Annotated in this window: 446 protein-coding genes, 7 tRNA genes, 5 pseudogenes, 3 riboswitches and 1 other annotated feature (1 of these 462 only partly in view); of the genes and pseudogenes, 374 read left to right on the top strand and 84 right to left on the bottom strand. The window is 39.1% G+C overall.

Going from position 1 to position 461373, the window contains the following annotated elements; genetic code table 11:
- The first annotated feature begins 527 nt into the window (after positions 1 to 527).
- The 16 genes from E6X37_RS04155 (at position 528) to E6X37_RS04230 (ending at position 22988) form a co-directional block, all read left to right on the top strand.
- The gene (locus E6X37_RS04155; RefSeq protein WP_004697943.1) at positions 528 to 899 is read left to right on the top strand and encodes a CGGC domain-containing protein; all 372 of its coding nucleotides are present in this window, start codon (positions 528 to 530) and stop codon (positions 897 to 899) included.
- A gap of 154 nt (positions 900 to 1053) precedes the next feature.
- The gene (locus E6X37_RS04160; RefSeq protein ID WP_004697896.1) at positions 1054 to 2226 is read left to right on the top strand and encodes a M48 family metallopeptidase; all 1173 of its coding nucleotides are present in this window, start codon (positions 1054 to 1056) and stop codon (positions 2224 to 2226) included.
- 629 nt (positions 2227 to 2855) lie between these two features.
- Positions 2856 to 3467 (top strand): MotA/TolQ/ExbB proton channel family protein, encoded by a 612-nt coding sequence (locus E6X37_RS04165; RefSeq protein ID WP_004694376.1) that lies wholly within the window; start codon positions 2856 to 2858, stop codon positions 3465 to 3467.
- Complete coding sequence (locus E6X37_RS04170; protein ID WP_004694375.1) at positions 3464 to 3868, top strand: ExbD/TolR family protein; 405 nt, start codon at positions 3464 to 3466, stop codon at positions 3866 to 3868. The genes E6X37_RS04165 and E6X37_RS04170 overlap by 4 nt, the downstream gene beginning before the upstream one ends.
- 4 nt (positions 3869 to 3872) lie before the next feature.
- Positions 3873 to 4619, top strand: coding sequence for an energy transducer TonB (locus tag E6X37_RS04175; RefSeq protein WP_316689558.1), 747 nt, complete (start codon positions 3873 to 3875; stop codon positions 4617 to 4619).
- A 177-nt stretch (positions 4620 to 4796) separates the two neighbouring features.
- A complete protein-coding gene (locus E6X37_RS04180; RefSeq protein WP_287521288.1) occupies positions 4797 to 6743 on the top strand; it encodes a TonB-dependent receptor in 1947 nt (648 codons plus the stop codon).
- Between the two features lie 143 nt (positions 6744 to 6886).
- Positions 6887 to 8869 carry a TonB-dependent receptor plug domain-containing protein gene (locus E6X37_RS04185; protein WP_316689559.1) on the top strand — a complete coding sequence of 661 codons (1983 nt, stop codon included), beginning with the start codon at positions 6887 to 6889 and terminating at the stop codon, positions 8867 to 8869.
- Positions 8870 to 8912: 43 nt separating this feature from the next.
- Positions 8913 to 9866, top strand: coding sequence for an ABC transporter substrate-binding protein (locus tag E6X37_RS04190; protein WP_278604382.1), 954 nt, complete (start codon positions 8913 to 8915; stop codon positions 9864 to 9866).
- Entirely contained in the window at positions 9859 to 10896 is a 1038-nt protein-coding gene (locus E6X37_RS04195; RefSeq protein WP_278604381.1) for a FecCD family ABC transporter permease, read from the top strand. Before E6X37_RS04190 ends, E6X37_RS04195 begins: the two co-directional genes overlap by 8 nt.
- Positions 10896 to 11741 carry an ABC transporter ATP-binding protein gene (locus E6X37_RS04200; protein WP_287510560.1) on the top strand — a complete coding sequence of 282 codons (846 nt, stop codon included), beginning with the start codon at positions 10896 to 10898 and terminating at the stop codon, positions 11739 to 11741. The genes E6X37_RS04195 and E6X37_RS04200 overlap by 1 nt, the downstream gene beginning before the upstream one ends.
- Before the next feature lie 97 nt (positions 11742 to 11838).
- On the top strand, positions 11839 to 12768 hold the full coding sequence (locus E6X37_RS04205; protein ID WP_281782550.1) for an ATP-binding protein: 930 nt from the start codon (positions 11839 to 11841) through the stop codon (positions 12766 to 12768).
- 2 nt (positions 12769 to 12770) lie between these two features.
- Positions 12771 to 14798, top strand: a complete 2028-nt coding sequence (locus E6X37_RS04210; RefSeq protein WP_287510558.1) for a VWA domain-containing protein — start codon at positions 12771 to 12773, stop codon at positions 14796 to 14798.
- Positions 14799 to 14801: 3 nt separating this feature from the next.
- Complete coding sequence (cobN, locus tag E6X37_RS04215) at positions 14802 to 18425, top strand: cobaltochelatase subunit CobN (protein WP_281782552.1); 3624 nt, start codon at positions 14802 to 14804, stop codon at positions 18423 to 18425.
- Position 18426: 1 nt separating this feature from the next.
- Complete coding sequence (locus E6X37_RS04220; protein WP_278452021.1) at positions 18427 to 19338, top strand: ABC transporter substrate-binding protein; 912 nt, start codon at positions 18427 to 18429, stop codon at positions 19336 to 19338.
- Positions 19339 to 19360: 22 nt separating this feature from the next.
- Positions 19361 to 21229 (top strand): TonB-dependent receptor plug domain-containing protein, encoded by a 1869-nt coding sequence (locus E6X37_RS04225; protein WP_281782553.1) that lies wholly within the window; start codon positions 19361 to 19363, stop codon positions 21227 to 21229.
- 436 nt (positions 21230 to 21665) lie between these two features.
- Positions 21666 to 22988, top strand: coding sequence for a pyridoxal phosphate-dependent aminotransferase (locus E6X37_RS04230; RefSeq protein WP_119562512.1), 1323 nt, complete (start codon positions 21666 to 21668; stop codon positions 22986 to 22988).
- A 157-nt stretch (positions 22989 to 23145) separates the two neighbouring features.
- On the opposite strand, the gene E6X37_RS04235 is transcribed toward E6X37_RS04230, so the two are convergent.
- The gene (locus E6X37_RS04235) at positions 23146 to 23607 is read right to left on the bottom strand and encodes an ArsR/SmtB family transcription factor (protein WP_118091140.1); all 462 of its coding nucleotides are present in this window, start codon (positions 23605 to 23607) and stop codon (positions 23146 to 23148) included.
- 388 nt (positions 23608 to 23995) lie between these two features.
- On the opposite strand from E6X37_RS04235, the gene E6X37_RS04240 reads away from it, so the two are divergent.
- The 14 genes from E6X37_RS04240 (at position 23996) to E6X37_RS04305 (ending at position 36605) form a co-directional block, all read left to right on the top strand.
- On the top strand, positions 23996 to 25303 hold the full coding sequence (locus E6X37_RS04240; protein WP_287517514.1) for an FAD-dependent oxidoreductase: 1308 nt from the start codon (positions 23996 to 23998) through the stop codon (positions 25301 to 25303).
- On the top strand, positions 25300 to 25578 hold the full coding sequence (locus E6X37_RS04245; RefSeq protein ID WP_004694335.1) for a ferredoxin family protein: 279 nt from the start codon (positions 25300 to 25302) through the stop codon (positions 25576 to 25578). Before E6X37_RS04240 ends, E6X37_RS04245 begins: the two co-directional genes overlap by 4 nt.
- Before the next feature lie 4 nt (positions 25579 to 25582).
- Positions 25583 to 26572 (top strand): electron transfer flavoprotein subunit beta/FixA family protein, encoded by a 990-nt coding sequence (locus E6X37_RS04250; RefSeq protein WP_316689566.1) that lies wholly within the window; start codon positions 25583 to 25585, stop codon positions 26570 to 26572.
- Positions 26572 to 27573, top strand: coding sequence for an electron transfer flavoprotein subunit alpha/FixB family protein (locus E6X37_RS04255; RefSeq protein WP_118091137.1), 1002 nt, complete (start codon positions 26572 to 26574; stop codon positions 27571 to 27573). Before E6X37_RS04250 ends, E6X37_RS04255 begins: the two co-directional genes overlap by 1 nt.
- Positions 27574 to 28153: 580 nt before the next feature.
- Positions 28154 to 28912, top strand: coding sequence for an SDR family NAD(P)-dependent oxidoreductase (locus E6X37_RS04260; protein WP_278604367.1), 759 nt, complete (start codon positions 28154 to 28156; stop codon positions 28910 to 28912).
- 91 nt (positions 28913 to 29003) lie between these two features.
- Entirely contained in the window at positions 29004 to 29603 is a 600-nt protein-coding gene (locus E6X37_RS04265; RefSeq protein ID WP_278604366.1) for a hypothetical protein, read from the top strand.
- Between the two features lie 46 nt (positions 29604 to 29649).
- A complete protein-coding gene (locus E6X37_RS04270) occupies positions 29650 to 30237 on the top strand; it encodes a hypothetical protein (RefSeq protein WP_316597954.1) in 588 nt (195 codons plus the stop codon).
- 232 nt (positions 30238 to 30469) lie between these two features.
- The gene (locus E6X37_RS04275) at positions 30470 to 31420 is read left to right on the top strand and encodes an ABC transporter permease (RefSeq protein ID WP_316597953.1); all 951 of its coding nucleotides are present in this window, start codon (positions 30470 to 30472) and stop codon (positions 31418 to 31420) included.
- Positions 31413 to 32222, top strand: coding sequence for an ABC transporter permease (locus tag E6X37_RS04280; RefSeq protein ID WP_008715125.1), 810 nt, complete (start codon positions 31413 to 31415; stop codon positions 32220 to 32222). The genes E6X37_RS04275 and E6X37_RS04280 overlap by 8 nt, the downstream gene beginning before the upstream one ends.
- Positions 32223 to 32288: 66 nt before the next feature.
- On the top strand, positions 32289 to 33812 hold the full coding sequence (locus tag E6X37_RS04285; protein ID WP_195213566.1) for an ABC transporter substrate-binding protein: 1524 nt from the start codon (positions 32289 to 32291) through the stop codon (positions 33810 to 33812).
- A complete protein-coding gene (locus tag E6X37_RS04290) occupies positions 33805 to 34572 on the top strand; it encodes an ABC transporter ATP-binding protein (RefSeq protein WP_195213565.1) in 768 nt (255 codons plus the stop codon). Before E6X37_RS04285 ends, E6X37_RS04290 begins: the two co-directional genes overlap by 8 nt.
- A gap of 1 nt (position 34573) precedes the next feature.
- The gene (locus E6X37_RS04295) at positions 34574 to 35314 is read left to right on the top strand and encodes an ABC transporter ATP-binding protein (protein WP_316689569.1); all 741 of its coding nucleotides are present in this window, start codon (positions 34574 to 34576) and stop codon (positions 35312 to 35314) included.
- A 204-nt stretch (positions 35315 to 35518) separates the two neighbouring features.
- The gene (locus E6X37_RS04300) at positions 35519 to 35746 is read left to right on the top strand and encodes a hypothetical protein (protein WP_042986318.1); all 228 of its coding nucleotides are present in this window, start codon (positions 35519 to 35521) and stop codon (positions 35744 to 35746) included.
- Positions 35712 to 36605 (top strand): LPO_1073/Vpar_1526 family protein, encoded by an 894-nt coding sequence (locus E6X37_RS04305; protein ID WP_021147559.1) that lies wholly within the window; start codon positions 35712 to 35714, stop codon positions 36603 to 36605. The genes E6X37_RS04300 and E6X37_RS04305 overlap by 35 nt, the downstream gene beginning before the upstream one ends.
- Positions 36606 to 36691: 86 nt before the next feature.
- Here E6X37_RS04305 and E6X37_RS04310 read toward each other — a convergent pair whose 3' ends face one another.
- The 3 genes from E6X37_RS04310 to E6X37_RS04320 all read right to left on the bottom strand — a co-directional run bounded on the left by E6X37_RS04310 (position 36692) and on the right by E6X37_RS04320 (position 37828).
- Complete coding sequence (locus tag E6X37_RS04310; RefSeq protein ID WP_021147560.1) at positions 36692 to 37039, bottom strand: hypothetical protein; 348 nt, start codon at positions 37037 to 37039, stop codon at positions 36692 to 36694.
- Positions 37040 to 37267: 228 nt separating this feature from the next.
- On the bottom strand, positions 37268 to 37540 hold the full coding sequence (locus E6X37_RS04315) for a type II toxin-antitoxin system RelE/ParE family toxin (RefSeq protein WP_021147561.1): 273 nt from the start codon (positions 37538 to 37540) through the stop codon (positions 37268 to 37270).
- A gap of 6 nt (positions 37541 to 37546) precedes the next feature.
- Complete coding sequence (locus E6X37_RS04320; RefSeq protein ID WP_004697933.1) at positions 37547 to 37828, bottom strand: type II toxin-antitoxin system RelB/DinJ family antitoxin; 282 nt, start codon at positions 37826 to 37828, stop codon at positions 37547 to 37549.
- 192 nt (positions 37829 to 38020) lie between these two features.
- Between E6X37_RS04320 and E6X37_RS04325 the strand changes: the two genes are divergently transcribed.
- Both E6X37_RS04325 and E6X37_RS04330 read left to right on the top strand, forming a co-directional pair.
- On the top strand, positions 38021 to 38650 hold the full coding sequence (locus E6X37_RS04325; protein WP_021147562.1) for a hypothetical protein: 630 nt from the start codon (positions 38021 to 38023) through the stop codon (positions 38648 to 38650).
- A 116-nt stretch (positions 38651 to 38766) separates the two neighbouring features.
- Entirely contained in the window at positions 38767 to 39180 is a 414-nt protein-coding gene (locus tag E6X37_RS04330) for a hypothetical protein (protein ID WP_227041236.1), read from the top strand.
- 135 nt (positions 39181 to 39315) lie between these two features.
- Here E6X37_RS04330 and E6X37_RS04335 read toward each other — a convergent pair whose 3' ends face one another.
- A complete protein-coding gene (locus E6X37_RS04335; protein WP_008603296.1) occupies positions 39316 to 39831 on the bottom strand; it encodes a DUF308 domain-containing protein in 516 nt (171 codons plus the stop codon).
- Between the two features lie 157 nt (positions 39832 to 39988).
- Positions 39989 to 40192, top strand: a binding site (T-box leader).
- Positions 40193 to 40372: 180 nt separating this feature from the next.
- Here E6X37_RS04335 and E6X37_RS04340 point away from each other — a divergent pair.
- The 19 genes from E6X37_RS04340 to E6X37_RS04430 all read left to right on the top strand — a co-directional run bounded on the left by E6X37_RS04340 (position 40373) and on the right by E6X37_RS04430 (position 60489).
- Positions 40373 to 41911 carry a 2-isopropylmalate synthase gene (locus tag E6X37_RS04340; RefSeq protein ID WP_118091130.1) on the top strand — a complete coding sequence of 513 codons (1539 nt, stop codon included), beginning with the start codon at positions 40373 to 40375 and terminating at the stop codon, positions 41909 to 41911.
- A gap of 1 nt (position 41912) precedes the next feature.
- A complete protein-coding gene (gene leuC, locus E6X37_RS04345) occupies positions 41913 to 43172 on the top strand; it encodes a 3-isopropylmalate dehydratase large subunit (protein WP_118091129.1) in 1260 nt (419 codons plus the stop codon).
- 1 nt (position 43173) lies between these two features.
- Positions 43174 to 43665, top strand: a complete 492-nt coding sequence (locus E6X37_RS04350) for a 3-isopropylmalate dehydratase small subunit (RefSeq protein ID WP_008603290.1) — start codon at positions 43174 to 43176, stop codon at positions 43663 to 43665.
- Between the two features lie 205 nt (positions 43666 to 43870).
- Entirely contained in the window at positions 43871 to 44941 is a 1071-nt protein-coding gene (gene leuB / locus E6X37_RS04355) for a 3-isopropylmalate dehydrogenase (protein ID WP_278604356.1), read from the top strand.
- Positions 44942 to 45171: 230 nt separating this feature from the next.
- Complete coding sequence (locus E6X37_RS04360; RefSeq protein WP_012863703.1) at positions 45172 to 45711, top strand: hypothetical protein; 540 nt, start codon at positions 45172 to 45174, stop codon at positions 45709 to 45711.
- 309 nt (positions 45712 to 46020) lie between these two features.
- Positions 46021 to 47208 (top strand): oxygen-binding di-iron domain-containing protein, encoded by a 1188-nt coding sequence (locus tag E6X37_RS04365; protein WP_316689571.1) that lies wholly within the window; start codon positions 46021 to 46023, stop codon positions 47206 to 47208.
- A 736-nt stretch (positions 47209 to 47944) separates the two neighbouring features.
- Positions 47945 to 49675, top strand: a complete 1731-nt coding sequence (locus E6X37_RS04370) for an S-layer homology domain-containing protein (RefSeq protein WP_205112763.1) — start codon at positions 47945 to 47947, stop codon at positions 49673 to 49675.
- 413 nt (positions 49676 to 50088) lie between these two features.
- Positions 50089 to 50574 carry a GNAT family N-acetyltransferase gene (locus tag E6X37_RS04375; protein WP_004694271.1) on the top strand — a complete coding sequence of 162 codons (486 nt, stop codon included), beginning with the start codon at positions 50089 to 50091 and terminating at the stop codon, positions 50572 to 50574.
- A gap of 207 nt (positions 50575 to 50781) precedes the next feature.
- Positions 50782 to 51531 (top strand): DUF969 domain-containing protein, encoded by a 750-nt coding sequence (locus E6X37_RS04380; protein WP_215676177.1) that lies wholly within the window; start codon positions 50782 to 50784, stop codon positions 51529 to 51531.
- A gap of 1 nt (position 51532) precedes the next feature.
- The gene (locus E6X37_RS04385; protein WP_215676179.1) at positions 51533 to 52462 is read left to right on the top strand and encodes a DUF979 domain-containing protein; all 930 of its coding nucleotides are present in this window, start codon (positions 51533 to 51535) and stop codon (positions 52460 to 52462) included.
- 113 nt (positions 52463 to 52575) lie between these two features.
- Positions 52576 to 53229: a pyroglutamyl-peptidase I gene (gene pcp, locus E6X37_RS04390; protein ID WP_004694263.1), complete on the top strand. Its 654-nt coding sequence runs from the start codon at positions 52576 to 52578 to the stop codon at positions 53227 to 53229.
- A gap of 306 nt (positions 53230 to 53535) precedes the next feature.
- Positions 53536 to 54651, top strand: coding sequence for a glutathione S-transferase C-terminal domain-containing protein (locus E6X37_RS04395; protein WP_215676182.1), 1116 nt, complete (start codon positions 53536 to 53538; stop codon positions 54649 to 54651).
- A 122-nt stretch (positions 54652 to 54773) separates the two neighbouring features.
- Entirely contained in the window at positions 54774 to 56177 is a 1404-nt protein-coding gene (locus tag E6X37_RS04400; RefSeq protein ID WP_316689574.1) for an MmgE/PrpD family protein, read from the top strand.
- Complete coding sequence (locus E6X37_RS04405) at positions 56170 to 57009, top strand: transporter substrate-binding domain-containing protein (protein ID WP_004694256.1); 840 nt, start codon at positions 56170 to 56172, stop codon at positions 57007 to 57009. Before E6X37_RS04400 ends, E6X37_RS04405 begins: the two co-directional genes overlap by 8 nt.
- Before the next feature lie 55 nt (positions 57010 to 57064).
- Positions 57065 to 57781, top strand: coding sequence for an amino acid ABC transporter permease (locus E6X37_RS04410; protein ID WP_316689576.1), 717 nt, complete (start codon positions 57065 to 57067; stop codon positions 57779 to 57781).
- A gap of 6 nt (positions 57782 to 57787) precedes the next feature.
- Positions 57788 to 58504, top strand: a complete 717-nt coding sequence (locus E6X37_RS04415; protein WP_316689578.1) for an amino acid ABC transporter permease — start codon at positions 57788 to 57790, stop codon at positions 58502 to 58504.
- The gene (locus E6X37_RS04420) at positions 58501 to 59274 is read left to right on the top strand and encodes an amino acid ABC transporter ATP-binding protein (protein ID WP_118091122.1); all 774 of its coding nucleotides are present in this window, start codon (positions 58501 to 58503) and stop codon (positions 59272 to 59274) included. The genes E6X37_RS04415 and E6X37_RS04420 overlap by 4 nt, the downstream gene beginning before the upstream one ends.
- A 134-nt stretch (positions 59275 to 59408) precedes the next feature.
- On the top strand, positions 59409 to 59891 hold the full coding sequence (locus E6X37_RS04425) for a GNAT family N-acetyltransferase (RefSeq protein WP_118091121.1): 483 nt from the start codon (positions 59409 to 59411) through the stop codon (positions 59889 to 59891).
- A 199-nt stretch (positions 59892 to 60090) separates the two neighbouring features.
- Complete coding sequence (locus E6X37_RS04430; RefSeq protein WP_316689582.1) at positions 60091 to 60489, top strand: hypothetical protein; 399 nt, start codon at positions 60091 to 60093, stop codon at positions 60487 to 60489.
- 54 nt (positions 60490 to 60543) lie between these two features.
- Here the strand turns inward: E6X37_RS04430 and rbsB are convergent, their stop codons facing one another.
- The 8 genes from rbsB to E6X37_RS04470 form a co-directional block, all read right to left on the bottom strand.
- The gene (gene rbsB, locus E6X37_RS04435) at positions 60544 to 61449 is read right to left on the bottom strand and encodes a ribose ABC transporter substrate-binding protein RbsB (protein ID WP_316689584.1); all 906 of its coding nucleotides are present in this window, start codon (positions 61447 to 61449) and stop codon (positions 60544 to 60546) included.
- Between the two features lie 9 nt (positions 61450 to 61458).
- Positions 61459 to 62394 carry an ABC transporter permease gene (locus E6X37_RS04440; RefSeq protein WP_004694241.1) on the bottom strand — a complete coding sequence of 312 codons (936 nt, stop codon included), beginning with the start codon at positions 62392 to 62394 and terminating at the stop codon, positions 61459 to 61461.
- A complete protein-coding gene (locus tag E6X37_RS04445) occupies positions 62394 to 63875 on the bottom strand; it encodes a sugar ABC transporter ATP-binding protein (RefSeq protein ID WP_316689585.1) in 1482 nt (493 codons plus the stop codon). The genes E6X37_RS04440 and E6X37_RS04445 overlap by 1 nt, the downstream gene beginning before the upstream one ends.
- A gap of 152 nt (positions 63876 to 64027) precedes the next feature.
- Entirely contained in the window at positions 64028 to 64441 is a 414-nt protein-coding gene (gene rbsD, locus E6X37_RS04450) for a D-ribose pyranase (RefSeq protein ID WP_316584326.1), read from the bottom strand.
- Positions 64442 to 64468: 27 nt separating this feature from the next.
- A complete protein-coding gene (gene rbsK / locus E6X37_RS04455; protein WP_316689586.1) occupies positions 64469 to 65356 on the bottom strand; it encodes a ribokinase in 888 nt (295 codons plus the stop codon).
- A gap of 321 nt (positions 65357 to 65677) precedes the next feature.
- Positions 65678 to 65860 (bottom strand): antitoxin PHD, encoded by a 183-nt coding sequence (locus E6X37_RS04460; protein ID WP_316584324.1) that lies wholly within the window; start codon positions 65858 to 65860, stop codon positions 65678 to 65680.
- Between the two features lie 37 nt (positions 65861 to 65897).
- Positions 65898 to 66554: an NAD(P)H-binding protein gene (locus E6X37_RS04465; RefSeq protein WP_316584323.1), complete on the bottom strand. Its 657-nt coding sequence runs from the start codon at positions 66552 to 66554 to the stop codon at positions 65898 to 65900.
- Between the two features lie 107 nt (positions 66555 to 66661).
- Positions 66662 to 66901 (bottom strand): isochorismatase family protein, encoded by a 240-nt coding sequence (locus E6X37_RS04470; RefSeq protein ID WP_316584322.1) that lies wholly within the window; start codon positions 66899 to 66901, stop codon positions 66662 to 66664.
- 246 nt (positions 66902 to 67147) lie between these two features.
- Between E6X37_RS04470 and E6X37_RS04475 the strand changes: the two genes are divergently transcribed.
- From E6X37_RS04475 to E6X37_RS04490, 4 genes are all read left to right on the top strand, one after another.
- Positions 67148 to 68773 carry a tryptophan transporter gene (locus tag E6X37_RS04475; RefSeq protein ID WP_316584321.1) on the top strand — a complete coding sequence of 542 codons (1626 nt, stop codon included), beginning with the start codon at positions 67148 to 67150 and terminating at the stop codon, positions 68771 to 68773.
- Complete coding sequence (locus E6X37_RS04480) at positions 68766 to 69578, top strand: energy-coupling factor ABC transporter ATP-binding protein (RefSeq protein WP_118091118.1); 813 nt, start codon at positions 68766 to 68768, stop codon at positions 69576 to 69578. Before E6X37_RS04475 ends, E6X37_RS04480 begins: the two co-directional genes overlap by 8 nt.
- 9 nt (positions 69579 to 69587) lie before the next feature.
- On the top strand, positions 69588 to 70256 hold the full coding sequence (locus E6X37_RS04485; protein WP_316584320.1) for an energy-coupling factor transporter transmembrane component T family protein: 669 nt from the start codon (positions 69588 to 69590) through the stop codon (positions 70254 to 70256).
- A gap of 249 nt (positions 70257 to 70505) precedes the next feature.
- Positions 70506 to 70853, top strand: coding sequence for a hypothetical protein (locus tag E6X37_RS04490; protein ID WP_316584318.1), 348 nt, complete (start codon positions 70506 to 70508; stop codon positions 70851 to 70853).
- Between the two features lie 53 nt (positions 70854 to 70906).
- On the opposite strand, the gene E6X37_RS04495 is transcribed toward E6X37_RS04490, so the two are convergent.
- Both E6X37_RS04495 and E6X37_RS04500 read right to left on the bottom strand, forming a co-directional pair.
- Entirely contained in the window at positions 70907 to 71248 is a 342-nt protein-coding gene (locus E6X37_RS04495; protein ID WP_316584316.1) for a hypothetical protein, read from the bottom strand.
- A 17-nt stretch (positions 71249 to 71265) separates the two neighbouring features.
- Entirely contained in the window at positions 71266 to 71718 is a 453-nt protein-coding gene (locus E6X37_RS04500) for a hypothetical protein (protein WP_316584314.1), read from the bottom strand.
- 232 nt (positions 71719 to 71950) lie between these two features.
- On the opposite strand from E6X37_RS04500, the gene E6X37_RS04505 reads away from it, so the two are divergent.
- The 13 genes from E6X37_RS04505 (at position 71951) to E6X37_RS04565 (ending at position 85862) form a co-directional block, all read left to right on the top strand.
- Positions 71951 to 72451 (top strand): GNAT family N-acetyltransferase, encoded by a 501-nt coding sequence (locus tag E6X37_RS04505; protein ID WP_316584313.1) that lies wholly within the window; start codon positions 71951 to 71953, stop codon positions 72449 to 72451.
- Between the two features lie 100 nt (positions 72452 to 72551).
- Positions 72552 to 73415, top strand: coding sequence for a histidinol-phosphatase HisJ (gene hisJ, locus E6X37_RS04510; protein ID WP_287541814.1), 864 nt, complete (start codon positions 72552 to 72554; stop codon positions 73413 to 73415).
- Between the two features lie 264 nt (positions 73416 to 73679).
- The gene (hisG, locus tag E6X37_RS04515; RefSeq protein WP_316689587.1) at positions 73680 to 75281 is read left to right on the top strand and encodes an ATP phosphoribosyltransferase; all 1602 of its coding nucleotides are present in this window, start codon (positions 73680 to 73682) and stop codon (positions 75279 to 75281) included.
- Positions 75282 to 75424: 143 nt separating this feature from the next.
- Entirely contained in the window at positions 75425 to 76702 is a 1278-nt protein-coding gene (hisD, locus tag E6X37_RS04520) for a histidinol dehydrogenase (RefSeq protein WP_316689588.1), read from the top strand.
- Positions 76703 to 76833: 131 nt separating this feature from the next.
- Positions 76834 to 77424: an imidazoleglycerol-phosphate dehydratase HisB gene (gene hisB, locus E6X37_RS04525; RefSeq protein ID WP_316584310.1), complete on the top strand. Its 591-nt coding sequence runs from the start codon at positions 76834 to 76836 to the stop codon at positions 77422 to 77424.
- A 13-nt stretch (positions 77425 to 77437) separates the two neighbouring features.
- Complete coding sequence (gene hisA, locus E6X37_RS04530; protein ID WP_316584309.1) at positions 77438 to 78160, top strand: 1-(5-phosphoribosyl)-5-[(5-phosphoribosylamino)methylideneamino]imidazole-4-carboxamide isomerase; 723 nt, start codon at positions 77438 to 77440, stop codon at positions 78158 to 78160.
- A gap of 171 nt (positions 78161 to 78331) precedes the next feature.
- Positions 78332 to 79090, top strand: coding sequence for an imidazole glycerol phosphate synthase subunit HisF (gene hisF, locus E6X37_RS04535; RefSeq protein WP_287517771.1), 759 nt, complete (start codon positions 78332 to 78334; stop codon positions 79088 to 79090).
- A 260-nt stretch (positions 79091 to 79350) separates the two neighbouring features.
- Positions 79351 to 79668 (top strand): phosphoribosyl-AMP cyclohydrolase, encoded by a 318-nt coding sequence (hisI, locus tag E6X37_RS04540; protein WP_270279303.1) that lies wholly within the window; start codon positions 79351 to 79353, stop codon positions 79666 to 79668.
- 2 nt (positions 79669 to 79670) lie between these two features.
- Positions 79671 to 79997 (top strand): phosphoribosyl-ATP diphosphatase, encoded by a 327-nt coding sequence (gene hisE / locus E6X37_RS04545; protein WP_302682739.1) that lies wholly within the window; start codon positions 79671 to 79673, stop codon positions 79995 to 79997.
- A gap of 125 nt (positions 79998 to 80122) precedes the next feature.
- Complete coding sequence (gene hisC / locus E6X37_RS04550; protein ID WP_316689589.1) at positions 80123 to 81199, top strand: histidinol-phosphate transaminase; 1077 nt, start codon at positions 80123 to 80125, stop codon at positions 81197 to 81199.
- A 78-nt stretch (positions 81200 to 81277) separates the two neighbouring features.
- On the top strand, positions 81278 to 81904 hold the full coding sequence (hisH, locus tag E6X37_RS04555) for an imidazole glycerol phosphate synthase subunit HisH (RefSeq protein WP_316689590.1): 627 nt from the start codon (positions 81278 to 81280) through the stop codon (positions 81902 to 81904).
- A 276-nt stretch (positions 81905 to 82180) separates the two neighbouring features.
- Positions 82181 to 84013, top strand: a complete 1833-nt coding sequence (locus E6X37_RS04560; RefSeq protein WP_316689591.1) for a carbon starvation CstA family protein — start codon at positions 82181 to 82183, stop codon at positions 84011 to 84013.
- Between the two features lie 223 nt (positions 84014 to 84236).
- Complete coding sequence (locus E6X37_RS04565; RefSeq protein ID WP_316689593.1) at positions 84237 to 85862, top strand: AsmA family protein; 1626 nt, start codon at positions 84237 to 84239, stop codon at positions 85860 to 85862.
- Positions 85863 to 86029: 167 nt separating this feature from the next.
- On the opposite strand, the gene E6X37_RS04570 is transcribed toward E6X37_RS04565, so the two are convergent.
- The gene (locus E6X37_RS04570; protein WP_004697745.1) at positions 86030 to 86761 is read right to left on the bottom strand and encodes a copper amine oxidase N-terminal domain-containing protein; all 732 of its coding nucleotides are present in this window, start codon (positions 86759 to 86761) and stop codon (positions 86030 to 86032) included.
- A gap of 467 nt (positions 86762 to 87228) precedes the next feature.
- Between E6X37_RS04570 and E6X37_RS04575 the strand changes: the two genes are divergently transcribed.
- From E6X37_RS04575 to E6X37_RS04605, 6 genes and pseudogenes are all read left to right on the top strand, one after another.
- Positions 87229 to 87690, top strand: coding sequence for a hypothetical protein (locus E6X37_RS04575; RefSeq protein ID WP_060919281.1), 462 nt, complete (start codon positions 87229 to 87231; stop codon positions 87688 to 87690).
- Positions 87691 to 87846: 156 nt separating this feature from the next.
- On the top strand, positions 87847 to 88188 hold the full coding sequence (locus E6X37_RS04580; RefSeq protein WP_060919282.1) for a hypothetical protein: 342 nt from the start codon (positions 87847 to 87849) through the stop codon (positions 88186 to 88188).
- 23 nt (positions 88189 to 88211) lie between these two features.
- Complete coding sequence (locus E6X37_RS04585) at positions 88212 to 88838, top strand: hypothetical protein (RefSeq protein WP_060919283.1); 627 nt, start codon at positions 88212 to 88214, stop codon at positions 88836 to 88838.
- Positions 88838 to 89179 carry a hypothetical protein gene (locus E6X37_RS04590; protein WP_060919284.1) on the top strand — a complete coding sequence of 114 codons (342 nt, stop codon included), beginning with the start codon at positions 88838 to 88840 and terminating at the stop codon, positions 89177 to 89179. Before E6X37_RS04585 ends, E6X37_RS04590 begins: the two co-directional genes overlap by 1 nt.
- A 212-nt stretch (positions 89180 to 89391) precedes the next feature.
- A pseudogene (locus E6X37_RS10390) lies at positions 89392 to 90485 on the top strand (hemagglutinin repeat-containing protein); the annotation flags it as partial.
- Positions 90486 to 91480: 995 nt separating this feature from the next.
- On the top strand, positions 91481 to 92017 hold the full coding sequence (locus tag E6X37_RS04605) for a hypothetical protein (RefSeq protein ID WP_060919286.1): 537 nt from the start codon (positions 91481 to 91483) through the stop codon (positions 92015 to 92017).
- 144 nt (positions 92018 to 92161) lie between these two features.
- On the opposite strand, the pseudogene E6X37_RS04610 reads toward E6X37_RS04605, so the two are convergent.
- Positions 92162 to 92332: pseudogene (locus E6X37_RS04610) on the bottom strand (class II fumarate hydratase); the annotation flags it as partial.
- Positions 92333 to 93281: 949 nt separating this feature from the next.
- On the opposite strand from E6X37_RS04610, the gene E6X37_RS04615 reads away from it, so the two are divergent.
- The 18 genes from E6X37_RS04615 to dcuC all read left to right on the top strand — a co-directional run bounded on the left by E6X37_RS04615 (position 93282) and on the right by dcuC (position 111933).
- Positions 93282 to 94103 carry a hypothetical protein gene (locus E6X37_RS04615; protein ID WP_133300042.1) on the top strand — a complete coding sequence of 274 codons (822 nt, stop codon included), beginning with the start codon at positions 93282 to 93284 and terminating at the stop codon, positions 94101 to 94103.
- 91 nt (positions 94104 to 94194) lie between these two features.
- Positions 94195 to 94692: a preQ(1) synthase gene (queF, locus tag E6X37_RS04620; RefSeq protein ID WP_060919289.1), complete on the top strand. Its 498-nt coding sequence runs from the start codon at positions 94195 to 94197 to the stop codon at positions 94690 to 94692.
- 1 nt (position 94693) lies between these two features.
- The gene (locus E6X37_RS04625; protein WP_316689599.1) at positions 94694 to 95554 is read left to right on the top strand and encodes a hypothetical protein; all 861 of its coding nucleotides are present in this window, start codon (positions 94694 to 94696) and stop codon (positions 95552 to 95554) included.
- Positions 95555 to 95768: 214 nt separating this feature from the next.
- Positions 95769 to 96683, top strand: a complete 915-nt coding sequence (cysK, locus tag E6X37_RS04630; RefSeq protein ID WP_316101917.1) for a cysteine synthase A — start codon at positions 95769 to 95771, stop codon at positions 96681 to 96683.
- 159 nt (positions 96684 to 96842) lie between these two features.
- A complete protein-coding gene (gene epsC, locus E6X37_RS04635; protein ID WP_316101918.1) occupies positions 96843 to 97454 on the top strand; it encodes a serine O-acetyltransferase EpsC in 612 nt (203 codons plus the stop codon).
- Positions 97455 to 97853: 399 nt separating this feature from the next.
- Positions 97854 to 98288 carry a Dps family protein gene (locus tag E6X37_RS04640; RefSeq protein ID WP_004697769.1) on the top strand — a complete coding sequence of 145 codons (435 nt, stop codon included), beginning with the start codon at positions 97854 to 97856 and terminating at the stop codon, positions 98286 to 98288.
- Positions 98289 to 98338: 50 nt separating this feature from the next.
- Positions 98339 to 98429 (top strand) — tRNA-Ser (locus E6X37_RS04645).
- Between the two features lie 210 nt (positions 98430 to 98639).
- Positions 98640 to 99389: a hypothetical protein gene (locus E6X37_RS04650; RefSeq protein ID WP_316101919.1), complete on the top strand. Its 750-nt coding sequence runs from the start codon at positions 98640 to 98642 to the stop codon at positions 99387 to 99389.
- A 19-nt stretch (positions 99390 to 99408) separates the two neighbouring features.
- Entirely contained in the window at positions 99409 to 100668 is a 1260-nt protein-coding gene (locus E6X37_RS04655; protein ID WP_105086847.1) for an Nramp family divalent metal transporter, read from the top strand.
- Positions 100669 to 100990: 322 nt separating this feature from the next.
- Positions 100991 to 101593 (top strand): hypothetical protein, encoded by a 603-nt coding sequence (locus E6X37_RS04660; RefSeq protein ID WP_004694153.1) that lies wholly within the window; start codon positions 100991 to 100993, stop codon positions 101591 to 101593.
- Positions 101571 to 102317, top strand: a complete 747-nt coding sequence (locus E6X37_RS04665) for a YaaA family protein (RefSeq protein WP_316101920.1) — start codon at positions 101571 to 101573, stop codon at positions 102315 to 102317. Before E6X37_RS04660 ends, E6X37_RS04665 begins: the two co-directional genes overlap by 23 nt.
- Positions 102318 to 102321: 4 nt before the next feature.
- Positions 102322 to 103440: a [FeFe] hydrogenase H-cluster radical SAM maturase HydE gene (gene hydE / locus E6X37_RS04670; protein WP_105086849.1), complete on the top strand. Its 1119-nt coding sequence runs from the start codon at positions 102322 to 102324 to the stop codon at positions 103438 to 103440.
- 403 nt (positions 103441 to 103843) lie between these two features.
- Positions 103844 to 105910, top strand: a complete 2067-nt coding sequence (gene fusA / locus E6X37_RS04675; RefSeq protein ID WP_316689606.1) for an elongation factor G — start codon at positions 103844 to 103846, stop codon at positions 105908 to 105910.
- 282 nt (positions 105911 to 106192) lie between these two features.
- Positions 106193 to 106669: a NanQ anomerase/TabA/YiaL family protein gene (locus E6X37_RS04680; RefSeq protein ID WP_316689607.1), complete on the top strand. Its 477-nt coding sequence runs from the start codon at positions 106193 to 106195 to the stop codon at positions 106667 to 106669.
- Between the two features lies 1 nt (position 106670).
- The gene (locus E6X37_RS04685) at positions 106671 to 107615 is read left to right on the top strand and encodes a DMT family transporter (protein WP_316689609.1); all 945 of its coding nucleotides are present in this window, start codon (positions 106671 to 106673) and stop codon (positions 107613 to 107615) included.
- Between the two features lie 223 nt (positions 107616 to 107838).
- A complete protein-coding gene (locus E6X37_RS04690; protein WP_316689610.1) occupies positions 107839 to 109134 on the top strand; it encodes an amidohydrolase in 1296 nt (431 codons plus the stop codon).
- A gap of 62 nt (positions 109135 to 109196) precedes the next feature.
- Entirely contained in the window at positions 109197 to 110441 is a 1245-nt protein-coding gene (locus E6X37_RS04695; protein ID WP_278472863.1) for a M20 family metallo-hydrolase, read from the top strand.
- A gap of 238 nt (positions 110442 to 110679) precedes the next feature.
- Positions 110680 to 111933 (top strand): C4-dicarboxylate transporter DcuC, encoded by a 1254-nt coding sequence (dcuC, locus tag E6X37_RS04700; protein WP_195213529.1) that lies wholly within the window; start codon positions 110680 to 110682, stop codon positions 111931 to 111933.
- A 301-nt stretch (positions 111934 to 112234) separates the two neighbouring features.
- On the opposite strand, the gene E6X37_RS04705 is transcribed toward dcuC, so the two are convergent.
- Positions 112235 to 113119, bottom strand: coding sequence for a LysR family transcriptional regulator (locus E6X37_RS04705; RefSeq protein WP_174892153.1), 885 nt, complete (start codon positions 113117 to 113119; stop codon positions 112235 to 112237).
- A 198-nt stretch (positions 113120 to 113317) separates the two neighbouring features.
- Between E6X37_RS04705 and E6X37_RS04710 the strand changes: the two genes are divergently transcribed.
- Genes E6X37_RS04710 through E6X37_RS04720 form a run of 3 tightly spaced genes read left to right on the top strand, consistent with a single transcriptional unit; the run spans position 113318 to position 118203 of the window.
- Positions 113318 to 115615 (top strand): hydratase, encoded by a 2298-nt coding sequence (locus tag E6X37_RS04710; RefSeq protein WP_302010142.1) that lies wholly within the window; start codon positions 113318 to 113320, stop codon positions 115613 to 115615.
- A gap of 24 nt (positions 115616 to 115639) precedes the next feature.
- Positions 115640 to 116779 (top strand): 2-methylaconitate cis-trans isomerase PrpF family protein, encoded by a 1140-nt coding sequence (locus E6X37_RS04715; protein ID WP_302010141.1) that lies wholly within the window; start codon positions 115640 to 115642, stop codon positions 116777 to 116779.
- Positions 116780 to 116781: 2 nt separating this feature from the next.
- Positions 116782 to 118203, top strand: a complete 1422-nt coding sequence (locus E6X37_RS04720) for an anion permease (protein ID WP_316689616.1) — start codon at positions 116782 to 116784, stop codon at positions 118201 to 118203.
- Positions 118204 to 118406: 203 nt separating this feature from the next.
- Here E6X37_RS04720 and E6X37_RS04725 read toward each other — a convergent pair whose 3' ends face one another.
- Positions 118407 to 119585: an MFS transporter gene (locus E6X37_RS04725; protein WP_004697911.1), complete on the bottom strand. Its 1179-nt coding sequence runs from the start codon at positions 119583 to 119585 to the stop codon at positions 118407 to 118409.
- Positions 119586 to 120217: 632 nt separating this feature from the next.
- Between E6X37_RS04725 and E6X37_RS04730 the strand changes: the two genes are divergently transcribed.
- The 6 genes from E6X37_RS04730 to trpA all read left to right on the top strand — a co-directional run bounded on the left by E6X37_RS04730 (position 120218) and on the right by trpA (position 127268).
- Entirely contained in the window at positions 120218 to 121687 is a 1470-nt protein-coding gene (locus tag E6X37_RS04730) for an anthranilate synthase component I family protein (RefSeq protein ID WP_278617658.1), read from the top strand.
- A complete protein-coding gene (locus tag E6X37_RS04735; protein WP_105086860.1) occupies positions 121687 to 122253 on the top strand; it encodes an anthranilate synthase component II in 567 nt (188 codons plus the stop codon). The genes E6X37_RS04730 and E6X37_RS04735 overlap by 1 nt, the downstream gene beginning before the upstream one ends.
- A 526-nt stretch (positions 122254 to 122779) precedes the next feature.
- Positions 122780 to 123790 carry an anthranilate phosphoribosyltransferase gene (gene trpD, locus E6X37_RS04740; protein WP_024061342.1) on the top strand — a complete coding sequence of 337 codons (1011 nt, stop codon included), beginning with the start codon at positions 122780 to 122782 and terminating at the stop codon, positions 123788 to 123790.
- Positions 123791 to 123793: 3 nt separating this feature from the next.
- Positions 123794 to 125248, top strand: a complete 1455-nt coding sequence (gene trpCF / locus E6X37_RS04745; RefSeq protein WP_278617657.1) for a bifunctional indole-3-glycerol-phosphate synthase TrpC/phosphoribosylanthranilate isomerase TrpF — start codon at positions 123794 to 123796, stop codon at positions 125246 to 125248.
- Between the two features lie 42 nt (positions 125249 to 125290).
- On the top strand, positions 125291 to 126484 hold the full coding sequence (gene trpB, locus E6X37_RS04750) for a tryptophan synthase subunit beta (RefSeq protein ID WP_118091088.1): 1194 nt from the start codon (positions 125291 to 125293) through the stop codon (positions 126482 to 126484).
- A complete protein-coding gene (gene trpA, locus E6X37_RS04755) occupies positions 126477 to 127268 on the top strand; it encodes a tryptophan synthase subunit alpha (RefSeq protein ID WP_302682828.1) in 792 nt (263 codons plus the stop codon). Before trpB ends, trpA begins: the two co-directional genes overlap by 8 nt.
- 141 nt (positions 127269 to 127409) lie before the next feature.
- Here the strand turns inward: trpA and E6X37_RS04760 are convergent, their stop codons facing one another.
- Positions 127410 to 127706 carry a hypothetical protein gene (locus E6X37_RS04760; protein ID WP_004697907.1) on the bottom strand — a complete coding sequence of 99 codons (297 nt, stop codon included), beginning with the start codon at positions 127704 to 127706 and terminating at the stop codon, positions 127410 to 127412.
- Positions 127707 to 127879: 173 nt separating this feature from the next.
- On the opposite strand from E6X37_RS04760, the gene E6X37_RS04765 reads away from it, so the two are divergent.
- The 5 genes from E6X37_RS04765 to ileS all read left to right on the top strand — a co-directional run bounded on the left by E6X37_RS04765 (position 127880) and on the right by ileS (position 134159).
- Positions 127880 to 128767, top strand: coding sequence for a DUF805 domain-containing protein (locus E6X37_RS04765; RefSeq protein WP_302682829.1), 888 nt, complete (start codon positions 127880 to 127882; stop codon positions 128765 to 128767).
- 3 nt (positions 128768 to 128770) lie between these two features.
- On the top strand, positions 128771 to 129340 hold the full coding sequence (locus tag E6X37_RS04770) for a DUF805 domain-containing protein (RefSeq protein ID WP_316689622.1): 570 nt from the start codon (positions 128771 to 128773) through the stop codon (positions 129338 to 129340).
- Between the two features lie 218 nt (positions 129341 to 129558).
- Complete coding sequence (locus tag E6X37_RS04775) at positions 129559 to 130194, top strand: DUF805 domain-containing protein (protein ID WP_004697807.1); 636 nt, start codon at positions 129559 to 129561, stop codon at positions 130192 to 130194.
- Between the two features lie 139 nt (positions 130195 to 130333).
- Positions 130334 to 130858 (top strand): DUF805 domain-containing protein, encoded by a 525-nt coding sequence (locus E6X37_RS04780; RefSeq protein ID WP_024061335.1) that lies wholly within the window; start codon positions 130334 to 130336, stop codon positions 130856 to 130858.
- A gap of 466 nt (positions 130859 to 131324) precedes the next feature.
- A complete protein-coding gene (ileS, locus tag E6X37_RS04785) occupies positions 131325 to 134159 on the top strand; it encodes an isoleucine--tRNA ligase (protein WP_278617653.1) in 2835 nt (944 codons plus the stop codon).
- 82 nt (positions 134160 to 134241) lie between these two features.
- Here the strand turns inward: ileS and E6X37_RS04790 are convergent, their stop codons facing one another.
- Positions 134242 to 136614 carry a tetratricopeptide repeat protein gene (locus E6X37_RS04790; RefSeq protein WP_287541240.1) on the bottom strand — a complete coding sequence of 791 codons (2373 nt, stop codon included), beginning with the start codon at positions 136612 to 136614 and terminating at the stop codon, positions 134242 to 134244.
- A gap of 310 nt (positions 136615 to 136924) precedes the next feature.
- The gene (locus E6X37_RS04795; RefSeq protein WP_101928688.1) at positions 136925 to 137707 is read right to left on the bottom strand and encodes a basic amino acid ABC transporter substrate-binding protein; all 783 of its coding nucleotides are present in this window, start codon (positions 137705 to 137707) and stop codon (positions 136925 to 136927) included.
- Between the two features lie 173 nt (positions 137708 to 137880).
- Between E6X37_RS04795 and E6X37_RS04800 the strand changes: the two genes are divergently transcribed.
- The 5 genes from E6X37_RS04800 (at position 137881) to E6X37_RS04820 (ending at position 143568) form a co-directional block, all read left to right on the top strand.
- On the top strand, positions 137881 to 139062 hold the full coding sequence (locus E6X37_RS04800) for an amidohydrolase (protein ID WP_316101926.1): 1182 nt from the start codon (positions 137881 to 137883) through the stop codon (positions 139060 to 139062).
- A gap of 20 nt (positions 139063 to 139082) precedes the next feature.
- Entirely contained in the window at positions 139083 to 140240 is a 1158-nt protein-coding gene (locus E6X37_RS04805; RefSeq protein WP_316101927.1) for an HAD hydrolase family protein, read from the top strand.
- Positions 140241 to 140389: 149 nt separating this feature from the next.
- Positions 140390 to 140587, top strand: a complete 198-nt coding sequence (locus E6X37_RS04810) for a 4Fe-4S binding protein (protein ID WP_008715202.1) — start codon at positions 140390 to 140392, stop codon at positions 140585 to 140587.
- 260 nt (positions 140588 to 140847) lie between these two features.
- The gene (guaA, locus tag E6X37_RS04815; RefSeq protein ID WP_287540878.1) at positions 140848 to 142383 is read left to right on the top strand and encodes a glutamine-hydrolyzing GMP synthase; all 1536 of its coding nucleotides are present in this window, start codon (positions 140848 to 140850) and stop codon (positions 142381 to 142383) included.
- Positions 142384 to 142611: 228 nt separating this feature from the next.
- Positions 142612 to 143568 (top strand): hypothetical protein, encoded by a 957-nt coding sequence (locus E6X37_RS04820; RefSeq protein WP_316689626.1) that lies wholly within the window; start codon positions 142612 to 142614, stop codon positions 143566 to 143568.
- A gap of 419 nt (positions 143569 to 143987) precedes the next feature.
- Here the strand turns inward: E6X37_RS04820 and E6X37_RS10355 are convergent.
- Positions 143988 to 144927, bottom strand: a pseudogene (locus E6X37_RS10355) (IS30 family transposase).
- A gap of 240 nt (positions 144928 to 145167) precedes the next feature.
- Between E6X37_RS10355 and E6X37_RS04835 the strand changes: the two are divergent.
- The 7 genes from E6X37_RS04835 (at position 145168) to dinD (ending at position 153929) form a co-directional block, all read left to right on the top strand.
- Positions 145168 to 145308, top strand: a complete 141-nt coding sequence (locus E6X37_RS04835; protein ID WP_004697963.1) for a hypothetical protein — start codon at positions 145168 to 145170, stop codon at positions 145306 to 145308.
- 98 nt (positions 145309 to 145406) lie between these two features.
- Entirely contained in the window at positions 145407 to 145622 is a 216-nt protein-coding gene (locus E6X37_RS04840; RefSeq protein ID WP_004697886.1) for a helix-turn-helix domain-containing protein, read from the top strand.
- Positions 145623 to 145642: 20 nt separating this feature from the next.
- Entirely contained in the window at positions 145643 to 148669 is a 3027-nt protein-coding gene (locus E6X37_RS04845) for a type I restriction endonuclease subunit R (RefSeq protein WP_004697825.1), read from the top strand.
- Positions 148662 to 149915: a restriction endonuclease subunit S gene (locus E6X37_RS04850; protein WP_004697899.1), complete on the top strand. Its 1254-nt coding sequence runs from the start codon at positions 148662 to 148664 to the stop codon at positions 149913 to 149915. Before E6X37_RS04845 ends, E6X37_RS04850 begins: the two co-directional genes overlap by 8 nt.
- A complete protein-coding gene (locus tag E6X37_RS04855) occupies positions 149912 to 151228 on the top strand; it encodes an AAA family ATPase (protein WP_101928693.1) in 1317 nt (438 codons plus the stop codon). Before E6X37_RS04850 ends, E6X37_RS04855 begins: the two co-directional genes overlap by 4 nt.
- Positions 151228 to 153024, top strand: a complete 1797-nt coding sequence (locus E6X37_RS04860) for a type I restriction-modification system subunit M (protein ID WP_004697912.1) — start codon at positions 151228 to 151230, stop codon at positions 153022 to 153024. The genes E6X37_RS04855 and E6X37_RS04860 overlap by 1 nt, the downstream gene beginning before the upstream one ends.
- Positions 153025 to 153068: 44 nt before the next feature.
- The gene (gene dinD / locus E6X37_RS04865; RefSeq protein ID WP_004697957.1) at positions 153069 to 153929 is read left to right on the top strand and encodes a DNA damage-inducible protein D; all 861 of its coding nucleotides are present in this window, start codon (positions 153069 to 153071) and stop codon (positions 153927 to 153929) included.
- A gap of 76 nt (positions 153930 to 154005) precedes the next feature.
- On the opposite strand, the gene E6X37_RS04870 is transcribed toward dinD, so the two are convergent.
- Positions 154006 to 155082 (bottom strand): IS30 family transposase, encoded by a 1077-nt coding sequence (locus E6X37_RS04870; protein WP_316689631.1) that lies wholly within the window; start codon positions 155080 to 155082, stop codon positions 154006 to 154008.
- A 357-nt stretch (positions 155083 to 155439) separates the two neighbouring features.
- Between E6X37_RS04870 and E6X37_RS04875 the strand changes: the two genes are divergently transcribed.
- The 12 genes and pseudogenes from E6X37_RS04875 (at position 155440) to E6X37_RS04930 (ending at position 164845) form a co-directional block, all read left to right on the top strand.
- Positions 155440 to 155949, top strand: a complete 510-nt coding sequence (locus E6X37_RS04875) for a hypothetical protein (RefSeq protein ID WP_004697660.1) — start codon at positions 155440 to 155442, stop codon at positions 155947 to 155949.
- A gap of 74 nt (positions 155950 to 156023) precedes the next feature.
- Positions 156024 to 156479, top strand: a complete 456-nt coding sequence (locus E6X37_RS04880; RefSeq protein WP_316689633.1) for a class I SAM-dependent methyltransferase — start codon at positions 156024 to 156026, stop codon at positions 156477 to 156479.
- A gap of 193 nt (positions 156480 to 156672) precedes the next feature.
- A pseudogene (locus E6X37_RS04885) lies at positions 156673 to 157083 on the top strand (hypothetical protein).
- 8 nt (positions 157084 to 157091) lie between these two features.
- Positions 157092 to 157415 carry a hypothetical protein gene (locus E6X37_RS04890; protein WP_316689635.1) on the top strand — a complete coding sequence of 108 codons (324 nt, stop codon included), beginning with the start codon at positions 157092 to 157094 and terminating at the stop codon, positions 157413 to 157415.
- A 2-nt stretch (positions 157416 to 157417) separates the two neighbouring features.
- Entirely contained in the window at positions 157418 to 157720 is a 303-nt protein-coding gene (locus tag E6X37_RS04895; protein ID WP_077707997.1) for a hypothetical protein, read from the top strand.
- A gap of 15 nt (positions 157721 to 157735) precedes the next feature.
- Entirely contained in the window at positions 157736 to 158566 is an 831-nt protein-coding gene (locus tag E6X37_RS04900) for a class I SAM-dependent methyltransferase (protein WP_004697836.1), read from the top strand.
- 36 nt (positions 158567 to 158602) lie between these two features.
- Positions 158603 to 159046: a GNAT family N-acetyltransferase gene (locus E6X37_RS04905; RefSeq protein WP_004697741.1), complete on the top strand. Its 444-nt coding sequence runs from the start codon at positions 158603 to 158605 to the stop codon at positions 159044 to 159046.
- A gap of 171 nt (positions 159047 to 159217) precedes the next feature.
- Positions 159218 to 159958, top strand: coding sequence for a suppressor of fused domain protein (locus E6X37_RS04910; RefSeq protein WP_004697829.1), 741 nt, complete (start codon positions 159218 to 159220; stop codon positions 159956 to 159958).
- Between the two features lie 207 nt (positions 159959 to 160165).
- A riboswitch (cobalamin riboswitch) is annotated at positions 160166 to 160354 on the top strand.
- A 202-nt stretch (positions 160355 to 160556) separates the two neighbouring features.
- Complete coding sequence (locus E6X37_RS04915) at positions 160557 to 161729, top strand: ABC transporter substrate-binding protein (RefSeq protein WP_316689638.1); 1173 nt, start codon at positions 160557 to 160559, stop codon at positions 161727 to 161729.
- Between the two features lie 101 nt (positions 161730 to 161830).
- Positions 161831 to 163003: an ABC transporter substrate-binding protein gene (locus E6X37_RS04920; RefSeq protein ID WP_316689640.1), complete on the top strand. Its 1173-nt coding sequence runs from the start codon at positions 161831 to 161833 to the stop codon at positions 163001 to 163003.
- Between the two features lie 16 nt (positions 163004 to 163019).
- The gene (locus E6X37_RS04925; RefSeq protein WP_287533355.1) at positions 163020 to 164069 is read left to right on the top strand and encodes a FecCD family ABC transporter permease; all 1050 of its coding nucleotides are present in this window, start codon (positions 163020 to 163022) and stop codon (positions 164067 to 164069) included.
- Positions 164066 to 164845, top strand: coding sequence for an ABC transporter ATP-binding protein (locus E6X37_RS04930; RefSeq protein ID WP_278618595.1), 780 nt, complete (start codon positions 164066 to 164068; stop codon positions 164843 to 164845). Before E6X37_RS04925 ends, E6X37_RS04930 begins: the two co-directional genes overlap by 4 nt.
- 188 nt (positions 164846 to 165033) lie before the next feature.
- Here E6X37_RS04930 and E6X37_RS04935 read toward each other — a convergent pair whose 3' ends face one another.
- The 4 genes from E6X37_RS04935 to E6X37_RS04950 form a co-directional block, all read right to left on the bottom strand.
- On the bottom strand, positions 165034 to 166134 hold the full coding sequence (locus E6X37_RS04935; RefSeq protein WP_287506881.1) for a metal ABC transporter permease: 1101 nt from the start codon (positions 166132 to 166134) through the stop codon (positions 165034 to 165036).
- Positions 166131 to 167096 (bottom strand): metal ABC transporter permease, encoded by a 966-nt coding sequence (locus E6X37_RS04940; RefSeq protein WP_287506882.1) that lies wholly within the window; start codon positions 167094 to 167096, stop codon positions 166131 to 166133. The genes E6X37_RS04935 and E6X37_RS04940 overlap by 4 nt, the downstream gene beginning before the upstream one ends.
- The gene (locus tag E6X37_RS04945; protein WP_287506884.1) at positions 167093 to 167824 is read right to left on the bottom strand and encodes a metal ABC transporter ATP-binding protein; all 732 of its coding nucleotides are present in this window, start codon (positions 167822 to 167824) and stop codon (positions 167093 to 167095) included. Before E6X37_RS04945 ends, E6X37_RS04940 begins: the two co-directional genes overlap by 4 nt.
- 145 nt (positions 167825 to 167969) lie before the next feature.
- Positions 167970 to 168911 (bottom strand): metal ABC transporter solute-binding protein, Zn/Mn family, encoded by a 942-nt coding sequence (locus E6X37_RS04950; RefSeq protein WP_024061312.1) that lies wholly within the window; start codon positions 168909 to 168911, stop codon positions 167970 to 167972.
- Positions 168912 to 169375: 464 nt separating this feature from the next.
- Here E6X37_RS04950 and E6X37_RS04955 point away from each other — a divergent pair, with 464 nt between their 5' ends.
- The 7 genes from E6X37_RS04955 (at position 169376) to E6X37_RS04985 (ending at position 178615) form a co-directional block, all read left to right on the top strand.
- Positions 169376 to 169753: an energy transducer TonB gene (locus tag E6X37_RS04955; protein ID WP_024061071.1), complete on the top strand. Its 378-nt coding sequence runs from the start codon at positions 169376 to 169378 to the stop codon at positions 169751 to 169753.
- A 10-nt stretch (positions 169754 to 169763) separates the two neighbouring features.
- Positions 169764 to 170111, top strand: coding sequence for an energy transducer TonB (locus E6X37_RS04960; RefSeq protein WP_004697914.1), 348 nt, complete (start codon positions 169764 to 169766; stop codon positions 170109 to 170111).
- A 229-nt stretch (positions 170112 to 170340) separates the two neighbouring features.
- Positions 170341 to 171957, top strand: coding sequence for a PAS domain-containing protein (locus E6X37_RS04965; protein ID WP_287506886.1), 1617 nt, complete (start codon positions 170341 to 170343; stop codon positions 171955 to 171957).
- A 368-nt stretch (positions 171958 to 172325) separates the two neighbouring features.
- Positions 172326 to 173954: a phosphoenolpyruvate carboxykinase (ATP) gene (locus tag E6X37_RS04970; RefSeq protein WP_012863802.1), complete on the top strand. Its 1629-nt coding sequence runs from the start codon at positions 172326 to 172328 to the stop codon at positions 173952 to 173954.
- 230 nt (positions 173955 to 174184) lie between these two features.
- The gene (locus tag E6X37_RS04975) at positions 174185 to 175090 is read left to right on the top strand and encodes a LysR family transcriptional regulator (RefSeq protein ID WP_287506889.1); all 906 of its coding nucleotides are present in this window, start codon (positions 174185 to 174187) and stop codon (positions 175088 to 175090) included.
- A 408-nt stretch (positions 175091 to 175498) separates the two neighbouring features.
- Complete coding sequence (cooS, locus tag E6X37_RS04980) at positions 175499 to 177658, top strand: anaerobic carbon-monoxide dehydrogenase catalytic subunit (RefSeq protein ID WP_077708012.1); 2160 nt, start codon at positions 175499 to 175501, stop codon at positions 177656 to 177658.
- A gap of 594 nt (positions 177659 to 178252) precedes the next feature.
- Positions 178253 to 178615, top strand: coding sequence for a hypothetical protein (locus E6X37_RS04985; protein WP_008603073.1), 363 nt, complete (start codon positions 178253 to 178255; stop codon positions 178613 to 178615).
- Positions 178616 to 178735: 120 nt separating this feature from the next.
- Here E6X37_RS04985 and bioB read toward each other — a convergent pair whose 3' ends face one another.
- A complete protein-coding gene (gene bioB / locus E6X37_RS04990) occupies positions 178736 to 179764 on the bottom strand; it encodes a biotin synthase BioB (RefSeq protein WP_004694042.1) in 1029 nt (342 codons plus the stop codon).
- A 326-nt stretch (positions 179765 to 180090) separates the two neighbouring features.
- Between bioB and E6X37_RS04995 the strand changes: the two genes are divergently transcribed.
- The 6 genes from E6X37_RS04995 (at position 180091) to hemQ (ending at position 188940) form a co-directional block, all read left to right on the top strand.
- The gene (locus E6X37_RS04995) at positions 180091 to 181362 is read left to right on the top strand and encodes a metallophosphoesterase family protein (protein ID WP_316689645.1); all 1272 of its coding nucleotides are present in this window, start codon (positions 180091 to 180093) and stop codon (positions 181360 to 181362) included.
- Entirely contained in the window at positions 181352 to 184234 is a 2883-nt protein-coding gene (locus E6X37_RS05000) for an ATP-binding protein (protein WP_316689646.1), read from the top strand. Before E6X37_RS04995 ends, E6X37_RS05000 begins: the two co-directional genes overlap by 11 nt.
- 196 nt (positions 184235 to 184430) lie before the next feature.
- Positions 184431 to 185474 carry a uroporphyrinogen decarboxylase gene (hemE, locus tag E6X37_RS05005; protein WP_316689648.1) on the top strand — a complete coding sequence of 348 codons (1044 nt, stop codon included), beginning with the start codon at positions 184431 to 184433 and terminating at the stop codon, positions 185472 to 185474.
- A 4-nt stretch (positions 185475 to 185478) separates the two neighbouring features.
- Complete coding sequence (gene hemH / locus E6X37_RS05010; RefSeq protein WP_316689649.1) at positions 185479 to 186378, top strand: ferrochelatase; 900 nt, start codon at positions 185479 to 185481, stop codon at positions 186376 to 186378.
- A complete protein-coding gene (gene hemG / locus E6X37_RS05015; RefSeq protein WP_316060804.1) occupies positions 186375 to 187979 on the top strand; it encodes a protoporphyrinogen oxidase in 1605 nt (534 codons plus the stop codon). The genes hemH and hemG overlap by 4 nt, the downstream gene beginning before the upstream one ends.
- A 229-nt stretch (positions 187980 to 188208) precedes the next feature.
- Positions 188209 to 188940, top strand: a complete 732-nt coding sequence (hemQ, locus tag E6X37_RS05020; protein WP_123138389.1) for a hydrogen peroxide-dependent heme synthase — start codon at positions 188209 to 188211, stop codon at positions 188938 to 188940.
- 576 nt (positions 188941 to 189516) lie between these two features.
- Here hemQ and E6X37_RS05025 read toward each other — a convergent pair.
- Entirely contained in the window at positions 189517 to 190854 is a 1338-nt protein-coding gene (locus tag E6X37_RS05025; protein WP_287506897.1) for an MFS transporter, read from the bottom strand.
- Between the two features lie 362 nt (positions 190855 to 191216).
- Between E6X37_RS05025 and E6X37_RS05030 the strand changes: the two genes are divergently transcribed.
- From E6X37_RS05030 to E6X37_RS05075, 10 genes are all read left to right on the top strand, one after another.
- Positions 191217 to 191903, top strand: a complete 687-nt coding sequence (locus tag E6X37_RS05030) for a Crp/Fnr family transcriptional regulator (RefSeq protein WP_118091059.1) — start codon at positions 191217 to 191219, stop codon at positions 191901 to 191903.
- A 71-nt stretch (positions 191904 to 191974) separates the two neighbouring features.
- On the top strand, positions 191975 to 195652 hold the full coding sequence (locus E6X37_RS05035; RefSeq protein WP_287506899.1) for a nitrate reductase subunit alpha: 3678 nt from the start codon (positions 191975 to 191977) through the stop codon (positions 195650 to 195652).
- Complete coding sequence (gene narH, locus E6X37_RS05040; RefSeq protein WP_038125763.1) at positions 195642 to 197075, top strand: nitrate reductase subunit beta; 1434 nt, start codon at positions 195642 to 195644, stop codon at positions 197073 to 197075. Before E6X37_RS05035 ends, narH begins: the two co-directional genes overlap by 11 nt.
- The gene (gene narJ, locus E6X37_RS05045; RefSeq protein ID WP_038125764.1) at positions 197068 to 197592 is read left to right on the top strand and encodes a nitrate reductase molybdenum cofactor assembly chaperone; all 525 of its coding nucleotides are present in this window, start codon (positions 197068 to 197070) and stop codon (positions 197590 to 197592) included. The genes narH and narJ overlap by 8 nt, the downstream gene beginning before the upstream one ends.
- On the top strand, positions 197589 to 198260 hold the full coding sequence (narI, locus tag E6X37_RS05050; protein ID WP_287506902.1) for a respiratory nitrate reductase subunit gamma: 672 nt from the start codon (positions 197589 to 197591) through the stop codon (positions 198258 to 198260). The genes narJ and narI overlap by 4 nt, the downstream gene beginning before the upstream one ends.
- 324 nt (positions 198261 to 198584) lie before the next feature.
- On the top strand, positions 198585 to 199187 hold the full coding sequence (locus E6X37_RS05055; RefSeq protein WP_287506904.1) for a hypothetical protein: 603 nt from the start codon (positions 198585 to 198587) through the stop codon (positions 199185 to 199187).
- 276 nt (positions 199188 to 199463) lie between these two features.
- Positions 199464 to 200735: a putative porin gene (locus tag E6X37_RS05060; protein WP_287506906.1), complete on the top strand. Its 1272-nt coding sequence runs from the start codon at positions 199464 to 199466 to the stop codon at positions 200733 to 200735.
- Between the two features lie 139 nt (positions 200736 to 200874).
- Complete coding sequence (locus E6X37_RS05065) at positions 200875 to 201480, top strand: hypothetical protein (protein ID WP_021147671.1); 606 nt, start codon at positions 200875 to 200877, stop codon at positions 201478 to 201480.
- Between the two features lie 291 nt (positions 201481 to 201771).
- Complete coding sequence (locus tag E6X37_RS05070) at positions 201772 to 202977, top strand: MFS transporter (RefSeq protein ID WP_278607028.1); 1206 nt, start codon at positions 201772 to 201774, stop codon at positions 202975 to 202977.
- Positions 202978 to 203199: 222 nt separating this feature from the next.
- Positions 203200 to 204084: a LysR family transcriptional regulator gene (locus tag E6X37_RS05075; protein WP_195394492.1), complete on the top strand. Its 885-nt coding sequence runs from the start codon at positions 203200 to 203202 to the stop codon at positions 204082 to 204084.
- Positions 204085 to 204223: 139 nt separating this feature from the next.
- Here E6X37_RS05075 and E6X37_RS05080 read toward each other — a convergent pair whose 3' ends face one another.
- Together E6X37_RS05080 and E6X37_RS05085 are read right to left on the bottom strand one after the other, a co-directional pair.
- Positions 204224 to 204838, bottom strand: coding sequence for a LysE/ArgO family amino acid transporter (locus E6X37_RS05080; RefSeq protein WP_278467019.1), 615 nt, complete (start codon positions 204836 to 204838; stop codon positions 204224 to 204226).
- Positions 204839 to 204973: 135 nt separating this feature from the next.
- Complete coding sequence (locus tag E6X37_RS05085; RefSeq protein WP_278467017.1) at positions 204974 to 206014, bottom strand: YeiH family protein; 1041 nt, start codon at positions 206012 to 206014, stop codon at positions 204974 to 204976.
- A gap of 347 nt (positions 206015 to 206361) precedes the next feature.
- On the opposite strand from E6X37_RS05085, the gene E6X37_RS05090 reads away from it, so the two are divergent.
- The 4 genes from E6X37_RS05090 (at position 206362) to E6X37_RS05105 (ending at position 211325) form a co-directional block, all read left to right on the top strand.
- A complete protein-coding gene (locus E6X37_RS05090; RefSeq protein ID WP_287506911.1) occupies positions 206362 to 206907 on the top strand; it encodes a beta-class carbonic anhydrase in 546 nt (181 codons plus the stop codon).
- Positions 206908 to 207453: 546 nt separating this feature from the next.
- The gene (gene bioD / locus E6X37_RS05095; protein WP_024061050.1) at positions 207454 to 208206 is read left to right on the top strand and encodes a dethiobiotin synthase; all 753 of its coding nucleotides are present in this window, start codon (positions 207454 to 207456) and stop codon (positions 208204 to 208206) included.
- A gap of 201 nt (positions 208207 to 208407) precedes the next feature.
- On the top strand, positions 208408 to 209796 hold the full coding sequence (gene bioA / locus E6X37_RS05100) for an adenosylmethionine--8-amino-7-oxononanoate transaminase (protein ID WP_287506913.1): 1389 nt from the start codon (positions 208408 to 208410) through the stop codon (positions 209794 to 209796).
- A gap of 188 nt (positions 209797 to 209984) precedes the next feature.
- Entirely contained in the window at positions 209985 to 211325 is a 1341-nt protein-coding gene (locus E6X37_RS05105; RefSeq protein WP_316101940.1) for an anaerobic C4-dicarboxylate transporter, read from the top strand.
- An 81-nt stretch (positions 211326 to 211406) separates the two neighbouring features.
- Here the strand turns inward: E6X37_RS05105 and E6X37_RS05110 are convergent, their stop codons facing one another.
- From E6X37_RS05110 to E6X37_RS05120, 3 genes are all read right to left on the bottom strand, one after another.
- A complete protein-coding gene (locus E6X37_RS05110) occupies positions 211407 to 211817 on the bottom strand; it encodes a Fur family transcriptional regulator (protein WP_008603029.1) in 411 nt (136 codons plus the stop codon).
- Between the two features lie 230 nt (positions 211818 to 212047).
- Complete coding sequence (locus E6X37_RS05115; RefSeq protein WP_120055670.1) at positions 212048 to 212866, bottom strand: metal ABC transporter permease; 819 nt, start codon at positions 212864 to 212866, stop codon at positions 212048 to 212050.
- A complete protein-coding gene (locus E6X37_RS05120; RefSeq protein ID WP_316689658.1) occupies positions 212859 to 213620 on the bottom strand; it encodes a metal ABC transporter ATP-binding protein in 762 nt (253 codons plus the stop codon). Before E6X37_RS05120 ends, E6X37_RS05115 begins: the two co-directional genes overlap by 8 nt.
- A gap of 147 nt (positions 213621 to 213767) precedes the next feature.
- Here E6X37_RS05120 and E6X37_RS05125 point away from each other — a divergent pair, with 147 nt between their 5' ends.
- The 4 genes from E6X37_RS05125 (at position 213768) to E6X37_RS05140 (ending at position 217390) form a co-directional block, all read left to right on the top strand.
- On the top strand, positions 213768 to 214682 hold the full coding sequence (locus tag E6X37_RS05125; RefSeq protein WP_004693983.1) for a metal ABC transporter substrate-binding protein: 915 nt from the start codon (positions 213768 to 213770) through the stop codon (positions 214680 to 214682).
- Positions 214683 to 215033: 351 nt separating this feature from the next.
- The gene (locus E6X37_RS05130; protein ID WP_021147682.1) at positions 215034 to 215705 is read left to right on the top strand and encodes a hypothetical protein; all 672 of its coding nucleotides are present in this window, start codon (positions 215034 to 215036) and stop codon (positions 215703 to 215705) included.
- A gap of 299 nt (positions 215706 to 216004) precedes the next feature.
- On the top strand, positions 216005 to 216688 hold the full coding sequence (locus E6X37_RS05135) for a hypothetical protein (RefSeq protein WP_215676276.1): 684 nt from the start codon (positions 216005 to 216007) through the stop codon (positions 216686 to 216688).
- A 72-nt stretch (positions 216689 to 216760) separates the two neighbouring features.
- Positions 216761 to 217390 carry a hypothetical protein gene (locus E6X37_RS05140; RefSeq protein WP_120055666.1) on the top strand — a complete coding sequence of 210 codons (630 nt, stop codon included), beginning with the start codon at positions 216761 to 216763 and terminating at the stop codon, positions 217388 to 217390.
- Positions 217391 to 217446: 56 nt separating this feature from the next.
- On the opposite strand, the gene fliB is transcribed toward E6X37_RS05140, so the two are convergent.
- Complete coding sequence (gene fliB, locus E6X37_RS05145; protein WP_120055664.1) at positions 217447 to 218352, bottom strand: flagellin lysine-N-methylase; 906 nt, start codon at positions 218350 to 218352, stop codon at positions 217447 to 217449.
- Positions 218353 to 218512: 160 nt separating this feature from the next.
- On the opposite strand from fliB, the gene E6X37_RS05150 reads away from it, so the two are divergent.
- From E6X37_RS05150 to E6X37_RS05160, 3 genes are all read left to right on the top strand, one after another.
- On the top strand, positions 218513 to 219076 hold the full coding sequence (locus E6X37_RS05150; RefSeq protein WP_004693970.1) for a PepSY domain-containing protein: 564 nt from the start codon (positions 218513 to 218515) through the stop codon (positions 219074 to 219076).
- Between the two features lie 515 nt (positions 219077 to 219591).
- Entirely contained in the window at positions 219592 to 220212 is a 621-nt protein-coding gene (locus tag E6X37_RS05155) for a hypothetical protein (RefSeq protein ID WP_004693968.1), read from the top strand.
- Positions 220213 to 220370: 158 nt separating this feature from the next.
- The gene (locus E6X37_RS05160; protein WP_004693966.1) at positions 220371 to 220649 is read left to right on the top strand and encodes a PepSY domain-containing protein; all 279 of its coding nucleotides are present in this window, start codon (positions 220371 to 220373) and stop codon (positions 220647 to 220649) included.
- A gap of 531 nt (positions 220650 to 221180) precedes the next feature.
- On the opposite strand, the gene alr is transcribed toward E6X37_RS05160, so the two are convergent.
- Entirely contained in the window at positions 221181 to 222293 is a 1113-nt protein-coding gene (gene alr, locus E6X37_RS05165) for an alanine racemase (protein ID WP_316689660.1), read from the bottom strand.
- 359 nt (positions 222294 to 222652) lie between these two features.
- On the opposite strand from alr, the gene E6X37_RS05170 reads away from it, so the two are divergent.
- The 6 genes from E6X37_RS05170 to E6X37_RS10405 all read left to right on the top strand — a co-directional run bounded on the left by E6X37_RS05170 (position 222653) and on the right by E6X37_RS10405 (position 227383).
- A complete protein-coding gene (locus tag E6X37_RS05170; protein WP_316689661.1) occupies positions 222653 to 223603 on the top strand; it encodes a 2-hydroxyacid dehydrogenase in 951 nt (316 codons plus the stop codon).
- A 235-nt stretch (positions 223604 to 223838) separates the two neighbouring features.
- The gene (gene merR, locus E6X37_RS05175) at positions 223839 to 224231 is read left to right on the top strand and encodes an Hg(II)-responsive transcriptional regulator (protein WP_001863748.1); all 393 of its coding nucleotides are present in this window, start codon (positions 223839 to 223841) and stop codon (positions 224229 to 224231) included.
- Positions 224232 to 224259: 28 nt separating this feature from the next.
- Entirely contained in the window at positions 224260 to 225900 is a 1641-nt protein-coding gene (gene merA, locus E6X37_RS05180) for a mercury(II) reductase (protein ID WP_001031935.1), read from the top strand.
- 159 nt (positions 225901 to 226059) lie between these two features.
- Positions 226060 to 226326 (top strand): transposase family protein, encoded by a 267-nt coding sequence (locus E6X37_RS10395; protein ID WP_255324411.1) that lies wholly within the window; start codon positions 226060 to 226062, stop codon positions 226324 to 226326.
- A gap of 53 nt (positions 226327 to 226379) precedes the next feature.
- Complete coding sequence (locus tag E6X37_RS10400) at positions 226380 to 226790, top strand: transposase (RefSeq protein ID WP_252306437.1); 411 nt, start codon at positions 226380 to 226382, stop codon at positions 226788 to 226790.
- Positions 226791 to 226825: 35 nt separating this feature from the next.
- Positions 226826 to 227383, top strand: a complete 558-nt coding sequence (locus tag E6X37_RS10405; RefSeq protein ID WP_002881649.1) for a transposase — start codon at positions 226826 to 226828, stop codon at positions 227381 to 227383.
- A 33-nt stretch (positions 227384 to 227416) separates the two neighbouring features.
- On the opposite strand, the gene E6X37_RS05200 is transcribed toward E6X37_RS10405, so the two are convergent.
- Positions 227417 to 227980 (bottom strand): TetR/AcrR family transcriptional regulator, encoded by a 564-nt coding sequence (locus E6X37_RS05200; RefSeq protein ID WP_316689662.1) that lies wholly within the window; start codon positions 227978 to 227980, stop codon positions 227417 to 227419.
- Positions 227981 to 228180: 200 nt separating this feature from the next.
- On the opposite strand from E6X37_RS05200, the gene E6X37_RS05205 reads away from it, so the two are divergent.
- Positions 228181 to 230076 carry a heavy metal translocating P-type ATPase gene (locus E6X37_RS05205; protein WP_316689663.1) on the top strand — a complete coding sequence of 632 codons (1896 nt, stop codon included), beginning with the start codon at positions 228181 to 228183 and terminating at the stop codon, positions 230074 to 230076.
- Positions 230077 to 230195: 119 nt separating this feature from the next.
- Here E6X37_RS05205 and pflA read toward each other — a convergent pair whose 3' ends face one another.
- The 3 genes from pflA to pflB all read right to left on the bottom strand — a co-directional run bounded on the left by pflA (position 230196) and on the right by pflB (position 233414).
- Positions 230196 to 230972, bottom strand: coding sequence for a pyruvate formate-lyase-activating protein (pflA, locus tag E6X37_RS05210; protein ID WP_004693958.1), 777 nt, complete (start codon positions 230970 to 230972; stop codon positions 230196 to 230198).
- A 12-nt stretch (positions 230973 to 230984) separates the two neighbouring features.
- Positions 230985 to 231221: an autonomous glycyl radical cofactor GrcA3 gene (gene grcA3, locus E6X37_RS05215; protein ID WP_004693956.1), complete on the bottom strand. Its 237-nt coding sequence runs from the start codon at positions 231219 to 231221 to the stop codon at positions 230985 to 230987.
- Positions 231222 to 231296: 75 nt separating this feature from the next.
- Positions 231297 to 233414, bottom strand: coding sequence for a formate C-acetyltransferase (pflB, locus tag E6X37_RS05220; protein ID WP_004697664.1), 2118 nt, complete (start codon positions 233412 to 233414; stop codon positions 231297 to 231299).
- 497 nt (positions 233415 to 233911) lie between these two features.
- On the opposite strand from pflB, the gene E6X37_RS05225 reads away from it, so the two are divergent.
- The 6 genes from E6X37_RS05225 to E6X37_RS05250 all read left to right on the top strand — a co-directional run bounded on the left by E6X37_RS05225 (position 233912) and on the right by E6X37_RS05250 (position 239744).
- The gene (locus tag E6X37_RS05225) at positions 233912 to 234784 is read left to right on the top strand and encodes a helix-turn-helix domain-containing protein (protein ID WP_155086335.1); all 873 of its coding nucleotides are present in this window, start codon (positions 233912 to 233914) and stop codon (positions 234782 to 234784) included.
- Between the two features lie 319 nt (positions 234785 to 235103).
- Entirely contained in the window at positions 235104 to 235970 is an 867-nt protein-coding gene (locus tag E6X37_RS05230; protein ID WP_278604649.1) for a DMT family transporter, read from the top strand.
- Between the two features lie 253 nt (positions 235971 to 236223).
- On the top strand, positions 236224 to 237246 hold the full coding sequence (locus E6X37_RS05235; protein WP_227065555.1) for a methionine ABC transporter ATP-binding protein: 1023 nt from the start codon (positions 236224 to 236226) through the stop codon (positions 237244 to 237246).
- Positions 237246 to 237917 (top strand): methionine ABC transporter permease, encoded by a 672-nt coding sequence (locus E6X37_RS05240; RefSeq protein WP_278604650.1) that lies wholly within the window; start codon positions 237246 to 237248, stop codon positions 237915 to 237917. Before E6X37_RS05235 ends, E6X37_RS05240 begins: the two co-directional genes overlap by 1 nt.
- 54 nt (positions 237918 to 237971) lie before the next feature.
- Positions 237972 to 238796 carry a MetQ/NlpA family ABC transporter substrate-binding protein gene (locus E6X37_RS05245; protein WP_129823631.1) on the top strand — a complete coding sequence of 275 codons (825 nt, stop codon included), beginning with the start codon at positions 237972 to 237974 and terminating at the stop codon, positions 238794 to 238796.
- A gap of 195 nt (positions 238797 to 238991) precedes the next feature.
- A complete protein-coding gene (locus E6X37_RS05250) occupies positions 238992 to 239744 on the top strand; it encodes a hypothetical protein (RefSeq protein WP_004697672.1) in 753 nt (250 codons plus the stop codon).
- Positions 239745 to 239848: 104 nt separating this feature from the next.
- Here the strand turns inward: E6X37_RS05250 and E6X37_RS05255 are convergent, their stop codons facing one another.
- Together E6X37_RS05255 and E6X37_RS05260 are read right to left on the bottom strand one after the other, a co-directional pair.
- A complete protein-coding gene (locus tag E6X37_RS05255) occupies positions 239849 to 241606 on the bottom strand; it encodes an ABC transporter ATP-binding protein (protein ID WP_316689664.1) in 1758 nt (585 codons plus the stop codon).
- Positions 241603 to 243414 (bottom strand): ABC transporter ATP-binding protein, encoded by a 1812-nt coding sequence (locus E6X37_RS05260; protein ID WP_316066658.1) that lies wholly within the window; start codon positions 243412 to 243414, stop codon positions 241603 to 241605. The genes E6X37_RS05255 and E6X37_RS05260 overlap by 4 nt, the downstream gene beginning before the upstream one ends.
- 239 nt (positions 243415 to 243653) lie before the next feature.
- Between E6X37_RS05260 and E6X37_RS05265 the strand changes: the two genes are divergently transcribed.
- From E6X37_RS05265 to E6X37_RS05295, 7 genes are all read left to right on the top strand, one after another.
- Positions 243654 to 245120, top strand: coding sequence for a DASS family sodium-coupled anion symporter (locus tag E6X37_RS05265; protein ID WP_004697962.1), 1467 nt, complete (start codon positions 243654 to 243656; stop codon positions 245118 to 245120).
- 600 nt (positions 245121 to 245720) lie between these two features.
- Positions 245721 to 246125 (top strand): PACE efflux transporter, encoded by a 405-nt coding sequence (locus tag E6X37_RS05270; protein WP_004697727.1) that lies wholly within the window; start codon positions 245721 to 245723, stop codon positions 246123 to 246125.
- Positions 246126 to 246183: 58 nt separating this feature from the next.
- Entirely contained in the window at positions 246184 to 246687 is a 504-nt protein-coding gene (locus E6X37_RS05275; RefSeq protein WP_004697864.1) for an ECF transporter S component, read from the top strand.
- A gap of 152 nt (positions 246688 to 246839) precedes the next feature.
- Positions 246840 to 247973: a trans-sulfuration enzyme family protein gene (locus E6X37_RS05280; RefSeq protein WP_004697921.1), complete on the top strand. Its 1134-nt coding sequence runs from the start codon at positions 246840 to 246842 to the stop codon at positions 247971 to 247973.
- A gap of 10 nt (positions 247974 to 247983) precedes the next feature.
- On the top strand, positions 247984 to 249168 hold the full coding sequence (locus E6X37_RS05285) for a MalY/PatB family protein (RefSeq protein ID WP_004697823.1): 1185 nt from the start codon (positions 247984 to 247986) through the stop codon (positions 249166 to 249168).
- 61 nt (positions 249169 to 249229) lie between these two features.
- Positions 249230 to 250189, top strand: a complete 960-nt coding sequence (gene metA / locus E6X37_RS05290; RefSeq protein ID WP_004697897.1) for a homoserine O-acetyltransferase MetA — start codon at positions 249230 to 249232, stop codon at positions 250187 to 250189.
- Between the two features lie 289 nt (positions 250190 to 250478).
- On the top strand, positions 250479 to 251750 hold the full coding sequence (locus E6X37_RS05295; protein ID WP_004697757.1) for an O-acetylhomoserine aminocarboxypropyltransferase/cysteine synthase family protein: 1272 nt from the start codon (positions 250479 to 250481) through the stop codon (positions 251748 to 251750).
- A 481-nt stretch (positions 251751 to 252231) separates the two neighbouring features.
- Here the strand turns inward: E6X37_RS05295 and E6X37_RS05300 are convergent, their stop codons facing one another.
- Positions 252232 to 252819: a PepSY domain-containing protein gene (locus E6X37_RS05300; protein ID WP_004693923.1), complete on the bottom strand. Its 588-nt coding sequence runs from the start codon at positions 252817 to 252819 to the stop codon at positions 252232 to 252234.
- 394 nt (positions 252820 to 253213) lie between these two features.
- On the opposite strand from E6X37_RS05300, the gene E6X37_RS05305 reads away from it, so the two are divergent.
- A complete protein-coding gene (locus E6X37_RS05305; protein ID WP_004693921.1) occupies positions 253214 to 253780 on the top strand; it encodes a biotin transporter BioY in 567 nt (188 codons plus the stop codon).
- A gap of 180 nt (positions 253781 to 253960) precedes the next feature.
- Here the strand turns inward: E6X37_RS05305 and E6X37_RS05310 are convergent, their stop codons facing one another.
- The 4 genes from E6X37_RS05310 to E6X37_RS05325 all read right to left on the bottom strand — a co-directional run bounded on the left by E6X37_RS05310 (position 253961) and on the right by E6X37_RS05325 (position 259058).
- Positions 253961 to 254725: a TIGR03943 family putative permease subunit gene (locus tag E6X37_RS05310; RefSeq protein ID WP_004697866.1), complete on the bottom strand. Its 765-nt coding sequence runs from the start codon at positions 254723 to 254725 to the stop codon at positions 253961 to 253963.
- A gap of 58 nt (positions 254726 to 254783) precedes the next feature.
- Positions 254784 to 256319, bottom strand: a complete 1536-nt coding sequence (locus E6X37_RS05315; protein ID WP_004697932.1) for a permease — start codon at positions 256317 to 256319, stop codon at positions 254784 to 254786.
- Entirely contained in the window at positions 256316 to 257185 is an 870-nt protein-coding gene (locus E6X37_RS05320; protein ID WP_004693915.1) for a CobW family GTP-binding protein, read from the bottom strand. The genes E6X37_RS05315 and E6X37_RS05320 overlap by 4 nt, the downstream gene beginning before the upstream one ends.
- A gap of 424 nt (positions 257186 to 257609) precedes the next feature.
- The gene (locus tag E6X37_RS05325; RefSeq protein ID WP_038150378.1) at positions 257610 to 259058 is read right to left on the bottom strand and encodes an aminoacyl-histidine dipeptidase; all 1449 of its coding nucleotides are present in this window, start codon (positions 259056 to 259058) and stop codon (positions 257610 to 257612) included.
- A gap of 301 nt (positions 259059 to 259359) precedes the next feature.
- Here E6X37_RS05325 and E6X37_RS05330 point away from each other — a divergent pair, with 301 nt between their 5' ends.
- The 3 genes from E6X37_RS05330 to E6X37_RS05340 are packed head-to-tail and all read left to right on the top strand — an operon-like array spanning position 259360 to position 262603.
- Positions 259360 to 260811: a nicotinate phosphoribosyltransferase gene (locus E6X37_RS05330; RefSeq protein WP_004697792.1), complete on the top strand. Its 1452-nt coding sequence runs from the start codon at positions 259360 to 259362 to the stop codon at positions 260809 to 260811.
- Between the two features lie 8 nt (positions 260812 to 260819).
- On the top strand, positions 260820 to 261587 hold the full coding sequence (gene nadE, locus E6X37_RS05335) for an NAD(+) synthase (protein ID WP_077708055.1): 768 nt from the start codon (positions 260820 to 260822) through the stop codon (positions 261585 to 261587).
- A gap of 38 nt (positions 261588 to 261625) precedes the next feature.
- Positions 261626 to 262603: an asparaginase gene (locus E6X37_RS05340; RefSeq protein ID WP_316584274.1), complete on the top strand. Its 978-nt coding sequence runs from the start codon at positions 261626 to 261628 to the stop codon at positions 262601 to 262603.
- 262 nt (positions 262604 to 262865) lie between these two features.
- Here the strand turns inward: E6X37_RS05340 and E6X37_RS05345 are convergent, their stop codons facing one another.
- The gene (locus tag E6X37_RS05345; protein WP_012863854.1) at positions 262866 to 263642 is read right to left on the bottom strand and encodes an adenosylcobinamide amidohydrolase; all 777 of its coding nucleotides are present in this window, start codon (positions 263640 to 263642) and stop codon (positions 262866 to 262868) included.
- Positions 263643 to 263817: 175 nt separating this feature from the next.
- On the opposite strand from E6X37_RS05345, the gene E6X37_RS05350 reads away from it, so the two are divergent.
- The 3 genes from E6X37_RS05350 to yfbR are packed head-to-tail and all read left to right on the top strand — an operon-like array spanning position 263818 to position 266246.
- A complete protein-coding gene (locus E6X37_RS05350) occupies positions 263818 to 264747 on the top strand; it encodes a mechanosensitive ion channel family protein (RefSeq protein ID WP_316584273.1) in 930 nt (309 codons plus the stop codon).
- Between the two features lie 25 nt (positions 264748 to 264772).
- Complete coding sequence (locus E6X37_RS05355; RefSeq protein WP_316584295.1) at positions 264773 to 265630, top strand: D-alanyl-D-alanine carboxypeptidase family protein; 858 nt, start codon at positions 264773 to 264775, stop codon at positions 265628 to 265630.
- 25 nt (positions 265631 to 265655) lie between these two features.
- The gene (yfbR, locus tag E6X37_RS05360) at positions 265656 to 266246 is read left to right on the top strand and encodes a 5'-deoxynucleotidase (RefSeq protein WP_042466674.1); all 591 of its coding nucleotides are present in this window, start codon (positions 265656 to 265658) and stop codon (positions 266244 to 266246) included.
- 196 nt (positions 266247 to 266442) lie between these two features.
- On the opposite strand, the gene E6X37_RS05365 is transcribed toward yfbR, so the two are convergent.
- Positions 266443 to 267327 (bottom strand): epoxyqueuosine reductase, encoded by an 885-nt coding sequence (locus E6X37_RS05365; RefSeq protein WP_316584272.1) that lies wholly within the window; start codon positions 267325 to 267327, stop codon positions 266443 to 266445.
- Positions 267328 to 267482: 155 nt separating this feature from the next.
- On the opposite strand from E6X37_RS05365, the gene E6X37_RS05370 reads away from it, so the two are divergent.
- The 14 genes from E6X37_RS05370 (at position 267483) to E6X37_RS05435 (ending at position 281951) form a co-directional block, all read left to right on the top strand.
- The gene (locus E6X37_RS05370; protein ID WP_316689666.1) at positions 267483 to 268265 is read left to right on the top strand and encodes an FAD binding domain-containing protein; all 783 of its coding nucleotides are present in this window, start codon (positions 267483 to 267485) and stop codon (positions 268263 to 268265) included.
- Positions 268265 to 268717 carry a (2Fe-2S)-binding protein gene (locus E6X37_RS05375; protein WP_316584271.1) on the top strand — a complete coding sequence of 151 codons (453 nt, stop codon included), beginning with the start codon at positions 268265 to 268267 and terminating at the stop codon, positions 268715 to 268717. Before E6X37_RS05370 ends, E6X37_RS05375 begins: the two co-directional genes overlap by 1 nt.
- Positions 268717 to 271014: a xanthine dehydrogenase family protein molybdopterin-binding subunit gene (locus E6X37_RS05380; RefSeq protein WP_316584270.1), complete on the top strand. Its 2298-nt coding sequence runs from the start codon at positions 268717 to 268719 to the stop codon at positions 271012 to 271014. The genes E6X37_RS05375 and E6X37_RS05380 overlap by 1 nt, the downstream gene beginning before the upstream one ends.
- A gap of 41 nt (positions 271015 to 271055) precedes the next feature.
- Positions 271056 to 271814 (top strand): selenium cofactor biosynthesis protein YqeC, encoded by a 759-nt coding sequence (gene yqeC / locus E6X37_RS05385; protein WP_278456672.1) that lies wholly within the window; start codon positions 271056 to 271058, stop codon positions 271812 to 271814.
- Positions 271815 to 271820: 6 nt separating this feature from the next.
- A complete protein-coding gene (locus tag E6X37_RS05390; RefSeq protein WP_278456671.1) occupies positions 271821 to 272543 on the top strand; it encodes a nucleotidyltransferase family protein in 723 nt (240 codons plus the stop codon).
- Positions 272540 to 273352 carry a selenium-dependent molybdenum cofactor biosynthesis protein YqeB gene (yqeB, locus tag E6X37_RS05395; protein ID WP_008602932.1) on the top strand — a complete coding sequence of 271 codons (813 nt, stop codon included), beginning with the start codon at positions 272540 to 272542 and terminating at the stop codon, positions 273350 to 273352. The genes E6X37_RS05390 and yqeB overlap by 4 nt, the downstream gene beginning before the upstream one ends.
- On the top strand, positions 273336 to 274064 hold the full coding sequence (locus E6X37_RS05400) for an XdhC family protein (RefSeq protein ID WP_008602931.1): 729 nt from the start codon (positions 273336 to 273338) through the stop codon (positions 274062 to 274064). Before yqeB ends, E6X37_RS05400 begins: the two co-directional genes overlap by 17 nt.
- Positions 274054 to 274368, top strand: coding sequence for an XdhC family protein (locus E6X37_RS05405; protein ID WP_004693881.1), 315 nt, complete (start codon positions 274054 to 274056; stop codon positions 274366 to 274368). The genes E6X37_RS05400 and E6X37_RS05405 overlap by 11 nt, the downstream gene beginning before the upstream one ends.
- A gap of 117 nt (positions 274369 to 274485) precedes the next feature.
- Positions 274486 to 275298: a diadenylate cyclase CdaA gene (gene cdaA, locus E6X37_RS05410; protein ID WP_008602928.1), complete on the top strand. Its 813-nt coding sequence runs from the start codon at positions 274486 to 274488 to the stop codon at positions 275296 to 275298.
- Positions 275295 to 276221 (top strand): CdaR family protein, encoded by a 927-nt coding sequence (locus E6X37_RS05415; RefSeq protein ID WP_012863867.1) that lies wholly within the window; start codon positions 275295 to 275297, stop codon positions 276219 to 276221. Before cdaA ends, E6X37_RS05415 begins: the two co-directional genes overlap by 4 nt.
- 215 nt (positions 276222 to 276436) lie before the next feature.
- Positions 276437 to 278035, top strand: coding sequence for an NAD(P)/FAD-dependent oxidoreductase (locus tag E6X37_RS05420; protein WP_278456669.1), 1599 nt, complete (start codon positions 276437 to 276439; stop codon positions 278033 to 278035).
- Positions 278036 to 278221: 186 nt separating this feature from the next.
- Entirely contained in the window at positions 278222 to 279574 is a 1353-nt protein-coding gene (gene glmM / locus E6X37_RS05425; protein ID WP_008602925.1) for a phosphoglucosamine mutase, read from the top strand.
- Between the two features lie 324 nt (positions 279575 to 279898).
- Positions 279899 to 280594, top strand: a complete 696-nt coding sequence (locus E6X37_RS05430) for an aspartate/glutamate racemase family protein (RefSeq protein WP_316581130.1) — start codon at positions 279899 to 279901, stop codon at positions 280592 to 280594.
- Positions 280595 to 280838: 244 nt separating this feature from the next.
- Complete coding sequence (locus tag E6X37_RS05435; protein ID WP_316581129.1) at positions 280839 to 281951, top strand: tetratricopeptide repeat protein; 1113 nt, start codon at positions 280839 to 280841, stop codon at positions 281949 to 281951.
- A gap of 121 nt (positions 281952 to 282072) precedes the next feature.
- Here the strand turns inward: E6X37_RS05435 and E6X37_RS05440 are convergent, their stop codons facing one another.
- Positions 282073 to 283593 (bottom strand): hypothetical protein, encoded by a 1521-nt coding sequence (locus tag E6X37_RS05440; protein ID WP_278456664.1) that lies wholly within the window; start codon positions 283591 to 283593, stop codon positions 282073 to 282075.
- Between the two features lie 524 nt (positions 283594 to 284117).
- Here E6X37_RS05440 and glmS point away from each other — a divergent pair.
- The 10 genes from glmS (at position 284118) to E6X37_RS05490 (ending at position 293620) form a co-directional block, all read left to right on the top strand.
- A complete protein-coding gene (gene glmS / locus E6X37_RS05445) occupies positions 284118 to 285950 on the top strand; it encodes a glutamine--fructose-6-phosphate transaminase (isomerizing) (protein ID WP_119562334.1) in 1833 nt (610 codons plus the stop codon).
- Positions 285951 to 286006: 56 nt separating this feature from the next.
- Positions 286007 to 286993 carry a tryptophan--tRNA ligase gene (trpS, locus tag E6X37_RS05450; protein ID WP_278456663.1) on the top strand — a complete coding sequence of 329 codons (987 nt, stop codon included), beginning with the start codon at positions 286007 to 286009 and terminating at the stop codon, positions 286991 to 286993.
- Between the two features lie 36 nt (positions 286994 to 287029).
- Entirely contained in the window at positions 287030 to 287506 is a 477-nt protein-coding gene (locus E6X37_RS05455) for a hypothetical protein (RefSeq protein WP_008602920.1), read from the top strand.
- 238 nt (positions 287507 to 287744) lie between these two features.
- Entirely contained in the window at positions 287745 to 288557 is an 813-nt protein-coding gene (locus E6X37_RS05460) for an amino acid ABC transporter substrate-binding protein (RefSeq protein WP_012863876.1), read from the top strand.
- A gap of 123 nt (positions 288558 to 288680) precedes the next feature.
- Complete coding sequence (locus E6X37_RS05465) at positions 288681 to 289337, top strand: amino acid ABC transporter permease (RefSeq protein WP_227037746.1); 657 nt, start codon at positions 288681 to 288683, stop codon at positions 289335 to 289337.
- 153 nt (positions 289338 to 289490) lie between these two features.
- Positions 289491 to 290246, top strand: coding sequence for an amino acid ABC transporter ATP-binding protein (locus tag E6X37_RS05470; RefSeq protein WP_077708072.1), 756 nt, complete (start codon positions 289491 to 289493; stop codon positions 290244 to 290246).
- Positions 290247 to 290254: 8 nt separating this feature from the next.
- Complete coding sequence (locus tag E6X37_RS05475) at positions 290255 to 291526, top strand: hypothetical protein (RefSeq protein WP_278456660.1); 1272 nt, start codon at positions 290255 to 290257, stop codon at positions 291524 to 291526.
- A 169-nt stretch (positions 291527 to 291695) separates the two neighbouring features.
- Entirely contained in the window at positions 291696 to 292142 is a 447-nt protein-coding gene (locus E6X37_RS05480; RefSeq protein ID WP_004693853.1) for a universal stress protein, read from the top strand.
- A 192-nt stretch (positions 292143 to 292334) separates the two neighbouring features.
- The gene (locus E6X37_RS05485; RefSeq protein WP_004693850.1) at positions 292335 to 292625 is read left to right on the top strand and encodes an ArsR/SmtB family transcription factor; all 291 of its coding nucleotides are present in this window, start codon (positions 292335 to 292337) and stop codon (positions 292623 to 292625) included.
- A gap of 119 nt (positions 292626 to 292744) precedes the next feature.
- Positions 292745 to 293620 carry a DMT family transporter gene (locus tag E6X37_RS05490; RefSeq protein WP_232192021.1) on the top strand — a complete coding sequence of 292 codons (876 nt, stop codon included), beginning with the start codon at positions 292745 to 292747 and terminating at the stop codon, positions 293618 to 293620.
- A gap of 57 nt (positions 293621 to 293677) precedes the next feature.
- On the opposite strand, the gene E6X37_RS05495 is transcribed toward E6X37_RS05490, so the two are convergent.
- Complete coding sequence (locus tag E6X37_RS05495; protein WP_316581470.1) at positions 293678 to 294667, bottom strand: AEC family transporter; 990 nt, start codon at positions 294665 to 294667, stop codon at positions 293678 to 293680.
- A gap of 383 nt (positions 294668 to 295050) precedes the next feature.
- Between E6X37_RS05495 and modA the strand changes: the two genes are divergently transcribed.
- The 3 genes from modA to E6X37_RS05510 all read left to right on the top strand — a co-directional run bounded on the left by modA (position 295051) and on the right by E6X37_RS05510 (position 297385).
- Entirely contained in the window at positions 295051 to 295839 is a 789-nt protein-coding gene (gene modA / locus E6X37_RS05500; protein ID WP_008715397.1) for a molybdate ABC transporter substrate-binding protein, read from the top strand.
- Positions 295840 to 296078: 239 nt separating this feature from the next.
- The gene (gene modB / locus E6X37_RS05505) at positions 296079 to 296747 is read left to right on the top strand and encodes a molybdate ABC transporter permease subunit (protein ID WP_278618475.1); all 669 of its coding nucleotides are present in this window, start codon (positions 296079 to 296081) and stop codon (positions 296745 to 296747) included.
- A gap of 8 nt (positions 296748 to 296755) precedes the next feature.
- The gene (locus E6X37_RS05510) at positions 296756 to 297385 is read left to right on the top strand and encodes an ATP-binding cassette domain-containing protein (RefSeq protein ID WP_316689667.1); all 630 of its coding nucleotides are present in this window, start codon (positions 296756 to 296758) and stop codon (positions 297383 to 297385) included.
- A 135-nt stretch (positions 297386 to 297520) separates the two neighbouring features.
- Here E6X37_RS05510 and cytX read toward each other — a convergent pair whose 3' ends face one another.
- Positions 297521 to 298720 (bottom strand): putative hydroxymethylpyrimidine transporter CytX, encoded by a 1200-nt coding sequence (gene cytX, locus E6X37_RS05515; protein WP_316581471.1) that lies wholly within the window; start codon positions 298718 to 298720, stop codon positions 297521 to 297523.
- 52 nt (positions 298721 to 298772) lie between these two features.
- Positions 298773 to 298878, bottom strand: a riboswitch (TPP riboswitch).
- 81 nt (positions 298879 to 298959) lie between these two features.
- Positions 298960 to 299054: riboswitch (TPP riboswitch) on the top strand.
- A 64-nt stretch (positions 299055 to 299118) separates the two neighbouring features.
- Here cytX and thiW point away from each other — a divergent pair.
- From thiW to thiM, 3 genes are read left to right on the top strand one after another with little or no spacing between them, the layout of a single operon-like run.
- Positions 299119 to 299598 carry an energy coupling factor transporter S component ThiW gene (gene thiW, locus E6X37_RS05520; protein ID WP_004698006.1) on the top strand — a complete coding sequence of 160 codons (480 nt, stop codon included), beginning with the start codon at positions 299119 to 299121 and terminating at the stop codon, positions 299596 to 299598.
- Positions 299598 to 300431, top strand: coding sequence for a bifunctional hydroxymethylpyrimidine kinase/phosphomethylpyrimidine kinase (gene thiD, locus E6X37_RS05525; RefSeq protein ID WP_004697995.1), 834 nt, complete (start codon positions 299598 to 299600; stop codon positions 300429 to 300431). The genes thiW and thiD overlap by 1 nt, the downstream gene beginning before the upstream one ends.
- Before the next feature lie 13 nt (positions 300432 to 300444).
- Positions 300445 to 301965: a hydroxyethylthiazole kinase gene (gene thiM / locus E6X37_RS05530; protein WP_278622201.1), complete on the top strand. Its 1521-nt coding sequence runs from the start codon at positions 300445 to 300447 to the stop codon at positions 301963 to 301965.
- A 155-nt stretch (positions 301966 to 302120) separates the two neighbouring features.
- On the opposite strand, the gene rbr is transcribed toward thiM, so the two are convergent.
- A complete protein-coding gene (rbr, locus tag E6X37_RS05535; protein WP_004693830.1) occupies positions 302121 to 302666 on the bottom strand; it encodes a rubrerythrin in 546 nt (181 codons plus the stop codon).
- A 750-nt stretch (positions 302667 to 303416) separates the two neighbouring features.
- Between rbr and E6X37_RS05540 the strand changes: the two genes are divergently transcribed.
- The 7 genes from E6X37_RS05540 to E6X37_RS05570 all read left to right on the top strand — a co-directional run bounded on the left by E6X37_RS05540 (position 303417) and on the right by E6X37_RS05570 (position 307331).
- On the top strand, positions 303417 to 303620 hold the full coding sequence (locus tag E6X37_RS05540) for a DUF951 domain-containing protein (RefSeq protein ID WP_005387793.1): 204 nt from the start codon (positions 303417 to 303419) through the stop codon (positions 303618 to 303620).
- A gap of 9 nt (positions 303621 to 303629) precedes the next feature.
- Positions 303630 to 304661, top strand: coding sequence for a selenide, water dikinase SelD (gene selD / locus E6X37_RS05545; RefSeq protein ID WP_004697987.1), 1032 nt, complete (start codon positions 303630 to 303632; stop codon positions 304659 to 304661).
- Positions 304662 to 304810: 149 nt separating this feature from the next.
- The gene (gene yedF / locus E6X37_RS05550; protein ID WP_316581472.1) at positions 304811 to 305410 is read left to right on the top strand and encodes a sulfurtransferase-like selenium metabolism protein YedF; all 600 of its coding nucleotides are present in this window, start codon (positions 304811 to 304813) and stop codon (positions 305408 to 305410) included.
- Between the two features lie 124 nt (positions 305411 to 305534).
- A complete protein-coding gene (locus tag E6X37_RS05555; RefSeq protein WP_004693822.1) occupies positions 305535 to 305792 on the top strand; it encodes a DUF3343 domain-containing protein in 258 nt (85 codons plus the stop codon).
- A gap of 119 nt (positions 305793 to 305911) precedes the next feature.
- Positions 305912 to 306619, top strand: a complete 708-nt coding sequence (locus tag E6X37_RS05560; protein WP_316581473.1) for an NAD(P)H-dependent oxidoreductase — start codon at positions 305912 to 305914, stop codon at positions 306617 to 306619.
- Positions 306620 to 306776: 157 nt separating this feature from the next.
- The gene (locus E6X37_RS05565) at positions 306777 to 307016 is read left to right on the top strand and encodes a GlsB/YeaQ/YmgE family stress response membrane protein (protein WP_012863894.1); all 240 of its coding nucleotides are present in this window, start codon (positions 306777 to 306779) and stop codon (positions 307014 to 307016) included.
- A 78-nt stretch (positions 307017 to 307094) separates the two neighbouring features.
- Positions 307095 to 307331: a CsbD family protein gene (locus E6X37_RS05570; RefSeq protein ID WP_316581474.1), complete on the top strand. Its 237-nt coding sequence runs from the start codon at positions 307095 to 307097 to the stop codon at positions 307329 to 307331.
- 78 nt (positions 307332 to 307409) lie between these two features.
- Here E6X37_RS05570 and ychF read toward each other — a convergent pair whose 3' ends face one another.
- Complete coding sequence (ychF, locus tag E6X37_RS05575) at positions 307410 to 308516, bottom strand: redox-regulated ATPase YchF (protein WP_316581475.1); 1107 nt, start codon at positions 308514 to 308516, stop codon at positions 307410 to 307412.
- Positions 308517 to 308869: 353 nt separating this feature from the next.
- On the opposite strand from ychF, the gene E6X37_RS05580 reads away from it, so the two are divergent.
- Complete coding sequence (locus E6X37_RS05580; RefSeq protein WP_316584269.1) at positions 308870 to 310042, top strand: cyclopropane-fatty-acyl-phospholipid synthase family protein; 1173 nt, start codon at positions 308870 to 308872, stop codon at positions 310040 to 310042.
- 111 nt (positions 310043 to 310153) lie between these two features.
- Here the strand turns inward: E6X37_RS05580 and E6X37_RS05585 are convergent, their stop codons facing one another.
- Positions 310154 to 311125 carry a diaminopimelate dehydrogenase gene (locus tag E6X37_RS05585; RefSeq protein WP_008602878.1) on the bottom strand — a complete coding sequence of 324 codons (972 nt, stop codon included), beginning with the start codon at positions 311123 to 311125 and terminating at the stop codon, positions 310154 to 310156.
- Between the two features lie 291 nt (positions 311126 to 311416).
- On the opposite strand from E6X37_RS05585, the gene E6X37_RS05590 reads away from it, so the two are divergent.
- A complete protein-coding gene (locus tag E6X37_RS05590) occupies positions 311417 to 313639 on the top strand; it encodes an autotransporter outer membrane beta-barrel domain-containing protein (RefSeq protein WP_316581476.1) in 2223 nt (740 codons plus the stop codon).
- A 255-nt stretch (positions 313640 to 313894) separates the two neighbouring features.
- On the opposite strand, the gene E6X37_RS05595 is transcribed toward E6X37_RS05590, so the two are convergent.
- The gene (locus E6X37_RS05595) at positions 313895 to 315124 is read right to left on the bottom strand and encodes an LL-diaminopimelate aminotransferase (RefSeq protein WP_120055584.1); all 1230 of its coding nucleotides are present in this window, start codon (positions 315122 to 315124) and stop codon (positions 313895 to 313897) included.
- A 337-nt stretch (positions 315125 to 315461) separates the two neighbouring features.
- On the opposite strand from E6X37_RS05595, the gene E6X37_RS05600 reads away from it, so the two are divergent.
- From E6X37_RS05600 to rpsR, 6 genes are all read left to right on the top strand, one after another.
- Positions 315462 to 316544 (top strand): hypothetical protein, encoded by a 1083-nt coding sequence (locus E6X37_RS05600; RefSeq protein ID WP_316689668.1) that lies wholly within the window; start codon positions 315462 to 315464, stop codon positions 316542 to 316544.
- A 9-nt stretch (positions 316545 to 316553) separates the two neighbouring features.
- Positions 316554 to 317729 carry an MBL fold metallo-hydrolase gene (locus tag E6X37_RS05605; RefSeq protein ID WP_120055580.1) on the top strand — a complete coding sequence of 392 codons (1176 nt, stop codon included), beginning with the start codon at positions 316554 to 316556 and terminating at the stop codon, positions 317727 to 317729.
- 322 nt (positions 317730 to 318051) lie between these two features.
- Complete coding sequence (locus E6X37_RS05610; protein ID WP_120055578.1) at positions 318052 to 319236, top strand: multidrug effflux MFS transporter; 1185 nt, start codon at positions 318052 to 318054, stop codon at positions 319234 to 319236.
- Between the two features lie 142 nt (positions 319237 to 319378).
- Positions 319379 to 319663: a 30S ribosomal protein S6 gene (gene rpsF, locus E6X37_RS05615; protein ID WP_004693799.1), complete on the top strand. Its 285-nt coding sequence runs from the start codon at positions 319379 to 319381 to the stop codon at positions 319661 to 319663.
- A gap of 19 nt (positions 319664 to 319682) precedes the next feature.
- A complete protein-coding gene (locus E6X37_RS05620) occupies positions 319683 to 320081 on the top strand; it encodes a single-stranded DNA-binding protein (protein ID WP_004693797.1) in 399 nt (132 codons plus the stop codon).
- 39 nt (positions 320082 to 320120) lie between these two features.
- Positions 320121 to 320351: a 30S ribosomal protein S18 gene (gene rpsR / locus E6X37_RS05625; RefSeq protein ID WP_004693795.1), complete on the top strand. Its 231-nt coding sequence runs from the start codon at positions 320121 to 320123 to the stop codon at positions 320349 to 320351.
- Positions 320352 to 320439: 88 nt separating this feature from the next.
- Here the strand turns inward: rpsR and E6X37_RS05630 are convergent, their stop codons facing one another.
- Positions 320440 to 320883 carry a MerR family transcriptional regulator gene (locus E6X37_RS05630; RefSeq protein WP_316584268.1) on the bottom strand — a complete coding sequence of 148 codons (444 nt, stop codon included), beginning with the start codon at positions 320881 to 320883 and terminating at the stop codon, positions 320440 to 320442.
- Between the two features lie 266 nt (positions 320884 to 321149).
- Between E6X37_RS05630 and E6X37_RS05635 the strand changes: the two genes are divergently transcribed.
- The 12 genes from E6X37_RS05635 to E6X37_RS05690 all read left to right on the top strand — a co-directional run bounded on the left by E6X37_RS05635 (position 321150) and on the right by E6X37_RS05690 (position 334072).
- The gene (locus E6X37_RS05635) at positions 321150 to 322907 is read left to right on the top strand and encodes a 1-deoxy-D-xylulose-5-phosphate synthase (RefSeq protein ID WP_316581478.1); all 1758 of its coding nucleotides are present in this window, start codon (positions 321150 to 321152) and stop codon (positions 322905 to 322907) included.
- A gap of 329 nt (positions 322908 to 323236) precedes the next feature.
- Entirely contained in the window at positions 323237 to 323923 is a 687-nt protein-coding gene (locus E6X37_RS05640) for a carboxymuconolactone decarboxylase family protein (RefSeq protein ID WP_021147750.1), read from the top strand.
- 201 nt (positions 323924 to 324124) lie between these two features.
- Positions 324125 to 324784 (top strand): tRNA (guanosine(46)-N7)-methyltransferase TrmB, encoded by a 660-nt coding sequence (gene trmB, locus E6X37_RS05645; RefSeq protein WP_227065516.1) that lies wholly within the window; start codon positions 324125 to 324127, stop codon positions 324782 to 324784.
- A gap of 1 nt (position 324785) precedes the next feature.
- On the top strand, positions 324786 to 326111 hold the full coding sequence (locus tag E6X37_RS05650; protein ID WP_316055554.1) for an FtsW/RodA/SpoVE family cell cycle protein: 1326 nt from the start codon (positions 324786 to 324788) through the stop codon (positions 326109 to 326111).
- A 128-nt stretch (positions 326112 to 326239) separates the two neighbouring features.
- Positions 326240 to 327523 (top strand): uracil permease, encoded by a 1284-nt coding sequence (gene uraA, locus E6X37_RS05655; RefSeq protein WP_101928946.1) that lies wholly within the window; start codon positions 326240 to 326242, stop codon positions 327521 to 327523.
- A 197-nt stretch (positions 327524 to 327720) separates the two neighbouring features.
- Positions 327721 to 328185, top strand: coding sequence for an NfeD family protein (locus tag E6X37_RS05660; RefSeq protein WP_004693763.1), 465 nt, complete (start codon positions 327721 to 327723; stop codon positions 328183 to 328185).
- A 36-nt stretch (positions 328186 to 328221) separates the two neighbouring features.
- On the top strand, positions 328222 to 329178 hold the full coding sequence (floA, locus tag E6X37_RS05665) for a flotillin-like protein FloA (RefSeq protein WP_004693762.1): 957 nt from the start codon (positions 328222 to 328224) through the stop codon (positions 329176 to 329178).
- A gap of 8 nt (positions 329179 to 329186) precedes the next feature.
- Complete coding sequence (locus E6X37_RS05670) at positions 329187 to 329843, top strand: hypothetical protein (RefSeq protein WP_316581480.1); 657 nt, start codon at positions 329187 to 329189, stop codon at positions 329841 to 329843.
- Positions 329844 to 330095: 252 nt separating this feature from the next.
- Entirely contained in the window at positions 330096 to 330827 is a 732-nt protein-coding gene (locus tag E6X37_RS05675) for a sortase (protein WP_287509537.1), read from the top strand.
- Between the two features lie 54 nt (positions 330828 to 330881).
- On the top strand, positions 330882 to 331820 hold the full coding sequence (locus E6X37_RS05680) for a hypothetical protein (RefSeq protein WP_287511241.1): 939 nt from the start codon (positions 330882 to 330884) through the stop codon (positions 331818 to 331820).
- A 148-nt stretch (positions 331821 to 331968) separates the two neighbouring features.
- Positions 331969 to 332562, top strand: coding sequence for a DNA glycosylase (locus tag E6X37_RS05685; protein ID WP_008602839.1), 594 nt, complete (start codon positions 331969 to 331971; stop codon positions 332560 to 332562).
- Between the two features lie 223 nt (positions 332563 to 332785).
- Positions 332786 to 334072: an MFS transporter gene (locus E6X37_RS05690; protein WP_323727139.1), complete on the top strand. Its 1287-nt coding sequence runs from the start codon at positions 332786 to 332788 to the stop codon at positions 334070 to 334072.
- Positions 334073 to 334149: 77 nt separating this feature from the next.
- Here E6X37_RS05690 and pepT read toward each other — a convergent pair whose 3' ends face one another.
- Positions 334150 to 335373: a peptidase T gene (gene pepT, locus E6X37_RS05695; protein ID WP_287511240.1), complete on the bottom strand. Its 1224-nt coding sequence runs from the start codon at positions 335371 to 335373 to the stop codon at positions 334150 to 334152.
- A gap of 249 nt (positions 335374 to 335622) precedes the next feature.
- Between pepT and E6X37_RS05700 the strand changes: the two genes are divergently transcribed.
- From E6X37_RS05700 to mmuM, 3 genes are all read left to right on the top strand, one after another.
- Positions 335623 to 337560: an OPT family oligopeptide transporter gene (locus tag E6X37_RS05700; protein WP_004697976.1), complete on the top strand. Its 1938-nt coding sequence runs from the start codon at positions 335623 to 335625 to the stop codon at positions 337558 to 337560.
- Positions 337561 to 337911: 351 nt separating this feature from the next.
- On the top strand, positions 337912 to 338697 hold the full coding sequence (locus E6X37_RS05705; protein WP_155086386.1) for a basic amino acid ABC transporter substrate-binding protein: 786 nt from the start codon (positions 337912 to 337914) through the stop codon (positions 338695 to 338697).
- Positions 338698 to 338773: 76 nt separating this feature from the next.
- Entirely contained in the window at positions 338774 to 339799 is a 1026-nt protein-coding gene (mmuM, locus tag E6X37_RS05710) for a homocysteine S-methyltransferase (protein WP_287511238.1), read from the top strand.
- 96 nt (positions 339800 to 339895) lie between these two features.
- Here mmuM and E6X37_RS05715 read toward each other — a convergent pair.
- From E6X37_RS05715 to E6X37_RS05725, 3 genes are all read right to left on the bottom strand, one after another.
- Positions 339896 to 339986, bottom strand: a tRNA-Ser gene (locus tag E6X37_RS05715).
- A gap of 216 nt (positions 339987 to 340202) precedes the next feature.
- Positions 340203 to 341438 (bottom strand): FprA family A-type flavoprotein, encoded by a 1236-nt coding sequence (locus tag E6X37_RS05720; RefSeq protein ID WP_004697979.1) that lies wholly within the window; start codon positions 341436 to 341438, stop codon positions 340203 to 340205.
- A gap of 165 nt (positions 341439 to 341603) precedes the next feature.
- Positions 341604 to 345344, bottom strand: coding sequence for a phosphoribosylformylglycinamidine synthase (locus E6X37_RS05725; RefSeq protein WP_316689669.1), 3741 nt, complete (start codon positions 345342 to 345344; stop codon positions 341604 to 341606).
- Positions 345345 to 345611: 267 nt separating this feature from the next.
- Between E6X37_RS05725 and E6X37_RS05730 the strand changes: the two genes are divergently transcribed.
- The 18 genes from E6X37_RS05730 to E6X37_RS05815 all read left to right on the top strand — a co-directional run bounded on the left by E6X37_RS05730 (position 345612) and on the right by E6X37_RS05815 (position 364263).
- Positions 345612 to 346517, top strand: a complete 906-nt coding sequence (locus E6X37_RS05730; RefSeq protein WP_004693739.1) for a LysR family transcriptional regulator — start codon at positions 345612 to 345614, stop codon at positions 346515 to 346517.
- A 254-nt stretch (positions 346518 to 346771) separates the two neighbouring features.
- Positions 346772 to 347347 carry a xanthine phosphoribosyltransferase gene (locus tag E6X37_RS05735; protein ID WP_004693737.1) on the top strand — a complete coding sequence of 192 codons (576 nt, stop codon included), beginning with the start codon at positions 346772 to 346774 and terminating at the stop codon, positions 347345 to 347347.
- 27 nt (positions 347348 to 347374) lie between these two features.
- On the top strand, positions 347375 to 347821 hold the full coding sequence (locus E6X37_RS05740) for a hypothetical protein (protein WP_004693736.1): 447 nt from the start codon (positions 347375 to 347377) through the stop codon (positions 347819 to 347821).
- 11 nt (positions 347822 to 347832) lie between these two features.
- Positions 347833 to 348273, top strand: coding sequence for a hypothetical protein (locus E6X37_RS05745; RefSeq protein WP_004693734.1), 441 nt, complete (start codon positions 347833 to 347835; stop codon positions 348271 to 348273).
- A gap of 433 nt (positions 348274 to 348706) precedes the next feature.
- Positions 348707 to 349198 carry a 5-(carboxyamino)imidazole ribonucleotide mutase gene (gene purE / locus E6X37_RS05750; protein WP_105087129.1) on the top strand — a complete coding sequence of 164 codons (492 nt, stop codon included), beginning with the start codon at positions 348707 to 348709 and terminating at the stop codon, positions 349196 to 349198.
- Positions 349199 to 349299: 101 nt separating this feature from the next.
- On the top strand, positions 349300 to 350028 hold the full coding sequence (gene purC / locus E6X37_RS05755) for a phosphoribosylaminoimidazolesuccinocarboxamide synthase (RefSeq protein WP_021147770.1): 729 nt from the start codon (positions 349300 to 349302) through the stop codon (positions 350026 to 350028).
- Between the two features lie 11 nt (positions 350029 to 350039).
- Complete coding sequence (gene purF / locus E6X37_RS05760; RefSeq protein WP_105087128.1) at positions 350040 to 351458, top strand: amidophosphoribosyltransferase; 1419 nt, start codon at positions 350040 to 350042, stop codon at positions 351456 to 351458.
- Positions 351445 to 352506, top strand: a complete 1062-nt coding sequence (gene purM / locus E6X37_RS05765; protein WP_316581482.1) for a phosphoribosylformylglycinamidine cyclo-ligase — start codon at positions 351445 to 351447, stop codon at positions 352504 to 352506. Before purF ends, purM begins: the two co-directional genes overlap by 14 nt.
- Complete coding sequence (gene purN / locus E6X37_RS05770) at positions 352499 to 353122, top strand: phosphoribosylglycinamide formyltransferase (RefSeq protein WP_316581483.1); 624 nt, start codon at positions 352499 to 352501, stop codon at positions 353120 to 353122. Before purM ends, purN begins: the two co-directional genes overlap by 8 nt.
- A 26-nt stretch (positions 353123 to 353148) precedes the next feature.
- The gene (gene purH, locus E6X37_RS05775) at positions 353149 to 354678 is read left to right on the top strand and encodes a bifunctional phosphoribosylaminoimidazolecarboxamide formyltransferase/IMP cyclohydrolase (RefSeq protein WP_278618500.1); all 1530 of its coding nucleotides are present in this window, start codon (positions 353149 to 353151) and stop codon (positions 354676 to 354678) included.
- Between the two features lie 147 nt (positions 354679 to 354825).
- Entirely contained in the window at positions 354826 to 356088 is a 1263-nt protein-coding gene (gene purD, locus E6X37_RS05780) for a phosphoribosylamine--glycine ligase (protein ID WP_316689670.1), read from the top strand.
- A 262-nt stretch (positions 356089 to 356350) separates the two neighbouring features.
- Positions 356351 to 357493 carry an isochorismate synthase gene (locus E6X37_RS05785; RefSeq protein ID WP_105087123.1) on the top strand — a complete coding sequence of 381 codons (1143 nt, stop codon included), beginning with the start codon at positions 356351 to 356353 and terminating at the stop codon, positions 357491 to 357493.
- Positions 357494 to 357533: 40 nt separating this feature from the next.
- Positions 357534 to 359414: a 2-succinyl-5-enolpyruvyl-6-hydroxy-3-cyclohexene-1-carboxylic-acid synthase gene (gene menD / locus E6X37_RS05790; protein WP_316581485.1), complete on the top strand. Its 1881-nt coding sequence runs from the start codon at positions 357534 to 357536 to the stop codon at positions 359412 to 359414.
- Positions 359411 to 360271, top strand: coding sequence for a 2-succinyl-6-hydroxy-2,4-cyclohexadiene-1-carboxylate synthase (menH, locus tag E6X37_RS05795; RefSeq protein ID WP_004693711.1), 861 nt, complete (start codon positions 359411 to 359413; stop codon positions 360269 to 360271). Before menD ends, menH begins: the two co-directional genes overlap by 4 nt.
- 4 nt (positions 360272 to 360275) lie before the next feature.
- Complete coding sequence (gene menB, locus E6X37_RS05800) at positions 360276 to 361118, top strand: 1,4-dihydroxy-2-naphthoyl-CoA synthase (RefSeq protein WP_024061373.1); 843 nt, start codon at positions 360276 to 360278, stop codon at positions 361116 to 361118.
- Between the two features lie 199 nt (positions 361119 to 361317).
- Positions 361318 to 362724 (top strand): o-succinylbenzoate--CoA ligase, encoded by a 1407-nt coding sequence (gene menE, locus E6X37_RS05805; RefSeq protein ID WP_128113994.1) that lies wholly within the window; start codon positions 361318 to 361320, stop codon positions 362722 to 362724.
- Between the two features lie 13 nt (positions 362725 to 362737).
- Complete coding sequence (gene menC / locus E6X37_RS05810) at positions 362738 to 363889, top strand: o-succinylbenzoate synthase (protein WP_128113995.1); 1152 nt, start codon at positions 362738 to 362740, stop codon at positions 363887 to 363889.
- Entirely contained in the window at positions 363886 to 364263 is a 378-nt protein-coding gene (locus tag E6X37_RS05815; protein WP_024061370.1) for a PaaI family thioesterase, read from the top strand. Before menC ends, E6X37_RS05815 begins: the two co-directional genes overlap by 4 nt.
- Before the next feature lie 237 nt (positions 364264 to 364500).
- On the opposite strand, the gene E6X37_RS05820 is transcribed toward E6X37_RS05815, so the two are convergent.
- The gene (locus E6X37_RS05820; RefSeq protein ID WP_008602793.1) at positions 364501 to 365136 is read right to left on the bottom strand and encodes a hypothetical protein; all 636 of its coding nucleotides are present in this window, start codon (positions 365134 to 365136) and stop codon (positions 364501 to 364503) included.
- A gap of 320 nt (positions 365137 to 365456) precedes the next feature.
- Here E6X37_RS05820 and E6X37_RS05825 point away from each other — a divergent pair.
- The 3 genes from E6X37_RS05825 to E6X37_RS05835 all read left to right on the top strand — a co-directional run bounded on the left by E6X37_RS05825 (position 365457) and on the right by E6X37_RS05835 (position 365727).
- Positions 365457 to 365532: transfer RNA gene (locus E6X37_RS05825), tRNA-Asp, on the top strand.
- A gap of 21 nt (positions 365533 to 365553) precedes the next feature.
- A tRNA-Phe gene (locus tag E6X37_RS05830) sits at positions 365554 to 365629 on the top strand.
- Between the two features lie 12 nt (positions 365630 to 365641).
- A tRNA-Leu gene (locus E6X37_RS05835) sits at positions 365642 to 365727 on the top strand.
- A 92-nt stretch (positions 365728 to 365819) separates the two neighbouring features.
- Here E6X37_RS05835 and E6X37_RS05840 read toward each other — a convergent pair.
- The 6 genes from E6X37_RS05840 to E6X37_RS05860 form a co-directional block, all read right to left on the bottom strand.
- Positions 365820 to 366893, bottom strand: a complete 1074-nt coding sequence (locus tag E6X37_RS05840) for a tyrosine-type recombinase/integrase (RefSeq protein WP_316689671.1) — start codon at positions 366891 to 366893, stop codon at positions 365820 to 365822.
- Positions 366894 to 367307: 414 nt separating this feature from the next.
- Positions 367308 to 368384 carry a hypothetical protein gene (locus E6X37_RS05845; RefSeq protein ID WP_316689672.1) on the bottom strand — a complete coding sequence of 359 codons (1077 nt, stop codon included), beginning with the start codon at positions 368382 to 368384 and terminating at the stop codon, positions 367308 to 367310.
- Between the two features lie 143 nt (positions 368385 to 368527).
- Positions 368528 to 368776, bottom strand: a complete 249-nt coding sequence (locus tag E6X37_RS05850) for a hypothetical protein (RefSeq protein ID WP_316689673.1) — start codon at positions 368774 to 368776, stop codon at positions 368528 to 368530.
- A gap of 26 nt (positions 368777 to 368802) precedes the next feature.
- Positions 368803 to 369078: an ImmA/IrrE family metallo-endopeptidase gene (locus E6X37_RS10365; protein ID WP_394802674.1), complete on the bottom strand. Its 276-nt coding sequence runs from the start codon at positions 369076 to 369078 to the stop codon at positions 368803 to 368805.
- Positions 369079 to 369112: 34 nt separating this feature from the next.
- Positions 369113 to 370309 (bottom strand): Abi family protein, encoded by a 1197-nt coding sequence (locus E6X37_RS05855; protein WP_316059493.1) that lies wholly within the window; start codon positions 370307 to 370309, stop codon positions 369113 to 369115.
- Between the two features lie 38 nt (positions 370310 to 370347).
- Positions 370348 to 370749, bottom strand: a complete 402-nt coding sequence (locus tag E6X37_RS05860; protein WP_077708125.1) for a helix-turn-helix domain-containing protein — start codon at positions 370747 to 370749, stop codon at positions 370348 to 370350.
- 179 nt (positions 370750 to 370928) lie between these two features.
- Between E6X37_RS05860 and E6X37_RS05865 the strand changes: the two genes are divergently transcribed.
- Positions 370929 to 371159 (top strand): helix-turn-helix domain-containing protein, encoded by a 231-nt coding sequence (locus E6X37_RS05865; RefSeq protein ID WP_077708126.1) that lies wholly within the window; start codon positions 370929 to 370931, stop codon positions 371157 to 371159.
- Between the two features lie 15 nt (positions 371160 to 371174).
- Complete coding sequence (locus E6X37_RS05870; protein WP_316059494.1) at positions 371175 to 371435, top strand: hypothetical protein; 261 nt, start codon at positions 371175 to 371177, stop codon at positions 371433 to 371435.
- Here the strand turns inward: E6X37_RS05870 and E6X37_RS05875 are convergent.
- Both E6X37_RS05875 and E6X37_RS05880 read right to left on the bottom strand, forming a co-directional pair.
- Positions 371422 to 371994 (bottom strand): hypothetical protein, encoded by a 573-nt coding sequence (locus tag E6X37_RS05875; protein WP_077708128.1) that lies wholly within the window; start codon positions 371992 to 371994, stop codon positions 371422 to 371424. The genes E6X37_RS05870 and E6X37_RS05875 overlap by 14 nt on opposite strands.
- A 400-nt stretch (positions 371995 to 372394) precedes the next feature.
- Positions 372395 to 372739: a hypothetical protein gene (locus tag E6X37_RS05880; protein ID WP_077708129.1), complete on the bottom strand. Its 345-nt coding sequence runs from the start codon at positions 372737 to 372739 to the stop codon at positions 372395 to 372397.
- Positions 372740 to 372900: 161 nt separating this feature from the next.
- On the opposite strand from E6X37_RS05880, the gene E6X37_RS05885 reads away from it, so the two are divergent.
- Positions 372901 to 373056, top strand: a complete 156-nt coding sequence (locus tag E6X37_RS05885; RefSeq protein WP_187658832.1) for a hypothetical protein — start codon at positions 372901 to 372903, stop codon at positions 373054 to 373056.
- Here the strand turns inward: E6X37_RS05885 and E6X37_RS05890 are convergent.
- Positions 373040 to 373327 (bottom strand): hypothetical protein, encoded by a 288-nt coding sequence (locus tag E6X37_RS05890; RefSeq protein ID WP_077708130.1) that lies wholly within the window; start codon positions 373325 to 373327, stop codon positions 373040 to 373042. The two genes, E6X37_RS05885 and E6X37_RS05890, sit on opposite strands and share 17 nt — an antisense overlap.
- 189 nt (positions 373328 to 373516) lie before the next feature.
- Positions 373517 to 374182, bottom strand: coding sequence for a hypothetical protein (locus E6X37_RS05895; RefSeq protein ID WP_316059495.1), 666 nt, complete (start codon positions 374180 to 374182; stop codon positions 373517 to 373519).
- A 108-nt stretch (positions 374183 to 374290) separates the two neighbouring features.
- Between E6X37_RS05895 and E6X37_RS05900 the strand changes: the two genes are divergently transcribed.
- From E6X37_RS05900 to E6X37_RS06100, 41 genes are all read left to right on the top strand, one after another.
- Positions 374291 to 374491: a helix-turn-helix domain-containing protein gene (locus E6X37_RS05900; RefSeq protein ID WP_008715497.1), complete on the top strand. Its 201-nt coding sequence runs from the start codon at positions 374291 to 374293 to the stop codon at positions 374489 to 374491.
- A 16-nt stretch (positions 374492 to 374507) separates the two neighbouring features.
- Positions 374508 to 374672: a hypothetical protein gene (locus E6X37_RS05905; RefSeq protein ID WP_187658833.1), complete on the top strand. Its 165-nt coding sequence runs from the start codon at positions 374508 to 374510 to the stop codon at positions 374670 to 374672.
- 65 nt (positions 374673 to 374737) lie between these two features.
- Positions 374738 to 375025, top strand: coding sequence for a coiled-coil domain-containing protein (locus E6X37_RS05910; RefSeq protein WP_077708132.1), 288 nt, complete (start codon positions 374738 to 374740; stop codon positions 375023 to 375025).
- 322 nt (positions 375026 to 375347) lie between these two features.
- Positions 375348 to 376145, top strand: coding sequence for a rolling circle replication-associated protein (locus E6X37_RS05915; RefSeq protein WP_316059496.1), 798 nt, complete (start codon positions 375348 to 375350; stop codon positions 376143 to 376145).
- 32 nt (positions 376146 to 376177) lie between these two features.
- Positions 376178 to 376549, top strand: coding sequence for a single-stranded DNA-binding protein (locus tag E6X37_RS05920; protein WP_077708134.1), 372 nt, complete (start codon positions 376178 to 376180; stop codon positions 376547 to 376549).
- A 13-nt stretch (positions 376550 to 376562) separates the two neighbouring features.
- Positions 376563 to 376769 carry a hypothetical protein gene (locus E6X37_RS05925; protein ID WP_316059497.1) on the top strand — a complete coding sequence of 69 codons (207 nt, stop codon included), beginning with the start codon at positions 376563 to 376565 and terminating at the stop codon, positions 376767 to 376769.
- A gap of 79 nt (positions 376770 to 376848) precedes the next feature.
- Positions 376849 to 377622 (top strand): phage antirepressor KilAC domain-containing protein, encoded by a 774-nt coding sequence (locus tag E6X37_RS05930; RefSeq protein ID WP_316059498.1) that lies wholly within the window; start codon positions 376849 to 376851, stop codon positions 377620 to 377622.
- Positions 377619 to 378035, top strand: coding sequence for a hypothetical protein (locus tag E6X37_RS05935; RefSeq protein ID WP_077708138.1), 417 nt, complete (start codon positions 377619 to 377621; stop codon positions 378033 to 378035). Before E6X37_RS05930 ends, E6X37_RS05935 begins: the two co-directional genes overlap by 4 nt.
- A gap of 55 nt (positions 378036 to 378090) precedes the next feature.
- Positions 378091 to 378543 (top strand): MmcB family DNA repair protein, encoded by a 453-nt coding sequence (locus E6X37_RS05940; RefSeq protein WP_316059499.1) that lies wholly within the window; start codon positions 378091 to 378093, stop codon positions 378541 to 378543.
- A gap of 259 nt (positions 378544 to 378802) precedes the next feature.
- Entirely contained in the window at positions 378803 to 378949 is a 147-nt protein-coding gene (locus tag E6X37_RS05945; protein WP_316059500.1) for a hypothetical protein, read from the top strand.
- A gap of 254 nt (positions 378950 to 379203) precedes the next feature.
- Positions 379204 to 379710, top strand: a complete 507-nt coding sequence (locus tag E6X37_RS05950; protein WP_316689674.1) for a hypothetical protein — start codon at positions 379204 to 379206, stop codon at positions 379708 to 379710.
- 42 nt (positions 379711 to 379752) lie between these two features.
- Complete coding sequence (locus tag E6X37_RS05955) at positions 379753 to 380250, top strand: hypothetical protein (RefSeq protein WP_316059502.1); 498 nt, start codon at positions 379753 to 379755, stop codon at positions 380248 to 380250.
- Positions 380243 to 380593, top strand: a complete 351-nt coding sequence (locus tag E6X37_RS05960; RefSeq protein ID WP_316059503.1) for a DUF4406 domain-containing protein — start codon at positions 380243 to 380245, stop codon at positions 380591 to 380593. The genes E6X37_RS05955 and E6X37_RS05960 overlap by 8 nt, the downstream gene beginning before the upstream one ends.
- On the top strand, positions 380590 to 381015 hold the full coding sequence (locus E6X37_RS05965) for a DUF1492 domain-containing protein (RefSeq protein ID WP_302943545.1): 426 nt from the start codon (positions 380590 to 380592) through the stop codon (positions 381013 to 381015). Before E6X37_RS05960 ends, E6X37_RS05965 begins: the two co-directional genes overlap by 4 nt.
- Positions 381016 to 381167: 152 nt before the next feature.
- Positions 381168 to 381461 carry an HNH endonuclease signature motif containing protein gene (locus E6X37_RS05970; protein WP_302943547.1) on the top strand — a complete coding sequence of 98 codons (294 nt, stop codon included), beginning with the start codon at positions 381168 to 381170 and terminating at the stop codon, positions 381459 to 381461.
- A gap of 390 nt (positions 381462 to 381851) precedes the next feature.
- Positions 381852 to 382382 (top strand): hypothetical protein, encoded by a 531-nt coding sequence (locus tag E6X37_RS05975; RefSeq protein WP_316689675.1) that lies wholly within the window; start codon positions 381852 to 381854, stop codon positions 382380 to 382382.
- A complete protein-coding gene (locus tag E6X37_RS05980) occupies positions 382379 to 383689 on the top strand; it encodes an N-6 DNA methylase (protein WP_316689676.1) in 1311 nt (436 codons plus the stop codon). Before E6X37_RS05975 ends, E6X37_RS05980 begins: the two co-directional genes overlap by 4 nt.
- The gene (locus tag E6X37_RS05985; RefSeq protein WP_316689677.1) at positions 383689 to 384084 is read left to right on the top strand and encodes a hypothetical protein; all 396 of its coding nucleotides are present in this window, start codon (positions 383689 to 383691) and stop codon (positions 384082 to 384084) included. The genes E6X37_RS05980 and E6X37_RS05985 overlap by 1 nt, the downstream gene beginning before the upstream one ends.
- A gap of 21 nt (positions 384085 to 384105) precedes the next feature.
- Complete coding sequence (locus E6X37_RS05990; protein WP_316689678.1) at positions 384106 to 386010, top strand: phage terminase large subunit family protein; 1905 nt, start codon at positions 384106 to 384108, stop codon at positions 386008 to 386010.
- 8 nt (positions 386011 to 386018) lie between these two features.
- Positions 386019 to 386264, top strand: coding sequence for a DUF6148 family protein (locus E6X37_RS05995; RefSeq protein ID WP_174892220.1), 246 nt, complete (start codon positions 386019 to 386021; stop codon positions 386262 to 386264).
- A 9-nt stretch (positions 386265 to 386273) separates the two neighbouring features.
- Entirely contained in the window at positions 386274 to 387881 is a 1608-nt protein-coding gene (locus E6X37_RS06000; protein ID WP_316689679.1) for a phage portal protein, read from the top strand.
- Positions 387874 to 388956, top strand: coding sequence for a head maturation protease, ClpP-related (locus E6X37_RS06005; RefSeq protein WP_316689680.1), 1083 nt, complete (start codon positions 387874 to 387876; stop codon positions 388954 to 388956). The genes E6X37_RS06000 and E6X37_RS06005 overlap by 8 nt, the downstream gene beginning before the upstream one ends.
- Positions 388956 to 389294 (top strand): head decoration protein, encoded by a 339-nt coding sequence (locus tag E6X37_RS06010; protein WP_316689681.1) that lies wholly within the window; start codon positions 388956 to 388958, stop codon positions 389292 to 389294. The genes E6X37_RS06005 and E6X37_RS06010 overlap by 1 nt, the downstream gene beginning before the upstream one ends.
- A 13-nt stretch (positions 389295 to 389307) precedes the next feature.
- Positions 389308 to 390357: a major capsid protein gene (locus tag E6X37_RS06015; RefSeq protein WP_077708151.1), complete on the top strand. Its 1050-nt coding sequence runs from the start codon at positions 389308 to 389310 to the stop codon at positions 390355 to 390357.
- 14 nt (positions 390358 to 390371) lie between these two features.
- Positions 390372 to 390608: a hypothetical protein gene (locus E6X37_RS06020; protein WP_278622130.1), complete on the top strand. Its 237-nt coding sequence runs from the start codon at positions 390372 to 390374 to the stop codon at positions 390606 to 390608.
- On the top strand, positions 390608 to 390961 hold the full coding sequence (locus tag E6X37_RS06025) for a hypothetical protein (RefSeq protein ID WP_077708647.1): 354 nt from the start codon (positions 390608 to 390610) through the stop codon (positions 390959 to 390961). The genes E6X37_RS06020 and E6X37_RS06025 overlap by 1 nt, the downstream gene beginning before the upstream one ends.
- Positions 390949 to 391482 (top strand): hypothetical protein, encoded by a 534-nt coding sequence (locus E6X37_RS06030; RefSeq protein ID WP_174892227.1) that lies wholly within the window; start codon positions 390949 to 390951, stop codon positions 391480 to 391482. Before E6X37_RS06025 ends, E6X37_RS06030 begins: the two co-directional genes overlap by 13 nt.
- Positions 391482 to 391961 (top strand): hypothetical protein, encoded by a 480-nt coding sequence (locus tag E6X37_RS06035; protein ID WP_077708154.1) that lies wholly within the window; start codon positions 391482 to 391484, stop codon positions 391959 to 391961. Before E6X37_RS06030 ends, E6X37_RS06035 begins: the two co-directional genes overlap by 1 nt.
- 9 nt (positions 391962 to 391970) lie before the next feature.
- On the top strand, positions 391971 to 392198 hold the full coding sequence (locus tag E6X37_RS06040) for a hypothetical protein (protein ID WP_316689682.1): 228 nt from the start codon (positions 391971 to 391973) through the stop codon (positions 392196 to 392198).
- On the top strand, positions 392199 to 393638 hold the full coding sequence (locus E6X37_RS06045; RefSeq protein ID WP_077708156.1) for a phage tail sheath family protein: 1440 nt from the start codon (positions 392199 to 392201) through the stop codon (positions 393636 to 393638).
- A gap of 16 nt (positions 393639 to 393654) precedes the next feature.
- Positions 393655 to 394188 (top strand): phage major tail tube protein, encoded by a 534-nt coding sequence (locus E6X37_RS06050; RefSeq protein ID WP_038125816.1) that lies wholly within the window; start codon positions 393655 to 393657, stop codon positions 394186 to 394188.
- A gap of 22 nt (positions 394189 to 394210) precedes the next feature.
- Positions 394211 to 394507 (top strand): hypothetical protein, encoded by a 297-nt coding sequence (locus tag E6X37_RS06055; protein ID WP_077708157.1) that lies wholly within the window; start codon positions 394211 to 394213, stop codon positions 394505 to 394507.
- Between the two features lie 169 nt (positions 394508 to 394676).
- Complete coding sequence (locus E6X37_RS06060) at positions 394677 to 397013, top strand: hypothetical protein (protein WP_316689683.1); 2337 nt, start codon at positions 394677 to 394679, stop codon at positions 397011 to 397013.
- Positions 397006 to 397209 (top strand): tail protein X, encoded by a 204-nt coding sequence (locus E6X37_RS06065; RefSeq protein WP_060924349.1) that lies wholly within the window; start codon positions 397006 to 397008, stop codon positions 397207 to 397209. The genes E6X37_RS06060 and E6X37_RS06065 overlap by 8 nt, the downstream gene beginning before the upstream one ends.
- 3 nt (positions 397210 to 397212) lie before the next feature.
- Positions 397213 to 398373 (top strand): phage late control D family protein, encoded by a 1161-nt coding sequence (locus E6X37_RS06070; protein WP_316689684.1) that lies wholly within the window; start codon positions 397213 to 397215, stop codon positions 398371 to 398373.
- Positions 398363 to 398827, top strand: a complete 465-nt coding sequence (locus tag E6X37_RS06075) for a baseplate assembly protein (RefSeq protein ID WP_077708160.1) — start codon at positions 398363 to 398365, stop codon at positions 398825 to 398827. Before E6X37_RS06070 ends, E6X37_RS06075 begins: the two co-directional genes overlap by 11 nt.
- Positions 398828 to 398836: 9 nt before the next feature.
- Positions 398837 to 399313: a phage tail protein gene (locus E6X37_RS06080; protein ID WP_077708161.1), complete on the top strand. Its 477-nt coding sequence runs from the start codon at positions 398837 to 398839 to the stop codon at positions 399311 to 399313.
- A 2-nt stretch (positions 399314 to 399315) separates the two neighbouring features.
- Positions 399316 to 399627, top strand: coding sequence for a GPW/gp25 family protein (locus E6X37_RS06085; RefSeq protein WP_077708162.1), 312 nt, complete (start codon positions 399316 to 399318; stop codon positions 399625 to 399627).
- Positions 399624 to 400745: a baseplate assembly protein gene (locus E6X37_RS06090; protein ID WP_316689685.1), complete on the top strand. Its 1122-nt coding sequence runs from the start codon at positions 399624 to 399626 to the stop codon at positions 400743 to 400745. The genes E6X37_RS06085 and E6X37_RS06090 overlap by 4 nt, the downstream gene beginning before the upstream one ends.
- On the top strand, positions 400742 to 401401 hold the full coding sequence (locus E6X37_RS06095; protein ID WP_287507490.1) for a phage tail protein I: 660 nt from the start codon (positions 400742 to 400744) through the stop codon (positions 401399 to 401401). The genes E6X37_RS06090 and E6X37_RS06095 overlap by 4 nt, the downstream gene beginning before the upstream one ends.
- A gap of 9 nt (positions 401402 to 401410) precedes the next feature.
- Positions 401411 to 402310 carry a gp53-like domain-containing protein gene (locus tag E6X37_RS06100; RefSeq protein WP_316689686.1) on the top strand — a complete coding sequence of 300 codons (900 nt, stop codon included), beginning with the start codon at positions 401411 to 401413 and terminating at the stop codon, positions 402308 to 402310.
- On the opposite strand, the gene E6X37_RS10410 is transcribed toward E6X37_RS06100, so the two are convergent.
- The gene (locus tag E6X37_RS10410) at positions 402307 to 402525 is read right to left on the bottom strand and encodes a gp53-like domain-containing protein (protein ID WP_462889682.1); all 219 of its coding nucleotides are present in this window, start codon (positions 402523 to 402525) and stop codon (positions 402307 to 402309) included. The genes E6X37_RS06100 and E6X37_RS10410 overlap by 4 nt on opposite strands.
- 258 nt (positions 402526 to 402783) lie before the next feature.
- Positions 402784 to 403635, bottom strand: a complete 852-nt coding sequence (locus E6X37_RS06105; protein ID WP_174892238.1) for a tyrosine-type recombinase/integrase — start codon at positions 403633 to 403635, stop codon at positions 402784 to 402786.
- 26 nt (positions 403636 to 403661) lie between these two features.
- On the opposite strand from E6X37_RS06105, the gene E6X37_RS06110 reads away from it, so the two are divergent.
- The 8 genes from E6X37_RS06110 to E6X37_RS06145 all read left to right on the top strand — a co-directional run bounded on the left by E6X37_RS06110 (position 403662) and on the right by E6X37_RS06145 (position 407761).
- Positions 403662 to 404051, top strand: coding sequence for a hypothetical protein (locus tag E6X37_RS06110; RefSeq protein WP_077708167.1), 390 nt, complete (start codon positions 403662 to 403664; stop codon positions 404049 to 404051).
- A gap of 1 nt (position 404052) precedes the next feature.
- On the top strand, positions 404053 to 404193 hold the full coding sequence (locus tag E6X37_RS06115) for a hypothetical protein (RefSeq protein WP_174892239.1): 141 nt from the start codon (positions 404053 to 404055) through the stop codon (positions 404191 to 404193).
- A 16-nt stretch (positions 404194 to 404209) separates the two neighbouring features.
- Complete coding sequence (locus E6X37_RS06120; RefSeq protein WP_077708168.1) at positions 404210 to 404761, top strand: hypothetical protein; 552 nt, start codon at positions 404210 to 404212, stop codon at positions 404759 to 404761.
- Positions 404754 to 405146, top strand: a complete 393-nt coding sequence (locus tag E6X37_RS06125; protein ID WP_278470796.1) for a hypothetical protein — start codon at positions 404754 to 404756, stop codon at positions 405144 to 405146. Before E6X37_RS06120 ends, E6X37_RS06125 begins: the two co-directional genes overlap by 8 nt.
- A complete protein-coding gene (locus E6X37_RS06130; protein WP_195395056.1) occupies positions 405147 to 405722 on the top strand; it encodes an N-acetylmuramoyl-L-alanine amidase in 576 nt (191 codons plus the stop codon).
- A 16-nt stretch (positions 405723 to 405738) separates the two neighbouring features.
- Complete coding sequence (locus E6X37_RS06135; protein ID WP_287501922.1) at positions 405739 to 406263, top strand: hypothetical protein; 525 nt, start codon at positions 405739 to 405741, stop codon at positions 406261 to 406263.
- Between the two features lie 169 nt (positions 406264 to 406432).
- Entirely contained in the window at positions 406433 to 406750 is a 318-nt protein-coding gene (locus E6X37_RS06140) for a hypothetical protein (RefSeq protein ID WP_077708171.1), read from the top strand.
- A 369-nt stretch (positions 406751 to 407119) separates the two neighbouring features.
- Positions 407120 to 407761, top strand: coding sequence for a hypothetical protein (locus E6X37_RS06145; protein ID WP_008602791.1), 642 nt, complete (start codon positions 407120 to 407122; stop codon positions 407759 to 407761).
- 109 nt (positions 407762 to 407870) lie between these two features.
- Here E6X37_RS06145 and pgtP read toward each other — a convergent pair whose 3' ends face one another.
- Positions 407871 to 409244, bottom strand: coding sequence for a phosphoglycerate transporter PgtP (pgtP, locus tag E6X37_RS06150; RefSeq protein ID WP_004693689.1), 1374 nt, complete (start codon positions 409242 to 409244; stop codon positions 407871 to 407873).
- Positions 409245 to 409456: 212 nt separating this feature from the next.
- On the opposite strand from pgtP, the gene E6X37_RS06155 reads away from it, so the two are divergent.
- Positions 409457 to 409669, top strand: coding sequence for a hypothetical protein (locus E6X37_RS06155; protein ID WP_008602789.1), 213 nt, complete (start codon positions 409457 to 409459; stop codon positions 409667 to 409669).
- A 66-nt stretch (positions 409670 to 409735) separates the two neighbouring features.
- Entirely contained in the window at positions 409736 to 410821 is a 1086-nt protein-coding gene (locus E6X37_RS06160; RefSeq protein ID WP_004698384.1) for a hypothetical protein, read from the top strand.
- An 85-nt stretch (positions 410822 to 410906) separates the two neighbouring features.
- Here E6X37_RS06160 and E6X37_RS06165 read toward each other — a convergent pair whose 3' ends face one another.
- Positions 410907 to 411698, bottom strand: coding sequence for a carbon-nitrogen family hydrolase (locus tag E6X37_RS06165; protein ID WP_077708181.1), 792 nt, complete (start codon positions 411696 to 411698; stop codon positions 410907 to 410909).
- 204 nt (positions 411699 to 411902) lie between these two features.
- Here E6X37_RS06165 and E6X37_RS06170 point away from each other — a divergent pair, with 204 nt between their 5' ends.
- From E6X37_RS06170 to E6X37_RS06235, 14 genes are all read left to right on the top strand, one after another.
- Entirely contained in the window at positions 411903 to 412466 is a 564-nt protein-coding gene (locus E6X37_RS06170; protein WP_278466878.1) for a nitroreductase family protein, read from the top strand.
- A 68-nt stretch (positions 412467 to 412534) separates the two neighbouring features.
- A complete protein-coding gene (locus E6X37_RS06175) occupies positions 412535 to 413338 on the top strand; it encodes a polysaccharide deacetylase family protein (RefSeq protein WP_278466875.1) in 804 nt (267 codons plus the stop codon).
- Positions 413339 to 413349: 11 nt separating this feature from the next.
- Positions 413350 to 414288: a phosphodiester glycosidase family protein gene (locus E6X37_RS06180; protein ID WP_004693677.1), complete on the top strand. Its 939-nt coding sequence runs from the start codon at positions 413350 to 413352 to the stop codon at positions 414286 to 414288.
- 8 nt (positions 414289 to 414296) lie between these two features.
- Positions 414297 to 415244: a hypothetical protein gene (locus E6X37_RS06185; RefSeq protein ID WP_278466872.1), complete on the top strand. Its 948-nt coding sequence runs from the start codon at positions 414297 to 414299 to the stop codon at positions 415242 to 415244.
- Positions 415245 to 415316: 72 nt separating this feature from the next.
- On the top strand, positions 415317 to 416492 hold the full coding sequence (locus tag E6X37_RS06190) for a glycosyltransferase family 9 protein (protein WP_316689687.1): 1176 nt from the start codon (positions 415317 to 415319) through the stop codon (positions 416490 to 416492).
- A complete protein-coding gene (locus E6X37_RS06195; RefSeq protein WP_004698343.1) occupies positions 416479 to 416805 on the top strand; it encodes a hypothetical protein in 327 nt (108 codons plus the stop codon). Before E6X37_RS06190 ends, E6X37_RS06195 begins: the two co-directional genes overlap by 14 nt.
- A gap of 544 nt (positions 416806 to 417349) precedes the next feature.
- Positions 417350 to 418702, top strand: coding sequence for a pyruvate carboxylase subunit B (locus tag E6X37_RS06200; protein ID WP_008602782.1), 1353 nt, complete (start codon positions 417350 to 417352; stop codon positions 418700 to 418702).
- Between the two features lie 449 nt (positions 418703 to 419151).
- Positions 419152 to 420492, top strand: a complete 1341-nt coding sequence (locus E6X37_RS06205; protein ID WP_077708186.1) for a sensor histidine kinase — start codon at positions 419152 to 419154, stop codon at positions 420490 to 420492.
- Entirely contained in the window at positions 420489 to 421178 is a 690-nt protein-coding gene (locus tag E6X37_RS06210) for a response regulator transcription factor (protein WP_004693664.1), read from the top strand. Before E6X37_RS06205 ends, E6X37_RS06210 begins: the two co-directional genes overlap by 4 nt.
- Positions 421179 to 421844: 666 nt before the next feature.
- Positions 421845 to 422942, top strand: coding sequence for a S1C family serine protease (locus tag E6X37_RS06215; RefSeq protein WP_316689688.1), 1098 nt, complete (start codon positions 421845 to 421847; stop codon positions 422940 to 422942).
- Between the two features lie 359 nt (positions 422943 to 423301).
- Positions 423302 to 423631 carry a PadR family transcriptional regulator gene (locus tag E6X37_RS06220; RefSeq protein ID WP_021147795.1) on the top strand — a complete coding sequence of 110 codons (330 nt, stop codon included), beginning with the start codon at positions 423302 to 423304 and terminating at the stop codon, positions 423629 to 423631.
- Entirely contained in the window at positions 423618 to 424193 is a 576-nt protein-coding gene (locus tag E6X37_RS06225) for a DUF1700 domain-containing protein (RefSeq protein WP_008602778.1), read from the top strand. The genes E6X37_RS06220 and E6X37_RS06225 overlap by 14 nt, the downstream gene beginning before the upstream one ends.
- A 9-nt stretch (positions 424194 to 424202) precedes the next feature.
- A complete protein-coding gene (locus tag E6X37_RS06230; protein WP_316689689.1) occupies positions 424203 to 424553 on the top strand; it encodes a transcriptional regulator in 351 nt (116 codons plus the stop codon).
- A 180-nt stretch (positions 424554 to 424733) separates the two neighbouring features.
- Positions 424734 to 425162: a transcriptional regulator gene (locus E6X37_RS06235; protein ID WP_287550269.1), complete on the top strand. Its 429-nt coding sequence runs from the start codon at positions 424734 to 424736 to the stop codon at positions 425160 to 425162.
- Between the two features lie 185 nt (positions 425163 to 425347).
- On the opposite strand, the gene pyrE is transcribed toward E6X37_RS06235, so the two are convergent.
- Together pyrE and pyrF are read right to left on the bottom strand one after the other, a co-directional pair.
- Positions 425348 to 425935, bottom strand: a complete 588-nt coding sequence (pyrE, locus tag E6X37_RS06240) for an orotate phosphoribosyltransferase (protein ID WP_077708189.1) — start codon at positions 425933 to 425935, stop codon at positions 425348 to 425350.
- On the bottom strand, positions 425932 to 426651 hold the full coding sequence (gene pyrF / locus E6X37_RS06245) for an orotidine-5'-phosphate decarboxylase (protein ID WP_287510894.1): 720 nt from the start codon (positions 426649 to 426651) through the stop codon (positions 425932 to 425934). Before pyrF ends, pyrE begins: the two co-directional genes overlap by 4 nt.
- A gap of 187 nt (positions 426652 to 426838) precedes the next feature.
- Between pyrF and E6X37_RS06250 the strand changes: the two genes are divergently transcribed.
- The 4 genes from E6X37_RS06250 to E6X37_RS06265 are packed head-to-tail and all read left to right on the top strand — an operon-like array spanning position 426839 to position 429906.
- Entirely contained in the window at positions 426839 to 427468 is a 630-nt protein-coding gene (locus E6X37_RS06250; protein ID WP_004693647.1) for a 3'-5' exonuclease, read from the top strand.
- Positions 427469 to 427482: 14 nt separating this feature from the next.
- Positions 427483 to 428145, top strand: a complete 663-nt coding sequence (deoC, locus tag E6X37_RS06255; protein WP_278466862.1) for a deoxyribose-phosphate aldolase — start codon at positions 427483 to 427485, stop codon at positions 428143 to 428145.
- 53 nt (positions 428146 to 428198) lie between these two features.
- On the top strand, positions 428199 to 429500 hold the full coding sequence (locus E6X37_RS06260; RefSeq protein ID WP_316689690.1) for a pyrimidine-nucleoside phosphorylase: 1302 nt from the start codon (positions 428199 to 428201) through the stop codon (positions 429498 to 429500).
- 10 nt (positions 429501 to 429510) lie between these two features.
- Positions 429511 to 429906, top strand: coding sequence for a cytidine deaminase (locus E6X37_RS06265; protein ID WP_316689691.1), 396 nt, complete (start codon positions 429511 to 429513; stop codon positions 429904 to 429906).
- A 39-nt stretch (positions 429907 to 429945) separates the two neighbouring features.
- Here the strand turns inward: E6X37_RS06265 and E6X37_RS06270 are convergent, their stop codons facing one another.
- Positions 429946 to 430764: a MetQ/NlpA family ABC transporter substrate-binding protein gene (locus tag E6X37_RS06270; RefSeq protein ID WP_004698373.1), complete on the bottom strand. Its 819-nt coding sequence runs from the start codon at positions 430762 to 430764 to the stop codon at positions 429946 to 429948.
- A gap of 143 nt (positions 430765 to 430907) precedes the next feature.
- Positions 430908 to 431810, bottom strand: coding sequence for a 1,4-dihydroxy-2-naphthoate octaprenyltransferase (gene menA, locus E6X37_RS06275; protein WP_287510902.1), 903 nt, complete (start codon positions 431808 to 431810; stop codon positions 430908 to 430910).
- A 245-nt stretch (positions 431811 to 432055) separates the two neighbouring features.
- On the opposite strand from menA, the gene E6X37_RS06280 reads away from it, so the two are divergent.
- From E6X37_RS06280 to tnpA, 7 genes and pseudogenes are all read left to right on the top strand, one after another.
- A complete protein-coding gene (locus E6X37_RS06280) occupies positions 432056 to 433000 on the top strand; it encodes a hypothetical protein (protein ID WP_004693634.1) in 945 nt (314 codons plus the stop codon).
- Between the two features lies 1 nt (position 433001).
- Positions 433002 to 433781, top strand: a complete 780-nt coding sequence (locus tag E6X37_RS06285) for a hypothetical protein (protein WP_004693632.1) — start codon at positions 433002 to 433004, stop codon at positions 433779 to 433781.
- 132 nt (positions 433782 to 433913) lie between these two features.
- The gene (locus tag E6X37_RS06290) at positions 433914 to 434285 is read left to right on the top strand and encodes a RidA family protein (RefSeq protein ID WP_004693629.1); all 372 of its coding nucleotides are present in this window, start codon (positions 433914 to 433916) and stop codon (positions 434283 to 434285) included.
- A 1-nt stretch (position 434286) separates the two neighbouring features.
- Complete coding sequence (locus E6X37_RS06295) at positions 434287 to 435534, top strand: L-cysteine desulfidase family protein (protein ID WP_008602759.1); 1248 nt, start codon at positions 434287 to 434289, stop codon at positions 435532 to 435534.
- 775 nt (positions 435535 to 436309) lie between these two features.
- Positions 436310 to 437485, top strand: a complete 1176-nt coding sequence (locus E6X37_RS06300) for an AAA family ATPase (protein WP_316689692.1) — start codon at positions 436310 to 436312, stop codon at positions 437483 to 437485.
- Between the two features lie 31 nt (positions 437486 to 437516).
- A complete protein-coding gene (locus E6X37_RS06305) occupies positions 437517 to 438113 on the top strand; it encodes an RloB family protein (RefSeq protein WP_316689693.1) in 597 nt (198 codons plus the stop codon).
- Between the two features lie 187 nt (positions 438114 to 438300).
- Positions 438301 to 438763, top strand: a pseudogene (tnpA, locus tag E6X37_RS06310) (IS200/IS605 family transposase).
- 143 nt (positions 438764 to 438906) lie between these two features.
- Here the strand turns inward: tnpA and E6X37_RS06315 are convergent.
- The 3 genes from E6X37_RS06315 to tadA form a co-directional block, all read right to left on the bottom strand.
- A complete protein-coding gene (locus E6X37_RS06315; RefSeq protein WP_316689694.1) occupies positions 438907 to 440094 on the bottom strand; it encodes an MFS transporter in 1188 nt (395 codons plus the stop codon).
- 58 nt (positions 440095 to 440152) lie between these two features.
- Positions 440153 to 440243 (bottom strand) — tRNA-Ser (locus E6X37_RS06320).
- The gene (tadA, locus tag E6X37_RS06325) at positions 440197 to 440742 is read right to left on the bottom strand and encodes a tRNA adenosine(34) deaminase TadA (protein WP_004693623.1); all 546 of its coding nucleotides are present in this window, start codon (positions 440740 to 440742) and stop codon (positions 440197 to 440199) included. Before tadA ends, E6X37_RS06320 begins: the two co-directional genes overlap by 47 nt.
- Before the next feature lie 83 nt (positions 440743 to 440825).
- Between tadA and E6X37_RS06330 the strand changes: the two genes are divergently transcribed.
- The 23 genes from E6X37_RS06330 to E6X37_RS06440 form a co-directional block, all read left to right on the top strand.
- Positions 440826 to 441452: a trimeric intracellular cation channel family protein gene (locus tag E6X37_RS06330; RefSeq protein WP_004693621.1), complete on the top strand. Its 627-nt coding sequence runs from the start codon at positions 440826 to 440828 to the stop codon at positions 441450 to 441452.
- A 148-nt stretch (positions 441453 to 441600) separates the two neighbouring features.
- Positions 441601 to 443415: a DUF4127 family protein gene (locus E6X37_RS06335; RefSeq protein WP_287550281.1), complete on the top strand. Its 1815-nt coding sequence runs from the start codon at positions 441601 to 441603 to the stop codon at positions 443413 to 443415.
- A gap of 10 nt (positions 443416 to 443425) precedes the next feature.
- Entirely contained in the window at positions 443426 to 444547 is a 1122-nt protein-coding gene (locus tag E6X37_RS06340) for an acyltransferase (protein ID WP_316689695.1), read from the top strand.
- Positions 444548 to 444829: 282 nt separating this feature from the next.
- The gene (locus E6X37_RS06345; RefSeq protein ID WP_316689696.1) at positions 444830 to 445687 is read left to right on the top strand and encodes an aminotransferase class IV; all 858 of its coding nucleotides are present in this window, start codon (positions 444830 to 444832) and stop codon (positions 445685 to 445687) included.
- A 55-nt stretch (positions 445688 to 445742) separates the two neighbouring features.
- Positions 445743 to 446789, top strand: a complete 1047-nt coding sequence (locus E6X37_RS06350; protein WP_316689697.1) for a methionine ABC transporter ATP-binding protein — start codon at positions 445743 to 445745, stop codon at positions 446787 to 446789.
- The gene (locus tag E6X37_RS06355; protein WP_004693611.1) at positions 446770 to 447423 is read left to right on the top strand and encodes a methionine ABC transporter permease; all 654 of its coding nucleotides are present in this window, start codon (positions 446770 to 446772) and stop codon (positions 447421 to 447423) included. The genes E6X37_RS06350 and E6X37_RS06355 overlap by 20 nt, the downstream gene beginning before the upstream one ends.
- Positions 447424 to 447432: 9 nt before the next feature.
- Positions 447433 to 447729: a YerC/YecD family TrpR-related protein gene (locus E6X37_RS06360; RefSeq protein WP_077708197.1), complete on the top strand. Its 297-nt coding sequence runs from the start codon at positions 447433 to 447435 to the stop codon at positions 447727 to 447729.
- 65 nt (positions 447730 to 447794) lie between these two features.
- Entirely contained in the window at positions 447795 to 448589 is a 795-nt protein-coding gene (locus E6X37_RS06365; protein ID WP_077708198.1) for a TSUP family transporter, read from the top strand.
- 11 nt (positions 448590 to 448600) lie between these two features.
- Complete coding sequence (locus tag E6X37_RS06370) at positions 448601 to 449368, top strand: SDR family NAD(P)-dependent oxidoreductase (RefSeq protein WP_021147817.1); 768 nt, start codon at positions 448601 to 448603, stop codon at positions 449366 to 449368.
- Positions 449369 to 449494: 126 nt separating this feature from the next.
- Positions 449495 to 450346: a hypothetical protein gene (locus E6X37_RS06375; protein ID WP_077708199.1), complete on the top strand. Its 852-nt coding sequence runs from the start codon at positions 449495 to 449497 to the stop codon at positions 450344 to 450346.
- A gap of 22 nt (positions 450347 to 450368) precedes the next feature.
- Positions 450369 to 450713: a YkvA family protein gene (locus E6X37_RS06380; RefSeq protein ID WP_012863982.1), complete on the top strand. Its 345-nt coding sequence runs from the start codon at positions 450369 to 450371 to the stop codon at positions 450711 to 450713.
- 116 nt (positions 450714 to 450829) lie between these two features.
- Positions 450830 to 451249: an acyl-CoA thioesterase gene (locus tag E6X37_RS06385; RefSeq protein ID WP_012863983.1), complete on the top strand. Its 420-nt coding sequence runs from the start codon at positions 450830 to 450832 to the stop codon at positions 451247 to 451249.
- On the top strand, positions 451242 to 452045 hold the full coding sequence (gene murI / locus E6X37_RS06390) for a glutamate racemase (protein ID WP_012863984.1): 804 nt from the start codon (positions 451242 to 451244) through the stop codon (positions 452043 to 452045). Before E6X37_RS06385 ends, murI begins: the two co-directional genes overlap by 8 nt.
- A gap of 12 nt (positions 452046 to 452057) precedes the next feature.
- Positions 452058 to 452597: a hypothetical protein gene (locus E6X37_RS06395; RefSeq protein ID WP_004693598.1), complete on the top strand. Its 540-nt coding sequence runs from the start codon at positions 452058 to 452060 to the stop codon at positions 452595 to 452597.
- 12 nt (positions 452598 to 452609) lie between these two features.
- A complete protein-coding gene (locus tag E6X37_RS06400; protein ID WP_004693597.1) occupies positions 452610 to 453260 on the top strand; it encodes a coenzyme F420-0:L-glutamate ligase in 651 nt (216 codons plus the stop codon).
- Between the two features lie 192 nt (positions 453261 to 453452).
- Positions 453453 to 455165 (top strand): hydantoinase/oxoprolinase family protein, encoded by a 1713-nt coding sequence (locus E6X37_RS06405; RefSeq protein WP_316689698.1) that lies wholly within the window; start codon positions 453453 to 453455, stop codon positions 455163 to 455165.
- Positions 455155 to 456573 carry a histone deacetylase family protein gene (locus E6X37_RS06410; RefSeq protein ID WP_316689699.1) on the top strand — a complete coding sequence of 473 codons (1419 nt, stop codon included), beginning with the start codon at positions 455155 to 455157 and terminating at the stop codon, positions 456571 to 456573. Before E6X37_RS06405 ends, E6X37_RS06410 begins: the two co-directional genes overlap by 11 nt.
- A gap of 163 nt (positions 456574 to 456736) precedes the next feature.
- Complete coding sequence (gene rph / locus E6X37_RS06415; protein WP_278466842.1) at positions 456737 to 457492, top strand: ribonuclease PH; 756 nt, start codon at positions 456737 to 456739, stop codon at positions 457490 to 457492.
- A gap of 1 nt (position 457493) precedes the next feature.
- Positions 457494 to 458069, top strand: coding sequence for an XTP/dITP diphosphatase (locus E6X37_RS06420; RefSeq protein ID WP_077708203.1), 576 nt, complete (start codon positions 457494 to 457496; stop codon positions 458067 to 458069).
- Between the two features lie 66 nt (positions 458070 to 458135).
- A complete protein-coding gene (locus tag E6X37_RS06425; RefSeq protein WP_287550296.1) occupies positions 458136 to 458633 on the top strand; it encodes a metallophosphoesterase family protein in 498 nt (165 codons plus the stop codon).
- A 77-nt stretch (positions 458634 to 458710) separates the two neighbouring features.
- On the top strand, positions 458711 to 459493 hold the full coding sequence (gene speD / locus E6X37_RS06430) for an adenosylmethionine decarboxylase (protein WP_008715652.1): 783 nt from the start codon (positions 458711 to 458713) through the stop codon (positions 459491 to 459493).
- Positions 459494 to 459781: 288 nt separating this feature from the next.
- A complete protein-coding gene (locus E6X37_RS06435; RefSeq protein ID WP_155086409.1) occupies positions 459782 to 460987 on the top strand; it encodes an NAD(P)-dependent malic enzyme in 1206 nt (401 codons plus the stop codon).
- A gap of 380 nt (positions 460988 to 461367) precedes the next feature.
- Positions 461368 to 461373 (top strand) — tRNA-Pro (locus E6X37_RS06440); it runs 71 nt beyond the window's last position.

Consider the following 461373-nt stretch of genomic DNA (forward strand, 5'->3'; position numbering starts at 1 on the left):
GCTCATAAACGCCGAAAGTACTTGGCTGGAGACGGCCTGGGAGGATAGGAAGCCGCTGATTGACTAAAAGAAAAAGGTCTACCTAAAGGTAGGCCTTTTCTTTTTGCTAGTCTTCGACTAGCTAACTCTGCAAGAGCCGTCTCCAGCCAAGGTTGTACAAGTAGAAACTATCTATATAAATCAATAAGACGGCGTGGGAAGGGTAGGGTGTGAGGCCACAGAGGAGTGAAACGACGTATGGGGCCCACACATCACCTTCTTCCGAACGTAAGATTTACCGAACTGCGAAGCAGTGAAGGAAAATCCACAGTGAGGATTGATAGGAAGCTGCTGATTAAGCTAAAGGCACACTTGAGGGTGTGTCTTTTTTTGTATGGATTTTTATTCTTTTAAGGGAACTAATGAGCAAAGCAGTAGACGTTGAAGGAGTTACTTATATAATTAGTATTAATTATCGTGCTTTGAAGCACATATTTTTCTCATGGATATGGTATACTTAGGCTTATATCATATTTATAGGAGGTCATATGGCTAAGAAAATTGCGGTCCTCGTTAATGAGGAGACAATGCAGCGCTGTTCTTGTGGCGGTTGTTTGAAAGCATTTATGAATAAAGCGGATTCTTTTGAGCGTTATGCTGATGAGGATATTGAGTTGGTGGGGTTCACACATAGCGGTGGGGATCTTGCTAAGAAAATCGAGTCTTTTAAGAAAAAAGGTGTTACTACGGTACATCTTTCTACATGTACGCGTGGTAAGAATGAAAATTATGAAAGCATCGCAGAGCAGTGTGCTGAGGCGGGCTTTGATGTAGTAGGCTATACACATGGTGGTGCTGTTTCTAAAGATGGTAAAGAAGCGATAGTACTTTCAGCTAAACCAGTAACGACAGATCAATAGTCAGCAATGCTTGAATTAACTATAACAATTTGCAATATCTTATAATAGATGAATAATTGTTCCATTATTCATTCTATATTTACACTAAACCTATATTATATAGATAGTATGTAAATTATGAGTGATATATTTATCATTTTGAGAGGTTGAGAGAATGAATAAGAAACTTACAGCGGCTACTTTATCTATTGCTATGGCAGTGACAATGGCACCTACTGTGATGCAAACGGCTTCTGTCAATGCTGCTTCTGCTGCGGTACAATCCTTAGCTGGTGGTGCTATTGCTATGGCTTACGTATCTACTGCATTAAATAAAATGGATAATTCTGCAGAGGGGCAACAGGAGAGTTTGGCGCGCACAAAAGAGAAAACTGGTTACTTAAACGATAGTGCAGCCCAAGAGCGTGTAAATCGAATCATGAAGACATTAGAGGCTACACCTAGTGTAAAGCGTTCTTACGTTGTATATGCAAATCCTGATGAGGAGTTTAATGCGTTTGCCACACTTGGCCGTGTTATGTCCATTAACAAGGGTGCTCTAGATACACTGGATGATGATCAATTAGCCTATGTAATGGCTCATGAAATCTCTCATGGTGAGCATAAAGATATTATTAATGGCGCTAAGAAGCAAATCGGTCTTTCTACAGCGGTTGGCATTGCTGCTGGCGGTAGTGAAGGTGCGGCTATTTTATCTAATGTGGCAGGCAACTACTTATCTAATCAAGTGTTTACGATGAGTCAAGAAAAAGCTGCTGATGAGTTAGGCTTTAAGATTTTAAGTGAATCTCCATACAATGTGGGTGGTGCAGCTGGTTCTATGGCAGTACTGCGCAACAAAGTGGGGGAACACTACCGTGAAGGGCTTTCACAAGTGGTAGCACCTAACAACCATCCAAAGTTGTCCGATCGGGTGAACAATAATATTTCTCGCATGTACGCCTATTCTGGGAACCATGTAAATGTATCGAATGGTACTGTGTACGTAAACGGTGATAATATCTATACTCCAGCAGGTAGTGGCCGTTACACAGGCGAAGAGCGTGCTTATTACATGGCCGGTAAATTGGCACGATTGTATCATAATAATCAAGTGACACCAGGTTCTGCATCGTATAGTGGTGACACTGTAACGGTAGCTGGTCAATCCATTGTTTCTACGCCAAATGCGGACGTAGCATTACAAGTGGCAACAAATCTTAATAATGCATTTGTAAAACCTGCAGGTTCTGCTGTTAATGCGAAAAAACCAATAAAGGTTAAACAAGAAAAACCTAAAAAGGTAAAAGAAAATAAAAAGGCAAAAGCTGATAAAGCTAAAAAATAAATAAGAGCTATACATGGCATATAATTTGCTTTAAGGATTTATGCTATTATAATGAGAATAATCAGAGGACTGAGCCCATGAAGGCTTAGTCCTCTTTTTATATAGATTGTAATATTTATAGTTTGAGTATAAGTTAATAAGTTTATAAGATATATTGAGCGCTATAGGAGTAATAAATAGACCGTAAAGATATGGATAGTCTGGAGTATAAGTATTATTCATGTATGAATAAATTATATTCATGAAGCAATAATAGATTCATAAAAATACAGAAAACCTTTGAGGGTAGGAAGTGAATTATAATAATTTTATACCGTAAAATATGAGGAATTCTCTTATTAAGCATAGTTTTAATAAATGCTTATATTATATTCTTTATAATAATTATAAAGCTTTTATGCGAGAATTTAATCTTGTCTATATATAGTGGATAGATGTATATTTAAGGTGGATGAAATATGTGGTTAGAATGGAATCCTATAGAAATATCATAACGGTAGGGGGTATAGGGTTATTGTACTTATACATGCTTTATAGGATAATGTCAATGTTGGTGGTTAATCTAATAATATAGATGACCATTTTTTTGTTAAATAACACGTAATTTTATATATTATATGGAGGCTATGATGGAGTATACAATTCACCTATTTAATGCAGGTGGTTTCGTTATGTATCCACTTGTACTATTCATGTTAGCAGCATGTACTATTTTATTTGAACGTATTCGTACGTACAGAAACATCAATCATGAGTTACAGCAGTTGTCCGATAGCATTGATGCAGGCCGTAATAGTAATAATTGGTCTACTCTAGAGAATTCTATAAAAAATAGTGATGATGCATTGAGTAGATTCGTGTCTCCTATCGTGGAGTCTGTATATAGTGCGGAAGGTTTAGAGAATCGTTTACATGATGTGGTAGGGTATATGGATGAACGTTTAAAACGTGGTCTTAACTGGCTTAGCATGATGGTAACAATGGCTCCATTACTTGGCCTTTTGGGTACTGTTGTTGGTATGATCCGCTCCTTCGCGGCCGTTGGTGGCGATATTGGTGCGCCTACTGTTATTACAGGCGGCGTATCCGAAGCGCTGGTTGCCACTGCAACAGGGCTTTCAGTAGCCATCGTAGCATTAGCCATCCATAGTTGGTGCACAGATAAAGTAAATTCAGATATCGCAAAGTTAGAGCAAAAATTAGGTTCTATTATGGATTTATATATTAGGAGTCAACGATGAAACGTAGTTCAGTAGGCATACAAAAAGAACCTACCATCATGATTATACCTATGATTGATATCGTTTTCTTCTTGCTCGTATTTTTCATGATGAGTACGTTGTACATGAATACAGAGGAACAAATTCCTCTTAACTTACCGAAGGCTTCATCTTCTTCTGCTAAGACGATTGAGCCTATCACGATTTCATTAACAGCTACACATAAGATGTATTTGAATGAACGTGAGATTGTCCCTGATCAACTGGGCAATGAAATTCAAGGTATTGTTGCAAAAGAACCTCAACAGGCATTTATTGTGCGTGCCTCTGAGGATATTGCGTATAAGGACGTTATCAATATTTTAGATAATCTTAAAATTAGTGGTGCTCGGTTTGTTAGCGTAGCTACAGAACGGAAGTGATTCTATGGTAGATAAACGATATGGAATTCCTTTCGTAGCTGCATTGGCATTAAATCTTGTATATTGGGGTGTTGTAGGTGATTGGTTTGGTCATATAAAACCTCCAGAAACATCCAAAAAAGACTTGGTTATCAACCTTGATATGGGGCAGCAAGAACCTCCTCAAGAGAAGAAAGATCCTGAGAAATTAAAGATTCAACCTGACGACAAACCAGTCGCAGGAGGCGGTAAAGCAGGTAGTGTATTGCCTGATTTATCAGGAAAGCCCACAGAAGGCTTAAAAAATCTGAATCCTTACTTAGGTGGTAATGAGACGGCATCAGTCAACTTGAATGGTAATACTGATAATCCTGTTGGCAATCCAGGCAGTGGCAATGTACCAGGCCCTGGTGGTGGTAACGTTGGCAATGGTGGTAAAGCTAATGATGGGCTAGGCTCAGAAGTGGGAAATCCTGGTACTAGTAATACGGAAGGTACGGGTTACTTTGATGTTTCTGAATACCGAGCTAGCTTAGATGCTAATAAAGTAATGCCGCCACAAGCTGTTCGACGAGGTATTACCGGAGTAGTTACTATTAGAGTTTATTTTGATGGTGAAGGTAATTATGTAAGTGCTAAAATTGAAGAAAGCAGTGGCTCTAGTCTTCTAGATAATGATGCACTTGCACTTGCAGCTAGGTCAGGCGGTGCTATAAATACAACTGGCGAACCCAAATCAGATGTTTTTTATATAAGATATAGCTTTGAGTAGTGATTTGAATAGCTAGATTTAGTTGGAATAAAATGAATAAAAAGCAAATTTAATATGGAATATATATTATGTAGGGGATATGAGGATACTCGTATCCCCTACACTAAATTGCCCGTTGTTGTAGTATTTAAGCTATAAATTAATAGATTTTAAATAGTTTTTAATAGAAGATATAGGATGATAAATGGAATGAATAAATATGTATATGCGGCCACAATGATAGGTTTATTTAGTGTGACTACTAATGGTTATACTGTAGATGTAACAACTAATCAAAGTCAAGAGGCGGCAAATATTATTAATATAACAGCTAATCGTACAGCGTTATTAGATTTAGATACACCGGTATCGACTTCTGTTATTACCCAAGAGGATATACAAAATAGCGGCGCTAAGACGGCTTTTGATGCGGTCGCTAATGTACCGGGTGTAACCATTAACTCCTTTAGTGCATCTGGCGCAGATTTTGGTGGCATGGATAGCCGTACGAATATTCGTGGTCTCGATCGCGGTGCACTTGTTCTTGTAAACGGTGTACCTATGAACTTAAATGGTAAGAGCGGAATTGGCTCTATACCTACCAGTGCCATTGAGCGCATCGAAGTTGTAAAGGGGGCGGCCTCTACCTTATATGGCGCAGAAGCTTTAGGTGGCGTTATAAATATTATTACAAAAACGCCGTCAAAAGAGGGCGGTTCTGCTACGGTAGCTGTAGGTAATCGAGGCTCCAAGAGATTCGATATTTCTTATGGTACTGATCGATTCCTCGTTGGTATCGATAGAAAATACTGGGGGACTCAAGATCCATCTACACCGGTGCGGTATGACTATACAGGCCGCAAGGGTTATGATTACTACACTACGCGCAATAAAGGTAATTCCTTAGGTGTGTTCATGAGCGGTAAGCTTTCAGATAAGATAACCTTAAATTATACTCGCGCTGAAAGCCGTTCCTCCTTTGGTTTGATTAGTACAGAAAGAAATCCTGTGAGACAGGCTCGTCATTCTACGACATATCATTACAAGGATGACCGTAATAATGCATCTTTGATTTATAAGGATGATAATACGACGGGAACATTGTTTTATAATGACCGTACTATGCGTGGTGAAAGCCGTGTTCATAGTGCTAAACAGTTCAAGCCGACCGAAACCAGTTATGTAGCTCGTCAATATGGTATAGATGTACAACATGAATGGGACTTTAGAGGCGGTAAGGATTATTTGATTGCCGGTGTTACAGGTAAGCAAGAAACCTATCGTGCCACACAGGCCCCTGTGTATACACGGCCTCATCGTAATACCTATGCGGTGTACAGTAGCTATTCTCGTGAAATCAATCCAAAATGGACTGCCATTTTGGGCTTGCGTTATACAGCCATTAGTGATCCTATTAAGGACCAACATGTGTTAACGCCTCAGTTCCAATTGTTGCACACCATCAATAAAGCTTCCTCCATGTACTTAAATATAGGGAAAGCTTACACGATGCCTAGCTTGAGTGATTCATTCCGTAGCGTGAACCGCCAATACACAGCAGTAAGTGGTAAAAATCTTAAGCCTGAAGAGGGTTGGAACTATGAATTAGGTTATAAACGTCTTAATAAGAAGGATAGCTGGAAGGTGGACGTGTTCTATATGGACTTCAAGAACTTCTTCCAATGGCAACCTGATGTAAATGGTCGCCCAACCGTTCGCGTAAACGGTGGTAAATTCCACAATGTTGGGATTGAAGCTGAGTATAGTAGACATTTGTCAGATCGACTCAAAATGAGTGTAAGTGGTTCTTATTCTAATCCAAAACAAAAGGAAATGAATGAAACCTATTGGAAACAAGCGGCTCCTAAGTTACAGTTTACAACCGGCATTCATTATAAAAGCCCAACCTGGGAAGCTGGTACATCCTTTAGCTTTGTTACCAAACGTTTGCGCAATCGTGATGGCGGCTTGAATCCTAACATTGCTCTTTGGAATGCTTACGTTGGGTATCACTTTAACAAAGATGCTACATTACGCCTCGATGCACGCAATCTTTTGAATCGTCATAATGTGGTATCCAATGGAGATTATGAATACTGGGATGCACCATTCAATTATGAATTAAGTTATACACAAAAATTTTAATATGTATTGACGATACAATCCCCCGAGAATGCAGTAGCGGTAGGGGTATGGGTTTTGTGCGGGCCAAATAAATGTGTAATAATACAAATATGTAGTTTATATAATTGTGTGAATGTATATATGTGTTAAGTGAGGCATTTGGTATGAGACAACAAATTAAGCATCGTATATCTATACTTGTGGGTTTAGCATTGATGGGATTGTCTGTGAATGGATATGCAGCAGAGGTAAGTGCTGATAAGACTCCCACTATAGCTGCATCGAGTGAAACTAATGGAGTATCTGAAATCCATACTATTAATGTAACAGCAAATCGCATGGCTCTTTTAGATTTAGATACGCCGGCTGCGATGGATGTTATTACTCAAAAGGACTTAGCTAATAGCGGTGCTAAAAATGCATTTGATGCAGTTAATATGGTACCAGGCATTACGTCTTTTTCCTATGGTGCATCCGGTCTTGAATATGGGGCTATGGATAGCCGTGTGAATATCCGTGGCCTTGAACGGGGATCCTTGATTCTCATGAATGGGGTACCGATGAACCTCAATGGCAAGGGCGGCCTTAGTTCTATTCCGACTAGCTCTATTGAACGCATTGAAGTATTAAAAGGTGCAGCCTCTGCTTTATATGGCGCTGATGCTATGAGTGGTGTTATCAATGTAATTACTAAGACTCCAAGTAAAGAAGGGGGCTCTGCTACGGTAGGTTTTGGTAATATGGGTCGCCAAACTTATAAAATTAACTATGGCACGCCTCGCTTCTTAATTGGTGTGGAACGTAACTTCTTTGGTGCTCAAGATCCAGAAACCCCTATCCGCTCCGATATCGGTGCTTATGCTAGAGGTTATGAATATTATACAGCTCGTAACAAAGGGAATTCCTTAGGTGTATTTATGAGCGGTAAATTAAATGATAAGTTGACCTTGAACTTTAGCCGTTTTGAAGGTAATTCTTCCTTTGGACAGTTGAGTACAGAAACGAATCCTATTAAGCAAAAGCTTCACTCTACAACATATGCTTATAAAGATACTAAAAATAATACGTCTTTAGTTTATAAAGATGGCAATACTACAGGTACAATCTTCTACAATGATAGAGATTTGTATGGTAAAAGTCGCATACATAGCAAAAAGACATATACGTTGAGTGATAATAACTATATTGCTCGACAATATGGTTTCGATGTGCAACATGAATGGGATTTCCGCGGTGGCAAGGATTATTTCATTGCAGGTGTACTTGGTAAACGAGAAACATATCGCACTACATCTGGTCCATACTATGGAAATCCACATCGCAATAGTTATGCCATTTATGGTACATACTCCTATCAAATCAATCCTAAATGGACTAGTATTTTAGGCTTGCGTTATTCGGATATTAAAGACCCTGTGAAAAATCAACGCGTATTAATTCCTCAGTTCCAATTACAACATCGTATTAACAAGGAATCATCCATGTACATAAATGTTGGTAAAGCCTTTAGAATGCCGAACTTAAGCGATACTTTCAAGAAAATTAATAAAGGCTATGCCTCTGTTAGTGGACGTAATTTGAAACCTGAAGAAGGTTGGAATTACGAATTAGGCTATAAACACATTACTAACAAAGATAGCTGGAAAGTAGCGCTCTTCTATATGGACTTTAAAAACTTCTTCTCTTGGAAACCGGATAGCAATGGTAAAAACACGATTCGCGTAAATGGTGGTCGCTATAGAAATGTCGGTATCGAAGCCCAATATGGTCGTAAATTAACAGATCACTTAAAAATGACTGTGGGTGCATCGTATTCTAATCCAAAACAACGAGAAATCGATAAGACCTATTGGAAACAAGCTAACCCTAAATTGCAATTTACAGGGGGTATCCATTACAATAGCTCAACTTGGACTGCAGGTACTAGCATCAACTTTGTCACAAAACGGATGAAGAACCGCGATGGCGGTACAAACCCAAATCTTATAGCTTGGAATGCATACGTAGGCTATCAGTTCAATGAAAACTCATCCTTGCGGCTAGATGCACGTAACTTGTTAAACCGTCATAATGTTATTTCAAACGGCGACTGGGAATACTGGGATGAACCATTTAATTACCAACTCAGCTATACTCAAAAATTCTAGTCTTTATGTAATCACTAATTAGAACTATACAAGGAGTATCATCATGAACAAGAAAATTGGATTTTTCATATGTTTGATGATACTCCTTTGTGTATGTTTAACAGGTTGTGGACCTCAATCGGAGGCAAATGTAACGCCATATACTCGTTATGTTGACAGTCATGATGGCGTTCAAGTTGCTGTTCCAGAGCATCCAAAACGGATTTTATCACTGTCTTCTGCGGTCGACACAATTTTATTAGGACTTATAGAACCAGAACGTTTAGCAGGCATTAATAAATTGTCTACCTATGAGGAATATTCGCTAGAGGCAAAGCGCGCAAAGCTGGTAAAACCAGTGTTGAGTTCGTATCCTTTGGAGAAAATCATAGCCTTGAAACCGGATCTCGTTATAGCGCCAGATTATATATCGGCTGATGTTATCTATGGCTTACGGCACATGGGTATAGCCACTGTTGTGGTACCTACCCCTTCTACGGTGGACGGAGTGATTCAGAATGTGATGGAGATTGCTCATATTATTGGGGAAGATGAAAAGGGTAGCTTTTACAATCGGAAGATTCACCGTGAAATAGATGAAATAAAGCACCTAGCAGAATCTATTCCAATTGAGCAGCGCAAGACGGTTCTCTTTGTATCATCTATGGACGGATATACGGGAACAGGAAGCCTTTTTGATGATATGTGTCACTATATGAGTATCTATAATGCACCGAATCGGATTGGCTTACCACCGCACATACCCTTTGGGGAGGAGAGAGTGCTAGCCATGAATCCAGACTACATTTTTATTCCATCCTATAAGGGAATGGACAAGAATTTGGCGGATCGATATTTAAAAAATCCGGCCTTTCAAAATCTGCCGGCTATCAAGGAAAATCGTGTTAAGCCTTTACCGGCAGCGTACTTATATACAATGAATCAGCATATTGGCGAAGCGATGCTAGCCATTATGCATACTGTGTATCCTCAATTAGAAAGGAATTCTCATGACTAAACAGAACCAACGCATCATGGCCATAACTCTGATTGGGGTGTTGCTATGTATTGTGAGTTTATTGGCACTCCATGTAGGGACCATTATGATCCCTATCGGAGGGGGCGTGCAAAGTATTTTAAATGGCATGGGCATACCTGTGAGCTTCACGGAGCCCATTACGGCTGAACAAGAGGCTGTACTGTGGTTTATCCGCATGCCACGCCTTATCATTGGCCTTCTCGTAGGAGGCGCCTTGGCACTGGCTGGTGCGGTTATGCAAGGGGTATTCTCCAATCCATTGGCAGATCCAGGTATTATGGGCGTATCCGCTGGGGCATCCCTCGGTGCGGTTATCGCCATTGCTCTTGGCGTAACATCCCTTAGCATGTTTTACATGCCTGCCTTTGCTTTCGTTGGAGCCTTTGTATCCGTTGGGATTACTATACTTTTAACATGGCGTAATAACAAGCTCGACACAACCACCTTGTTGCTGGCTGGTGTAGCTGTTAGTATGCTGCTCGGCGCTTTCACATCGGGTATTTTGACGATGATTAATGAATATCGCTTGCGTGAATTCCTATTCTGGATGGTGGGGGGCCTAGATTTCCGTCGTTGGGATCACGTTTTGCTAGCCGTGGGCCCTATCGTGACGGGCAGTATTATATTGATGATGCTCGGTCGTCACTTGAATGTACTCGTTCTGGGCGATACAGAGGCGCGTGCCTTAGGTTTGCCTGTTATGGTGTACCGCATGTTATTCCTGTTTTTGGCATCTGTCGTTACTGCTACTGCGGTGTGCGTCAGTGGTTCTATTGGCTTTGTAGGTCTTGTGGTACCACATATTGTGCGTATCTTAGTAGGGCCAGATCATCGAATACTATTGCCTATGGCGGCCGTTGGAGGTGCCTTATTCCTCGTATTCTGTGATACATTAGGTCGCGTTATTGCCCAGCCAGTTGAGATTCGCGTAGGTATCATGACGGCTCTATTAGGGGCACCATATTTTCTATATTTACTTCATCGCTTGCGTAGTAAAGGAGGGGCCTAATGAAACTAGATGTTCAATCTCTATCCGTCACATTAGGGGAAACCACCATTCTAAAGGATGCGTCCTTTTCTATTGATAGCGGTGAGTTTGTCGGCATTATCGGGCCTAATGGCTCCGGTAAAACAACGTTATTAAAAACTTTGCGTGGTCTCTATCCTACGTCTGGTGGAGATGTTTTGTGGGATGGTAAAAGCATCACTTCTTTGAGTGACAAGGAAATCGCTCATCATGTGGCGTATATGCAGCAGTCCGTCAATGTTTCCTTCGATTATGAAGCCATCGATATTGTGATGACTGCCCGCTATCCGTATTTGAAATGGTGGCAACAAGAGGGTCCTGAAGATAAGGTCATTGTAGAAAATGCCATGAAAGAGGTGGGCGTGTATCACTTGCGGCATCGGTCCGTACAATCTTTGAGCGGCGGTGAGCGACAACGGGTATTTTTGGCTAAGGCATTAGCACAACAAACAGAGGTGTTGTTACTCGATGAACCGACGGCGGCGCTCGATTTAGTGTACGCCGATGATATTTTCCACGAAGGTCGCCGGTTATGTGACGAAGGAAAAACGATTCTAATCGTCGTTCATGACTTAGAGTTAGCTGCCAAATATTGCACCAAACTCGTTTTGGTGAGTGATGGTCACATCGTTGATGTAGGTGCACCTCGAGATGTATTGACGGCAGAAAATTTACGAAATGCGTTCCGTTTATCGGCTGCGGTCTATGACGATCCGTACTTTAAACAACAACGTATCTTTGTATTCCCAAAAGGAACTACAAAGATTGATGACTTCAAACAAACCGAAGTTACTTCAGAAATGTCTATTGATCCAAATCTGAAATAGTTAGAATGGATTACGATACTTAGCGTTTTCCTAGGGGTTATTGATTTATTATGTATGGTGACTATTTTGTATTGCGAATCTGAGTGAGGTTAGGTGTATGCTATATCCATTTACTGCTATTGTTGGTCAAGATGAAATGAAATTGGCCTTGTTGCTCAATGCCATAAACCCATCAATCGGCGGTGTCTTAATTGAAGGCGAAAAAGGCACTGCTAAGTCTACGGCTGTACGTGCGTTAGCGAATCTGTTACCTCCTATGGAAACAGGCGCATCAGCGATGTCTGTTGTTGAGCTACCTATCAATGCTACAGAAGATCGCGTTGTAGGATCCATAAATTTGGAAAAGGCATTGCAAGAGGGTGTAAAAGCCTTTGAACCGGGTATTTTACACGCAGCCCATCAAAATATTCTTTACGTAGATGAGGTTAATCTATTAGATGACCACATTGTAGATATTTTGCTAGACGTGGCGGCTATGGGGGTGAATACGGTAGAGCGGGAAGGGGTGAGCCATTCTCATCCATCTCGTTTTATCCTCGTAGGAACGATGAATCCTGAAGAAGGCGACCTCAGACCTCAACTGCTAGACCGTTTCGGACTATCTGTTATGGTCTATGGAGAACAGGACCCGGCACAACGTATGGAGGTAATCAAGCGTCGCCTCGCCTTTGGCGACAATGCTGAAAGCTTTGTAGCGTCTTACAAGGAATCAGAACATAGCCTGCACGAACGTTTATTACAAGCTCGTGAAGTATTGCCAGGCATCATCCCATCTGATGATGTGTTGTTGCAAATAGCGAGTATCAGCATAGGTGTCGGCGTTGATGGACATCGCCCAGACATTACGATGATGCATACGGCTCGTGCTCATGCAGCCTTTCACAGTCGCAACCAAATTACAGCGGAAGACCTCAAGGTGGCGGCACGATTAGCGTTAAAACATCGCTTACGTCGCTTGCCATTTGAAGAACAAGGTTACGATGAGGAGCGCATTGATACAGTGGTATCGGCAGTGCTTGAGGGCTAGTTATGGAAACATCTGTACAAGAGGCCCTCAAAATAGGCCTTGTAAACGACCAGATTCATACCATTGTTATTTCTGGAGGTACCGGTGTTGGTAAAAGCTATGTACTTCGTCAGTGCCTCGAGAAATGGCAAATTCCATATCGTTTGATACCTGTTTATATAGATACTTCACAACTACAAGAGTCCATCGATTTTGAAGCATCCCTTGCACAGGGTAAGATGGTTATGGCATCTGGATTATTAGGTGATACGAGTAATCGATGCTGGGTTGTCGATGATGCTCACGTTCTGTCGCCTGAAGTCCGTCATGCATTATTGGTAGAAGCGAAACGTCGTCAAATACTACTGATACTGACCATAAACCATGAGGATGGAACCTTAGATGATGTGGAGTGGGAACTCGTAGATGTGCATGTATCTATGGATGTACCTACACTACAATCTAAGGTGAAGGTGTTACAACGAAGGCGAGATGAAATTGAGCCTTCATCTGAGGATTTATTGAGCCTAATATATTCTAAACAAGTTCAATCTATAGTTGTTCCTGATGCTATGCTTTCACTGGCTATATCCTATGCATTGCAAGCTCGAACCGTAGGTCATGGAGCAGAGTATGTATTATTACAAGTTATGAAATCACTGGCAGTTCTTGATGGTAGTTCTTACTGCAAGCCATCTCATGCGGAACAAGCCGCTCTCTATGTACTGCCTCATCGCATGAAGCGCAATGATACACCTGAATCTCAGACCTCACAAGGAGAGGCATCTAATAGTGCAAGTAACCAAAACCAGTCACAGAAAAATACTGAAACAGCAACAGATGATTCGGATGTAGACGACTCTGATAACTCTGATTCTAGAGATTCCAAGCGTGATGAATCCCATTCTGACGAGTTAAACTCTAATGGGCTAGATAATTCAAATAGCGATGGTCATGACGGCTCACGTGATATGGATTTTGATGATGGTAAATCAAAAGAGTCCAATCATTCAGAAACATTAGAGTCTACAGCGAATGAGTCGGAAACTTCTGATTCAATGAATACTCATAGTGACGCATCTAATGGAATATCTTCTTTATGTTTGCCCGATACTGTTGCCCGTATAGCTAACCAGTTTTTTCAATGGAAATTGCAATCTTCTAAAACGGTAGACCGTCAGTATCGTAAAGGTTCTGGTCGGCGCCTTATGACTAGAACAAAGGATACTAGGGGGCGCATGATTCGAGCCTATCAAGATGAACAGGCTTTAGAGGATTTGGCTTTAATTGACACATTGTGTGCAGCCGCACCGTATCAACGATTGCGGGCCGTTGAAAGGGTAAAACAATTACAGGTAGATACCCCATTAAATGTAGTGGAGCAATCTGTTACATCGGAATGCTTATGTCAAATGGACCCACAAGCAGAGCGTCATGATTTAAAAGGGCTATCTATTGTAGTAAAACCTCAAGATTACCGCCGAAAGGCTCGGGAAAAGAGGATTGGTGCGTATCAGCTTTTCGTAGTGGATGCCAGTGGCTCTATGGCAGCTCGCCATCGCATGGAGGCGACAAAAGGTGCGATTTTGAGCCTCTTGCGTGACTCTTATGTTCACCGTGATTCGGTGGGACTCATTGTATTTCGCAAGGACTCCGCAGAGGTATTATTGCCTTTCACCCGTAGTGTAGAGCGAGCAGAACGACTGTTAGCTACATTGCCAACGGGGGGCAAGACGCCCTTAGCCCAAGGTTTACGAGTCGCCTATACTATGTGTGATAGATTGCTTCGCAGACATTCGGCGGAGCGGATTCAAATGATTTGTATTACCGATGGTCGTGCTACTTCGGGGGCTTCTGAGGACCCTGTAGGGGAGGCGAAACAATGGGCTCGTATTTTAGGGACCTTGCCAGTAGACTGTATCGTTATCGATACGGAAACGGGCTTTATCAAGCTCGGCTTAGCTAAGGAATTGTGTAAATTAATGAATGGCAGTTATTATGCGATGGACTCTATTACGTCAGATAGTATTTTGCGCGTATCGCGGAGGTAGATCATGAGTCGACTCCTGTATATTTCTAATTTAGGAAAACAAATCCAATATATAGAAAAAGCTGTTGCTACTTACCCGGAACTCTTACAGGGCGAGGTGGACCTTTGCAATATGAAAAAGCCTCCTCAATGGGATGCTGACTTTGAAAGTCGCTTACGCGCTGCCGATGTAGTTCTGGTAACGAATATGGGGGTTGGTTTAGACTCGCCCTTCTTAGAACGTCTGGAACGCTGGTTATATGCATATCATCCTAAATACTGGATTGATGTAGTAGAACCTAAGAAAACAGATATTTTATATCGCAATTTGGATGAGGATAAACGGGTTCTTCTTGAAAGCTACCGCCGAACCAGTGGGGTCATGAATTATGTACGCTTAATCAACGGTGCTTTCAGTACAAAACCTACCTCTGAATGGGAAGAGCCAGATCCTATTCCTTGGCAAGCCATTATGGGTCGAGAAGGCAATATCTACGAAACTTATGATGAGTTTATGGATGCCGAAGGGCATCGAGATTGGCCATCTATAGCGGTCTACTTTTACCGTGACGAATGGATCATGGGGGATATTGAGTATCAACAGGCCTTATTTGAAGAGATTTACAAACATCAGTACAATCCGATTATCTTTTATGGTCAGTATGGCTCGAATCCGCGCGTAGGTATTCCGAATATGAAGCTGTCCATGAACCATCTTTTTGGGAAGGATGAATTCCCCTTTGATGTGCTCATAAATACTTGTAAATTTTCCTTTCAGTCCTTAGGTGCTCAAACCTTGGAGGAGTTAAAGCTACAGGATGTTCCTATCGTTCAGGGTTATACCATATACATGGATGAGAAATCTTGGGCCGAGAATCCACAAGGTGTAACACCTTTAGACGTGAATTTATCTATATCTCAGCCTGAGCTAGATGGGGTTATTCAAGGCGGTGTTGTGGCATGCCAAACCTATGATGAGCGTGGACACTATGTGTACTTGCCTGTGAAAGAACGCATCGCTGCTATTGTACAACGAGCTATTAAATGGTCTACATTGCGCCATATCCCTGTATCGGAGCGAAAAGTGGCCGTTATATTACATAACTATCCGCCTAAGAACTCCAACATTGGCTCTGCCGCAGGTCTTGATACACCTGAGTCGGTGCTACGGTTATTGCGAGATATGAAGGCGGAAGGTTATACCATCGACACGGTGCCAGAAACAAGTGCAGACTTGATGGATGTGGTAACGTCTCATATGACGAATGACCGCTCCATGCTCACCGATGAACTGCTAGCCTCTGCAGAAGGTCGGTTAAGTAGCGATGATTACAAATCATATTTTGCTACGCTGCCGGAAGATACGCAGACAGCAATGGTTAAATCTTGGGGCGAAGCCCCAGGGGATGTATTCGTCTACGATGATGACGTGATTATCCCAGGTTTCTCCAATGGCAATCTGTGGATTACGGTACAGCCACCCCGTGGATTTGGGGAGAATGTATCGGCCATTTATCACGATCCTTGCTTGCCTCCACCACATCAATACTTAGCGTTTTATCACTGGGTGCGCGATGTCTTTGAAGCTGATGCAGTTATCCATGTTGGTACCCATGGCTCTCTAGAATGGCTGCCCGGTAAGGGGGCTGGACTCAGCGCTAGTTGTTATCCGGAAATCGGCATTTCCAGTTTGCCAAATATTTACCCGTATTGGACAACCATTATTGGGGAAGGCATACAAGCCAAGCGGCGTAGTTCGGCTTGCTTAGTGGGTCACTTGTCGCCGCCGATGACGACAGCGGGCCTCTATGATGAGTTCGAAGAATTAGAGGCCTTACTCGATGAACATAGTCATTTTGAGCGGGAACATCCTGAAAGTGTCTCTACTCTAGGTGAAGTGATTCGAGAAAAGGCCATGGAGTGCCATCTCATCGATAAAGAACGAGGTTCTACCATGACGGTGGACGATATAATTACAGAGGTCCACGAAAAGCTGAGCGACTTGAAACATATGCAGATGCGCAATGGTTTGCACATCTTGGGGCAAGGTCCTGAAGGGGAAGCATTAGAAGAGTTTATTACTGCTATTGTAAGCACTCCTCAAGGTGAAATCGCGTCAGGCCTTGCCACCATCGCAGAAGAATTAGGTTATGATTGGTCTTATATGGCGGAACATGCTGGCGAAATTCATTCAGATGGTATACGATATAGTGTTACCATAGATCGAATTTGGAATGAATTGCGTAGCTTTGTAAGGCATGTGATCAATATACCAGATTATACAGTGCCCGAACGGTTAGAACCTTTGGCGAATGCGATCGTTCGAGAGTATATTCCAAAATTAGGTGACACCAAGAACGAGCTAACCTCTATTTCAAATGCCTTACAGGGCAGATATGTAGAGCCCGGTCCAGGTGGAGCCCCCTCGAGCGGTCAAGTCGACGTACTGCCTACGGGGCGTAACTTCTATGGTTTAGATGAAAGAGCTTTACCGACGAAGATAGCCTATCAATTAGGCATAGAGTTAGCAGATCAAGTTATCGCTGATTATATTTTGAATGAACAACGGTATCCTGAGACGATTGGCATCATCCTATGGGCTACGAGCAATTCTAGAAGTCATGGTCAGTGCTTGGGTGAGTTCCTTTACTTGTTAGGAGTTCGACCTAAATGGCAATCGGGCGGTCGCGTGTCAGGTTTAGAAGTGATTCCTTTAGAGGAATTGCAGCGCCCTCGCATCGATGTGATGGGCCGCATCAGTGGCCTCATTCGAGATATGATGCCTACTGCTATCGGCTGGCTCGACAAAGCCGTTGAAATGGTGGCAGAATTAGATGAGTCGTTGGAAGACAACTACGTGAAAAAGCATATTCACGATGATGTAGACTGGCTCGTTGAGCAAGGTGAGGACCCTCTATTGGCTACTAAAAAGGCTAGACTCCGCATCTTTGGCGATCCGCCCCAAGCTTATGGCACGGGTGTAGGTGCCTTGATTGAAGGCAAAAACTGGGAGTCTTTACAAGATATTGCTCAAGTTTATAGCCAGTGGAGTAGCTTTCACCTGCACAAGGACATTCCTCAGGACATGAGGCTATTCCAACGTCGATTAACCACGATGGATGTGACCATTAAGAACGAAGATAATCGAGAAACCCATATTATGAGTGCTGATGATTATTATAGTTATCATGGTGGTCTCATTGCAGCGGTGCGCACCGCAAAGGGCAGTGCGCCGCGCGCCTATGTGGGGGATAGCTCAGACCGCAGTCGTGTTGTGATGAGGCCTTTAGGTGACGAAATTCGCCGCGTCGTGCAAGGGGAAACGCAGAACCCTAAATTTATTCAAGCCATGATGAAACATGGCTACAAAGGGGCATCGGATATGTCGAATGTCGTATCCCATACCTTTGGTTGGGATGCTACGAGTGATGTCGTACCAGACTGGGTCTATGAAGGGTATGCTAATAAGTATGCTTTAGACAAGACGGTACAAGACTGGATGCGCAATGTAAATCCTTGGGCGTTGCAGCGCATTACAGAAATCTTATTAGAGGCTTCTCAGCGTGGTTATTGGGACGCATCCCCAGAGATATTACAAGATTTGCAGTCATTATTTATTTCCATGGAAGGGGTTATAGAAGGTCGTTAGTATGAAGCAAAGAATATCTATTATATGTACCATAGTAATGATGGTACTTCTAGTGGTCGGTTGTGGTCCTACGCAGACGGGGACAACGGGCACGACACATCAAGTTACGGATGGCACTGGTGTAACTGTTACGGTGCCTAGTGAGCCGAAGCGCATCGTCCCTATTGCTGCGAGTACAGAGGATATAGTGTTATCCTTGGTTGATCCGAGCCGAGTGGTAGCCGTTGGCACCGTGCCTAATAATGTACCTGATGAGTCTGCCAAGGTGGGGACGCATGTGAAAGCAACTGCTGAATCCATGCTTTCAGTACAACCTGATTTAGTATTAGTTCCAAACTGGATATCTCCAGATGCAATTGGGGAAATGCGGAATATGCAGATTCCCGTTTACGTCTATAAGACTCCGACTACGGTAGAAGAAGCAAAAGCAGTTATCCATGAAATTGCAGGACTCTTACACGCTTCGGATGAAAAGATGATTGCTAGCATGGATGCAGATTTGAAAACTGTCGAAGAGTTAGCAAATAAACATACCGGTGAACGCCCTGTAGTAGCATTTTATACGCAATTTGGTTTAACCGGTGGCAAAGGGTCAACCTTTGATGATATGACTAAATATCTGAAGGTTACCAATGCGGCCGCCCAATTAGGCTTGGGGCCTTTTGATAATGGGACGCGAGAGGATTTAATTAAAGCGAATCCAGACATTATCATCATCCCATCGGTGGCTTATACCTCGGATGGTACTACGCCAGCAACGGCAGAGCAACTCTATTCTGACCCTGCTTTGCAAGGTGTTAAGGCCATCGCCAATCGTCGTGTGTTCCTCGTAGATTCCTCGCAGGTCATGAGTTATTCTCAATTTATGACTCGTGCAATGGTTTCTATGGCACAAAATATATATAACAAATGATTTAGTGTGTGTGGAGGTTTTTATGAAAGTATCAAGAATGCAACGATTATCCATGTACATAGGGTTAGCTCTCGTATTTGGTAGCACATTGAGTGCTTCTAGTGTATTAGCTGTTGACGCTGGTGATGCGAAAGAAGCGCATACCATTGTTGTTACGGCGACTCGTAGTGAACAACAGCTTTCAGAAGTGCCAGCTAGTGTAGGCGTAGTAACAGGCGACGATATTCGTGAGCGCCATGCTACGAATATGAATGAAGCCTTGAACATCGTACCGGGCGTAGATATTAATACGTATGGTGGTGGCGTAGGTTACACGAACTCCAATGCATTCCGCATCAATGGGTCTGACCAAGTATTGTATTTGGTAGACGGCATCAATATGGGGGCGGCTGGTGTGAATCCGCCGATGACTATTTTGAAAGATATGTCTAGTATTGATCGCATTGAAGTTCAACGTGGTGCAGGCTCTACATTGTATGGTTCCGGTGCCATTGGTGGTGTAGTAAATGTAATCACTGCAAAACCTGAGCAAGGTGTACAAACTAAGCTTCGCGTGATGGGTGGCAGCAATGATTTAGAGCAATACGCAATTACCAACGAAGGTAGCCAAAATGATTGGTATTGGCGTGTAGGCGTACAAAAAGATATTATTGGTTCCTATAAAGATGGTCATGGCGTGCGCGTTCCGCAACATGGCAATAGCCACACTGCATCTTTCATGGTGGGCAATAAAATCAATGATAAGAACGATGTAAAAATATCTTACGATACATATCGTGGTGATGTAATGTATTCCGACCATTTGGGTGCCCTCAACCATATTCGTTATGGTAATGAAGCGAATGATTCCTTACGCGCGATTTGGAAGAACAAAATCAGCAATCGTTGGAGCCATCAATTATACTTGATGAACAATCATTATAAAACAACATACGATGGGTACTTAACAGATGTGAAGACTCGTGGTATTGGCGATCAAGTTACGTATAAAGCAAAAGACCATACTGTAGTAGGCGGCTTTGACTGGAGACAAGATAAGGTGCTTAATATGGGCGGCGTGAAGCTTACGAACACATCATACTTCATTCAAGATGAATGGAAATTTGCTCCTAAGTGGACTGTAACACCTGGTATCCGCGTTGACCATCATTCCTCCTTCGGTACGCATACATCTCCATCCATCAGCCTTGGCTATGATGTAAATGAGAAGACAAATGTGTATGCTGCGTATAAAGAGTACTTCTTAGCCCCTACACCATACCAATTATTTGATGGCTTCAATGGCAACCGCAATTTGAAACCGGAAACAGGTCATGAATTTGATTTAGGTGTACACCACAAATTCGGTAAAACATGGAATAGTAATCTTAGTTTCTTCAGCCGTAGTACGAAGGATAAAATCGGTTGGGTTATGACAGATCCAGCAAATTTTACAGGCCAATATCGCAATTTTGACACTGAAAAAGCTCGTGGCATCAATGCGGATGTGCGTAAACAATTGACGAACCACTTGTCTGCACGCCTTGGCTATACGTATACTCATATTGATGCGACACCAACACGCAAAGCAAATCGCGATGGGTATGTGCCAAAACATGCTGTTAATGCAGGCCTTGATTACAACGATGCTAAATGGGATGCTCATTTGGATATCCGCGGTATCATCAACCGTCCTGGCCCTGCAGATAATGTATTCCCACGTAAAACATACTGGTTGGCTGATATCAGTGCTAACTATCGGGTACGCGAAAATGTTACTGTATTTGGTCGTATCAACAATATCTTTGATACATACTATGCGGAACAATCTAGTGTTCGTTGGGGCAACCCTGGTGACTGGTGGCCAGGTCAAGGTCGCAACTTCCGTCTAGGTGTAGAAGTGACTATCTAATAGGTATAACTACTGCAATGGCTAATAGATGTAACTACTGCAATGGTTCGATTATAAAGCTATACTAATAATTGACAATTACATCGTAGTTATTTGTATAGCTTCAAAATGTAATCTATATTATGGTGAAAGAGCCTCTTATGGGGCTCTTTCATTTTTATTATAATTTTTGATGATATATTGAGACCGCACTAAGAACCATGAGAGTTATTTTCAGTAACCGATAAATTGGGTATAGATAAATAAGTATATGTTATAAAACTATAGATTTTCTATAGTAAAAGCTCTATAATATTATGTATCTATCTATAGGTATTCATAGTTTATGTTTTGTGATGTACACATATATTTGCTTGTATAGTAAATGTTTTGTTACTTTCACAGTTATCAAAACCTTCCAATGGAGAAGGTTGATTTTTAGAGGAGTTGGATCGAAATGAAACAACCAGAATTATCGCCGTATATGATGGCTCGGAAGCCGTCTGGCATTCGCCTAGGACAAATTAAATTCTTGGAACGTAAGAACCCGCCTATCTTGGTGAATGGTTCTATTGGCAATGTAATGCGTCCTATGCATCCCGCCATGCAGCGTAGGTTGTTTGATTTGGGCGGTGTCAATAGCCCGTTCCATAATGGGATTGTGCCATATGTACCAACTACGGGCACTGATGAGTGTCGAGAAGCATTCCTCCACATTTTGCGCAGCCAAGGCTTTGATACAACAGGGCTTGATGTACTTGTAACAGACGGTGCATCCATGGCGATGGAAATCATCATGCTCGGCGTATGTGGTGGTGCTGGCGAAGAAGAACGTCCTCTTTTGATGTTCAATCCTTCTTATACAAACTATGATGCAGTAGGTCTTCGCATTGGTCGTAAAACGGTTACTGTAGAACGGGAGCTCAATGAAAATGGTGAGTTCGAATTGCCCTCTGTAGAGACTGTTGAACAACGCATTATCGAGACAAAACCTGGAGCGTTGCTTATCATTCCTTATGATAATCCTACAGGTCAATTATTTAGCAAAGAAACGCTTATTGAATATACTAAATTGTGCGTTAAACATAATTTATGGATCATCTCTGACGAAGCGTACCGTGAATTAGCTTATGAAAAAGGGAAAGAAACATCTAGCATTTGGGCCTTAACCGATAAAGATGTGCCTGGCATTGAAGGCCGTCGTATCAGTCTTGAAACGGCAAGTAAGGTTTGGAATGCTTGTGGACTTCGCATTGGAGCTATCATTACGGATAATAAATTATGTTATGAAAAATCTGTTGCGGAATATACGGCAAACCTCAGCGCTAATACATTGGGCCAATATATTTTTGGTGCTTTGAAACATGAGTCCTATGCGCAATTGCACAACTGGTATGAGCAACAACGCGACTACTATCGTCAAATGATCTTTGAACTCCACAAAGGTTTTAAAGAGGCAGAACCGGACTTTATCGTGTCTCGCCCTGAAGCGTCTATTTACTTTGTAATCGACGTGAGAAAGGTTGCAAAACCTGGCTTTGATGGTGTAGAATTTGCTTCTTGGTGTGCCGAACACGGTGCAGTAAGCCTTGATGACGGCAAGGAATATACACTTCTCATGGCACCGCTCAATGGTTTCTATAGCGGTAAAAATGGCGATAACAACCCTGGTAAAACACAATTGCGTGTGTCTTTCTGTGAAAACCCAGATTTATTGCGTTTGGCTCCTGAATTATTATCTAAACTATTCAGAGCTTACGAAGCACAACGAAATGTATAAAAGTAAAGAGTGCCCTCCCAAATGGGAAGGCACTCTTTTTACGTTATGAGTTGTATATATACTATAAGTGGTATAGTATCACATAAAAAAGAGCTATAATTTTGAATATTATAGCTCTTTTCGTTTTTCCCTAGATATGGTAAGTAGGGAAGGGCTTTTATTTACTTTCTTCATCATGCTGCGGTCCCTTAGTACGTATTTCGACTGCCAGTTGCTCGCTAGGTATGGAGCTTTCATCAATTGATGGATATGATGTGTCTTCTAAGATAACCGTTTCTAATAATTTGTCAATTTCGTCAGACTGTATGGATACTTCTTTGTTGTACCATTCGCCAAATTCGTGAATAACCTCTTCGTTGCGACGAAAATAGGTATATTGGTCGATTTTGCGCGATTCCACAAGTTCAGCATTCTCTAAGATGCTCATAAATGTAGAAATAGAAGATTGCGATACACCGCAGCGCTTTTGGATACTCTTAACGCTCACACTATGAGGGAAATCGATAAGAGTGTTAGAGTGTACTTGTACACCGAATTCTTTCTCTGGGCGTTTTAGCCACAATATAATATCTAACCGATGCGGATTTGATAATGCTTTCAAGATTTTTAACGGGTCCATAGGGCCTCCTCTTAATTAAAAAATAACGAGTTCCCAACCTTGACCGTGGACTTGCATTATGCGGTCGTATTATACGCGTCTTGCTCCGTATAGGGTTTTTGCTACCTTTATCATACGCTACTTTTACCGTGAAAGCTAGACTTACTTATAAAATTCACGAATTGATGAATTTTATTGCACTCATCTAGAACAGAAAGTATACATTAGTATTAATATATAATGAGTATATATACAACATGTATAGACTTTTATAATATATTTCTGAAAAATATAGAATATATTCATCTTTCTGTGATAATTTTTAAAGGTATTTTGGTTCTAAATAGAGAAATATATATACTATATGAACTTATGTAAGTCTAAGCTTTCATTTAAAGGAGCTGAGTATATGGCAATTGATCGCAATGAAACATTTGATGTTATCGTTGTTGGCGCAGGGCCAGCGGGTTCTGCGGCAGCATTACGCTTAGCGGAGCAGAGGGTAAAAGTTTTACTTATCGAACGTGGCACCGCACCAGGTGCTAAGAATATGATGGGGGGACGCATCTACACACATTCTTTGGAACGTCTTGTACCGGACTTTAGAGACCGTGCGCCGTTGGAACGAAAGGTGACAAAAGAGCGTATTTCTATTGGTACGGGTAATGAAATGACCACCATCGAGTATAGTTACCAAGATGGTGAACCTAATGAAGAATCCTACGTAGTATTGCGTGCTAAATTTGATAAATGGTTAGCAGAAGAGGCGGAGAAAAAAGGTGCTCTTCTCATATCTAATGTACAGGTAACTGAGCTTATTACCGAAGGTGAAGGAAAACGTCGCCGTGTAATAGGGGTTCGCTGTCACGATGACGAAGTATATGCAAAATTAGTTATCATCGCAGAAGGTTCTAACACATTATTATTGGAACAGGCTGGCCTTACAGGTCCTACAGATCCAAGAACAATGGCTGTAGGGGTGAAAGAGGTATATAAACTCAAAAAAGAAGATCTTGAAAATCGCCTTATGCTATCTGGCGATGAGGGGATGGCGTGGCTTACTTTGGGCGATATGACCGACGGTCTATTGGGTGGTGGCTTTATTTATACGAATAAAGACAGCCTTTCTGTAGGTATGGTTGTAGGCCTTGAAGATATCGGTAAAGCCAATAAATCGGTAGATGAAATGCTATTAGCTTTCACAAGCCATCCAAGAATTGCACCATTATTAAAAAATGGTCAATTGAAGGAGCATAGTGCGCATCTCGTGCCAGAAGGCGGATTTAAAGCGTTGCCTAAGTTGGGCGGTAATGGGTATGTTATCGTCGGTGATGCGGCGCGTATGTGTATGAACTTGGGGTATACCATTCGTGGTATGGACCTTGCCATCGAATCTGGCATGTGTGCAGCCGATGCGGTTAACGTAGCCTTGCGCGATGAAAACATGGAGCGCGTTGCTAAATTGTATGAACGTCAAATCAAGAATTCTTGGTTATATAGGGACATGAAGCTTTATAAAAATATGCCTGCCTTCCTCGCATCAAATCCTCGCATATTCAAAGAGTATCCAGCTCTTGTGAATAATGTGATGCGCGATGTATTCACTGTAAATGGTGATGGTGCAGTCCCAATGATGAAGAAATTAATGGGTAGTGTAAGTGACGTTGGTTTAGTTACCTTGATTCGTGATGCTTGGAAAGGGGTGCGTTCCCTATGAAATTAGAAGAGCGCTTGGGCGCCAATAAATACTATGTAGATGAAACGTCTCCTCATATCATTGTGGATGGCGCCGGCTTTAGCTTGGAAGAGAAAATGAAACTCGTAAACGGCTGTCCTGCCGGTCTATATACATTACAAGAAAATGGCGATTTAGCCTTTGATTTCGCTGGGTGCCTTGAGTGCGGCACCTGCCGTGTTCTTTGTGGTGAAACAATCGTAAAAACTTGGAAATATCCGCGTAACGCTAAGGGCGTAGAATTTAGACAGGGGTGAGTGTATGGAGTTATTAGTATGTATCAAACAGGTTCCAGATACATCTGAGATTAAGCTGGATCCGGAAACGAATAATCTCATCCGCACAGGTCTGCCCAGTATTGTAAACCCTTACGATATGCATGCGTTAGAGGCAGCTCTTGCGGTAAAAGACCAATATGAAGGTAGTCGTGTAACCGTTGTCACTATGGGGCCTCCTCAAGCCGAGGCGGCACTTCGCGAGTGTTTATCCCTCGGTGCAGACGATGCGGTGCTCATTACAGACCGTGCTTTCGGCGGTGCTGATACATTGGCTACAAGCTATACGATTGCCTCTGCCATTCGTCATATTCAACGTACCATGAATCGCGAGTTCCAAATGATTTTCTGCGGCAAGCAGGCTATCGATGGGGATACGGCGCAAGTAGGTCCTCAAATTGCGGAGGAACTAGGCATGGCGCAAGCTACGTATGCTTGTGAGTTGACCGTAGATCAGGCGGCTCAAAAGGCGATTGTGAAACGAGAGCATGAAAATGGTTATGAAGTGATTGAGGCTCCATTACCATTATTGGTAACAGCTACGGCTGAACTCAATGAGCTTCGTCAACCAGGGCTTTGGAGCTCTATTTACGCGAAACGTTATGAAATTTCCCATATTACATTGCGTGATATGCCTAATATTGATGAAAGCCGTATTGGTCTCAATGGCTCTCCTACGCGCGTTCGTAAGGTATATCAACCACCGCTTCGGGGCAAGGTAGAAATGCTTTCATCCGTGGAAGAAGGGGCTAAAAAGGTTCTTGAATTGGCCTATAATATCAAGCCAGAAAAGTTTTCTCATCTATTGGTGCCTAGCGAAGAACCTGTGGATGAGCCTGTAGATAACAACGATGAGGGCGTGGATGTAAAAGATCCTGTGCAGCGGGCTGCCACTGTTGAAAGTGTATCCTCTAGTGAGTTTAAGGCTTTAGCGGCCGTTAAAGGTGGAGAAGGTTCCAAAGGAGGTGATCGATAATGGGAGTGACAAATTTTGATGAATATAGAGATGTCTTTGTCGTAGCCGATACCATCGATGACGTAGTGCATCCGGTTACGTACGAACTTATCGGTCAAGCTCGTCGAATCGCTAAGGAATTGGGCCAACTCGTTCAAGTTATGCTTCTTGGTGAGAATGTTCAATCCGAGGCGGAGGAACTTGTGGCACATGGTGCCGATATTGTTCACGTTTTTGAAAGCCCTCTTTTAAAATACTATACAACAGACGGCTATACAAAGGTTTTGACAGATTTCTTTGAAGACCATAAGCCTAATATCCTTTTGATTGGCGCTACGAATAATGGCCGTGACTTGGCACCTCGCATGTCAGGTCGCATGAAAAATGGTGTCGTAGCTGACTGTACCATTTTGACGGTAGATACTACAGAAGGCCTTGTAGAATGGACGCGTCCTGCCTTGGGTGGCAATATTTTAGCTGAAATTATTTCTCCAAATCATCGTCCACAAATGGGCTCTGTCCGTCCTAATGTATTTAAAAAGCCGGACCGCATTGCAGATAGCTGGGGCCGTATTCAAATTGAACAATTTGACCTTAAACCTGAAGATATTCGCATGAAGCGCCTTGACTTCATTCCGTTCAGCAAAGATGGTTACAACATCCAAGAAGCAGATATCATCGTAGCCGGCGGCCGCGGTATGGGTTCTAAGGAGAACTTCGATAAGCTCTACGAACTTGCCGATGCTATCGGCGGTGTTGTAGGTGCTACACGTCCCCTTGTAGAAAAGGGCTGGATAGAATTGCCATACCAAGTAGGCCAAACAGGTAAAACTGTAAGCCCTAAACTATACTTGGCATTCGGTATCTCTGGTGCTATTCAACACGTGAGCGGTATCTCTGGGGCTGACACAATCGTGGCTATCAATAACGATCCAAATGCAGAAATCTTCCAACACGCTAACTATGGGATCGTGGGGGATTGCATGGAAGTGTTAAATGATATGTTGGCGCATTTGAAATAAAAGACGTAGTATTTGAGCTCTACTTATCAGACTAAATAAGACATAGGGATACCTATCCTCAGCCTTCATGGGTACGCGTAGCGCCCAAGGCGGCTTCGAATAGGTATCCCTATTTGGCTTACTGCTGCTGTAGAGCTCAAATATTAGTGTATTATAAACAAATGCTCCAACATATTATTTATACAAAGGGAAAGTCGCTTCCAGAACGGTAATCCTTTTTCATTTCTATGCGTTTTGCCTTCAAATGCGTCAATATGTCATTTTAGAGAGAAGGGAAAAGCGCCCAAGGCGGCTTTAGGTATCCCTATTTGGTTTATTGTTGCTGTAGAGCTCAAATGTTCAAGTATTATAAACCACTGCGCCGACATATTATTTATACAGAGGAAAAGTCGGTTTAAGAAAGGGTATCCTCTTTTTATTATCATATTCCTAAATCCATATGCCACTTTATGTGTTCTTTTAATACTATATGCGCCAATGTATCATTTTTATTAGTATAGGAGAATGGACTAGAGTCCATTACATATTAAAGTGGTATAATTAGGCTATAGATATAGTTCGGATTGATAAGGAGGTATTTATGGCTCGTAATGTTTTTGTTACTGGTGCAACGTCTGGTATTGGTCTTTGTATTGCCGAGGCATATGCAAAGTATGGCGATAATGTTTTGATTTCCGGTCGTCGCACTGAGGTGTTGGCTGAGGTACAGGCTCGTTTGTCTAAGGAATATGGCGTGCGCGTTGAGACTTTGGTTCTTGATGTGCGTAGTCGTGAGGATGTTGAAAGCAAGGTTCCAGCAGCAATTGAAGCGTTTGGTGGCGTTGATGTCCTCGTAAATAACGCAGGTCTTGCGCAAGGTTTGGATCCTTTCCAAGATAGTGCTGTCGATGATGCGGTGACTATGATTGATACAAATGTGAAAGGTCTTTTATATGTAACAAAGGCTGTACTACCTTATATGATTGATAAAAACGCAGGCCATATTGTGAATATGGGCTCTACTGCTGGTATATACGCATATCCAGGTGGCGCTGTTTACTGTGCTACAAAGGCGGCCGTTAAGACGTTGAGCGATGGTATTCGCATGGATACGATTGCTACGGATATTAAGGTCACAACCATTCAACCGGGCATCGTAGAGACTCCATTTAGTGAAGTCCGCTTTCACGGTGATGCTGAAAGAGCTAAAGCTGTCTATGCCGGCATCGATGCGATCCAACCTGAGGATGTGGCGGATGTTGTACTATACGTAACAAACCAACCTAAACGCTTGCAAATTTCTGATGTCACAATCATGGCTAACCAACAAGCAGCTGGGTTTATGGTGCATAAGAAATAGTTATTTGAAATTTTATTTCATTTAGTATATAATCGATAGGAAAGTTTTGATAAATATAATTTTACGAAACTTATTTTCGGAGATTGTTGTTATGACAACAAAGATAAAGATATTACTAGTAGCTTCTTTAGTATGTGCATCTATTGGTTTATATAACATTGTTAGTGCCGAAGCGCCGGCTAATAAAGGTGAGTCTATGCCTGTGATTGGTGGCATATCAGTTGAAGCGGCAGAACCAAATGTTATTATGCCGAGTCCGGTACATGTGTTCACCACAGTTCAACAAGCAGCGGAGTATATGAATATAACACCACAGATGCCAAAGTTGTTACCTGTAGGCTTTAATATTCAATCTGTCATAACCTTAGAAAAAGATATATTACAAGTTGTTTATGTCTATGGACCTGGTGCGGAGCCATATTACAACAAAGCTAGCGGTGCACTTATTATATATCGAACATCTAAGTTAACTGGTGATATTAGCGGTGACCACAAGATTCATAAGGTTATAGAAACTGAAAGTGTAGATGGTACAAAGGTTACTTTCAAAGGTGATAAAAACAAGGTCTATCTTGTATCGTGGATGAAAGATGGGCAGAATCACTCTTTAGAGTTTCAGCATCCCATTATGCGAGATATGGCGAAGGCTATAATTCGTAATATTGTTGAGGAAAAATCACATACAAAATAAATGTGTTTTTAATAATTTTCGTGTTGAGCGAAGGGAGATTATACCCATGGTTAAAAAATTGGTCTTGATGGCAGTTGCTTGTGTATGTGTAGCTTCTTATACTGTTGCTGGTGCTCAAGGTACTCTTGATGTAAAGCCAGATCAACCTAAATCTGTGGTAGCTCAACAAGAAGCGCCAATGGTTGGTATGCCAAGCCCGTTTCATGAGTTTGCTACTGTAGATGAAGCGGCTAAATATATGAACATTACACCTCAAATGCCTAAGGTATTACCTGTAGGTTACAACATTGAGTCTGTAAGTACTATCGAAAAAGATATATTGCAAGTAGTTTATGTTTACCAAGCTGGTGAAGACGCTACTCGTAATCAAGCTGCAGGCAAACGCATCGTCCATCGCATAGCCAATGAAATAAAAGAAGATATCAGCGGCGATTATAACGATTTTCGTGTAACAGCTAATGAAAAAGTAAACGGCACAAAGGTTGTTTTCAAAGGCGGTAATAAAATGGTATATCTCATAGGTTGGACAAAAGACGGACAAACTCATGGGATGTACTTCGAACGCCCTGTAACTCGTGACATGGCTAAAGCAATCGTTGCTAATACGGTAGCCCCAAAACAACATACAAAATAATATAAAAGTCAAGGCCTAATGGGATAGGCATGCGAGCTGTAGTGAAGCACTCGCATGGACACTGTAAGGGTTTTATATAGAACGGCTCCTCGTATGAGGGGCCGTTTTAGTATATATGCTAAAATTTCATAATGAGAATCATTCTAATATACATATAGGGGCATATCTAAAAATTTGAATAACTGTTAAAATAAAATATAACTGTTTTGTGATAAAGAAGGCAGGTGATGTATTGTATCGATTAATACTACAGCGTTTGGCAAGTATTGTAGGTATTTTATTGGTTGTTACCATCGGTACATTTGTATTGATAAAATTATCTCCTATTGATCCCGTGTCGATGAAGTTTAATCTTCTAGGAGCTACACCAGATCCAGTTGTAGTTGCACAGACACGAGAGCAGTTGGGGCTCAATGACCCTTGGTGGCAGCAATACCTACGTTGGTTAGGTCAAATTATACAAGGGGACTTTGGTGAGTCCATTCTGTACGCTTTACCAGTGGCGACCATTCTTGGCGGTGCCTTGCCAAATACCTTGGGGCTAGTATCCTTAGCTCTTGTTATGGGGATAGTGGCGACCATACCGCTCGGTATGTTATCTGCAAAGTATCAAGACTCATGGATTGATCATGGGGTTCGTCTCGTTACATTCCTAGCATTAGCAATCCCTGGGTTCTGGGTCGGTTTATTATTACTGTACTTATTCGGTGTTAAATTACAGCTAGTGTCGGTAACGAATACCAATGGCTTTTCTGCCTATGTTCTGCCCGCAGTAACCCTTGCTTTATGGATATGTGGTCTCTACATTCGTCGATTGCGCAATGCTATTTTAGAAGTGTCGCGACAGCCCTTTGTACAGGGGGCGCGAGCATTGGGCTTGCCAGAATGGATGGTCTACACCCGTTATATATTCCCTCATGTGGGTCTTATATTGCTGCCTATGATGGGAGTAACTATGGGCGCTATGCTAGGTGGCTCTGCCGTTATTGAAACGGTATTCTCCATAAAAGGTATTGGTTATATGATGGTGCAGGGCATTATGGCTCGCGATTATGTATTGATGCAAGGTTATATCATCTGGATTACCTTGGTGTTCATCGTGATTAATATCATCATTGATATATTGAGTGTTTGGCTGAATCCGAAGCGAAGAGCCGCCATAAAAGGAGGCTCCTATGAATAGACAAAAGCCCTATACCTTATACGCTATGTTGGTATTAGCAGCTCTGTGGATCGTATTTTTCTTATGCGCTCCCTATATAGCACCCTTTGATCCTGAAACGACGAGTATCGCGGACCGCTTACAAGACATTAGTAGTACCCATCTATTAGGTACTGACCAACTCGGTCGTGATGTGTGGTCTCGTATTCTGTACGGTGGTAAAGCCTCTTTAGGGATTGCTTTCACCATCATTGGCATTAGTGGGGCCATCGGTATCGCTATTGGTGGGTTAGCAGGATTCTCTACACCTAGCATTGACCGTTGGTTATCTCGCTTGATTGATTTGGTACTAGGGTTCCCGAACATGGTGATTGCCATTGCTTTCATCGGTATTATGGGACCTAGCATAACGAATGTAATCATTTCCTTGTGCATTACGAAATGGGCGGAATATGCCCGTATCACTAGAGGCCTCGTACAGATTGAACGCCACGCGGAGTACATTACCTTTGCTCGTATGTCGGGTGCTTCAAATCTACGAATTCTGTGGCGCTATATTCTGCCGAATGTATTGCCACCGTTGGTGATCGTTATTATTCAACATTTAGGGGACGCCATCATTTTGGTAGCCAGTTTTTCGCTCATCGGCATCGGTGTACAACCGCCGGATCCGGAGTGGGGCGCTATCTTGTTGAGCTCCCGAGATTTTCTACAAACGGCGCCGTGGCTGCTAATTTATCCGGGGCTCGCTATTTTTATTACCGTTGTTTTATTTAACTATATTGGTGATGCGTTGCGCGATGCCCTTGATGTATCTCGTTAACCGTGCTGTGTATAGATTTTTTATGGTGAAAGCCTTGACGAGGCAATGTATTTTAAAGGAGATATTATGAAACGTTGGTTGTTAGCATGTTTATCCATGCTATGCATGGTGGCTCTCTTGGTCGGCTGTGGCAATGATACTGCTAAAGATGGCAAACAAGGGAAGCATATGAATGTTGGTTTGTATTGGTTTGGTGAAACATTAGACCCAACTCACGAATGGGATGCGTGGACATTGACGCGTATCGGCGCTGGTGAAACATTGGCAACAGTAACACCAGATATGAAATTTACTCCACAATTGGCAGACTCCTGGGAAAATGTGGACCCTACAACATGGAAATTCCACATCCGTGAAAATGTTAAATTCCACAATGGCACTCCAATGACGCCACAAAAGGTAAAAGAGTCCATCGAGTACACAATGAAACAAAGTGCTCGTTCTGCAAAAGCTGTTAAGATTGAATCCATCGCAGTAGATGGTCAAAACTTGATTATTAAAACAACAGAACCTAATGGTTCTTTGTTATCTAGCTTGACTGAACCTGCTTTTGTTATCATGGACACTGCAGATCTTAAAGATGTAGCATCTAAACCGGTTCTTACAGGTCCTTATAAAATCACTTCTTTCAAAAAAGGTGAAACAATTGAACTCGCAGCCTTCGCAGATTACTGGGGCGGCAAACCAGGTCTTGATTCTGTAACTGTAAAAGACATCGAAGACAATAACAAACGCGCTATGGCGTTGCAATCTAAAGACGTAGACGTAATTCAAAAAGTGGACTCTGCTAACCGCAGCTTGTTCAAAGATGGCTTCAATATTCAAGACGTTGCTGGCGTTCGTGTATTTATGTTAAAAGCAAACCACACAGAAGCATCTCCATTACATGATAAAGCTGTGCGTTCCGCTATTGCTCATATCATTAATTATGATTCCATGGCTAAAATCATTGGCAATGGCTCTACACCAGGGGCGGCACCATTCCCGCCATCTGCCAACTTAGGCTATGATGCAATTGCTAATAAACCGATGACAGATGTAGCAAAAGCTGACCAAATCTTGACTCAAGCTGGTTACGCTAAGAATGCAAACGGCATGTATGCAAAAGATGGCAAAGAATTAGCGATTACTATTGCTATTTGGGGTAAAGACACAAGCTTATACGAAGAAATTCAACAAGAATTGAAAAAAGCAGGTATTGCTGTAACTCTTAAGAAATTACAAAGCCCTGATGAAGTAGATACACTTGGTACAGATGGTTTCGATTTGGTAGAACGCAATGTAGTTACTATGTCTACAAACGATCCTTACTGGTTCCTCAGCTTGTTCTACAAAACTGGTGCGAAAGCAAACGTTGGTGGCTACTCTAACCCTCAAGTAGATGCGTTAATCGACCAATTATCAGTAACATTTGATCAAAACGAACGCTCTAATATTGCAAAACAAGCGCAACAAATCTTAGTTGATGACGTAGCAGATATCTATTTGTTGTATCCAAGTGCAACAGTTGTATTTACTACAAAAGTTAAAAATGTACCGGTACATCCAATCGATTACTACTTATTAACAAAGGATTCTACTATTGAATAAATCTGATTGTATCGTATTTGATAAGGTTACAATTTCATATGGTGCGGAGCAAGCGGTACGCGATGTATCCTTCTCCGTGCCAAATGGTGAGGTCTTTGCCATCGTTGGTGAAAGCGGCTCTGGTAAATCTACGTTAGTTCGTGCCACCTTTGGCATGTTAAAACAAGCTAGCATTAGCGGCCAAATTTTGCTAAATGGCACCGATGTTTCTACATTGAGTGATGGTGATTGGCGACAATTGCGGGGCGCGAAGATTTCTATGATCTTTCAAAATCCCAGCGCCTATCTAAATCCAAATCGCACCGTAGAAAATCACTTCAAAGATTTATTCCGTGCTCATGGTGAAAGCTATGATGTAAGCCGTGTTATAGATATGCTTAATCTTGTTCACTTAACTGACGGAGAGCGTATCTTGCAGTCCTATCCGTTTCAATTGAGCGGTGGTATGCAACAACGGTTAGCAATAGCCTTGAGCCTCATCTTGAAGCCGAGTATCGTATTTGCCGACGAACCGACTAGCGCCTTAGATATGCTCGTGCAAGCCTCTGTATTGGACCTTATGAAAGAAGTAACACAGGCTCTTGGGGCAACGGTGATTATTGTAACCCATAATATCAAGGCGGCGGCGCGCATTGCCAATAGCATCGGTGTTATGAATAAGGGGCAACTCGTTGAAGTGGGATCCACCACAGAGGTTATGGCCCATCCGAAGGATGAGTATACTCGTATTTTGTTAGATTCCGTAATGAAAGTGGTGTAGTATGATTCAACTCGAGAATATATGTAAACAATATACGAACCACAATCATACGATCCACGCCGTTGATAACGTATCCTTTTCCGTGGCTCCCAATGAACGCGTAGGTATTGCTGGTGGCAGTGGTTCCGGTAAAAGTACGCTGCTTAGGCTGATTGCTATGTTAGAAAAACCTACATCTGGCACCTTGCGACTCTTTGGTGAGGAAATCCATTCCATTCAAAATCATACAGAAATATATCGCTCTATGCAGATGATGTTCCAAAATCCCTTGGCGGTTATTCCTCCAAGGATGAACTTAGAAGCATTTCTCTTAGAGCCATATATCAACTATGGTCTCATGGATGTGACTGTAGCAAAGGACGATATCCGTAAGTGGATTCAACATGTAGACCTACCTGAAACGATCGTTAACAAATACCCGCATGAGGTCAGCGGCGGTCAATTGCAACGCGTTGTATTAGCACGAATTATGCTGATGAATCCTAAACTAGTACTCTTTGATGAACCTACATCAGCCCTTGATGCGGTGAACCAAAAACTTGTGCTAGACCTATTACAAAAAATCTATACGGAACAACCCTTCGGCTACGTATTCGTCAGCCATGACATCGGACTATTACAAGCCGTAACAGACCGAATCATCGTCATGAAAGACGGACAAATCGTAGAGATTATCGAATCAAAACGACTCAAAGAAGCGGTACATCCATATACACAAGCACTCGTGGAAGCGAGTGAGTAAAAAGCAAAGAGCCCCTGTTTGAAACAGGGGCCTTTTGCTATATATTTATTATTTAAGTACGTAAGTGTTTGGAGGTATCCAGCAATAATTATGATTATCATAAGTATAATTTTTATAAATTAAATTAATAATACTTATATATGCAGGAGATTTTGTTAAATTGAAGAAATATATAAGTAGTGAGTTAGTTGGAGGAAAATTAACATGGATTTTAATTCGATACTAGATTTCATTAAGGAGAATTCTTGGGTTTTAGGAAGTGGAGGGGTAGTTGGATTAATTGTATTAATAAAATCTATTTTTGGTAAATCTGCAAATGTATCGCAAAAGATAAGAGCAGGAAAAAATTCAATTAATATTCAGTCAAATAATGATGTGAATTTGGGGGACATTAATAATGTTAGAGAAACAAAGGATAGAAACAGGGGATAATTCAACTACAGTTATGGCTGGAAGAGACGTTAATCATTTTAATAATGGGATAACATACATGGAGGCAAAAGCAATATGTAATGATTTGTTTCAGTTAAATTTTTATAAATTGAAGGAAGCCGCAGAAGCTATTGCAACTAAAAGAGCTGAAGAACTTATAAATGGATTTCTTCAAAAGTTAGCGGAGAGAGGACTTATAAAGCCTGAAGTCTTTCAAGACCCTGATATGCAATATACATTGGTAAATGCGCAAATTGCGTATGCAAAGTCGGGTGATAAAGATGTTGAAGATTTGCTAATAACACTTTTAATAGAACGAGTCAATCAGCATGAAGATGACCTAAGTAAAATTATATTAAATGAATCCTTAAATGTAATTAATTTATTAACTAAAGAACATTTAAATATATTGGCTGCTATTTTCTTTATGCGATATGTTAAAAATCACGCAGTTAATAGATATGAAATCATAGATTATTTTAACATTGTTTTAGAGTTTATAAAAAAATGTACTAATACTAATACTGAAATCGTATTTGATCATTTAGCTTATAGTAGATGTATTACTCCAACTAATGCGTTTATGCATCCCGCTTTTGCTACGTTTGAACCTTATATGGAGGTATGTTTTGGTGTTGGAATTTCTAATGATCCAAATGATATGAATGAATTACTTAATACAGAGCCCTGTTTTAGAGAAATAATTAAATTATGGGATAACTCATATCTATCTAAAGCAGTACTTACGAGTGTTGGTAAAGCGATTGCAATAACTTATATAAGAAGTCAGAATATTTTGTTACCATATGAGACTTGGCTTAGTTGTAATTCTTCTAATAGTGAGTCCAGTATAGATTAGTTACATATGCTTATTTAATATGATAAAAAAGTGGTTGCCAGCAATACGTCGGTAACCACTTAATAGTTAATTTGAAATATATAGGTTTATTCAATTTTCGCTTTCAAATCAATTATATTTTTAGCAGCTACGCAACCAGGGCAGTCGCAGAATTCAGCGCCTTTTGCTTTAATGTCTTTAGCATGTTGTAATAGGTTAGCTGCGCCTTCTTCGCCAAGGATTTGTGTAGCTAATTCAGAGCCTGCAAAGCCGATTGTTTCATCGATGAGTGCAATGTTTTGCTCTGCTAATGGTACGAGTTGTTTTGTAAGCTCTTCTTGCTCAGGTTTGCCTTCTGCGTTGATCCAAGATTGAGCAAATTCTTTTACTGTAGGGTTGCTTGTAGGTGCATCTAATAAAGCTTGCACGAGTTGTGTTAATTGTGTATGTGTCATGATGATCTCCTTTTATAAACTACTAACTATAGTTTTGGAAAAGTGCATTTAGTATCATATGAGCACCTGTTCCTTTTGTTGAGTACATTATAGCATCTACAGTAATTTTGAATAGTAGAATAATTTACGATAGATACTATCAAATGTGATAGATTTATGATGATAGCTGTTTTAAATTTTTTGGGGAAATAGAATAGAGGAATGCTTTCGCATTCCTCTTTAACTTGGTTAGAATAAATCTGAGTGACTGCCTGTGCGAGTTAAAGATAATACTAACATATCATCTTTAATTGCATAAATTAGAAGCCAATCTGGCTCGATGTGTAATTCTCTAAAGCCTTCGTAGTTTCCTGTTAATGGATGATCTTTATAACTAGGATCTAATAGCGTTTGATTCTGTAATTTAGTGATGATTGAATAGAGTTTATTGAGATCTTTACCGCGTTTCTTGGAGCGCTTTAGGTCCTTTTTGAACTTACTGCTAAGCACTAATCTCAACATAACTGATTACTCCAATCCTAAATCCTCAATCATTTCTTTTACATTAGCATATGATTTTGCTTTTACTTTTCCTGCTAATATATCTTTCGTTTCTTGAATAGCAGCTTCTGTTTCTGCATTATAACGAGGTTGTTTAGGTTGAAATGGAAATCCACCTTCCATTAGTGATGTGTGGAGAAAAATATTAATCGCATCAGTTACGGATATGCCAAAGCTAGCATATAATGCTTCTAATTGTGCTTTTACAGCTGGCTCGATACGCAAACTGATAGAGGCTGTTTTAGCCATAGTATCACCTCCTGTTACTTATATTGTAATGCAAATAATTTATATTCGCAATCAAATGATTGCATTTTGCAATCAAAATGCTTTTCTTTTTCTGTAGAGAAAATCCTTATAAATATAAGAATATAAAAATATTAGAATTTTAAGTGATATAATTTACTTAATAAATGTAGTTTGTTTACAGGGGAATGTATCATGAAAAAGATTGTGTGTGCATTGTCTGCATTAGCTTTCATAGGTTCCATCAATGTTGCATCCGCAGATGACTTGATGCGGTTCCGTCTTAATGGTAATTCTATTTATGATCAGCCTTATGGTGATCGAAATGAGTTTCCTTGTCCAGATAGACTTGGAAGTTGCACTATGACTGATGAGGATTATAGAAGCACTCGTAAAGGTCAATCGCTAGAGGTGTTTGATACTCTATATGAGGCTAAACAGCATTTGAACTTTAAACCGCATTTGCCAAGTGGATTAGGGGGATTATGTCCTGTACATGTATCTATTGTGGATCACGATGTATTACAAGTCGTGCATGCCTATCATGAGCTTTTAAAAGGGAGATATTTTGATCGTGTAGATGATATGCCGAAATATATTAAGTATCGTGTATCGACTCTATCAGGTAATATCGCAGGCGATTATAAGGATTACTTACCTCAAAAAACAGATGTTGTAAATGGGATGACGGTAACCTATCGAATGGTGGATGATGCTGTGTATTTGGCATCTTGGGAATATGAGGGACAGAATCACGTGTTTTTGTTTAATGAGCCAGTTTCTGTTGAGCGAGCTAGAGAAATGATTAAGCGTGTAGAATATTGAAAAAATACTTTAAGTGTAGTATATTCTAGATAGCCAATTGATAGTTGTGCAATTAACTACGAAGTCCCTCAGAGTTGTAGCTCTGGGGGATTTTTTTAGATAGTGGAGATAAACTAATGAAAGCAGAAAATTACAAGATTTCAAAGCTATCATATATAGAAAATGGTAGTAATGAAATTATGGAAAGGTACCAAATACACACGAAATATGAAACGGAACCGCCTCATGGAGATGCTATATATTCTATTTCTATAAAGGGGAAAGCATTGCCGTTTTGGATTTATGGTAGGGATGTTACTTTCATAGGTAGTAGTATGGTTATGGTAGAGTCTGTAAGATGCAAGACCTGGGATCCTATTGAAACCATCATTATTGATTTAGAGAATGATGTGTATGCTAGTTTAAAGGAATGGTATACAGATATTTCATTTGTTAATAATCGAATAGAACTTACTAATCAAGTTGTAAAAATGGATAAGAGAATACTAAATAATTTTGAGCATTTAGAGTGGATAAGCTTTTTAGATTGATTGCGTAGAGGTATGCTTTTGGATAGATACTTTCAAATAAAATAGCTGCCACAAATACGAAATAGACATCGTAATTTATGACAGCTGTTTTGGCAGTACATGGTCAATCTTATAGTGTAATTATTTAGTTATATTCTATTTTTTAAAAGCCTCACCGATGGAATAAATTCCGTCAAATAAGAAACCGAAGGCGATGAAATAGATAAATGCTTCACCAAAAGCGATCGGCTCGAATATAAGTAATAGGCCTAATAGTAAAAGAATTAGTGCAAGCCATTTTGCATTACGTCCCATGAGTGATACCATGCTGTCGGACTTTCTTGATTTAATGAAAATAAAGATGGCGTCAATTACCATCCAGATGCCGATTGTGGTTGGGAGTACTAATGGTAGGAATGCAAATCCGCCGGATATTAAATAGATACCGAATAGAGCATTGATAATGCCGCTGATAAGATACCAGCCGCTACGTAATTCAGACGATAACGTAAAATAATTTATAATAGAGCTGACCGCACTGACGAAAAAGATAATAGAAAAAAGCCAGGCAAAAGCTATGAGATTAATAACGGGATTTAAGAGTAAGAATATCCCCAGGATAATGCTTACAATACCCGATAAAATAAAGAAGAATTTGCTTGAACCACTCATAATAATTCCTCCAATCATTGGTACTGCTTATTTACAGTATGCATGAGATCATGGGGGATGTCAAATTGTAACGATAAAACTGTGTTTTCACAAAACTCACATGTCCATCCTGTTGACACAGTTCTATAGAATACCGTATAATACCTTTATATCTTAAATACGAGCTATGAATGGGTATAAAGGTTTACAGATCCTGCTTTCAGAGAGTTGCCGGTTGGTGCGAGGCAATAGAGGTTGTACGCTGACACTCTCCCGTGAGCTTTGGTGGCGAATGTAGCAGTAGTCATCGACGGTGGTTCCGTTATACCCGCAACGAGTCCCAATTAGGGTGGTACCGTGTTATGAATATAACGCCCCTTTGAGCAACGACAGTTGTTCTGAGGGGCTTTTTTTATTGTAAAAGTCTAGTAAAATTACTGATTTGATGTATCTACGTTGGCTTCAGCCGAAATAGCGTTGGAATCGGCGATTTTACTAAACTTTCACAATAGATAGATATAATACAGCGTTATGTTTTATTAGTACAGAAAAGGTGAAGATTATGGATCAAAATCGCGTATATTTCTTCGATACAACCCTTCGTGATGGGGAACAAACACCTGGCGTAGCATTGCAAACACCAGAAAAAGTTGAAATTGCGAAAGGCCTTGCACGCCTCGGCATCGACGTAATCGAGGCTGGCTTCCCAGCAGCATCCCCTGGGGATTTTGAAGCAGTACAAACGATTGCACGTGAAGTGAAAGGTGCAACAATTTGTGCGTTGGCACGCGCTAATGAAAAGGACGTTCAAAAGGCAGTTGATGCATTGAAAGATGCAGAACGCAGCCGTTTGCATGTGTTTATCGCTACATCCGAAATCCATATGAAATATAAATTGAAAATGACTCGCCAAGAGGTATTGGACCGCGTTAAATCTATTTTGGAATTTGCAAAAGGCAAATTCGACGAAATCGAGTTCTCCGGTGAAGATGCAGCTCGTTCTGATTTAGACTTCTTGTGCGAAGTGTTTGGCGTAGCTATCGCTGGTGGCGCTACTATTCTTAACGTACCAGATACAGTAGGTTATATGATCCCTAACGAATTCGCTAACAAAATTCGTTACATCAAAGAACATACACCTGGTATCGAAAAAGCAATCATCTCAGTTCACTGTCATGACGACTTAGGTCTTGCTAATGCAAACTCCTTGGCAGCTATCGAAGCAGGTGCTCGTCAAGTTGAATGTACAGTAAATGGTCTTGGTGAACGCGCTGGTAACGTAGGTATCGAAGAAGTAGTAATGGCGCTTAAAACTCGCCATGAATACTTCGGCGACCTTCAAGTGAACATCGATACAAAACAATTCACTAAATTGTCCAAATTGGTAAGCCGTTTGACAGGCGTAGCGGTGCCTCCAAATAAAGCAATCGTTGGTTCCAATGCATTTGCTCATGAGTCTGGTATTCACCAACATGGTATGATGAGCAACCCTGAAACTTACGAAATTATGACTCCTGAGTCCGTAGGGGCTGAAAAAACAGATCTCGTATTGGGCAAACACTCCGGTCGTCATGCTTTCGCAGATCATTTGGCAAAACTTGGTTTCCAATCTTTTGCAGAAGAGAAAATCAACGATCTTTTCGCTAAGTTTAAAGAGTTGGCAGACCGCAAAAAACAGGTATACGACGATGATATCGTAGCCCTCGTAGTAGACAATCTTCACCACAAAAAAGCATTCGAGCTCGTGGCTCAATATTACAAATTGGGCGAGAAAGGCTATGCCTATGCTGACGTTCGTCTCATGACTCCAGATGGTGAAAGAGCGGATGCTGCCGTAGGTGACGGTCCAGTAGATGCGTCCCTTAAAGCGGTTGAACGTGTGGTTGGCTTGCCAATCAGCTTAAAAGACTACCAAATCCGTGCTATCACAGCCGGTAAAGATGCCCTTGGGGAAGCAACCCTTAAGGTAGAATACAACGGTCGCTTGTACCATGGTCGTGGTATTAGCACCGATATCGTTAAATCAAGTGTGAACGCATATATTAATGCAGTTAACTCAGTATTCCTAGCTATGGAGCTAGAACAACAGGAGGAAGAATAATATGGGTATGACCATTACTGAAAAGAATATGGCTCGCCACGCGGGTCTTGATGTTGTAAAACCAGGCCAAATCATCGAATGTCATTTGGACGCTGTTTTGATGAACGACATCACATTCCCACCGGCGCGTAAAGAGTTCTTAAAAATCGGCAAACCTGTATTTGACCGTCATAAAATCTACTTGGTGCCAGATCATTTCACACCAAATAAAGATATTCAATCTGCTACACAAGCGAAAGTCATGCGCGACTTCGTACGCGAACATGGCATTACAAACTACTTTGAAGTAGGTAGAATGGGTATCGAGCACGTTATTTTGCCAGAAAAAGGTCTTATCGGTCCTGGCGAAATGATCATCGGTGCGGACTCCCACACTTGTACATATGGTGCGGTAAATGCATTCTCCACAGGCGTAGGCTCCACTGATGCGGGCGTTGCTATGGCAGAAGGTAAAACTTGGTTCAAAGTGCCTGAAACTATTAAGGTTGAGCTTATCGGCAAACCAAACAAATGGGTAACTGGTAAAGACGTAATTCTTGATTTAATCGGTCAAATCGGCGTAGACGGCGCTCGTTACATGGCTCTTGAATTCGCTGGTGACGGCGTACAACACATGACTATGGCAGATCGTCTTACCATCTGTAATATGGCTATCGAAGCGGGCGGCAAATGTGGCGTATTCCCTTACGATGCAATTACTGAAGAATACATTAAAGGCCGTGTAAATCGTCCTGTAGAACCGATCGCTCCAGATGCTGATGCAGTATATGCTCAAACAATTACCATTGACTTGTCCAAATTGCAACCAGTGGTAGCATTCCCTCATTTGCCGTCTAACACACATTACATCAACGAAATCGACAAAGATATTAAAATTGACCAAGTTATCATCGGTTCTTGTACAAATGGCCGTTACGAAGACTTGGTGGCAGCTGCGGAAATCTTCAAAGGTCGCAAAGTGGCTCCATTCGTTCGTTGTATCGTAATCCCTGGTTCCCAAGATGTATATGACCAAGCATTGAAAGATGGTTTACTAGATATCTTCATTCAAGCTGACTGCGCTGTGTCCACACCAACATGTGGTCCATGCCTTGGCGGTTACATGGGTATCATGGCTGAAGGGGAACGCACAGTTTCCACTACAAACCGTAACTTCCGTGGTCGTATGGGTCACGTTGATTCTGAAGTATATTTGGCAAGCCCTTACGTGGCGGCAGCAAGTGCTGTATTAGGCCGCATTGCAGGCCCTGAGGAGGTTTAATATGGATTTTGAAAGCAAAAAAATCTGGCGCTACGGCGACGATGTAGATACAGACGTAATCATTCCGGCTCGTTACTTGGCGATTGCTGACTGGAATGAATTGGCGGAACATGCGATGGAAGATATTGATACTACATTCGCGCCAAATGTGAAAGCTGGCGAAATCATGGTAGCTGGTAAAAACTTTGGTTGTGGTTCTTCTCGTGAACATGCACCAGGCGTTATTAAAGCTAAAGGCGTGCCTGTTATCATTGCACACTCCTTTGCACGCATCTTCTTCCGTAATGCTATCAATATCGGTTTACCAGTTGTGGAAATCGGTGAACAAGTAGATCGCATTGACGCTGGTGATGCGATTGGAGTAGACTTGTCTAAAGGTATCGTGTACAACTTGACTAAAAACGAACAATACCAAGGGACTGAGTTGCCACAATTCATTCAAGATATTGCGGCAGCTGGCGGTCTTGTAAGTTTTGCTAAAAACCGTAAATAGGGGCGAGCCGAACACTCGTCTCAAGCCTCCACTGGCCAGGTCTGACTTCGGCCTGCGGCCTCCGCAGGGCCAAAGTCGTTTTCGACGAGCATTCGGCTCTTGGGAGTGTGAAGGCTCGACACTGACTATATAGATTTCTAACAGTGGAATAAAGAAAGATGAGTTTGTGGTTCATCTATGAGCATTTACTATATGGAGAGGTAATATGAGCGAAAAGAGTATCGTATTGATTCCTGGTGATGGTATCGGTACTGAGATTATTGCGGCAGCGAAGGCTGTGTGTGGTGTGGCTTTTGAGAAAGCCGGTGTAAAGGTTAATTGGATTGATAAGAAAGCGGGCGGTGCGTCTATCGATGCGTATGGTGTGCCTTTGACTGAGGATACGATTGAGGCTTGTAAAGCGGCTGATGCTGTATTGCTCGGTGCTGTAGGCGGTCCTAAATGGGATAATGTCGATCCTTCTATCCGTCCTGAGAAAGCAATTCTAGGTCTTCGTAAGGAGCTTGGTTTGTTCTGTAATTTGCGTCCTGTAAAAATCTATCCATCCTTGCAAGAGTATTCTCCACTTAAAAAGGAACTCGTGCAAGATGTAGATTTCGTTATCGTTCGTGAGTTAACTGGCGGTATTTACTTCGGTGAACGGGAAGAGGCACAAGGTGAAGGTGCTAACGAGTTCGCTTGGGATAAAGAAACGTACAGCCGTTATGAAGTAGAGCGCATCATGGACATCGCTATGGAAACAGCTCGTAAACGTAACAAAAAGGTTGTATCCGTAGATAAAGCAAATGTATTGGCTTCTTCTCGTTTATGGCGTAAAATCGCTCAAGAGAAAGCCGCTGCTAATCCGGATATCGCAACAGATTACCTTTATGTAGATAATACAGCAATGCAACTCGTTGTAAATCCTGCACAGTTTGACGTTATCGTTACAACGAACTTATTTGGCGATATCTTGTCCGACGAAGGTGCTGTTATCTCTGGTTCCATCGGGCTTTTACCATCTGCATCTATGGGTACAGGTACTGCATTGTACGAGCCAATCCACGGATCCGCACCGGACATCATGGGCAAAAACTTGGCGAATCCGTTGGGTACAATCTTGTCCGCTGCGATGATGTGCCGTCATTCCCTTGATTTACCTCAAGTGGCTGACGCTATTGAAAGTGCTGTAGAACAAGTGCTCGTTGATGGTTACCGTACTGGCGATATCTACCGTGAAGGTTTGAAACGGGTAGGTACAACAGAAATGGCGCAAGCCGTAATTGAACGTTTATAAAAGTAATGAATTAAGATTTCTGAAAGTTATTAACGTGAGTTACGTCATTTTTAAAATCGTATTATAAGCGTTAAGATATAGGTATTATAATATATTTGTCCAATTAAATAAGAGGGGGTTGTAAGGCCCTCTCTTTTTTGTAGGACACTAGCGGTATACGTAGTTGTTCTTCATATATTAGAGTGCTATATTGGTAGATGAATGGCAAAATATTCTTTAAGGAGGCCTTTATGAATTCTTCAATGTATCGAAATTTAACCATTACTGCTTTATTGATGGCATTAGCCATCATGATTCCTATCGTGATGCCTTTGAAAGTTGTGATCCCACCGGCATCGTATACATTGGCGAGTCATGTTCCTATATTCTTAGCTATGTTCTTATCTAGAAAGATGGCAGCTTGTGTCGTGATAGGTTCTACGCTCGGCTTCTTTGTAGCAGGGTTCCCACTTGTTATCGTTATGCGCGCTGCATCTCATATCATCTTTGCCTTGATGGGGGCTTACTATATTAAACATCATCCAGGCGTATTAACAGGGGCTCTATCCTTTGTTGCGTTTAACCTTGCTTGTGCTATCGTTCACGCTATTGGTGAGGTACTAGCATGCCTATTGTTCTATACTACCACTACGATGCCAAACATTGATCTCATCTACGTTGTATTTGTTCTTGTAGGTGGCGGTACCATCGTTCATAGCTTGGTTGATGGATATATTGCATTATATATCTATAAAGCTATCCCTGGACTATCTAAATCGGGTAATAAATAATCATATAATTACATATACTCGTAACCACTCATGGGAAATCGATGTGTACTAATGTACGGCATGTGATTACCTATGAGTGGTTTTTATAATAATTCTCAAAACTGTACCTACAGGTACAGACTTAATTGTGTGATATCGATATAATAAAACTATAGTTAATGACCGATTTATGTTGTATCCATTGATATAACATTTGGCCATATATTTGGTATTATCGGTGAAAGTTGCTTCTATCATTCGTGTTTCTATATAGGTTCATTAAAAAATCTGAGTTAAGCACATCAACTTTCACAGAACATGGAGGTTATTATGAGAAAGCACATTAAAAACAATGTTTCTTGGGTTGGCAAAATCGACTGGGAATTGCAAGAATTCCACGGTTCTGACTACAGCATTAATAATGGTTCTAGCCAAAATGCGTACTTGATTGAAGAGGAGAAGACTGTCCTTATCGATACTGTGTGGAAACCTCATTCCTCCGAGTTCATTGATAATTTGGAATCTGAAATCGATTTGAATAAGATTGATTTCATCGTATGTAATCACGGCGAAGTAGATCATAGTGGTTCTTTGCCTGCGTTGATGGAAAAAATACCAAATACGCCAATTTATTGTACCGAAAATGCAGTTAAGTCCTTGGTTGGTCAATATCATCATCCAGAATGGAATTTCAAAACTGTTAAAACTGGTGACTCCGTAGATATCGGGAACGGTAAATCCTTGGTATTCGTAGAAATGCGCATGCTTCACTGGCCTGATTCCATGGCGACTTATATGACAGGGGATAATATCTTGTTCTCCAACGATGCATTTGGTCAGCATTTTGCCGTAGAAGAACTATGGGCGGATAAGGCCGATCAATGCCGTCTATGGGAAGAGGCGATGAAATATTACGCTAATATCTTGAATCCATTCTCTCCATTGGTAAAAGCTAAAGTTGAAGAAATTCAAAAGCTTAACTTGCCAATCGATATCATCGCTACTAGTCATGGCGCCATTTGGCGGAAAAATCCAATGCAAATCGTAGAAAAATATTACGAATGGTCTCAAGCGTATCAAGAAGATCAAGTCACAGTTGTATATGATACTATGTGGGATGGCACCAAGAAATTGGCCCATAAGATTGCTGAAGAAATTGCTAAGCAATCCCCTGATACACGTGTTAAGATTTTTAACATTAGCAAAACCAATAAAAATGATATTATGACGGAAGTCTTTAAGTCTAAAGCAATTGCTGTAGGGTCTCCAACAGTAGGTAATAGCGTATTATCTTCCGTAGCTGGTTGGCTCGATTTCTTGCGTGAGTTGAAATTTAAAAATAAAAAAGCCGCTGTATTCGGTACCTATGGTTGGTCTGGTGAATCTACAAAGGTACTCCGTGAAGAGTTGACTAAATATGGATTCTCTGTAGTAGAACCTGAAATCAAATGCAACTGGAACCCAGAAGAATCCGATTTTAATAAAGCAGAAGCACTTGTAAGCGCCTTATTAGCATAATTACATATAATAAAGAAAGATTCTTGTTATAAAACCCCTATTTTTGATATGTACCCCCTTTACTGGATAATCAGTAAAAGGGGTATTTTCATGAAGAATAGGGGCCTTCTTTTTTTAAACATATACATAAAATATTAGTCAATATAAATTGTATTTGTCATGTTTATTCTCATAACATTCTCGTTAGCGTTTTTTGGGGCACCGATTTGCATTGATAGATACTGGCGCTATAGAAATATAAAATTATAATAAAATGTTAAGTTGTTGATTAAATATACAAAACAGTTTAATTCACATATAATTCATGAATTAAGTGTGAATGTGAATTAATGAGGATATAAGGTATATTTTGCGTACTTATAAGGTGGTTATTTATTTATAAGTTATACAGTTTGTTATATGAGAAAAGTTTACAAAGTTGCGAAAAATTTAACTCATAAGGGGAAATAATGAGTAAAATTTATTTCCCTGTAAAGCTAGGAATAAAGCGGATTTTGATAGGTATAAAGACTTGGTAATTTGGTTTGTGTTAGAAAAAAGGGTTGTGTATATCGTAAAACTTTGATATTCTATGCGAGTAATCGACAATATAAATTTTTCTTAAACTGATATAGGGGTATTTCTTTATGCTAATTTAGAATATCACCTGTTCAGACCGAGGTGAGAGACGGAACATAGAGAGAATGAAAAATTGTATTGTAATTTGGATGATTTTTTAATTTAGTGAGGGTGTAAGATGAGAGAAATGAAACATTCCAAAAAATTAGCGTTTGCTGTATTAGCTGCTGTCACTGCTGTTGGTGCGAATGTTAATCCGGTAGACGCTGCTTCTGTTGTAATGGACAACACTAATGTTGTTACAGGTACTAATAATGCAGTTGCGTATGGTAGCGGTAATACTGTAAAAGAATCTGCTGCAAACTTCCGTGATCGTGATTATGAAAATGAGCCAGATGATGCTACAAAGAAAACTGGTGACTGGAAAAGTAATTCTGTTGCTATTGGTGTTAACAATACTGCTGCAGGTACCTCTGCATTAGCAATGGGTAATTCTTCCAAAGCGTTGATGAATGAATCTATTGCTATTGGTCATTCTGCTGAAGCACAACGTACATGGTCTACTGCTATTGGTACACGTGCAAAGGCTTCCGAAGTTCGCTCACAAGCTATTGGCTATGAAGCGTTAGCATCTGGCTATAAATCTAATGCGATTGGTTCTAGCGCACAAGCAACCAATAATCATTCTGTTGCTATGGGTTCCTCTGCTCTTGCATCTGGTGATCATGCTCAAGCATTTGGCGCTGGTGCACAGGCAACTAACGTGCGTTCTAATGCGTTTGGTTCTGATGCAAGTGCTACAGCTGACTATGCTATGGCGATTGGTGATCATGCAAATGCAACACATTTAAACTCTATCGCTTTAGGTACAGGTTCCACTACAAGTGAAGCTACAGCTCAAAGTAGTGCAACCATCGCTGGTCATACCTTTGGTGGCTTTGCTGGCGTAGGTTCTGCAGCTAATGGTTCCGTGTCTGTAGGTAAAGCTGGTGCTGAACGTCAAATTAAAAATGTTGCGGCTGGAGAAATCTCCGCTACTTCTACAGATGCTGTAAACGGTAGCCAATTATATTCCGTAGCTAATGATTTACAAACACAAATCAACAATTCCACACCTGGCCAAATTAATAACAATATTAAGAACTTGACTAATCGTGTTGGTACTGTTGAAAGACGTGTTAACAAAGTAGGCGCAGGTTCCGCTGCATTGGCTGCATTGCATCCATTGGACTTCAACCCTGATGACAAATGGACAATTGCTGCTGGTTATGGTCACTACCATAATGCTAACTCCGCTGCGTTGGGTGCGTTCTACCGTCCTAACGAAGATACAATGTTCTCCGTTGGTGGCACTGTAGGTACTGGCGAAACTCAATTGAACGCAGGTGTATCTATTCGCCTTGGTAAACGTTCCCCTGAATCCCGTTCTCGCGTAGCTATGGGTCGTGAAATTGCTGAATTGAATGCACGTCTTCAAGATATGGAAAACAAATATAACAACTTGTTACAAATCTTGACTCCACATGCAATTGATCCTAGCAAAACTGCTGAATTCCCAGACGTTCCACGCAACCATTGGGCTTACCAATATATTAGCCAATTGGCTGGTAATGGTATCCTTGTTGGTTACCCTGATGGCACATTCAAAGGCGATGTTAAGATGACTCGTTACGAATTCGCTACTATGTTGTACCGTGCACTTCAAAATGGTGCTCCTATTGACGAAAATATGAAACGTGCATTGAATGAATTCGGTCCTGAATTACAAAATATTCGTCTTAACCACTTCCGTGTTGATCGTATTTCTGGTGATGATAACGATCGTCATAAAACTGAACGTGTTCGCGTTAACAATGAACCTAAAAACGAACGTGACGTATACGGTTCCCGTATATACAATAATCAATAGGATTAACTTTTCTAGAGTTTGTAAAAGCTCAAAACAGGATGTATCTTTGATACATCCTGTTTTTTTTGTCTAAATTTTTTTGTGGTATTGTGCTTATTTTATAGGAATTCGTCAATTATGGTTAGACGGAATGAAATCATTGCCTGAAATTTAAATTGTATTCTGCTTATTTTTATACAAACACTCTTTCGGTTGAGAATTTGGACCTTTTATTTATTTGATACTTAGTATGGTTGAGGGTTGGTCTATATATTACATTATTGCATATAAGATTTTCTTTATAGATATTATAATTTCATATAATATTTATGTAAGTATATTGCAAATAAATACATATAGGTGTATAATTACTTTCACAAAGTGAATTAATATACATAGTTTGTGAATAAAGATATAGATATGAGGGAAAGACCATGAAAGAATTTAGACAATTAACAGTAGCAGACACAGCAGAATATCATAAGGTATTAATCGACGGTTATGCAGCTATAAAAGACTATCCTATTAGCTTCGACGCTATTGATTTTACGGAAGAGGAATCTAAGGAGTGGATTGAAAATTATCCTGTATACGGCTTGTATATTGATGGGCAATTAGTTAGTTCTATTACGTTTTGTATGCCTTGGGTGAAATACTCAACACCGGATAAATATCCGCATATTGCTCATTTTGTAACAGCACCAGCTTTCAAAGGCAAAGGGTATGCACGGGAAGTCTTGGGCTATGCAGAGGAGCTTTTAAAAGAACAGTTTAAAACACATATTGTTACATTAGGAACGGCTAAGGAGCATCCGTGGTTGCCTAAAATGTATGAATCCTTTGGGTTTACGGCGTATGATAAGGTTCATTTTAGAGGAAAACAGCATACAACTATATTATTTAAGAAAGAATTAAATTAATTAAGAAAGCGTTATATTAATTACGTAAATTACCTTGTACTCTATTTGAGTGTTTTATGCTCTGATTGCAGATCAGGGACATTCACTAAATTTAGATACAAGGTATTTTTTGTGTAAGATTATGACTATTCAGTATATAATATATACATATAACGTATCTTTATGGTTATATGTGTTATGGATGATTTGTAGAAAGGATGTGTCCATATGTTGATTTTGTCAGGTATTTTAGTGATGGTCATCGGTCTAATGCTACGCTTTAATGCCTTGTTAGTTGTCGTAGCCGCAGGTTTTGTAACGGGCCTTGCAGGTGGTCTCAGTATCAACGATATCGTTGGTGCCATTGGGGAGGCTTTCGTTAAAAATCGTTATATGTCATTATTTATTTTGATATTACCTGTTATTGGTCTTATGGAACGTCACGGCTTGCGTGAACGGGCAGAAATTTTGATCAGTAAGATCAACGCTGCTACTGCAGGGCGTATCTTTATGATTTATTTATTTGTGCGCCAAGTAACAGTAGCTTTTGGTATTAACATGTCTGGTATGGTTGCCATGGTTCGTCCATTAATCGCTCCCATGAGTGAAGCTGCGGTAGCTCAAGGTCGTCCAGTATCTCAACGTACACTTGATAAGGTGCGTGGTGTAGCTGCTTCTGCAGATAATATAGGTAACTTCTTTGGTCAAAACCTATTCCTTGCTGCTGGTGGGTTATTACTCATCAAAGGCGTTATGGAACAATTAGGTTATTCTGTAGAGTTAACAGATATGGTATTATACGGATTGCCAACTGCTGTTTGTGCATATATTGTTAATTTCATTCGTTTTATTATCTTTGATAAAACAATTCAAGCCTCTGTCGCTCGTGACGAAGCGGATATAAAAGCTGGTAAATTAGTACCTAATGAGTTAAATATTCTTGTTACACCAGAAGAATTGAAGAAGGAGGCTGAATAATATGTTAGAAATACTCTATAAAATGCAGCCCTTAGATTATGTATATCTTCTCGTAGGGATTATTCTATTTATCTTTGCTATTCAATCATTTTTAGATAAAGAACATAAATATCGCATTGGTACAGGCTTATTTTGGCTCTTATATAGCATATCCTTTATCTTTGGTTCTTATCTCTCCAAGGAAATTAATGGCTGGCTTGTAATTGCTATGGCAGCTATCGTATTAGTAAAACAACTCGGCAAAGGCCATTACTTTGAATCTCCTATCGAATTCAAAAAAGGCGAAGCTGTTCGTATTGGTAATGTTATCTTCGTACCAGCGTTACTTGTTGGTATTATTACATTCTTCATTGGTTTCTTTACTAAGTTAGGCGCTCTTGTTGGTCTAGGTATTGCCGCAATCATCGCTATGTGTGCTGCTCTTTATATTACAAAGGGCGAACTTAACCAAGGTTTCCATGAAGGCCGTCGACTTATCGATGCTATCAGTTGGACTGCTATTTTGTCCCAGTTATTAGCGGCTCTTGGGTATCTATTTAATTTGGCTGGCGTTGGTAAACTTATCTCCAGTGCAGTCGCAAGTGTAGTACCAGCAGATAATGTATTTCTCGTTGTTGTGGCTTACTGCATCGGTATGGTTATCTTTACAATGATTATGGGTAATGCCTTTGCCGCATTTGCGATGATTACAAGTGCCATCGGTATCCCAATGCTCGTTGTAGCTCATGGTGCTAACCCAGCTGCTGTCGGTGCTATTGCAATGCTTGCAGGCTATTGCGGTACTTTGATGACACCTATGGCTGCCAACTTTAACATCGTACCGGTAGCGCTCCTTGAAATGCGCGACCAATACGGCGTTATTAAAGCACAACTTCCAATTGCATTGATTATGCTCGTATTGAATATTCTATTAATGTATTACTTTATTTAACCCTTTTGTGAAAGTACGATATGCTTATGAAACTATATGATATATCCTTCTAAGATTATGTATCATGTTTGATTATTCTAATGAACCATAAGATATCGTTATGAGGTAGTGTGATGAAAACAATTTTAATTACCGGCTTTGATCCATTTGGCGGTGAACCTATTAATCCGGCTTGGGAAGCGGTCAAAACAATGGATGGTTATACCGATGGTGATTACAAGGTAGTGACACAAATGGTTCCTACCATTCGTTATAAATCTGTTGATACTGTAAAAGCAGCAGCTGAACAGTGCCAACCAGATTTTATCCTATGTGTAGGTCAAGCAGGTGGTCGTCCTGATATTACAGTGGAACGCGTTGCTATTAACTGCGACGATTTTCGCATCCCAGATAATGGGGGCAACCAACCGGAAGATGAGCCTGTTGTAGCCGATGGCCCTAGTGCCTATTTTGCGACATTGCCCATAAAAAATATCGTCAATGCGTTACATCAAAACGGTATTCCTGCTAAGGTCTCCAATACAGCGGGAACCTTCGTATGCAACCACTTGATGTATGGTGTATGTCACTATGCCGCGCAAAAGGGCAATATTAAGGCGGGCTTTATGCACATCCCATACTTGCCATCCCAAGTGGTGGATAAACCAAATCAACCAAGCATGGCTGTTGAAACTGTACGTGCCACATTGGAAACCATCGTTCATGTATTAGCTCATGGTGAAAGTTACAAGGCACAAGATATTAACTATACAACACCTCACGAATAAAAATATTACCAATACTAGTGTTTATTCAATACACATAATGTTTACTTAACATATAATATTTACATTTACATAACGCATAATTAAAAAGCTCGAGTTATATCTTAGAAATGATATAGCTTGAGCTTTTTTATTTTTAATAATCATTATAAAAATATAAATACCCACTATTGACATAGGTTTTTAAATAATATAATATAGGCTTATATTCATATTAAGTTAGTAGGAATAATTGAGGAATATCACAGAAGCTTTCACCATGAAAAGTGGAATAAAGCTAATGGGGATGACCTTTATAAGGAGTATAGAATGAGTGAACACGTAGATGTAAGTAAAATCAAGGATCCTACCATTGCGGCGGCTCGTAAAGAAGTTGAGTTCCAACGTGCTATGAATCCTTGTCCTATCGATTTTTCTGAGTTTCAATCTAGTAACCCTCGTTCTCAAGGGGAGCAGAAGGAGTATGAAGGTAAAGATGCATCGAATTTTAACCGTCGTCAAAAATATTCTGATAGTGAAGAGCCTCAATTCACAACACCTTTTGGCAGTGAACCAGGGTTTCTACCTGTAGAAAAGGACCGTTACCGCCTTGTATGGTCTAAGCATTGCCCTTGGGCCCATCGCATTGCTATCGCCATCGATTTGCTTGGTCTAGATAAGGTGATCTCTAAAGGCACGGTTGATCCATTGCGTCCAGCAGGCGTTATTGCAGACTGGTTCTTTACTCTTGATAAAGACGAAAAGGATCCAGTGTTGGGGATTCACTCTTTAGGTGAAGCGTATCGCAAAGGTGACCCTAACTACGACGCACGCTCCACAGTACCAGCTATCGTAGATGTTACGACTGGTGCGGTAGTCAACAACGACTACCATGCATTGACTACGGAATTGGCATTGGGCTTCAAAGATTTTATCTCCCCTGATGCACCAGATATTTATCCAGAAGAATTGCGTGCTGATATCGATGCGTTGAACGTAATCATCTACGCTGACTTCAACTTGGCTGTAAATCTAGCAGCCCTCGTAACAAATCAAAAAGACTACGAGTACTACTACGACCGTATCTTTGCTTGCTTGGACTGGCTCGAAGAACGCCTTAGCAAGCAACGTTACTTGATGGGGGATACCATTACAGACTCAGATATTCGTATCTTCCCTACATTGGCTCGTTTTGACCTTGTATTCTACCAAAAATACTTGGTGAATAAGAAACGCCTCGTAGACTATCCCAATCTTTGGAACTATGCGAAGGACTTGTACTCCAATCCAGCCTTCGGTGGCACAACGGACTTCGACTCCATGCGCAAACGCTTCTACTATGTAGATCATACGCCATTTGAGGATCTACCACGCCTCGTTCCAAAAGGACCAGACGATTCCATTTGGTTAGAACCAAATGACCGGGCTGAAAAATTTGGTAAATAAAATAGACGGTAAATTCATATGTTGGATGAGCCGTATTTAGTACATCTTTTACTATGAAATCTGATACATTACTGACGAATCGATCAATATATTTAATTATAGATAACTGAAAGGAAGGCTCCATGGATTCCGTAACACAGACGATTGTGAACTACATAGAACAAACGGATGTGACGAACCGTGAGGACCTCCTGTCAGTGGCTCGCATTGCTTTTCTAGATTATTTGGCATCTCTAGCGCCGGCTGAGACGGAACAGGCCGTTCAAGATTTGGCTCGGTTCATCGGGACTAATGGAGAAAACGTATCTAAAGCCGATAAAGCTTTGTATTATGGCTTTGCCTCCCATTATTTAGATTTTGATGATGCCCAGGCAAATTTGGCAGGTCATTTCAGTACTGTTTTATATTCTGCTTTGTTGGCAGTGCTCGAGCCGCATGATACATGGCATGATTTCCTTCGGGCCTATATCATCGGTGCCGAGCTTGAGGGGGTTATTGGTTCCCTCATCAATCCTGCCCATCGAACCCAAGGATGGCATTCTACGGGGACCGTTGGTGTCATTGGGGCAGCGGCCGCTATAGGCGCTTTGCGAGGCCTTCATGGTGAAAGCTTGGCTCAGCTCCTGTCTTTGGCTGCTACTCAATCGGCGGGCATGTTCTTTCAAAGTGGTACAGATGGTAAGCCGCTCCATGCGGGACTGGCAGCACGCAATGGCGTATGGGCTTACGAACTGTTACAACATACATCACTTCAAACGAGTACAAAACCATTTGACCCTGAACGGGGTTGGTTTAAGACCATCGGTAATATTACTGTTACATCAAATGACATCGCTAGTCGTTGGCTAGCGCCAGGGCAACTCATTGATCCTGGTTTATGGATGAAAGTCCACCCGTATTGCTCGGCAGCCATTTGTGGCGCTGAAGCAGCAGAAATCGTGGCACATAGACTATATACATCTTCTTCGTATGTGTCTAAACACAACTACCTTTCACCAGATACAGAGGAACAAGATCAATGTAGATTATGTACCACCCCCGATTTCTCCCTTTGGGATGAGATAAATCGAGTGACTGTTCACTTCCCACCTGGTGCTGATGCGGCCTTGCGCTATACATCGCCGACAACAGGTCGAGAAGGGCAGTTTTCCATAGAGTACGTCGTGTACCAAGTCCTTGCGTATGGGGCGGTACAGGATGAACTATTTAAGATAGATACCATAGACCAATCCGTACGAGACTATATGTCTCGCATAGAGCGTGTTTATGACTTACCGAAAGTAGCCCAAACGGAACGGATTACGAAAGTAACCGTTACCTTGAAGAATGGTGATACTTTCACAGAAACGGTGAATAATCCAAAAGGATCGCCGAAGAATCCTCTTACTATGGAGGATATACGCATTAAATTAGGCCTCACCTTGGAGGCTGACCAAATAGATAGAGTTATTGTGGCTTTTACCAATACAGATAAGGTAGAGTCATTCCTGCAAACATTGCGAAAAGAAGGAGTTTTACATGTTTAATACAAAGAAATTAACGAAATTATTCGCCATCGGCGCATTGGCATTAGGCGTGCTCGTTGTAGCTGGTTGTGGCGACGACACATCTAAGGAAGCGAAAGTAAATCCAGATGCTAAAGTGATTAACGTAGCTACACGCGGTACAGTTCGCCCGTATTCCTACACAGATGATAACGGCAACCTTACTGGTTTTGACGTAGAATTGTTGAAAGAAATTGAACGTCGTAATCCTGACCTTCATTTCAACTTCAAACCAATGGCCGTTGATGCTGCCTTTGTAGCGATGGATGCAGGCCAAGTGGACATGATTGCAAACCAAATGCGTCGCAACCCGACACGTGAAGCAAAATACTACTACACAAATGAGGTTAACAACTACTCTACACGTAAATTAGTAGTTAAAAACGATCGCAACGACATCTCTAAATTGGATGATTTGAAAGGCAAGAAAATCGCCGTTACTACATCCTCTGAGTTCAACGAGTTAGTAAAACAATTCAACGAAACAGCAAATCCTCAAATCGAAGTTATCTATACAGATAAAGCAGGTGCAGAAACATTAAACCTCGTTGCTACAGGCCGTGCTGATGCAGCAGGTGAGTATGAATACGTAATTAACTCTGCTATTAAAGACCGTGGCTTGCCACTCAAAGCTGTAGGTGATGTATTGGCCGTAGTACCAACTTATTTCTTGTCTAAACGTACAGATGACATGAAACAAGTAAACGAAAAAATCGATAAAACTATGAAAGAAATGCGTGCAGATGGTACGTTGAAAAAACTTTCTGAACAATATCTTGGTGGGGATTACACATTCGATCCAACACAAAAATAACGAATAGGCCGCCTTGGCGGCCTTATTCTATTATGTCTAGAAGCGAGGTGCTACTGTGGGCAAGTATTTTGATGTGTCCTACATGATTCAAGCATTTCCACAGCTCTTGAATTATGTACATGTAACGGTACTCATCACCGTTATTTCTGCCATCTTAGGTGTTATTTTGGGCTCTATCATAGCCATCATTCGCCTCAAGAAGGTACCAGTATTAAACCAATTATTTATTGTATTTATCTCCTTTATGCGCGGTACGCCGTTCTTGGTACAGCTCTTCCTCATTTACTTTGGGGTACCAGAAATCATGTCCCACATGGGGCTTAACATGAAAAATGTGCCAGGCCTCGTATTTGTGTATGCCGTGTTTATCTTACATATTGCAGCTTACAGCGCTGAAATCATGCGCTCCAGTATCGATGCGGTCTCTCCTGGTGAGAAAGAAGCCGCTAAAAGTCTTGGTATGACCGAGTTCCAAAGCTATGTGCGCATCATCTTGCCGCAGGCTTTCACCATGAGCATTCCACCGTTGACGAACCTCGTTATCGGCATGTTGAAAGGGACGGCGCTCATTTTTAACGTCGGCGTTGTCGATATGATGCGTAAGGCGGACCTCATGGGCGGCAATAGTCAGCGCTATCTTGAGCTATTCGTCGATGCGGCCATCATTTATGGTATTCTAATTATCATCGTGTCTCTCTTGGGCCGATTGCTTGAAAAACGTTTTACCGTTGCGGGCAAGGAAACGCAACGCATTTTGATCAGTGAGGAGTAGGGGCTTATGGGACATATTATTGATTCAACCTATATTTATGGCACCTTCTTTGCGGTCATTCCTTATGTGAAAGTAACCCTCATGATTACCTTCCTCAGCGTTGGTTTGGGTACAATCCTAGGGCTATTAAGTTGCGTGCTACAACAAAATAAAGTACCTGTGCTCAGTCAGTTCAGCTACTTGTACGTATTATTGTGCCGTAGTATTCCGAATATGGTTCTCTTATATCTCGTGTACTATGGCTTGCCAATTCTATTCCTCGCACTAGAAGATCAAACGGGTGTGCATGTGCCTTTTGAAAAGGTGCCAGCTACCTTCGTAGCCGTTGTAGGCTTAACCTTGCACACAGGGGCCTATTTGAGTGAAATCTTTCGGGCTGCCTTACAATCGGTACCGAAAGGGCAAATGGAAGCGGCTCAGGCCATCGGTATGACTTGGTTCCAAGCGTTCCGCCGCATCGTGTTGCCACAAGCTACAGTCTTTGCGTTGCCACTATTTACGAATCAGTTTCTTAACACCATGAAGAGTACCAGCATTGTATTTGTTATCACCGTTATTGAATTGTTCGGCGCTGCAAAGTTATATACAGAGGAAAATTCACAATATTTTGAGGCCTACATCGTGGTGGCCGGTCTATTCTGGGTGATGGGGATTGTCTTTGAATTTATCTTCCATCGTTTAGAAATCTATGCAAGCAAGTATAAACGAGGTAATGCATTATGATAGATATTAAACAAGTTCACAAATCCTTCGGGAACCGTGAAATTTTAAAGGGCATCGACTTACATGTACCAACGGGTTCTGTAACGGTTATCCTTGGCCCATCCGGCAGCGGTAAGACAACGTTCTTAAGAACGCTCAACTTCCTTGAAAAAGCCGATGCAGGGACGATGCAGTTAAATGATATTTCTGTAGACTTACATAAAGCATCTAACAAGGAAATCTTAAATGTACGCCGTAACACATCCATGGTGTTCCAGTCTTATAACTTGTTCTCTAATAAGACTGTTATTGAAAACATTATGGAAGGTCTTGTAACAGTTAAAAAGATGAAAAAATCTCAAGCTCGAGAAATCGCGCAACGCTTCCTCAAGGAAGTTGACATGGAAGACTATGATGATTACTATCCAGTACAACTCTCCGGTGGTCAACAACAACGTATCGGTATCGCTCGTGCCCTTGCGATGGACCCAGAGGTTATCCTCTTTGATGAACCTACATCTGCTCTCGATCCAGAGCTCGTAGGGGAGGTATTAGCCGTTATCCGAAAAATCGCAAAAGAATTAGAGGTAACGATGATTATTGTAACTCATGAAATTGGCTTTGCCAAAGAAGTGGCGGACCAAGTCGTATTCATGGAAGGCGGCGTTATCGTAGAACAAGGGAATCCTAAGGTTGTTCTTGAACATCCAAAAGAAGAACGAACACGCAAATTTTTGAGCCGTTACCTTACACTAGATAGCGAATTGCCTCTTGATAGCGCAGCGTTATAAGGCTCTGCTAGCTCTGTTTTAAAATACTAGTATTATATTAAAAATGTGATACTGTATTTGATATAGCTAATTCTAGTGTGCAATCTAATGACGCAGTTAGTTTATGATTAGAGCATTTTGAACGAGGTAAAGAGATGAAAGAATTTAGACAGTTAACCGTAGATGATGCGGCTGAATATCATGAGGTGTTGATTGCAGGCTATGCGGAGAATAAGAACTACCCTATATCCTTCGATGCTATTAACTTTAGCCCAGAAGAATCTCGGGCGTGGATCTTAAAATATCCTGTATTTGGTCTCTACGTAGATGGTTCCTTAGTATGCTCTATTTCATTCCGCATGCCTTGGATACCAAAGGCTACGCCAGATGTATATCCGCACATTGCACACTTTGTGACGGCCCCTGAACATAAGGGACAGGGCTATGCTCGTGAAGTCCTCGCTGAAGCAGAAGACCTATTGCGCAACGTATATAAAACACCAGCCGTAACCCTTGGTACAGCCGCAGAACATCCATGGCTTGCCAAAATGTATGAAGGCTTTGGCTTTAAAGAATATAAACGAACACAACTACCTGGAAAGGTACATACGACCATATTCTTTAAGAAAATATTGTAATGGGAACTCTAATTTTGGAGTCCTACCATACAAATAGCGACTAGTTAAGATAACCAACTAGTCGCTATTTTTTATATGTTATTGTTATGCTAGACTTTACATGCATTAGTGTTGCTTTTAAAAATTATCGATACTATTTCATTAATACATGTAATGTTATAATAAATAAAAATGTTACTGTTTGTGGGGTGTGAATAAGATGTATGAAATCGTAAATGAACCAAATTTAACAATAGCCTTTGATATGGATGTAGAGCTATCTGAATTTGGTGTATTTGGCGTATATATTAAACGAGGTTATAATATCTGTTCTGGCTATATTGATCCTAGTGATTGGTCCGGGATTCGCAAAGGCTATCAAGAATTAGTCGATTTGTATGAGAAGTGTAAAGGCAAAGCAACCTTTACCCATGTATTAACTGGAGAAGGGGATACCTTAACATTCTCGTTAGATCAAAAGGGTGCATTGGCGATAGATGTTACTATCTGTACTACTTATAATTACAAATGTAATATGACTATTGAAAGTTTAGATCAAACCTATTTACCGAGGTTTATTGAGTTTTTCAAAGAGTTTTTAGATCGAGAGCCAAAATAAAAAGAGTCGCATCAAAGGATGCGACTCTTTTTTGTACCCAGTTTCTATATACAGTTATTTTGTAACAACTTTAAGATCTACAGGGATTTTAGCTTCTACAGCTTCGCCTTTGATAACTTTTTGAGCTGTATCGATAGCGATTTTACCCATTTGGTCTGGTTGTTGAGCAATTGTTGCAGCCAATGTGCCGTCTTTAACAGCTTTGTCTGCGTCAGCAGTACCATCGAAGCCTACGATGAAGATTGTTTTGCCTGCGGATTTAGCTGCTTGGATAGCGCCCAATGCCATTTCGTCGTTATGAGCGAAGATAGCTTGTACGTCTGGGTTGGCTTGCAAGATGTTAGTTGCTACGTTCAAACCTTTTGTACGGTCGAAGTCAGCGCTTTGTTTTGCTACTACTGTTAAGTCTTTGTCAGCTACATTGTGGAAACCTTGGCCGCGTTCACGAGTTGCGGAAGCACCAGGGATACCTTCAATTTCAGCTACTTTTGCAGCTTTGCCAACTTTATCAACGATAAGTTGAGCTGCCATTTCGCCGCCTTTTATGTTATCGGAGGCGATGTGAGCCACTACTTTGCCTTTGTCAGCAGAGCGGTCAACAGTGATGACAGGAATGTTTTTAGCATTTGCTGCTTCTACGGAAGTAGAGATAGCTGCAGAGTCTACAGGGTTGATGATCAATACGGATACGCCGCTTTCAATTAAGTCGGAAATATCGTTTGCTTGTTTTGCAGGGTCGTTTTGAGCATCAACGATTTTAACTTTAAGACCAAGCGCTTTAGCTTGAGCCTCAACGCCTTCTTTCATAGTTACGAAGAATGGGTTGTTCAATGTGGAAACAGAGAAGCCGATGGTGCCGGATTTTTTGTCGCCGCCGCCATTATCAGCGCTTTTACCACAGCCTGCTACAAGACCGATAACCATGATAGCCATCGCCAACAGTAACAATAGTTTTTTCATAGAAACCTCCTAAGCTTTCTTGCGGTCTGCAAGAACAGCCAGTAAAATAACAATACCTTTTACGACTTGTTGATAGAAACTGGAAACGTCGAGAATATTTAACCCGTTGTTAAGGGTACCGATAATTAGGGCACCAATTAATGTGCCAACGATATGACCACGACCACCAGCAAGGCTTGTACCGCCAAGAACTACGGCTGCGATAGCGTCAAGTTCGTAGCCTGCACCTGCTGTAGGTTGTGCAGAGTTAAGACGAGAAGTGATGATTGCACCGGCGATACCACAGAGCATACCCGTTAAGGCATACACGAAGATTTTAACGCGGTCAATCTTGATACCAGCAATGTAACTAACCTTTTCACTGCCACCTACGGCGTATGTTTTACGGCCTAAAGATGTGCGGCTCAATACGAACCAGAGGATGATGAAAGCTAAGAACATTGTGATAGCTGGAACTGGAAGGCCTGCGATATCCCCTTGGCCAAAGCCGTGGAATAGAGGATCTTGGGTAAGGCCGGAGATTGGGTTACCGTCTGTGAATACTAGTGTCGCACCACGGTAGATTGTCATGGTCGCCAAGGTCGCAATAAATGGAGCTACGCGGCCATAGGTAATAACGAGACCGTTAATACCGCCCAATACGAGGCCGGCACCTGCAGCTAACACGATAGCCAGAACAGGGTCAGTGCCCGTTACGATGAGGTTGGCCATTACTGCACTAGAGAGAGCGAGAATGGAACCAACGGATAAGTCGATACCGCCCGTTAAGATGACGAAAGTCATACCAAAGGCGATAATCGCATTGATGGATACTTGGCGTAACAAGTTACGTAAGTTAGAAAATTCAAGGAAACTGTCGTTCATGACAGAGATAATTACAAATAATAGGATGAGGCCGATGAGGGGGCCTAATTTTTTTACATATTGTAGAGCTTTGCTGTCCATTATTGTCCTCCTGTAGCTAATGTCATAATCGATTCTGGTGTTGCTTCGTTGCGGTCCAAGATACCTGCTACGCGGCCTTCGTGAATGACCATAACGCGGTCGCTCATGCCCAGCACTTCAGGTAACTCAGAGGACACCATGATAATGGACACACCATCGTTCGTTAATTCGTTCATTAAATCATAAATATCACGTTTCGCGCCGATATCGATACCCCGCGTTGGCTCATCCATGATGATAATGGATGGTTTTTTACCGACCCATTTAGCGATAACAACTTTTTGTTGGTTACCACCAGAGAGGGAGGACGCCGCTTCGTGAATAGATTGTGTTTTAACACCTAGCTTTTTAGACAATTCGTCAGCAAAGGAATTGAGTTTACTCTTATCTAGTACATGAGATGGACAAATCTCGCCAAGGTTTGGCAATGTAATATTGGAACCGATGGAGAAATCGAGAATCAAGCCTTCGCTCTTTCTATTTTCTGTGATGAAAGCAATGCCGGCTTTGATGGCATCTTCTGGTTTTTTACAGTTTAGAACGGAGCCGTTAACTGTTACAGTACCGCCTTTGTGTTTATCTACACCAAAAATGGCACGCATAATTTCTGTACGGCCAGCACCCATAAGGCCTGCTACGCCGAGAATTTCCCCTTTGCGCAAGGAGAAGGAAATGTCGTTGTCAAAACCTTCTGGTTTAAGGTTGTCGATGCTCATTACTACTTCGCCTGGTGTTGTGGTACGAGCAGGGTAGAACTCGTCGATAGAACGACCTACCATGTGGCGTACCACTTCGTCTACAGAAATTTCAGCAGTGGACTTCGTAATAATTGTGTGACCGTCACGCATAACCGTTATAGTGTCACACTCGCTAAACACCTCTTCCATACGGTGAGAGATGTACACGATAGCCACACCGCGTGCTTTCATTTTGCGCATCATGTTAAACAATGTCGCCGTTTCACGCTCTGTAAGGGCCGCTGTCGGTTCGTCCATGATGACAACCTTTGCATCTAACATCAAGATGCGAAGGATTTCCGTCATTTGTTGGTGACCAACGGAGCAAAGACCTGCCTCAGTCGTGAGCGGCAATTCGATGCCTAGTTCGCGACATGTGTTTTCAGCCTCAGTGAGCATCGCCTTTTTGTCGAGCATACCAAATTTGTTGCGCTTTGGTCTCATTAAATATAAATTTTCTAACAATGTTAGATTTGGCCAAATGTTGAGCTCTTGGTGGATGAAAGCTACACCGTTCAGCTCGGCCTCTCTTGGGTTTGGGAAGGTGCGCTCTACACCGTCGATGGTGATCGTACCGGCATCCGCCTTATGAATACCGGTGAGGATGTTCATGAGGGTGGACTTGCCAGCACCGTTTTCGCCCATCAAAGCATGAACCTCGCCCTCCTTGAGGGTAATACTTACATCGCGCAGCACTTGGTTTGTGCCAAATGCCTTCGCAATGCCTGACATAACAATTTCCATAACTACTCCTATATGACTGGTGAAAGTATCTCTAGTGTATATAATAGATTAGATGTTTAGATAATCTTTGAAAACTAAGCTATCTAATTTACAGAAACTGATTTATAGGTTCAGTTTCTTAACGTACAAACTTAGTTGGTTAATCTATTATTCTAGGGACGATCGCTGAAAATACAATCGGCACGCAAGATAATGTTGGCATACGGAGATGCTTCACCAGTTCTAATAATGCATTTGCATTGTTTGGTTGCTTCTTTAAAAGCATCGTGGCTCGTCTTAATCCATTCGTATTGATCGGATGGGAACGTAGACTCCAAAAAGTCATAAGCTTCAGGATTATTCTCTTTAATTTCTTTTGCCACATGAATCGCTTCAGACTTCATATGCTTAGCGATGATGGATACTACTTGCTCAAAGCTTGGTATGCCAAAATCTAATGCTAAGTCGATTTTTTGAACCCCTTCAGGTACTGGCAAACCACAATCGGCGATACAAATCGTATCTGTGTGGCCGAGATCTGCAAGAACCTTAGCGATATGGCTATTTAAAATGCCCTGTCGTTGCATAGATAACTCCTTTTTCTATTCAATAGGTTAATTCTCTGCCAAGAATGCAGCGACCTCCTCCTTCGTAGGCATACCACCTTGGGCGCCTAATCGTTGGATGGAGAGGGCTGCTGCTGCATTGCCGTAGTGTAGAGCGTCGGCTAAGCTTTTACCATTAACGATAGCCGTTGCAAAGGCACCGTTGAATGTATCGCCTGCACCTGTTGTATCTACTGGTTTCACCTTGAAACCGGATACGGTGTGAATGTTACCGTTGTCGGCGTAGCCTACGCCTTTGCTACCGAGGGTAACGATGATTTTATTTTCGTTAGCTAATAATGTTTTCTCTGTAGATTGATTAGGGTAAAGCGCTGAAAGCTCGTGTTCGTTTGGCGTAATATAGGTTGCCAATGCTAACCACTCAGGATCGAGGTCTGCCGCTGGAGCCGGATTTAAGAGGACTTTCACATTAGCCTCGTGACAACGACGAACGATGTATTCAATCGTTGGAATAGGAATTTCGTTTTGAACCATTACGAGATCCGCTTGCTCGATAGCTGACCAAGCGTTATCTACTACGGTTTGATCTACCTTAGCATTTGCGCCACTGATAACGATGATACTGTTATCACCTTCCGCCAATGTAATGTGAGCCGTACCAGTTGTTGTATCTGGAACAGTGACGATGTAGTCCGTATTGATATGATTTTCTTTTAGATTATCCACAATCATTTGACCGTAAGCATCTTGACCGATGCAACCAACCATGGTAACCTCTGCACCTAATCGGGCAGCTGCTACCGCTTGGTTGGCACCTTTGCCACCGTGAGCGATGTGCAATTCTTTGCCCATGATTGTTTCGCCTGCAGTAGGGCGTTTGTCCGCGAGAACTACAATATCCATGTTGCAACTGCCAATAACAACAATGCGATTCATAATAACTCCTTAATTCGCCTCTGCCCTAACTGGGACTAAAAATGACTATCATTTATTTTTATACATAAAACTTAGAGTATTTTATACAATAAGTTGCATATATAAATATAAATGATAATCAAAGAGGCATTTGCTTTCACATACCTATAGTATATACTAATTATTTATTAGTATAGCGTAAATACGCGAGTTTATCTATATAAATATCTATAAAATGTAGGAATAAAAAAGGTATATCTAAAAAATGCGTTACATGAGTAAAAATGTAGACGCTAAATTTTGGATATACCTTATTATTATAGGATTAATATAATATACTATTTATATTTTATCTAATATTTGGTCTATACTATCAAAGGATTTCTCTAAAGATAGAATACGTCCTTGAATGATATCATTTTGGCCTTCTACAAGAGCAGATAATATATCTATCTTAGCTTGTAAAATATTAGTTGTATTATCGTTAATATTTATTCTATGACTGTAGCTTTTATCTATTTTCATAGTCTATCCGGCCTTTATTGTTAATTATAGTTATATATTAGTGAAAGCTTGGTTTATCGAAGTGTGTACCTGGCTCACCTACGCCGATGCTTGTGCGGTGGAAAGGAGTTTCATCCGCTGCATGTAAGATATCAAAGATGGCTTTTACCACAGCTTCGCGTGAAACTTGGGCATCGTTGAATTGAGCTCCTTCAGGGATGAGTTCGTAATCGGTTTTTTCTGGATCATTATAAAGCCATGTGAGGCGCAAGATAGTGTAATTTAAATTGGATTCGCGCAATACGTTACGAGCTTGACGCTCACCTTGAACATAGCTAATAGGCAAGTTATCGAAGGTCCATTTTTCAAGTGCTACAGGGAATTCACCAGAAAGGCCAGCCATGGAAACACCGATAACACGGCGTACATTTTTACGGCTCAATGCTTTCACGATGGACGCCATATCACTGCCGGATTCCATAGAACCTACAAATACAACCTCCGCATTTGTTACAGCTTGTTCTAACTTAGCAGGGTTTTGAAAAGAACCTTCAATTACTGTAACACGTTCGTGGTCGATAATCTCTGGAGGTATACGTATTTTCAACTGACGACCATATAATGTAATGTGCATATCTGTATATGTTAATAGTGTAGCAGTCAACTTTTGAGCTATTTGGCCCGCAGCTCCTAAAATCGTAATATACTTATACATAAAAAAGACCTCCTATGTTCGGGCATAAATATTTGATGAAATTTTAACATACATATATGACAAATACGTGAGAAAAATTATAGAAATCTTTATAAGATTTTCATAATTTAATTGATACTTAAAATTTCTTTTGTTGTTTTTAGCTGCGCAAATCGATTTTGCCAATTATCACTGCCTGTTGCTAATAAACCTTCATCTTCAGAGTGTCTGATAAAAATGACTTCTATATTTTGATCTCTGAAATATTGAATGATTGCTTTTGTATTTGCAATAAGATTTTTCGAATCATAAGGGTTTTCGTTAACTAAGCCTTCTTGTATATCGATTACGATTAATGCTTGTGCCATGATGAACCTTCTTTGTAGACTATATGAAATATATTGATTAGGTAAGTTTTAAGATTTACCATTTTAGCTATCAAAATTAGTGTTAATCTTTTTTGATATAAGTATTTGCATGCATTATATCATAAGTATGTGACAAAAAAGTGTGATATGAGTTTGATATACTGTGCTGATGCTGTCTAGTCTTTCACAAATTCTCGAAGAATGATAAAATAAATCCATATATATTTTTATAGAAATGAGGCTATTATGGAACGGATTCAAGATCTTGTGTACACGCATGTGCAGGGTGGCCAGTTTAGATGGGTTACTGTCAGCACATTGATGCTCGCATTGGGCACGATTTTGCATTTGGTGAGCCCTAGTGTGGCTGGGGTAACGCCGAACTGGACGATTGCTACGTACTGCGTAGCTATTTTATTGACTCGTCCTAGTTTGAGTCAAACTTTGGGGATTGGCCTAGTAGCAGCCCTCATCAACGTATTGACGTCTAAGTCCGCATTCCCATACGGCAACTTGTTGTCCGAACCAGGTGGTGCTTTGACGGCAGCTCTAGTGACGCGCGCTATGCTGTCCATGAAGTTCCGTAAAATTGGGGGCTTCGATTTGACGCCAATCTTATCTGGATTCTTGGCAACCGTTGTATCTGGCGGTATCTTCGTTACCATTTTGTGGCAAGTTCTGGGTTTGCCAGACAATGTGTACATGTACGGTATGTGGCCGATGGTTCTTATCGTAGGTGCTTTGAATGGTGCCATTACGCCGATTTTATACATTCCAGCGCAACGTTTATTTTCTAAACGTGGCATGTTGCCAAGTGCAGAGGAATTGGGCTCCGATCATAGTCACTTAACGATCTTGCCTGAGCGCCAAGCTAAGATTTCTATTGAGCACGTAAATTACTACCATCCTAAGGCGACTACGCCATCTCTTGAAAACATCAATCTCGATGTACATGATGGTGACTTCTTAGTGGTAACTGGTCCTGCAGGTTGTGGTAAAAGCACCCTTTGCATGGCGATGGTAGGTGCGGTGCCTAAATTCTACGGTGGACGTCTAGAAGGTATGGTCTTCGTAGATGGCCAAGCGACCACGCAAATGGAAATTCCAGAACTAGCGAACCATATCGGTGTAGTTCTCGCCGATTACGATACACAGCTCGTAACGATGACGGTTCGTGAAGAAGTGGCCTTTGCCATGGAAAACCGTGGTTATGATCGTGAAACGATTACATCTCGCTCTCAAGAGGTGTTTGAACAAGTTGGTCTTGTGGGATTAGAAGACCGCAAGATTACAAGCTTATCTGGTGGCCAACGCCAACGTTTGGCTATCGCTTCCGTATTGGCTACGAACCCAACCGTACTTGTTCTTGATGAACCGACTAGCTCCCTCGATCCAGATGGGACCGCCGAATTATATCGCCTCGTAGGTGATTTGAACCAAAAACACGGTATCACCGTTGTCGTTATAGACCATGATTTGCATGCTGTATTGCCGTACGCTAACCGCATGGCCCTCATGGTGGATGGCTCTATCGCTTGTGACGATGATGTACCTACTACGCTTCGTTACATGTACGAACATAATATTCATGTTGATGCATTGCCATCTGTATTTACAACCTATATGGAACTAGAACAAGCCGGTTTCCACAGTGATGAACCTTGGCTCAGCATCGAGTCTGCTATCAAGGGCTTGCATCAAATTGAAATGGCTCATGCTATTCAAACCGAGGTACATGGTAAAAGCAACTCTCCAGCTAATCAAAGAAATATAGTAGATAATTTTGCTGATTATTCTAATATAGTAGAAAATAGACAACCAGTTCAACGTGTTGATGATGTACCAGGAAAGGACGGTGGCGCTCATGCTTAAGGTTGAAAACATCCGCTTTGGCTATGTGCCATCCGTAGATATTTTCCGAGACGTGACTTTCACCATCGAAGGAGGCGAATATATCGCCATCGGTGGTCGTAATGGTTGCGGTAAAACGACCATAACTCGTTTACTCGTAGGTCTCGAAAAGGCTAGCGAAGGCCGCATGTATTATAACGGTAGGGACATTACGTCCATGCCGCCGTCTAAACGGGGGCAATTTATCGGCTATGTATTCCAACAGCCAGATCGTCAAATGTTTAGACCGACTGTAGCCACTGAGGTTGCCTTTGGTCCTGAGTCTTTGGGTCGCACTAAATCCGAAGTGAAACGCATCGTTGATGAAGTATTGAAACGTACCGGTATTGCTCACTTGCGTGAAGCATACCCTCCGACATTGCGCCGTGGTGAAAAGCAACGCGTAGCCATTGCTTCCGCATTGGCTATGAAGTCTAAAATCCTCATCCTTGATGAGCCAACAAGTGGTCAAGATGGTAAGGAAACAAAAGAGCTATTAGCATTATTGCGTCAGCTCAATGCAGAAGGCATTACGATCCTTCTCATCACACATGATATGGAAATCATGGCTAGCGAATGTAGCCGTGCTATCATCATGGGCAACCAAACCGTAGCCTTTGATGGCAGTCCAGAAGAATTATTCAAAAAGTCTACGGATGAATTGCAAGATTTAGGCCTTACGAAACCGCCAAGTGTAGAGCTTTCACTAGCGGTACCATCCTTGGGCTATTGCAAATCTATGGATGAATTGAAATCTAAGTTAGTGGCTCAGTTGAGCGGAAAATAGGAGGGACATATGGGACGTTTAGTACCGTTAACAAAAATCTTGATGACCCTCGCCGTATCCGTGTGGGCCATCCTGTTGCGCGACTGGGTATCTCTATTGGTATTAGTCGTAGTAGAACTCGGTGTATTGTTTGTAGCGGGTTTGTTGTTCAAACAACACAAAGCAGTGTTGGCATTAACTAGCTTTGCCGTATTTCTTGGTCTTATCCAATTCCTCGGCAGCGGCGATGTAACATCTGCCATTGTATCTGGCTTACGTATGCTCGCTATGACACTTGTGTTCATTGGACTATTGGCAACTACAAAATTGCAAGACCTTACGGCAGCGCTCGTAACACAATGCAAAATTCCTTACGAATATGCATTTATGTTCACTGCTGCTCTTCGTTTTGTGCCTGATTTCATTGCTGAAAGTCATGCTGTACAAGAGGCACAAGCTTGCCGTGGATTATCTCTAGAAGGCAACTTTATTAAACGCATCAAATCTTATGTATCCGTTATCCAACCATTACTGCTAAAATCCTTGGGACGCTCTGAAACAATGGCGTTATCATTGGAACTACGTGGCTTCGGTGGTCCAACACACAGCTTTGCTGCATCCGTAGGATTGAAAAGAATCGACTATACTGTGATTGTTGCTTTAATTGCTATTACAATACTTTTATTTGTTATTGTGTAATAGATAAAATTATATAAAAAGGACGAGTTGTAGCTCGTCCTTTTTCTTTACTTATTTTCTATATATTAGGGGCTCACTTAGTAGTTATGTACAGGAGATTTCTTAATGATTCTGAGGATATAATTTCTTGGTGGCTATCGTGAAATTTATAATTTATGAATGTTTCATGTTCTTTTTAAGAGAAAATTATAAATCTTTGTTATAGTGAAGTTATTAATGTGTTATGTGTTTATATAAGGTGTGAGTACAATGAAAAAATTATTATTGTTTTGTCTTTGGTTAGTTGGTATTTTAGGGGTATCTACTGTAGCTAATGCTGAAGATGTATGGGTATATAGCTCTTCAAATAATAACTATTATATTGATACTAACTATGTGGGTGGTGCAAAAACTGCTGATATATATGCAGTAGTTAAAGTAATACATCCAGGTAATACGCCGTTTGGAGTTGAAAGATATTCCTTTGGTTATAGTGAAGGTAATTGGTATTATTCTGTTTTTGATGGATATTCTTATAAAAAAGGGAAGGTTAGTGATTCTGAAAAAGTAAGTAAGGCTTTTCAAGTTGTTAAACAGCAGCTTAATTTGAAATATTAAATTTAAGAACGGTTTCTATAACTGATTTGATAGTTATAGAAACCGTTTTGTTCTTATTGTTGCAATTTTCTTTTGAGTGTATCTAATGGATCTCCAGACTTTATTGTTACACGTTTTGGAGGATCAATTACTTTACCATTTTCAACTACAAAATAAGTATCATTATTTTGTATATCAATCATGATGATATTTTCATAGCTAACACCATTGGGTAATACTGATTTGATTGCAACAACTATATTACCTCCAGGAAAATATTGAATTCGATCGTTATCATAGTAAAGTGAAGCATTTTGACTATTGGATGTTAAGTAAACCCAATTTACAGCTGAAGCGTGATTAACGAAAAAGCCTGTAAAAAGAATAAAAAGTGATATAGTAAGTATTTTTCTCATACTATTTACTCCTATGATTAAAATGTCTTATAGAATTGATTTTGGAATAGTTTAGTAGCTACAATATATGAAGGTGAATTAATAGCTGATGGAAATATGAAAGTGCCTTTAATATCATCTATTTGTACACGGCTATGATTTATTTTTCCATTTAGGTAGTAAATCGTTGTTGCATTCGGTCGCCAGTTAATAGAGCGACGATTTTGGTCGAAAAAATAGGAGTTTTCATTTCTGTATATTCTGCCTTGTTTATAATTTACAGAATATGCAGTCGCATTAATAATAAAGAAGTGATCTTGGTTACGTACAGTTTTTATTGTGCTTGTTTCTATATAAATATCTTCTGTATTATTTGAGAAAAATAAGGTATATGTTTTATTATTGGCTTGTAACTCTTCTATTGAAACTGCATTAGCTGTAGATGTTACTAGTAGTATTGCAAAGGAAAATAAAAGCAAAAATTTTTTCATACTAATTCTCCCCTTATAAAAATTAAAATAATGCAAAATTCATGTTATGTTCATCAATGATAGAATATCAGAAAAATGTACTATAGTAAATGATGTATTTGTTTTACGTCTTACAATAATGAGAAAGTATCATTATTAATTTTTGAGGTTTATTCGTATAAGGCGTAAAATAGTAGATACATGTTTAAGAAAAATAACAATAAATAATATAACGTCATAAGAGGATTAATATATGAGTGAATTAGCAATACGACCAATTACAAAGGATGATGTATCTCTTTGTTTAGATATTTATAATTACGAGGTTGTGAACGGCGTAGCCACGCTTGATCTTGAACCTCGTACATTGCTAGAGTGGCAGGAGTGGTTTGATGCGCATAAAACGTCTGAGCACTGCATTTTTGTAGGGCTTATGGACGATGTTGTGGTAGGCTATGCATCGCTTTCACCATATAGAACAAAGGATGCTTTTAAAAGTACGGTGGAGTTATCTATTTATATCCATCAAGAGTATCGTGGCAAAGGTATAGCATCTAAATTGATGGCTCATATATTAGACCATGCGAAAGAAACGGAAACATTACATACGGTGGTATCTGTCATTACTGCAGGAAATGCAGCAAGCACAGTGCTACATGAACGATTTGGGTTTATCTATTGTGGGTTAACGCCGCAAGTGGGATTCAAACATGGTAAATATCAGGATACCGAAACATACGCATTATTGGTATAATAATTAGTATAGGAAAACATAGATATTAATACGTTATACTAATGATGTATAGATTATAGATAAGGATTCGCCAAGGGGTAGGGCGAATAGGGGTGATTGAATGAATATGAAAGACGAAAGGCAGTTCGTTGGATACAGTAAGTATCGCAGCCGTCTTGTGGACGGTCATGTACATACGGAATTGTGTCCACATGGTAGTGGGGACCGAACTGCGATGATGATTGAAAAGGCCATCGAGTTGCGTATAGAAAAGGTATGCCTCACAGAACATGCACCATTGCCAACAGCTTTTGCTGCAGAATACGGTGGTGATAAAAAGGCCTATGATACAGCGTCTTTGAAATTGAATCAAGTTGATGCCTATTTAGAGCTAGGTCGTCAATTACAACGTGCGTATGGCACACATATCGATATCTCTCTCGGTTTTGAAGTCGATTATATTCCAGGCTTTGAATCAGATATTCAAGAGTTCTTAGATCGCTACGGTCCGTTGACGGATGATAATATTTTATCCGTTCACTTTATGGAAGGCGTTAATAATTCTTTTTACTGCTTAGACTACAGTCCTGAAGAATTTGAGAAAGGCTTCGGACCGTGGATTGAAAAACAATATGAGTTATATTACAAGTATTATTCTACAGTGCGCCAAGCCGTGCGAGCTGACCTCGGTGAATATACACCTAAACGTATAGGTCATTTTGATTTGATAAAAAAATACCAACACCACTTTGGCTTTGAACGTCATTTAGATCGTCGCAATGCGCAGGTGGTGAGCGATATTTTGCATATTATGCGCGTCCAAGGTCGCGAACTAGACTATAACATGAGCGGCTTCTTCAAGCCAGACTGCCGTGAAATGTACCCAAGCCGTTTCATCCAAGGCATGGCGGCTATCATTGGTGTGCCATTTGTACTGGGATCCGATGCACATAGCGTGGCAGATATAGAAAACGTTTGGGGATAGCATCAAATCATTATTATAGTAAATACATGAAATATTAACGGTTCTATTGACAATTCTATAGAACCGTTATATTATGATTTCATACTTTAATAAAGTAAAGCGATAAAATAGAAAAGCATCGATATAGGTAAATTTTTTCTCATAACAAATTGAATAGCTAGATGATTTAAACCGTCATATAACTTAAATGGTTAATACAGATGATATATAGCTTTCAAAAATATGAGAAATGATATAGATCAAATGATAGAAAGGATGTTTACGATGGTACAGCAGCAATTACCTACTGGTTTCCGTGATGATATAGGGATCGTAGCGGAGTGCAAGGATGATGTGAGTCAATATGTGCTCGGTCTTTGTCGAAATCGTCAATATACAAAGATTTCTACGCCTCTCGTAGAGTACAAAGATGTATTCAATGGCTATGCAATGGGGCGCGGTCAACATATGTACGAATTCATGGATAGTTCTGAAGCATCCGTCGTAATTCGTCCCGATTTGACGATGCCTATCGGTCGTTTCTTGGCGACTACTAATATTGAATTGCCTCGCACGTTCTATTACTTGGGCGATGTGTTCATGAAAAATAAAAAGCACCGCGGCGATGTGAACCAAGTGACGCAAGGTGGTATCGAGATGGTGGGCTATGATGGGATTGAGGCAGAGCAAGAGTGCTTCAAGATCATTAAAGAGGTAAATGAAACTCAGCTAGGTGGTAGCTTATTGCTCGAAATTGGTGATGCTCGATTCTCTCGTGCTATCACCGATGCGTTAGGACTCAGTGATGAGGAAAGAACAGAACTTCTCGAGGCTTTGTTCACCAAATATTTACCTCGTTACAACGAGTTGATTGCTGACTTTAAAAATAGTGCGTTGTTCCCATTCCTCAATGTGTGGCCTCGTTTATTTGGTACGGTTCAAGATATCAAGGATGAGCTGAACCAAATCATCTTGCCTGCAGCGGCGCAGCGCATTTTAGATAATCTCATAGACATGGCAAACCAAGTGGAGCAAACAGGGCAACAGGTCCGCATCGATGTGTCTACAGAACCGCCTCAATCTTATTACACAGGTATTACCTTTAGAGGTTATGTGGACGGCGTGTCTCAATATATCGTCAGTGGTGGTCGTTATGATGGACTGTTATCTAGCTTTGATGGTACACCGATGCCGGCCGTTGGGATGGCTTTCAACATTGATGTCTTGACTGATATTACCTTGCAAGGTGAAAGCAAAGTGCAGGATAACGATACATTACGCATCGCTCTTACGAAGGGCCGTGTAGAAAAGGATTTTATTCCTCTCCTAGAAGCCTGTGGCGTAGATTGTGAATCATTACATAATAAGGCACGTAAACTTATTATTTCTTTGGGCGATTTTATGGAGGTCATCCTCGCAAAAGGGCCGGATGTAACGACGTATTTGAAAAACGGCGTTGTGGACCTCGGTATCGTCGGCAGTGATGTATTAGATGAACAAGACGATACGAGCTATGAAATGCTTGATTTACAAACGGGTAAATGCCAATTTATCTTGGCTTCTTTAGCAGGCTATGACCCTAAAGAAGGCCGTCGTCAACGAATTGGTACGAAATATCCAACTGTTACAAAACAATACTTTGGAGCTCAAGATGTAGAAATCATCAAAATTGAAGGCTCCGTTGAGCTGGCTCCACTCGTAGGGTTAGCTGATGCTATCGTAGACATTACGGAAACGGGTACAACTTTGCGTGAGAATAATTTAGAAATTTTCGACTGGTTGCAACCAATTTCTACACGCCTCGTAGCCAATCCATTAGCTTTAAAACAAAAGAGAAATACTATTTTTAAACTCATTGATCAGCTTTCAGAAGCAATTAATACATAAGATGTAGAGTGAATCATATATCCGGCTAGTAAGATTTAGGATTAATAGCAGATAAAACTGTTAATATATGGAATGAATAATAGAAAATGAATACTAGATCTAACTAGTGATACTGATAGCTCAAGTAGGAAGAAGGACGACAGATGAAAATATATAAAGAATCACTAGAGGCGATGCTCCGTATCGTACGTGATTATACACAGCAAACTACAGATATGGAAATTGAACGTCGCGTGTACGATATCATTGCTGATGTTCGGACAAATGGTGATGCGGCACTTAAAGCATATTCTGAAAAATTTGATGGCGTATCCATCGAAGATTTCAAGGTGCCTCAAGAGGAAATCGATGCTGCTTATGAATCTTTATCTGATGATTTGAAAGCTGCACTATTAAAGGCAAAGGCTAATATTACGGAGTTCCATAGCCGTGAAATCGAGCAGGGCTTTGTGGACATGGATACACCGGGCATCATCCGTGGCCAAAAGGTCATTCCCTTGGCGCGCGTTGGTCTCTACGTTCCTGGCGGCACAGCAGCGTATCCTTCTACCATTATCATGACTGCATTGCCAGCCAAAATCGCAGGGGTAAAAGAAATCGTCATGGTGACACCTCCTCAAAAGGATGGTATTAACCCTGCTGTACTTGGTGCAGCAAAACTGGCTGGTGTTGATGCAGTGTATCAAGTGGGCGGTGCCCAAGGGGTAGCGGCGTTGGCTTACGGCACGGAAATGATTCCAAAGGTCGATAAAATCGTAGGCCCTGGCAATATTTACGTAGCAACAGCGAAGCGCCAAGTATTCGGCCAAGTTGATATCGATATGATTGCGGGCCCAAGTGAAATCGGTGTTATCGCCGATGACAGCGCTAATCCAGTTCACTTGGCGGCTGACCTATTATCCCAAGCGGAACATGATCCTCGAGCTCGCGCTATTATGGTCACTACCAGTGAAAGTTTAGCAAATGCCGTATCGAATGAGGTAGAACGACAATTAAAATTGTTGCCTCGTGAAAGGATCGCTCGTCCAGCTATTGAAAATAACAGTTATATTGCCGTTATGGACAGTATTGAAGATATGTTTACCGTAATGAACGAAGTCGCGCCAGAGCATTTGGAAATTCAATTGCCAGATCCAATGAGCTATATGAGCCTCGTTCAAAATGCAGGTTCCGTATTTCTCGGTGCTTATGCATCTGAACCGTTGGGCGATTACTTAGGCGGTACAAATCACGTATTGCCTACTAGCGGTACAGCACGATTTTCGTCTCCACTTGGTGTATATGATTTCGTAAAACGTACATCCTTTACACAATTTACAAAAGAGCGGTTAGAAGAAGTGGCAACACACATTACTACATTAGCTCGTACAGAAGGTCTTGAAGCACATGCTCGCGCCATCGAAGTACGCTTTGAAAAATAGTTATAAAAAATATTAGACAAAATATTAGAAAATAGATTTGGTATATATTTGGCATCTATATGTATATGTAATTGTAAAATATAGGGTGGAAATATAGATTAGAAATATAGATTTGGAGTATAGAGGTCGTTATGATACGCACAGGCACGGTGCAACGCACCACTCAAGAAACAGATATTACAGTAGAAATTACCCTTGATGGGACACAAACGAGCTCCATCTCCACAGGGATTGGCTTTTTTGACCACATGTTGACGCTATTGGCGAAGCACGGTCGCTTTGGCCTTGTAGTAGAGGCAAAAGGCGATACATATGTGGATGCGCATCATACAGTTGAGGACGTTGGCCTTGCATTAGGGCAGGCTTTGGTGAAAGCCCTTGGCGATAAGGCAGGCATCGAGCGTTACGGTGATGCGTGGGTGCCTATGGATGAAGCATTGACGCAAGTTGTCATCGATTTGAGCGGTCGTCCGTATCTCGTTTTCCAAGGGGAATGGAGTACGCCGGTTTTAGGTGGCAACTTTGAAACAGAGTTGGTGGAGGATTTCTTCCAAGCTTTTGCGATGAGCGCCGCTATGAACTTACATGTGCGCAATGTATATGGTCGCAATACGCATCACATTATTGAAAGCATGTTTAAGGCAACAGGCCGTGCATTGCGCAAAGCAGTTACTATTAATCCGGATATCCAAGGGGTTAACTCTACAAAGGGCGTTATTTAATAAAGGAGAATTTATGATTTTTCCAGCTATAGATTTACAAGATGGGCGCAGTGTTCGCTTGTATAAAGGTGATTTCGCACAGGAAACGGTCATCAATCCTGATCCAGTAGATCAAGCGAAACAATATGAGGCAGCTAAAGTGGGAGCCTTGCACCTCGTCGATTTAGATGGTGCCAAGGCGGGCAAGCCTGTAAATGTAGACATTGTAAAAGCAGTGCGTGCAGCTTTCACAGGCATCCTTGAAATCGGAGGCGGCATCCGAGATAAAGAGGCCGTTGACCTCTATTTAGGCATGGGCGTAGATCGTGTTATCTTAGGATCTGTAGCACTTAAAAATCCGGAACTTACAAAGCAGGTTATCGCTGAATACGGCGCGGAGCGCATCGTTATTGGTGTAGATGGAAAACATGGCAAGGTTGCCGCTGAAGGTTGGCTCGACCAATCCGACGTGCCGATGACCGATTTAATCGGTGCCATGGTTGAAGGGGGCGCAAAGTATTTTATCGTTACCGATGTAGACAGGGATGGTACAATGCAGGGCGCCAATGAAGAGTTACTTGGAAATTTACAAAAAGAATTCCCTACAGCACGCATCGTTGCCTCTGGTGGCGTTCGTAATCTAGGGGATATTAAATCACTTGAACAAAAAGGCGTTATGGATAGTATTGTTGGTAAGGCGCTGTACGAGGGCACGATTACGTTAGAGGAAATCGCCGAGTACAATCAGCAGAAATAATAGAAATGACTATGATGCTCTTACATTAATTATTGGCTGTGACCAATGAAATATTGTGCATAATCAATATATATTGTGCATAGTCAATGAAATATGTTGAGTATAACTGTTGAAATGTATTGGGCGTAACAGCTGAATTATATTGAGTGACACTCGATGGAAAGGAGCTTTATGTTAGCGAAACGGATTATTCCCTGCCTAGATGTAGATGATGGACGCGTAAAAAAAGGGGTTAACTTTGTTAATCTCGTAGACGTAGGCAGTCCCGTAGACATTGCGGCATCCTATGAGCAGCAACAAGCTGATGAGCTTGTATTTTTAGATATTACGGCCACCGTTGATGCGCGGACCACTATGCGCGATGTGGTACAAGAAATCTCTACACAAGTATTTATGCCACTCACCGTGGGTGGTGGTATCAAGAGTGTTGATGATATGACGGCTTTGCTGAAAGCTGGTGCGGACAAGGTATCTTTGAACTCTGCGGCTCTTGCTAATCCTGAACTTATCACAGAAGGGGCTCAAAAGTTTGGCAATCAATGTATGGTGGTAGCCATTGATGTGAAAACAGATGAAGAAACTGGCGAATGGTATGCCTATACTCACGGCGGTCGCAAGCGTACAGAATGGAAAGCTCTAGATTGGGCAAAAGAGGCCGTAGCTCGTGGAGCAGGGGAATTACTAGTGACGAGTATGGACAAAGATGGTACAAAATCCGGTTTTGATATTGAACTATATAAGGCCATAGAGTCCGTCGTAAATGTACCTATCATAGCATCTGGTGGTGCCGGTACCGTGCAAGATTTTGTAGAGCTTTTTGAAAAAACAGGCGTTACTGGTGCTTTGGCGGCATCTATATTTCACTTTGGGGAAGTTAAAATTCCTGAACTCAAGCAAGAACTACGAGCTCACGGAATTACAGTGCGCTAAAATAGATCTAAAAAAATCACTATCTTTCGTAAATTCTTTGCTACTCTATATGTTTAGAGTTAGTTAAATAGTTTGTTTATAGATAAACAGAAAATAGAAATAGAAATAGTAATAGATAGAGTTAGAAATATATGAAGATGTAGATACATATATAGATATAGAATAAAATGCATACATAAATACAGATACAGATGTAGCGATAGATACACAAACTGACATAGGATAACGGATTAGTGGTTACTTTTGATAAAGGATAAAATATGAAACCAGATTTTGAAAAAGGGAATGGCTTACTGCCAACGGTTGTGCAGGATGCGGAGACTAAGGACGTCCTCATGGTGGCGTGGATGAACGAAGAAAGCTTTCACAAAACACTAGAAACAAAGGAAACGTGGTTTTGGTCTCGATCTCGTCAAGAACTATGGCATAAGGGGGGGACTAGCGGCAATGTGCAGCATGTGGTGAGTATGGCCCTCGATTGTGATGGAGATACCTTGCTCATTCAAGTTAAGCCTGAAGGTCCTGCCTGTCATACTGGGCGTACAAGTTGTTTCTTTAATGAAGTAGAACGGAGTTAAGTATGGCACAGCAAACACTGAACGAATTATACGAAATTATTAAAAACCGTAAGGCACAGCCAAAGGAAGGGTCTTATACGAATTATTTATTCGACAAAGGACTCGATAAAATCTTGAAAAAAGTTGGTGAAGAGGCTACAGAGGTAGTAATCGCCGCAAAAAATGATGATCCACAGGAGCTGGTTTACGAAACAGCAGATGTGTTATATCACTTGCTCGTGTTATTAGCGGAGAAAAATATTCCTTACGAAGCCATTGAAGCTGAACTAGCGAGTCGCGAAGGGGTAGTGAGCAAGACTACGGAGCGCCCAGAGATTACAAATTTATAATGTACATCGCGTTATGAGTTCCTACGATTACTCATGTGTTTATATGCGTTAAGACGAGTTTATAAACACAAAATGAGGTAAAACGCGTTTATATACATTAAGACAATAGTTAGAAAGGATAGCCTATGAAAGAGATAATTCGCACATTGAAACCTTATATACCTGAGGAGCCGGCTGAAGCGGTGAAAGAGCGCCTTGGTGTAGACCGTTTGGTGCGCTTGTCGGCAAATGAAAATCCATACGGCACATCGCCATTGGTACGGGAGGCTATCCTTAGCTATGTAACTCATAATGATGCCAACTATTATCCGGATGGCAACGCCTCCGATTTGCGTATGAAACTCGCTGACTACTGGCAGGTACAACCTGAGCAACTCGTCATCGGCGTAGGTCTCGATGAGGTCATCGCCATGGTCAATAAAACATTGATTACCGCTGGTGACTCCATCGTAGTAAGCGTGCCAGCCTTTTCGGAATATGCCTTGAATGGCCTCGTGGAAGGTGCTGAGATTCGCGAGGTGCCAGCTGATTTTGAAACGGGGCAGTATGATTTTTCTGCTCTCGTGAAAGCTGTAGATGAAACGACACGCCTCGTGTGGATTTGTAATCCTAATAATCCAACGGGCACCTATGAGTCTGTTGAAGATATCCGCAAATTTGTAGCAGCTGTACCAAAGGAAACCTTGGTTATCATAGACGAGGCGTATATCGATTTTGTTACCTCCGTAGCAGTTCCTACGGCACGTGCGCTATTGGATGAATTTCCCAATGTGACTATCATGCGTACCTTCTCGAAGGCTTATGGCCTTGCTAACTACCGTGTAGGCTACATGATGACACCTTTAGAGTTGGCCAATTATATGCAAACTATTCGCTTGCCGTACAATTTGAATACCTTATCTCAAGTGGCTGCAGAAGCCGCTTTCGGTGATCAAGAATTCGTGGCGAGAACGGTCTCTCAAAATGCAGAGGAACGGACAAAATGGGAAAGCCTCTTTGATGAACTAGGTATTCACTACTATAAAAGCGAAGCAAATTTTATTTTCTTTGCATCGCCTGATGCGGAAGGCCTTGCAGATGCTTGGCTCAAATCAGGTTACCAAGTGCGCCGAGGTCAACGAGAAGGATGGTTACGCCTTACAATTCCAATGCCTCAAGATGGGGATGTTATGCGCAAGATATTAAGAGATTTCATGAATTAATTTGTACAGAATAATGTATAATTTGTAATACGTTTTACTTTATCTTATCGTGTTTTACCCTATAGAATGGAGTTTATTATGATTGCCATTATAGATTATGATGCAGGGAATACCTTCAATGTCCAGAAAGCCTTAGCTTACATCGGTCTTGAGGCAGTGCTAACGGCAGATCCTGAGACAATACTAAATGCTGATGGCGTTCTCTTGCCAGGTGTAGGCGCATATGCGCCGGCGATGGCAGTTCTAAAAGAGCATGGTTTAGTTGATGTCATTCGTGAGGTAGTAAAGCGTGAAATTCCTTTATTAGGTATTTGTTTAGGAATGCAACTTTTATTTGAAGAATCTGAAGAATACGGTCCAACTCCTGGTTTAGGACTTATTCCAGGTAAGGTAAAAGAAATCCCTCGCGATCTAGGTCTTAGCGTGCCTCATATGGGTTGGAATAAAAATGTAGTACACCAGCCTCATAGTGCTTTTAGCAATGTAGATGATCAATATACATATTTCGTTCATTCCTATTATGTGGATACAGATCCTGAATATATTACATCTACTGCAAATTATGGTATCGATGTACCTGGCATTGTAGAACGAGGTAGAGTATATGGAATGCAATTCCATCCTGAAAAAAGCGGTGTCGTAGGTCTAAATTTGTTGCGTACATTTGGGACTATTACAAAAACTTATAGAACAGCAGGAGAATAGGGATATAGCTATCTTTCATTACAGATAGGAATAAGTCATTCAGTAACCAATATATCTAGGATAATAACGACATCTCATAGGTAGAAAATGCCGTTATTATGCTTTATAGTTATACTTAACTTTCAAAATGAGAAATTAATAATTGACACCTTGTTGATTAGTTATACAATAATGTTGTAAGTACTAACATTTTAGGAAGCCATTGTGGCATGGATACATAAGTTTTATCAGTAATATTCATATACTCCATGTCACGTGATAATTGGAGGTGTTTATATGGTTATGAATGGTATTTACTTAGTTATTGCCTCCGCGTGTATTCTAATTTTAGCGTACCGCTTTTATGGGGCTTTTATAGCGGCTAAGGTACTGACATTGGATCAATATCGTCCAACGCCAGCTATGGTTCACAATGATGGTCACGATTACGTGCCAACCAACAAATGGGTAACCTTTGGTCATCACTTTGCAGCAATTGCTGGTGCAGGTCCACTGGTAGGTCCTGTTATCGCAGCACAGTTTGGGTATTTGCCTGGCGCATTATGGATCCTAATTGGTTCCGTATTAGCCGGTGCTGTGCATGACATGGTTATCTTGTTCGCTTCCGTTCGCTATGATGGTAAGTCTATTGCGGATATTGTTCGCGAAGAAATCAGTAAACTAGCTGGTTTCGGTGCTATGCTTGCTACCTTATTCCTATTGATCATTACCCTTGCTGGTATGGCCGTAGTAGTAGCTAATGCATTGCATAACTCTCCTTGGGGATTCTTCTCCGTATTTGCTACCATTCCAATCGCTATTTTTATTGGTATTTATTTGAAATGGTTGCGTCCTGGTAAAATCCAAGAGGCGACTATTATTGGTGTAGCCTTAATTTTCGCAGCTATCATCTACGGCCCAAATATAGCGGCTAGCGAATATGCATCTTGGTTCACATACGACTTGCAAACCATTGAAATTATGCTTGCTGTGTATGGTTTCTTTGCAGCTGCATTGCCAGTATGGTTGTTACTTGCTCCTCGTGACTATTTGTCTACATACCTTAAAATCGGTACAATCGGCGCATTGGCACTTGGTATTATCATTGTAATGCCTGAAATTCAGATGCCGGCTATTACTCCTTATATCTATGGCGGCGGCCCTGTATTGAAAGGTTCCGTATTCCCTTACATCTTCATTACTATCGCATGTGGTGCGTTATCTGGCTTCCATACTGTTATTGCTACAGGTACAACACCTAAAATGCTTACTAATGAACGAGAAATCTTACCTATCGGTTATGGTGCGATGTTAACAGAAGGCTTCATCGCTATGATGGCGTTGATTGCAGCTACTGCATTGCATCCAGATGATTATTTCGCTATTAACTCCACAGTTGAATCTTTTAAAGCCTTAGGTCTTCAAGTTCATGAATTGCCAGCATTGTCTGCAATGGTTGGTGAAGACTTGATGCACCGTCCTGGTGGTGCCGTATCCCTTGCAGTAGGTATGGCTCATATCTTCTCCAGATTGCCTAATATGGATCACTTGATGGGTTACTGGTATCATTTCTGTATCATGTTTGAAGCATTGTTCATCATGACATTAATCGATGCTGGTACCCGTGTAGGTCGTTACTTACTTCAAGAATTGTTAGGTCATTTCCATCCTAAATTCAACGACCAACACTGGGCTCCTGGTGTGTATGGTTGTGCTGCTTTAATTTGTATCTTGTGGGGCTACCTAGTTCTACAAGGTAACATCGGTATTATCTGGCCTCTATTCGGTGTATCGAACCAATTATTAGGTACCATGACATTGGCCGTAGGTACTACAGTTATCATGAGACTTGGCCGCAAACGCTATGCATGGGTAACAGGTATTCCTTGTATCTTAATGGCTATCGTGGCTATCGCTGCAGACTATGAAAATGTATTCTACAGCTATATTCCTGCTGGTAAATGGATTCTAGTAGCATTTAGTGCTGCTATGTTCCTCATGATCCTTATCGTATTAATTGAAGCTGTACGTAGCTGGATTCGCTTGTCCAATATTCCTCAAGACTATCGGACTCAAGCTGAAATCGAAGCTGAAAGCCTTGTAAAATACGGTAAAGAAGTAAAAGCATAATATTGATTATTGCAATATATACAGTGCACTCACATTTGTGGGTGCACTTTTACTCTATAAATTTGCTGCCTTTTTTATAAAATAGTTAGGTAACGGCGCCTTGCATGCAGAGTTTTCTGTGAGCAAGGCGCTTTTTATATGGAAAAGAGTTTCTTATGGTCAATATATTTGATACAGGCAACACCGCATGGGTATTGTTATTTGAACATGCTATAATAGGGCTATGAAACATTATATACGTTCTTATTGGACAAAATATAAACAATTGTATAAGAAAGGCCTAAAAGGCATTGCTGCCTTTCTTGCCATTGGAGCGATTATAGTCTTTGTACTAGCAACCATTGCTAGTCGTGGAATGGGCGTTATTTTTAATGAGGTTATGGCTCGACAAACGATGATGCGCGGTACGGTTACTGTTGAAAGTTTATCTGCTACCCCATGGGGGACTCTGACTTTTACAGGCCTTGTTTGGAAGGACCCAGAAGGGCATGAGTTGCTCAATGCACCAAGTGGGAAAGTTCGCGTCAATATGTGGGATGTAGTGACACGTAACTTTAAATCCTCTGCTATCAAGGGCATTGAATTAGATGATGCGGTTATAGTTATTGATTTAGACGATAATAATCGGTTAGATTTCGCGCCCATATCTCCAGATGTAAATAAACCAATTAATGAGGTAGAGCCTCGTCCGAAAGCACCTAAAAAGACCACACAAGAACGGCAAGAGGAACTAGGTAAGAAAGTACGTAACTTTAATTGGCAAGGTCAACATTTAGATCTTAAGATTACAATTAGAAATAGTCAGTTAGAGGTCTTTAATAGAAATCGCCATTATGTGATAAAGAATGTAAACTCAAAAATTGATCTTGATAGTAAGCGAGCGATTCGTATCGATATGGAGACGGGCAAATTTGGTGGTACCGCCATAGGGGATGGTCTCGTATTAAAAGGTCGTGTAGATTTAAAGGATGTTTTAAAGCATCGCATGCCTCAACTGGATCTACAATTTGATGTGAAAGGGGTGGATCCATCATCACTAGGCTTTGGTGAGAATATTCATGATGCCATGACCTTGCTTACAAAGGTAACAGGTGATTTTAACCGTCCTTTTGCTAAAGGGCGTGTGACGATGCCTATTTTACGCATTCCTGCACTTACTTTTGAGAATGTAGTAGGCGATGTGACGTACCAAGATGGTATTTTGAATTTTGAAAACGTTAGTGCCAATGTATACAGCGGTAAATTGGAGGCTAAAGGTGTATATAATTTGGACACTCGAGCCTATACGATTACAGGCGTAGCAAAGGATTTAGATAGTAGTGTAGCTCTCAAGGCTCCTGAGTTTCTCGTGCCCGTATCGGCAAATTTGAACTTTAAAAGTGAAGGCCAACCTCGAGACATGGAGGTATGGGGGAACTTCTGGTCTGGTGAAGGGCACTATATGCTGATTCCAATTCAAAGTATTACGGGAAACTTTCACAATAAAGGGCGACATTTATCCTTTAGCGATGTGAAAGTACATACGAAAATCACCACTATCACTACGGATGCTCTGCGTATCGATGATGGACAGCTTACGATGGGGCCGCTTAATATTACGTCTCACGGAGGCAGTAATTTTATTCTGTATGATGAGTCATTTGACGAAATTGATGAAAATATGACTCGCATTAAAGATGATATGAAACAGGCCAGGGAAAATAGTAAGCGTGCCTCTGACTCTGCAAAAGGCATCGACAAATCTGGCCTTACAGCGCCGGACATAAAAGAATCCATGAAGGATCTGAAGCGGAGTATGGATTCGGCAAAAGATAGCTTAGATAATCTGTCAAAAAACAGTAAGCAATAAACTGTATTGAGCCGTAAAGGGGAAGAAGAACAATACAGTAACAATATAAAGTAACAAAAATAATAAACTAGCAAAAATTATAAAAAGAAGGCAATCCATCATGGTGATGAGTTGCCTTCTTTAAGTTATAAGGTGCTAAATTGTATGTAGCTATACGAAAGATTTTATTATCTGTTTAATCCGTTAGAGCGTACGTATTCGGTATTTTCTGTGTCTTTAGTATCTGTTTTGGTATTAGTTCGTTTTACCGTAATAAGAGGTTTCTTTTCTTTGGCTTCCGCTTCTTCGTATGGAATTACTTTATCCCCTTGATCCGGTAAAAATGTTTCGATACCATTTCGTTTGCCTTTTTGCGTGTTTGAATCAGTGGCCAACTGACTTTGTTGTGGAACGATATAGATTTCGTCTTTATTGATAGTTACATCATTTAACAAGAGTTTGAATGCGTTCGGACTTACATATAGAATTCCGTCTACCATACGTGCTGCAGGTAGCAAAGATTCGGATGTATCAAGGTTGATGATTTGCAGTTTACCCTTGCGCACGACTTGTTTAGAGTCTGGTTGTACCGCTAAGGTAGCAATATTCATATCGATTAATGCCGTTTTTGTAGGGGCATCCCAAGATACTTTATAACCTAATGCTTCTGATACTTGACGTAACGCTACGAGTGGTTGACCGTCAACATAGATAACATTTGGTTTATTATCTATGGGCTCTAATAATATGCCATCTACATTGATATAATGCTGTGTCGTTACTGATGCAGGTCTTTTTAAACTCTGTGTCGTTGTAGCTGTCTCCGTTCCGACTGCTGCCTGGGCAGGTTGCACCATTCCGCTTGTGAAAGCTAGCGCTCCAACGGCTATACCGGACAAAATCAGTTGTTTTAATTTCATGGTAACCTCCATTGTGTATAAAACGTAACGATAAATCATAATGGGTACTATAACATGGATATATGAATATTATATTATGAATTTTAATTTTATAAAACTGATAAAGGAGAAGGAGTAAATTTATCGATTTTATACCTAGGCTTGATTGTAAAATATATTTATACTTTACAACAAAACTTTAATTATGCTATTCTGAGGAAACATGATTAATAGTATTGGTGTTCATATGCAGGAAATGAGGACTGTGACTAACTCTCGTGTTCAAATTGATTTTAAATTTGATAAGTTAAGAATAGTATGATTTTCTGATAATTTATTTCTTACATCCTGAGAATAGTGTGAAGTTTAGGCTTGATAGTAGGAAACGTATATGTTCTGTTGGGCTTGTATTTAGTTAAATGGTTCAGATAAAAAACTTTAAGGGGTATCTATGAAGAGGATCGAGGTAATATGTAGTGAAAATAATAATGAAATTAAAACGTTATATCATTTTTATACTATTATGTATCGGGATATGTTTAATCTTAAATCCAGTAGAACGAATATATGTTTTTATCTTTGCGGAGCGCTATGCTACGGAATGCTTTGAAGGATTAAAGATTCAAATTTTAAATAATGGAAACGTAATTTATAAAGATAGTCTTTTTGATGAACCGCTTGTTATATTTGAAAAAGTATTATGCTATCGTGAAGATGATGATAAAATTATTTTTTGTAAATATAACTATTTGTTTAATGGAACATTCAACTATAAATATTTAGTCTATCACAAATTTGATTCATCATTTAGCACATATTATTCGGAGGGCCCTTATTTACATACTGATTATGGATTTAAGTTGAAGTATTCTGATGATCGTTATTATGATGATGATAATTATGCCATTACAGTTCCCAGTAAATGGGTTTTGCTAACGCCATGGCATTAGTATGAATTACAGTATTTAAATAGGCTCTATAATAAGTGTTGGAGGTCTTGCTGCTGGTCTTGCAGGTGCTTTTGTTATTGGTATTACTGGAGCAACACTTGGCGATTGCGTTAAAGATGAAATTAAATTTAATTTAAAAAAGGATGTAGATAAGTAATGTATCAAGATTTGATTATAATATTGGGGATTATATTTCTCGTATACAAACTTATTACACATGAAGGTAAGCTTAGTTTAGCTAGAATTATTGCAACGGTTTCTATTATTGTCGGTTGTGGATTAGTATTGCTGAGTAAACTGATATCTCCATTTGTTTTACTATTTTGGTGGCTAATTTGTCTCGGTATTTCTTTAATAGGAATGTATTTTGTGCCAAGTAGTGAGAATTATGATGAGGATAAAGCCCAAAAGCATCAAAAGCTATATAAAGGGGCTTTATACTCCTGGATATTTATGATAACTTTATATATTTTTCTATATATTTTGATTTATTATTAGCTATATCCTTGTTATTGAGGGTAGTGTCAATAATTTTGTGTAAATTATATTCTTTAATAAGAAACCATATTCATCAATATAAAGAAAAAATAGGTGCTGTTAATCCCACATATGGATTTATATATAACTATTATAGATCTGATGGAAGAGAAGTAATTGATATTATAATTAAAAGAACAAAAGAGTATAAAGCTGGTTCGTTTGATAAACCGAAGTTCTTGTCTTTTAATCATAGTGAAATACTAAAAAATTCTAATAATTCAGAATTTGTTTGGACTAAGGAGGCTTTAGGAAAGTCAGTTGCTCAAAATGTATTATCAGAGGTGGGAAATCAACCATGGGTTGGATATGTGCATTATGCAGAGAACGCATCAAAATTTACTCGAACTGTAGCGAAAGTTGGAGGGCCTGTTTTAATAGGTTACTTACTTTACGATATGCAAAATGATTACCAAATGTACAGTGGTCGAGAACTAGCTAAAGCTTGGGGCGCGGATTTACTTCCTGTAGTTTTCGGATTGGGTGGAGGTGTTGCTGGCAGTGCTGGTGGACCAGCAGGTTCTTTTGTCGTTGGTGTTACTTTGGCGACAACGGGAGACTATTATAAAGATAAGATTAAGTCTAATTTGAAAAAGGATGTAGTTAAGTAATGTCTCGAGATTTGATTATAATATTGGGGATTATATTTCTCATATACAAACTTATTACTCATAAAGGTAAGCTTACTTTAGCTAGAATTATTACATTTTTAGGCCTTGCAATGGGAAGCGGAATAGCTTTGCTTCATGAATTTGCCCCAGTATTTGTATTATTTTTTCTGACAATAGTTTGCATGGGAATTTCTTTGGTTGGGATGTATTTCATGCTTAAGAATGACGAGTTTGAAAGTGATAAAGTAGAGAAATATCAGTCCAATTTTAAAGTAGGCGTATATACTTGGTTATTTCTAGTCGCTTTATACATATATTTATATGTTTTAACCTATTATTAGATACTTTGATAATGTATATAGTAGGATTTTATTGATTAATATGTAACTCTAATATAAGGTATATAAACATAAAAAGGACGCTATAGTCTAATCTTCAGTAGTATATACAGAATGGTTTAGAACTATAGCGTCTTTTTATTTAATCGCTCATTTGAGGTCTGCGTGGATGTTACAGATAAGTCATAGAGCTGAAAGAGAGTTTATTTCATGCGAACATTAAAGCTGTTGGTGAAGCAATTTCAGGTAAATCAGTCAAATTAGTGGCTTCTAATGATGTATCTTTACAAGCGGCAACGAATACAAGTGAAAAGCTTGAAAATGCTAAGAGTAAAGGCTAGTCTGTTGGGGCTAATATTAGTGTTGCTGGTGGCGGTATACTTGGTTTTGATGCAAGTGCTAATGCTGCAAAACAAAAGGGTAATACAAAGGTAACAACACATACTGGTACTACTGTTGTAGGTACGGATGCTGTTAATATTACATCAGGAAAGGATACCTATATCAGTGGCTCCAAGGTAATTGGTAAATCTGTAACAACCGACGTAGGTGGAAATCTTTCTATTGAAAGCTTACAAGATACAAAGACATATGTAGGTGAAAGCTCTAATAAAGGGTTTAGTATATCTACAAATGCGGGTTCTCTAAGTAATGTATCTATGAGCTCAAGCAAAGGTAAAATGAAAAGTGATTATGCAAGTGTTACTGATCAAGCGGGGATATATGCAGGTGATGGTGGCTTTGTAATTTTAAGAACCTTAGTAAAGCAGGAAAAGATGCTGTGTGGAACACATTAGGCACATTACCTAATCTGTTACCAGACTCTAGCAAATCTACTTCTACTACTACAAAATCTGCTATTTCAAATGGTACAATAGAAGTACGAGATGCTGGCTTTAATATGCAAACACTGTCTCGAGATACAAAAGATAGCTTGAATAAGCTTGATGAAATCTTTGATAAAAAGAAAATTGAAGAACGTCAAGAATTATCTAAGTTATTTGCAAAAGAAGCCTTTGAACAATTACATAATTGGAATCCAATCTCTAAAGAAGGTAAAGCCGCAAAAGCAATAGCCCATGGTGTAGTCGCTGAAGTATCTGCTCGTATGGCAGGGAATAAACCGGGTAGTGGGTTTTATGCTGGAGCTACCAATGAAGCATTAATTGGAGAGATTCAAAAAATTGCAAAAGAAAAACCTGATGTAGCTCAAACATTAAGTGCTTTATTAGGTGCTGCTGTAAATGGTAGCTTAGGCTATTCCCCTGTGACAGGTGCAGCTGAAGCACAATATGGGACTAAATGGAATCAATATTTAACAACAAATCCAGATACAATATATTTGGCAAAAAAATATTTAAAGAAAAAGAATGGAGAAAGTTTAAGTGAGCGTGAAGTAATATTCCTTTTGGAGAATTTAAGGAGTATAGCTGAAAAAGATAGTGATAAAGCCAAATCTTGGGAGATAATGTCAGAATCATATTGGGATTTATCTCATTGGGAGGATTTTCTTATTTCATATGGCAATTTATCCTATCAAAGTATCTCTGACTTTGAACATCATTATAGTTTATTGAAGGATGAACAAATTAGATTACAAAAAGAGTTAGTCAAACAAGGGTATGTGTTTACTGATGTTGTACCGGTTAAAGCTATTTATGTTGATGAAGATAGGAGAGCCTTGGATGAAGCAATAAGATTAGAGAAGGAAAAGGATATTGATATTAATAAAGAAAGAGATGTTAATAAACGTCAGAATATAATTTACTACACAGCAAAGGAAGCCGGGATGGCTTTTGAACGTAATGTACTTAAATCTAAATATCCTGTGTTAACAGTTTTTTTTGAAAAAATGAGAACTGGGAATGGTAGTATGGAAAAGTATAACTCGAAAAGTATTTTAGCAAAAACAATTGCGCAGTCAAATGGCATTAAAGATATTTTAGTTTCTTTGCGTGATGAGGATTTTGATAAGGATACAAATAGTGTTTTAAAACGTATTGATATTAATTTTGCTAAGACTGAAAAGGGTGGCGCCTGGTCTGATTTAGGGGCATCGGTAGGAAGAATGGCTGCTAGATTAAAAGTTATAAAGCATGGTGATTATTATGATGTCAAACTTTTAGGTTTCGATAGATCTAATTATGAATATAAAGAGGATGCTAGTGATATAAAAGATAAGTGGATTAGATGGGCCAATAATTTCTTTTATGATTTACAACAACAAGGTTTAATTACTCCGTTTTCTTTTGAGGTAACTTCTAATTTTTACTTCAATAAGTCTAATGGAAAGGTATATACTAAATGATAGTACTAAAATCTTTACTGAAAAGGATGGGTTATTTTGTAATTATATTTATTAGTATTGTAGCTATATATATAATTACCTATGTTGCTTCTACAACAACCTTTTTAGCTACCTCTAATTATGACTCTTCTCTTGGTAGGGAGGCTGGGTATCTTAATGATATGGATTATGATTTGTATGTTCCAGGAGAAATACTGACTGTTGAAGTTTATAATGATTATGAGATTGCATGTTTAACGTCTTTTGGTGCTATTTTTGTAAATGGTAATGAGGGGAGTATTCACTATCTTATTGAAGTCGATGATAGAGCCTCACTTTTAAAAGAAATTGCTTCTTATAAAGATAAAGCTAAGAAACGACAGGTTGTAGTGTATGATAGCAGTCAATCGTTAAGTGATAAAGAGAAAAAGCTCTATCAAAAGTTAATTGATAGAATTGATAAACGATTACCTACTTATGTTGACGTAAATCGAGAACCAAAATGGCTTCAAGTTCTAAGAAATATAACAGGTAATGATAAAAGCTTAATATAGTTGTTTCAATAAATCTAAAAAGGACGCTATAGTCTAATCTTCAGTCGTTATACTGATTGATTTAGAACTATAGCGTCCTTTTTTATTCCGTTCATTTGAGGTATGAGAGGATGTTACAGATATGTTATAAAGATGAGAGAGATTTTATTTCATGCGAACTGCTTCACCGAATTCGTCTTCGGTCATGAGTTTTTCTTCCAATATGATTTCTTTAATAGAGCAACCGCGTTTGTATGGTTCTTTTACTATCTTAGTACTCTTATCATAACCGATGTATGGTGTTAAGGATGTGGCAATCATGATGGATTGTTCTAATTTTTATTATATAAACTTATATAAATTTTGTGATATATTAGAATTAAAATTTTAGTTGTGTTGTAAACGAGTAGTTTTAATGATAGGAATACTCATATGTTATTTTTAAAAATTTATAATTATTTTGTGAGGGGCGTTGTACTTTTCTTTCTTATAATTATCCCTTTTACTATTGTTACAAATCCTGAAATGATCGAGGATGAAGTCGATTTTCATTTTTTTGTTACTCTATATATTGTAATCCTTTTGAGCTATGTGGTATGGACCTATATTTATAACTATTTAAGACGTAAAAGAGGTTAGCATTTGTGCATATTCATTTACCATTAGTTTTCGTAGTCATCTTTTACTCGGCAATTGTTCTCTATTGGATCATATATAAGATACTCTTAAGAAAAAAACTTTCACCATTACTAGTATCTTTAATTGCTAATTCTAATTATAGTTTTATTAAATTTATCTCTTGGGCGATAATTATTACATACCCATTCATGCTTTTTAGCATGTTTTATTTCTTAGATTACATAGCCGTGCCAATTGTTATGGCTTGGTTTTTACAACCTGTTTTAGTTGCAGCTACACTATTCAGGCAGTCATCACACAGTCGTTATTATGATTGGGCTAGAAAAAAACAGATGTATGTAGTGTGGATTGTATTCTTTTATTTATTAGCGGTTCTAGGTGTATTGAAATTTTATGATTTTTTGTAGCGTTTAAGTTGTAAAGAAAAAGTATATTCCCTTTATTGAGAATCAAGGGAGAAGTAGGAATGCCTGCTAACAATAAAAATTTTTTAAAAGCTATATTTTCATAAAGGTGTAGATGCTCACTTAGAAGTATTTGATAAAAATGGAAATCATTTAGGAGAAGCAGATCCTATAACTGGAGTGATTAGGGAGGGATCTCAAGACCGTAGCAAAAAACTTAGAAAGGATTTAAGGTAATGATTATGAAACCTATTAAGTCTTTATATAGTAGATATAACCAAAATGATATTTGTATGTTAGAACGAATAGGACCATATAGCATAATAAATAATAACCATCAAGGGATTATTGTATTGGACTCCTCATGGAATGAAGTGAAAAAAATTAAGGTAGATGAAAATCTATTTTTCCCTGAAGCCAGATATATAGATTACGTCAATAATAGGATACTTTTTAAGTTAGAAGCATTTCTGTGCTTAATTGATATTGAGAGTAGTTGGGTTAAACTAATAGAGCTTCCTAGTGATTTGCAAGATTTATGTTTTTCAGACTTACATTGTTTTGGCAAAGACTATATTATGATAGGTACGAGTAAGAATGTAGTATCTTTGGATTTAATTGACTTTAAAGTTACAGTGCTAGATCTTGATTCTGTTAATGAATATCCATTTAATGAGTATCGAAATAGATATAATGGAATAGTGACGTATTTTAGAAATCATAAATTAATTTGTCATGACTCTAAAAATATAATAATTGTAGATGGTACACGTGTTATTGAAATTCCAGATGTAGTTTCTATCAAATACTATCAACTAATGGCCTCTAATAGATATTTGTTAGCAATTGGTGAAAAACAGCTACAGCTTATTAATATAGAGAATGCTAGGGAAAGTAAATTAATCTCTTTTTCATTTCCATGTTATTGTGTTGGTGCAGATATATTGGAGGAACAGGATACAATCCATCTCTCTCTTTTATTACATAATGATTGGGAAGAGATTATGCGTGTGGAAGAATATGCTTTTACCTTTGATGAATTACATGAGGATGTTGTGCTATAAGTAATTCTTTATATGCTATAATTAAGTGTTACATGAATTATTTAATATATCTTAATTATAGAGTTATAGAGATTATAGAAAGAGGTTCTTTATGGCATCCGGCAGATCTGAAAAAGAGTTACAAGGGGTAACGATGTTAGGTCACAAGACCGATTATCCTACTGATTATGCACCACAGGTGTTAGAGGCGTTTGATAACAAGCACCCAGAGAATGATTACTTCGTTAAGTTTAATTGCCCTGAGTTTACTAGCTTGTGTCCTATGACAGGTCAACCAGACTTTGCCACAATCTATATTTCTTATGTTCCAGATAAGAAAATGGTAGAGTCCAAGTCTTTGAAGTTATATCTATTTAGTTTCCGCAATCACGGGGACTTTCACGAGGACTGCATCAACATTATCATGAAAGATCTTGTGAAGTTGATGGATCCTAAATATATCGAGGTTTGGGGTAAGTTCACGCCGCGCGGTGGTTTGTCCATCGATCCATACGCAAATTACGGCAAGCCTGGTACTGAGTGGGAAAAGACGGCAAAAGAGCGCCTTCATTTCCACGACATGCAGCCTGAGCGCGTAGCATACCGTTAATATGGCATACGAATATTTAACAATGGTCGCATCCTTTATTACTTGTTTTATGATGGGTGTGACCTTGTCTTTACAACCTGCATCAATAATCGTAGGGACTCACACTCATTTAAGAGAACAAAGTAAATGGACTCGTTGGAACGGATATATCATGTTTGTGTTGCTTTTATTTGTGTTAGATATGCTCGTAACGAATGGTATATATATTGCGTTTCACGATGTGTATGGTAATCTTTTTAACATTGGCTATCTTGATTTCGACCCGATGGGCATATTCTTTAGTGAAAGCTTTCAAATAGGCGTTATTCTAGTCTTTTCGCTTGTGGTATTTCAAGTGTTAGGACTCGTTGATTTAGCCCATGGAGAACGGGATTTATCCTTTTATTATGACCAAGTAGATGTGGGTAAACATAAGCCTTCTTGGATGGAGCAGTACATGGGGAGTCAAAGAGGCTCTCTTGGAGTGCGCTTGGTGGGCTTGCTCTATATGCTGAGAATGACGATAAAAACAATGTGGACTTATATCGTGTGCCTAGTGTGGTTTAAAATCCTAGCTATACTTGTAAATGTACTAGTGTCTCCGAGTATTAACCGAATTATGCATGCTGATAATGAATTGACGACCCTAATCATTTTCGACCCATATATTATCACCTATGTAGTTGCTGGTTTCTTATGGGGTCATGTAGCGTTACATCATGATATAACTAAAGTATCGCACTTAGCTAGTAGCATGGCTATATCTCTTATCCCTCGTCTTACAGTCTTGGTAGGAGCAATTTTCTTTATTGGATTGGCCCTCATCATTATAATGGTACCCATCACATGGGATGGGGTACTTGACGCACTTACAAAAAAATAGATAAAGCTAGTTATTTCCTGTATTTTTAGGGTTTTAAAAGTCGTTCTCATTCTCTTGACAATGAAATGATTCAAATGTTAGAGTATGGTTGTATTAATTGGAATACATAAACGGTTATACCCCGTATATGGTGAATAACAAGGTGCAATATAATATCGTCCTTGGGATGTTCCTAAGGACGATTTTTATCATCTATCGCTAGAGGGAGGATTAGATGAGTATAGTAACAAACCAAACAACTGAACTTATTGGTAAAACACCGATATATCAACTGCCAAATACCAATATTTATGTAAAACTTGAAAAATATAATGTAGGTGGTTCTGTAAAAGACCGTGCCGTTCTCGGTATGTTACAGGCTGCAAAAGAGCAAGGTCGCATCCATGAGGATAGCATCATTGTAGAAGCCACAAGTGGTAATACGGGAATCGCTCTTGCCATGGTAGGCGCTATTTTACATATTAAAACAGTGATTATCATGCCTGAAAGTATGAGTAAAGAACGTCGTGAGCTTATTAAGGCGTATGGGGCGCAGCTCATCTTAACACCAAAAGAAACAGGTATGAAGGGGGCTCTTGAGCGGACCAATGAAATTTTAGAGAAGTATCCAAATGCTTTCACCTTGGGTCAATTCGTAAACCCTGCAAACCCAGATATGCATTACCGCACGACGGGTACTGAAATTGTAGAACAAGTGCCGAATGTCGATGTATTTGTAGCAGGTATCGGTACAGGTGGTACTTTCACAGGCGTTACAAGACGATTGAAAGAACATAATCCTAATCTAAAAGCCATTGCTGTAGAGCCAACGGGATCTCCTGCTATTACCGAAGGTAAGGGCGGTCCTCACAAAATTCAAGGGATTGGGGCTGGGTTTATTCCTGAAAACTTCGACCAAACATTGATGGATGGCGTGCAAACTGTAAGTGACGAAGAAGCTTTTAGCGAGGTGCAAACCTTTATGCGTGAAAGTGGTATCTCTATTGGCCTTTCCGCGGGGGCGGCCATTGTAGCGGCAAAACGCATGGCTCGTGAATTACCTAAGGCGAACATCGTTGTTATTGCACCTGATGGAGTAGAGAAATATTTATCCCTCTTGGACTTCGGCAATAATGAATACGTTAAATAATAGATTTTAGATAGATAAAATACGAGATTTTGAATGATAAAAGAATAGGTTCTATATAGATATAGCCTTATATATAGGAATATAGACCCAATATGTTGTATACTAGATATATCTATATTTCTGTAGAATGTAAGTAGAGTTATTTGAGATGGAGTCACTATGATGCAAGGTTTGCGCGAATTATGGGGCAAAATTCAATATAATATTAAGCGTGTAATGGATTCTGACCCAGCTGCCACAAGTGTATGGATGGTTATATGGACATATCCGCATATTACGGCTTTGTTCTGGCATTTCTTTGCCCACCGTCTATATAAGGCGGGGTGGCCCATCTTGGCTCGTCGTGTGGCTCTCCATTCTCGTCATGTAACGGGCATTGAAATTCATCCAGGTGCGACGATTGGTCGCGGTCTCTTTATCGATCACGGTATGGGGGTTGTTATTGGTGAAACGGCTATTGTAGGTGATAATGTAACCTTGTTCCATCAAGTAACACTAGGTGGGATGTCTTCTAAAAAGGTAAAGCGTCATCCGACCATTGAAGATGATGTACTGATCGGTACGGGTACAAAAATCTTAGGGGATATTACGATTGGGGCGCGCACGAAGATCGGTTGTAATCTCGTTATTAAACATGATATTCCTAAGGATATGGTAATCTTTGAAACAGATCCAGAAAATATGTATGTCCGTAAACCTAGTCGCAATGCAACTGCTGCACAAGCAGAGGCGAAGAAAATTCCTGATAATTACATAGAATATTATATTTAATATAAAAGCGTATTTAATATATAATCATTTTTAATATAGAGTCATATTGAATATAGAATCATACAAGCCTCTAACTATTAGATTAACTAGTAGTTAGAGGTTTTTTATGATTCGTAGAAATATGATTCTGTGAATTATTGGATTTAGATTTGGTATGGATTGTATTGTATTGGATTGGGGATATGTTTGATTTAGTATGGTTATGATGTTTTCATTAAACTTTTATACAAAAATATCTATTCATATATTGACATGGAAAATCATTATTGGTAAAATATAAACATAATCAATATTGATTATAAATTAAATAAACGAATTGATGGCGTAGAAGCCAACTGTGTTTGTTCTGCTTTTAGAATAAACTATAATTGAGAATTAAGTGAAAAAAGGAGTTTTATTATGAAAAACGTACAACAAGTAAATCAATATTTAGCAGATCTTTCCGTATGGAATGTGAAATTACATAACCTACACTTCAATGTAACTGGTCCGCAATTCAAATCTATTCATGAATACTTGGAATCTATTTATGATGAAGCTTTTGAATACTTTGATGCCGTAGCAGAACATGTGAAAATGCAAGGTCAATTTCCATTGGTAAATTCTGCAGAATACGCAAAATTGACTAAAATCGAAGAATTGGGACAAGAAGACATCCCTCAAGCAAAGGTAATTGATATCCTTCTTAAAGATTTTAAATACATGAATGATCAAGCTGTAGCAATTCGTGCAGCCGCTGATGAAGAAGGTGATTTCTTGCTCGTAAGCATGATGGAAGATCACGTTGCATACTATGTAAAACAAATCTGGTTCATCGAATCTATGCTGAAATAAGACGATTGACAATGCCTTATTGGGTATGATATGATTACCCAGTAAAGCATGGAGGATTACTCAAGAGGCTGAAGAGGACGGTTTGCTAAATCGTTAGGGCGGGTTACCGTCGCTAGGGTTCGAATCCCTAATCCTCCGCCATGTAAAGACCTCACATCACTCGATGTGGGGTCTTTTTGTATAATATAGTGATTTATTATATTATTTATATAGGCCTAGTTTGTGAGGATTCGAGTGAGTCCAAGGCCTTATTAGCATTGAATGACACAGGTGTGTAAGGGTATAGAGTTGACGTATGTCTAGGGGTTTCATATAATAGATTGTATAAAATGTAATTTTAAGGAGACTCTTATGAATACAAAACATACACGTCAAATGAATCGTATCCGTCGAGCGTTAGGCATTAGTGCATTATGCCTTGTTGCGTCTGTTGGGTTTAGTCATGCTGAAAGTATTGCCATCCCAAGTGCACGTCCTATGGTGGATGGCGTAAGTGCTGATGTAGAGACTGTTAGTAGTTCTAGTAAAGGACAACAGCATGTGAACTCAGATGTTATTACGCCTAATGATTGGACATATACAGCATTACAAAGGCTCATAAAACATGGTGCTATTACAGATACTCACGGATTTACTTTTGATGGTGCTAGCTACACAAAGGATGAGCTTATGCCGCTTATCGATGAGGTAGTCACAAAACGTGAGCAAATGAACGACAATGATCGAGAGTATGCATTGCGTATTTACCAAGAAAATATGCGTGATGTAATGGATTACCGTATTGCTCGCGATAAAAAAGCTACTGACGAGCGCCGTCAAAAACTAGATGAAAAGCGTGCTGAAAGGGCTAAAAAATCTGGTAAGACCTATCAAATATCCAAGGATCAACAAGAAGCCCTTGATAAAGCTGGCGATGAAGTAGCAAAACCGGAAGAACGCGCTTTAACAGATGAACAAATCAAAGAAAAAATGAAGAAATTCAAAATTGATGATTCTCGCGTTAAGGTAAATAATGAAGTGCGTATTCGTTATGCGGACTCCAAGGATAAAAAGTCCAAAACAGATGCTCGTATGCAGACGGAGATGACGTTCACTCTATAACTCTTAGTAAGGGGTTATAATGATTGATTTTTTAAAGAAACAATTGTTTACTGTCCATCAAAACGGTAAGCAGCAGGTAAGTGAGGTCTTTAAATATATAGGACCTGGTATAATCGTAACCGTTGGATTTATCGATCCGGGCAACTGGGCCGCCAACTTGGCAGCTGGTGCTAGTTACGGTTACGAATTATTGTGGGTAGTCACACTATCTACGATTATGCTCATTTTATTACAGCATAATGTGGCGCATTTAGGCATTGTACGCGGTCAATGCTTGTCGGAATGTGCTTATGAGTTTTTACCGCGTTATGCATCTCGCTTTGTGCTTAGCACGGCAGGAATTGCGGCAGCAGCGACGGCCTTGGCTGAGTTTATTGGTGCCGCTATCGCCTTGAAGATGCTCTTTGGTATTCCTATCTTGATAGGCAGCATTTTGACGGCTCTTATCTGTACGGTTATGCTCATTACGAACTCCTATCGTAAATTAGAGCGAATCATTGCTGGCTTTGTATCCCTTATCGCATTGGCGTACCTTGTTGAGGTAAATATGGTCAATGTGGATTGGGCAGCGGCTGGTATCGGTTGGGTGGATCCTAATATTCCTAATACATCGATGCTCGTTATTTTGAGTATATTAGGGGCCGTAATTATGCCTCACAACTTGTTTTTGCACTCTGAAATCATCCAAAGTCGCCAGTTCAATACACAAGATCCAGCGATTATGAAACGGCAGTTACGCTATGAATTCCTCGATACTTTGTTATCTATGGGGATTGGGTGGATGATTAACTCTGCCATGATTATATTGGCGGCGGCTGTCTTCTTTGCTCATGGAATTGAAGTAACAGAGCTTGAACAGGCTGAGGAGTTGTTGCGACCACTCATTGGACCCGCAGCGGGTATTATTTTTGCGATAGCATTGTTATTTGCAGGTTTTGCCTCATCTGCTACGGCAGGTATGGCGGGGGCAAGTATCTTTGCAGGAATGTTTGGCGAGTCTTACGATATGAAAGACTTCCATACGCGATTAGGCTTGGCACTAACATATGTTCCAGCCTTATTATTGATCGTGTTTATTACAGATTCCTTCCAAGCATTATTGTTCTCTCAAATGTTCTTGAGCTTGCAATTACCTATCACCATCTTCTTGCAACTTTACATGACAAGTAGCCGCAAGGTCATGGGAGAATACGCGAACCGTAAATTTACAAATATTCTTTTATGGGGCATAGGTATCATCGTTACGATTATGAATATTTACTTATTGATTGTAGGCTAAGAGCATATTCTTTGTTAGTTACCAAAAGGTTTCTTATAAAGTCAACATTAGAATTCAACATTAGAATACAGAATTAGAATACAACATTAGAATACAAGATTAGAGTACAACATTAGAATGCAAAGGACCGCTATGGCGGTCCTTTTGTCATGTTGCTAACGTATCTATTATGTAAAACGCGTATCTTTGAACACTCAAGAGGGGTATAAAATATGGTACAATTAAGAATAGTATAATATAAGAATCATATTTTTAAGGATAATATAATATCTGTTGGGAGTATTCCTTAGCAGTGTGATATATGGAAAATTAGGAGGCCCTAATGGCAAAGGAAATCAACGTACAAGAGACAATACAATCTGATTTTAGTGTTGTGGTTAACGATATTGCTGAAGAGTTATTGACGCGCCTCAATATGGATGAGGATGGTTCTGTTATCGATATGTTCCAAACAGGCTCTTTTGATCCTTGGCAGTTATTCGTATTTTTTGGTGCTTTAGAAAAAGCCCTTATTGAGTTCAGAACAGATAAACGGAAGAAAACAGTTATCGTTCATGCACAACCTGAGGCTCTTATCGGCATTGGCCGCGTAGTGACACCTGTATCTACTATGCTTGAGCATGTATTGATGTCTCGTTTGAATGATATGAGCGAAGGCCGCTTGGAAACAGGCATGCTTACAGTATCTGCTGAAAGCATCGATTATGAAGGTGTAAATCTTAAAGGTCGTCACGTGGTTATCGTATGCGATCTTGTAGATGAAGATTCTAATTATCTCAAAGAATGCATTAAATTATGTAAAGAATTGAAAGCAAGCCACGTAGTGGCGGTGCCTCTCATGTTGTGGAACCCTGAATTGATCGACAATTTGACAGAGGAATCTATTAAGGCGGAATTATCTCATGAAAATCGTCCTCTCTCCTAGTAAGACAAAAACGATTACCGATGTTGCTAGCAACGCTGAGGCAGTACATCATGCAGTCCGAGACGGCCAATTTCAGCCGAACATCACGAAAGAAATTGTAACACATGTACAATCCCTTGATGTAATAGCTCTTGGAAAGGCGCTAAAGCTAAAGGCTGATAAGGCGCAAGCTCTTTTTGATTTTTATCAGTCCTTTGAGGCTCATCCCGTAGGTCGTGCCTGTGAAAGTTATGATGGCATTGCTTTCAAATATTTGGACTGGTCGAACTTATCTGACGAAGCCAAGGCTTTTGGTGAAAGCCATCTCGTTGTGCTGTCTGCATTTTACGGTGTCGTTGAACCTAATATGGGGGTGCGCGACTATCGACTCGATATGGTCGATAAGGTGGGCATTAATCTATACGATACATGGCGTGAAGCGGTGGACGCATACTTTCACAAGGAAGATTGGATTCTAAACCTAGCATCTAAAGAATATGCAAAAATGGTGAACCATCCAAAGGTGATAACCGTTGAATTTTGGGAATTACGGGGCGATACGTTTAAGCAGATGAGTACGTCCTCTAAAATGAGTCGCGGTGTGATGGCTCATGAATGTTTAACTCGACAAGTGAAACATGTGCGGGACTTGCCCCGCGAAGTTAATGGATTTACTTGTGTCTCTGACATTGAATCCATTACCATACCAAGCGAATCGATGACGGTTCGTTACGAAAGGAAGTGATTGTTTGCAAGTGCAAGACATTCTTGCAAAAGACCTCGTCGGCGATGAATGGCTGACAGAGGAGGAATTGCGATTTCTCATGTCTGTAACTGATGAAGAACAGTTGCAGTTGATATATAAAAAGGCCTACGAAGTGAAGGCAAAATACGTAAAGCCTGTAGCGTATTATCGCGGTCTCATTGAGTTCTCAAACCGATGCATTAAAAATTGTAATTATTGCGGTATCCGTCGTGAAAATGACAAGACGGAACGCTTTGATATGAATCGCGAAGACATCATCAAGATGGCGCAATGGGCATACGATCATGAATATGGTTCCATTACACTCCAATCTGGTGAACGCTGTGATGATGCCTTTGTGGACTATGTTGTGGATTTAATTCGCGACATTAAAGCCATCGGCGATGGTTCTCTTGGTATTACGATGTGCGTAGGAGAACAAAGCGAAGAGGCGTACCGTCGCATGCGTGAAGCCGGTGCGAGTCGTTATTTATTACGCATTGAAACAACCAATACAGATTTATACCATAAGATTCATCCTCGTGATGAATTGCACTCCTTTGAGACGCGCGTAGAATGCTTACGTCGTTTGCGCCGCGTGGGCTTCCAAGTTGGCACAGGTGTTATGATTGGTCTACCTGGGCAAACAGAAGAAGATCTTGTGAATGATATCTTGTTCTATCGCGATATGGATATCGACATGATTGGTATGGGCCCTTATGTAGTGCATCATGATACGCCTCTAGGCCAAGAAGCATTGGCAATGGGCATTGATGATGAAGAGGGCAAGTTGCGACGAGTTCAACTGGGCCTCAAGATGATTGCCTTAACTCGTTTATTCTTGAAAGACGTAAACATTGCGGCAACTACTGCATTACAAGCACTAGATAAACTAGGCCGTGAAAAAGGCTTAGCCGCAGGTGCAAATATCCTTATGCCTATCATCACCATTCCTGAACACCGTGCAAAATATTTGCTATATGATAATAAACCATGCGTAGACGACAATGCAGAACAATGTAAAGACTGCTTGACGCGCCGCGTAATGTCCATCGGTGATACAGTGGGTTGGAAACAAAATGGGGACTCTAAACACTACGGCAAACGGACGGGGAAATTTTAGTATTCTATGTTTTAACTAAATTATTTAGTGAATTAATATATTTACCACTAGTATTGCCTATATATAGATGGGGCCCCGTTACATAAAGACAACTTAATTAAAAAAGACGGTCTATACTTGCTTGCTCCTCGTTCCTGATGTCGCGGCACAAGTACAGACCGTCTTTTTTATAACTTTGTGAGGACACTAGTCCCATCTATATATAGGATATACCGATAAAGTCTTATTAATAATTTAATTAAGTTTAGGATCTACATAGGAATACTAAAATTTTTGTTCTAATTTAGTATTAGTATATAATCCTCTTTTTCTAAGAAATTTTTCTCAGAAAAAGAGGATTTTTTTATTGTAGTGTCGAAATGTATTAGCAAAGCCGTAATTTGCCAGTAAGGAGGCGATTCCAATGAAAGAGTACAGTAGTGATAAAATTAGAAACGTTGCTGTTGTTTCCCACGATGGTGCGGGCAAAACAGCTCTTGTTGAATCCTTGTTGTTAACTTCTGGTGCGGTTGATTTCGTAGGTAAAGGTCAAGATAATAAACATATTATGGACTTTGAACCGGAAGAAATTAAACGTAATGTAACTATTCAATTGGGCATGGCGCCATGTGAGTGGCATGACCATAAGGTTAACTTCATAGACACTCCAGGCTATAACGAATTCCATGGCGAAGTTCGTGCCGCTTTGCGTGCTTGTGATGGTATGTTGATGGTGCTATCCTCCACATCTGGTGTAGAAACTGACACAGTTCGCGCATGGGATTATGCAGTTGAATTACAAATGCCTCGCATGGCATTTATCAATAAAATGGATGTCGATGGTGCTGATTTCTTTGGCACTATTGAAAGAATGCGGGAGTTATTTGGCAAAGGCATTATGCCATTGCAGATTCCTATCGGTGAAGGTGCCGATTTTGAAGGCGTTGTAGACGTAGCGAAAATGACTGCGTTTACTTATAAGGACGGCCAACCAACAGAGGTCGCTGTACCAGCTCACCTTATCGAAAAGGCTCAAGAAATTCGGGAAATGACCGTAGAAGCCGCGGCTGAAGGTAGCGATGAGTTGTTGGAAAAATATTTAGAAGGCGAAGAATTATCCTTAGAGGAAATCCGCCAAGGCTTGCGTGAAGGGATGATTAGTGGCCGTGTGTGCCCAATCATGTGTGGCAGTGCCACATCTCGTATTGGCTTAGATCAAGTATTGGATCGTATGATCCGTTACATGCCGGATGCAACTAAAAAAGTGATGACCGCAACTGATGCGGAAACCGGCGAACAATGTGTTGTACATGTAGATAAACCATTAACTGCATTCGTATTTAAAACATTGTTAGACCCATTCGCAGGCAAACAAAGCTTTGTACGTATCTTCTCTGGTGAACTGAAAGAAGGGGATCGCCTCTTTGATGTGAACCAAGGTGTAGAAGAAAAATGGGGCAAGATGGTTACCCTTATTGGGAAGCAACAAATCCCTGTATCCGCTGCTAAAGCTGGCGATATCGTAGTGATACCGAAATTGGCCAATGCTAAGACCGGCGATACATTAACGGCTCCTGACTTTAAAGTGACATACGATGCTATTCGTTTCCCTCAACCTCTATATACAGTGGCTATGGAGCCAGTAAAAAAAGGTGAGGAGGAAAAATTAGCTAGTGCTGTTCTTAAAGTGGCGGAAGAAGATCCTACTTGCGTAGTAGTGAAAAATGCTGAAGCTCGCCAATTACAAATTGATTGTATGGGCGAAGTACATCTTGAGCATATCCTCAATAAAATGGACCGTAAATACGGCGTACAAGCTAAACTTGTGGCTCCATATATTCCATACCGCGAAACCATTAAAAGCTCTGCTGAAACCGAGTCTAAATATAAGAAACAAAGTGGCGGTCATGGTCAATATGGTCACGTTAAGATTCAAGTGGATCCATTATATGATGGTAGCGAATTTGCATTCGTAGACAAAATTTTTGGTGGTGCTGTACCTAAACAATACATACCAGCAGTGGAAAAGGGTGCCAAAGAAACCCTAGATAAAGGCCTAATTGCAGGATATCCTATGATTGGCGTGCAAGTGACACTCTTGGATGGATCTTACCACAGCGTAGACTCCTCAGAGTTAGCATTTAAAGTAGCTACGTCACAGGCTATCAAGGATGTGATTCCTAAGGCGAAACCAGTCCTATTAGAACCAATCTATGAGGTCAACGTGTTTGCACCAGATGCTTTCATGGGCGACATCATGGGTGATTTGAATAGCCGTCGAGGTCGTGTATTAGGCATGGAACAAAGTGAAAGAACAGGTATTTCTGTTGTTAAAGCACAAGTACCATTGGCTGAAATGTCTGATTATGTGACTGCATTGCGCTCCATTACACAAGGACAAGGCGTATTTAACCGTCAGTTCTATACATATGAAGAGGTTCCACATAAGCAAGCGGAAGAAATTATCGCTGCTCATAAAACTCAAGAATAAAGTAATGGCCACATGCTGTATGTAATACAGTTTGAATCTTTACAACTGAATAGACAATTGCATACTGTAACAATTTAATAATGTAACAATTTCATAGCGTAATGATTGACGAAAGTCATAAATTTGAATAGTATTTTACTGAAGCCCTCCATATATGTAGCGTATGGAGGGCTTTTACATAAGAGAATAGCTAGTTCTTTATGTATATATGTGCTAACATAAAAGGTAATATAATTGGTTTATTGTGGTGCCATATCCATAGATATTGTGAAAGGATTGTGTATGTTTTTCTCTAGTATTACCGCAGATTATACAAAAATGGGCTATCCTAAAGCCATCGTACGAGCTTTAGATTTCTTAAAAAATACAGACTTGAAAGCATTGCCAGGCGGCCGTCATGCCATTGAAGGGGACATGATGTACGCCAATGTAGACGATGTAGAAACAAAACTATTTGAAGCTACAAAACCAGAATCGCATCGTAATTATGTAGATATTCAATTTATGGTGAGTGGCGAGGAAAACATGGGCTTTTTCGTAGATAAAGGTCTCGTTAAACCTGTGGAGTCCTATCCAGATCGAGATTGCTATTTTTATACTAATGAAGCGGTTGATGAAGGGCAAATCCATTGCCCAGAAGGGTACTACACTGTATTCTTCCCCTCTGATGTTCATCGACCTTTGCTTGCTGTAAACGATAAACCTATTAAAATCCGTAAGGTGGTTGTGAAAGTTCACGTATCTTTGCTTGGTGACTAGCATGAAACAATATGAAGTTATTGGTGTTATTATAACTCTATTAGGGGCTGTTTTATGGGGTGTATCCGGTGCATCTGTACAGTTCTTAAGCAATTTTAGAGATATGAATTTGGAATGGCTAGTAACTATGCGATTGATTACAGCAGGTTTACTAACTGTTATTTATGCATGGTTTAGATTTGGAAACTCTATCTTTAATGTATTTCATAGTGTAAAGGATATGCTAGGGCTCATTGTTTTTGGCGTATTTGGAATGGCATTATGCCAATATACATACTTCAGATCCATTGCTTTAGCTGGAGCTGGCATTGCAACGGTTTTACAATATCTGGCGCCGTCTATGATTATTATTTATCTGCTAGTACGCTATGGTAAACGACCATCCAAGGGGGAGACGGTTTCTGTTATACTTGCTTTAGTGGGGACCATTTGTTTGATGGGGAATGGTGATGGTCTTTCTATTGAAAGCTTCCCGATGGCGGTTCTCGTATGGGGGCTTTTATCTGCTGTCGGTGTAGCCGTATATAGTATTTCTCCTGTTGATTTACTCTACAAATATGGAACGTTGCCTATTGTAGGGTTTGGGATGCTTATTAGTGGTATTGTAGCCGCTATATTATTCCATCAACCGAATTCATATGCAGTGTGGGACGCATGGACTGTTATTGGTTGTTTCAATGTCATATTCCTCGGGACGATAGTATCTTTCAATGCCTATTTAGAAGGGGTTAAACGAATTGGGGCCGTACCAGGATCTATTTTGTCATCTATTGAACCTATTTCGGCGGCTTTCTTTGGGTGGGCTTTTTTAGGAAATGAATTTAGTCTATTAGGGTTAATTGGTATGGCTATGATTATTGCTACCGTTGTTATCATTGCTTGGGATAGACAACGAACTATTAAACGAGAGGTACTGGCAAAACTGAATAAAACAATATTAGAATGAATCGATAAGAGCACATCAATATAAATATATCAATAAAATATGTCGACAGGAAAACATCAAGAAGAACACATATATCACAGAAGTCGTTTCGTGGTATATGTGTTTTTGTTATATCATAAAGTATATTTTAGATACTGTATACATGCACCATTTAGTTGACTATTTACCTATCTATTCATATAGTAAATGTATACGTGATTATTAGTTTGTTACGGAGGTATTTATGTCTGTAAAAGATTTTGTGCAACAACGGCGCGATGCGTTAATCGCTATGCGTCGCGACTTTCATATGTACCCTGAGCCTGCTTGGCTTGAGTATCGCTCTGCTGCGAAGGTAGCGGATAGGCTTATTTCCTTGGGCTATGATGTGGCGTTAGGCGCAGATGTACTCGATTTAGAATCTCGCATGGGCTTGCCTAGTGATGAGGTTATGAAAGCTGCTATGGATCGAGCCATCAAAGAAGGCGCAAATCCTGAGCTTGTTGAAAAGATGGGCTATGGTAAAACGGCCATTGTTGCAACTATGAAGTTTGGTGGTGAAGGCCCTGTAGTAGCATTTCGTGTAGACATGGATTCCAATGATGTCATTGAAGCTAAAGATGATAACCATGTACCCGCAAAGGGCGGGTTCCGTTCTTGTCATGATAAGGCGATGCACGCCTGTGGTCATGATGCACATATGACGATGGGGCTAGGCCTAGCTGAATACTTGGCTACGCACAAGGATGAATTCAAAGGCACTATCAAACTCATCTTCCAACCAGCAGAGGAAGGTGTACGCGGTGCTAAAGCGATGGCGGAAGCAGGCGTAGTAGATGATGTAGATTTGATGTTCGGCATGCATATTGGGTTTAACGAAAAATTATCCAATTGCTTTGCTTGTAGCGATCATGGCTTCTTAGCGACAACAAAACTTGATGCGGTGTTCCACGGTTATTCTGCTCATGCCGGGGGCTCTCCTGAAAAGGCACAAAATGCAATGCTCGCCGGCTGTACAGCAGTTCTTAACTTACAAGCCATCGCTCGTCATAGTCAAGGCGCTTCTCGTATGAATGTAGGTGTTTTTGAAAGCGGTACAGGCCGCAATGTGACGCCTGATGTGGCGGTGCTTAAACTAGAAACTCGTGGTGCTACGACAGAAATCAATGATTACATGATTGAACGGTCGAAGACTATTATTAAAGGTGCTGCAGAAATGCATGATTGTACCTTTGAAATCACAAAACAAGGAGAAACTCCTGCAGGTCGTATCAGTGATGATTTAGCTCGTGAAGTACAAGCTATCGTGGAACCACTTGGGATCTTTAAAGAGGTGCCATTCGATTACAGTGGTGGCGGCAGTGAAGACTGTGCGTACTTCTTGAATCGTGTCATCGATCGCGGCGGTAGAGCAACCTACATGGTAGTAGGTTCTGCTATTAAAGCGCCACATCACAATCCGCTCTTTGATATCGATGAAGAAGATATGCTAAATGGTATCGTTGCATTAGGTACTATTGCAGCTCACTATTTAAAATAAGCTTTATGTACTAGCATCATATGGTTTGTCAGTAATTGATGTAATAGATTGTGAGGTGTTACATGATTCAACGAGAGCGATTGGTTAAAGATTTTGAGGCTATGGCCCAATTGACGGCATCTGGTGAGGGCATTAATCGCCTTGCTTTCACCGATGCAGATTGGGCAGGACGGCAATATATTATAGACCGCATGACTGATGCGGGTTTATCCGTTGAAATAGATGATTTTGGTAATGTCATTGGCTATAAGATTGGTAAGAAACCAGATTTACCAGTTGTCATGGTAGGGTCTCATACAGATAGCGTACCCAATGGAGGTAATTACGATGGTGTGGTGGGCGTGTTATCTGCCATTGAAGTAATTCGTAGCATGACTGACGATAGTTATGAACATGACCATACCATCGCTGTGGTATCCTTCATGTGCGAAGAGTCCGGTCGTTTTGGGAATGCTACACTAGGTAGTAAGGCCATGCGTGGTGAATTAAGATTACAAGACTTACACCGATTGGTAGATAAACAAGGAGTTTCTTTGTACGAAGCATTGAAAGGTCGCAACTTAAATCCCGATGGGATTGAAGAAATGGAATATAAACGACCTGTAAAGTCTTTCACAGAAATTCATATAGAACAAGGAAAGGTACTAGAGCACGAACAGAAAACGATTGGCATTGTGACTGGTATTGCAGCGCCAGAGCGATTCTATGTGACCATTCGGGGCAATGCCGATCATAGTGGCGCTACGCCGATGAACTTGCGTCATGATGCTCTATGTGGAGCTTCAAAAATCATCCTCGGCATCGAGGAGATTGCATCCATGCAAGAGGAGCCACCCGTGGTGGGTACTGTTGGTGTTGTAGAGGTTATGCCTGGCGCGATGAATGTCATTCCTGGTGCTGTAAAGCTAGGGGTAGATATTCGTAGCATTTCTAAGGTAGCTCGCAATTCTGTAGTTACTCTCGTTAAGGAATTTATCGACATTACTGCCGAGAAACGTGGATTATCGTATACAATTGAAACAATTGCACAGGACCATCCAGTGGAGATGCACCCGGCGATGATTCGAGAAATCGAAGAGGCTGTTAAGTCTGTCGGTATAGAGTACATGACAATGCCGAGCGGTGCCGGTCATGATGCGATGCATTGGGCGGAGGCAGTTCCTACGGGAATGATCTTTATTCCATGTCGCGATGGCATCAGTCATAATCCTGCAGAATTTGCTGAAATGGATGATATCGTAACGGGTGCAGAGGTGCTTGATAAGGTGCTTAGAAAACTTAGCTTGGAAGAAACAAAGCTTGTTTAATATATTTCTTTATGTATTTATTCTTTATGTATTTATGTAGTTATATAGATAAGTAGTTATATAGTTATATGATTATACTGTATATAATTAAGTGATTACTTTTACTATTGTTAGGCCTATTAGGTGTAAGACATAGATAGGACTATTGTATTTAGTGTTGTTAGTTGTGTATTGGGTGTAAAGCGTTTATAGAGGGGATATAGCTATCTTGCATCCTATGTACACGGATAGGAGAGTTATGGTTATTACAGGTATTGTTATTGTAGTAGCGACGTTTATAGCTATTATTAAACAGTTTGAAACGCGGCTCGTTTTATTATTATCGGGCTTACTGATGTGCTTTATTGGTGGGCAGCTTGGTGCTGGTACGACGGCCTTTGTGAAAGAACTTACAAATCCAGGGCTTGTACCGACGATCTGTACGGTGTTAGGTTTTAGCTATGTTATGGAATATACAAAATGTACGGAGCACATGGTATATTTCATTTCTGCAGGCCTCAAAAAGATGACGAAAATCATCATTCCTGGTGCTGTTATTATTACGTTCCTGATCAATATTGCATTGCCTACAGCGGCAGGTTGTGCTGCGGCCGTAGGTGCATTATTGATTCCGGCTTTAATTCGTTCTGGAGTACATCCAGCGATGGCTGGTTCTGCTATCTTCTTAGGTACATGGGGTAGTTCCTTGAGCCCAGGCCTTATGTTCAACCCTCAAGTAGCACAACTGGCGGGGGTAGACGTAATGACAGTTATTGCGAGCTTCTCTATGCAAGCAATTATCGGTATAGTAGTGGCCGCTATTTTGCTTAATATTGTGGCTATTGTAAAAAAAGAACATACAGGGTATGTAATGAAAAACGATACTGTAGAGGAAGGCAAAGAGTTTAAAGTAAATTATTTCTATGCAATCATTCCCATTATTCCTCTTGTATTACTCGTACTTGGCAGTAAACAAGTAGCGGTGATTCCAGAAATCTCTGTACCTGTATCTATGCTCATCGGTACTGCTATTGGTATCATTGCCGTGCGTCCTAATGTGGCAGAAGCTGTTAAAAAGTTCTTCCGCGGTACTGGCGATGGCATGTGCGATGTAGTAGGTCTTATGGCTGCTGCAGCGTGCTTCACAGCAGGTATGCAACACATCGGCCTTACTAGTGCACTCATCGATAGTATGAAGAACTCTCAACAAATCGCTCAAATAGGGGCAGCCTTTGGTCCGTTCTTGTTGGCGGTTATCTCTGGTTCTGGTAATGCAGCAGCGCTTGCCTTTAATGGTGCTGTCACACCTCATGCTGCAGACTTTGGTTATGGTATTATGCAACTTGGATCCATGGCTCAAATCGGTGCTGGTATCGGTCGTAGTATGAGTCCTGTTGCAGGGGCAGGTATCATCATTGCAGGACTTGCAGGTATTAACCCTATGGAAATGGCGAAACGCAATGCTGTGCCTTGTATTATTGCGACAGTAGTCATTATGCTATTGTTACTCTAGTCTAATAAAACTATATTGTAAAAGAAAACCCGTCATGATTGTTGTAATCATGACGGGTTTTCTTTGTTATAACTTTAAATAGCCAATCAATATATTTGTATCAAAGCACCAATTCATATGATTTAAACTAGCATGGTAATCAAGATGATTATATATAAGAGACTAATCAATTGATTATATGTAAGCGGCTAATTATATGATTTTTACGCATATATTGAAAGTTGAGATATAAGTAATATTTATGGATGCCAAAGAAAAGAGCAATTTGTTTTTATTGCATTTTCATAATATATTATATGTATTAAAGGAATAGTTGATATACCTTTGTGTCAGCCCATGTTTTCATAAATGAGTAAAAAGCCTGTACTGGCTTGGATTCAAGGGCACTATGACGGGTGTACATCCACGTATCCCGAGTCATGATATGACCATCAAGAGTTTTCAAGGTTTCCTTAAATAGGTTAGGGTAATCATTACCACAGCTTTGGGTGAGGATGGTAAAACCAAGTCCTTGGTTGACGAGCTTCATACATGTATCGATGTCGTTCACCTCAATGGTGCGCATCGGTGGTTGTGAGTAGTGGGAATACCACCAATCATCAATGGTCTGCTGTAAATTCGGATCTGTTTGATAGTGAATATAGGGCAGACGAGGTAAATCCTCTACGGCACAAGGCGTTTTGTTGAAGAAGCAGAATGGTTCAGACCAGATATGTTCTTTCGACTCTGTCCAAGTGTGGGCACCGCGAATGATGGCAGCATGTAAGCGGCCTTCAAGGAAGTCATGGTATAGCTTATAGCTAAGTCCCGTATACATGATGATATCAATATGTGGATAAGCCTCTTTAAAGGTGGATAAGATATGGGGGATATGATACTTTGCGAATACATTTGAGCATCCTAGGTTTAATGTACCGCGTGGTTCACTACCCATAGCTAATAGCTCTTGGCGCACCGAAGTATAGGAATTGAGCAAATCTTCGGCGTATCGTACAAGGCGTTGACCTTGATAGGTAAACTCTACACCACGAGCTTGTCGGTTGATGATGGGACAGTTAAATTCCTTTTCTAATTTTTTTATCCGTTCACTCAATGCAGGTTGCGTCATAAATAGACGACGCGCCGCATAAGTAATATTATTTTCCTCTGCTAAGGTTTTTAAAATTGTACAATCTTTCGTGTCCATAAACTCTCCTTTATATATGTATTATTGTACTCTATCCCATAGAGTTGGTACAGACGAGGGGACGCTAGGGCTATACAGATTAGATATAACTAAAGACTAGGTACTAGTAAGAGGAATGGAACTTTCACCAATAAACATGGTGAAAATATAGTGTTTGTAAAGGTTTACACATGCCTGAAAGTAATAAAGGAGCAAGTCATGGTTGAGTTAATTTCAAATGGTGTATTTTTATATCACGGTACGGATATCGTTCCTGCGGATTCTAGTGCAGCCCTTGATCAGCAAGAAGTTTTTAATAAAGAGCGCGCCTATAAGGAAACGATGGCGTACCGTATTTTAATGGACCACCAACAACACGAAGGTGATCAAGATTTACGCATCAAATTCGATGCCTTAACATCTCACGATATTACCTATGTTGGTATTATTCAAACGGCGATTGCCAGTGGTCTTGATAAATTTCCAATTCCTTACATTTTGACAAACTGTCATAATAGCTTGGCAGCAGTAGGGGGCACGATTAACGAAGACGACCATGTGTTTGGCTTATCCGCGGTTCAACGCTTCGGCGGCGTGTATGTACCTCCTCATCTTGCAGTTATTCACCAATATATGCGTGAAACAATGGCAGGCTGTGGCAAAATGATTCTCGGTTCCGACAGTCATACTCGTTACGGTGCTCTTGGTACTATGGCGATTGGTGAGGGCGGTCCAGAGCTTGTAAAACAATTGCTTGGCCGCACGTATGATGTACAACGTCCAGAAGTTATCGCTATTTACCTCGATGGAAAACCTAAACACGGCGTAGGCCCACAAGACGTGGCACTCGCTATTGAAAAAGCTGTATTCGCAAACGGTTTTGTGAAAAATAAAGTAATGGAATTCGTAGGCCCTGGTATTGAACATTTATCCATGGACTTCCGTAACGGCATCGATGTAATGACTACAGAGACTACATGCCTTACAACTATTTGGAGAACAGATAGTACAACGAAAGAATTCTTGACACTTCATGGTCGCGGTGATGCGTACAAAGAGCTTAACCCTGGTGATGTAGCTTATTATGATGGCCTAGTAAAAGTTAATCTTAGGGAAGTGGAAAGTATGATTGCTATGCCATTCCATCCAAGCAATGTATATACAATTAAAGAAATCAACGAAGGTGGTCGCGATTTATTAGCAGAAATCGAACGTCAAGCGGTAGAGCAATTAGATAATAAATCCTTGTCTTTACAATTGCCTGAAAAACATTTTGACGGCAAATTGCATTTAGATCAAGGTATCATCGTAGGGTGCTCTGGTGGTTTATATGAAAACATTATGCAAGCGGCTAACATCGTACGCGGTAAGAGCGTAGGTTCCGGTCGTTTCGCATTTAGCGTTTATCCTTCTAGCCAACCAATTTACTTAGAACTTATGAAAAATGGTGCTCTTGTAGATCTTATGAGTGCTGGTGCCATCGTGCGTACAGCTTTCTGCGGGCCATGCTTTGGTGCAGGTGATACACCTAACAATACTGGACTCAGTGGTCGTCATGCGACACGAAACTTCCCGAATCGCGAAGGTTCTAAACCTGGTAACGGACAAATTTCTTCCGTTGCACTTCTCGACTCCCGTTCCGTAGCGGCTACTGCTATTAACGGTGGTGCATTAACTGCGGCTACTGATATCGATTATGATGATGTAGTACCAGCTTACCACTATGATGATAAACCTTATGAAAGCAAAGTATATAGCGGCTTCAATGAGCCTAAAAAAAATACTGAACTCATTTATGGACCATCCATTAAACCTTGGCCAGCTATTAAAGAATTGACCCCAAATGTATTGCTCAAAGTAGTTGCCTATATCGATGACCCTGTAACGACTACGGATGAGTTGATTCCATCTGGTGAAACATCTTCCTTCCGTTCAGATCCATATGCATTGTCTGAATTTGCCTTGAGCCGTAAGGTTCCTGAATATGTAGGTCGTGCTAAAACCGTTCGCGATTGGGAAAAATCTCGTCAAGAAGGTGAAAGTACAGTAGAGTTAGTCGCTGCATACGAAGAGGTTAAGCAAGCTCTTGGCTTGTCAGAATCTGTAGAAGATATGGCTAAGTCTACAGCTGTTTCCAGCATGGTATATGCTAATCGTCCGGGTGATGGCTCTGCTCGTGAGCAAGCAGCATCCTGTCAACGTGTATTGGGTGGCGGTGCTAATATCGCTATTGAATATGCTACAAAACGTTATCGCAGCAATGTAATTAACTGGGGCATGTTACCGTTCGTAACTAGCGAAGAAGACTCTAAAACTATGGTCGTAGGCGACTATGTATATGTGCCAAATGTGCGTGACCAATTATTCTCTGACTCCGATGATTACACAGCATATGTTATCAGTGGAGGTGCGAAGAAAGCAGAAATCACATTACATTTAGGGCACCTCAGCGATGAAGAAAAAGATATTATCGCAGCAGGGTGTCTCATCAACTACTATGCAAATAGCAAAGCATAAGCGGTGAACATAAAGGAGTAAGTTATGAACAGGTATAAAGAAATTCCTGTTACCTATATGCGCGGAGGGACTAGTAAAGGGGCGTATCTGTTAAAAGATACGCTTCCAACTGACCCAGCTGCACGAGACCGTATGATTTTAGATTTATATGGTTCTCCCGATGCGCGTCAAATTAATGGTATTGGCGGTGCCGACCCATTGACGAGCAAGGTAGCTATCGTAAATCCTTCTGACCGCGATGATGCAGATATCGACTACACCTTTGGGTATGTAGGTATCGCTGATGCGGTGGTAGATTACGAAGGTAACTGTGGAAATATTTCTGCTGGTGCTGGAGTATTTGCCATTATGGAGGGCTTTGTGAAAGCCGTAGAACCAGAAACAGTGGTTCGCATCTTTAATACGAATACAAATAAAGTTATTGAAGCGCATGTTCCAGTCCGAGATGGTAAGCCTATTATTGATGGTGATTTTGCCATCGATGGTGTTCCTGGCACAGGTGCTCGTATTACATTATATTTCTTGGAACCAGGCGGTTCTAAGACAGGTAAGCTACTACCAACAGGCAATGTACAAGACACAATTACATTGGTTGATGGTCGCACAATCCAAGTCAGTTTAGTAGATGCAGCTAATCCAGCTGTATTTGTAAAGGCTACAGATCTTGGTTATGAAGGCACGGAATTACCGGCTTTCACAGAAACGGATGGCAGTGTATTACTCAATACACTTGAAGATATTCGCACTACTGCGGCGGTAATGATGGGCCTTGCTCCATCTAAAGAGTCCGCCAGTCTTGCAGTTCCAAAGGTATGCATGGTGTCCGCACCACAAACCTACGTGGCAAACGATGGTCGAACTATCAAGGGGAATAGTATAGACATCGTGGCTCGTACAAAGGCACTAGCTGTAATGCATAAAGCCTATGCCGTTACAGGTGGTATCTGTACTGCTACAGCAGCGCTTATTACGGGTACTGTGGCGAACGAAGTAGTTAGCGAACGTGCTAAAGAAACGAATCAAGTTACTTTAGCACATCCATCAGGGAAGTTTGATTTCGAAATATGCTTGACCCATGATAAGGGTTGGCATGTGGAGAAGGCGGGCGTCGCTAGAACAGCGCGACCGATCATGAAAGGCATAGCTTATGTTAAAGGAGAGTAAGAATGAGTAAGCTACTTAAAATTGCAATTATGTTTGCCATTCCTCTGGTAATGTGGTTCATTACACCGCCAGAAGGTTTGAGCGTGGAAGCTTGGCGACTGCTAGGTTTCTATTTAATGGCTATCGTTGGTCTTGTTGTTAAACCTTGGCCAGCACCAATTATTTTGTTGTTATCTATTGCAGGTTCTTCAATTTTCTTAAATGCAACGAAAAACGTATTGTCTGGTTATGCATCCACTACAGTATGGCTAGTATTCTCTGCGTTCTCCCTCAGTGTGGCGTTTGTAAAAACAGGACTTGGCCGTCGTATTGCGTACCTATTGATTAAATCCTTAGGACATACTACATTGCGTCTTGGCTATGTAACTGCGTTATTAGATCTTATTATTTCTCCGGTAACACCTTCCAACACAGCACGTTGTGGGGGTATCGTGTTCCCAATCATGAACTCTGTAGCAAAAGCGTTAGGTTCTGAGCCTGGTGAAAGCGCTAAAAAAGCTGGTTCTTACCTCATGGTTAACACATACATGGTAACTAAGGTAACAAGCTTGATGTTCGCTACAGCAATGGCACCAAACTTATTGGCTGCTGACTACATGAACAAAATCCTCGGTGTAGATATTAACTGGGGCCTTTGGGCATTAGCACTCGTAGTACCAGGTCTTGTAATGCTTCTCATTACACCTGCTTTGGTATACTACTTAGACAAACCATCTATTCAACACATCGACTCTCATGCGATTGCTGATGAAGGTTTGAAAGAACTTGGACCTATGTCTGGTCGCGAGAAATCTCTTATTGCTATCTTTATTCTTGCCTTAGTTGGCTGGGCGTTGCCTTCCATCTTGACGCAAGGCTTTGGCATTAAATTCTCCCTTGATGCAACAGCAGTAGCTATCGTAGCCATGGTAGCAGCGCTTGTAACAGGCGTAATCAAATGGGAAGATATGCTTGAATCCAAAGGTGCTTGGAACACATTGATCTGGTTCGGTGGTATCATCGGTATGTCCAGTGCGTTGTCCAAGGTTAAATTCTTTGAATGGTTAGCTGACTTTATGGGGACACACTTCAACTTCGGCGACAACCCGATGTTGGCTCTTATTATCATCGGCGCTATCAGTATCGCTGTTCGTTACTTGTTCGCTTCTGGTAGTGCGTATGTAGTTGCAATGCTTCCAGTATTCCTTACTGTAGGTAAAGTAGCGGGTGTAAACCCAATGGCGTTGTCCTTGTTACTAGCTGCTACAAACTCCTACGGTGGTGCGTTGACTCACTACGGCGGTGCAGCGGCTCCAATCGTATTCGGTGCTGGTTACAACACAGTTAAAAGCTGGTGGATTATCGGTGGTATCTTCGCTATCATGTGCTTCATCGTAAACCTTACAGTGGGCTACGCATGGTGGGAAATTCTTGGTATCCTATAATACCTAACTAGAGACAATAGTTATTCTATACATATAGAATGATCATCCCCTAGATAGTGAAAGTTTCTATACTTTTACAAACAACATAATAAAAGAGCTGTTTCGGAATCAGTACACACACATCTGAGTTCTGAGAACAGCTCTTTTTATTTGTTTATATAGTTTCTTTAATGCATTTGCACTATTTTCGTTGTATTACGGCATTACTTTAGTTTTAACGCAACCCATAGTGCAGCGCCGATAAAGGTAAGGCTACATGCCCAGAAAAGGGTTGTGAAGCCAAATTGAGCGGCTACAATGGAACCACCAAAGGAGCCTAGAAAGTAACCCATAGACAAACAAGACTGATTGTACGAGAATATTTGTCCCGTATATTCCTTAGGTGTTTTTGATGCTAAATAGGTATTGAGCGCAGGTAACATACCACCTAGCCCAAAACCTTGCAAGAAACGGATAAACCCAAGTACATACACAGAGTCCACATAGGCTTGCGGTATATTGAGTAGACCTACATAGATCATCGAGTAGATGAGCACCTTTCTAGGGCCTATACGGTCTACTAATTTCCCGAGTGGAGAGCTACTAAAGAATTGGGCGATACCCATGGCAGAGAACACAGCACCAGAAATAAAGGCTATATTTTCCGTATTGCTTGGTAGCATTCCTTTAATGTAAACCGTCATAATGGGGGAGATGGCGGTAACCGAAATGGCATACAGGAAGGAGGTTGCAGATAAAGCGACTAAACTAGAAAACTCAGGTAAGTGAGTTTTTAGATTTCTAAAGGTTTGCTTCTCAACAAGTGGCTTTGGAACATAGTTTTCATGTACCAGCATTGCCGTCAAGCCAAAAGAGATAAGCATAAGGGCCCCGATGATAAAGAAGTCATTTCGAATACCTACTACATCACTGAGATACCCTCCTACAAGCGGACCGGCTAGTGAGCCTGCAAGGCTAAAGGATCCTATAATCCCTAGAGCCCAACCTGTATGGTTTTGCGGTGTTTCTGACGCGATAAGTGTTACCGATGCGGGGTAAAAACCGCTTACTAACCCTTGCAATGTACGAACGAGGAACACACCTTCTGGTGTAGTCTGAAAGCCCAATAATATACTACATATAGCCATACCAAGACTAGAGCGTATGAGGGTAATCTTACGTCCCTTACGGTCTGCTAATCGGCCCCAGAAGGGAGCTGCTAAGCAGACAATGAGGAAGGTGATGCCCATGGAGGCACCGGACCATTGTGCTATCGATCCTGTATCGCTTAAGCCCATTTCATGGAAGTATAGAGGAAGAATAGGGCTTACCTGACTAACCCCGAGGGACATGAAGAATATGCAGAATGCGCAAATGTACACCGTTCGTTTCCACGTTTCCAAAATATTCCTCCTTTCTTAGTCTTAGCACGTTCTTAATAAAAACTCATACTCTCTCCTTCGCATAATAATCAGTAGAAGCTGATAACATATGTAGTTTCAGTATACCATTAGTATTTAGAGGAATACAATATAAATATTCTGAAATTGGAGGGGCTTAGGGAAATCAGTAATTGGATTATATATGGATATTATATGATGAACGAATGTAAGGATAAGGTGAAAGTTCAGATTTTCCTTGACTTTCATTCTATAGAAACATTATAATCAGATTATAATTTTATACTCGCCTGAAAGAAACCGATGAGGTGGAGATAAAAATAGGAAATGCACTCACAGAGAGCGGGATTAGCTGAGAACCCGTAGTACGCAGCTTATTAAATGGACCACCGAGGGCGCATGGAACAGAATGAACTTTCACAGTCATTCCTAGTATGGTGCGACGTCACACGAGCGTTAGTCGTGAGGGATATGTTAGTATCCTGCGAAAGGGGAATGCACTGCATTCAAACAAGGTGGTACCGCGATTTATAGCACATACAATCATATTGTAATAATAGAACTATAAACTCGTCCTTGACGTTATATTGTCATGGGCGAGTTTTTTTATTGGCAAATGCCAGATGGAGGTTCTCATGATTTTTCCTGGTTTTGACCGTGTGAAAGCTATCGCACCGGGCTACGATATCGTGCCTGTATATATGGAAATTTTATCCGACGTACGAACACCGATTAGTGTGTTGAAAGCGTTAAAACAAGTGAGCAGTCATACGTATTTGCTTGAAAGTGCGGATAATAGTAATCATTGGGGCCGGTATTCCTTCTTGGGCTACGATCCTAAGATTGAGCTATTCTGCAAAAACCATACAATGACCATCAAAGACGGTACAACATGTACCTTTGAGTGCTCTGATCCAGCTGCAGAGATTCGCAATATTTTGAGCCAATATAAAAGTCCTCGTTTAGAAGAATTACCAACTTTTACAGGTGGCTTTGTAGGCTACTTTGCTTGTGAATACATTCGCTATATCGAGCCAACATTGGACTTCCCAACGCCGGATGATGACTCTGCGATGGTAAATGATGTAGACCTTATGCTCTTTGATAAGGTTATCGCTTTTGATCACTATAAAAATAAAATCTACTTAATCGCTAACATCAGCACAAATGATTTAGAACGTAATTACAACAAGGCTGAGCTTGAGTTGAAAGTATTAGCTGATCTTGTAGTGAACGGCAAAGAGGCAGATGTTCCAAAAGGCGTTCTTAAAACAGAGTTTACCTCTGAGTTCACAAAGGATGAGTTTGAAGCCGTTGTTAAAAAGACACAGCACTACATCAAAGAAGGGGATATCTTCCAATGTGTTGTATCTAACCGCCGCGAAGCCGAGTTTGAAGGGAGCTTGTTAAACGCATACCGCGTATTGCGTACTTTGAATCCATCTCCGTACATGTTCTACCTATCCGGTGGTGATGTAGAGCTCACAGGGGCATCTCCAGAAACCTTGGTGAAACTGACAGACGGTAAAATGTACACATTCCCAATTGCAGGTACGATGCGCCGTGGCAAAAATGAAGCAGAGGACCTTGCTATTGAAGAAAAACTTATCAATGATGAAAAAGAATTGGCTGAACATAATATGCTTGTTGACCTTGGCCGTAACGATTTAGGTAAAATCTCTAAATTTGGTACTGTGAAAGTAGAGGCGTTACATATGTTGCAACGTTTCTCCCATGTCATCCATATTACATCTACTGTAAGTGGTGACATACAAGACGGCAAAGATGCACTCGATGCAATCGGTGCTACACTGCCAGCAGGCACGTTGTCTGGGGCGCCTAAGATTCGTGCTATAGAAATTTTACACGAACTTGAAAAAAGCCCGCGTGGTGTATACGGAGGCGCCGTAGGTTACATAGATTTCTCCGGTAACATGGATGTATGTATCGGTATTCGCATGGCTATGAATAAAGGCGGTAAGGTCTATGTTCGCGCTGGTGCAGGTATCGTTCGAGATAGCGTTCCTGAAAGCGAGTTTAATGAAACCTTGATCAAAGGCCAATCCATGATTTCCGCAATTACAGATGCACAGGAGGTAGAATAATGGTACTCCTTATAGATAATTACGATAGCTTTTCCTTTAATTTATATCAATTAGTAGGCTCTATCGATCCAGATATTAAAGTCATCCGCAGCGATGAATTAACAGTTGAAGAAATCCGTGCGTTGAAACCAGACTATGTAATACTTTCACCAGGTCCTGGTAGACCAGCTGATGCGGGCGTATACGAAGACCTATTGCGCGAATGCAAAGGGGAATTTCCAATCCTCGGCGTATGCCTGGGACACCAAGCCATCGGCGAAGTATTTGGCGGCACCGTATCCTATGCAAAACAAGTTATGCACGGCAAACAAAGCGTAGCGAAACAAGTACACACATCCAAAATCCTTAAGGGATTGCCTGAACAATTCGAAGTCGCTAGATACCACTCCTTGGCGATTATCGACGAAACCATGCCAAGTGAACTCATCGTCACATCCATTACCGACGACGGCGAAGTAATGAGTGTAGAACACAAAGACTACCCAATCTACGGCGTACAATTCCATCCGGAATCCATCATGACACCAAACGGGGAACAAATGATTCGCAATTTCTTAGAAAAATAACCACTGTTTTGTATTCGAGGAGCTATTATTAGTTACTAGTACGGTAAGGCAGAAATAAGGTCTCTCGGAACTCCGATGGCCACCCACCCCACTACGTGGGGCCGCCAAGTCGCTCCTTAAGACCTTATTTCCTGCCAACTCAACTTTGGTAGTACCTACTTAATAGCCCCTCTACAATACATATTGTGAACTGTAGTTATATTTTTTTTAAGAAATCTGCGAATCAGAACTCCTAATATAGGAAAAGGTGGTGCAAAGCACCACCATTCCCACCACCCTATAAAGAAATGACCTGTGCATTACTCCATATAATGCGCAGGATCATTTGATAATAGTTTGTTTGAGGGATATCTATTAAATTGGTATGGCTTTTAGCTGGATAAATACGATTGGGTTATGTGCGAAGCCGACTTGGCGCCCCGCATAGCGGGGGATGGCCACTTGGAGGCTGAGGGCATGACCCAATCGTTAGCGACTAGGTAGATAGGGTATCAATTTAATAGATATCCTCAAAAGGAGATATAAAATGATTAAAGACGCATTATATGCAGTAACGCACGGTCAGGACTTATCCTACGACCTTGCTAAAGATACAATGAACAAAATTATGAGCGGCGATGTACCAGAGGTTCCTATGGCTGGTTTTTTGTGCGCCCTTGCCGCAAAAGGTCCTACTGTAGATGAGGTTACAGCATTTGCTGAGGTTATGCGTGAGAAGGCTGGCTCCGTGCCTCATGAAGGTACTGTTGTGGAAATCGTAGGTACTGGTGGTGACGAGGCTAATACATTCAACATTTCTACTACATCTGGCTTTATCATTTCCGCCGCAGGTATTCCTGTAGCAAAACATGGTAACCGTAGTGTATCTAGTAAATGTGGTGCTGCTGACTTAATTGAAGCGTTGGGCGCTAAATTAGAGCTTAACGGTGAACAAAACGAGGCGGTGTTGAACAAAGCGAATATGTGCTTCATGTTTGCGCCTGTATATCACCAAGCCATGAAATATGCGGGCCCTGTACGTAAGGCGTTGGGCGTTCGTACTGTGTTTAACATCCTTGGCCCTTTGGCAAATCCAGCCGGTGCTACTGTGGAGTTGATGGGCGTGTATGATAAATCCTTAGTAGAACCATTGGCTCGTGTATTGGCTAATCTTGGCGTTAAACGCGGTGCTGTGGTACACGGCTTTGACGGCCTTGATGAGATTACGGCTACTAATAAAACGTACGTATGCGAAATTAATAATGGTACTTTCACAAGCTACGAATTCGATCCTAAGGAATATGGTTTCGAATATGCTGATAAAACCGAGCTTGAAGGTGGTGATGCTACGGTGAATGCTGAGATTACACGTTGCGTTCTCGGTGGTGAACAAGGTGGTAAACGCACTGCGGTTGTTCTTAACGCGGGCATGGCGATTTACCTTGCGAAAGACGGCATTACATTGGCAGAGGGCATCGAAGAGGCGAAACACATGATCGATTCTGGCAAGGCACTTGCTACACTAGAACAGTTTGTGAAAGCAACCCAAGAGGTGTAACCATTGATTTTAGATAAGATTGTAGAGGCTACTAAAGTTCGAGTAGCCCAAGAAAAAGAGGTGGAAACGCCTGAAGCTGTGAAAACAGCGGCTTTGGCATTACCTGCTGATACAGGATTTCCTTTTGAAGCGGCCCTCCGTCAGCAAGATTTCAATTTCATTTGTGAAGTGAAAAAGGCATCTCCATCTAAGGGGATCATTGCTGAGCACTTCCCATATTTAGACATCGCTAAAGAATATGAGGTTGCTGGTGCAGCGGCTATCTCTGTATTGACGGAGCCAGACTTCTTTAAAGGCGATAAAAAATATTTGCAAGAGATTGCAAGCACCGTAAAAATTCCCGTGCTTCGCAAGGACTTTATCATCGATGAATACCAAATCTACCAAGCAAAGGTATGGGGCGCTAGTGCAATCCTCTTGATTTGTGCATGCCTTGATGTGCCGATGCTGACAAAGTTCCGTGAACTAGCAGATTCTCTTGGCTTATCCTCCTTAGTAGAGGCTCATGATGAGCATGAGGTACAAATGGCCATCGATTGCGGTGCCCGCATTATCGGCGTTAACAACCGCAATTTGAAAGACTTTACTGTAGATGTACAAAACAGTGTACGCTTGCGTAATCTCGTGCAAGATGATGTGATTTTCGTATCTGAAAGCGGCTTAGAAACGCCAGAGGATATACAAGTATTGCGCGATAACAATATCGGCGTAGCTTTAATGGGTGAAACTTTTATGCGTTCTCCAAACAAGGTGGAGAAACTAGCATATCTCTATGGTCCAACCTACTACACACCAAAGGTTAAGATGTGTGGTATTTCAAAGGTAGAAACAATCCCTGCCGTAGTAGAAGCAAAACCAGACTATATGGGCCTTGTATTTGCACCAAGTAAACGACAAGTCACTGTAGACCAAGCTAAAACATTAGTTGAAGAACTACATAAGCAATATACTAAAAGATATAACAATGGTGCTGAACAGTCTAATAATGATGAGATTAAAACGGTAGGCGTTTTCGTCAATGAAACGCTAGATAATCTCGTTAGCATTGCTACAGAAGCCAATCTTGATGTGGTGCAATTGCACGGTGATGAAGATGAAGCTTTCATCCAATCCATAAAAGAACGTAGTAATGTAGAGGTTTGGAAGGCTGTTCAAATCCGCAATGCTGCAGATGCAGAGGCGTGGATCGATAGCAGTGCGGATATGCTATTATTTGATGCGTACCACAAAGACGAGCGCGGCGGTACAGGTGAAGTATTTGATTGGTCTTGCTTAGACGAGTTTGAACGACCATTTATGCTGGCTGGTGGTATCGATAGCACCAATGTGGCGCGTGCCATTCGTACGGTTCGACCGTACGGCATCGATATCAGTAGTGGTATTGAAACAGATGGCGTGAAAGACGATGAGAAGATAAAAGCTTTCACCAACATTGTGAGAACAATAGCAATGCCATAATATGGCGTGCTAGCAGGAATGGAATATAGAAAGGTAAGTTATATGAGTGAACAAAGACATGGTTATTTTGGCTCCTTTGGGGGTCAATTTATGCCAGAAACATTGATGAATGCAGTCATCGAATTGGAAGAGGCGTACAACAAGTACAAAGATGATCCTGATTTCGTACACGAACTTGAGGATTTACATAAAAAATATACAGGTCGTCCATCCCTTTTATACTATGCAGATCGCATGACAAAGGACCTTGGAGGCGCCAAAATCTATTTAAAACGTGAGGACTTAAATCATACTGGTTCTCACAAGTTGAATAACGTAATCGGCCAAATGTTATTGGCAAAACGAATGGGTAAGACTCGTGTTATTGCTGAAACCGGCGCAGGTCAACACGGTGTGGCAACGGCTACTATCGCTGCGTTGATGGGCATGGAATGTGAAGTATACATGGGTGCAGAGGACTGTGAACGTCAAGCACTTAACGTATATCGTATGGAATTGCTAGGCGCTAAGGTACATCCTGTAACAACAGGTACTAGTACATTGAAAGATGCGGTTTCCGAAGCATTGCGCGAATGGACAAACCGCATGTCCGATACGCATTACGTATTGGGATCCGTTATGGGTGCTCATCCATTCCCTATGATCGTACGCGATTTCCAATCCATTATTAGCCGTGAAGCGCGTGAGCAAATCCTTGAAGCAGAAGGAAAATTACCAACAGCTGTTATGGCTTGTGTAGGTGGCGGCTCCAATGCGATGGGCATGTTCTATCACTTCATTCCAGACGAAGGTGTTCGTCTTATCGGTTGTGAAGCAGCAGGTCGTGGCATCGATACAGAAGAACATGCGGCGACAATCGCAAAGGGTTCCGTTGGTATCTTTCACGGCATGAAATCGTACTTTTGCCAAGACGAAGATGGTCAAATCGCTCCAGTATATTCTATCTCTGCAGGCCTTGATTATCCTGGTATCGGCCCTGAACATGCGTACTTGCACGATAGCGGTCGTGCTGAATACGTGCCTGTAACGGATGACGAAGCAGTCGATGCCTTTGAATATTTATCTCGCTTGGAAGGTATTATTCCAGCCATTGAAAGTGCTCATGCGGTGGCACATGCACGTAAAATTGCTCCTACTATGAGCAAGGATGACATCATTATTATTTGTTTATCTGGTCGCGGTGACAAAGACGTAGCGGCTATGGCGAAATATAGAGGGGTGGATCTTCATGAGTAAAATTAAAGACGCTTTCACAAAGGGCAAGGCATTCATCCCGTTCATTAGTGCTGGTGACCACGGTATTGAAAATACAGAACGTTATATTCGCATTATGGTGAAAGCCGGCGCCGACATGGTAGAAATCGGTATTCCGTTCTCTGATCCAACAGCAGAAGGTCCAGTTATCCAAGAAGCGAGTACACGTGCACTTTCTACAGGTGTAAAAATCAATGATATCTTCGATATGGTGCGTCGTCTGCGTACAGATGATGATGCGGTGACTATACCGCTCGTATTCATGACCTATTTGAATCCTATTTACGTATTTGGTCGTGAAAAATTCTTTACCCTCTGTGAAGAGGTGGGAATCTCTGGTGTTATCGTACCAGACATGCCGTTTGAAGAAAAAAGCGAGCTCGCTAGTGTGGCTCATAAGCATGGTGTTGAAGTTGTATCCTTAATTGCGCCAACATCTGAAAACCGCATCGAAATGATTGCCAAAGACGCAGAAGGCTTTGTATACTGCGTATCCTCACTTGGCGTTACAGGCATGCGCAGTGAAATTAAGACGGATATTAAATCCATTGTTGAAATGATTCGCAAATATACAGATATCCCTGTAGCTGTTGGTTTCGGTATTTCCAAGCCAGAACAAGCGGAAGCTATGGCGCGCGTATCCGATGGAGCCATCGTAGGTTCTGCCATCGTTAAAATCGTGGCAGAACACGGTGAACATGCGGACCAAGCGTTGTTTGATTACGTACGATCCATGAAACAAGCTGTTCTAAAGGCTGGCGCATAACATAATAACTCATATAGCCTTGGGAAAAATTATATAGGGGATAACACAAAAGGACGTTATACAATGTATAACGTCCTTTTCATTGGTTGGTTAATTTAGTTTTGTGTTTTTAGGGCTAGTAATATGTATTATGCACAAGGCTTAGTCATTAGAGGATTCAGAACGTTGATGTTGTTCACTGCGTTTTGCTGTTGCATTTTTATCATGCTTTTCACGTTCAGATATTCTATGCTTTCTGTGCTTTTTCTTTTTATCATTTACTTTGTACCATGGATGAGCGCTGCTATCTACTGTGCCATCATCATTTTTTACCATGCGATGATTTTCACCGATTTTGAAGTGGTAATCTTTGGCTTGGGCTACATTGGCACCAATACCAACTGTTAAGAAGGCACCTAAGCTAGCCAAGGCTACTGCTTTCATTAATTTAGCTTTCATAATTATCTCCTGTATAATTGATTGTACGAATTTTAGTTGTAAGAAATATATCTGTAGTATAGGCATATTTCGTGAACAAAAAATGAATCAACTAAGTTGATAAATCATAGTATAATAGGAATATCTATATATGTTTATTATCTAATATTATCTAAGATTATAGTAGGAGCTTTATGAAACAGAGAGTATACGAAATCCTCTATCGTGAGCTAGTGGAAAACTATGCGAACAGTAAGGGACGTACCAATACAGCCGACTTTTGGCTCACCATAAGTGCTATATCCTTTGTATATGGCTTAATTATATGTATTACAGGTCTTGCAACCTACATACCGTACGGATTTCTTTATGCTGTCTCTATTGGTGGCGGTGTATTATTTGTATTGTCCATCCTGTTATGCTTGCCGAAGATTATGCTAATGGCAAGACGGTTACGAGACTCTAATAATGATCCAACGTTGATGATTTTGCTTTTGGTTCCTTTTTTAGGCTGGCTTGCATTATTGTATCTATTCTGTAAGCGCACATCGCCTGTATCTAATGGATTAGAGGAAAAACGTTCCGTATCGGGCCTCTTTATTGTGGCCATATTAGTATTAGGATGCCTAGCCACTAGTGCAGGTAGTACAATGATTAATCATAATTTTATGGTAGAAGAGACTGCTTATGGCAATTTGGAACCTAGTTCATTAACGAAACAAGCAAATCGTCTTTTACAAAGTGAAACGGCTACAACAGAGGGGCGTACTGTGGTAAGTAATTATTATGAAGCCCTCAATAAAAAGGATTATCATGGTGCATATCGTTATTTGAGCGCTCGTGCTATGGAACGATATGGTACCTTTGAACTATGGGAACAAGCCATGACTAAGGAAGAGGTTCCTAAGGTGAAAGCGATACAGCTTGACTATGTTTCTCAAGACCAAGATGATGATATTATTGTAAACTATATGGGCTTTATCGTTACCTTTGAAGATAATCTAGAGCCTCTATTAGTTCGTTTGCATAATGAAGGCAAAGGCTGGGGCATTGTTGCTATTGAAGCCGTGGAGGAGGATTAGGTTATGTCAACCATAAATATATATGATTTGAACTATACTGATGCCTTCAAATTAGGTATTAGGAACTATGCTAATTTTAACGGTCGTGTTAGCCGTAGTGAATATTGGCGATTTGTGGCAGGCGTTACATTGATACAAGGATTACTTGGCATTTTAGCTTTACTTTGTAGTATCTTGGGCTTCCCTAATTATGAAACGCTTATCGATAATGTTGCTGTAGGGGTATCCCTTTTCTTTATAGTTCCCAATATAGCTATCACAGCGCGGCGTATGCATGATATTGGTCGGAGTGGTTGGACGCAGCTAATCTCATTTATTCCTGTTATAGGCTTCTTTATATTCCTCGTTTACGAATTGCGTCGTGGCGATGAAAGAGAGAATTCCTATGGTGAAAGAACCGGCTATACACCTATTACTCCTGAGGTTAGCAAGGCTACAGGACTAGAAGAAACTTCATCCCGTCGTCAAGATTGGGCGATGGGGATTGCCATCTTTATTATCCAATCTATTATTATTGCCGATATCATTAGAGAGATATTATGGTATGGAATTAATGGGAATGGATACATGTAATAATCACCTGTATTTATTAACAATCTCATTATTTTATTTTATAAAAGTTTAACATCTCCTTTATAGACAATATAACACTTTATAGTAAAATGAATTTCAGATGAATTTAAAAACTTAGATATTAATAAATAAAGAATATCTTAGTTGTTATATGTGTTAAGTACAGCAGGACATCGTAATCTTTGCTGATTTCTGTTTGTAGCTAGAAGGAGTTTATTATGAAATCTTGTCCCTATTGTGGACATGCAGTGTTGAAAACAGATTGTTACTGCCCAGAGTGTGGGCATGTTAGTAGACCACAAATCTCGTTAGATAAATACAATCTAGGCTTGATTGAAAATTTTAAACAATGTTTGGTTTATAAATATGCTGATTTTGATGGTCGTGCAAGTCGTAGTGAATATTGGCATTTCTTGTTAGTCTATCAATTGTTGTTTGTGGCCATTCTATTTACTTGTGCTTTTTTGAGCTATATTAGCCCACTATCTAGCGTAGTAGGCGTAGGTTTTGGTTTGGTCATCCTTGTCCTTTTGTCCGTGATTATGGTTATTCCTGGCGTGGCTGTTTCAGTGCGACGTCTACACGATCAAGGCCGCTCAGGGGGACTCGTATTTATTGGATTCATCCCTGTAATAGGGACCATTATCCTGTTGATCCTTATGGCTCTGCCTGGTGAAAGCCAACCAAATCGCTTTGGTCCCCCTAACGGTCAAGTAGTTGTAACAAAACAAATGGCCCGTGAATTAGGTCTTATTGATACTACGCCATCTATGGGACTAACTGCAGGACTATTCTGCGCTATCTTTGTACTCTGGTTCTTGGTAGATAAACTACTTATGACCAGTGCGATGTAGTTTATGATGTATCCTATAATGAAATATAAAGCATAAGTTATTCCCAAAACATATAGACATTCATTTTCAAAATCGTCAACAGTAATGATATAATATTTTCAAGAAGAATTTATTTGTTATTTCTAGAGGAGAGAAGATTATGACTGATTTGTCTATCAAAAATCTTTCGTATGTAGATAATTTTAAACATACGATTATGGGTAATTATGCTAATTTCAAAGGTCGTGCAAGCCGCAGTGAATATTGGCGTTTCTATGGTATCACAATTGTTATTGCTGGTATCTTCAATGTATTGAGTGCTCTTGTAATGGATACTGCGCTAGCAAGTGTTGTAGGTCTTATTTCCATAGTATATAATCTTGCAATTCTATTGCCTTCCATTGGTCTTGCTGCACGTCGTTTACATGACATTGGTAAAAGTGGTTGGATGCTTTTGATTAGCTTGATTCCATTTGGTATTATCTATGTTATTTATCTACTCGCTCAAAAGGGTGATGAAGGTGATAACCAATATGGATCTCCAATGAGCTATGAAGTAATTACTGCTGAAGAAGCTGCTCGCACTGGTCTTAAAGAAACTCCAACTGACGACATGGATCGTAAATTCATGTACGTGTGCATTGCAATTATTATTCTTGAATTAATTCTCATGAGTGCCATCTAATAATTGTATATACAATAAAGCCTACGTAAGTAGGCTTTTTCTTTTGCTTAATAGGGGATGTAGGTTCTGTTAAATTTAGAAATGAAGTATTTGACAATTTCCCCGTTTGAGTCCTATAATTATCTATTATATGAATATTGCGTTGAAAAAGACGGCATGTCTCAGACGGATTTAGTAGAGACCAAACTCATGGGCTGAAAGGTTTGGAAATCTAGAGATTTGCGGATCACTTTGGAGCAAGCAGGAACCCTGCCGGTGAACACCGTTATATGTTTAAGTGGCTTTCACAATATGAGAGATGAGTTGCGTCTTATGTGTTACAATCATGTGCTAGCATGGTGTGACAATCGCAGAAATGCGGTGGCGCTAGCTTTCACAAGTAACGAGAGTCAGTAGGGTGGTACCACGGATATGACGTCCGTCCCTTCGGGGGCGGGCGATTTTTTTATGTAAAAGGAGCAACAGCATGGATTACGGTAAGACGTTACATTTGCCTGAAACAGAATTCCCAATGCGCGGCAATTTGCCTAAGCGCGAACCAGAAATCTTACAATTCTGGGAAGATAACAAGATTTATCAAAAACGTTTGGAATTGCGTAAAGACGCAAAACCTTTCATTTTGCATGATGGTCCTCCATACGCAAATGGTAAATTGCATATCGGTCATGCCCTCAACAAAACGTTGAAGGACATCATCATGAAATACAAGACTATGACAGGTCACTATACTCGCTACATCCCAGGTTGGGATACACACGGCTTGCCAATCGAGCATGCGGTTATTAAGAACACTGGTCTTAACCGTCATGAAATGGCTCCATTGGACTTGCGCAATAAATGTAAGGAATATGCATTGGAGTGCGTAGAAGCACAAAAACAAGACTTCATTCGTTTTGGTGTATTAGGCGAATGGGACCGTCCGTATTTGACATTGCGTCCTGAGTTCGAAGTTAAACAACTTGGCATCTTCGGCGAAATGGCAAAACGCGGTCACATCTATAAAGGTCTTAAAACTGTATACTGGTGTACGCACTGCGAAACTGCATTAGCAGAGGCAGAAATCGAATATGCTGAGAAAAAATCTTTCTCCATCTACGTAAAATTCCCTTACGTATCCGAGAAAAAGGTTACATTGCCAGCTGGCGTAGATCCAAAACAAGCATACTCTGTTATTTGGACAACTACTCCTTGGACAATGCCTGCCAACGTAGCTATTTCCGTTAATCCTGAGCTTGAATATGGCTGGGTGAAAGCTGGCGACGAATACTACTTGATGGCTACTGAACTTGTTGACGCAGCTATGAAAGATATTGGTATCGAAGACTACGAAATCGTAAACCGTTTCTCTGGGGCAGACTTAGAATTGGCTGAATTTAAACATCCATTTGTAGAACGTACATCCACTGTGTTGTGTGGCGACCATGTAACACTTGAAGCAGGTACTGGTTGCGTACATACAGCTCCTGCACACGGTGAAGACGACTTTAACATCGTTATGCGTTATAACAAGGAAGGAAAAACTGAACTTCCTATCGTATCCCTTGTAAATGAAACTGGTAACTACACTAAACAAGTAGACGACAACCGTTATGGCGATACTGAATTCCCATTGGCTGGCGTAGAAATCCACGATGCAGAAGTGCCTGTAATCAAAATCTTGGCGCACAACAATGCATTGCTTCATAAATCCAGCTTGCGTCACCAATACGCTCACTGCTGGCGTTGTAAAAATCCTGTCATCTACCGTGCTACAGAACAATGGTTCTCCTCTGTAGATGGGTACCGTCAACAAGCTCTTGATGCAATCGACAATCAAGTGCAATGGATTCCTAAATGGGGCCATGACCGCATCTTCAACATGGTGCGCGACCGCGGTGACTGGGTAATTTCTCGTCAACGTATTTGGGGCGTGCCAATTCCTATTTACTATTGTGAAAGCTGTGGCGAGCACATCATCAACGATGATACTATCAAAGCTTTACAAGAAAAAGTAGCCGTAGAAGGCTCTGATGCTTGGTGGGCTCACAGTGCAAAAGAATTGTTACCAGAAGGTTTCAAATGTCCTCATTGCGGTCATGATGAGTTCAAAAAAGAAACAGATATCATGGACGTATGGTTTGACTCTGGTTCCTCTTGGTCTGGCGTACTTGAAGTTAACGGCTTAGATGTGCCATGTGCTATGTACCTTGAAGGTTCTGACCAACATCGTGGTTGGTTTAACTCTTCCTTGTTAACTGCAGTAGCAACAACTGGTAAAGCACCATACAACTCCGTATTGACTCACGGCTTCGTTGTGGACGGCGAAGGTCGCAAAATGTCTAAATCTGTAGGTAATACAGTAGCACCTAGCGACATTATCGACGTATACGGCGCTGACGTTATGCGTTTGTGGGTATCTTCCGCGGATTACCAAGCAGACGTACGTTTGTCCAAAGACATCGTAAAACAATTATCCGAAGTATATCGTAAGATCCGTAATACATTCCGCTTCTTGCTCGGTAACTTGGATGACTTCAATCCGAACACCGATAAAGTGGCTTACGCAGACATGTCCGAATTCGATAAATGGGCATTATTGCGCTTAGAAGAAGTACGTCAAAAGGTTACTGATGCGTACGAAAACTATGAATTCCACATGTTGTACCATGCAATTCATAACTTCTGTACAGTAGACTTGAGTTCCATCTACCTTGATGTAATGAAAGATACTATGTATGCTGAAAGCAAAGATAATGTAGCTCGTCGTTCTGCTCAAACAGCGATGTATGAAATCTTGAAAACATTGGTAGCCATGGTATCTCCAGTACTTTCTTTCACAGCGGAAGAAGTTTGGAAATACATGCCAAAAGAAGAGGGCATGCGTGAATCCGTTATGCTTCAAGATTGGCCACAAGGTCATCCAGAACACTTCAACCAAGAATTGGCTGACAAATGGAACCAATTGTTAGACTTGCGTACATCCGTACAAAAAGCATTGGAACTTGCTCGTCAAGATAAAACAATCGGTCATCCATTGGATGCATCCGTTACAGTATATGCTGAAGGTGCTGCATTCGATGCATTGAATGCCCTTGGTGAAGAAGGCTTGGCTAAACTTGTTATCGTATCCGAAGCGCACATCGTAAACGGCGCTGCACCGGCAGAGGCTGTAAAAGACGAAGAAACAGGCGTTGCAACAGTTGTTGTTGCCTCTGGTCTCGAAAAATGCGAACGCTGCTGGATTCATCGCGATACAGTCGGCCAAGATAGTGCACATCCTACACTTTGTGCACGCTGTGCCGACGTTGTAAAAACATTATAATAAAAAAAGACCATCCTGTTGAACTTCGCTTCCAAAAATTGTGTCCAATTTTTGGGGTACAGTTCACTGGGGATGGTCTTTTTTATGTTTGTAAATCCTTTGGCACTGTTAACTGTTTCCAATTATCTAGTTCAGGGATTTCCAAGGTATTTATCGTTTTTTGAATCCAATAGTTTAAGGACACTTCGTTTCCCACATATTGTTCAAATAAGTAGGTCTTACCAGGCATGTCTTGTTGGTTTCCATCGTCATCGATGGTATGACGGGCGGACTCTTTTAGATAGAGCTGCACCCTAAATGGGGCCGACTGATTGCCTTTAAAAATGAAATAGGATGGGCCTACAAAGTCATGGGTGCGAATATTAATTTGTTCGTACTTTTTCTCTTTTAATCCTTGTAATGCAGCTTGAATCATAGCGTTTGCATCATCGTATTCCTCTAGCAAAAACGGCTGTTGATCCACATCGAGCACGTAATGCCAGGTTGGCTTTTCTTCGTTCTTTTCAATAGTCCAATTACCTTCGAGGCTAGGCAATTGATGATTATCGTAAAGCTCTTTCAATAGGCTTATGGTATTCTCTTTGTCGTAAATGGACTTGTAGATAATTTCGTGTCCTTCTGATGGATCATAACCATGTAGCCTTATTTGATAATGATTTCGTAGCATCCGTTTTACATCGATCTTAAAGATATTACGCAATATATCTGGAACGGATAGGAAATGATTGTAAAAGCTGAGCTTCATTTCTTCCTGTGACTCTAAGGCCGTTTCAATGGTTTGCCAGTCGTACAGTGTCGTATCCCAGAGAAAGTCGTCCATAGTTACAGATAAGCGGGCCGCATTTTGAGGCCAGGTGGTAGGTGCAGGGCGCACCGTAGTAGTGGATTCGGTAATACCTTCTTTGTATTGCCAATGACCATCGACCTCTTCAAAGGCTGCTAAGCGTTCTTCTGCTTCGTCATCGATAGGAATATCTTTTAGCTCCGGATCCAAATTGGCTTTATGAGACAAGATATATTGATGGGATTGCTCGTAATAGGATACGGCTTGAGTTAAATCTGGCTTGCCTGTTACATAGCCTTTTTCGTAGGCATAGCCCAAGGCAACACGTGTTAAAGCGCGCGTAATATCGTAGAAAAGAACGCGATTCTCCTCTTCAAAGGCTCGTTGTTCCTCGTCTAAGACACGTAGTAATGATTGCACACCAAAGCGTATGTTTTTCGTCACCCCTAAACCGTGGATTCGCATGTATCCGATATAGGGCAAGGCGAATATGAAGCGATCTTTTGTAGCCGCCATATGTGTTAAATCTGCAATGAGTCCCCAGTCGAGAGGCAGGTGGCCTATGTGAAAGATATAGCCAAAGGCCGCCTGTAAGGCGGTGTAGCCCGCATCACTAAACTCTTTCGTTGCCGCACGGCGGTAGAGACCTATGGCTTTTACCGGATTATAGGGGATAGTACAACGTAAATTTTTGGCATCATAGAAATGATAGTAATAATCCGCTAATTCTGCGATGCTTTCAGATTGACCTAAGGCGGCACCTTTAGTGAACCACGTGAAAGCCTCCTCGAATTTACCGCTTTCGTGGCAGTCGAGGCCTGTATATAGCATCATGGCAGGGTTGCCAAGTTCGGCCGCAGTCTTGGCGACGCGGCGCGCATTGGAAAAGTCAGCTTCGTCGATATAGATATTGCGCAAGTTTCCTTGGAACATGGCAAGACCGTTGTCGAGAGCCTTATTAAACCATTCCTTAGCCAGATTAGATGCATTTTCTTGCAATGTTTCGTCTGGCACAGTGCCTTGTAAGGCGGCAATACGATCCTGCACAGAGTTTGCTGTAAGGCTTCTTTGAATGCGTTTAGTCCAACTCATAGGCGGAGGTGTTAGCATAGTCTCAGCGGAGCTGATGCGATTGTCATCACGCCAGAAAAAGACATTGCCTATAACATATTGGCAATAGGCATCGCCTTGGTTTGCGTAATCATAGACAATGCGAAAGGCATCGTCGAAGGAAATTTGCATATCCTTTTCCACGGTAGGGGTGATGGAACCTTTGATGCGCAAAGCTTGTAATGTACCGATAGGGCTACAGCGACGAATGCTATCGTGTAAGCATTGATAGGTGCGCATATTATCCTCTGGGAAGTTAAACTCTTCCCAGGTAAAACGAGGGCCTGCATAGACGCGTGCCAAGAGGGCATAGGCGTCACCTAGCTCTCGCGCCTCTGGATCATTGGCTATCTTGAGAGCATCCTCTTTAGTGTCTATATCACTTTCAAGACGGCTTGTCTTGTCGTTTCGTAAGGCTCTATCTTTTAGCTGACTAGGATTTTGCTGATTATTGACGATGAGCTCCAATTGACGTAAGCCTTCTTGAGCCATTTTTTGATTATAGGATGTAAAAATCATGTGGAAGACCTTTTGCAGGCGTTCCGTAAAGTACTGTGCCATTAGGCCTCCTTTTATACATGTATACAGTAAATACATATTTATTATATAACGAACGCGAGGTACCGTAAAAGAGGCAATACTAGTATATCTGTATGTTCTCCATTGATATCATACTGCTATCAGTTACCTGCTTTCATAGTATACTAGCCTATTTTTACTCTATATCTATGCATAATACAGAATCTTAGGTATAAATTGGATTTAAGCACAAAAAAATCCCCTCTGAAGAAAATCTGCTGTCACAAATTTTATGTGATGTCTGCAATCTTTCAGAGGGGTTATTATGTATCCTAGTTCTTAGGAATACATATTATTTTTTGTTGTAATCGCCGAACCATTTGTCGTAGATTTTTTGGTAAGTGCCGTCTTCTTTAAGTTCTTTAAGAGCTTTGTTAACAGCTTCTTGTAAAGCTTTGTTGCCTTTTTTCACGCCAAGAACTGTACCTTCAGCTTTAGTAGGTTCGCCTACGAGTTTAAGGTCTTGATCAGCACCTTGTTTGAGGTAGTACATAGCAACTGCATTATCGATGATAGCACCGTCGATTGTACCAGCTTTCAATTCCATGAAGATATTAGCATTAGAATCGATTTGTTTTACAGTTGTACCAGGAATTTTTTGAGCCATTTCAACCGGGATTGTACCGATTTGAGCGCCTACAGTTTTACCTGCTAATTCATCCATGTTGTGGATTGTTGTGTTGTCTTTACGAACAACTGTGATGAAACCGCCTTGGTCGAAGTATACATCGGAGAAGTCCAATGCTTTTTCACGTTCAGGTGTAGCATTGATGCCTGCTGCGATCATGTCGATATCGCCAGATTGAACTGCTGGAATCAAAGCATCGAAGCCCATGGATTTGAATTCCATTTTTAAACCAAGTTTTTTAGCAATTGCTTCGGACAAATCAACGTCGAAACCAACGTATTTGTCGCCTTCAGTGAATTCGAACGGTGGGAATGTAGTTTCAGAACCTACACGCAATACACCTTCTTGTTGTGTCATTTTAGGTTTGTCGTTGCCACAACCAGCCAATAAACCCATTGCTGCTACCGCTACGAGGGCGATGGCTGTCAATTTTTTGAACTTAAACATAGTATCCTCCTCAAACATCCATATACATGGTTTATACATTTCTGTTTATATTGTACGGAATTTTACACCAATAGGCAATAACATTGTATAATTAAGAGTAAACGAGTTTTCTATTCTTTATTGTAGAGTATCATAATCCTTTACAATAATGTGGTTATATACATGGAGGCAATATGTCCCTTACAACTACTTTTGCTGATCTTTGTAAAAGCTTCGCACCTGATGCGTTTGCCATTAATTACACATTAGCCAAGAATCCTGAGATTTCCAGTCAGGAGTTTGAGTCCGTCAAAACCATAGGCGCTGTTCTCGAAAAATATGGTATGGACGTAACCTATGAATTCTGTGATTTGCCGACTGCTTTCAAGGCGTCTGTTGTGAAAGTAGACAATCCAAAAGGCCGCTTGGCAATCCTCTGTGAATATGATGCATTACCAGAGGTGGGCCATGCATGCGGTCACTCCGCCAGCGGCTCTATGAGTGTGTTAGCTGCATTGACACTACATAAAATGCAACAAGAAGGCGTAGCTTTCAACATGGACATCGATATTATCGGTACACCAGACGAAGAAGCGATGGGCTGTAAGGTGGATATGTGCAATGCAGGGGTGTTCAAAGAATACGATTTTGCCATTATGGTGCATCTCGACGGCGAAGAAACGCGTCCTAACTCACAATTCTTGGCACTCGACTGCTTCCGTGCTAAGTATCACGGTAAACCAGCCCATGCAGCCGGAGAGCCTTGGAACGGCATCAATGCGGTAAATGGTGTGCAACTCGCTATCCATGCTATGGATATGATGCGCCAACAAGTGCGCCCTGAAACGCGCATCGGCACGTGGATCATTGCGGGAGGTACCGCATCTAATGTGATTCCTGCCTTCGGTGAATTAGAGGTCACTGTGCGTCATACGGAGCGTGAGTACTTGAATGGTTTATCTGAGCAAATCAAAAAAATCTTTGAAGGGGCGGCCCTTTGCACAGGTACAACTGTGGATGTAGAGTTTTATGGCAATCCGTATGATGATATGAACCAAAACCACCGTGGCACAAAGCTTATCGAAGAGGTAATGGCCGACATGGGCCTCGATTTTGAACCTGGTCCGGCAGCCCTCGGAGGTAGTTCAGATATTGGCAATGTAAGCTATCAATGTGCAGCACTCCATCCTAAATTGCGCCTCGCTGGCGAGCCGAAGGTGTGCCATTCTAAAGAATTTGCCGGTGCCATGTTAGAGCCTACCATTGAACAAACTATCATCGACGGTGCAAACATCATTGGTGGCACAGTATTGCGATTGGTAGAACATCCAGAAATCTTAGAAGAAATCGTAGCCGAATTTAATTATTCTAAATAGAAGGAATAGAAGGAGAATGTATGGCCTCGACTGAGACATTAGAAATAAAAAATTATATAGGCCTTACTGGGAATAAGCCCATTCGATTTATCGCATCCGATGTAGATGGTACCTTAGTAAACGATGCAAAGGCGATTCCTGAGGATGCTATTGAGGCGATTCGTATCGCTCGTGAAAGTGGCATCCGCGTAGCCATTGCTTCTGGCCGTGCTTGGAATGAGATGAATGATGTCATAGAAAAACTGCCGTGCTTGCGCTATTTTATGTGCACCAATGGTGCTTACGTAATGGATAAGGACGAAAACCGCACTCTATTCCACGTAAGTTTTGATAAAGAACAAGCACTACATTTGCTGCGCAAACTATTAACCTATGGCGTCTATGTAGAGGCCTATGTGAAAGACCAAATCTTTGGCATGTATCCGCCATCTAGATGTATTACACCTGAACGCTTAGGAGTATGCGCTAGCGAGCGTGCTGAGGAAGATAAAAAGACTGTACATGGCATAATGGATAATCATCTGCCTATTACAAAAAATCAGATTTCTGGTACAGGGGACACTCGTCTGCCTGGAGCAACGTACGATCACTATGCATTGGCAGAAGGCAACGAAGCAGCAAAGGTAAAGATGTCTGAATGTGAAATAGAGCAATCTAATTTCTTCTTTAGGCCCAATATTCGTCCATTTATTTTGGCTACGCGGACCATGGTATGTGATTTACTAGCTCATATGGAATCCTTAGACGAAGGGCCTGAGAAGATTCAAATCTTCTACGGTGATGAACCGATGCGTCAACGTATCTTGCAAGACTTGCGCGATGAATACCAAGGCCTATCCCATGACGGTACAGGCCGTGAACGATTCTATGATGTGCTGCTCTCTAGTGAAGGCAATTTAGAATTCGTCTTGCCCCATACTACAAAGGGCACAGCCGTAGAAGCCTTGGCAAAACATTGGGGCTTAAGCCCTGACGAGGTAATGACATTAGGGGATAGCGAAAACGATTTATCTATGCTACGCTTTGCGGGTGCTGGTGTAGCCATGGGCAATAGCAAGCCGAACATTAAAGAAGCGGCACGATACGAAACGACAGACAATAACCACCAAGGCGTGGCAAAGGCAATCTATTCTGCTATTGCGTATAATAGTGAATTAAATAAGAAAAAACAATTATAATAGCTGTTCTTGTATTGAAATATTTTGAATATATTCTTGAGCTAGCGTGATGTTTGTGATCTTATATATTTAAAATATGAATTCTACTATTTAAAAGTAGATAATATTAAGCTTGGCACAGATAAAGAATGCATAGGAGGTGATGTATAATGGGAAATCTAAAGTTTAATATTGACGACACATGCGTTAAGTGTGGTGCTTGTGCTGAGGATTGTCCTGTTCAATGCATCACCGAAGGGAAAACTCGATTTATCATTGGGAAAGGCTGTATCAGTTGTGGTGACTGCTATTCCATCTGTCCCGTGGGGGCTGTAAAAATGTATAAGCGAGAGGCCCCTAAAAAGTGATAGCTAGAAATCTTTCAACATTGTCAGTAAATTGACTTACATACGAAAAGATCCTAAAGAGTGATAGTTAGAAATCCGAACATTAAAGATTTATTTATAATCTACATACGGAATATATGGAGTCGTTATACTTCCTATGGTATAATAAAATGAAATGAAAAATTAGCGTTTGGCTCGGAAAAACGCGCCCCAGTACAGATATGTATGGGCATAATAAATAGTGAATATACTTTCACAAATAGATGCATATGGAGGAAGGCATGGAAAACAAGGAATTTGTAATTGTTGTTGACTTTGGTGGTCAATATAACCAATTGATCGCGCGCCGTGTTCGTGAAAATCACGTATACTGCGAAGTATATCCATACAACAAAGCGCTGGAAAAAATTAAGGAATTAAAACCGCAAGGTATCATCTTTACAGGCGGTCCTAACAGCGTGTATGAAGAAAACTCTCCAAAAATTGAAAAAGAGATTTTTGAACTTGGTATTCCTATTCTTGGCATGTGCTATGGTATGCAGTTTATGGCGCATACATTGGGGGGCAAAGTTAAATCTGCGGATAACCGTGAATTCGGTAAAACACCTACTAAAGTGGATACTACATCTCCATTGTTCAAAGGCTTGGACGAAGACCAAGTTGTTTGGATGTCTCACGTTGACTATGTAGCAAAGGTTCCAGAAGGCTTTGAAATCGTAGCACATACTAAGGATTGCCCTGTTGCATCCATGCAAAATAAAGAACGTAAACTATATGCTATGCAATACCATGCAGAAGTATTGCACACTGAACATGGCAAAGAAATGCTTCATAATTTCTTATACGAAGTATGTGGCTTCACAGGAACATGGACAATGGCAAACTATGCGAAATCTGCTATTGAAGACATCCGCAAAACCGTTGGTGACGGCAAAGTATTGTTGGCATTGTCTGGTGGTGTAGATAGCTCTGTTGCGGCAGCTCTTATTTCTAAAGCTGTGGGCGATCAATTGACTTGTATCTTTGTTGACCATGGTTTAATGCGCAAAAACGAAGGTGACGAAGTAGAAGCAGCTTTCAAAGATTCCGGCATGCATTTCATCCGCGTAGATGCAGAAAAACGTTTCTTAGATAAATTGGCTTGTCTTGAAGATCCAGAAGCTAAACGTAAAGCTATCGGTGAAGAATTCATCCGCGTATTTGAAGATGAAGGCCGTAAAATCGGTTCCGTTGATTTCTTAGCGCAAGGTACAATCTACCCTGACGTTATCGAGTCCGGTACTGGTGAAGCGGAAGTTATCAAATCTCACCACAATGTAGGCGGCTTGCCTGCGGTTGTAGACTTTAAAGGCCTTATCGAACCATTGCGTAACCTCTTCAAAGACGAAGTACGTGAACTTGGTTCTGAATTAGGTTTGGCTGACTACCTCGTATGGCGTCAACCATTCCCAGGTCCTGGTCTTGCGATTCGCGTAATGGGCGAAATCACGAAAGACAAACTAGACATCTTGCGTGATGCGGACTACATCTTCCGTGATGAAATTGCAAAAGCTGGCCTTGATCGCAGTATCAACCAATACTTTGCAGTATTAACATCTACACGTACCGTAGGCGTTATGGGTGACTTCCGTACATACGATTACACATTGGCATTGCGTGGCGTAACAACAACAGACTTCATGACTGCTGACTGGGCACGTATCCCTTACGACGTATTGGATACAATCTCCCGTCGTATCGTAAACGAAGTACAACACATCAACCGTATCGTGTACGATGTTACATCTAAACCACCTGCTACAATTGAGTGGGAATAATAGTAACGAATATGTTCCTGTTTTAAAACCCTTGAAAACAGTTGGATTTAGCGAGTAGGTGTTGCCAAAAACTCCTGATTGATACTATTTTGATACTAAAAAGTTGAAAAAATAGCTTCAAAAGAGAGTTGTTGAATTAAGCGAGCTTTACGAGCGATACTTATTGACCAAAGGGCAATAAGGTAGGAGATTATAGAAAGCCTTCCATCATTTTGGTGGGAGGCTTTTGTGGAGGTAGTGAATTATAAATTGGAAGTTGTGCTTATGGATACTTTTAGTAACAGTCAGTACTCAGGTTTAATTAGTGACTTGTTGAATGATACTCAATATATAAAAATTTCTAATAGAGGAAAATTAGCTGGTCTCAGAAATCATGCAGAGGTTTTAGTTAGAAAAATTTTAAATCTCGGAAACAATCAAAAATTAATGTTGGGACAAATTAGAATAGATTCAGACAATCGGGCTGTGGTGAAGAGTTTGAACAATCTGGGCGAAGAATTAAGCGAAGAATTGATTAGAATAATAAATAATATAAATGTACTTGGTAGAGAGGGGGCACATACTCAGCATATAGATGAATTTTCAAATGAAGAGGTTGAAGGCGTTGAGGATGCAATTTTAGAGTTGTATGCCCTAATGTTTATTAGGCATTTCCAAAAAATAAAAATAAGTGTTTATTCAGATCCTCCGGTGTTACGTCTATTTTCATTGCTACCGCCCGTTATTAGGTATAAAACGTGGAATTACTTGTTTCAAAGAGATAAAAATAATATACTAATTGTTGATAAATTGTGCTTATCTATTATTAAGCTTTATGACAAAAAGACAGCTTATGAATGGCTAGGGGATAATAGAGAAATAATAAAAGCAATTCCCTATCCAAAAGCGGACGATGTTGAACATTATGATAGAATTCACGCTATTGAAATTCACCCGGGAAAAAATGTAGCAATAGTAAGTTTGGATTTTGATAATTATGATAATATGTATGATTTGTTATATGCCAAAATTTGTGATAATCGGACATCCAATAATGAATCGGGAAAGATGTATAAAAATTTTGAAGAAGCGAAAGAGTATTATATCGAAGAGGTAAAAAAATATAGTGATATTTCTGATAAAGATTTCTTAGATTTAATGGAATTTGCATATATTGGAAGAAAATCCATTTTGGAACTAAATTAATGTTCCTACAGTAGTATTAATTTATATCAAAGTATGATGAATAAATATAGTTTATCAAGTTAATCAGATAAATATTTTAGAAAAGCACATGACTTTAAGACCTAAAAATCTTTCAGTTATGTGCTTTTTCTGTGCCTATTTCATTTCCGGAGGAACTTTAACTGACATAGAGTTATTAAATTTGAGATTACTTTCTTCAAAAGGAACATAATCTTTTTTAGACCGTCGGGATGCTTTGCCTTCCAATCTTTCAATGCTTCTTTTGTGATTTCGTTATTCTCATATTTTTTCTTTATTTATTGTCACTATTCAATTATGTCATGAATTCTTGAGATGGACTTAATACCGAAATATATACCTGTGGTAATATATTCGGAATCTTTATTATTCGATGAATGGCAATAAGTAATGCGACAAAATTAAATCAATTTTTTAATCTCATGTTTAAACATGTCAAATGGTGTTTTAAACCCAAGGCATTTTCTAGGTCGATTATTAATCAGCACTAGTGCTTCTGTTAGTTTATCTAGTGTTACTTTAACTAAATCGGTTTTCTTAGGAAAAAGCTCTCGAAGTAAACCATTACTATTTTCATTAGAGCCACGTTGCCATGCTGCATAGGCATCAGCAAAATACATTGGTATCCCAAACTCGTTTTCAACCTGTTCAAAGCACGCAAATTCTTTCCCACGGTCCACTGTAAAGGTTTTAAGTAATTTACTTGTTAATGTGTTGTATAGGGAACTAATAGCTAAAAACATAGAATCCTTAGTTCGGTCATCCGTTTTTATTGCTACATAAAATCGAGTTTTATGTTTAACAAATGTAGCTAAACAACCTTTACTTTGACCTCTAGAAGACACCATTGTATCTAGCTCCCAATGACCAAAAGTCTTACGGTTTTCAACTTCTTGAGGTCGGTCCTTAATGTTTTTTTCACATTGAGCCGTTCACGCTTTTCTTGTGTACCAGGCTTTTTTTGCCTTTCCGGCGAAGTACTTTTTCTGTTACAGCAAGAAAACCACGATGGATCCAAGAATAAATTGTTTTAAAGCTTAGAACTCCAACTAATTCAGCACCAACTATTTCTTCTGGAGACCAAGTTTGTTGTAACCTGGATTCAATTAAAGTCGCTAATTGAGGTGTTAACTTTGTTGGTCTGCCTTTATTAGCAGACTTACTAATTGCTAATTGTTGTGCTTTAATCGCAGAATATTCACCTTCAACGCGATTTAATTCTCTTGCTACAGTAGAATGGTGAACCCCGATTAAGCTAGCAATCCTACGAACAGAGTATCCTTCTCTTTGTAAAACTTCTATTTGACTTCGTTTTTCTATGGTAAGATGTATATAGCTCATATTGGAGACCTCCGTGTCATGTATTGGTGGTTATTTACATTTTACACGAGATCTCCAATATGAGTCTTTTTATTTGTCGCAATATATTTTACAATTCATCAAAGATAAAATCAGACAATATTTTTAGGAAATAAAATGAGCATTTTAATAATTTTCGGGCTAAATAAGAAGAGATAAACAAGAAGCATAATTCATTAGCGTCGAAGTATAATGAATTAGAGGATCTGAAAGTTAATATGAATGAGTATCTTGGTAGAAATAAAAGTAAGAAGAAAAAAGAATCAATTATTAAAACCTTTAATAGAAAAGTTTAGGGCTAAGGTTACAACAAAAGAGATTGCAAGAAGTAATAGGAAAAATCCAAAAGAAATTGATTTATAAAGCAGACTCATATTTAATTATACTTTCAAACGTTATAGCGTATAATATAATATATGACATATAAATGTAGTATAAAATTTTTTAAGGAGAAGATTGATATGGAACTTTCTGAAATCATTAAGACCATTCGTTCAGAATTAAATTTATCTCAAGAAGGATTAGCTAGAAAACTACATGTCGGCTTCAGTTCTGTGAATCGATGGGAGAATAATAAATCAAAACCTAATCAAATAGCAAGATATGCCTTGATAGAGCTTTGTAAAAAGAGAAATTTGGATCAGGATTTGATTTCGTTATTGGAAGATATGAGTTAAGTTAGATAAGGATGATGCGTATGAAGAACGAACAGCAAATAGAGAATGAGTTTATTGAAAAACTGATTGATTTAAAATATGTGTACCGTGAGGACATTAGAGATAAATCTTCATTAGAAGAAAATTTCAGAAAGCATTTTGAAAGATTGAACCGTGTAAAATTAAGTAATTCTGAATTTAAAAGATTATGTGATAGTATAATAAATTCAGATGTTTTTGAGAATGCAAAAAAGCTCAGAGAAATAAATACTTTTAAAAGAGATGATGATACGCCTTTGCAATATACTCTTGTGAATCTCAAAAACTGGTGCAAAAATGAATTTGAAGTAGTTAATCAGCTTCGTATTAATACAGAAGATAGTAACCACCGTTATGATGTTATTTTGCTTATTAATGGGATCCCGGTAGTTCAGATTGAATTAAAGACTTTACAAATCACACCTAAAAAAGCGATGGAACAAATAGTGAATTATAAAAATGATCCTGGAAATGGATATACAAATTCTCTACTTTGTTTCATTCAGCTTTTTATTGTTAGTAATGAAACTAATACCTATTATTTTGCCAATAATCGCAAGGAACATTTTTCATTTAATGCAGATGAGAGATTCTTGCCTATTTATGAATTTGCAGATAAGAACAATAATAAAATAACCAATCTATATGAATTTGCGAATTGTTTTTTGCCTAAGTGTACTATTGGAGAACTTATCAGTAAATATATGGTTTTGGTAGTGAGTGAGCAAAAATTATTGATTATGCGACCATATCAGATTTATGCTGTGAAAGCCATTGTGGATTGTATTGAGCAAAATCGAGGCAATGGATATATTTGGCATACTACAGGTAGTGGTAAAACTCTTACATCATTTAAGACATCAACACTTTTGAAAGATAATCCAGATATCGAAAAGTGCTTGTTTGTTGTGGATAGAAAAGATTTGGATAGACAGACTCGTATAGAATTTAACAAGTTTCAAGAAGGATGTGTGGAAGAAAATACAAATACAGAAAGTTTAGTTAAGCGTCTCACATCTGATGATTATAAGGATAAAGTGATAGTTACTACTATTCAAAAACTTGGACTTGCACTTGATGATGATAGTAAGCGTAATCAAGAAAAAAGAAAAAGAGGCGAATTGACTTTTAAAGAAAGGCTACTAAAGCTTCAAGATAAGCGTATGGCGATTATTTTTGATGAATGCCATCGTTCACAATTTGGAGATAATCATGAAGCAATAAAAACTTTCTTCCCTAAAGCACAATTGTTTGGTTTTACTGGCACACCAATTTTTGAAGAAAATTCAAATTATAAACAAGTTGATGGGACAATTGGTTCTTATAAAACAACAAAAGATGTCTTTGAAAAAGAACTTCATTCTTACACCATCACAAATGCAATTGATGATGGCAATGTTTTACGTTTTCACATTGATTATTTTAAGCCTGATGATACTCATATTGCAGCAAAAACAGATACAAAGATAAGTAAAAGGAAAATTGTAGAAGCTATTTTGTCCAAGCATGATGCGGCAACATATAGTAGACGGTATAACGCTATTTTTGCAACAGCAAGTATAAATGAAGCAATAGCGTACTATGGTTTATTTAATGCTGTACAGAAAGAATACTTAGATTTAGATGAAGGTTTTATTCCATTGAATATTTCTTGCGTTTTTTCGCCTCCGGCTGAAGGCAATAAAGATGTGAAACAACTGCAAGAGGATCTTGTGCAAGAAAAAGAAGATAATAAACAAGAGCCAGACAAGAAAAAAGAAGCCTTAAGGAGAATTATTGACGACTATAATTCAAAATACAAAACAAATCATACTATCAACGACTTTGATTTGTATTATCAAGATGTCCAAAAACGGATAAAAGACCAACAATATCCAAATGCGGATTATCCACATGAAAACAAAATAGATATTGTTATTGTTGTAGATATGCTTTTGACAGGCTTTGATTCTAAATTTTTAAATACTTTATATGTAGATAAAAATTTGAAGCAACATGGATTGATTCAAGCCTTTTCAAGAACTAATCGTGTGCTTAATACCACTAAACCTTATGGCAATATTATTGATTTTAGAGGACATGAAGATGAAGTTGATGCAGCGATTAGATTGTTTTCAGGAAAAGAAAACAGCGACAAAGTTAAAGAAATTTGGCTTGTAGATCCGGCGCCTACTATGATTAAAAAGTTGGGAAAAGCAGTAGATGAACTTGAGCAGTTTATGAATGCACAAGGACTTGAGTGCAAGCCTGAATCAGTAAGTAACCTTAAAGGTGATACGGCTCGTGCCATGTTTATTGATAAGTTTAAACAAATACAGAGGCTCAAAACCCAACTTGATCAATATACAGATATAAAAGAGGAACAAGTAGCTACTATTGAGGCTTTATTACCGGAAGATACAGTTCGAGCATTTAGAGGGGCATATTTAGATATTGCCGGAAGGTTAAAAGATGAACAGGAAAAAGACGTTCATAATGTATCTCCGGAAGTAGAGCAATTGGACTTTGAATTTGTGTTATTTTCATCTGCCGTTATTGATTATGATTATATTATGGCACTTATTTCTCAATATACTCAATCAAATGTGCCGAAGAAAGAAAAGATGACGAAAAAAGAACTGATTGATTTGATTGCTTCTACTTCTAACCTTATGGATGAAAGAAAAGATATTGAAGAGTATATAGAAGAGCTTGATCGATTTATTAAGTCTTCAGAAGAGAATAAAGGCTTAAGTGAAAAGGAAGTAATGGAGGGATACCAGAAATTTAAAGCTGAAAAATCTTCTAAGAAGCTGATTTCCATATCTGAAAAGTATGGGATTGAGCCTGGCTCTTTAGAGGCTTTTGTTAATGGAATTATGGAAAGAATGATTTTTGATGGAGAAAAGTTGATTGATTTACTTGAACCTCTGAATCTTAGTTGGAGAGAACGAACACAAAAAGAATTGGAGCTTATGGATGAATTAGTTCCGTTATTAAAGAAAATGGCAGATGGACGAGAGATTGTGGGGTTAAAAGCGTATGAGTAAAAAAGATAATGTAGCAATGGAACCTAAATATAGATTTCCAGAGTTTTTAAATTGTTTGGATTGGAAAAAAGAAGAACTTAATAAACTTGGAAAAGTTATTTCTGGTTTGACATATAGCCCACAGGATATACGAGAAGATGGTCTACTTGTTTTAAGATCTTCTAATATAAAAGATAATGTAATTGATTTGAATGATACTGTTTATGTGAGATCTGATGTAAAAGGATATACACTGACTGAAGAAAACGATATATTAATTTGTGTTCGTAATGGATCAAAATCCTTAATAGGGAAAAATGCACTTATCCCTAAAGGGATGCCTTTGTGTACTAATGGTGCGTTTATGATTGTTTTTAGAGCGAATAATCCATGTTTTGCGTTCCAACTTTTCCAATCGAAACAATTCGATAAACAAGTAAAAGCTGATTTAGGTGCAACAATAAACTCAATTAATAGTAAACAACTTAAAAAATATATATTTGCTATTCCTCAAGTAAAGAAGGAACAAGAAAAAATTGCAGATTGTTTATCTTCTATAGATGACCTTATTTCTGCCGAAGAAAAGAAATTATCATTGTTAAATGATTATAAAAAAGGTTGGATGCAAAAGCTATTTCCAGCCGAAGGAAAAACAGTTCCTGAATGGAGATTTCCAGAATTTAAAGATAGTAAGGGATGGGAAAAGTTGAATATAGAGAAGGCTTGTTATCCCTCATATAGCGGAGGAACTCCAGTTACTTCTAAAAAAGAATATTATAATGGCGATATTCCATTTATTAGATCGGGTGAAATAGGTAAGGAAAAAACAGAGTTGTTTTTAACCTCAGAGGGATTGGATAATTCTTCTGCTAAAATGATTGAAAAAGGAGATGTTTTAATGGCTCTTTATGGAGCGAATAGTGGTGATGTTGCAATATCGCCAATTAAAGGAGCTATTAACCAAGCAATTCTGTGTTTGAGGCATAAAAATAATAATGCCTTTTTATATCATTATCTTGCATTTAAAAAAAATTGGATAGTTAGAACATATATACAAGGGGGGCAGGGAAATTTATCTGGAGAAATTGTAAAGTCAATTGAACTTTGTTCGCCACAAGAACCTGACGAACAAAATAGAATTGCAGGTTTCTTATCCGTTATAGATGAGTTGACAAGCAACCAAAAAGAAAAAATAGAAGCATTAAAACAGCATAAAAAAGCATTAATGCAAGGATTGTTTCCTTCTATTGAGGAGGTTTGTAAATGAGTATGGATATACCAAAAAGCTTCACAAGAGAAGAATTTCAAAAACTAACAAATAAAACCTTAGGAAATAAACCTCAGGATAATAATCCATTTCAACAATATAAAAAAATAATTACGGATAATTACAAAAAAGATAGTGGTTCTGGAAATTATATTTTGAAAGAAGGACTATCTAGTGAAGCACTTGCAAACATTGATTTTATTTTTAAAAGAATTGGATATAAAGAATTTAATTCAATTAGAGAAATTGCTGAATATTTTAAAAGACTATTGGAGGAAAAAAAATACATTGTTTTATTTGCTTATAACGGAACAGGTAAAACAAGACTTTCTGCTGAATTCAAGTCTTTAGGACAGCAATTGAATGAAGAAACTGGAGAAAAAGCAGCAGATACACTCTATTACAATGCTTTTACAGAAGATTTGTTTTATTGGGATAATGATTTGGATAATGATACAGAGCGTGTGTTAAAGTTCAATAAGAGTTCTCGTTTTTTCAATGGATTAAAAGATCTTGATATGGATAACAGGATTCGCCCTCTTCTTCAGCGATATGCTGACTTTGATTTTAGTATAAATTATGATGATGCATCTATAAATTTTTATAGAGAAGAATCTACGCAAAGAATAGACAATATTAAGGTATCTCGGGGCGAAGAGAACATCTTTATTTGGTGCTTTTTCTTGGCTATTGTCCAATTGGTAATAGACAAAGCGGAGGCATATGAGTGGGTAAAATATATTTACGTAGATGATCCTATCTCTTCTTTGGATGATAATAATGCAATTGCCGTAGCAAGCCATTTGGCTGCACTTATGAAAGGAGAAGGTGTAAAAGTTATTGTATCATCACATCACACATTGTTTTTTAATGTTTTATGTAATGAAATTAGCAGAGCTGAGCAGTTATTTTTGCAAAAAAGCAAAGACAACGCTACGTATATTTTAAAAGATACTACCAAAACGCCGTTTTTTCATCATGTTGCATTATTGAAAGAATTAAAAAAAGCGTCCGATACTGGAATATTATACACGTATCATTTCAATATATTGAGAAACATATTAGAAAAAACAGCTTCATTTCATGGCTACGCACATTTTTCTTCTTGTATTAGAAAAGGTGATGAAGAAAATGAACCTGTGTACACAAGGGTTGTTAATCTTTTAAGTCATGGTAATTATTCTTTATTTGAGCCTAAAGAAATGGTAGATGAAAATAAACAATACTTTAGAGATATACTTAAAAATTTTTTAGAAGATTATAATTTTAACCAAAGATTATTTGAGGAAATTCAAAATGAGGAGAAAAAATAATGAGTAATTCACAACAAAAAGAATTAGGAGATGCACTTTGGGGCATAGCAGATAAACTTCGAGGGGCTATGAATGCGGATGACTTTCGTGATTATATGTTATCTTTTCTTTTTTTAAGATATCTTTCAGACAATTATGAAACTGCGGCAAATAAGGAGCTTAGTAAAGATTATACAGATTGTGAGAAAGAAATTGAAAACATAAAAAATAGTGGAAACATTGATAAGGTTATAGCCGAGTTAAAATTAAAGATAACGGATTATTTTAATACATTGCCTGTAAGTAAGCTGCCCGTAAAGGAAAATGAGACAAATAATGAGGTCATTAAAAGAGCAAGACAAACTCTTGTCGATGAATATGCTAGTTTACTTGAAAGTCAGAAGTTAACTCCTTTGAGTTTATGGTATATCAATAATTTGGATCAAGTATCCTTTTTTGAAAAGCAGATGCGCAAAAAGGTTCATTTTGTCATTAAGCCACAGTACTTATGGAGTAATATTTATGAGTTATCTCGAACACAAAATAATCAACTTTTGAAGACTTTGCAAGCCGGTTTTAAATTTATTGAAAATGAATCGTTTGACAGTACATTTCATGGACTATTTTCAGAGGTGAATCTTGATTCGGATAAATTAGGCAAAAATTATCAATTGCGTAATGAAATGCTTTGCTCTATAATAACGGAAATTGCTGAAAAACTTGCCGAGTTTACCAATGAAGTAGATTTGTTAGGCACAGCCTATGAGTATTTGATAGGGCAATTTGCAGCTGGTTCCGGTAAAAAAGCTGGAGAATTTTATACCCCACAGCAGATTTCTAATATTCTTTCCAGAATTGTTATATTGGATAGCCATAAACCGGAGTTAGGAAAAAGGGATTTTATAAATAATCTTTTGGATTTCGCATGTGGTTCGGGGTCTTTACTTATAAATGTAAAAAAACATCTTGAACCGAATAGTATTAGCCAAATATATGGACAAGAGAAGAATATAACGACATATAACCTTGCACGAATGAATATGCTATTACATGGGTTTAAGGATTCAGAATTTACAATTTTTCATGGTGATTCTCTACTTAATGATTGGTCGCTGCTGAATGAAATGAATCCGGCAAAAAAGTTAGAGTGTGATGCAATAGTAGCAAATCCCCCTTTTAGTTATCGATGGGAACCGGACGATACTTTAGCTGAAGATTTTCGTTTTAAAAGTTATGGACTTGCACCAAAGTCGGCAGCTGATTTTGCATTCTTGTTACATGGGTTCCATTTTTTGAGTAAAAATGGAACAATGGCGATTATCCTACCTCATGGAGTATTGTTTCGAGGAGGTGCAGAGGAGAAAATTAGAACTAAACTTTTGAAAGATGGAAATATTGACGCGGTAATCGGACTGCCAGCTAATTTATTCTTTTCGACAGGTATACCGGTTTGCATTCTTGTATTGAAAAAATGCAAGAAACCTGATGATGTATTATTTATCAATGCAAGTGAGTATTATGAAAAAGGTAAACGACAAAATGTTCTTTTACCAGAGCACATAGATAAAATTGTTGATGCATACCAATTCCGTAGGGAAGATGACAAGAGGTATTCACGTCGCGTATCTATGGAAGAAATTGAGAAGAATGGATACAATTTAAATATTTCTCGATATGTAAGCACAGCTCCTGAAGAAAAAATAATTGATATTGAAGAAGTGGCAAAAGAATTGAGGACAATAGAGTACGACATCAAAAAGGCAAAAGATGTTCATAATGTATTCTTGAAAGAGCTTGGTCTTGAACAACTACCATAGGTTTATGTTTATAACAAGTGTAAAGATAAGGAGTTGTATGTTATATGCCAAATTTAAAAACAAAAGAATATAGGCAATTTGAAGATATTAAGTACATCAGAAAAGATGGAAGTGAGTATTGGAGTGCAAGAGAACTTGCTGCTGTACTTGATTATTCTCAATGGCGAAACTTTCAAAAGGTAATTGATAGAGCAATGATTGCTTGTGAGAATAGCGGTCATGAAGTAGCATACGATTTTGCTGAGGTCAGCAAAGTCGTGGAAGCAGGTGCTACAAGCAAGTCTATAAAAGATTATGAACTTACGAGATATGCTTGCTATTTGATTGTGCAAAACGGCGACCCGAGAAAAGAAGTGATTGCACTTGGACAAACCTATTTTGCTATACAAACATATCGTCAAGAAATAGCAGATCATTTTAATCAACTTGATGAAGATAGAAGAAGGCTTGTTGTTCGTGGAGATATTAAACAATGGAATCAACTTTTGGTAGAAACAGCACATGATGCTGGAGTCATCACAAACGAAGAGTTTGCTATATTTCAGAATGCAGGATATATGGGATTGTATGGTGGATTAGATGTTGAAGACATACATGATAGAAAAGGCTTAACCGCGAGACAAAAGATTTTAGATTATATGGGAAGTACTGAATTGATTGCTAATCTATTCAGAATATCCCAAACGGAAGAAAAGTTAAGAAAAGATAAAGTTAAAGGTGCAGAAATAGCAACAAAGGTTCATTATTCAGTAGGAAAAGAAGTAAGAAGTGCTATTGAAAAAATAGGCGGCACTATGCCGGAAGATTTGCCTGTTCCGGAGAAAAGCATTCAACAGATAGAAAAAGAACAAATGAAACGTCTAAAAGATAAAGCTAAAAAAGGCAAATTGATGTTGGATGAATAATGTGTGTCCAAAGAAAATCATTTCTACTGTAGTATCAATATTGATACTGTTTTGATATTAAAAAATTTAAAAACTCTTAAATTGCAATATGAAATTGAACACTCTGTAAATCCATAACTTTATTAACTTCTTCAATGAAGACTTCTTGAGGCGTTTGGTAATCCAACAGCTTTCGGGGTAAATTGTTGCACCAATTTAACGCCCGCTGAATCGTTTCTTCTGACACAGCCTTTATGGGCATTCCTTTTGGGATAAAGCGGCGTAATAGTCCGTTATGTCGTTCATTTGAACCGCGTTCCCCAGGCGAGTACGGGTGAGCAAAAAAAATAGATAAATCCTCTGTTTCTAATGTACTTATGTCTGCAAATTCACGGCCATTATCAGCCGTAATAGTTTTACATAACATGGATACATTGGAAACGGCCTTAAGAGACTGCAACCAATTTTCTAATGTCATTTTTACGTCCACGGCTTTAGCGGATAGACAACGTAAGGCTACATATAGGCGAGACTTGCGTTCTAACAATGAAACAATTACTTCATCGCTTTTATTCTTTATTCCTCGGACCGTATCCAGCTCCCAATGACCAAATTCTTCGCGGGTAGCAACAGATTCATCACGCAGATCAATGGATTTACCTAACTTGCGTTTGTGTTGCCTGTTATGTCGCTTCTTATGAGAATGGCGAATAACACAAGGCAAATCCATTGGTTTAAGACCTAAAATGCCTTGGTGAAGGTAGTTATATAAAGTTTTAGTACACACCATTTCATTGCGTACAAACAAACCCTTACGTAAGGCGTAGCCAACAGCATCTAAGGACCATTTATCGATTCTTACCTTGGTTTCAACCCAAGATAAAAAGGGCTCAATAGAACCTGCTTTCAAAGTGTTGAAAGAACCTTGGTGGGTTCTTTCATAGGCAAGCTGACCGCAATCTGCTACATACATAAGAACAGCCTTGTTTTGCTTAATTTGAACCACTGTTCCACGCTTTTTCTCAGCATAAATCGTAGTTCTAGAGCGTCCTAATGCCTTGGCAATAGTATTGATAGGATCACCAGCAAGAAGGCGTTTTTCAAGATAAAAGCGCTCTTCCAAATTTAAGTGTTTGTTTGTGCGCAATGATGTGATAAGATTAGAGCAGTCCATATTAGTACCTCGTGATTGATTGCGAATTTGATACTCTAATCTTATCACTTGTACTAATATGGATTTTTTATGTGTTCAGTTTCAATTTACAACTAAGCAAATTTAAAAACTACAAAAAACAGCTATAAAAACGCCTGATTTTAGAAACTTAATAGATACTGATAGTATATAAAAGAAACAAATATGATATGGTAATTATTGAGTGTGAATAAGAATTAGAAAACATAGTATTTAAAGAATACATGTATAAAGGCCTTTCATCGTTATGGTGAGAGGCCTTTTGTGAAAGTAGTAGTTGCTCTAATTTATTTTTTCTATTTTGTTGTTACTAGTAGATAGCTTTAAGGAAACAAGGGTATGGAAACCATAAAAGAATTTTTAGATAGTGACATATATCTAGATATTATAAAAGAACTAGGTGTCGACAACTTTAATCAAGATTTACAAAGTGTTGAAGTAGAAGAGCTAAAAAATCGATTGAGACAGAGACAATTTTTACTAGAAGGGTTTAATTGTAAGGTGCTTTTAGAAAAAGCGATGGTGCAGTTTTACAAGCAAATGATAGAAGCATATGGAAAAGATATTATCGTTTGGACTAAAAAGTTTTGGCAATATAACGATGATACTATTGAGGAACAACCTGATGGTGAATTTTCTATAGGTGAAGAACTGTCTGAAGATGAAGAATCAACTGTAATTGAAATAGGAAAATACTCTATAACGAGTATTGGTTTGTATATAATTGAATTTGACCTCTTGAAGAATCATCAAGACATATTAGCTGATTACTATAAAAGAATATATATTCCTAAGGCAACGAAATATGCAAAAAATGTGATAGCATTATATAAAGAGGTTTTTAGCTAAGATATTTAGATATACTAAATCAGAAGGTTTCCTATGGCACAACAATCACTTGATTTTGCTTTTTGGAATGAGCAGTGGAAAAAAGTTATTATGATCGTGAAAAAGGTATCAGAGCGAATCCTTTAATAGAGTATTGGGATAAGCGGGTTCATGACTTTTCTCTTATGCGTAAAAGTAATGATTATGATTTTGGTCGTAAGGTGTACACTGCGTTGAGTGGTGTGTTAAATTCTAATTCCACTATGCTAGATATAGGGGCAGGGCCTGGTTTCTTTACCATTCCCTTTGCGCAACATATTAAATCTGTAACGTCTATTGAACCATCAAAAGGGATGGTTGCAGTGCTTAAAGAAAATGCTAAAGAGGCTGGCGTAGAGAATTTCTATGTCATTGAGGAACTAATTCAGGACTTACCCCAAGATGGTTCTCCTGATTTTCAGTTTGACCTTGTAGGCGTATCTCTTGTGCTTTGGATGTTTCCTGATGTATGGCTTCGGCTTTTACAAATGGAACAATATTCTAAAGGCTAAGGATAATAAATGTTTGATTTCCTCTCGGGCGGCCATAATCTGGTGGAATCCAAAAGAAATTGTTATTGCCTAGCTTAATAATTAAGCCAATAGATTATGATATTTATTGGCTTTTATATTGTCACCCAAAATTGGTATACTGATGTTAAGTTATAGATTTTTGTTTAAACAGTTGTTTGAAAATAGAGGGGCTATGAATATAACAAGGTCTTTTGGTGAGTATTTTAAATATTCTCTCCATGATGCGCGGATATAGAAAATAGAATACGCAGATGATAATTTGATCCTTACTTTTGAGTACATTTTCTCTTATGAGAACGGTGTTGAACAGACTCATAAGGCTCAGGTTGTGTTTGAGACGTGTGATATAGATTTTTTTGAAATTCTCGTATTTAATAACACAATACTAGATACTTTCACAGGTAAAAGAATTGAGTTACCTCAGTATCAACAGGAATATAGTGAAAGTGAATTCGAGGTTATTACAGAGACCTATAATTGGGGACACGCTGTATTCCAAGGTTGGTTATGGACCGAAGGGAATCCCGTACACTGTATAATGAATATATACTTTAAAGGTGATATGGTATATGTAGTTGAATGAGGCCCGAAATGAGTAATTTAGATTTTACTATTTGCTGTACAGTTACTTTCTTCAGCAAGAAGAGGAGAACTCCACCGAATTTAAATAATGGAATGTACTATCCTCATTTTGTTATAAAAGGTACTGAGGAATATCTTGGTATTAACTTTATTGATGGTGAAGATGTTATTTTTGATAAACCAATTCAAGCTAACGCTTTACCAGTATATGAAACCGTAGATTATTCTGCTCTACAAGCAGGTACTGAGTTCTTTATCATGGAGGGTGGCAATATTGTTGGTGAAGGGATTGTAAAAGCTATCTTTCAACATAAACCATATGGGAGTAAATAACTATGGGCTATAAAAATGTATGTGTAAACTGCCGGATCTCCTTGTCGGAGGGCACAAACTACGAGTTATTTAACAGAAATAAAACCTGCCCTACCTGTAAAGGTAAAATGTACTTTGTAAACGAGAAGTTCAAAGCCCCTAAAAAATCTAATGACAAAGAGTGGAAGATTATAGAGTATTTGTTGTTGAGCGGCTATGATTTCCGCAATCCTTATTGTGGACATGAGCAATGTATTTATTTTGAGTTCCCTAAGAACCTGCAAGAGGCAGAAGAGTTTATCCGAGAAATGAGGAATTTAGATTAAGTCAGGAGGTTTCGTATGGCACCGCAAGTTACAGATTTTTCGTTCTGGAATGAAATGTGGAAACAAAGTTATTATGATCGTGAGAAAGGGATTCGGGCGAATCCATTATTAGAGTATTGGGACAAGCGGGCCAATGATTTTTCTCTTATGCGTAAAAGCAATGACTACGACTTTGGACGGAAGGTGTATGCTGCTTTAAGTAGTGTCTTAACACCTGATTCTAGTATGTTAGACATAGGTGCTGGTCCTGGTTCTTTTACAATTCCTTTTGCTCAACATATTAAATCTGTTACTGCTATTGAACCGTCAAAGGGTATGGTGGCAGTCCTTAAAGAAAATGCCAAAGAATTAAATGTTGAGAATATTAACATCATTGAAGAATTGGTGCAGGACTTACCCCAAGATGGTTCTCCAGATTTTCGATTTGATCTGGTAACCATATCTCTTGTGCTTTGGATGTTCCCTGATGTGTGGCCTCGGCTTTTACAAATGGAACAATACTCTAAAGGCTATTGTGCAATCGTAGCTGGCATTCCCGATTGGAAGAATCCTCGGGAAGCTAGCAAATCTGATGTACAAGAGTTTCAAATTCTGTATAATATGTTACTTTCACAAGGGCGCTCACCTAATGTAAGCATCATTGATTATAGATGTGAACGTACTGTAGAAGATGAAATCGAGTGCCGAAAGATCATATACGAACAGTACTATGGAGACTTAACGCCAGCAGCAGAGGAACAAATCAAAAAAGAAATCATAGCAAAATCTAAGGACAATAAATGTTTGATTTCCTCTCGGTCTGCTATAATTTGGTGGAATCCTAAGGAAGTTGTGTCACACACCTAAGATATAGTTGATAAATGGATTAGAAAAGGCAGTAGCATGATTAATATCGTTAAGGACGATAGGGCGATTACCTATACCGAAGAAAAAAGCTTTACCCCTCAGCAGGTAGCAGAACTGTTTCTGTCTGTTCGCTGGGTGGTGGGCAAGTATCCTGATAGATTGCACAAGGCACTAATGAATTCATCGCGCGTGATTTCTGCTTGGGATGGAGATCGTTTAATAGGTCTTATTCGCGTCATGGATGATAGCGAACTTGTGTGCTTCATCAATTATGTGCTAGTTCATCCTGATTATCGGGGCCAAGGTATTGCAGGGCACTTGCTAGAAATGGTGAAAGACGCTTACAAATCGTATTTGTACATCAATGTTATGATTGGTGAAAGCAAGAATGCTCCATTCTATGAGAAGCATGGTTTTAAAGTAAAGGAAAATTCCTTACCGATGCAATATCGCAATGTACCTAAATATACGAAAAAGTAAATAGAGACAAAGGTTACACAAGATCAAGGTGCCGATTTAATGATATAGTTTATAAATTAAATGGGGACATTACTAATCAATGTGTAGCCTTTGTTGTTTAAACATTATATACTTAAATGAGTAAATTAATACATTGTGTGTCTATTGTATAGAGTGGGAGGTATTATAAGTATGTTTACCTGGTTAAAAAATCTTTTTTCTTCTAATAAAGAATCTCTTGATTCTCATACGAGAGTAGATGCTACAAAGTCTGTCGAGCTAAATTCTGATTTATTGGATGATGAACTGGATCCTTGTACTATTGGGTGGGATGCAATTACTGCAGAATGTGAACGTGTATATCCTGGTCAAACAGATCCTATGCATTTTGGAACATTGATTAGCTGGCGGCTTGGTGGCGATAGCCCTCTTGATGGTATCAGTGTGTATGATGATGGAGATAATTGGCACTTTGTAACATATGGTTTGTCCGAGCTGTACGAAAAGGATAGCGAAGATCCTACAATCAGTGGTTACGGCATGGAGTTTACTTATCGTTTAGATAAAGCAAGTGCCAATGATGATGAGATCAGAAGTGTTTGTGGTGTATTACAACAAATTGCAAAATTTACTTTTACTGCTGGAGAAATTTTTAAACCTTATGAATATCTTTATAGTGGGCAAACAGAGGGCATAGACTCAAATAATAGTTCCAATATTGTTGGCTTTATTACTATTCCTGATGCTAAATTGCAAACTCTTGATACTCCTAATGGCAAATTAGAATTTGTAGAGTTCATCGGTGTGACTAACGAAGAATTACTTGCTGTAAAAGACAAGAAGATGACAGTACAAGAATTATATGATTTGTTGGGGACTGATGTAACATCTTATAATAGAAATCCGGTTCTTGAGTACAATGGTGCTGAGTAATAACTATTAGTAATATTAAAGAAATTAATTGATAAAAAGAGATTAAAGCATATTCAATTCGGATTGGATTTTAATGAAATAAGCTGAAAGCCTTGCTAATAGCGGGCTTTCATTTTTTTATTTACAGTAAAGTAGCAAATATCGATTATAGTAGTACCCCTATACGTTTATTGACACTGTATACCCCTCATGCTACGATGAGGGAAATTACATATGATTGGGTTAGGTGTCTATTGACTTAATAGAGAATTTGGTACAAGCCAAAGCGGTCACGCCACTGTAACAGCGAGGTACTTTGCATAGAGGGTGAAATGCTCTCGGTCACTGAAGTTTTTGGGAAGGCGCAAAGTAACGTTAAACTGGAGCCAGGAGAACTGCCTAATTAACAATTGCCAATTGACCTGCGAGAGACAGGGATGGGGATTGATATAGATGAATTTATACTAGCTATGCATAGTTGAAAGCTCATACTATATGCTAGCTTATTAGGCGTGGTAGTTAGTCTAACTGAGATGACAGCCCGTTTCCTCTTCGTGGGGAGACGGGCTTTTTATGTGCACTTATAGTGATAGTTTTAGTTGAGAGAAGAGAGGTACTTATGTTCAAACAAAAGAAGTTTATGGCGTATTTAGCCACGGTTTTCCTCCTAATTGTTAGTATGCTCATCGCTGCATGTGGAGGTCCTAGTGAGACAAAGAAAGATACGGCGCAAAATAGCAAGCCTATTGAGATTACTGACGTAACAGGACGTACGGTAACGCTTAAAAAGCCAGCAGAGAGAGTTGTCTTACAGTGGAGTGGTGCTGGTGGTCCATTCTTTACGATTTCTGCACTTATGGGCAAGGATACACCAAAGGTTATTGCCGGTATGGATACATCTTTGCAGGATTACAGGGCGGATATGTGGAAGCACTTTACTGCTGAAATGCCTGAGCTAGCTAAGATTCCAGTAGTGGGTACAGTCGGTGATAAAACATTTAATGCTGAGCAAGTTGTGGCATTAAATCCAGATGTTATTTTTATTCCTGTAGATTTGAAAGATCAGTACGAGTCTGATGCAAAGCCAAAAATGGATGCTGCTGGTATCCAAACTATTTATATAGATTACCATGCTGAAAAACTTGAAAGTCATCAAAAATCCATCGAAGCCATCGGTAAGGCTTTGGGTAAAGAAGAACGAGCTGCAGAAATTAGCAAGTTCTATACAGATCGTGTGACAAGAGTTCTCGACCGTGTTAGTAAAATTAATAAGCCAAAACCAACTGTTTACCTTGAAGTTGGTATGAATGGCCCGGAAGAATTTGGTAATTCTTTTAGTAGTAATTACTCTTGGGGGGCGTTAGCTACTATGGCTGGTGCTGATGTCATCACAAAGGATGTTATTAAGAAAACGTCTCCTATTAATCCAGAGTTTATACTTGAAAAAAATCCAGATATCATCATGATCATGGGTTCTTACTGGCCTAAGAAACCAACTTCTATGCGTTTAGGTTTTGAAGCTACTGAAGATTCGTCTCAGGCGTTGTTGAAAGCTTTCACCACAGAACGTCAAGGTTGGAGCGAATTAAAAGCTGTTGAAAATAAACAAGTTTACTCTGCGCACCACGGTCTTCCACGTGAAGTCTTTGATGCAGCCGTATTCGAATATTTAGCAAAAACCTTCTATCCTGAAGAGTTTGAGGATGTAGATCCTGAAGCTACACTTAAAGAGTTCTATGACAAATTCTTGCCATTCTCTTATAGTGGCATCTGGTTTATGCATATGAATTAGGGTTGTGTTGTGTGTGAAGGAGCTGATGATGTAAAACCCAAATAAATGCTGTTATATATTGTGTTTATTAGAACTTATTAAGTTTGGAATCGAGGTATTCTATGGTTAAGAAAAAGAAATTTATGGCTTATCTTGCCACCGTGCTCCTACTGATTGTGAGCATGATTATGACAGCTTGTGGTGGTCCAGCAGATACGAAAAAGGATGCGGCACAATCTGGCAAACAAATTGAGATTACAGACGTAACTGGTCAAAAGGTTACCTTGAAAAAACCAGCAGAACGCGTAGTAGTTCAATTGAGTGCTTCCGGTGGTGCGTTCTTGACTATGGCTGCGTTGCAAGGCAAAGATGTGGCTAAGACTATTGTTGGTATTGACCCTTATTTGAGCAAATTGCGTACAGATATGTGGGATCGCTACAAATCTGAAGTGCCAGAGTTGGAAAAAATTCCTCTCATTGGTAACGTAAATGATAAAACATTTGATGTGGAAAAAGTAATTTCCTTAAACCCAGATGTTATCTTCATGCCTTTATATTTCAAAGATCAATATGAAGCTGATTACAAACCTAAAATCGATGCAGCTGGCATTCCTACTATCTATATCGATTACCATGCTGAAAAGCTTGAGAATCACCAAAAATCTATCGAAGCTATCGGTAAAGCTTTGGGTAAAGAAGAGCGTGCTGCAGAAATCAGTAAGTTCTACACTGATCGCTTAAATAGAGTTATGGACCGTATTAGTAAAATCAATAAACCAAAACCAACTGTTTACATTGAAACAGGTAACGAAGGTCCAGAAGGTTTAGGTTTTGCGTATAGTGCAAACGTAGCATGGGGCGCATTAGCAACGCAAGTTGGTGGCGACCTTATTACAAAAGATGTAGTTCAAAAAGCAGGCCCTGTTAACCCAGAATTTATTTTAGAAAGAAACCCAGATATTATAATGATCATCGGTTCTTACTGGCCTAAGAAACCTACATCCATGCGTTTAGGTTTTGATACAAATGAAGCAAAATCTCAAGAGTTATTGAAAGCTTTCACCACAGAACGTCAAGGCTGGCCTGAATTGAAAGCCGTTCAATCTAAAAATGTTTTCTCTACTCACCATGGTTTACCTCGTGAAGTATATGACGTTGCAGTATTCGAATACTTAGCTAAAACATTCTATCCTGAGGAATTCAAGGATGTAGATCCTGAAGGCACACTTAAGGAATTCTATGATAAATTCCTTCCATTCTCTTACGGTGGCGTTTGGTTTATGCATTTGAACTAAAAAGGAGTTTTTCGTAGTGACAGAAACTAACAATCAGTACGATTATAAGAAACAGAGCTATAAAAAGCTCATGTTTATTATCATTGGTCTGATCATTTGTGCGGTAAGTTTTGTTACCGATATTATTGTGGGCCCTGCATCACTCACCTTGAGTGATGTATGGCTCGCATTAACAGACCCAGCAGAGGTTTCCAAAAACGCATATGTTATCATTTGGTCGATTCGTCTTCCGACGGCCATTATGGCATTGCTCGTAGGTGCTTCCTTGGGCATTGCTGGTGCTGGCATGCAGACTATCCTTGATAACCCGTTATCTAGCCCGTATACACTTGGTATATCCGCAGGGGCTGGCTTCGGTGCATCTCTTATGGTTGTTGTAGGCGCTAGTGCATTAGAGTTTTTAGGTGTCTTTATGGTTCCATTTGGCGCCTTTGTATTTGCTAGTTTGACGAGTTTCTTTATCTATTCCATCAATAAGATTAAGAATTTTTCCTCTGAAACGATGATTCTCGCTGGTATCGGCATGATGTTCTTGTTCCAAGCGCTTCAATCCTTGATGCAATATATGGCATCTCCTGAGGCCCTTCAAAACATCGTGTTCTGGACTATGGGGAGTTTAGCGAAGGCTAACTGGATAAATATCTCTATTGTTCTTATCGTGCTAGCAATCATGCTTCCGCTCATGATGCGTGAATCTTGGCGTTTAACAGCATTAAAATTAGGCGATGAAAAGGCTTCTGGTCTTGGTGTTAATGTTGAAAGCTTACGAGTAAAAGTGTTTGCTTTCATCTCCATCATTACAGCCGTTGCTGTTTCTTTCGTTGGAACTATTGGTTTTATCGGTATTGTAGGACCACATATTGCTCGTATGCTTGTGGGTGAGGATCAACGGTATTTCTTACCGTTATCTGCAGTATGTGGCATGGCGATTTTGTCTCTCGCATCTATTGCGAGTAAGATGCTCGTTCCTGGGGCGATGTTCCCAATCGGTATTGTGACGGCAATCATCGGTGTACCTTTCTTCTTCTCGTTGGTATTAACTAGGAAAAGGAGCTATTTCAAATGATTGAAGTTCATAATCTAACCTTTGGTTATTCCGCTACGGAAGACGGACAAATCTTAAAGGGCGTTGACTTTGCTGCTAAAACAGGTAAATTGACTGCGCTCATTGGTACTAACGGTGCTGGTAAATCTACACTTTTAAAAACAATTATGGGTATCTTGAAAGGCAAGGGCGAGATTTCCGTTAATGGTAAACCTGTATCTCAATATTCTACAAAGGATTTTAGTAGTACAGTGAGCTATTTGTCTCAAGATAATGACTGTAAAGTCAATCTATCTGTTTTTGAAGTCGTTATGCTAGGGCGCATGGGCTCCATGTCCTTCCGCGTAAGTGATGAGGATATTGCAGCTACACAAGAGGTATTGGAACGGTTGAACTTACAGCGCTTTGCATCGCGCAGCATCATGGAGCTCAGCGGTGGTCAACGTCAACTTGTGTTTATGGCGCAAGCCCTTGTAAAAGAACCTAAAATCTTAATTCTTGATGAACCGACAAGTGCTTTAGATTTGCACAAGCAATTTGACTTGTTAACATTGCTAAAAAATCTGACTCAAGAAAATGATTTTACAACACTCGTAACATTACATCATCTTGATCTGGCGGCTATGTTCGCAGATGAAATCATCGTGCTCAAAGAGGGTAGAGTATACGCTCAGGGCGCACCGAAAGACATCTTTACAGAAGCCATGATGGAAGATGTATACCGTGTTAAAACGAAAATTTATATGGATGACAATGGGCTACCTCATGTAATTCCATTAGAAGCTATTATTAATTAATAGGATTCTTTGTGATTGCGTTGAGCTTATTATAGTGTTGGAACTATTTATTATAGATAATCATTGACGTGAATCCAGTTATATTAATAGGCTGTAAAATAATTAGTTAATAATAAAAGAAGCTGAAATCTTTGCAGAGCAGCATTGATTTCAGCTTCTTTTTGTTGGGAAAAGTATTGGTATTGTATTTAAATAATCTCTTTAACCTGTGCTATACCCTTATCAGTAAGCACGTAGTGTCCATTTGTCACATATAATAGACCTTGTTTCTTTAGCTGTGAAGCAGCTTGATAAGTATAATCAGGCCTCCAGTTCAAATGCTCATGAATGGTACCGATTCCGTTTTCAACGTGAGCGATAGGCGTATCCATATGTGTATAAATATGGCATAGCATCATCGTTTCCCGATAGTGGCGACGTAAGTGACGTTGACGACGGTATGTGGCGATATAGCCTGTCTTTGGTGTTGCGATAACAGCGATAATCAGTGCGATACCGATGGTGGTTGCAATGGAACCCGCGATGGATACGTCCATGGTGAAAGATACTTCCGTACCGACGACAGCACAGATAATACCGATGATGATACTGCTAGTAAGCATGGCTTTCACAGAGTCCGTCCATAAATAAGCGATGACCGCAGGCCCAATCATGAGGCCGATGACGAGAATGGCACCTACCGCTTGGAATGAGGCTACAACGGTGAGGGATACCATGGTCATGAGTACATAGTGGATGAGGGCTGGCATAAAGCCGAAGAGCCCCGCTAGTAGCGGATCAAAGGTAGATAATTGCAATTCCTTGTAGAACAGCATGACTAAAATTAAATTGATGAGCGCCACGCCTAGGGAAATCCATAGCGATATAGGCCCCAAGTCGGTGCCGCTCAAAATCCATCGATCAAAGGGGGCAAAGGCTATTTCGCCGAGTAATGCGGTATCTACATCGAGATGAGCGTTACCGCTGTATAGGCTGACTAGAATGATGGCGATAGAGAATAGAAGCGGGAAGATGATGCCGATAGACGCATCTTCGTTGACAAGCCCCGTATTGTGTATCATTTCTGTAAGCCATACGGTGCCTACACCAACTAAGGTAGCCCCGACGAGTAGAAATGGAGAGTTTAAATCTTCCGTCATAAAGAAAGCGAGCACGATGCCGAGGAATACGGTGTGCGTAATGGCATCGGCCATCATGGACATGCGACGCAATACGAGGAAGACCCCAGGGATGGCACATGCGATGGATACCGCAATGGCAATGAGCAATATCTCTGTATGAACTGTCATGGGGCACCTCCTATGCGAGGTTGTGCGTCCTCTGCTACGCAAATACTTTGCTGTGCCTTGGATTTGGGAGCCCTCGTGGTTTCTAACAATAATGCGTGCTTTGACTGTCTATTTTTACGGAACTGCCAGAGCATACCTCTGTTAGGAGCAAAGATGAGGCTCAATAATACGAGAATCGATAAAATGACGATGATAGCTGGACCTGTCGGTAATTTTGGAACTGATGTACTCCAGATAGTACCGCCGATGGCGGATATCATGCCGAAAAATCCTGCTAATATACACATGGTGCCCAGTTTATTCGTCCACTGTCTTGCCCCAACGGCGGGTGCAATGAGGAGGGAGCTAATCAAGATAGCCCCTACCGATTGAATGCCGATAATGATGGTCATGATTAATAATGAACGATATAAAATAAGGGTGAAAGTGACGGGAATTTGTAGTGTTTTGGCGTATTCCACATCGAAGGAGATGAGCTTTAACTCCTTCCAGAATAATGCGGTTAACACGATGATGATGAGCGCTGCTGCAGATGTGATGTACACGTCGCGCGCTAATATGGTGGCTGCCTGTCCAAATATAAATTTTGAAAGCCCTGCTTGACCAGCATTGTTTAAGCTTTGTACATAGGTGAGCAATACCATACCGAGCCCAAAGAAGGCAGAGAGTATGGTAGCTAAAGCGCCATCAAATTTGATCTTGCTATTTTCTACGGTAATGGTAATGAGCCAAGCCGCAGTAATCGACGAAAGGGCGGCGCCAGCGATGAGTACCTCGATGTCCTTGATACCTGTCAGCAAGAAGGCAATGACCACACCGGGCAGTGCCGCATGAGATAGGCCATCACCGATGAGGCTTTCCTTGCGAAGTACTGCAAAGGTGCCCGCAATACCACTAGCGAGTCCTAATAAAGCCGTGCCGAGCAGTACCATCTGTGTCGTATAGGATTGGAGTAGGGTCATACAATCCTCCCCTTGCCGTAGGTGCGCTCAATAGCTTCGTCCGTAAATGTATCTGCTACAGGACCATAAGCGATAGTTTGTTTGTTTACCATCGTTACCCAATCGAAATATTGGGGCACCGTATTCAAGTCGTGGTGCACGACGATAACCGTTTTGCCTCGAGCTTTCATTTCTTGTAACAGGGAAATAATAGCATGCTCTGTGGTTTTATCGACGCCTTTAAAGGGTTCGTCCATGAGGTAAATATCTGCTTCTTGGACAAGGGCTCTTGCAAGGAAGACGCGCTGTTGCTGTCCCCCTGAAAGCTGGCGAATTTGTCGATCCACATAGTCGCTCATACCCATTTTTTCAATCATAGAGAGGGCGAGTTCCTTATCCTTTTTGCTAGGTCGCTTGAACCAACCTAGATGACCATAACGGCCCATGAGTACTACATCTAGTACGGTGGTAGGAAAGTCCCAGTCTACGCTGCCACTTTGAGGGACGTAGGCGATTTTCTTGTAATCATTTTTGTCCATTACTAAGTGGTGATCGATATAAAATTTTACACTTCCTGAGATAACTGTTAGTAGACCGAGCATGGCCTTTAATAATGTGGACTTACCGGCACCATTAGGGCCGACAATGGCCGCTAAGGAACCGATGGGTACCTTCATATCTACGTCCCATAATACGGGTTTTGTCGTATATGCTACGGTCATATCTTCAACTTCAACGGCCCATTCCATGGAAACCTCCTTGTATTAATGAGTGCCACTAGCAGAAGATTGCTAGTAGCACATGTACTTACAATAACAAAGTAAATTTGAGTCTATTAAGTTAGTATACGTAAATTTAATTTGTCTTATTTAATTAAGAAAATCTAGCAATTGATTATTTAAGTGCTTTGGTAATTGTATCAATATTGGCTTTTACCATGCCGATATATGTACCGCCTTCAGTGCCTTCAGAACCGAGAGAGTCGGAATATAATTCGCCACCGATGGCAACATTCCAGCCTTTAGCCTTAGCTGCTTCTTGAACGGCTTCAATTGTTTTATGTGGTACAGAAGACTCTACGAAAATCGCTTTAATTTTGTGGTCTACGATATATTGAACCAGTTCATTCACATCTTGTGTGCCTGCTTCTGTAGCAGTACTTACACCTTGCAAACCTTTTACTTCAAAGCCATAAGCGCGAGCGAAGTATTGGAATGCATCATGTGCTGTTACAAGTACGCGAGATTCTTTCGGAATCGATTCTGCTTGAGCTTTAACGTACGCATCAGTTTCATCTAATTTAGTAAGATATGCGTCATAGCGTTTTTTGTAATCTTCTTTATGAGCCGGATCGGATTTAGCAAGACCTTCGTATACTGCTTTTGCTGCCAGTTTCCAGTTAGCAACGTCAAACCAAATATGAGGGTCTTTTGTTTTTACACCATCTTCTTCGTCAAAGTCGAGCAATGTAGCTGGATCAATGGCATCAGATACGCGGATGGTCGCTTTATTTTGCTTTGTTAGGTTATCGAAAATGGAGCCCATTTTACCTTCCAAGTGAATGCCGTTGTATACTACAACATCCGCCTTAGACATAGCTGTTACATCGCCTGCACTCGCTTGATATAGGTGAGGGTCTACACCAGGTCCCATGAGACCTTGTACGGTTACATGATCACCGCCGATTTCTTTTACTAAATCCGTTAACATCGTTGTAGTAGCTACGACATTAAGTTTTTTCTGACTATCTTGGGCTGTGTCTTTTCCGCAGCCTGCAAGGGCAAATACTATAAGTGCTAATGATACGACGACTAATAAAATTCGATTAAATTTCATAATAAGCCTCCTTTTTTATAGATACTAAATTTAAAAACATTAATGACTTTGTTTGAGGGAAATATTTTGTTCTAATAATGAAATAATTTGAAGAAGGAAAATATCTCTCTGAATTTAAACGGAAAAATAGCCGCTACTAACGTAGCGGCTAGTGACAGTTATACAGTCTTCTGCTAAGGTCAAAATAATCTAGGGAATAAGTGCTTGTAGATGGCTAGGCCCAACGAGGGCAACGATACCAAGTACCATCATGACCTTCATTTGAATACGCTTTCTACGTCTCATGATGAACCTCCTTTGTGTAGTTTTTTGTCATATCAACTAGATATGTGAGTCCGGACAGTTATCTTGAATTCAATATATCATAAATGAGAAAATTTATCAATAAGAATTTATTCTTTTAATATTCATCTTTATTTAGTATGATATTATGCATAGGTAAAAGGTTAATAAGGAGGCTTCTTATGAATAAATTATTCCGATACGCTGCTGCAGCAGTACTCGTTGCATCTTTTGGCATGTTAAGTGATTATACAGCTGATGCAGCGAAGTTTTTAGAATCTCCAAGAGAGGTTACTATTGTAAAACCTGAGTTACCTGAGATCCCTCAAACCGCTATGGTAGCGCCTGATATGCGCGTACGCTTCTTGATTGATAAAAAAGGTAATGTTAAAAATGTTTTCGTAGAGCGCTCTTCTGGATATGCTCCCGTTGATGAAGCAGTAAAAAAAGCAATTTTGCAGTGGAAGTTTACCCCTGCTATTGGCACAGATCAAAAGGCACACGAATCCATTATTGGGATGACAATTACTCTGCCTAAGCAAGCTGTGAAAGCTAAATAAGGAGAAAATGATGAATAAAGTGTTGCGTTGTATTATCTTAAGCTCATTGTTTGTAATGAGTATGGTAGCTTCTGTGTTGGCAGCTCCATATGATCCACCAGTAGCTATAGCTACACCACCTATTGACCGAGCACTGCTCGCCGCCTATGGTGAAGCAGCTCATGGTGCAGATATACGTTTTACCATCAAGGAAGATGGTTCTGTAGGGGACGTTGAAGTTGTTTCATCTAGTGGCTCTAGTGCGCTTGATGCCGCCATTGTTGATACTATTTCTAAATGGAGATTTAGCCCTGCTACAGATTCCAATGGTAAACCTGTAGCATCTTCTAAAACTGAATATATTGATTTTAAAAACTAATCAAAGGCACTCATACAGAACTGCACTCCAAAAATTGGACACAATTTTTGAAGTGCAGTTTTTGTATGCCAAAATATTCTAAAAAATAAAGTAAGGTTATTCTTTTTTCATAATATTGGATTCGTAAATTTAAAAATAAATCAAAATTGTATCTGTAGCAACTGAAAATTACTTTCAAAATGATATAATAAAAATATAATTATAGATTAGCCCGTGGAGGTATAAGCATATGAATCCATTAAAACAAAAGCTAGATATTAACAATGAACGTTACAGAATTATTGTGTCCATTAAAGAAGATTATTTAGATGGTAAATTGTCCTTAGAAGAGGGCAATCGCATTTTAAAAGAGAAACTAGGTACTTGTACACCTGATGAGTTTGCCTATGCAGAGCAAAGCTTGAAAGGTGTTTACAAGGACGAAGAAATCCTAGAGAAAATGGATGATCTCTTAGATCTATTTGATGGCGTTTTGGTGCGTGCTGAAAATGAGTATCCTGAGAACCATCCGTTGTGGGCGTACTTGGAAGAAATCAACGCTGTTGAAAAGGTAGCCCTTGAAGCAGACGAATTGTTGAAACAAGAGAAGTTTATCAAAAATCCGTGGCTCGGTATTTTTGATTCCTTAGCAGAGTGGAGAACTCATCTATCTCGTAAGCAAAATCAACTCTATCCGATGCTTGAGGACCACGGCTTTGATCGTCCAACGCGCATTATGTGGACCTTTGATGATGCTGTGCGCGATGCTATCTCTGCATCCTACGCATTGCTTCGGGAAGATAGATACGAAGAATTCCTAGCATCTGTGCCAGAAACTTTGGCAAAATTACGAGATTTGAATTCTAAAGAACTAGAAGTCTTATTGCCAACATCTTATAAATTGTTGAGTGACGAAGAGTTTGTGCGGATGAGTAAAAATGACCATGAAATTGGTTATGCTATCATCAATGCGCCAGGTTTATATGTAGTGCCAGGTATTAATGATTCTGCGGCGCAATTGAATGGCAATAATTCAGCTCAAGGTGGTGCTGTATCTAACGAATTTTTAAATGATTTAGCTGGCTTGCTATCTAAATATGTAGGCCCTGTTGGTGGGGCGCCCGCTGGTAAGGATGCAGTCCTCGATGTAGCAACGGGTAAATTGACATTAGAGCAAATTAATTTGTTGTTCCGTCATTTACCGGTAGATTTATCCTATGTAGATGAAAATGAACTAGTTAAGTTCTACAGCGATACGGCACATCGTATTTTCCCTCGCAGTGCGAACGTTATCGGCCGTGAGGTGAAGAATTGTCACCCTGCAAAATCTGTTCATATAGTAGAGGAAATTGTAGAGAAGTTCCGTTCTGGCGAACAAAGCCAAGCGGAATTCTGGATTAATAAACCAGGCTTGTTCATCTATGTTATCTACACAGCAGTACGCGATGAAAATGGTAAATTCCGCGGCGTATTGGAAATGATGCAAGACTGTACTCATATCCGTGAACTTGAGGGTTCCCGCACATTGTTGACTTGGGATAAAACTGATTTTGTAGGCGATGGTGGTAAAGAAAAATCCTTGGCTCAAGAGGCAGCAGAAGAGGTAGAAGAAGAACCATTAACAACTGATGCAAATGGTCGATTCCATATCGATGCAAAAACAACATTATCTAATCTAATTAAACATCGTCCAGATATTGTAGATCATTTGATTTCTTTAAATCCTAAATTCGAGAAATTAAAAACACCTATGGTAAAAGTAATGGCTAAGGTAGCAACAATCAAGATGATGGCAGAGCGCGGTGATTTTGAGGTAGATGATCTAATTAGTAAAATCGATGCATTTATCAATAAAGATAAGAAATAATTGCATTTTTTAAGCGTGAAAGAGGCAAGTGCTTAGGACCTTGCCTCTTTTTCGTTTTGCTATTTGACTAGTTGATTTGTAAATATAACTAGTTACTTTGTAACTATGTCTAGTTTTTAAGGTGTTCCATTGCATACTAATAGTTTTATGCCGCTAGGTATTAATTTATTACATTACAAATGTGTTGCACTAATTCAAAATAAACATACATTAATTTCCTATAAATCATTTGTTTTATGTATACAAATTTGATTGAAAAGGGTAAAATAGAAAATAATGAAAGTATTTGCCTTAGCAGTGTTTTCATGTACAACATTACTTTTACAAGAGAAATTACTAATATATTTAAAGGTGAGGATCTAGATACTATGTCGACAAGACGCGTTTGGAAGCAAAGTGAAATCAAAACAAACCCATTATTTTCTATGATGCGCAGTACAATTGAAACTGCATTCTATGGGAACAATGTAACTCCTGTAACATCTGTGGCACAAGCGTATCAATTAGCCTCTGAAGAGCCAGGTGTTATCGTCCTAGATATGCCAGTATTTAAACCTTTAGAGCAAGGTTTGCCAGCTGATGCAAAGGTTCTTGTTACAAACGATGGTAAAACTACTGGCCGTTATGCTAAAGCTCGCCGCATTATTGGCGATGAAGGCATAGATGAAGTTGAACTCGCTAACATTGCACGTGACGCAGTATATGATAGCCGCAATAAAGAGTGGATTTCTGCGGAATCTATCGTTGGTCTTGATAAAAAATTCACAGCTCGTGCTCATTTGATGATTCCAAAAGATCACGCGTCTATTTTATATTCTTGGCTTATGAACTTTAAGTTCTTTGATGCGGCTGTAAAAGAATTCTACAACGATAGTGTAGATATTCCGGAAGGCGATATCTATATTTACTCTGATCCTGACTATGTTGTGCCAGGTCATCCAGGTGGTCTTGCTATTTTTGACCCTGCTCATAACTGTGCCATGATTCTTGGTATGCGCTACTTCGGGGAGCATAAAAAAGGTACGCTTACACTTGCGTGGTCCTTGGCAAACCGCTTTGATTATGTTGCATGCCACGGCGGTATGAAACGTTACAACCTTGAAGGTGGTAAAACATATACTATCGGTGTATTCGGTTTGTCCGGTTCCGGTAAATCCACATTGACTCATGAAAAACATGGTGGTCGATATGATATTTCTATCTTGCATGATGATGCGTATGTTATCAATACAAACGATTTGAGTTCTATTGCTCTCGAACCTACATACTTCGATAAAATGCAAGATTATCCTGTGGAACATCCTGCTAATGAATTCTTGTTAACACTACAAAACGTAGGCGTAACAATGGATGAAGATGGTCGCAAGGTTGTATTGGCCGAAGATGTGCGTAATAGCAATGGTCGTGCTATCAAATCTCAATTCTGGACAGATAATCGCGTAAACTACGTTGGTGAACCGGTTAATGCCATAGTATGGCTTATGAAAGATAAAACTTTGCCACCAATCCTTAAAATCTCCGATCCTGTATTGGCGTCTACAATGGGGGCAACACTTGCAACTCGCCGCTCTACGGCAGAAAAACTTGATGCTCATGTCGATCCAAATGCACTCGTTATCGAACCTTACGCAAATCCATTCCGTACATATCCATTGGTTCGTGACTATGAAAGCTATAAAAAACTGTTCTGCGAATGTGGTGTTGAATGCTACATCATGAACACAGGCTTCTTCTTGGAAAATAAAATTCCTAAAGAAGTTACTCTTGATTTGTTGGAACGTTTGGTGGAAGGTACATTGGAATTCAAACCATTCTGTGAATACGAAAATCTTTCCTATGTAGAGGTACCAGGTTTTGAACCTCCATTCGAAGTACGTGAATACCATCACCAATTACACCAAGCTTTCGAATTCCGTTATGACTATGTGGAAAAACTTAAAGGTCATAAAAACGAATTACCTCAAGAAGTACTGGATGTACTTAAATCCTTAATGTGATTTAAAAATTAAAAAGGGCTGTAATAGAATGCGGTTCTATCGCATCCTATATGTAGTTCGTTTACCTTATAAGACATACCAAGAAATTTAGCTTTGTAAGATACTAAATTTCTTGGTATTTTTTTATTTTCCCATGTATATGTAACGTATATTTTAGTAATATATAGTTATAATAGAAATAATGTTTTATTATAAGATTTGTATATGTACATAGTTATAAGGACTCGTATATGGACATAAAAGACATTAAATATATTAGTACCATCGTTGAAATGGCATCATTTTCAAAGGCATCTAAAAAATTATATATTTCTCAGCCAGCGTTGAGTCAGGGGATTCGTCGTATTGAAGCAGAGCTAGGAGTTACGTTATTTGTTCGTGATCGTACAAAAGTCGTGCCAACTGCTGCGGCGTTACAAATTGCAAAAGAGGGCATGCCGTTAGTTTTAAAGGCGGAGGCTTTAACGCAATCTATCATTAATCAAGGCACAGATGTAGCCTATCATGTGCGTATTGGATTGTCTCAATTCTATGGACATCATATGCTTGGAAAAACGTTGAAAAGCTTTCAACAGATAGAGCCTTCTTGGGAGTTCCATGTTGTAGAGGGCGAATCTCACTTTTTGGAACAGCAAATTTGTGATGGTTTAGTAGATGTAGGGCTATTCCCAACGCCGATTTATTCTCAGGACCTTGAAAGTTATCCCGTTTTAGATGAGCAGATTTTATTGGCCATTAGTGTGGAAAATAAGAAGGCTATAGCCATTGCAGATTCTCTCATGACTGGTGATGGAATTCGAGAAATTGCACCCTTTGGAGCATTCCCGTTTATTTTGCTAAGAGAAGGACTCAAATTACGGACGTTGGTAAACCGTCTATGCCAAGCGGAATCCTTTGTGCCTAAGGCTGTCATTGGCTCTGAAACTCTAGATTCATGCCGCTCCTTGGTAGAAGATGATTATGGTATTACATTCTTGCCGAGCACGCTCAATAGAAAGGGGGATGACGATAAGGTTAAATTCTATCCTCTTGCATCGAAACTTTGTTTCCGCCAATTAGTTCTTGTGGCGAGGTCTGATCGGGCAAAACGTTTCCATTTATCTGAAGTAGCACATATCATGCTGCAATTTTTGTAGTGTATAGGTATAAAGATAGTTAGGTGGCATATCCTGAGGGGTGGATCATATTAATAAATTAATAATTAATATATAAATTAATACGTAAATCAATCAATTAATCAATAAAATAAAGAGACTAATTCCTGTAAAATTTAGGAATTAGTCTCTTTTTATTTATGAAAAGAAACTGAAAAAATCGAATTAAATAAATATAGTAATTATCATATTCTTAGATATAGATGCGTCAAAAATTTCTCAAATTCTAATTGACAAATGTCTTTTCAGAAAATATACTTATAGTAGATTAAAACATATTTAGGAGATAGGATTTAAAACCCATCATTGTAGTGGATTTAAAGTGAATTAAAAGTAGAATATGTTTTTGTTTTTATTGGTTGGCCTATGTAGGCCCCTAGGAGGTTTCAAATGAGTAAAGATGTGGAAAATAAAAATACCCATGAACACAATCATGGTGAACAACATGGTCACGACCATAATCATGAACATCATTGCCACTGTGGCGGTCATGATCATCATGGTCACGACCACGATCATCAACATGACCACGATCATAGTCATGCAAAGGCTCTTCCGACGGATAAATGGGTGCCACACACTCATGAACCAGGGGTACCTCATGAACATGGTGTAAATGACTACATGAAAGCTGTTGCTGAGTATCGTAAAACATGGCCTACAAAACAAGATGTAATTGAACAAACACCAGATCCTGCTGTGCGTGAAATGATTCTTCGTATGGAGCAAATCGGTTGTGATACGGTATTTGACCGCTTTGATAAACAACAACCACAATGTACATTTGGTATTGCTGGTATATGTTGTCGTATCTGTTTCATGGGCCCTTGTAAAATTACACCTAAGAGTCCTCGTGGTGTCTGCGGTGCGGATGCTGACCTCATCGTAGCTCGTAATATGACACGTGCTGCTGCAGGTGGTTTGACTCAACATGGTGCACATGCTCGTGAAATCTTGATTTCTTTGAAAGCTGCTGCTAATGACCAATTGGACATTCCAATTTTAGGGGAAGAAAAAATCCGTACTGTATGTAAGGCTTTCAACATCCCTGAAGAAGGTCGTTCCTTGAAAGAAGTGGCTAATGATTTAGCAGATGTATTGCTCGAAGATTTGAGCCGTGCATTGCCAGGTGAATATAAAACAATTACAGCTATGGCTCCTGCAGAGCGTCGCGAAGTTTGGAAAAACTTGGATATCTTGCCTGTTTCCGCATACAATGAAGCCTTTGATGCATATCATCGTACAACCGTAGGTACAGATGGCGATTGGGAAAGCAACATGAAACAATTCTTACGTTGTGGTCTTGCGTTCACATTCACAGGCGTAGTGGCCGCAGATATCGCTACTGATGCATTATTCGGTCAAGGCGGTCGCCGTACATCCAAAGTTAACATTGGAGCCTTGAAAAAAGGGTATGTTAACATCGCTGTTCATGGTCACTTGCCAACATTGGTTTCTCAAATTTGTAAGATTGGTGCGTCCGAAGAGTATTTAGAAAAAGCAAAAGCTATCGGAGCTAAAGGTATTCAATTCTATGGTATTTGCTGCTCTGGCTTATCCAGTATGTACCGCTATGAAAATGTTATTCCATTGTGTAATGCTATCGGCGCTGAGCTCGTACTTGGTACAGGCGCACTCGATTGCTGGGTAGCTGACGTACAAGACGTATATCCTGCTATCATGGACGTAGCACGTTGCTTCAACACAAAGGTTATCACTACATCTGATGCAGCTCGTTTACCAGGTGCTGAACACATCGGCTACGATCATCATCACACTAACTTGGCTGAAACAAAAGATTTGGCTCGCAAAATTTTGGATCGTGCTCTTGAAGCGCATGAATTGCGTAAAGGTATGCCTGTATTCATTCCGCCATACGAAATCACAGCAGAAGTTGGCTTCTCTCCAGAATCCACTGTTAAACATTATGGTTCCTTCAAACCATTGGCAGAGGCTTTAAAATCTGGTAAAGTTCGCGGTATCGTTAACGTAGTAGGTTGTTCTAACCCTCGTGTTATCTATGAAAAGGCAACTGTAGATATTGTTGATACACTTATTAAAAATGGCTGTATCATCCTTACAAACGGTTGTGCATCTTTCCCATTGATGAAACTTGGCTATTGTAATACAGATGCTAACAAGAAATGTAGCCCTGCATTGCAAGAGTTCTTGGGCGATGATCAACCACCAGTATGGCATGTGGGTGAATGTGTAGATAATGCGCGTTCCTCTGGTATCTTCGGCGGTATTGCTGCAGAACTTGGCCTTAACTTACCTCAATTGCCATTTGCTATGTCTAGTCCTGAATGGTCTAACGAAAAAGGTATCGATGCATCCCTTGGCTTCCGCCTAATGGGTATTAACTCTTACCACTGCGTTGAACCACCTACACAAGGCTCTGATGCTGTAACAAAATGGTTGAAAGAGGACACTAAAGACATCTTAGGTTCTGTTATGTATGTTAATACAGATCCTGCTAAAGTAGCTGAGAAAATCTTGGCAGATATCGATGAAAAACGCGCTGCTTTAGGTTGGGCTGAAGTAAAATAGTAATTAGTAAATTATAGTTTATAATAAGAAACGCTCAAAAGCGTAATGGTTATCGTATTTCCTTAAGCTTTTGAGCTTTTTTCTTTATATAAGAGTATAGTGTTACTTGTTAATTCGTGAGTTCTTACAAACCCTTTACTATTAACCCTTATGGTAATATGTATATAGACTTAACAATATGTATAAGTTTATGAAGCAACGAAAAAAGGACTCTATATAGAGTCCTTTTTTCATGTAAGGGGAGTGTTAGTATTAATATCAAATGAAACATGTATTTAAACAAGTAGTAGGTTTGGGGTTAGTATTACTTGTCGGGAGATAAATACACGTACGGTAACCAGGGAATTGTTACCTTTGTCTATCATTTGACATTATCATTATAGGAAGGGTAAATGAGTTAAAAATGAAGAAATTTAATAAATTTCTTTAAGTTTCTTATATTTGTAAAAAACATGGTAATTAATTTTAATTATTGTTGATAAATATGGGACAATTTTGGTATTATATAAAGGAGAAGTTGTATATTTTATAAAGGTTTATCCACATTAAGCTTTTATAAAATATACAGCTCGATAGCATGAGAGGGGCAGTCATATGAGTAAAATATTCACCATATTAACACTTTTGTGGCTACTCAGTATAGGGGGGACTACTAACGCAACGGACTGGTACTATGTTGGACCAGATGCATCAGGAAACCAATTATTTATTGACAATGACAGTGTACAGAAGAGTGATTACGATGCGCTTTTGTGGCTGCGAGTTAATGAACTGGGTGGCGACGAATTGCGATATAAAGTTTATATCAGTAGATATAATCGAACCATGGAAACATTGAAGGTAGATGCGTACATGTCAGACGGGACGCCGTATGAGAATGTAGAATTTAATGAGAATCCTGAGCCCATTGCAGGGAACACAAATGGTCAAGCCATTTATATTTTATTATGGAAATAAAAGAACCATCTAGTACAGCAAACTAGATGGTTCTTTTTATGTGTAAAATATTTATAAAGCATTAGGGAATATTTTATATACTACATCCTCTAGATATAGAGAATGGTATATATGAGGTTTTTAGACTTGAGCTGTATTGCGAGTCAACTCCAAGTCTTGAATCATTTGGAGATCGTCTTGAGGTGAACGACCGCCAGTAGTTAAGTAGCCACCAACCATGATACCGTTTAGGCCACCTTTTAAAGCATAAGCTTGTAAGTCTCGTAGATTTACTTCGCGGCCACCTGCAGTCCGTATCAATGCGTTTGGCAAGATGAAACGGAATACGGCGAAGGTACGTAAGATATCCAATGGACGTAAAGCTTCGTTGCTTTCAAATGGAGTCCCTTTAACAGGATTCAAAATGTTTAATGGTACGGAGTCAATATGTAAACGTTTAAGTTCGAACGCCATTTCTACGCGTTGTTCTAATGTTTCGTTAAGACCAAGAATGCCGCCAGAGCAAACACGGATGCCTGCTTTTTGTGCATTATCTATGGTAAACATTTTGTCTTCGTAGGAATGTGTTGTACAAATATCTGGGAAGTGACTAGGTGCCGTTTCGATATTGGAGTGGTATCGAGTAACGCCAACTTCTTTTAATTTGAGTGCTTGTTCGTAAGTTAACAACCCAAGGGAACAGCAGATTTCAAGACCAATTTCATTTTTGATACGGCCTAATACATGGATGATTTGATCAAATTCATCAGGGTTATTAGTATTACGACCACTTGTTACGATGGAAAAACGAATTGCACCAGCCTCTTTAGCTTTACGTGCTGCTTGGAGAATGCTTTCTTCATCCATGAAAGGATACTCCTGAACGCCTGTGTTGTGGTGTGCGGATTGAGCACAGAATTTACAGTTTTCAGGACATTTGCCGGACCGAGCATTAACAATGGCACATACATCCACAGAATTATCATTGAAATGTTGGCGAATTTTATCAGCCATAGCGAGTAGAATCATGGTATCATCATCTGAAGTATGAATCAGCTCGATTGCTTCTTCTTTTGTAATTTCGCCGCCGTTCATGATGCGGTTTGCAATGGTAAGAATTTTTTCGTATGTACCCACTTGGGATGGTTGTTGATCTATAGGCAAAGCCATAATAGCCTCCGGTAAATTGTTAACTTAATAAAAACATAATATATTGACAATTTGATTGTAAACGTTCACGTATAAATTGTCAACTTAATACATGAATTGGTTAACAAAATAATAACATGTTATGGTTCATATCTTATGAGAAAAGAATATGAGCTTATCTTATAATTTATACTTATTAATAGTTAAGAGAAGTTTAGTTTAACTATATCTTTTTGATGCTAAATGATAGTTATTTTTAACTTATCTTTAAGGTTTTGTAGTATAATAAACTATTGTAATTACTATATATAACTATAATAAAAATATTAATGGAGGAGTGGATATAGATGCAGCCGTTTCGATTTATACACTTTGGTGATCTGCATTTAGGGGCACCCTTTCAATATGCTACAGGTATTAGCAATGCTGTTGATCGCGCCGTAAGTGAAGCAACCTATGTAGCCTTAGATAAAATTATTGATACTGCTATTACAGAACATGTGCATGCTGTCGTAATAGCTGGAGATATTTATAATAGCGAAGACCATAATTTAGAGGCTCAAGTCCGTTTTGTGCGCGCCATGTATCGCTTGGCTGAGCATCGTATTGATGTTTATATGGTACAAGGTAATCATGATCCTGCTGAAAGCTGGAAAGCGCAACTGCAGATGCCAGATAATGTCCATATATTTTCTAGCGAACAGGTACAGCGTTTCCCGCTCATCGTTAATAATATAGAAATTGGTGGCGTATATGGCATTAGTTGTGGTCATGGTAATGAAAGCGACAACTATGCTCGTCAATACAGAGCTTTTGAACGGGATGAGTTTTCCCTTGCTGTCATGCATGGTACTGTAGGTTCTAGTGTAGGCTCTGAAAATCATAATGTAACAGGACCTTGTAACTTAACTGATTTAACAGAGGCTGCCATGGATTATTGGGCATTGGGTCATATTCATAAATCTCAAGTTCTTAGCGAGGAACCTCTCGTAGTTTATGCGGGTAATTCGCAAGGATTGCATCGTAAAGAACATGGACCTAAGGGATGTTATCTTGTATCCGTATCTCATAATGGTCATTGTGATTTGCGATTTATCGACACCTGTGCTGTTCGATTTGAGGAAATCAAAATCGATATTGCTGGCATGCAAAATGAAACAGATTTCTTAGAGATTTTGCGGCGTAAAAAAGAAAACTTGCGAAAGCAACATAAGAAAAACATCTTGTTGTCCCTCGTTTTGTCCGGAACGGGACCTCTACATCGCCTATGTACGCAAGAGGGGATTCGAAAACTATGGTTGCAAGAGTCTCAAAATGAAGAGAAAGGCAAATCTGTATTCGTTATGCCTTACCGTATTATTTCTAATACACGACCTAGTATTAATCTAGTTGAACGACGTTTATTAACAGATGTAGTAGGTGATTACTTGCGTGCTTATGACGATATGGTAGATGGAGATGCGATACAGATTGCGCGTCAAATCATGGCTGATCGTCCTGAATTTAAGCGCTTAGGCGCATATGCCGATTTATTGAGTGATGAATTATTGGCACGAGCTTTAAAACGTTGTGAAATTGAAGGTGTTACTGTATTGATGGGGGCTAATGATGAACATTAAACGCATACGATTTGATGAATTTGGCCCGTATCGCGACTGGTCTTTCACCACGGGTGACAATGGGGTTCAACTCATGTATGGCCCTAATGAAAGTGGTAAAACATCCTTGCTCGAAGGGATGCGCACCTTGTTATTTGGCGGTACTCATAAGGCTTATGGCCCTATGACGGGGGCCCTTGATGTGGACCGTAATGGTGAAAGTTACTATATCGGTCGTAAGGGTAAGCAGTTAGACTTTTACAGCCCTGGTCATCCTGCCATCCATGAAGAGCCGGCTCAACATTGGTGGCATGGCATCGATAAAAAAACATATAACCGCATATTTGCGTTAACATTAGACGATTTACAAGGCCTTGATGTATTACAAGAGGTAGAGGTTCGTTCTCGATTCTTTGGCGCCGAAGGGGGAGAACACTTAGGTGGAGCTGTTAAGGATGTTGAAAAAGGGGCTACAGACCTACTTGTAGCATCCTCGAATGGTAAACGTCGCATCAATGTATTGATGGATGAGCTTAAAGAAAACCGTCAAAAGTTGAGTCAGTTGGCGGAGCATGAAGCGCAATATGTGGAATTACAAACCGTCTTTCACAGTACGGAGCAAACCGAAATGGAATTGCAAAATCAGTTGAAAGAATGGAAGGAATATCGGGATGGTATCGATGTAGTATTGCGTGCGTGGGATACATATCGTCGCAGTGAAGAGGCGCGTATGCACATGCAGCAGTATAATAGTGAGCTCGCCTTGAGTCGTGATGAGTTCCTACGTCTTGATGAAGAAATAAAACGGGCTCGTGACAATATGCAATTATGGCAGGAAAAGGAAGCGGCATTGATGCCCGCTAACTTTAGTCCTGATAGCCCATTTGGAACTTACGGCCAAGATATTGAAGACCTCATTCAACAAGGTGCTAAATGGGAGCAATTACGCCGTGAGTGCGAAGAAGGCGATGCGTACATCCGTAAGGTTAGAGAACAATTAGAGTTTTCACGCACCTTACATTCTGCGTGGCGTCACGATGAGCCAATGGCAGAAGACATCAATTGGTTTGATGGAGAACGTTTGGCAAGTCGTTTGCGCACCGCAAAAGAACAACTTTTACATTGGCAAGACCGCAAACCTGCAGAGGCTACCGATGAGGTGCCGACGGCGAACCTTGAAGGGGCATCATTACCTAACTTTAGTGAAGAAGAATTAGCTAAAAAAGAATATTTAGAACGTGAATTAGATCGTATCTTAATGGATATAGATCAAGTAGAGGCTAGACGGAATAGTTATGGTTCAGACGCACAGCCCACAATTCTGCCAAAATGGCTACAACGCATTAGTGGTATAGGTGCTGTTATAGCTGTATTGGTAGTATTAGCAGGCCTGTTGGTTCTTGAATCTGCATTATATACTATAGGTGGTTTTATTTTCTTGATTCTATCTATGGGGCTATTCTGGTATGCTACCTGGAGGCTTCATAATGGTAACTCTGATGTGTCTAAATTAAACTATGAGTTACAAATTTTATCTTCCCGTAAATCTGATGTAGAACATCAGCTAGAGGCTTTGATCAAGGCTGCTACACCTACAGTGAGTCCTGTACCATCCTTAGAAGGAGAGGCACATCTTGAGCGTTGGATTCAGGAAGGGCATACCTTACAAGGTATTTATGATGAAGCCCTTGCAGCATGGCAAAACTGGTTACCCCGAGGGGCGGCTAAGAGTCTCGATGAAGATGATTTCTTTGGTCTCAAACATGAATATGATCAATATCATGAGCAACTACGCACTATAGAAGGCTATGAAAAGCGTTTAGCGGAGCATAAAGAAGGTCTACGTATTATTGAAGACCAAGCGATGGCTTTGTGGTATAACCTTGGAATAGAGTCACCAGTATCTCCTACGGAATTAAAACGTATTTATAATCAATATAAGAGCTTTCAACAAAATAAAATTGTATGGGAACAAAAGGAAGCACAACGTAAAAGCTTCCGCAATGAATACGATAATTGGCACCGCAAGGAAAAAGAACTACTCCTTCGCCAAAAAGAATTACTCCATAAAGCTGGTATGGAAAGTTCCAACGAGTATCGTCAACATCTTATCGATGAGGACCAATATAAACAGTGGCAAACTATCTACAAGCAAAGTCAGGTACAGCTGGATTTACTTGCTCCTGATGCGGAGAATAAAGACCTGTTCTATCGTCGTTTGCGAGAAGGCAACAAAGATAACTGGTTAGATGAATTGGCTCACTCTGAGCGTGAAATAGCCTCTATTGAAGATAAATTGGCTACCTTGTACGAGCGCCGTGGTCAAATCGTTGAAGCAATGCGTACACTTGGATCTGACCAGGAGCAACACCAAATGTTGCAAGAACGAGAGGCTTTACAAAGTGAATTAGAGTCTGCTCTCGAAGATTGGGCTACGCAAGTATTGATAAGCCATTGTATGGATAAGGCTCAACAATCGTATGAACAAGAAAAACAACCTCATATGTTAGAGCTTGCCTCCTCTTATGTTGAAAAACTAACTGGTGAGAGGTATACGCTTGATATTCTAGGCATTAATAAAGGGGTAGCACTTATCAACAATAATGGGGAACGACTAGAACTTAAATTTTGGTCTAGTGGCTTAGCTGATCAAGTGTACTTGTCATTACGACTCGCCCTAGCTAAGGTATTCTCTTATCAAGTGGAGTCCTTACCGATTATCTTGGACGATATTCTTGTGCGCTTTGACGAAAATCGTCAACGTAGTGCTTTAGAATTATTGGCTGAGCTTGGGAAAAATCAACAGATTTGGCTCTTTACTTGTCAACGCTCCGTATATGATATGGCTCAATCTATTATGGGCATCGATTGCCATAGATTGAGTCGTAGCTAAATGAATTTCAGACTTGAATTAAAGACTCAGTCAAATTAAAGTGGTAATGAAATAATAATCCCTGTGGAGGCATATGCTTTCACAGGGATTATTAGGGATTATTAAAGAATAAATAATGTAAGTGATTGTAACTAAAGTAACTGTTTTAGTTACACAAGTGTGTTAGTATACATTTAGAACGAAAGGGGTTGGGTACTTGAACACAGCATATTTGGACATGATCCAAGGGAGGAACCCGGGTGTAACGCCTGTGTGGTATATGCGACAAGCTGGTCGTAGTCAAGCGGAATACCGTAAAATCAAAGAAAAATATACTTTATTTGAAATTACAAAAGAACCTGAGCTATGTGCTCGTGTTACGGAATTACCTGTTAAGGAATACGGCGTCGATGCGGCGATTCTCTACAAAGATATTATGAGCCCCATGGTGGCTATGAATGTAAATGTAGAGCTCAAGGCTGGTGTGGGGCCTGTATTTAGCACGCCTATCCGCTCTATGGCTGATGTGGATAAATTAGAAACCTTTGATCCTACAAAGGTAGATTATATTGCGAAAACGATTACATTATTAACTTCTGGTATGCTCGACGTGCCGCTCATTGGTTTCTGCGGGGCACCGTTTACCATTGCGTCCTACCTTATCGAAGGGGGTCCAACGAAGAATTACAATAAGACTCGAGGTATGCTCATCGGTGCTCCTCATGTGTGGAATGCACTGATGACTAAACTGGCGGACATGTCCATTGCGTACTTGTCTATGCAAGCCGAAGCGGGTGCTAATGCACTTCAGATCTTTGACTCTTGGGTAGGTGCTGTTAATGCAGACCAGTATAAACAAGGAATTTACCCTCATATGGAGCGGATCATAAAGACTGTGAAATCTAAATATCCTCATTTGCCAATGGCCATGAATGGTGTTGGTACGGATCATTTGGTGTCTATTTGGTCTCACTTGCCTTTAGATGTCATTGCCCTTGATTGGCGTAGTTCCATCGTTATGGCAAACGAGCGCGGCGTAACACAAACGGTACAAGGTAACTTAGATCCGGCGTATTTGTTCGGAGACGAAAAAACATTGGCCCGCGAAGTGGATCGCATCTTGCTCGACGGCGTTCGCTATGGGCGCCATATCTTTAATTTAGGTCATGGCGTATTCCCAGAGGCAGATCCTAAAAAACTTCATTGGCTAACGGACTATGTGCATGAACGTAGTCGTGAGATTTGGACTCAAGAGAGGTAAATTAGTGAAAGTAGAAAAAAAAGGATTATTATTCCTGTCTTATGGTAGCCCTTTAAGTAAGGATGATTTAGTACCCTATATGACGAGCATTCGTCGTGGCCGTGTACCAACGGAAGCAGAGATTACAAATCTCACTAAGCGTTATGATACAATCGGTCAATGGGAAAATATTGAGCTTCAAACTATGGCAGAGTGCCAATATAAAACCTTGCTTACTCTGTTGCCAACTATGCCTTCCGCTATTGGTTTTTTACATATGAAACCATCCATTGCAAATGCGGTTGACTGCTTAGTCCAGCAAGGAGTGGAGCATATTATCGCTATTGTAACAGCTCCATTCTTCACCGCTCTCGGTACTGGAGCTTATGAAAAACAAGTGCAAGCAGCCATTTCAAACTATGATAATGTGACATTCGACTTTATCCGTTCATGGTGGGATCAACCAACTTTTAAGGAATACTGGGTAAAAGCACTTTCAAAGTGTGTGCATAATGCTAAAGATGTATTCGTTATTTTTAGTGCGCACAGTATACCTCTTATCAATAATCATGATGGCGATTCGTATGCGTTAGCTTTAGAGGAAAGCGCTAAAGAGATTGCTGAATATTGTAAATTACCGAACTGGACTGTGGCATGGCAAAGTGCGGCTCCTCATGGCCAATGGTTGGAACCTACCGTAGAGGATGCAATCAATGAAGCTTTACAAACTGGTGCTACTCGCATTGCTTTTGTACCATTTGGATTTGTAAGCAATCACGTTGAGGTACTGTACGATAATGATGTGGAGTGTAAAGAACTCGTTGAAGCAAAGGGCGCAACATATATGCGTGCACCCATGCCAAATTGTAATGAAACATTTTTACAAGCAATGGCGAGTGCAATAATAGAAAGGATTCATTCGTGAACGTAACAATTGTGGGCGGTGGCTTAACAGGGCTAACAGCGGCTTATTATTTAGGCCATGCAAAGCCGGAATGGACCATTACTCTTTTCGAACAAGCACCACGATTTGGTGGGAAAATACAAACGCAACGTGTGGATGACTTCGTAGTGGAACTCGGTCCTGACTCCTATTTGGGGCGTAAAACAGAAATGACAGATCTCGTGTATGATCTTGGACTAGGTGATACCCTCGTGTCTAATGAAACAGGTCAAGCCTTTGTATATGATAAGGGCTCTATCCACCCAATTCCGGGCGGCTCCATCATGGGCATTCCTACGGAAATGATGCCCTTTGTGAAAGCAACACTCATTTCATGGCCTGGTAAATTGCGTGCTGGCCTAGATTATTTTAAGAAACCATACCAACTCGATAAAAATGGGGATGTATCCATTGGTCATTTTTTCAAATACCACTTAGGACAAGAAATGATGGATAAGCTCATCGAGCCCCTATTAGCGGGTATCTATGGTGGCGATATTTATAAAATTAGCCTATTGTCGACATTCCCTCATTTTATTCAAGTAGAACAAAAATATGGGAACATGGTGAAAGGTATGATGGCTGCTAAGATGAGTCACTCCAAAGCCGGTGTCTCTAAGGCTGCCAAAGGGGCTGTTACTGAAGGTGATGTTCCTCGAGCTGGTAAAGGCACTATGACGGACCGTCAATTTGAAAGTCACGAAGCTAAGACTAGTCAAGATACTTCTGCTGGTAATAGTGTAAGCGGTTCTAGCCATGTGACAAAGACTAGTTCTAATCATCAGTCTGCTAAGGCGCAAGCGGATATGGAAAATCGAAAGGGTACTGCTGCTCAATCCGGCATGTTCCGTCAATTGACAGGCGGCCTTGAAAGCGTGATTACCGCTATCGTCAAGGCCATGCCTAGTAATGTACACTTGCATACAGGTGCACTAGTTTCTGATATTCGGTATGTTGATGGTGTATATGCAATCGATGTAAACGATTCTTGTGGCTGTCAATCTACGGCAGACCATGTGATTATCACTACACCGCCGGCAACATATACTCAATGGTTCAAGGATGATGCGGGTTTTGATTTCTTGCGATCCATGGAGCAATCTAGTTGCGCCATTGCTATTATGGCCTTTGATAAAAGCACCTTTGATGGTGATTTAAAAGGATCGGGTCTGCTTATTACCCGTAATATGGATACACCTCTTACAGCGTGTACTATTCTTAATCAAAAATGGCCTCAAACTACCCCTGATGATAAGGTGGTTTTGCGCGTCTTTATTGGTAAGCCAGGTAATGATGTAGTAGAACGACTCAGTGAAGAGGAACTTTCAGAATTGGCAGTCAAAGAAATTCAGCATGTTATGAATTTTTCTGCCAAGCCAGAGTGGGTGCGCATCAATCGTCTCATTCACTGCATGCCTCAATATAATGTAGGCCATCGTGCAGGTATTAAAGTCGTACGTGAACATGTAGCCGAGCAGTATCCAAATCTACACCTCATCGGCACACCTTTTGATGGAATCGGGATCCCTGACGGTGTAAAACAAGCAAAAGAACTGGTAGAAAAACTTGTGAATGACAAGTAAAATAGTGACTTGCTTAAAAGAGTTAGTACAGTATTAAGCAACATAGGATTATCTCAGCCTAAAAGCAGTAATTTAGTCTTAACTAAAGAATATACTAATAAAAAATCTCAATAGAAACTAAATTGAAAAGACTCTATATGCTATAATAGTAAGTGGAGTCTTTTGATTTCCGTAATTATAGATATACATTATTATTTTGATATAATCACCATAGATAGGAGTGATCATAATGGGAAAAGCAATCCCTACAGTAGAAGGTTGGCATAGCCAACACATGGTATTCGCCATGGATTTCAGCGCATGGAACTGCTTCACAGAGGATGAAAAAGCAGCAGCGCGCAATGAATTAAAAGCATTCTTAGCCGACCTTGAAGCTAAACATCAAGCTAAAGAAGGTAGCTATGCATTCTATGATTGTAATGGAGCAAAAGGGGATTTAATCTTATGGATTCTCGGTCCATCCCTTGAATACTTGGCTCAAGTAGAACGTAAATTCCGTCGTTTAGCTATTGCAAGCGTGTTGGTGCAAACTTATTCTTATACTTCTGTAACAGAAGTAAGCACCTATGTTAAGGCCAAGTTAGATACAGAGGAGGTTAATCAAAAATTATATCCTCATGTACCTCGCGATAAATATATCTGTTTTTATAATATGAGTAAAAAACGCGAAGGTGATGACAATTGGTTCATGTTACCACTGCAAGAGCGCGGTGCTTTGATGAAAGCTCACGGTGAACTTGGTAAAACATACTTGGATGTATTATCTGAATTCACTACTGGTGGCTGTGGCCTAGACGACTGGGAATGGGGTATTACTATCTTTAGTAACGACGACATCCAATTCAAAAAAATCGTATACGATATGCGCTTCGAAGAAGCCAGTGCAAAATACGGCATCTTCAGCGACTTCTACGTTGGTACCATCATCGACGATGCACTACTAGAAGAAATTTTTGGATAATAAAAAGGGACTGCTTGGCAGTCCCTTTTTGTTATTATTTAATTCATATATATCGATAAATAACTGCTTGTTGTATCGTATATTCGTTCGATTTATAATGTTGTTAAGGTAGTCGGCGAGGTTGGGCCTCTCTTCGTTATAGAAGGGGGTGAGCTTATGAGTGACTTTGAACTTATTACAGTTATTACTGGAATCTTGACGCTAGTCATTTCCTTTGGAGCACTTATAGCGCTTATTTGCCTCACAAAAAGCAAATAGCCCTCCGTTACCAAGTGTAATTAGATAAACAGAAAGGCCATTTCCTAGATAATTAGTTTTTGAGATGCGCCTGACGTTCCTACTCGTCTGACTATCTATTTATATTATAGAGATAAAGGTATATATCGTCAAATTAGAATGAATGGACTGCTAAAAGAGAACCCCGCATCTATCCGACTTACGAGGTCAAGGCCCTAGGCCGCAGACCTGATAAGTATGGAGGAGAGATGCGGGGTTTCTTTTATCACTTAGTTAAGAAAAGTGAATTATATTTTGTTGTACCGTTGAGTGAACGTAAATTTTCTGTTTCCCAGAAAATTATACATTCATATTTGCGCTTTTACGCACATAGAACCAGTAGCATACTGCTACAGTTACGATGTTGAAGGCTAATAGTACAGCAAAGGCTGGATGGATATTACCAAATGTGGAATATACAAAGCCGAAGATTTTAGGTGTAATAAAGGCACCGTATGCAGCTACGGCAGCTACGAAGCCAGTGATTAAAGAGGATAATAGCGGATTGCCAAATACGTGTGGAATCATACGGAATGTTGCACCTGTTGCGAAACCACAGCTTACGAAGGTCAACACGGACATAGCAAAGAAGAATGGGAAGTTGTGCATATCTACGCCAACTGCAATTAGCGCTGTTGTTACACATAGACCGAGAAGGCTTACAAAGGTAACTTTTGTACCGCTGTTAATTTTGTCTGCTAACCAACCACCTACAGGACGAAGTGCACCTGATACAAGTGGACCTACGAATGCGATAGAAGCAAATGGTACTTCTGGGAATTCTTTACCTACTAATAGACCAAGTGCTGCTGCATAACCAGAGAAAGCACCGAAGGAACATGTATAAAGTAATGTAAGAGCCCAAGTGTGTTTGTTACCAAAGATTTGTACTAGATTTTTAGGATTTGGTTTTTCTAGAGGTAAGTTATCCATGAAACGTGTCATCAATGCAAGGATAACTACAAGAGGTACAACCCACATGAAAGCAGCATTAGCTAGATATACTGCGTTGCCCTTAATAATTGCTGGCGTTACGCCAAATACACTACCTAAAGCGGCAGATCCCATAGCAAATGGAGCTAGGAAGTAGATTACAGAAATACCAAGATTACCAACGCCGCCGTTGATACCAAGAGCAGTACCTTTTTCGGATTTAGGGAAGAAGTTGCCAATGTACGCCATGGAGGACGAGAAGTTGCCGCCCGCTAAACCGATAAGGGCAGTCAAAATCATGAATGTCGTATAAGAAGTTGTTGTATCTTGAACGGCAAAGCCGAGCCATACAACAGGAACTAATAAAATAAGTGTGGAAATAAATGTCCAGTTTTTACCACCGATTAAGGCTGGCATGTATGTGTATACAAATCGCAATGTAGCACCTACAAGGCCTGGTAAGGCAGCTAATGTAAATAATTGATCTGTAGTAAAGTTAAATCCAGCGCTATTTAGCTGAGCCGCAATGGTTGCCCATAAGTACCAAACACAGAATGAAAGTGTTAAGGCAATGGTGGATATAACGAGGTTTTGTTTAGCAATTTTTTTGCCAAACTTTTCCCAAAATTCCGGATTTTCCGGTTGCCAATTAGCCACGATTTCGCTACGGCTTGCACCTACTTGAGGCATTTTTAGTTCGTTCATTTTGAACTTCTCCTTACTGTAACAACTATACACGCAGATAAGACAAGAAAAATATATTAAAATTATATATAAAGTATATATAAATAATAAAATCTAAAAAAATCCTATAGAAAGTATTCGATTTGCTTACAAATTGCGTTATAATTATTGTAGCATTAATATTTTTCAATGTCTTACATCACAGATATATTATATAGTGTAATTTTTTTTGTGAATGTGATGTAAAACACACATATTCTGAAATTAATAAGTTATAATAATCTTATATATACGAAAAAGTATATAGTATAGGTGCTTTTACTATAAATAGATTAGTATAACTAATGGATTTTGTTATAAAAGTACTGTGGAGTGATAATGGTATGGATCAAAATTTAATTAACCAATTGCTTGCTTTGCCGGGTGAGGAACTACATCTTAAAAAAGGTGATTTTCTCTTCCGTGAGGGGGACAAGGCAGAATACTTTTACGTAGTAGTAAAAGGTAGAATGAGCATTAAAAAGTTCGAAGCTAGCGGACACATTTTTGCGTTGCGTTTAGTAGGACCGAATAATGTAATTGGTGAGGTTCCGTTGTATGAGGAGAACACTAGAACATATGTGTTCAACGCCATTGCTCGGGAGGATTGCTCTGTTTATTGTATACGCTATGATGTGTTGGAAGGGGCTATTGCAAAAGACCATTCATTGGCCATTGCAATGATGAAAATCTACACTTTACATATGCGTCGTCAACAGGCAAAATACCGGGACTTGCTACTTTATGGCAAGAAGGGAGCATTCTATTCTACCTTGTTGCGCTTAGCCAATAGTTATGGTGTAAAGCGCGAGGATGGTATCTTTATTGATATTGCCCTAACAAATCAAGAGTTGGCTGAGTTTGCTGCCACATCAAGAGAAAGTTTAAATCGCATGTTAAGTGAGTTACGTAAGTTAGGCTATGTAGCCTATGACAAACACCATCTAGTAATCTGTGATTTTGACGCTTTAATCGGATTACTTGATTTAGAGGTTGATGGTATCGACCCTAATATTAGTAATATCGAATAACAGGATTTTCTCCCTTGTGTTAGCACATCTAGCACAAGGGATTTTTTTGTAGTTTTGAAGGAGGACACGAGATGAGCTTGTTGTCTCAAAAGTTTAAGTTTCTTCGCAAGAAGGAAGTATCTCCAAGTGGTCATCAAATCACAGAAGATGGTGGTCGCGAGTGGGAAAATTTTTATCGTGACCGTTGGTCCTACGATAAAGTAGTCCGTACGACTCATGGTGTAAACTGTACTGGTTCTTGTAGCTGGAACATTTATGTTAAAAATGGTGTTGTAGCTTGGGAAAATCAAGCAACTGATTACCCTGAAACACCAGATGATATGCCGGATTACGAACCACGTGGGTGCCCTCGTGGTGCGACCTTCTCTTGGTATCTCTATAGCCCTTTGCGCGTAAAATATCCTTATGTACGTGGCGAATTGGCTGAGCTTTGGAGAGAAGCAAAGAAGAATGCTAAGAACCCAATTGAAGCTTGGAAATCTATCGTAGAAGATCCTGAAAAAGCGAAAAAATATAAGTCTGCCCGTGGTATGGGTGGCTTTGTGCGCTCCACATGGGATGAAGCAACAGAAATCACTGCAGCATCCTTACTATATACAGCAAAAACTTACGGTCCTGACCGCAACGCAGGATTCTCGGTAATTCCTGCGATGTCCATGTTGTCCTATGCAGCAGGGGCTCGTTTCCTTAACTTGATGGGTGGTACACCATTGTCCTTCTATGACTGGTATGCCGATTTGCCACCTTCCAGCCCTCAAGTTTGGGGTGAACAAACTGATACACCTGAATCTGGTGACTGGTATAATGCTGGTTACATCATGACGTGGGGTTCTAACGTACCGTTAACTCGTACGCCAGATGCTCACTTCTTGACAGAGGTTCGTTATAAAGGAACTAAAGTGGTATCCGTGTCTCCTGACTATGCGGAATCTACCACATCTTCCGATGCATGGCTCAATGTAAAAGCTGGCACCGATGCGGCGCTTGCTATGTCTATGGGTCACGTTATTTTAAAAGAATATTACATCGACAAAGAAACTCCATACTTTAAAGAGTATGCAAAAGAGTTTACAGATATGCCATTCCTTGTACGCGTTGAAGACATCAACGGAACAGTTCAACCAGGCCGTTTCTTGAATGCTAAGGACTTAGGCCGCCAAGAGGAAGGCGCTGACTTCCAAATGGTATTGATTGATGAACTAACAAATGAAATCGTTGTTCCTAATGGTACAATGGGTGAACGTCACACACATCCTGAAAAATGGAATTTACGTCTTGAAAATCGTGATACAGGGGCTAAAATCGATCCTCGTTTATCCGTATTTGATCAACGTGAAGATGTGACGATTGTTAAATTGCCGTACTTTGGTGATGAAGAACATGAAGGCATTATTGAACGCGCTATTCCAACTATTACAGTACAAACTGTTGATGGTCCTGTGAAAGTGACTACTGTATACGATCTTATTCTTGCTAACTATGGTATTGACCGCGGTATCGGTGGTGAGGTGGCGACAGCTTATACTGACGACACACCTTATACACCTACATGGCAAGAAAAAATCACTGGCGTAAAAGCGGACATTGCTATTGCTACAGCACGTGAGTTTGCAGATAATGCAGAAAAAACGAAAGGTCGTTCCATGATTATCATGGGCGGTGGTATCAACCACTGGTACCATGCCGATGTTATTTACCGCACTATTTTGAACCTTATCATGTTCTGTGGTACAGAAGGTGTTAACGGTGGTGGTTGGGCCCACTACGTAGGTCAAGAAAAGCTTCGTCCTGTTGAAGGTTGGGGTGGTATCATGACTGCTAATGACTGGAGTAAGGCTCCTCGTTTGCAAAATGGTACATCTTGGTTCTACTTTGCTACAGAGCAATATCGTTCTGACTGCATCGATTTGGCAGACCGCGTATCTAAATTGGCTAAACCTCGCTATCGTCATCCTGGGGATTACAATGTATTAGCAGCTCGTTTAGGCTGGTTGCCATCTTATCCTACTTTCAATAAAGGTAGCCAAGAATTGATTAATGATGCTCGCGCAGCCGGTGCTAGTACAGAAGCAGAAATCAACCAATATGTAGCACAAGCCTTGAAAAATAAAGATTTACAATTCTGCGTAGAGGATCCTGCAGCTAAAGAAAACCACCCTCGCAACTTATTTGTATGGCGTGCGAACCTTATTGGCTCCTCTTCTAAAGGTCATGAGTACTTCTTGAAACATTTATTAGGCACAAAAAATGCCGTATTGGAAGATGATGATGCTCCTACGCGTCCAGAAGAAATTAAATGGCGCGAAGCAGATGGTGCGGGTAAGCTTGATCTCTTAATTGATATCGACTTCCGTATGGCGTCTACAGGTTTATATTCTGATATCGTGTTCCCAGCGGCTACATGGTATGAAAAAGAAGACTTGTCTTCCACAGATATGCATCCATATGTACATGTATTCCAAGCTGCTGTTGATTGCGCATGGGAAACTAAATCTGACTGGGATACATTCCGTACCCTTGCAGAAACAGTATCTCGCGTAGCAAAAGAATCTGGCTTTACAGAATATGAAGATATTGTAGCTACTCCACTTGGCCATGATAGCCCAGGCGAAGTAGCGCAACCAGAAGGTAAAGTTCTTGATTGGAGTAAAGGCGAATGTGAACCAATCCCTGGTAAAACAATGCCGAACCTCGTTCATGTAAAACGCGATTACAGTCAAATCTTTGAAAAATACATTGCTTTAGGACCTAATATCGAAAATAAAATGGGTGCTCACGGTTTGGCGTGGGATGTATCTGACGAATATCAAACATTGTATGCTCAAAATGGTACGATTGATAATCCAGACTTCATTTCTCATGGCCGTCCAAGCATTTACGAATGTAAGGAAGCTTGTAATGTTGTATTAACATTATCTTCTTGTACAAATGGTAAATTAGCGGTTCGTTCTTGGAAAGCGATGGAAGAAAAAACAGGTCTTTCTGGGCTTGAAAAGAATGCAAAAGGTCGCGAACAAGAAAAAATTACCTTCGATGACATGGTTCGTCAACCACGCTTTATCATTAGCTCTGTAACAAGTACTGGTAAGAACGATAAAAACCGTCGTTATTCTCCATTTACAACATCTACAGAAGATAAGGTACCATTCCGTACTGTAACAGGTCGTCAATCGTTCTATTGTGATCATGAAATGATGCGCGACTATGGCGAAGCTATGGCATTGTACAAACCTGTATTGTCATATAAACCAGTACAAGGTGATTATAAACAAGAAGGTATTCCAGAAATTACATTGAAATACTTAACTCCACATAATAAGTGGTCTACACATAGTATGTACTTTGATAGCCAACAAATGTTGACATTATTCCGCGGTGGCCAAACAATTTGGCTTAACGAAGATGATGCAGCAGAAATTGGTGTTAAAGATAACGACTGGGTAGAAGCTTTCAATAAAAATGGTGTAGTTGCAGCTCGTGCAGTTGTATCTCCACGTATTCCTCGTGGCATTTCTTATATGCATCACTCCCAAGACCGTCACATCAACGTTCCTGGTACGCAAGTTAAGAAAGATCGTCGCGGTGGTACACACAATGCGCCAACTCATATTCACATGAAGCCGACACACATGATCGGCGGTTATGGTCAATTGAGCTATGGCTTTAACTACTATGGCCCAACTGGTAACCAACGTGATATGACAATTGTGGCTCGTAAATTGAAGGAGGTGGATTGGCTTGAAGATTAAAGCTCAAGTATCCATGGTCCTAAATTTGGACAAGTGTTTAGGCTGTCATACATGCTCTATTACTTGTAAAAATACATGGACGAACCGCGAAGGCGCGGAATATATGTACTTTAATAACGTGGAAACCCGCCCTGGCGTGGGTTACCCACGTAATTGGGAAAACCAAGAGAAATGGAAGGGTGGCTGGACTCTCGATAAAAGCGGTAATTTGGCGCTTTCCACAGGCTCTAAAGGCTCTCGATTGATGAAGTTGTTCTATCATCCAGAACAACCAGAAATTACGGATTACTTTGAACCTTGGACATACGATTATGAAACATTAATTCATACCGGTCGTAAAAATAATCAACCTGTAGCACGTCCTCGTTCTTTGTTAACAAAGCAAAAAATGGAAGTAACATGGGGCCCTAACTGGGATGATGATTTGGCTGGTGGTCATCATGCACGGGAAGATGTGAACTTGGCTAAGATGGGTGATGATATCGTATTTGACTACGAAGAAGTATTCATGCGTTATTTACCACGTCTTTGTAACCACTGTTTGAATCCTGCATGTGTAGCAGCATGTCCATCCGGAGCCATCTACAAGCGTGATGAAGATGGTGTTGTACTTGTTTCTCAAGATGTATGCCGCGGTTGGAGACATTGCGTTCCATCTTGCCCATACAAAAAAATCTTCTATAACTGGGAAACAAATAAAGCTGAAAAATGTGTATTCTGTTACCCTCGTTTGGAAAATGGCTTGCCTCAAATTTGCGCTGAAACATGTGTAGGTCGTATGCGCTATGTTGGTGTAGTTTTATACGATATGGACAAAGTTCAAGAAATGGCAGCTACGAAGGATGAACAAGAAATTTACCAAAATACAGTAGATTTGATCTTGGATCCTAATGACCCAGAGGTTATTAAAGCCGCTCGCGAAGCAGGTATCTCTGAAGCATTCTTGAAAGCAGCTAAAAAATCTCCTGTTTACAAGCTTGTAAAAGAATGGGGCGTTGCATTGCCATTGCATCCAGAGTATCGCACATTGCCAATGGTTTGGTATGTGCCACCGCTCAGCCCAATCTTACAACGTGTTACATCTGATGTATACTTGCCAGATGCACATGAAATGCGCGTGCCTGTACAATACTTAGCTAATATGTTTACTGCTGGTAATACAGATATTTTAGCTCGTGTATTACAACGCATTCTCGATATGCGTGAATACATGCGTCGCCGTGAAACAGGTGATGAAGCAATCGCTCATGAAGTAGATCTTACAGAAGAGCAAATGTATGCTATGTACAAATTGTTAGCCTTGTCTAAATATAATGATCGTTTTGTTATCCCATCCGATGTTAATGTATCTCGCGAAGGTCGCTTAGAAATGCAACACAATCGTGGTTTTGCATGCCCGACAGGGGGTTGCCATAATGGATGATGCACAAAAAATAGCTCTCATTGCTTCTTTTTTGCTTCGGTATCCAGATGAATCTTGGTACAATGAACTTGGTGAATGGAAAGAGGATACTTACTCTGTTGAGCATCCTCAGCTTCGCCAAGGATTGCTAGAGTTCTTTGATTACATTGAAGAAACGGATCGTAAGGCCTTTGAAGACCAATACGTACGTATCTTTGACTTCAGCCGTAATACGACGATGTACTTATCGACTTACGAATTGCAAGGTACAGGGGAACAAGCAGAGGAACTCGTTAAATATAAAGCCTTCTTCCTAGAAAATGGCTATGATTTACCAAAGGAGATGCCTGACTATATTCCAGCTATTTTAGAGTTATGTGCAGTTATCGAACCTGAAAAGGCTCGTGAAGTATATGATTATTGTAAACCAAAGCTAGAATATATTAGGGATCGATTGATCGAAGCAAAACTGACCTATGCATTCTTATTTGATATCATATTGTCGGTTGCAAATGGATTGGAGGACGGTGCACGATGAATCTATTTTTATGGGGCGCTTTGCCATATATTGCGTTTACCTTCTTAATCGTAGGCACACTTGTTCGTTTCTTCTACTTTGAAAGAAACTGGACTACAAAATCAAGTGAATTTTTAGAGAAAAAACAATTACGTATTGCCAATCCATTGTTCCACTTTGGTTTGCTATGCGTTATCGGCGGTCACGTAGTAGGTGTATTAGTACCTAAAGCTTGGACTGCAGCTTTGGGTATCAATGACCATATGTACCATGAAGGTGCATTATATATGGGTGCTGTAGCGGGTATCATCTTCATCGTTGGTTTCTTGCTCTTGATGAAACGTCGCTTTACTGTACCTGCTATGAAAGTAAATACATCTGGCCTTGATAAATGGTTATATTTATTCTTAACATTAGCTATCTTTAGTGGTATGGCTGGTACATTGCTTAATGCATCTGGCTTCTTTGACTACCGTGTATCCATCGGCCCATGGTTCCGTAGCTTACTATCCTTTATGCCTGATCCATCCTTGATGGAAGGCGTACCATTCATGTTTAAATTCCACATGTTGGCATGGATGGTGGTTGCTATTATCTTCCCATTCAGCCGTTTGGTACACTGCTTGAGTGTTCCACTCAACTACTTAACACGTCCGTTTATCATTTATCGTAAACGAGATCAAAAATAATTAGGATGATGATTAATTTGTATGCCTATATATAATAGGATTCATTAATCTATGGCCCCTTGTAGTGGTGAAAGCATATGCTCACAACTATGAGGGGCTTTTTATTTACCGATTCTGTATTAGTAGATTACAATGTATTCCCTGTAGAGAAGAAATTTATTCATTGTAATAAGCTTAGAATGACTATAATAAGTATTTTAATTTAGAATTATTCTTATAATATATACTATGTATCTAATATAAGTAATCTACAAAATTCGATTTAAATGATAAACTATATCGTATAGATTGAATTTTTTAGGTATTATTTTCGAGAGGTATATGATGAATCAAGTTGAAACAAAACAGAAAAAAAGTATTTACCATATCTTTGTATGGATTGCTATTTTCTCCTTAGTTATGATCGGTTTATTAGAGTGGGGTTACATCGCAGGCGGTCGTGCCTTTGGTAACTATAAAGTGTATACGGGGCTTGTGCCATGGTGTGTATGGATCGTCATGACCTATTTAACGACTCGCCCTAAATGGTTTACAAGCCGCTATAATTTAGGTGACATGTATAAGGTACACCGTGCATTAGGTATTGCCACTGTAGCTGTTATTGCATTCCATTTATATCTCTATTTTGGTAAAGCGGCTAAATCCATCCTGGGTTGGTGGGGCGGATATGTGGCTCTTACCTCCTTTGGTATTGCTACAATCTCTGGCCTTGCATTTTTAACTCCAAAACTTAGAAAGGTTACACCATCTGGTCGTAATGTAGGTATTTGGTTACATCGATTAAATCTTGTAGCACTTGTTGCTGCAGATATCCATATTCATGGTTTTAATCGTATTTCTAAAATGGTGCCATTTTTACAAGTGTTTGATATCATTACATACGGTCTCGTTCTTTACTGCATTTACTTGATATTTAAAAAGAAATAATATGAATTACTAGAATCCCTTCTGTATCATGCAGAAGGGATTTTTCGTTACATTTATAGTTTCTAGTAAATTAACATAGGATCTTAACATAGGATCTTAACATAGGATATTATCAGTTTGAGTCATAAATGATTGTGAGATTGATATACATTTTCCCTTTACTCATATAATGAAAATTGTTATTATCTGTATGTTAAACATGATAATGATAATTAGGTTCACAGATTCATTATCTATTCATTTTTATTCTTGTTATTTTATTGTGTGAGGTTTAGTATGATTAAACGTAAAATGACCAGTGCTTTTGCAGTGGCTGCCATGATGGGTGTGGCTACAGCTTTTGCTGTTAACCCATTTTCTGATGTTCCTTCTGATAGTTGGGCTTATCAAGCAGTAGATCAATTGGCTACAGCTGGTATTATCAATGGATATCCTGATGGTACTTTCAAAGGCCAAAATAACATTACTCGTTATGAAATGGCCCAAATGATTGCGAAAGGTATGGCTAATCAAGATCGGGCAAATGCGGAACAACAAGCTATGTTAAATCGCTTGGCTGATGAGTTTTCCAATGAATTGAATACACTTGGTGTGCGTGTAGCTAAATTGGAAGACCGCGTAGGCAATGTAAAAGTTACTGGTGATGCTCGTATCAATTATATCGGTAAAGAGGGTGGCGATGGTTATGATTACGAAGATAAGATCACAGCTCGTGTACGTTTAGGTCTCGACGCAAAGGTTAATAAAAATACCTCTGTTAAAGCCCGTATTACATCAGGTTCTATTGAGCTAGGTGATAGCTCTAAAGAGGCACAAGCTAATTGGGATTTAGCATATGTAGAGCACAAATTCGGTAAAAATGTTGTGGTCGATGCGGGTCGCTATACTCAAAAATTTGGTGGTGGCTTGATTTATAGCTCTAACTTTGATGGGGTAGGCGCTACAGCTAAGCTTGGTGATAAAGTTACATTAAATGGCGCTTATGGTTACATGACAGCAGGTCGTTTTGCTAAGACTAGTAAAGCTGATAATGGTGATGTAGGTCTTATCAATGCTAATGTAGCTGTTAATGATCGCTTTGGTTTTGGTGGTATGTTTGCTCATGTAGGTACAACGAATGTACGTATGGGTAATGGCAAGAAAAATAACGAATTCGATAATGTATATGGATTTAATGCTAAGTATAATATTGGTAAATTCGGTATTGATGGCGAGTGGGTAAAAGCATCTGGCTTGAGTGATTCCGATATTTGGAACGTTGGCGTTAAATGGGGCGACTATAAAATTAATAAGAAGAACTCTTGGGCTATCCGATTAGATTACTTTGATCAAGCTAAGAATGCACCTGTATTTAAAACACAAAAATATGAATCTAATGATTTATTAAAGAAAACACGGTATGAAGGCTATAAAGCATGGCAATTAGGTGTATCCTACGCACCAGAGAAAAATATCGGCATTAATGCATACTACGGCTTCAATGCTAAAACACAAGAAGGCAATCGCGTAAATGATTACTATCGTGCGGATCTTAACTTCAAATTCTAATTTAATGATTGGATTTTAAGTTAATCAGTAATTAGTTCTAAGTAGAATGCTATAGGGTGAGAGTGTTTTATTAGCATGCTACCATTAGGCCAAACTAGATGTATACTTGTAGATTGTATAAGACATAGAGAGGTTTATTATGGCAGAAGTTGTAAAAAAACAGTTTAAGAGTAAATACCATATTTTAATTTGGATTGCAGTTTTATCCTTAATATTTATGGGCATGGTGGAATATGGTTATGTAACAGGTGGTAGATCATTCGGCAATTGGAAGGTTCACTTAGGCCTTATTCCTTATGTTGCATGGCTTGTATTAACATACATTGCAACAAAACCAAAATGGTTTATCAAACGATACAATCCAAAAGAAATGTTTGAAATTCATCGCATCGTAGGTATTGTTAGTGTGGTTCTCGTATGTGCACACTGGTATGTATACTTCTTGAAAGCTTTGAAATCCTTCTTAGGATTCTGGGGTGGTTATATTTCCCTTGTGGCTATGTTTATTGCTCTTATCTTTGCGATATTATACTTAACACCTTGGGTAGGGAATATGGCAAAATCTGTATCTCGTAAAAAAGCAATCTGGATTCATCGCTTGAATCTTGTTGCTATTATTGCGGCAAATATCCATGTTCATGGATTTGGACGTTTATCTAAAATGGTGCCATTCTTACCTGTGTTTGACGTAGTGACTTATGCGCTTGTTATTTACTATATTTATTGGATGTTCAAACAAAAATAATATATCGTAGGCATCTCTTTCTTTGGTAAAAGTAGGAGAATCACACGATAAAAAAGACCATCGCTGACCCTTATGGGTATAAGCGATGGTCTTTTTAGGTTGTTTGCGATACAATAGAATTATAAGTATATATTCTATGGATTTATGTAAATATATGCTGTTGCATTCTTTTGAGGTAAGATTAAAAATCTGTTCTATAAACATTTCTTTTGTATTATAGTATTCTTTAGCTCATATCGATATGTATATTACTACCTTTATAGGTAATTTCAAATAAGAAAGAAGGATATTATGGATTCTTCTTGGAAACGAATTATATACCTAATCTGTACTATACAGGTTGGTGGGGGTATAACAATTATCGGTGTATTATCCTTCCTTCCGTTATTTTTAGCTGAGCTAGGCCTGCATGATCCAGGGGAAGCGGCCATGTGGGCAGGTCTTGTATCAGGTGTAACGCCTTGTATGGTGGCTCTTAGTGCTCCCTATTGGTCGCGTAAGGCAAATCAGCTTGGTCCACGTAAGGTAATGATGTTCATCTTGTTTACCCTAATGGTGACTGTTGGCGCCTGTGCTTTTACACAAACACCATGGCAGTTATTAATGTTACGTATATTGCAAGGTGTGGTAGGGGGCTATGTTCCAATAGGATTGGCTATTATTATTCTCGTAACCCCTGAAAATAAGGTACCTTGGGCAATGGGTTTATATCAAGCCTCCATGGTTATGGGCCTCGTTTTTGGACCACTCATGGGTGGTTTGGTGGCGGACTTATTAGGTTATCGTGCACCATTTGTTATGTTCTCAGCCTTAACAGGGCTTTGTATGTTGGGAATTTATCTATTCATGCCTAATCTACAGTTTGAGCATAAGGTAGATGCTAGAGAGTCGCAGCTGTCTCTAATTAAATCCTTTTTGGTCATACCTCGAGTTCGCCTCTTGGTAGGATTATTGTTCTTATGTAATTTTGGTATTACTGGTATTGGTCCCATTTTACCACTATACATTAAGCACTATATGCATATGAATGATGAGTTTGTAGCTACTATTGTTGGTATAATCATCTTTGGCGCCGGTTTGTTTAGTGCTTTAGCTTCAATCTCCATTGGCAAGATAACAGAACGTTTAACCATGCCTCGTATTGTTTTTACTGCTACATGGGCTGTAGGGACTTTGTTTATACTTCAATATATAATGCCTAGTATATGGGGCCTTGGAATATTCCGTGCCATTGCAGGATTCTTCATGGGTTTTATTACACCGATTGCCAATACGCTCATATCCAAGGCGGTTCCTATTGAGCGGCGAGGTATCGTGTTTGGTACGGTGTCCAGTGTGGCCATGATGGGAAATGTATTGGGGCCTGTCCTTAGTGGCATGATTGCTCGTGCCTTTGGGTACGGGGCGGTCTTTTGGTCTACAGCAGCTATATTCTTTGTAGCGGCGCTATTTATTTATCGCAGTTTAATTATTCCCAGTGAAAGTAAATCATTATAGCTGAGTAGTTTTCACAGTTAGATATAGTTAACTATGATTAGTAATATGTATAGATATTATATAGATAATGTATAGATAATATATAAAAAATATATAGATAATATACAGATAATATGTAAAAGTTACGTATGGCAAACTCCAATGCGTGGAGGGCGGTAAGTTGCGAAATGTTTTAAAGATATTAGTCTGTCTAATCGATAAAAGAGATGAGAGTGCATCGTTATGTTATTAAAACAATTAGAGTATTTTGTGTGTGTAGTAGATAACAACAGTTTTACACAAGCTGCAACAGAGCAATATGTATCTCAATCTGCTATATCTCAGCAAATAAAAGCTCTTGAAACTAGTCTTGGTGTTGAACTAATGGTTCGAGAAAAACGAAGCTTTCATCTAACACCAGCAGGACAATATTTATATCGATCTGGGAAAAAACTATTAGAACGGTTTCATGATATTAAGGTAGAAACGACGCGTATCGGTACAGATGCACGTGTGAGTTTGCGCATTGGTTATTTGAATCGTTACAGTGGAATTGCTATGCAGCAAACGGTGATTCACATGGCAAAGCGTTATAAAAATTTAGATATTCGTATGTACAGCGGCAGTCATGAAGAGCTATATGGCATGCTCAGTGATCGTCGTGTAGATGTAGTGTTTAATGATCAATGGCAAATTTTATCTGATGATTTTGAAAGTCATTTAATTGATAAAGCTACTACATTTATTGAGGTACCACAAGGATATACTAATGAAGACTGTGTAGAACTAAAGCATATCGATGATTTACCACTTATTTTATTGTGTCGTGGGAAATATACCTTGTCTGAAGAAGAACACTATCGCAAAGCTATAGGTTATAATGGCGCCTTTGCTTATGCTCGTACGTTAGAAGAAGCACGATACTTAGTTGCAGGGCAGCAAGGGCTATTACTATTAGATTGTTTTAAATATTTAACAGATCCTATGCCAGGTATCGAACGTAAGGTATTGATGAATCATGGTAAACCTATGGAACGCCACTACTACTTTATATCTCAACGAAATCAAAATAATTCATATATTGTAGCACTCAGAGATATGTTCCAGCAGGTACTTGAAAAATTATAAATGAGATTATAAATGAAAAAGCCGTTAGCAATTTGCTAACGACTTTTTTCTTTTTCTGCACATCGTCTATTTGTATTTTCCTTATATAGTTATGATAGTATTAGAAATTTAAATTTTTTTTGTATCTATGAGTATAGCCTTACAAAAAGTCTTTTAACATCATGAGGCCATCAATACATAGCTTGATACCGTAAATGACGAGAACCGAACCACAGAAACGGTTAATCCATGCCATATGAGTAATCTTAATTTTTTTAGCTAGAAGATGCATTGTGGTAGCTAGAGATCCAAACCAAATAGGTGTCATTACCAAGAAACCAGAGAAGAAGTGGTAGATGTTTTCTTTTGGAATATTAGCCTGAAAAGCACCGAGCATCATTGTCGCATCTAGAATGGCTTGTGGATTGCCCCATGATACAGCGATGGCTGAGACGATAATTTTCCTAATTGGAATATGCGTGTCTACGTTGCGTATGTCTGGTTGAGTTTTAAATATATTAAAACCCATATATACAATGAGGAGTCCCCCAAAGATGAGAACTATGAGTTTTGTGAGTGGCCACATTTCAAGAACGGCACCAATACCATAGAAGGCGGCAGCACTTAAACTCATGTCAAAAAACGCTAGTATGATCAGCGTCAATATAATACGGCGAACAGGTTGCACCAAGGCCGTATTAATAATGAAGAGGTTTTGCATGCCAACAGGGGCAAACGTAGCGAGGCCGACAAGAAGTCCTTGTAAGAAGTACATATTAACCCTCCTGACTATGGTATGATAAAGTACTAATAAGGTGAATAGTAGCACGAAACCCCTCCATTACTGGAGGGGTCCTTACTATTCTATTCATATATAATTATAACATAATATACAATATCTGTATATTTTCTACCATAAACCTATCATATGTTGTGCCATAAGGCTTACAGCGGAGATAGCAATCCAGCAACAAGCTCCTAAGGCAAGGGCTGAGCCACCGGATTTTAATAATTTTACAATATTTGTATTAAGGCCAATTGCTACCATGGCCATTGTAATAAAGTATTTGGAAATTGTTTTGAAGATACTCAAGAATTGAATATCTACATTAGCATAGGATAATGCTGTTGTGACAAGGGAGCAAAGTACAAAGTATAAAACAAATCTTGGAAAAATTTTAGCAATACTAACATTTGTGCCATCTGTTTGAGAGGCATTTTTCTTAGCTTTGTATACTTGGTAACTAGCAAGACCTAAGCATATAGGAATGATAGCTAGGGTACGTGTTAGCTTTACGATAGTAGCATATTCCAGTACTTGTGTGCCAGTACCTTTCATACTATCCCATACAGCAGCTGTTGCTGTTACAGAAGAAGTATCGTTAACTGCAGTACCAGCGAACAATCCAAAGCCCATGTTAGAGAGTCCAATGGCGTCACCTAATTGAGGAAATACAAAGGCGGCTACTACATTGAAAAAGAATACAACAGAGATTGCTTGTGCAATATCATGATCCTCTGCTTTAATAACTGGAGCCGCCGCAGCAATAGCAGAACCACCACAAATGGATGAACCAACACCGATGAGGACTGCTGAGTTAGAGTCAATATGAGTTAATCGATAAATAACATAGGATACGATTAACGATGTAGCGATGGTAGAAATGATGACAGGTAAAGAAATCCAACCTACATGTAGAATCTGTGTAATGTTAAGACCAAAGCCCAACAAAATAACGGCCCACTGTAAAATCTTTTTGGATGTAAATCCAATGCCAGCACCTGTTTTTTCCCGTTTCCAAGAGGTAAAGATAGAACCAATAATTATACCTAAAATGATGGCAAAGATTGGACTACCTACTAGATGAAATTGCTGTCCTAGTAGCCAACAAGGAATAGCGAGAATGGCACAGAGCAAAATGCCTGGCAACGTTTTTTGATTGATACCCATTATAAAACCTCCTTACTGTACATACAGTTCACGTCATATGCGGTATCATGTGGCGTTTGCTTTCTATAGTGTTAATAGTACCATAGGAAGGGTTTTTAAATCTACTATATATGTCAGAATTATACAGAATATTCATCGCATTTTTGAAGATTTTATATGATTGATATAAATAAAAATTAATTATAAGATAGGAGTTAATATTATTGAGTTAAAGATTTTGTATAATCTTAAAATTCATAATAATAATTTATAACTTGTAATTTAAACTTGTTTTGTGATGAATAAGGTGTATATAATGAATAGGATCTATTTCAGTTGGGAATAGAGTATATAAAGTGAGGACCCTTATGATTGATATTACGAATATAATTGAAACCAATAAAGATTATGTAAAACATCATCCTGAGCTACCAAAGGCAGGGTTAACAAGCCATCCTACAAAAAAGTTAGCCATCGTAACTTGTATGGATACCCGCTTAGTAGGTATGCTAGAAGAAGCACTAGGCTTTAATCGAGGCGAGATAATTGTCATTAAAACTGCAGGCAATAGTGTAACACAACCTATCGATAACATCGTGCAAAGCTTGCTCGTTGCTACCTATGGTATGGAAATTGAAGATGTGCTAATTATCGGTCATGAAAACTGTGGTATGATTGATTTTTCTGCTACTACATTCATGGAATCTATGAAAGCAAAAGGTATCAGTGAAGATGCTATTCGCATGATTGAACCGGGCCTTATCGACTGGATGGATCGATTCCATATCTCTGAAGACAATGTAATTTATACAGTTAACTTCCTATGCCACCATCCACTATTTCCAAAAGGAATGGGTTTCTATGGAGGCATGATGGATCCTGATACAGGCGAATTTCGCTACCTCGAAATCTAGGCTAAGATTTGATGGGGCCCAAGTTGATTTGTACATTTAGGTGAAAAAGAACGATAACTAACCTCTATGCTCCAAAGCGAGCTAAGTCGCTAATCGGTTAGTCATCACTCTTTTTATAACTGTATTTGTGAACTCGTCCCATCGAGTCTATTCATAAATCAATAAAACAAAATTCACTGTATCAAATGAGTAAGGGACGAAAAAGTTATCGTTCTTTTCCCATATAGCCAACCTATTATTATCGTATTTAAAGTAGCGGTCTGTGACTCTATGGGACTAATACCGCGATAATGTTATAAAAAGCTGTGTCCCTAAGCGAAGTGCGACTTAGTTTACTATGGAGCGCGGAGGTTAGGGACACAGCTTTTTAGCTAAAATGTAGCGATGTATTCGGGCCCCATAGAGTCATAGCATCGTAAACTTGAACAGTAATAATAGGTTGACTATATATTCCTTTTCGCTGTATATTGTAATTAGATTGTAAACTTAATCATATAAATCAGTTAACCTATGCGGCAGTAAGTATTCGCTTGAGAGGAGCTTTGTATGAAGCAGTTAGGTATTTCTATAATTGGTACAGATACAGATGTAGGTAAGACGTTTGTGACAGGGTTATTGGGGGCGATGGCTGTAGACGATGGCTTTGCTGTTGGTATGGTGAAACCTGTGTCTTCTAGTGCAGTTCCTTTCCCTGAATGTGTGACGATGGATGAGGATAATTATAATATTGGCCTTGAGAGTAAAGATGCAACACATTTGATGCGCTCGGCAGGTATTCCTGAATCTCGTCGTCATGAAGTGAATCCTTATGCTATTGCCGGTGATTTCTCCCCTCGCCTTGCAGCGGAATTGGCTGGTATCGAGATTGACTATGACGGCCTTGTAGAACATACATTAGATGTAGTGAGTCGCTATGACATAACCTTTGTAGAAGGTGCTGGCGGCATTACGACTCCTCTCTATGGAGATAAAACTTTCACGGATCTTATGAAAGATATCAAATTACCAGCTATTGTTGTAGCAGATGGTCGGCTTGGCTCTATTAATCGCGCCGTTTTGACTTGCGAATATGCTAAGTTGCATGGTATCGAGGTGAAAGCTATTATCGTAAATGATACAACAGCTGTAGACCTGTTTTTGTTGAAAACAAATGTGGCAGATATGGAGCGTTACACAGGTGTTCCTGTAGTAGCTGTAGTGCCCCCATACCAAGGTCCGGATATTCACAAGGTTCAACTTGGATGGGCTCGTTCCTTTATTAATTCTAAGGAATTATGGAACACAGTATTAGGTCTATAAATAATAATTGGCTGATTTTATATTAGCTATAGCAATTTTATATATGTTAGAAGTGATATTGAGTACATATTAACAGTAATTTTGAGACGTATTAAATTTGTAATTTAGCATACCTTAGATTGGGCAACTTAATTTAGTTTATATAAGGTATATGTGATATAGAGTTATAGTTTGTAAACTTAGTAAGTATGAGGTGACGAAATGGCAGAGAAACAGCTTTCACAAGCAGCACAATGGGACCACGAGTTTGTATGGCATCCATTTACACAAATGCAAGATTGGCTAGTACAAGAGCCCGTAGTAATTGAACGCGGTGAGGGGGTATACCTCATCGATGAGAACGGTAAAAAGTATTACGATGGCGTATCCTCCTTGTGGGTTAATATTCATGGTCACAACCATCCTGTATTGAACCAAGCATTGAAGGATCAAATCGATAAAATTGCACATAGCACATTATTAGGTCTCGTAAGTCCTCCGTCTGCGCAATTGTGTAAAGAACTTGTAGAGCTTGCTCCAGAAGGCTTAGATAAAGTATTCCTCTCTGATGATGGCAGTACAGCTATCGAAGTGGCTATTAAAATGGCTTATCAATATCGTCAGCAAGTGGGTCAAACTAAGAAAACTAAGTTTATTGCCCTCAATGCAGGCTATCATGGGGATACATTAGGTACCGTATCCGTAGGTGGTATTCAATTATTCCATCAAGTATTCCATAATCTATTATTTAAACCATTGACTTTGCCAAGCCCTGGTGTATATAGAGATTTGGCAGATCGAGATAAAGCCTTTGAAGAGTCGTTGACTGAATTGGAACGCATCCTTAACGAAGAAGGTGATGAAATCACAGCTCTTGTTATGGAACCATTGGTGCAAGCCGCGGCGGGCATGCTCGTAATGCCTCACGGCTATTTGAAACGAGTTCGTGAGTTAACAGAACAACACGATGTATTCCTCATCGTTGACGAAGTAGCTACTGGCTTTGGTCGAACTGGTAAATTCTTTGCTTGTGAGCATGAAGGTGTATCTCCAGATTTTATGACCTTATCCAAAGGCATCACTGGTGGGTACCTTCCATTAGCGGCAACATTGACTACAAAACGCGTATTCGATGCATTCCTTGGCACCTTTGAAGAAAAGAAAACCTTCTATCATGGTCACTCCTATACCGGTAATGCCTTGGCCTGTGCCGTTGCGTTGGCTTCTTTGAAAGTATTCCGTGATGAAAAGGTAATTGAACAATTGCCTGCTAAAGTAGAAGCTTTCACAAAGGCTTTAGAACCTATTAAGTCATTGAAGCATGTTAAAGAGGTTCGTCAGCGAGGCCTCATCGTAGGTATTGAACTTGAAAAAAATGTGGCAACTCACGAAGCGTATCGCCCGAATGATGCGGTCGGTGCTAAGGTGGCAATCCTCGCCCGTGAGCAAGGGCTTATCTGTCGTCCTATCGGTGACGTGGTTATTCTCATGCCTCCATTGGTATCCACTGTGGAACAATTAGAGGATATGGTTCGTATTGTGGGTGAAAGTATCCAACGTGCAACTGAGGAAGAGGGGATACTTGAAGATATGCGCCCAATTATTTTATAATTCTAAATTAATTATTGGAAAGCTACACCTATTGTCTTTTGTTAGTAGTTTAAGGCAATGGGGTGTAGTTTTTTTGGTATAGCATATCGAAATTTCGTCATATTTTAAACTATAGACTATACATTGCCAAAATTCGATGATTATTTAGCATATCTATGATACTATATATGTATAAAGGAGGTCATCGTATGGACATTTATGTAATTATGCAAGTTATTATTTTATTTGGTGCCATCTTCCTCGGTGTTCGCCTAGGTGGCATGGGCATCGGTTACGCTGGCGGCCTTGGGGTTGTGTTGTTAAGCCTTGGTATGGGGATGTTTCCGGGACAGATTCCATGGGATGTAATTCTGATTATCATGTCTGCTATCGCAGCCATCTGTGCTTTACAGTTAGCCGGCGGTCTTGATTATTTAGTGCGCATTGCTGAAAGTATTTTGCGTAAAAATCCTAAGCATATCAACTACTTAGCACCAACTGTTACGTATTTCTTAACTATTTTAGCGGGTACTGGTCATACAGCATTCTCTATGATTCCAGTAATTGTAGAGGTGGCGAAAAGTGAAAACATTAAGCCATCTGTGCCATTATCCATCGCCGTTGTAGCAAGCCAAATTGGTATCACAGCGAGTCCTGTATCGGCAGCAGTAGTTGCTATGAGTGGATTCCTTGAACCATATGGTGTTAACTATCCTACATTGCTTGCCATCTGTATTTCCACAACATTCGTAGGGGTTATGATTACGGCATTTATCATGTCTACCTTTGCGAATAATGATTTATCTTCTGATCCAGTATATCAAGAACGTTTGGCGGCAGGTCACGTGACGCCACCTCGTGAAAAAAGCACTGATTTCCATTTAAAACCAGGCGCAAAAACTTCTGTATTAATCTTCTTGATTGGTATCATTTGTATCGTATTCTACGCAACAGCAATTTCCAAAAATATTGGTATTATTAAACCAGTTATTTTTGGTCGAAACGATGCTATCATCGGATTTATGATGATTATTGCGGCTGCTATAACATTCTTCTGTAAGCTTGATACAGCAGAACTTGTTAATACAAGTACATTCAAATCTGGCTTATCTGCTTGTGTTTGCGTACTAGGTGTAGCATGGTTGGGCGATACCTTTGTAAAAGGTCATATTCCTGAAATTAAAGCACTCGCTTCTAGCATGGTAACAGCATATCCGTTCCTATTGGCGGTAGCCTTCTTCTTTGCAAGTACATTGTTGTATAGTCAAGCGGCAACTACGCAAGCTTTGGTACCAGCTGTAATTCTAGCTCTCGGTATTACACCAGAGAACACAGGATCCGTTTATATTATTATCGCATCCTTTGCAGCTGTATCTGCACTCTTTGTATTGCCTACATATCCAACACTTTTGGGGGCTGTACAAATGGACGATACGGGCTCTACACGAATTGGTAAACTCGTATTTAACCATCCGTTCTTCATACCTGGCGTACTTGCTATTGCCATCTCCGTAGCACTCGGTTTCTTAGTGGCTCCGTTGATGCTGTAATTGGTGAAAGCTAAATACGGTTAATTCCAAAGTATACGCTAAAACGTTAAAGGACGTAACTACAGTGTTACGTCCTTTTTGTTATTTATTTTTATCCTTACAGTTTCTACAGATTCCAGCAATCTCTAAGTGATGTTCCGTCACAGTAAATCCTGCTTTGCTGAGTTCTTTAGGCATTTCTACGACAGGACAGGTATGGAGTGGTATCATAGCACCACAGCTCGTACATACAGCATAGTGGCGGTGTGTATGAGGGGTGATTTCATAATATGCCATATCACTACCCATGAGCGTGGTACGTGTAACGATACCCTTAGTTTCTAATAGTTCAAGTGTACGGTAGATAGTAGACATCCAAGTAGTGCTACCGTCACCTAAGCGTTCTGCGATTTCAAGGGCTGTAATGGGTTTATCTGTAGTTGTTAATACAGACCAAATGGCTTCGCGCTGTTTGGTCTTTTTTATGCCTTCTGGCCAAGTTGTTGTATTCATAGCTCTCTTTCGATTCTATTTTAATACTAAACATGCTATACACCTGTATAGTTAAATGACTTATATGGCTAATAGAATATCAAATATGCTATCGCATTTGGTTAGATATATTTTTATATTTAACTAGTTATATTTTTTAATCTACTAGCTGTATTATTTGACTCTAACTAGTTATATTACTCTAACTAGCTATAATATTTATGCCTAAATATATAAATTATTGTTTTAGCTTATCTACTAAACTGAAAGCGTCGTATGATGGTGCGAATATTTTTAATGACTAACACTACCAGTAAAATACCTACCGACGTTAGGGACACGAAGCCACCAGGTGCTACGTTAAGGAAGTAGGATCCAAAAAGTCCGATAATCATGGCAAGTAAGCTAAATCCAATGGAGCATAATAAAGTTATTTTAAATCCTTTTTCTAATTGTAATGCAGATGCTACTGGTAATGCAATCATGGCACTCAATACGAGAACACCAACGATTTTAATAGAAATGGATACGGCGGCAGCCATTAAGATAGCAAAGATATAGTTGATAAAATCTACCTTAACACCTGCTACACGAGCCGCTTCTTCATCGTAAGCGATGTAGAGTAAGGAGTTATACAAAAAGTATAGCGTTAATACTGATAAAATGGTGAGCACTGCAATACTAATCATATCGGTTGCGTTTACCGTTAGGATGCTACCAAAAAAGAATACATTTGCGTTAGCCTTTAGTTTGCCTGAGCTAATAAGCGTAATAGCTGTACCAATGCTGAGGGATAAGATTATAGTAAGAATCAAATCGAGATGGTGTGAAAAATATTTTCGCAAGAACTCGATGAGTGCACCGCAGATAGCAGTAAAGATAAAAGCCCCTAAAATTGGATTAGTATTCGTCAATAAACCTAGCGTAATACCTGCTAGAGATGCATGACTCATGGTGTCCCCAATCATACTGGAACGGCGTAGCACCATGAAGATACCAATACATGGACATAAAAGAGAAATACAAATCGCTACGAAGAAGGCATTTTGCATGAAATCATAATTAAACATGGTGCACCTCCTCAATTGTGGTATCATCGGCCTGAGCCTGAGACTCTGTTGTTACATCTGTGAAACAGGAGCAGTTTTTGTGATCTATTGGATTGCGACCTGTACTGTGCATGATTTCACTAGCATATTGCTCAGGGGAGCAAAGGTGACCTTGACCATTTGCAATATGGTAGATATTGGTAGAGTTGGCGAGAGCCATTTCGATATTGTGCTCAACAGAGATAATCGTAATATGGTGCTCTTGGTTCAAATTTCGAAGTAGAGCATAGATGCCCTCTTGGCTTTTTCTATCGATACCTGTTGAAGGCTCATCGAGGATGATGAGGTCAGGCTTACCGATGAGGGCGCGGGCGATAGATACACGCTGAGCTTGTCCACCTGAAAGTTTGCTGATGAGACGGTCTTTAAATTCCGTCATATGGGTAAGCTCTAATACGCGATTGACTTCCTGTTTATCCTTAATCTTTAAAAGTTTACGGTAGGAATCGAGGATTTCTTTTACCGTAATAGGAAAGCCTGCGTGAGAGAAGTCATTTTTTTGAGACACATACCGAATATTATTGGTGCTTCGCTTGATAGAGCCTTTTACAGGGGTAAGAAAACCTAAAATGAGACGGAGCAAGGTACTTTTACCACACCCATTATCCCCAACGATGGATATATAATCACCACTGTGAATATGTAAATTAAAGTCATTTAACACATAAGGCGGTTGACCTTGATAGGAAAAATAAAGATGTTCTATTGATAACATATGAAAACCACATTTCTGATTGACAAAATTCTAAGTAAGTTTATACTATAACTATATTACAAATGCAACTGAGTCGCAACTGCAACTAAAGAATGGTTTATATTCTGTATAGGCATAGCGATCAGGTTTTTACAAAGGAGGACTACGATGATCAAGAAACTGATTTTGTTAGTTGTAGGTATTATGATGGCTGCTTTATTTGCAGGTTGTGGCAACGATGCACCGAATGCACAGAAGGAACAAGCAAGTAAAAAAATCCAAGTGGTAACAAGCTTTAATGCAATGGCTGAGTTTACTAAGGCTATTGGTGGTGACAAGGTAGAGGTATCTACTATTATACCAGATGGCGTAGAACCACATGATTTCGAATTGAAGCCTGAAAATATGAAACAATTGGCAACAGCTCAAGTATTTGTGTATAACGGTTTTGGTATGGAGCCTTGGGCAAAACAAGCTATCGAAGCAGCTAAAAATGATAAACTCGTATCTGTTGTAGCTACTGAAGGTGTTGAAGCTATTAAAAATACTGACCCAGAAGAAATTAAAGAACATGGTGCAGAAGATCCTCATGCATGGTTATCTTTGAAAAATGCTAAAATTGAAGTGAAAAATATCAAGGATGCCCTTGTAAAAGTTGACCCAGCAAACAAGGATTATTATGAAAAGAATTATACTGAATACGTTGCTAAATTAGATGCAATGATTAAAAAATATGAAGAGCAATTCGCTAAAGCTCCGCATAAAAACTTTGTTACAGGCCATGCAGCATTTGCGTACCTATGCCGTGATTTTGGTTTAGAACAAAACAGTGTGGAAGATGTATTTGCTGAAGGTGAACCTAATGCAGCACAATTGGCTAAACTCATCGAATACGCTAAAGAAAACCATATTACTACTATCTTTGCAGAAGAAATGGCTAGCCCAGAAGTATCCAAAACTTTGGCACAAGAAGTAGGTGCTAAGGTAGAAACTATTTATACTATCGAAAGCAACGAAGATAATAAAACATACTTAGAACGTATGGATGAAAACCTTACAAAAATTGCAGCATCTTTGCAATAAGATAAACGAAAAGGCGGCCCCTAGTGGGGCTGCTTTTTTGCGTTATAATAGGTTAGAATAATGTCTTAAAATTTGAATTATATAGTATAATATATTAATAGATGAAATAAAAAGGAAACCTAATATGGTTATCATTAATAAATCAGGGGTTGCTGATGAAAGGGCTTGACCATAGTTATTATTTTGAAGGGGCAAGTTACCTATAAGCAATTTGGTCTAAATCTTTGGATAACGGGAATTTCTTTTTACATAATATCCTTCATCTTTGGTGTGGGAGGTATAATGTTGTCCATGACGGTTTAAATATAGTTTGTGTTACAATTAAAGAAATATAGGTGTTTTGGAGGTTTTATGGAAACAAAATGGTATTCAGATATTTGGCAGCTTGTGGTAGCTCCCTTTAAACGCGGTATTCCACAGATTGTAGAGCATGGATCTTGTCGAAAAGGGTTCTATGCTACAGTAGCTTTGGCATTGGTGGCATTCGTATTTTCAAATATTCTACCTACTTTTTTGAGTATGATATTTGTGGATAAACTTAGTGTTGCACTTACTGGTGCGGCGGCTCTTTCTGGGGCCGGTATATTAGGCCTAGCGGTTGGCTTGCTATTTGCTTTTATTGGTATTGCTATTTATTCTGCGATTTTCTCTTGGGTCGCCAATAAATTTGATGCCCATACTACATATGAGTCTGTGTTAAAAATCATGTGGTACGAACAAGCTTATAATCAGATTATGGGCTTAGTATATTTCATTGGCTTCCTATTACTATCATTGCCATTTTTGCTGCTACTAGGCTCTCATCCTGATTCTACAGTAGGTAGTATTGTATGGATAACTATTATTATATTCGCAACGATAGCTTTTGCAGTCTATACATTCTGGGTATGCTTAACATTATTGAGTCGCCAAATTAATAAATCCCATTTAGCAACTTTTGGCATTTCTATTATTACGAGTTTAATTCCTGTAATCATTTTAGGTATCTTGATTGGTATGGTAGTACTTGCTAGTTCCAGATAATTACATAACATGAAAAATATGAAAGGGGCTGTAATAAAACAGCCCTTTTCTACTAAAAAGCTATTAGCTGATTATATATAATCTTCTAATAGCTTTTCTCTGTATTTTATAAGGAAAAAGGCTTGAAAGACCCATTACATTGGGATAATTAAAGTATGAAAAGATATGTGTTTTGTGCTATAATGATGAACGGAAAATGAAAAGGAACTATTTTTTATAGTTCCTTATTGTGTGTTGTATGTTATAGTATTCAAACTTAAATGTTGTGTATGTATATTGTGTAAAAGGTGGTGATACCTATGATGGTGGGTTTAATGCAGTTTATCTATCGTTTATTAAACCCTATTGAAGAGAATAATCCTCGTATGTATCACTTTGATATTGCCTATGGGCAACTCATAGGAATGCTGCTATTAACACTCATATGTTATCAATTTACTATTGTAGGTGAAGGCGTATATTTAGATGCTATACGTGCGTTTATACGCAATTCTTCGTTATTAGTAAGGTGGGAATCGCTATCTCTTCCAGTAGGTCAACATGAAATACAACTTTTTTTGGAACAGATGGGTAGTCCTAGAGAATTTTGGAATATGGGTCGCTTTGCATGGGTAATCGGAAAAGTTATTTTCATGGCATGTATCATTATAGTTTATGCGGTTGCTCAACAGCGTAAATTTTATGTTCGAACTGTTACAACTGGTATTTTGCATATCATGTCATTTGCTCAACTTGTTGTGGCATTGATTACTTTTACAGCAGGGATTATGCTGATTTTAACTTCGGTACCATTAATACTGCAAGCAATCATTGGCTTCTGTATGATTGTGCTATGTGTTTTAAGTACCGTATTATTGTTACAAACTATTGGACGTATTGTGGGAGCATGTATTAATGGGACCCCTTATGAAGGTTTGATTCTAATGTTGATTGCTCTTTTGGTAGCACACGTGTTTGAATGGATTTATATGTTGACTCGATAAAATACATATGATATATCTAGGACGAGACATAGCTCGTCCTTTTTTACTAGTTTTAAACTAAAAGGAGCATTTATGACATGGAATAAGGATATATTGCATTTATTTACCAGGCTTAGCGAACAATCTTTTCAGAATATTATCAATTATGGATCTCATACAAGAGCCATTCTGAATCTAGTCGTATCTACTATTGTATTATATATAATGACCTATAGCTTACCGTTTATGGTGAAAGTTATATCTCCAATGCTCGGAATTAAACGGATTACTGGGTTAACTCATTTTGATGTAATTAGTATTTTAGCAAGTTCTGTATTTTTAATTTTTCAAATTATCATCGGTTCATTTGTTATATGGCGCTTACTTGTTTTATTAGGTGGTCGTGGTACTTATGGTGGGGTATTGCGCAATTATATATATGGATTAGCTTATACAAATGCACTTCGCACGGTTGTCTTAGTATTAATTCATATACTAGGGATTATTTTTTTCTCTTTGTCTCTTCAAAAATATGTAGGGGATATGGCCTATCTTATTACGATGTTCAGCCAGTATTATGCTGTGTTCATTGCAGCCCAATTAATGAGACGTTATGTTGAACTAGGTATCGTTAAAACTTATATTGTTATGTTTGTTGTGGCATTATTATCTGTCTCCGTATTGCCTCAATGGATTCGTTTTGTTCATACATTATTTAAATAATATATTGTCATAAGAATTAAAAACCGCAAGATAAATATCTTGCGGTTTTTTGCTCATTAACCCAGTTGAGCTTCGTAATGTTGTAACAATAGTTCTACATTATTTTCGTCGTATTCGATTTGTTGTGACCATCTTGCAACTTGCTTTAAGGGTTGTCCCTCTAATGCGCTGGCTATAAGTATATAGTCAGTACCATCCTTTGCATAAGCTAAGATAGATTCCAAGGAATAGTCTGATAGCATATCGATTTGGCGATACAATATATATTGGTACACTTTGTTAAATAGGCTCATATCCTCTTGCTGTATATAGGTCTGTACGGATGTGATGAGTTGGTCTAGTTTACTAGATAATGTATTAACTTGTGCTGTCCAATTCTCATCGATGGGTTCCGTTTGTTTATATAGGTCTAATAGTTCTTTGAAAGACTGTTTTGAGGGCTTTGGCGTATATTTGAATAGATTAGGATCTAAATCAAAGGCTAATAATTCAAAAACATTGTGGAGTGTTAATCGCTCCTCAGAATTGAATTCATTATGGTCATCTTCAATTGTAAAAAGGAGTAAGTCCATTGGTTCTTGTCGGGCCAATAGTTCAACCGAAGCTTCACAAGATAATCCAACGCCACATAGTTCTAAGTCTTCAATGTATTTATAAAAGCGTGGATGCATATGACAGGTATCACAAAGTCCTTCTTCTCCCAATTCAAGAACTACTTTGCATAGACCTTTTTCATTGAGTAAGGGACACATAGGTTGTGCTTTAGAAAAGATAAAATGACTGCCTTCATCATCAACAGTGATGGCTTGGCGTAAGCTTTTACCAAGAGAACCTGTCATGGAATGATAACGTTCAGCAGTAGGCTCATCTATATCGATGGTCCACAGCTGACAACATGTATTTTCGCATTGATCGGCCTTGCATTGAAATGCGTGATATATAGTGGGGTAAATTGAAATCATAGTTAGCTCACATGTAGTTACAAAAATGAATCTATGTGCATTGTATCATAGGGCGTAGGTATATGCACTAATTATATAAATAAAGATTATAAACCGCGTTGATTTAGTGTATAATTGTATATATATTGTTATGATAACTGTTTGAGATATGGAGGAACCAATGAGATCATTTTTTGTAAAAGGTAGCCTTGTATTGGCCTTGGCAGCGGCATTTGGCATGCCAAATGCAAGTGCAGCCCCTTTAGTAGCTGTAGAGCCAACTGTGGCAGTTGTTGATGGCAACCATGCGGCGATTGTAGGTGCTAATGGTTTATTAAATGCTTTTATCCAAAATCATCCAAATGCAGGAATTACGGAAATCGCCTTTGATGCAGATGGAGGTCAAATTAAGTATGATGTTGAAGGTTTTGATGAATCTGGTAAGTATGAGTTAACGTATATCTATGCTACTAATCAAATCTTTGAAAAGCGCGAAGGGGACTTCCATAAATCACTAAAGAAAAAATCGTTTGATCCTCGGGAAATCTTACCGCCTGCAGCTGTGGTGAACTTTGCTTACGCCCAAACAAAAGGTAAAGCTGTGAGCCTTAATGAATGGGCTGTGCGCTATGATAAAGGTAAAATTGTCTACAAAGTTAGCTTTGGTACAGCAGATAATAAAGAGGTACATGTGCGTATGGATGCAATGAATGGTAAATTGCTATCTGTTAAATTTGACGATTAATATATGATTGACTAGTTATTATATCTTAATAGTGCCTAGTTATTTTATTCTGAATATAATAATTAAATGCCTTAATACTATTTTTCTTAAAAAAATAACTAGTATTGAGGCATTTTTTGTGAAAGTTTGCTCATGAATGTGAAATTTTAGATATCGATACGTATATTTTGAAGCCGTTTATCCCTTATATATGGGATAAACGGCTTTTGATATGTTTTTCATGGAATTTTTAAGTATAAAGTAAATCCCATAGGATTTCATAGGAATTATATATAAATTCATTCTAAACTCACTATAAAATAAGCTTTTAACAGTGCTTCTACATTTTGACTTCATAGACTGTCGATAGTATGTGTACCAGTCGAAAGACATACTCAAGTATATCTGAAATTTCCAAGCTATATATCTACAAGTCCATGCTAGATATATGTTTTGGAACTTACATGATGACATTGAGTTGACTGGAAATATACATGCGTAAAGTTGCATGTATATGAATTAATAAGGAGGACAATATGAAAAAATCTATTTTAAAAAGTAGTATTGCTTTAGCAGTGGCTGGCGTATTTGGTGCCACTGTAGCTGTAACAGCAGCTGAACCAGTAACTCCAATGCCTGTTACGCAAGAAACAGCGAGTACAGCGACTCCAGCACAACCAGTTACTGATCCAGTAGTTCCTACTGTAGCGGTGGCTCCAGATGTGGCTACTACTGCAGTTGCACCTAAAACTCCGGTAGCTCCTGTAGCAGAAGCTAATCAAGTAGGTACAGCAGTTCGTAATACTACACCAGTTCCAACAGCTACACAAGATGTTAAAACACCAGTAGCTCAAGAAACTGTAGTGCCTAGTACAGAAAATCCTGCAGCAGCGGTCCCTTCTATTGAAACTGCATCTGTAGCTAAAGCTCCTAGTGAACCAAGAGTAGTACGCAGTGGTGATAAAAAATCTGATTCTGTAGCGAAGCATGGTAAAGAAGTTAAAAATACTAAAAAAGCTGCAGTAGATAAAGCGCCTAAAGTAAAAGTTGTGAAAGACGAAAAAAAAGCTGATAAAGAAGAGCCTACTAAAGAGGAAAAAAAAACTCTAAAAGTAGAAAATCACAACCTAGCACAACCAACCAGCAAGAAGGCGTAGTAGACCAAAATAGTATTTTCGTAGTTGGTGCTAATTATTTAATTGACCAATTCGAAAGCAAATTTGGAAACTCCAAAATTACAAATGTATCTTTCAAAACTCAAGGTAAAACTGCCATCTATGAAGTAGTTGGTTTTAATACTAGTGGTGCTCATTCTATGACTCTAGATGTGGCTACTGGTAATGTAACTGATGGTACTCCTAAAGCATACGATGCATCCATGGAAGCTAGTGCTATTGATGCCGGAACAGTAATACCTCCACATGTGGCAATTAATGCAGCTTTCGTACAGTCTGGCAAGGTAGCGACTGGTATTAATGCGTGGTCTCTTGCTAATCAAAATGGAAAATCACTATATACCATAGAGTTCCATGATGCACAAAATAAACCGATATCCGTTGTATTGGATGCTAAAACAGGGACGGTAGCAAAATAAGTTGATCTCCTATTCTATAGCGCTGTAAAGCAAACCCTTTCAAAAACGAACACTAAGCACTCAAAACTATACACACATAACATAAGTACACTTACACACACATACACAACACATAAAACACACAAAAACACACACAATAAACAACACACACAATAAACAATTACACACAGCCCTCTGGATTGGATAGACAAACATTGACTCTCTCCTATGCCGTCTGTCGTTCAGAGGGCCCCTTATGAATTGTGGTTCCCTCCGAATCATAAGATTATATACTTGGTATATATACTCTCTCTCACAATAAGAACGTAACTGCTTTACAGCACGCTGGGTATAGGAGAGCAAGAAAGCCCGTATCACATGTAGACCGCTGCATGTGATACGGGCTTTTTTTGTAAGAAAATTTCTTTATATCAAATGGTAGATATAAGATTATAAGTTTTTAGTAAAGGTAAAAAGAGCAGATGTTATAGGAAGCATCTGCTCTTTTGTTATGAATATAGACTCTTATGAGATCTAACATGGTTGTTTTATTTATATATATTGTCGCGGTACTCGTTCTGAGAATCCACAGAATATTTCGTATGGAATAGTAGAAGCAAGGGCTGCAATTTCTAGTGCAGAAATACTTTCATGACCTTGGGAACCTAGAAGAACCACCTTATCGCCTGGCTTTACGGTAATTGTATCTGGAACGGCGACCATGAATTGGTCCATACAAATGCGACCTACTACAGGGCAACGCGTACCATGAATCAGTACGGTACCTCGATTGGATAAACTCCGAGGATAACCATCCGCATAGCCTACCGGGATAGTAGCAATCGTCATTGGCTCAGTTGTGATATAGGTAGACCCATATCCAATGCCTTCGCCAGCAGGGATATGTTGTACATGAACAACTTCACTATGGAAAGATAAAACAGGTTTTAAGCCCAATCGATTTGGCACATCAAGGGATGGCATGATACCGTATTGAATAATACCAGGACGAGCATCTGTGAATAGACTATCTTTGACAGATAAAAGACCTGCACTGTTGGCGAGGGAGAAACGGTAATCTGCTTCTGGACGGAATGCTCGTATTTCATCTACCATGCGATGAAATTTTTGCGTTTGGCTATGGGCGTGTGATTGATCCGCCGCATCAGCATTGCTCATGTGGGAGAAGAATCCGTCTATTTCCAAATTTTCGTAGGACTCAATGCGTTTGATAAATTCAATGGCATCCTCAGGCTTGATACCGATGCGATGCATGCCTGTATCAACGGCAACAGCAACGCGAATAATCATGTCGTGATTATCGGCTACTTTATCGAGTGCTTCCAAGTCTGTAGATTCACAAACAGCAGGAATGGAATTCGTATCTGCCACAAGCTCAAAAGATTGTGGCCTTGTGAGACCTAATAGATAAATAGGCACCATAATACCTGCGTTGCGAAGAGGTACAGACTCTTCCGGAATAGCAACGGCTAAGGATTCGTAACCTTCCTCCACAGCAATACGGCCCATCATAACGCTGCCGTGGCCGTAGCCATTGGCCTTGATAACAGCTGTAGATGTGCTCCACTCAGGCAAACTATCTTTAATTTTACGCAAATTCTCGCGAACGAGACTTGTATTTATGGTCAAATAGGTGGGTCTCATGGTATTCCTCAATTCTATATAACATTACTCTTATTTTATAACTTTTGGGGAATTACACAATACTTTTGTGAAAGTTTTATACAGAAAAATTAGTTATATTTTTAATTTTATAGCTCTTCTGCATATATTATATACAATAATTGTGAAAGAATACTAATTAATATGGTTAGATGTGTTATTTAGGCTATATATTATAGTATTATTTATATAAATGATGTTTTTGATTCTATAGATATTTGTACCAATTCTATAGATAATAGTATAATTTATATGGATAAATTCTTTATATATTTGATATATATCTATAAAAGTAATTGAGTAAACTTTTTCTTATTTTTTTAGTTGTTTAGGAGGTTCTCATGAGTGAACGTGTAGTAGTGGTAAACGCAAGTAAAATGAATTATGACCATGCATTAGATTTCTCCATATTATCTAATGATGTACAGGTTTATGATAACAGTACAAATACTGAGCTTATCGAACGCATTCAGGGTGCTCGCGTAGTAGTAACAAAAGAGATTTCTGTTACTGCTGAGTTACTTTCACAATTTCCAGATACAGTAAAGCTCATCGTAGAAGCCGGTACAGGCTATAATAATATTAACCTTGACGCAGCAAAGAAAAAGGGCATCACTGTGTGCAATATTCCTGCGTATAGCACAGAGCGTGTAGCACATACAGTGATCATGATGATCCTCAATTTTGCATCCACTATGCAGCAACAAATTGGTATGCTTGTTAAAGGTGATCGCAGCAATTTCACGAAATACCTTCAAGTGAGCCATACAGAAGTGAATGGTAAAACCTTAGGTGTTGTCGGAGCTGGTCATATCGGTATGGAAGTTATCAAAGTAGCAAAAGCGCTAGGTATGAACATCTTAGTGCATACACGTACACCAAAGTCTGATGGTGATGGCATTCGTTATGTAAGTCTTGATGAATTACTTGAAAATAGTGATTATATTACATTGCATTGCCCATTGAATGACCAAACTAAACATCTTATTAATAAAGAAACAATTGGTAAGATGAAGCCTAATGCAGTTATCGTGAATACGGGGCGTGGTCCTCTTATTAATGAAGCAGACCTTTGTAAAGCATTAGCAGCCAAACGCATTGCAGGTGCAGGTCTCGATGTACAAGAGGTAGAACCACCAGTTGAGGATAGCCCTCTTTATACCCTAGATAATGTTATCATTACTCCACACATGGGTTGGAAAGGCCTTGAAACACGTCAACGCTTGGTAGGAATCATTCGTGACAATGTACAAGCCTTCTTTAAGGGTGAACCAATCAATGTTGTATCTTGATAGAATTTTAATAATTATAGGGTCTTCGGAATATATAGTGGAATTACTTTCTTAATAGTTTAAAAACAACTGGTGTTTAAATCGGATTTTCTGGTGGGATGTTAGGATAATCAATAGTATTATATAAAAGTATCAATCACATACGAGTGATACTTTGGGGAAAAAATAAAATAGTCCAATTTACTTGACCGTGTACTATGGTACATGGTTTATAATATTCAGGGGGTGAAATAAGATGATTTATCGCATTAGTGAGTTTGCAGATAAATGTGGAGTTAATAAAGAAACGATCAGATATTACGAGCGAAAAAATTTATTACAAGAACCTCACCGAACGGAAGCTGGTTATCGGATATATTCATATGATGACGTTAAGCGTGTTGGGTTTATTAAACGAATACAGGAACTTGGTTTCTCTTTAAGCGAGATTTATAAATTACTTGGTGTTGTAGATAAAGATGAAGTTCGTTGTCAAGATATGTTCGAATTTGTTTCTAAAAAACAAAAGGAAGTGCAAAAACAAATAGAGGATTTAAAACGAATTGAAACTATGTTAGACGACTTAAAACAACGATGTCCAGATGAAAAGCAATTACATTCGTGTCCAATAATAGAAACATTAACATGAGAGATTAATTAACGAAAGGAGCTTTTTTATGAATAAATTTAAGGTAAACATTTCAGGAATGACTTGTACGGGTTGTGAAAAACACGTAGAATCAGCACTTGAAAAGATAGGTGCTAAAAATATTGAGTCTAGTTATCGTCGTGGTGAAGCAGTATTTGAACTGCCCGATGATATTGAGGTTGAAAGTGCAATAAAGGCGATTGATGAAGCAAATTACCAAGCCGGAGAAATTGAAGAAGTATCATCACTAGAAAACGTGGCGTTAATTAATGAAGACAATTATGACCTTCTTATTATTGGTTCTGGTGCTGCTGCCTTTTCTTCGGCAATTAAAGCTATAGAATACGGTGCAAAAGTTGGAATGATTGAGCGTGGAACGGTTGGGGGAACCTGTGTGAATATTGGCTGTGTTCCGTCAAAAACTCTTCTTAGGGCAGGGGAAATCAATCATTTATCAAAAGACAATCCGTTTATAGGTTTACAAACATCCGCTGGAGAAGTGGATTTAGCTAGTTTAATCACGCAAAAGGATAAATTGGTGAGCGAACTTCGGAATCAAAAATATATGGATTTAATTGATGAATATAATTTTGATTTAATTAAAGGTGAAGCAAAATTCGTTGATGCTAGTACGGTTGAGGTTAATGGGGCAAAGTTATCTGCAAAACGCTTTTTAATTGCAACAGGTGCATCGCCTTCGTTGCCCCAAATTTCAGGACTTGAAAAAATGGACTATTTAACTAGTACAACACTTCTTGAGTTAAAGAAAATACCAAAACGATTAACTGTAATTGGTTCAGGATACATTGGAATGGAGCTTGGACAACTATTTCATCATTTAGGTTCAGAAATAACGCTTATGCAAAGAAGTGAGCGACTTTTAAAGGAGTATGATCCTGAGATTTCAGAGTCAGTTGAAAAAGCGTTAATTGAACAGGGTATAAACCTTGTCAAAGGGGCAACTTTTGAGCGTGTTGAACAAAGTGGAGAGATAAAAAGGGTTTACGTAACAGTAAATGGCAGTAGAGAAGTCATTGAATCAGATCAGTTACTTGTTGCCACTGGAAGAAAACCAAATACGGATTCTTTAAATTTAAGTGCAGCAGGTGTTGAAACTGGAAAAAATAATGAAATCCTGATCAATGATTTTGGTCAAACAAGTAATGAAAAGATTTATGCAGCAGGAGATGTGACTTTAGGACCACAATTTGTATATGTAGCAGCCTATGAAGGTGGAATTATTACTGATAATGCTATTGGTGGATTAAACAAAAAAATAGATTTATCGGTAGTTCCTGCTGTTACGTTTACGAATCCGACGGTTGCAACGGTTGGTTTAACAGAAGAACAAGCAAAAGAGAAAGGGTATGATGTGAAGACATCTGTATTACCTTTAGATGCTGTTCCAAGAGCAATTGTAAACCGTGAAACAACCGGTGTATTTAAACTAGTAGCAGATGCAGAAACACTAAAAGTATTAGGGGTTCATATTGTATCTGAAAATGCAGGAGATGTCATCTATGCAGCATCATTAGCTGTTAAATTTGGCTTAACGATAGAAGATTTAACAGAAACCCTAGCACCATATTTAACAATGGCTGAAGGGCTAAAATTAGTTGCACTTACGTTCGATAAAGATATTTCGAAATTATCTTGTTGTGCAGGCTAAGGGAACTTTTTTACAACTCCCTATTCAAGTGAACCAGCTAATGCTTTAAGGGATTTTCTAAGTGCATTTGTGGTCACAAAAATAATTTAACACTGATGATTTCGACATCAAATCTATAATTGATACCTTAACACCGCTGAGTAATAAAGGATGAATAATATGTCAGACTTATTATCCCTACCAGACATTAAAACAATAGAACCGCCACAAAAAAATGAAACCGATATGACGTTTAAAGTTGAAGCAGTCGGACCACCTGAACGTTGTCCTGAATGTGGTTTTGACAAGTTGTACAAACACAGTTCAAGAAATCAACTAATTATGGATTTGCCCATTCGTTTAAAGCGAGTGGGCTTACAATTGAACCGTAGACGATACAAGTGTCGTAAATGCGGATCTACCTTCTGGGAACGCCTATATCTGTAGATGAAAAGCGTAGTATGACCAAAAGGCTTTTAAAGTCCATTCAAGAGCAATCCATGTCTAAGACCTTTGTAGAAGTCGCAGAAAGCGTTGGTGTTGACGAGAAAACCATTAGGAACGTTTTTAAGGACTATGTGGCACTCAAAGAACGTGAATACCAGTTTGAAACTCCTAAGTGGCTTGGGATAGACGAGATACATATTATCCGTAGACCTCGGCTTGTATTGACTAATATTGAACGCAGGACTATTTATGACATCAAGCCTAACCGTAACAAGGAAACAGTCATCCAACGTCTTTCAGAAATCAGTGACAGGACTTACATTGAGTACGTCACAATGGATATGTGGAAGCCCTACAAAGACGCAGTGAACACTATCCTTCCACACGCTAAAGTTGTCGTAGATAAGTTTCATGTAGTTAGAATGGCTAATCAAGCCTTAGAGATAACGTCAGAAAGTCTTTGAAAGCCCATATGAGCCAAAAAGAAAGACGTACCCTTATGCGTGAAAGGTTTATCCTTCTAAAGCGTAAACACGATCTAAATGAACGTGAATCATTCCTCTTAGATACTTGGTTAGGTAATCTTCCTGCTTTAAAAGAAGCCTATGAACTCAAAGAAGAGTTTTACTGGATATGGGATACTCCTGATCCAGATGAAGGTCATCTTCGTTATAGTCAATGGAGACACCGTTGTATGTCCAGCAACTCTAAAGACGCATATAAAGACCTCGTGAGAGCCGTAGACAACTGGCATGTTGAAATATTCAACTACTTTGATAAAAGGCTCACTAATGCTTATACGGAGTCAATTAACAGCATTATTAGGCAGGTAGAGCGAATGGGTAGAGGTTACTCGTTTGATGCCTTACGAGCCAAAATCCTTTTCAATGAGAAGCTCCATAAAAAGCGTAAGCCACGATTTAATTCAAGTGCTTTCAATAAAGCTATGTTATACGATACTTTCAATTGGTATGAAGTGAATGATCACGACATTACAGACAACTTAGGTGTCGATTTTTCCACACTTATTAAGAATTTGGAGAAGGGTGATTTATAAGCCCTTTTCCACCATAAAATCCGAATACCCTAATTATATAATAGGTTCTATAACGGCATGAAAGTAATTGTCTAATTTTGTAGGTGATTCTTTCATGCCGTTTTTTACCCACCATAACACCATTTCCACAAAACTACCTGAAATATGATTGATAATAAAGTCATCCGGTAGATTTGTATTTGCTTTACGGTCTTGATTGATGAAATATCTTTGTACCAACTCATTTAAATGATCTCTAAAATAGCGCAAAAAGATTTCGTTATTATCACTAGCTAGTAGTTCAAGTATTTTATTTTCATTTTGCTGTAAATGTTGTAATAAATGACCAAATACTGAGACTGGGTAAATATTTTGTTGATAAAGCCCATGAGCATGAGGTAAATGATTAATACTATCTTTTATATGTAAAAATAAGTCTTCGCAGAGGGCTTCTAGTAATGCCTCTTTTGTGTCGAAATGAGCATAAAATGTGGTGCGTCCAATATCTGCGGCACTAATGATTTCCTGAACGGTGATTTTGTCATATGCTTTATTAGATAATAATTCGTTAAAAGCTATAAATATAGCTTTACGAGTCCTTTTCTGTCTACGATCCATATTAACTCCTGTCATACTTTTAGTACAAAACATCATATATGTTCCGTAATGAACATATGCGATGTTTTATATATTGTATTAAAACCATAGGTTGATACAATTAAAGTGAACAAAGTGTTCGCTATCGTAATTATTGTACTGTAAGTATAGTCATAATTCAATTCATATTGATAGTGAAAGTCTGATAAGGGGATTGCTGTATGGTACGTCGAATACATGGTATATTATCTGGTTTATATATGACGATTTTAGCAGGGCTATTTTTACTGCTTGATGGGATTCCGCATTTGATAGAGGAGTTTGGTGGACAGAGTTCGTTTCAAAATATATTCCCTTTTGAGCCTTCTTGGGTTACCGTTATTATTTGTGGTTTTCCTCTTGTGTATTTATCTATTCGAAGGATCGTATATAATAAGGGAATTAGTAAAATCTCGTCTGCTCTATTGATTTCCATGGCTATGTTTGCAGCCGTTGCCATCGGAGATATATTTGCGGCTGGTGAGGTAGCGTTTATTATGGCTTTAGGCGCTCTCCTTGAAGAAGCAACTACCGAGCGAGCAAAAAAGGGGTTAAAAAAGTTAATTTCGTTAGCACCTGTTAAGGGTCGTAAAATACAAGATAACAAAGAAATAATGATTTCCGTAGAGTCTATACAAAGTGGTGATTACTTGCGAATCCTTCCGGGCGAAACAATACCTGTAGATGGGCGAATCATTAACGGTGAAACAACGGTAGATCAATCCATTATGACAGGAGAGTCTATACCTGTTGATAAAACAATTGATGATGATGTATTTGGTGGAACTATTAACTGTTTTGGTGCCATAGATATTATAGCTACTAAAGTGGGCGAAGATAGTTCTATTCAAAAAATGATTCAGCTTATTAGAAATGCGGAACAGAAACAGGCTCCGATTCAGCGTATAGCTGATACTGTTGCTAGTCGATTGGTTCCTATTGCATTGATGATTGCATGTATAGGCTATCTAGTAACTGGAAATATCATCGTCGGTGTTACTGTGTTGGTAGTATTTTGTCCTTGTGCATTGGTGCTTGCTACACCTACTGCGGTTATGGCCGCTATTGGTCAAGCTACTAAACATGGCGTTATTATTAAATCTGGTGAAATTCTTGAAACTATGGGAAAAGTGGATACCATGGCATTTGATAAAACCGGCACATTAACACGTGGCCAGTTATCGGTTCAATCTATTTTGGTCGTTGATACAGATTATAGTGAGGTCGATATTCTTCAATTAACTGCATCTGCAGAGGCTAAGAGCGAGCATCCTATTGGCAAGGCTATCGTTTCTCATGCCATACATCAAGATTTAGAAATACTTGATACTACTTCGTTTACGATGTCCGTAGGAAGGGGCGTTATTGCCGTAATAAACGGTGTTACATTATATTGTGGAAATGAACGATTCCTTGAAGAGCATAATATTATTGTATGTGAGTCTATTCAACAAATCGTTAATGTATATCGAAGTGAAGGAAAGGTATCTGTCATTATTGCAGATAAAGAGCATATTATAGGTATCATTACATTATCTGATACAATGCGAAATGATGCGATAAATATGATATCTGATATCTCAAGCTTAGATATGACAACAGTATTACTTACTGGTGATAGTAAAGCCGCAGCTACATATATTGGAAAGAAATCTGGTGTTTACGAAATACATGCGGAGCTTTTACCAGGAGAAAAAGTAAGTATTATCGAATCTTTGCAAGGGAAACATCACAAGGTTTGTATGGTTGGCGACGGAATTAATGATGCTCCGGCTATGAAGACTGCTGATGTGAGTATTGCAATGGGGACTATTGGTAGTGATATTGCCATAGAAACAGCAGACATTGCTTTGATGAGTGATGACCTTAGCAAAATTCCTTATATTAAGCGACTATCAGATGCTACGATTAAAACTATAAAATTTAGTATTGCTTTATCAATGGCCATTAATTGTATCGCTATTATTCTCTCATTGCTTGAGGTTTTGACGCCTACTACAGGTGCATTAGTGCATAATGTGGGATCTTGTTTAGTGGTCCTCATCGCTGCCCGTTTGTATGATAGAAAGTTTATTTAAATGCAATAAGAGCCGTCCCCGGTTGTATGGGGGCGGCTCTATTGATTAGGGCTATCATAGATCAAGTTTTGGTATATATATTTATATATATCAAGGGAGGTAGTTATCCTCAAACTTGATTATGATTGATGTTGTGTTTTGATGGGACTCCACCAATGGCGTCTATAGGCCTTGATGCCTTCCACCACGGTTCTTGTCGCTTTAGCTGCAATATCTTTCGTTGCAGCTGGGATGCCCTCTAGGCGATAGGGAATACCTAACTCCTTATATTTAGCAATACCCATAACGTGATAAGGTAAGCAATCAACGGCTTGTAAATTTTTCAGAGATCCTAGAAAAAAGCCTAGACGATAATGACGATCGGCATTATCTGTAATCGTAGGGACTACTACGTGACGAACCCAAATCGGAACTTCCACGTCTGCCGTCAATCGTGCAAACCCGAGAATGGGCTCTAACGGTTTACCTGTTAACCATAAATGCTTGGCTGGATCGATTTCCTTAATGTCTAGGATGACGAGACTAGTCACACTGAGTAATTTACGGTATGCCACCTCTTGGTGGGGGTCAAAACAAATTCCACTTGTATCTAAACAGGTATGGACGTTTCTTTCACGGAAATATGTGAAAAGCTCAATAACAAAGTCGATTTGCATAAGAGCTTCCCCACCTGTGACGGTGATACCACCATTAGTATAAAATTGGCGGTTACGTTCGTACTGGTCCCATAATTCCTTTACGGTCATGAATTTAGCATTATCGCTAGTTTCATCCCATGTGTCAGGATTATGGCAATAAGCACAGCGCATGGGGCATCCTTGAAGAAATACCACCATGCGCATGCCTGGACCATCAACCGTACCCATCGTTTCAACCGAATGAATACGTCCAGTCATAGGAAACCTCGATTAGATACGTTGATGGAATGTACGGGAAATAACTTCGTCCTGTTGTTGTTTTGTCAATTTGTTGAAGTGCACCGCATAACCGGATACACGAATCGTCAATTGAGGGTACAACTCAGGATGTTTTTGAGCGTCTAACAATGTTTCACGAGTGAACACGTTAACGTTCAAATGATGGCCGCCCTTTTGGGAATAACCATCCAATAACTCTACCAAGTTATCAACTTGTTGGTTGCTCATGGGTATAACCTCCTTTCAACCAAGACTAACACACGTATCGATGCCGGTGAAAGCAGTTCGATACTGTGGAAGATTTTACTTATCTTCCTCTATAGTAACATTTGGTTCGCTACATGCGAAGTTTGTATTGCTGTTAGGCAATTGAGAAGGGTCTAACTCAATATCAAAATCGCTAACGGAAACAAATGTTTCACCAGATTTACCTAATGCGTCCGGAATGATAGAGAAGGTATTAGAAATACCATCGGAGCAATCACGCCATGGCATTTTAGCTACGGATGCCAATGAAGATACGGCACCGTGAGAATCACGACCGTGCATTGGGTTCGCGCCAGGAGCGAAAGCTTCGCCAGCTTTACGGCCGTCTGGAGTAGAACCTGTAGCAGTACCATATACTACGTTGGAAGTAATTGTTAACAAGCTCATAGTAGGAACGGATTGACGATATGTAGGATGTTTACGAATCTTGTTCATAAATGTGGAAACAACTTTTGCTGCCAAGCCATCTACACGGTCATCATCGTTACCATATTTAGGGAAGTCGCCTTCGATTTCGAAATCAACAGCGATGCCATTTTCGTCACGGATAGGTTTTACCTTAGCATATTTAATAGCAGATAAGGAGTCTGCTACTACGGATAAACCAGCGATACCAGTTGCAAACCAACGAGTTACCTTGCGGTCATGCAATGCCATTTCTAGTTTTTCATAAGCATATTTATCGTGCATGTAGTGAATGATGTTCAATGCATTTACATATACGCCTGCCAACCATTCCATCATGTCGTCGAATTTTTCCCATACTTCGTCAAATTCTAAGTATTCGGAAGTGATAGGGCGGTATTTAGGACCAATTTGTTTCTTCAACTTTTCGTCAACGCCGCCATTGATTGCGTAAAGCAAGCATTTAGCCAAGTTGGAACGAGCACCGAAGAATTGCATTTCTTTACCGATACGCATTGGGGATACGCAACATGCGATGGCGTAGTCATCACCAGAGTTAGGACGCATCAATTCGTCGTTTTCGTATTGAATGGAAGATGTTTCGATGGATAATTTCGCACAGAAACGGCGGAAACCGATAGGCATGCGAGGGGACCATAATACAGTGAGGTTTGGTTCTGGAGCAGGACCAAGGTTAGTCAATGTATGTAGGTAACGGAAGGACATCTTAGAAACCAATGTACGGCCGTCAGTACCCATACCACCGATGGATTCAGTCGTCCAAACAGGGTCACCTGTGAACAAATTGTTGTATTCGTGGATACGTGCGAAGCGAACCATGCGCAATTTCATGATGAAATGGTCTACGAATTCTTGGATTTGTTCCTCTGTGTATGTGCCGTTGCGAAGGTCTCGTTCCGCATAGATATCGAGGAATGTGGAGTTACGGCCAATGGACATAGCAGCACCGTTTTGCTCTTTAATGGCACCAAGATAGCCGAAGTAAATCCATTGCATAGCTTCACGAACATCCTTAGCTGGTTTGGAAATATCATAGCCATAGGACGCTGCCATCTCTTTCAATTCTTTCAAAGAACGGATTTGATCTTGTATTTCTTCACGGTCGCGAATGACATCCTCTAGCATGTCACCCATTGTGATGCTAAATTGTTCTTTTTTATCTTCAATGAGATAATCAACCCCGTAAAGAGCGATACGACGATAGTCACCGATAATACGACCGCGGCTGTACGCATCTGGCAAACCAGTTACAATATGAGCTGTACGTGCAGCACGCATTTCTGGAGTATATACATCAAATACGCCATCATTGTGAGTTTTGCGATGTTTCTTGAAGAAGTCCTCTGTTTGCGGATCCATTTTGAATCCGTATTCTTCGATAGCGGATTTTGCCGTACGCAAACCACCATATGGGAACATAGCGCGTTTTAAAGGTTTGTCAGTTTGCAAACCAACGATTGTTTCAAGGTCTTTGTCGATATATCCTGGCGCATGGGCAGTAATGTGTGTGGCCACAGAAGTATCAGCATCGAGCATGCCGCCTTTTTCACGTTCTTCTTCATAAAGCTTCATTACTTGTTCCCACAATTTTGTTGTTCGTTCTGTAGGACCAGAAAGGAAGGAATCGTCCCCTTCATAGGGAATATAGTTTCTTTGAATAAAGTCGCGTACATCAACGGCTTTATCCCACACACCTGTGTTAAAATCTTTCCATGCAGTATGTTGCATTTTGCACCTCCATAAAAGGATATAACTATAGATTTCTATGCCTATAGTGTACAATGTTTGTAGCAATTCTACAATGAATAGATGATATAGATTTTCAATACATACTATGCGATTTTGTGAAGTATCTCATAAACTTTCATAAGCTAAATTGTTGGGATTTGCTTTTATATAGCGGCTTATATGAGCTTTTGCTTTTTGTGATCTCACTTGATGCATATATAATAATATGAAATTGCATATCAATATTGTTAAGAAACCTTGAATTCCGATTTTTCAATAATATTGGATAGCTTATATTTGTGTATAGTTCAAGCGGTCGTTTACATCTTGTACAGAATTAGCCTGTAAGTCTTTATAAATGCACGTATATTGTGATGCTACGGAACGTTGCTGGACAAGAAAACAAGCGTTTCTTTTCTTCATTGATACTATGTACTATACTCTGAGCAGCTCTTGTTGAAGAGTAACTGATATTGCCTAAAATAGGAGGTCACATTATGGATTTTAATGAAAAATTACGGGAGTATAGAAAACAATTCGGATTATCTCAGGGAAAATTGGCGGAAACGCTCAATGTGTCAAGACAGGCCATAACAAAATGGGAATCGGGCAATGGGATGCCGGATATTTCGAATTTAAAGGCTCTTTCAGGTGTATTCCATGTCTCTGTGGATGAATTACTTTCAGAAGAAGCGGTTAAACCTCGATATCCTTATGAAAGTATTGTAGAATACGATATCGATGAGATAAAACATTTCGACATTAAACTGGGTTCTGTTAATCGCGTAAAAATGAGAGCTGGAGAGGGTGAGAAGATAAAGGTTCAACTGGTCAGTGATACTATTGAAAATTTGACGGAACTGGTGAAAGTAAAAATCGATGATATCAAAAGGCGTATCGATGTGGATGTAAATCGTTCCAAATCCTTATGTGAAGAGCTTGTAAAAGAACATCTGTCGATTTTTATAAATTTGCCTGAAAAATATATGGGAGATACGGAGTTAGCGACCCATTGTGAGAAACTGGAGCTATTTGATATTATTAGTGAAAAGTTTGAGCTAGATGGAGAGGCTAAAGAAATTTATATTGCCGGCGGTAACAGTCATATAGAGTTGGATAACAACTCTCCAATGGAGATATATATAGCGGATTATACGGGGCGAATTGATGTGAATCAGATATCGGCGAAATCTCGGCTGCATGTCCCTCACGAGTATGCTTTCAAAGCGGTGAAAAAAGGTATTCGCACTAAATTGCTCTTTGAAGATCGTGGACATCTTGTAGACGATTTTTCTGTGTCTGAATCAGAAAATCAAATTGAAATTAATGGAATCAATAGTGAACTTACAATAGTCAAGTTAAGTGAATAGTTGTATTAATTATATGGACATATTTGCTACATAGTTTTCATAAAGCGTTATTATTTGTTCCAACGACTTTGTTACACATTTTGTAGGTCCCATAAGGAAGAAATCATCCCCTTCATAGGAATAAAAAGTATGATTTAATTTATTGTAGTGTTAGGGGTATATTATGGTACTATTGAGATAGTGTTATTAAGCTATAAAACATGTAGATAACATGATCTTGGTAGAATGAATCAAAATAGAAATAATTTGGATAGAATATACGTTAATCAAAGTGGATTATAAGATTGTATAGGCGAATACTATTGAAAGGCGGATGTTAATGACAAATCGAAAGAAAGCACTTTTAGGTGCATCTGCTACAATTGCTGTATGGGCTACTGCATTTCCTTTCAGTAAAATAGCATTACAATCCGTAGATTCATTAACACTTTCTGTGGCAAGGGTTATGGGTGGGGCCTTACTTATGCTAGTAATCGGTGTTGTAAAAGGCTTACACATACCGACAACATGGCGTGAGTGGGGACTATATATTCTGTTAGGCGCCACAGGGAATTTTGTTTACCAAGTTGTTTTTAATGAAGGTTTGCGCACAATTCCGGCGGCCACATCCAGTATTATTATGGCTTTGACTCCGATGACGACGGCACTGATGGCCATGATTGTTTATAAAGATAAAATACGCCCCATAGGCTGGTTATTTACAATAACAGCTTTTATAGGTGTAGCCATAATTATTCTTTGGAATTCAACCCTTACAATTCCTACAGGTGCATTATGGACTTTGCTGGGGATGACACTCTTTGCAGTTTATAATATCCTTAATCGTGGCCTTAGTTTAAAAGGATATAAGCCTATCACTATCGCCATGTGGTCTATGTTTACAGGTACCATTATGGCTTTGCCTTTTGCGGAACATGCCATTGAAATGATAGCTGTGGCACCGATTAGTGTAAAATTTGCCATGGCCTATTTAGCATTTCTTTCTAGTGCGTTAGGCTTTGTTTTCTGGAGCTATGCCTTGGAACATGCGGAAAAGGTTTCAGATGTAACCAACTTTATGTATATCTCGCCCATAGTGGCAGCTATTGTAGCCGCATTTTTATTGGGAGAAATTCCTAATATGGGGCTCTATATTGGGGCGCCTATTATACTAGGATCTTTATACCTTTTTAATCAATATAGATAATTTATTTTTGTTAGTGTCTGAATTGGTTCAGCTTGATGTAAAAAAATAAAATTAGATAAATAGGGATGTGAACCCTTATAAGATAAGAGCTATATAATAAAAGAACCTCAACCTTTTAACTGGTGAGGTTCTTTTTTGGTTTGACAGTCCTTATAAATTGTAGTAATCTAAGTACATAATTAAATCATACCTTATAGATATGTTTTAAATTTAAAATTAATTCCTACTGAATTGTAGGAAAAGAGGTGGTACAGTGATTGCTATACGAAATGTAACGAAAGAGTTTGATGTTAATAAGCAAAAGGTTACTGCATTATCTGATGTAAACTTTACCATAGAAAAAGGCGACATATTTGGCATTATTGGCTTTAGTGGAGCCGGTAAATCTACACTGTTACGCATGATTAATGCTTTAGAGGTACCTACCTCTGGTCATGTTGAAATAGATGGTGTGAATATCAATGGCTTAAGTTTTAACGAGCTCAGAAAGGTTCGTAAGCGCATCGGCATGGTGTTTCAACAGTTCAATTTATTGAATGCTAAATCTGTTTATGATAATGTGGCGATTCCATTAATTCTAAATAAAGTTTCTAAATCAGAGATTGATAACAAGGTTAAAACCTTGTTAGACTTTGTTGATTTAGGTGATAAAGCAAATGCCTATCCAGGAGAATTATCTGGTGGTCAAAAGCAGCGCGTTGGTATTGCTCGTGCGTTGGCTACAGATCCATCAATTCTGCTTTGCGATGAAGCAACAAGTGCTCTTGATCCAGATACGACAGAGTCTATTCTTCAATTATTAGAACGCGTTAATCGTGAACTAGGGGTAACAGTCGTTATCGTAACTCATGAGATAGATGTAATCCAAAAGATATGTAATCGCGTTGTAGTTATGGAACATGGGAAGCTTATCGAGAGAGGTTCTGTACTTGAGGTGTTTAGTAAACCTAAGCATGAAACAACAAAACGATTTGTTAGGACTGTTATTCCTGATGAAATCCCATCTACAGTTAAACATACCTTGGCTTGTGATAAAAGGCCTTACACAATACTTAAAATGCACTTCTTAGGAAATAATACAACTGATAATGTGCTATATCATATTAATAAAACCTTTGATTTAGAAACGAGTGTGTTGTTTGCTACGGTAACAGAGTTAGAGCATACGGTACTTGGTATTTTCATTGTTCAGTTTATTGGTGATGATTTGGAAGTGGGCAAGGTAAAAGAGTATCTTGTGACACAAGGCATCGAATGGCAGGAGGTGACACTATAATGGACTTCTTTATGCAAGAACTTGGAGTTCCGGGTTCGCAGTTAGTACTAGCTGCAGAACAGACATTATATATGGTGTTCCTGTCTTTATTCATTGGTACAATACTAGGGTTAATTATTGCAGTTACACTGGTGGTAACAAATCCTAATGGGATTGTTAAAAATAGTGTTGTTTATACCATTACAAATACAATTGTTAATATCGTGCGTTCCGTACCATTTATCATCTTGATGGTGTTTATCTTACCGTTGACTAAGATGATTGTTGGTACTCGTGTGGGCACAACGGCGGCTATTGTACCGCTTGTTATATTCATTGCGCCTTATCTTGCTCGACTCTTTGAAAACTCTATTTTAGAGGTCAATAAAGGCATTATTGAGGCTGCACAGTCTATGGGGGCCTCTCATTTTGAGGTGATTTGGCATTTCCTTTTACCAGAGGCAAAGGGATCGCTTATCTTATCCATTACAACAGGTACTATAGGTCTTATCGGTGCTACTGCTATGGCTGGTGCCATTGGTGCAGGTGGTGTAGGTGACTTGGCTCTTACCTATGGTTATGAACGGTTGAACTTCCCATTGATGTTATTTACCGTTGTTATTTTAATTATTTTTGTTCAAATTATTCAAACCATAGGTAACTACTTTGCACGTCGTGCGCGTCGTTCATAATTTGATGAAATAGATTTTGGTTATATTGATTGTGAAAGTATAGGAGAATGTACTATGAAATTTAAAAAACTTCTTGCCCTTGGCGCGGCATTAGTATTTAGCGTAGCTTTTATCGCAGGCTGCGGTTCCAATAATAGCGATAATGGTGCTAAAAAGGAATTATCCTATAGTAAGTCTCAAGGCCCTTACTCTGAACTATTTGAAAAAGGTGTAAAACCAATTTTGGAAAAACAAGGCTATACCTTTAAAGGTGTAGATATGTCTGATTTGGTACAAGCGGACCAAGTGTTGAGCGATGGTGAAGTAGATTTCAACGTTGAACAACATACAGCATACATGAAAAACTTCAACGAAAAACAAAATGGTCATCTTGTAGCGTTGACTCCAATTCCAACGGTGCCAGCAGGTATCTTTAGCGGTTCTAAAACCTCTTTAGACCAAGTGGCAGATGGTGATACTATTGCAGTACCAAATGATGCATCTAACATGGCTCGTGCCTATGCATTGTTGCAAAAAATCGGTTGGATTAAACTTGATCCTAACAAAGATTTAGCAACAGTAACACAAGCTGATATCATTGAAAATCCTAAACATCTTAAATTTACTGAAATGAAATCTCTTACAATTCCTTCTGTACGTACTGATTTCGACTATATTGTTATTACCGGTGCTATCATTTATAATGCAAAAATTGATCCAAAATCAGCGTTGGCTAACGAAGATGTATTGCCACAATGGTTGTTACAAGTAGTAGTTAACGAGAAAAATAAAGATGCACAATGGGCAAAAGACCTTGTAGCAGCTTACCACTCTCAAGAATTTAAAGACTACATGGAAAAAAATAACAACGGCCTATGGTTCGTACCAAAAGGTGAATAGAATATAGGAAACGTGCTGTGCATGAGCACAAATAAAAGAACCACTGATTAGTTATAGATTATCAGTGGTTCTTTTGTTTAGATAGAAAGTTTTATGAAAGATTTATGAATTGTTTATTGGTAAATATATATAAATTAACGTAAAATGAGGTTAATGTGAAGTTTGTGCAAGGGGTTATAGAGAAAGGGGATATATATGTACTCTGTAATTGTAGCTTTAATATTTTTATTTATTATTATGTTTTTTGTTATAGGTATAATTTCACCAAAACATGTTTTTCCTAAAAATGAGAAAAATCCAAATCGTAAAAAGGTGTTCTTAACAACTATAGTTATGATAGTCCTATTTTTTGTTGGCGTTGCGCTGACAAATAAAGCAGATGATAGTAGTAATTCAAATAGTGCTACGGTAGTTACTGCTGAGCAAAAAAAAGAAAAATCTAATGAACTTGTAACAATTCTTTCTCAGGTTCCACAATATGAGGATAAGGTTGAGAAAAGTGTTATTTACAAACCTTGGGGTGAATTAATACCGCCACAAGATGCAGTCTATTGGTATGCGATTAATAAAGATAATTTTATTAATGAACGTATTAAAATCGTCAATTTCTCAGATGGTATTGATTGGGTATTTTGGGATAAGATTATTTTCTCAACTGATCAAAATCGATGGGATTATGAAATTAATAGTTTTGCTGGTCAATCTGGTGGAGGTAAAAGTACTCAAATTGTTATGGGTGGGAAATATGAATTTCTTGATGTACCATTTGAAAAACTAGCTCCTGGTATAAAAATATTAATTGAAGGTTCCAATCCTATAATTCGTCTCCAAGGTGATAAGTATAAATTTGATTATGTAGTTCCAGAAAATCAAATAGAACACCTTAAAGCTGGATATAAGGTGTATGAGGATTTAAAGGCTACTGGTGGTATGATTATAGATAAATAAAATATGAAAGCGATACCTAATTTATTTCTCTAATACTAAAGAGTTTAGGTATCGCTTTTATTATTTATACATTAATAGAGATTAGATATTTATTGGAACCTTGACTATACGGTCATACCTGCCGCATAGTTTTCATAGAGTTCTTTATAGTGACCACCACGTTCGATTAGTTCGTGATGTGTTCCTTGTTCCACAATGGTGCCGTTTTCTACTACGAGTAGGAAGTCAGCATTTTTGATTGTAGACAAGCGGTGGGCGATTACGATGCTTGTACGACCTTTGAGGAGGGTATTCATTGCTTTTTGAACCTCCACCTCGGTTCGAGTGTCGACGTTAGCCGTTGCTTCGTCGAGGATGAGAATACTAGGGTCCGCTAAGAATGCGCGAGCGATAGTAATCAATTGGCGTTGACCTTGGGATAGATCATCACCACCTTGTTTGAGCACAGTATCGTAGCCATCTGGTAAGGTACGGATAAAGTGATCTGCCATAGCTAGCCTTGCAACATATTCAATTTCTTCTCGTGTTGCATTTTGTTTACCGTAGCCGATGTTATCCGCAATGGTGCCTGTGAAAATCCAAGCATCTTGTAATACCATGCCTACCGTATTATGTAAGCTTTCACGAGATATGTCACGAATGTCGACACCATCAATGGTAATACGGCCTTTCATAATATCATAAAAGCGCATGATAAGGTTTACCAAGGTTGATTTACCAGCTCCCGTAGGGCCTACAATGGCCACCATGGATCCACCAGGAATATGAATGTTGATATCTTTCATAAACACATTGGATGGTGTATAGCCGAAATCAACATGTTCAAAATCGATAGTGCCTGTATGTGTTGTTGTATCGCCTAATGTTTTGGTGCCCTTATCAATTTCAGCTGGTGTATCTATAACCTCATAAATACGGCCTAAAGCGGCAGCCGTTTCTTGGAATTTTGTCATAATGTAGGAACTGCGAGAGAGTGGATCTGAAACTTGTCCTACATAGAGGAAGAAGGCTTGGATATCGCCGATAGAAATAGAGCCTCGTAATACCATGAGGCCCCCTTGAATAGCAACGAGGCAATAGGTGAATTGATTTAGAAACTTTACAAGAGGTTCAACGAGTTGACTCGTAAAAGCAGCGCTTCTCATACTTTTAAATAGATTCTCGTTCAGTATCTGTACTTGATTTGTCGTAGTATCTTCAAGGCCAAAGGTTTGGATAATCGGTTTTCCTACTACAATTTCCTCTATGCCACTGTTGAAAGCACCTAATGCGCTTTGGTTTTTGAGATAAACCCGACGAGCCCGTTTAGATAACCATGTTAAACATAGGATACCAATACATATAATGGCGATGATAGAGATGCCTAGCATCGGGCTTATCCAAATCATCATAGCCGTGGCACCTATAATACCGATAATGGCAGATACAAGGCCCGGTACGCCTTCACCTATAGTTTCAGCAACGGCATCTAAGTCAGAGGTGAGTCGGCTTAGTAAATCGCCTCGCTGGTGATCGTGAAAGTACTCTATAGGCAATGAGTATAGGTGGGTGCTCATGCGTGTGCGTAAAGCTAATACTGTTTTAGAACCAATAGAGGACATCATATACTCACCAAAGTAAGTAAATAGTGCATGTCCACTATAGAGTGCGATGAGCCAGAGAATAATCGTATCTACAGAGGCAATAATCGTATTAATATCTTGATCTGTTTTTAAACCGCTGACGATAGCATCTACAATTCTACCTAGTAAGACTGGAGCAGAGACCTCAAATGTAGCCGCTGTAATGAGAGCTAAGATGAGGAGCGCTAGCCATCCCCATTGGCTTTTAGATTCGATTAGGAAACGACGTAATGGGCTCATGCTGTCACCTCCTGAGATGCTAAAATCTGTTGATATACAGTCGAGGTGGTTGCCAGTTCATCATGTGTGCCGTATCCTGCAACTTGACCTCTGTTAATAATTAGAATGTGGTCTGCTTTTTTAGTAGCGCTTACCTTTTGCTCCACAGAAATGAGAGCAGGGCGATTATCCTTTTGTAACTCTTCATGTAGTGCGGTACGAACAGCACGCTCTGTAGTGCCGTCGAGGGCAGAGAAGCTGTCGTCGAATATGAATAAATCCGGTTTGCGAACTAAGGCTCTAGCCATGGCAAGGCGCTGACGTTGACCACCAGATAGATTAGTACCACCTTGGGCAACCATATACTGGTAACCACCTTCAAGGCGACTTATAAATTCATCTGCCTTAGAGAGTCGACATGCATTTTCTACATCTTGAGCGGTAATATCTTGATTTGGCGCTGAACCATACCGGACGTTCATGTCTACCGTGCCTGTAAATAAGTAAGCTCGTTGTGGCACATAGCCGATGCGTGCGCGTAAGTCATCTATATTCCATTCATAGATGGACGTACCTTTAAAGAGAATATCTCCAGATTCAATAGAGAAGAGTCGAGGAATAAGGTTGGTGATTGTACTTTTACCAGAACCGATATCACCCATTATGGCTAAGGTTTCGCCGTGATGTACCACAAAAGAGATATTCTCTAGCGCAGGAGACTCCGCATTATCGTAACGGAACGTAACATTGCGGAACTCCAAAAGAGGTGTATCATCGTTTGCCGTTACCGCAAAGTTTTGGCTCTCTTCTTGATTAGTAGAATACTTTGTAGAGTGAGAATTTAAATTTATAATGTTGCTATTATATGGTTCAGGGAAGGTATCGGTGTTTTCGTGTTCTAACAACTCACGAATACGAGAATAACATACAATAGCTTCAGGGATGTCGATGATGACGAATATGGCCATGAGCATACTCAATAGGATGAGGTTCGCATACTCGATAACGGCCATGATATCACCTACCTGCAGGGATCCCATGCTGACGTTGTAGCCACCGAGCCAGAGAATGGCAACGGTGCTCACATTAAATAGAATGAGTATAGTCGGTAAACCGATGGCAAAGGTTTGGCGTAATTTTTTGTTGAGCTGTGCGGACTCTGTAAAAATAGCAATTTCTTTTTTGTTTTCATAGGTTCTTCTGTTGAAAGCTCTAATCACTGGCATACCTACGATGTGATCCCGAACCATATCGGTGATATCGTCTAGCTTTAATTGTATAGCCTTGATAAGTGGTAAGGCCCGGCTTTCAATAAAGATAATGGTGAGTATCATACAAGCCATTACGGCGAGGATGACGAGCCCTAGTTGCCAACTTTTGTAGAAGGTAAGACCGAGGCCAACACATATCATAATCGGCATAGGGAGAATCATATTTAATCCTTCTCCTAGGACCGACTGAATTTTTTCTACGTCCCGGCTTGTGCGCATCAATATGGTGCCAGTACCAAAGTGCGTAAAGTCTCGGAGTGAAAAATATTGTAATGCTTTCACTAGATCATCACGCAATACCTTGCCTACAGATGCTGAAATATGAGCACTCATAGCAACGCCTAGGATAGCGGATAGTACTGTTAGTAATGCCACAACAAGCATGTTCATGCTAGAGTTGGCAATCATCTCTAGATCGCCTTTGAGAACGCCGTCATTAATGATTGATGCCGTCAATGTTGGTATATATAATGTGCCCGCTACCGTGAGTAACGAAAGAAACGATACTATAACAGCAGGCAACCATAAAGGTTTTATATAATATATAAATGGTTTCATTGGAAGCCTCTTACTCTTAATAAATTAATAAATTTCGATATTTATATTATATTGGATAAAATTTAAATTATCTAGTGTGTTTAGTATTATGACTAAAGATATTACTAAAAGTTTATTATCAATTAATAAGTATTATGATTGAGTTTATATCATCTTATAAAAAATTCTGATATACTATATAAGCATTTTTTTGCATTTATTTTTTATATTTTGTTTTGAAGTAGTAAGGAGAGTTTCTAATGAAGTTGAATTGGAAATTATTCGCACCGCTTGTTGTAGCTATTCTTGTATGGCTCATCGGTGCTCCTGAAGGCCTTAGCGCAAATTCTTGGATTTACGTAAGTATTTTTGCTGGCCTCGTGGTAGGTTTGATTTTAGAACCAATGCCACCAGCTTTTATCGGTATCATTGCAGTTACCGTATCTATGTTGTTTAAAGTAGGTCCTGCCCCTGTAGTAGATAAAGCAACGGGTGTAGCAAAGGCGATTACTGATGCACAAGCTATCAGTTGGGGCCTCAGTGGTTTCTCTAACGCCATCGTTTGGTTGATCTTTGCAGCCTTCATGATTGGTATTGGCTATGAAAACTCTGGTCTTGGCCGTCGTATTGCCTTGTTCTTGGTAGCAAAGCTTGGTAAGTCCTCTTTAGGTCTTGGTTATGCCATTGCTATTACTGACCTTGTGTTGGCTCCGTTTATTCCAAGTAATGCGGCTCGCTCTGGTGGTACGATTTACCCAATCGTATCTAGTATTTGTCCAATGTTCGATTCTTATCCAGATAAGAACCCTCGTAAAATTGGTTCTTATTTGAACTGGGTAGCATTGGCAACTACATGTGTATCTAGCTCTATTTTCTTGACTGGTGCAGCGCCAAACCCATTAGCCCTTGAATTGTCTGCTAAATCTGGTATCGTAGCTGCTAACTGGGGCACATGGTTCCTAGCATTCTTGCCAGTAGGTCTCATCTTGTTTATCATCACACCACTATTGACCTATGTATTCTGCAAACCAGAGGTAAAAGGTTCCCCTGAAATTGCGGCGTGGGCGAAAGATGAGTATAAGAAATTAGGCTCCATGACGCGCAGTGAAATTTTCATGGCCTTGATTTCCGTGTTGGCTCTTGTATTGTGGATTGGTGCTTCTACATTTAAAGTAAACCCAACTACAACAGCTTTGATTGTTATTATCTTGATGATTTTCACTAAGATTATGACATGGCAAGACTTCCTTGCTAACAAACCAGCATGGAATGTTTTGACTTGGTTCGCTACACTCGTACCTATGGCTGCGGGTCTTAAAAATGTAGGTTTCTTGGACTGGCTTGCTAAATCTGCAGGTGGTTCTTTAGTGTCTCTAGATCCAACTATGGCTGTTCTAGGTTTGTTGTTAGCATTCTGCTTGCTTCGTTACTTCTTTGCATCTGGTACTGCTTATGTAACGGCTATGGTAGGCTTATTTGCTACTCTAATTCTTCAAATTCCTGGCGTTGACCCAGCTCAAGTTATGTTAATTCTTTTAGTACCAATGGGTATTATGGGTATTCTTACACCATATGGTACTGGTCACAGTCCAATCTGGTTTGCTAGTGGCTATAACAAAGGGCCTGAATTCTGGAAATTAGGCGCTATCTTTGGGATTATCTACCTTGCGATATTTATCGTGGTGGGGATTCCATGGATTCAGTTCGTAATGCCACTTTTAGGATAAAGTGCTCCGCCGCATTGTATCTCCTTGCGCTCCATTCGCTGCAAGTCGCTTAGTAGATACAATGCGGCTTCTTTTTATCCTAAAATGGCAATACTCACTTTGGGAAAAGCAAGTCGAGCTTACAGAACGCTACGAGGGGCTTTCCTTATATCCGAAAATGGCATAACTCACTTCGGGAGGGCAAGTCGCTGGACAGACATATGGCGGCTTCTTTTATCCTGAAATGGCAATACTCACTTTGGGAAAAGCAAGTCGAGTTTAAAGAACGCTACGAGGGGCTTCCTTTATATCCGAAAATGGCATAGCTCACTTCGGGAGGGCAAGTCGCTGGACAGACATATGGCGGCTTCTTTTATCCTGAAATGGCAATACTCACTTTGGGAAAAGCAAGTCGAGCTTAAAGAACACTACGAGGGGCTTTCTTTATATCCGAAAATGGCATAACTCACTTCGAGGGGCAAGTCGCTTAGTAGATACAACGCGGCTTTTTTTATTTTAAAATGGCAATATTCGACAAATCTAAGAAAATAAATATAATATAATATTGATATGATAGTAAATATCTTTTTTTGGGTTTTCTGATGGAGGTGGTTTATTATTATGTCTGCTACAGAGCGTGTTGTACAGTCGATTTTATATGAGCTAGGCTGTGTTTTGATTGGCTGTTTGGTGATGCAGTTTGTTCCGCATGAGGGGCAGCCTTTGGTCTTGATGGTTATTTTTTCCTTGTTGGCGATGGTTTGGAATTTTGTGTTTAACTGGATTTTTGATAAACTAGTACCAGGTGATCGATTAGCACGAGGCCCAATCATTCGCACGGTTCATGCAGTGTTGTTTGAAGGTTTGTTTATGCTTGCCACAGTGCCTATTATTATGTACATGATGCATATGAGTTTTTGGATGGCCTTTGCTACAGATATAACGATGACATTAGTCATATTAGGTTATACTTATATTTATAATTGGGTATATGATCGAGCACGTCTATATTTTGTAGAGGCTTAATTTTAAATGTGAGGTAGGTACCTCTTGTAAAATCTATATCGTATAGTAGGAGGTTCTTATGTCTACAAAGTCTATTACGGGCACAGGCCTATTGTTGGCCGTTGCCTTATTGGCGCAAAGCTTGCGCCTCATTTTCCCCTTTATTCCTAATCAGGTGAGCATGTTCCTCATCGGTTCCATTACATCTGCTACATTTGTTTTGGCGACGTGGCGCTATGGTTGGAAAAATGGTCTAGTCATTGCTTGGATTGCACCAGTGGTGGCGCATTTACAAGGCATGTTACCATTACCGCCGTTCATTTTGATTACGGCTCTTGGCACGACAGCGTATGTATTTGTGGCACATTGGTTACAACATAAGCCAAAGCTTTTACTTATTATTGTGGCGGCTTTGGTAAAAGCCGGCGTACTCTTTGGGGGATATTCCTTGTTCTTCTCTTTGTTCGAATTTCCACCAAAGATTGTAAATACCATGCTTTTTGTATCTAGTTGGCCTCAATTGGTAACATCTTCTTTAGGTATTATTTTGGCATTACTTATTACAAAACGTACTAAAAATTAGTCTAACTTAACTTAGAGTTATGACAACCCATTCAAAATAGATATGACTTTTTCGGGGCACTCAGGATGTATGAGTGCCCCTTTTTATTGACCTTAGTCATTGTCTACTCTTATAATTAACATATTGTATACAAATATGAGGAGTTGAATGGAATGAAATTTAATACAAAATGTGTTCACGGCAGTGGCAAGCCAGATAGTACTGGTGCAATTTCCCCTGCAATTTATATGTCTAGTACATTTTCTCACTCGCAGTTGGGTGATACCACAGGTTACCAATATACGCGTGAGTCTAATCCGACGCGGGACCGTTTGGAACAATTGATAGCAGATCTTGAAGAAGGTACAGATGCATTAGCATTCTCTTCTGGTATGGCCGCAGTGGACGCAGTATTCCATCTATTCTCCCCTGGAGACCATATCATCTTAGGTGATGACTTATATGGTGGTTCTATCCGTATGTTCACCAATATTTATGAAAAAAACGGCATAGAATTTACATATGTTGGTACTTCTGATCTTGATGCGGTGAAAGCAGCTTTCAAACCAAATACTAAGGCTGTTTATATTGAAACACCGACAAATCCTATGATGGAGATTACCGATATTCGTGCACTCTGTGCATTGGCGCATGCACGTAATGCGCTAGTGATTATCGACAATACTTTCCTAAGTCCATATTTCCAAAAGCCATTGACTTTGGGTGCTGATATTGTCGTTCATAGTGGTACCAAATTCATTGGTGGTCATCACGATGTAATTTCTGGTTTTACTATTGTAAAAGACGAAGAAATCGCCGCAAAATTGCGTTTAACGTACAAAACCGTAGGTGCATGTTTATCTGCTATGGATAGCTGGCTCGTTATTCGCGGCGTAAAAACATTGGCTCTACGCATGGAGCAACATCAAAAGAATGCCATTGCTCTTGCCGAATGGTTAAAAAAACAACCAAAAGTAACTAAAGTTTTGTTCCCAGGCCTTCCTGAACATCCAGGTTATGAAATCAATAGAGCCCAAACAACAGGCTTTGGCGGCATGTTATCCTTCGAAGTAGATAACGAAGAAACGGCTAAACAAGTATTAGAAGGTATTGAGCTTATTCAATTCGCTGAAAGCCTTGGTGGTACAGAATCCTTGTTGACGTATCCTGTGACGCAAACACATCCTGACTTGAAACCTGAAGATGCAGAACGCAAAGGTATTACACGTCGTTTGTTACGTTTATCTGTAGGTATTGAAGATACAGAAGACTTGATTGCGGACTTGGAACAGGCTTTTAATAAATAAAGGAGTTCCTATGGGACAATATAATTTTGATCAAATAGTAGATAGAACTCATACAAAATCATTGAAATACGACTTTGCTGTAAAGCGCGGTAAACCTGCGGATGTGTTGCCATTCTGGGTAGCGGATATGGATTTTGAAATTTCCCCTGAGTTAAAACAAATCTTATTGGATCGTGTTAAGCATGGTGTTTTCGGCTATACAGAGTCTGACGATGAATACTTTGAAGTGTTGAAGAATTGGTTTGCTACGCGTTTTAACTGGACGCCAGAACAAAAATGGCTTGTTAAAACGCCTGGTATCGTATTTGCTTTAGCGATGGCGGTTCGTGCTTTTACCGAGGTTGGCGAAGGGGTGCTCATTAATCAACCTGTGTATTACCCATTTAGTATGGTTATTGACGATAACGATCGTTGTCTTATCAATGTGCCGCTCATCAAAGGCGACGAAAAATACACTATCGACTTTGAAGGCATCGAGCGTGCAATTATTGAGGAGAATGTAACATTATTCCTCTTGTGTAATCCGCACAATCCAGTAGGGCGCGTGTGGACTGAGGACGAGTTGAAACGCCTCGGCGACATTTGTATTAAACACAATGTGCTCATCGTGAGTGACGAAATCCATGCTGACTTTGTTTGGGAGGGGCATACGCACAAGGTCTTTGCCGACCTTGGTGAAAGCTATGCAGAACACTGCGTTGTATGTACAGCGCCTAGCAAGACTTTTAACATTGCAGGCTTACAAGTAAGTAATATCTTTATTCCAAATGACTCCTTACGTCGTCGTTTTATAAAAGAAATTGACCGTGCTGGTTATAGCCAATTGAACACGATGGGGATTGTGGGCTGTGAAGGAGCCTACAAAGTCGGGGCTCCTTGGCTTGATGAATTGAAAGAATATATTCAAGACAATATTCAATTCACCATCGACTATGTAGCAAAATATATGCCAAAGATTCATGCATATCGTCCTGAAGGGACCTATCTCATGTGGCTGGACTGCTCTCAATTGCCGCTTAGCCCTAAAGAGCGAGATGAATGGATCATCAATGATGCTAAGCTATGGCTCGATACGGGTTCTATGTTTGGTGTCGATGGGGAAGACTTTGAACGTATTAATGTCGCTTGCCCTCGTAAGGTATTAGAAGAAGGGCTCGAAGCTTGGAGACGTGCTTACGAGGCTAAAGGCTTTTAATTAGCTTATTTAAATTGTTTAGATTAGGTTATCAAATTGTAGAATATGTAGAGGTGACACTATGCCTATTAAAGTAATAAAAAATTTACCGGCCATAACGAAATTAGCTCAAGAGAATATTTTCGTTATGGATACTGAACGGGCGGAAAATCAACAAATCCGACCCTTGCAAATTTTGCTTGTCAATTTGATGCCTACTAAAGAAGTGACGGAAACTCAGATTTTACGTGCTCTTAGTAATAGCCCATTGCAAGTTAATTTGACTCTTTTGCATACCGCATCTCGTAAGGCTAAAAATACAGATGAACAATATTTAGAAACCTTCTACCGCACCTTTGATGAAGTAAAAGACCAGTTCTTTGACGGCATGATTATTACCGGTGCTCCTGTAGAGTTAATGCCTTTTGAAGAGGTAGACTATTGGTCTGAACTCGTAGAAATCATGAACTGGGGCGAAGAGCATGTTTACTCTACGTTTTATATCTGTTGGGGTGCTCAAGCTGGCTTATATCATCACTTTGGCATTAATAAATCGATTATGGATGAGAAATTATTTGGTGTTTACGAACACGATATTTATAATGATCGACCAGTGCTCATGCGTGGATTTGATGAAAAGTTTTGGATGCCACACTCACGGCACACCACAGTTTCGTTGCAACAAATTAAGGAAAATCGTGACTTGGAACTCTTGGCTGGGTCTGAACCAACAGGAGCCGCTATCGTTCGTAGTTTAGATAATAAACATATCTTTGTATTTGGTCATGCCGAATACGATTGGGATACACTTAACCGTGAGTACGTGCGGGATATCAAAAAAGGTATGGATATTGCGGTTCCTGAAAACTACTTCCCAGATAATGATCCGAAACAACGTCCAATCGTGCGCTGGCGCTCTGTAAGTACACTTTTATTTACAAACTGGTTAAACTACTATGTATACCAAGAAACACCGTACATCATTGAACAAATCCAAAAAATGAAATTTGAACGGGATAAAAATTTAGGCGCTTACATCTAAACGTAAGTACTTATTTCTAATCTATTGTTAGTACTATGTACCCCTAATTACTTCTAACATCTCTCAAGGGAGCTAGTTCTTTGCAAGTAATTAGGGGATTTTATTTCTCATAAATGACTTAGTTCGCTTTAGCGGTTTTGGTAAAAGCTTTTATCCTCCTTTGTCCACCATAGTTTAAAGTTATGGAGAAAAGAATATAAAAAATAGTAGACATAACTTTTAAAGCATAGTAATATACTAGGCATAAAGAGCGAACTTAAAATATAGTTAATATAAAGGAGTTATTATAATGAGTAAACAATACAGATTTGAAACATTACAATTACACGCTGGTCATACGGTGGATCCAACAGGTTCTCGTGCAGTACCGATTTATCAAACTACATCTTTCGTATTTAAAGATGCTGAGGAAGCAGCGGGTCGTTTTGCATTGACTAATCCTGGTGGTATTTACTCTCGCCTTGGTAATCCTACTACAGATGTGTTGGATGCTCGTGTTGCACAACTTGAAGGCGGTGCTGCTGGTATTGCAGTAGCATCTGGTTCTGCAGCGGTTACGTACTCTATTTTAAATGTAGCAGATGCTGGTGATAATATTGTTGCTGCATCCACATTGTATGGTGGTACTTATAATTTGTTTACTGCTACATTGCCTCGTTTGGGGATTCAAACTAAATTCGTAAATCCGGATCATTTGGAAGAATTTGAAGCAGCTATCGATGAAAAGACTAAAGCCGTTTATATCGAATCTATTGGTAACCCTGGTATTAATCTTATCGATGTACAAGCCATAGCTGATATTGCACATAAACACAATATCATCTTGATTGTAGACAATACATTTGCATCTCCATACTTATTCCGTCCATTAGAACATGGTGCTGACGTAGTTGTACACTCTGCTACTAAATACCTTGGTGGTCACGGTACAACATTGGCTGGCGTAGTTGTAGAATCTGGTAAATTCGACTATAAAGGTTCTGGTAAATACCCTGGCTTCTCCGAAGGTGACGAACACTACAATGGATTAGTATTTGGTGATTTGCCAATCCCATTCACTGTAAAAATTCGTGCTCAATTACTTCGCGATACTGGTGCATGCATTACACCGCTTGCATCTTGGCAAATCTTGCAAGGTATCGAAACATTGTCTTTGCGCGTAGAACGTCACGTTGAAAATACTCGTAAAGTAGTAGATCTCTTAAGCAAACATCCTAAGGTAGCATGGGTAAGCTATCCAGAATTAGAAGACAGCAAATACAAAGCATTAGCTGATAAATACTTCCCTAAAGGTGTTGGTGCTGTATTCACATTCGGCGTAAAAGGTGGTAAAGAAGCAGGTATTAAACTTGTTGACTCCTTGGAAATCTTCTCCAACCTTGCCAACGTAGCAGATGCTAAATCTCTTGTTATCCATCCTGCATCCACAACACATGCACAACTTAACGAAGAACAACAAAAATCTGCTGGCGTAACACCAGACATGATTCGTTTGTCTATCGGTCTTGAAAATGTAGATGACATCATCGAAGACTTAGCACAAGCTTTAGATAAAGCTTAATCTTTCACACCTTTAGTTTGAAAACTATAGATCAAACTTTCAGAACTTACAAATGACATCCTTAAGCTGAACTTTGCTTAAGAAATAGAACACATAACTATCAAACCTATAAAACTTATACAAAAGACCTCCCGTTGGGAGGTCTTTTTGTAAGTATGTGCTAATTTTATAAGAATAAAAAGTTGTATAGGTGTAATACAACCTTGATAGAATGGATATATAAAAAGACCTTGGATTCAATGATCCAAGGTCTTTAAGGGAGTATAGTGTGTGTAACGTTTGGTCTGTGGTGTGTGAGCACAGACCGTTTTCCTATTGTGTGAGATAGGATTTTAGGGAACCCGTGGTTAGTGTTACGGGCTCTCTGAGAGTGTGTTAGAGAGTGTATCCAAAGGATACAGTGTGTATAGTATGTGTGTTATATGTGTAGTGTGTCATCTAAGTGGGTTAGGATAGGGTTTCACTTGATGAAAGAAAAATCTTAGTATTTTGTGTTTTTAACTTTAGCGCTAATAACTTTACCGGATGTAGCGTCTACTTTTACTTCAGCATTTTTACCGCCGCCAGTTGTCATATCGAATTCATATACAACTCTGCCGTTTTCACGTTCAACAGTCCAATCCATAGTTTGGAAATCAGAACCAACTTTTTCCATAGCTTTTGTTTCAGCTACTTCAGGAATGATGATGTTTTGAACGTTAATTGTTTTAGAAGCTTTGGAGTAACCTTTTACTTCTTTACCAACGATTTGACCAGATGCTTCGTCTACTTTAATTTCTACTTCACGGTTGCCATAATAACCTTCTACTTCATAGTAAGGATTGTGTTTTGCGTCATAGGAAATAGATTTTACAGTAGCGCCAGGGAATTGTTGTTGGAATACTGTAATAGCGCCCATATAATCAACAGAATAGTTAGCTTGTGCGGATGGAACAACGCTACCAACACCATTCCAGTTGCTATGGTTGTTGTAACCATGGTTGCTAGCTGCACCAACTACACCTGCTAATAATACTGTACTAACGCCAAATGCACATAGTACTTTGGATACTTTCTTAACATTTTTCATAAGCAATGCCTCCTGATACCAAATTATAATTTTCGTTTAGTTACGATTTTGTGAAAGTAGATTTTACTCAATCTACTCACGTATAATTTAATATTGTTATATGAAAATAAGATGAAATTAAATGATTTTTGTATGAAGATGAGTATATCTTTTAGTTATTATGAACTATTGATAATAACTATTAGCTATAGTCAAAATTAAAAAGTACAAAAAACATAGTATATATAATATTAGACTATATAGTAAACTAAAAATCAATCATTATAGTTGACAATTAAAAATACAAGTGCTTTAATTTAGATAGTTAGTAGTTTGTTTTCGTGTTATCTTGGATTTTTATTCTCCATTGATAGCACAAACTCCTGCTTAGGTCTGTTATGAATGGAGGTATACCATGAGCTCTACTGTATCAAAACAAACTCACATTACCACCCGTCAGTTAACGATGACAGCACTTTTTGTTGCGCTAATCGCCGTTGGTGCTTTCATACGGGTCCCATTACCGAATTGTCCGTTTACATTGCAAATCTTATTTACTACATTAGCGGGCATGGTTTTAGGTAGTCGTTTAGGTGCCGCTAGTGTTGGCATTTATATTATATTAGGTCTTGTTGGGGTTCCTATTTTTACGTCCGGTGGTGGTCCTAGTTATATTTTGCAACCTACCTTTGGTTATTTAATTGGCTTTATGGTTGGTGCGTATGCAGTAGGACGCATTGCAGAGACAATGGATACATTATCGTTTAAACGTTTGCTAGCTGGATCCATATTAAATCTATTTATTGTATATGGTCTTGGCATGGTGTACCTATACTTTATTATGAATCTGTATTTAGGTAAGCCTATTGGTGTCGAAGCTGTTATTATTACATGCTTCCTAATCCCCGTTGGTCCAGATATTTTCTTGTGCGCTGTAGCAGCATCTCTTGGTAAGAGAATTATTAAAGAATTACAGCACTAATAGAACGTTTTAATAATTATTATAATTATAATAACAAGAATAAATATAATAACTATTATAAAGCATCAATCTTTTGTAGATTCATATAGACATTGAACTATGAAATATGCGTTATTATTTTATTCAACAGAATCATTCCTATTAAAAACGAGGCGTTAAGCCTCGTTTTTTATGTAATTCTTAAGGGTATACATAGCCTAATATAGGTTCTGCAGATTTGATTTTTGTAATCTCTACATATGGTTGTTTACGACCGTGGAAGTCTCGGGTAGAAACCTTACCTTCAATCGATACCCATTGTTCATTTTGTAAGCTATCACCATCTGTTTTATAGGCTGTCATGCCAATAGGGGCAACGTCAGCAATACAACAAGCCATAGCCATACGAGAAATAGTAAATTCGTTAGGTTTTAATGTATTATCTTCGCGGTTTACATAGCCTGTCATATAAACTGTGTAGTCTTTATATTGATCAACATTAGATCCAACCTTTACAATGGTTTGATAGAAATTATCTGAGTTCAAAACGATTTCTTTTTTGTCCTTGGAAATCCCTGGCTCTTTACTTTCACTGTTAACGGTGACAACCTCTCCAATAGCATCGTTTGTAAAGTCGAAATTGTTAGTATCATCGTTTACGCGAGCGGCACCATGAACGCCTGTTGATGGTACAAGAACGGGAGGAATGATGAGCAACATAATGGGAATAATAATCGGAACGATAGACTTCCAGTTATGCTTGTAGTATTTTGAAGGCGCCCAAATGATCGTCGCTAGACCTCCTAAAATAAGGGCAACGCCACTAATACCTAGTAAAAGTTCATAACGTGGTGCAATATAGTTCAAATAACGACCTGTCACAATGAGGTAAATACAGCAGATACCTAAGGTGAGATACAATAGACCTTTCACGATAGAAAAGCGATCTTTCAGTCCTAATGTCATGAAATCATCTCCTTTTAATTAATTAAGAACTGAGATAATGATTATAAAAATTTGTAAATTAGCTAAGAAAAAATTTGAATACTAATGCTGCTATGTAGGACATAACGGCAATTGTTATACTTAATCGTATGATAAATGAGGCAGGCATATATTGTTTTAATATATATACATTTTTGATATCTAGCATCGGACCCAAGATGAGGAAGCCCATTACGGAGCTAATAGGAAATAAAGTGCTCAAGGATTTACCGATGATAGCATCTGATGTAGAGCAGACTGAGAAGAAGAATGCTAACATCAGCAAAATTGGAATGGCTGTAAATTCTGGCAAGGTTAATCCTGCATTGAGAAGCCAAGGTTTGCCATACACTTGAACTATAGATAGTACAGTTGCCGCCATGGAGAAATAGAATAAGAGTTGAGAAAACTCTTGTTCCATATGGATTAACAATCTTTTTTTATCAATATATTTAGTTTTAGTTGTTTCTAAAACGATTTCTTCGTAGCTAAGACTCTGTGGTGCTCTTGCTTTCAATATAGATGTGGCTGGAGGCCAGAATCGGAACGATAGGGCTACTAACAAGGCAACACCTAATCCTAAAACGATACGCCATACGGAGAGCATAGGATTGTCTGGAAATGCATACCAAGTAGAAAGAATGGTGATAGGGTTTATAATCGGACTAGCGAGCATAAATAAAAGGGCTACCGATAAAGGGATACCTCTGTCTATTAGTGCCTTGAATAAGGGGATGATAGCACAGTCACAAATTGGCAAGGCAAAGCCACTGACCATAGCAGCCCCATAACTTTTCCAAGAATGGTCGCCTAACAGTTTTAGTAGCACTCGTTGTGGTACGAAATAGCGAATAATCGTTGAGCCTACCGTGCCTAGCAATAGGAATGGGATGGCTTCGATGATGAGACCCGTGATTATAGCAAAGCATTGGTGGATGGAATAGGGGATATCATGGCGAAAAGCTGTGACCAACAGTATATAAGTTGTAACACCAATAACTAATAGATTGGGAATGAGTCCCCATGTAGAATTTCGGCACAGCTGCTCCACTTTTTCAGGGGTGGGAGTGGTTACAATTTTAGCCTCTCCGTTGTAGGTGCGCAATAAAGTGTGATGTGTATCGGACTCTGTTATGATACAATCTGCGCTGTATAATTGACTCATTACGTCATTACCTAAACCAGGGAGTATGGTTGAAACAAATTGATCGGTACAAATATATAATACCTTTTCTATTTGTACTAGGTGTCTTAACATATCGCTATATAGTAAGGCTTCTAGTTGATGAAAGCTTACCATGCCATTCCACTCAATCCATAGCTCTTTTGGCTGTACTTGTTTTAAATAATCCCCGATTTTACAGGCTATCAACTCGTAAGACTTGATATCGCTAGGAACGATAGCACTGAGTTCATCCGCATTGAGTTGTAAGGGCTCTTTGATAAGATGCTCACTGCCTCCTTCGGCGCTGATTATTGCGGTACCGCCTAGCTTTTTTCGGTATTGTAATTGTTTGTTTATGAATGTGCTTTTACCGGATCCAATAAACCCTGTAACGATATAAACAGGAATCATGATTGACACACTTCGTTATGTACCATTGGTACATTAAAATCTGTTCCGATAACGACTAAACTATAGTCATTAGTTTCACTAGGTGAAAGCGAACAATAATGTGTGCCGTACTGGAGTTCGTGTGGGCCTTCTGTAGTAGGTACAATCCCTTTGGCACGAAGCACTGTATCAGGCATGCCTTCTAAAATGGTTTTCCACTGTGCGAGACTGAGAGTACGTAAATCCTTAAAGGTATGACTCATAAATAAATGTTCATCGTGCAAACAGTGATCATCATGACAATGATACAGACGCTTGATGTAATCACGCAAACTGATGGTATCCCATGCTTCTTCATGGATTGGTGTATGTGGCGCGAGGTCGCGAATCATACGTTTCGTAATGCTTGTTTGTTGAATATCTTCTGTATGGCTCAAAAAAATCGCATCACTATGAGTGATTTGATCCTTGAAGAAAAGTCCAAAATTTTTGATAAACATTGGTGCTTGCATAGCATCGACAGTCGTTATCGATGCGTGAACGTAAGCAGATTTTGCAATGTCCTCGTCGTTACAAGTATGGATGATTTCACTAAGCTTGCTAACACCTGATGGCTCGATGTAGATCATATCGATTTTGTAATTTTGGAGAATATCAAGTAGTGCTTGCTGGAAATTTCCTTGTAAGCTACAACAAATACAGCCAGAGGTTACTTCGCGAACTGTAGCCCCTGTTTTTGCAAGATTAGTCGCATCAAGGCTAGTTTCACCAAAATCGTTTTCTATAATAAGAATTTTATCTTTCGATGTATGTTCTTTTAATATATGTTGTAATAATGTTGTTTTTCCAGAACCTAGAAATCCGGATATAATAACTATTGGAATCATATATACCTCCTGCGTAATGTAAACACAGTATACACCTATAGGATAACACAGAAAATACTCTATGGGGTATATGGAGACTAGCAAGTTTCTCAGAGTTTAACAGTCTTCTCTGAAATTTATAGGTTATATACTATATATGAGTATACTGACACATGTAGTTGATATTCATAATTATTTATAAATAAAATGATGCATTACATGTTGTCCACATATGAAAGAATACTCCTATGTGAATAAATATTTATTTGTATAGTTGAGAAATTTTTATAAAAAAATCCCTCCTACAAGATAATTCAGTTGGAGAGATTGGCTGAATTACTTGTAGGAGGGTTGGAGAGTCATTATTACATGGGTCTCGTAATTTGATGTGCTATTTGCTTATAGTATAACAAATTATACATCAAAAATATAGTAATTATTTATTTTATTGTAATTTTGCTAATAATGCTTTGAGGTACACATATACATTTTCAACAGAAGGTAAATGAACGCGTTCTGTTGGTGTATGAGGACTTACGATAGTAGGCCCAAAGCTAATCATTTGTGTATTTGGCAATACGCCTTTTAACAAACCACATTCGAGACCTGCGTGAATAGCATTTACATTAGCTGGTGTATCGAACATTTCGTTATGCAAGGAAATCGCTTGTTCTTCCAATTTTGAGCCTTTGTCGTATTCCCATGCTGGATATCCACCTGTACGCTCTGCAGCTACGCCAAGTGCTTTTGCAAGAAGCATCATTTTTTTCGTTAAGAATTCAAGACTATTGCTATTGGAACTACGAATAGAAATGAGTATTTCAATGGTATGTTGATTTTCACGTACGATAGCAATATTATTAGATGTTTCTACAAGGTTTGGGATAGACTTACTTACAGAATGAACCCCATCTTGTGCAAGATAGATATATGTAATAAGTGCTTCTGTTGTGTCTTCTGCATATACTATTTCAGGAGTAGGAACATCTTCAACTACAAATGTAAGGCCTGGATCCTGTACGCTATATTCGTGTTGGTATTGTTTTTCTTGGTATGCGAGCAATGTTTTAATGGCTGCCACATCTTCAGAGCGTACGGATAGTACAGCTACTGCCTTAGACGGGATTGCATTATGTTTTACGCCACCTTCGAAAGACGCTAAGCTAATAGGATATTGTTGTTGAATATCATAGAGTACACGGGTTAGTACTTGGTTTGCATTAGCTCGTTGCTCGTTGATTTCGATGCCGGAGTGCCCCCCTTTAAGACCGGTTACTGTAATGGATAAGCCCGCATCATAGCCTGGTAAATTGTTTTCGCGTAACAATGGAATTTTTACATGTACGTGGCAACCGCCAGCACAACTAACGGTGAAGTCATGTTCTACCTCTGTATCCAGGTTGAGTAAGTAGTCACCAGTTACTTGACCTTCTTTAATGGCAAAGGCACCATCCATACCAGTTTCTTCGTTGGTAGTGAATAATAATTGCATTGGTCCATGTTGTTGGCTTTCATCTTCAAGGAGAGCAAGCATCATAGCAGCACCCATGCCATTATCAGCACCTAATGTTGTATGGTCTGCGTGCATCCATTCGCCTTCGATGATATTAGCAATTGGATCTTTAGAGAAGTCGTGGTTAGAGTCATGGTCTTTAACACAAACCATATCAATATGACCTTGTAAAATGATGGATGGACGGTTTTCATAACCTGGAGATGCAGCTTTTTTGATAACTACATTAAAGATTTCGTCTTGATGAACTTCAAGACCTAAATTTTTAGCAAAGTTCACGATGTAATCGCTGATGCCTTTTTCATTGCCGGACTCACGAGGGATTTGGCTCATTTCTTTAAAAATTTCTAATACGCGTTTTGCTTGAACGATTGTTTCCATAATGGTACCTTTCATTCTCATGTAAAATAGATATGTATGTATTATTGAAAGCTTTTAAAACAATATAAAATAAAATATTATAGCGTAATGGTCGCTTGTTTTACAGTCTAGACTAGCTTCTTTCATACATACGAACTATATAAATTATTATTGTATATATATAGTTATATCACAATAAGGATTATTAGGATAGCTTATGCTAGGTGCTAGCTATATAGGAATAATATTGTATAATGAGGGTATACGAATAACGAATAACAATTAACTAAATTTCTATAGATTTTAGAAGGTTGGTGAACTAATGCAACATGAAAGCCGCAATATTAGCATGCTTATGGATTTTTATGAGATGACTATGGCACATGGCTACTTTACAAAATTAAAAAATGTGGATCGCGTCGCATTTGATGTTTTCTTTAGACGTAATCCAGACAAGGGCGGTTTTGCTATTTTTGGTGGTCTCGAACAAATCGTTGAGTACATTTTAAATTTACACTTTGATGAAAGTGATATCTCTTATTTACGGAGTCAGGGTATTTTTAGTGAAGAATTCTTAGCATATCTAAAAGATTTCTCTTTCACCGGTGATGTATATGCCTTCCCAGAAGGTTCTATCATCTATCCTAATGAACCTGTAATTACAATTGTGGCGCCTCTCATAGATGCACAAATCATAGAAACTGCAGTACTTACTATGATGAACCATCAATCTCTTATCGCCACAAAAGCTAATCGCATCGTTCGCGCTGCGGATGGGCGTATTGTGGCTGACTTTGGTGCTCGTCGTGCACATAATGTAGACGCTGCTGTATATGGTGCAAGAGCCGCTTATATTGGCGGTGTTCAGTCCACTGCAACCGTTTTGGCAGGTCAACAATTTGGCATTCCTGTCAGTGGGACTATGGCGCATAGTTGGGTCATGTACTATGGCTCTGAATACGATGCTTTCAAAGCCTATGCCGAAGTGTATCCAAATAATGCAGTATTCCTTGTTGATACCTATGATGTGTTAAACTCTGGCGTGCCCAATGCTATTAAGGTAGCAAAGGATGTATTGGAGCCAATGGGGAAACGCTTAAAAGGAATTCGCCTAGATTCTGGTGACCTTGCGTATTTGGCTAAAAAAGCACGGCGCATGCTAGATGATGCAGGTTTAGAGGATTGTAAAATCATGGCATCAAATAGCCTAGACGAGTATACAATTACATCTTTGCTAATACAAGGTGGGCCTATTGATATCTTTGGTGTAGGGGAACGCCTCATTACTTCTAAGAGTGACCCCGTATTTGGTGCGGTATATAAAATTGCTAGCATCGAGAAAGATGGTATGTGGGAACCTCGTATCAAGATTTCTGAAAGTGTAGAGAAAATTACTAATCCAGGTCTTAAAAAGGTATATCGTGTTTATAATGATAAAGGTCGTGCGATTGCAGATCTATTAACATTGTTGAGAGAGGTACCTGATACAGAGGAACCATATCGTTATATCGATCCTGAGCAACCTTGGCGTGAATTATATTTTGAAAATTGTACTTTTAAAGAGATGAAGCAGCTTATTATCAAGGATGGTAAATTAGTTGTGGACTTACCAACACTAGAGGAAATTCGAGCATATGTGCAAGATCAATTAGCTAATGAAATTTGGCCTGAAGAGCAACGCTTTGAAAATCCACATCGTCACTATCTTGATATGAGTCCTAGCTACTATCAATTGAAGATGGATTTATTGAACCGTATTTATCGGAAAAAGTAGGAGGGCCTATGTTAGAAAATCCACAAGCTACAAAGGATGCCCTCATTCAATGGATTCGAGATTATTTTGGTAAAAATGGTCCTAACTGTAGTGCTGTAGTTGGTATTTCAGGTGGTAAGGACTCGACTATCGTGGCAGCTCTTTGCAAAGAAGCTCTCGGTGCAGATCGCGTAGTTGGTGTTCTTATGCCAAATGGAGTGCAATCGGATATTGATGATGCTCAGACAGTGGTAAATCATTTAGGAATTCCGCACATGACGGTCAATATTGGTGCTGCCTATGAGGCGCTAACTCATGCTATCGTTCAGGCTAAGGGGTATGATGTTGTAACGGGGAGAACCGATTTATCTAAAGATGCTGCCATTAATACCCCGCCTCGTCTCCGGATGGCAACTCTCTATGCAGTAGGACAAAATTTACCAAATGGTGCTCGTGTAGCAAATACTTGTAATGGATCTGAAGACTACGTAGGATACTCTACAAAATACGGAGATAGTGCAGGTGATTTTAGCCCTCTCGCACAACTCGTAGTAGAAGAAGTTCGTCAAATAGGAAAACTTCTTGATATTCCATTGCACCTAGTTGATAAGGTGCCAAGTGATGGTCTCAGCGGTCAGTCCGATGAGGATAAATTAGGATTTACCTATGCTGTATTGGATCATTATATTAGAACTGGGGAAATTGAAGATCAAGCAACAAAAGAGCGAATCGACCATCTGAATCGAATTAATAAGCATAAATTAGAGTTGATGCCGTCATTTGACCCAAACCTTTAATTGATAGGGTGAAAATCTTGATTTATAGTGGAGGCAATATGGAGACAAAAATCGCTTTGATTGGTACTGGAGGAACTATTGCAGGAAAAGGTACTTCAAATACTGATTTAACAGGCTATACGGCAGGGGTGTTAGGACTTGACGAAATCTTAGCCTCCGTACCTGGTACAAAACCGTATGGTCCTTATACATATACTCAGTTTAGTAATATTGAAAGCTCCGATATTACCGTAAATCACTGGTTAGAACTTTCTAAGTTGGTGCAAAAATTGGTTAATCGAGATGATATCGGTGGTGTTGTTATTACTCATGGCACAGATAGCATGGAGGAGACGGCATATTTTCTGAATCTGACAGTTCATACAGACAAGCCAATTGTTATTACTGGATCTATGAGACCCTCAGGTGCTATTAGTGCAGATGGGCCAATTAATTTATTGCAAGCTATCCAAGTAGCGAGAACACCATCGTCTGTAGGTAAAGGTGTGATAGTCGTATTAAATGGCTACATTGATGGGGCAAGGGATGTATCTAAATGCAACACTACTAATGTAGCGACTTTTGATAGTCCATTAGTGGGGCATCTTGGTATTGTACAAGATGGTTTTGCCCACTATTATAAAGTGTCTACTCGGCGTCATACTCAAGACTCTGTATTTGATGTGAGTAAATTGTCTGAGTTACCTCGTGTAGTTATAATGACCTGCTATGGTGGTATGGATGATATGGTGCCTATGAGTGTAGTTGCTACAAATCCTGACGGTTTAATCTTAACAGGTCTTGGTCATGGTACAATCCCACAAAACGTACGTCAAATCACACAGAATACAAAGTTTCCAACGGTACGTGCTTCTCGTACCGGTAGTGGTATGGTATCTGCAGTGCCACAAGATGCACTGGCAAACTATCTAGTATGTGATACTTTAAGTCCACAAAAAGCGCGTATTTTATTGATGCTAGGGCTTACAAAAACTAAAAATTTTAAAAAGTTACAACAATTTTTCTATGATTATTAAAAGCACATAATATTCATGGAACATAATGATTCTTTGATCTAATAATTAATTTAATAAAAGTTGAGAAAATATCTCAAAATTTAATTTGATATTCATTTTCAAGAATTATACTACATGTAACAGTTTTATATGCAATAAACCGCACATTCCGATCGCCTAGGATGTGCGGTTTTTCATTTGTATTATATTTTTCATATATGAGTGGGGTGTTGAATGATAATTTGGGGGCATTCTAGATGTTTTTGGATATCACAAGATAGGATTATTCAGCTCCAATAGCATTTTCTAGTGCTCTTTGTACGCCTACATAGACGGCCTTGGCTAAAGTGTCTCCAAATAGTGAGAAGGAGCCAGCATCGGTTAAGATATCTCCATTTGTATCGATGGTGAGAACGATACCATCTGTAGAGGTACCTGTGGCAGATGTTTTGCGTTCTTTCGTAATTGCGTCAGGAATGTCTTCATTAATAAACGGATGGAGACGTACGCTTTCAACATTCCAATCTTGTAGGGCTGCGGTTTTAGCTTCGGTAATCGTCATGATAGCTTTTACCATAGCGCTATCTGTTAAAGCTTTATTTGTAAATACGAGGATATTAATTGTGCCTGGTACTATGAAGTCTCCATCACGCTCTTCATAACAATAACCTGTACCTGCGCGATGTGCCGTTTTTTCATAGCCTGCAGTCACGATAGTTTCTACGATAGTATCATGTTCTTCGACTTTGGCATAGGCGTGTAGATGCATTGTGGCAGACGTGAGAAGTGCTGTACTAAAATGAACAGGAGTATCAATATGCTCAAATTCTTGAGCCAAATAATCGGCTACAGAGCCACCGGGTAAATCTTTTTCTGTTTCGATTTGATATGTTAGCTGTTGGTTGCGTACCGCTAGCGTATGGTGATAGCCACCATTTAATTGTCCGCTCGAAAGAGAATAGTGGATATCGTCAAAGTGTACCGTAACGGAGTGTAACTCTCTAGTTACATAGCCTCCAGTAGCGAGCTCTTGGGGTGCTTCGTATAGATTTTTGAACATGTAAGTCTCCCTAGTTTTATGATTGTTATATATGGAATATAACGATATAATATCTTTATTATCGTATTGCAAATGCATATGTAAAATTATAGCATATATATTTACCGTTATTATATTGCTATTATGTTGTGATAGATATTTGTGATTGTATAGATTTATATTATGGATGGTTACTATGGCTAATTTCTTAAGTGCTGTTTCTGAATTTTTTTTTAAAGACGCTAATATATTAATTCAAATAAGGGACTGGTTTTTTGCACAAGCTGGAAATATTTTATTAGCACTAATTTTATTTTGGATTGGGCGATATGCTATTAAATGGGTAAAAGCTTTTGCCGTTCGCATTATGACAAAAGCTTCCTATGACTCAGCAGCAATGAGCTTTATCACTCAAATTATTAATTATGCCTTGCTAGTAGGGTTAGTGTTGATTTGCTTAAACCAAATCGGTATTCCTACAACATCCTTTATAGCTGCTTTTGGTGCGTTTGGTTTAGGTATTGGTCTCGCCTTACAGAATAACCTTTCTAACTTAGCATCTGGTTTATTGATTCTTATCTTCAAACCTTTTAGAGCGGGTCACGTTATTCAGGTCGGTGATGTAGTCGGCAGTGTTAAATCAATCCAATTTATGTATACAGTTATTACTACAAAAGATCAAAAGAATGTATACATACCTAACTCTCTTCTTACATCACAAGCTGTAACTAACATTGTTTATACTACAGAACGGGTTATCCCATTTACGTTTGACATTGGTTATAATAATGATCATCATGAGGCAATCAAAATCTTAAAAAATATTTTTGCAGCAGATAAACGCGTCCTTAATCCGAAGAATATGGAAATAGGTATTTCTGAATTTGGAGATAATTCTGTACGAATTGCTGCTTATGCTCGTGTTAAGTCGAATGATTTTCTCGATGTTCAATATAGCATTATGTCTGATGTAAAAGATGCCTTTGATAAATATGGCATCGATATTCCATATCCTCAACGTGTAGTATATATTCAAAATGTAGATACATCGACAGGTGAAATTAAAGGAACAAAGAAAAAAGCAACTACTACAAATGTAGAAATAGATAATAGTCTTGAAAGTTAGGATCCTGGAAGGTAGAACGAGAGTGATGACACTTTTAACGACGAATATTCATATGTTTTATAAGAAACTGGCATTGGCTATAACTTTTATAGGAATCATATTTATAGGTGCTAGTGTTGCTCAAGCTGCATACATTGCACCTCCTTCTACTGTTGGTGAGGCCGTAGTCCTCATTGATGCAGATACAAAAGAAATTTTATTTGCAAAGAATCCAGATAAGTGGATGCACCCAGCTAGTACTACAAAAATGGTCACCTTGTTAACTGCCTTAGAACTGAAGGGCACACAGCTTGATGAATTAGCTACTATAAGTAGCTATGCAACGAGCATGGAAGAATCAAACCTTGGGGTTCGCGTAGGCGATCAGATTACATTGGAAGGTGTTCTTGAAGGTATGATGGTTGCTAGTGGTAATGATGCGGCCGTTGTTGTAGCTGAAAATGTAAGTGGTTCTGTAGGTAAATTTGCTAAGGATATGACTCGCATTGCTGCAAAAGCGGGTGCAAAGAATAGTGTGTTCTTGAACCCTCATGGATTAACACAAAAGGGTCACCATTCTACGGCTCGTGATTTAGCGATGATTGCAGCCTATGGCATGAAATACCAAATGTTCCGTGACAAGGTTGCTAATGATTATTACAAGGTGCCGTATCAAAACCGTGCACCAGAAACAATTCGTACTACAAACCATTTTATTCGCAATAAATATCCAGGTGCAAATGGCTTGAAAACAGGTTTTACAAATGCAGCAGGAGAATGTTTGATTGCGTCTGCCACACGGAAGGGCCATACTATGATTGTAGTTATGCTTAATGATGATAATCGTTGGGAAGAAGCTGTACAATTCCTTGATTATGGATTTAAACTCCGTGGGGTAATTTAAGGACCTATTGTGTAATGGGGGACATATGAGTTCATTTTTTGCATTTTTAAAACGCATGCGCTTTATCAATCGATGGAGCCTCATGCGAAATACGGAAATAGAAAATATTCAAGAACATAGCCTTGAAGTGGCTATGGTAGCGCACAACTTAGGGGCCATAAAAAATGAATACTTCGGTGGGAATGTAGATATCAATAAGGTAGCTGTCATAGCTATGTATCATGAGGTGAGCGAAATCTTTACAGGAGATATGCCGACACCAATCAAGTATTTTGATCCAAAGTTGCGGGAACTGTATGGTGAGGTTGAAACTTTGGCGCAAGAAAAAATGCTATCAACCTTGCCAGACCGGTTACAATCTGTTTATAAGCCTATACTTGTTGATGCAGAGGCTAGTCCAGAATGGCCTCTCGTTAAGGCTGCCGATATAATTTCAGCCTATATGAAATGCGTCAAAGAGCTCAAGGCAGGGAATGATGAGTTTAAAGAGGCACATGACTCTATCTTAGCTAAGTTGAAAAATCTAAATATGCCTGAGGTAGATATGTTTCTTGAAATATATATCCCTGCTCTTGGTAAGAGTTTGGATGAGTTGAACTATTACGAAATTAAATAATTACTAAAAGAGACGACTTCTTGAACTGCACTCCCAAAATTGGACACAATTTGGGGGGGTGTAGTTTATTTTGGCCGTCTCTTTTTGATTCTAAAAATTTGTAGATTATTTTGCTAATGCTTTATCAAATTTTTGTTAGTTTGCTTAATAAAAATTATTATAAGTGTATTTGTTAATTATTATGTCTTATTGTGTGTTATAGTTTACTTTTTCTATCTATAATCTCTTGATTTCTCATTAGTATTTTTTTACCTCGCCACGAGAAGGCTCGACGGCCGTATTTTGCTTTGAATTCTTTGTTCGTTAGTGCTTCTAGTTCGTCTATATTGACATACGGCTCTATCTGTTGAAATTCAGGGATAGGCGTAGTTGGAATATCTTTATTGTGAGGACACACCTCTTGGCATACATCACAACCAAATACGAGTGGAGTTTTAGCGAGGATATTTTCCTCTTCATCAGTGAGCTCTCCTTTTTTCTGCGTCAAGAAGCTTTTACAAGTGTTGTATTTAAAATCGTCATGGCCTAAACATTGACCTAAGCACGCTGTAATACAACGATTGCATCCCATGCAGGACTGCTCAAGGGGGGAATTTGGCTCGAGCTCTAGTGTTGTTAAAATTGTGCCAATAACGACATAAGAACCCCACTTAGGACTGATAAAACAGTTGTTCTTTCCATAAAAGCCGAGACCTGCTAAGTAGGCCATGTACCGATCGGCTAAAGGAGAGGTATCGCAATGAATGGAGAACTGAGCCGAGTCATCAATTATTTGTAATCTTTCAATAAGACGTTCTAAATATTCATTAATGATTAGGTGATAATCTGTAGACCATGTATAGCGAGATAGATTGGATTGGCCTTTGTGTTCTACATGGTATGGGAATAGACAAACGATGGCACTTTTCGGTATGAATTGCTTCGTTCCTAGTAGCCTTGCTTCTACATCTGCCGTAGTGAAGGGGCATGGGTTGCTTTCAAATAAAATAGTTCTGGCTTGTTCAGGCAGTGGCCATGAGGCAATTCCAAATTCATAAATATGTAATTCTTTGCAAATTTGCTGTAAATTTATATCTTTCATCGTAGATTTAGTGGTAAATAATTGGTAAAATAAAAGTATAAGAAATGCGTGAGATTCTATAGATCTTTATTATGTTTGTAGTTTGGTGATAACTGTATTTTTATAGTTAGCACCGTAATTCTGTTAGTATTAGTATACCATTGAGAGGACAGATTATGTTAGCATTTATGAAAGTATTACAACCGAAGACGGTGGAAGAGGCTTATGAATTAGCCACAAAGAACAAAACTGCTCCTATGCTAGCGGGAGGCTGTTGGCTGCGTCTAGGACGACGTACTTGGCCATCAGTGATTGATATGGCAGGTCTTGATTTGCGTTATGTTCGTGAAGAAGATAAGGAGTTTGTAATTGGCGCTATGGCGACACAAGGAGATGTGGAACGTTTTCAGCCATTACAACAATTCTGTGGCGGAGCCGTAGTTAAAGGCGTCAAGGAGATTCTTGGTGTTCAATTTAGAAATACTGCTACCATGGGCGGTTCTGTAGCAAGTAAATTTGGCTTCTCAGATATCATTCCTGCTTTATTGGCAGTACATGCAGACATCGTAACCTTTAAAGGTGGTCGTATGTCCATGCAAGACTATATGAAATATAGAGAACGTGATATTCTCGTGGAAATTCGCATCCCTAAAGTAGATGTACCTGTAGCTGTTGAAGCTCTTCGCATCTCTCGTGGCGACTTCCCATTATTAACAGGTGCTCTTCGCCATGACGAAAAAGGCGTTGAATTGTACATTGGTACAAGACCTGGTACACCTCAATTAGCAGAAAAAGCAAGTGCTTTACTTTCAGAAAAAGGATTGTCTGCAGCAAAAGAAGCAGGTCAATTGGCATCTGAAGAGCTAGTTTATCAATTTAATTCCCATGCGTCCAAAGAATACCGCATGGAGATGGTAAAAGCAATGGTTCAACGCTTAGCTAAGGAGGTGGCACAATAATGGAACTCGTACTTAATATTAATAACAAAAATGTAACTGTTAATGTGCCAACTGATGAGATGTTGTTAGATACATTGCGCAATCTTGGCTATTACAGTGTCCGCTGTGGCTGTGACACCACAAACTGTGGCCTTTGCACTGTATGGGTAGATGATGAAATCATCTTGTCTTGTGCGTATCCTTCCTTCCGTGCACCAGGTCATAAGATCACTACATTAGAAGGCTTACAAGAGGAAGCTGAATTATTGGCAGCTTGTATCGCAAGTGAAGGCGCAGATCAGTGTGGTTTTTGTACAACTGGCATGATGATGAGTGCTATCAATTTGAAACGCAAAAATCCAAAGGCTAGCGATGATGAAATTCGCGAATACCTTATAGGTAACTTGTGCCGCTGTACTGGTTATGAATCACAACTTCGAGGAGTTCGTAAATTCTTAGAAGGAGGCCTATAATGATGAACAAGCATATTGGTAAGTCTTATGACAAAGTTGACTCAAAAGGTATTTTGTCTGGTAAACCGTCTTATACTGGCGATTTTGTTCCCAAAGATGCGCTTGTTATTAAGGTTCTTCGTAGCCCTCATGCTCAAGCGCGCATCAAATCTATTGATACATCTAAAGCTAAATTGATCCCTGGCATAGAAGCTATTTTTACTTATGAAGATGTGCCTAATACGCGATTCACATTAGCAGGTCAAACATATCCAGAGCCATCCGCTTATGATGCGCTCATCTTAGACCCTGTAGTTCGTTATGTTGGAGACGAAGTAGCTCTCATCGTAGCAAAAGATGAAGCTACAGCGCTAAAAGCTATGCCTCTTATCAAGGTTGAGTACGAAGTACAGAAACCTGTGCTTGATATGCACACTGCTATCGACCATGAAACTATAGTACATCCTGAAGATGATATTCACAATAATATCCCTGTAGGACAAGATTACAAACGCAATATTTGCGTATCCTATCACAAACGGGTAGGAGATGTGGAAGCAGAACTTGCTAAATGTGATTACGTGGCAGAAGGCACATACTTTGACCAGGCCACACGCCAAACAGCGATGGAACCATTCCAAAGCTTTGGATATATAGATGCGCTAGGTCGTGTAGTTATTGTATCCTCTACACAAATCGTATTCCATGTACGCCGTCACATCGCTCGTGCACTCGGTATTCCGGCCACAAAAGTCCGTGTTATTAAACCTCGTATCGGCGGCGGTTTCGGCTCTAAACAAACGGCTTGTACAGAAATTATGACGGCCTTTGTAGCGTGGACATTGAAAAAACCTTGTTATCTCTTATACGATCGTACAGAAGCACAAACTTGCTCTACTACACGTCATGCTCGTGAATGGAAAATCCGTGTAGGTGCTACAAAAGATGGCATTATTAAAGTTATTGATATGGACTCCATCACAGCCGCTGGTGCACATGCAACTCATTGCTTCACTACTACAACGGCTGGCGAACATAAATCTGTACCTTTGTACAACAAAGCGACTGCTGTTCATTATGGTACAGAGGGTGTGTATACTAACCAAACTCCTGGTGGTGCTTTCCGTGGGTATGGTGCAACAGAAGCATTGTGGCCATTAGAATGTGCAGTAAACCAGTTAGCTGATAAGATGGGGATTGATCCAGCTGAGTTACGTCAGAAGAACTTAATAGCGGAAGGTGAACAAAGCTTAGTATATGCTCCAGATGAATATCTTGATTCTGGTCTTTTCCAAGATACCGTAAATCGCGTAAAAGAAATGGCTCGTTGGGATGAACGCCCTCATTCTTGGGATATCGATGAGCGCTATCGCGGTGGACTTGGCATGGCTTTAGCATTACAAGGCTCTGGTGTCGCAAATATCGATGTGGCGTCTGTTGAAATTCGCCTTGGTGACGATGGTAATTATACATTGTATACTGGGTCTTCTGATATGGGCATGGGGTCTAATACCGTATTGACTCAAATGGCCTGTGAAGTAATCGGCTGTCCTATGGAATATATGACTGTTATTGAATCAGATACAGATATCGTACCATTCGATCCAGGGTCCTACGCATCTAGTACAACCTATGTAACAGGTACTGCTGCTAAGATGGCAGCAGAAGAATTGCGCACTAAGATTATTGCTAAATTCGCTCAATTCTTTGAAACTGACGTTGAAAACGTTGACTTTGACGGCGTTGTAGCTACCACAAAAGATGGTGCTAAAACAATGGATATCCATCAATTGGCACCAAAATTATTAGTTGGTGTTAATGCGGAGCAATTGTCTGGTTTTGCTACATGGGGCAGTCATACGTCCCCACCTCCATTTATGGCATCTATTGCTGAGGTGAAGGTAGATAAACAAACAGGTAAGGTTATTCCTCTTCATTTCTATTCTTGTGTTGATTGTGGTACGGTTATCAACCCTAAATTGGCTCGCGTTCAAGTTGAGGGTGGTGTGGTACAAGCTATCGGCATGGCTTTATATGAAGATGTACGCTATTCCAACAATGGTCGCTTGGAAACAAACAATCTTATGACTTATAAAATCCCAACCCGTCAGGATATTGGTGAATTACATACAGACTTTGTAGAATCTTACGAGCCTACAGGTGGTTTCGGAGCAAAATCTATTGGTGAGGTTGTCATCAATACGGGGTGCCCTGCTATTCAACATGCCATTAAAAATGCAGTTGGTGCGGATATTCGTACATTACCTATGACACCTGAAAAGGTATTTATGGCTATGGACGAGAAATATAAAGTATAGAGATTTCTAGTTCTTTTTACTTTCTAAGGAGGCCTGGTTCTATGACATCACAAACATCCTATTGGAATCGATTGATTCAGCCGGGAATCGTTGCCCTTGTTGGGGCAGGCGGTAAAACGACTGTGCTTTCAAAACTAGTAGAATATGGACGGCTGAAAGGTCAGCCCATCGTAGTTACGACTACGACTCGACTTTATGAGTCTCAGGTGGCTCATTATGAACCGATTTATACTCATAATATTAATGAAGCTGATGAGTATTGTACTGACCGACTTTTACATGGCTATTGTGGTGCGTGGTTCGCTGGAATTACAGGAACAAAAGTAGACTCCTTAGATTGTGATCTTATCGATGGTTTATCCAAGTTACATCCCAATTGGCAAATTGTTGTAGAAGCAGATGGGGCGAAGGAAAAATGGCTCAAGGCACCTAAGACGACCGAACCTGTCATTCCATCTCTTACAAAGACTACGATTGGCCTCGTGAATCTACAAATGCTAGGGGCCCCGTTAGATGATGAGCACGTACATAATATCGAGCTTGTTCAAGATATTGTAAAACGCGATATGGGGGCTATTGTAACTCCTCGTATGTTGGCTGATCTTGTTTTGCATAGGCAAGGTTTATTCCAATACAGTAAAGGTAAGAAAATACTATTCTGTACTGGTTATGAAACAGTACAACATCGCATTATCGATGATTTTATTGATCATATTGTTGATAGTGATATTACGGCTATCATTTTGGCTGATGGATATAAAGCAAGTTGTGAAATCCGTCGCATTATTCAATGTCGGTAGGTACTCATGACTATTATGAAGGCAAATTGTAACACCGCTTTTAGTCCCATGAGAGACCCCATAGACCGTCATCCTTTGCATATTGGCATTGTCCTCCTTGTGGGAGGACAATCCAAGCGTATGGGATGTAATAAGCAACTCTTGCCCTGGCGTGGTAAGACTGTTCTAGATGCGGTCTGTGGGGCTCTTCAAGGTGGATGGGGTGGACAGGTGGCTTCTACTGTATCGTGTAGGCTACCTTTTGTGGCGGTTACTGGTGATGATCATGAGAAATTAGAACCAATTGTCACAAACTATGGTTTTGAAGCCATTCGAAATGACCATCCTGAACTAGGGCAAGGCGTATCCATAGCGATGGGAGTACGTCATTTGATGAATACGTCATCCATACCGCTAGACGGTATTCTCTGTTCAGTAGGAGATCAACCACTTCTGACGAGTGCTGTTGTACACGAGGTCATTCGTGCGTTTAACGAAAACTTTCATCCGAAAACTATCGTCGTTCCACATTATGGGGCAAATTATCACTCGGGAAATCCCGTTCTCTTTGGTTCTCATTGGTTTGATTATTTACAACAGATTCAAGGGGATCAAGGGGGTAAGACCATTATTCATGGTGATGGTAAAGCCCATGTCGTGAAATTATGGATTAGTGATGATATTGGCGACGATATCGATACACCCGATGATTTTGAGCGTTTGAAACATCGTGAAAGTGAGGCATTATGAAACCATTGGTACTCATGCGTGGAGGCGGAGACATTGCTTCCGGCGCTGTATATAGATTGAGACGGGCGGGCTATCCCGTTGTAATTAGTGAAATAGCGATTCCTACCATGATTCGCCGCGAAGTATGTTACGGTAATGCGGTTCATCGTGGAGAGATGATTTTGGAACGTTTTGTTGCTCGTCATGTGTCTCTTAGTGAAGTGAAGGATACATTGGCACAGGAAATCATCCCCGTTGTTACTAGCTCATATGAGGAATTATTGGACACTTTAAAACCAGAGATTGTAGTCGATGCTATTTTGAGTAAAAAGAATCTTGGTACAAAACGGGATGATGCAGATCTCGTTATCGGTGTGGGCCCTGGATTTATTGCTGGAGAAGATGTAGATGTAGTCATTGAAACGATGCGTGGTCATTCATTAGGTCGCTGTATCTATGATGGACCAGCTCAACCTAATACAGGTATCCCTGGAAATGTAGGTGGCTACACTCATGAGCGCGTTATTCATTCTCCAAAGGCTGGACTATTTACAGCAAAACGTCATATTGGGGATTCTGTACAAGCTAATGAAGTAATTGGTTATGTTGATGAAGAACCAGTAAGAGCGAAAATTACAGGTATTCTACGAGGCATTTTAAAAAGTGGGCTCATCGTATCAGATCATTTTAAGTTGGCTGATGTGGATGCTCGTTGTGAAGAGTCTCATTGCTATAGTATTTCAGATAAATCCCTTGCTGTCGGTGGAGGTGTATTAGAGGCTGTTACCGCTTGGGATTATGAAAGGAATCTAGATGGAAACAATTTATGATGTGATGAAAGATCGTCTACAGGTTACTGAAACTACTGTGATGGTTACTGTTCTATCCGGTCCTCGTCAAGGGGATAAGACTATTTATGCTGAAGATGGAAGGGTTCTATACGGAACTCCTATTGAAGGGTTTACTGTAGATAAAGCAAAGCTAAATTCTCTATGCATGGTAGGCGAAATGGAGTGTTTCGTACAACCTGTAGAAAATGATCCGTCAGTTCTCGTATTAGGCGCAGGTCATGTTAGCCGAGCGATTACAGATTTGCTGCTGTTTATTGGATGTCGTGTTACAGTCGTAGATGACCGTCCAGAATATGTAGTTCCTGAATTCTTTGATGAACGTGTCATACGTAAATGCTTACCTTTAGAAAACTTCAAGAACGATTTACCTCTTGATGAATATACTGGTTTTATCATTGTGACACGTGCTCATGAGTACGATAATATATGCTTAGAGCAATTACGAGGGTACTTGCCTACCTATATGGGCGTTATGGGCAGCCAAAAACGCATCCATCACGCTTTTGAAGTGTTGCGTGAGCAGGGATGGACTCAAGATGAGTTAGATATGGTATATGCGCCTATTGGTCTAGATTTAGGAGCTCAAACGCCTGAGGAAATTGCATTATCTATCGTTAGTGAATATTTGGCAGTGGTGCGTGGAAAAAAAGGCGGCTCATTGCGGAAAGGTAGAGTGATCCATGAATCGTGAGTTTATTGAATACCTTAGTGAACGTAAAAACGAAACCTTAGCAGTAGCCACTATTTTATATACTTGTGGATCCACACCTCGTAAAGCTGGTACATCTATGGTTGTATTTCCTGATGGATCTATTTTTGGTACTATCGGCGGCGGACGTGCGGAAAATGAAATCCGCCTAAGTGCGGTGGACTCTTTGAATAAAAAAGAAGCTCACCGTCGTATCGATGTTCATCTCGATGATGACGTAGCTGTTAAAGAAGGCATGGTTTGTGGGGGCCAAATGGATGTTTGGATTGAAACACAAAACATCTAATAAAAATCTCATTCAGCGTTTGTTTATAAATTTACAGTACTCTCAAAATGAGTTAAAATATAAGGTACAGTCAAAGAATTGATTGTACCTTATTATTTTGTATAAGGAGCTATTTTTATGCATATTGACGCACTTATACATACCTTTAGGCTTCTTGATATTGTTGATATCATAATCGTTGCTATTGGTATTTACTATTTATATAAATTGCTTAAAGATACACGGGCCGTTTCTCTTTTAAAAGGTCTCGTTATATTGGCAATTTTTAATTTATTGAGTCATCTGTTAAATCTATACGTTATCAACTGGATTTTGCAACAAAGTATGACTGTTCTTCTCTTTGCGTTACCCGTTGTATTCCAACCTGAATTGCGTCGTGCTCTAGAACAATTGGGGCGTGGCCGAATTTTCAGCAAGGCACAAAATGTAAACGAAGAAGAAATGGATATGGCCATTAATGAAGTGATGGCTGCGGCTCGCGTTATGTCTCGCGAACATACGGGGGCACTTATCGTTTTTGAACGTGAAGTAGGTCTCAATGACTTTGTAGATACTGGTATTCTTATCGATGCTGTATTGAGTCGCGAGTTGATTAAAAATATCTTTGTTCCTAGTACACCGCTTCATGATGGGGCCTTGATTATTCGTGATGGGCGAATCCGTGCAGCGGGCTGCTTGTTGCCGTTGACTGAGGACCGCACATTGAGTACCGAACTAGGTACACGTCACCGTGCAGCTATTGGCTTATCTGAGCAAACAGACGCTGTGGTAGTCGTTGTCAGTGAGGAAACAGGGACCATCTCTTATACATATGGGGGTCATATTTATCGCCATTTACCAGAGGATCAAATTAAAGAGGCATTGCGCACCTTTATGGAACGCCCTCGTCAAACCATTACTAGTATGTGGAAATGGAGGGCAAATAAATGATGATTCATTTGAAACGCAATTGGCCTGCTAAATTATTATCCTTGTTAGCAGCTATCGTTATGTGGTTCTTTATTATGCGCGATCAGAACCCTGTGATGGAAGTAACCTATACAATACCTGTACAGGTTCAAAATCTTAATTCTGGCTATATCATAGAAGATGCACCAGATGTGGTCCGTGTTGTTCTGGCTGGTCCACGTGATACCATTATGTCTATGAAATCAGATAATTTACGGGCTTATATTGATGCATCTGGTGTAAAACCAGGTCAAAATAATGTAACTATTAATTTTACGCCTCCGGCAGGGATGAATCTTGTGGAGGTTAAACCAGATACCATCACTATCAATGTTGATGAATATGCAGAGAAAACGATTCCTGTTGAAATAGTTCCAATCGGCAAGTTCTCTGATGATATTGCTTTGAAATCGGTAACGATTGTGCCGAAAGAGGTAACTGTTTCTGGTCGTAAGCAACAAGTTAATGCAGTGAGCAAGGTTGTCATGAAAGTCAATGTGGCTGGTCAAACGAAGAACTTTAGCGCTGTTAGTACCTTAGAAGCTTGGGATACGGCAGGTAATGTACTAGATGTACATATTAATCCAAACCAAGGTCAAGCACAATATGAACTTAACTTATTACGTAAAGAAAAGGCGGTTCCTATTACTGTTCCGACTGTTGGTACAGTAGCAGAGGGTTATGAAGTTAAATCCACGTCTGCTACACCAACGCAACTAACGGTTACTGGTCGTGAAGAAATGATTGATTCCGTTACAGAAATACAAACAGAACCTATTGATGTGTCGGGTGCTACTGAAACTGTACAGGGTAACTATAATTTAGTATTACCGAATGGTGTTAATAGCAATACCACAACGGTACGGGTGAAAGTAGAAATACAAAAGAAAGTACTTAATGGATGATAAGTTTTTATGAGGCTTTGAAATCTTGCGACAAAGACCCTAATAGAGTGAATATTTCTCTATTAGGGCCTTTTTATGATTTATATATTAGCTTTTATAGTAGTGTTGTATAATAAAGATGTATGACTATTTTCTTACAGATCAAGTGGTAAAGAATTTTGGTCAAAGATTAAAGAAGTAGGCTCACCTAAAAGGGAGGCTTTAATAGGAAAGCTATGATTAGAATAATAAATCTCCGCGTGGCTGTTACGGTTAAGTCGGATATCAAAAGTATTGTAGAAAAGAAATATCCCCCGTTACGTGGCGCTATCGAAACGATTCATGTTGTTCGACGTGCCGTAGATGCCCGTAAGAAGCCAAACATTGTTTTTGTATATACCCTATTCATTGAGGTTCATAATGAAGCTCAAGTCATGAAAAAGCTTGGTAAAGAAAAGGATATATCTGTATTTGCTGCAGAAGATCCAGAACCTATTGTTTTTGGGTCCGTACCATTAGCTCATCGTCCTGTAGTTATGGGCTTTGGCCCTGCGGGGATGCTTGCAGCCTTTTACTTAGCTCGTGAAGGCTATCGCCCAATCGTGCTTGAACGCGGTCAAGATGTAGATACACGTAGTCATGATGTAGAGACATTTTGGAAAAAGGGCATATTTAAGCCTGAGTCCAACGTACAATTTGGGGAAGGCGGCGCAGGAACTTTTTCCGATGGTAAGTTGACAACTCGCATTACCCATCCGCGTTTACATGAAATATCTAAATACTTTGTAGAGTTTGGTGCGCCTGAAGAAATCTTATATAAACATAAACCTCACGTAGGTACTGATAAATTGCGTACCATGGTAAAAGCCATGCGTGAGCGCATCATCGAATGGGGCGGTGAAGTCCGCTTTGGTTCTAAGGTAACAGATTTATTTATTGAAAATGACCGTATCGTAGGCGTTGAAGTTAATGGTAGTGAGCGTATTGATACGACTGTTGTTTTGTCTGGTGTAGGCCATAGTGCACGTGACACATATGAAATGCTTTATAAACGCAATGTGGAAATGACGGCAAAACCATTTGCTATTGGTGTTCGTATTGAGCATGATCAGGCTGTAATTGATGAGTCCCAATATGGTGTAGAACCATCTAGTTTGGGCCTCGGTGCAGCAGAATATTCTCTCGTATACCACGATAAAGAATCAGGCCGTACTGCATATAGCTTCTGTATGTGCCCAGGAGGTCAAGTAGTAGCATCTGCCTCTGAAGAAGGTGGCGTTGTCGTAAATGGCATGAGCTTATACGCTCGGAACAGCGGTGTTGCTAATAGTGCTATCGTGGTTAACGTAGGTCCAGATGACTTTGGTACTCATCCATTAGATGGCGTTGCATTCCAACGAGAATGGGAACAAAAGGCCTATGAGTTGGGCGGATCTAATTTCCATGCACCTGCACAAACAGTAGGGCAGTTTTTAGGGCTTTCACAAGCACCTAGTGTACAAAATAGTATATATAGCTACGAGCCAGGTGTCGTGAATTGCGATTTACATGATTGCTTGCCACCGTTCGTCACATCCGTATTAGAGCGGGCCTTGCCATACTGGGGTCGTCGTATCCGTGGATTCGATAATCCTGCGGTGTGTATGACAGGCGTTGAAACGCGCACCTCTGCACCGCTTCGTATGGGACGCAATGAAGAACGCATTTCTCCTACTGTAGGAGGTTTCTATCCTATGGGTGAGGGGGCTGGCTATGCAGGGGGAATTATGAGTGCTGCCCTTGATGGTGCGGAAACGGCCATTTTATGTATGGCAAAATACGCAAAACCTAATTAGTGGGAAATTATACTGATGGATTGAATTACAGTATAGATTCATACTATTTATGTAATATAGATGTGACTTTATAGTAGGTATGCTTTCTATATTATGATATAATACACAACAGTAATTATTGAAAAGATACACACGGTAGATATATAGACTTGTGAAACTTTCACAAATCCTTAGAGGAGGATAATTATGGCTCGTTTATTTGGTACAGATGGTGTACGTGGTGTTGTTAATGAGTTTTTAACGCCGGAATTAGCCTATCATTTAGGTCGTGCGGCAGGAACGCATTTTGGTAAGAAAAAGGATCACCCTACGTTCTTGATTGGTCGCGATACGCGAATTTCTGGTTCTATGCTTGAAAGTGCATTAGCGGCGGGCATTTGCTCTGTTGGTGGCAATGTAGTAATTGCAGGTGTTATCCCAACACCTGCAGTAGCGTATCTTGTACGGCAACAAGGTTTTGATGCGGGTGCTGTTATTTCTGCATCCCACAACCCATATCCAGATAATGGCATTAAATTCTTTGATGGTAATGGCTATAAATTACCTGATGAAGTGGAAGATGAATTGGAAAAATATGTTCGTCAAAGTGCAGATAATGAATTGGCACGTCCTACAGGTGATGGTATTGGTAAAATTGAGTTCAATAGTAACTTGGCTCATTTATATGCTCATTTTGTACGTCACACAATCGATACGTCCCTTGAAGGGTTGACTATCGTTTATGATGGTGCCAATGGTGCAGCTTCCAGTGTAGGTCCGGAAATTTTGTCTGGACTAGGTGCTAAAGTCATTAATATTAATGTGAATCCAGATGGTTTGAATATCAATCATCATTGTGGTTCCACACATATTGAAGGCTTACAAGTAGCCGTACAACAACATAATGCAGACCTTGGTATTGCTAATGATGGCGATGCTGACCGCTGTTTATTGGTTGATGAAAAAGGTCAAGTCCTCGATGGTGATCAAATCATGTTGCTATGCGCCCTTAAGTTGAAAGAAGAAGGCAAACTTAAAGGGGATACCATAGTTGGTACCGTTATGAGTAATATTGGATTCCATAAAGCAGCAGAAGAACTTGGTATGAAAACAGTTTCCACTGCTGTTGGTGATCGATATGTATTAGAATACATGCGTGAACATAATCTTTCCGTTGGTGGTGAACAATCTGGTCACGTAATCTTTTTAGATCACAATACCACTGGTGACGGCATGTTAACAGCTGTTCAAGTGGCGGCTCTTATGAAGGAGAAAAAGCAACCTCTTTCTGAATTGGCCGGCATTATGACAAAATACCCACAAGTTCTTGTAAATGTTCGTGTAGCTACAAAAACTGGCTGGGAAGACAATGACCTCATCAAAGCTGCTATCGTAACAGCTGAAGGAGAACTTGGTGACGAAGGTCGCGTCTTAGTACGTGCATCCGGGACAGAACCACTCATTCGTGTCATGGCTGAAGGGCCTAACCAAGAAGAACTACAATCCCTGTGCCAAGAAATTGCTGATATTATCGGTAGAGAACAAGGGTTGGCTGAATAAAAGTAGGGTGTGAGGCGGCAGAGGAGCTTGCGACGATGAAGCCCACATATCACTTTGTTCCGAGCGTAAGATTTTGCGAAGCAAAATCCACAGCGAGGAACCATCTTTACTGAGATTAATCCTATGGATTTTAATAATTGTGAATCCATTCTACAATTTGACATTAAAGGTATCCCCTCCTATATATGTCCCTTTGCTCCGTCCTACGTAAAGTCGCTGCAGGAACATATATAGGAGGTTTAGAGATGAGTGATATTTAAAATTGAATAATCATAATGAATAATCTTTTTATTTTGGTTTATTCTAAGCTTAGAGGGTGAAATTATGAAAACAATAGGTTTAATTGGGGGAATGAGCTGGGAAAGTACGATTACGTATTATCAAGTCTTGAATGAAACTATTAAGCAAGTTTTGGGCGGCTTACATTCAGCAAAATGTATTTTATATAGTGTCGATTTTGAAGAGATAGAAAAGTGTCAAGTAAATGGAGATTGGATCAGAAGTGCTGAAATTTTATCCGATGCTGCTCAATCTTTAGAAAAGGCTGGTGCTGATTATATTGTTATATGCACGAATACAATGCATAAAGTAGCGGATGAAATAAAAAGACATATTCATATTCCACTTCTTCATATTGCGGAAATGACTGCAGTAGAGTTGGAAAAATCAGGTATTACAAAGGTAGGTCTGCTCGGTACCAAGTACACGATGCAACAAGATTTTTATAAATGTATCTTGGAAAATCGGGGGATTCATGTTGTTATACCTAACGAAGATCAAGTCGAACTTGTGAATGATATTATATATAATGAATTGTGTTTAGGTGTTATTTCTAATGAATCTAAACAACAATACTTAGATATTATTGGTGATTTGGTAAAATCTGGTGTACAAGGTGTTATCTTAGGCTGTACTGAAATTGGGCTACTTATTAAACAAGATGATACGGATATACCTTTATTTGATACTACATTGATACATGCAAAAAATGCGGCTTTAATTTCTATTGATAGAGCATAATATAGTTAGGTTTTATTTTGTTCAAGCAACATAACTCTCTATTAGATATTTTATTCATTTTTAGAATATTTAATAGAGGGTTATTTTTATGCAATTAGAATTAGATAGAGGCTAAAGGAAATCTTTTTGTATAGTTTGAATTTATATGAGCGGCGTTATTATAGGCACAACAGTATATAAGTAATAAATTATGTTATTATAAACATATGGTCTAAAACATGTTCGGTGATAGTAAAGGTGTAATATGAAACTTGCTATAAGAGAGTATTGGCAAAATCTAAAAATAGAATATGAAACTACTTATAAGGTATCTATATTTAGTGATTATAATGTATTAAAGGAATATGTAGAGTGTTTTAAAACATACTTGAATGGTTTGCTGCATGAGCATCCGCATGATTTAAATATAGTATGTGCTTTAGCAACTGTTGAACAGGTGTTGCGGCATGAAGAAAATTCAATACAACTATTAGAAGAGTTTCTCAGAAAATATATAGAAGAACTGAGTGATACCGATAAAGCAAGAGTTTATACTAATTTAGCTTTTTATTATAACGATGAGGGAAATATAAAAGAATATGACTATCTATCTGCAGCTGTGAAGCTAAATTCTCCATATATAGAAACTTACAGAGGGCTGGCTTTATATCATTTTTCAGCTTATAGAGATAAAGGTTCTGTAGAGGAATTGAAGGAAAGCTTACGTGCCTTTGAAAAGGGAAGAACAGTATCCGATGGTTATGAAATGAACTTTGGCTATGCAGTGTGTTTGTTTGAGCTTAAGGAATACGAGAAAGCAAAGGTCATTTTTGAAGAGTTATTAAAAAGCTATCCCAATAGGATGAGGTTACTAGTTTGTATTGCTTATTGTGATGTGTATTTAGGTAATAAAAAGCAAGCCCTCGATCGTTTGAAGCAAATTAAGCTTGGAGGCGATGTAGCATATCATTTAAGTAATGATGAAGTTTTTGAGTTTGATATCATTGACGTCTATTATATATTAGATGAGTATAGCCTATTCTTAGACGAATGTGAAAAGGCTAAAGAGCACTGTGATTTAAGTGATGGCCCTTATTACTTTGGTCTTTGGATTATGAATCAACATGATATGTTCCGTCGTGAAGTGGACAAGCAACGAACAGAAATATTGGCATGCATTGAAAATGCAAAAATGGACGAAGACTTTGATAGCGAAGAAGAAAAGCAGGACTATATCAAAAGCTGGGAAGATGATTTAGAGAATCTAAATTTATTGGAACATAAAATTAAAGATGGAAACTACAAGCCTATGGTTGAATTAAAACTGTGGCCTATATATGGCTGCTATTTAATAGACTGTTTAATTCATAACTTATAATACGCTAACTTCATAGTAATAGGTCAAAAGAATATTTATATAGTTGAAGTCTTTTATAATTTTGATTGAAAAAGAATAGCACTACTTTGGATTGGAATAATTCAAAGTAGTGCTTTTATTATTATTTATCAGCCACAACGAGTTTATATCCATTCAAGTGAATGTTACTACCTGTGGTGTCTTCGTTATTCAAAGATTTTACATAGCTGTCGCCTGTGAGTATCCAATTGGAGTCTTTGCTGAGTTTCACAGTTACTTCTTTAGCAGCATTGTCTGTGTTTACAGCGCCTACAAGGCTAGATCCATTTGTCATGTCTAGTGCGATGGTACTGATTGAATCAGCTATAATATTACCGCTTAGTTCTTGATTAGATGTGCGGAGTGTAAGATGACCGCCGTTCTCACCAGTTTTTCCCCAACGGGAGTCGGCAGCTGCTTTCACTAGGGTAGAAGTGTTCGGCATAGAGATTGTATTGTTAGAAAGGTCTACTTCAGCAGTAGTGTTGTTTACATAGAGGAACGCACCCGTAGCGTGAGTTGTAAGTGTATTATTCTCTGCTTTCAGACGAGCAATACCGCTTTCAGCATCACCAGAGAAGCTTTGATATAGCATGAAACCATTATCTTTGTAGCCTGTTACATTGGAGTTTGTAAGGGTAATGGAGTTCTTACCTTCTACGACGCCAATTTCACTGTTATTCGCTATGCCGTTGACATTGTTCACTATAATATTACCCGTGGAGTAGATAACAGGACTGCCTTCGCCAGATGTCGTAAGTTTGGCTGCTTCTGCGTTGATAGTGCCTTCTCCGCGATCTGTAGCAAGTGTGGCAGAATGAGCCCCTTCAGTGGTGATAGTTAGGTTTTTGCCATTTACAGTACCTTTGTAAGTAGCATCTAATCCACGAGAGGAATCGCTTTTTGTGTGAATATTAGTATTTTCTACGTTGATAACCGAGCCTTCACCAGTGGCAAAGACTGCGTTAGAGCCTTTAGAATTAGATGTAATATTACTGCCTTTAATATTGATTTGGCTCCCGTCGATACCGAGGACTACTGCATTTTGACCGTGGAAATTGCTGTTGTCATCGCTTGTAGTGTCGCCTGTTTTATCGAAAACGCTATTTTCAATATCAATTACCGCTTTATTTTTACCGATGAAAGCATTCTGATCAGCCGTTGTGTTTGTCATCGATTCGTGAGCAATGGATTTGTTTTCTGTAACGATAGTTGTGCCTTTAAAAGTACTAGGATCTACTTCAACTTGTGGTGCCATTCCATTAGGGGCTCCATTCTGCATAGCCATTGGAGGCATACCGTTAGGAGTGCCAGAAGGAGGATTTCCATTTGGATGTATTTGGTTAGACGTGCCTGTAGGTGATTGACCTGCAGGTGGTTTGCCGTGAGGTGCACCGTTTGGAGGTGTGCTTCCTTGTGCGGATGGTACTGTTTTAGTTTGTTCTGTTGAGGTTACAACTGCTACGTTAGTACTAGTTTGAGTCTCTGCGGCTAAGGTTGGGATAACCGCTAATGTCGACAGAGCTGCACCAAGGACTGCAGGTAATACCCAACGACGCAATTTTCTATATGACAAACTGTTCTTTTTAATTTTATGTTGCTTCTTTATAGTTGTTTTATTCATGATTATCATCTCCCAAATTATATACATACATTTTGAAAATACAACAAAATCTAATTGTGTAAAATTTAGAATGGTAGAAGTATAATTTCTTACAATGAAAAGGACGTGAAGCATAGAATCAATCTTTTCTATTCTTTTTGAATTATCTGTGGTGGTTTACTTTTTATCGATATTTTTAGTATAATATACGTCAGTACATATTTTATTTTGTACTGATTCTGCCGTATATCATAGAAAGGAATTCCAAATTCGTAAAGGCGAATAGCGCAAGTACCCGCGAAGGCAGTCGTTAGGGTAGACGAGGTGAAGAGTGATCGAGTCATCAGCGGATGCTCTTCCGGCATATTCATGTCGTAACAGGTATTAAAAAGCCCATCGGTAACGATGGGGACAAAGTATATCTGAATGAATTGTATTGAACTAATATTTAATACATTAAATAGAATATTAATCTAGAACATTAATTAGTTAGCCTTAGTTTTTGCTGGGGCTAGAAATACCCCCAGTTATAGGAGGATATACGTATGTGCGGTATCGTAGGATACATTGGCTTTAATCAAGCATCTGATTTCTTGTTGGACGGTATGGCAAAGTTAGAATACCGTGGTTATGACTCTGCAGGTATTGCTGTTATCGGTCCTGAAAATGTAATTAAAATTCAAAAGAAGGTTGGCCGTCTTGCTAATCTTGAGGCAGTTGTGAAAGCAGATCCTAATGAAGGAACTGTAGGCATTGGTCATACACGTTGGGCTACACATGGTCGTCCATCCGATATGAACGCCCACCCTCATGCATCTGAAGATGGTAAATTTGCTGTTGTACACAACGGCATTATTGAAAACTACATGCCTTTGAAAGAAGAGCTCCTTGCAAAAGGGTACCATTTCAAATCTGAAACTGATACAGAAGTTGTAGCTCATTTGTTAGAGGATATGTACGATGGCGATTTCGTGGGCACAGTACGCCGCATGCTAGCTCGTGTTGATGGTGCGTATGCTCTTGAAATCATCTGCTCCGATGAGCCAGATAAAATCATTTGTACTAAAAAAGAAAACCCATTGGTTATCGGCCTTGGCAAAGGTGAAAACTTTGTAGCATCCGATATTCCAGCTATCATTAACTACACACGTGATACATACATCTTGAGCGATGGTGAATTAGCTATCGTAACTCGTGATAATGTATCCGTATTCGACCGTGAAGGTAACCCTGTTGATAAAGAGGTATTCCATGTAAATTGGAACGCTGAAGCAGCAGAAAAAGGTGGTTATGAGCATTTCATGTTGAAAGAGATTCATGATCAACCTAAAGCTGTTCGCGATACATTCGGTACACATATCGCTGAAGATGGTAAAACAGCAATCTTTGATGAGCTAAATTGGACTGCTGAAGATGTAGCCGCTTTCAATAAAATTCTCATCGTTGCATGCGGTACTGCATACCATGCAGGTCTTGTAACAAAACAATATATTGAAAACTTGGCGCGTATTCCAGTTGATGTAGAAATTGCATCTGAATACCGTTACAGCAATCCGTTGACTGATGATAAAACATTATGTATCGTTATCAGCCAATCTGGTGAAACATCCGATACATTGGCGGCTTTGAAAGAAGCTAAACGCCTTGGTGCTAAATCCTTGGCTATCACCAATGTTGTTGGTTCCAGCATTTCTCGTGAAGCAGATAACAAAGTTTACACATGGGCGGGCCCTGAAATTTCTGTAGCGTCCACAAAAGCGTACACTACTCAATTAGTAGCGGGCTTGTTGTTCGCCGTATATCTAGGTCAATTAAATGGTAAATTAAATCCAGCCTTAGCCGAAGAAATTCTTAGCGGCGTTAAAAACTTACCATCCTTGATTCATGAAATTTTTGAAGTAGACGAAGATATGAAAGCCTTTGCTAAACATTATGGCTTCAAATCTGATGCATTCTTCTTGGGCCGTGCTATCGACTATGCAGTAGCGATGGAAGGTGCTTTGAAGTTGAAAGAAATTTCTTACATCCACGCTGAAGCATATGCTGGTGGCGAATTGAAACATGGTACATTGGCTCTTATCGAAGAGGGCGTACCTGTTATCGCATTGGCTACACAAGAGGATGTGTACGATAAGATGATTAGCAACATCCGTGAAGTAAAAGCTCGTGAAGCTATTGTAATCGGTATTGGCATGAAAGGTGACGAAGAATTATCTAAACACGTAGACCACACAATTTATGTGCCTCGTGCGAATAAATTTATCGCTCCAATCTTAGCAGTTGTACCATTGCAACTATTGGCGTATTATGCAGCAATTACACGCGGTGCAGACGTAGATAAACCACGTAATTTGGCTAAATCTGTAACCGTAGAATAATATATAACCAACAGTGCTTTGGCACTGTTGGTTTATTTCAATATAGGGAGACTATTATGGCAGTTATATTTTCCGGCATCCAACCAAGTGGGGAGTTAACACTTGGTAACTATTTGGGGGCTTTACGTAATTTCTTAGACTATCAAGATACTGATGAATGTTACTATTGTATCGTTAACCAACATGCGATTACGGTACCGCAAGATCCAAAAGAATTATTTCAAAACACTCGTAATTTGGCTGCATTGTACCTTGCGGTTGGCCTTGATCCTAAAAAGGTAACATTGTTTGTTCAATCTGAAGTACCTGAGCATGTTAAGCTCGGTTGGGTTATGCAATCTATTAGCTATGTTGGCGAATTAGAGCGTATGACTCAGTACAAGGATAAGTCTCAAAAGCAAGGGGATTCTATTCCAACTGCATTGCTTACGTATCCACCGTTGATGGCGGCAGATATTTTGCTATATGGTACGAATTATGTTCCTGTAGGGGAAGACCAAAAGCAACATCTCGAGTTGACTCGTAATTTAGCAGAGCGTTTTAACCGTAGATTCGGTGAAACTTTTGTAGTACCTGATATCAAGGTCGGAGAAGGTGGTGCTCGCGTTATGAGCTTACAAGAACCAACTAAGAAAATGAGTAAATCTGATGATAACCAAAATGCTACAATCCGTCTTTTGGATGCACCAGATTTAATCGTGAAAAAGTTGAAACGAGCTCAAACTGATTCTGATAATGCAGTGCGTTATGATAAAGAGAATAAACCTGGCATTTCTAACTTGATGGGAATATACCGTGCTATTACAAAAGACAGCTATGAAGTTATCGAAGAAATGTATGCCGGCAAAGGTTACGGTGTATTTAAATCCGATATTGCTGATCTATTAGTAGCAACCCTTGAACCAATTCAACAACGTTACAATGAATTGATTACAAGCCCTGAATTGGATGTAATCCTTGATGAAGGGGCTGCTAAGGCGCATGCTAAAGCAAGTGTAATGTATCGTAAGGTAGAACAAGCTATGGGCTTGTGCCGTAAATAAAATCATATAGTAGACTTTCAATTTGTGAGGTAAACCATGACGAAACAAGAGGCGATGGAACGCTTTTCATCAGGTGCCGTACAACAGAGCTTAGAAATACATCGCGGTATACAGTGGACCGGTCGCATCATCGGTCTAGTTGCGTGTGCGTTGATTGTAAAATATATGCCCTCAGACTGGGCGGAACGTGTATGGTATTATCTGTTGTTGCTCGTGATATTATGGACCCTTCATAGATTAGGTGAAAGTCAAGCTTTTATCTGTGAAAAGGGCCTCGTGTTAAAACGTAGGCCTTTTTCTGTGAAAGAATACTTTCACAGTTTATTCTATGGGGATGAATATTTCGTCTTTGTTGATTATGAGCATATTATCGGATTCACTGAGGAATGGCGCGAGTTGCAAGCGATGAATGGTCATGGTGGAATCTATGTGATACCACTTGATCTGCATCAGGTGGCGTACAAGGATAAAATGGCGATGATTGAGGCCATCCATAAACATACGCAGTCATAAAGCATAAGCACTAAGCGTCATATAATATAGGCATACAGAAAGATAAAGCAAATGAATCTAGAATCATAAAATGTATATGTGGAGAATCTGTAAGATAAGAAACTCAAAAATTCACCAAATTAACTATTTACAACTTTAATGAACTAAAGTATAATACAATCATTAAGTACGGAATCTAAATCTATATTGAACATATTATTAAGTGGTAAATAGGCGATAATCGCTGTGGAGGATAGTTATGAATTGGAAAAAGATGATGGCCGTTGGCCTTGCAGCTGTATCTATGATGGCATTTGTAACAGGTTGTGGTGGTGACACTAAAAAGGCTAATACAGAATTGCCTAAGAAAGTTGTTATCGGTTTAGATGATAGTTTCCCTCCAATGGGCTTTAAAGATGAAAAAGGTGAAATCGTCGGGTTTGATATCGACATGGCTAAAGAAGCAGCTAAACGTGCTGGTATGGATGTAGAGTTCAAAGCTATTGACTGGTCCAGTAAAGAAGCGGAACTAAAATCTAAAAAAATTGATGCTTTGTGGAATGGCTTAACAGTCTCTCCTGAGCGCGAGAAGAATATTTTATTCTCCAATACATATATGAAGGATAAACAATACGTCATTGTTCGTAATGACGATGACTCCATTAAAGGTAAAGCCGATTTAGCTGGTAAGGTAGTAGGCGTGCAACAAGCTAGTACTGGTGAAGCAGCATTGCAAAACGATCCAAGCGGTAAGACTGTTAAAGAAACAAAATCCTATGCGGATTTTGTAAGTGCATTTATGGATCTTGGTATTGGTCGTGTTGATGCGGTTATTGCTGACGGTGTAATCGCTCGTTATCTTATGACAAAAGAACCTGGTAAATACAAGATTGTAGAAGGTACTGACTACGGCGTTGATAATTTCGCTGTTGGTTTCCGTAAAGATGATACTGCTTTGCGTGACAAAATTAATGGTATCTTAGCTGAAATGAAAAAAGACGGTACTGCTGATAAAATTGCTGAAAAATGGTTAGGCTCAGGCGCAGACTTAGATAAGAGCGATGCTAAATAGTACAATTCGTGATATACTAATAGTACTATGGTCAGTAGGTACAACTGATAATTAAAGAACGAAATGTACACTAGAGAAGCGGCCAGATGGCCCTTCTCTAGTCGTGTTTTGAAGGAGTCTTTCATGTTAGATTATTTATTGCAGATTATCCCAACCATCGCTGATGGTTTAAAGGTAACCGTATCGCTATTCTGTATTGTATGGATTTTATCTATTCCTGGTGGCATTTTAATGGCTATGTTACGTCTATCTAAATTGCCTTTAGTAGATAAGCTTGTTGATGCTTTCGTGTACTTAATGCGTGGCACACCGTTGATGTTACAAATTTTATTCGTCTATTATGCCTTGCCAATCATTACAGACGGTGCCATTCAGATGGATGATGCGACGGCAGCAGTTCTTACCTTCGTATTAAACTACGCAGCTTATTTATGTGAGATTTTCCGTGGGGGCATTCAATCTATCTCTCGAGGTCAGTACGAAGGGGCGAAGGTGCTTGGTTTTACCTATGCGCAAACTATGCGTAAAATCATCTTACCACAAATGTTTAAACGTGTATTGCCTCCTCTTGCGAATGAGACGATTAACTTATTGAAAGATACATCTCTCGTGTATGTATTGGCGATGAATGATATCTTGCGTATTACAAAATCTATCGTACAACGTGATTTTGATATTTCTGCATTCCTCGTGGCAGCATTATTCTACTTAATCTTTACCTTTATTTTGACGAATATCTTCAGCTACTTAGAACGAAGATTTGCTGTATACGAAGATTAATCTAATTCTATGGTAGTTTGTCGTATGTAATGGTGTAGCTAGTTTTATAGGTGGAATACTTTTATTTGATGTCTATAGATGCGATTTCGTAGATGAGATATCTTTACTTGAGACGCTAATTATATACTTAATCTGACGATGTAAGAGGTACTTATGACATTTGTAAATATGGAGCGTATTGAAAAACGCTTTAATAATCAAACCGTATTGCGCGATGTGTCGCTCAAAATGAATAGAGGCGAAATTGTTTCTATTATCGGACCTTCTGGTTCTGGTAAATCTACATTTTTACGCTGCTTGGGTCAGTTAGAAACGATTGATGGAGGCTCTATTACCGTTGATGGTACGATTCTTGCTAGTACTGAAAATGGGGTTGTAAAATACGCTTCTCCTCAAACTCAGCATGAATTATTGCTCCGCATGGGTATGGTATTCCAATCTTTCAACTTGTTCCCGCATATGACGGTATTAGATAATATTATGATTGCTCCACGTATGGTAAAAGGTATGAAAGATGACGAAATCTCACCGATTGCAGAGCAATTACTCAATAAAGTAGGATTATGGGAAAAACGAGATATGTATCCATCTCGCTTGTCTGGCGGTCAGCAACAGCGTGTAGCTATTGCCCGTGCGCTAGCGATGAATCCAGAAATCATGCTTTTTGATGAACCCACATCTGCTCTTGATCCTGAGCTTACTGGTGAGGTTCTTAAGACAATCAAACAATTGGCGGACGATCACATGACGATGATTATCGTAACTCATGAAATGAACTTTGCTCGTGAAGTATCGGATCGTGTTATCTTTATGGCTGATGGTGTTATTCAAGAAGAAGGAACACCAGAACAAATTTTTAGTCATCCGCAGAACGAAAGAACGAAAGCGTTCTTGGATAATATGTTATAGGAGGTTCTATGAAGTTACGTTTATTTGCGGCAACCTTAGCTGTCATGGCTTTGGGAACGACTTCTATTATGGCGGAAGGTTTACAGAAGACGCCTGATACACCTTTATCTATTGTGGAATCTCAGAAGGATTCCGCATCTATTTTGCCAGAACAATACAAATCCTATGCTACTAAGATGAACACGGTGGTGAAGGATTACAAAAATGGTTATATGTTCTCGATTCCTTGGCGTGTAGCTGATGGTGTTATGCTAGATATGGATGTACGTAGTGAAAGCGAACATATTCAAGGGTATTCCTTTAATTTAGCGGGCCCTACCCAAGAGGATTCCTATACAGTATCTTTTACTAAGCGCAATAATACACCGCAAGAAGGAGTATCTCAAAAAGAATGGAATACAACTTGGTATGGTGTACCTATTAAGGGCATGTCTAATGAGGAGTATTTGAATATTTGGCGCCAACATAGCAATAACTTTGAGCATAATGATATTGTTGGTGGGTTCTTTGCTAAGAAAGGTGCAGTTTCCGCACGCTGGGATAAGAGTACACCAAAATCTTATGCAGATATGACATCTACAGAGCCGGTTCAGTCTGTATTTGAAGCAGAATTTATCATGGAGAAAGATCCAACTCATCGGTACAATTTGTCTAGTACGTATGCACCTGTTCGTGCAGAGTTTATGGAGCTAGGTTTGATGGAGCATACAATTCCATCCTTTGAATTGATCAATAAGCGCGGTTCTAATGCTATTAAAGGGGTAAAAAAAATATTAACCGGCACAAGCGATATCAGTGTTGCAGAAGGTATCAAATTTACCTATCCAAAAGGTTTTACCCGTCTTAATGAAAAAGGTAAGATTGCTTTTACTAAACATAATGTACGCCTTGACATTGAGTCCTTTACAATTCCAGTACAAGCTGTCAGCTCCGGTATGCCAACTATGATGGCTAAGCAGATGCTTGGTGATTATTATCTTAAACAATTGGTTGATGTGAACAAGGCCACGATTACTCGTTATGAAACGCATATCATTGACGGTAATGTGATGTTCTATTTGGCGGGCCATATGAAAAATCCAAATACATCTGATACATCTGTAGCGGAACCAGTATCCTTTGGCGCAACAATTATTCTTGGCAATGAAGGTAATGTAGCAGTAGCTCGAATGATTGGTCCATCCACTAGCAATCTTGCTACTCAGGAACTTATAGATATATTAGATGGTTTTAAATTGACTACTACACTTAATACAAATCAATCGTCTCAGGTTCTTTAATATACGCATAATATTCTTTTATTTGTATAATTCTGTACGATTTGTGCTATAATGTAATAAATCCTCAGAAAAAAGAGGAGTTTTCCTTGATGGTCTAGAATATATTAGTATAGGCTAAACGATATTTGATCATATCCCCTTTGAGGGATTAGGAATAGGAGGGGTTATTATGGTTACCTACAAAACTATTGTCGTACCTACTGATGGTTCTGAAAATGCTAAACGTGCGTTGGAACATGCTCTCGCTGTAGCGGATCGCAACCAAGCTGAATTGATTGTTGTTCACGTTGCAAATATTGTGTCTGCTATTTCCAATTTTGATCAAACACCAATTTCTGGTGGATATGTATCTGAGCAAATTGCTGAGGATATGGAAGAAACTGGTAAGGAAATTCTTAATGATGTAGTGAAAGAAATTCCTGCAGGCGTAAAAGTTAAAAGCGTATTTGAAGTTGGCTCCCCTGGACCTGCACTACTTGCAGTGGCAAAAAAATATAATGCTGATCTCATCGTAATGGGTAGCCGTGGTCTTGGCCCTTTGAAAGGCTTATTCATGGGTAGCGTAAGTAGCTATGTAACTAGCCACTCCACTTGCCCTGTATTAATCATTAAATAATTTATATCTTATATCTTATATAGATATGATAAAAAAAGAGACTTTGGTTTCTCAAAGTCTCTTTTTTATGTTAAAAATGATATAATGTCTATATGTATGCCATACATATTGGTGTTATACGTTAAGACGTATCGATTAGTGACATAGAAGAGCTACAAAAAAGAATGGATAGGATTAAAAAAGGGGGATTATATGACCGACAAACAAGAATCATTGCTGAAGCTAGCAGAACTGTTTAAAATCTTGGGTGATCCTACACGCCTTAAAATAGTAGAGCTATTACTAGAAAATGAAATGTGTGTTAATCACATTGCAGAAACCATGGAGATGGGACAATCTGCTATTTCTCATCAATTGCGTGTATTGCGCCAAGCACGCCTTGTTACATATCGTAAAGATGGGAAAACAGCATACTATTCTCTAAACGATGATCATGTTGAATGTTTAGTTCGCATGGGGATGGAACACGTAGCTCATCAATAATTTAAATTTTTTATAATGAACACATTTCGTCCTACTTAGGATGAAATGTGTTTTTATATTTTATATATTTTATTTGAGTTGTATTTGATTATGGAGAAGTATATAAAGTGAATCTGTTAATGAAAAATATAGGAATATTAGTGGTGTTTTTAGCTACTGTATTCTTATCAACAAAATCTATATGGGCAAAACTAATTTATTTAGATTCACTGAGCCCCTTAAATGTTCTTGTGTGTAGGGCTGTTTTATCATTACCTTTTTTTCTTATACCAATGATTCGCTTTGATTGGAATAGCGTGAATAAAAGTAAGGTTTTTAAATACTCATTTTTGGGGGCTATTCTTTATGTATCTTCATCTATAACGGACTTCATAGGATTATTATATATATCTGCCTCATTAGAACGTGCTGTTCTATTTACATTTCCAATTTACGTTTTTCTGTTATCATCAGATTTATCACGCATTACATTTTCAAAAGTAGTTTTAATTGTATCTACTGTGCTAGGATTAGCAATTATGTTTAATCCTACCGTTGATAACCACCTTACAGATACTTTAATAGGCATTTCACTAGTCTTTCTTTCTGCCATCTTTTGGGCGTTGTTTATTATTTATAGTAAGAGGGCTGTTTCGAATATTAGTTCTACTATTTTTACCAGTACTTATATGTGTATAACTACAGTACTTTTACTTCTCGGCTTTATAATTGATAGCAAAAATTTTACTACATTTTCAACACTCCAAACACATACTATGATTTATTTAGTATTTTTGGCCATTTTTTGTTCTATCATTCCTTCATACTTGATGTCTTTTGGTCTTAAAAGAATTAATGCATCTCTTGCAGCCGTTATTAGTGCAATGGGACCAATAGTTACTTTAGCTTTAGATGTAGTTATTCTTAATCATAATTTAGCCTTGAATGAAATTATTGGTGCTATAATTGTTACAGCTTGTGTAACTTGTTTAACAAGGCTAAATGCTAAGGCATAAAAAATCACTCATAGTCATATGGCTATGAGTGATTTTTTATAACTATGATTTTTTATTTTAATATAATGGGAATAGATAATAGGCTATAGTAATAAACAGTGGCATAGTTATAGCGGATAAAATAGTTGTGCCCATTACGATTTGTGTAGCATATTCTGGATTATTCTTCATTTCAATAGCAATAAGAGACATATTGATAGCCGTAGGTACGCTGTAGGTTATGATGATGGTTTGTGCCGCTATTGGATGCATAGGACCGTAGAACATAATGAATAGTATGGTAATACCAGCGGCTATGAGTGGACTTACAATGAGCCGTAATGTAGTAGCAAGCATGACATCCATCTTAAAGAAGTTTAGCGGTGTTCTATTAATTTGAACACCCAAGGCAATCATAGCGACGCCAACGAAAGCATTGGCAAATATATTGAGCGGTGCAAAGAAGAAGAGACCGTGTAAATCGAAAGGGAATAGGTGGCAAAGTAGCGCCAGTGGGATAGCATATACCATGGGCATGTGGAATACGACTTTTAGTGCATCCCGAGGGGTTAATCGTCCTGCTCCCGCTTGGTAGAAACCGTAGGTATTACTGCTAATAGTTTGTATGATCATGATAGATACAACACTCACTAAACCTAGATTAGCATAGGGGGTAGCACCATCGATGACGTATGGAATGTTAGTAAATACAAAGATAGCAAGGGCGACACCCATATTCCCAACGTTATTAAACATAACGCAGTTTTTTAAGGTTGCAATCTTAGCCACATCATATCCTTGCATCTTACCTACCACATCTGAAAGGATGGAGTTTAATATGAGTACACAGAGCGCACAGAATACAATCTCCAAAGTACCTGAGTTAAGTTTAGCTTCATACATCGCTCGAAATATAAAGGTAGGTAACAATATATAAAAGTTTAGTTTACTCAGCGTATATAGATCGAGTTTAAATCTTCTATCTAATATAAATCCCACGCCTATAAGTACTAAGATAGGGACCATAGAATTCATAAAAATATGGCCTACTAATTCGAATAGATTCATCATCTCACCTAGAGTTTTTCTTTAATATATTAGTTAATATATAAGGCATAGTTTTAATTAATCGTATAACTATATGTAGTAAATATACAGTTGTTTTATATAAGCTGTAAGTGAATAAGTTTTTTAAAATATTTTTATCCTTTGTAGTATTATCATACCATAGTATCTATTGTTTGGGGCTTAAAAATTTATCGATTATAATTACTTATCATAATCATCAGAAATATCTATGCAATATGTGATTTTGGATATACGACTTTAACCATCGATTTATAGTATAATATGAATATATTGTATATTTTAGTTTGTTAGTACACGAGGTGTCTCTAGGTGTTACCATAGCTTTTACAGTGTGGCGTTTTAAGGGATGCACAGGAGGAATTATGAAACGAATTTTATTAGTGTTAATGAGCGTTTTCATGCTTGCCTTTTTAGTCGGTTGTGGCAATGATGCAAGTAAACCAGCTGAGTCAGCTAAACCAAGCACATCTGAAAAGATTACTGTACAAGCTGCAGCAAGCCTCAAAGGTGCTCTTACAGAATTGGCTGATGCTTACAAAAAAAGCCATAACTTAGCGGATGATCAAATCGCTATTAACTTCGCTGGTTCTGGTACATTACGTCAACAAATCGAACAAGGTGCACCAGCTAGTTTATTTATTTCTGCTGACGAGAAAAATATGAAAATGTTACAAGAAAAAGATTTGGTAACTGATGTAAAACCATTCGTAACTAATGAACTCGTTCTCGTAGTTCCAAAAGGTCAACCTAAGGTTGAGCTAAATCAAATCGCTACAGTAAAGCGTATCGTATTGGGCAATCCTGAAACAGTACCAGCTGGTAACTATGGTAAACAAGTATTAACAAAACTAGGCGTTTGGGAACAGGTAGAACCTAATGTAGTATACGCTAAAGATGTAAAAGCTGTAACAGCTTCCATTAGCCAAGGTGCTGGTGATGCTGGTTTCATCTATAAAACTGATGCTATCGCAGCGGGCGATGCAGTTGAAATCTCTGCAGTAACACCGGCTGATTCCCATGATCCAGTTATCTATCCAATTGGTATTATTAAAAAATATGACAACGCATTGGCAAAAGACTTCTACCAATACGTAATGAGCCCAGAAGGCCAAAAAGTATTAGAAAAATACGGTTTCTCTACTTCTAAATAAGAGTAAAGCGCTAGCTTTCAGGGCTAGCGTTTTCTTATGATACAATAGAGATATTATTGATATTACTAATCTTATGATTGCTCACTGTATGCTTTTTCTTTTACTCATTTGTAGTGATGAGTGCTTAATAATCTAGCATATGATATGATTTTGTGCATATAATTTGTTTGAAAAGTATTTTTGAATTAATAGATATAGCACATACTTTAGAGTTGTTGTGTATAGAAAGGGGGCGTGACATGAGTCCATTATGGCTGTCGCTATGGGTGGCAAGTATAGCTCTTATTATAGTTATTTTAAGTGGCTTAGCGACTTGTTACTGGATGAACCGTTGCAAGTGGGGTGGTATTGCCATTCTTGATGCACTTATTACCTTGCCACTTGTACTGCCTCCGGTAGTTGTTGGTTTTGCGTTACTTATGGTATTTACTCCAGGTTATGCGTTTGGTGCTTGGCTTGAAGCTCATGATATGAGTGTTGTTTTTGCTGCATCCGGTGCCGTGATAGCCTCCTCTGTAATTGCATTTCCGCTGTTTTATCAAACGGTGCGTTCAGCATTGCAATCCGTCGATCATAATATGGAGGACGTAGCGCGTACATTAGGTGCTTCAGAGTTACGTATCTTTTTTACTATCTCCGTACCACTCGCTTGGAAAGGCATTTTGACGGGCAGTATCTTAGCCTTCTGTCGTGCTATGGGCGAGTTCGGTGCCACAATCTTGATTGCCGGTAATATTCCAAAGGTAACGCGCACCATGCCACTTGCTATCTACTCTTACGTAGAGGCAGGGCAGTACATGGATGCTTTTGAATTAGTTATCTATATTTGTGTGCTCACATTGGCATTGTTGAGTGGGATTCACCTCATCACAAAGGGGTCCTTGTTCCGTCACATTGATAATAATTAGGAGGTCCGATGATTACATTTTCCTTTACCGTAGCTAGACCTTCTGTGACTGTGAAAGCCGATGGGGTACTTCCTTCTGGTATTACCGTTTTGACAGGTCAATCTGGCAGTGGTAAAAGTACTTTCATTAAATGCATTGCAGGACTGGTAAAACCCACTACAGGTAGTATTCACTGTAATGAAACAACGTGGGCGGATCGAGATAATAAGATTTGGGTTCCCGCTCAAAAACGTCAGGTAGGCTATATGCCACAAGGCAACATCGTATTCCCTCATTTGTCTGTGGAACATAATATTACCTATAGCAAACGAGGCACACCTGACATGTGCAATAGTCTATTGCAGCGTTTAAGCCTTGAGAAATATCGCAAAACGAAGGCTGGCAGTCTGTCTGGTGGCGAACAGCAACGAGTTGCTTTGGGACGTGCGCTCTACTCTAAACCGACTATCTTGCTTCTTGATGAGCCTTTATCTGCTTTAGATTGGAACTTGCGAAAGCATGTGCGCGAAGATTTGGTGTCCATTATTCGCGAGTGGGATGTACCTTGTGTATGGGTTACCCATGATGAAAGCGAAGCCGAAATGGTTGGAGATCGGCACTGGACCTGTGAAGAAGGCCAAATTCAAATATCTAAATAACAATAATGTAAATAAAAGAATCTAAATAACAAAACCCCTTCATACGAGTTATTGCTCCTAAAGGGGTTTTATTGTTTATATAGCAGTTCCTATTTAGTTAGTCTCCTATCTTGGATGCTTGTTGTATATATCCTATTATGGTTGTTTAACTTCTGTAGAGACCTTTACTGCTTTACTTACGAAACCAATGATAGTAGTTATGATAAAGGCCATTGTAAAGGCTGGTAATGTAGCACCTACGGTGCTTTCACTGTGTAACATATAGTGATATAAACCGACCGATACAGCCCAAATTGTGCCGCGTACTAAAAAAGCCGATAGAGTTTGCACTTGTTGACGATTCATAAAGTAGTCCGCTAGCAAGATGGCAATCATTGGGGTAAAGACAGATCCGATGAGGTATAAGAAGTCTGTAATATCGTCCATCGGATACAAGATAGCTGCAATAGTGCCAACGATGGTAACAATAACTGCAATGCCCTTACTAGATGCACTATTATAGATTGTGGTGCTAGAAACACCTGCAGAGTAAGCGTCCATAAAGGTTGTAGTGACAGTAGAGAAGATAATTACGAGGAGCCCTGCTAGGCCAAGGCCTGCATTCATCATAATGGTAATAATAGAGTCTCCACCACCAAAGATGGCCGCACTAAGACCTAAGGTATACATGACGATACTCGTTACCGTGTAGATTGTAGCACTTGTAAGTGATGCGGTGAAAGGATGTTTACTTTCACGCGTATAGTCACTGATGAGGGGCAGCCAAGATAATGGCATAGCAATCGATAATTCGAGGGCGGCTATAAAGCTCATTGAGCCATCTGAAACAAGGTTGCTTTCACTAGGCCATTGAGCGATCATATGCATCCCCATATAAAAGGTAAGACTTAGTAATAAAAGAGATACGATGGCTTGCACATAACCCGTATTATGGAGGCCGATGAAGAGCCATAAAATGACGAGCGCCCCAATAGCAATAGTCCAAATCATAGGAGATAGGGGCGCCAGTTCTTGTAAGGCAAGCATGGCATCGTAAATCATGATACTAGTCCAACCGATGAGTTGGACCATATTTAAAAAGGCAAAGCCCTTTGCCCCTAAGGGACCAAAGCTAAAGGCTGTCGTGTTCATACTGCCTTGCCGCAAACGGCCACCGATGAGTCCTGCTCCAAAGAGCAGAATACCGCCGATGATATGGCCTAAGATGATGGCATATAGTCCTTGAGTGAGGCCTAAGGGTGCCAGATAGGTGCCGGTCATAATCTCCGCTATAGATAGGGCGGCACCAAACCATATCATGGCGAACTGTGGTTGTGTAATGTGTGTATCTGTCATACGTCCTCCTTGCCAGGAAGTCATAGAAAAAGCCGAGCTCATGGGAACTCGGCTTTTAATCCTCTATGTTCCCTACGTTGGCATTATCCAAATCAGGTTATGGGTTAAAGCATTAGCTTACTCTCAGCCCACTCGTGTGAGCACCCCATTATGGCTTCATTATACGAGGTGGTGGGAGAACCGTCAATTCTTTTGTTGCATAGATTGTATAATGATGTTATAACTAGAGTATAAAAATATATGGCCACTAGGGGTGCTTTTGCTGAGATTGATCATTCAAAACCCTAGACCTGATCCAGATAATACTGGCGTAGGGAAGTGGAATGAAACATAATACCAAACTATTACGAGACCATTCCATTTGAGGTGGTCTCATTTTTTATTTAGTTGGAGGTATTATGAAAAAACTGATTATTGCTAGTATATGTGTAGCCTTAGGTGTCGTCTTATCGACTACGTCGATTCCCATTGGCCCGGCCCGAATTTTTCCATTTCAACATATGATAAATGTGATCTTAGCCGTTATAGTTGGGGCGAGATTCTCCGTAGGCGCAGCCTTTAGTACCTCTTGCTTACGTAATGTACTAGCACTAGGCTCTCCGCTAGCCTTTCCTGGTAGCATGATTGGGGCTTGGTTATCTGCTTATTTATATAAGAAATACAATTCCATATGGGCGGCGGCTCTAGGAGAAATCATAGGTACAGGTATTCTCGGGGCTTTTATTAGCTATCCAATTGCTAACTTTCTACTAGGCAAACCATTGGCCTTGTTGACCTTGATTACCTCTTTCTCCATGAGTTCTATTAGCGGAGCTTGTATTGGCTTCGTGGTATTACAAATCTTATCTCGACGTAATTTGTTACATAAGGAGGCATAATGAAACTACATACAGCATTAACAATTGCCGGTACCGACCCTAGTGGTGGCGCTGGCATTATGGCCGATCTAAAATCATTCCAAAGCCGCCATGTATATGGTATGGCAGTGGTTACCTCCGTAGTAGCCCAAAATACAACAGGGGTTCACCACGTAGAACACCTATCGCTAGAAAGCATAGAAAAACAGTTACACGATGTATATTCAGATATTCTTCCTCAAGCCGTTAAGACAGGTATGATTGCTTTACCAGAGATGATGGATCTCATCTATCCTTATGTGAGTAAGAACATCCCTTATGTGATGGATCCAGTTATGATTGCCACCAGCGGTGATCGACTTGTATCGGATGAGGCCGTCGATTTCTTAAAATCTAAACTCATTCCGGTCGCTACAGTTATTACACCTAATCGTAGCGAGGCAGAGGTGTTAGCGGATATGTCTATCTCTTGTGAAAGTGACATTACAACAGCAGCTAAGCGTATTTTACATGAATTAGGACCTCGAGTGGTTATTATAAAAGGCGGCCATATTGGAGATGATGCTACGGATTATGCTTTCACCAAAGATGGAGATGTGCGTACGTGGACAAGTCCTAAATATGATACTGTTCATACTCACGGTACGGGTTGCACCTTCTCGGCGGTTATTACGGCAGAGCTCGCCAAAGGGCGTGATGTAATGGATGCAATTGGCATTGCAAAGAACTATATTTCCCTTGCGATTAAGCATAATCCAGCACTTGGAAATGGCTGTGGACCTGTTAATCATATGGCTTATGGGTTATTGGTAAATGGCCCTCAAACGATGGATGAACTTTTGAAAAATGACTAGAGGAGATAGTTATATGACCTACAACAATCCAAATATAAATGGTTCAAATTGTTCCGAACTGAATATATTAGAGTCTCTACGCAAAAAAAATCCTCTTGTTATTTGTATTACCAATGATGTGGTGCGGACCTTTACAGCTAACGGTTTGCTAGCCATCGGTGCATCACCCGTGATGAGTGAGTGTAGCGAAGACTTAAAAGACCTTATCGTTCATGCTTCTGCACTGCTCATCAATATTGGGACCGTTACACCAGATAAGGTTACTTATTACAAAGAGGCTGTTAAATTAGCGAAGGCTCATGAGGTACCCATTATACTAGACCCTGTGGGTTGTCACGCCGGGGCTTATCGATTATCTGTTGTTTTAGACTTGATTAAAACTGGTGCTATTTCGTTGCTACGAGGGAACCAAAGTGAAATTAAAGCCATCTATGATGCTCTTAATACAAATCATAAGATTGATAGTTCTCTTTCGGGTAAGGGTGTAGATGGAGAACAAGTTGAGGATAGCGCAATTATAACGTATCGTCTTGCACGCCAAATTAACTGTCCTGTCGTCGCAACGGGGGAAGAGGACTACGTTTCTGATGGAACTCGCGTATTTGCAGTTCCTCATGGTCACTCAATCATGACAGCGGTAACAGGGACCGGCTGTCTATTAGGAGCTGTCTTAGCTGCATTCTTTAGTTCCTATTATCCATTTATGGATAACCTGTCTATCGGTGAGTTTCTTGCGTATGCACTGGCTTACTATGGACTTGCTGGTGAAAGTGCGGTTAAGGTGAGCGGTGTAAAACCTGGCATCTTTAGTGTGGCATTTATGGATGCCTTATATGAATTCGATGATGCGATGCTTTTATCTAAAAATCGAATACGCCCCGTAGTTGTACCTGATCAATTAAAGGTATATTTTATTAGTGGTACACAGGATGTAGGATTTAATGAAAGACATTTATTGGACACTGTTGAAGCTGCTTGTCGGGGTGGCGTTACATGCTTTCAGTTTAGAGAGAAGGGCATAGGAACATTAGAAGGACAACAGAAACTAGAATTAGCTCAGCAGTTAAAAGAAATTTGTGCTATGTATAATGTGCTTTATATTATTAATGACGATGTAGACTTAGCAGTGGCTGTTAATGCTGATGGTGTTCACGTAGGACAAGAGGATATGCGTTTAGAAGACGTTCGTAATCTTGTAGGAAATAAGGTTGTTGGTATATCCATTCATTCTGTGGAGGAACTTCATAAGACTGATGTAGTGTATGCAGATTGTGTCGGTGTAGGTCCTATGTATGCTACAAGTAGCAAACCTGATGCACAAGAGCCATGCGGACCAGATTGTATTACTGAGTTACGAGCAGAAGGCTTAACATTACCTTGTGTTGGTATAGGTGGGATTACGTTAGCTAACGCAACGCCTGTTTTGCAAGCTGGTGCCAGTGGAGTAGCCGTAATATCTGCTATTGCTCATGCAGATAATCCATATGAAGCAGCAGAAGAATTTAAAAATTTAGTAGATAAAATAAAAATCTAGCAAAAGAATGCAAAAAAAGACGATGACAAATGTCATCGTCTTTTTGTTAAGGAAGTTGTCAGTACTTACTGTAAGTTTAGATTGTACTTACAGGTATAGTTTTATTAAAATCTGTACTTACAGGTTATTAATCTAGTTAGTGTCGTACTTATAGATTAGATGGATTCAACGAAACGGTGGAAGAAAGCTTGTGGGTGTGCACATACAGGGCAAACTTTTGGAGCTTCTTCACCAACGTGTACGTAACCGCAGTTAGCACAGATCCAAGCTACTGGTTCGTCATTGTGGAATACTTTGTTACCGGATACTTGAGCTGCTAATGCAAGGTAACGGGCTTCATGACGAGCTTCGATTTTACCAACTTCGCGCATTTGGAAAGCGATTTTAGCAAAGCCTTCTTTTTCAGCTTCGTCAGCGAATTCTTTGTACATTGTAGTATGTTCGTAGTTTTCACCAGCTGCTGCATCGCGAAGGTTAGCTTCGATATCAGCGGAAATATCGCCACCATGAAGAGCTTTGAACCACAATTTAGCATGTGCAGATTCGTTGTGAGCTGTTTCTTCGAAATAGTCAGCGATTTCGTTCATGCCAGCTTTACGAGCTGCACTAGCGTAGAATGTATATTTTTGGAATGCTTGGGATTCGCCAGCAAATGCTGCTTGAAGATTTTTTTCAGTGTTAGAACCTTTTAATTCTGCCATTTTAATACTCCTTTGTACTTACGATAATTTTCAAAATTGTTACTTAACGTATATATTCATAACCACTTGGTTGTGAATGCAATGGAATAGAATACTTATTCTATCAATTTCGAGGGCGACTTCGCCTTAGTAAGAAAACTTATTCTTAGATTAAATAGACACTTGCTTAACTCTTAAAATAGTACTTACTTATTTGTGTGTTTCGGCACTTGCCGTCTTAACAGTTTTATATACAATGTGTTATCCGTATACTTAACGAATAATCATTGTTGACTATATTGTAACATACTAAATGAGAAATGCAAGTCTTTTTGTAAAATTTATTTCGAAAATTTTCTAAATGATAAATATTATCAATGTAGTAAAAATGTGGGTTTATAAAGATTGAATAGTATGGGATTTATAAAAAATCTTTATTTTGATATTGAGAATGATAACTAAATGAAAAATCATTATTGTTTAGTTATTAATGTTGATTTCTTTAGATGCACTAATATTTCCCTATAAAATATAATGATTAAGATAAACATTTTTGTGATCTTTTGGTGATTATATAATACTATTTTTCTTGTGTTATGGTTTTAATTATAAGAACAGCAGACATATCAAATCTGTACATTATATATTTAGGGCGAAAATTTTATGGTTATGTAATAGACGATTGAACTATAGAATCAGGATATATTTATAGAATCAACTATTTTATGTATAATAAATATATAAATACTGACAGAAGTTAAAGGAGGCGCTATGGCATTTGTTAGATATTACGTAGGCGATGTAGTGAAGATGAAAAAATCACATCCTTGCGGCAGTGATGAGTGGGAAGTTAAGCGAATTGGTACAGACTTTCTCATCGTATGTAATGGATGTGGTCATCAACTCTTGATGCCGCGCCCTAAATTTGAAAAGGCTGTTAAGAAAATCATCTCTCGATTGCCGGAAAATGAGTAAGGAGGGATTATGGTACGACTTACTGATTATGTGACAAGTGGAGGCTGCGCGTGTAAGATTGGGCCTCATATATTAAACCGTGTGCTGAAAGCTGTAACACCCGTTACTAACGAACATGTTCTCGCAGATATGACTGGTGCCGATGATGCAGGTGTATATCAAATCTCGGATACCTTTGCATTGGTGCAAACCTTAGATTTCTTTACACCTATGGTTAATGATCCTGGTTTATTCGGTAAAATTGCAGCTGCTAATGCGCTAAGCGATGTGTATGCTATGGGTGGAACTCCTTTAACAGCGATGAATATCGTAGGCTTTCCGGTTCCTCTCGTCGAGCAAGGTGTTTTGACGGATGTGTTAAATGGGGCTGGTTCGATTGTAGCCGAGGCTGGTGCAGCCATCGTAGGTGGACACAGCATTGAAAATAAGGAACCTATCTTTGGGATGTCTGTGACTGGTCAAGTAAATCCCCATCAGATTTGGAAAAATAAAGGTGCTCAAGTAGGGGACGTGTTGGTGCTAACAAAACGCATTGGTACAGGTATTATGAATAATGCGTTGAAAGCAGATTTATTCCCTGTAGGCACGGAACAGGCCGTCACTAGTATGAGTACTTTAAATCGTGTAGCGGCTGAGGTGGCGCATAACTTTACAGTTCATGCTTGTACAGATGTTACAGGCTTTAGCCTCATGGGACACTCCGTAGAAATGGCGAGTGCTTCTAATGTGACGATTCATATTAAAGTTTACGACATCCCTCTTTTTGATGATGTCATCGAGGCGGCTCAAATGGGGTTAATTCCGGCTGCATCTTATGGTAATCGCAAGGCTATAACTGAAGTACAAGTTGATGAGGACTTGGATCCTATATGGTCGGATATTGTATTTGATCCTCAAACCTCTGGTGGGTTACTATTCTCTGTTCCTGCTAGCGAAGGTGAGCCGCTTGTTCAGGCCTTTCATAAGGCGGGTATTGACTGTGCTGCTATTGTGGGTACTGTTGAAAGCTTCAGTGGTTTAGCGGTACGCGTTACAGAATAAAATTATAAAAATCAGGTCTATACTATTGAGGATAGATATTTAATTAAATTATTATTAGCTGATAGCTGATAGCTGATAGCTGATAGCTGATAGCTGATAGCTGATAGCTGATACTTTCACAAATTATATAATGTATATAGAGGTGTATGATGAGCAATACAAAGGAATTAACGGTAGATGTGCGCGGTAGCTTGTGTCCAAAACCTGTTATTGAAACTAAGAAGGTAAGTGATGCGAATCCAAATGCTGTTATTATTACAATTGTAGATAATGAAGTGAGCCGCGATAATGTAGAGAAGTTTGGTAAGTCTCGTGGTTATGGTGTAGGTATTCGCCAAGATGGCAAGGATTTTTATCTTACTATGACACCAAATGCAAATTCGGTAACGGAAGTAAGTTGTGAACCTATGAACTATGGAAATCGCGTCATTTTGATGACGAAGGATTATCTTGGTGAAGGTAGTGAAGAGCTTGGCCGAAATTTGATGAAAACCTTCTGGGTGTGCATGGTAGAAGCCGATGTGAAACCATCTAAGATCTATTTCATTAATAGCAGTGTTAAGATGGTAACTAACGATTCTGTTCATTTGGAAAATATTAGAAAGCTAGCTGATGCAGGTGTTGAAATTGCAGCCTGTGGCATTTGCCTAGATTTCTATGGTGAAAAAGAAAATGTTGGCGTAGGTAGTATTACAAATATGTACGCTATTACAGATGCAATCCTTGGAGATAATATTGTTAAGCTATAATATTAGTATTTTATTTTGATATATCGATTTAGAGCTACTGATTTAAAGTAGATTTCTTATTTCTAGAATGAATCATTGAGATGAAAGACATTTAATCGTATCTACTTTGGTAGGAGGTGAGGCATTGGAAAATAAAAAATTACTTGTCGTTTTTACATCCTATTATTTTGGTGATAAAGCGGATAAAGTATTAACCGAGTTAGAGGTGCCTCATCAGTTGATGGCCACCCCCCCAGAGCTTTACGATATGTGCGGTTTATCTATTGCAATAGACTCAAGTATAGTGGATCAAGTAAAGACCATTTTAAAAGAACATAAAATTAGTACATCTGGCTTATTTTGGTATGAAAAGGGCGAGCTAGCTGTACCGTATAAAGTCTAGACGTTGTCTAGGCTTTTTTTTACTTTACTGTTCATCTTCATATAACTTGAACGATGAGTGTGGTACTATAGAAACATGATATATTTTATCAATTACAGATATTAATTATGGAGGTATATATGAGTAAATTTGAAATAGAAAATGTAAAATTAACAGCCCCTAAATTTAATCGTAAAGATTTAGAATATGCTATGATATATCGTTACGCATGTAAGAAATTTGATAGTACTAAAAAGATTTCTGATGATGATTGGCAAGGTATCTTAACAGCGGCGCGATTGTCTCCAACCTCTTTAGGTTTTGAGGCTTACCAATTATTAGTTATTCAAAATCCTGAAATCCGTGAAAAGATGAAGGCTTATGGTTGGGGCATTCAAGCTGGTCTTGAAGCGAGTCATTTCGTAGTGTTCTTAACACGTAAAAAGGTGGATTTGGAATTTGATTCTCCTTATGTACGCTACATTCAAGAAGAGGTGAAACAATTACCTGCTGAAGTCGATGCTATTTATAAAGAAAAATATGCTCAGTTCACAACTGAAGACTATAAAACATTTGAGTCTGATCGTGCTGCCTTTGATTGGTCTTCAAAGCAAGTGTATATTGTAATGGCTAACATGATGACTATGGCTGCTTATGAAGGTCTTGATTCCTGTGCATTGGAAGGCTTTAATCAAGATAAGATGACAGTGCTCTTAGGTGATGAATTAGGTCTTTTTGATACAAAGCATTTTGGCATTGCTGTGATGGCTGCCTTTGGTTATCGTGATGAAGAACCACATCGAAATAAAACACGTCGTACAATGAATGAAATTGTTACCGTAGTTTAATCGATTGTGACTTTTATAACTACATCGAATTTCTTCATCTAATCTTTAGAAATGAATGGTATATTATAAATATACAAATTATTTATTATATTTATAAAGCCCATATAATTTGGTAGGATATTATAAATATATTGATTAAATAGGAAGGAGTGATCGTATGTTATGGTCAATTATTGTTGGTGGTTTTATCGGTTTTCTTGCAGGAGCCATCACTAACAAAGGTGGAGCAATGGGCATTATTGCCAATGTTGTTGCTGGTTTAGTTGGTTCGTCTGTAGGTCAAGCAATATTTGGCACATGGGGTCCTAGTTTAGCTGGCATGGCATTAATTCCTTCTGTTCTTGGCGCTGTAATTGTTGTTGCTGTTGTTTCGTTTTTCTTCGGGAAAAAGGGATAGTAATCTATTTTTAAAAGTATAGATAACATATATAGCTAACATAATTAAAAATGATTTTATATGAAAGGATTCATAATTATGGCATTAGAAGATAAATTAAATCAAGCTAAAGGTGCATTAAAAGAAAATGCCGGTAAATTAACTGGTGACAAAGAATTGGAAGCAGAAGGCGCTGTAGAAAATACAGCTGCAAAAGTTAAAGAGGCTGCACATGATGTTGCTGAAGATCTCAAAAAAGCAGCTGAAGATGTTAAAGATGCTGTAGATGGTGCGATTAGTGGCGTCAAAAATGTTCTTCATAAAGACGATAAATAATATTATATAAAGGTTATAATTAGTAATAAAAAAACCAGTAAATCCTGAGATTTACTGGTTTTTGTTATATAAGTTTGTTTATACATTGAAGCGGAAATGGGTTACATCGCCGTCTTTCATAACGTAGTCTTTACCTTCAAGGCGTACGAGGCCTTTTTCTTTAGCTGCATTTTGGCTACCACAAGCTTGTAAGTCGTCAAAGGATACGATTTCAGCGCGGATAAAGCCTTTTTCAATATCCGAGTGAATTTTACCAGCAGCTTGAGGTGCTTTTGTGCCATTTACGATTGTCCAAGCACGAGCTTCCATTTCACCAGCTGTGAAGTAATTGATAAGACCTAAGAGGGCATAACTTGCTTTGATAAGTTTTGTTAAGCCAGATTCTTCAAGACCAAGATCTTCAAGGAATGCAGTGGACTCTTCATCGGATAACTCTGCAATTTCAGATTCGATACGAGCGGACACAACAACGATGCCAGCGCCTTCGTTTTTCGCATATTCCTCTACACGTTTTACATATTCGTTGGAAGAGTAATCAGATACTTCATCTTCAGAAATATTGGCTACATAAAGAGATGGTTTTGCTGTAAGCAATGTTAACTCTTTAATCATTTCCAATTCTTCTTCTTCAAGACCTTGTGCACGAACAGGTTTCGCTTCGCCAAGACCTTCGATGATGCGTTCTAACAATTGTAATTCAGCACGCGCATCTTTGTCGCCAGATTTAGCAATTTTTTCAATACGTTGTTTGCGTTTTTCTACGGACTCAAGGTCTGCAAGGCAGAGCTCAGTATTAATGATTTCGATGTCGCGAATTGGATCAATAGAGCCAGAAACGTGAGTGATGTTAGGGTCATCGAAACAACGAATAACTTGTGCTATCGCATCTACTTGGCGGATATGGCTAAGGAATTTATTACCCAAACCTTCGCCCTTGGATGCACCTTCTACGAGGCCAGCAATATCTACGAAGCGCATAGCAGCAGGGAGGATGCGTTTGGAACCGAACATTTCAGCCAATACAGCTAAACGATTATCTGGAACGTCAACGACACCTACGTTAGGTTCAATTGTACAGAATGGATAATTGGCAGCTTCAGCGCCCGCTTTTGTGATAGCGTTGAATAATGTACTTTTACCAACATTTGGAAGGCCTACGATGCCTACTTCTAAATTTGTGCTCATGGTACCACCTTTTATTAACAAATTGATTTCGTTCTTTGTGAAAGTTTATAGCAATAGTTTGTTATAAACCTTATCAAATAAATATTATACCATACTAATAGGATGGTATTACTCAATAAATATAAAATAGATTATTTCAAAGTGCTATAATATAAATAGAGTTAAATATATTACTTAAATAATGTGATAAGTTCATATTAAAATATAGGATTAATATAGATTTTTATTCGCCGTAACTATATAGATATAATTTATAGGTGTATATATTAATAGGGTATGGAATGTATCCAATCATGTTAATGTATATATTTTTAAACCTATATAGTGAAAGCTAATAGGAAAGGAAGTTCAGTATGTTTTCCAAGCTATTTGATAGTTTCTTAGTCCATTATTTAGAACGCTTTAATGATCATTGTTTTACCGTAAAAATTGGAGATAATGAATATACAATCGGTGACGGAGAATCCGAGTTTACCGTCATCGTTAATCGCGATATTCCCAAAAAGGATTTGTTAATATCCGCAGAACTCGCCCTCGGTGAAGCGTACATGCGTAAAGATATCGAAATTGAAGGGGATTTGTTTAAAGCCCTTTGTGTAGTCCTTGGTCATGTAGGTAAGGACTCTATCAATCGTAAGGTACTTAGCTCGCTCTTTAATGCAGGTCTTAAAAAGAAAGATCAAAAACAACAAGTATCTTCCCATTATGATTTAGGCAATGAATTTTATAAATTGTGGCTCGATGAAACCATGAGCTATTCCTGTGCGTATTTTAAGCATGAGAATGATAGTCTCAAAGATGCGCAATATCAAAAGGTTCATCATATTCTCGATAAATTGTACTTAAAAGAGGGTATGACTTTACTTGATATCGGTTGCGGATGGGGATTCCTTCTCATTGAAGCGGCTCGTAAATATGGGGTTAAGGGCTATGGGTGTACTCTTTCCGAAGAACAATGGAAAAAAGGACAGGAACGCATTAAAGAATATGGCCTTGAAGGACAGGTTGAGATTGAACTTATAGATTATCGCGACGTAGCAGCTTCCGGGCGTACCTTTGACCGTATTGTCAGCATCGGCATGCTTGAACATGTAGGGCGGCCTAATTTTCCTCTGTATATGGAGGACGCATCGGATATGCTTAAAGACGGTGGTTTGTTCCTGCTTCACTATATCAGTGACCCATCTGAAAAGGAAACAAGTGCTTGGATTCGTAAATATATCTTCCCGGGCGGATGTTTGCCGTCCCTTCGCGAAATGGTCAGCCTCGCTTATGACTATGACATGAATGTCATCGATGTTGAAAGTTTACGGTATCACTATTATAAGACTTTAATGCATTGGTATAACAATTTCCAAGGTGTCCGTGAGCAAGTAGAAGTGAAACGAGGCAGTGAATTCGTACGCATGTGGGATTTGTATCTTTGTGGATGTGCGGCAGGTTTCTACATCGGTAATATGGACTTGCATCAAATTTTGATGACAAAAGGTGTTACGAACGAGCTGCCGTTAACACGTTGGTATTAATTAAGAGTAAAAATAGACTTATAGGACAAAAAAGAGACCATCTTAAGATGGTCTCTTTTAATGTGTATGAAAAAGGCTCTCATCTATTAAGTCGATGAGGGCCTCACTCTATTATAGAGAATGTGCTCTTAATTCTTCAGCAGATTGTGTGGAAATCCAAGCTGGTGGAATGTCGAATACTGTATAGCAACCTGTGCCGCCGTGTTTAGCAAGTCGGTAGAGACCACGAGCGTAAGCAACAAGTGCAGAGCCTGTGAATTCAGGGTTAGAGTCAAGTTTCAAGGAGTACTCAATAACGTGACGTGTGCCTTCTGTACTTTCACCAGAGCGAAGAACGAAGCCACCATGTGGAATGCCTTTGTGGTCGCGATCAAGTTCTTCTTGGGAAATGAAGTTGACTACAGTTTCATAGCCTACGAAGTAGTTTTCCATAGTTTTGATTTCATTTTCGATTTTAGCTTTGTCCGCATCAGGAGCAGCTACTACATAGCATTCACGAAGGTGGCCTTTATAGCCATCAACATCTGGAGTTTCGCCGTTACGGATAGCTTCTAGGTATTGTTCTTTAGGAACAGTGTATTGACGAGCGTCAAGAACACCATCGATACGACGGATGGCATCGGAATGACCTTGGGATACACCACGACCCCAGAATGTGTAGGATTTACCTTTTGGTAAGATTGCTTCCGCGTAAACGCGTTGCAAAGAGAACATGCCTGGATCCCAACCACAAGAAATTAATGTAGCCGTTTTGGCTTCTTTAGCTACTTTGTCTACATTAGCGAAGTGTTCAGGGATACGTGCATGTGTATCGAAGGAATCGATACAGTTAAAGTATTTTGTTACCATTGGTGTTTGTTCGATAAGATCTGTTGCAGAACCACCGCAAAGAACCATTACATCGATTTTGCCTTTAAAGTTAGGAATATCTTCCATCGTGTAAGTAGGTACACCAGATACAGTTTCAATACCTTGACGGCGAGAAAATACGCCGATGAGCTCCATATCAGGTTGTAACTGAACAGATGCTTCTACGCCACGAGCTAAGTTGCCGTAACCAACGATACCAATACGAATATTCATATTAGCCTCCTATATAAGTTGAAATTTAATAATTAACATATTTATTATAGCATAAAATTAATAGCTTTTAATATTTTTCTATAGAATTTATTAGATGGTATAGAAAATAATTAATATCTAATTTAAACAAGTAATTTGTGCACAATTATATCGATACATAGCGTGTTGTTATAGGGGACAAATAAAAAATCATATGAGTAGAAATTGACACATATACCCTGAATCTAGATACAATTAAATTGGTTATGTTAGTTAGTTATGTTCATAGTTGAAGTGTTAAGGAGGTATAACATGAGAAGAAATGTAAAAGCTGCTGTTATTGCTGCATTAATCGTAACAGGTGCTAATGCTTTTACCATGGTATCAGCCACAACTGTGGAAAGTCATACAGACGGAAAATCCATTGGCCTTAATTTGTGGGGGGAAAAGAGACATTATACAGATGACTTAACTGTTAATGTATCAGGTTTAGGTGTAAATGGAACAAAATATCATAATAATGTTACAGGTATTTATGCCCTTGATGGGACACAAGTTGCTATCGATAAAAATGTAACTGTAACAGTTAAAAATCCAGCACCAGCAGAAAGTGGCGCGAAACGTAGACCTGATTTGGCACATTATTACATGAGCGGTATCTATGCTGGTTATGGTGGACTTACTAATGATGGAAATAACGATGATACTCGAATTACCGTAAAGGGTAATGCTAAAGTCGATGCTGTTGGCGTTGGTTTGCAAGCTAATAAAGATGGATATATTCGCATACTAGGTGGGGCTGATATAAAAACATATCCTTTAGATACCTCTGATACCTATTCTGCATTATCTGAAGAAGGTTTTGTTTATGTAAATACGGGTATGGATGGCTTACATCCGGGAACGAATGATGTGAAGATGTATGGTAATATAGGATTTTTAGATAAAAACTATGGTATCGACAAGAATCCACATAACCATGGATCTGAAATTTCTTTAGGTTTAACAACACCAAATTCTAAATTGGTAGGTGGTGTGCTGAATGAATTTGATGAAAGCAACAACAATCCGTACCATGGTGGTTTGCGATTGTACTTACAAAATGGTGCGACTTGGCGCAATGAATGGCTAGGAGCTGAGCGCGTATATCCTACACAAGGTCGTCCTAATAATGCAAACTATTTATATACTGGTAGTCGTGTAGAACATTTTATTGGTGGTAAAGATATAAATAGTCAAGGTATTATTCAAGCCGTAGACTCAAGACCTATTACTATTAACAACTATGCTGGTCATGCAGCTATCGACTATGAAAAGGGAGCCCCTGCAGTGGCACAAGGTAAGGGTGAAGTCGTTATCAATCATGCTGATAAGGGTTCTTCTGTGACTATGCGCAGTTCGGCAGATGCACTTAAAGGGTATGCAAATATAGACAACCCACGAGGCACTTTGCAGCAGTTGGCTAATAAATTAACATATGCTGGCTTTACTAAGGGTGAGCGTAATTTAGATGTAAATGTTCAAGTCGATTCAGGCCTTATTAGTCCTGCATTTGCTACTAAGCTTGGTACAGATAGCTTTACTGTTGATGGGAAACCTAGTATTACTGACCAAGCGGTTGTGACAGCTCGTGAAAGCGAAGTTGTTTCTGGTGCTAAGAGTGCGTTAGCCTCCTCTGTGATGCAAATGAGAGCCGATACGAATGATTTACAACGTCGCCTTGGTGATGTGCGACTCAACTCCAATAAGCATGGTGTATGGGGGAAATACATCGGTGGTAAATCTAAAATTACAGACAGCGCCTATGTAAACCAAACCTATAACATGGCGCAAGTAGGCTATGACACATTGCGTGGCGATTGGACTATAGGTGGTGCCTTACTATACGGTACAAGCAGTAGTGATTACGCACTAGGTTCTGGCTCTGGTAAAACTGCGGGTTTAGCATTATACGGTGCAAAACAATATAATGATGGTCGTTATTTAGATGTGATTGGTAAAGTAAGTCGTTTGAAAAATGATTTCACTGTACGCAATAGCTTGGGTACAAGCTTGAGCGGAGATTACCGCAATACAGGTACCTCTTTGAGCGTTGAATATGGTAAACGAATCAAGAAAGACAATGGTTTCTACATCGATCCTAACGCAGAATTGACGCTTAGTCGATTGTCTAGTGTAAACTTTGATGCTCGTACAAATACAGGTAGCACAGTGCATATTAACTCTGATGCGGTAAACTCCGTTATTGGTCGTATTGGTGTAGGCATTGGCAAGGAAAGTAAGAATAGCAACCTTTTCCTCAAAGCAGCATTAGCGCATGAATTCTCTGGTAAAATGAAAGCTACTTATAGCATGACCGGTGAGCCAACTACAGGCAGTGAAGTGAATCTTAAGGATACATGGCTAGATGTTGAGTTAGGTGGTTCATGGAGCGTACGTCCTAATACATATATTTATGGGACTTTCACTAAAAACTTTGGTGCTATCGTAGACAATTCCTATCGCATTGACGCAGGGATTCGTCATAACTTCTAATTAATAGTAAATATAGCGGACACAAATAATATGGGGATGTTATTTGTTAGTACTATGGAGTTAAGGAATACTTGAATTAAATATTCATATATGTAAGGGTATATAAAAAAAGACCGACTACATTCCTATTGAAGGATTGTAATCGGTCTTTTGGTTTTATAGATATAAACTATTTTAAATCACATAATCCAGATTTAATGTAATCTAAATATAAATCAAGATATAAATCTAAACCTAAATATAGACATAATCATATTAGAATTGTAATGTTTTGATTCTTTCAACGGCGCGAATTGTATTTTCACGACTGCCGAATGCTGTTAAACGAAGGTAACCTTCACCATGAGGGCCAAAGCCAGAGCCTGGTGTAGATACGATTTGAACTTGTTCGAGCAAGATGTCGAATAATTCCCAGCTAGTCATGTTGCCAGGTGTTTTTAGCCAAATATATGGAGCGTCCACACCGCCATATACAGTAAGGCCGATAGATTCAAGACCTTCTTTGATGATGCGGGCATTTTCTTTGTAGTATGCAATGTTAGCACGAGTTTGTTCGCGGCCTTCTTTTGTGTATACTGCTTCAGCACCGCGTTGGATGATGTAAGGAACACCATTGAATTTAGTGCATTGACGACGGTTCCACATAGGATTTAGCGGTTGGCGTTCACCAGATTTAGTTTTGCCAGTGACCTCTTTAGGTACTATTGCATAAGCACAACGTGTACCAGTGAATCCTGCAGTTTTAGAGAAGGAACGGAACTCGATAGCCACTTCTCGAGCACCTTCGATTTCGTAGATGGATTTTACAGTATCTTCTGTGCTGATGAAAGCTTCGTAAGCGGAGTCAAACATCAAAATCGCATCATTATCTTTACACCATTTGATCCATTCTGCCAAACGAGCACGGCTTAAAACAGTACCAGTGGGATTGTTAGGCGAGCAAAGATATACGATGTCTACACGTTCAGACGGGAATTCTGGAGAGAAGTTATTTTCTGCGTAAGTAGGAAGGTATACAACCTTTTGGAAAATGCCATCTACAGCTTCACCAGTACGACCACCCATAACGTTGGAGTCAAGGTATACTGGGTACACTGGATCAGTGATGGCAATGATATTATCTTCGCTGAATAACTCTTGGATATTACCAACGTCAGATTTTGCACCATCGGAAACGAACACTTCGTCAATAGCGATATCTACACCCAATGGTTTGTAATCGCCATCAATAATAGCCTGACGCAAGAAATCATATCCTTGTTCGGGGCCATAACCTCGGAATGTTTCTGCTTTTCCCATTTCTTGAACAGCTTTACTCATAGCGTCGATAATTGCTGGAGCAAGAGGTAATGTAACATCGCCGATACCAAGACGAATGATGTCTGCATCTGGATGAGCTGCTTGATAATCTGCAACCTTTTTAGCGATATTCGCAAATAAATAAGAACCTTGTAGGTTTAAATAGTTTTCATTAATATTAGCCATGATGACTCCTTTTTATAATCAGATTTCTCTATATATAGTAAATTATATAGAATAATGACGCAAGGATTTTCTATAGAATTTTTGCTTAATCTAAATAGTGTAAATATTTTTAATATAAAAGACTATAATATGAGGAAATTATTACTCGTTGATTGTATTAAAGTAAAAATATAGGAAGATAATATTCGCATAGAATTTTATTTCTTCATTATTTACTCATAAAAAGTCCACTGATATAATGAATTTATAATAATACATTGATCTATTGTGTATGATATGGGGTAATTTTAGTAGTTATGTGCAGTGAGGTAAATTGCTATTAAGGGAGGCATTTATAATGTTAAAGTCTAAAGAAGTATATGAATTTATTTGCAAAGGTATTAATCGAAAAGATAAAATTGATGAGTTTGAAACCCTTTTTGGGCAACCTAAGAACGATACAATAGAAGATACTGTTAATATAAAAAAAGTAAAGCCAAAAGATAACGATGGGGATATAAAAAGATTTGCAGCAAATTTTTATAAGGCATCTATTGTAAATTATAAAGGCTATGTACAAGGCGCGTCGCAAACGGACAAAAACCGCTATAGTGAAGCTATTGCCAGTACTCTTTTATCAAAAAATCTTTTAAAGACATGGACAGACTTAACGCCTGTACGATCTAATCATTTTGATACAAAGCATTCTCCTTCTGAAATAGTAGATATGAAAAAGCTGCAAGGCACAAATCGTAAAGAAGAAATTTTAGCGAAATTGTTGTTTTATCAACGTAAGGTTGATGGATTAGGTTATATTTTTGATTATCAAACACTATTAAAGGAAACACAAAATGATTCTTATGGAAAAATAGATTTATTAGGCTATAACACTGATGACGAATGTTATTCTGTAATTGAATTAAAATATCGTCCATCTGGTAGTGAGGAAACTTTACTACGCTGTATTTTAGAAGCTTATACATATTATAAGTTGCTTGATTTAAAACAGATTAAGGCTGATGTTGCTCACGAGGGTATAAATAACTTAAAGAAATTATCTGAATATAAACATACAAATGAAGCCGAGTTAGTTGTTTTGTTTGACGAAAAGTCTTGTATAAAAGAAGATGGTGGGGATAAAACAAATTTGATGCTTCGTATCGTTTCAAATGAACCAAATGAACCTAACTATCCATCTAAAACTGTTGTGTCAGAACAGTATAAAGAGTGCCAGGAATTAATTAATCCAAGTAAAAGAAAAGAATTACGAGCTTTATGTGAGGCTATATTAAAACAAGAGTCTAAATTGAAACAAATTCGATTTGTTGTATTACAAGCTCAAAAAGTAAGTAAATCGCCTTATAAAAATAAAGTAGATAATTGGTCAGAAAATTTGGATCGTTTATATCGAGCAGAAACATTGCTTACCATTTCTAAGTAAAGGTTGAATATGAATATTGTTGTTCATCGTGGCACACATCAGATTGGTGGTAGTGCTATAGAAATTAGTACAGCATCTACTCGCATTATGTTAGATTTTGGTAATGAATTAAGTTTAGATGAAAAGTACACACCTATAAATCTTGATATAGAAGGCGTTACAAAAGGAAAGTTGGATTGTGACGGTATTGTGATTTCTCATTATCATATGGATCACTTAGGCCAACTAACCTCTGCACTATCAGAAATTCCATTATATATGGGTGAATTAAGTAAGGAAATCGCGCTAATAGGTGCTGAGTATCAAGATAGAGGTTTATACTTGCGCTTATTAGGTGCTAATACATTTCGTGGGGGAGAGGCTTTCACTATTGGTGATATACGGATTAGGCCTTTGGTTATTGACCATAGTGCCGCTGATAGTTATATGTTTGTTATTGAGGCTGAAGGTAAACACATTTTATATACAGGTGATTTCCGGATGCATGGGCTGCGTCAACATGTATTAGAGAAGTTAGTTAAGACCTATATAGGTGAGGTTGATGTATTAATTACAGAAGGAACTTCATTATCTAGAGATGCCAATGACCCTATAGCTGAAGTAGCTGTATTAGATGATATTTCTTCTTATATTCAAGACGGAAAATATGTTTTTGTTATGTGTTCTTCTACGAATATTGACCGTATTATGGGGATTTGGCAGAATATGCCAACTGATAAAGTACTCATTTGTGATGCTTATCAGAAAAGAATATTAGATACTGTGATTAATAATGTATATTATGAAAGTTCTTTGTATCGTAGACATGATAGCCCATTAGTTATTGATAAAGGAAGGTATCCTAAATACTATATGGAACATGGATTTGTATCTTTAGTAAGAGGGACAGAAAATTTTATTTCTAAAATTAAAGAGTTCCCTAAAGATGATGTACGTATTATATATTCCATGTGGACAGGATATATTGAGGAGAATTTAGCATTGAAAGAATTGTTAGATATATATACATCTTATATATGTCATGCCAGTGGTCATGTCTCAAAGGACGATTTAGTTCAGTTCATAGAAATGGTTGATCCTGATATTGTTATTCCGGTTCATACTGATATCCCTGAAAAACTAAAGAGAATACTACCTAATAGAAATGTTTATGTCGTTAATGATAAAGAGCCATTTATCATATAATTCCTTTAAGAAATTCTATTTATGTTGTATAATAAGTAAAAAGAGAGCCATCAACGTGTGGTAGCGTTAGGCTCATCTTATAAACAGTTTTAAGAGGATTGCCTAGCGTGCGAGTATTTTGAATACTCTGTTGCGTTAGGCTTTTGTCTTTACACTATTTGAATAGTGCAAAGAGTGATATTGCTATAGACCAATTTTTGCGTAGTATTTTACTACGCTTTTTTGTTGAAAAATATCAAAACTATATAGGATTAACTTTGTTTTTGATATAATCTAAATAAATACATATTATAGTGCGATTTTATATGAAAGTGGTGTCTTTATGCTGACGATTAGCAATAAGGGATGGCTTTTTACTTCTATATTAAGTGCTTTGATGGCGTTTACATCGTTATCAACGGATATTTATTTGCCTGCTATGCCTGAGATGGGGCGTGACCTTAATGGTGATGCGGAGCTTACGTTGACCGGGTTCTTAATTGGCTTTGCGCTAGCCCAGCTTTTTTGGGGCGCCGTTAGCGATAAAATTGGTCGTAAGAAGCCACTGATTATAGGGATAGTTTTATTTATTATTGGTTCTGTAGGTTGTGCCTTGAGTTCCTCTATGATGGAGTTATTGGCTTGGCGTGTGTTTCAGGCCTTTGGTGCCTGTGTAGGACCGATGCTATCGCGGGCTATGATTCGGGATTTATATGGTCGGACTGAGGCGGCTAAAATGTTGTCTACATTGGCCATTGTTATGGCCATAGCGCCTATAGCAGGCCCAATGTTAGCCGGACATTTACTTGTATGGTATACATGGCATTCTATATTCTGGTTGCTTGTTGGTATAGGGCTTTTAATGCTCGTTGCCGTATTAGTGCTTCCGGAAACACATCCCGTAGAGAAGAGGAGCAAAAAGTCCATAGGTCATACCTACAATAACTATTGGATTTTATTGCGCAATAAGGGCTTTATGAAATATACCCTATGTGTGAGTTCCTTTTATATTGCCATTTATGCGTTCTTAACGGGATCGCCTTATGTATATATAGATGTGTATGAAGTGCCCAAAGAATATTTTGGTTATCTCTTTTCTGTTAATATTATTGGTGTTATGTTGTTAAGTGCCATTAATCGTCGTATTGTTAGTGCTATACGCCTTGATAGACTATTGAAATATGCCACACTATTTGCTGCTGTTTGTGTATCCGTTGTTATGGGCTTGATGTTCTTAGGTTACCATTCATTGTGGTTAATCGTTATTGGCTGTTTTTTATTCTTCTCCATGAATGGTATCATTGCCGCTGTAACTAATGCATTAGCTTTAGATAGAGCAGGTAGAATGGCTGGATCTGGGGCGGCACTATTAGGTGCCATGCAATATGGTAGTGGTATTGTGTCATCGTTGATACTTACCTTCTTACCAAATGATACGGCCTATCCTATGATGGGTGTAATAGCCATATTTGTAATTATCTGTGCTATGATTGCCTTTCCTGAGGATGAAAAATATAATCGTATATAATATTGGTAAAAGCAAGGGTTTTAATTTGAATCCTTGCTTTTATCATTTTTTTAGGTTATAATAGTAAGGCTTATTGATGGTAAGCACTTCCTACCCCTATGTGTCGATAGGGGCATTAGTCCGAAAGAGGAGGTGATTTTGTATGAACAAATACGAAGTCATGTTTATTGTGAAACCAGCTGAAGAGGAAGCAACTAACGCTGTTATTGAAAAAGTAGAAGCTTTAATTGCTCGTGTAGGCGGCACAGTAGAAAAGGTAGATCGTTGGGGCAAGCGTCGTCTTGCTTACGCGGTGAAGAAATTCACTGACGGTTTCTATGTATTGATTAACTTTGAGGCAGCTCCTGCTGAAATCAAAGAAATCGATCGTGTATTGAAAATCAACGATGAAGTCCTAAGACATCTAATTGTTAAACACGAAGCATAATTAAAGCCTGGAGGAAAACATGAACTCTGTACAAATTCTAGGTAATTTAGCTCGTGATCCTGAAGTACGCTATACCAAAACTGGTCGTGCGGTAGCAACTTTCACAGTAGCTGCCACAAACACCTATATTGATTCCACAACAAATGAGACGAAAGAACAAACTGCTTTCATCAACTGCGTTGCTTGGGGTAAACTTGGTGAAGCGGCAGGCAATCTTCGTAAAGGCAGTCGTTGCTTTGTAGAAGGTCGTTTGCAAACTCGTTCTTACGAGACTCAGGACGGTCAAAAACGGTACGTTACTGAAGTGGTAGCGAACTTTGTGGGCCAATCCCTTGATATGAATACTAATTCTTTCGAAGGTGGGTCCAATTTTGATAGTTTCAGTACAGGCGGCGATGACGAAAACATCCCGTTCTAGTGTCAGGGACTCCTACTAATTCGAAAAGGAGGATTCGCAATGAGAAGAGATAGAGGCAGAAAGCCAAGAAGAAAAGTATGCGTTTTCTGTGCAGACCATATCGATCAAATCGACTATAAAGATGTTGCTAAACTTCGTCGTTTTACGACTGAACGCGGTAAAATCTTACCTCGTCGTATTTCCGGTACTTGCGCAAAACATCAACGCAAATTGACTACATCTATCAAACGTGCACGTGCAATTGCTTTATTGCCATTCACTGCTGAATAATTGATGAATCAAGGCGGTACAACCATTTGGTTGTGCCGCCTTTTTGCTATACAAAAAAAGGAGCTATTCGTTGGATAGCTCCTCTTTGTTATACAGCTTTATATTTTTTAGGTGGTTCACCTTTTTCGGCGGCTTCTTTATCGGCGCGCCATTTGCGTTCGAAATACTTATGATACTCAAGTGGGATATCATCAGGGGTTGCTGTTTCATAAAAGCTGCAAGTACCTCGACGTTGTGCTTCTTCATAGAACCATGTTTTAAACTCTAACATAGATAAGCGAGCTTGTAGGTGCTCAATTTCTGCTAGCACACGATCTCGTTGATTTCTGATAATAGATAATCGATCGTTGATGCGGCTATCGCCTTCAACGCAGCAGTCGATAAAATGTTTGATTTCTTTTATAGGCATGCCGGTACATTTCATGCATTCGATTAGTTCTAGCCAATCCATATCTTCTTCGCGAAATATACGGATACCTCCGCTAGAACGTTCTACGAAGGGCAATAAGCCCTCCTTGTCGTAATAACGCAAAGCAGAGGGGGGCTATGTTTAGTTTTTTTGCGATTTCGCCAACAGTATATGTCATTGAACCTCCTAATATATATGTCATTTATAGATGGATATAAAAATTGTAAATGTAAGATGTATTGACTTAAACCTAACTTTAAGTTTTATACTAGGTACATACTTGAAGTATAACACTAGTTATTTTTAGTGACAATCTTTATAATCTTTATACTATTTGATGTATAGTGATTGTAGTTGAAGTAATTATAATTTGTATTGAAAGGATTACCATGAACTTAATTGATGTAAAATCTCCAGCCGATTTAAAAGGCTTATCTATTTCTGAATTAACAGATTTAACGGCACAAGCTCGTCAAGCACTCATGACAAAGGTCTCTGAACACGGCGGTCATTTTGGTCCACCTATGGGGGCAGCAGAAATAATTATGGCCTTACACTATGTATTTAATTCTCCTGTAGATAAAATCGTATATGATGTATCCCATCAATCGTATGTACATAAGATGGTTACAGGACGTGCCTTAGCATTTTTAGATCACGACCATTATGATGATGTAACAGGTTATACAGATCCTACTGAAAGTGAGCATGATTTCTTCAATATTGGTCATACGTCCACATCTATCTCCTTAGCATCTGGCCTAGCTACTGCTCGGAATTTAAAGGGGGACACTGAAAATATTATCGCTATTATCGGTGATGGTTCTTTATCTGGTGGGGAAGCCTTTGAAGGTCTCGATTATGCAGCAACATTAAACAGTAATATGATTATCATCGCCAACGATAATGACCAATCCATTGCAGAAAACCATGGCGGTTTGTATCGTGGTCTTCGAGAATTGCGCGAGACTAATGGTGAAAGTCCTAATAATATTTTTAAGGCTCTTGGTTTAGATTATCGTTTTGTAGCAGATGGTAATGATTTGGAAACCTTGATTGATGTATTTAAGGATGTAAAAGACATTGATCATCCAATCGTGTTACATATAGTTACTCAAAAAGGTAAGGGCTATGCCATTGCAGAGCAAAATAAAGAAGCCTTCCATTGGACAATGCCCTTTGATTTAGAAACAGGCAAACCAAAAGAAGAGGAGAATGGTCCAACGTATGCTGGTACCATCGCTAATTACTTGATGGAGCAAATCAAAGTAGATCCAACTGTGGTAGCTATTAATGCGGGCACACCAGGTGGCTTTGGTTTTACTCCAGAATGGCGCAAGGCGGCAGGCAAACAATACATCGATGTAGGTATTACAGAAGAACACGCTATTGCGATGAGCTCTGGTATTGCGAAAAATGGCGGTAAACCAGTGTTTAATGTATATAGTACGTTCTTACAACGTACCTATGACCAATTGGTGCAAGATCTTTGCGTCAATAATAATAGTGCTGTTATTATCAATCACTATGCCTCTGTATACGGCATGAACGATGTCACTCATTTAGGGTTCTTTGATATTCCTATGCTTACTAGCATTCCTAATTTAGTATACTTAGCACCTACTAATAATGAAGAATTGTTAGCTATGACCGAGTATGCAGTTCATCAACATGAGCATCCTGTAGCAATTCGTGTTCCTGTAGGTGAATTCACAACTACAGGTGTAGCGGATACAACGGATTATAGCATTTTGAATAAATCTGAAGTGACTCGCCGTGGTGAAGGGATTGCTTTATTAGGTCTTGGTAATTTTTATCCTTTGGCTAATCAAGTGGCTGATGAATTGGCTAAAGACGGTATCCATGTAACTGTAGTAAACCCTAAATTTGCATCTGGCCTTGATGAAGAACTACTAGAAGAATTGAAAGCAAATCATTCTGTAGTATTTACGTTAGAAGATGGTGTAGTTGAAGGCGGTTGGGGCCAGCGTGTAGCTAGTTTTTATGGACCATCTAACATGCGTGTTAAGAACTATGGTATTGCTAAAGAATTCCACGATCGTTATGATGCAACTGAATTGTTACGAGAAAATGGCGTTTCTCTAGATCAGATTGTGGCGGATGCAAAACAAGTGTTATCTGTTTAGTTTGATAAAATATTAAATAAATAATTCTCTGTAAATACAGTAGAACTCTGGAATTGGCAGATTTCTACTGTGTTATTTTTTTATTTGTCCAATTTCATTCTATAATTAAGTGTGGTTTATAAATATATAATTTTTATAGATAAATATATATAATTTATTAAAAGATTATAGATTTTTTTCGAATAGGACTATAAAAATTAGATGAAGTATTATATAATAATATCTACAGTATGTATTACAGTAGAACAGTAAAATAAATCCATTGATAATATACGCTACTATTGCAGTATTATACAATTAGTATTAATGATAAGGGAGATTGTAAGACTTTGAAAAGAGTATTAACCTTAACATTAGCCGTGGCCATCGTTGCCGGTGGCTATATGTTTGAGGCTAATGGGGCGGGAGAACAACCTTCTAAACAGGCACCATCTATATCTGAGATAAATATATATACGCCAAAAGAGCTTAATGCACGTCAAAAAGACTTGGTTGAAATCGGCCGCTATACTGCGTCTGGTGATCAAGGTGCATTAAAGAGTGCAATTGCATCTGCTATTGAGCGAGGCACGTTGACGCCACAAGAGGTGAGTATTGCCATTCGTCAGCTTTACTCTGCTGCTGGCTTGAAACAAATGAATGCTGCTTTAGCTACATTTGATCAATTACGTGATGAACGCCCTGAGTTTGGCGATGAGTACGAAAAATTGGTACCAAAGCAAACAGGACTTAGTGCTTTATTGGGGAATGGCACTAATGGGGCACCTTTAACAAAGCCGAAAGCTGAGGAAACAAAAGAGGGGGTTCAATATAATACGTTCCGTATGAAAAAACCAAAACCTCAAAATCGTAATCGTTCACGTTTAGGTAAATTGGACCGTGAATTGGTCGCTGCGGCAGCACTAGGTACTCGAGTTGGTAAAAATAATCTTTTTACTGCAGCTGAAAAGAGTTTATCTGAACTTGGCCTAAGTCAATATCAAATTGAAAATTTAGAAGCTATGATTTTCCAATAAAATGTAGACCTACTTCTTTCGGAAGTAGGTCTTTTTTTATGGCTTCTACTTTCACAGTTTTAATGATTAGGGTTAAATCCATAGAATGTAATTGACGTTTAAGGTTCCCTTTTCTATAATTAATAAGATAGGTATATGACCTGTAATAATAAATATAAACAAATATAAATATATTATTAAAAATAGATGTAAGGAGAAAGTATGCGCCTTCGTAGAAAACCATGGATTGATGAAGCTATCCACGAATATGACTCTCACATCATTTTGTCTGGTCAAGAAGAGTTTAAAGGCAAGTGGCGTGAATTATTTGAACATCCTGAGTACCCATTATATATGGAACTAGGGACGGGGAAAGGTCGCTTTATTGCGGGGATGTCTGAAGCGTATCCAAATGCTAACTTCGTAGGTTTTGAAGTACAAATGGGTGTTATCTATTATGCAGCACAAAAAATCTTTGAAGGAGAGCGAAACAATGCAAAGGTCTCTCTATTTGATATTGCAGGTATCGAAGAGATAGTGGCACCTGGAGAAGTTGATCGTTTCTATATTAACTTCTGTGATCCTTGGCCTAAGGCTAAACATGCAAAACGCCGCCTTACATATCACACATTCCTCGATCGTTATGCCCGCCTTTTGAAAGAGGGTGGAGAAGTTCACTTTAAGACAGATAATGAAGGGTTGTTCATGTTCTCTCTTGAAGAGTTTAAAGCGTGTGGTTGGGAGCTTAAAAATGTAACGTATGATTTACATAGCACAGACCTTCCAAATGTAAAAACTGAGTATGAAGAGAAATTTAGTAAAAAAGGACAACCTATTTTTCGCTTAGAAGCAATTAAGCCAAAAGTTCAAAAGGAGGCTTAACATGCAAACACCGAATAAGGGGGATAGTCGGTGGGGCTCACTTTTTAAAAATGATTTACAAGGTATGCTCTTACCTATTCTTCTCATTACAATTATAGGCAGTGTAAATATCTTTAGTGCTACGTATATCAGCTCTATCTATGAAAATACGGGATTATTAGGATACTTTTTAAAACATATGACATTCTTGTTTTTGTCTATGGCGGCAGGTGTTATATTGTATCGTTACGATTACCGTCAGTTACAGAAGCCTCACATGTTGCAAAGAATTATGATTGCTACACTAATTGGTATGATTTTGGTTCTTGTGATTGGTGCAGTCATTAATGGTGCACGTCGTTGGATTGTTATTGGGCCTGTATCGATTCAACCTTCAGAATTTGCGAAATTGGCTGCCTTGATATGGACGTCCGCTAAATTGAGTACCATGCGGAAATGGGGAAAACCAAAGCATACTAACCCTCTCATTAATTTACAAGGTTATTTTAGTGAACGTATAAGTTATATGTTGCCAATGTTAATATGGCCAATTATATTTGCAGGCTTAACAATCTTGCAACCAGATATGGGTACGACCGTATTGATTTTTGGTTTTTCCTTTGTGCTCATTTACTTAGCGGGCTTTGATGGAAAATTCTTTGGCGGAGCTTTTGTGATAGCTGGATTTCTTGGCTTTATTGCAGCTCGTATGTCGCCATATCGCTGGGAACGTATTCAATCTTGGTTTGATCCTTGGCCTCATGCGCAGGATATGGGGTATCAAACAGTTCAAGGGCTGTTGGCCGTAGGTTCTGGCGGTATTTTAGGCGAAGGCTTTATGCAAGGTACATCAAAGTATTTTTACTTACCAGAAGCACATACAGACTTTGCTTTTGCTGTATGGGCCCAAGAAATGGGTTTCATTGGTGCAGTGTTTGTTGTCGTTCTGATTGCAGCTTTTACCTATTTTGGGTTCCGCATTTCTAATAAGGCTCGTGATGAATTCGGGAAATGGTTAGCAATGGGCATAACATTGCTTATCAGTGGTCAGGCCTTGTTTAACATCGCCATGGTATGCGGTATCATGCCTGTAACAGGGGTACCATTACCGTTTGTTAGTTATGGGGGCTCTTCATTATTGATGAATTTCATGGCTATTGGGTTGTTGGCAAGCATTGGTCGTCGTAATGTAGAAGGGGTAAAACAAGTTGGTACAGCTGAACCATTACCATCTTTGCGTGAAGAAACACAAAGTCGTTTCAAGCCTGCTGCTACGACGCGTATTAATAAGACAAATATGCCTGGACCGTTTAAACCACGGCCTTCTAAAAAGTCGACTCGTAGATAGATTAAATTTGAACGTTAATATCTAACGTATGTATCATAAGATGAATCTGTTTGTGTAAATTCATAGAGTATATTTAAGGACTGTACTATATGAACTTAGCATCGTTATATTGTGTGTGAGGAGAAACGATGAAAGATTATATTGATATTCAAGAACGCCCATCATGGGGCCGAATGTTACCACTTAGTTTTCAACATTTATTTGCCATGTTTGGCTCTACTGTATTGGTACCGTATTTATTAAAAGTAGACCCTGCAACAGCATTGTTTATGAATGGTATTGGTACATTATTGTACTTATTTGTGTGTAAGGGTAAGATTCCTGCATATCTTGGTTCCAGCTTTGCTTTTATTGCGCCTGTAGCAGGTGTGTTATCTGCAGGTCTTGGTTATGAAGCGGCAAAAGGGGCCTTTGTTGTATTTGGTCTATCTTTTGTAATTTTATCTGTTCTCGTCCGTTATATTGGTACGCGTTGGATTGATAAATTATTCCCACCAGCGGCAATGGGTGCTATCGTAGCGATTATCGGCTTAGAATTAGCGCCAGTAGCGATGAGTATGTCTGGCCTTATCGGTAATCAAGATTTAGGCATGAGTCATAGCCAAGCTGTTATTATCTCTATGTTTTCCTTAGTTGTTACCTTGCTTGGAACTGTTGTGTTCCGTGGTTTCTTAGCTGTTATTCCTGTTCTTATCGGTGTTGTCTCCGGTTATGTATTGTCTGCTGTGATGGGAGTTGTTGACTTCTCTGGTGTAGAAGCTGCTCCTTGGCTTTCCTTGCCTCAGTTCTACGGCATGCCTGTATTTGATATCAATGCGATTATTATGATTATGCCAGCCCTCTTTGTAGTATTTGCAGAGCATGTTGGTCATTTAGTTGTTACTAGTAATATCGTCGCTAAAGACTTGATGAAAGAGCCAGGTCTACAAAGATCCTTGCTTGGTGATGGTCTTGCAAATATTCTCTCTGGTTTCTTTGGTGCGACACCAAATACGACATATGGTGAAAACATTGGCGTACTTGCCATTACTCGTTGTTTTAGCGTATGGGTAATTGGCGGTGCTGCAGTTCTTGCGATGATCATATCCTTTGTTGGTAAAGTGGCAGCACTTATTCATGCTATCCCAGTACCTGTTATGGGTGGGGTTTCCATCCTCTTGTTCGGCATTATCGCAGCATCTGGGTTGCGTATGCTTGTAGAACGTAAGGTAGATTATACAAACCCTGTTAATATGATTCTTACATCTGTTATCCTTGTGGTAGGTCTTAGCGGTGCAGAACTTGCGGTTGGACCTGTAGTGTTAAAAGGGATGGGTCTTGCTACGGTAGTAGGTATGGCGATGAGCATTTGTTTGTTGATCCTTCAAAAAACAGGCATTGGCAATGACCAATTGAAAAAAACAGAAGTATAACCTTATACGACTTCGAGCTCTTGGCGTAGAACCTTGAGATTAAAGTGAATTGACTTGTATTCAATATAATAAATGACTACTGAATCAGATTGTATCTGTGAAAGTAGTCGTTTTTGTTTAGTATCTTTATAATTTATCTTCAATATTGTATAATAAACATATAAGTTGTATAAAATTAATTTTAGAGAGGAGGGCCTATGGAGTTTTTAATATGGATGGCTATCGGTGTTTCTTTGATGGCTGTAGAACTCGTAGTACCAGGCGGTATTTTAGGTCTTATCGGTTATTGCGCATTCCTATGGGGCGTTTATGTAGCTCTTGGGGAAGGTACGGTAGCATTGTATGCTGTGCTAGGATTAACAGCCTTGTTAATTGTCATTATCATCGTGTTCTTTAATCACTTTGAAAAGACGTGGATAGGCAAATTGTTTACCTTAGGGCAACGGTCTACGACAAAAGCCGGTTATGTATCTAATGATGTATTAGAAGATTTGGCTGGCAAGGAAGGTGTAGCTCATACAACACTACGCCCTGCAGGTATTGCTAAGATTAATGGTAATTTGGTAGATGTTGTAACCGAAGGTGACTTCATCGATGCCGGTTCACCTATTGTGGTCCTTCGAGTCGTAGGTGGTCGCAATATTGTTAGAAAGCGAGATTAAGCTTTCACAACATCGTCGTAAATCATGGAGGTTATTATGGATGTAGGTATTTTAATTTTGATTCCCATTCTGCTGATTGGTATTATGGTATTTTTATATGTTGTGCCATTAGGCCTTTGGGTATCTGCTTTAGCAGCGGGCGTTAATGTTGGTATCTTTACACTTGTAGGTATGCGCTTGCGTCGCGTAAACCCGTCTCAAATTGTAATGCCGTTGATTAAAGCTAATAAAGCGGGGCTTGATGTGAATGTAAATCAGTTGGAAGCGCATTACCTTGCAGGTGGTGACGTTGACCGCGTTGTGGATGCTTTGATTGCCGCTGAACGGGCATCTATTCCGTTGACTTTTGAACGTTCCGCAGCTATCGACCTCGCCGGTCGTGATGTATTGGAAGCAGTTCAAATGTCCGTTAATCCTAAAGTGATTGAAACTCCAATTATTTCTGCGGTAGCAAAAAATGGTATCGAATTGAAAGTTCGTGCTCGTGTTACTGTACGTGCGAATATCGATCGCCTCGTTGGTGGTGCTGGTGAAGCCACAATTATTGCCCGTGTAGGTGAAGGTATCGTAACGACTGTAGGTTCCTCTGAAGAACATACAGATGTATTGGAAAATCCAGATCACATTTCCCGTACTGTATTGGGTAAAGGCCTTGATGCGGGTACTGCATTCGAGATCTTGTCCATCGATATTGCTGACGTAGATGTGGGACGTAACATCGGTGCTCAATTGCAAACTGACCAAGCGGAAGCAGATAAGAAAATTGCTCAAGCTCGTGCCGAAGAACGCCGTGCAATGGCGGTTGCGACAGAACAAGAAATGCGTGCTAAAACACAAGACATGCAAGCTAAGGTTGTGGAAGCACAAGCTGAAGTTCCTAAAGCATTGGCAGAGGCTTTCAGAAACGGTAATCTAGGTGTTATGGATTACTATAATATGAACAATATTATTGCAGACACTAAAATGCGTGAAAACTTAGCAGATGGTGAATAGGAGTAGCTATGGACTCTATTTTGTCTTCAGTGCTATCCATCTTTTCGCATAATCCAATCTTTGTTTTAGGTATCATTGCGTACATTGCTTTTTCCATTATAAAAAATAAGAATACTGAAGAGTCTGAAGAGTATGATGAGTATGAAAGCTCTGGTGGCGGAACTTGGGAAGATATGGAGCGCGAATATGGCATCTCCATAGAACGCAAGGTAGATGAACCATCTATGGATGATTTATCTAAGGTTGATGACTTTTATGGGGACTCTTATGAAGATAAACCGATTGTAAATCAGCAACGAGAAGCTCCATCGCAAACTATGGAGGACATACATTTCAATGAAGAGGCTGCAGCAGCTCAACGAGATATTGAAGCCTTATCAATGAAAAGTTCCAGTAGCACTCCGAGTTATACTACCAGTAAGACTCGCTTAGATAGAGAAGCTGTTACGGGACCGACCTTAAGTGAAAGACTAGCTGAGTTTAAACGAGATAAAGCAGCTAAAGAGGGACAAGTTCTTGTTGAAAATGTAGGCATTACAACTGCGCCTACTGCTCTAGCTGCGACTTCAACTCGTGGGCGTAAATCTAATCATGCTTTAAAAGAGGGCATGAAATGGTCCATCATTTTAAGTAAACCTAAAGCTCTTGAACGTAGATACCGTTAATGAAGCAATCTATTTATAAGCGTATAAACTAATTATGGTTTTATTAGAACATAAATAATAACGGATTGTGCACTGATGTGGTATAGCAACCATACTGTCACATATCATAATGTGGGTCATATAATTACATATTGAAAGAGGTTCCTATTGGTCACCTATGTGACTATTAGGAACCTCTTTTTTATTGTTTTTTCCTAGTGAAACTTTCACAATAATAGGGGAAGGAGTTCGTTTATAAGGAAGGGCAAAATTATGTATCGAAATGTGCGTGTTATACCAAAACAGTTGTTGCACCAATTATATATAGAGAAACAATGGAGCGTTCGCGATGTGGCGGATTATTTTCAATGTAGTGTTGATACCATCATGCGGCGTATGAAAGCGTACGATATCGAACGGAGGCCTCTGAAGAAAGAAATCAATATGGTTCATGTACAAGCTTTGTATGAGACCGGTAAGTGGTCGCTCCATTCATTAGCAAAGCGTTATGATGTGTCTATTACGACGATGGCGAATCGCTTGAAGGAATATGGATTGGTTTGTCAGCAATCAAATAAAAACGTCTCTATAGATGTAGTACGTATATGTAGGGCTTATAAAAGTGGAAATAGTACAGATGCTATTGCTCGTATGTATGGTATATCGCGATGGAAAGTTCACCATGTATTGCGGCATATGGGAAATTGCTTACTTCCTAAAGCGCGAAAGCCTATGCGCGTAGAGGAGATGGCTTATTTATATATTCATCATCACATGAGTACAGATGACATTGGATTGGCTTATGGGATACGTGGTTCTACAGTGGCAATGTATTTGCGAGAGCAAGGTATAGAAATAAGGGCAAATACTCTTGATCTAGACGAAAATAAGATTAAAAAACTCCGTGCACAAGGTTATGGAGTTGCAAAGATTGCACAGGTGATGGGATGCTCTACCTCTGCTGTGCGAAAGCGTCTAGCTATGAAAAAATATATCTCTCCTTGATGTAGTGTGGTAGATACTATATACTTAAATTTATACAATGATGGGAGGAATATTATGCTCGAAATTATATCTGCTTTAACACCGTTTTTATTACTGGGCTTAGTGGCTGCTGGCTTATCTCGCCTTTCTGGAGTAGCCTTATCAATGGTTGTAGTACCAACCTTATTGATTTGGGGTGCCACTGCGGTTGACGTAATCGCTTTTATGTTGCTTTTTGTGGTGTACAACAACTTCACTATGGAAACACAAGATATTCGTTTAGATTATAAAGATCTTGCCTTATTCCCTAAATGGCGCCTGTGCATTCCCTTCATTTTGAGTTTGGTGAGTGCCTTCTTTGTTCCTGCTGCAGGCATTGCCGTTTTTATGGCTTGCTTTGTTTTAGAGTTATTGGCTACTGTGTATAAACGCATTCCTGAAAATAAACGGCCTCGTTTACAGCGTGTAATAGTGGCATCGATTTTGAGTGCCGTTGTAACAGCTGTAGGCGCCTATATAGGTCCTAAAATTCCTAGTGAATTCTACTTTGTCTGTGTAGGCTTAGCCATTTTAATCGTTACGGACTTTGCATGGTATGCCGGCAAGCATAGAGATGCTTTTAGAAGCGCATGGGATAGCATTTGGGCTGGTTTTAATATATTCTTAGGCATGTTTGGCGTAGAGGCTTCATATTATCCAGCTGCACTAACGCGATCTATTCCAAATCCAATGGATCGCATGTTGCCTATGGTTACTGTAGTAGGTGGCTATGCAGGCCTTATGGTAGTATTCGGCTTTTATAACATTTTTTCTATACCGTCTTTGATTACAGCTATTGGTGCTACTATAGGGATACGCCTCTTTGGTATGTATGAATTTCCTCGGAATGGCAGTTTCTCTTATTTGGCAATCGGTTTTGCCGTGGCTGCTGTAATTTGCTTGTATCTCGTATCTCCGACACCAGTTGGTTTTGATCATATTAATACCTTAGTTTCTCAACCAATTGGCCAATAATAATAGATAATGTAAGTCTATTGATATATTTTAATAAGTTCTTTAGTTGCTTTCACCTAGGAGCTAATTGGATTATAATGTGTGATATATCTCATATATTGTATTGAAAATTAAGTTCATATTAGAATGTGAAAGGAGTTGATGCTATATGGCAGAAACAATTGAAACAAGACCATTCCCTCCATTCTTACCAAAGAAGGCAACAGTCATGATGATGGGCACATTTCCTCCAGAACAATCAAAACGTGCTATGGAATTCCATTATCCAAATTTCCAAAATGATATGTGGCGTGTTTTTGGCCTCGTATTCTTTGATGAAAAGGATCATTTTAGAAATGGTGAGGAAAAAGCGATGGATCCTGAGAAGATTAAAGCCTTTTTGTCTGAAGCTGGAATTGCATCTTGTCCTACTGTTTTGAAAGCTATTCGCGAAAAAGGGAATGCATCTGATGCATTTCTTAAGGTCGTTGAACCAGTTCCACTTGCGGACGTACTGGAGCAAATCCCTGACTGTAAGCATATTGGTACAACAGGCGGCAAGGCTACGGAGATTTTATTGAGCCTTTTACCAGAAAAGGTTAAATTACCTAAAACTGGTGAAACAATTCCTTTTGTATTTAATGGTCGGGAATTGACATTGACACGTTTGCCATCTACATCACGTGCCTATCCGTTGAGCCTACCGAAAAAGGCTGAAGCGTACAAGAATTTCTTCAAAGCTTGTGGTCTAAAAACAAAATAAATATTTAAAGTAGCACCTTTAATAGTTGGCTTTGAGTCTTTTGGTCTCATCTGTCGCTATTGAAGGTGTTTTTATATCGTAAAAATATATGAGGTATTAAAATGGAAATTAATGCATATTTATTGTGAATATGTAGTTTATTATAAATAAAATTGATGAGATATATAATATTTTAATTCTTGTTTTTTATAATGAGAGGTTTATAATTAACCGTTGTCGCAAACTGGTTGACAATAATTTAAAAAATGGAGTTGATAATATGGATAAGGCTAAGGAGGCCTTGTGGACAAAATCCTTTGTCCTTGATACTTTGATTAATTTCTTAGTATTTTTAATTTATTATTTATTAATCGTTATTATTGCGGTTGTAGCAAAAGATAATCTTCATGCTACGGCTAGTCAAGCGGGACTTGCTGTTGGTATATATATTATTGGCACCGTTGTAGCCCGTTTGTTGGCAGGGCGGTTTATCAGTATCCTAGGGTGTCGCAAGATGCTCTATTTAGGGTTATTGATTTACTTGATTTCAACGGCTATGTATTTCTACACACCTAATTTACTAATGCTTGATAGTGTTCGTTTCTTAAATGGTTTTGCTTATGGTATTACATCTACTGCTACAAGTACTATCATTGCTGCTATTATTCCTACGTCACGCCGTGGGGAAGGGATTAACTATTATGGCTTATCTACCTCTCTTGCCGCTGCAGTAGGGCCATTCTTAGGTATCTTGATGCTTCATAGTCTTGGTTATGATTTTATCATCGCATTCTGTGTTGCACTTATCATCCTTTGCGGTATTGGCTCTGTCATCATGAAATTTAATGAACCTAAACTTGGTATCGAATCAGAAGCACATAAGGGTATTAGAATCTCGGACTACATTGAACCACGGATGAATTCAATCAGTCTTGTTTCTATTCTAGTCGGCTTTGCCTACTCTGGTGTTATTGGCTTTATGGCAGCCTACACAAAAGACCTAGATCTTATTATGGCGGGCACCTTCTTCTTTGTTGTATATGCTGTAGTTATTACTATAACAAGACCATTGCTTGGTATTGTGTTTGATATGAAGGGTGAAAACTTCGTTCTTTATCCTTGTTTTGTATCCTTAGCACTTGGTATTTTCTTATTATCCATCGCCCACTCTACATGGCTTGTGCTTTTATCGGCTGTGTTTGTTGGCCTTGGATATGGTACATTTATGTCCAACGGACAAGCTGTTACTGTTAAAATAGTACCTGTTCATCGTATTGGTGTTGCCACATCCACATACTTCATTGCCTTGGACATGGGGCTAGGCTTTGGCCCCTATATTTTAGGCGCTGTTAAAGAGGTTGTAGGTTATACTAGTATGTTCCATGTAAGCGTTGTTGTGGCGCTCCTTGCACTAGTTGCTTATTATTTATTATATGGTCGTTATGTGGGGACTGAAAGAGATCTTTCTTTAAAAGCTCGCGCTGAAGAGGAAGAAATTAGAAATCGTAAGCGTAATAATAAGCTTGCGTAATATGTAAATTAAAAGGACTATACGAACCTAGGCTCGTATAGTCCTTTTTGTTATCTACTACTGCTTTGCTAATGCTATTATTTTTCAATATTTACAATATTAACGATAACTTCAACCGCTTTTTTCATATCATCGATACATGCAAATTCATGACGGCCATGTAGGTTTTCTACACCTGTAAAAATATTGGGTGTAGGAATGCCCATGAAGGAGATTTTGGATCCATCTGTGCCACCGCGAATAGGATCACAAATAGGTGTAATCCCAGCTTTTTCCATAGCTGCTTTGGCTACATTTACACATTCCATATTATCTTTGATGATATCGTACATGTTGTAGTATTGGTCTTTTACAGATACTTCACATACTTCACGACCATATATTTCGTTCAATGTTTGACCTGCTTGTAAGAAGAATGCTTTTTTGGCTTCGAATAGTTCTTTGTCATGGTCGCGGATAATGTAGTTCATTTTACCGGTATCTACTTGTGTTTCCATGCTCATGAGCATAAAGAAACCTTGGCGCCCACAGGTGTACTCAGGAACAGCTGCTCCTGGTAATAAAGCGTCAAATTGCATAGCTAGTTTAGCACAGTTGATCATAATGCCCTTGGCTGTGCCTGTGTGAACAGAAACACCTTTCAGGATAACGGTACCGCCTGCGGCATTAAAGGTTTCGTATTCGAGTTGACCTAGGCTTTCACCATCAATAGTGTAAGCATAGTCTACAGGGAATTGTTTAACATCGAAGTGGTCTGCGCCAGTACCGATTTCTTCGTCTGGACCGAAAGCACACATGATTCTACCATGTTTAATTTCTGGATGAGCTACGAGATAGGCGAGAGCTTCCATGATTTCACAGATTCCAGCCTTGTCGTCACCACCGAGGAGTGTTAAACCGTCAGTTACAACTAAGGACTTTCCAATGTAATTTTTTAGATTTGGAAAGTCGGCACGTCGGGTGAAGATTTGGTGTTCTTCGTTGAGGCAAATATCACTACCATCATAGTTTTCTACGATACGAGGTTTAATATTTTCTGCATTATAATCAGCTGTATCCATATGGGCAATGAAGCCGATGGAAGGAGCTTTCTCATCAGTGTTAGCATGTAATGTGCCGATGATAAAACCATTTTCACGATTATAAATAACCTCATCTAAACCTATTGCCTTTAAATCGGGAACGAGCACATTCGTAGCAAAGTCTACTTGAGTTTGAGTACTAGGAATGGTTGTACTTTCCTCATTAGACCGTGTATTTATGCTCGTATAGCGTACAAAACGTTCGACCATTGATTCCATAATGAGCCTCCTCGTAAGTAAACATACGTGTTATACAGGGCAGTATACGATACCGTTACATAATAATAGAGATTCTTAATATACTTTCATTGTAGAACAGGGACGCCAAAAATGCAAAATAATTATTTATAGGGGGTGTATTGTTTTATTCGCATAGTGCATAGAAAACCATTGAACCATGTGTAGTACCGTGTTAGTATAAAGGTGAATAGTTATACGTTTGTACTTTTTCTGTGAGGAGGTTTTACTATGTCGGACGAGGTTCGTTCCATTCCACCCATAGAACCGGTGTTAGATCCTAAGAAAGATTACGTAGAGATTAATTCATATGTAGTATTCTGGGGCTTGTTCTATGCGGCAGTTTTCACACTGGCTGTTGGCTATTTATGTTTGAAAATCGGTCAAACAGTAGATGCCTTTGCACCAGTATCTGTACTTGCTATGGGTACAGCAGTTATTCTAAAGCGGCAAAATGCTTTTGCCGAAACGGTACACATTCAAGCTATCGCTAGTTCTAGTACGAACACATTAGCAGGGGCTATGTTCTTCTTGCCAGCTCTTTACATCTGGAATGTAACAGATGTATCATTCGTACAAATGGCGATTCCTATCATTCTTGGCGGCGTTTTAGGTGTTTTATTATGCGTTATGTTCCGTCGCTATTTCGTTGAGGAAATGCACTATGTGTATCCGTTCCCAAGTGGTCGTGCTGCAGCGGAAGTATTGATGAGTAATGAAGGTAGCAAAGCAAAACTTATGCTTGGCTCTGGTTTAATTGCTCTCGTGTATGACTTTATTCTTAATAGTTTAGGGTGGTGGCAAGAGGTTATTCGCACTGCTACCTTTAAGTGGGGGGCAGCCCTTGCAGATCAAACTAAGCTAACCGCAGCGGTAGATACTGATGCAGCATTGCTTGGCCTTGGTTATTTCACGGGCCTTCGCTATGCGGCTATCATTGCAGCTGGTTCCTTCTTCTCTTGGTTTGTATGTATTCCGATTGTGTACTATTTAGCGCCTGAACATATCATGCAAATTGGCGGCCATGCAGTTCCATTAGGGGAGGCCCCAATTCGCAAGGTATTCCTTGATTATGTTCGTCATATTGGTATCGGCATGCTCGCTATGGCAGGCATCATCGGTCTAATTACAATGTCTAAAGTCGTAGCAAATGTTGTTAAAAATGCAGTGCTTGACATCTTTAGTTCTAAAACTGTAGATGTTAATTTGCTTCGTACACAACGTGATGTACCTACATCTTGGATTGGTGCTGGCATCTTGTTATGTACAGTTTTATTTGCAGCATATTTCCATTTTATGTATGCTGAAAGCTTCGGACAAACAATTGTAGCGTTCTTAATCGTTCTTATTATGTCTTTCCTATTGTCTGTAGTGGGGATTAGCTCCATCGCTTATACAGGTACGGAACCAGTTTCAGGTATGACAATCTTTATGATTATCATCTCCGCTGTATGCTTAACCGCAGCAGGTATGACTGGTAAGGTCGGCATGATTGCGGTCCTCATGATGGCATCTTTTATCGGTACTACTATTGGGATGGCTGGTAACTTCATGTCTGAGCTTAAGGTGGCACATATGACAGGTGCTACACCTAAGAAAATGGAACAATGGCAAATCGTTGGTACTATTCTTTGTGCCGTACTTTCTGTAGGTGTTATGATTCTTTTGAATGATGCTTATGGATTTGTAGGAGATCATGCATTAAATGCACCTCAAGCGAACGCTATGGCTGCCATCATTGAGCCAATGATGACTGGTGGTAGTGCTCAATGGCCTCTATACATGGCTGGCGCATTATTTGCAATCATCTTGTGGATGGTAAGAGTTCCACCGTTGGCATTTGCCTTGGGCACATACTTGCCAATGGAAATTAATACACCATTACTTATCGGAGGTTTGATTGCGTATCTTGTACAAAATAGTACAAAAGACAAAGAATTGGCAGATCTTCGCTTCTCCAAAGGTAGTACAATTGCCTCTGGTCTCGTAGCTGGTGGTGCTATTGGCTCCTTGTTTAGTGCAGTGCTTCGTATTGCAGGTGTTGATGTATTTGCTCAAGCTTGGGTAGAAACACCTGAAGCGACATATCTCAGTATCGTAATGTATTTATTACTCTGTACGTTCTTGTACAAGGTAGCTATGTATATAAAAGCTAAACATGCTAAATAAATTACATACTATATATCCTAAATGAATTGAATAGCTTATTTATTCTATAAATAACCAGGAATCCTCCATTTTGGAGATGACCGCCTTTATCAAGTTTCATCTATGCTTGGTAAAGGCGGTCTTTTTATATACTTAGGAATGTTATTTTCGATATAGCTAAAAACTATATCAATTCAATACCTATTGGTATAGTTGGATTTGTTGACCCTTACTATATCGAATGTTATCATAAAACTATAATACCTTTAGAGGTATTATTTTTATTATGCTCATAAGTGTAAGTATAAATATATTAGTTAATTAAGGAAAAATCTGTTTCTAGATAGAACGGAGAGAAGTAAGGGTAATAATATGAAATTTAAGAAAATAGCAGCTCTATTAGGGGCTTTCACTATTGCTAGTAGTTTATTAATCGCTGGCTGTGGTAATGCGGGTAATAGTCAGAAGACATGGCGCGTAGGTACTGATGCGACCTATGCACCATTTGGTTTTAAAGACAAAGATAGTGGTAAATTAGCTGGATTTGATATTGATATTATCAATGCGATTGCAAACGAAGAGGGCATAGAAGCAGATATTCAAAATCTAAACTTTGATGCGCTTTTACCAGCATTACAAAGTAACACCATCGACATCGCTATTTCGGATATGACTATTTCTGAAGAACGTGCAAAATCCGTTGATTTTAGTAAACCGTACTATATTGCAGGTAATGGTCTCGTTGTAAACATTGATAACACCAATATTAATAGCTTTAAGGATCTAGAAGGTAAACGCATTGGTGTATCCATCGGCTCTACTGGTGCAGAGATTGCTAGCAAGATTCCCAATGCCGATGTACGTCAGTTTAATATTATTGTCGATGCGTTCTTAGAATTGCAAAATAAAGGCGTCGATGTAGTTATCAATGATACACCAGTAAACGAATATTATGTTAATGGTAAGGGCAAAGGTATCGCAAAGGTTACTGGAGAGGACTATGATGCGGCACCACTAGGTATTGCTGTGAAAAAAGGTAATACAGAGTTGCTTAACAAAATCAATGATGGCTTGGCTAAGATCAAAGCAAATGGTAAATACGCAGAAATTTATAAGAAATGGTTTGGTAAGGAACCTCCAGCAGAGGTATTAAAATAGTTTGTAGATAGTACCAGAACGTATTATTTGATATAATATGCTAGGTAAGCCTCGTGTTATATGAGGTATGTATAGAATGGGTGATATGATGGCTAAACGAAGTGCATTTTTAGATATTATTAAGGAAAAGGGCGCCCTCGTCTTGGATGGAGCTTTAGGGACCGAATTAGAGCGTTATGGCTGTGATATTCAACATAAGTTGTGGTCTGCTAAGGTTCTCATGGATCAGCCAGATATCATTAAGAAAATACATATTTCTTATTTAGCTGCGGGTGCCGATATCATTCAAAGCTCTGGCTATCAAGCGACAGTAGCAGGCTTTAAAGGTTTAGGTTATGGAACGGAAGAAGCGATAGAGCTTGTTAAACTATCTGTTCGTTTAGCCATGCAAGCTCGTAATGAGTTTTTAGAAGCAAAGGCGAGTGGGGCGCTTACATTGCGTGGTATTACGCTCGGTGAAGAGACTCCTGAGGGGGTTAGATATTTTTCTGAAGGTGCTTTACCTAAACCGTTGGTGGCAGCCTCTGTAGGACCTTATGGCGCTTTCTTGGCTGATGGCTCTGAATACCGTGGTTATCCTGATGTGCAAACAGAATATCTAGAGATATTCCATATTCCACGGCTAGCATTATTCTGCGAAGAACATCCAGACATATTATCCTTTGAAACTATACCGTCTTATGCTGAAGCAATCGCTATTGCGAGAGCTATGTCTGATCCGTTTACATCCAAAGGTATTCCCGGATGGATTTCTTTTTCTTGTAAGGATGGGCATCATGTTTCTAGTGGCGAAACCATTATTAAATGTGCACAAATGATCGACAAGGTACATCCTATTACGGGGATTGGCATTAATTGTACTAAACCGGAATATGTAGAATCATTGATAAAAGATATTCGTACTGTTACAGAGAAACCGATTGCTGTATATCCGAACCTTGGTGAAAGCTATGATAGTAAAACTAAAACTTGGTATGGCGATGCTGCATCATTTGTAGACTACGTTGAGGTATGGCGAAAAGCTGGAGCTGAAATCATTGGTGGCTGTTGTAGAACAACACCTGAAATTATCGGTGATATTGCAAAGAAAATTCACAACTAATATAGTGTGATATACAAAAAGCTATTCGAGTATAATTCGAATAGCTTTTTCTTTATATGCAAATAAAAAAGCAGTGCGAAAGCACTGCTTTTACTATGGCGGAGAGACAGGGATTTGAACCCTGGGTACGGGATAACCGCACACATGATTTCCAATCATGCTCCTTCAGCCGCTCGGACACCTCTCCATGTATTTTGTTGTGTAACAGGTACTTGTATAGTATATGAAAAAGTTAGATTTATGTCAAGCAAAAAAATAGTAGAATTATTGCATATTTACAAGGCTTTTAAAATATAGTATTTGATCTCAATAAATGGATATAAACCAAAAATCATAGCTTACTTTTAGGCGTATAAATCTGGTATATAAAAAGAAAAAGCCGCCTAAATAGGCGGCTCTTGTATTAGAATACGTCTTTAATTTCAGCAGCTTCAATGGATGCTTTAATATCGTCTGCCATTTTTTCGATTAATGGAAGATCTTCTTCTTTCAAAGAGGATTTGATATCTAGTGGTTCGGAAACGATTTCAATGTCTTTGAAGTCATTTTCGAAATGGGAAACCATTGTTTTCATCGCAGCGGAAGCCCAAGAGTGGTTACCAATGATGGATACTTTATGGTTTTGGAAGTTAAGGGCTTTTAATTCATGAATAAAGTTTTCCATAGTAAGGTATAGATTCAAGTTATATGTAGGTGCGATAGTTACCAAGTTAGTATATTTCCAAGCATCGGAGATGATGTAGGAAGCATTAGTTTTGGAAACATCGTAAATTTTGATATCTGTAACGCCACGTTTGGAGAGTTGTTTAGCCAATTGTTGAGCAATAGCACGAGTATTGCCATACATGGAACCAAAAGCGATAACAACACCTTTTTTCTCAGCTGTATAGCTGGACCAATGTAAGTATTTGTGTGTGATATATTGGATAGATTCAGGGGTGCGCCAGATTGGACCATGAAGTGGAGCAATCCGTTTGATATCAAGGCTAGAAATTTTGCGAAGCGCATTTTGTACTTGTGGTCCATATTTACCAACGATATTTGTATAGTAACGGCGAGCTTCTTCTTCGTATGTAGCTACGAAATCGGTTTGATCAGCAAAGATATTACCATTAACTGTACCGAATGTACCAAAAGCATCTGCAGAGAACAATGTGCCTGTAGATTTTTCGTATGTACAAGTTACTTCAGGCCAGTGAACCATAGGCATAGTGTAAGAAACCAAAGTATGTTTACCTAAACAGATTTCATCGCCTTCTTTAATTTGATGGTATTGTTCTGGTTTTGGAGTGTTATAGAATTGCTCAAACATGCGGAATGTTGTAGCATTACCTACCATTTTACAATTTGGATACCGTTCCAATGTTTCCAATAATGTTTGGCAATGATCAGGCTCCATATGGTTTACGACGATGTAATCAAGTTCACGACCATTTAAGAGGTGAGTCAAGTTGTCGAAGTACTCTTCACGAATTTCAGCATCTACAGAGTCTACCACACAAGTCTTTTCATCGTCGATGAAATAGCTGTTATAGCTAACACCATTTGGAATAGGAAATAAGTTTTCGAAACGTTCTGTTGTCCAGTCATTACTACCAATCCAGTAGATATTATGAGTCATTTTCTGAGCACAATGCATAATAAAATCCTTTCTTAACCCACACTAGGTATGTATAGCTTTACATGAGAACTCATGTCTGTAAATATAGTATCAATTTATAATACTAATATTTTCGAAAAAAATCAATATTGAAAAAGCCTACTTGAAGAAGTAGGCTTTCACATGAAAGTTCATAGTGACCAATTATTTGAAGTATTTTACACCAGATGTAAAGATTGGCATTTCTAATTGGCCAGGAATATTTTTGCTGATGCCTGCACCACAGCGTTCGGAGTGTGCCATTTTGCCGAATACGCGACCATCAGGGCTATAAATACCTTCGATAGCAGCTACAGATTGGTTAGGATTGAAGCAACTATCCATGGAGGCGATACCATCAAAGTCTACATATTGTGTAGCGATTTGGCCAGTTTTATTGAACTCTAACACTTGTTGAGGAGACGCTATAAAGCGACCTTCGCCGTGAGAAATTGGTACCGTGTAAATTTCTCCCGCTTTAGCATCACTCATCCAAGGGGACTTTGTGGAAATAACTTTCGTATTGACCATGCGAGATAAGTGACGACCAATGGTATTGTATGTCAATGTAGGATGATCTGCAGTTAACGTTTCAATATGTCCACCAGGTAATAAGCCTAACTTGATGAGCGCTTGGAAGCCGTTACAAATACCTAATACAAGGCCATCTTGTTTGTACAAGAGGTTTTCTAAACCTTCTGCAAGGTATGGGTTGCGGAAGAGGGTGGCTATGAATTTACCAGAACCATCTGGCTCATCACCGGCACTGAAACCTCCTGGGAACATAAGAATTTGAGACTCTGCTAATTTAGCTTTGATTACGTCGATAGATTCTTTTAATTGTTCTGGAGTTTGGTTGCGGATAAGCACGATATCTGTTTCTGCACCAGCCCGTTCAAAGGCGCGAGCAGAGTCAAATTCACAGTTTGTGCCAGGGAATACTGGAATAAGAACTTTTGGTTTGGCACCTAGGGAGGTGCTGCGAGGTTTAGCGTGTTGATCATGAATGTAAGCGACTGCTTCACCAAAGCCGTTTGGTGCATGCATAGGGAAGATATCGTTTAGAGGTGCTTCATAAGCAGCTTGTATTTCTTTGAGAGAAACAGATTGTCCTTCCCATTCGATAACAGGTGTGGCTTGGGTTACACCGATAACCTTCACATCAGGTAATTCTAAAAGATAATTAACAGCCGTAATATCTACTTCAACGATGAAGGAACCAAGGGCTGGTTGGAAGATACCACGTTCAGCGTATTTATCGAATTTAACACCAATATTGTTGCCAAGGGCCATTTTAGTGACTGCTTCAGGAATGCCGCCTTGATCAACTACATAAGCAGAGTATACGCGACCTTTTTCAATTTGTTCTTGTAGTATATCGCAGTTTTCTTTGAATCGATCCCAATCAGGGGTGTCATCGTATGTACGAGGTACATCGAAGAATACGAGTCGGTGATCTACGCCTTTAAGGTCTTGGCTCACAATATTATCTACATGAGCTGTACCAACCGCAAAGGATACGAGAGTAGGGGGAACGGTAAGATCCATAAATGTACCGCTCATAGAGTCCTTGCCGCCGATAGCGCCGATTTCAAGTTCTTTTTGTGCTTTATAAGCACCAAGTAAAGCTGCTACTGGCTTACCCCAAGATTCTTTGGAGTTGAGGCGTTCAAAATATTCTTGTAATGTTAAGTATGCGTCTTCTCGGCGACCGCCAAGAGCTACTAATTTTGCTACAGATAAAAGCACTGCATATTGCGCACCATGATAAGGGCTCCATGTAGATAACTCAGGCACAAAACCGTGAGTCATAATACTAGCCGTTGTAGTTTCACCGTTTAGAACCGGTAATTTAGCAACCATGCCTTGGGTAGGCGTTTTTTGGAATTTGCCACCGAATGGCATGAGAACCGTATTGGCGCCCACAGTGCTGTCAAAGCGTTCCGCTAAGCCTTGTTGGGATGCTGCATTTAAATCGGATACGGCTGCGAGCCATTTTTCCTTGAAGTTATCTGCACTAGCAGAACCGCGCAAGAAGTAAGAACGATCTGTAGGAGCTTTTACGATAGCTTCTTGTTGTTGACTTGCACCATTTGTATTTAAAAAGTCGCGGCTAATATCTACAATTGTTTCGCCATTCCAGTTCATAACAAGGCGATTTGTATCAGTTACCTTAGCTACAACTGTGCACTCCAAGTTTTCTTCGTCGCAGTATGCTTTGAATGCCTCTACATCAGAAGCAGCGATAACACAGGCCATGCGCTCTTGGGATTCAGAGATGGCTAACTCTGTACCATCGAGGCCAGCATATTTTTTAGGGACTAAGTCGAGATTGATTGATACACCATCAGTTAGTTCACCGATAGCGACAGATACACCGCCTGCACCAAAGTCATTACAACGTTTGATAAGTGTCGTTACTTCGCCACGACGGAATAAACGTTGGATTTTACGCTCTGTAAGAGCATTGCCTTTTTGGACTTCTGCACCGCATGTGGATAGAGAGTCAACGGTATGTTCTTTAGAGGAACCTGTAGCGCCACCACAGCCATCACGGCCAGTTTTACCACCTAGCAATACTACCACATCGCCTGCAACTGGTACCTCACGGCGAACTTGGTTGCGAGGTGCAGCACCGATAACTGCGCCGATTTCCATGCGCTTTGCTACGTAGCCAGGATGGTAATATTCTTTTACTTCACCTGTAGCAAGGCCGATTTGGTTGCCGTAAGAGGAGTAACCACGAGCTGCTTCTTGGGTGATCTTTCTTTGTGGTAATTTGCCTTCCAATGTATCTTCAAGTCTTGTATGTGGATCGCCAGAGCCTGTGATGCGCATAGCTTGGTATACGTAGGCGCGACCGCTCAATGGGTCGCGAATACAACCACCTAAGCAGGTAGCTGCGCCCCCAAATGGTTCGATTTCAGTAGGGTGGTTATGGGTTTCGTTTTTGAATAGTAACAACCATTCTTCAGTCTTGCCATTTACATCGACAGGGATGATGATTGTACATGCATTGATTTCATCAGATTCATCGAGATTTGTAAGTCCTCCAGCGTGGCGCAATTCTTTTACAGCCAATGTAGCCATGTCCATGAGGGAGCGAGCTTTTTTCTTAGTCGTGTAGAGCTCAGCACGGCCTTCCATATATTCTTCGAAGGCTTCCTTTATAGAACCGGTGAAGCGGCTGTCTTCAATGGTAATATCTGTTAACTCGGTCATAAAGGTAGTGTGACGGCAATGGTCAGACCAATATGTATCGAAGAGGCGAATTTCTGTAATCGTAGGATTGCGGTGTTCCACCTCTGCGTATTGTTGTCTAATCATTTGAAGGTCTGCTAATGTCATAGCAAGACCGTAGTTTTTGATGAGAGCTTCTAAATCATCATTGCTCATCGTAGTAAAGCCATTGATTGTTGCCACCGGTTTTGGATCTTCTAAATCGAGAGCTAAGGTATTTGGTACGTCAAGGCTCGCTTTGCGGGAATCAACAGGGTTAATGTAGTAGGCCTTAATGACATTTTCTTGTTCTTTTGTAAAGGTGCCTTCGATAGCATATACGCGAGCACAACGCACGATGTGGCCGGATGTAAGTGTGAGCATAGAAATACATTGCTCTGCGCTATCAGCACGTTGATCGTATTGACCTGGCACATATTCAACAGCAAATACAAAGTCTTGTACACTTGGAATTTTTTCTAATACAGTATCTACAGGAGGTTCAGAAAAAATTAAATTTTTAGCAGACTCTAGATCTTTTGCATCTAAATTTTCGATGTCGTATCGCTCATAGATAGTCACATCTGTAGCAGGCATAGATAATTCCTGTTGTAAGGTTTGTAACATGCGTTGCGCTTCTAGGTTGAAAGATTCTCGTTTTGTTACGAATAATCGTTGTATAGCCATTGTAGCCTCCTGTAATGTATATAATTCCCTATGGGATATTGACAAATTAAGTATAGTCGGTCTAGACTTATAAGTAAAGATAATCTTACTAATGAAAAGATTAGAAATACTAATAAATATGAAGAGTTCATGAAGGTCATAAGACCTAACTTTCATGAAGATTTCTACATATTCATTATATATTGAGAGTCTATAGTTATAATAGGGTAATGATATGTGTATTTAAAAGTAAGAAGTTACTATTAGTATATAACAGAGGTGAATAAAATGGCAGTATCTGCAGATTTATATAGAACCTTTCTAGGGGTAGGCTTATATTTATCTTTTTCCCGTGCCGCAAAAGAATTAGGCGTGTCCCAATCCGCCATCAGTCAAAGTATTAAACAATTAGAAGGAGAACTTAATATGCCTCTCTTCGTGCGTACTACAAAATCTGTAGGGTTCACGCCAGAAGGTAAAGAATTGTTTGATACGGTAGCTAAAGCTTTCTCCATTCTTGATAATGGTGTTACCCAATTACAAGAACGGGTTAGTCAAGCTTATGAAAGTTTAAATTTGGCTGCCACAGATACTTTGTGTCGCCATTTCCTATTGCCTTATTTCCACAAATGGCAATTACAAGAAAGTGAAATTGGCTTACATATCATTAATCGTCCGTCTCCTGATTGTGTAGAATTAGTACTCAATAAAGAGGCGCAATTAGCCGTGGTTAATGATTATGAGGGCTTGAGAGATAATCCTCAGCTAGAGGTAACTACGCTAGCTACCATTCAAGATGTCTTTGTTGGCGGTCCTGACTATAAAGGGGCAGGATTCTTTGATCAAGGGCGCCTTCTTAACGAGCCTATTTTACTTTTGCATAAAGGCTCTGCTAGTCGTACATTCTTTGACGATGTAACACATGGTGCTTGTCGTAAGCCTCGCTTTGAATTGGGTAGCGTCGATGTATTACTAGATCTTGTAGAAATCAACATGGGTATTTCCATGTTACCTAATCATGTGGTACAACAAAAAATGCAAGAAGGGACTATTGTGCGCATCGATACAGATATTCCGGTACCAACACGCGACATTGTGCTTGTGCGTTCTCGCTTGGTTCCTCAATCTGAAGGGGCTGCAAGATTTACGTCCTTACTAGTTAATCGTGAAAGTACTCGAGATAAAGTTTTATAAGAAAAAGACATGTTTAAAGACATACTTTAGGAAACTTTCTTAAAGTGTGTCTTTTTATATATTAGTGTGAGTTTTACCGTGCTATATTATATTCCTATAAAGCAGTTGAGTTATATAATTCATATATGAAATATTTAAGTCTTATTTGCAATGATATTTATGGGGTATATTATAAGACTTTTACTAGATATAGGTTGACCCTAAGGGGTTGTTTACGTTAAAATTTAAAGATAGTTATGCGGAGGTATGAGCACATGGAATTATTAAAAGAACGCATTCGTGAAGAGGGGATTGTCCTCAATAATCGAGTGCTGAAAGTAGATGGGTTCTTAAACCATCAAATCGATCCACAATTGTTTAAGGCGATTGGTAAAGAAATCGCGGATCGTTACCGTGATGCAGGTGTACAACGTATTGTTACCATCGAAGCATCTGGTATTGCGTTGGCGTTGATGGCCGCGCTTGAACTAGACGTGCCATTGGTATTTGCGCGTAAGAAAAAATCCATCCTTATGGTAGATGATGTATATCATAGTGTTGTGTACTCTTATACAAAAGAAGAGAATTATGATATCACTATTTCTAAAAAATTCTTGCCAGCTGGTGAAAAAGTGTTGATTATCGACGATTTCTTGGCGTCTGGTGAGGCGGCTATGGGCCTTGCTAAGTTGGTTCAAGACGCAGGTGATGAAGTAGTAGGCATGGCGATTGCTATCGAAAAGTCCTTCCAACCTGGTCGTGAACGCTTGGAAAATGCGGGCTACCGTGTAGAGTCTTTAGTTCGCATTAAAGAATTCAAAGATAATGGTTGTGTGTTTATCGAAGACTAATTTGTCTGATTATTGTTAGAGGGAATTATGAATAAAAAAGCAGAAAAATTCGACTTACTCGTTGCTGACCTTAACAAAGGCGGTAACACTTGGTTTACAAAGGAAGAAATGACAGACGATCTTAATACAGTTGTATATCATGGTCGTTTGGATGTTCATGAGCATAGCTTGCCTGTGTTCATCGTTGTAGACGATTCTGCGTTCACCTATGTACGCATCGCTATCACAACAACATCTATTGATAAAAAAGTGATTCCTGCGGTATTGAAAGAACTTAACACGTTAAATCAAGATTACAAGATATCTAAATATTACGTGAGCAATGAAGATAATAACATTTATATGGATGTGTCTATACCATGTTTGAATGAACAATTTGATCCTACTGTAGTAGTGAATCTTATGCTTGAAGTTATTCAACCGCATTTAGATACTGTACATAAAGATATTCTTAAAGTAGCTGGCTTAGCTTAATAGAGGTTGTTATGAATCCTAAATCCTTATTATTTGATAAGTTTTTGAAAGAAGAAGAAATCATATCTTTTGAACGGAAGGATTTTGATGATGAAGACGGTACAGTAGTATATCGTTCTTATATCAAGTCTCCTTTATGGGATATGCCTTTGTTCGTCATTCTCGATAACAGCATTTATAGTGTAGTTCGTTTAGTGTTAGGCCCTGAAAAGGTAACAGCACAAAATATGAATGCCTTGAATGCATTAATTAATCGTGACAATGCGACATATAAAAATTACAAACTTTATATTGATGAACAAGACTCTAGCCTATACTTGGATTGTGTATATATGTGTGGTGATGATGCGTTCGAGCCTGCATTGATGTATGCGTTGATGTCTTCTATTGTAGATTATATTCCAGAATCTGTAGGTGAATTGAAAGCTGCCTTTGAAAGTGGTACTCACTAATCAATAATAGATACAAGTTAAGTGATCTAATGTTCGGAATTATGAAAAGAGGATAACCTGTTTATAAATGGGTTATCCTCTTTTTGTATGGATAAGAAAAAACATATAAATATTTTAATCGATAGAGTAAGTTTGTGTTATTATAAGATTGAAAAGGCAGTATTTTATTTTACAGATTTATTTAAAATTATTTTATATGATGCAATCTATATTTTTTCAATAGTTCGGAATATAACGAATGATAAAAATATTTAATAAAAAAATATTCGAAAATAGTATTGATTTTGTAAATGTTAGGTGTTACAATTTGAGTACAAGAAGGAGGTAGCACCGTGAACTATGCAAATCAACAAACTCAAAGCAAGTCTACGGAGGCTATTTGCGCGTATTTGTCCCAGTCTGTTTTGGCTGGGCTTTTTTATTAGGAGGATCTATGAAGGTCGGTATTATCATGGGCAGCAAGTCTGACCTGGACACAATGAAAAAAGCATCTGCCGTACTTGATGAATTTAATATTCCCTATGAAATGGTTATTGCCTCAGCTCATCGTACCCCAGAGGCTGTAAAAAATTTTGTTATACGACTTGAAGGTGAAGGAGCTATTGCTTTTATTGCTGGTGCAGGCGCAGCGGCTCATTTACCTGGTGTGGTGGCGAGCTTCACTACACTACCAGTTATCGGCATCCCACTTAATGCAACCGCATTAAAAGGTATTGATTCTCTACTTGCTATTGTACAAATGCCATCTGGCATGCCTGTAGCAACCATGGCTGTAGATGGTGCTAAAAATGCAGCGCTCTTTGCAGTACAAATTGGAGCAGCTTTCAATAAAGACCTGAAAGAACAATATCAACAATATCGTAAAGATATGGCTGAAAAAGTCTTGGCAGACAATGCAGAATTACAAGGTGCTATTCATATTTAATCATCTAAATCATCGGTGATTAAATGTTGGTTAAGAAAAACAGTTTATTTAGATATCTATTATATAGTTTGTATCATTAATTATGATAAAGGAGAAAGATCATGGCTAACATCGATTTGGAAAAATTAACATTATTGTATGAAGGGAAAGCAAAACAAGTATATGCAACAGATAACAAAGATGAGTACATCGTTCATTACAAAGATGATGCCACTGCATTTAATGGTGAAAAACATGACACCATCCTTGGTAAAGGCGTGTTGAATAACAAAATTTCCTCTTTCTTCTTTGAATTGTTGAAAAAAGAAGGCGTACCAACTCATTTCGTTCGTCGTGAAGATGATCGCAACCAAACAGTACTTACATTGAAAATAGTTCCTCTTGAAGTTATCGTTCGTAATATTGCGGCTGGCTCTATGGCTAAACGCTTTGGCATTGAAGAAGGAACTCCACTTAAACATCCAATTCTTGAATTCTGCTATAAAAATGATGAACTAGGCGATCCATTTGCCAACGAATCCCAAATCACTGCACTTGGTTGGGCCACTCAAGAGCAACTTGATGTAATTTCTACAATTACTTTAAAGGTAAACGATATTTTGAAAAAATTCTTGGCTACTAAAAATGTAACCCTTGTAGATTTTAAATTAGAATTTGGTACCCATAATGGTGAAATTTTATTGGGTGATGAAATTTCTCCCGATACATGCCGTTTCTGGGATGCTACAACTGGTGAAAAACTCGACAAAGACCGTTTCCGTCGAGATCTTGGTAATATTGAAGAAGCATATAAGGAAATGTTATTCCGTCTTACAGGTGAGCGTGCCTAATAGGGGGGAAGATGAACTACGATTCTGTTTTTGACAAATGGCACGAAGAGTGTGGTGTATTCGGCATCTATGATAGGACCGTTGATGTAGCACGCTATGTATATTGGGGGCTATTTGCTCTCCAACATCGTGGTCAAGAAAGTGCGGGCATTGCTGTTACCGATGGTCATGATGTAGAACTGAAAAAAGGCATGGGCTTGTTGACCGAGGCTATCAAAGAATTACCAGCATTGCCAAGTTATATGGGGACTGGTCATGTGCGGTACTCTACGACTGGGTCCAATAATCCGCGTAATATCCAGCCTTTGGTTATTCACTACCAAGGCGGTCAAATTGCGGTGGCTCACAATGGAAACTTAACGAATGCCTTATCTATTCGAAAATGTCTCGAAGCCGATGGTTCCATCTTTCAAACGACGATGGATTCTGAGGTTATCGTAAACTTGATAGCCCGCTCTAAAGCAGAAACACAAGCGGAACGGATTGCCGATGCAGCTCGTCAAATTGAAGGGGCGTTCTCTCTAGTCATTACTACGAACGACTCCTTAGTAGGTGTACGAGATCCTCAAGGATTTAGACCACTTTGCTTAGGTAAAACAGAAAATGGTTATGTGCTCTCTAGTGAAAGCTGTGCTTTTGATGCGATTAAGGCAGAGTTTATTCGCCATATAGATCCTGGTGAAATGGTTATCATCGATGACTCTGGTGTGCGTAGTACTATGTATGCGGAACCAGAAAAAATCGACAAAAAACTTTGCGTCTTTGAATACATCTATTTTGCACGTGGCGATAGTCATATCGATGGTCAATCCGTATATCAATCTCGGCTAAATATGGGCCGCGAACTATATAACGAAACTAAGTATGATGCAGACATCGTAATGTCCATTCCGGATTCCGGTACAACAGCTGCATTAGGTTATGCTCGTGCATCGGGTATCCCTTTTGCGGAAGGTTTAGTTAAGAACCGTTATAGCGGCCGTACCTTTATTAAACCAAATCAAGAGGAACGAGAATTAGCTGTTCGTATGAAGCTAAATGCATTGCCACATATTGTTGGAGGTAAGCGTATCGTCCTTATTGATGATTCTATTGTGCGCGGTACTACGAGTGGTATCATTGTAAAAATGCTAAAAGAGGCTGGTGCTAAAGAGATTTATATGTGTATTAGTTCTCCAACTATTGAGTACTCCTGTCACTATGGCATTGATACATCAGTGCGTAAAGAACTTATAGCAGCTACTCATACTGTGGATGAAATTAGAGATTTTATCAAGGCTGATAAATTACATTACTTGTCTCGTGAAGGCCTATGTCGTGCTGTATCTGATGTAAAGCCAGATGATTTATGTTTTGCATGTTTCAATGGTGATTATAGTGTAGCGGTTCCTGCGGACCAAGAGGAAGGGGTCAAATATGTGCTCGAATAAAACTAGTTTAACCTATTGCGATGCAGGTGTTGATATCGATGCAGGTAATCGCGCCGTAGAATTGATGAAAGAATCTGTTAAACGGACGTATACACCGGGTGTTGTTGGTGATCTAGGTGGTTTTGGGGGAATCTATTCCTTAGCTGGTCATGCTATGTCTGATCCTATGCTCGTATCTGGTACAGATGGGGTGGGTACCAAATTACGTCTCGCTATTATGATGGATAAACATGATACTATCGGTCAAGACTGCGTAGCTATGAGTGTTAATGATATCCTCGTACAAGGTGCTACACCTTTATTCTTCCTTGATTATATTGCGGTTGGCAAACTAGAGCCTGTAAAAGTGGCGGATATCGTACGTGGTGTAGCTGAGGCGTGCGAAGAATCAGGCTGCGCTTTACTAGGCGGTGAAACTGCTGAGATGGCAGGTTTCTACGATGATGAGGATTATGATGTAGCTGGTTTTGCCGTTGGTATCGTAGATCGTCCTAAATTGATTACTGGTGAAAGTATCAAGGCAGGAGACGTTATTCTTGGGTTACCATCTTCTGGGGTTCATTCTAATGGTTTCTCGTTAGTTCGTAAAATTGTATTTGATCACAAGGGTTTCTCCATTGGTCAAGATATTCCTGAATTTGGCAAAACACTGGGAGAAGAATTATTAACGCCAACGCGCTTATACCCTAAAGCTGTATTGCCGTTGATTAAAGAAAGCCTACTTAAAGGTATGGTTCATATTACGGGCGGCGGTTTCTATGAAAATATTCCTCGCGTCTTACCTACGGGAGTAACAGCAGAGATCGATTGTGATACATGGCCTCGCGTTCCAGTTTTTGAAAAGCTACAAGAATGGGGCAATGTAGATTGGCATGAAATGTACCGTACTTTTAACATGGGCATTGGCATGATCCTCATAGTGGACGCTACGGATGTGGATCGAGTAAAGGCAAATCTTGAAAGTCGTAATGAAGCGGTTTATGAAATTGGTCATATCGTTAAAGGCGAAGGTCCAGTTGTTGTAAAAGGGGCGGTATTTAATGACTAGTTCCTTAGTTAAAAAACGTCTAGCTCTATTCGCAAGCGGTAGAGGCTCCAATGGGGAAGCCCTCTATAAAGCCATGCAAGAAGGATATATTAATGGTGAGTTTGTAGTTATCATTACAGATCACGGTGATGCAGGGATTGTTGAACGTTCTAAACCTTGGAATATTCCACTCATTGTCATCGAACGTAGCGACTATGATTCTAAAACTAGCTTTGAACAAGCCCAGTTAGATGCGTTAGAGCCCTACAAGGTAGATGGTATCGTTTTGGCTGGATATATGCGCATTGTAGGGGCTCCACTGATTGAGCACTATGAGCATAGAATTTTAAATATCCATCCTGCCTTGTTGCCATCCTTTCCGGGACTACATGGACATCAACAAGCTATCGATGCGGGCGTAAAGGTAACTGGTTGTACGGTACATTTTGTTGATGCCGGAATGGATACAGGTCCTATTATCATGCAGAATACAGTTCCTGTATTACCTGATGATACAGAGGATGTTTTGAGTGATAGATTATTACCTATAGAACATAAAACATATAAAGAGGCGTTACGACTATTTTGTGAGGATAAGCTCACTATAAAAGGTCGTACGGTTTATATTGAAGATTGATATGTGTAAGCAAATGGAGAGGTTACATGATTAAAAATGCACTGCTTAGTGTTTCTGATAAAACGGGTATTGTAGATTTTGCAAAAGGTTTAGTTGACTTAGGTGTAACCATTTATTCGACAGGTGGTACGCTTAAGGTGATTACCGATGCAGGTATTTCTGCAAAAGCTGTAGAGTCTTTGACAGGTTTTCCAGAAATGATGGATGGCCGAGTAAAAACTTTACATCCTAACGTGCATGGTGGTATTTTGGCGATCCGTGATAATGCGGAGCATAAACAAGCTATGGCAGAACATGGTATCGAACCAATCGACCTTGTTGTGGTTAATCTTTACCCGTTCCGTGAAACCATTGCAAAACCTAATGTGTCCCTAGAAGAGGCCATTGAAAATATCGATATTGGTGGCCCTACGATGGTTCGTTCTGCCGCAAAAAATCATGCGTACGTAGGCATCGTAGTAAATCCAAATCATTACGATGAAATCTTGGAGATGCTCAAAGACAAAGGAAAATTGACTAAGGAATATCGCTTTGGTCTTGCCAAAGAAGCCTTTGCTCATACAGCGGCTTACGATGTGGCTATCGCTAATTATATGAGTGGAATCTTGCATGAAGGTCCTACACCTCCTGAGTATTTGAGCGCTTATGAAAAGGTAACAAATCTTAGATATGGCGAAAATCCGCATCAACAAGCAGCGTTCTACAAAGAAATTGGTACAGCTCATGGCATGGGGGCTTTGAAACAACTACATGGCAAAGAGCTTTCCTATAACAATATTGTAGACATGGAAGCGGCATGGAATATGGTATGGGAGTTTACTAATCCAGCTGCATGTATAATTAAGCATACGAACCCATGTGGTGCCGCTACTGCATCTACATTACATGATGCCTATGTAAATGCGTACGAAGCTGATTCCGTATCTGCCTTTGGTGGCATCGTAGCCTTAAATCGTGAAGTAGATGCAAGTACAGCGGAGGAAATGAGCAAAATTTTCTTAGAAGTTATTATGGCGCCAGCTTTCACAAAAGAAGCATTAGAAATCCTTGAAGCAAAGAAAAATATTCGCCTCATCGAGCTATCTAAGCCGGAATCTGGCCAAGTGACAGTGAAAAAGGTGTCTGGTGGTTTATTAGTGCAAACAGAAGACGATCTCGTAGAAGACCGCGCCAATTATAAAGTTGTTACGAAGGTACAACCGACAGAGGAACAATGGAAAGCCCTTGAATTTGCATGGAAACTTGTAAAACATGTAAAGTCCAATGCTATTTTGATTTCTAATGAAAAACGTACCCTTGGAGTTGGGGCCGGTCAGATGAATCGCGTAGGCTCTGCAAAAATTGCCCTTGAACAAGCCGGGGAAGCCGCAAAAGGCGCTGTATTGGCATCCGATGCATTCTTCCCGTTTGGCGATACCGTAGAAACAGCGGCAAAGCATGGCATCGCAGCTATTATTCAACCAGGTGGCTCTATTCGCGATGAAGAGTCCATCAAAGCGGCTGACGAAGCGGGCATTGCCATGGTATTTACAAATATTCGTCACTTTAAACATTAATTGGTTAAGAGCTTTTAGCGGATTGTTAAACACTATCAGGGCAAAATATCTATTGTATGGTCAATAATTATTGATGTTTGGAGTAGTCTCGTTATGTGTTTATATTTATTATAAACTTAATGGCGTTTAGGCGCCGATGGAGGACTTATGAAAGTATGTGTAATCGGTAGCGGCGGCCGCGAACATGCATTGGCGTGGCGATTGTCCATCAGCCCTAGCGTAACAAAGGTTTATGCTATTCCTGGTAGCGCAGCCATGTCAGATTGTGCAGAGCTAGTTGGCATCGATTGGCAACAAAGTGATCATTTGATTAGCTTTTTGAAAGAGAATCAAGTTGATTTAGTTGTTGTTGGGCCTGAGGCTCCTTTGGTAGCAGGCTTAGCAGATGTACTCAATAAGGCGGGAATTCCAGTTTTTGGTCCATCCAAAGCCGCCGCTCAACTAGAGGGCTCAAAGGTGTTTGCCAAGGATCTCATGAAAAAATACAACATTCCAACTGCTGCGTATGGTGTATTTCATAAGATAGATGAAGCGAAAGCTTTTATTGCTCAAACAGGAGCTCCTATTGTTGTTAAAGCTGACGGCTTGGCGGCAGGGAAGGGTGTTGTAGTAGCTATGACCGTCGACGAAGCGAATGCGGCTGTGGAAGATATGCTCAGCGGTAATCGATTCGGAGATGCAGGCAGCACCGTTGTTATTGAAGAGTTTATGGAAGGTGAAGAGGCTAGTTTATTAGCCTTTGTAGATGGTAAGACCGTTGTTCCCATGATTGCCTCTCAAGATCATAAACGCATCTTTGATGGGGATAAAGGGGCTAATACTGGTGGCATGGGGACTTATGCACCGGCACCAGTTCTTACGGATGCATTGCGGGACGAAGCGATGAAAACTATCTTGGAGCCTATAGTAGCGGCCATGGAAAAGGAAGGTATGCTGTATGTGGGCTGCCTCTACGCTGGGCTTATGATTACTGACGAAGGTCCTAAGGTGGTAGAATTCAATGCGCGCTTTGGTGATCCTGAAACACAAGTTGTATTGCCGCTACTCGATGGTGATTTAGGTGAGATTATGATGGCCTGTGCTAAGGGCACATTAACCTCTAATATGGTGAAATGGAAAGATTCCTCAGCGGCCTGCGTTATCCTTGCTTCTAAGGGCTATCCTGAAACTTCATCAAAGGGCGATGTCATCAGTGGGGATATTAAACAATATGACACAACCATTGTATTCCATTCTGGTACAAAGCTTGTTGGTGAAAATTATGTTACTAATGGCGGTCGTGTGCTCGGTGTTGTCGGACTTGGCAAAGACCTTAGAACGGCACTTGATAGAGCCTATGGACGTATAGAGCATATCGACTTTGAAGGCATGCAATATCGTACAGATATTGGGGCTAAGGCTTTTAAATAAAGTAACAACATTTTGAATATAATGAAAACCTCTACATTCATGCACGACGCATGCGGTGTAGAGGTTTTATTTTCTACCTTTTAACTGTTACCTATGATATAATAAATTAGATATAAAGAGGGCCCATCGACGTGTGATGGCGTTAGGCTCATCTCAAAAATTTGGAAACTTATTGATGACGCCTGACGTGTAGAAGTAAATCTTCTACACGTTAGGTGTTTTTACTATAGTCTATTTTATTTCTTAATAGCGATATACAACTATGATATATAATAAAGAACCGTTAGAACTGAATAGTCCGGTAGCCTTTTGGCTGAATTTTCCAAACGAAGAACGCGTATTTTGGGTGGATCGTCAAAGTGACCGCATCGTTGTAGGCGCTAAACGTTTGGCGACGGTCAAAGATGATGAAGATCGCCATAATTACGCTTACGTGTTTTATGGAGATACTTTTTTTGAGAACTCTAAGGACCCTAAATGGGCTGGCATGGGTCATGAAATGATTGCTTTCACCCATTACTACATCGTAGAAAATGGGGAGTCTTTCTACTTGCACGTTGGTGAAAGCGTCCCTATTACGGATTTCGAGGTGTCTCGAGTTCGCCATAACTACAAGGAAACCAGTGATGATAAGGCGGTTTGGGATAGTTTGATGAACGCTATCGCTGATGGTATTAGTAGCGGTGAAATGACGAAGGTCGTTTCTTCTCGAGAGGTACAGTTCACTAGCGAAACACCATACAATGTGGCAAGTATTTTAGCAAATTTAGTAGATAATAATCCAAATTGCTTTATCTTTGGTTACGAAAAGGATGGACGCACCTTTGTGGGTGCATCGCCAGAGATTCTAGTTCGCCATCGAGGTAGTGAAATTCTCAGCTATGCCTTGGCGGGGACAGCGCCTAAACATGGACCAAATGCGTGGACTAAGGAACAACTGTTAACGGATAAGAAAAATCTCTTTGAACATAATATCGTCCGTGACCGTATTGTGGAGATCATGAAATCTATTACTCCGGAGGTTATAATAGGTGAAACGGGTATCATGGAGCTGGCGCATCTCTATCATTTGCGCACCATTATTACTGCAAAGGATAGCACAAAATCCCTCGTGGAATGGGCAAAGTTGCTCCATCCTACACCGGCTCTCGGTGGTGAACCACGAGAAAAGGCGTTGGCATTGCTACAAAAGTACGAAGCTCATGAGCGCGGCATGTATGCAGCACCTTTTGGCTTTATGAAAGATATGGGGGACGGCATTGTCATCGTTGCTATTCGATCTGCCCTCATTATGGATAATGTTCTTTATGCCTATGCAGGATGTGGCGTCGTAGCCGATTCTGATGCGGATGAAGAATATGCAGAAACTAATAATAAAATGCGCACCATTTTGGATGCGTTATAATAAATTTCCAAACCCTTAGGAGTTGTTGAAAGGGAATATAATGAACGAATATATTGCTGCCTTGGTAGATGAGTTTTACCAACTCGGCGTCCGGCATGCTGTGTTTAGCCCTGGTTCTCGTTCTACGACGATGGCTATGCTTTTCACGGAGTATGAAGGCTTTGAAACATATATGAATATAGATGAGCGCTCTGCTAGCTTTATGGCGCTTGGCATTGCAAAGGCTCATAAAGAACCAACTGTGTTAGTTTGTACATCCGGTTCCGCAGTGGCTCATTATTTGCCCGCTATTTTAGAGGCTCAATATAGTGGGGTACCTCTTATTGTATTGTCTGCCGATAGACCTTATACCTTGCTACATACAGGGGCTCCACAAACAGTAGATCAACAAAAAATCTTTGGTACAGCTGTAAACTATTATGAAGAATTAGCGGTGCCTCAAAAGGAACATTATTATACATATCCACGACAAGTAGCGCGCAAGGCATATATGAAAGCTATGGATACTAAAAAAGGACCCGTGCATATCAATATACCTCTCTTTGAGCCGTTGGTACCTGAACTGGACCGTAAGCACTTTGAAGCGGGACGTAGCCCTTACAAAGTATTTAAACCTAATTACGGTGATGTGTTTAGCTATCAGAATAGAAGTAATAATACAAGTAATGCAAGTAATGCAAGTAATGTAAGTGACGTAAGTGATGTAAGTTATACTAAAAATACTACTGATAATAGTGCTAATAATACTAATAACTTTAATAACTCTAATCTATTGCTTACACAGTATAAGAGAGTCCTTATTTTAGCTGGCCCACAAATTGATATAGATGAAGTTGAGTCTATTCATTCCTTTGCGGAGAATTTACAAGCTCCTATCTTGGCGGATCCATTGTCCAATGTAAGACGTTGTCATAAGACTGGTACTATTGATGACAATCATGAAGTTGCTAGCAATCGTAACAATGATACAGATATGATTCAGAAAAAACATTTCTCTGATGTTGTCATTTCTACGTATGATGCGTTTTTAGCGGATAAAGACCTATGGCCTGTACTAAAGCCAGATTGCGTAATTCAGTTTGGACAAATCGTTGTATCGAAACGGGTACAGCAAATGGTGGCAAGTTGGGATAATGTGGAGTATATTGAGGTAAATCCCACGATGGACTCCATGAACCCTATGGGGAAAACCACCATACACATGCAAGCAAGCATCGATATGTTTACGCATTTGTTCGCTGTAAAGAACGAATCTAATGCATATCTTAATAGATGGCAACGTTTAGAAGTAGCTGGTAAAGCTCAACTAAGTACAGCTATAGAAGAACCAAGTTGCTTTGAAGGACGCACGATACGCGAGTTGCAACAGCATATTCCTGACAATAGCCAAGTACTTGTGGCGAATAGCATGACCGTTCGCGACTTTGATTACTTTTGGCTTTCTGGGGAGTCCGATGCCGTTCTTTACGGTAATCGTGGTGTTAATGGTATCGATGGTACAGTTTCCACTGCGCTTGGACTTGCAACGAATCATCAGCCTACATATCTCGTAACGGGTGATTTGTCTTTATTCCATGATCTAAACGGTTTAGCGGTTGCTAAAACGCACAATCTCAATTTGACGATTATTTTGCATAATAACGATGGAGGCGGTATTTTTGAATATTTACCGCAAAAGGGAACGAAATATTTTGATTATTTGTTCTCTACGTCACAAGGTTTAGATTATAGTGGGGTTGCTAAACTCTATGGCTGTGGGTACACTAAAATCTCTAGTCCTGATGAATTGGTCCCTGTATTAGCTAAAGTTAGCGAGGAATCTGGCGTTCATATTATTGAAATACCAACAGACCGGGAATATAGTCGTCAGTTACATAGGAAATATACAAAAGTTTCAGTTGATATGGAGGCATTACTATGAGTCAGTATTTTTGCAGTATTGTAGATAATGCTTTGTGTAATCCAGCTCAGCGCATGTATTTTGACTTGGGAGAGTATCGCTACGGTTTGACTGTGGTAGGTGAAGGGGAACCTATTGTATGTTTCCACGGCTTCTCTGAATCAAGCTATACTTGGGATGCTATTAATCTGCCGGGGTATCGAGTGGTTCGTATTGATTTAATCGGACATGGCGATTCAGATATTCCTGATGAGAATCAGGCTTACACCATTCCTCAAATGATAAAGGACTTACACACAGTTATCTATTACATGGTTGGTGAAAGCTATTACCTCATGGGCTATTCTATGGGGGCTCGTATTGCACTTTCCTATGCGTTGGAGTATGAACGTGAAATCAAAGGTCTTATTCTTGAAAGTGGCTCGGTAGGCATCGCTTCTGACGCTGAGCGAGCAGCACGCCGCAAGGCGGATGAAGACTTAGCAGTTCATATCGAAGAGCATGATGGTGCTTGGTTTGCTGCACGATGGGCGGAAGTACCTATTTTTGAGAGTCAAAAACAGCTTTCAGAGGGGGTAGAAGAATTAATCTATCTACGTCGTTCCAATAATAGCCCATATGCATTAGCTTGTACATTGCGTGGGTCAGGGCAGGGCGTGATGCCTTATGTAGGGGATAAATTAGAAAAATTCTCTGTTAAAGGTTTATATGTGAGTGGCGCATTAGATACAAAATATACTACAATAGGAAGAGATGTATTTGGCAAGTTGCCAAGTTTTAATCATGTCATCGTCGACGGGGCGGGGCATAATGTACATATAGAGAAACCGCAGATTTTTGAACAAGCGGTATTGGATTTTTTACAGAAGAAAGGTTAAGTCCATGAGCAAATTTGATTGGAAAATATTGGATCGTAATTATGAAGATGTAATTTACGAAACATATAATGGCATTGCAAAGATTACTATTAACCGTCCAGAAGTGCGCAACGCATTCCGTCCTAAAACGGTAATGGAGTTAATTGATGCTTTCACAGTAGCTCGTGAAGATAACGAAGTAGGCGTAATCGTATTGACTGGTGCTAACCACGGTAAGGGCGAAGATAAAGAGGCATTCTGCTCCGGCGGTGACCAAAGCGTACGTGGTCACGGTGGTTATGTAGGTGAAGATAATGTGCCTCGCTTGAACGTTCTCGATTTACAACGCTTAATTCGCGTCATCCCTAAACCTGTTATTGCAATGGTTAATGGTTATGCTATCGGTGGCGGTCATGTATTGCACATCGTATGTGACCTTACAATCGCTTCTGAAAATGCTAAATTCGGTCAAACTGGTCCTCGTGTAGGCTCCTTCGACGCTGGTTATGGCGCAGGTTACTTGGCTCGTATGATCGGTCACAAACGCGCTCGCGAAGTATGGTTCTTGTGCCGTCAATACACAGCAGCTCAAGCGTATGAAATGGGCATGGTTAATACTGTGGTACCATTTGACAAATTGGAAGAAGAAACAGTTCAATGGTGTAGCGAAATCCTTGAATTATCTCCAATGGCATTGCGCATGTTGAAAGGCGCTTTCAATGCCGACACAGATGGCCTTGCAGGTTTACAACAATTCGCAGGGGACGCTACATTGATGTACTATACAATTGATGAAGCGAAAGAAGGTCGCGACGCGTTCAAAGAAAAACGGAAACCTAACTTCAAACAATTCCCTAAATTCCCTTAATCGGGAGTCGATACAGTCCTATATGACGGACTATATTAACGGTTAAAACGACAAGTGCGCCTCTATAGGAGGCGCCTTTCTTGTAATATCTCTTTATTTATCATATTTCAATTATTATTTTTTAGTTTTTACTTATTATTTACTATTTATTGGTAATTAGTGATTACTTATTAGTGATTAGGTTTAGATACGAGGTGAGATGATGGAGTGGTTACGTTATGGTGCACAGCACTACCCTAATCGTAAATGTATAAATGAATATACCTATAACGATATATACCGTGGTGTACTCCATGTAGCTCGTAATTTAGTGCCTTTAGACGCATCTCGTGTGGCTATCTTGTCTGATAACTCTGTGACCATGGCAATGTATGTGTTGGCTGCTATGCTAGTTCATAAAGAGGTACTTTTACTTAATGTACATCTTAAGCCAAAGGAAATAGAAAACCAATTGGATCAACTAGGTGTTACCACCGTATTACATAGTAAAGAACGACGTAATCAATTATCTCATTTCGTTGATTCGAAGGCCTCTAATTCAATTGTTACAAATGAGTTTGAAGCTCTAGAAGATATTCTATCGGATTTAGCGGTCGAGGACTCCTTTGATTGGGTCTTTGTAGACACAGACATAGCTGCTATCATGAATACGAGCGCTACTACGGGGCAATTTAAGTCTGTACCGCTTCGATGGGGGCAGATTAAAGCTCATGTACAAGCTTCCCAAGAGGTACTAGGAAAAACGGATCAGGATAATTGGCTAATGGTACTGCCTCTGTTTCATGTGAGTGGTTTATCTATCTTGATGAGGTCTCTTTATAACGGGACGGCTGTCACTATTTTGCCTAAATATGATGAAGCTCAAGTTCTCAAACTTATAGAATCTGAGCAAATCAATATGATGTCCTTAGTGCCCACTATTTTGACTCAATTAGAGCCACATATTACGCACCATGTATTACGTGTTATATTGCTCGGTGGAGAATTCATTCCTATGGCTCTCATCGAAGCTTGTGAAAAGAAATCTTTGCCTATCTATAAGACCTACGGCATGACGGAAACCTTTAGTCAAAGCGTGACCTTCTCTGTATTGGAGTATCCTCATAAACGAGAATCTGTAGGTAAGCCATTGCCTGGCATGCAGGTTCGTATCGATAATCCTGATACAGATGGGGTAGGCGAAATTCATTTGACGGGCCCTATGGTTATGACTGGTTACATCAACAAGAAACCTATCGATGGAGACTTTAATACAGATGATATTGGTTACATCGATGAGGAGGGGTTCGTTTATATTTTGAATCGTCGTAAGGATCTCATCATTTCTGGGGGTGAAAATATTTATCCTAAGGAACTAGAGGATTTGGTCTATACGTTGCCATTGGTAAAGGAATGTGCCGTTGTGCCTGTGTCCGATGTTAAATGGGGACAAGTGCCAGCCCTCTTTGTGGCCTTTCATGATGGTAAAAGTTTGCCACCAGAGGATATTATAGTCTTTATGAAAGACTCTTTAGCAAAATATAAGATTCCGAAATATGTAAAAGTATTAACCGCATTGCCTCGAAATGGAACTGGCAAAATATTGCGTAATGAATTGAAATTATAAAATTGAGGCGCCTATGAATAATATTTTAAACTTTAAAAGTATAACTACATATCGCCTTAAATTGCCACTGAAGTTCAATTTTAAGACTGCCAAGGGCGAGGTGAAAGAAAGAGAGACTATCGTTGTTCGCATTGAAGACCAACAAGGGTATGTAGGATATGGGGAATGCGTAGCTTTCACAGAGCCATTCTATACATTTGAGACCGTAGAAACCTGTTGGAAAGCTATGGTAGACGATTATATCTTTAATTTGCGCTTGATGCGGCCTAAATCACTGATGACCTATGTACGACAATTACAATTTTGGCGCAATCGAGACAATATGCCTATGGCTATTGCGGCTCTAGAAAATGCGCTTATTCATCTTCATTGTGAACGGATAGGTGTAAATTCTGTTTCCTACATTATGGATCAACCTTTACAAGAGACAATTGAAAGTGGTATCGTCGTCGGTGATGTGCCAATAGACCAATTACTTGATGTTGTAGCGCATCATGTAGTAAATGGTTGTAAGCGGATTAAATTAAAGGTAAATCCTATAGATGGTTATGAACGCGTAGCTTTAGTTCGCAAACATTATCCGGATTTGGTCTTAGCGGCTGATGCAAATCGAAGCTATTCATATCAAGAAATAGATAAGGTCCGTCAGTATGATGATTTAGGTCTAGCTTGTATTGAAGAGCCCTTTGCGATGGCAAACCTTCAATCTTATAAAGATTGGAAGTGGGAGCGTCTTAATCATGGTGATTGGAAAATCTATACGCCAATTTGTTTGGATGAGTCCATTTTAGGATATGATGATTTGTCCTATGCTATCGAATATGGTTTGATTGATGTGCTTAATATAAAAGTAGGGCGCATGGGGGGGCTTATTCCAACAAAAGCAGCTATTAATCTATGTAGAGAACGTCATATTCCATATTGGATTGGTAGCATGGTAGAATCAGGGGTTTCTAAAATGCTTCATGTTCAGTTAGCCGCATTAGGAGATTCCTATATGGCAGGGGATTTGTCCGATTCAAATCGATATTTTGAACAAGATCTTATTTTCCCAGATTTAACCTTTAATGAGGGTGTTATGCAGGTCCCTGATGGTGATGGACTAGGTGTAACAGTTTTTGATGACCGGCTAGAAACTTATTGTATGGAGAAACGAACACTATGAATCTAATTGAATCCTTACAAATCGATGTACCTCGTATGACGAGCGATACTACATGTATTGCAAAAATGAATTTAAATGAATTTCATAAACAACCGCAAGGCTATTTAAATGGTGGTGCTACATTAGCTTTTGCAGAAATTATTGCAGGTATGATGAGCAATGAGCTGGTAGGCTCTCATAAATTTGGAGTAGGTCAGTCTATAACTGCGAATCACTTGCGTCCTGTGAAATGCGAAGGAACATTAACAGCCTTAGGAACATTACTAGTGAAAGGCAAAACATCCCATGTATGGCGCTTTGATATGATAGATGATGCACAACGCCTTATTTCACAAGTGACTGTAACCTTGGCTATTGTAGATTTTGATAGATAAAATCCCATTTTTAAAGGATTTAGTTATATTTGCTAATTAAGTTATGTATAATTTCATCTTACATGAGAACTTACGATTGTTAAGATTATAGGATAATAAAAGGACAGTATCTACTTTTCAGTAGATACTGTCCTTTGTTGGATTTACAATGTAAATGGCTCGTCTAGAAAAACGACATAGCTCTTTTTTACGTTTTTTAAGATCTGCAATTTAAAATGTTAGGAAAGACAAAGATATTTATTTTCTAGTGATAGTATATAGGTCTTCAATATCAGGAATATCGTAAATTACCCATGTTCCATCTCCTAAATGACGCATCAAAACTTTTATATCTTTTGTCATATTCTTTTTATTATTTTGTATCGTTACAGTCACAGTAGCCTTATCACCATTATCTTCTGACTTTAGGTTTTTAACCTCTACATCATGTTCCTTAAATAGGCGACCTTCTACAAGACGATCTACCATAGACTTATTATCATCATTTGCTGTAGTGGTATTATTGGTAGGTGATTCAGATTTAAAGCTGTCAGGATCTTCGATATATGTTCGTATTACGTCTTCGATAAGAGCTGGTCCAAATGTTTTGGTAGCTGCTATTGTAGCTTTACCAAGTGGGGTAGATGTATCGACATATTTATTGCCTTCTCGTTCTACAATGTTTTTTACAATGGATTTTATATCTATGTGGCGTAATGCTTCGTCTGCATCTTTATCTTGTACTGCTTGGTGAATGATTTTTAATGTGTAGGCTGGTGTATGTGGTACATACCATAAGAAATACCATGCTGCGGCCATCGCTCCTACAATAGCTATGATAAGAGCGATAATAACACCTTTTGAATTGAACTTATTCACAGCGAATCCTTTCATGTTTCTATAGAGGCATTTTCATACTGAATATATACATATTGTAGCATATTGAGTAAAGAATAGGATGATTTCTAGTAAAGGGTATACCTATTATAGCTTAGAGAGAAAATTGTACTATTACGAAAACTGACGAATTATGACGATAAAGGGTGGATTCCTGTAATATAATATAGAGATACTTTTATAAAAGCTATAAAATAACGATTATCAAATATAATCAATTATTTTCATAGATTTGTAATAATATTTTTTAAAAAAATAGTTGCATTGCTCTAAAATCCATGATATTATGTACAAGTAGTCAACGCGAGTTGATACGCGGCCCCGTGGTGTAGCGGTTAACATGTCGCCCTGTCACGGCGAAGATCGTCAGTTCAAATCTGATCGGGGTCGCCATTTTTTTTTACAAAAAATCATGCCTCGGTAGCTCAGTTGGTAGAGCAACGGACTGAAAATCCGTGTGTCGACAGTTCGATTCTGTCCTGAGGCACCATTTGTATTCCATGCGGTTGTGGTGGAATGGCAGACACGCCATCTTGAGGGGGTGGTGAGCTAACGCTCGTGCGGGTTCAAGTCCCGCCAACCGCACCAAGCTAATAAAATAAGGGTTTACAGGTAATTCTGTAAGCCCTTATTTTTGTTTGACATCATAAAGTCTTATGGGGTTTGACATCATTTTGACATCATAATATTTTAGCGATGCGTTCCACGATGTCATCTTCCATTTTAGGAGTGACGTGTGAATAGGTATCCATTGTTTCTTGAAACGAAGCATGGCCTAGGCGCTCTTGTATGGCTTTCATATTTGCCCCATTTTCAATGAGAAGTGTGGCGTGGGTATGTCTTGTACCGTGCATAGTAAAAGTTGGCTTACCGATTAAATTGGCGTATTTCTTACATAACTTGCTGACTTCATCAGGACAGCGAGGTGCACCTTTAACGCCAGGGAATACTAGATTATTATTAATCCAGTTCATTGTCTTGATTCTGCGCTTATCGATGACTGTTTTATGCTTCATAAGTTCTTGGAGCGTATCTGTATCAATAGCTATCGTTCGTTTGGATGACGTAGTTTTAGTTGTATTTGATATAACTGCAGTGGATCCGATTTTGAGTGCTGTTTGTGAAATAGATATAGTTGATTTCTTAAAATCAATATCAGACCATCGTAAGCCTAATAATTCAGACCGACGCATACCTGTTGCAAATGCTAATTTAAATAGAGTATGATGTTCTGTATTTGATATATTGGATAAGAAATCTTTTACTTCATCTGCAGATAACGTTACCATATGGCGGACTTTAACCTGCTTTGGCCGATCTATATTTTTCATGTAATTTTTAGGGATGATATCATCTTTTACCGCCTGCTCTAATATGGATCCTAGAATTGTCATGGTGTAGGATATAGTCCTTGATGACAATCCATCCATTGATTCAAATACATACCGTAATGTATTGGGTTTAATCTCAGCTAGCTTTACATTGCCAATTTTATTTCTAATATAACGATTAATAATCCCTGTATAGCTTTGATAGGTAGCTGGTGTTATACTTTTCTCTTTTAATTGTAGCCATATATTAATCCAGGTATTTAGTGAGATAGTAGCATCAAAATTTGCACATGATTGGTTAGCGTTTATATATTTCTCCATAGCTTCCGTAGCAGATTTTTTTGTGCTGCCATAAAAGTATTTACGCTTACCGTTTATCATCTTAGATACTTGGTAGCGCCCATCGGCTCGTTTTTTAGCCATAAAATAACCTCCTTGACTTAAAATAGGTAAAATAAAACAAGCCTTAGAGGTTTTATGTGGTATAATGATATTGGAGTAAAAATGAAGTACCTCTAAGGTATGTAGTTTTTAGTAGCCCTCACTGTGGTGAGGGCTTATTTTTTTTGTAAGGTATTGCACAGATTGTTGAGTAAGCTTTATAATAAGTGTAAAGGAAGGAGGCTGCGCTATGAATGTATTTAAACAATTAGAATGGTCTATTAATGCTTTTTGTGTTTGCATAATCGCGGCAATTCTAATGTTGCCATCATTATATTTTGACAGTATAAATATTTACATCAAGGGTGTATTTGTTAATGGCCCAGTGGCAGTCCTCTTGGCTATTTTCATACAACTTAAATTTTTCTACATAAGAATTCAGTATCATAAAGACGGCTAATCTTGGCTGTCTTTTTCATTTGGCAATTTGGTATCTAGTCGATCAAGAGTTTCTGTGATTTTTTCTAATTTTTTTACTGCATCAGGAGAGTTTAGAATTTTTTTAGCCGGAGCTTGTGTATCAATGTCATCTGATTCTTGACTAGGGCCGTTTATTTTACACGTTTGGGTTATGCCTGATAAGCCGATCGTTGTTGTAACCTCTCCACCTTGTTCTTTTGCCGCATTAAGAGCCCTATAGACATTAATAGCCATAATAACGCCTATTACAACCCCTATACCTCCTATAGCTATAATGAATTCAACAGGGCCTGGTGACTGAACATTAATTTTTAGTTCGGCCTCTTTTATCGCTTTTATTTCCTCCGGACTAAAATCTGCAGCCACAGCAATTTCTTCAAAACTGTTAATAAGAGTACTAATATCAGATATTTGAATCTGGTTGTTTGTTCTAACTCTTAGAGTTATGTGGGCTTTATCGTTTTGAATATACATATCTGATAGTGAGCGGTTAATAAAGGTCGCAGAGTCCGATACGTCAGTAATTACGTGATGAGACATAATTGCTTTATACAGATATGGATCTAAGCGCTCTTTCTTTAAAGTCTTCAACCACTTAATAGACCTTCTTTTTATGAACGGGCAACCATCTTCCGCTAACTCAGATTTATTAATAAGGTATGTATCAGAGACTATTTGTCCGAATGAGATATACTGAGAGTTTTCACTAGGAATCAGAACAATATCACCAATCGACATTTCTATCAAGAATCGTTTTAATTGATTAATAACAAGGCCGGGTTTAACTTGCTTATCTTCAGTGGACTCTGATTCTGCTTCAAATTTAATTTTTTCCTGTAGTGCTCTTTTATAAACAGGGTCTTCCTCTGCGCGAATTATAGCAACAGGGTCTGTAATCCAGTTAAAACCAACGGCTATGAACCCTTCATTAAAATACTCATTATAATAATCGCCACCATTTGTTCTAACAAACCAATACTTGCGTTCTGAAATCTCATCAATGACGAATTCAAGTCCTTGTTTTACTTCTTCTTGTCTCATTACCTCTTGCATAATTTGCTCCTTCATAAAAATATATTATTATACTAAAATATAGAGTCTAATACATTGTCATACCAGTGCTTTTTCTTTTCTTTCTTAGGTGGTTCCTGCTGAATATCTTCAGAATACGTTCTGTGTATTTCGTTGGAGGCTTGCTATTTTGCTAATGCCTTATCAGTGCCTTCATCGACTTTGTGCAACTCGTCGATTTGTTCTTGTGTCATATTGATAGTTCGCTCAAGATATTCTTGCTCCTCTAATAACTCAGTACTTCCATCATCATAATGCACTAGCACCTTGGGACCGTCTAAAGCCTTAAATTCATCATGAGATACTTCAGTTCTAGCAAAGCCAGTTACGGCAACTAAGGCAAACATAGTAGTAATTAACAAAGTCTTTTTCATTTTTAAATCTCCCTTTAAATATTCCCTTATAATGCTGATAAATAATGGTGGTAGAAATCTATATTTTCCAGCTCAGAGTCTTCAACGTTACTCCTGCGGACCATCTGTTCGACAAGGTCCACGTGCTTATCCAAATAAAAGTCATCATTAATAATATGAATTAATTCATGCTTAATTTCCTCCCTCATGCGATCATGGGGTAGATTTTTATTTATGTAGATATTATGGGTATCCACATCTTCACATTCCTCCGATACCGCATTAGTATGTGGTAAATTGCAATAAATTATATTAACTACCAATTACAACACCCTCCCTTGTGTCGACTATTTATGTTTAGATCTGTTGAGCACGCAAAAAATCTAGTTTTTCTTTGTAAGCTTTTGACGAAGGGGCCATAAGTACGTCTTGCATAAACTCGCTAATTACTGGTATGTATTCCTTATAAATCATACTAAATACATCCTTATCAATAGCTTGTGTGAAATTAATAAATGAATTGTTTGGTAATAAATATTTAAAAACAATGAGTAATTTAAAAATATTGGTAATGTTATCTTGATATTCAAGTTGAAAAGTAGTGGTAAAGTCGACAAGTAATGGCAAGCTTTCTTTTAACTTTGGGTAATCATGGTTGATAAAACTTGAAAAGTGGGCACAGTCATTACGAACTTGATTTAAAAATAATATACTTGTACGAAGTTGGCTTGGAGTCATATGGAAAAATGATGAAATATTATCCTGAATTTTAAGAACTTCATAGAAGTGTAGCATTTCACCAAATGAAAGATTATTAATAAAAATCCATATAGGGATATGTCCATGTTTTGTTCGATAGTGAGTAAACGGCTTAAATGTAGTATCCTTGTATATCTTTTTTAATCGTTTTATTAATAACTCATGCTTTAATTCATTTTTCTTTGTCTTTAGATTTTGTGTGTAATTTGATTCATTTAAATATGGTTCTATGTAGTGACAATCAATGCTATCACCATCAAATGGTCCGTAAGCTTTTGCAAACTCATAAGATATACAAGTTTTTAATCGTTGCTCGATTTGTAAAATAGGATAAAATATAAGGTTTTTAATTCTAGCATCAACTTGTTGGATACTGAATAGTTTAAAGAAATCGATATCATCAATATATTTATCATTAGTTAGAAAAGGCTTATTATATTGGTTGATAATATTGTAATATCCATATGTTTGTAGTAAATCTTTCACATACGATTTAGAATTTTTGAGTATGGTCATTCTAATATCACGATCAGAGGTTGGATGTTTAAATGGATTGTGAATATGAATTACAGCTGGACCTTTTATATCAGGGGAAGGTGATTTATTAGTATATTTAGGTAACAAACCAGAATTGGATAATATATCTATTTGTTCATCGTAAGTTTTAAATGATTTCATAATAATAAAAAGGCCATGCACACATAAGTGTACATGACCTTTTTCAGGTTGCAGCTTTTTGCAAAGCCTCCCCAGATACCATGTACACAATATACCATTGCAAGAACTCTTTGTCAAACTCCTTTCTTTTATATTGATTCTGATATTGCGGACAATTATTTATATTTAGATTTTAAAAATTCAATATATTCCACAGCTTTTTGCATATCCTCCTTTGAAATTCCACGTGATGCGGAGAATAATAAACGTGCAGAAGGACGGGTGCGAAGGTATTCAGCGTATTCAGCTGTTTCAGAATCAAGGTAGTAACCTTGTGGAGTATCATCCTTATCCCAACCGATTAACCATTCTGGATTTACTTCTAATATGGGAGCCAATCTATTAATAAAATCAATAGAAACACTAGCGATTTTACCAGATTCATATCTTTGCATATTACTTTCACTAATACCTAATCTTGCTCCTAAGTCAGCTAATGTTATGCCTTTTTGCTTTCTAATGGCTTTTATTCTTTCTCCTATTTCTTTGTTTATTGCATTTCTTTCATCGGTACTCATAATATGCCTCCAAATAAGAATCGCCCTTACAAACATATATTACAATAAACTTGAATAAAATTCAAGAAAAATTATAAAACTTTTATAAAATCTTGCATATGATGGTTGACATGTTTTTCTAATAGGCTTATCATGTAATCATAAACTTGCATAGTGTGCAAGAAAAGTGAGGTGAAAAGATGAAATTAGAAAAACTGAAAGGATTGTTGGTAGAACATAAGAAAACATATGCAGATTTAGCAGAGTTGTTAGGCGTTTCTATTACAACTATTAACAGTAAAATGAATGGGAAAACACAGTTTGATGTAGTAGAGGCTACAATGATTAGTGATTGGCTTGGATTAGACTGCTCTAGTCGAGTAGATATTTTTTTACACAATAACTTGCATAATATACAAGTTATAAGTTAGAAGAGGTGAAATTACATGAAAAGCCCATTACAGAGACACATGGATAACCTTGGGAACAAGACGGAAGAAGGAGGAGAAACAAGTATCACAAAAAAAGAGCCACATGATGCGGCTCAAAAAAAGTGGATTATATTTAGATATTTTAATGCTTTGAAATATAACAAAGACCAATCACTAGAGGAAAAATTACAAGACATAAGATATTGCACAAGAGTTAATTTGGGACTGTTTGTGATTGCAGTGATCCTAACGATTCTAAATATTACGAGAATATAAAGGTTAATATTGCAATTATTATTGTTGTAAATATACCAATGCCAGCTAACCATGCAGCAAATTTACCATATTTAGCAGATTCCTTTGAAATACGAAGACTTTCTTCTGCAAGTTGTAATGTATGATTTTCTTTTTCCAACTGATGCAAAAAATTTAAACCAGATACAGTTAGTTGAAATTCATCAGAATCATCAAAATAATAAGGGGCAAAAAAATCTTTTGGTATAGTTACAAGTTTAAAGTAGGAATGTATTAGAGAGGTAGTATTAGAGATTGCAGATATACGTTCAATAGAATAAAAGGGTGGTTCAACTTTCTTTTTGGGAGTATTGGATAAATACAATTGGAGAGTTGCATCGTTCAATATTGATACTTCTGCTTTTAATTCAGCGTAAGTTTTTGACTTCCTATTAATGAATAATATTAATTTCTCTAAATTTTCATTGGTTAGAGAATGAGCGTGTGAATCAAAGGAATCAAGTTCTTCTTTATAGTTTAAATACTCTTGTTCAATAGAATTTTGCGATAACTGAAGATTAGAAATAGGTAATGCCTTCATAATCCCTATATTTTTTTGGATGGCATTACTAATAGCTTCAGATTTTTTAATAAGTCGCTAGTGGGTTTCATAAAAGACCTCCTTTCAGAGTAATTATAGCACTAGGGAAGGCGATACGAAGGAGAAACAAATGAAAGAAATTAAAGAAAAATTACATCAAGTAATTTTAAAAAGATTAGACATGACAATGAATGAAACAAGTTATACAGATCCATATATTGTTCCATACATTGAATTATATTAACGCTTAGAAGAAAAGAGTGTTCCACACCAAGAAGAACACTCTAAATAGTTAATTAAGAAAGGAATTATGAAATGGATACCACAGAATTGGCATTAATTATTTCAGCAATGGCATTAGGAATAGCTATAGCTAAATTAATTCTACAATAGCATAGAGTTATTTAAATATAGAAATTATGACTGCTATAAATGAAAGAAATAAAGCTAGATTAGAACGACATGTGGCATGCTTATCTATCTTACGTTGTTCTAACACTGCTTCATAATATGATCTTCCACTTGGAGTTATTTCATAAGTGTTATTAGAAAGAATACCTTCTGAATCACTATGAAAACCATCGGTATTGGTAATGAAGTTTAGTTGTAATAAGTAAGATAATTCAAGCGCCATGTTATAGGCTGATAGACCAGTAATACCGCTTAATTGTTGTGGAGACAAATTTCGCTGATAGAACTGTTCTAAATAAGAAAAACTTTTTTTATCCAAAAGATATAAGTCCATATACTCACCTCCTTTTGAGATGAGTATAGCATGAGTGATAAAAATTGAAAGAGGTGAAATCACATTTTACAAGGTAATTACGGAAAACCGTAATGCAGCGAATGTGAAAATAACAAAGGAGCGATATGCGAACCATTTATTAACACAGAAAGGAGATTGCGATGAAAATCATTATAGAAGGTACTGCTGAAGAAATTTGGGCATTAATGGAAAAAGAGCCCTGCTGTGAACAGAGCTCTAGTAATCAATGGTTTCCTGAAGACAGTAATCGGAAATATTACGAAAAATCAACAAGTGGTCCTAACCTGAAAAAATAGTTTCGTTGATATATTTCCAAGCCTCCTTTGGTAACCAACCTTGGGTATTATTTATTACTTCTATGACCAGTAACCTATCATTGCTATCTAGATATTTGGTTATTTTGTCAGATACTTCTTGGGCTGATTGATAATTAGATCTAATTAAATAGGACGATTTCCAATATGTACACCAAGCTCCATCACTTGCCGATTTGATTGCTTGGATAACATTTTCATAATCTTGTCCCGCTTTATTCAAATCATAAGTAATAAAATAACGTTTTTTCATTCCACTCACCTCCTTTCTATATCCATTATAGCAAACGCGGAGGTGAGGGAAGTAATACTAATAAACAGATGAAGGGGGTGTAGAGATGAAGAACCCTGTAGGGGGGATTTATACAAAAGAAAATGGAGAACAATTTAATTATCAAAATAAATTTATAAGAGTTGAGCCAACAGGGGGTGATTTTTGGGACTACTTACCATTTATTGCTGTAGTGGTTTCCTCTGTTTCATTAGGCGTATCCATAGCATTTTGGGTGCTTAAAATTTTATGAAAATTAGATAAATTGTAATGGACTTTATAGAGCTTAAATTTTTTTCTATTAGATGTTGATAAAGGAGAGCGATGCCATGGTAGCCAAGCATATTGAGGAATTTTAAATTCAATGCAGATTCCCTCTTTAATAGAAATATTTTTATTAAGGATAACCAAGATAGGTAACTCTAAACAGCTGCCTGATGTAATTGGACCGCAGCGTGATTTAGGAAGATCAATAATAAAATTTTCTAAGGCCTTTGGCCCAAATGGACTAATTAATAAAGAGGGATTGTCTCTTAGCCATGGAACGCTAGATAAAGTGCAAAGAAAATGGTTTTCATTTGTTTTAGGGTTATAGGCTCGTAAATCAAAATAAGAACTATTGGTAGTGCTGGCATTCACAATGATTGCGGTTGTAAAAATTGCATATTGATTAGTTGAATTTTCAAAAACATTATCATGGGCTTCTATATTTTTTGTAACATCTAGTGCAAAGCAATTGGCATCAAAATCAACAGTTATTAATCTTCTTTCTCGCAAATATGATAGTAAAGAAAGCAATAAAGCCGCCAATGAAATGATTATTGGAATAAAACCCATAATTTCACCTACCTTCTAAGGGGATTATACAAATAATTATTTAAAAATACACAAAATATTCATGAAAACTTTATGAACACATATAAAAAGATATAAAGGAGGATTATTGTGGACAGGAATAAATTATGCATTACAGTTGCTGAGGCTGCTGAACTAGCAAGCGTTCCTCAGGATGTGATTCGCCAATGGGCGGCCGACTTTGATTTCCCGTCGATGAAAATAGGAGCCCGAGGTGGCAAACGATTGATTCATTTAGATTCGTTTAATGCATGGCTAGGGAAACGATGCCAGGCACGAATAGGAGAGTAAGGAGGTAAAAGACAAGATGAGTGCGATGACATACAAAGAAAAACGTGAGTTTAGACGTGCTGCTATGGCGCCACAATTAGCTGATGTTATAGAGGGTTTTATTGTCGGAGCATGTTTTTTATATCTAGTAGTAGGTATTTTCTATTGGTGGATTACAGGGGAGATATTAGTGAAATGGTAAAACGATGTTATCACTGGGGATATAAATTCTCCGGATGTTAGAAAGGATTAAGGAGGGGATAAAAAATGAAAGATAAAAGAGAAAAGGCACTAGATCTACTAAAAAGATATTTAATGTTTGATGATGAAGAAATGCAAGTTTTAAGGGAACACATTACATCAATCAGCGTAAGCAATAAAAGTGCAAGTTTAGACTTTACTATTCTTGCTAATGGATGCGCTATTTTTGTTAAGCGAAAGACAGGGGAATATGTATTACGCATAACAGGTAAAGGCCCAATTAAAGAAAACAAAGTATATCTTGCATTAAGGGCAAGAGAAATACTGCTTGATGCGGTGATGAATAATGAGTAAACACTGCAGCATATGTGATGAGTGCAATAAAAAAAGCCATGCCTACATACACTGTAGACAGGCTAAAGGGATTATATGTATGGAACATTGCGATGCATGTCAATATTTAGAAGTAGCACAAGGGGACATGCATTGCAAATATCCAAGGGAAAAAGAAAAGGCTGCTAATTAAAGCAGCCCATTCATGTACGTAAATTACGCACCACCTAAAGTAATTATATCATACATGGAGCGATAAAGATAGGAAATGCCTATATTAAGGGTATTTCTTAATTAACTAGATATAACATATTAACAAATCGACCATGGGGAGTAATTACTTATGAGGAAGCGGAAGAAAGTCATATCTAAAAATATGATAGAGGTACTTGATTATCACACATCAAGAACCTATAGAAAGAATGGCAAGCGTGTAAAAAAGAAAAGCATCACACCAGAAGCTATGAAAAAACAAAATGAAAAACAAGCAGAAGCAATGCTGCGTATGTTGATTGATAATAATTTCACTACAAATGATTGTTATATTACGCTCACATATAAAGAACAGCCTGCTACATGGGAAGATGCAAAGAAAGATATTCAGAATTTTATAAGAAGGCTAAAGCGAAGATATAAAAAACTGGATAAAGAATTGAAATACATTTACATAGCGGAGGGACAAACAAGAATACATTTCCACATGATCATCAATAATGCAGAACTATATTCAGATGAAATTAATGAACTTTGGCCACATGGCATGCACAAGTTGATGTTGTATCAAGGTAGAGCAGAAGATGCAGTGAGATTGGCAAGCTATTTTGTAAAAGAAAAAAGGAGTGCTTGTTACTCAGATAAAGAAGATGCATTTAAACGTAGATGGAATAGTAGTAAAAATTTAGAAAAACCTAAAGTTAAAACGGAGATTTTAAAGCCAAGCGAATGGAGAGATTATATCCAACCGCCAAAAGGCTATTACGTAGAAACGGACAGTGTAGTTGAGTCTGTATCAGAAGAGGGATATCCTTACAGATTTTATAGACTAATAAGAATTGAGGAGGTAAAACATGGCACTACTAGGAATAGGCATTGTAGTAGGGGTAATACTAGGAGTATCAATAATGGCATTATGCGTAATTAGTAAAGAATGTGAGGAATGGGAGGAAAAAGTAAATGATAAACGTAAATGAGGTATTTTTAAGTGGCAACGTAGTAGCAGATGCAGAACTACGTTATACAAAAACAGGGAAGCCAGTACTCACATTTAGAATGGCAACCAATAAATATGTGAATGAGCAACAGAGTACACAATATCACAACATTGTATGTTGGGTTGATGCGGAACTTTATAGTGGGTTACGTAAAGGTGATTTTGTAGCCGTGAATGGTGAGTTAAGAACTAGATCATATGACAAAGACGGAAGCAAACGATATATCACAGAGATTATAGTGAAAAATCTTACATATGGCCTTAAACAAAATGAAAGCGCAGCAAGTAACTTTGATAATGGGTTTGCAGACAATGATGAGAATATTCCGTTCTAGGAGGAAATAAAAAATGAGAAGAGGTAGACCAAGAAAAATATGCAGTCATTCATTTGGACCAGCTAAAAGCGGTGCGTTATGGGTGAAGCCATCTTGCCCTAAAGGGAAAACATCAATAAAAGTATTCAAAGGCAAAACAGCAGGCACATTATATTGGCTAAAAAAAGAAGAATGTGAAGATTGCCCTGTATATAGTCCGACAAAGATTTATGCAAAATAGGAGGGGACAGCATGCAAAATACTAGAAAGGGTAGAAAAAGCAATAAACATTGATGCGGTTGCGCTAGGGAGGGCAGACTATGAACCATGTAACAACACTATTCAATAGTAATGAGTTTGGGGAACTTAGAACTATCATTATTGAAAATGAAGTATACTTTGTGGCCAAGAGCGTAGCAACTGCACTTGGATATAAAGATACTGCAGATGCAATCAGAAAACATATTGATGAAGAAGATAAGCTGCGTTGGCAAATTGCCGACACAGGCCAGAAGAGGGAAACATATTTAATCAATGAGTCTGGACTATATTCCTTGATACTGAAATCAAAGATGCCAAGTGCAAAGAAATTCAAACGCTGGGTAACAAGTGAAGTACTTCCACAAATTAGAAAAACAGGTAGTTATGATCTACATATTCCAAAGACACTACCAGAAGCATTGAGATTGTATGCAGATGAAGTAGAAGCACACAACCAATCAAAGGCAATCATTGAACAACAGAAGCAACAAATAGCCGAATATGAGCCTAAGGTTGATTATGTGGATAAAATTTTAAGCAGTACAAACGCAATGACAGTAACACAGATTGCTGCAGATTATGGACTAAGTGCGAAAGCCTTAAACAAGATACTACATGATGCACATATTCAACGTAGTGTAAATGGGCAATGGATTTTGTATAGCGACTTAATGCGAAAAGGATATACAAAGACTAAAACACACACATACATGACTACAGACGGAAGATTGGAGTGCAAAACATCTACACGTTGGACACAAAAAGGAAGATTGATGATACACGAGTTATTAAAGAAGTTAGGAATCAATGCAGTGTGTGAGGAGGTAGCATGAAGCCATTAATATATAAAGGCCTAAGAAAGAACTTAAACAGGTCAGAATGGGTAATCAGTGATGAAATAAAGCAAAGCTACTCACAAATCAGACTACTAGCGATAGAAAATGATACATATGCATGGGTACAAATTGAGGACGGAACACTATGCAGAGGAAGCGAAGCAAAAGACACGCTAGGGAAAAGGATATATGAAAAGGACCATATAGAGTTTGATTGCAAATCAATACAAGAAAAACCAATGGTAGGGGAAGTATATTACAGCGTTGATAAATACCAATGGAGATGTAAGGCAATTAACCAGCAAAACAAACAAAATGATGCGGTACTAGATTTTGACTTAGCATTTGTAGTGAATAATGGAAATGCAAGAGTAGTTGGTAATAGATTAGAGGGATATGAGCATGAATGATAGATACAGAAATGTATGCAAAAAGCATGATCTAATTGTAGCGGAGATATAAGATATGACGGAAGAAGAAATACAAAAGAAGTTAGGAAAGCATTTATTTTTAAAGAATATAACTATTCCTAATATAACAATGCATGGCGATGGGAAAGGGGAATATGAAGCAGATTTAATCTACTTCAATCTTAAAGCTAGAGTGGTTACTGAAATAGAAATCAAGGTAAGCATTCAAGATTTTAGAGCAGATTTTAAGAAGAAAAGATACCATGATCATTTACATGTAGGCTATTTGTATTATGCAGTCCCACAAGACTTGTATGAAGACCATAAGGATGAAATAGAAAGTTTATTAGGTGATGCGGGATTAATAGTGGCCAATATATCTAATAATAAAAAAGAAGATGTTAGATACATTAAAAGGGCAAAAAAACGCAAAGATGTAAAGGAATTAAATGAAAGTGAAGTTATTAACTATTTAAGGATTGGATGCATGAAATGGGTAAATAGATAGTAATTAGGGGATATTTAATTTTGATAAAGGCGTTATTATGAAAATACCATGTAGGGACTGCAAATTTAGAGAAGTAGGATGTCACAGTAAATGTGAAAGCTACAAACAATATAGAGCATCATTAGATAAGCTTAATGAAGAAAAGAATATGCAGGGAGATGCGTACAAATATGTTGGGGATAACGTAAGAGCCATTAGAAATAGAATGAGAAAGCTAAAAGGGTATAGCTGCACTGTAAGGAATTAAGGAGTTAGCCAGATGAAAATATATAAAGAAGAATTGTTGATATGGAGAAAAATATATGTAGAGGAGTGCAGAGAAGAAAATAAAGAACCAATAGAAATGGGCCAATGGGAAAGAGAACTAAAAGAAAATGGAGTAGAAATAATTGACAGGAGAGTTTAGGGAATGAACATATGGGGCCTGTTCGATGACGGAAACGGATGCTATAAGCAGGCAGTAGATGAATTTAATATGAATGAGGGGGGGGGCAACATAAGATAATCTCCATAGGTATTGGGGATGCATGTATTAATCAAGATTTGGCTGTTAATACATTACACCAGCCAATGGTCCTATGGGATGTATTAGATAGATTAGAACCACCAGATGTAATTCTAGCTAGTCCACCATGTGAAAGCTGGAGCGTTGCCAGTGCCATGAAGGGCGGCAATGCATGTTGGAAGCAAGAACAAGGTATAACAACATCATTATTTGGAGGGTATGAAGAAAGCAGCAAATTCACCATTAGGAATAAAGACGATTATAGTAACTATCAATTTAAATATGACAAATCATTTTTGACAAGAATAAACGGTGAAATGTGTATATACAACACGTTAAAAATCATTGATCACTATAAGCCAAAAGTATTTGTTATAGAAAATCCTGCATATGGAAGAATATGGGAATATATTGCAAACGTAATAGGGTTTAAAATTCCATATGAAAATCTTACATACTATAACAATTACGGATACCAAGTGCAAAAGCCAACAAAGTTTGGAAGTAACATAAATCTAAAGCTACGGAATAAAAGGGTAAAAGGAAAGATTGGATTAAAACATTACAATACTGGAGGTAATAGATATAATACCAGGTCAAACATTCCAATGGATTTAGTTAAGAGCATATTGAAACAATGTGAAGCGCATATAAGTAGCTAGGAGAATAAGAGACACTCAAATCTACAGGAAAGGAAAATAAAAATGGAAATACTAAGTGTTGCATTTGGAGAAAAAAATAAAATTAAATATGAAAAAGCAAATAGCACTGGGGTTACTGAAACATATCAACTAATTACAAAAGATGAATTTAGGCCAGAGATATTAGATGCATATGTAAAGGCAAGGATTGTAGTAATTGATACATTTAAGGCTTTTAAATTTATTAGAGAAGAATGGTTAAAAATTAAATCAATTAACTTTAGGTGGCATAAAGAACTACCAAGGGTAATTGTAGCAGCAAGATATGTACTAGAAATTACAAATAAAAAAGGTGATGAATGTACAATAAGCACTTCATGGCTACCAATAGCAGAGGAAACACAAGAGAAGCTAATTCCATTAGTAGAAGAAATTGAAATGTTTGTACGAGGAACAAGAGCGCAGGGGAAACTATGGGAAGATGAATTAGAAGATGATGCGGTTGAAGGAGAAACATTTCACATCAATGATCTAGTACAAGAAGGAGAAGTAGATGATTAAAGACCAATTAATTTATGTAGCGCATCCATTTGGAGGTAATAAAGAAAATAAATTTTCTATAGATACAATTATGAAAAATCTAGTAATGCTAGATAGGAACAATACATACTTATCACCTCTTCATAATTTTAGTATGGTGTACTTTGCGGATGAGTATGCAAAAGGTTTGAAGATATGTTTGGACATGTTAAATAGATGTGATGCATTAGTATTATGTGGGGACTGGGAAATATCAAAAGGCTGCATTGGTGAATGGTCATTTGCAATAGCTAAAGGGATACCAATATATACATGGAAAGAATGGACCGATAAATTAAAGGAACAGGGAGATAATAGCCGATGACTGGAAGGGAATATTTAAATCAGATACGTGATACTGATTTGAATATTAGAAGTAAGGAGAGAGAAATATTTAGAATAAGACAAGATATTATGAGTTTACAAGCGATTGATTATAGCAAGGATAAAGTTAGTGGAGGTCAACCAATAACTATTGCAGATAAAGTTGCGAACCTTGATGCGGTTACAGAAGAGATTATGAAAGAATGGAGTGATTTCTTACAGGAGAGAGAGCGAGCAAGATTTATGATCAATCAAATTTGTAGCACTAAGCAAAGGATTGTTTTAGTAGATAGGTACATTAATGGATGTACATGGGAAAAGGTTGCAGAACTAATAGATTGTTCAAGGCAGAATGTTCATAATTTACATAAAAGAGCAATTAAAAATTTTGATGAAATTTACAAAAAGGTTGCTATTATTTGACACTCAATATATGAGATACTGTATATGGGCATGGATGAAGAGAACACTTTCAACAAGCCTCCTAGAAAAACTACACACTATTAAGGACTACATCATACAAGGTCGCATAACACAGTATGATGCGGTCCTTTTTAGTTTATAAGGGGTATTTGATGAAGCATAAAAGAATTACATCCAAGAAAACAATACAAGAAGTTCGCAAGCCATTTTGTGAAGTATGCGGACAAAGAACGAATATAGAACCACATCATATTAATACACGTGGCAGTGGCGGTGGAGATATTAAGGAAAACTTAATACAACTATGCACGCAATGCCATATCAATACACACAGTGGGCAATATCCAACAAAAGACGATTGCTTAAATAAAGTAGCAGAGCGTGAAGGTATTACATATGATGAAGCATATGCAATTAATCGTAGAGCAATGGGATATGATGTATGACAAGAATTAATTGTAACAGGGGTAGATGCTTAAATAATAAATATGGCATCTGCACTGCAGATACAATTGAATATGAGGGAATATGTCAAACCTATATCACACATGACCAAGCACACAAAAGTAATTGTGGATTATGCACTCGTTCTCATGGCAGATTTAAGAGAAACAGCCGTGATGTATTAAGATAGCTTGGGGGTAGTGCCCGTACTAAATAATAAAAAATAAATTTAAATTATTACACGATTTGTTGAGTTTTTGAGTAAATTTTTTATGGGTCCTTCTGGCCAAAGTTGAAAGCGTGCGGTGGCCGAGACCCCAAAATTTGCCTAGATTTTAATTTTTTTATGACCTTGCTAGTGATACAGGTAATGAAAGGAGGCTGATTGATAAGTGAAAATTACAGATGATTTGAAGACAGCAACGGCCTCTCAGTCGAACCTGGCAAAAGCACTTGGACTCTCGCGTCAACGTGTTTCGCAACTGCTTCAAGAAGGGGTTTTAGCAACGGATGAGAAAAATCAAATTTTGGTTATCAAATCCGTTATCAATTATGTCAAATATAAGGGGCAATCCTCTGCTGAAGAGGTGAGCAGTTCCGATGATGCGGTGTTCGAGGTTGAAAAGGCCAAGAATGAACGCGCGAAACGCAAGATTGCTGAGTTGAAGTTGGCCAAAATGAACGGCGAAGTGTACTCGGCAGATACTGTAGAACAGGTTATGACAGAAATGCTCGTGAATTTGCGCACACAATTATTAGGATTGCCAACTAAATTGGCACCACAATTACAGAGTGTGACAAAAGAGGAAGCATATAACTTGTTAACGCAAGAAATTGAGGATAAATTATCTGAATTAAGTGAATATACGCCGTCATTATTCATGGATAGCGATGATACAGATGAGGAGGAAGTGCGAAAATGACAATATTAGATTGCATGATGAAAGCCTTATCTGTTCGTGAACTTCATGAGATACCAGGTGTATTAATGGATGTGTTGCTTGATCATAATAAGCTGAAAAGTTTAATTGCACATATGAGTGGTTGTTATTCGTATTCTGGTTTATTACAGGAGTTTGAAGAAAAAGCGGCTGATAGGAAAAACTATATGCAAGACTATACGCCACAAAGTGTTATGGATATTGTGGCAGGTATATCCACTAATGGCTGTGTAAGAGATGTATGTGCTGGTATAGGCGGTCTTTCACTAGCTAAGTATAAGAATAATCCAGATGTAGTATTACAGCTTGAGGAATATTCTAAAAATGCAATATGTTTTTTACTTTTCAATCTGGTAATGAACGGAGTTCCTGCTGTTGTAATAGAACGAAACGTGCTAACTCAAGAAAATATAGCTAAATATAAGGTGGAGATTAGTAATCAAGTGCCACAGATTACCAAAGAAGTATATATAGATGAAGGTACATATTCCGCTGATACAATTATTAGCAATCCTCCATATAGTCTATCGTGGGTGCCTGTTAATGATGAACGTTTTGATGGGTATAAATTAGCTCCAAAAAGTAAAGCAGATTATGCTTTTATCTTGGATGGTATTTATTCTCTTAAAAATAACGGGACAGCAGTATTCATTTTACCGCATGGTGTCTTATTTCGCGGACAAGCTGAAGGTGATATTCGTCAAAATTTGATTAAAAACAATTTGCTTGATGCGGTTATAGGATTGCCATCTAATTTATTTACCAATACAGGGATACCTGTATGTATACTTATATTTAAGAAAAATAGAGTAAATAAAGATATATTATTTATCGATGCTCAAAAAGGTTTTGTTAAGGATAAAAGCAAAAATATAATGACATCAGAACATGTGTTAAAAGTTATTGATACTTATAACAATCGTTCTGATATTGAAAAGTATTCAAGAAAAGTTAGCATTTCTGAAATAGAAGAAAACGATTATAACTTGAATATACCTAGATATATTGATAGCTTTGAGCCTGAAGAAATACCAGATGCAGTACAGCTTGCTAAAGAACTGAACGAAATTAATCGAGAAAGTCGGTCGTTGGGTTTAGAAATTGCGGAGATGTTAAAGCTATTAGTTTGTACGGATCCAGACGCGCAGAAGGAGCATGATGAATTTGTAAAAGAATTTACAGAATTCTTGGTATCTTCTGATAGTGCTTGTACAATTGAGGAGCAAGAAGATGTGATAAAAAAAATAGAAGATGTTAAGAAGTATTTACTTCAAAAGATGTTTGTGTAATGTTAAGAAATTACAAGAAATTAAAAATTACGGAAGTTGCTGATATACTAGGGCGTCCTAAAAAGAATCAAATGTATCCGGAAGGTTGTATTTGCTTGCAAGTATCTGCAAGTAAAGGGGAGTTATTATATTTAGATACATCACAACAAGTTGATGCTAAATATGTGGTGATTCAACCACGAAACGTAATTCCTTTTTATTTATATTTGATGATAGAAAAGGCAATGCCTGAATTCCTATATAAATATAGGCAAGGACTAAATATATCAGCACATGACATAAAACATATGGAGGTAGTGTGCCATACGGATGTCGAAACTCAGGCATTAATAGCTATGATGTTTACATCCATAAACGGTACAAGGTTAAGCGTGCAAATGGGCGCGCTTTTTTAATACAAAAAAGGAGGTGATAGCATGAAAACAGCAAAAGAATTATGGCAATATGTCTCTAAAATGGGCCTAAAACCACTACCTAAAACCAGTGTTAGCCAATGGGCTGACGATTACCGCATGCTATCACAAGGCCTTTCAGCGGAACCAGGACGATGGAAAACGAGTAGAGCTCCATATCAAAAGGATATTATGGATGCTTTCACGCAACCTGGTATCAATCGGGTAGTGGTTAAGTCAGCGTCACAGGTCGGGAAGTCGGACATAATGAATAATGTCCTAGGGCGATACGCTCATCTTGACCCATGTGCGGTTATGATGATTCAACCAACTATCGAATTGGCTCAAGATTATTCAAAGTCTCGTATTTCTCCAATGATCCGTGATACGAAAGTACTATCACAAGTATTCTACGAAACGAAATCAGAAGACGGAGCAAAAACACGAGATGGCAAGAATACAATCTTATCTAAGTTATTCCCTGGTGGTCGTCTTATCATGTGTGGGGCGAACAGCCCGGCTGGATTAGCATCACGTCCTGTGCGTGTTCTACTAGCAGACGAAGTAGACCGCTTCCCCGATAGTGCTGGCACAGAAGGTGACCCAGTAGACCTTGCTGCCAAACGTATGACAACATTTTGGAACAGGGTCATGGGGTTATTTTCCACGCCAACGAATGAGGGTAGCTCACGCATCGATGTAGAGTATCAAACAGGCACGCAAGAAGAGTGGCAACATGAGTGCCCGAATTGTGGTGAGTACCATTTGATACGGCATACTGAAATGGAATGTGAGACCGAGGAACATAAGGACGCTAAAGGGCGGAAGATTGTGGTAGTCAGTGATGTGAAATGGCGGTGCCCTGATTGTGGGTCTACATTTTCTGAAGACGAAATGCGGAAAGTTCCTCAAAAGTATATATCGAAAAACCCGGCTGCGTTGCATAATGGCATACGCAGTTTTTTTGTAAATGGATTCACATCACCGTGGCTAACATGGAATGACATCATGAGGGAATGGCTAGAGGCTAAAGGCGACCCTACCCGCGAAAAGGTAGTCATGAATACACGCTTTGGTGAATCATACGCACAACAAGGTGCCTTTGAAGACTATCAACAATTCATTAGGCGCCGTGAGAAGTACGGCGCAGACCTTCCGGACGGTGTGTTACTGCTAACTGGTGCCGTCGATACACAAGACAACCGGTTAGAGTATGAAATCACCGGTTGGGGGTACGGTGAAGAATGTTGGGGGATCTGTAAGGGTGTTATTTTAGGAGAACCTGATAATAAAGCGACATGGGATGCACTTGATGCGGTGCTTGATAAGGTGTACCGATTTAAGAACGGAACAGGGCTTAAAGTAGCACGTGCTTTCATTGACTCCGGCGGTCACTACACGTCAAAAGTATATAAATACTGTGAAAAGAACTTCAGCAAGCAACGATTTGCCATCAAAGGTACGGCCGGAACACCTGGCATACCGTTAAATTATAAGATTGGTAAAGCATCTGGAAGCAAGATTCCACTTGTCATGCTAGGTGTAGACGATGGGAAACAACAGGTAATAAACCGATTGGCCATCGATGAACCTGGCGATAAGTACTTTCATTTCCCTTTGGATGAAGAATTCCTAGGAACTAGAGGGTATGACGAGTTGTATTTCAAAGGGATCATTTCGGAACACAAGAAGAAAGTAAAACGTAAGGGCGTTATCCATGAAATATGGGAACCTACTGCAGGGGTTCGTAATGAACCTTTGGATTTACGTGTATATAACCTAGCGTGTATGAACTCAATCCATCCTGATTGGGATAGATTGGCGGAAGTAGTTAAAGGTGGAGGCCATTCCACTACAACAGTAACTACTCCACGAAAGAAACCAACGCGTAAACGTGTTCGCAGAGCTAGTAAAGCAGCAGATATTTAGGAGGATGTATGGCAACTAGTTATTCAAGTAAGCCAAGGCTAATTGATGTCCGGTTAGAGTGGTACGTCAAGGCTGAGGAAGCAATATTGACTGGCCAAAGCTATACAATCGGAAATCGGACTCTTACAAGGGCAAATTTAGCAGAAGTAAGAAAAATGATTGATGATTTAGTGGCAAGAGGCGCCAAATTACCTGGTATGGATACCGATAATGGACGTGGAAACCGGTCAAAACGGGTAGTTTTTAGAGATTAGGAGACTAAAATGGCGAGAAAAAACAAGAAATTTAGCGCTAAAATAGGCACTCCGAGGGCTAAAAATAGCGGATATAGTGAGGGTGGAGCCTCTAATAATAACAAATCATTGAAGGGATATAACCCTAGAAAACTGGGTTATAAGGCTGATATTGGTGCGAATTTATCGACTTTGCGTGATAGATCCGCAGATTTAGCTATCAATACACCAGTTGGCACGGCTGCAATCAACACAAGCACTACTCATACAGTTGGCGCAGGCCTCAACGTGTTCCCTAGACCTAAGTTTCAAATCTTGGGAATCAGTGCAGAGGAGGCTAGAGCATGGGCTCGTAAGGTTCGTGCTGAGTTTGATTTATGGGCCGAATCAAAAGACTGTGATATCTACCGTAAGAACAATTTATATGACATGCAAAGCATAGCATATCAAGGATATCTCACAGATGGTGATAGTTTTGCGGTATTTAGACGTAAGCCGACAACACCAGATATGCCGTATACGTTGCGCCTTCAATTAATTGAAGGTAATCGTGTAAGTAATCCGCTTACTGATTCCACATATGTTACAGGCGACCCAACTGGCGTTGAAGCGCTTAACCAAGATAATGGGAACCGCATATTGAATGGTGTAGAAATCGATACTGACGGTGCTATTGTAGCCTACTGGGTATCTAATCAAGTACCTGGCGAACCAATTACAAGCGTGTTAACGACATGGGCAAGGGTTGAAGCATACGGCAAGCGTACAAGCATTCCGAATGTACTGCAAATTAGTAATGATACTAGACCAGAGCAGTATAGAGGAGTTCCTTATTTGGCTCCAGTTATTGAAACGCTAAAGCAAGTGTATCGATATACAAATGCAGAGCTTACATCGGCTATTATTAAATCGTATTTTGCGTTATTCTTTACGGAAGCCGTGACTAATTCAGGTTCATTAAATGATATGTTGGCCGACAATGGTGTTGATGATCCAACGGAACCAGTAGTCGATGTATCAGAATACAATTTAGGACCTGGCACATTAAATGCCTTACCTAAAGGTGTGGATGTAAAAAGTGTTGATGCTTCCAATGCTCAATCTACTTTTGAAGTATTTAGTACCCAACTCATCAAACAAGTAGGTGCTGCACTTAACCAGCCTTACGAAGTATTGATGAAGAACTTTAACTCTTCGTATTCTGCAAGCCGTGCAGCAATGTTACAGGCTTGGGAAGAATATAAACTACGTCGCAAGTGGTTCGCTCGTGACTTCTGCCAACCAATCTATGAGGTATGGTTAATGGAAGCAGTAGCGAACGGCCGAATTGAAGCGCCTGGTTTCTTTGATGATCCATTAATTCGAAAAGCATGGTGCAATGCTGATTGGTTCGGACCAACGATGTCCATCCTTGACCCTGTTAAGGATATGAATGGTAGTACCCTTCGCATTGAGAATGGAGTTTCCACTCGTGAACGTGAAGCGGCTGAAATGACAGGGACAGACCTTGAAGAAAACATTGCACAACTTGCATTTGAAAAGCAACTCATGGAGAAATATGGCATGGGGCTAGCTGATGCGGTAAATCCTTCCGTTGGCTCTAAATCTGAAGCGAAAGGAGGTGAAGAGGATGAATAAATTTTGGTCTGTTAAGAATTTTGTAAATCAAGATGGTACCGGTCAATCTGAATTGATTTTGTATGGTGATATTTCTGATACCTCTTGGTGGGGTGATGAAATTACACCACGTGAATTTGCAAGTGACTTGGCTAGTTGTAATGGTAATAACTTAACAATGCGCATCAACTCTGGTGGTGGTGACGTGTTCGCAGCACAAGCTATCCACAATATGATCAAAGCCTATACTGGCAAAGTAACAGCACATATTGATGGCTTATGCGCAAGTGCTGCTACAATTATTGCCTGTGCGGCGGATAAGGTAATCATGCCAAGTAATGCTCTGTACATGATTCACAATCCATCTGTATTTCTAGGTGATAGCTTTGATGCGGACGGATTAACTAAAATGGCTAACTATTTGGCGAGTGTTAAACAGACAATCGCAAACGTTTATTTGAGCCGTAGCGACGTTTTGACATCTGAACAGGTAAATACACTTATGGATGATGAAACGTGGCTCACGGCGGACGAGGCGAAGTCCTACGGCCTGATTGATGAAGTAGATACGGCGATTACGGACAAAGCTGTTATGAATAACGGAATGGTTATCGTAAACAAAGTATCTTGCAAATACTCGGCCAAAAATGAAACCAAAATCAAACAATTTTTAACAAGTAAGGAGAAACCTATGACTGAAAACCAATTCATGGCAAGCTTAAAAGGTTTGCTCGGTATTTCTACAAATGAACCTGCAGAAAACGCAGCAGTAACAGCAGAACGCGAACGCGTTGAAGCATTAAATACGTTAAAAGGTGATAATGAAGTCATCAATCGTTTAGTTGATGTAGCTGTTAAAGAAGGTAAAACAGTAGATGAAGTAACACCTTTCATCTCTGCCGTATCTGATATTCCTGCAAGTGATAACAAAGTAGTTGACCAAATCCGACAATTAGTTATTGATCAAATGGAATCTGGTGCGGATAAAGTGGCACCTCAAGGTGCATCTACACCAGAAATCAACGATGCGGTAGCAAAAGCTAGTGCAATTGATGAAGTCGTAGCATTTGCGAATGCTAAGAAAGGCGGTAAATAATGGTATATTTCGAACAAGTAAATGGTGTCGCAGCTGATTATCTATTAGGTGGTGGCGGCGTACCGGTATTAACTCAAAATGTAAAAGTAGCAGCCGGCGATTATAAACGTGGCCAAGTTCTTGAAAACAACTCTGGTACATTCCAAAAAATCGCAAGTGGTAAGCCTGCGGGTATCGTAGTATCTGATACTACTGCAACTACTGAACACAATGTATTAACTGTATACATTTCCGGTCGCTTTAATCGTGAAGTATTGGTAGTTGACCAAGCTTACAAAATTAATGATCATGAAGCGGACTTCAAGGACGCTCACTTATTCTTAACTAGCATTAAATAGGGGGAACTATATAATGGCAATTGATTTCAAAGATACATTTTCCTTGATGCAAGCTGTGGAACGAATGAAAACTCCGGCAAGTTTCTTGCTTGATACTTTCTTCCCACAAGTTCCAGCAGTTGCAACTTCTAAAAAAATCGCAGTAGAAACTCGTAAACGTGGTCGCACATTAGCACCTTTCGTATCTCGTGGTGCATCTGGCGTTAATGTTAAACGTGCAGGATCTAAAATTGCTTTATACGAAGCACCTATGATGGGCCCTCGTACAGTTATTGACCCAGAACAACTTGATCAACGTGCATTTGCTGAAAACATTGTGTCTACAATGACACCTGCACAACGTGCCGCACAAATGCAAGCTGAAGATTTGTCTTACTTACAAGGCACAATTATTAATCGTAAAAATAAAATGGCAGCCGATTTGCTTACTACTGGTAAATGCAAAATCGAAGGCTATGCTGACGATGGTGAAACAGTTCAAGTTGATGAAATTGATTTCGAATTTGAACAAGACATTACACCTACTACTACTTGGGACCAAGCGGGTGCTGACATTTATGGCGACTTGAAAATGGCGTCCGAAAAAATTCAAGAAAACGCAGGTATCGTTCCAACTGTGTTAGTCGTTGGTAAAAACGTTGAAAAATACATTCTTGATAATGCATCCATCAACAAAATGTTAGCAATTCCTAATCGCGAAAACATGTCTATGTTCAGTTTTGCTCCTGAATACTTGTCTCCACAAGTTCGATATGTTGGCCGTATCATGTCTTTGAATATTGATGTGTACGCATACCTTGAAACATATCAAGATGATGAAGGTAAAGTAAAATCCTTTATTGGTGATGATGCAGCAGTATTAGGTGTTCCTGGCCGTGGCCGTCAACAACATGCAGCAGTAACATTGCTCAACGATGACAATCAATTCACAACATATGCAGGCATTTATGTACCTTACTACTATGCTAATAAGGCTACACAAGAATTAACATTGTCTGTATACTCCCGTTGCGTATTGATTCCTGAAACTATCGACGATTGGGCTACTATTAAGACTAAATAGGGGGTAACCTACTTATGAAAATCAGAGTATTAAAGGGTTATTTAGCACATGAAGGCGAGATGTATGGCAAAGGCGAAGTAGTCGACATCAAAAAGAAAACGGTTGCGTTGTCCTTGCTTGAATCTGATAAGTTTGAATCTGCTGAAGATGATCCTATCGAAGTACCGGAACCATTGGAAGTCGTTCCAGATGAACCAGAAGAAGAAATGGAATTACCTGAAGTTGATGCGGAAGTTACGGTGAAAAAATAATGCGATTTAGAGATTACCTAGAAAGCGATATTGACGATGTATTCCTTAATGAAGACGAATTCGCCGAAGGGCATAATCTAAATGGCACAGTAGCTAAAGCGATTATCCAATCGCCAACGGCGAGGGAGTCATTCTTGTCGAATGGCTCTCACGTATCAAATGACGGATTACACGGGGTGTCTGTATTTGTGCATTGCAAATTAAAGGACATACCTGAAATTCCATCACAGGGAAACGTATTCCGATTAGATGATGATGTGTACATCGTTCAAAGTGCAACGGAAGAAGATGGGCTCGTGTCTATCGAACTTAGAGCAGAAGCTAGAGGCGGTGTTGACGGATGGTTGAGCTAGAACTTGATAAAAGTGCAGTGAAAACAATTGAAAAAGCACTGGAAACATTAAAAGAAGATAGAGTTCGACGTGTCTGCCAAGCCGCATCTAAGCGTGCTGCAACAACCGCAAGAAAAGCAGGTACGCAAGCACTACGTAATATCTACGCCATTAAAGGTGTATCGGTCGTAAAGTCTGGTGTATCTATTAATAAATTGAATGATGGCACAGAAATGCGTATCAAAGGTGGTTATACTAGCGCTCAAAAGTACTTTAAGATTAAATCGCTTAAACGAAAAGGTGTGTTTGTGTCTATTAAAAAAGGTACAGAAACAAAGGTACCAAATGGCTTTGTTAGTGCATCTGGTATATTCATGAAACGCCAAGGCAAGGACCGATACCCATTAAAAGGGATATATGGACCAGCCTTACCGCAAATGTTTGGTAATGAAACTGTTATGAATGCCATGCAAAAAGAAGGCATGGAAATGTATGAAAAGCGCCTATATCACGAATTAGAGCGTGCGTTAGGAGGTAACTAATGACACCATTAGATGTATCAGACGGCATTGCCGCCTATCTCATGGATGAGTTGCGCAAGCTAAATGAAACAAGTGATGTTACCACGAGCCCTATTCGAGTATGGAGCGGGTTCTTACCAAGGGTGGATAAGAATGAAGATAAGCGCAAGTTATGTCCAGCCGTAGTAGTGCATCCGTATTCTGTTAGTGATGCGGATAGTTCGACGGTAGGTATTACTGTATTGGTAACTACTTATGACGAGGCCTTAACAAAAGGTCATGTCGGACTATATCACCTCTTAGAGGTAGTGCGTGAGCGGTTACTATCTGATAATCCAGTAGCACTTAAATATGAAATTAAGGAGAATACCGTTAATACAACAATTCCTGATGATCAACCATACCCTCAATGGGTTGGATATCTTGAATTTGAAGTGTACATTCCAGTTATTCGTAGAAATCTTAACAAGATATTTACGGATAATAAAGTAATTGAATAGGAGACAACGATGAACCCTGTTGTATATGTTGGGCCTTCGTTCCGCAGTAGCCGGTTAAATCAATTCATGGTATTTAGCGACGGTGCACCACTGCCGGAAGCGAAAGACCCTATTTTTATGCATTTATTCGTGCCTCTGGACGAACTCAACCAAGCAATGATTGATGTGAGAACACAAGGCACACAATTAAATGTATTCTATGTTAACGCATTGAAGAATTATAAAGGAGTGAAGTAAATGGCCTTTTATCATGGCGTCAAAACAAGTGAGCAAGCTACCTCTGTAATTGCTCCTGTCCAAACTACTGCCGGCCTTCCAATTGTGTTCGGTACTGCACCTGTACACCTTACAGAAGACCCTAGCGCAGTAATTAATAAGCCAATCATCTGTTATAGCTGGGAAGAAGCTGTTCAACAACTTGGCTATTCTGAAGATTGGACACATTTCACATTGTGTGAAGCAATGTACGCACAATTCAAATTGTATGGCGTAGCTCCAATCGTATTTGTTAACGTATTGGATCCTGCTAAACATAAGAAATCCACTACAACAACTGCTACATTGACAGAAAAGAAATGCATTGTAAAAGCTGCAGTATTGCTTAACACATTGCAAGTATCTAGTGGCGGTCAAACAGGTGTGGCCAACACAGATTACACGGCGGCATTTGATGACAAAAATCAATTAATCATCTCTGTTATCAAAGGTGGTAAGTTCGATTCCGCAAGTACATTGGACCTCACATACGATGAACTCGATGTAGAAAACTTCGATTATAAAAACGTAATCGGCGGTGTAGATAGTAATGAAAAAGCAACAGGCTTTGAATTGATTGATACAATCTATCATCATTTCGGTATTGTACCTGGTCTTATTGCTGCACCTGGATTCTCTCAACATCCTACAGTCGCTTCCGTGATGAAAGCAAAATCTCGTGTTATTAATAACTTGTTTGGTGCGACTACTTTGGTAGATATCGATACTACACAAGTTGTTAAATACACAGATGCTTACGAATGGAAGAAAGGTAATAGCTATACAGGTGAATCTGAAGTCGTATGTTGGCCGATGGTTCGCAATGGCGATTATATGTTCCATATGTCTACGCACATCATGGGCATTATTGGCAAATGTGATGCATCCAATAGCGATATTCCTACGTTATCCCCTTCCAATAAGTCTATGAATATCACAGGCTTGTGCTTAGCTAATGGTAAGGAAGTAATGCTTACGCATTCGCAAGCAAACTTATTGAACTCTCAAGGTATTATGACGGCCGTTAATATCAATGGTTGGGTATCTTGGGGTAACTATACAGGTGCATATCCTGGCACAACTGATGTTAAGGATACATTCATTTGTGTACGCCGGTTCAATGATTGGGATGACCAAACATTCATCTTAACCTATTGGCAAAAAGTGGATATGCCTATCTTGCCTCGTAATATCAAGACAATTCTTGATAGTGAAACAATCCGTCTTAACGGTCTTACTTCTCGTGGCTTTATCTTGGGCGGTCGTATTGAATTCAAAGAAGCAGAAAACCCTACAACAGATTTGTTGAATGGTATTATTCGCTTCCATAAATACCGTACACCTCCAATTCCAGCGCAAGAAATTGAAAGCATCTCTGAATACGATGTTTCTTATTTCAAAACGCTATTTCAAACAGTATAGAAAGGGGTAATTAATCATGGCATCTATCAATCAAGTGCCGGAAGTACTTAATGACTTCCGTGTATACGAAGAAGGCTCTGACAACTGTTTAGGTGTTGCCAAAGTGGAATTACCTAGTGAATCTGTAATGACTCAAACTGTAAAAGGTGTGGGCATTGCAGGTGAAGTAGAAGCGCCAGTTATTGGACACTACTCCTCTATGGAAACAAAACTTACTTGGAACACTCCAACAGAAACTACACACCGCCTTACAGGTGGTCGTGGCGTACGCTTAGAAGTACGTGGTGCTATCCAATGTTGGGATAGTGGCAAAGATAAATATGTAATCGTGCCTACACGTGCTGTTATTCGTGGCCGTGCTAAATCTAAAGAAAATGGCACATATGAATCTGGCAATACTATCGATGCAACGAACACAATCGAAACTACATACTTGAAACTCGAACAAGATGGCAAGGTAGTTCGTGAAATCGATAAATACGCCTATAAAGATTCTATTTCTGATGGCACCGACTTCCTTGGCGATGTTCGTGCTGCACTCGGTATTTAGTCTGTAGAAAGGACGATCACTAATGAGTAAACATAACACTATGAACGAAACACATGAACAAACAGGTATTGAATTAGTAAAAGCTGGTCATTCCTTACAATTTGAAGGCATCAGCGGGTACACATTAATTAAATGCGAAAAGTCCGCTAAGGGTGAAGATAAAACTATTACAGTTCCGGCATTATCCATGACGTATCAAGCACATGTAGCAGCTGCTGTATGCGGATGTAAAGTGGATGATATTTATAGTCTCCCGGCTGCCGATTTCACTAGAGTGTGCTTAGAGGTACAGAATTTTTTGCTCAATTCCGAAAAATAACAGACCTAGAACGGTATTTTACTGAGTGTGCAATTACGTGTAGTAAATACACTAGCACACCGATGGACTACTTCATTAGAGAGCTAGACGTGGATGAGTTCATAGTCCACGTTCGGCTCATTAGTGATAGTATCGAGCGCGAGAATAAAACAATGAAAGGGAGAAAATAATGGCCAATAAAGTCTTAGAAATGGCGATTGCCATTAAAGGTAAACTCGATGGCGGGTTATCTTCCTCCGTATCAAAAGCATCTCAGGAACTCAATAAATTATCTAATGTAATCAAAGATCAACAGGCGCAATATAGAAAACTACAAGCTATATCGCAAAAGACTGGTAATGTTAGCGATAGGAACGCAGCAATTGCAGCTGAGCAAAAGCTGAATTCTATGTTACAACGGCAAGCCCGGTTACGGTCTAATATCGCAAGTCAGACGGCGCATCAAAATGCAATCAGTAAAATGGGTGGTGCAAGTCCTTTAGCAGGTGCTGCATCAGCTGCGCAAGGTGCTAGTGCTGCGGTAAGTGGTATTACAGGAAAGCTTGCAAGTTTCGCTATGGTTGCCGCCGGTGGGTTTGGTATTGGTGCCATTATAGATAATGTAGTAAATGCTGGCGAAGCACTTTATCAATTGTCTAATAAATTACATATGACAACCGCTGAAACGGCACAATTTAAGAAGATTATGACATTAAGTGGTGTTGATGTAGAAGCGGCCGCAAAGTCTTTCGCTAAAATGGATAAGACTTTGGCTGGTGGCGGTAAAAGTGCTGAAGCTTTGCAAGGATATCTCAGTCAATTTGGTGTATCCTTAACCGATGCCAATGGCAAGTTATTGCCTATGAATCAACAGTTGGATGCAATGGCTAAAGGTTACCAAAATGCGGTAGCACAAGGCCGGGGACAAGAATTCATGCTTGAAACGCTAGGTGCAAAAGGCATGGAGCTTACTAAAGTATTTGAGAACTATGCAGATGCACAAGCGGCCGCATCACAAATCAAAGGCGTCGGAATAGATCCTAAATCACTCCATGAAATATGGCTACAAATGAACATCTTGAAAGCGGAAGCTACGCAAGTTGCATTAGGTTTGGCACAGGCATTTATACCAATTGCCCAGCAAATATTACCGGCGCTGATTCCGGTATTACAAACCGTTGTAACGTTCATGAAGGATAACAAAGAAGCTATTGCAGCCGTAGTAACTAACGGATTGAAATTAGCCTTACTATACGGTACTGCTACAAAATTGGCATCAGGTATTACTACAATTACCACGGCATTTAAAGGTGTAGAAACGGCAATGGGTGCGTTTAAAGCAGCGGGTGCACTAATAGGCGGCCCATGGGTACTTGCTATTATGGCAATTATTGCAGCAATATACCTATTAGTAACTAATTGGGATACTATCTGTGCCACATTAACATCCGTTTGGGATAGCGTATGTTCCGGACTAAGTTCGATATGGGATAGTGTATGTTCTGCGTTAAGTTCTGCATGGAGTGCCATTATATCCGGTATTATGACTGTGATAAATGGCCTATTATCAATAGGGCTAAGCGTGTTTAATGCGTTAAAAGCGGCAGTAATAGCCTACGTAAATCTGTGGTTAAACTTACCTACGTATATTGGTATGGCCGTAGGATTCATTATAGGCATTATTTTGCGATTGCCTGAGATTATGGTACAAGTAGGTACTGCTGTTATATCTGCCGTCGTATCATTCGCCACAGAGTGTTATAACTTTGCGGTTACCACTTTTGGAGCTATGGTTGATGGAGTTTATAACTTCTTAATTAATTTACCTACCTACATGATCACTTTAGGCGCTGAATTCGTAGCGGCGGTTATCTCATTTGCCTCTGAGGCATATGCTACGGCCACATCATGGATTAGTAATTTAGTTAATGATGTTATTAATTTCCTTATAAATTTACCTAGTGCCTGCGCAGAAGCGGGGGCGGCGTTTGTAGCGGCTGCAGAACAATGGGCGAGTGATGCCTATAATGCAGTATTAAATTGGGTAAGTCAAATTCCGAGTGCGGTATCTAACGCAATTGCAGGGGCATGGGAAAGTATTAAGGCTCAATTTAGTGGCGGTTTTACAGTTGGTGTTTCCGCGGCTGGAGGTAAAGCGTATGCTAATGGCGGTGTAATTACATCTCCAGAAGTTGCATTGATTGGTGAAGCCGGATATCCTGAAGTAATTGTTCCTATTGATGGTAGTGCTAATGCTATGAACCTATGGCAAACGGCCGGACGAATGTTAGGTGTGAGTGGTGCGCAGTCAGCTGTAGCGCCTACTGTATCATTAGCACCTAGCGTGCCTGTTGTATCCTCATCTAGTAATAGTGGGGCACCTGTACAGATTACATTTGCACCAGTTATAAATGCTGGTAATGGTTCAACTGATGATATTATGTCGGCATTGGATGCTAAAATGCGAGAATTTGAACAAATGATGCGTAGCTATACCGCCGGACAACGGAGGTTGAGTTATGACTAGTTATACAACAATACAAGGGGATATGTGGGATTTAATCGCTTATAAGGTGTATGGCAACGAACGATACATTAATCTATTGTTAGAAGCAAACCAAAAACATCGTAATACGGCGATATTTTCCGCTGGTGTTGTGTTAACATGCCCAGATGTTCCTGCTGATTCCTTGCCTGAATTCTTACCACCATGGAGGCGATAGTATATGAGCTTACAAAAGAGCCTAGCTAAGGTCCAGAAATGGAAGAAAGATTTAACGCCACAAACGAAGTTAGCACGGCGGGCATGGTGTACGATTGGTTACCAACATTGGGGGAGTAAGGAGTCAAAGGACATCACCGACGATATTAGTAAATACCTTCTTGATGTAACTTTCACAGATAACCTTTCAGGAACTGTAGATGACGTGGCTATCTCACTAGAAGATAGGGGCCGTCTATGGGTCGGCGATTGGTACCCTGTGAAAGGGTCATTACTAGAAGTGGCAATTAATACCGTAGCATGGGAGAAATTAGGGGATGAACAATTTACGTTGCCAATCGGCAAATTTGAAATTGATGAATTCGAGGGCAGTAGCCTTCCTGATGTAGTTAAAATCAAAGGTGTCGCTATTATCGGTAGTACTGACTTGCGGGAGAAAAAGAAAGACAAATCGTGGAAAACTACAACGCTTAAAGCGATTGCTACCGAGAAAGCAAAAGATAATAAATTAAAGCTAGTATGGGATGCGGATTTTGACCCACCGTTAAAAGATGCATCACAAAGTGCTGAATCAGACCTCGCATTCTTGCAGAAACTATGCAATGATGCGGGGTTTTCTCTTAAGGTATCCACTGAACAGTTGATTATATTCGATGATTACAAATACGAAAACGTGAAGCCTAAAGTTATAATTCGTAGACCAGGTGGCCAATATCAACCTGTACAGACGAAGGAAGGCGAGCAACCGCCTTTGATTATTACTAGAGCCTTATCTTATTCGTACAAAAGTAAAACTCGTGAAGTATATCGAGCATGCCATGTGAAATATACAGATAAGGATAAGAAATCCGTTATCGAGGATACATTCGAAGATCCTGACCGTAAGGGTCACCCGTACCTTGCTGTATTAGAGGTTAATGAACAGGTTAAAGATAAGGCTGAGGCAAAGAGATTGGCTAAAAAGAAGCTAAGAGAAGCCAATAAAGAAGCCGATACAATGTCTTTTAGTTTTCCTGGCAATCCTCTTATTATGGCATCGGTTACGGTTAATCTCGAAGGATTTGGGGTGTTCGATGGTAATTATTTAATTACTAAAGCAACGCATACATTAGGGGCCAATTATTCAACGTCGATTGATGTAAGGAGGTGTTTAAATGGCTACTGACATATTATCCACATTAGTGGATATGATATTTATTGGAAATGTTTCAAGTACAATTCCTGAAGAAGGTAAAGCCGTTGTTACACGCCTAGACAGAGAAGGTGTTGTAACGGCGCCATTATCTGTCATTAATCGAGGTGCAGCACATGATAAGGACTATTGGATGCCGGCTATTGATGACCAGGTATTGTGCATTATGTTGCCTAATCGGTCCGGACGTGGGTTTTCCGATGGATTCATTATTGGCACATTCTTTAGTAGTGCGGATCCGACTCCAGGCGGTGCGGATAATGGTAAACGTGTGCTTACTGTTCCTGGAGATATGACTCTTAATGTTGGAGGTACTTTATCAATTAATTCAAGCGGTGGGGATGTAGTGGTCAATGGTATTTCCTTAGTTCATCATGTGCATGGCGGTGTAGTGTCTGGTGGTTCTACAACATCAGGACCAGAATAGGAGGTATAGATGTATATCGGTTATTTGGCGGATATAGTATTTTATACCGCATTAGATAATGTTCTTACTGTATCGGATGTAACGCGTTCAGGTAGTGCTCGATGGGAAAAGCACAATTTGATGTTAGAAAAGCCTGTCAAACAATTTAGCGGACCTGATGTGGAACAAATTACATGTAAGATTCTTATTTCTGCATCACTTGGACAATCTCCAGATAGTACTGTTAAGAAATTGCGAAATTATCGCGATATGGGGGCTGTATTACCGTTTATTATCGGTGGTAAACCTGTTAGTCAAAACTACTTTGTCATCATGTCTATGAGCGAGGATAGCTTATTCACGGATGCATACGGTAAGACTCAATCTATTGAGGTTTCTCTAACTCTTGAGGAATATTCGGATAATAATACAGTAGAAGAAAAGTCCATGCTAAATCAATATGGTCAGAAGTTCAATAAAGTTAATACGATATTGAGGAGGTTCTAGCCATGTCAGCAACGTATGAAATTAAACCAGTAACTGACAATAGGATATCGCTAGCACCTGAAAGTGAAGTAGCTGAGATTTTGCAGAATGTGCAAACGATTATTTCTACTGTTCGTGGTAGCGTGCCACTAGATAGGGAGTTTGGTATTGATGGTCGCATTATTGATATGCCTATCCATCAGGCGCAAGCTCATCTATCTAACGACATATTCCAACAAATTAAACGGTATGAACCACGTGCCAAAATTAGTGATATATCATTTACCGCCACACAAAATGGGGCGTTGATTCCGAAAGTGATGGTGACTGTATGAGATTATCTGATTTACCTAATGTTGAGTTTTTTAACACAGATAAAGAACACGTTCAACAGAAGGTATTTGATATTTACACAACAATAACAGGGCGAACCTTGGGAGAGGGCGATCCTGTTACTTTATTTTTAAATGTAATTTCGGAAATTATTATCCGATTATTGAACGATGCAAATTATGCAGCTAAACAAAATCTATTAGCCTATGCAGAAGGCGATAACTTGGACCATGTTGGAGCTGTTCCTGCTGCTGTTGAGCGATTAAAGGCAACGAAAGCGACTACAACAATTCAAGCAACATTGTCAGCAGTGCGCACGAACTCTGTCATTATTCCAAAGTGGACTAGAATATCAACTGGAAGTGGCGAATATTTTGCTACTGTTGAGGATTTGGTTATTCTACCAGGTCAACTTAATGGATCCGTAAAAGCAGAAGCACAAATTGCCGGGGCGCGAGACAATGGGTTTAAGCCGGGCGAGATAAGTACAATTATTGATCCTATAGCTTATGTGGATACGATGCGTAATATAACTCTATCTGAAGGTGGTTCTGATACAGAGGACGACGAATCGTATCGCGAACGTATTCATGAGGCTCCAGAATCGTTCTCTGTGGCAGGCCCTGAAGGGGCGTATGAGTATTTTACAAAGTCCGCGTCGCACCTTGTGGCAGATGTAGGCGTATCTTCTCCACGTCCAGGTGAGGTTAATATTTATCCCTTATTAGCAGGAGGAGGACTTCCTGGGCAAGAATTGCTCACGACTATTACGGATTATTTATCTGATAAGAAACGTAGGCCTCTGACTGATAAGCTAACTGTATTAGCACCTACTACTACGCAATATAACATCGACGCTAAGTATTACATTGAAAAAGGCGCCGATGCAACGGTGGTAAAAGCTAAGGCAGATAAAGCAGTTAATGACTATGTTATATGGCAAAAGTCAAAATTGGGCCGTGATATAGTACCCAGTCGATTGGTTCAAATGCTCATGGATGTATCCGGAATTAAACGCGTTGAAGTAACGGCACCTATATTTACCCCGATTGCAGAACAAAGCGGCGTGGCAGTAGCCAATTCAATCGCTGTAGCGCTCGCAGGAAGTGAGGAAGAATGATACTTGATAGCAAGTATACTAGTGCGGAGCATCTTCCGTCCTCAATCGATAGGGAACCAGTTAAGTCCCTTGCTAAAACGTGGGATGATATGCTGGCCGAATTTATGAATACGAATACTCTGCTATTATGGTCGTCTATTGATACTGAACCAGAGACTGTAATTGATCATTTAGCGTATCAATTACACGTGGATGACTATGATAGTGGGTTACCGATAGAGACTAAACGTGAAATGGTGAAGAACTCAATTGATATTCACCGCCATAAGGGCACGCCGTATGCTGTTGAAAAGGCCGTACAGACTATATATTCTGATTCAAAAACCGAAGAATGGTTTGAATATGGCGGGAAACCGTATTATTTCAAGGTTACGCTAATCACAGCCCCATTAAGAGGCGAAACAGATATAGCTAAGCTTGTACGTGCTATTAATGCGGCTAAAAATGTACGGTCCTGGCTAGATGGTATTGAATTCATTCGACGAATTAACTTCAATAAGTATTTTGCCGGATGGTGCGGTGTATCTAGGAAAGTGAATATCAAGTGTGATTTCACGAATGCATGGCGCATTAATTTGAATACCCATGTAACGTCTTACACCGTTGAATCTAAGAAAACGAAGATTAATGTAGCGCTAGATAATAGCGTTAGATAGGAGGAATATATGGCAGAATGGTCAAATGCAACCATGACTGATGTTGGCGCGAATTTGCAAGCGAAGGTGAATGCAGGCAAAACTAAGCTGACATTCACTAAAATCAAAGTAGGTAGTGGTGTTAATTCAACGAATCCATTGGCATTAACTGATGTAATCTCCTCTAAGTGGGAAACTACTAATTTTGTAGTTAAGCTAGAAGGTAAAATTGTAAGTGTTGATACAGTTATAACTAATACTGGTATACATGAAGCTTTCCGAATGTCTGAAATTGGGTTATTTGCACAAGATCCTGATAAAGGCGAAATATTGTATGCATACCTTACGGACCCTGAACCGGACAGAATGCCGGCAGAAAGTGGCTCGGTAGTTGTATCTCAAGAATTAACAATCGGAATGGTATTTAGTAATACAGGAAATGTATCGCTAACTGTTAATATGGGTGCGTTGGTAACACGTGAGCAGTTAACAGAAGCAGTTAAACAACATAACACAGATATTTCATCTCATCCAGCGATTACAGCTATGATTGCCAAAATCCTCGGTGCAACTAACTGGCAAGAAAATCCAGTTGCTACATTGAAGGATATAAAAAATCTTATCGGGCAAGGTGCTATCGTGGCATCTAAACTCGATGCCAATGCTGGTTTCGTAAAATTTGCGAATGGTTTCACTATCCAGTGGGTATTATTTAATGCTAATAATCAACCAAAGCCATGGACTGTGCGATATCCGATAGAGTTCAGTAATAAAACTATCGCCGTTTCTGCAACAAGATATAACGGTGATTATTCATTTTCTGAAATCATTTTATCGACATCTAGAAATCAGTTGACGTACAAGGATAGTGATTATAGAGGGCAGCAAGGTGTTGGTGACCAGATTATGTTTCTGATTATAGGTAATTAAATTTTTCCTAGAGCGAACCAGTAATAAGAAGCAGCATATCTATCACTTGCCGAAAATACGGCCTTAGTGGTGTCGCTCTCAGTCACGGAGTTGGCAAAATACCTAGGGGTATCTGAGCCCGACCAGTACGCATCAATAGCGTTCGCCATGAATAAAGTTGTAAATTTGATAGGGAATCGCACTTCTGTCTTAGTTACATTATCTTGGCCGCCTATTCCCCACTGGGTATTAAGATAATCCGACGGCTATCCACACAAAACTTCCAGTATCTGCTCTGTTAGTTAAGAATCTGATTGCGGTTCTATTAGATTGAGAAAATCCACTGTTCCACGAAATAAAGCATTCCGATCCAGAAGTCGCAACACTGACAGAGTCGTCGGTGGCTAAGGATACCAGAACAGTACTGTTAATCGGTAGCGAAATATCTTTGTAGTACCTATTGGAATCAAACCAGGATATTCCCCACTGGGGAGTTACTTTAATAATTCTATTGTTTTACGTAGTTCCCGAATGGTTTTGTGCGTGTATACCCTGGTAGTGATATCGCCTTGTTTATGACCTAACAATGCGCGTAACGTGTTAGGCGGCGCAATCGCATCAAGTAGACTTGCAAATGTGTGCCGGGTATCGTGGATAGTATGCTTGCAGTTAAGTTGTTTCATAATATCATGGAAATGCTTGCGAAATGATGTGTAGCTGATAGTGAATAGATAATTGTCTGTATCGTTGTATAATTGCTCAATTAATGGCATGATGCGGTGATGGATGGGAATGATACGCCCTTCACCAGCTTTTGTTTTAGCGTGTCTCACAATAAGGTATAATGATCGTCTATTGATATCTTGCCTACGTAAGTTAAGTAGCTCGCCGATACGGAGCCCGGTGTAGAGCAACATTAAAATCATTTGGGAATAAGAATTATCTATCGCCCATAATTTGTTGATTTGTTGGCGAGTGAATACTCTTCTTTTAATCATTGGTATATTGGGCCCTAGATTTAAGTGTGAGGCGTAATTAGTGATAGGGTAATCTTGGATGATTGCGTAATTAAATAATTGATTAAGTAACGTGCGGACTTTCTTACATGATGAGTAAGAAAGTCCTTTTACGTGCATGGAATTAATCACATTTTGAAGGTGCTGAAAATGAATATCCGTGATAGGCATATCCGCTATGTTGGATATGTGTTTAAAAGCAATATGGTAAGACTTAACGACACTCTTAGTAATAGCTTGTGAGTGAATAGGCAACCACTCGTTAAATAGTTGCCTTAATGTAATGGTATTGCGTTGTCTACGTTTTAGTATAACGGCGTAACGGCGCATAATTTCACCTCCGAAAGGATGCTACTATGAATCAATATGTATTTATTTTAAATGACAAAGGGGAGCGTATTACATCCCTGTGTGATAACACGTTGAGCCGTGATGATATTATGGCGCAAGCTGAACACGATTATCCAAATGCACAATATGTGTATTCTGCAGATGGTGACAGTATGCTAGATGAATTTATGAGCGGTAAATTGTATGTAAACGGAAAATTTATTGAGCCTGATCCGTATGTTCCTACAAAGGAAGATAAGATTAACGCTATAAAAGCTGAATATGAACCCCGCTTCAAAACGCTAGAAGAAGCGCAACGTAGATTGCTACTTATGGGAAAACCTACTAATGCAATTAGCACTCAATATATCAAGTTGAATAACGAAATGGTCGCACGAATTAAGGAGGTGCAATAATATGCCTAAATATATCGGTGATAGCAAAGTTCCTGTTATGGAATTCTGTGAGTACTGCTGGGAGGTACTCAACGATGACGGTACATGTCCAACAGAAGGATGCGTGCACAATGATTTAATGGCTTTAGATGAAGAATCATAAGGGCATGGGGGAGTGAATGGATATTCTTAATGATATTTTAATCATGCTCATCAGTGGTATATCGCATGAACATATAGTCAGTATGGGGGTAGTGATTATTTTAACCACTACATTGTTATTTGTGGACACAATACAGCGGATTGCTGCAGAAGTGTTGCGGTATAACAAAGATAATCACAGGCCTAATAATCCTATTACACTACTAACAACATTGACCTGGTATGGATGGGGAAAAGGTAGGTATATCGATGAAACTACCGGTGAACGGCGTAGATATTTAATGAGTGAGCGCCTTAGAGGTGATCTATTAAAGAAACTATGCATACAATATCCGGCATGGATGATACTATCCATTGTATTTATTTCATTACCTGATATCCCAATACCAAACACCAATCTATTCTTAGACCATATATTCTCTTATGCATTTATGCTGATACCATTCTTCGCTGAGTGTTGGTCTATTATTGAAAACCTACGTGAAATGGTTGAAGATGACCTAATTGATATAGGAAAAATATTTCAATATACGATTGAAATCATAAAGGCATGGAGGGGTAATGGATAAGCTAGCGATTATTAACCGCATTAAGCGGTCATATAAGTCCATTCGAATAGCTGGCATACGGCCAACAGGTGTATTAGCAACGAGGGCATTGGTCCTCGTCATGCTAGTACCGATGATATTAGTCGTTGCCCAGTATGTGCTATCGACGATTAAGGGGTATGTATCCCCTGAAGCGAATCAGCTTATCGATAAGGGTATTCTTATAATTGACCATATATTCGTACCATCAGTGCTTATGACCATTGTTGGATTGTGTGGCATGTTCATCGATAAGAACCATAACGGGATTCCAGATAAGCTTGAGGAACCAAATACATTGCCTATGAACAGACCTGGCATACAACAATTAGAGGATGATATTAACCATGACGAGAGGGGGAAATAAATGTTTAGACAAATTACAATGGACGAGTTAAAAGACCTAGCGCTAGATGCCTATGGCCAAATTGAAAAGGCGTACTATCATTGGACAGGGGTAAAAGGTGGTAAGCACTTCACAGATTACCATATCAACATCGACCGAGCAGGTACAATGTGGACCGATATAGAGACCTTAACCGATTATAAGGAACACACCTATATGCGCAATAGTAACGCTGTAGGCATTGCCATTGAAGCGTGTTGGGATGCAGTCAGTGAAAATAACCTAGGTAGTGAACCACCAACAAAAGAACAGTTGGCCACTATGACACAAATTATGGCGGTGCTTACTATTAATGCAGGTGTGCCACTTGACCTACAACATCAGATGACGCACGCCGAAGCAGCAGATAATCGGGACGGCTTGGACCTCTATTATTTAGATCCGACGGGCTATCCAAATAATACGTACGGCCCAGACTCCAACGTTGACCGATGGGACCTCTTGGTGTGCCATGAGGGCGACGAACGATGGAGTGGTGGTGACTGGTTACGTGGCACCGCTCGATGGTGGGGTGCTCAGTGGGGTAGTACAATTTAGGAAGGAGTTACCATGTATGAAACTATCAAGAACAAAGTTATATCTGCGTTTACTCTTAAGCGTGTTATTTGTGGTGTGCTTAGCATTATTTCCATCTATTTCGCATGCAGCCTCATCGGAGGGTACCTCGACACAAGAGCCGACTATCAGCGTACCCGTGAGCAGTTGGAACGAACTCAAAGGGCGCTTGATGAAAGCAGAAAGCTCAATCAACAACTCCGAGAAAGTATTGCAGCAAGCCAACAGCTTAACCGCGACGCAGGGAACAGCATTAACAGAATTGAAGATTATCAACGAAGAACGGACGAAGGAATTGAACGCGCTCAAAGCAATCAACGAGAAACAGGGGCAAGAATTAACGAAAGCCTCCAATCTCTTGACAACGCAAGAAGCGAAATTGAACGAAGCCTCGACCTCATTAGAAGAATTGACAGAACAAATCAAACGCAACAAACGAACCGAACAGCGCCTTAAACGGCAACGTGACACATGGGCCGTGGTAAGCGGTGTATTTGGATTGGCAGGTGCAATTCGTCGATGACTGAGAGGTGATCCATACATCTCCTGAGCATGAGCAGGTGGACTCATGGATTGACTATATAAAAGACCTTACCAGGATATAACTTGGTAAGGTCTTTTTTTTATATTTAATTTATTGCATACAATCTAAAAATATGGTGTAATTAGGGTAATAATAGGAGGTGGGAGTAATGCTGAAAATTCTTAATTGTAATCCACATTTTATGAGGGACCCAGTGCCCGTGTCGAACTATGCTGAAGCGTGGGACGTAATATGTTCCATGCAAAGGGAATTAGGTCAAGGGATACTTGCTGTTGACAGAGAGGCTTGGGAAGTTTTGGGATTAGCTGAGCATTTCCCTGAATTTGTTTGGAAAGAAAATGTAAAGGCGGTATACATTAATAGCGATAAATCGTTACTGATTCCTGCCCCAAGGAGATATTGTAGATCTAATGTTTTGAAGCTTATCAAATTCTTTGGACTCCACTATTCTATCCGAGAAATATAAATGTATATATGACATCATTTTGACATCATATTATATAAAAATATAGTGAAATATAAATAGATACGCTAGTAATCGAGCTAGATAATTGCTGTATTTATAAGTTTTGTGTGTGAACTTTAAATGCCACGCCATCTTGAGGGGGTGGTGAGCTAACGCTCGTGCGGGTTCAAGTCCCGCCAACCGCACCAAATATAAGGACCTACAGTTTACTGTAGGTCTTTTTTTCGTTATTTTGATATTAAAATATATTTAATGAGTTTATCTTCTCCTTTTAAACCTGAGAAGTGTTGGCAGGTTTTCACAATCCGTGTACAATCATAGTAATTAGTAATATACATTTATATATAGTTTTCAATATGAGAGAAGATTATGGTTTTTAATTATGGTGAGACGTTACGTATCCGAAGGGATCTATATACGATTTTAGGCAAGATACGCTATATTGATACTCATGGAAAAATTGGGTATGAGTATAAGTTAGTTAGGCATAAGAATAATGCAGAGTTTTGGCTCAGTTGGGATAAGAAGCGAGATGCGTACCAGTTTTCCAAGTTGTGTGGAAAAGCACTACCAGCCGATATGAAACTCATAGATAGTGGTTATGAGATGGTAACGGGCACTTGGGGTGAGGTAGACGTAGGTACTACTGATACTGCTAAATATAAAGAGTATGAAAATGCTGATGGTACTGCTACGTTTTCTGTTCAAGAGTGGGCTTTTGAAACGGAATATTCAAAAGGCTTTTACATTAATAAAGAATACGTATCTGTCGAAAAGGATTCAGAGGTAACCGAGTCTATTCTAGATAAAATGGATACGATTAAGAAGCTAAAGTTCATAGGACCAATCGGTTGGATTTTGGGGAACTTACTACTTTATATGCCAATCTTTGATATAAAAATATTGAATGATGTACGGGATGTACTTACCTGGCCTTATATAGTAGCTGGGAGTATAGTCCTTGGTATCATTGTGGTTTGTGCTTTCATTATTTCCAGAACTATGCGTTGATGAAAACACATCGGTTATATAGGAGTCCCTTTCGTGGGGTAAATAAAAGGTCGTAACATGTATTAATACATATTACGACCTTTTTACTATAGGATTTATTTGTTAGGGGTTAGCTATTAGCTTCAGCTGGTTGAAGTTGTTCAAGTTCAGCTTCTTTAGCATCTAATTCTTTGGCGCCAAAATGAGCCAATACACAGAATGTAATACAAAGAACACATGCTACTAATAAAAGATAGAAACCTGCATTCCAACCAAATTTATCTGCTAAAACACCAAATAGTGTTGTACCTAAGTTTGCACCAACAATGTAACTCATGAATCCACGAAGACCAACAGCAGAACCTACTGCAAATGGTGGTACAATATCCATAGTTTGTACTGAAGCTAAGAATTGAGGAATGTAGATTAAACAACCTACAATAGCAGCGAAGAAAGTAACCCATAAGAGAGACTCGCTTTGCCAATAACCAAATATACAGAAGAAGATAATACTTATAGCAATGATTGCAGGTGGCATGCGATAACCTTTAAAGAATTTATCGGAAATGTAACCTGCAAAAATAGTTGAAGGGATAGCCGCCCATTCAAAGAATAAAAAGGCAACAGACATTTCTGCTTTGGAGAAACCCTTTACTTGTAATAAATAAATTGGAAGCCAAGTAAGCATACCAAAGCGAATCATGTAAACAAAGGTGTCAACTAATGATACATACCAAGCGTTTTTATTTTTTAATACGTATTTTACAAAGATTTCTCTTGTGCTCATATGCGGTGCTTCAGAACTTCTGTGCGCCTTATGAGCTGTGTCGGCGATGATTTCACTTGTTGGTGGTAAGCCTTCACGTTCAGGGCTTTCTTTGATTAAGAAAGAAATGGCAATTGCTATGATAACTGCAATAAGCGCTGGTACACCATAACTCCCTAATTGCCAGTGATCTGTAGTAGTGAAATATAATGCGGCGGCTACGATTGGTGCTACGATACCACCACCGAGATTGTGTGAAATATTCCAGATAGCTCCATAACGGCCACGTTCCTGTTTTGGGTACCATTTAGCTAAGGTGATAAAGGATGGTCCTACACCAAATCCTTGGAAAAAGCCATTTAGTACTACTAAAACTAAGAAGAAGGCGAGACTATCGGCAAAGCTCATAAAGATATTGATAATTGCACAGCAAATGAGACCGAAAGCCATAAACTTGGCAGGACTTGCTTTGTCCGCAAGACTACTCATAAAGCCTTTACTTAAACCATAAGCGATAAGCATACCACTAGATAGCAAACCAATTTCTGTTTTGCTCATATGGAGGATATCTGATAAAAAGTGTGTTGATAAGGCAAAGTTATTACGAACAATATAGTACGCAGCATAACCTATAAAAATACCAATTAATGATTGCAATCTATATTTATAATATAGATTCATAATCATGCTTTGTGGAACTGATGATTTTGCCTCTTTAGGTTGTAGAAATGAAAACATAGTTATTACCTTTCTTTCTTAATAACTAAATCCTATTGCATTGTTAATACTACCATTTCTATAGAATTCATGTAAATGATTTATGAGATAAAAATATTAATTTGTAACTTTAAATTGCTTATTATTAGCTGAAAATGTGTATAGAAAATATTTGAATTATAGACAAGTACTTCTTAATATATTAGATTAAATATATTGGGAGGTTATTATCTATGAAATATTTACGCCGTGAACTTAATCAAGTGGAAAAAGAATATGTAAAACAATTTGGTGAAGATTCTTTAAATCGTGTCATCCTTCATGATCCTGATACAAAGGATAAACAAGAGGTGCAAGATACTATTGATATTCTAAAAGAAGCAATTGCAAAAAATAAACCTCTAGAACAGGTTCCAGAAGATATGTGGAAGCTTATTGAGTTTTAATGTATATGACTAACTATATGAGATGTATAGCCAGTTTTTTAATATAATTATTTGATGGAGACTTGAATGAATTTAAAAGGAATTGTACTAGTTGCGACAGCATTGGTTTCTAATATAGGAATAATAAATGCTGAGCAGATACCCATTCCATCTGTATCAACGCCATTAGGCGCAAAAACTACTCAACTTGATAGAGTACAATCTCAAGAAGTTATGCCTTATTTGGAAAGTAAAGTTACGGGCGAAACAGAATTATCTTATGCTGTTATGTCCGTTGCTAAAAAAACATTTAATGAACAAATGTTGCTACATCGAGAGGTAGAATCACGTATGCACGCTCATATTGAGGAACATAATAGAACAATAAGAAGTGTGCCACAACGAGACCTTATTAAAAATCCTTATACACGAGAAGAAATTGAAAAACAAATTGTAAAGGCCATTAATTTTAGAGAAAGCAGTAAGTATCCAGTTAATGACAAGGAATATTACAATCATATAGATATAAATAAAGTAAATGATTTATCTGGTTTTCCAAAGAAAATACCTTCTTTTGCTAAACAGGTTGATATTCATTTAAAGCCGCCTAAGGCGATTGAAGATGGTCGGTATATTCAAGTTTCTTTTACAGGCAAACCATCAGAACTAAAACCTTATATTCAAGATGCAGAAAGTCATGCTAAGGTTATTATTACTAAGGGTGAGGCTGAACGTGTTTCTATTAAACCGTACGAAGATGTTAAGACGAATTATAGAAAATACTTGTCTACTATATTGCCAAAAGAATGGATTGAAGTAACTAATATATTCAATAATATGTATCAATATAAAATGGCGCTAAGCAATGAGAATATTAAGCGAAAGGTTGATCGTGAGCTCTCTAACCAAATGAATAATCAAATGGTTTTGGACTTAGAGCAAGATACTAGTAAATTAAGTTCTGATAAAGTGTTGCCTAATGATGAAAATAAGACTTTACAGAAAAAATATTTAGGTTACTATTCGTATAAAGAAGTAAAGCGACCATTTAACGCAGAGTACACATTCTACATCTTTAAATTTGATTATTCATATAATATGTTTACTGTTGCAGGCATGGCCGTTAATCCAGAGCAAACTAGAGTCATTTATTTCCTTACTACAGTACAATAAAATAAAAAAGGCACATTGTCATATGAACAGGCTATCTAACAATGAAATAATTTTAGATGGGTGTTCAATACAATGTGCCTTTGTTTTATAGTTTGTAGAGTTCAGGTTTGCGATCTCTAAAAATGTTAATTTTATTGCGAATATCCTCTACTACGGTGAGGTCGATATCTACAGATGAGATGCCCTCCCTAGTGTCCATTTCGAGGAGGTTTGTACCCCATGGATCGTATACAGCGGAGTGACCAGTGCTTTGAACTCGACCTACTGTACCACAGCCGTTGACAGCACATAAGAAGAGTTGGTTTTCAATAGCTCGCACTTCGTTTAATACTTGCCAGTGGCGTAAACGCATAGTAGGCCATTGAGCAGGTACAAATAATAGCTCTGTATTTGATAATGCAGCCATTCTTACGAGCTCAGGGAAGCGAATGTCGTAACAGATAACCGTACTACAAGGAATGCCATCCAATTCAAAATGAGTGGTATGCGTACCGCTAGCGAAGTATTGGTCCTCTTTAGCAGGACTAAATCCGTGCATTTTGGAATACTCTCCTACGAGCTTGCCTTCACGGTTGTAAGCATAGGATGTATTAAATACTAAATCCTCTTTTGCTACGGCTACAGAACCGCCCACAATGTTTACATTGTGTTCTTTTGCGAATGTACTTAATAAAGCTTTTGTTCTTTCTCCATTTCTGTCAGAAATATTGATTAAATCCTTAGATGGATGAAATCCTGTATTCCATGTTTCGGGCAAGACGATAATGTCAGGCTTTTCTGATAGGGCTTGTGAAAGTAATTCTTGGACGCGCGCATAATTGTATTCCACTTCGTTTACATGGACGTCCATTTGTATAAGGCTTAAGCGTTTTTTCATAGAGAATCCTTTATCTATTAGATGAATATAATTCTAGTAATGTGTATTATAATTAGAATATTAAAGCATTATTGAGTGTATTACAATATAAGAGTCGATAAAGCTAGTTTAATTTTTTACAATCTTTTGATAATAATAGTTTGCATACTATTTATGGAGATATAGGTTATTACTTTAGATAATGTTAGATCTTTTGGTGAAAATATGGAAATAATAGATGTTATAAATGCGCGAACTAGTGTACGTCGGTATAAAAAATCTTCTTCGGTTGGAGAAGACATAATTCAAAATTTGGTAACCCTCGGAATGCGAGCTCCATCGCCTAAAAATCGTCAGCCCTGGCAGGTTATTCATGTGACGGCAGTGGAGAAAGAACATTTTGTGAATTTAGGCTTTCAGGTGTTAGAGCAATATAAAGAGCGAAAAGAACATTTTGGCAGCTTAGAAATTAGCCTTAAGGCTATGCAAACAGCTAGCGATTTACTCTTTGTAGTTAATCCTTATGATCACTTGCCTGACTATACTCGCGTGTGGGAGAAAAGTGATCTACAAGCTATTGGCGCTTTTATAGAACATATTTTATTGGGGGCAAAAGCAATTGGGTTAGGTACACTGTGGATGAATGATGTGTATTTTATGCAAAGTGAAAGTAAAGCCTTTTTAAATATTCCTCACGATGTACAGGCAATCATTGCTATAGGTATTCCAGATGAAACTATGTATCCTAGACCTCGAAAATCGATTGATGAAGTACTAATAAAGCGTTAATTTTTACTATTCTTCATGGAAATGTTATAATATTCTGTATATAATTGTGTTCTAATAGAGGAGGACCTATGAAACGGATTCCGTTGGTAACACTGTTAGTTTTGGTATTGGCAATGGTTGTGGCAGGTTGTGGATTGCTTTCACAAAAAACAGAACCTACTAGTTCAGTACCGCCTGCAAAAGAAGTTAAGATGGTACATCCAACGGGTATTCCTGTTCTTATGTATCATAAAGTCGGCGACGACAAAGATAATGATGCAGTTATTCGGGAGGATTTGTTTAGAGAACAAATGAAGTTCCTCAAGGATAATGGCTATAATCCATTGACGATGGATCAATTGTATGATTATGTTGTAAATGGTGCTGCGGTGCCTGAAAAACCTGTTGTGTTAACCTTTGATGACGGTTATGCAGATACATATTCTATCGTATATCCAATTATGAAAGAATATGGATTCCCGGCGACTGTATTTATTAATCCTGGCGATGTTGGGACGCGTCTAACTTGGGATCAAGTGCGTGAAATGCACAAAAATGGTATTACTATTTCAAACCATGGTTTCCAACACATAGAAATGGGCCAATTGTCAGAGGCAAAACAAATTGAAAATATTACAAAGGCCCAAGAGGCACTTTCTAAAGAAGTAGGCATTAAGGATAATCCTTGGTTCTGCTATCCATATGGAGATAAAAATGAATTCACCGACTCAGCATCTAAGAAAGCTGGCATTAAAATGGGGATGGCTATGAAATCTGGCTGGGCTCATACTGGTGATAATCCATATAATATTTTGCGTGTTTGGGTAGGCAATGCGGTGGATATCAAGCATTTTGAAGAACGCATTAGCACCGAACATTTCACTGATTTATAAGGAGAAATACATTGTTCAAAAAGAATTGGGTAAAGTTCATCATTATGGTGTTCTTATTTACCGTTGTCACATCACCCTTCGTGGTGCTCTTTGGACCATTTAATAATGTAAAGCGCGCTGTAATTGGTGCTATCTTACAATCTCGCCATCCTCATTACATTACATGGTTGTTTAATGAAGACGAGTTACAATCTATTTTGGGGACTGTAGGGGTCGTTAAAAGCCAAGATTTGTTCAAGTTTAATGCTCGTGAAGATAAGACTTTAAATCTTGAAAAAATCCAGTCTGCTCGTTATGTAGGCTATATTTTAGAAATTCCAGATCCTCGTCGTATCCAAGTAGGCACAGCGGCTAATATTCAAGAAAAAGGCGATACTACAAGTAATATTGCAAAAATGAATAATGCTGTAGCAGCGATTAATGGCGGTGGTTTCCACGACCCTAATGGTACTGGTACAGGCCGTTTGCCATATGGTTTCATCTTGCATGATGGTGAGTACGTTATCGGTAAGGATGTAGGCCCTGATGAAGACGTAGACTTTGTAGGTTTCTCTAAATCTGGTAATCTTATCGCTGGTAACTATGATAAAACTCAGCTCAGTGATATGAAAGCCATGGAAGGTATTACCTTTGGTCCACCTCTTATCGTTGATGGTAAGAAGATGATTACCGAAGGTGATGGTGGCTGGGGCGTAGGTCCTCGTACTGCTATCGGTCAAAAGAAAGATGGTACAGTTCTATTCCTCGTAATCGATGGTCGCCAACCAGGGTATTCTATTGGGGCTACCTTGCGTGACGTACAAGATATTCTATTTGAAAAAGGTTGCTACATTGCAGCAAATTTAGATGGCGGTTCTAGTTCAACTTTGTACCTAAATGGTAAAGTCGTAAATAAACCTGCCGATTTGTTAGGGGAACGCATGATCCCAACGGCGTTTATCGTGAAATAGGAGGACAGATGAAACCTTTTACGCGTGTACTGAGCGCCTTTGCGGTAGGTATTCTTCTGCAAGGTGGGGTATACCTATACCTTGATCAATATATGTTTGCACCGACTACAGAATTTAACGTAGCAGGCGCATCAAAAGATGATACGAAAAACTTCCCTGATGTGAAGGAAGGCACTAAGTATGTATCCTATGACCGTCAATTTATGGCTGTTGTTACAGAGAACTCTCTAAAAATTTACAAGGCTAATGAAAGTAAGCCCACAAATATCGATTTGAAGGGCCGTTCGATTAGTTACTTCAACTGGATGCCAGACCGTAACTATGCTGTCATGGGTTTATATGACTCAAGAGATGTTGTCATGGCTCGTCTTAATGCGGATGACCCCGAACACGAAGTTGATACAAAACTTGAAGACTTGCCTCGGGGCAGTAAAATCGTAGATGCTGCGTACTCTGAAGCGACAAATGTGGTGTATATGAAGGTAAAAGTTCAAGAACACACATATCGCATTTATCGTACCGATGCTAACTACGATACACGTCGCGTTTACATGCAAGCTACTGATATCGGTCATATCGGTGTATTCTACGATGAAGATAACTTCTTCTACGATAATGTGAGAACTGGGGATGTATTCATGTTCAACGGCATTGAAGGGGGATGGCGTGTTATCAACCCTGAAGGGCGTTTCCGCTTTATCGGTGTTGATATGGACAAAACCATCTACATCGCCCGTGTTGATGAGGACAATAATGCATTGACTGTTTACACTGGTAAATTAGGTGTAGGCTTCAATCCAGTTTACAAATACAACCACCCTACTACATTTAATGAGTTGACATTATCAGATGTAAAAAACATCATTAAGAATGGTAGTGAAGAAACTACTAAGGTAACAGAAGATACTACATCTTCTAAATCATTAAATAGTAGTGGTAGTAAAAAGAAATCTTAAGAAAAAGCCTTTATAATGTTCTTTCATTATAAAGGCTTTATTCCTATAATAGTATGTACCCTAAGGATATCTATGAATATATTATTTGTACGCCTTAGTTACATAGGTGATGTTTTGCATGCTACACCTGCTGCGCGGTGGATTAAGGAACAGTATCCTGATGCTAAGTTGCATTGGATTGTAACGCCTAGTATGGCAGAGCTTTTACAGGGTAATCCCTATGTAGATAAAATTATTCCCTGGGAACGGGATATATATGAGGCACATTCTAAAAAACTACATATTCCTACAATGTGGCGCATGTGGTGGGATCTTAAGGCCAAATTAGAGCCTTATAAATTTGATGTAGCCGTTGATGTGCAAGGGCGACTCATAACAGGGCTAGTACTATTAGCTTCAGGAGCCCCCATTAGACTTGGCCTTGGTGGCACAAAAGAGTTGAATTGGCTGTTTACTAACTATAAAACGAAGCCTAGCTCGGAACACGTGATTAAACGTTATGTAGAGGTAGCTCAGTTGTTAACAAAGGCTGTTACTGAACATACAAATTTAGATACATCGCTTAGCATTGTTAAAGACGGTGTTGAGAGTAGTTGTTCACTAAATGAATCTAATGTTAATACGTTGTACCACATGGACTTTCAGGTGCCATCAAATTTGCATAGTTGGGCAGAAAAACAATGGAAATCGATTAATAAAGATATTTCTTTAAATAGAGGAGTAGTAGATACACCTTTACGTGTTGGACTAGTATTAGGTACCTCTTGGGCAACGAAAGAGTGGCCTCAGGAAAAATGGTACTCCCTCATTAAATCCCTTCAATATAGAGCGAATTTTGTTTGCTTAGGTGGTCCTAAAGAGGCTGCTCAATACAAACCCTTGCTAGACTCTTTGACAGATGAGGGTATTGATAAAATTGTTCTGAATATGTTAGGGAAAACGACACTTCAAGAATTAGGGGCTTTAATTGAAAGTTGTGATGTAGTAGTTACTGCTGATACGGGAGCTCTGCATATTGCATTAGCTTTAAATAAGCCTGTAGTAGCACTCTTTGGCCCTACGGACCCTAAATTATGGGGCCCTCTGACGGGGACCTTTAAGGTGCTCGTAAATGACGAATTAGATTGCTTGGGCTGCCGAAAACGACGTTGTCCTAAGCCAGATCAATATTGTATGTCTGGTATTGATCCAGTACGCGTAAAAAAAACAATTTTTGAACTGATAGGAGATACACATGGCAAAGTTTAAAATTCAAAAAGGTTTATCTGATGCGGATATGATGAAAAATTTTAAGGATACAGAAAATTTCGAAGATACTATGCTCAATATGGAGCGAGATGCTAAGAAACCAGTAGTTCATCAAAGTCCAAAGCAAAAAGAAGATGCTTTTTACCGTGAGTTCTTAACTGAAAAAGTAGAGACTATGATTGGTAAAATGCTCCTTGATATCAAGATGGAGTATTTTAAAGAAGGGGAAGGGGCTTTCTCTATTCAGGTGAAACGGGAAGGTAAAAATATTGTCCTTGAAACTGCGCCTAAAAAGGTTAAGCCTGAGAAGTAAGCCGTATAATGGAGACTATCAAATTTTAAAGATTAGGTCAGAACCTGTCCGTAAATGGGCAGGTTCTTTTGCATGTTTATGCATTTAAAAATATCGGCTTAGTTATTAATAAAATTGATGAGCTTATAAACATACCGACGTTTATCGAATTACTACATTTATAAATACCGATATATTTTGAAAAGTATTTAATAATAACCAAAAATTATTACGATATAATTTTTAGTTTCTCATTAAAATGAGCAATTACAGAAAATTTAATTTGATTAAACATACATGCTAAACTCTAGTTCCTCTGCAGTTTTTTGTGATATTCATCACGAAAAAATCATCTTTGAATACATGAGATTATGAGTAAATAGCATAATGTGGTTGTTGACAAAGAATTTTATAAGTAGTCTAATATAAGTATGTATTACGATTTTAGCGCGTTTGGCTAGTGTGAGCAGACATCGAAAAAATCGTAAAAAAAATAGGTATGAGATAGTTGTTTAATGAGTGTATAAAGTTACATACACAGACTATTTCGATTTGGAGGATTAACATGGCTAAAAAATTAAGAATTTGCGAAACCGTTCTTCGTGACGGTCATCAATCTATTTTGGCAACACGTATGCGCTACGAACAAATGGAACCAGTGCTCGGCCTTTTAGATGATATTGGTTATGAAGCTCTTGAATGTTGGGGCGGCGCTACTTATGACAGCTGTCTTCGTTTCTTGAATGAAGATCCATGGGAACGCCTTCGCAAATTGAAAGCTAATTTGAAAAATACCCCATTGCAAATGTTGCTTCGCGGTCAAAATTTGTTGGGCTATAAACACTACTCCGACGACGTAGTAGAAGCATTCTGTAATGCGGCTGTAAAAAATGGTATCGACCGTATCCGTATTTTCGACGCATTGAATGACCCACGCAATATGGAAGCTGCTATTAAGTATTCCAAAAAAGCTGGTGCACACGTTCAATCCGCTATGGTATACACAATTTCTCCAGTTCACACAACTGAAAGCTTCTTGAAAGTAGCTGAAACTTTGGTAGAAATGGGTACTGATTCTCTTTGTATCAAAGATATGTCTGGTTTGTTAGGACCTGCTGATGCATATGATTTGGTTTCTACTTTCAAAAAACGTTTTGGCGAATTGCCAATCGACTTGCATAGCCATTTCACTTGCGGTCTTGCTAGTACTACATACTGGGAAGCTGCTAAAGCTGGCGTAGATATTATCGATACTGCTATCTCTCCATTTGCTCATGCAACTAGCCAACCAGCTACTGAAACTATGATTGAAATGTTCAAAGGTACTGAATGGGATCTTGGTCTTGACCTTGATAAATACATTCCATTAGTTGACCACTTCCGTAAAGTAAAACAACAAATCGCAGAAGAATTCAACTTGAAACCAGCTAGTGATGTAATCCCTGCTGTTCGTCGTTACCAAATTCCTGGCGGTATGTTGTCCAATACTCAAAACCAATTGAACGAAATGGGTATGGGTGATCGCTTCTTTGACGTTATGGATGAAATGCCACGCGTTCGTGAAGACTTGGGTTACCCTCCATTGGTAACTCCAACATCCCAAATCGTTGGTACAATGGCTATGATGAACGTTATGATGGGCGACCGTTACAAAATGGTTCCTAACGAAGTTAAAGATCTTGTTCGTGGTAAATATGGTCAATTACCTGGTACAATTTCTGATGAAATTCGTCAAACTATCATTGGTGATGAACAACCTATTACTTGCCGTCCAGCAGATCTTATCGAACCTGAATTGGAAGGTTACCGTCAAGATTTAGCTTCTAAAGGCTACAATGGCATCACTGACGAAGACGTATTGACTTACGCTATGTTCCCAGAAGTTGCTATTAACTTCTTCGATGCAAATCGTCGTTAATCCAAATTTTAAAAGAGGATTCTTAGGAATCCTCTTTTTTTTGACCATATTTAAACTATCCTCATAGAGAAATAGTATAATTCAGTATATATTTTGTTTTATTAAATGAAGAGATTCAATAGTTGTTTCATTTTTTATATTTTAGCTTTTTTATAAACAGTATAGACAAGTTCCTATTAAAAGGGGAGACTAAGGAACTATGAAATATCAGATATTACCAATTTTCATATCGCCATAAGATACATGGGTGCGTGTGAAAATATAATTTTTACGAAAAGTATTAGATATTAAAAGGGTCGAGATACCTTTTAATAATCGGTCAATTATAAACTACGTATGAAAGAATAGTGAAAAATATGTTGGATATTTGCGTGTTTTACTTGCGTTAAGTTATAAAAATAGCGTAAACTATAGAGAGTATCTACTATTTATGATATTGAGGTAATCCTGTGAATTTACAAATACGAATTTGGATATCCAATGTTGTGCTGTTTGTTGTACCTATTTTAATAGCAATTATTTTATTTTTGCTATATTTTACAGGTTTGCGCATATTGGCCAATGCCGGTTACTATTTGCGTATTGAGCAGGAACAACAGTTTAAAAGTGTTAGTCGAATAACTGAAACCATTACCTTTTATGGGTTAGAAAATGATCTAATTAATAGCTTGGTTAAGCCTAGCTATAGCTTACTTGATCCAAAGGAAGTATATGTTGAAGTACTTGATCAAGGAAGTATGGTGTATAACTACGGTAATCCACAAATCTATAGTGCTTCTGCCATTGTTGGTCTTATTGATGTTAACCCTGAATTACAGGGCATCGTATATCAATCCAATAATACTTTCGTTTACGAAATGAGAAAGTACGATGGACGTCATTCCTATGTATACCATATTGCGATTAGGCGTGCTACTCATGGTAGTGATAGCTTAATGGAATCCGTATCTTTCTATATTATCGTAGTTTCCATATTGCTCTTTATTGTTACATTTTTTGCTATTAACCGATTTGTTACACGATTTATCATGATTCACGTTAAGAACATGACAAAGTCGTTAGAAATGGCAAATCGTCAGATTGAAATGGAACAGGAGCAACAAAAAGAGTTACTCGCTGGTATATCCCATGATATACGAACTCCGTTGACGGCTATTAAAGCGTATGCTGAAGGCGTTCGTGACGGTATTGCACCAACGGAAGAGCAACAAAAAAGATACATGGGGATTATTTTGAAACGGGCCAATGATTTAGATTCTATGTTAGAGGAACTATTCCTCATAACAACATTGAATTATAAAAAAGAATCTCGTCCATCTGAGCGAATTGAATTAGGTCAGTTTGTACGTGACTTTGTAGAAGATCATTTAGCTCCGTATCAATCGAAGGGGCTTGAGATTAAGGCCCGTATAGCTACGGAAACACCTTTTATCAATGCTAACCCACAATTGTTACAACGTGTTTTGCAGAATGTGTTGAACAATAGTGCTAAGTATAAAATGACCGATATTGGTCATTGCGTCATAGATGTAACGAGTGATGATGATTTTGTATACTGTGTCATCAGTGATGATGGACCAGGTGTACCGCCAGAATCTCTAGAGCGTCTGATGCGACCATTCTATCGTGTAGATTCGTCTCGTACGAATCCTCAAGAAGGTAGTGGCCTAGGATTGTCGATTATCCGTCGAATTATGGAAATCTTTGAAGGCCGAGTTATGATTGAAAATGTAAGGCCACATGGTCTACGTATTATATTAGAGTTTCCTAAGCAAGGAGAAGAATCATGAGTGAACATATCTTAATTATTGAAGACGATTTGGATATTGCCAATATTGAGCGTGATTATTTAATGGTGGCGGGCTATGATGTAACGATTATGACTAATGGTACAGATGGCATTGAAGCAGCATTAAATACTCCTGTAGACCTTATTATCCTTGATGTTATGTTGCCAGAAATGGATGGCTTTGAAGTTTGTCGCCAAATTCGTGACAAAGTTCGTGTGCCAATCGTTATGGTAACTGCGCGTCTTGATGATATCGATAAAATCCGTGGTTTAGGCGTAGGCGCTGATGATTATATTGAAAAGCCATTCTCTCCATCTGTATTGATTGCGAAGATCAAAGCTATGTTGGCGCAATATAAACGTTTAACAGAGCGCGATGCAATGGAAACAAACGCTATTCAATCCGGTGAAATCCGTCTCGACCCTAAAATGATGAAAGTATGGGTGAATGAAAAAGAAGTTCATCTCAAAAAGAAAGAATTCCAATTGTTGGAGTTCTTGATGCGTAACCGTGATATTGTATTTAGCAAAGAAGAATTGTATTCTCGTGTATGGGGACTTGACTCCTATGGTGATTATGCAACTGTAGCAGTTCATATTAATCGTTTACGTGAAGAAATTGAGGATAATCCATCCGATAGTAAGCATATTATTACAGTGTGGGGTGTAGGGTATAAATTCGTTTAGTATAGAGAATATGCATTCACATTATACTCACGTTGTTCGTGGCTGTTGATTAGATATGACTTTATAGAGATTTTATTATAGAGATATAATCAAAGGTTTAAGAATTGTTTATATAGTTACTTTGATAGTTTAGATATTCCATGTATACTTATTTAAGTAAGGCTGACTATGACTCTAGATAAGTAATATTTTAACTTCTCTCTCTTAATAAGTTCTCTCTAAAGCTTATCTAGATCACATATACTCTCTCTCAACAGTCCTTACACTCTCAAACTATATGCATAAAGGGCATTTGCTAGCGACGGCTAGTAAATGCCCTTTATGTTTTTTAGATTTTAGATATTTGAATACATTCTATACAGCTTCTTTCAGGATTCTAGGTATTTATCTAGTGGAGGATATACGGTTATAATAATTATACTTTCATAAGAAAAGTTATAAATTGATATCTTGCATTGTAAAAGCAGGCGTACTATAATAGGTTCATCAAAATCAATTTTATAAAATTGATTTTGGGATGATTTGAATTAGTGTGAGACGTGGCGTATTTATAAAGTATCATAATTATATGATTTATGATTTGGTTCTTATTTTACCTTTTATAATCATCATTAAGACGTTATGGGTGATGTAGAAGAATATTAAGAAGAATATAAGGAGATCTACATGACATTTTCAAAATATAAGAAAACAGTAATTGCGTGTATTCTTGCTTTGGGTATTGGGGTAGGCGGAGGATACTATTTCTTTGGCAGCCCTGTTAATACGCAACCAACAAACGTGAGAGAACAAACTAAACAGACTAAGCCTATTACTGAAACGCGTAATACCTATGTAGTACAAGCAGCTAAAGAATCTGGGCCAGCTGTAGTAGGGATTACAACACAAGTATTTCAAAAGGATATTTTTAACCGTACTATCTATGCTGGAGAAGGTGTCGGATCTGGTGTGCTTATCGATAATGACGGACATATTATAACAAATAAACATGTGGTAGCGGGGGCTAGAAATGGGGAGGTTACAGTATCATTGTCTGATGGCAGTACGGTGACGGGGACTGTTATAGGTTCAGATTCACAGACGGACTTAGCAGTTGTAAAAATTAAACCTCCAAAAGATATTAAACCTATCAAAATTGGTGACTCTGACTCCTTGCAAGTAGGGGAGCCAGCTATTGCTATTGGCAATCCTTTAGGTCTTGAGTTTAAAGGTTCAGTTACCTCTGGTGTTATTAGTGCCTTAGCACGTACAATTGATGATCAAGGTCAACGATTCCCATTGATTCAAACTGATGCAGCCATTAATCCAGGTAACTCAGGTGGTGCGCTTATTAATGCAGATGGTGAGTTAATTGGTATCAATAGCTCTAAAATCTCTAAAGAGGGAATTGAAGGTATGGGCTTTGCTATTCCAATTAATTCTGCGATGACAATTGTTGATTCTATTATTAAAAATGGTAAGGTCATTCGCCCTCATATTGGGGTGTGGGCTGTAGACCGTCAAACTGCAGCGCGCAATAATGTAACCTATGAAGGTGATGGACTTCTTGTTGTTCAACTTGATTCTAATGGTCCTGCTGCACAAGCTGGTCTCGTAGAAGGGGATACGATTGCACAAATTGATGGTAAAGATATTACTACATTACTTGAATTAAAAGAACAAATTGATGCTAAGAGCCCTGGAGATACAATTTTGGTATCCTATACTCATAACGGCAAAATGAAGAGCGCACAGCTTAAATTAGGGGAAGCGTCTTCAAATTAGAATTTAGTAAATAAAACTTAATTAAGTATTCCAATAATGCACTAATTTTTTTTGTAGTGTTAGAAAATCCTCATCTTTTAGATGAGGATTTTTAGTTATAATAGGGTGCTTTAATAGATTTTGTATAAAAAATACCATAAATAAGAAAATTTTTTTGAAAAAATTTTTCCCTATAAACGCAGAAATTAACTGTGTTTATAGATTAGAAATAAGAAAAAATATATTAAATTTCAATGTTTTTTTACAAGGTACCTTGCGTTCCAAGGTACCTTATGTTATTATGTATTTGTCAGTACATGATAGTGACCGTAAGAGAGCTTTCACATTGGCAGGCAAGCACAGCCTAAAAGGGAGGAACTATGCAAGTTCAATTAAAAAAAGGTGTTATGGACATGCTGGTGCTAGCATTATTAACACAAAATGATCGTTACGGATATGAAATCGTAAGCACCATTTCAGAATATATTGAAATATCTGAAGGAACGATATATCCATTGTTTAACAGACTGAAAAAAGAAAAGTATGTTGAAACATATTTGAAGGAGTCCTCTACAGGTCCTTCGCGGAAATATTATCATATCACGAACGAAGGCCGTGCAGCATATAACAAGATGCGTCAAGAATGGGATGAATTTTCTGGTGTTATCAATATGCTGTTGAAAGGAGTCGATAATAATGAACAAAAATAGCTTTTTGGATGCATTGCGTAATATATTTAAAAAAGCGCGTGTTGCAGATGTGGAGAGTATTATAGAGGTTTATGAAGAGCATTTTGCGGTAGGTTATGAAAAAGGGCTTACCGATAGTGAGATCATTAAATCCTTAGGGACTCCAGAGGAAATATATGCATCCTACGTAGATGCAGGTATCATTACAGACACAATGAATCAAGATGGTAGCGAAAGCAAATCCGTTAATATGCAGGAAATTTATGCACGATTTGATGATTATAAAGAACGTCTTTTACCTCAATTACCGGGCATGGCTAAAAAAGCATCCAAGACTTTGCTCTCTATTGGAAGTGCGTTATCCTATATTGTAGGTGCTCTTATATTCATTATTACACCAGCTATCTTGTTCTTGCTAGGTAGCTCATGGCAACCATTTGAGAATGTTACTGCATTTCCAGTATTGTCCATTGTAACTTTAGTGGCACTTGGTGGTGTAGGTTTATTTGGTGGACTTACATGCGTCTTTGTTGGCACAGAGCTTCGTGGTGTGCGTGAACGTTATTTCCGCAATGTGGACTAAGGAGGATTTATGAGACGAATTATAATTACAGCGATTTTAACCGTAATCTGTGCGGTTGGAGCATGTACATCGTTTGCAGTAAATGATTTACCTAATTTTGGTGAATGGATGAAAACAAATGAACAACAGTTTAGAAAACCACATAGACATGATGGTCCTAATATGCATATGGACCAACATATGATGGATAGAAATAATCAAATGATGCGTCAAGATGGTATGGGGCCAAATAATGGTCAACATATGTACCAAAATTGTCAAAACCAAATGATGCTTCAAGATGGTATGGGACGAAATAATGGTCAGTATATGCATCAAAATGGTCAAATGCCTCCACAAGGTCAACCATCTCAAGGTTAGCAACCTAATGGTAATGCTTCAGAACAAGCACCTAATGGTGATACACAAGCTTAATAAAATATATAAAACTATTAATATAGATTGGGCCGTATATTTTAAGATATTAATAGATATAGAGTTAGATCTATCTGAGGATATAGTTGTTTTAATCGTATTTGAATATTAGGTAAAGGTGAAAATATGAAAAAACTTTTAATTGCTACAGTATTAACAGCAGCATATGGGATTGGCGGTGTAACATTTGCTTCTACTAATGACGTACAAAATAATAATGAGCCAATCAAGATGAACTTGTTAGTAGAACGAAATCATGATGATGCAAACAATTTCCAAGATAAAAAATGTGATATGCTACTAGAAAATCAAAATAACCAAATGCATAGACAAGATCGAATGGAGCATATGCCAATGAATCATCAAGTTGATAATATGCATCGAAAAGATAACGATCAATCTATGAGACCAGAAGGTCAAAACCATCAAATGAGACAACAATGTAATAATCATCAAGTGCCACCACAAGGTCAGCCTCCTCATGGTGATCGACATAATGATAATGCACCACAACAACAAACTGGTCAAGGTGCACCACAAACTACACAAAACTAACCATATTTTATGAGTTTATTTCTCTTATGAGATAATAGAGACCGTGGTCATGAAAGTGCATTCATGGCCACCGTAGAGCCATACACTCTACGTGATACATTCGTATCAGAATCTCTCTCTTACACACAATAACTACACACAAACAAAAAGAGCTCCTCAGTGAAGGAGCTCTTTTTGTGTATATTTTATTTGATGTGTTTAGAACCGCGTTCTGTCATAGCTATGCCATCTTTACAAAGAGGGCATTCTTCAGGTTTGTAAGTTGGAACTTTAAGATTAAGTAATGCTTGTACCTTTTCGTGAGGAACACCGAATTCTGCTTTGCCACCAGAACGGTTAACAAGAAGGCCTACACCTACGATTTCACCACCGGATTGGTTTACAACATTTACTACTTCTTGTACAGAACCACCAGTAGTTACGATGTCTTCAACGATAAGTACCCTTGTGCCTGGCTCGATTTTAAAGCCACGACGCAATGTCATAACGCCTTTTTCGCGTTCTGTGAAGATAGCACGAGTGCCAAGCGCTTTACCTACTTCATGAGCAAGTAAGATGCCGCCAGTCATAGGTCCAATAACAAGTTCCACATTTTGATCGCGGAAGCGTTCAGCTAATTCTTTACAAAGTTTTTCAGTATATTTAGGATGTTGCAATACGTTGAATTTTTCAACGTACATTGGGCTGTGGAGACCAGATGTCAAAAGGAAGTGACCTTCTAAAATAGCTTGAGTGTCGATAAGTAATTGTTTTACTTCTTGTTCTGTCATCATTTGGATACCTTCTCCATTTCTTCAATAATTAAACGAACCGCTTTGCGAGGGTTTTCGGCTTGTGTAATAGGTCGACCGATAACGAGGCGAGATGCGCCATCTTGTAATGCGCTAGCAGGCGTAGCAACCCGTTTTTGGTCGTCTGATGTTGCAAATGATGGGCGAATACCTGGTGTTACGATAAGAAAATCATCGCCACATGCTTCACGAATCATTTTAGCTTCCAATGCGGAACATACAACACCATCCATACCACAGTCTTTAGCGAGTTTTGCAAGGCGAATGACTTGGTCGGAAATTGGTAGTTGACCACCGATAGCAGTCCAAGATTCATCGTCAAAGCTAGTTAATGCGGTGATTGCCAATAGTTTTGGGCGTTCCACGCCTAGTTCTTTGCCACTTTCACGAGCCGCCTCTACAGCAGCTTTCATCATAACAGGACCACCTTGACCGTGCAAAGTAATCAAACTAGCGCCGAGACGTGTTAAGGAAGCTACGCCATGGGCTACGGTATTTGGAATGTCGTGCAATTTCAAATCAAGAAATACTTGTTTGTTTTGCTCTTGTAAAAAGCGAACTGTTTTAGCCCCTTCGGCGTAGAATAGCTCCATTCCGACCTTGTAAAAGCTAACCGAATCATCGAGGGATAATACGATTTCTTTCACTGCTTCCATCGTGGATACGTCAAGGGCAACGATTAATCTGTCATCTGCCATGTTGCAACCTCCATACTACATATATATCTAAATAATTTTCACATACTGAGGGAGTTCTGTCAATTAGAATTGATGTGAAAGCGGTGACTATTAGTCACCTTCGAACAGTAGATTCTAGGTTATTTCGTGCTATAATAAATAGAGTAAATGAATATAATTCTTATATATAGATTTTGAAAGGAGTCCTATGTTAGATTTTGTTGCATTAGACTTTGAAACAGCAAATAAATTTAAAAATAGTGCGTGCTCCTTGGCGGTTATTACCGTAAAGGACGGACAAATTACCAAAAAGGCATATAGCCTCATCAAGCCTCCGTTTATGAGTTTTGATGATGAGTGTATTGAAATTCATGGTATCCAACCGAAGGATGTTCTTCATGAAAAGACCTTTGATCAGTTGTGGAATGCCATTTATGAAAACCATTTAAAAGGGAATATTATGGTGGCTCACAATGCGAAATTTGATATGAACGTATTGCGTGCTACTTTAGATTATTATAAAATCCCTTGGCCAGAACTAGATTATGCATGTACAGTTAAACTTTCACGTGCGGTATGGCCTGATTTAGTTAATCATAAGTTGAATACAATGGCCGCATATATTGGAGTTGAGTTTAAACATCACTATGCACTGGATGATGCAGAGACTTGTGCAAAGGTTGTATTAGAAGCTGCTAAGTTGAAAGGCGTTAATAGTTTACCAGATTTATTAAAGACTACAGGCGTACCGTTAGAACCATTCATTGATGATAAAAATCGCTCTGCTCAAGATGCATTACATAAAGAGCCAGAACCAGAACAAATGTCGTTCTTTTAGTAAGGAGAGGTACTATGTTGGGGAAAGAATTATTAGCTTATGTAGATCATACATTATTGCGTCCTACAGCTACATGGGATGATATTAAAGAAGTTTGTGAGGATGGTTTAAGGTATAAAACTGCATCTGTTTGTATTCCTCCAGATTTTGTAGCATCCGCCCATGAAGCATATCCAGAACTTAACATATGTACCGTTATCGGCTTCCCTTTAGGATATGAAACAACAGAGGTAAAGGTGGCAGAAACGAAACAGGCCATTGAAGAGGGCGCTTCTGAAATTGATATGGTTATTAATCTTGGAGCTGTAAAGCAAGGTGATTTTGAAGCGGTAACTAGCGAAATTGAGGCGCTTAAGAAGGCTTGTGGTGATAAAATTTTAAAAGTTATTATCGAAACTTGTTATCTTACAGATTCTGAAAAGGTAGCGCTTTGCAAATGTATTACAAATGGTGGCGCAGACTATATTAAAACATCTACTGGATTTGGTAGCGGCGGTGCAAGCCTTGAAGATATTAGACTCTTTAAAAAGCATATTGGTCCTAATGTACAGATTAAGGCCGCAGGTGGTATTCGTTCTATTACGGATATGAAAGCCTATATTGCAGAAGGTTGTAGCCGAATTGGAGCCAGTGCAGCTGTAGAGTTACTAAAGAATCACTTGAACGAAGAAGTATAATAGAAAACCACCTAGGCTATGCTTAGGTGGTTTCTTAGAATGGCGGTGTAACTATGCGTATGTATGATATTATTCTGAAGAAAAGGGCGAACTTGCCGTTAACAGATGAGGAAATCCGCTTTGTCATAGATGGTTATGTAAAGGGGGAAATCCCTGATTACCAAGTGAGTGCGCTCTTGATGACCATAGTTTTTAATGGTATGAATGCTCGCGAACTAGGAACTTTGACCTTGGCTATGGCTCAATCAGGTAATATGGTAGACTTGTCAAATATTGATGGGATTACCGTAGATAAACATAGTACAGGCGGCGTGGGAGATAAGACAACACTTATTATTGCACCTCTCGTAGCCGCTTGTGGCGGCAAGGTGGCTAAGATGTCTGGACGTGGACTTGGTCATACAGGTGGCACTATTGATAAGATGGAATCTATTCCAAATTTAAAGGTATCTTTAGAGCAAGATGCTTTTATCAATCAAGTTAATAAAATTGGTCTTGCTGTTATTGGTCAGTCGGAAGGGCTTGCACCTGCTGATAAAAAGCTATATGCTTTGCGCGATGTGACGGGAACTGTGGATAGTATCCCTCTTATTGCATCCTCTGTTATGAGCAAAAAATTGGCTTCTGGTGCTCAAGCAATTTTGTTAGATGTAAAGGTTGGCAGTGGTGCCTTTATGAAAAACATAGAGGATGCTCGTGAATTGGCTAAAGCAATGGTAGATATTGGAAAGGGAAATGGCCGTTCAATTAAGGCTATTTTGACGGATATGGATCGACCGCTAGGCCATGCTATTGGAAATGCTTTGGAGATTCGCGAGGTTATTGATACGTTGAAAGGTCATGGTCCAGAGGATTTAACGCATGAATGTATTATCATGGCAGCTCATATGCTCGTATTGAGCCATATGTGTGATTATGAAACGGCTCTTAATCGTGTGCAACAAGCACTAGATTCTGGTACAGCCTTAGAACGATTACGATTAATGGTTGATGCTCAAGGAGGAGATAGCCGCGTTATCGATGATGAAAGTATATTGATAATCGGCCAGTTTACCTATGATGTGATAGCACCTCAAGACGGTTATATTATCCATATGAATACAGAACAATGTGGGATTGCATCCGTTATGCTTGGAGCCGGTCGGATTATTAAAGATGGTCCAATCGATTATAGTGCAGGTATTGTAATGCACAAAAAAACTGGGGATGCTGTCAGAATGGGTGAAAGGATAGCTACACTATATGCTTCTGATGGAAGCTTATTCACTAATGCGGCCCAGACCTATTTAGCGGCGATTACTATTGGTAATACTGCACCTAAAATAGTGGATACTATACTAGATGTTGTAGAGTGAGGAGTGCAATATGAAAGAAAAGGATATTCAAAAGCTCATCAATCGTGCTATTGTGGCTCGCGACAAAACCTATAGTCCTTATTCACATTTTGGTGTGGGCGCAGCCCTTCTTTGCGAAGATGGAACCATCTATGAAGGGTGTAATATAGAAAACGCTTCTTATGGATTAACTAATTGTGCGGAGAGAACTGCTATATTTAAGGCTGTGTCGGAAGGGCAAACAAAATTTAAAGCCCTTGCCGTAGTTGCTGATACGGAAGGGCCTTGTGCACCATGTGGTGCTTGCCGTCAGGTGATTTCTGAATTTGAAATACCTCGTATTATAATGGCGAATTTAAGAGGGGACTATACAGTTGTTGAATTAGAAGGTTTATTACCTTTTAGATTTGGGCCCGATAACATATAAAAAAGAGACCACGTTGATGTGGTCTCTTTTTGGTATAGCTTAGAATGCAGGAACAATAGCACCTTGGTATTTTTCTTGGATAAATTTGATAATTTCAGGGCTATGAAGTGCAGCCATCAATTTTTTGATACGAGGGTCATTTTCATTGCCTTTAAGTACAGTTACGATATTTACGTAAGGGGAATCGTTATTTTCAATTGCCAATGCATCTTTGCCAGGGTTAAGACCTGCGTTTAATGCAAAGTTAGTGTTGATAGCGGCTAAGGCTACATCGTCAAGGGAACGAGGTACTTGTGCTGCTTCTAATTCTACGAATTGATATTCGTTAGGGTTCGCAGTAATATCTTGTACGGTAGATAAGATGTTTGTAGAGTCTTTTAATGTAATTAGACCTTGTTTTTGTAACAACAATAATGCACGACCACCGTTTGTAGGGTCATTAGGAATAGCGATTTTAGCGCCTTTTGGAAGATCTTTTAAATCTTTGATTTTACGGGAATATAAACCCATTGGCTCAAGATGAACACCACCGGCAGATACTAAGTCAAGTTTGTGAGCTTTTGCGAATTCCTCCATGTAAGGTACGTGTTGGAAGAAGTTGGCATCAATTTCTTTGTCCCCTAAAGCCAAGTTAGGTGTGTTGTAATCAGTGAATTCCGTGATTTTTAATTCGATACCATCTTTTGCTAAGATTGGTTTAACTTGTTCCAAAATTTCTGCGTGAGGTACTGCTGTTGCCCCAATTTTTAATACTTGTTTGCCATCGCTAGCAGCTTGTTTGTTGTCGTTACCACAGCCTGCGATTAATAAAGCGCCGCCAAGGATTACAGTAGCTGCCAATGCTAAAAATTTTCTCATTAGACACACTCCTTATACAATAATTACATATAAAATATTAAATCTATAGTACTAAATAATTTCCTATCTATCAAGAAGGAATTATTATAGGTTCTCCATAACTAAAAACTATGGAGAACCTATAATATAAGTATGTTCATTTTTTAAAATAATTTGCCCATGATAAGTCCAATAGCCCACATTAGTTGATAAATCATAGCGGCCCCAGCGGTAGTACCCATAGCCTTATCTAATTGGAACTCATCTGTATTGGTAGATAATGTATGAATTGTTTTGAAAGCTAGTGGTGCTGCAAGGAACGCTAATAAGGCGAACCATGTCATATGGCCTACTATAATCCAAGCAATGATCCAAATAAAATTGAAAATATATGAGATACTCATTAAGCTGAGTGCTCTTTCACGACCAAGCACGATTGGCAACGTGTGACGTCCATGGCTTTCATCATTACGAATATCTCGGATATTATTCGTCAACATGATGGAACCAACTAGCAATGTAGATGGAATTGCAGGAATTAACAGGGCTAAGGATAATTCTCGTATCCAGGCATAGCCTGTAATGAGTACGATAGCAAAACCCATGGCGATACCAGAGGAAATTTCTCCAAATGGTGTTCGAGAAATTGGTTTTGGACCGCCAGAGTAAAGAAAACTAATTAGAATACATAAGAAGCCTACAGGAATGTAGTACCAAGTTATAGTAGCAGATAAATAAAGACCAATAATAATGGGTACAAACATGAGTACTTTAATCATCGTTATAATGAGCTCTGGTGTTATAACGCCACGTGTGATAGAACCAGCATTACCTACCTTTTGACCAGCATCAAGTCCAGATTTAAAGTCTTTATATTCATTCCATAAATTAGCTACAATTTGGGCTGTTACAACAGCTAAAAATATGAGCACTGTATGTAAAATGGCAAGACCTGTACCCTGAGCAGCACCAAATGCGTAATAACTAAAGGCGGCACCTAAAATGGTAGGCCCTAATGCAGCAGCTAATGTGCGAGGCCTAGTGAGGGGAATTAATTCTTGTATCATGTTAAAAGCACACCGAGTGTGCACTCCTTTCCATTTCTCATACATATATCATCTTTACATGTCTATTTATGTATTGTATAGCAGAAAGGTAAGCTTGTAAATTATACTATACAGTTATATATGTCGATATAGTATAATAATTAATATATGCAGTATAGATGATTATCTTTTAAACTCTTAATATATACTGCACGGATTATCTAACAATCTATACATAGTGTATTGTTAAAAAGGTGAGGTGTCTTATGAGAACTCTCAATAAAAAGTTGATGACATTGGCTTGTGCCACCTGTTTAACTGTGGGTATGGGGGCAGTGGCATGTGCTGATACGGTAGATTTAGGTTATGGTATGTACGGCAGTACTTCCCCAACTGTGAAAGCTGTAGAAGTTGTGCACATTTCTACTGATGCAAGATTGCGTAATCAAGAACAAGATAAATTTCTCAAAGTAGCAAATAAATCTGCTGTTGATACTATTAATAATGTTGTGAAAGTACAGACTGGTGTAGCTGTTGAACCAGTGAAGGGGGATTTTCTTGATGGTTACTCCTTCTATCAACTGCAAGGTACTGATAAACAAGGTCATCATACAGGTAGTTTAATTGTTATTAACTATTCTAAAAATGCTATTGATCAAGTTATAGGTATGAATAAGACTATTTTAGAGAAGGGGTCAGATGCGGAAAAAGCTGCATTAAAGCACTCCATCTCTAAACATGTAGAATCTTACTCTAAAGAGACGGCCCAACAACAATTACAAGGCTTAAAAAGCAGTACTGTTGAAGGTACTAAATTAGCTAAAGATCTAAAAACGATAAATGACAAGTTACCTTCTCAAATTATAGGTGTCTTTGATAAAATGCTTGCCACAGATAAGAAATCATCTCCTAAAAGTATAGAAGAGGTCCGTTCTTATGTAGACTTTGTGGCAAAACAAGTGAGCCTAGATGCAACTCATGTAGCGTATAAACCTGTTCAAACTCGCTATGGTACGGCTGTGACAGGCGATTTACGCGGTAGTCTAAAATATGATGGCTTTAGAAATACCTATTCCTTAATTGGTTATGCTGTTCCTACAGATAAAGGTGTATCTTTACAGCTTTTAATGTCTGATGATTCTAGCCATGATTATTGGGCTAATGAGTTGAATCATATGTATCAAACACAATCTCTCAAGGGAGGAAAATAATATGAAATCTTTGAAAGTATTGGCTTGTGCAGCTTGCCTAATGGGTACTGTATCTGGCGTAGGTTTTGCTAAGGATGTACAAACAATTGCAGGATCCATGATAGTGCCTAACAATGTAACTGTTGTTTCTGCATCCAAAACAAATACACGTGATTTTGTAGAAAAACAATTAAATGAGGAATCTTCAAAATCTACGATGTCGAATATGATGGCAAAGGAATTTTTCCAAAACTTTGGTACTAATTTTGATATATACCAATTGCAAGGGGCAGATAAAACTGGTCAAAAAGATGCATTCGTAGTAGCTGTAGATGTTAAACAAATAGCTCAACAAGTGGCTAAAGAAAAGGCTAATGACCCTATGTTTATAGCGGCAATGGCCGCTCTTGATAAAGGTCAAATTGATCCTGTAACAGAGCAACTTCTATTAGGAACAATAAATAAACAGATTCCCACTAGCACAACGGTAGTTCCTTTAAATGGACCAATTAATGTATCTAGTCGTGATCCCCAAAAAGCAACGATTATGCCTAAAACACTTAAAACTCTAACCGTAGAAAATGCAGAACAAGTACATCCGGTGGCTGGTACAAAATATCAAACATATGCAGCAAGCTCTCGCTTGTTATATGCAGATGGAAATGTACAAACTCCACTCTATGCAAATGCTGCATTTGTGTTGAAGCCAGGAAAACCAGTGTTGTATGTAGGTATAACAACTGATGTACAACGTGATTATTTCAAACCAATATTTGACAATGCATTCAAATCAATTAAATAATTGGTTATATACGTACTTTTATTTTATATGTGATATATTGAGGTAAGTCATATATATTGAGGCATCAACATGAGTTTCGCGCCTTAAATATAGTCATATTAATTTATATTTATTTATAAAAGGAGATTTATCATGAAAACAATTTCTACAGACAAAGCACCAGCAGCAGTAGGCCCTTACTCTCAAGCTAAAGTGGTTGGCAGTTTATTATTTGCTTCTGGTCAAATTCCACTCAATCCTGCAACTGGTACAGTTGTTGAAGGGGGCATTGTAGAGCAAACTGAACAAGTATGCAAAAATATTGAAGCCGTATTGACTGAAGCTGGTACAGACTTTTCCAAGGTTGTTAAAACAACTTGCTTCTTAGCTGATATTGGTGATTTCAAAGCATTTAATGAAGTGTATGCTAAATATTTCACTTCTAAACCAGCTCGTTCATGTGTAGCAGTAAAAGACCTTCCATTAGGCGTTATTGTAGAAGTGGAAATTATTGCGGAAGTATAAGATGGATTATATTTCTTTGTTACAGTCAGAGATGCGTCCTGCCTTCGGTTGTACTGAGCCAATTGCATTGGCTTATGCGGCTGCGAAGGCAGTCTCTGTTTTAGATGAGTTTCCTAACCATATTCACGCAAGATGCAGCGCGAATATTATCAAAAATGTAAAATCCGTAGTCATTCCAAATTCTGGGGGGCGAAAAGGACTAACGGCGGCCGCTACACTGGGTGCTATTGTAGGCCATCCAGAGCGTGAACTAGAAGTATTGGAATCTGCTACAGACGAAGATCGCAAATGGCTTGGCACATTGCTTGATGCCAACTTCTGTACCGTTTCACTTGCTGAAGGCGTAGATAATCTATATATAGAAATCACTGCAGAAACAGATGAACATACAGCGGTTGTTCGCATTGAAAATGACCATACGAATGTAACCTATGTATCAGTAGATGGTGAGATTGTCTCTGAAACAGTCAATGAAATTAAGAAAGCGGCTAAAACAGAATATGCCATGACCTTTGATAGCATTTACGAATTTGCTTTAACAGGTGATATTTCTGGTATCCTACCTCAAATTAAACAGCAAGTTGAGTATAATACTGCAATTTCTAAGGAAGGTCTATCCAATGATTATGGATCTAATATTGGACAATTGTTATTGTTAGATGAAGAAAATCCATCTCTCGAAACGAAATGTAAGGCTCGTGCCGCAGCTGGCTCTGATGCGCGTATGAGTGGTTGTCCTTTGCCTGTCGTTATCTGCTCTGGCTCTGGTAATCAAGGTTTAACCGTGTCTGTACCAATCATTACGACTGCCGAGGAACTTGGTAAAAGTGAAGATGAATTGTATCGCGCTCTCGTCTTTGCTAACTTGCTAACGCTTTACGTTAAATCTGGTATTGGTAAATTGTCTGCATACTGTGGCGTTGTATCTGCCGGTGTGGTAAGCGTAGCAGGCATAGCCTTTTTGAAAGGTGATAGTAAAGATATCATTGAGAACACTCTTGTAAATGGTCTTGCAAGTCTATCTGGTATCGTTTGTGATGGTGCGAAACCATCCTGTGCAGGTAAAATTGCAATTTCCCTTGATGGCGCTTTTATGGGATATAAACAAGCTCGCCTTAACAAAAACTACCAAAAAGGCGATGGCCTTGTAGCATACTCCGTTGATGAAACTATCCGCAGTATTGGTGCTGTGGCACAAGGCATGAAAGAAACGGATGTAGTTATATTGAATGAAATGCTAAAACACTAAACTTTATAATACCCCCCTTTAAATGCTTTTGATAATTAGGCTAAAGGGGGGATTATTTTTACTCTTTATGTAACTTTGAATTGGTTAAATATTATATTTAGAGCTAGTATGTGATTTACTTATAGTTTGAAGTTTGAGGAAAGTTAATATGAATGCCTTATTACCAGAAAAAGAGAATCTTCCTAGAAAAGTTATTAAATTTTACCGAAAAGTATTTCTAAATGCTGATGAGAAATGTTGGTATACATATAAATCAAAAATTTATGCTAAGATAAAAAATCTTCCAATAAGTGAGTTAAGGTGGAAAATAATTAAGAGCTGAGTAGAACTAAAAAGCAAGTTTGCATTATACGGAGCTCAATAGGATTTGGAATCATTTGTGCCGCTACTTTTGTTTATGGATTAGATATTGCAACTAAAGGTATAAAGTTCGATGAATATTTTGAATTACATATGTTAAGTACAGTATATGTAGATTTTATGTTAATGGTAATTTTCTTTATTTTATTTGTCTTTTTATTACTAAATACATTTTATACGACGACCTAATTTGGAACGATAGCTGATTTAAAGAAATAACGAGCTTTAGTTAGAATCTTGATTATAGAAGATAGATTAATAGATTTGGGAAATGTATTATAAATATTATTAACATATTAAGGATGCTAATGTTTATACTGATATATTTCTTAAATATTATTTCTATCATGTTATAATTAGTATATTATTAAATATACGTCAATATTAATAATGGATTACTTTGGGAGGTGATTAGATGTTAATTGATTTTTCTTTTAAAAATGTTAGGTCTTTTAAGAATAAAGCTACTTTATCAATGGAGACTGGAGACCATATAGAGGAGTATGCTAAGGAAAATACTGTTGATATAGGTGAGATAACTTTAGTGAAATCTGCTTTTGTTTTCGGTGGGAATGCATCCGGAAAAACTAATGTAATTAAGGCGTTTCAATTACTTAGAAGTATTGTCATTTCTGGAACTCCATCGGATTTTGAGTTACTTCCTACAGATACATATGCTAATGAGGGTGGTAATGTATTTTTTAAAGTTAGATTTTATAAAAATCAAAAAATATATGTCTATACTATTGAATATAATTTCGCGAGTATTATAAATGAATGTTTGAGTGTAAATAATGAAGTTGTTTTTGAAAGAAATATAGGTAATGTTATTATGCCAACAACTATTAAAAGCTTGGCTAATGCATTAAGACATAATCAACCATTATTATATTTTGCTCAAAATAACAATGTAAAAGAGGCTAAAGAGGCTTATGAATGGTTTAGGTTAGATATAATTACGCCAGGTCTCCTATCTAATACTTTACATAGTCAACAGCTATTTAGGCCCTTATATAAAAATACACAATTAAAAAAGAATGTCTTATATTTTTTGAAAGCAGCAGATTTTAATATAAAAGATATTATAACGGAAGAGATTATTGTTCCTGTTCAGAATGATGGGGAAAAGCCGGAGCCAATTTTATTGGTGAAATGTATTCATGAAGGTGAAAATGGGGAGTCATTTATAATTAATTATGATGCTGAAAGTATCGGAACTAGGATTTTTTTATTACTAGCTATGACTATTTTAGAAAATAGTCATAAACCTAAAGTCTTTTTGATAGATGAATTTGACCGATCATTACATCCTAAATTAGTTAAGATTTTATTCCGTATTTTTAATGAATGGAATAATATCTATACGCAATTGATTGCAACGACTCATAATAATGATGTATTAGATTATGAGCTTAGAACAGATCAAATTTGGTTTGTTGATAAAGATTATTATGGGGTGTCTAGACTAGACAGTGCTTTTGATTTTAATGAATTAAAAATTAGTGATATAAAGAAAAACTATCAAGAGGGGGTTTATGGAGCAGATCAGATCATTAATGATGTGTTGATGAAAAATATATTAGAGTTATAAAATATAAGTATTGAAAGTGAGAGTGTTCATTTTGGCGAGAGCATCTAAAAATAATCCCAAGCAATTAAAATATTTATTGATTGTTGATGGTCAGACGGAAGCAGCTTACTTTAAAGCTATTTTTCAAAGATTCAAGATATCTGCCAAAACTATAAAACGAGTACCCCCAAGTGGTGGTAATGCGGTTTCTTTTGGTTTATCTGAGGTACGTACCTTTGAAACGACTGATCGTAGAAGTTATGAAAGATATTATATTATTATAGACCGGGATAATTTAACTAGATCGGAATATCAACAAATACAGTGTGAAATTAATCAAAATGAGTATACAAGATTAGTATTTTCTAATGTTGCAATTGAAGTTTGGTTATTGGCTTATTTTAAACAAATGACATCGAGGCCAGTACAATCTAGTGCTGATAATGACATAAATATACGTGAACTATCACGGTATTTGGGTGAAGAGTATCAAAAAGGCAATTCGATACAGATTGATAAAATAATTAATTCCGCTGAACATCCTATAGATACTGCTAATAATAATACAAGCTCTATTAGAGAATTGTGTTTTGAGCGACAGTGTACGAATGTAGGAGTTTTTTTGCAAGAATTAATTAATGGATTATAAATTAGGAAAAGCAGTTGTTTCTTATATTGGTACAACTGCTTTTTTTGGTACGCCGAATAGGCATGACTAAATCCCCAGTTAAACTGGGGGTCAGTAAAAATTCTTAGAGAAAAGGAAAGAACCTCCTAGTGTTAGAATGGAGTTGGTCTGGCAACCATAACATTTCAACATAGGAGGTTCAATGTTAATGAATAACGTAAAAAGTTTATCACATAGTAAATGGAGATGTAAATATCATATCGTTTTTGCTCCAAAATATAGAAGACAAATAATTTATGGGCGGATAAAAGCTGATGTAGGTAAAATTCTAAGAGATTTATGTAAGAGAAAAATGTAGAAATTATCGAGGCGGAATGCTGTCCGGATCATATCCATATGCTAGTAACGATTCCACCACATTTAAGTGTATCGAGTTTTATGGGGTATTTAAAAAGCAAAATTAGCCTCATGATATTCGATAAACACGCAAATTTAAAATATAAGTATGGAAATAGACATTTCTGGTGTAGAGGATATTATGTGGATACAGTGGTACGATATGAAGGGGCGATAAAGAGTATATTCGCAATCAATTACAAGAAGATATAGCACAAGATACATTAAACTTTAAAGAGTATACCGACCCGTTTACGGGTGAGCTGGTAAAATAGGCAAAATAAAAGCCCCCGAGTAGGGGGTAGCCAGTGGTAATAGAGTGGTTGTCAGATTATTCAATGCCCTCTTTAAAGGGCCATTACTAGAGAAAGACTCTTATAGGGTTAGAGCAAACCATCCGTTTTACGGGTGGTTATGATTATTGTAATTTTTTAGGATCTTTAAGTATCAATGAAGCCCCAAGACCCACTACTAGGAATGGTACGAGTGTCATCATAGCGGCAGGTAAAGTATAGGTATCCGCAAGGTTACCTACTACAGGTGCGATGATACCGCCGATAGTTTGGCTCACGCCGAGGGTAATACCGGACGCAAAACCGATGCTTTTAGCAAGGTAGGTTTGGCCTAGTACGATAACTGGGCTGTAGCTAAGAGCTTTAGCAGCGCCAATCATGAGTAGTAACATATAGGCTATAGGCATCATGATAACAGGGGAGAAGGTTGGCACTTCTGTTAATAGGAACATAGCTGGCAACCAAATCAATAGGGATAGTCTAATGATTTTGATGGGACCATATTTGTCGCCTAGTAGACCGCCAATATATGTCATGAAGATACCAATACTAAAGAATATGGTTAATGCAAAGCTACCTTGCTCTGGGCTAGTGCCGAGTTCACGAGTCCAGAAGATAGGAATGAATGCATTGATAACGCGGAAGTTTACCGATTGGCTTAGGATGATAACGAACAAAATACCAAAGTATTTCCAGTAATTTTTGAGCGGCTTAGCCACTAATGTAGGATTTTCCATAGCTACCGCTTGGTCGATAGTGCGTGCACAAGTTACTATGCGCGGCATGAGGGCGAATAAAACCGTTGAGATGATAAGACCTACTATGGTGAAAGCTGCCAGTCCATGAGGACCTACTGTATAGGCAATAGAGCCCGCAAAGAGTGGACCGATGGCAAAACCAGAGCTACCACCGATGGCGAAGGTACCCATGGCTTTACCTTTTTTACCACCTCCGAGGCGATTCATGATTTTCGCTCCTTCAGGGTGGAAGATAGAGGAGCCTACACCAGCTAAGGTAGCACAAACAAGCAAGCTTTCATAGGAGGTTACAAACCCCATGGCACCTGTGCTACAAGCTGAGAGCAGAACACCTAAGGTGATGAGCCGTGGCTGATTGATCTTGTCAGAGACATAACCTAATAATGGCTGTAACAATGAAGATAATGCTGTATTGGCTAATATGAGAAAGCCTGCTTGCTCTAAACTAAGTCCATAAGTGTAGATAAATAATGGCAAGAGGGCAGGTAATACACTTTGACAGGAGTCGTTAATCATATGACTCACCGTAATGAGATAAGGGTAATATTTTTTCATAGTAGTGGTCCCTTCGCAAAAAAGCGCTAACCACGGTTAGCGCTTTATATATTTTATATGGCAGAGGAGGAGGGATTTGAACCCCCGCGCCGGTTGCCCGACCTACCGCATTTCGAGTGCGGACCCTTCAGCCTCTTGGGTACTCCTCCGTGTTTTACGGCGCTCTTTAAAAAAGTCTTTCATGATTTGACTACATTCATCACCAAGGACCCCCGATGCTAATTCGGGTTCATGATTTAAACCAGGGTGAGAGAGTACATTGAAAAGAGACTCTACAGCGCCTCCTTTGTAATCACTTGCACCATATACAACACGGTCAATACGACTGTTGATGATGGCTCCAGCGCACATCGGACACGGCTCTATCGTAACATACAGGGTACAACCAGTCAACCGCCAGCGCTTGAGTACATCGCATGCTTCGCGGATGACGAGCACTTCTGCATGAGCCGTTGCATCGTGATCTAATTCGCGGCGATTATGGTGGCGTGAAATGATTGTATTGTTTTGAACTAAAATGGCGCCGATAGGAATTTCTCCTAGAGCATAAGCTTTGTGGGCCTCCTCTAGGGCAAAACCCATAAAATATTCATCACGGCTACGCTCATCCATATTTTTAATCTCTATAGGTGTAATGTTTTTTGTCATTCTCATACCTCTTAATGTATAATATCTTACATAAAGTCTATCATAGTGTGCGAAGTTATGCGAATAGATTGTGTGAGGGTATTATGGATATTATTTGGTATATATTTGATATGATTGGCACTATTGCCTTTGCTATCTCCGGAGCACTTGTTGGGGTGGCGCGGAGAATGGATATATTTGGTATGGCTGTATTGGCACTGGCCACGGCAATCGGTGGTGGAATTGTACGTGATGTTCTTTTGGGGTATTTTCCGCCGAATTCGTTACGCAATATTGTATATGTAACTGTGGTTATTTCCGTAACAATTATCGTATTTATTATCTATAACAGCCGTTATCGCAAGCATGCTATGGGCCCTCGTAGCCGAGCAAGCTATTTATTAGCCGATGCAGTTGGGTTGGCATCTTTTACAGTAACCGGAGCATCTGCAGGGTTTAAACTATATCCAGAGTTGCCAATTTTCATTGTTTTATTAGGAACTATTACTGCCGTTGGAGGTGGTATTATCCGAGATATGCTGGCTCAACGGATTCCGTCTGTTTTGAAAGAAGATGTGTATGCTCTACCTAGTGTTATTGGGGGCATCGTTTATTACTTAATGGTTATTTCTAACTGGGTTGGAGAGGCTGTATATGGTGCGTTTACCGTTGTACTAGTTATCCGTTTACTAGCTATTAAATATAATTGGAGCTTACCCAAAGTGCGCTAAAGCTAAAGGCACTGCATTTGAGAAATAACAGGTAAATGATATAATTATACTATTAAGTATTTCATAAAAGTGTCAGAAAAAAAGAGTATTATATAAGAGTTAATTTTCGAGTCGAGAGTACTCGTGTACACAGAAGGAGATTTGATTTATGACAAATAAATGGTTGAAAGTAGCATTAATGGTTACAGCCATTGCTACAGGTACATCCATCAAAATTGATGCAGAAACCGTATTATATGTACCTCAAGATGATCGTCCTGTAAGTTTGCAATATACAGTTGATACAGCTCGTGAGGCGGGTATGACTGTGTTGACACCACCTCAACACTTGATTTCTGGTAAGACGTACCAAGGTCAAGCTGATCAAATTATGGCTTGGGTAGAGCAAAATGCAGGTCGTGCTGATGTTATGGTATTAAGTACAGATACTCTTATTTATGGAGGTCTTGTAGATTCTCGTAAACATAATATTCCTCTTAGCACATTGCAAAATCGCTTGAAACGTATTGAAGGTTTAAAAGCGCGTAATAAAAATGTACGCATCTATGGATTTGGTACCGTAATGCGTTCCCCACGCGCGAGTGGTGGTGGTACTGAACCGGCCTACTATGCGGAATATGGCCCAACTATCTTCCAAATCGCTGCATTACAAGATAAATTAGATTCTGGCTCTTTAACGCAAGAAGAAACTCAAAAATTGATGAGCCTACAAGCCTCTGTTCCTGTGGAATACTTGCAAGACTGGTTTGACCGCCGTCAAAAAAATATGAAAATCAACAAAGAGTTGATTGATGAAACTCGCAGTGGTGTATTCGACTACTTTGCATTAGGTCATGATGATACATCTCAATTATCTCAATCCGCTCTAGAAGGTCGTTACCTTAACAAATATTCCAAGGATATTTCTGTTGAAAAATACGGTAGCTTCCCTGGTGCTGACCAACTTGGTCTCTTATTGATGGCGCGTTCCCGTACCGATGTGAGCACAGAAAAACCTACATTCTCCGTAATTTATCCACTCGGTGGCGGAGGTAAAACATTACCAGGTTACGAAGATCAAACGATTGATAAAACAATTGCTCAACACGTTGAGGCTGTAGGTGGCACGATGGTGACACAAGGTAAACCAACTGTATTATTGGCTGTTAATACACCTCTTACTACGAGTACAGGCGAGTCTGAAAACTTCGAAAACTTCCCAATGATCTCCAACTCTACAAATGCTTTCGTAGATCGCATTCAGCAAGCTGTTGACTCTGGTGTGAACGTAAGCGTTGCAGATATTGCTTTCAATAATGGCGCAGATAATACATTGGTATCCGCTATGTATAAACGAGATTTGTTGTACAAAATCGGTGCGTATAATGGTTGGAATACAGCAAGTAACACAGTAGGTTACGCTATTGCTCAAGGATTATTGCTTAAATCTATGAGTCCAGAAGGTCATCGTGATATGTTGACGCAACAATATTTGGATAACTGGGCATATCAAGCAAATATCCGCAAAGATATTTATCGTATGCAAGATTCTATCAGAACAGACAATGTTCGTTACTCTGGTGAATTAAATGAACGTCTTGAAAGTTATTTAGGTGAACGCATTCAAGATTTCGCTGAAAAATACCTTAAAATCAATCCTCGTACAGTAAAAGCTACATTCCCATGGGGACGTCTATTTGAAACGGATATCACTGTTTATGACAAACCAGTGGTACCACTTGAAAAAGAATTACGCTTGAAACGAGAAGCTGAAGCAAAAGCTAAGGCTGAAGCAGAAGCTAAGGCTAAGGCAGAAGCGGCTGCTAAAGCAAATGGTCAGGCTGTACCAGCTCAACCGGCACAACCTGAAAAAGCTGCAACGCCTCAAACACCTACATCTACCCCTCCTGTAGTTAAACAACCAGCTACAGAGTCTCAAGGTCCACGTGTGGTACCGACACCTGCAGTGGCACCTGGTCAATAGTGAATAGGCAATGGCTATGAAAAAAGCGTTTTTACCGGAAATTACTTATATGCGAGGCCTCTGTATGCTCGGTGTTATCGGCATTCATGTAGGATCTTACGCATTGCAAAATCCTTTTGTAAATTTAGAACTCATCAGCGTGTTAGAAATTCTTTCTCGCTTTGGAGTGCCTGCGTTTTTCTTTCTCTCTGCATTTGGATTGTTTTATCATACCTCGGTAGAGGGACCATTCTCATATAAGGAATTTATGCACCGCCGCATTCAGGTGGTGCTATTTCCATATATTACGTGGTCCATCTTTTACCTGCTATATACAGGGGTGACAGCTCATAACCTTGGCAATTTACATCCAGGGCCGTTGGCGATAAATCTACTCTTTGGTACCTCTATGTATCATCTATACTTTATGGTAATTTTGCTATGGTTCTACGTGATGATGCCATTATGGCGGGCCATGGTGAAAGTTATCTTAAAACGGCCTATATTTTGGCTGGTGTTACTATTTGTCATCCAAGTTGGTATCGATTATGTTTCGTCTTACATGCTTGGCCGTTGGGTAACAGAAAATCTAAGCAATCAGCCAGTTCTTAAATATCTTTTTGATATGCGACTCAACTATTGGGTTATTCATTATGTGTGGATTTTCCTTTTAGGTGCCGTATGTGCTGAACGATATGAAACCGTCTGCGAATATATGTGGCGTTATCGTTACCTTTTAGGCATCAGTGCGGTAAGCTCCATATTGTTGATGCTTGGCTCCTATTACTATGTCATGGACGTATGGCATTACACTGTGTTAGAAGCAATTTACACGGTACATCAAATGAGTCCTATGGGCGTCCTTTATACAGGATTGGGAACGATGTTTAGTTTGTTCCTATTCCAAAGGCTACCTATGAATGTGACGATGGAGTCCATTTGGTCTGAGATAGGCGATAAATCGTATGGTATTTATTTAGCTCATCCATTTTGGTTGTTAATCATTTCTGGTGCGATGGCTAAATATAATCTCTTGTATACGGTGTCCAACGTGCTAATTATGTATGTTATGGCGTTGGGATTATCCTATTTGTCTACGGTGGCTCTTAATTATGTGCCTAAATCTATCCGTAAATTTATACTGGGGCATTAGTTTAGTATGAGAACTATTTTATAGAGAGCCCTAATTGGTGCTAGTACGTTAATGGTGTACGTAGTTTTAGTTAGTTTTGTAGTGCTGATTTAGTATAAACATAATATTTGTTATACATCCGCTAGGATATAGTTTTTAACTATGGTATCCTAGCGGATTTTTGTATATCGAATTAATATCTTTCACAAAGTAAAGTGTGAAAATTTAAAAGTAATTGTGTTATAATAAGTCCATGATGATTACCACTTGATAGAGTAACGGAATAGAAAAAGAGGTGCTCCTATGCAAGAATTAACATATTTTAACGGTGAATTCGTCGAACCAGGTGCCAAAGTTATTAGCATTGATGACCGTGGCTATTTGTTTGGTGACTCTGTATATGAAGTTGTTCGTGTCGTAAAAGGCCGTTGTTTCGCTTTGTCTTACCACCAAGATCGCTTGTATCGCTCTATGCGTGAAATGGATATCCCTGTAAAAATGACCCCTGATGATTTGACAGAATTGCACGAAATTTTGATCGAGCAAAGTGAAATCAAAGAGGGCTATATTTATTTACAAATCTCTCGTGGTGTAGCACCACGTCATCATGCTTATGATCGCTCCAAATTAGAACCACAAATGCTTATGTCTATCCGTACTTTGGATTTAGATGAAGTTAATAAATTGGGTGAAGGTGTAAAAGCGATAGCTTTGCCTGATGAACGTTGGGAACATGTTGATATTAAGACTACCAACTTGATCCCGAATATCTTGGCGCAAACAAAAGCAGAAAAGAAATTTGCCTATACAGCCATCTTGTTCCGTGATGGCATTTGTACAGAGGGCGCTACATCTAATGTGTTTGCTGTTAAAGATGGTATCTTGTACACGCATCCAGCGGATAATCATATCTTAAAAGGCATTACGCGCCAAATGATCTTAACCCGTGTAGCACCATCTTTAGGTATTACCATTATTGAGAAAGAATTCGATCGTAATTTTGTAGATGATGCGGATGAATTATTCTTTACCGATACAATTGGTGGTGTCATCCCAATTACTAAGCTAGACAGAAATTTAGTATCTGGTGGTAAACCAGGTGCCATTACACTTCGTCTACGCGAAGCACTAGAAAAATTGATGGAAGAGGGGCTACCTTGATAGATAAGTTGCTTTCATCAAATGATACACATTTACCTTAAGAAAGGAAATTATTTTGATACAATTAGAACACATTAGTAAAGTCTATGAAGGTGCTACTCGTGTGGAAGCGTTGAAAGATATTAGCCTAAATGTGAAAGAAGGCGAAATCTTTGGCATTATCGGCCAATCCGGTGCCGGTAAATCCACCTTGATTCGTTGCATCAATATGCTCGAAGCACCTACATCTGGCTCTGTTATCGTAAATGGTACAGACTTAACCACACTTAGTAAATCAGCTTTGCGTAAAGCACGCAAAAATATCGGTATGATTTTCCAACATTTTAACCTCTTGTCCTCTCGCACAGTGTATGACAATGTAGCATTTCCGTTGGAATTACAAGGTATGAGTAAGGCTGAAATCAAGGAGCGCATCGAGCCGATCCTTGATATCGTAGGCCTTACAGAGCGTATGAACAACTATCCATCTCAATTATCTGGTGGTCAAAAACAACGTGTTGGTATCGCTCGTGCATTGGCCTCAAATCCAAAAGTTCTCCTTTGTGATGAAGCCACATCTGCCCTTGATCCTCAAACAACAGATTCTATTTTGAAATTGTTGAAAGATATTAACGAAAAGATAGGGCTCACTATTGTGCTCATTACACATGAGATGCATGTTATTCGTGAAATCTGTGATCGCGTGGCAGTTATTGAAGGCGGTGTAATACTCGAAGAAGGTAGTACGGTTGAAGTATTCACACATCCTCGTGAAAATACGACAAAAGAGTTTATTAGCTCTGTAGTGAGTGAAAACTTACCTCCAGAAGCATTGGAACATCTAGAGTTGCATGATCAATGGATTGCAGGAACCGCCCCATTAGTTCGCCTCAAATTTACAGGACAAGCAACAGATGAGCCTGTAGTAGCAGGTCTTGTAAGACGCTTTAATTTAGATGTAAGCATCCTTTTTGGCGGCATTGATTACATCCAAAATACGAGCGTTGGTCGCCTCATCGTTATCTTGAATGGTGACCCAGAAAATGCGCAAGAAGGTTTGGACTACATCAAAACGTTACCAATTGAAAGTGAGGTGATCGGTTATGTCAGAGCAAATCATTAATCTACTCATAACTGGTACCCTTGATACATTGCAAATGACGATAATTTCTACCGTAATGGCAATGTTATTAGGTATTCCTCTTGGTGTTGTTTTGGTTGTTACTTCTAAAGGTCATATCTTGGAAAATGTAGCACTCAATAAAGTATTGGGTGCCATTGTCAATGCAACCCGTTCTGTACCTTTTATCATCTTGATGGTTGCTATCATTCCGTTTACTCGTATGGTGGTAGGTACATCCATCGGTACAACTGCAGCATGTGTGCCGTTGACCATTGCTGCAATTCCGTTTTTGGCACGCCTAGTAGAAACGTCTATTAAGGACATCAATTTTGGCGTTATCGAGGCGGCTCAATCCATGGGGGCAAGCCCATTACAAATCATTTGGAAAGTATTATTACCAGAAGCATTGCCAACAATTATTGACAATGTGACGGTGCTTATCGTCAACCTCATCGGTTACTCTGCGATGGCAGGTGCTATCGGCGGCGGTGGCCTCGGGGATATTGCTATCCGATATGGTTACCAACGTTTCCAAGCCGATATTATGATCGCTACAATCATCATCTTGATTGTATTGGTACAAGTTGTACAAATGATTGGTGATGCTTGGTCTAAAGCGATGAATAAGAAGTAGGAGGATCCTATGAGTATCAATGAAAAATTGAGAAGTCAACAAAATGACGAATTGTTCACCGCCATTTTAACGCTTGAAAATACAGAGGAATGCTATGCATTTTTCGAAGATATCTGTACGATTAACGAATTAAAAGCATTATCTCAACGCTTACAAGTAGCAAAAATGCTTCGCGCAGGGGAGAGCTATGAGAAAATCGTAGAAGAAACGGGTGCGAGTACTGCTACGATTAGTCGTGTAAAGCGCTGTTTAGTATATGGTGCTGATGGTTATACATTGGCTCTCGATCGTCTAGGTGCAAAATAAAATAAACTAGCATGACAACGGTGGCCTTTGGCGACCGTTGATGTGCTATCTGTAGGAGGTTTATTATGGAGTGGCTCATTGCGGTAACAGGTTTACCATTTGATATCCTTATACTCGTTTTACTCGCCGTAGCTGGTGCGTTTGCTGGCTTTGTAGACTCCATTGTGGGCGGCGGAGGCCTCATTTCTGTACCTGCCATGTTATTAACAAATCTTCCACCTAGTGTGGCTCTGGGCAGTAATAAATTATCTAGTATCTTTGGAGCTGGTAGCGCATCCATTACATTTTTGAGAAATCACATGGTTGATTTCTCTCTAGTTCGTAAATTATTGCCTTTTACCTTTGTGGGGTCTATGCTTGGTACATTGGCGGTTGTTTCTTTACCTCCGTTGTATGTAAAGCCTATTATCATCATATTACTTATTTGTGTAACACTTTTTGTGGTGTTCAAAAAAGACTGGGGTGAAATCAATCGTACATCTCAGGTAGCAGGAAAAGCGCTATATATTTGCATGGCTTTTGCTCTTGGTATCGGTATATATGATGGCTTTATAGGACCTGGTACAGGTACGTTTTTGATTATGGGTTTTATCTTTACAGGTTTTGATTTCTTGCATGCTTCTGCTAATGCAAAAATATTGAATTTTACTAGTAATTTGGCGTCTTTATTGGTATTTTTATATTTAGGACACGTCAATGTTAAGTATGGCCTTGCCACTGGGGCGGGTCAAATTATTGGCGCTTATGTAGGATCGCACCTCGCCATTGCAAAAGGCTCATCTTTGGTGCGAGTTGTATTCTTGTCGGTAACGACAGTTATGTTGTTGAAATTAGTCTATGACTATGTTTCAACTTTATAGGAGGGCAAGGTATGCCTCATAAAAGTGATGTACAAGTGGCATTGATCAGTGGTGGTACATCGGGTATTGGATTTGCTACGGCAAAGCTTTTACTCAAAGAAGGTTGGTGTGTAGTCATCAATGGTAGAAATGAAAAAGTTGGTCAAAAGGCTAAAACTAAGCTACGTCGTTATTCATCTAAGGTACAATATATTCAAGGTGATGTATCTAAAATTGAGGATTGTCAGCGAATTGTAAAAGAAACAGTAGATTTGTTTGGTGGAGTGTCTGCTCTTGTAACAGCTGCAGGCTACTATGAAGAAGAGTTGCTAGCTGATGTTACAGAGGCAGCTTTTGATGAAATGTTTGGGACTAATGTAAAAGGTACTGTATTCTTATGTCAAGCGGCGCTTCCCTATTTACGATCATCAAAGGGCAGTATTGTAACAATCGCTAGTGATGCAGGTTTACAAGGTAATGTAGCGTGTTCTGTATATGGTGCATCAAAGGGGGCTGTAGTGAGCTTTACAAAATCTCTATCCCTTGAAATGGCACCTCACAGTGTTCGTGTAAACTGTGTGTGTCCTGGTGATGTAGATACATCATTAGTGGACAAACAGATTGCTAATGCCAATCAAGATGCGGCAGCTGCAAAGGCTGAAATGGGCCAACATTACCCACTAGGTCGCATTGCTAAGCCCCATGAAATTGGCGAAGTAATTGTATTTTTGTTGAGTAATAAGGCTTCTTTTGTGACAGGTGCAGCATGGACAATCGATGGGGGACTCACAAGTTGGTAATATAGAAAATATTAGAAGCTGTTATATATGGATAATTAGAAAAATTCATTTCACTTCTATCAATAGAATGGTATAATAATACTAATAATAAGACCTATAGTTGGTTCACAACAAAGGAGAATACTTATGGCAGAATATAATGGCGTAACACTTGAGCCACTTATGGATGGATCTCAAGATCGTGACTATCAAGTTGAACAATTTATTTTCTGGGGGGCAGGTCGTGCGGCAGCATTGGCATTATCCTCTAAATTCAGCAGTGTCGCTTTGTGCGCCAATGCTACGTACATGGTAACTCGTATTGCTCATCTTTATGACGTAGAATTGCAAGCTGGTGCTGTAGTTGGTTTAGTAGGTGGTCTTAGCACAGCTGTAGGTACAGCTGCAGTATCCCTTCTAATTCCAATTAAAGCTGTTCGCGTTCCTGTAGCTATCGGTTTAACTTATGCTATTGGTAAAATTGCAAATATTTGGATTCAAGATGGTATGCCTTCTGATATCGAACGTTACAAACCGATGGTTGCTGAATTCCTTGAAAATGGTAAAGCTATTGCTTCTGAAATCGTTCGTGATGCAAGTGCTAGTATTCCATTCACTCAAGGTCAACGTGACGTATGGGCTGGGATTGCTAATGAAACAGGTCTTGCTAAAGAATCTTTAAAGCAAGTTTACGAAGAAAAAGTAACACCTGCCATCAATAAATGGAATAATGAAACAAAATATCAAATTCATGATAACGCAGCAGAAGTTGTAGCAAAGGTTTCTGATGCAGCGAAAGAAAAACTTGATTCTGCTAAAGAAGGTATTGAAGTAGCTAAAGAATTCGCAAAAGGTGGTGTAGAAGTAGCAAAAGCTTCTGCACAGGTAGCAGTAGAAACTGCAAAAACTAAAGCTTCTGATGCTGTAGAGACAGCAAAAGATGTTGCTACAAACACTGTTAACACAGCGAAAGATAAAATTGGCGGTTTGCGTAAATAAACGCTGAAGGATTATTATTACTATGAATCCATTTAAGATTATTAAATATGGTAAGTATTTTAGCGAATCAAGATTTTTAGGGTTTCTTGGTCGATATGGTAAGAAACTTGCCTTTGTACAACAAGCAGTAACCTTGTTCCTTTGTTTTCGCGACAAGGACACTCCCAAATATGTAAAAGCGGTCATTGCAGGTGCCTTAGGATATTTGGTATTACCTATTGATATTGTACCGGATACGATTGCTGTATTAGGTTGGGTAGATGATGTGGCAGTACTCGGATTAGCCTTTAAGATTGCGAATCGTTATATCAAAACGAGTCATCAAGAAGAGGCAAAAAAATTCTTTCCATTTGGTAGCAGTCGCTAACTTTTACCATTTTAGGCAGTTTGATCCATAGTGATTGAACTGCCTTTATTTATTTGACACACTAAAGTAATAGATATAGAATAAAAATTGTATACTATTTAAAAAGGACAGAATTTATGCATATTGCTTCAGTAAATGTACGATTTTATGAAACTGATATGATGGGGATTGCTCACCATAGTAATCATTTTAGATGGTTTGAAATGGCGCGCATTGAATTCCTTCGTAAGATCGGTGTCACTTTGTGGGATATGATGAATGAGGATATTGTATTTCCCATCATGAATGTATCTTGCAATTATAAAGAACCTGCGAATTTCGATGATGAACTTCACATCGAAACGTATTTGGTTAAGATGACGAGGGCTCAAATGGTGTTTCGCTATCGCATGCGCCGTGCTAGTGATGGTGCAATACTTGCTACGGGGGAAACTAAGAACGCCTTTATGTCAAAATTAACAGGAAAAATTGTGCGATTAGACGATACTTTCTATCTGCCTATGTTAGCAGCTGTTGAGGAGATGCCGCATGAGTAATGTACAACAATTGCCTATCGGTGTATTTGACTCTGGTGTAGGCGGACTATCTGTGTTAAAGGTATTACAAGAACAATTTCCTAACGAAGATTTTATCTATATCGGTGATAATGCGAATAATCCTGTAGGTAATCGCAGTGATGATGAAATCACTTATTTAGCGTGCCGTATTGCGGAGACGCTAGAAAAGCAGCCTGTTAAGTTGATGGTGATTGCTTGTAACACCTTCACCGTTGTGGCTCTTGATGCGGTACGTGAACTTGTATCTGTGCCAGTTATTGGTGTATCACAAGGTGTAAAAACAGCTATTAATAAAAGTAAAAGCAAGACTATCGGTATTATGGCGACCGTGGCCACTGTAAATAGTCATATTCATAAGCATGTGGCTTTAGAAGTTGATCATGAGGTTTTTGTTTGGGAACAACCTTGTCCAGAGTTGGCGGGGCTTATTGAACAAGGTCATTTAGATGATTACTTTGTTCGTGAAGTATGCAAGGATTATTTAGAACCTTTATTATCTCGAGAAATTGAGGTTGTTGTTTTGGGGTGTACTCATTTTCCATTTGTACAACCTTTACTAGAGGAACTAACATCGTGTCGCATTCAGTTCATTGATCCTGCTTTTGAAACAAGTGAATTGGTTCGTCACAGACTAGAGAGTAAAAATCTTTTCAATCATCAAGATACTGTAGGCACCGTGACATTGTATTTTACAAAGGATGTCGAACTTGGTGATACGTTGAGTGCATCCTTCCTTGATACAAGCCGTCGTACCATTGAACATATTACATTATAAAGGAGATACCCTATGTGGTTTTATAACATCCTCAGTGCAGTAATAGCTATTATTGTGGCTGTTGCAGCTCTGTACTTATTATTCCGTTTGTTTGTGTTGAAACAAGGTAATGAAAATATTGTCTTATTAGCGAAACGGGCAACGAACTTCCAAGTGTCTGATCGTAGTTTTGAGTCCATTACTTTGTTCTGTGATATACCATTTGTAAATAAAGGGCGCCAATTGGGCACAATAATGGACTTATTTCCACGTCCATTATTACCGGAAGAACATTTTGATGCCGTTAAAGTAAATGCTTGGGCTATGGATATTAATCGTCCGCGTCAAGATGGATATTTTGAAGCTATAATTATCAAACCACGCAAAGGTGGCACAATTCGTGTATATGTTACATTAACAGGTAAAACTGGCAATATTCGAGAAGATATTAAGGGATTCCCTTATATGGACATCGATATTTACTACCAAATCGTAGGCCGGACAGACTATCATATTGATAAACAGCGTATTCGTTTGACTGCTGAAGAAGTTCAAGCAGCAATGGTTCAATAAGGAGGCATAACAATGGCAGAATTAGAGTTAGTATGTGTGCCAACACGTATCCTTACAGATAATGATGACATCGTTGATGCTATCGTTGAATTTGGCGGACATAATATTGGACCTGAAGATATCGTATGCGTTGCTGAATCTGTAGTAGCTATTACGCAAGGTCGTTTTACACGTCCTGAAGAGCTAAATGTGTGCTGGCAAGCTCGTTTAATTAATCGTTTTATCCATCCAGATGGATCCATGGCATCTATTTATGGTATGCAATCGGCTATGAATTTGGATGGTAAATGGAAGGTATTAGGTGCTTTTATTTTAGGCGCTATTGCTAAAATTTTCCGTAAACCAGGGGTATTCTATGCAATTGCTCGGGCTGCATCCTTAACAGATGATGTAACGGGGACTATGCCTCCATTTGATAAGCACATTGTATTTGGTCCAAAGGATCCGGATAAAGTGGCTGAGAAAATTGTATCTCGCACTGGTTGTTACGGTGCCGTTGTAGCTGATGTTAATGATTTGAAACGGTCCGCTATTTTAGGTACAAGTCGTGGAATTGACGCTAAAAAAATTGCACAATTGTTGATTGATAATCCATTTGGTAACGATAGTCAAATGACTCCGATTGTTATCATCAAAAATTACGCATCTGTATCTGGTAAATAACAGAAGGCTGTACTCATCACATAGAGATGGGTACAGCTTTTTTATATAATGAGCCTGAATATGGACTATACGCAGATTTGAATAGGGATTGCATATTAGATCAAATAGAGAGTATATGGTAGCTTAAATGGAGTTTTCTTTACTACGTTTTGAGTTTGTATGGATTCTTTATTAATACTAAAAGGAGGTTATATGTTACTAGGGTTAGACGTAGGTGGAACTTTTACCGATGCGGTTATCATTGATGCCCATCGTGTAGTGGCAACTGCGAAGAGGCGGACTACAAAGGATAATCTAATGAATGGTATAGGTGAGGCCTTAGATGCGGTTTTGGAGGGCTATGATACATCAAATATTGAACAAGTAACCTTATCTACTACCGTGGTGACAAATACCATCGTAGAAGCGAAGGAGCAAGTAGTAGATCTCTATGTGATTACAGGTCCAGGCCGTAATGTAGATGATATATTCCCCGTGGAACCTATATATCTTCAAGGTTATACAGATCATAGAGGTATCGTTGTAGAGCGTACCCCTGCTGATGCTGTACGTGGTATAGCCAACATGGTTCAAGCACGTAGTGGTACCGATTTGGCTGCTGTGTCCGCTAAATTTGGGGTGCGGAATCCTCAAGAAGAACTATCTATTACAGAGGAATTGAAAAATACGTATCATACAATTTCTAATGGCAGTTTATTAAGTGGTTCTTTAAATTTCCCTCGTCGTACTATTAGTGCTTATTTTAATAGCGCTGTGACACCCGTATTTACGGTGTTTAAGAAAAATGTTGAAGATGCTCTCAGTGCACGGAATATATTGGCTCCACTTCACATTTTAAAGGCCGATGGTGGTTCTCTACCTATGGAGCATATGGTGAGTCGTCCAGTAGAGACTGCCTTTACAGGCCCTGCTGCAACAGTTCTTGGACTATCGGCTCTCGGCGTTATAGGTAATAAGCATACAGTGGCTCTAGATATTGGGGGTACTACAACGGATATATCCCTTTGGAAGCATGGTAAACCATTGATGACAAAAAATGGTGTATCTATCCGTGAGTATCCAAGTGCAGTGCGATCCTTCGCCGTTACTTCCGTCGGTATTGGTGGGGAATCTGTAATTCGCCTTAAAAATGGTAATCTTACCGTAGGTCCTGAACGAGTGGGACCATCAGTGGCTCTAGGTGGGATAGAACCTACCTTGGGGGATGCACTTATCGTGCTCGGTCACGCGAACTATGGCGACTTTAATCTAGCATCACGAGCTTTACAAGATTTAGCAGATGCTATCCAGGCTACGTTGCAATCTAATAATGTAAATACCTTAAATAATCAACTAACTCTTATTAAGACCTCCTCTGATGTAGCAAGACTAATCCTACAAAATGCGTTGGAAACGATTCAACGTGGCGTAGATGAGGTTATAACGGTTGAGAATAAACGCCCTATTTATGTGGTGGCAGATATTGTAAATCCTGATATATTTGTGCCTGAACATATTGTTGTAGTAGGAGGCACGGCGCCAAGTCTCGGAGCGAGCATTGGAGAATATATGGATTTACCTATTACGATTCCAGAAAATGCAGCCGTAGCGAATGCTATTGGTGCTGCGCTAGCTTTATCTACCATCGAACTCACTGTTCATGTAGATACAAAACGTCGTTTGCTTGTTATTCCTGAATTAGGTATTAAACAGCAAAATTGTACTTTAAAACGAGCGGAACAAATTGTGGAACGAGCAAAAGAAACTCTTAGTGAAGAGGCGATACGTTTAGGTTTAGATACGGTGCAAGAGATAGAGGTCATTAGCATTGAGGATTTCCCTGTAGTAGAGGGATGGCAATCTATGGAGCGTTTAATTACTGTGAAAGTACAACTGGCGGCGGGGGTGAAACACTATGTGGAATAAAGGACTATCCTATCGAGAGCGTCATGGTATTCTGAATATGGATACTAAACAGGATGAGGCTACGAGCTCTACTATTGATAAAGCTAAATATCATCACAGTTTAGGCCTTGTCTTTTTCCCTGCGTTTGACTGGAAAATTTCTGAAACACATCCTGAACGACAAGAGCGTTTACTCTATACGCGAGATCAAATCGTAGAGGAAGGTCTGTTAGATATACCCAATATTAGAGAATATAATCCAATAGTAGCGGATTGGGATACAATAGAGCGGGTTCACGTTGGTGCTCCAGATTTAGAGTCTTGGGTGACTGAAGCTCATCGGGTATCTGCTGGAGGTGCTATTGCGGCAGCTGATGCAGTCATGCGCGGTGAAGTAGACCGTGCTTTTGCGTTAGTAAGACCACCAGGTCACCACGCAATGGCTATGGTTCATGGTATTCGTGGCTTCTGTACGATTAATATTGAAGCCGTTATGATTCAACACATGCGCCAAACCTATGGAATCAAACGCATTGCCGTAGTAGATACTGATGTACATCACGGTGATGGCACTCAAGATGTGTTTTACCACGATCCAGATACATTGTATATTAGCTTTCACCAAGATGGACGAACCCTCTATCCAGGAACAGGCTTTATGGATGAATTTGGTGGACCTCAGGCTATCGGTAGTAATATAGATATTCCACTACCTCCTGGTACCGGTGACGAAGGTTTGATGAAGGTCATGCGTGAGCTTGTATTGCCTATTCTTGAAGAGTTTAATCCAGATATCGTCATTAACTCGGCAGGACAAGATAATCACTTTAGTGATCCGTTGGCTAATATGCAGGTAACTGCGAAGGGGTATGCAGAATTAGTCGATTTGTTACAAGCGGATATAGCTGTACTTGAAGGAGGCTATTCCGTACAAGAAGCGTTGCCATATGTAAATACGGGTATCATTTTATCCATGGCAGGTCTTGATTATAGCAAAGTCGTAGAACCTGCCTTTGATCCTGTTAAATACAAACAGAGTCAAAATGTAACTAGTTACATAGATGATTTAATCGCCAAGTGGAAAATACAATGGGCTAACCGGCATAAGATGGCCGAAGACGAGCGCGTACGTACAGGGGATGTTTGGTCTAATCATTATAACGTGTACTACGATGAAACGGGTGTACAAGAGGAGCGACTTGAAAAGGTGCGCATGTATGAAAACAAGGTAGGCTGGCATAGCGTGCTTTCACGAGGACAATATGGACCGTATGGACCGCAAAGTGTATATGCTATGTTCATTCCTTGGCAAGCAGATGGAGGGACGCGTCAAGATGCTATTGTAGAAGCAAAACGAGCCAAAGCAGAAGGGGGAGCTAGCCGTTATGTTGTGGTGGATCCACTCGGCAACGGCCAATATGAACTATAATGTTAATCTCCGTAAATGATAACGCGAGTTATCATGTTAGAATCGCGAATTACAATATAATTCGTAATGCTGAAAAATAGTAAAATTGTGATATAATATAAGAAATAACGCCCCTTTATGTAAGGGGCGTTCTAATATTTACTTTTAGAATGGTGAGGTTCCTATGCGCAGCGATAATAGAACAGCCGGTCAATTGCGACCTATTAAAATAACACGGAATTTTACAGAGTATGCAGAAGGTTCTGTACTCATTGAGTGCGGTAAGACCAAGGTTATCTGTACGGCCACTGTTGAGGATTCTGTGCCGCGCTGGCTAAAAGGTTCTGGACAAGGATGGGTAACTGCGGAATATTCCTTATTGCCACGTTCTACGCAAACTCGCGTGAGTCGTGAGGCCGCAAAGGGGAAGCAAACTGGTCGTACCGTAGAAATTCAACGTCTTATCGGCCGTGCTTTGCGCGCTGTCGTAGACCTTGAAGCCTTAGGCGAACGCTCTATTACTATTGATTGCGACGTTATCCAAGCGGATGGCGGTACGCGTACAGCATCTATTACGGGTGCTTTTGTAGCCCTCGTTGATGCAGTAGACTTCACCTTTGGCGGAGCAGGAAAATTCCCAATTACTGATTTTTGTGCAGCCATCTCTGTAGGTATTGGTCCAGAAGGTCCTATTACGGACCTTTGCTATGAAGAGGATAGTGCTGCCATCGTAGATATGAATGTAGTTCGTACCGGTTCTGGCAATATGGTTGAAGTACAAGGTACAGGCGAACACGGTACCTTTAACCGTGATGAACTCAATGTTTTACTTGATCTAGCAGAAACTGCTACTGATGAGCTCATGGCTAAACAACGTGAAGTACTTGGTGCGACAGCAGATAAAGTTGGTAAGGTATATCCAACAGCGCCAGAGGTGTAAGATGGAACAATTTGTACTTGCTACAGGCAATAAAGGAAAAATTCGTGAGTTTTCAGAGGCATTCTCTCATTTGTCTATCGATTGCGTACCTGTGAAAGAAGTGATTTCCGTTGAGGAACCAGAGGAAACTGGCACCACCTTCATGGAAAATGCTCTGTTAAAAGCTCGATACTACGCTAAGGCTACAAATCGACCTTGTTTAGCTGATGATTCTGGTCTTACTGTAGATGTTCTTGATGGGGCTCCAGGTGTATATTCTGCGCGTTATGCAGGTCATCATGGTGATGATAATGCAAATAATGAGAAATTAATTCGTGAACTACAGGGTAAACGTGACCGTACAGGCCATTATGTATGCGCTTTAGCGCTTGTATATCCTGATGGTCGAGAAGTTACTGCGGAAGGCTATTGTGATGGACTTGTTCAAGATGAGCCAAAAGGGGAGAATGGTTTTGGCTATGATCCATACTTCTATGTACCTGAATTTGAAAAGACGATGGCAGAGCTTAGCATCGACGTAAAAGAAACGATTAGCCATCGTGGTCGAGCATTACGCGAATTAATTAGTAAGCTTTGATATTTCTGAACTATATGGTATAGTTCATATAAATATATAATATAGTGGCATTAGAGATTAAATACAATGAAACGAATTGGAATTTTAAGTGATACTCATGGGTATCTAGAGGATATCGACCTCGTCTTGGCTGCTACCGCTGATCAAGACATTGATATGTGGCTTCACGGTGGCGATTTTGGAGATGACGCACGTTATATGCAGGAACATACGGATATTCCTGTATATGCTGTGCGTGGGAACAACGACCGTGTGCAACCGCTTGAACCACGAGAGCAATTAATTCCTCTTGAAGATACCTATATTTACATGACTCATGGTCATGAGGTATCATATTATAATCGAATACAAAAATTGATTGAGTTAGGAACTGACATGGGTGCGCGACTCATCGTGTCCGGTCATAGCCATCATCATGGTGAGGTTCGTGCCCGTGATGCGGTATTTGTAAATCCTGGCAGTATTTCTTTGGCTCGTGATCGCTCCGGTGGTACTTTTGCCATCGTTACCTACGATAATGGACAGTTTGATGTAGAGTTTGTGTATAAACAAGATATTGTTTAGTTATATGGTGAAAGCTTCGTTTGCGAAACTTTCAAAAGAAATAGTAAGTCTATACATGGAAAGGGTTATGACATATCATGGATACACCAGTTAAAGCAAAGCCTAAAATGAAGTTATATGGTTTTAACAATCTCACAAAGACATTGAGTTTTAATATTTATGATATTTGTTATACTCGTACGGAAGAAGAGAAAAAACAATACATTCAGTACATTGATGAAGTATACAATGCGGATCGTTTAACGGCTATTTTGACGGAAGTTAGCCATATTATTGGCGCTAACATCCTTAATGTAGCGAAACAAGATTACGATCCTCAAGGTGCGTCTGTTACGATTTTGATTTCTGAAGAGGAAATTGAAAAAGAAGATGTAGTTATGCATCTAGATAAATCGCATCTCACTGTACATACTTATCCTGAAAGTCATCCGCACAAAGGGATTAGTACATTCCGTGCCGACATTGAAGTTTCTACATGTGGACAAATCTCTCCACTAAATGCACTGAATTATTTAATTCAAAGTTTTGACTCTGATATTCTTACCTTAGATTATCATGTGCGTGGTTTTACTCGTGACGTATCTGGTAAGAAAATTTATATCGATCATCGCATCAATTCTATTCAAAACTACATCAGTGCAAAAACCCGCAACATGTACAATATGATTGATGTAAATGTATATCAAGAAAATATTTTCCATACTAAGATGATGTTAAAAGAATTTGATTTAGATAATTATCTTTTTGGCATTACTGAGTCAGAGTTGAGCGATCGTGAAATCAAGCAAATTAAACATCAATTAAAACAAGAAATGATGGAAATCTTCTATGGACGCAATTTGCCATCTGTAAAAGCTTAAAGACCGCTTTTATAACATTGGTGTGACAGCTTTTATCGTATAATACGAAGATCGACTTGAAGTAGATAAGCCTTATATGGTTTATCTACTTTTTTATAATTTACTTTATTACTATTGGAGCTTAATCTTTATTACTACTGGAGCTTAATGATAGTTGTTTTTAAAAAATTCGAAAAACTATATCGAAAAAACTTGAATTATGATTTAGCATTTTGTATAATACAATTAGTTAAAGGTATAAATTACCGACTCTAAAGAGTCCGAGTGTATCCACAAAGGAGAATTGTTATGGACGTACGTGAATTAGCTGTACAAAAAAAACGTGAATTAAAAGGTTTCCTTACTGTAGGAACTAAATATGAATTAAAAGACGCTCATGATTTATCTGTAGCTTACACACCAGGTGTAGCAGAACCATGTTTGCGTATTAAAGATAATGAGGCAGAATCCTTCGAATTAACTTGCCGTTCCAACATGGTTGCCGTTGTATCTGACGGTACTCGTGTACTTGGTCTTGGTGATATTGGCGCTGCAGCAGCATTGCCAGTAATGGAAGGTAAATCCTTATTGTTCAAAAAATTCGGTGATGTAGACTGCATTCCATTGGTTGTAGATACAAAAGATGCTGATACATTGATCAATACAGTAAAATTATTGCAAAAAAACTTTGCTGGCATTAATTTAGAAGATATTTCCTCTCCTAAATGCTATGAAGTTGAAAATCGTTTGAAAGAAGAATTGGAAATTCCTGTATTCCATGATGACCAACACGGTACTGCAATTGCATGTTTAGCTGGTGTAAAAGGTGCTCTTCGTTTAGTTAAAAAAGATTTAGCTACTGCTAAAATCGTTGTAAACGGTGCTGGTGCTGCTGGTGCAAACATTGCTCGCTTATTGTACCTTGCAGGTGCTCGTGATATCACATTGTTGGTATCCTCTGGCGTATTGCACAAAGACTACAAACGTCTTGACTCTTTGCAAGCTGAATTGATTGATTTGCTCAAACTTGAAGAAAAACATGGCAACTTGGCTGAAAATGCTAAAGGCGCCGACATTCTTCTTGGTGTATCTGCAGCAGGTGCTTTCACAAAAGAAATTTTGGAAAACTTGGCTGACGATGCAATCGTATTTGCAATGGCTAACCCTAACCCAGAAGCTACATATGCTGATATGAAAGCTGCTGGTATCCGCGTTGCTGGTACAGGTCGTTCCGACGCTCCTAACCAAATCAACAACGTAGCAGTATTCCCAGGCGTATTCCGCGGTGCTATCGACGTTCGTGCGTCTCAAATCACTGACGAAATGAAATTAGCTGCTGCTGACGCTTTGGCTCACTTGATTCCTGATAGTGAATTGAACGAAGAAAACGTAATGCCATCCGTATTTGATCCTCGCGTAGCTCCAGCTGTTGCGAAAGCAGTTGCTGAAGTTGCTGTAAAACAAGGTATTGCTAAAAATCCTCAAGCAATAGAAGATGGTAGCTACGAAGGTTAATTTATTTGCTTTACTAGCATTTTATAATCTTAAATAACTATAGAACAATACAACATGCACCTCGAAAGGGGTGCATGTTTTTATATGATCGATTAAGCATATGATTGGCTTTATATTATTAGGGCGAATAATCTATAGATTAAAATGATACAGAGGCGTAGGCATATAGAATAATAGAAGTAAGGATAGATATATATTAAAGAATGTATTAATGTATCAGTAAAAAAATTAATAAAGTTGTAAAAAAGTACTTGTCACTAGTTTCTATCAATGATATAATAATTTTCGTTGCAGAGCGATACTCGAGAGAGTAAGAACTCAGCAAGAGTAGTGGTTGACATCAACTACCGGGTTTGCTATAATAGCAAAGTAATTAATGACGGGGC

It is taken from the genome of Veillonella parvula (genome assembly GCF_032550495.1).
Taxonomy (GTDB): domain Bacteria; phylum Bacillota; class Negativicutes; order Veillonellales; family Veillonellaceae; genus Veillonella; species Veillonella parvula_G.

Bases quoted from the DNA above. Each gene is read 5' to 3' on its own strand.
- E6X37_RS04155 (WP_004697943.1), top strand. From the start codon at position 528: ATGGCTAAGAAAATTGCGGTCCTCGTTAATGAGGAGACAATGCAGCGC.
- E6X37_RS04160 (WP_004697896.1), top strand. From the start codon at position 1,054: ATGAATAAGAAACTTACAGCGGCTACTTTATCTATTGCTATGGCAGTG.
- E6X37_RS04165 (WP_004694376.1), top strand. From the start codon at position 2,856: ATGGAGTATACAATTCACCTATTTAATGCAGGTGGTTTCGTTATGTAT.
- E6X37_RS04170 (WP_004694375.1), top strand. From the start codon at position 3,464: ATGAAACGTAGTTCAGTAGGCATACAAAAAGAACCTACCATCATGATT.
- E6X37_RS04175 (WP_316689558.1), top strand. From the start codon at position 3,873: ATGGTAGATAAACGATATGGAATTCCTTTCGTAGCTGCATTGGCATTA.
- E6X37_RS04180 (WP_287521288.1), top strand. From the start codon at position 4,797: ATGATAAATGGAATGAATAAATATGTATATGCGGCCACAATGATAGGT.
- E6X37_RS04185 (WP_316689559.1), top strand. From the start codon at position 6,887: ATGAGACAACAAATTAAGCATCGTATATCTATACTTGTGGGTTTAGCA.
- E6X37_RS04190 (WP_278604382.1), top strand. From the start codon at position 8,913: ATGAACAAGAAAATTGGATTTTTCATATGTTTGATGATACTCCTTTGT.
- E6X37_RS04195 (WP_278604381.1), top strand. From the start codon at position 9,859: ATGACTAAACAGAACCAACGCATCATGGCCATAACTCTGATTGGGGTG.
- E6X37_RS04200 (WP_287510560.1), top strand. From the start codon at position 10,896: ATGAAACTAGATGTTCAATCTCTATCCGTCACATTAGGGGAAACCACC.
- E6X37_RS04205 (WP_281782550.1), top strand. From the start codon at position 11,839: ATGCTATATCCATTTACTGCTATTGTTGGTCAAGATGAAATGAAATTG.
- E6X37_RS04210 (WP_287510558.1), top strand. From the start codon at position 12,771: ATGGAAACATCTGTACAAGAGGCCCTCAAAATAGGCCTTGTAAACGAC.
- cobN (WP_281782552.1), top strand. From the start codon at position 14,802: ATGAGTCGACTCCTGTATATTTCTAATTTAGGAAAACAAATCCAATAT.
- E6X37_RS04220 (WP_278452021.1), top strand. From the start codon at position 18,427: ATGAAGCAAAGAATATCTATTATATGTACCATAGTAATGATGGTACTT.
- E6X37_RS04225 (WP_281782553.1), top strand. From the start codon at position 19,361: ATGAAAGTATCAAGAATGCAACGATTATCCATGTACATAGGGTTAGCT.
- E6X37_RS04230 (WP_119562512.1), top strand. From the start codon at position 21,666: ATGAAACAACCAGAATTATCGCCGTATATGATGGCTCGGAAGCCGTCT.
- E6X37_RS04235 (WP_118091140.1), bottom strand. From the start codon at position 23,607: ATGGACCCGTTAAAAATCTTGAAAGCATTATCAAATCCGCATCGGTTA.
- E6X37_RS04240 (WP_287517514.1), top strand. From the start codon at position 23,996: ATGGCAATTGATCGCAATGAAACATTTGATGTTATCGTTGTTGGCGCA.
- E6X37_RS04245 (WP_004694335.1), top strand. From the start codon at position 25,300: ATGAAATTAGAAGAGCGCTTGGGCGCCAATAAATACTATGTAGATGAA.
- E6X37_RS04250 (WP_316689566.1), top strand. From the start codon at position 25,583: ATGGAGTTATTAGTATGTATCAAACAGGTTCCAGATACATCTGAGATT.
- E6X37_RS04255 (WP_118091137.1), top strand. From the start codon at position 26,572: ATGGGAGTGACAAATTTTGATGAATATAGAGATGTCTTTGTCGTAGCC.
- E6X37_RS04260 (WP_278604367.1), top strand. From the start codon at position 28,154: ATGGCTCGTAATGTTTTTGTTACTGGTGCAACGTCTGGTATTGGTCTT.
- E6X37_RS04265 (WP_278604366.1), top strand. From the start codon at position 29,004: ATGACAACAAAGATAAAGATATTACTAGTAGCTTCTTTAGTATGTGCA.
- E6X37_RS04270 (WP_316597954.1), top strand. From the start codon at position 29,650: ATGGTTAAAAAATTGGTCTTGATGGCAGTTGCTTGTGTATGTGTAGCT.
- E6X37_RS04280 (WP_008715125.1), top strand. From the start codon at position 31,413: ATGAATAGACAAAAGCCCTATACCTTATACGCTATGTTGGTATTAGCA.
- E6X37_RS04285 (WP_195213566.1), top strand. From the start codon at position 32,289: ATGAAACGTTGGTTGTTAGCATGTTTATCCATGCTATGCATGGTGGCT.
- E6X37_RS04295 (WP_316689569.1), top strand. From the start codon at position 34,574: ATGATTCAACTCGAGAATATATGTAAACAATATACGAACCACAATCAT.
- E6X37_RS04300 (WP_042986318.1), top strand. From the start codon at position 35,519: ATGGATTTTAATTCGATACTAGATTTCATTAAGGAGAATTCTTGGGTT.
- E6X37_RS04305 (WP_021147559.1), top strand. From the start codon at position 35,712: ATGTTAGAGAAACAAAGGATAGAAACAGGGGATAATTCAACTACAGTT.
- E6X37_RS04310 (WP_021147560.1), bottom strand. From the start codon at position 37,039: ATGACACATACACAATTAACACAACTCGTGCAAGCTTTATTAGATGCA.
- E6X37_RS04315 (WP_021147561.1), bottom strand. From the start codon at position 37,540: ATGTTGAGATTAGTGCTTAGCAGTAAGTTCAAAAAGGACCTAAAGCGC.
- E6X37_RS04320 (WP_004697933.1), bottom strand. From the start codon at position 37,828: ATGGCTAAAACAGCCTCTATCAGTTTGCGTATCGAGCCAGCTGTAAAA.
- E6X37_RS04325 (WP_021147562.1), top strand. From the start codon at position 38,021: ATGAAAAAGATTGTGTGTGCATTGTCTGCATTAGCTTTCATAGGTTCC.
- E6X37_RS04330 (WP_227041236.1), top strand. From the start codon at position 38,767: ATGAAAGCAGAAAATTACAAGATTTCAAAGCTATCATATATAGAAAAT.
- E6X37_RS04335 (WP_008603296.1), bottom strand. From the start codon at position 39,831: ATGAGTGGTTCAAGCAAATTCTTCTTTATTTTATCGGGTATTGTAAGC.
- E6X37_RS04340 (WP_118091130.1), top strand. From the start codon at position 40,373: ATGGATCAAAATCGCGTATATTTCTTCGATACAACCCTTCGTGATGGG.
- leuC (WP_118091129.1), top strand. From the start codon at position 41,913: ATGGGTATGACCATTACTGAAAAGAATATGGCTCGCCACGCGGGTCTT.
- E6X37_RS04350 (WP_008603290.1), top strand. From the start codon at position 43,174: ATGGATTTTGAAAGCAAAAAAATCTGGCGCTACGGCGACGATGTAGAT.
- leuB (WP_278604356.1), top strand. From the start codon at position 43,871: ATGAGCGAAAAGAGTATCGTATTGATTCCTGGTGATGGTATCGGTACT.
- E6X37_RS04360 (WP_012863703.1), top strand. From the start codon at position 45,172: ATGAATTCTTCAATGTATCGAAATTTAACCATTACTGCTTTATTGATG.
- E6X37_RS04365 (WP_316689571.1), top strand. From the start codon at position 46,021: ATGAGAAAGCACATTAAAAACAATGTTTCTTGGGTTGGCAAAATCGAC.
- E6X37_RS04370 (WP_205112763.1), top strand. From the start codon at position 47,945: ATGAGAGAAATGAAACATTCCAAAAAATTAGCGTTTGCTGTATTAGCT.
- E6X37_RS04375 (WP_004694271.1), top strand. From the start codon at position 50,089: ATGAAAGAATTTAGACAATTAACAGTAGCAGACACAGCAGAATATCAT.
- E6X37_RS04380 (WP_215676177.1), top strand. From the start codon at position 50,782: ATGTTGATTTTGTCAGGTATTTTAGTGATGGTCATCGGTCTAATGCTA.
- E6X37_RS04385 (WP_215676179.1), top strand. From the start codon at position 51,533: ATGTTAGAAATACTCTATAAAATGCAGCCCTTAGATTATGTATATCTT.
- pcp (WP_004694263.1), top strand. From the start codon at position 52,576: ATGAAAACAATTTTAATTACCGGCTTTGATCCATTTGGCGGTGAACCT.
- E6X37_RS04395 (WP_215676182.1), top strand. From the start codon at position 53,536: ATGAGTGAACACGTAGATGTAAGTAAAATCAAGGATCCTACCATTGCG.
- E6X37_RS04400 (WP_316689574.1), top strand. From the start codon at position 54,774: ATGGATTCCGTAACACAGACGATTGTGAACTACATAGAACAAACGGAT.
- E6X37_RS04405 (WP_004694256.1), top strand. From the start codon at position 56,170: ATGTTTAATACAAAGAAATTAACGAAATTATTCGCCATCGGCGCATTG.
- E6X37_RS04415 (WP_316689578.1), top strand. From the start codon at position 57,788: ATGGGACATATTATTGATTCAACCTATATTTATGGCACCTTCTTTGCG.
- E6X37_RS04420 (WP_118091122.1), top strand. From the start codon at position 58,501: ATGATAGATATTAAACAAGTTCACAAATCCTTCGGGAACCGTGAAATT.
- E6X37_RS04425 (WP_118091121.1), top strand. From the start codon at position 59,409: ATGAAAGAATTTAGACAGTTAACCGTAGATGATGCGGCTGAATATCAT.
- E6X37_RS04430 (WP_316689582.1), top strand. From the start codon at position 60,091: ATGTATGAAATCGTAAATGAACCAAATTTAACAATAGCCTTTGATATG.
- rbsB (WP_316689584.1), bottom strand. From the start codon at position 61,449: ATGAAAAAACTATTGTTACTGTTGGCGATGGCTATCATGGTTATCGGT.
- E6X37_RS04440 (WP_004694241.1), bottom strand. From the start codon at position 62,394: ATGGACAGCAAAGCTCTACAATATGTAAAAAAATTAGGCCCCCTCATC.
- E6X37_RS04445 (WP_316689585.1), bottom strand. From the start codon at position 63,875: ATGGAAATTGTTATGTCAGGCATTGCGAAGGCATTTGGCACAAACCAA.
- rbsD (WP_316584326.1), bottom strand. From the start codon at position 64,441: ATGCAACGACAGGGCATTTTAAATAGCCATATCGCTAAGGTTCTTGCA.
- rbsK (WP_316689586.1), bottom strand. From the start codon at position 65,356: ATGAATCGCATTGTTGTTATTGGCAGTTGCAACATGGATATTGTAGTT.
- E6X37_RS04460 (WP_316584324.1), bottom strand. From the start codon at position 65,860: ATGAAAATAGATAAAAGCTACAGTCATAGAATAAATATTAACGATAAT.
- E6X37_RS04465 (WP_316584323.1), bottom strand. From the start codon at position 66,554: ATGTATAAGTATATTACGATTTTAGGAGCTGCGGGCCAAATAGCTCAA.
- E6X37_RS04470 (WP_316584322.1), bottom strand. From the start codon at position 66,901: ATGGCACAAGCATTAATCGTAATCGATATACAAGAAGGCTTAGTTAAC.
- E6X37_RS04475 (WP_316584321.1), top strand. From the start codon at position 67,148: ATGGAACGGATTCAAGATCTTGTGTACACGCATGTGCAGGGTGGCCAG.
- E6X37_RS04480 (WP_118091118.1), top strand. From the start codon at position 68,766: ATGCTTAAGGTTGAAAACATCCGCTTTGGCTATGTGCCATCCGTAGAT.
- E6X37_RS04485 (WP_316584320.1), top strand. From the start codon at position 69,588: ATGGGACGTTTAGTACCGTTAACAAAAATCTTGATGACCCTCGCCGTA.
- E6X37_RS04490 (WP_316584318.1), top strand. From the start codon at position 70,506: ATGAAAAAATTATTATTGTTTTGTCTTTGGTTAGTTGGTATTTTAGGG.
- E6X37_RS04495 (WP_316584316.1), bottom strand. From the start codon at position 71,248: ATGAGAAAAATACTTACTATATCACTTTTTATTCTTTTTACAGGCTTT.
- E6X37_RS04500 (WP_316584314.1), bottom strand. From the start codon at position 71,718: ATGAAAAAATTTTTGCTTTTATTTTCCTTTGCAATACTACTAGTAACA.
- E6X37_RS04505 (WP_316584313.1), top strand. From the start codon at position 71,951: ATGAGTGAATTAGCAATACGACCAATTACAAAGGATGATGTATCTCTT.
- hisJ (WP_287541814.1), top strand. From the start codon at position 72,552: ATGAATATGAAAGACGAAAGGCAGTTCGTTGGATACAGTAAGTATCGC.
- hisG (WP_316689587.1), top strand. From the start codon at position 73,680: ATGGTACAGCAGCAATTACCTACTGGTTTCCGTGATGATATAGGGATC.
- hisD (WP_316689588.1), top strand. From the start codon at position 75,425: ATGAAAATATATAAAGAATCACTAGAGGCGATGCTCCGTATCGTACGT.
- hisB (WP_316584310.1), top strand. From the start codon at position 76,834: ATGATACGCACAGGCACGGTGCAACGCACCACTCAAGAAACAGATATT.
- hisA (WP_316584309.1), top strand. From the start codon at position 77,438: ATGATTTTTCCAGCTATAGATTTACAAGATGGGCGCAGTGTTCGCTTG.
- hisF (WP_287517771.1), top strand. From the start codon at position 78,332: ATGTTAGCGAAACGGATTATTCCCTGCCTAGATGTAGATGATGGACGC.
- hisI (WP_270279303.1), top strand. From the start codon at position 79,351: ATGAAACCAGATTTTGAAAAAGGGAATGGCTTACTGCCAACGGTTGTG.
- hisE (WP_302682739.1), top strand. From the start codon at position 79,671: ATGGCACAGCAAACACTGAACGAATTATACGAAATTATTAAAAACCGT.
- hisC (WP_316689589.1), top strand. From the start codon at position 80,123: ATGAAAGAGATAATTCGCACATTGAAACCTTATATACCTGAGGAGCCG.
- hisH (WP_316689590.1), top strand. From the start codon at position 81,278: ATGATTGCCATTATAGATTATGATGCAGGGAATACCTTCAATGTCCAG.
- E6X37_RS04560 (WP_316689591.1), top strand. From the start codon at position 82,181: ATGGTTATGAATGGTATTTACTTAGTTATTGCCTCCGCGTGTATTCTA.
- E6X37_RS04565 (WP_316689593.1), top strand. From the start codon at position 84,237: ATGAAACATTATATACGTTCTTATTGGACAAAATATAAACAATTGTAT.
- E6X37_RS04570 (WP_004697745.1), bottom strand. From the start codon at position 86,761: ATGAAATTAAAACAACTGATTTTGTCCGGTATAGCCGTTGGAGCGCTA.
- E6X37_RS04575 (WP_060919281.1), top strand. From the start codon at position 87,229: ATGAAATTAAAACGTTATATCATTTTTATACTATTATGTATCGGGATA.
- E6X37_RS04580 (WP_060919282.1), top strand. From the start codon at position 87,847: ATGTATCAAGATTTGATTATAATATTGGGGATTATATTTCTCGTATAC.
- E6X37_RS04590 (WP_060919284.1), top strand. From the start codon at position 88,838: ATGTCTCGAGATTTGATTATAATATTGGGGATTATATTTCTCATATAC.
- E6X37_RS04605 (WP_060919286.1), top strand. From the start codon at position 91,481: ATGATAGTACTAAAATCTTTACTGAAAAGGATGGGTTATTTTGTAATT.
- E6X37_RS04615 (WP_133300042.1), top strand. From the start codon at position 93,282: ATGAAACCTATTAAGTCTTTATATAGTAGATATAACCAAAATGATATT.
- queF (WP_060919289.1), top strand. From the start codon at position 94,195: ATGGCATCCGGCAGATCTGAAAAAGAGTTACAAGGGGTAACGATGTTA.
- E6X37_RS04625 (WP_316689599.1), top strand. From the start codon at position 94,694: ATGGCATACGAATATTTAACAATGGTCGCATCCTTTATTACTTGTTTT.
- cysK (WP_316101917.1), top strand. From the start codon at position 95,769: ATGAGTATAGTAACAAACCAAACAACTGAACTTATTGGTAAAACACCG.
- epsC (WP_316101918.1), top strand. From the start codon at position 96,843: ATGATGCAAGGTTTGCGCGAATTATGGGGCAAAATTCAATATAATATT.
- E6X37_RS04640 (WP_004697769.1), top strand. From the start codon at position 97,854: ATGAAAAACGTACAACAAGTAAATCAATATTTAGCAGATCTTTCCGTA.
- E6X37_RS04650 (WP_316101919.1), top strand. From the start codon at position 98,640: ATGAATACAAAACATACACGTCAAATGAATCGTATCCGTCGAGCGTTA.
- E6X37_RS04655 (WP_105086847.1), top strand. From the start codon at position 99,409: ATGATTGATTTTTTAAAGAAACAATTGTTTACTGTCCATCAAAACGGT.
- E6X37_RS04660 (WP_004694153.1), top strand. From the start codon at position 100,991: ATGGCAAAGGAAATCAACGTACAAGAGACAATACAATCTGATTTTAGT.
- E6X37_RS04665 (WP_316101920.1), top strand. From the start codon at position 101,571: ATGAAAATCGTCCTCTCTCCTAGTAAGACAAAAACGATTACCGATGTT.
- fusA (WP_316689606.1), top strand. From the start codon at position 103,844: ATGAAAGAGTACAGTAGTGATAAAATTAGAAACGTTGCTGTTGTTTCC.
- E6X37_RS04680 (WP_316689607.1), top strand. From the start codon at position 106,193: ATGTTTTTCTCTAGTATTACCGCAGATTATACAAAAATGGGCTATCCT.
- E6X37_RS04685 (WP_316689609.1), top strand. From the start codon at position 106,671: ATGAAACAATATGAAGTTATTGGTGTTATTATAACTCTATTAGGGGCT.
- E6X37_RS04690 (WP_316689610.1), top strand. From the start codon at position 107,839: ATGTCTGTAAAAGATTTTGTGCAACAACGGCGCGATGCGTTAATCGCT.
- E6X37_RS04695 (WP_278472863.1), top strand. From the start codon at position 109,197: ATGATTCAACGAGAGCGATTGGTTAAAGATTTTGAGGCTATGGCCCAA.
- dcuC (WP_195213529.1), top strand. From the start codon at position 110,680: ATGGTTATTACAGGTATTGTTATTGTAGTAGCGACGTTTATAGCTATT.
- E6X37_RS04705 (WP_174892153.1), bottom strand. From the start codon at position 113,119: ATGGACACGAAAGATTGTACAATTTTAAAAACCTTAGCAGAGGAAAAT.
- E6X37_RS04710 (WP_302010142.1), top strand. From the start codon at position 113,318: ATGGTTGAGTTAATTTCAAATGGTGTATTTTTATATCACGGTACGGAT.
- E6X37_RS04715 (WP_302010141.1), top strand. From the start codon at position 115,640: ATGAACAGGTATAAAGAAATTCCTGTTACCTATATGCGCGGAGGGACT.
- E6X37_RS04720 (WP_316689616.1), top strand. From the start codon at position 116,782: ATGAGTAAGCTACTTAAAATTGCAATTATGTTTGCCATTCCTCTGGTA.
- E6X37_RS04730 (WP_278617658.1), top strand. From the start codon at position 120,218: ATGATTTTTCCTGGTTTTGACCGTGTGAAAGCTATCGCACCGGGCTAC.
- E6X37_RS04735 (WP_105086860.1), top strand. From the start codon at position 121,687: ATGGTACTCCTTATAGATAATTACGATAGCTTTTCCTTTAATTTATAT.
- trpD (WP_024061342.1), top strand. From the start codon at position 122,780: ATGATTAAAGACGCATTATATGCAGTAACGCACGGTCAGGACTTATCC.
- trpB (WP_118091088.1), top strand. From the start codon at position 125,291: ATGAGTGAACAAAGACATGGTTATTTTGGCTCCTTTGGGGGTCAATTT.
- trpA (WP_302682828.1), top strand. From the start codon at position 126,477: ATGAGTAAAATTAAAGACGCTTTCACAAAGGGCAAGGCATTCATCCCG.
- E6X37_RS04760 (WP_004697907.1), bottom strand. From the start codon at position 127,706: ATGAAAGCTAAATTAATGAAAGCAGTAGCCTTGGCTAGCTTAGGTGCC.
- E6X37_RS04765 (WP_302682829.1), top strand. From the start codon at position 127,880: ATGAAACAGAGAGTATACGAAATCCTCTATCGTGAGCTAGTGGAAAAC.
- E6X37_RS04770 (WP_316689622.1), top strand. From the start codon at position 128,771: ATGTCAACCATAAATATATATGATTTGAACTATACTGATGCCTTCAAA.
- E6X37_RS04775 (WP_004697807.1), top strand. From the start codon at position 129,559: ATGAAATCTTGTCCCTATTGTGGACATGCAGTGTTGAAAACAGATTGT.
- E6X37_RS04780 (WP_024061335.1), top strand. From the start codon at position 130,334: ATGACTGATTTGTCTATCAAAAATCTTTCGTATGTAGATAATTTTAAA.
- ileS (WP_278617653.1), top strand. From the start codon at position 131,325: ATGGATTACGGTAAGACGTTACATTTGCCTGAAACAGAATTCCCAATG.
- E6X37_RS04790 (WP_287541240.1), bottom strand. From the start codon at position 136,614: ATGGCACAGTACTTTACGGAACGCCTGCAAAAGGTCTTCCACATGATT.
- E6X37_RS04795 (WP_101928688.1), bottom strand. From the start codon at position 137,707: ATGTTTAAGTTCAAAAAATTGACAGCCATCGCCCTCGTAGCGGTAGCA.
- E6X37_RS04800 (WP_316101926.1), top strand. From the start codon at position 137,881: ATGTCCCTTACAACTACTTTTGCTGATCTTTGTAAAAGCTTCGCACCT.
- E6X37_RS04805 (WP_316101927.1), top strand. From the start codon at position 139,083: ATGGCCTCGACTGAGACATTAGAAATAAAAAATTATATAGGCCTTACT.
- E6X37_RS04810 (WP_008715202.1), top strand. From the start codon at position 140,390: ATGGGAAATCTAAAGTTTAATATTGACGACACATGCGTTAAGTGTGGT.
- guaA (WP_287540878.1), top strand. From the start codon at position 140,848: ATGGAAAACAAGGAATTTGTAATTGTTGTTGACTTTGGTGGTCAATAT.
- E6X37_RS04835 (WP_004697963.1), top strand. From the start codon at position 145,168: ATGAGTATCTTGGTAGAAATAAAAGTAAGAAGAAAAAAGAATCAATTA.
- E6X37_RS04840 (WP_004697886.1), top strand. From the start codon at position 145,407: ATGGAACTTTCTGAAATCATTAAGACCATTCGTTCAGAATTAAATTTA.
- E6X37_RS04845 (WP_004697825.1), top strand. From the start codon at position 145,643: ATGAAGAACGAACAGCAAATAGAGAATGAGTTTATTGAAAAACTGATT.
- E6X37_RS04850 (WP_004697899.1), top strand. From the start codon at position 148,662: ATGAGTAAAAAAGATAATGTAGCAATGGAACCTAAATATAGATTTCCA.
- E6X37_RS04855 (WP_101928693.1), top strand. From the start codon at position 149,912: ATGAGTATGGATATACCAAAAAGCTTCACAAGAGAAGAATTTCAAAAA.
- E6X37_RS04860 (WP_004697912.1), top strand. From the start codon at position 151,228: ATGAGTAATTCACAACAAAAAGAATTAGGAGATGCACTTTGGGGCATA.
- dinD (WP_004697957.1), top strand. From the start codon at position 153,069: ATGCCAAATTTAAAAACAAAAGAATATAGGCAATTTGAAGATATTAAG.
- E6X37_RS04870 (WP_316689631.1), bottom strand. From the start codon at position 155,082: ATGGACTGCTCTAATCTTATCACATCATTGCGCACAAACAAACACTTA.
- E6X37_RS04875 (WP_004697660.1), top strand. From the start codon at position 155,440: ATGGAAACCATAAAAGAATTTTTAGATAGTGACATATATCTAGATATT.
- E6X37_RS04890 (WP_316689635.1), top strand. From the start codon at position 157,092: ATGAGTAATTTAGATTTTACTATTTGCTGTACAGTTACTTTCTTCAGC.
- E6X37_RS04895 (WP_077707997.1), top strand. From the start codon at position 157,418: ATGGGCTATAAAAATGTATGTGTAAACTGCCGGATCTCCTTGTCGGAG.
- E6X37_RS04900 (WP_004697836.1), top strand. From the start codon at position 157,736: ATGGCACCGCAAGTTACAGATTTTTCGTTCTGGAATGAAATGTGGAAA.
- E6X37_RS04905 (WP_004697741.1), top strand. From the start codon at position 158,603: ATGATTAATATCGTTAAGGACGATAGGGCGATTACCTATACCGAAGAA.
- E6X37_RS04910 (WP_004697829.1), top strand. From the start codon at position 159,218: ATGTTTACCTGGTTAAAAAATCTTTTTTCTTCTAATAAAGAATCTCTT.
- E6X37_RS04915 (WP_316689638.1), top strand. From the start codon at position 160,557: ATGTTCAAACAAAAGAAGTTTATGGCGTATTTAGCCACGGTTTTCCTC.
- E6X37_RS04920 (WP_316689640.1), top strand. From the start codon at position 161,831: ATGGTTAAGAAAAAGAAATTTATGGCTTATCTTGCCACCGTGCTCCTA.
- E6X37_RS04930 (WP_278618595.1), top strand. From the start codon at position 164,066: ATGATTGAAGTTCATAATCTAACCTTTGGTTATTCCGCTACGGAAGAC.
- E6X37_RS04935 (WP_287506881.1), bottom strand. From the start codon at position 166,134: ATGACAGTTCATACAGAGATATTGCTCATTGCCATTGCGGTATCCATC.
- E6X37_RS04940 (WP_287506882.1), bottom strand. From the start codon at position 167,096: ATGACCCTACTCCAATCCTATACGACACAGATGGTACTGCTCGGCACG.
- E6X37_RS04945 (WP_287506884.1), bottom strand. From the start codon at position 167,824: ATGGAATGGGCCGTTGAAGTTGAAGATATGACCGTAGCATATACGACA.
- E6X37_RS04950 (WP_024061312.1), bottom strand. From the start codon at position 168,911: ATGAAATTTAATCGAATTTTATTAGTCGTCGTATCATTAGCACTTATA.
- E6X37_RS04955 (WP_024061071.1), top strand. From the start codon at position 169,376: ATGAATAAATTATTCCGATACGCTGCTGCAGCAGTACTCGTTGCATCT.
- E6X37_RS04960 (WP_004697914.1), top strand. From the start codon at position 169,764: ATGAATAAAGTGTTGCGTTGTATTATCTTAAGCTCATTGTTTGTAATG.
- E6X37_RS04965 (WP_287506886.1), top strand. From the start codon at position 170,341: ATGAATCCATTAAAACAAAAGCTAGATATTAACAATGAACGTTACAGA.
- E6X37_RS04970 (WP_012863802.1), top strand. From the start codon at position 172,326: ATGTCGACAAGACGCGTTTGGAAGCAAAGTGAAATCAAAACAAACCCA.
- E6X37_RS04975 (WP_287506889.1), top strand. From the start codon at position 174,185: ATGGACATAAAAGACATTAAATATATTAGTACCATCGTTGAAATGGCA.
- cooS (WP_077708012.1), top strand. From the start codon at position 175,499: ATGAGTAAAGATGTGGAAAATAAAAATACCCATGAACACAATCATGGT.
- E6X37_RS04985 (WP_008603073.1), top strand. From the start codon at position 178,253: ATGAGTAAAATATTCACCATATTAACACTTTTGTGGCTACTCAGTATA.
- bioB (WP_004694042.1), bottom strand. From the start codon at position 179,764: ATGGCTTTGCCTATAGATCAACAACCATCCCAAGTGGGTACATACGAA.
- E6X37_RS04995 (WP_316689645.1), top strand. From the start codon at position 180,091: ATGCAGCCGTTTCGATTTATACACTTTGGTGATCTGCATTTAGGGGCA.
- E6X37_RS05000 (WP_316689646.1), top strand. From the start codon at position 181,352: ATGAACATTAAACGCATACGATTTGATGAATTTGGCCCGTATCGCGAC.
- hemQ (WP_123138389.1), top strand. From the start codon at position 188,209: ATGGGAAAAGCAATCCCTACAGTAGAAGGTTGGCATAGCCAACACATG.
- E6X37_RS05025 (WP_287506897.1), bottom strand. From the start codon at position 190,854: ATGAACGAACTAAAAATGCCTCAAGTAGGTGCAAGCCGTAGCGAAATC.
- E6X37_RS05030 (WP_118091059.1), top strand. From the start codon at position 191,217: ATGGATCAAAATTTAATTAACCAATTGCTTGCTTTGCCGGGTGAGGAA.
- E6X37_RS05035 (WP_287506899.1), top strand. From the start codon at position 191,975: ATGAGCTTGTTGTCTCAAAAGTTTAAGTTTCTTCGCAAGAAGGAAGTA.
- narJ (WP_038125764.1), top strand. From the start codon at position 197,068: ATGGATGATGCACAAAAAATAGCTCTCATTGCTTCTTTTTTGCTTCGG.
- narI (WP_287506902.1), top strand. From the start codon at position 197,589: ATGAATCTATTTTTATGGGGCGCTTTGCCATATATTGCGTTTACCTTC.
- E6X37_RS05055 (WP_287506904.1), top strand. From the start codon at position 198,585: ATGAATCAAGTTGAAACAAAACAGAAAAAAAGTATTTACCATATCTTT.
- E6X37_RS05060 (WP_287506906.1), top strand. From the start codon at position 199,464: ATGATTAAACGTAAAATGACCAGTGCTTTTGCAGTGGCTGCCATGATG.
- E6X37_RS05065 (WP_021147671.1), top strand. From the start codon at position 200,875: ATGGCAGAAGTTGTAAAAAAACAGTTTAAGAGTAAATACCATATTTTA.
- E6X37_RS05070 (WP_278607028.1), top strand. From the start codon at position 201,772: ATGGATTCTTCTTGGAAACGAATTATATACCTAATCTGTACTATACAG.
- E6X37_RS05075 (WP_195394492.1), top strand. From the start codon at position 203,200: ATGTTATTAAAACAATTAGAGTATTTTGTGTGTGTAGTAGATAACAAC.
- E6X37_RS05080 (WP_278467019.1), bottom strand. From the start codon at position 204,838: ATGTACTTCTTACAAGGACTTCTTGTCGGCCTCGCTACGTTTGCCCCT.
- E6X37_RS05085 (WP_278467017.1), bottom strand. From the start codon at position 206,014: ATGGGTATCAATCAAAAAACGTTGCCAGGCATTTTGCTCTGTGCCATT.
- E6X37_RS05090 (WP_287506911.1), top strand. From the start codon at position 206,362: ATGATTGATATTACGAATATAATTGAAACCAATAAAGATTATGTAAAA.
- bioD (WP_024061050.1), top strand. From the start codon at position 207,454: ATGAAGCAGTTAGGTATTTCTATAATTGGTACAGATACAGATGTAGGT.
- bioA (WP_287506913.1), top strand. From the start codon at position 208,408: ATGGCAGAGAAACAGCTTTCACAAGCAGCACAATGGGACCACGAGTTT.
- E6X37_RS05105 (WP_316101940.1), top strand. From the start codon at position 209,985: ATGGACATTTATGTAATTATGCAAGTTATTATTTTATTTGGTGCCATC.
- E6X37_RS05110 (WP_008603029.1), bottom strand. From the start codon at position 211,817: ATGAATACAACAACTTGGCCAGAAGGCATAAAAAAGACCAAACAGCGC.
- E6X37_RS05115 (WP_120055670.1), bottom strand. From the start codon at position 212,866: ATGTTTAATTATGATTTCATGCAAAATGCCTTCTTCGTAGCGATTTGT.
- E6X37_RS05120 (WP_316689658.1), bottom strand. From the start codon at position 213,620: ATGTTATCAATAGAACATCTTTATTTTTCCTATCAAGGTCAACCGCCT.
- E6X37_RS05125 (WP_004693983.1), top strand. From the start codon at position 213,768: ATGATCAAGAAACTGATTTTGTTAGTTGTAGGTATTATGATGGCTGCT.
- E6X37_RS05130 (WP_021147682.1), top strand. From the start codon at position 215,034: ATGGAAACAAAATGGTATTCAGATATTTGGCAGCTTGTGGTAGCTCCC.
- E6X37_RS05135 (WP_215676276.1), top strand. From the start codon at position 216,005: ATGATGGTGGGTTTAATGCAGTTTATCTATCGTTTATTAAACCCTATT.
- E6X37_RS05140 (WP_120055666.1), top strand. From the start codon at position 216,761: ATGACATGGAATAAGGATATATTGCATTTATTTACCAGGCTTAGCGAA.
- fliB (WP_120055664.1), bottom strand. From the start codon at position 218,352: ATGATTTCAATTTACCCCACTATATATCACGCATTTCAATGCAAGGCC.
- E6X37_RS05150 (WP_004693970.1), top strand. From the start codon at position 218,513: ATGAGATCATTTTTTGTAAAAGGTAGCCTTGTATTGGCCTTGGCAGCG.
- E6X37_RS05155 (WP_004693968.1), top strand. From the start codon at position 219,592: ATGAAAAAATCTATTTTAAAAAGTAGTATTGCTTTAGCAGTGGCTGGC.
- E6X37_RS05160 (WP_004693966.1), top strand. From the start codon at position 220,371: ATGACTCTAGATGTGGCTACTGGTAATGTAACTGATGGTACTCCTAAA.
- alr (WP_316689660.1), bottom strand. From the start codon at position 222,293: ATGAGACCCACCTATTTGACCATAAATACAAGTCTCGTTCGCGAGAAT.
- E6X37_RS05170 (WP_316689661.1), top strand. From the start codon at position 222,653: ATGAGTGAACGTGTAGTAGTGGTAAACGCAAGTAAAATGAATTATGAC.
- merR (WP_001863748.1), top strand. From the start codon at position 223,839: ATGATTTATCGCATTAGTGAGTTTGCAGATAAATGTGGAGTTAATAAA.
- merA (WP_001031935.1), top strand. From the start codon at position 224,260: ATGAATAAATTTAAGGTAAACATTTCAGGAATGACTTGTACGGGTTGT.
- E6X37_RS10395 (WP_255324411.1), top strand. From the start codon at position 226,060: ATGTCAGACTTATTATCCCTACCAGACATTAAAACAATAGAACCGCCA.
- E6X37_RS10400 (WP_252306437.1), top strand. From the start codon at position 226,380: ATGTCTAAGACCTTTGTAGAAGTCGCAGAAAGCGTTGGTGTTGACGAG.
- E6X37_RS10405 (WP_002881649.1), top strand. From the start codon at position 226,826: ATGCGTGAAAGGTTTATCCTTCTAAAGCGTAAACACGATCTAAATGAA.
- E6X37_RS05200 (WP_316689662.1), bottom strand. From the start codon at position 227,980: ATGGATCGTAGACAGAAAAGGACTCGTAAAGCTATATTTATAGCTTTT.
- E6X37_RS05205 (WP_316689663.1), top strand. From the start codon at position 228,181: ATGGTACGTCGAATACATGGTATATTATCTGGTTTATATATGACGATT.
- pflA (WP_004693958.1), bottom strand. From the start codon at position 230,972: ATGACTGGACGTATTCATTCGGTTGAAACGATGGGTACGGTTGATGGT.
- grcA3 (WP_004693956.1), bottom strand. From the start codon at position 231,221: ATGAGCAACCAACAAGTTGATAACTTGGTAGAGTTATTGGATGGTTAT.
- pflB (WP_004697664.1), bottom strand. From the start codon at position 233,414: ATGCAACATACTGCATGGAAAGATTTTAACACAGGTGTGTGGGATAAA.
- E6X37_RS05225 (WP_155086335.1), top strand. From the start codon at position 233,912: ATGGATTTTAATGAAAAATTACGGGAGTATAGAAAACAATTCGGATTA.
- E6X37_RS05230 (WP_278604649.1), top strand. From the start codon at position 235,104: ATGACAAATCGAAAGAAAGCACTTTTAGGTGCATCTGCTACAATTGCT.
- E6X37_RS05240 (WP_278604650.1), top strand. From the start codon at position 237,246: ATGGACTTCTTTATGCAAGAACTTGGAGTTCCGGGTTCGCAGTTAGTA.
- E6X37_RS05245 (WP_129823631.1), top strand. From the start codon at position 237,972: ATGAAATTTAAAAAACTTCTTGCCCTTGGCGCGGCATTAGTATTTAGC.
- E6X37_RS05250 (WP_004697672.1), top strand. From the start codon at position 238,992: ATGTACTCTGTAATTGTAGCTTTAATATTTTTATTTATTATTATGTTT.
- E6X37_RS05255 (WP_316689664.1), bottom strand. From the start codon at position 241,606: ATGAGCCCATTACGTCGTTTCCTAATCGAATCTAAAAGCCAATGGGGA.
- E6X37_RS05260 (WP_316066658.1), bottom strand. From the start codon at position 243,414: ATGAAACCATTTATATATTATATAAAACCTTTATGGTTGCCTGCTGTT.
- E6X37_RS05265 (WP_004697962.1), top strand. From the start codon at position 243,654: ATGAAGTTGAATTGGAAATTATTCGCACCGCTTGTTGTAGCTATTCTT.
- E6X37_RS05270 (WP_004697727.1), top strand. From the start codon at position 245,721: ATGTCTGCTACAGAGCGTGTTGTACAGTCGATTTTATATGAGCTAGGC.
- E6X37_RS05275 (WP_004697864.1), top strand. From the start codon at position 246,184: ATGTCTACAAAGTCTATTACGGGCACAGGCCTATTGTTGGCCGTTGCC.
- E6X37_RS05280 (WP_004697921.1), top strand. From the start codon at position 246,840: ATGAAATTTAATACAAAATGTGTTCACGGCAGTGGCAAGCCAGATAGT.
- E6X37_RS05285 (WP_004697823.1), top strand. From the start codon at position 247,984: ATGGGACAATATAATTTTGATCAAATAGTAGATAGAACTCATACAAAA.
- metA (WP_004697897.1), top strand. From the start codon at position 249,230: ATGCCTATTAAAGTAATAAAAAATTTACCGGCCATAACGAAATTAGCT.
- E6X37_RS05295 (WP_004697757.1), top strand. From the start codon at position 250,479: ATGAGTAAACAATACAGATTTGAAACATTACAATTACACGCTGGTCAT.
- E6X37_RS05300 (WP_004693923.1), bottom strand. From the start codon at position 252,819: ATGAAAAATGTTAAGAAAGTATCCAAAGTACTATGTGCATTTGGCGTT.
- E6X37_RS05305 (WP_004693921.1), top strand. From the start codon at position 253,214: ATGAGCTCTACTGTATCAAAACAAACTCACATTACCACCCGTCAGTTA.
- E6X37_RS05310 (WP_004697866.1), bottom strand. From the start codon at position 254,725: ATGACATTAGGACTGAAAGATCGCTTTTCTATCGTGAAAGGTCTATTG.
- E6X37_RS05315 (WP_004697932.1), bottom strand. From the start codon at position 256,319: ATGATTCCTGTTTATATCGTTACAGGGTTTATTGGATCCGGTAAAAGC.
- E6X37_RS05320 (WP_004693915.1), bottom strand. From the start codon at position 257,185: ATGATTCCAATAGTTATTATATCCGGATTTCTAGGTTCTGGAAAAACA.
- E6X37_RS05325 (WP_038150378.1), bottom strand. From the start codon at position 259,058: ATGGAAACAATCGTTCAAGCAAAACGCGTATTAGAAATTTTTAAAGAA.
- E6X37_RS05330 (WP_004697792.1), top strand. From the start codon at position 259,360: ATGCAACATGAAAGCCGCAATATTAGCATGCTTATGGATTTTTATGAG.
- nadE (WP_077708055.1), top strand. From the start codon at position 260,820: ATGTTAGAAAATCCACAAGCTACAAAGGATGCCCTCATTCAATGGATT.
- E6X37_RS05340 (WP_316584274.1), top strand. From the start codon at position 261,626: ATGGAGACAAAAATCGCTTTGATTGGTACTGGAGGAACTATTGCAGGA.
- E6X37_RS05345 (WP_012863854.1), bottom strand. From the start codon at position 263,642: ATGTTCAAAAATCTATACGAAGCACCCCAAGAGCTCGCTACTGGAGGC.
- E6X37_RS05350 (WP_316584273.1), top strand. From the start codon at position 263,818: ATGGCTAATTTCTTAAGTGCTGTTTCTGAATTTTTTTTTAAAGACGCT.
- E6X37_RS05355 (WP_316584295.1), top strand. From the start codon at position 264,773: ATGACACTTTTAACGACGAATATTCATATGTTTTATAAGAAACTGGCA.
- yfbR (WP_042466674.1), top strand. From the start codon at position 265,656: ATGAGTTCATTTTTTGCATTTTTAAAACGCATGCGCTTTATCAATCGA.
- E6X37_RS05365 (WP_316584272.1), bottom strand. From the start codon at position 267,327: ATGAAAGATATAAATTTACAGCAAATTTGCAAAGAATTACATATTTAT.
- E6X37_RS05370 (WP_316689666.1), top strand. From the start codon at position 267,483: ATGTTAGCATTTATGAAAGTATTACAACCGAAGACGGTGGAAGAGGCT.
- E6X37_RS05375 (WP_316584271.1), top strand. From the start codon at position 268,265: ATGGAACTCGTACTTAATATTAATAACAAAAATGTAACTGTTAATGTG.
- E6X37_RS05380 (WP_316584270.1), top strand. From the start codon at position 268,717: ATGATGAACAAGCATATTGGTAAGTCTTATGACAAAGTTGACTCAAAA.
- yqeC (WP_278456672.1), top strand. From the start codon at position 271,056: ATGACATCACAAACATCCTATTGGAATCGATTGATTCAGCCGGGAATC.
- E6X37_RS05390 (WP_278456671.1), top strand. From the start codon at position 271,821: ATGACTATTATGAAGGCAAATTGTAACACCGCTTTTAGTCCCATGAGA.
- yqeB (WP_008602932.1), top strand. From the start codon at position 272,540: ATGAAACCATTGGTACTCATGCGTGGAGGCGGAGACATTGCTTCCGGC.
- E6X37_RS05400 (WP_008602931.1), top strand. From the start codon at position 273,336: ATGGAAACAATTTATGATGTGATGAAAGATCGTCTACAGGTTACTGAA.
- E6X37_RS05405 (WP_004693881.1), top strand. From the start codon at position 274,054: ATGAATCGTGAGTTTATTGAATACCTTAGTGAACGTAAAAACGAAACC.
- cdaA (WP_008602928.1), top strand. From the start codon at position 274,486: ATGCATATTGACGCACTTATACATACCTTTAGGCTTCTTGATATTGTT.
- E6X37_RS05415 (WP_012863867.1), top strand. From the start codon at position 275,295: ATGATGATTCATTTGAAACGCAATTGGCCTGCTAAATTATTATCCTTG.
- E6X37_RS05420 (WP_278456669.1), top strand. From the start codon at position 276,437: ATGATTAGAATAATAAATCTCCGCGTGGCTGTTACGGTTAAGTCGGAT.
- glmM (WP_008602925.1), top strand. From the start codon at position 278,222: ATGGCTCGTTTATTTGGTACAGATGGTGTACGTGGTGTTGTTAATGAG.
- E6X37_RS05430 (WP_316581130.1), top strand. From the start codon at position 279,899: ATGAAAACAATAGGTTTAATTGGGGGAATGAGCTGGGAAAGTACGATT.
- E6X37_RS05435 (WP_316581129.1), top strand. From the start codon at position 280,839: ATGAAACTTGCTATAAGAGAGTATTGGCAAAATCTAAAAATAGAATAT.
- E6X37_RS05440 (WP_278456664.1), bottom strand. From the start codon at position 283,593: ATGAATAAAACAACTATAAAGAAGCAACATAAAATTAAAAAGAACAGT.
- glmS (WP_119562334.1), top strand. From the start codon at position 284,118: ATGTGCGGTATCGTAGGATACATTGGCTTTAATCAAGCATCTGATTTC.
- trpS (WP_278456663.1), top strand. From the start codon at position 286,007: ATGGCAGTTATATTTTCCGGCATCCAACCAAGTGGGGAGTTAACACTT.
- E6X37_RS05455 (WP_008602920.1), top strand. From the start codon at position 287,030: ATGACGAAACAAGAGGCGATGGAACGCTTTTCATCAGGTGCCGTACAA.
- E6X37_RS05460 (WP_012863876.1), top strand. From the start codon at position 287,745: ATGAATTGGAAAAAGATGATGGCCGTTGGCCTTGCAGCTGTATCTATG.
- E6X37_RS05465 (WP_227037746.1), top strand. From the start codon at position 288,681: ATGTTAGATTATTTATTGCAGATTATCCCAACCATCGCTGATGGTTTA.
- E6X37_RS05470 (WP_077708072.1), top strand. From the start codon at position 289,491: ATGACATTTGTAAATATGGAGCGTATTGAAAAACGCTTTAATAATCAA.
- E6X37_RS05475 (WP_278456660.1), top strand. From the start codon at position 290,255: ATGAAGTTACGTTTATTTGCGGCAACCTTAGCTGTCATGGCTTTGGGA.
- E6X37_RS05480 (WP_004693853.1), top strand. From the start codon at position 291,696: ATGGTTACCTACAAAACTATTGTCGTACCTACTGATGGTTCTGAAAAT.
- E6X37_RS05485 (WP_004693850.1), top strand. From the start codon at position 292,335: ATGACCGACAAACAAGAATCATTGCTGAAGCTAGCAGAACTGTTTAAA.
- E6X37_RS05490 (WP_232192021.1), top strand. From the start codon at position 292,745: ATGAAAAATATAGGAATATTAGTGGTGTTTTTAGCTACTGTATTCTTA.
- E6X37_RS05495 (WP_316581470.1), bottom strand. From the start codon at position 294,667: ATGAATCTATTCGAATTAGTAGGCCATATTTTTATGAATTCTATGGTC.
- modA (WP_008715397.1), top strand. From the start codon at position 295,051: ATGAAACGAATTTTATTAGTGTTAATGAGCGTTTTCATGCTTGCCTTT.
- modB (WP_278618475.1), top strand. From the start codon at position 296,079: ATGAGTCCATTATGGCTGTCGCTATGGGTGGCAAGTATAGCTCTTATT.
- E6X37_RS05510 (WP_316689667.1), top strand. From the start codon at position 296,756: ATGATTACATTTTCCTTTACCGTAGCTAGACCTTCTGTGACTGTGAAA.
- cytX (WP_316581471.1), bottom strand. From the start codon at position 298,720: ATGACAGATACACACATTACACAACCACAGTTCGCCATGATATGGTTT.
- thiW (WP_004698006.1), top strand. From the start codon at position 299,119: ATGAAAAAACTGATTATTGCTAGTATATGTGTAGCCTTAGGTGTCGTC.
- thiD (WP_004697995.1), top strand. From the start codon at position 299,598: ATGAAACTACATACAGCATTAACAATTGCCGGTACCGACCCTAGTGGT.
- thiM (WP_278622201.1), top strand. From the start codon at position 300,445: ATGACCTACAACAATCCAAATATAAATGGTTCAAATTGTTCCGAACTG.
- rbr (WP_004693830.1), bottom strand. From the start codon at position 302,666: ATGGCAGAATTAAAAGGTTCTAACACTGAAAAAAATCTTCAAGCAGCA.
- E6X37_RS05540 (WP_005387793.1), top strand. From the start codon at position 303,417: ATGGCATTTGTTAGATATTACGTAGGCGATGTAGTGAAGATGAAAAAA.
- selD (WP_004697987.1), top strand. From the start codon at position 303,630: ATGGTACGACTTACTGATTATGTGACAAGTGGAGGCTGCGCGTGTAAG.
- yedF (WP_316581472.1), top strand. From the start codon at position 304,811: ATGAGCAATACAAAGGAATTAACGGTAGATGTGCGCGGTAGCTTGTGT.
- E6X37_RS05560 (WP_316581473.1), top strand. From the start codon at position 305,912: ATGAGTAAATTTGAAATAGAAAATGTAAAATTAACAGCCCCTAAATTT.
- E6X37_RS05565 (WP_012863894.1), top strand. From the start codon at position 306,777: ATGTTATGGTCAATTATTGTTGGTGGTTTTATCGGTTTTCTTGCAGGA.
- E6X37_RS05570 (WP_316581474.1), top strand. From the start codon at position 307,095: ATGGCATTAGAAGATAAATTAAATCAAGCTAAAGGTGCATTAAAAGAA.
- ychF (WP_316581475.1), bottom strand. From the start codon at position 308,516: ATGAGCACAAATTTAGAAGTAGGCATCGTAGGCCTTCCAAATGTTGGT.
- E6X37_RS05580 (WP_316584269.1), top strand. From the start codon at position 308,870: ATGTTTTCCAAGCTATTTGATAGTTTCTTAGTCCATTATTTAGAACGC.
- E6X37_RS05585 (WP_008602878.1), bottom strand. From the start codon at position 311,125: ATGAATATTCGTATTGGTATCGTTGGTTACGGCAACTTAGCTCGTGGC.
- E6X37_RS05590 (WP_316581476.1), top strand. From the start codon at position 311,417: ATGAGAAGAAATGTAAAAGCTGCTGTTATTGCTGCATTAATCGTAACA.
- E6X37_RS05595 (WP_120055584.1), bottom strand. From the start codon at position 315,124: ATGGCTAATATTAATGAAAACTATTTAAACCTACAAGGTTCTTATTTA.
- E6X37_RS05600 (WP_316689668.1), top strand. From the start codon at position 315,462: ATGTTAAAGTCTAAAGAAGTATATGAATTTATTTGCAAAGGTATTAAT.
- E6X37_RS05605 (WP_120055580.1), top strand. From the start codon at position 316,554: ATGAATATTGTTGTTCATCGTGGCACACATCAGATTGGTGGTAGTGCT.
- E6X37_RS05610 (WP_120055578.1), top strand. From the start codon at position 318,052: ATGCTGACGATTAGCAATAAGGGATGGCTTTTTACTTCTATATTAAGT.
- rpsF (WP_004693799.1), top strand. From the start codon at position 319,379: ATGAACAAATACGAAGTCATGTTTATTGTGAAACCAGCTGAAGAGGAA.
- E6X37_RS05620 (WP_004693797.1), top strand. From the start codon at position 319,683: ATGAACTCTGTACAAATTCTAGGTAATTTAGCTCGTGATCCTGAAGTA.
- rpsR (WP_004693795.1), top strand. From the start codon at position 320,121: ATGAGAAGAGATAGAGGCAGAAAGCCAAGAAGAAAAGTATGCGTTTTC.
- E6X37_RS05635 (WP_316581478.1), top strand. From the start codon at position 321,150: ATGAACTTAATTGATGTAAAATCTCCAGCCGATTTAAAAGGCTTATCT.
- trmB (WP_227065516.1), top strand. From the start codon at position 324,125: ATGCGCCTTCGTAGAAAACCATGGATTGATGAAGCTATCCACGAATAT.
- E6X37_RS05650 (WP_316055554.1), top strand. From the start codon at position 324,786: ATGCAAACACCGAATAAGGGGGATAGTCGGTGGGGCTCACTTTTTAAA.
- uraA (WP_101928946.1), top strand. From the start codon at position 326,240: ATGAAAGATTATATTGATATTCAAGAACGCCCATCATGGGGCCGAATG.
- E6X37_RS05660 (WP_004693763.1), top strand. From the start codon at position 327,721: ATGGAGTTTTTAATATGGATGGCTATCGGTGTTTCTTTGATGGCTGTA.
- floA (WP_004693762.1), top strand. From the start codon at position 328,222: ATGGATGTAGGTATTTTAATTTTGATTCCCATTCTGCTGATTGGTATT.
- E6X37_RS05670 (WP_316581480.1), top strand. From the start codon at position 329,187: ATGGACTCTATTTTGTCTTCAGTGCTATCCATCTTTTCGCATAATCCA.
- E6X37_RS05675 (WP_287509537.1), top strand. From the start codon at position 330,096: ATGTATCGAAATGTGCGTGTTATACCAAAACAGTTGTTGCACCAATTA.
- E6X37_RS05680 (WP_287511241.1), top strand. From the start codon at position 330,882: ATGCTCGAAATTATATCTGCTTTAACACCGTTTTTATTACTGGGCTTA.
- E6X37_RS05685 (WP_008602839.1), top strand. From the start codon at position 331,969: ATGGCAGAAACAATTGAAACAAGACCATTCCCTCCATTCTTACCAAAG.
- pepT (WP_287511240.1), bottom strand. From the start codon at position 335,373: ATGGAATCAATGGTCGAACGTTTTGTACGCTATACGAGCATAAATACA.
- E6X37_RS05700 (WP_004697976.1), top strand. From the start codon at position 335,623: ATGTCGGACGAGGTTCGTTCCATTCCACCCATAGAACCGGTGTTAGAT.
- E6X37_RS05705 (WP_155086386.1), top strand. From the start codon at position 337,912: ATGAAATTTAAGAAAATAGCAGCTCTATTAGGGGCTTTCACTATTGCT.
- mmuM (WP_287511238.1), top strand. From the start codon at position 338,774: ATGGGTGATATGATGGCTAAACGAAGTGCATTTTTAGATATTATTAAG.
- E6X37_RS05720 (WP_004697979.1), bottom strand. From the start codon at position 341,438: ATGCATTGTGCTCAGAAAATGACTCATAATATCTACTGGATTGGTAGT.
- E6X37_RS05725 (WP_316689669.1), bottom strand. From the start codon at position 345,344: ATGGCTATACAACGATTATTCGTAACAAAACGAGAATCTTTCAACCTA.
- E6X37_RS05730 (WP_004693739.1), top strand. From the start codon at position 345,612: ATGGCAGTATCTGCAGATTTATATAGAACCTTTCTAGGGGTAGGCTTA.
- E6X37_RS05735 (WP_004693737.1), top strand. From the start codon at position 346,772: ATGGAATTATTAAAAGAACGCATTCGTGAAGAGGGGATTGTCCTCAAT.
- E6X37_RS05740 (WP_004693736.1), top strand. From the start codon at position 347,375: ATGAATAAAAAAGCAGAAAAATTCGACTTACTCGTTGCTGACCTTAAC.
- E6X37_RS05745 (WP_004693734.1), top strand. From the start codon at position 347,833: ATGAATCCTAAATCCTTATTATTTGATAAGTTTTTGAAAGAAGAAGAA.
- purE (WP_105087129.1), top strand. From the start codon at position 348,707: ATGAAGGTCGGTATTATCATGGGCAGCAAGTCTGACCTGGACACAATG.
- purC (WP_021147770.1), top strand. From the start codon at position 349,300: ATGGCTAACATCGATTTGGAAAAATTAACATTATTGTATGAAGGGAAA.
- purF (WP_105087128.1), top strand. From the start codon at position 350,040: ATGAACTACGATTCTGTTTTTGACAAATGGCACGAAGAGTGTGGTGTA.
- purM (WP_316581482.1), top strand. From the start codon at position 351,445: ATGTGCTCGAATAAAACTAGTTTAACCTATTGCGATGCAGGTGTTGAT.
- purN (WP_316581483.1), top strand. From the start codon at position 352,499: ATGACTAGTTCCTTAGTTAAAAAACGTCTAGCTCTATTCGCAAGCGGT.
- purH (WP_278618500.1), top strand. From the start codon at position 353,149: ATGATTAAAAATGCACTGCTTAGTGTTTCTGATAAAACGGGTATTGTA.
- purD (WP_316689670.1), top strand. From the start codon at position 354,826: ATGAAAGTATGTGTAATCGGTAGCGGCGGCCGCGAACATGCATTGGCG.
- E6X37_RS05785 (WP_105087123.1), top strand. From the start codon at position 356,351: ATGATATATAATAAAGAACCGTTAGAACTGAATAGTCCGGTAGCCTTT.
- menD (WP_316581485.1), top strand. From the start codon at position 357,534: ATGAACGAATATATTGCTGCCTTGGTAGATGAGTTTTACCAACTCGGC.
- menH (WP_004693711.1), top strand. From the start codon at position 359,411: ATGAGTCAGTATTTTTGCAGTATTGTAGATAATGCTTTGTGTAATCCA.
- menB (WP_024061373.1), top strand. From the start codon at position 360,276: ATGAGCAAATTTGATTGGAAAATATTGGATCGTAATTATGAAGATGTA.
- menE (WP_128113994.1), top strand. From the start codon at position 361,318: ATGATGGAGTGGTTACGTTATGGTGCACAGCACTACCCTAATCGTAAA.
- menC (WP_128113995.1), top strand. From the start codon at position 362,738: ATGAATAATATTTTAAACTTTAAAAGTATAACTACATATCGCCTTAAA.
- E6X37_RS05815 (WP_024061370.1), top strand. From the start codon at position 363,886: ATGAATCTAATTGAATCCTTACAAATCGATGTACCTCGTATGACGAGC.
- E6X37_RS05820 (WP_008602793.1), bottom strand. From the start codon at position 365,136: ATGAAAGGATTCGCTGTGAATAAGTTCAATTCAAAAGGTGTTATTATC.
- E6X37_RS05840 (WP_316689671.1), bottom strand. From the start codon at position 366,893: ATGGCTAAAAAACGAGCCGATGGGCGCTACCAAGTATCTAAGATGATA.
- E6X37_RS05845 (WP_316689672.1), bottom strand. From the start codon at position 368,384: ATGCAAGAGGTAATGAGACAAGAAGAAGTAAAACAAGGACTTGAATTC.
- E6X37_RS05850 (WP_316689673.1), bottom strand. From the start codon at position 368,776: ATGAAAAAGACTTTGTTAATTACTACTATGTTTGCCTTAGTTGCCGTA.
- E6X37_RS05860 (WP_077708125.1), bottom strand. From the start codon at position 370,749: ATGAGTACCGATGAAAGAAATGCAATAAACAAAGAAATAGGAGAAAGA.
- E6X37_RS05865 (WP_077708126.1), top strand. From the start codon at position 370,929: ATGAAATTAGAAAAACTGAAAGGATTGTTGGTAGAACATAAGAAAACA.
- E6X37_RS05870 (WP_316059494.1), top strand. From the start codon at position 371,175: ATGAAAAGCCCATTACAGAGACACATGGATAACCTTGGGAACAAGACG.
- E6X37_RS05875 (WP_077708128.1), bottom strand. From the start codon at position 371,994: ATGAAGGCATTACCTATTTCTAATCTTCAGTTATCGCAAAATTCTATT.
- E6X37_RS05880 (WP_077708129.1), bottom strand. From the start codon at position 372,739: ATGGACTTATATCTTTTGGATAAAAAAAGTTTTTCTTATTTAGAACAG.
- E6X37_RS05885 (WP_187658832.1), top strand. From the start codon at position 372,901: ATGAAAATCATTATAGAAGGTACTGCTGAAGAAATTTGGGCATTAATG.
- E6X37_RS05890 (WP_077708130.1), bottom strand. From the start codon at position 373,327: ATGAAAAAACGTTATTTTATTACTTATGATTTGAATAAAGCGGGACAA.
- E6X37_RS05895 (WP_316059495.1), bottom strand. From the start codon at position 374,182: ATGGGTTTTATTCCAATAATCATTTCATTGGCGGCTTTATTGCTTTCT.
- E6X37_RS05905 (WP_187658833.1), top strand. From the start codon at position 374,508: ATGAGTGCGATGACATACAAAGAAAAACGTGAGTTTAGACGTGCTGCT.
- E6X37_RS05910 (WP_077708132.1), top strand. From the start codon at position 374,738: ATGAAAGATAAAAGAGAAAAGGCACTAGATCTACTAAAAAGATATTTA.
- E6X37_RS05915 (WP_316059496.1), top strand. From the start codon at position 375,348: ATGAGGAAGCGGAAGAAAGTCATATCTAAAAATATGATAGAGGTACTT.
- E6X37_RS05920 (WP_077708134.1), top strand. From the start codon at position 376,178: ATGATAAACGTAAATGAGGTATTTTTAAGTGGCAACGTAGTAGCAGAT.
- E6X37_RS05925 (WP_316059497.1), top strand. From the start codon at position 376,563: ATGAGAAGAGGTAGACCAAGAAAAATATGCAGTCATTCATTTGGACCA.
- E6X37_RS05930 (WP_316059498.1), top strand. From the start codon at position 376,849: ATGAACCATGTAACAACACTATTCAATAGTAATGAGTTTGGGGAACTT.
- E6X37_RS05935 (WP_077708138.1), top strand. From the start codon at position 377,619: ATGAAGCCATTAATATATAAAGGCCTAAGAAAGAACTTAAACAGGTCA.
- E6X37_RS05940 (WP_316059499.1), top strand. From the start codon at position 378,091: ATGACGGAAGAAGAAATACAAAAGAAGTTAGGAAAGCATTTATTTTTA.
- E6X37_RS05945 (WP_316059500.1), top strand. From the start codon at position 378,803: ATGAAAATATATAAAGAAGAATTGTTGATATGGAGAAAAATATATGTA.
- E6X37_RS05950 (WP_316689674.1), top strand. From the start codon at position 379,204: ATGAAGGGCGGCAATGCATGTTGGAAGCAAGAACAAGGTATAACAACA.
- E6X37_RS05955 (WP_316059502.1), top strand. From the start codon at position 379,753: ATGGAAATACTAAGTGTTGCATTTGGAGAAAAAAATAAAATTAAATAT.
- E6X37_RS05960 (WP_316059503.1), top strand. From the start codon at position 380,243: ATGATTAAAGACCAATTAATTTATGTAGCGCATCCATTTGGAGGTAAT.
- E6X37_RS05965 (WP_302943545.1), top strand. From the start codon at position 380,590: ATGACTGGAAGGGAATATTTAAATCAGATACGTGATACTGATTTGAAT.
- E6X37_RS05970 (WP_302943547.1), top strand. From the start codon at position 381,168: ATGAAGCATAAAAGAATTACATCCAAGAAAACAATACAAGAAGTTCGC.
- E6X37_RS05980 (WP_316689676.1), top strand. From the start codon at position 382,379: ATGACAATATTAGATTGCATGATGAAAGCCTTATCTGTTCGTGAACTT.
- E6X37_RS05985 (WP_316689677.1), top strand. From the start codon at position 383,689: ATGTTAAGAAATTACAAGAAATTAAAAATTACGGAAGTTGCTGATATA.
- E6X37_RS05990 (WP_316689678.1), top strand. From the start codon at position 384,106: ATGAAAACAGCAAAAGAATTATGGCAATATGTCTCTAAAATGGGCCTA.
- E6X37_RS05995 (WP_174892220.1), top strand. From the start codon at position 386,019: ATGGCAACTAGTTATTCAAGTAAGCCAAGGCTAATTGATGTCCGGTTA.
- E6X37_RS06000 (WP_316689679.1), top strand. From the start codon at position 386,274: ATGGCGAGAAAAAACAAGAAATTTAGCGCTAAAATAGGCACTCCGAGG.
- E6X37_RS06005 (WP_316689680.1), top strand. From the start codon at position 387,874: ATGAATAAATTTTGGTCTGTTAAGAATTTTGTAAATCAAGATGGTACC.
- E6X37_RS06010 (WP_316689681.1), top strand. From the start codon at position 388,956: ATGGTATATTTCGAACAAGTAAATGGTGTCGCAGCTGATTATCTATTA.
- E6X37_RS06015 (WP_077708151.1), top strand. From the start codon at position 389,308: ATGGCAATTGATTTCAAAGATACATTTTCCTTGATGCAAGCTGTGGAA.
- E6X37_RS06020 (WP_278622130.1), top strand. From the start codon at position 390,372: ATGAAAATCAGAGTATTAAAGGGTTATTTAGCACATGAAGGCGAGATG.
- E6X37_RS06025 (WP_077708647.1), top strand. From the start codon at position 390,608: ATGCGATTTAGAGATTACCTAGAAAGCGATATTGACGATGTATTCCTT.
- E6X37_RS06030 (WP_174892227.1), top strand. From the start codon at position 390,949: ATGGTTGAGCTAGAACTTGATAAAAGTGCAGTGAAAACAATTGAAAAA.
- E6X37_RS06035 (WP_077708154.1), top strand. From the start codon at position 391,482: ATGACACCATTAGATGTATCAGACGGCATTGCCGCCTATCTCATGGAT.
- E6X37_RS06040 (WP_316689682.1), top strand. From the start codon at position 391,971: ATGAACCCTGTTGTATATGTTGGGCCTTCGTTCCGCAGTAGCCGGTTA.
- E6X37_RS06045 (WP_077708156.1), top strand. From the start codon at position 392,199: ATGGCCTTTTATCATGGCGTCAAAACAAGTGAGCAAGCTACCTCTGTA.
- E6X37_RS06050 (WP_038125816.1), top strand. From the start codon at position 393,655: ATGGCATCTATCAATCAAGTGCCGGAAGTACTTAATGACTTCCGTGTA.
- E6X37_RS06055 (WP_077708157.1), top strand. From the start codon at position 394,211: ATGAGTAAACATAACACTATGAACGAAACACATGAACAAACAGGTATT.
- E6X37_RS06060 (WP_316689683.1), top strand. From the start codon at position 394,677: ATGGCCAATAAAGTCTTAGAAATGGCGATTGCCATTAAAGGTAAACTC.
- E6X37_RS06065 (WP_060924349.1), top strand. From the start codon at position 397,006: ATGACTAGTTATACAACAATACAAGGGGATATGTGGGATTTAATCGCT.
- E6X37_RS06070 (WP_316689684.1), top strand. From the start codon at position 397,213: ATGAGCTTACAAAAGAGCCTAGCTAAGGTCCAGAAATGGAAGAAAGAT.
- E6X37_RS06075 (WP_077708160.1), top strand. From the start codon at position 398,363: ATGGCTACTGACATATTATCCACATTAGTGGATATGATATTTATTGGA.
- E6X37_RS06080 (WP_077708161.1), top strand. From the start codon at position 398,837: ATGTATATCGGTTATTTGGCGGATATAGTATTTTATACCGCATTAGAT.
- E6X37_RS06085 (WP_077708162.1), top strand. From the start codon at position 399,316: ATGTCAGCAACGTATGAAATTAAACCAGTAACTGACAATAGGATATCG.
- E6X37_RS06090 (WP_316689685.1), top strand. From the start codon at position 399,624: ATGAGATTATCTGATTTACCTAATGTTGAGTTTTTTAACACAGATAAA.
- E6X37_RS06095 (WP_287507490.1), top strand. From the start codon at position 400,742: ATGATACTTGATAGCAAGTATACTAGTGCGGAGCATCTTCCGTCCTCA.
- E6X37_RS06100 (WP_316689686.1), top strand. From the start codon at position 401,411: ATGGCAGAATGGTCAAATGCAACCATGACTGATGTTGGCGCGAATTTG.
- E6X37_RS06105 (WP_174892238.1), bottom strand. From the start codon at position 403,635: ATGCGCCGTTACGCCGTTATACTAAAACGTAGACAACGCAATACCATT.
- E6X37_RS06110 (WP_077708167.1), top strand. From the start codon at position 403,662: ATGAATCAATATGTATTTATTTTAAATGACAAAGGGGAGCGTATTACA.
- E6X37_RS06115 (WP_174892239.1), top strand. From the start codon at position 404,053: ATGCCTAAATATATCGGTGATAGCAAAGTTCCTGTTATGGAATTCTGT.
- E6X37_RS06120 (WP_077708168.1), top strand. From the start codon at position 404,210: ATGGATATTCTTAATGATATTTTAATCATGCTCATCAGTGGTATATCG.
- E6X37_RS06125 (WP_278470796.1), top strand. From the start codon at position 404,754: ATGGATAAGCTAGCGATTATTAACCGCATTAAGCGGTCATATAAGTCC.
- E6X37_RS06130 (WP_195395056.1), top strand. From the start codon at position 405,147: ATGTTTAGACAAATTACAATGGACGAGTTAAAAGACCTAGCGCTAGAT.
- E6X37_RS06135 (WP_287501922.1), top strand. From the start codon at position 405,739: ATGAAACTATCAAGAACAAAGTTATATCTGCGTTTACTCTTAAGCGTG.
- E6X37_RS06140 (WP_077708171.1), top strand. From the start codon at position 406,433: ATGCTGAAAATTCTTAATTGTAATCCACATTTTATGAGGGACCCAGTG.
- E6X37_RS06145 (WP_008602791.1), top strand. From the start codon at position 407,120: ATGGTTTTTAATTATGGTGAGACGTTACGTATCCGAAGGGATCTATAT.
- pgtP (WP_004693689.1), bottom strand. From the start codon at position 409,244: ATGTTTTCATTTCTACAACCTAAAGAGGCAAAATCATCAGTTCCACAA.
- E6X37_RS06155 (WP_008602789.1), top strand. From the start codon at position 409,457: ATGAAATATTTACGCCGTGAACTTAATCAAGTGGAAAAAGAATATGTA.
- E6X37_RS06160 (WP_004698384.1), top strand. From the start codon at position 409,736: ATGAATTTAAAAGGAATTGTACTAGTTGCGACAGCATTGGTTTCTAAT.
- E6X37_RS06165 (WP_077708181.1), bottom strand. From the start codon at position 411,698: ATGAAAAAACGCTTAAGCCTTATACAAATGGACGTCCATGTAAACGAA.
- E6X37_RS06170 (WP_278466878.1), top strand. From the start codon at position 411,903: ATGGAAATAATAGATGTTATAAATGCGCGAACTAGTGTACGTCGGTAT.
- E6X37_RS06175 (WP_278466875.1), top strand. From the start codon at position 412,535: ATGAAACGGATTCCGTTGGTAACACTGTTAGTTTTGGTATTGGCAATG.
- E6X37_RS06185 (WP_278466872.1), top strand. From the start codon at position 414,297: ATGAAACCTTTTACGCGTGTACTGAGCGCCTTTGCGGTAGGTATTCTT.
- E6X37_RS06190 (WP_316689687.1), top strand. From the start codon at position 415,317: ATGAATATATTATTTGTACGCCTTAGTTACATAGGTGATGTTTTGCAT.
- E6X37_RS06195 (WP_004698343.1), top strand. From the start codon at position 416,479: ATGGCAAAGTTTAAAATTCAAAAAGGTTTATCTGATGCGGATATGATG.
- E6X37_RS06200 (WP_008602782.1), top strand. From the start codon at position 417,350: ATGGCTAAAAAATTAAGAATTTGCGAAACCGTTCTTCGTGACGGTCAT.
- E6X37_RS06210 (WP_004693664.1), top strand. From the start codon at position 420,489: ATGAGTGAACATATCTTAATTATTGAAGACGATTTGGATATTGCCAAT.
- E6X37_RS06215 (WP_316689688.1), top strand. From the start codon at position 421,845: ATGACATTTTCAAAATATAAGAAAACAGTAATTGCGTGTATTCTTGCT.
- E6X37_RS06220 (WP_021147795.1), top strand. From the start codon at position 423,302: ATGCAAGTTCAATTAAAAAAAGGTGTTATGGACATGCTGGTGCTAGCA.
- E6X37_RS06225 (WP_008602778.1), top strand. From the start codon at position 423,618: ATGAACAAAAATAGCTTTTTGGATGCATTGCGTAATATATTTAAAAAA.
- E6X37_RS06230 (WP_316689689.1), top strand. From the start codon at position 424,203: ATGAGACGAATTATAATTACAGCGATTTTAACCGTAATCTGTGCGGTT.
- E6X37_RS06235 (WP_287550269.1), top strand. From the start codon at position 424,734: ATGAAAAAACTTTTAATTGCTACAGTATTAACAGCAGCATATGGGATT.
- pyrE (WP_077708189.1), bottom strand. From the start codon at position 425,935: ATGATGACAGAACAAGAAGTAAAACAATTACTTATCGACACTCAAGCT.
- pyrF (WP_287510894.1), bottom strand. From the start codon at position 426,651: ATGGCAGATGACAGATTAATCGTTGCCCTTGACGTATCCACGATGGAA.
- E6X37_RS06250 (WP_004693647.1), top strand. From the start codon at position 426,839: ATGTTAGATTTTGTTGCATTAGACTTTGAAACAGCAAATAAATTTAAA.
- deoC (WP_278466862.1), top strand. From the start codon at position 427,483: ATGTTGGGGAAAGAATTATTAGCTTATGTAGATCATACATTATTGCGT.
- E6X37_RS06260 (WP_316689690.1), top strand. From the start codon at position 428,199: ATGCGTATGTATGATATTATTCTGAAGAAAAGGGCGAACTTGCCGTTA.
- E6X37_RS06265 (WP_316689691.1), top strand. From the start codon at position 429,511: ATGAAAGAAAAGGATATTCAAAAGCTCATCAATCGTGCTATTGTGGCT.
- E6X37_RS06270 (WP_004698373.1), bottom strand. From the start codon at position 430,764: ATGAGAAAATTTTTAGCATTGGCAGCTACTGTAATCCTTGGCGGCGCT.
- menA (WP_287510902.1), bottom strand. From the start codon at position 431,810: ATGATACAAGAATTAATTCCCCTCACTAGGCCTCGCACATTAGCTGCT.
- E6X37_RS06280 (WP_004693634.1), top strand. From the start codon at position 432,056: ATGAGAACTCTCAATAAAAAGTTGATGACATTGGCTTGTGCCACCTGT.
- E6X37_RS06285 (WP_004693632.1), top strand. From the start codon at position 433,002: ATGAAATCTTTGAAAGTATTGGCTTGTGCAGCTTGCCTAATGGGTACT.
- E6X37_RS06290 (WP_004693629.1), top strand. From the start codon at position 433,914: ATGAAAACAATTTCTACAGACAAAGCACCAGCAGCAGTAGGCCCTTAC.
- E6X37_RS06295 (WP_008602759.1), top strand. From the start codon at position 434,287: ATGGATTATATTTCTTTGTTACAGTCAGAGATGCGTCCTGCCTTCGGT.
- E6X37_RS06300 (WP_316689692.1), top strand. From the start codon at position 436,310: ATGTTAATTGATTTTTCTTTTAAAAATGTTAGGTCTTTTAAGAATAAA.
- E6X37_RS06315 (WP_316689694.1), bottom strand. From the start codon at position 440,094: ATGAAAAAATATTACCCTTATCTCATTACGGTGAGTCATATGATTAAC.
- tadA (WP_004693623.1), bottom strand. From the start codon at position 440,742: ATGACAAAAAACATTACACCTATAGAGATTAAAAATATGGATGAGCGT.
- E6X37_RS06330 (WP_004693621.1), top strand. From the start codon at position 440,826: ATGGATATTATTTGGTATATATTTGATATGATTGGCACTATTGCCTTT.
- E6X37_RS06335 (WP_287550281.1), top strand. From the start codon at position 441,601: ATGACAAATAAATGGTTGAAAGTAGCATTAATGGTTACAGCCATTGCT.
- E6X37_RS06340 (WP_316689695.1), top strand. From the start codon at position 443,426: ATGGCTATGAAAAAAGCGTTTTTACCGGAAATTACTTATATGCGAGGC.
- E6X37_RS06345 (WP_316689696.1), top strand. From the start codon at position 444,830: ATGCAAGAATTAACATATTTTAACGGTGAATTCGTCGAACCAGGTGCC.
- E6X37_RS06355 (WP_004693611.1), top strand. From the start codon at position 446,770: ATGTCAGAGCAAATCATTAATCTACTCATAACTGGTACCCTTGATACA.
- E6X37_RS06360 (WP_077708197.1), top strand. From the start codon at position 447,433: ATGAGTATCAATGAAAAATTGAGAAGTCAACAAAATGACGAATTGTTC.
- E6X37_RS06365 (WP_077708198.1), top strand. From the start codon at position 447,795: ATGGAGTGGCTCATTGCGGTAACAGGTTTACCATTTGATATCCTTATA.
- E6X37_RS06370 (WP_021147817.1), top strand. From the start codon at position 448,601: ATGCCTCATAAAAGTGATGTACAAGTGGCATTGATCAGTGGTGGTACA.
- E6X37_RS06375 (WP_077708199.1), top strand. From the start codon at position 449,495: ATGGCAGAATATAATGGCGTAACACTTGAGCCACTTATGGATGGATCT.
- E6X37_RS06380 (WP_012863982.1), top strand. From the start codon at position 450,369: ATGAATCCATTTAAGATTATTAAATATGGTAAGTATTTTAGCGAATCA.
- E6X37_RS06385 (WP_012863983.1), top strand. From the start codon at position 450,830: ATGCATATTGCTTCAGTAAATGTACGATTTTATGAAACTGATATGATG.
- murI (WP_012863984.1), top strand. From the start codon at position 451,242: ATGAGTAATGTACAACAATTGCCTATCGGTGTATTTGACTCTGGTGTA.
- E6X37_RS06395 (WP_004693598.1), top strand. From the start codon at position 452,058: ATGTGGTTTTATAACATCCTCAGTGCAGTAATAGCTATTATTGTGGCT.
- E6X37_RS06400 (WP_004693597.1), top strand. From the start codon at position 452,610: ATGGCAGAATTAGAGTTAGTATGTGTGCCAACACGTATCCTTACAGAT.
- E6X37_RS06405 (WP_316689698.1), top strand. From the start codon at position 453,453: ATGTTACTAGGGTTAGACGTAGGTGGAACTTTTACCGATGCGGTTATC.
- E6X37_RS06410 (WP_316689699.1), top strand. From the start codon at position 455,155: ATGTGGAATAAAGGACTATCCTATCGAGAGCGTCATGGTATTCTGAAT.
- rph (WP_278466842.1), top strand. From the start codon at position 456,737: ATGCGCAGCGATAATAGAACAGCCGGTCAATTGCGACCTATTAAAATA.
- E6X37_RS06420 (WP_077708203.1), top strand. From the start codon at position 457,494: ATGGAACAATTTGTACTTGCTACAGGCAATAAAGGAAAAATTCGTGAG.
- E6X37_RS06425 (WP_287550296.1), top strand. From the start codon at position 458,136: ATGAAACGAATTGGAATTTTAAGTGATACTCATGGGTATCTAGAGGAT.
- speD (WP_008715652.1), top strand. From the start codon at position 458,711: ATGGATACACCAGTTAAAGCAAAGCCTAAAATGAAGTTATATGGTTTT.
- E6X37_RS06435 (WP_155086409.1), top strand. From the start codon at position 459,782: ATGGACGTACGTGAATTAGCTGTACAAAAAAAACGTGAATTAAAAGGT.